This is a genomic window from Phreatobacter aquaticus, from assembly GCF_005160265.1.
Lineage (GTDB): Bacteria > Pseudomonadota > Alphaproteobacteria > Rhizobiales > Phreatobacteraceae > Phreatobacter > Phreatobacter aquaticus.
On the sequence record NZ_CP039865.1, the window covers coordinates 3,886,906 to 4,341,295 of the forward strand.

A 454,390-nucleotide genomic window follows, 5' to 3' on the forward strand; every position below is an offset into this window, starting at 1 on the left:
CCAGCAACACTCCGACGAAATTGAGCAGCAGCGTGCAGAGCACCTCGTGGACGCCGCGCTTCAGATGGACAATGGCCGCAAGTCCTGCCCAGATCGCCCCACACAGTGCGCCAGCCGCCAGTGACAGCGGCACGACAAGAACGACAGGCAGAAGCGCGGCGTTGAGGGCGATGAAGGTCGCCCCGATACCGCCCACCGCAATCTGGCCCTCCGCGCCGATATTGATCACCTTGGCCCGGAAACACAGCGCGACACCGGCGCCGGCCAGGATATAGGGCGTCGCCTTGTTGATGCCGAAGATCACCCGGTCGAGCGACCCGAAGGCGCCCCGGACCAGCGCGCCATAGGCCGTAATCGGATTGGTGCCCGCCAGCAGGATCAGACAGGCCGTCGTTGCCAGCGCCAGCGCCACCGCACCGACCATCAACAGGGACGTGCGCGCAGACCCGGACAGCGCGTCCACCAGGCGATCGATGCCGCGCCGATGTGAGGGCGAGGGAACAGGCTCGGCAACAAGGCTCATGCGGCGGCCTCGGCAACGCCATGCGCGAACCCGACGCCGGCCATCAGCAAGCCGATTTCCGTGACATCGACCTTGTCGCGCTCGATGGCTTCGGACAGGAGGCCACCATGCATGACCGCGATCCGGTCGGAGATCGCCAGGATCTCCTCAAGCGAGGATGCCAAATAAAGGACCGCGCCGCCGGCATCCCGGAGCGCCAGGATCTGATCGATGACGAAGCGGGTCGCGCCGGGATCGAGCCCCCAGGTCGGCTGGTGGGCGATCAGGACCTTCGGCTCGCGTCCGATCTCGCGGGCGAGCACGATCTTCTGCTGATTTCCCCCCGACAATGTGCGCGCCGGCTTCGATCCGTGCGCCACCTTGATCGAGAAGCGCTGGATACGCTCGGCCGCGCGCGATGCCAGCGCCCTGCCCCGGAGCCAGCCACGGTGGGAGAACGGCGCGCGGTCAAACTCCCTCAGCGCGATGTTGTCGGCAACGCTCATCGCCGGAACGAGTGAGGTGCGCGCGCGATCGACCGGGATATAGGCGAGACCGCGCGCCAGGCGCGCGCTGACGGACTCCCCAGTGATCTCTTCTCCGTCGAGCAGAACCATTCCGGCCCCCGCGGAGCGCAGCCCGGCCAGGACATCGGCGAGTTCGGTCTGGCCGTTGCCGTCGACGCCAGCAATGCCCAGCACTTCGCCGCGCCGGAGCACGAGGTCGATGCCATTGAGCCGCTGGCGATGCGGTTCAGCAAAGCGCAGAGCACGCGCCTCCAGCACTGTGGGACCGGCGACGCGCGCACGCCGCACCAGGGGTTCGGTCACGTCGCGTCCAACCATCATGCGGGCCAGATCGGCGCGCGTGGCGCCTGCCACGGGCGCGCGGCCGGCAACCTGACCATCGCGCAGCACCACCACCTCGTCGCAGATGTCCAGGACTTCGTCGAGCTTGTGGGAGATGAACACCACCGCCCGGCCCTGCTCGCGCAACCGGTGCATCACCACGAGCAGGTCGCGTACCTCGGGCGGCGACAGGTTGGACGTCGGCTCGTCGAGGATCAGAAGTTCCGCGCCAAGCACAATCGCCTTGGTAATCTCGACGCGCTGGCGTTGGCCGAAAGCGAGGTTTTCGACCAGATCGTCCGGATTGACTCCCAGGCCATAGGTTCGGTTGGCCTCGGAAATGCGCCGCGCGATCTCGGCAGGCTTCAGCCAGGGACCGCCGTCGCGCCAGCCGAGCGCGACATTCTCGGCAACCGTCATGGCGTCCACCAGCGTGAAATGCTGATGGATCATGCCGAGACCGGCGGCCAGCGCCTCCCGCGGGGTATGCGCACTGAGGCTCTGGTCACTGAACCGGATCGTGCCGGCATCGGCCCTCACGATGCCGAACAACACCTTCATCAGCGTCGACTTGCCCGACCCATTCTCGCCGAGCAGGCCGACGATCCGTCCGGCCGGGACATCGAGATCGATGCCCTGGTTGGCCCGGACGGAACCATAAGCCTTGTCGATGCCCCGCATCTGCAGCATGGCGGATCAGACCCCGCCGCGCGCATCTTCCCGTGTCACCGACACTTTCAGCTCGCCGGAGGCGAACTTCTTCTTGAGGTCCTCGATCTCGGCGATAACGGCGGCTGGCACGACCGGCGCGAAGGCCTTGCCGGTGGCAACGCTCAGCTCGGCACCGGTGCTGGCCGGCGTGTCGAGGCCGTAGAGCATGTACTTGCCGCCGGCGCTGGCGCCCGCCTGGGCAGCCGCCACATACATGTCGCCCCACTTCTCAACGATATTGGTCAGCACGGCTTCCGGCGCAATCGCGGTATGGCCATAGGAGCGGCCGTTGCAGAAGATGCCCTTCTCCTTGGCGGCCTGGATGATGCCGGCCTGCCCGGCATTCAACTTGCCCGAAATGAAGTCGGTGCCGCCGGAGGCGAGCGACAGGGCTGCTTCCTTCGCTTCGGCTGCGTCCTCCATTCCCTTGATGTAGATGACGCGCACCTCGATGTCCGGCTTGACGCTCTTCGCGCCCTTCCGGAAGCCGCCAACCTGGGCGACGACATTGGGCAGGCCCTCGAGGCTGTTGACCGAACCGACCTTGCCGGTCTTGCTCATCCGCGCGGCCAGCACGCCCATCAGATAGCCAAACTGGGTGTTGTTGTAGTCGACCGACGTGACGTTCTGCCCTGAACCTCCCGATCCCGAGCCGACCACGAACAATGTCTTCGGGAAGTCCTCGCCGATGCGCTGGGCGGCCGAAAGGAAGCGGCCGGTATGGCCGACCACCACCTGGAACTCGCGCCTGGCATAGTCGCGCAGCGCCTCGACCATGTCGGCCGCAGGCACGTTCTCGGTATAGGCGATCTCCCAGCCCGTCGCCTTCAGCCGTTCGGCGCCGATATAGCCCTGGGCGTTCCAGCTCTGGTCGTTGATGCTGCCGGGAAACAGGAAGGCCGCCTTCTTGGCAGCCTGCGCGAGTGCGCCACCGGCGAAGGCGAGGCTCGCCGCCGTGCCGGCGAGCATGGAGCGGCGCGACAGGACTGCGGGATGACCGGCAGTGAGGACGGCGGACTTGCGGGTTTCAGACATGGGAACCTCCGGCGTGAATGGCTGGACGGAGCAGAGCAAGAACGGAACCGTTTGCGGCCCAAGCCGCCGACGATCCCACCTCGTGAGATGAAGGGCCAGAAACCCCTGCCAGGTCAGGCTATTGGAGTATCGTCGCGATCAGACCGGCACGCCGCGCCACAGGCCGGTCAGTTCATCAGCCGCGCCCGCAACCATGCGGCCGAATTCGGCAAGTTGCTGCTTTTGCAGGCGCTCGATCGGTGCCGCCAGTGACAGGGCCGCGACGGGGCGGCCATATTCATCGAGCACCGGGGCCGCCAGGCAGCGCAGTCCCAGCGTGTTCTCCTGGTCATCGACGGCATATCCGTCACGCTGGACGCCGCCGAACGTGTCGCGCAGCGCGCGCGGATCGATAATCGTGTGCGGTGTCAGGCGGTGAAGCTTGGCCGCCAGCAGGTCCTCGACCTCCCTGCCCGGCAGTGCCGCCAGGAGCACCTTGCCGATACTCGATCCGTGCACGGGAACTGGAGCCCCGGCGGGCGGAACATAGGCGCGCGCCTGCCGCGCGTCGAAGCGATAGAGAAAGGTGACATGGCCGTCGTCGATCATGCCCAGATTGACCGTCTCCCCGAGCCGGCCGCCGAGGCGCTTCATGATCGGCTGTGCGAGCCCGACGAGATCGCGCGAACCCGCAAAATTGCTGCCTGCTGCAAACGTCGCGCGCCCGACCGACCAGCGGCCAAGTCTCCGGTCGAACCGGACAAAGCCACGGCTTTCCAGTGTCGAGAGCAGCCTATGCGTTGTCGAGACAGACAATCCGGCCCGGGTCGCAAGCTCCGCCAAACTGGCGCCGGATCCCGCGGCGCCGAGCAGACTTATGAGCATCATGGCTCGATCGACCGACCGGACGAGCCCGTCGCCGGCCATCTGGCTCTCGTTGTCCGTCGATCGCGTGCCCATGGCCTCAGTCCGCACGGTGGGCAATCAGGCGAAATGCCCGACGCCGGTCAAGCTTATCCGGCCCGCGTCCCGACTGGAAGCCTGCCGGTTCTCCCGCCGGCCACCTCACTGACCTCCCCCACGGGCTGAGCCGCGAGCCCCGCGTCTCGCGCGCGCATGATTCAATCACCTTGCTGATGCGGAATCGCGGGGTGAGGCCTCCATCTCGTTCTCCAGGCGGAGCGACACACGGCGGGCCCGGCAGCAGAAGGCATGGGGGATTGCGGCCGCGGGAGCGGCAACCCGGTCGGCGCCCCACCTCAATTGCGGCGCAGCGACCAGCTTCGACTGGGAGCAAGCGAGGCCGCCCTGGAAAAGAAGTTACTGGCGTCAATGTCGAGCAGACGGGTCGATTGTGATGATTGGCCCGCAGGTCTGCTGGGCGATCACGCCTGGCTAAGCCCAAGCGAGGGTCGACTCGCCCCTACCTGCGGCAGGAACGGTAGCTGGCACTCCCTACGGGGGTCGAATATGTCGCTTTCATCAATGATTTCAATGGTCAGGATCGGCCAACGGGGACCAATTTGGGGACCAAGATAGAGGGCCAGCCTGTTCAGCTGTAGCGCAGCGAGATCCGGCCGAGCTGGTCGAGCAAAATGCGCCTCGGTTCCGCAGGGAGAGCCAGCCGGCGCCGCTCCGGCAGCACCTTCATCGTGCGGACCCCGGGCGCGACGAAGATCCGCCGCTGGTCCTCTGCGGTCGTGCTCACCAGGGAGGATAGATTGGCTGGGGCGGCTGGGGTGCACCGACCCGGCGCTCCTGCAGCAGGATGCCCATCTGTGTTTCCAGCCTGGTCAGCGATTGAACGGTGTCGCGCTGTTCGGCGGAGAAATTGGTCGCGAAGATCTCATCGCGCGCTGAGATGACCGAATGCGCGTGCCGCAAGGCCCCTCGGAAAGTTGCGGGCATGCACCGCCCAAGCGCAGACAAGGTCCGGACAACGCGAGGTCAGCCAACATTAGGGCTGCCTGCGCAGCGGTTGCCAACCTAGCAGAGAAGGCCTTCCTGATCGAAATCGTCCCAGCCCTCCAAGCCGGCTGTCCCACGATAGGCTGACCTGCTCGCCCAATGCGAGGGACATCGCGCCCACCGCAGTAGCGCGCTGAAGCGCGACGCAGCCGCTGCCGTCGCCCAACCCGCCCGATAATGCCAAACCCACCGCTAGAACGAACTCAAGGCTGGATACAAGCTGGGCAACTTCAGTCATCGCCACTAGGCGAATGATATCAGGCGACGTCATGAATTAGCGGAAGTTGCGCGGATCGCGCATGACACCGTCCGGACCGCCCCACACCTCATCGGGCAACCCCGTCTACTACGACAGCCCCCCTAAGCCGGTTCTGTTTCCCAGCGATCAACCTGCCAAGCTTTCATCAACGACACCGTTTCATCAAAATCGAGAACGTCCGAATTGGAGGAGAGCTCAGTCTGCAACCGTGTCAAATCCGTCTGCGGCCGTCGATCCAAGAACTCCGGTAACATCGGCGCAAGGAAGATGAACTCGCCCATTCTCACCGTCCGTTCAGCTTCTTCATGCGTGATCAGTGTTTCATGCAGCTTTTCACCGGGTCGAATCCCGGTAATGCGGATCGGAATCGGCCGCCCACGCAGCAGTGCCTTTACGACGTGCGTCATCCGGACGGACGGCGCCGTCCTGACAACAATCTCGCCGGCGCGAGCGTTCTTGATGGCCTCAAAAATTGTCTCCACGGCCGAGGAACTGGGCATCAGGAAGCGGGTCATTTTCTCCGACGTCAGTGTCACCGGATTTCCAGATCGGATCTGTTCGAGGAAGAGTGGGATCACCGATCCTCGTGATGCAACGATATTGCCGTAGCGCACCGCAACGAAACGGGTCCCTTCCGAAACAAGGTTGGCGGCCACAAGAATCCGCTCCTGCAATGCCTTGGTCATTCCCATTACGTTGGTCGGCTGACACGCCTTGTCCGTGCTGAGCCCGACGACGACCTGAACCTTGTTGGGACGACTTCGCAGCGCCTCGACGAGATTGATCGCGCCGAGGCAATTGGTATCGATCGCCTGTTCAGGAAAATACTCGCAAGAAGGCACCTGCTTCAGTGCGGCGGCATGGATGATCATGTCGATTCCATCAATCGCCCGCGCCAAATCCGCCTGGCTACGGACGTCTCCGATCCGGAAGCGCAGCCTGCTCGAATGATCGCGGTAAATCAGATCATCGGTCGCCCGATCCTTTCGTTGGAAGGCGGTCCGCATGTCATGTTGTTTGGCCTCGTCACGCGAAAAAACAAGCACGCGCTCCGGTTCGCCATAACCTCCTTCGAAGATGCGGCGGACAAGAGCTTGGCCAAGCGATCCCGTCCCGCCAGTCACAAGAATATTCTGTCCATCCAAGAGCTTGTTCATTCTCAAAACCATTTCCGTGTGCCAACCAGGCAGCAATTCAGTCGCCAGGATGGAAACAGGCAGTTCCGGCATGCCACGTCAAGCTCGCCAGGTTGATGTTCCGTCCACTCTCTGGCTAGGTGACCGAATACCCTGACAGATTGGCTTCCATGAAACGCGCGATTGTCGCCATCGTGACTGACTACGCGCCACCCGCAACACGTGGTGGCGCCGTACGCGCTCTCACCGCGATGACAGGAGCCATACACGACCGTGTCGACTTGCGCGTGATCACCAGGGACCATGATGCGCTGACCGGCGCACCTCTCGAAGTGGACAGCTCGGACCGATGGGTCAGAGAGAATGGCATCCAGATCCTGCGCCTGTCCCGCAAGGCCGTGATCCTGCGATCGCTCCATCGCACCATCGCGGAAACGGGGGCCTCAAATATCTTTACCAACAGCCTGTTCTCGCGTCTGACGCAAAAGCTGCTGGCCCGGCGCTGTTTATCGAGCACAGCATTGCCGCCCCTCGTCATCGCCCCCGAGGGCGAACTCGACGCGGGGGCTCTTGCGGTGAAACCGTTGCGCAAGCACGTGTGGTTGTCCCTAGCGACCCGCACCGGCTTGCTCCGAAACGTGACATGGAAGGCCGCATCGGAGATCGAACGCGCTGCGATACGCAGAGCAGTACCAGGAGCCACGGTGACATTGCTACCCTATGTCACCAGACCGACCCCGGCCCTTGGACAGCGCGGGACAAAGGTCACAGGAAACGGCCGACTGCTCTTCCTGTCGCGGATCGCACCGAAGAAGAACCTGCGGTTTCTCCTGCAATGCCTCCGCAATGCGCCGCAGGGAACCGAACTGACGATTGTCGGACCGATCGACGACACAGCCGAATGGGAGAGCTGCAAGCGGATCATCAGGTCCCTGCCGCCGGGGGTCCAGGCGCGCTATCTGGGCGAAGTCGCGCCAGCGGATGTGTGGCGCCACTATCAGGCAGCGGATGCCTTTGTGCTGCCGACACTTGGAGAGAACCATGGCTACGCCATCGAGGACGCTGTGCGTGCCGGCTGCCCTCCCCTGATCAGCGACCGCACACCCTGGAGTTTCCTGGGCGACGAGGCCGCGGGTTTCGTCCTGCCACTTGACGATTCTGCGACCTGGACAGCGGCCATCGCAGATATCGTCGCGATGGATGAGGACCGTCACGCGGCCATGAGGGCGCGCTGCCATGCCGTTGCGAGGCGCCTGACGTCCGACGAGAAGCTTGTCGACGGATATGTGCGATTGCTCACAGGCACCCCGACAGACTAGCTACTTAAGCAGCCAGATTTGCCCGCAACAGGCGATTCATGACCTGTGGGCGCGCTGCCGGCAATGCCAGGACATTTGCCCCCACATGGCTCTCGGGGAACCTGGCGAGCGGCGTCAACCGCCCTGTCGCCTCGTGAATGATAAAGAAGGCATATGCATTCGCAGCGGCAATTTGATCGAGCAGGTCGTTGGGACGATAGCCGAAGCCTTCCGACGTGGCCGCAGCGGCCTCGACAACCAACGAGGGAGGATTGAATGACGAAAGGAGCGAGTGGGCACCTCTCAGAACCAACTGTTCCGCGCCCTCGACATCGATCTTGATGAAATCGACGTGGTTAAATCCCCGCTCGGCGAGATAGTGGTCCAGCGAGACCGTCGCCACGACAAAGCTGTCGATGACTCGCTCCGGTCTTGACAAGGACGCATGGGTCAACGGCGCATCGCCCGGAACATGGACCATTGCCTGACCGGGACCTTTGGACACGGCGAGATTCTCGGCGGCGACAACGCCATCCAGACCATTGCGCGCGATATTCGCCTTGAGCAGTCGGAACGTCTTTGGCACTGGCTCGAATGCGAAGACGCGCCCCTGCTCTCCCACGGCAGCCGCCATGGCGAGGGTGTGCCAACCGATATTGGCGCCCACGTCGGCGCAGATGTCACCGGCCTGCAGCACCGCCCGCAGGAGTCGGCTGATCCCCGGCTCATACACTCCTGTAAAATAGGCATGACGGTAGAAAAAAACTTCTGGGTCGATCTGCAGGGTGTGGCCGAAGTCCGACCGGACGAAATCGATCGGTTCCGGCGCAGCGCCGAGCGCAGCGGCCCAAAGGGCCAGGCGATCTCTCCCGCGTGGCAGGGGCGAATGACGCGCAAGAAAGCCGGCCACATGTCCCATTGATCGCTGGATCCTGTTCCGATGGCCATTGTCTTTCAAGGTCAGGAGCCTACTCTTGTCGGGCTACGGCGGTGCGGAGCGATCGGCACCAAAGGTGAGGAAATAGCATGTCGGGAAGAAGAGCGCTCGTGATGGGCGCTGGAGGTTTCGTCGGGTCTCATCTCGTTCGGCGATTGAAGTCGGAATCATTCGCAGTGCGCGGTGCGGACCTGAAGACTCCGGAATTCTCACCAACCGCGGCAGACGAGTTCCTGGTTGGCGACCTCCAGAACATCGACTTTATGCGGCAGGTCATGGATGGGGCATTCGATGAGGTCTATCAACTCGCCGCCGATATGGGTGGCGCCGGGTACATCTTCACCGGCGCGAACGACGCCGACATCATGTCGAATTCTGCACTGATCAACCTCAACGTCCTGCAATGTTCCAAAGCCCAGCCTTTCGGTCGGGTGTTCTATGCCTCGTCGGCTTGCATCTATCCCGCCTACAATCAGGTAAATCCGGATGATCCGAAGACGGCCGAGGCGACCGCCTATCCGGCGGAGCCTGATTCTGAATATGGCTGGGAAAAGCTGTTCTCCGAACGCCTTTATCTCGCCCACGCCCGCAATCGCGGCATGAAGGTGCGGATCGCACGTTACCACAACATCTTTGGCCCCGAGGGAACGTGGCAAGGAGGCCGCGAAAAGGCTCCGGCGGCTCTTTGCCGGAAGGTCGCCGAGATTAGCGATGGCGGCACTATTGAGATCTGGGGAGACGGTGAGCAGACCCGATCGTTTCTCTATATCGAAGAATGCCTGGAGGGAACGGTCCGCCTCATGCGCTCGGATGTGGGCGAGCCTGTCAATGTCGGGTCGACCGAAATGGTCTCGATCAATGAACTCGCCATGCGCATCGCAGCAATTGCCGGCAAATCGATCAAGATCCGTCACATTCCGGGACCTCTGGGTGTCAGGGGCCGGACATCGGACAATGACCTCATTCGCCAACGGCTTGGCTGGACCCCATTGGCCCCTTTGCATACCGGGCTCGAACAGACCTATCGATGGATCCTGACGCAGGTATCCGCACTCAGGGCCTGAGCGCGGATTTGCCCGGCAGGAGACCGCGTCGCTGGACGAGGGCCACGACTACCGAAGTGATCGCAATAGCGATCACCGCCACCAACCCGGACCGGAGCAGTGACGGTATGATGGTGGAGAAGAAGCCCTCCATCGAGAATTGCGTGAGCATGACCACGTAGATGGCCGCGCGGGCTGCCGAGCCTGGGACCGCCTCGACGAGGGTGGCGTAGAGCAAGCTCATCAACATCCCCAGCAGAATCATGCCAGGCACAATCCCTGCCGGCCCGAAATTGAGCAGCAGGTCGCCAACTGGCGTCACAGCGAAGGAATTGCCTTCAAAATCGAAAAACAGCCGGGCGTGGGCTGCAACGTCCCCTATCACCGGCTTGCCAGGCCACAGGACACGCGGAACCAGCGCCGTTGCGATCCCGATCAGGATCCCGGAATGCAGCGAGGGCGGCATGGACGCGATGAGTTCGTGACGCCGGGACACGAGCACCGTGATCTGGGAGAGCGTATTGGTGCGCGCCGCGAAGGCACGCAGCACCATCGGCAGATATTGGCCGCCGCCCGCGAGTGAGACCGCTCCGCGCAACGTGTCAGCCTGATCCTGCAATGTCATTGGCCGCTGCGCGAACCGTGCCCAATCTTCAGCACTCTGGAACGTCGGCGCAGATGGTGGCGCGGTGGATTGGGTGGGCGGGTTCTGAGCCGACCTGGATTGTTGCAACGTCCGCGTCGGCGCGGGCTGTTCGAGCAGGCCTGCCTTGAGATGGCGAAACAGGGTGCCGAGGGTGAAGCCGAGCCCGATCGACAACACGCCTGCGATTGCCAGAACAACGAGGTGACGCATCGACGGCCGTCGGTGCGCACTGAAACAGGCCAGAACCATGATGATCCAACATGAGAATAGCAGCCCCCGGCTTCCGGCGAGCATGGCGACGAGAAGCATGGTCAGGACGGAGACCATTCCCGCAGTCAATTGCGCGCGCCCGACACGCGACTTCGAGAAGATGGCAAACCAGACGAGGAATTGCCCCAGTTGGAAGACCAGCCCGAGATAATAGAAGAGCGCGGTGAACGGACCGGTGCTGCCCAATTGATAGCCGATCAGCCCGGATTGGAAGTTGACGAACTGGATGGCGGCCCCGACCAGAACCAGCGCGATACCGGCGCCAAGTGCCATGGAATTCGGCCAGACCAAGTGTGGCAGGCGCGCCCCCAACTGCAACCCGATGGCTCGGGGCCGGCCAACCAGCATGCCAAGCGCCAGGGCAGCAATCCCGATCGCCATGAAGAGGATCGTGAGGCGATAGTCGGAGCTGGGCGTCTGAATGAACTCCTGGGGCGTGTCGCTGATGCCCATGACCACGAACAGGAGTGAACCACCGACGAAGATCGGCGCCAGGTAGGTCCAGCTCACATGGATGAACGGGTGGGGAACCGCAAATCGCCCGCCGCGAAACAAGATGCCAAACGAAACAATGATCGCGATGGCGATCAGGCCCACATAGACGGTGAGTTCGGAACGGACGAATGGCCCCGGCAGCGTTGGGTCAAGCGCCACGAGAGCTTCGGCGTTGAGGCTGGCGGCAAACAGGAGAAGAGCAATGACAGCGAACGTGACAAGTCTCATTGACCCGCCTCCCCTGGGCCCAGGCGAAAGACGCCGATCACGCCATCCGCCAGTTGTGGCATGAAGCGCACCACGAGGTCGTTGATGATGGTGATGCTGCGCCGAGCGAACGGACGATGTTCGTGTCCTAGATCGTAGAAAAGGAACTGATCAAGCTCCAGTCCGGCACGGCCAGCAATGTGAACAAGCGTCTTGTAGGAATAATAGGCAACGTGATCGGGGTGCACCGGCTCGCTGTGCCCACCGCGTCCGCGCAATCCGTAGATCGCCATGCGGAAGGCGCAATAGGCATTGACTGTGGTGATCACCAGTCGGGTGTCGTTCCGCATGAATCGCTTGATTCCGGACAGGAATTGACCGGGATTGGACAGATGCTCGATCACCTCGCCCGCGACGATCACGTCAAAGGTGCGATCAATGGGGAGTTCGGCGAGATTCTCCAAATCGCCCCGGTAGAGATGGCCGACACCTTGTTCGCGGAGCGCGGCGAGACCCTCCTCGTCGGCATCGACACCCCAGACCTCCGATGCCTCCTTCAGGAGGACTGAATGGACGAAACGCTCGTCGCCCGATGACTGCTCTCGATAGGGCCAGTTGGTGCAGCCCAGATGCAGCACGGAGCTCCCCCGGCAGGCCGCTTTGAGAAAGCCAACCCGCTGGACGAGGGCAAATGCGCGATCATTGACCGGAGTTCGGTATGTCATCCGTGCTTCGCCTCCAAATCCAACGGTCGCAACAAGCCTGTGAGAAGACCGGCAACAAGATTGACCGCCACCGAGGCAAAGGCCGTGGCCACGAGGCCCGACCAGCCATGCGGCGCAAAATGCGTTGCGAGCGCGAATGTCATTGCTGCGACAAGACCACAGCGCAGCATCGTCAAGGCCCAGAACGCCCCGGCAAAGGCTCCGAACACGCGAAATTCGACGGCGACCACGTAGATTGCCACACAGAACGGCACGGATAGGCGTGCCAGCGCAATGCCGTCGGCCCCCTGTCGCGGCACAAGGATTGCGGCGCATATCGCCCAGGCCAGCATGAGCCCCGCCATGAGCGCGATGTTCAGGCGTTCCTGCCCCGCGACATCGGCTAGCATCCAGACGGGCACGGCAACAGCCAGTCCAGACATGGCAACGGCGAGCCAGGGCAGGAGTGGAACCACATTGCTCCCGAACTCCTGTCCGAGCCAAAGCAGCAGGAACCGTTCGCCAAGGGCAAGAACAAGCGTCATGACAAGAGCCGTCGCGGCCAGAGTCAGGCGCATCGCGAATCGGTATATCGCCTCCATATCGGACCTACCGCCTTGTCTGAGCGCGCTGGACAGCAATTGGGGAAGTCTAAGATTGGCACTCTGCATCAGGCCATGAATGAGCATCGCCAGGGACATGGCGACGGCAAAGCGGCCTGCGCTCTCGGGTCCGAACCGAGCCGCTAGGAACAACCGCTCGGCAAGGGCCATGACCGAACCGATGCCTGCCGCGATTCCGGTGCGCAGGAGAAAGCCTGCAATCGTCGGAAGCGCGGGAGGGGAGCCAACCGGCCCGCCCCCAGACGGCGCGACGCTGCGATAGAACCCCATCATCACGACCGAGCCCACCAGCGCCGCAGCAGCCTGACCGGCGACGACGACCAACCAGTCGGTGCCGAGCAGCACCAGCACCACGCCAACCAGCGGGTAGGTACAACCGGTCAGCAGGAGAACGCCGGCGGCAAGCCTCCAATGACCGAGATACTGCAACGCTCCCGAGAAGACCTGGATCATCGCAGTCGCGATCAGCCAAACCGCAAAGCTCGCGAGGAACAGAACATGCTGGGCCCCACCGTCGGAAGGCAGATTGATCCCCACGAGCCTGTCGACCAGCCCCACCAGCAGGACATTTGCCGCAACAGCCACCATCTGCACGGCCAGGATGCGCAGCAACAGGCCGTCCATGTCCGCTAAAGTGACCGATTTGCTCGCGGTGAACTTCGCGACTGCCGCCTGGCTAGGCGGCATGACGGCGAAGGCGACGATCGCTACGACGATCGAATAGGCGCCATAGGCATTCGGCCCCAGGCCGTGGACGATCGCGGGTGTGGCCACAAGCGTCATCGCAAGCGGCCCAATCCAGATAAGAATCGGTAACAACCCTGCTACCCACCGACTGGGCAAGGGCGACCCGGATGTCATGCCCGCTCTCGGGAATAATTTTCTGCGAGCCGCAGGAAGCCCTTCTCCGAGACGACCATCTGGGGCAGCAGAGAGACTGCCCGTATCCCATCGATCACCACGCAACGCGCCGATAGGTCTCCCTTTGCCACCCGAGGGGCCGTAGCCAGCTGGATGATGCAGTCGTGACTCTCGTGCACCTGTTCCGGATTACCGATGTCTCGTGCCGGACCGGGCCTCAGGTCAAAGGCAACGGCGTGGTGCCCGGCGGCCGCGAGCCGAAGCGACACAACCGCGCCGATCCGACCGCGGGCTCCGGTCACAAAAGTCGTCACGGGGCGCTCCTCAGCGCCGACAGATCCTCGTAGGCTGCAAGGACGGGACGTCCTGCCCGGTCGATCGCGTAGGTCGCGAAGGCATCGGATCGGGCCATGGCGCCAAAAGACTGGCGAGTGTCAGGCTCGCGGGCCAGTCGGGCAATCGCCTCGGCCAGAGCCGGCGGGTCGCGAGGCGGGACGAGGAGACCGTTTCGGCCGTGGCGCACCGCTTCGGGAATGCCGTTGATGTCTGTCGAAATGCATGGAACTCCGAGCGCCATGGCCTCAACAAGGGCCAGTGGCAAACCCTCAAGATGGCTTGCAAGCACAAAGACATTGGCCAACCGGGCGATGCACGCGAGATAGTCGGTCTGGGCTGGTCCGATATCATCCTGGCATCGCAGATCGATCAGCCCGAGATAGCGTTCCTCGTCCAGGATTGCCCTGACATCGTCAGGCGGCATGATTGGGGCGATCCACAGGCAGGCAACGGCCTCCTTGCGCTTCCTCAGGATCTCGAGGGCGGCCAGGAGATCGCGATAGCCCTTGCGCTCGATGAACTGGGCACCAACCACTATGCGGAAGTCTGCCGGCTGGAGCCCAAGGACTCTCTCGAAGTCCTGTTCTGGTCGCGCACATGCAGCCAAAGCCGCGGCAATCCTTTCCGGATCAAAGGAGGACGGAGCGATCGACACCCGATCAAGGGCCGCAGGACTGACATAGGGCGCCAAACTCCTCCTGGCCTCGCCATTGGCCGCGATCAAACGGAAGCGCCGCTGCTCCATGACGGACCCGAATGCCCTGCGCCAGCGAAGGCCGGTCAGGCCACCGAGGTGCGGCAGACCGGTATGAACAGCCATGATGACGCCATGCGCGCTCAGCAAGCGCCGGAGCACCCCCGCCGACGACCAGGGACCGACATCGACCTGAACCAGGGCATCACGGGGCGCATGGGCGAGAATGGTCTCGGCGAAGGCTCGGTGAGCAAGCCAGGTGCGCCAGCGTCGCTGCAGCTTTCCACCGAGCGTCCGGGCATCGCCAAGGTCTTCTGCACGGTCGAAAAGCCAGACCTGATCCGTCTCGGCCCTGACCATGTCGATAAGGGAGGGATGCGTCGTGTGTGGGAGCACCGCGGCTACGGCATAGCCACGCGCCTTCGCCGCCTTCATGAGGTTGATGAGATACACTTGAACGCCACCCCATTCGACATAGGGCCAGCCGAAGACGACCAGACGCCCCTCACCTTCACGACCCGGTAGCGGCGGACGCAGCGGTACAAACATGGTCCTGAGCGGCCTCTCCGGCCAGCCGTTCGGCCAGCGCCCTGCAAGCCCTGCCGACTTGAGCGCAAGCCGTGCGCAATAGATGCCTGTCGCAAGCAAACCCTGCCAGGGTGCGGGCGCACCGCCCATGTTCGCGGCATAGCGCTGCTTGAGATTGTGGTAACTGGTGCGCCGACGCCAAAGCGCATCGACCAGTTCGCTCCATCCCATGGAAGACAGACGGCGCGGTGGCGTATTTGGTTGGCACAGCACGCGCGCAGCCGGTTCGATCAACAGCCGCCAGCCACGCCGCCGCATGCGCGTGGTCAGTTCCGCGTCGCCAAAGTTCGGCAGCGTTGCCGATTTCATCAGGCCTGCATCAACGAGCGCGGCTGCCGGCACAAGCACGCAATTGCCAACAATCGTCTCGACCGGAAACGGACCGGACGGCAAATCGTCCAGCGTCTGTCTCATCCAGGTGCGCCAACCGCCATAGGAGGTCTGCCAGCTGGTACCCACCTGAAAGATGGTCTCCGGTCGATCCCAATCGACGAGCACAGCGCCAACGAGACTGGTCGGATGGCGTTCGGCGCAATCCACGAGCGTCGCCAGACATTCGGGCGGAAACAGACTGTCATTGTTGTAGAGCAGGACGAAATCCGGCCTGCGTCTCAGGGCGGCCCGAACGCCCACATTGGTTCCCTCGCTATACCAGAGGGACCCGTCGCCACGGATGATCTCGACCTGGGGAAAGGCCTCCCGGATTGCCTCCGCCGTTCCGTCTGTCGAGCCGTCGTCGACGACAATCGCATGCAGATCAATGCGGGAAAGATCTCCGCCAAAAAGGCTGGTGAGGCAGGCAAGAGTCAGCTCTTTCCTGTTGAACACTGGCGTGACCGCGCAGACCTGAACACGCGCGAAGGACGGGTCCATTGTCATCGAGAGCGCCCGTGGCGGACTATCCCATAGCCAAAGGCCGTGCCGGCCCTTGCAAAACCCAGTCGCGACAGGAGAGATCGCAGGATGCGGAACGGCGCCAGCCGGTAGAACTGACGGTAGCCGGCATTGAGCATCAAGGCGGTGAGATAGGCTTGGCCGACCTCGCCTGCCAGGCCCTCGAAGGATTGGCTGGCAAGCACATCGGCTTCACCGGGCACGATGACGAACAGCGAATCCGGCAACGGAAAGGCAGAGAAGGCGAGGCCTTGGCCCTTAAGGTCTGCCACAATGTCGGCGATGGCCCGATAGGTAATCGGCGCGTCATGGAAGACAATGATCGAGCCCGGGCGCGACATCGTGAGCACGGCGGTGAAATCCGCGATGACCGCCTGGTCGGTATGCTCTCCATCGATGAAGACAAAATCGGCCGGACCCACGAGATCCCCGCGATCGCGCAGTGACGGTGCCGACAGGTCGAATGTCTGGATCTTGCCGAGCTGCTCGCCGTCCAGTGCGGCGAGGTTGTCCATCATCCGCGCCGTGGAATTATCGGCATAGTGGAAGCGGTGTCCGCGCTCGTCGGGCTGGTGGGCCGGACGTGGGTCGAGCGACAGGATGGCCGCGCATCTCGGGTCCAATAAATGCGGCTGGATGCTGCCACCACGATGCGAACCGACCTCAAGGTAGCGATAGCCGGTGCCAGAGCTGGCAACGATATCCTGAAGAGCCAGCAGCATCCTGCGGTCCGATTCCGTCAGCTCCGTTTCGATCGCGTCGAAGAGCGACACGTCGCGGGCGGCAACCCGAGCGGCAATGCTCTCAGCAAGGGCCAAGGGAAGCGCTCCCTTCGGGCATGTTCCAGACGACACGCCTGACGTAGTCGGTATAGCTCACGATGAGCCGCACTACATGACGCGATACGTCATCCGGCTCGTAGTCGGCGATCATCCGGACAGAGCGCGCGCCCTGGCGGCGGTGGCGCAAGGCCAGCGCGATGGCCTGCAGGACACGCTCCGGCGCGATGCCCCCCATGATCACCGTGCCTTCGTCCATCCCTTCGAACCGTTCGTGCTGGCGGCGCAGCGCAACGGCCGGCAGATCGAGGATGGCGGCCTCTTCCGTCAGGCTGCCGCTATCGGACAGCACGCAGAGGGCATGCCTCTGCAGGTGGACAAAGTCCGTGAATGCGAAAGGCGGCAGGAAGCGCAAGCGTTGGAACCGTCCAAGATCATCTGTCAGAGCTTCCAGACGCTTGCGCGTGCGGGGGTGCGTGCTGACGACGACCGGACAGGAATAGGCTTCGGCCGCTGCTGTGAGGCTTGCCAGAATGCTGCGCAGATCGCGCTCGTTATCGACATTTTCGGCACGATGAACACTGGCGATCAGGTAGTCTCGCTTGTCCAGGCCCAGTGTCTCCAGGATCGTTGAGCGCTCGATCTTCGCCGCGTAATGCCGCAACACCTCGGTCATCGGAGAACCGATCTTGAAAATCCTGTCCGCCGGCAATCCTTCAGCCAGAAGCAGCCGGCGTGCCTGCTCTGACAGGGTGAGGTTGATGTCGCTCAGGTGGTCGATCACCCGACGGTTGACTTCCTCAGGAACGACTTGGTCGAAACAGCGGTTTCCTGCCTCCAGATGAAAGATCGGGATGCGGCGGCGCTTGGCAGCCAGCGCCGCAAGGCCGGTATCGGTGTCGCCATAGATCACCACGGCATCCGGCGCCTCGGATGCAAGCACCTGATCGAAGCGGCTGAGGGTGCAGGAAATGGTGTCGATCGCGCTCGCGCCCGCAGCATCGAGCCAATGGTCTGGCCGGCGGAGTTCGAGGTCGGCAAACAGGTCGGAGGCCAGTTCCGGTGCGTGATTCTGGCCGGAGTGAACAAGAACATGGCGGGTTGTCTGGTCGAGTTCGGCAATGATCCGGCTGAGCTTGATCAACTCTGGCCGCGTGCCGACAAGAGTCAGGACCTTCAACTGGGGGGCGCTACCGCCAAGAAATTCGTCCATCACGAATGGCCCTCGCGCTGGCGAATGTCCATCGCAAGCTCATCCAGCATAACCTTCCAAGATGGCGGCCGAAATCCAGCCACCTTGTTGAAGGCCGAAGCGTTCAGGCTCCGATCGATGGGCGGGCCCTCGACCTTCCCGACGGTAAGGCCACGTTCCGGAAGCCGTTCCGCCAACCCCCGCAAGAGATCGAATTTGGAAATGGGATCGGCCGCCACATGCCACAGGCCGGGCAGTCCGCCTCTCATTCCGACATCTTCAATCACGAGGCTCAATTGCCGGACCGTCAATCCGCTGAAGATCGAACGGCTAAACCCAGAAACCTCGCCGGTCTGTCCCAGAAACCATTCCACCAGTCCATGCGAGCGCCGGCCGGGTCGCTTGTCCTCCAGGCCAATCATCGAGCACCGGATGACCGATGTCGTGGCCGTCTCTGGTTCACCGAGCAGCTTGCTGAGCCCGTAGATATCGACCGGATCTGGCAGGTCCGCCTCGGAGTAGAGCCCACGGCGGCCGGAGAACACGCAATCCGTGCTGATATGGATCAGATGTGCTCCCCGCTCTCCCGTCAGGCGCGCCAGACGGTGGGGAAACAGACTGTTGACGGCAACAAACGTCTCCGTCGGCGTGCTGTCGGCATGTTGCTTGACGATACCGACGGCGTTGATCACCAGTTCGGGTTTCGCCCCATCGAGGATGCGAACCAGCAGAGGCTCGTCGCGCACGTCGACGCCGGCATGAACCGTCACGCTGTCTGGAAACGGGCGGATCGGTGCATCGCGCACGGTTGCGTGCACCTCATGGCGCAAGGCCAGCCGCTGGACCAGCCCCGATCCCAGCATGCCCTGCGCGCCGAGAACCAGAACCTTCACGGGGTACCTTTCGCCGATGCTCGCGCGACATCTCTCAACACAGCTTCGACCCTATCGACGATCAGGGCTGAATTGAACTCCTCTCGCGAACATTGTTCGGCCCGTTGCGCCATTCTCGCCAGTTCATCCGACGTGGCCGCGGCCATCATCCTGATCGCGGCAGCAAGATCTTCGGGCACCTCGGCCGCCACACCAATCCCCGCCCCGGCATCGACGACAACGCGCTGGGCCTCTCCGTCGAGCGCGGCGATGACGGGACGGCCGCAGGCCAGATAGGCCTGGAGACGGCTCGGTATCGTCCGCGCCATGGTCGGCTCTCGGCGGAGCATGAGAAGCAGGGCGTCAGCCGCGGCATAATAGGCGGGCATGCTGTGGAAAGACCGGTGTCCGAGATAGATCAGCGTCGGCGCCAGTTCGAGACGCTCGATCTCGCTCTCCAGCCAGGCGCGCATCCGACCATCGCCGATCACCACGATCCGGATCGTCGGATGTCCCTTCAGCAGGCGGGCTGCCTCCACAAGTGTGTGAACAGCCTGGGCTTCACCCAGATTGCCTGCGACGACGATCCGAAATCCCGCGGGCATCTCCGCATTTTCGGCCATGGCGTCGTCCCGGTTGATCGGTCGGAAGACCGGATCGGCCCAGTTCGGCACGTAGTGGATCGCTTCGGTCGCGACGCCATAGCGTTCGGGATGGTCCTGGAAGCCACGCGACTGGATCATGACGGCAGCCGACCGATGATAGCTGTAGCGCATCATGCTATCCATGGCGCGCCGGACGACGCCGGAGCGAACGCCGGCGATCACCAGCGATTCGGGCCAGAGGTCCTGGATCCACAACACCAGCGGATGCCGCCTGGTGAACGCCAGCGAAAGCGCGCCGGCGATGCCGAGCAGCGGCGATGCCTGATTGGCCAGGATCACGTCATAGCGTCCCCGCATACGAATCGGCGCGATGAAAAACGACGCAATCGCGAAGCTCACATAGTTGGCCGCAAGCCGGAGCCGCGATCCTGTGCCTCGGGAGATCAGCGGCAGCCTTTTGACCGCGATTGTACCGTGACGCTGCGACCAGGGCCCCTTGATGCCATATCCAGGATGGAGGGTTCCCCCCGGATAGTTCGGCAGCCCCGTCAAGACATCCACCAGATGCCCTCTGGCAGCTAACGCCTCGGCCATGGCGTTGATCGGAAAAACCTCCGGCCAGAAATACTGAGTGACGATCGCAATGCGAAGCGGCGCAACGGCTCCGTCAGCGCCCTGCCCATCCCTGCTACCAACAGAATTCATCAGCCGAACGCCCTGTTGACCGCCTCTGCGATGGACACCTTTGGCTGCCACCCTGCCAGCTTGGCTGCGCCGACATCGATTTCCAGGCTCTCCACGATAGCATCGGCCTTGTCTCTCCGCCCGGCCAGGATCAGCAGCGCCCTGAGACCAGCCGGCGGCGCCGGCATCAGGTTCGGGCGGCATCGAAGCGCTCCAGCCATAAGGCGGACCAGTTGAGGCGTCGAGACCGTATCGGCCGAGCCGAGTGTGAAACGGCAGCAACCGGTGGCAGACGCATTGAGGCGCAAGGCGATGAAATCGCTGAGATCGTCGATAGCGAGGAAGGCGCGCTGGTTCCTGACCGACGCGAAAGGCAGCGGCAATCCCTTCTTCAGAGCCCAGGCGAGCAAAGCGAGGTTACCCGGAGCGTCGCGGCCAATGACCACCGGACAGCGTAGGATATCCACGGACAGCCCCGGTGAGCCGGCCTGGATCTCGGCGAGCGCCAGTTCCGCCCTGAGTTTGCTCACGCCATAGAATGTCTTCGGGGCCGGTACGTCATCTGGCCGGAAAGGCGGGCGCCCGCGGGTCATCGCTCCGTTGACGGCGATTGAACTCAGATAGACGAAACGCCTGACGCCTGCGCGGGCCGCTGCGCTTGCCAGGTGATGCGTTCCATCGACATTCACGGCAGAGTAATGGTCCGCCTCCCTCTTCTGGACTTCGGCGCGGCGATGAGCGCGCCCGGCGAGGTGAACGACGCTGTCGATATTCTCCAGGCTGGCGCCCCAGTCCGTCCGGCCGTCGATCGTGTCAATCAGGAAGGTCCGGATCGCCGGGTCGGGACTGGAAGCCCTGCGCGTCGCCACGCTGACGGAAAAGCCATCCTGCACCAGTGCCGAAACAACATGTGCCCCAATGAAGCCTGTCGGGCCCGTGACAAGGACTCGATTTCCAAGCCTCATATGAGTTCTATGCTCCAGAGAGGCATCGTCGACCTAGACGCGCAAGCCCCCGTCTGAGTTCAAGGTTCCCCTAAGAAAGTCAACTGGTTATTCATGCGGCACATCCTCATTTCGGCTCAATTTCTAAGCGCCGGCTCAGGCGGAATTGCGCGCGTCGCCCGACTCACTCTTCAGGCCCTCCAGGGCGCGGCGGAAATTTCGGCGTTATCGGTGGAAGATCGGGAGCCCTATAAGATCGGAAACACGCATATTCGGGCTTTCCGAGGCTGCAGAATTTCGTTCGCAGTTGCTAACGCATTGGCGCTGCGCCACGCGGACGCCGCAATTTACGATTTCCCCGGAACCGCCAGGGCTCATGTTCTCTCCCGCAAACCCTATGCGCTATGGGTTCACGGAAATGAAATATGGAACGAACCCAACGTCCGCGCTGACTACCGGAGAGTGATCCGAAAGGCCAGCCTGGTCCTCGTCAACAGCAGGCGGACGCTTGAGGCGCTGACCAAGGCTGTCGATGGCCTCCCTCCAATCGTGATGTGCTGGCTTGCGACGGAGGAGGAAGATGCCCCCCCCGCAGCCCCGATCGATGGCGCGCCAACTCTCCTGTTTGTTGGCCGCTCCGACAGCTATTTCGCCAAGGGGCAGGACATTCTCGTCAGGATCTGGCCGCGCGTTCTCGCCGAAATGCCTGAGGCACGTCTTCTCTTCGTGGGCGGAGGCGAACATCTCGAACGTCTACGTGCCCTCGTCGATGGTTCTCCGGCTCACCCGAACATCGAGGTCATGGGCTTCGTCCCCGAATCCGCGATGCCGCGGGTCTGGCAGCGATCATCGGCACTCGCGCTGCTTGGCACGCTCGAAGGATTCGGTCTGGTCCTCGTCGAAGCAATGCGTCATGGGGTGCCGGTGATCACGTCGACGCAAGACGCGGCGAGCGAAGTGAACATTGACGGCCTGACCGGCTACAACATCGATCGCAACGACGAGGATGCTGTTGTGCGCGGGATCGTGACGCTGCTTGCCGATCGCGCGAAATCACAATCAATGGGCGCTCAGGGCCGAGCGCATTGGCAAACCAATTTCCGGCCTTCAGTCTTCCGCGAGCGGCTGCTGGCTGCCCTTAGCACCCGACTTTGATGCTCGGCGGCAGGCCACACGTCCCGGCAGATCAACGTTCTGTCGCTTGAATTGGGCTATCGGCACTGTCGATCCTAGACCTCCCCCGCCAGCATGCCGAAACTCGGGTGGCGCTTCAATAACCGCCACAAACGAAATGAGCGCCGGATAGAAGCTGAGCACAAAGTCAGTATCAATGGCCAAGTGGGGGTGTGGCGCTCCCTACGGGATTCGAACCCGTGTACCCAACGTGAAAGGCTGGTGTCCTAGGCCACTAGACGAAGGGAGCAGGCCGCTTGCGCGGCGGCCGGGTTATAGGGGGGTTCCCGCCGGGCATCAAGCACCTCCAGGCGCTTTTCAGTGCAGCTTGATCGAATTCTCGCGAACAACCGCCGCCCACGTCGGCACCTGATGTCAAAGGAGGTCCGAAATTCGCCCGGACCTGCGACAATGAGCTTCATTTCCTGCGTCTGGGTCGGTTGCCGCTCGATTGATTCGTCGCGCAGCGTCGCCGTGAGATGGCGGCCGAGGCGCTCGATCATCGGGGCCCGCGAGCCAGCCGGCGCGAACACGGCCACGGTTCTGCCGAGCCGCCGCTCCCCCCCTTGCCGTAGGAGTTGGACGGCTGCCAGAGACCCAGTCGTAAGCACCGCGGCCCCTGTTGTGGATAAGTCGCCCGCCAAGACAGACGGTGATTGCCGGGAGGACGTTTTGGATATGTGCTTCTCCTCCGGCATCATTGCATTTCCCCCGACATCACAGGCCTGCCATGAATTCGTACCAGGCGAATTCTTCAAGTCCCAGCAACGCCCAATCAGACGAGTGCGTCGAAGCGCTGGTTCGCTGGCGGCTGGCCGATCCTGCCTGGCTTCCCTCGTTTCAGAATCTGCTCGACGATGTCCGCACCTGCATCGACATGAATGCGGGTCCGCCGCTGGTTCTGTCGGCGCTGATGTCGGTGCTGAAGTCTCACCCAGAGCTGGCTTCGCGCGCTCGCCTCCTTGCCGAGGAAGCCCGCGGCTCGGCGGCGGCCCGTATCCGAAAAAGCAATGGGAATGTGGTCGGCTTCGCGCAGCGCCTGCTCAACAGCTTGCGGCCGGCTTCCCCCAGGATATGATCCACAAGAGCATCAGGTGCCATCCGGCACGGCAGCGTCCAGAATGCGGAACTGGATACGCTCCTGGCCCTGCCAGCGATCCACCGACAACGAACCAGCCACATGCATCGGCTTGCCCCGGCGCTCGATCATCGCCTGACCGAGCGGCTGGCCATTGGCGCGGAAAGCGATCGCATCGACCACCTTGCCGTCGCCGCCCCTGAGCCGCGCCCGCAGATGGGCCGTTCCAACCGGTTCGGCATAGGCAATCGTATGCGATGGCAGCACGAGCACCGGTTCGGGATTGCCCGAGCCATAGGGGCCAGCCCGTTCGATCATCGCGGCAAGATCGGGCCGCACCGCCTGTGCGGTGATCGCGGCATCGATGTCGAGGCCATCCTCGCGGCGTGCCTTCTCGACAGCCTTGCCGAGGCGCTCCTCGAGAAAGGCGCGGAATTCGGCGAGACGGCCCTTGGCCACCGTGATTCCTGCGGCCATGGCATGGCCGCCGCCCTTGACCAGCAGGCCATCGGCCACAGCCTGGCGAACGGCCGCCCCGAGATCCACGCCGGCCAGCGAGCGGCCGGAGCCTGTCCCGACGTCTCCGGTGAAGGCGATCGCAAAGGCGGGCCGCTTGAACCGCTCCTTGAGCCGGGCGGCCACCAGCCCGACAACCCCCGAGTGCCAGCCAACCCCGGCTGTGACAATCACCGCGCCTCCGGCCTCCTGCGGCCCAACTTCGGCCAGCGCCTCGGCTTCGGCCTGAGCGAGCGTACCCTGTTCCACGGTCTGACGTTCGCGGTTGAGCCTGTCGAGTTCAGTGGCGATCCTGGTCGCTTCCAGACTGTCCTCTGTCATCATCAAGCGGGCGCCAAGCCCCGCATCACCGATGCGCCCGCCGGCATTGATGCGCGGCCCGAGCAGAAAGCCCAGATGATAGGGTGATGGCGGTCCATCGAGCTTGGCAGCATCCATCAAGGCCCGCAGGCCGACATTCTCGCGCTTGCGGAGCACGCTCAAGCCGCGGGCAACGAAGGCCCGGTTGAGCCCGACCAGAGGCACCACATCGGCGACCGTGCCGAGCGCCACAAGATCGAGGAAATGCATCAGATCCGGCTCTGGCAGGTCGGGCCGCCAGAAGCCCGCCTCGCGCAGCGCCCGGTTGAGCGCAACGACCGCCATGAAGGTGACGCCCGCAGCGCAAAGGTGGCCAAGCCCGGAGAGGTCATCAAGGCGGTTGGGATTGACCAGCGCTGTGACGGGCGGCAGGCGCTCATCGGCCTGGTGATGATCGAGCACGACGATATCGAGGCCATCGGCCGCAGCGGCCGCCAGCACCTCATGGCTGGTCGTGCCGCAATCGAGCGTCAGAAGCAGGGTTGCGCCCTCCCCCCGCAGCCGGCTGATAGCCTCGGCATTGGGCCCATAGCCCTCGTAGATGCGGTCGGGAATGTGGACGACCGGGTCGAGCCCCGCACGCCGGAGGAACAGCGCCATCACCGAGGACGACGTTGCGCCGTCGACGTCGTAATCTCCGAAAATCGCAACCTTTTCGCCGGTCTCCACGGCACGGACGAGACGTGCAACGGCCCGGTCCATGTCAGTCAGCGTGGCTGGATCCGGCATCGAGCCGCGGATCGTCGGCTCAAGAAAAGCAGGTGCCTTCTCGCTTGTCACACCCCGTCCAGCGAGGATGCGGCACAGGATATCCGGCAGATCATGGGCCTGGCCGATAGCAAGCGCCTGGGCCCGGCCCTGATCATCGAGCCGGTCGCGCCAGGCGCGACCGGAAACTGATCGTTCGACGCCGAGAAACAGTCGCCGCCCGATCATCTGGTTCAATCGAGGTGGAACTTCTCGAACTGCCGGTGCTCGCCATAGATGCGCCGGACGGTACCGGTGGTCGATCGATAGACGATGGTCTCGGTGGTGATCATGTCGCGGCCGAAGAACACGCCCTTCAGCAGCCCGCCATCGGTGACGCCGGTCGCCGAGACGATGACATCGCCGGAGGCCATCTCCTCCATCTCGTACTTCTTGACGGGATCCTTGACGCCCATCTTGCGGGCACGCTCGACCTTGGCCTCGCTGTCGAGGATGAGGCGGCCCTGCATCTGACCGCCAACGCAACGCAGCGCCGCAGCTGCAAGCACGCCCTCAGGCGCGCCGCCAATGCCGAGATAGATGTCGATGCCGGTTTCGAGTGCGCTGGCGGTGTGGATCACGCCGGCAACGTCGCCATCGGTGATCAGGCGGATCGCGGCGCCGGTGGCGCGCACGGCCTCGATCAGCTTGGCATGGCGCGGACGGTCCATGATCAGCGCGGTGATCTCGTGCGGCTTCACGCCCTTCGCCTTGGCGAGCGCATGGATATTGTCAGCGGGGCTGGCATCGAGATCGACCACGCCCTTCTTGTAGCCGGGCCCGATGGCGATCTTGTCCATGTAGACGTCCGGCGCGTAGAGCAGAGAGCCATGCTCGGCCATCGCGATCACCGCGATCGAGCCAGGCATGTCCTTGGCGCACAGCGTCGTGCCTTCCAGCGGATCCAGCGCGATATCGACCTTCGGGCCATGCTTGGTGCCGACTTCCTCGCCGATATAGAGCATCGGCGCCTCGTCGCGCTCGCCCTCGCCGATCACCACGCGGCCGTCGATCGGCAGCCGGTTGAGTTCACGCCGCATGGCGTCGACGGCAGCCTGGTCGGCAGCCTTCTCGTTGCCGTGGCCACGCAGCCTGGCGGAGGCGACGGCGGCGCGCTCTGTGACGCGCACCAGCTCCATGGACAGGACCCGCTCGATGACGAGATTCTTGGGGACGGACAGCCCTTGATGGTCGCTCATGACAGGTTTGGGTCCTTGTGGCCCGATGGATTGTTAGTTGCGTTCGATGCGGATGACTTGCGGGCGGCCGATCAAAACACCATCAGAATCCATGGCCTTGAGGGCCCGGCTGACGGCGGCTTCGGTCGTCGCATAGGTGATGAGGACGACAGGCGCTGGTGCTGCTGCAGCCGACGGATCGGTGCCGCCGCGCGTCGGACCGGCCCGGCGTTGAACGATCGACTCCAGCGAGATGTTGTTCTGCGCCGTACGCGAGGCGATCCGCGCGGCGGTGCCCGGTTTGTCGACCACTTCCAGCCGGATGTAATAGCCGCCCTCGTGACGGGTGAGCGGCGCGCGCGTCGGCTTGGTGAGCTGCGCCACCGGCCGGATGAACGGCGCCGTGCGATGACCGCGGGCGATATCCGCAATATCGGCGATGACTGCTGAGGCCGTCGCATTGCCGCCAGCGCCAGGCCCCACCAGGGTCAGGTCGACAGCGTCGGCATCAATGGCGACCGCGTTCAGAACGCCATTGACCTGGGCGATAGCGGCATCCTTCGGCACGAAGGTCGGATGGACGCGCTGCTCGACCCCGTCGGCGGTGCGTTGGGCGACGCCCAGCAGCTTCACCCGATAGCCGAGCTCGTCGGCCATCTTCAGGTCGACCGGCTTGATCGAGCGGATGCCTTCGATCGAAATGCCCTTGGTGTCGACCAGCGTGCCGAAGGCGAGACTGGTCAGCAGCGACAGCTTGTGAGCGGTATCGAAGCCATCGACGTCGAAAGTCGGATCAGCTTCGGCATAGCCGAGGCGCTGAGCATCGGCGAGGCATTCCTCGAAGCTCAGCCCCTCGTCCGCCATGCGGGTCAGGATGTAATTGCAGGTGCCATTGAGGATGCCATAGATGCGTTCGATCTCGTTGCCGAGCAGGCTCTCGCGCAGCGTCTTGATCACCGGAATGCCGCCGGCGACCGCAGCCTCGAAATTCAGCGCCACGCCCTTCGCTTCGGCCTTCTTGGCAAGCGCGACGCCATGGGCCGCAAGCAGCGCCTTGTTGGCGGTGACAACCGCCTTGCCGGCATCGAGCGCTGCCTCGACCGCCTGTTTGGCAGTGCCTTCGGCGCCGCCCATCAATTCGACGAAGACGTCGATGCCCGGATCGGTGGCAAGCTTGATCGGATCGTCAACCCAGCGCATGGCCGACAGGTCGATCCCGCGATCTGTCCCCTTCGTCCGTGCGCTCACGGCGCTGACGCGGATGCGCCGACCGGAGGCCTGAGCCAACCGATTGTCACCCTTTGCGATCAGCCGGACGACCGAAGCCCCGACCGTGCCGAGGCCGGCAATCCCGACATTCAAGACGTCCTGCATGGAATGCTGATCCAGTGTGCGGAGCGGCCGCATGCCGCGCCGGCTGTTTGCCCGATTTGGCCGGGCAAAGCAAGAAAACGACCAACGATGTTCAGTCGATCAGGTGATCGATACCGCGCACCAGTCCAACCAATCCCGCAACCCGGCGCACGGCCAGCAGTGTCCCGCCAACATAGGGCGCGGCCGATGAACCGGCATCATGGCGAATAGTCAGGCGTTCGTCCGGCAAGCCGAAGATCGCCTCCGCCGAGAGAACGAAGGATGGCATGCGCACGGAATGAACCTGGATGGCGATGCCGCCGGCATTGACCGCCCCGCCGCGCGTCTCGCGGATGCCACCAAGTTCACCGACCGGCTTGGAAGTTGGTTCAAGCCGGATCTTCGACAGGATCTCGCCAAGCTCACGGCCAGTCCCGGAGGGCGTGTCCGGCTTCTTGGCCGAGGCATAGTCGATGATCTCGACATCGGGCACATGGCGGGCTGCGATGGTCGCGAAGCGCTTCAGCAGCGAGGCCGTGATCGAGAAATTGCCGGCAGCGATCACGCCCCTGCCCGCAGCCCGTGCAGCAGCGTCGATCTCGTCATAGTCGGCAGCGGTCAGGCCGGACGTCCCGATGACGACGTGCCGGCCCGCTGCCAGAGCCTCCAGCGTGTGGGCCTTCACGACGTTCGGCTTGGTATAGTCCACCACGACGTCGCTCGGAACTGCCAGGGCCTCGGCAAGCGAGGCGGTGACAGGAACACCAGCGGGCGCGAAACCGGCGGCCTCACCAGCGTCCTTGCCCGCGGCACCGCGCGACACCGCGCCAGCCAGAGTGAGGTCGGACGCCGCCTGAATGGCGCCAACCAGCGCCTTGCCGACCCAGCCTGAGGCACCTGCGATCACGACACGGGTCATGCGGCGAACCTTAGCGGCCGTTGGCGGCGAGCGGCACGACATTGTGCAGCGTCGTCGGCGCCGTATCGAAGAAGCGCTTGATGTTGCGCGCCGCCTGCCGGATGCGCTGCTCGTTTTCAACCACGGCGATGCGCACATAATCATCGCCATGCTCACCGAAGCCGATGCCCGGCGCGACGGCGACATCCGCCTTCTCGACCAGCAGCTTGGCAAATTCGAGCGAGCCCAGTGCCTTGAACATGTCGGGGATCGGCACCCAGGCGAACATGGACGCCTGCGGCACCGGAATGTCCCAGCCCGACTTGCCGAAACTGTCGATCAGCGCGTCGCGGCGCTTCTTGTAGGTCTCGCGCATCTCGGTGATGCAGTCCTCAGGTCCGTTCAGCGCGGCGGTCGCTGCCACCTGGATCGGCGTGAAGGCGCCGTAGTCGAGATAGCTCTTCACCCGGGCGAGTGCCGCGCAGAGGCGCTCGTTGCCGACGGCAAAGCCCATGCGCCAGCCAGCCATCGAGAATGTCTTGGACATCGAGGTGAATTCCACCGCCACATCGAAGGCGCCCGGCACCTGCAGGATCGAGGGCGGCGGATTCTTGTCGTCGAAATAGACCTCGGCATAGGCGAGGTCAGACAGCACGATCAGGTCGTGCTTCTTCGCGAACCGCACCAGCTCGCCATAGAAATCGAGATCGGCGACCTGGGCGGTCGGATTGGACGGATAGCAGACGACCACCGCAATCGGCTTCGGGATCGAGTGCTGCATCGCGCGCTCCATCGCACGGAAATATTCCTCGTCGGCGGTTGCCGGTACCGAGCGGATGACGCCACCGGCCATCAGGAAGCCGAAGGCATGGATCGGATAGCTCGGATTGGGGCACAACACGACATCGCCGGGCGCGGTGATGGCCTGTGCCATGTTGGCGAAGCCTTCCTTCGAGCCAAGGGTCGCGATGACCTGGGTGTCGGGATTGAGCTTCACGCCGAAACGGCGCTCGTAATAGGCAGCCTGCGCCTTGCGCAGGCCGGGAATGCCCTTGGACGCCGAATAGCGGTCGGTGCGTGGCTTGCCGATCGTCTCGCGCAGCTTCTCGAGCACGTGCTCAGGCGCCGGCAGATCGGGATTGCCCATGCCGAGATCGATGATGTCGGCGCCCTTGGCTCGCGCACCGGCCTTCACCTTGTTGACCTGCTCGAACACGTAGGGCGGCAGCCGGCGGATGCGGTGGAACTGGGAGTCGTTCATCGTTCTGGTTCGTTTGTTGGCGGAAAACCGCGGATTGGTCGGGTCGGATGTCCTATCACGGACCTGCACTGCGCCGATACCACGTCCTTCGCAGCAGGCCTCACTCGTCCGGCGTTGCCCGTGTCCAGGGTTCGGAGCGGGGAGCCCGCACCCGGCCCTGCGACTGCAGGCGGCGTTCCATGGCGCCAGCACTGCGGTCACGCAGTGCCCGCAGCTCGTTCTCGCGGGCGATCTGCTGTTCGCGGGTCATCAATTCCGGCGTTTGAGACGAGCGCGCGGGTGCTGCAACGCGCTCCGGGCGCGGCAGGCGGGAGATCAGCGTCGCGGCGCCATAGCCCGTGGCCCGCAACGGCGCCGGGTTCCAGAGCCCGCCACCCGCGACCGGCGGCAAGGGCGTCGGCTGGGACGGGCCGTAGGGCGAGGGATAGCCGTCATTTGCAGTCTGGCAACCAGCGAGCCCGAGAGCCACGGTCATCACCACGGCGGGCGCAAAAGCCACCCGAAGACGGGACTTCAGGGCGGCCGGCTTGGTCATTCGGTGCATGTCGATCTCCAGAGCCTCTTGGCCCCATCTTTCGCTGGCGGCGGGCCAGCCGTCTTCCTAATATGTCCGCATTAAAAAGTGGACCGGTTTCGTGATCCACGAAAGCGGCGAATTTCGGGGGACGCTCATGGCTAAAAGCGATTCGAGCAAGCCGAAGGGGGCCAAGGCGTCAAAACCTGCGCCCGGAGCCGTCAAGACAGCGGCTGCAAAGACCGCGAAGTCGGTTGCGCCAAAGGTCGCCGAACCGCCTGCAGCGGCCCCGAAACCCGGCTCAAAGGCAGCCACGGGTCGAAATACCGCAAATGTGCCATCGAAGGCCGCGGTGGCCAAATCCGCCAGGCCAGAGCAACCGGCTGGCAAGGCGTCCACCGGTAAGACCGCGGCAGCCGACAAACCTCAGCAGACCAAATCGGCCGCGACGAAAGCGCCTCCTGTCGCGCCCCCAGCCAGGGTGAAGGCTGGCAAAGCCACTGCCACAACACCAGTCTCGGTCAAATCACCACCCGGCAAGGGTCAGGCGGCCAAGGCAGCGTCAGGCAAGGCACCGGCGGTCAAGGCGCCCCCCATGAAAGCGGCCGCCGCGAAGGCCTCAAAGCCGAGCGGCAAGACGGCCCCATTGTCAGACATGGCAGCCAAGGGGCAGGCCAAGCCCCCTGCTTCGCAAGCGCCCGCCGCCCAGAAAGCCAAGGCGGCCCCGAAAGCCAAGGTTGCCCCAGATGGCAAGGCGGCACCCGCTCTCGTGTCGCCCCCCGCGGCACCTGCCTCGAAACCAGCCTCCAAGCCCCGCGTGGCCGCTGCCGCGCCCGTGGCGGTGGTCAAGGCTCCGCCCCCTGCCCGTCCAAAGCTGGTCGCGATCGAAGGCGGAGCGGCGACCAAGCTGGCGACCTTAACGGCGCCGCCCCCGTCGCCGGCCAAGCCGGTCTTGCCGCCCCAAGCGGCGAGCCCGCCGGGCGAAACGCCCGCGGACGACCCGTTCCGATTCCAGGCGATGGATGTCGAGCGGCTCTCGACCAATGTCGCCCGCTTCGTCGAGCTCGGCGGCAAGGCGCTCGCCAATTACCTGAAGCCGCGCGAATCCGGCGAGAAGACCGGCGAGCCACCTGATGCGGTCGCCGATGTCGTTAAGACCCTCGGCCAGGTTGCCGAATATTGGCTGAAGGACCCGGCGCGCACGCTGCAGGCCCAGACCCAGGTCGCAGGTCGCTATTTCGACCTGTGGAGCCAATCACTCAAGGCAATGTCGGGCGAGCCCGCCGAACCGGTCGCCAAGCCAGACCCGCGCGATGCCCGCTTCAAGGACCGGCAGTGGAACGACAATCCGTTCTTCGACTTCCTGAAGCAGTTCTATCTCGTCACGACGGATCTCGCCGAGACATTCGTCACCCAGGCCGAGCTCGACGAGCACCTGAAGCACAAGGCGAGCTTCTACATGAAGCAGATCGCCAACGCGCTTTCGCCGTCGAATTTCGTTCCCACCAACCCGGAACTGCTGCGCGAAACGATCGGCTCGAGCGGCGAGAACCTTGTCCGCGGCATGCAGATGCTGGGCGAGGATATCGAGCGCGGCGGCGGCGACCTCAGAATCCGCCAGTCCGATGACACGTCCTTCGCGCTTGGCCGCAACCTCGCCATGACGCCGGGCAAGGTGGTCCACGAAAACGACCTGATTCAGCTGATCCAGTACACGCCGACCACCGAGACCGTCGGGCGGATCCCGCTGGTCATCGTGCCGCCGTGGATCAACAAGTTCTACATTCTCGACCTTGTCGCCGACAAAAGCTTCATCAAATGGGCCGTCGACCAGGGGCTGACGGTTTTTGTCATCTCCTGGGTCAATCCCGACGAACGCCACGCGCACAAGAGCTTCGACGACTACATGCTCGAAGGCCCGCTCTCGGCCTTCCGCGTGGCCTCCGAGATCACCGGCCAGAAGAAGCTGCACACGATCGGCTATTGCGTCGGCGGCACGCTGCTCGCGGTAACCCTCGCCTATATGGCAGCCAAGGGCATCGATCAGGTCGAGACGGCGACCTTCTTCACCACGCAGGTCGATTTCACCTATGCCGGCGACCTCAAAGTGTTCGTCGACGAAGAGCAGATCCAGAGCCTCGAGAAACGCATGGCCCAGCACGGCTATCTCGAGGGCAAGGAGATGGCGACAGCCTTCAACATGCTGCGCTCGAACGACCTGATCTGGTCCTATGTCGTGAACAATTACATGAAGGGCAAGGCGCCGATGCCTTTCGACCTGCTCTACTGGAACGCGGATTCGCCGCGCATGCCGGCGGCCAATCACTCGTTCTACCTGCGCCACTGCTATCTGCAGAACGATCTGTCGAATGGCCGCATGGAGGTGGCGGGCGAGAAGCTGGATCTGAAGAAGGTCAAGGTTCCCGTCTACAACCTCGCCACCCGCGAGGATCATATTGCACCCGCACGCTCCGTCTTCCTGGGCTCCAGCGCCTTTGGCGGCCAGGTCGACTATGTCATGGCGGGTTCGGGCCATATCGCCGGCGTGGTCAATCCGCCCGCCAAGCACAAATATCAGCACTGGACGGGCGGGCCGCCGACCGGCTCGTTCGAGAACTGGCTCGCCAGCGCCACTGAACATCCTGGATCCTGGTGGCCACATTGGCGCGAATGGATCCGGGCGCGCGACGGCAAGGAGGTCGCGGCCCGTCCGGTCGGATCGCCGACCTATCCGCCGATCGAGGATGCGCCAGGGCGCTATGTGAAGGTCAAGGTCTGACAGGCCACCCGGCCTGTCAGAGATGAACGAAGGTCAGACAAGAGTGCGCATTCCCGTCGATGAGCGCCGTCCGCTCGCCGCCTATCCCTATGTCACGGTCCATCCGATCCGCTATGGCGATCTCGACCCGAACAACCACGTGAACAACGCGGTCATCGCCACCTATATGGAGATCGGCCGCACCGAGTTCTTCGCCCGTGAGGGATTGCGGCTGACGACGCAGGGGCGCGGCATCTCGCTGGTCCATATCGAGATCGAGTACCACCGCGAGATCCTCTATCCGGGCTTCGTCGAGATCGCGATCGGCATCCTGAAGGTCGGCAGCGCCTCGGCAACCTTCGATCAGGCCGTGTTCGTGGACGGGAAGCGCCACGTCTCGGCCTCCGCGACCACGGCGCAGGTCGATACCGTCGCCAAGCGCGCAACACCCTGGAACGACGAGCAGCGCGCCAGGCTCGAGGCGCTGATCATCCGCTGATCGACGGCTCAGCCCTCAGCCGGGATATTTGTCCCACGGCAGTTGATAGTGCGGCCCGTCCTTGAACGAGCGCCAGTCGCCGCCCCATTCGATGGGCACTCCGATATCTCGGGCGGCCGCCTTCATCGCGACCGCAATCCGCTCATAGAGCGGCCAGTCCCAGCGAATGACGCCACCGACCTTGGCAGCGACATCGAAGGCGTGGCTGAATCCGGATGGCCCCGGAATATGGCGCGACCGCATGGTCTGCGAGGCGCCAGCCGCGACCAGCTGACGCTGTCGCTCGATGGTGCGCACACCCTCCGTGATGATGAAGGGCACTGCCGTCAACTCGAAGCCACGGTGGGCGACATTTACAAGATCGGGGTGGACACCTTGAAGGTTCTTCAGGGAGCGCGGATCGACAAGCGGCATTATTCCCTCCTTGGTTGCAGGAGGGAATAATGACATCTATGCGTGTATCGTCAAGCCACCACAACCTGTGGCTGCGCCATCACGGGAACAGCGCGATCTGCTCCAGACCCGTCGTCTCCGGATAGCCGAGCACGAGGTTCATGTTCTGGATCGCCTGCCCCGCCGAGCCCTTCACCAGATTGTCGAGGGTCGAGATCACGATGGCCCGGCCCGGGATCCGATCCGCGAAGACGCCGATCTGCACATAGTTGGAGCCGCGCACGTTCTGCGTCTGCGGAACCACACCCTTGGGCGCCACATGGACGAACGGCTCATCCTTGTAGGCGTCGCTCAGGGCCTGGCGCAGATCATCGGGGGTCGCGCCATTCAGCTTCACATAGGACGTGCACAATTCGCCGCGCGCCATCGGAATGAGGTGCGGCGTGAAGTTGATCGTCACGTTCGAGCCCACTGCAACACCGATCTCCTGCTCGATCTCGGGGGCGTGCCTATGCGTGCCGATCGAATAGGGCGAAAGCCCCTCGCCCGCTTCCGAAAACAGCGTGTTCTGCTTCAGGCCCCGACCGGCGCCGGTGACGCCGGACTTGGCATCGACGATAATATCGTCGGCATGAATCAGGCCGGCCTTGGCAATCGGCACAAGCGCCAGCAGGGTCGCCGTCGGATAGCAGCCCGGGCATGCGACGAGGCGCGCCTTGGTGATGTCATCCCGGTAGAGTTCGGTGAGGCCATAGACCGCCTCCTGCTGCAGACCCAGCGCGCGATGCTCGTGGCCATACCATTGGGCATAGGTCGCCGCGTCCCGCAGGCGGAAGTCCGCCGACATGTCGAGGATCTTGATCTTCGGATTGGTGGCCAGCACCGCCGCGATGATCTCCTGGGTCGTGCCGTGCGGCAGACCGCAAAACACGGCGTCGATACCGGTCCAGTCGACCTTCTCCCACTCGATCAGCTTCGGCAGGTCGAGCATGAAGAAGTGCGGAAAGACGTCCGACATTGCCTTGCCGGCATGGGTATTGGCGGTCAGCGCTGCGATCTCGAGATGGGGATGCCGCGCCGCCAGGCGCACGGCGTCGGCACCCGTGTAACCGGAGGCTCCGAGGATTGCGATCTTGGCCTTGGTCGCCATGGCAGGTCTCCGCATGGGCGTGGGATGAGGAAGGAGGTGGATTTCGGGCGAAAAAAAACCGCGCTCAGGAGCGCGGCGATCGGATCGATCGGGGCAAACGACCGCGCGCACTCATCGCAGGGTGAGATGACGGCGTCGTGTCCAGGTCGAGAGCGTGTTCATGCCGGCGTTTTCCGCGAAACATGCTGCGATGTCAAGATCGAGCGCGACGTCGGCTACGACCGCCCTCACCGGTTCTTGCCTGGCACCCAGAGCACGTCGCTCGTTCCGCGATCATTGAGGAAACGGGCCGCCACGAACAGGAAATCCGAGATACGATTGATATATTCGAGCGCCTGTCGCGACACCTTTTCGTCCGGCTGGCGAGCAAGTTCGACCATGATCCGCTCGGCCCGCCGGCTGATGGTGCGGGCAAGATGCAGATAGGCCGATGCCGGCGAGCCGCCGGGCAGGATGAAGCTCTTCAAGGGATCCAGTTCGGCGTTCAGCTGGTCGATCTCGGTCTCGATCCGGCTCACCTGGGCGGCAACGATCCTGAGCGGCTCGTAACCCAGTGGCTCGCCCGTGTCGGGGGTCGCGAGATCCGCGCCGAGATCGAACAGATCGTTCTGGATGCGCATCAGCATGGCGTCCACCAGCGGCGCCTCGGCTGTGTGCAGGCGCGCCAGGCCGATGGCGGAATTGGTCTCGTCGACCGTGCCATAGGCCTCGACCCGCAGATCGAACTTCAGCCGGCGATCGCCGCTGGCAAGCCCCGTCGTGCCGTCATCGCCCGTGCGGGTATAGATCTTGTTGAGCTTGACCATGTCAGCCGGCCTTGAACCAGATGGCAGCCACGATCACGATGATGGCGACGAACTGCAGCCCAACGCGCCAGCGCATCAGCGTCTGCGACGTCGAAGGCGAGCCGTCGCGCACCATGTTGAGGAGGCCGAGGAGGAGAACGATGGCGACGGCCCCGATGGCGACGGGAACCAGCATGGAGATCGACATGGAAATTTGGCTTTCGCGTCAGCTGTTGAGCCGCCAGATCGCGATATTGAGCAAGCTGGCGAAGCTCACCCACGCTAGATAAGGCATCATCAGCCACGACGCCACGCGATCCTTTGGCCATGCCAGCACGATGGTGGCAACGATCGAAAGCCAGAGCGCCGCGATCACTATGACCGCCAGACCCGGCCTCTGCGCGTAGAAGAAAACCCAGGACCAGGCACAATTGAGCGCAAGCTGGGTGCCATAGGCCGCAAGGACCGGACCCTTGTCACCCGCCGAACTCAGGACGAGCCGCGCGCCGGCAACGGCAATCATCACGTAAAGCACGGTCCAGACCGGGCCGAACAGCCAGTTCGGCGGATTGAACGACGGCTTGGTGAGTGTCGGATACCACGACGCCAATCCAGCAGACGTCGCCAGTGACCCCAAAGCTGCGACGGCGAAACAGACCAGGATGAAGCCGGAATAGACGAACGCGCGCCTCGGCATCGGCGGTTTGGTCAAAGTCTGGTCCATCGAAAAATCCTCTGCCGTTTGGCGCTTCTACGCGCACGCACGCCATCGGGATCATCATCGCACCCCGACAGCCAGTCATGTCGCGGACATGCACTGCGGGGACAACGTCTCGGGTTTCGTTTCCGTTCCGTTCGCTTGGGCCTGCGGCTGTGCTTATATGAGCGAAACTGATTCGGGGCGCAGCGCCGCCCGTCAATTACGGTCGACCGGACATTCCTTCGCGGGATTCCGGATCGGGTCCGCGAAGCCATGGTGCGCAATGGACGATTCCAATGATCTGTTTGGCGGCTCGGAGGCGAAACCCGCCCCGGCGGCGCCTGTACGGGCCAAACCCGAACCTGTCAGGGTAGAAGCCACGAAGCCCGCAGCGAAGGCCGGCGCCTCGACACCCGGCGAAGCCGGCTACACCGCGTCTGCCATCGAGGTGCTCGAGGGCCTGGAGCCAGTGCGCCGCCGGCCCGGCATGTATATTGGCGGCACGGATGAGAAGGCGTTGCACCACCTCTTCGCCGAGGTGATCGACAATGCGATGGACGAGGCCGTCGCCGGCCATGCCACCTTCATCGATGTCGAACTCGGCCTCGATGGGTCGCTCTCCGTCACCGACAACGGCCGCGGCATTCCGATCGACCCCCATCCGAAATTCCCGGACAAGTCGGCGCTCGAAGTCATCATGTGCACGCTCCATGCGGGTGGCAAATTCGACTCGAAGGTCTATGAGACGTCGGGCGGCCTGCACGGCGTCGGCGTATCGGTGGTCAATGCGCTCTCCATCGAACTCGATGTCGAGGTGGCGCGCGGCCAGATGCTCTATCGCCAGCGCTTTTCGCGTGGCATCCCCCAGACCGGTCTCGAAGAGCTGGGACGCGTCCAGAACCGGCGCGGCACTAAGGTGCGCTTCCTGCCTGACCCGGAAATCTTCAAGGATGGCCATCAGTTCAAGGCGGCGCGCCTGTTCAAGATGGCCCGCTCCAAGGCCTATCTGTTTGGCGGCGTCGAAATCCGCTGGTCCTGCGCACCGGAACTGGTCAAGGGAACCGACACGCCGGAAAAGGCGGTCCTCCGCTTTCCGGGCGGCCTGAAGGACTATCTGGGCGCGACGCTCACCGGCGCCTCCATGGTCCATCCGGACCTGTTCGCCGGCAAGCTCGACCGCCACGGCCATGGCTCGGTGGAATGGGCGATCGGCTGGGTCGCCGACCAGGACGGCTTCATCTCGTCCTATTGCAACACGATCCCGACACCCGATGGCGGCACCCATGAACAGGGTCTGCGCATCGCCATGCTGCGCGGCCTGAAGGACCATGCCGAGCGCACCGGCAATGCCAAGCGCGCGGCACAGATCACCGCCGAGGACATTCTCGTCGGCTGCGGCATCATGCTGTCGGTGTTCATCCGCGAGCCGGAATTCCAGGGCCAGACCAAGGACAAGCTGGCAACGGGTGAGGCCTCGCGCATCGTCGACCAGGCGATCAAGGATCCGTTCGATCACTGGCTCGCCGGCAATCCCAACCAGGCCAATCGCCTGCTCGACTGGGTTGTGGACCGGGCCGAGGAGCGGCTGCGCCGTCGCGCCGAGAAGGAAGTCAACCGCAAGACCGCCGTGCGCAAGCTGCGCCTTCCGGGCAAGCTCGCCGATTGCTCCAACAATCAGGCGGCGGGTTCGGAGATCTTCATCGTCGAGGGCGACTCGGCCGGCGGCTCCGCCAAGCAGGCCCGCGACCGCCAGACCCAGGCCGTGCTGCCGCTCCGCGGCAAGATCCTGAACGTCGCCTCTGCGGGCCGCGACAAACTTGCCCAGAACCAGCAGCTCTCCGACCTCATCCAGGCGCTCGGCTGCGGCACCGGCTCCCATTATGCCGATGAGGACCTGCGCTACGAGAAGGTCGTGATCATGACCGACGCCGATGTCGACGGCGCCCATATCGCGAGCCTCCTGATCACCTTCTTCTACAGACAGATGCCCCGCCTGGTCGACAACGGCCACCTCTATCTGGCCGTGCCGCCGCTTTACCGGCTGACCCAGGGCGGCAAGACGCTCTATGCCCGCGACGATGCCCATAAGGACGAGCTTCTCAACTCGGCCTTCAAGGGTAACCAGAAGGTCGAGATCGGACGGTTCAAAGGCCTCGGCGAGATGATGCCGGCGCAGCTGAAGGAAACCACCATGGACCGCAAGGTGCGCACCCTCCTGCAGGTGCGCGTGGTGCCCGAGGAACGCCCAGAGACCAATGATTCGGTCGAGCGGCTGATGGGCGTGAAGGCCGAGCCACGGTTCGCCTTCATCCAGGAACGCGCCGAATTCGCCCAGGAACTGGATATCTGAGATGGATGGCGAGCGGCTGCGGCTCGCACGGGTGGTTGCCGTACTGGCAGGGCTTGTCGCCTCGCCTCCGGGACCCGCCCTCGCCCAGACTACCGATCCATCGCGCCTGCTCTCTGCCATTCCCACCGACATCGTGCTGGTGCGCACGACCGGGTCCTGGTCGAACGGCGAGCGCACCGGCCCGACCCGCATCGTTCTGTTGCGGGCCGGCACAGGCGACGATGCGATGCGGCTGTTCGTTCAATGGCTGGCGGTCGCCGACCCCCGAACCGGACGGCTGGCCTCCGTCGCGACCGAGGAAGTGCCGGAAATCTTCGATTGGCGCGCGGTCGTTGACGACTATCGGGTCGAACCGGCGCCCGGTGGCTCGCGCGTCATTCTGGATGCCACGATCCTCACCAACCAACAGGCGCGGCGCTACGTGCTGACGATCGGTCAGCCCGGCGAACTGATGTTGTCGGCCCGCTGACAGGGAAATCTTTGCCGGCTCATATTTTTAATTAGCCGGCTGACTGATGTCGTTTCCTAGCGCTGAAGCCATTCCGTCAGAGCGTCGTTCACAGCTTCGGGACATTCCAGCGTCGCCAGGTGTCCGCAATCCGGGACAATTGTCAGTGTCGACCCAGGGATCACCGACGCCATGTCCTCGGACATGAAGGGCGGCGTGACGGCGTCCTGGCCGCCGACAAGGACAAGGGTCGGACAGCCAATCGCGCCGAGGTCACCGCGAAGGTCGTTCCGGCCGAGCACGGCGCGTTGCTGGCGTATGAAGCGCTTGGGTCCGGTGTCTTCCGCCATGGTGCGCACCACCACTTCCAGCGCCTTGTCGCCGAACCGGCTCGGGTTGACGAGACGGGGCCACAACATCGGGTGTACGTCGTCGAACTTGCCGATCTCGGCCAGCTTGATCAGCATGTGGCGAATTTCCGCGTCCTGCGGATTGTCCGGGCTGGCGCGTGTATCGAGCAAGGCAAGGCGCGTGACGCGGCGCGGCGCCTGACGCATCACCTCAAGCGCTACATAGCCGCCCATCGACAAGCCGGCGAGGGCAAAGCGCGGCGGAGCGGCGGCAAGCAGGCTCTTCGCAATCCCGGCAATCGAATCGTCGCTGCCATGATCGGCGATATGAATGTCATGGTCCGCGCCAAGCGCATCGATCTGCGGCCGGAAAAGCTCGGCCGTGCAGTTCAAGCCCGGCACGAAGACGATGTGCTGTCGCCCCATGGGAGTCTTTCTTCACCAATTCAGGTCGAATCCGACCCGTTCACAGACGCTTGTAGCGCTTGCACGGCTAGGTTTCATTGACAAGCGGCCGTATGAGCCTATGTTGCGACGCGTCGAAGCGGCTTAGACGAGCCATTCGCACCGTCCGTCCGGCCTCGTGGGTTCTAGAGGCCGATCCGCGCGAAACCGTTTCGCGCCGAACGCCTCCGACAGCATTTGTCAGACCCCATCGAACTCCCGAAGGATAAAGTTACCCTATGTCGTTTTCCGAACTGGGCCTCAGCGCCAAGGTTCAAGCGGCCGTCGCCAGCGCCGGCTACACCAATCCTACTCCGATCCAGGAACAGGCCATTCCGCAGGTGCTCGCCAGGCGCGACGTCCTCGGCATCGCCCAGACCGGCACCGGTAAGACGGCGGCTTTTACGCTGCCCATGCTGACTATGCTGGAGCAGGGCCGCGCCCGTGCCCGCATGCCGCGCACCCTCATCCTGGAGCCGACGCGCGAGCTTGCCGCCCAGGTTGAAGAGAACTTCGTCAAATATGGCGTCAACCACAAGCTGACCGTGGCCTTGCTCATCGGCGGCGTGTCGTTCGGCGACCAGGACGCCAAGCTCACCCGCGGCGTCGATGTGCTGATTGCCACCCCCGGCCGGCTGCTCGACCATTTCGAGCGCGGCCGTTTGCTGCTCACCGGCGTTGAACTGCTCGTCATCGACGAAGCCGATCGCATGCTGGACATGGGTTTCATCCCGGACATCGAGCGCATCTGCAAGATGGTGCCCTTCACCCGGCAGACGCTGTTCTTCACGGCCACCATGCCGCCGGAAATTCAGCGCATCACCGAGCAGTTCCTGCACAACCCGGTCAAGGTCGAGGTCTCCCGCCCCGCCTCCACCGCCACCACCATCACCCAGAAGCTGGTGCGTGCCGGCCGCAAGGATTTCGAGAAGCGCGAGATGCTGCGCGAGCTCATCCGTGGCGCCGAGAACCTGCAGAACGCCATTATCTTCTGCAACCGCAAGAGCGAAGTGGCGACTGTCTACAAGTCCCTGCAGAAGCATGACTTTCCGGTCGTGGCCCTGCATGGCGACATGGACCAGCGCGCACGCATGGCAGCCCTCGCCTCGTTCCGCGATGGCACGATGAAACTGCTGGTTGCATCGGACGTCGCCGCACGCGGCCTCGATATTCCCGAGGTCAGCCACGTCATCAACTACGACACCCCTCACCATGCCGAGGACTACGTTCACCGCATTGGCCGCACAGGCCGCGCAGGGCGTCTCGGCACTGCGATCACGCTCGTTACCTCCGAGGACCTGAAGCTTCTGGGAGCCATCGAGAAGCTGATCGGTCAGCCGATCCCTTGGGAAAGCGAGCCGGTCTCCGACGAGGATGTCGAAGAAGGCCGCCGCGAGCGGCGCAGCGCCGGGCCGTCTGCTAGCGGTCGCGGTGCACGGGGCGCCCGCCCCGGCCGATCAGAAGGCCGCTCTGGCGGCGAAAGCCGGTCTCGCGAACCCCGCGCTCCGCGCGCGGCTGAGGAGCGCGCCACCGAGCGTCCCATCGAGGCGCGCGCGCCGCGAGCCGATCGTCCGGCGGAGCCCCGCCAGCCACGTGCCGATCGACCGGCGCCAGCACCCCGGCCTGCTCCGGCCGCACGCGCTGCAGCACCCGCCCCGCGGTCCCGGCCGCGCGAAGACGCCAATGAAGAGGCGGACCTGTCGCATCTGCCGCAGTTCCTGTTGCGACCGATCGTTTATCGTTCGAAGTGACGCTAGGTCACCTCGAATCTTTACTCGGAATTCAGCAATCGGACTCTAGCCTGTCACCTGCACAAGAATGTACGCGCATCCGGCCTCCGGATGCCCGCCAGGACCGGCAGGACAATGCCCGAACTCGACGCTGACATCGATCGCAGCCACTCATTCGGCGACCTTGCTTTCGGCCAGATCAAAGGCCGGAAGCTCTCGGCGATGCCGCGAAATTACGAGGTCTGGTACACCTACGCCTCCGGCTACCACACCGAACTGTCGGATGCCGTCAACGAGGTGTTGTCGTCGCGGCGGGCCATTGCGCAGGACGACCTCGACCGGATCTATGAGGCTTATCTCTCGCAGACTCGCCTGACCGACAAGATCGATGTCTTCGGCGACCGTGTCGTCGACGAAATCGAACATGTCATGACGATGATCGATTCCGCGGCAGGTCATGCCACCGCTTACGGTCAGGACCTTGCGGGCGCATCCGCCAAGCTCGCAACGACTGGCTCGACGGAAGGCCTGCGCTCCATCATCGAGAATCTCGTCCGCTCGACCCGCGAGATCGAGGCGAACAACAAGGCGCTGGAACAGCGCCTGAAGGCTTCGCGAACCGAGATCAAGCAGCTCCAGGAGAACCTGGATGCCGTCCGCACCGAGAGTCTGACCGACCCCCTTACCTCGCTCGGCAACCGCAAGTTCTACGATCAGGCCATCTCCAAGTCCCTGGCGCTCGCCAACAAGAGCGGAACGCCAATGGCCTTGTTGATCAGCGATATCGATCATTTTAAGAAATTCAACGACACGTTCGGCCATCTGACGGGCGACCAGGTGCTGCGCCTCGTGGCGCTCTCGGTGAAGCAGAACGTCAAGGGCCAGGATCTCGCCTGCCGCTATGGCGGAGAGGAATTCGCGATCATCCTGCCCGATACGACGCTGCGGGCCGCCGTCACGGTTGCCGAGCATATCCGCCGCGCCGTGATGACCAAGGAACTGATCAAGCGCTCGACCAGCGAGAACCTCGGCCGCATCACCGTCTCGCTCGGCGTTGCCGCCTTCCGGCCGGGCGACACCGTCGCGACCCTCTACGAGCGTGCTGATCGCTGCCTTTATGCCGCCAAGCGCAATGGCCGCAACCGGGTCATCTGCGAAACGGACCCCGAAGCCGACAGCGTGCCGGCCAAGGTTGCCTGATCAGGCAGGCTTCGTTCGGCGCTTGCGCGTCTTGGTTGGCGTGCGCAGCGCGGCCTCCCAGGCGCGCCGTGCCCAGACAACCAGCGCATCCTCGTCATCGAAACAGATGTCAGGCATGCGGCGATAGCTGCCGAGCGAGCGCTCACCTGTTTGGGTCCGATAGGTAAACGGTAGCAACCCTTCCGCCTCAAAGGCCGACGCGGTTTCGCCATCGCAGCGCAGGTAGATCGTGTCGCGCAGCGCCAGAGCGACGACGATCCCCTCGCGATAGACCGCAAAGCCGGAAAACATGCGCCGGGTGGTAACCCGCGCGAAGGGTTGGAACAGATCGATCAGGACATCCGGATCGAAGGTCCCGCCCGCCATCAGCCGGCGCCGAGCATCTCTGGCTTGGCCGGCGCGATCTCAACCGATTCACCGCAGCCGCAGGCTGAGGTCTGGTTCGGATTGTTGAACACGAATTTCGAGGCGAGCTTGTCGGTGACGAAGTCCATCTCGGTGCCGAGCAGATAGAGCACGGCCTTGGCGTCGATGAACAGCTTCACGCCCTTGTCCTCAACCACCTCGTCGAAGCGGGCTGGCTCAGCCACGAATTCCATCGTGTATTCCATGCCGGCGCAGCCGCCCTTCTTGACGCCAACGCGCAAGCCGCCGACGCCGGTCGCAGAACCGGCCATCAGCGCCTTCACGCGGTCCGCCGCGGCATCTGTCAGGCGCATGGCCTGCATCTTCGGCAAGGGCATTCTGAGTCTCCGAGACGAACCGGGTTCAAGGCCCGGCGTTCAAAGCATGATGCACGAGATATAAGAGATCGGTTGACGGAAAGCGATCCGCCGCCCGGTCACCACATGTTGAGCGCGATGCGCGCCTCGTCCGACATGCGGCTCTGGTCCCAGGGCGGGTCGAAGGTGAGCGTCACCTTCACCTCGGAAATACCGGGCACCGTCGCCACCGCGTTTTCCACCATCCCCGGCAGCTCGGCAGCCGACGGACACGATGGCGAGGTCAGCGTCATGTCGATCGCAACCTTGCGGGCATCGTCGATATCGACGCGATAGATCAGCCCGAGCTCGTAGATATCGGACGGGATCTCCGGATCGTAGACCGACTTCATGGCGGTCACGATCTCGTCGGTCAGCCGATCGAGTTCCTCTGGCGGAATAGCCGTCGCATCGCCGGCAACCGTCGTATTGAGCGTCTGTGTGTCGTCCATCGGGGTCAAAGTCCCTCAGGTGCCTAGCTGAACATAGAGTGGGCCTTGAGGAGGGCCTCCGCAAGGCGGTCCACTTCGTCCCGGGTGTTGTACAGGCCAAATGATGCACGGCAAGTGGATGTCACGCCGAAACGCTGCAGGAGAGGCATGGCGCAATGGGTGCCGGCCCTCACCGCCACGCCGTAGCGGTCGATGACGGTCGCGACGTCATGGGCATGGGCGCCCTTCATCTCGAAGGAGACGATCGCACCCTTGTCGCGGGCATTGCCGAAGATCCTGAGCGAATTGATCGCCGAGAGCTTCTGGTGGGCATAGCGAACGAGGTCGTCTTCGTGAGCGCGGATGCGGTCGCGGCCGATCGAGCGCATGTAATCCAGCGCCTCGCCGAGCCCGATCGCCTGGACGATCGCCGGCGTTCCCGCCTCGAAGCGATGCGGCGGGTCGTTGTAGGTCACACCCTCGGTGGTCACGACGCTGATCATCTCGCCACCGCCGTTGAACGGCGGCATGCGCTCGAGATGTTCCTTCTTGCCGTAAAGAACGCCGATGCCGGTGGGACCGTAGAGCTTGTGGCCGGTAAACACGTAGAAGTCGGCATCGATGTCCTGGACGTCGACGTCCATATGGACGCTCGCCTGCGAGCCGTCGACCAGAACCGGAATCCCGCGCGCATGCGCCATCCGGATGCATTCCTTGATCGGCACCACCGTACCGAGCGCGTTCGACATATGAGTCAGCGCCACCATCTTGACGCGCGGGCCGAGCAGCTTCTCGAACTCGTCGATAAGGAAATTGCCGTCCTCGTCGATCGGCGCCCAGACGAGTTTCGCACCACGCCGTTCGCGATGGAAATGCCAGGGCACGATATTCGAATGGTGCTCCATGATCGAGAGCACGATCTCGTCGCCCTCGCCGATCACCAGGCCGCCGAACGAGGCGGCCGCGAGATTGATCGCCTCCGACGCGTTGCGCGTGAAGATCACCTGGTCGACGGATGGCGCGTTGATGAAGGCGCGCACGCTCTCGCGGGCGGCTTCATAAGCTTCAGTTGCTGCATTAGCTAAATAATGCAACCCCCGGTGGACATTGGAATATTCTGTTTCGTACGCACGAGTGATCCGGTCGATCACCGCCTTTGGCTTCTGCGCCGAGGCGGCATTGTCGAGATAGACCAGGTCCTTGCCATAAGGCTTCAGCGACAGCGCCGGGAAATCCCTCCGGATCAGCTCGACGTCATAGCCGCCATTCGCGACCGCGGGATGCTGGGTCATCTGCCGGTCAGCCCCTCGCCCGCATCCAGTCGCCGACCGTGCCGAGCATGGCCTCGCGCAGCTCTTCCACTGCAGCGAGCGGGCCGTCGCCGAAATCCTCGATCGCCTCGCGGGCGAAGGCTTCCACCAGCAGCCGCTCGGTCTCTGCCCTCGGAATGCCGCGTGCCATCAGATAGAACATCAGGTCTTCGTCCAGCTCGCCGCAGGTGCAGCCATGGGCGCACTGGACGTCGTCGGCGAAGATCTCGAGCTCCGGCTTGTTGTCCATCGAAGGACCGTCCTTCAGCATGATGGTCTGGCTCATCATGCGGCCGTCGGTCTTCTGCGCTTCCTTGGCAACATTGATCCGGCCCTGGAACACGCCATGGGCCTCGTCGTCCAGCACATGCTTGAACAGCTCGCGGCTGTCGCAATGCGGCACACCGTGGTCCATGACCAGGGTCGTATCAGCATGCTGCTTGCCGCGCAGCATGGTCACGCCGCGCAGCGTCGCCTTGGCATGCTCGCCCGAGAATGACACGAAGAGCTGGTTGCGCGACAAGGCGGCGCCGGTGGTCAGCGTCAGCGTGTCGAAATGGGCATTGGCGCCGATCACGGCTTCCAGCGTTGCGAGATGCATCGCCTTGTCGCCTTCGATCTGCCGGCGGCCATGCTCGAAGGTCGCGCCATCGCCGATGAAGGCCTGGACGACGCTGTTCTTCTGATAGTCGATGCCGGCAGGTCCCACATGGGTCTCGACGAGACCGGCGGATGCGCCCTGCCCGACCAGGACCAGCACACGCGACGTGACGAACTGGGCAGCTGACGACACGATGGACACGAGATCGAGCACATGGCCGACATCGGCGCCGGCTGCGATATCGATCACCAGGCCGTCGGTCAGAAAGGCGCCGTTCAGCGCGAAAGCCGCATTGGTCGCAGTACCCTTGCCGCCGGTGAGGCGGGCGGCAAGCTCGGGGCGAAGCACGAGCGCCTCGGCCAGCGGAGTGATGGCAACGCCCTCTGGCAGGCGCGAGCCATCCGACAGTTCCGGCGCATAGAAGCCATCGACCAGCACGATGCGGGCGCCGCCGATGCGCGGCATGGCATCGACCTTGTTCTTGGCAGCGAGCAACTCGGCTGCGGCCGGAGCCCCGGCCAGCGGCTTGGCCTCGCGCATCGACGCGCGCAGGTCGGTGTACTTCCATTCCTCGACGCGCCGATGCGGCAGGCCGTCGGCTTCGAACTGCGCAAAGCCGCGCTCACGCAACTCGCCGAGCGCGCCGGATGACTGTTCACGGGTGGCAGCGAAGGCGCCGATCAGCGCCTGCTCCGCCGGTGTCCTGATGGGGGTCACGGCATTCATTGCGATGATCCTCAGGCCGCCCGGCCGACAATGTCGGCATAGCCATTGGCTTCAAGCTCGAGAGCCAGCTCCGGCCCGCCAGACTTGATGATGCGGCCAGCCGAGAGGACATGGACGATGTCCGGCTTGATATAGTCGAGCAGCCGCTGGTAATGCGTGATCACCAGGAAAGAGCGATCCGGCGAGCGCATGGCGTTGACGCCGTCAGCCACCACCTTCAGCGCATCGATGTCGAGGCCGGAATCGGTCTCGTCGAGAATCGCGAGCTTCGGCGCCAGCAGCGACATCTGCAGGATCTCGTTGCGCTTCTTCTCGCCGCCGGAAAAGCCGACATTGACCGAGCGCTTCAGCATGTCGTTGGAGATGCCGAGCTTCTTGGCATGGGCATTGACCAGCTTGATGAACTCAGGGGTAGGCATTTCCTCCAGACCCTGCTTCTTGCGCTGCGAGTTGATCGCCGCCTTCAGGAAGGTCATCTGGCCGACGCCGGGGATCTCGATCGGGTACTGGAAGGCGAGGAACAGGCCGGCGGCAGCGCGCTCGTCCGGATCCATCTCCAGGATGTTGACGCCATCGAGCAGCGCCTCGCCCTCGGTCACCTCATAGTCGGAACGGCCCGCCAGCACATAGGAGAGCGTCGACTTGCCCGAGCCGTTCGGGCCCATGATGGCCGCCACCTGGCCCTTTTCGACAGTGAGGTTCAAGCCGTTGAGGATCTGCTTGTCCTCGTCGGCGATCTTGGCGGTCAGGTTCTTGATTTCCAGCATCGGTCTGTTCCGTCGATTGTCTTGGGATGTGGCGCGGCGAGGCGCGCCATCAGAATGGGAGGTCTCGGAGCAGCCAGCGTCAGCCGACGCTGCCCTCGAGCGAAATCGCGATGAGCTTTTGCGCTTCCACCATGAATTCCATGGGGAGCTGCTGCAGCACGTCCTTGACGAAGCCGTTGACGATCAGCGCCACGGCTTCCTCGCTCGTCAGCCCACGCTGCTGGCAATAGAACATCTGGTCCTCGGAGACCTTGGATGTCGTTGCCTCGTGCTCGAACACCGCCGTCGAGGTCTTGCTCTCGATATAGGGCACGGTGTGCGCGCCGCAGTCGTTGCCGATCAGCAGGCTGTCGCAATTGGTGAAGTTCTTGGCGTTCTTCGCCTTGCGATGAGCCGAGACGAGGCCGCGATAGGTGTTGTTGGAGCGTCCAGCCGAAATGCCCTTGGAGATGATCCGGCTCCGGGTGTTCTTGCCCAGATGGATCATCTTGGTGCCGGAATCGACCTGCTGGGCTCCGTTCGACACGGCGATCGAATAGAACTCACCCTGTGAATCGTCGCCGCGCAGGATGCAGGACGGATATTTCCAGGTAATGGCCGAGCCGGTCTCCACCTGCGTCCACGAGATTTTCGAGCGGTCGCCACGGCAGTCGCCGCGCTTGGTGACGAAATTGTAGATGCCGCCCTTGCCCTCGGCATCGCCCGGATACCAGTTCTGGACGGTCGAGTACTTGATCTCGGCATCGTCGTGGGCAATCAGCTCGACAACCGCCGCATGCAGCTGGTTCTCGTCGCGCATCGGTGCCGTGCAGCCTTCGAGATAGCTGACATAGGCGCCCTTGTCGGCGATGATCAGGGTCCGCTCGAACTGGCCGGTCTTCTGCTCGTTGATGCGGAAATAGGTCGAGAGCTCCATCGGGCAGCGCACACCCGGCGGGATATAGACGAAGGACCCGTCGGAAAAGACGGCGGCGTTCAGCGTGGCGTAGAAGTTGTCGGTCGTCGGCACGACCGAGCCGATATACTGCTTCACCAGTTCCGGGTGCTCGTGGAGCGCCTCGGAGATCGAGCAGAAGATGACGCCAGACTTGCGCAGCTCATCCTTGAACGTCGTCACGACCGAGACGGAATCGAAGACGGCATCGACCGCGATGCGCTTCTCCGGCGCGATGCCGGCGAGAATCTCCTGCTCGCGCAGCGGGATGCCCAGCTTCTTGTAGGTCTCCAGGATCGCCGGATCGATCTCGTCGAGCGAGTTCGGCGCCGCATTCGATTTCGGCGCGGCGTAATAGTACATGTCCTGGAAGTCGATCTTCGGGTAGTCGACGCGCGCCCAATCCGGCTCGCGCATGGTCAGCCAGCGGCGATAGGCGTCGAGGCGCCATTCCAGCATCCAGGCCGGCTCGTTCTTGCGCGCCGAGATGTAGCGGACGATGTCCTCGGAGAGGCCCTTCGGCGCGAGCTCCATCTCGATATCGGTCGAGAAGCCGTATTTGTACTGGTCCACGTCGATCGCGCGAACCTGTTCGACGGTTTCCTGAACCGCAGCCATCGATCTCTCCTCAATCCATGCAGCTTCAAGGGCCGCCGGTTGGTCTGTCAGGCTGCCCGGATGGTCCGGGCGGCAATTGTTTTCGCGTGGGCGGCGAAGGCGGCGACAAACCGCGCAACGTCGTCCTGTGTCGTCGACCAGCCAAGGCTGATCCTCAGCGCCGATTTGGCTTCCGCCGGGTCGAGGCCCATCGCCGCCAAAACGTGGCTTGGCTGGACCTTTCCCGACGAGCAGGCTGATCCCGTTGAAACCGATACGTTGGCCAGGTCCAAAGCGATCAACGCCGTCTCACCATCGAGGCCCGGATAAACCATCAGGCTCGTATTGGCCAATCGGTTGGCTTGCAAGCCGACGACCCGGCTTTCCGGGGAAATAGTGACGATTTCCGCTTCCATCCAGTCCCGCAGCGTCGAAAGTCGGGCTGCTTCGGCGGCCAACGTGCCTAAGACAACACGCGCTGCCGCACCGAAGCCGGCAATGCCGACAAGGTTCTCGGTGCCCGCGCGCTGACGCATTTCCTGCCCGCCACCCCGGATCAGCGGTTCGAATGTCACCGTCTCGCTCGCCCGGATGATAGCACCTACGCCCTGCGGCCCGCCGATCTTGTGGCCTGAGACAAAGATCGCATCGGCGCCGAGGCGGCCAATATCGAGATCGATCTTGCCGAGCGCCTGAACCGCATCGATGACCAGGCTGGCGCCACGCGCCCTGCAGATCGCCGCGACGCCGGCCAGCGGCTGGATCACGCCGGTCTCGTTATTGGCTGCCATCACCGACACGAGATGCGGCGCGGGTGTCCCCTCCAGCAGCGCCTCCAGCGCGCCGAGATCGATCTGTCCTGTGGCATCGACCGGGCAGATATGGATGGCGCCGTCGGCAAATCGTCCGCCCGCGAGCACGCAGGAATGCTCGATGGCCGAGACAATGAGCGTCCGGATCGGTTCGCGGCCTGCGTTCCGCCCCCGGAAGCCGGGCGACAGCAGGGTCGCCGCCGCCTCGCTCCCGCCGGAGGTGAACGTGATGGTCTTCGCCTCAGCGCCGGTCAACCGCGCGAGCTGCTCCCGCGCCGTCTCGATGATCGCGCGCGCACCGCGGCCATTGCGATGCACCGCCGACGCATTGCCATCGACGCCCAGCGCCACCAGCACGGCATCCCGTGCTTCGGGCCTCAGCGGCGAGGTGGCGTTGTGGTCGAGATAGACGCGGGACATCGGAGGGAAAAGCCCTGTCTGATTTTGCTTGGCATTCCGTCGCGGGATCGTGCTATAGGCGCGTCCCTTGACATCGAGGCCCGACACACCCGACAATCGGGGACCCGGGATCGATTTAGAATAATTCTAAAAACTAAGGGTTGCCGTCCTGACTGTCAAGGACGGGTACCCGCCGCGGGCCAGATGGACATCAGGGTTTCTGACATCATCTCGACGCTCGCGGTCAGATCGGTTGCGAGGGATTTCCCATGCCTGAGGTGATTTTCAACGGTCCGGCCGGCCGGATCGAAGGGCGCTATCATCCCGCCAAAGTCCGCAATGCGCCAATCGGCATCATCCTGCATCCGCACCCGCAGTTCGGCGGCACGATGAACAACCAGATCGTCTACAATCTCTACTATCAGTTCGTGAACCGCGGCTTCTCGGTCCTGCGCTTCAATTTCCGCGGCGTCGGCCGCAGCCAGGGCAATTTCGACCATGGCGTCGGCGAATTGTCGGATGCCGCGTCCGCCCTCGACTATGCCCAGGCGATCAACCCTGAGGCCCGCACCTGCTGGATCGCCGGTTTCTCGTTTGGCGCCTGGATCGGCATGCAGCTTCTGATGCGACGTCCCGAGGTCGAGGGCTTCATCTCGATCGCCCCGCCCGCCAATCTCTACGACTTCTCGTTCCTCGCCCCCTGCCCGTCCTCGGGCCTCATCGTCCATGGCGACAAGGACGCGGTCGTGCCGCTGACCGCCGTCCAGGGTCTGGTCGAGAAGCTGAAGACCCAGAAGGGCATCATTATCGAGCAGCAGGTGGTGTCGGGCGCCAACCACTTCTTCGAGAATACCGTCGATCCGCTGATGGAAGTGGTCGGCACCTATCTCGACAAGCGCCTCGGCAAGGTCGAAGCGGCGGAGTGATCCGCCGCCGTCGCGGCTTTCACCGACGGCCCGGCGGCTCGCCTGCCTGACATATCCCCTGCCCATATCGGTCGCCCGCAAGTGCGGCCTTGCGAGCATCCCCGACTCCGTCTAATCCCCGGGGCTTATGACATCCGCCCCATCGAACTTCGTGCTGAACCGCAGGCACTTGCTCGGGATCGAGGGGCTTTCCCCGTCCGAGATCACCGGCCTCCTCGATCTTGCCGAGGAATTCGTCACCCTCAACCGACAGGTCGAGAAGAAGCGCACATCGCTGCGCGGCCGAACCCAGATCAACCTGTTCTTCGAGGCGTCCACCCGGACACAGTCCTCGTTCGAGCTCGCTGGCAAGCGCCTCGGCGCCGACGTGATGAACATGTCGGTCGCCCAATCGTCGATCAAGAAGGGCGAGACCCTGATCGACACGGCGCTGACGCTGAACGCCATGCACCCCGACATCCTGATCATGCGCCATGCCGCGTCCGGCGCAGTCGAGCTGTTGGCCAAGAAGGTCGACTGCTCGGTGGTCAATGCCGGCGACGGCACCCATGAGCACCCGACACAGGCGCTGCTCGATGCCCTCACCATCCGCCGCAACAAGGGCCGCATCGAGCGCCTGACGGTGGCAATCTGCGGCGACATCCTCCATTCGCGCGTCGCCCGTTCCAACATCATCCTCTTGAACGCCATGCAGGCCCGCGTGCGCGCCGTTGGCCCATCCACGCTTCTACCGGCGGAAGCCGAGCGGCTCGGCGTCGAGGTTCATCGCGACATGAAGACCGGGCTGAAGGACGCGGACATCGTCATGATGCTGCGCCTGCAGCGCGAGCGAATGAACGGCTCCTTCGTGCCCTCCGTGCAGGAATATTTCCACTTCTTCGGCCTCGACGACGTGAAGCTCCGCTATGCCAAGCCGGACGCGCTCGTCATGCATCCCGGCCCGATGAACCGCGGCGTCGAGATCTCCACCTCGGTTGCCGATGGCGCCCAGTCGCTGATCCGCGAACAGGTGGAGATGGGCGTGGCCGTCCGCATGGCCGTGCTCGAGGCGCTCGCGCGCAACCTGCCGAACGCCTGATGCCGAGGGGCTGCCGATCATGCCGATAACCGACCCGCGCCCGCTGCTCCTCGCCAATGCCCGCCTCATCGATCCCGAGACCGGCACCGACCGGATGGGCGGCATCCTCATTGAAGACGGTGTGATCCGCGACAGCGGTTCGGCACTTGTTGCCTCCGCCGTCCCGGAGGGGACCGAAATCGTCGATTGCGAGGGCCGCGTTGTGGCCCCGGGCCTCGTCGACATCCGCTGCTTCGTCGGCGAGCCCGGTTTCGAATACCGCGAGACGCTGGCCTCCGCCTCCCGGGCGGCAGCGGCTGGTGGCGTCACCACCATTGTCAGCCAGCCGTCCACCCAGCCGGTGATGGACGATCCGGCGATCGTCGACTTCCTGCTGCGGCGCGCCCGTGACACCGGCGTGGTCCACATCCATCCCATGGCCGCGATCACCAAGAAGCTCGCCGGCCGCGAGATGACGGAGTTCGGTCTTCTGAAAGAGGCCGGCGCTGTGGCCTTCACCGATGGCGCCCGCTCGATCACCGACGCGCTCGTCATGCGCCGGGCCATGACCTATGCCCGCGATTTCGACGCCCTGATCGTCCACCACACCGAGGATCCGGACCTGATCGGCGAAGGCGTGATGAACGAGGGCGAATTTGCCTCGCGCCTGGGCCTTGGCGGCATCCCGGTGGAAGCCGAGACCATCATGCTGGAGCGCGACATGCGGCTGGTGAAGCTCACCGGCTGCCGCTACCACGCGGCGTCCATCACTTGCCGCGACTCCCTCGCCATCATCGCGCGCGCCAAGAACGAGGGCCTGCCGGTGACCGCGGCGGTCACGATCAACCACCTCACCCTCAACGAGAACGACATCGGCAGCTACCGCACCTTCTGCAAGCTGACCCCGCCGCTGCGCACCGAAGACGACCGGCTGGCACTCGCCGACGCGGTTGCCGACGGCACGATCGATATTGTTGTCTCCGACCACAATCCGCAGGACGTCGAGACCAAGCGCCTGCCCTTCGCCGAGGCGGCGCCCGGCGCCGTCGGTGTTGAAACCATGCTGCCCGCCTCGCTGCGCCTGGTCCATGGCGGCAATGTCCCGCTCGGCGCCCTGCTCAAGGCCATGTCGACCACGCCTGCCCGGCTCCTCGGGCTGCCTGGTGGCTCGCTCGCCCGCGGAGCACCGGCCGACCTCATCGTGCTCGATCTCGACGAGCCCTGGGTGCTCGACCGCGACAGCCTGAAGTCCAAGTGCAAGAATTCGCCCTTCGACGAAGCCCGCCTGACCGGACGGGTGATCCGAACCCTCGTTGCAGGACGCACCGTCCACGGATAGCCTGCAGGCACTTTCGCAGGTGCCATTCATGTTCGATATCACTCTCGTTGCCGCCCTCGCCTTCGGCTATCTGCTCGGCTCCATTCCATTCGGACTGCTGCTGACGCGAGCCGCCGGGCTTGGCGACATCCGCGCCATCGGCTCCGGCAATATCGGCGCGACCAATGTGCTGCGCACCGGCAACAAGAAGCTCGCCGCCGCAACCCTCCTGCTTGACGGGCTCAAGGGTACGGCCGCGGTGCTGATCGCCCAGCGCTGGGGGATGGATTTCGGCCTGGTGGCGGGCCTCGGCGCCTTCCTGGGGCACGTCTTCCCGGTCTGGCTGCGGTTCCAGGGCGGCAAGGGCGTCGCCACCTTCATCGGCATCTTGCTCGCGGTCTACTGGCCGGCTTTCCTGGCCTTCGCCCTGATCTGGGTCGTCATGGCCTACGCATTCCGCTTCTCATCGCTGGCGGCGCTCAGCGCCAGCCTGTCCATGCCGGCCCTCTTCTTCGCGACGGGCCAGCGCGGCCTGGCCCTCTCGGCGGTCGTCGCCATGGTGTTCCTGCTCTTTGCAAAGCACCACCAGAACATTGCCAAGCTGATCGCCGGCACCGAGAGCCGGATCGGCGAGAAAAGCGCTCCGCCCCCTCCATGAGCCAACCGCCCCGGGACCTCTTCGCACAGGCATCGGGGGCCATCCGCCTGACGGACAGCCAGCGCCTCGACTGGCTGAGATTGGCGCGTTCGGAAAATGTCGGTCCTCGGACCTTCCGCGACCTGCTGAACTTCTACGGCGGCGCGGCTTCGGCGCTCGAAGCGCTGCCGCAGCTCGCCGCGCGCGGTGGCAAAGCCAATATCCGTGTCGCCAGCCGCGCCGATGCCGAGCGCGAGATGGCCCTGGCCATGCGAGCCGGCGTCAAGCTCGTGGCCCTTGGCGAGCCTGATTATCCCGATCTTCTCCGGCGGATTGCCTCGCCACCGCCAATCATCGGGATCAAGGGGGATCTGTCGGTGCTCAACCGCCCGATGATCGGCATTGTCGGGTCGCGCAACGCCTCCATCCCCGGCCTCAAGATGGCAGCCCTGCTGGCGCGGGGGCTGGGCGACCTTGGCTACATCACCGTGTCGGGGCTGGCGCGCGGCATCGATGCGGCGGCCCATCAGGCATCGCTTTCAACCGGCACCATTGCTGTGCTGGCCGGCGGCCAGGACCGGATCTACCCGGCCGAGAACGAACCGCTGCTCGCCCGCATCCTCGAAACCGGCATTGCGATCAGCGAAATGCCCATGGGTCACGACCCCCGTGCCAAGGACTTTCCCCGTCGCAACCGGCTGATCGCGGGCCTCGGTCTCGGCGTCGTGGTGGTGGAGGCCGCTGACAAGTCGGGCTCGCTGATCACCGCCCGGATGGCGCTCGACGAGAACCGCGAGGTGTTCGCCGTGCCCGGATCACCGCTCGATCCGCGCGCAGCCGGCACCAACCGCCTGATCAAGGCCGGCGCCACACTGGTGACAGAGGCCACGGATGTGGTGGAGGTGCTGCAGCCGCTGCTTGAACGAGCGCCGGATACCGGCGGCGCCAGCGAGGAGGACCGCGAGGCAATCGACCTCGACGGCCCAGGCGAGGATGCCCGCTCGCGGATCGTCTCGCTGCTCGGCCCCGTGCCGGCCGAACTTGACGATATCGTGCGCTCAAGTGGGCTGACAGTTGCGACAGTCCGCGTGGTGCTGCTCGAACTCGACCTTGCCGGACGGCTCATCCGCGATCCGGCCGGCAGGGTGTCGCTGGCCTGACCTAGTCAGCGCCCGGGCCGATCGATGACCTGCGCTTCAGCTTCGAGCCGCACCATGTCGGCCAGATAGGCCAATGTCTTCATGTCGGCGATCTCGGCCAGAGTCACCATTTCCGCCGCCATGGTCGCAATGAACGCGGCGATTTCGCTGGCATCGACGTCGCCCTGCCCCCTCAGGCCGGCCACGGCTTGTTGACGGGCGCGAAGGCTGACCCGCCGGCCGCCTCTGGACAAGGACATGGATACACCCTATGGTTGCATCACAAATCAACAACACTTCATGGACGGTAACGGCAACCTGAAGAATATGTCAACACGTGATACACGCCATACGCGCAATTCTGGTCCGTGCAACAGGCTCGATTTGACTTGGCCTCGCCTTGTCCCCATGTTCCGGCCCGATTTGCGGCACCGCATCATCCGGCGCCGGAGGGTTTGAAGGGCAAAAACGCGTGGGCGTGAACGTGGTCATCGTCGAATCGCCCGCCAAGGCGAAGACGATCAACAAATATCTCGGCCCCGACTACGAGGTGCTGGCATCATTCGGTCACGTGCGTGACCTGCCCGCCAAGGACGGCTCGGTCGATCCGAACGCCGACTTCGCCATGATCTGGGAGGCCGACGGCCGCGGCGCCAAGCGCATTTCCGACATTGCCAAGGCTGTGAAGGGCGCCGACAAGCTCATTCTCGCAACCGACCCTGATCGCGAGGGTGAAGCCATCTCCTGGCATCTCCTAGAGGCGCTGCGTGAGAAGCGCGTGCTGAAGGACATGCCGGTCGAGCGCGTGACCTTCAACGCCATCACCAAGCAGGCTGTGCTGGAGGCAATGGCCAATCCGCGCGCCATCGACGTGGCACTGGTCGATGCCTATCTGGCGCGCCGCGCCCTCGACTATCTCGTCGGCTTCACCCTGTCGCCTGTGCTGTGGCGCAAGCTGCCGGGCGCCCGCTCGGCGGGCCGTGTCCAGTCGGTGGCGCTGAGACTCGTCTGCGAGCGCGAATCCGAGATCGAGCGCTTCGTGAAGCGGGAATACTGGTCGCTGGTCGCGACCCTTGCCACCCCGCGCGCCGAGACGTTCGAGGCAAGGCTCGTCGGCGCCGACGGCAAGAAGATCCAGCGCCTGGATGTTGGCACGGAGACGGAAGCCCGCGATTTCGAAAAGGCGCTGCAGGAAGCCCATTTCGCGGTGGCCAATGTCGAGGCGAAGCCCGCCCGCCGCCACCCCTATCCGCCCTTCACCACCTCCACGCTTCAGCAGGAGGCAAGCCGCAAGCTCGGCTTCGCGCCGAACCGCACCATGCAGGTGGCCCAGCGGCTCTATGAGGGCACCGATATCGGCGGCGAGACCGTCGGTCTCATCACCTATATGCGTACCGACGGCGTCGACATGGCGCCCGAGGCGGTCAGCGCCGTGCGCGACATGATCGGCAAGGATTTCGGCCCCCGCTACGTGCCGGGCAGCCCGCGGAAATATCAGACCAAGCAGAAGAACGCGCAGGAAGCCCACGAGGCGATCCGCCCGACCGATGCCCGGCGTCATCCGCGCGATGTCGCCCGCTATCTCGAGCCTGAACAGGCCAAGCTCTACGAACTGATCTGGAAGCGCACCGTCGCGTCTCAGATGGAGAGCGCGGAACTCGAGCGCACCACCGTCGATGTGGTGGCGACCGTCGGCGGCCTCGGTGCCTCGCTCGGCCGCAAGCTTGAGCTACGCGCCACCGGCCAGGTGGTGAAGTTCGACGGGTTCCTGACACTTTATACCGAGGACCGCGACGACGAGAGCGAGGATGAGGATTCCAAGCGCCTCCCCGCCGTCACTGTCGGCGAGAAGCTCGACCGGCGCACGATCGCCACCAGCCAGCATTTCACCGAGCCGCCGCCACGCTATTCCGAGGCGAGCCTCGTCAAGCGCATGGAAGAGCTCGGCATTGGCCGGCCCTCCACCTATGCCTCGACGCTGCAGACCCTGCGCGACCGCGAATATGTCACCATCGACAAGAAGAAGCTGGTGCCCGAGGACAAGGGCCGCCTCGTCATCGCCTTCCTCGAGAACTTCTTCGACCGCTATGTGGAATACGGCTTCACCGCCGCGCTTGAGGAAAAGCTCGATCTCGTGTCGAACAGCGAGCTCGACTGGAAGGCGCTGCTCCGCGACTTCTGGAAGGATTTCTCCGCTGCCATCGACCAGACCAAGGAACTGCGCGTTTCCGACGTGCTGTCCGCGCTGAACGAGAGCCTTGGGCCGCACATCTTCCCCGACCGCGGCGACGGCTCCAATCCGCGCGTCTGCCCGACCTGTGGCACCGGCATGCTGTCGCTGAAGCTTGGCAAGTTCGGCGCGTTCATTGGCTGCTCGAACTATCCGGAATGCCGGTTCACCCGCCAGCTGGCCGCGCCCTCCGCCGACGCCGTTGATGGTCCGGCCGGCGCTTCGGCCGACGGCACCCGCAAGCTTGGCGCCGACCCGGTTTCCGGGCTTGAGGTCACCGTTCGTGATGGCCGCTTCGGCCCCTATGTGCAGCTGGGCGAAGGCGAAAAGCCCAAGCGCTCGTCGCTGCCCAAAGGCATGACGCCTGGCGGCATCGACCTTGAGCGCGCGCTCGCCCTGCTCGAACTGCCGAAACAGGTCGCGACACATCCCGAAAGCGGCAATCCGATCCAGGTCGGAATCGGCCGGTACGGCCCCTATGTCCAGCACGAGAAGACCTACGCCAATCTCGAAAAGGACGACGATATTCTGGCGATCGGCGCCAACCGCGCCATCGACCTGATCATCGCCAAGGAACAGGGTGGCGGACGCGGGCGCTTCGGCCGTGCGGCGGCAGCCCCGGGCCGCGCGATCGGCGATCACCCCTCGCTCGGCGGCCCGATCACGGTGATGGCCGGCAAATACGGCCCCTATGTCAAGCACGGGTCCGTCAATGCCACGCTGCCGAAGGGCAAGAACCCCGACGAACTGACCATGGACGAGGCGGTGGCGCTGATTGCCGCCAGGGCCGAAGCCGTCGGCACCTCGGGCAAGAAGCCCGCCAGGCGCCCGGCGGCCAAGGCTGACGGCGACAAGGCCTCGGCCAAGAAGACGGCCGCGAAGAAGGCGCCAGCCAAGAAGGCCGCTGCCAAAAAGCCTGCCGCCAAGAAGCCGGCGGCCAAGAAAGCCGCGGGCGGCGAGGGCTGAGGCCAACATCCGCGCCGGGGCAATCTTGCGCCCGGTGCCAGCGATCGCCACATAAGGCCAAGGATGGTAGCCTTTGGGCCGCCGTCAGGGCAATTCCGCACGAAATCGTGCCTGGCCGCCCCGAAACACAGCCCCGCTCCGCGCGAGACCCGGCCAATCAGCCGATCGCGACGGTGAAACTGGCGGCTTATTCCGGCGAAGCGCCTGCGGCCAGCCGAGCCAATGCCCGGCCCCCCTCAGCCTTTCGCCTATCCCCGAATTCCCCGAGAGAAATGAACTCCAGAATCCTGCTACAAGGCAGCAAGTCCAACCGGAAGCTGCCATTGCCCCGCAAGCCGAAGACTGCCGTCGCGCCGATCATGCCGAGCCGCGAGGAGATCCTCGCCTTCATCGCCACCCAGAGCGGCACGGTGGGCAAGCGCGAGATCGCCCGCCATTTCGGCCTGCATGGGTCCGACAAGATCGAGTTGAAAGCGCTTCTGCGCGAGATCGTCGATGACGGTCTCGTCACCAAGGGCCGCGGCAAGCTGCACAAGCCCGGCGCCCTGCCGAATGTCGTCGTTGTCGACATCGTCAAGCGCGACGAGGACGGCGACTTGATCGCCACCCCCGCCGAATGGGACGAGGACGAGCACGGCCCTGCCCCTGATATCGTGGTGGCACTCGCCGCCAAACCGCGTCCAGGCGATCCCGTGCCGGGTCTTGGCGACCGCGTGCTGGTGCGCATCGCCGATGGCGGCTCACCAAGTGGCGACCCGCGCCCCACCGCCCGCGCGATGAAGATCCTCGACCGTGGCCATTCGCGCACCATGGGCGTGTTTCGCTCGGTGCCCGGCCATGGCGGCCGGCTGATCCCGATCGACAAGAAGAATATCGGCCGGGAACTGATGATCCCCGATGAGGCGGTCGGCGAGGCGAAGGACGGCGATCTCGTCACTGTCGATATCGTGCGCACGGCCCGCTTCGGCCCGCCGGTCGCGCGGGTTCGCGAGCGGCTCGGCAATCTCAACAGCGAGCGGGCGATCTCCCAGATCGCCATCGAGGTTCACGGGATCCCGCACGTCTTCCGGGCCGACACGCTGGCCGAGGCCGAGAAGGCGAAGCCCGCGACGCTTGCCGGCCGGGACGACTGGCGCACCCTCCCCCTCGTCACCATCGATCCCGCCGATGCCAAGGACCACGACGACGCGGTCCATGCCGAGCCCGATCCCAACCCTGAGAATGCCGGCGGCTTCATCCTCACCATCGCGATTGCCGATGTCGCGGCCTATGTCCGCCCGAACTCGGCGCTGGACCGCGAGGCGGTGATCCGCGGCAATTCGGTCTATTTCCCCGACCGCGTCGTGCCGATGCTACCCGAGCGCATTTCCAACGACCTCTGCTCGCTCAAACCAAAGGTCGACCGGCCCGCCATGGCCTGCCGTGTGGTGATCCGCGCCGATGGCCGTCGCAAGAGCCATTCGTTCCACCGCATCATGATGCGCTCGGCCGCTAGGCTCGCTTATGCGCAGGCGCAGGCAGCCATCGACGGCCATCCCGACGAGGTGACCGAACCGATCCTGGAGCCGGTCCTGAAGCCGCTCTACGAGGCCTATGCAGCGCTGAAGCGCGCCCGGGACGACCGCGAACCGCTCGATCTCGACCTGCCGGAGCGCAAGATCATCCTGAAGGGCGACGGTACCGTCGATCGGGTCATCGTGCCGGAGCGGCTCGACGCCCACCGGCTGATCGAGGAAATGATGATCCTCGCCAATGTCTGCGCCGCGGAAACGCTGGAAAAGCAGCGCACGCCCTGCGTCTACCGCATCCACGATGCACCGAGCATGGAGAAGCTCCTGTCGCTCAAGGAGTTCCTCCAGACGATGGACATCTCGCTGCCCAAAGCCGCCCTGCTCCGGCCCTCGAACTTCAACGCCATCCTGGAACACGCCAAGCGCACCGACTCCACCGAGCTGATCAATCAGGTCGTGCTGCGCTCGCAGGCACAGGCGGAATACTCGCCCGAGAATATCGGCCATTTCGGCCTCAATCTCCGCCGCTACGCCCATTTCACCTCGCCGATCCGCCGCTATGCCGATCTTCTCGTGCACAGGGCCCTGATCAAGGCGCTGGGCTTCGGCTCGGATGGCTTGACCGAGGTTCAGGCCGGTGCGCTTGCCGAGATCTCGGCCGAAATCTCGGCCGCCGAGCGCCGCGCCATGGTGGCCGAGCGCGAAACCGTCGACCGGCTGATCGCCGCCCATCTGGCCGACCAGGTCGGCACGATCTTCGGCGCGCGCGTCTCCGGCATGACCAAGTCGGGCCTGTTCGTGAAGCTCGACGATACCGGCGCCGACGGCTTCGTTCCGGCGGCATCGATTGGCGGCGACTATTTCCGCTACGAGGAGAGCCAGCGCGCTCTGATCGGCAACCGGACCGGCGAGACCTATCGACTCGGCGATACGGTCTCGGTGAAGCTGGTTGAGGCGGCCCCCGTCGCGGGAGCCCTGCGTTTCGAATTGATGAGCGATGGCCGCGCCGGCCTTGCGTCACCCGGTGGTCGGGGGCACAAACGCCCCCAGAAGCGCAATGACGGTTTCACCGACGGACGGCGCGCGCGTCCCGGTGATCGCCCGGCCAAGCCGCCGTGGAAGAAGAACAAGAAGGGTCGCTGATGAGTGTCCAGGTTCTGAAAGGGGAGCCGATCGTCATCGAGGAGCCGCCCGCCCGGTCCGCCTGGCAGGCGCTCGGCCGGGGCCTGCGCTGCCGCTGCCCCAATTGCGGCGAGGGCCGCATCTTCAAATCCTACCTGAAGGTGGCGCCCGCCTGCACCGCCTGCGGCGAAGCCTTTCATCACCATCGCGCCGACGACGCACCGCCCTATCTGACCATCCTGATCGTCGGACACGTCATCGTGCCGCTGCTCATGTGGGTCGAGCTTCACCATGAGCCGGCGCTCTGGATCCATTTCATCCTGTGGCTGCCGCTCACGCTGATCCTGTGTCTCGCTCTGTTGCCGCCTCTCAAGGGCGCGGTTATCGGCTGGCAATGGGCGCTGCGCATGCACGGCTTCGACGAGAACAGCCCCGAGGCAAAAGAGGCTCCGCCAAGACAATGAGCGATTTGGGTACAAAGCTCGCCGAGCGCATGACCAAGACCGAGCGCGAGACCAAATGGGCGAACGTCCGCCCGGTCGACGCCGCAACCCTGATCCTCATCGATCGCTCCGGCCCGCAGCCAAAGGTGCTGATGGGCAAGCGGCGGCACGATCTGAAGTTCATGCCGGGCAAATTCGTCTTTCCCGGCGGCCGCCGCGATCCCGACGACCGCACCATGCCGGTCTATGGCACGCTCGACGAGCGTGCGGAGCAGCGGCTGATGGCCCGCGTCCAGCGCCCCTCGCAGTCGCGCGCCCGCTCGCTGGCCTTGACGGCGATCCGCGAGACCTACGAGGAAACCGGCATCCTGCTCGGCACCAAGGAGGCTGGTGGGCCACCCTCCGTGCCGAAGGGCTGGGAAGCCTTCGCCGAGCACGGCGTCTTCCCCAATCTAGAGAGCCTGCAATTCGTCGCGCGCGCGATCACGCCGCCGCGCCGACCGAAGCGCTTCGACACCCGCTTCTTCGCCTGCGATGCCGACCATATCGCTCACCAGGTCGAGGGAATCGTTGGCGCCCATGCCGAGCTGGTCGAGCTCAAATGGCTGACCCTTGAGGACGCGATCAAGGAGGACCTGCCGACCATCACCACCGTGGTGCTGGAAGAGCTCGGCGACCGTATCGCCAAGGGCTTCTCGCCCTTCCTGCCGGTGCCGTTCTATTTCATGGTCCGCAAGGTGTTCCACCGCGCGGAATTGTGATTCTTACCGATCGTTCACTTGATCCCCCGCAACGGCTCGGCGAGTGTCCTCGCGTAAACCAGCGGGGCGCCCGGCGGCGCGGGGGACGAGACTGCCATGCTGAAATTCTGGCTGCTGCGCCTGCACCGCTGGACCACTCTGGTGTTCGCTCTGCCCTTGGCGGTGCTCATCATCACCGGACTGATCCTCTCCTTCGAGCCGGTCGTCCAGGTGGCAGCGGTCAAGCCGGGATCAATGACGCTCGCGTCGATCGAGGCACTGCTCGCCCGCCATGATCCCGAGGGCAAGGCCCGCTCGATCAGCCTGAGATCTTACGAGAATCGCCTGTCGCTCGGCGGCGTCCGCCCCGACGACGATATCGACGTCGATATCCGCACCGGCGCGGAGCTGCTCGAAGACGGACAGGTCTCGAACCTGTTCTACTATTCCCGCATCATCCACGAGCATCTGATCACTGATTTCGGTGGGCTCGTCGTGCATCTTTCCACCATGGCCATGCTGCTGCTGATCGCGCTCGGCATTGCCATGGGGTGGCCCCGCATCCAGAACACGGTGTCGGGTTGGCACAAGGCAATGGCCTGGGGGCTGTTGCCGCTTCTGATCCTCTCTCCGCTCACCGGCCTGTTTCTCGCCTGGGGCGTGACCTTTTCCGGCCCGCCGGCGGCCAGAACCCAGCCCATACCGATTCTCGAGGCCGTGCGCCTTGTGGGCGCCAGCCACGATCTGTCCGGTCTGGTCTGGCTGCGCAATCGCGGCGGCCGCCAGATCGCCCGCATGGTGGTCGATGGCAGCTTTCAGACCTTCGTCGTGACGCCGAATGGACTTCAGCCGGCCGGCACCAATTGGCCGCGCCTGCTCCATGAAGGCAATTTCGCTGGGATATGGTCGGGCCTGATGAACGTTGTGATCTCGATCGCCTTCATCGGACTGATGGTCACCGGCCTGATCATCTGGGCGCGCCGCACCTTCCGCAAGCGCCCCGAGCGGGCCCGCAACCGGATCAGGGCCACCGTGCCAGGCTGACCTGCGGTCCACCAAGCGGCCTTGTCATCGGCGCGACGTGCGGCCATGACAGGCCGCTGATCATGACCGAAGCGCTCTCACCCACCCTCACCCGCCAGACCCTCGTCTCGCTCGCCGCCGCGATCTCCTGCATCGTGGCGGTCGGCATCGGGCTGTCGCTGTCGATCCCCTTGCTGTCCTTCGCGCTCGACGCAAAGGGGGCCTCGCGCACCCTCATCGGCCTGAACACCGCCATGGGCGGCGTTGCCAGCATCCTGCTCGCCCCCTTCATCACCGGCTGGGCTCGCCGGTTCGGTGTGCGCACCATCCTGGTAACGGCGGCGCTTCTCGGCATTGTGAGCCTGCTCGCCTTCTATGTCGTCGAGCCGATCTGGGCCTGGTTCCCGCTGCGCTTCATCTTTTCGGTCGCGCTCACCGTCCTGTTCGTCCTGTCAGAATACTGGATCAATGCCGCGGCGCCCGAAGCCAGGCGCGGCCTGGTGCTCGGCATCTACGCAACCGCGCTCTCGCTGGGCTTCGCCGCCGGGCCCTATATCCTCGTCCTCTTGGGAACAGCCGGCTTCGCGCCCTATCTCGCAGGCGCCGCGCTCTTTGCGTTGGCGACCCTGCCGGTTCTGATCGGCGGCGCCAGCGCCCCGGCCATCGTCGACCAACCGTCGCGCGGCTTTGCGAGCATCCTGTGGGCCGCGCCTTCGGCAACCCTCGCAGCGCTCGTCTTCGGCGCCTCGGAGACCGGCGCCTTTGCCCTCCTGCCGCTCTATGGCACCGCGATCGGCCTCGATGTCGCCGGTGCGGCCATGCTGGTCTCGCTGATGTCGCTCGGCAATCTCGCCTTCCAGATCCCGATGGGCCTGATCGCCGACCGCATCGACCGGCGCATCGTCCTGATCGCCTGCGGCATCGTGGGAACAATCGGCATGGGGATCGCAGCGCTCGTGCCGCTCAGCGTCGAGTGGCTGCGCGTTCTCCTGTTCATCTGGGGCGGCATCGTCGCCGGCATGTACACGGTCGGCCTCGCCCATCTCGGCCACCGGTTCCGGGGCGCCGACCTCGCCCAGGCCAATGCCGCCTTCGTGGTGATGTATTCGGCCGGCCTGATGATCGGCCCGCCGTTGGCCGGCTTCGGCATGGACCTCTGGCCGCCCAACGGCCTGCCGGCAACGCTCTGTCTGCTCTTCGTGATCTATCTCGCGGTGGTCGTACAGCGCTACATCCGCAGCCGGAATGCCACCTGACTGATCCGTTTCCCGTGCCGTCGGGTAGAAGGGGCATGAAGCCACCGTTCCCCCGGCCCCATCGGCAACGCACCTGCTCGCGGCAGGCGCTCGGATGAACCCGCTGGCAAAGGGCCTGGCGGCGTTCCGCACCTATGTCGCGTCTCCCGATCCGCAGGCGGCGCTCAGCAACACGATCGCCATGATCGTGCTGTCGAACCAGCCCTTCTATCCGCTCTATCTGAGCTTCGTTCTGGGATGGCAGGCCCTCCCGGCGCTCATGACCTGGATCACCGTGCCACTCTTTGCGGCAGTCCCGTGGGTCGCCCGGCGCGACCAGATCGCCGCCGCCACGCTCTTGATCACGGCGGGGATTGCCAACACCACCATCTGCGCGCTGGCCTTCGGCACAGGCACATTGGTTGAACTGTTCCACATCCCCTGCGCAGTGCTGGCTCTGATCCTGCTCGGGCCGCGACGGCGCCTTGGCGGGATGGCGGCGCTGGCCGGCACCGCGCTTCTCGCCGGGCTGCTCACCCGCATGGTGCCCCTCGGTGGTCTCGCGGGCATCTCGATCGATCAGATCGCCTCGCTCGCCCGCATCAACATGCTGAGCGCGACTGGGCTGACACTGGCCATCCTCTGGCTGGCGCGCGGACTCCGCCGCGCGGCCTAAGGCCTCATTCCACCGTCACGCTCTTCGCCAGATTGCGCGGCTGGTCGACATCTGTGCCCATCTCCACCGCCGTGTGATAGGCGATCAGCTGGATCGGAACCGAATAGACGATCGGCGCAATCGTGGCGGGAACGTCCGGCACCACGATGGTCGCAATCGTCTTCACCTCGGCATGTTCCGCGCCCTTGGCATCGGTCACCAGGATGATCTGGCCGCCACGCGCCGCCACTTCCTGCATGTTCGAGACGGTCTTCTCGTAGATATGGTCGAACGGCGCGATGACGATGACCGGCATCTCCTCGTCGATCAGCGCGATGGGGCCGTGCTTCAGCTCGCCTGCCGCATAGCCCTCGGCATGGATGTAGGAGAGCTCCTTGAGCTTCAGGGCGCCTTCCATGGCGATGGGATAGGATGTGCCGCGTCCCAGATAGAGCACGTCCCTGACCTTCGACAGGCTCTTGGCGAGCTGGGCGATCGCGGGCTCGAGCTTCAGCGCCTCGTTCATGAAGCGGGGCGCCTCCATCATGGCGCGCACCAGCCGGTCCTCGTCGACATCATTGATGAAGCCGCGCGCCTTGCCGGCAGCGATCGCGATCGAGGCAAGCACGGTCAACTGGCAGGTGAAGGCCTTGGTCGAGGCAACGCCGATCTCGGGACCGGCGAGAGTCGGCATGACGATGTGGCTCTCCCGCGCGATGGTCGAGGTCGGCACATTGACCACCGCCATCACATGCTGGCCGTTCTCCTTGGCGTAGCGGAGCGACGCCAGCGTGTCGGCGGTCTCGCCCGACTGGGAGACCACGATCATCAGCCCGCCCGGCACCATCGGCGTCTCGCGGTAGCGGAATTCCGAGGCGATATCGATATCGACCTGGATGCGGGCGAAGCGCTCGAACCAGTATTTGGCGGTGAGGCCCGCGAGATAGGCAGTGCCACAGGCGGCGATCGAGATGCGCGGCAGCTTCGCCCAGTCGAACGGCAGATCGGCCGGCAGGCGCACCTTGCCAGCCGACATGTCGAGATAATGGGCGGCCGTGCGCGCCACCACTTCCGGCTGCTCGTAGATTTCCTTGAGCATGAAGTGGCGGTGATTGCCCTTGTCGACCAGGAAGGCCGATGCGGACGACTGAATGATGGCGCGATGGACCTTCTCGCCGGCCTCATTGCGGATCTCGACCGACTTGCGGTCGAGGATCGCCCAGTCGCCCTCTTCCAGATAGGAGACCGACGAGGTGAACGGCGCGAGCGCGATGGCGTCGGAGCCCAGATACATCTCGCCATCGCCATAGCCGACGGCCAGCGGCGAGCCCTTGCGGGCGCCGATCAGGAGGTCCTCGTTGCCCTCGAAGACGAAGGCCAGCGCGAAGGCGCCGCGCAGCCGCGGCAGGGCTTTGCCGACCGCATCGACCGGGCTCAGGCCCTCGCTCATGCCCTGCGCCACCAGATGCGCCACCGTCTCGGAATCGGTCTGGGTGGAGAAGGTGCGGCCCTTGGCCTCGAGCTCGAGGCGCAGCTCGCGGAAGTTCTCGATGATGCCGTTATGGACGACTGCGACGCCACCCGAGGCGTGAGGATGGGCGTTCACCTCGGTCGGTGCGCCATGGGTCGCCCAGCGGGTATGGCCGATGCCGATCGTGCCGGAGAGCGGCTCGTGGACGAGCAGCGCCTCCAGGTTCTTCAGCTTGCCCTCGGCGCGCCGGCGCGTCAGCACGCCATGCTCCAGCGTCGCGATGCCGGCGGAATCATAGCCGCGATATTCAAGGCGCTTCAGGCTGTCGACCAGCTGGCCGGCAACGGGGTCCTTGCCGAGAATGCCGATGATTCCACACATGCCGTTGATGCTCCGTGCCGCCGAATCCCGCCTTTATGCAGGCTTCGGTCTGAATGGGCGTTTAACCGGCCGGGCCGGCGGGATCGAATGAATTGATGTGACCGAATGCGACATCGGACGCCGCGACAGGGTTCCGGGTCCGTTTGGCATTCCCACAGCACCCCTTTGAACCTTGCAGCAGAGGCATCAGACCGCAGGGCATACATATTGCAGGAGCGCCGACTCAACCGGGCGGCATGGAGCAGGATCAGTGCTCGCCGTGGACGGTGATGTGAAGGACAGACCATGGCGATCCTCCTCCGACACTTATCGATGATCCGAGCCGCTTTCGTGCTTGTCCTGCTGATGACCGGCAGTGCAAGCGCCTCCGGCCTCCTGAGGGTGGCCATGCATGCCGACCTCAGGGCCATCGATCCGATCTGGTCGACAGCCTATATCACCCGCAACCACGGCTACATGATCTACGACACGCTGTTCGCCATGGACGCCAATGGTGAAATCAAACCGCAGATGGTGGATCGCTACGAGGTTTCGCCCGACGGGCTCACCTATACCTTCACCTTGCGCGACGGATTGCTCTGGCACGATGGCCAGCCGGTCACAGCCGAGGACTGCATCGCTTCCATCAAGCGCTGGGGCTCGCGCGACACGCTGGGCCAGAAAGCCATGAGCTTCGTCGACGCGATGACGGCGACCGGCCCCTCAAGCTTCACAATCACACTGAAGGAAAAGACGGGATTGCTGATCTATGCGCTCGGCAAGCCCTCTTCCGCCGTGCCCTTCATGATGCCGAAGCGCGTCGCTGATACCCCGGCGACCACCCAGATCACCGAGTTCATCGGATCCGGTCCGTTCATGTTCCGCCGCGAGGAATGGAAGCCGGGAGATCGGTCGGTCTATGTCAAATTCGATCGCTACCGCCCTCGCGCAGAACCAGCCTCTGCACTCGCCGGCGGCAAGGTTGCCCATTTCGACCGCATCGAATGGGTGGTGATTGCCGATCACCAGCAAGCGGTCAACGCGCTGCTCGCGGGCGAAATCGATCTGATCGAGAACCCGTCGCACGACCTTCTGCCGCTTCTGTCATCGGATCGCACCATCAAGCTTTGGCCGTCGAACCCGATCGGCAACCAGTACTCGTTCCGGCCCAATCACCTGCACAAGCCGTTCGATAATCCCAAGATCCGTCAGGCGCTCTGGTACGTCTTCAATCAGGAGGATTTCCTGAAGGCGGTAATCGGCGATCCCGCCTATTACACAGCCTGCCATTCGATCTTCATCTGCCCGACGCGTTTCGCCAGCGATGCCGGCATGGACGGGCTCCTCACGAGCAATATCCAGCGGGCGCGTCAGTTGCTCCAGGAGGCCGGCTACGACGGCACGCCGATCACGCTGCTCCAGTCCACCGACGTGGCCCTTCTCGCCAACCTCGCCCCTGTCGCCAAGTCCCTGATGGAGAAGGCCGGCTTCGTCGTCGACTTGCAGGCAATGGATTGGTCGACCCTTGTCTCACGGCTCAGCCGCAAGGATCCACCCAGCGCTGGCGGATGGCACGGTTACTTCACCTCGTGGACGGCAGCAGACGTGCTTGATCCCGCCATGAGCGCCTGGCTCAATTCGCGCTGCGAACGGGCGCTTGTCGGCTGGCCCTGCGATCCCGAGATGGAGCGGCTACGCGACGCGTTTGCCAGCGAAACCGATCCCGACAGGCAAAAGGAATGGGCGGCGGCGGTGCAACGACGCGCGATCGAATGGACGCCGATGATCCCGCTTGGCCAGTGGCGGAGTGCCATGGCATCCCGCGCCAACATCACGGACGTCTTGAGAGCACCAGTCACTGTGCTGTGGAACATCAGGCGGCAATGAGCCTGAAGGGGACCGCGACCAAACGGCCCCTCACCCGCCCTTGGCCTTGCGCTCGGCGCGCTTCACCTTGTTCGCCCGGATCTTCTCCACACCGCGCCCGGCGAGCGCGGCCTGTTTCGGCCGGCCGAAGGCGAGCGCGCCGGACTCCACATCCTTGGTGATGGTGGAGCCAGCCGCGATCAGCACTTCGTCGCCGATGGTCAGCGGCGCGACCAGCGTCGAATTGGAGCCGACGAACACGTCGCGCCCAATGATGGTTGGGTGCTTGTCGGCGCCGTCGAAATTGCAAGTGATGGTGCCCGCGCCGATATTGGTGCCCTCGCCGATCGTCGCATCGCCCAGATAGGCCAGATGGTTGGCTTCGGCCCTGGCGGCCATCACTGTGCGGTTCACCTCGACGAAATTGCCGATATGGACCCCCTCGCCGATCCGGCTCTTCGGCCGGATGCGGGCGAACGGCCCAAGAATCGCGCCCGATGCGATATGGCAGCCGGCGAGATGCGAATAGGCGCGGATCGTGACATTGCCTTCGACCGTCACGCCCGGACCGAACATCACATGCGGCTCCAGCATCACGTCGCGGCCAAGCTGCGTATCGAAGCTCATGAACACGGTGTCGGGCGCGGTCATGGTGACGCCAGCCCGCATCGCCTTCTCGCGCAAACGGGCCTGGGCAATCGCCTCGACCTCCGAGAGCTGGACGCGATCGTTGACGCCGCGCACCTCTTCCTCCGGTGCCGTCACGATGGCGGTGGTCAGGCCGCTCGCGCGCGCCACAGCGACGATATCGGTCAGGTAATACTCGCCCTTGGCATTGGCATTGCCGATCCGTTTCAGGAGATCGAGCACGTGCCGGCCGGCGAGCGCCATCAGCCCGCCATTGCACAGCGTGATCGCGCGCTGGGCTTCCGTCGCGTCCTTCTCCTCGACAATGCCGGCAAGCACGCCGTTCTCGACCACCAGCCGGCCATAGCCGAAGGGATTGGCCGCCTCGAAACCGAGCGCCACCACATCGGCGCCTGCCGCAACCGCCGCGCGCAGTCTGGCAAAGGTCTCGGGACGCACCAGCGGCGTATCGCCAAAGGCGACGATCACATCGTCGTAGCCCTTCGCGAGTGCCTCTTCGGCTTGCAGGACGGCATGCGCCGTGCCGAGCCGTTCGCGTTGCACGTGGACACTCGCATCCGGCACCAGCCGGCGCGCTTCCGCAGCGACATCTTCGCGGTCGGGGCCGATCACCACGGCCGCAGCCGTGCCGCCGGCTTCTGCCACCGCACGCAGCACATGGCCGACCATGGAGAGCCCCGCCACCTCGTGCAGCACCTTCGGCCGGGCGGACTGCATGCGGGTGCCCTCGCCGGCGGCGAGCACGACGGAAAGGCAGGTGCGGTCGGTCATCGGGCTTGTCCGGTTCGAATCGATGGCAATCTTGCGATCAGCCGAGGCCCTTGGCGAGCCGGTCAAAGGCCATCAGCGTCTTCAGCAGGCCTTCGAGCTCCGCGAGCGGCACCATGTTCGGGCCGTCGGAGGGCGCCTTGTCCGGATCGGGATGGGTCTCGATGAACACGCCGGCGACGCCGACGGCCACGGCTGCCCGCGCCAGCACCGGCACGAACTCGCGCTGGCCGCCCGAGGTCGCGCCCTTGCCGCCCGGCTGCTGGACCGAATGGGTGGCATCGAAGATGACGGGAGCGCGGGTGGTTTCCGCCATGATCGGCAGCGCCCGCATGTCGGACACCAGCGTGTTGTAGCCGAACGAGACGCCGCGCTCGGTCACCATCACATTGGGATTGCCGGCTTCCGTCACCTTGGCGGCGACATTGGCCATGTCCCAGGGCGCCAGGAACTGGCCCTTCTTGACGTTGACGACGCGGCCCGTCTGCGCGGCGGCGACCAGAAGATCGGTCTGACGGCAGAGAAAGGCCGGAATCTGCAGGATGTCGACCACCTCGGCCGCGGCCGCGCAATGCTCGATCTCGTGCACATCGGTGATGACAGGCAGACCCAGCGTCTCCTTGATCTCGGCGAAGATCGGCAGCGCCGCGGACAGGCCGATGCCGCGCGACGACTTACCCGAGGTACGGTTCGCCTTGTCGAAGGACGACTTGTAGACGAGCCCGATTCCCAGCCGCGTCGTGATCTCCTTGAGGGCGCTGGCGACTTCCAGCGCATGGGCGCGGCTTTCCATCGCGCAGGGGCCGGCGATCAGGGCCAGTGGCAGGTGATTGCCAAAGCGGACGGAGCCGGCGGCGACGACGCGGCCGGACGGTTTCAATGCGGATGCCATGGGCCTCTCCCGTTGGGCCCTGCTTCTGGCAGAGCCAGGCCAAGGGAGCAACAGGAAGGGACAGGATCAGCTGGCGAGATCAGGTCAGTCGATGATCGCATGCGGCACGAAGCGCGAGAGATTGCCGGTGACCAGGCCCTTGTCCTCGCGGATGCCGATGCCGGCCGGCTCGGTATCGACGATCCAGGAGCCGATCACCGGCCGCATCCCGTCGAACACCGCATCGGGCGCCAGCGCCTGCAGCACGCGCGGCACCTGATCGTAGGGCCCCTCGGGAAAGGCGACCGTCACCCCTGCCCGCTTGATCTCCACATTGGCGCCCTCGCGCGAGAAGATGGGCTTCGCCACATGGTCGCGGGCAAGCGCTGAGGCCGCCGGATCGCCCTCGTGATAGGCCTCAAGCAGGTTCGGGTGGCCCGGCGCGATCTTCCACAGTTCCGGCAGGATCGCCTTGGTGGAGAGCAGCATCTTCCAGGCTGGCTCGATCCAGGTGGTGCGCGCCTGCGGGATCGCCGCGCCAAACGGCTCGTGGATCAGCCATTCCCAGGGATAGAGCTTGAAGATGCGCTGGATCGGTCGGTTCTCATCGTCGACGAACTGGTTCAGCCCGTCGCGGCCGATATCGGCAATGTCGATCAGTTTGACCTGATGTCCGGCCTCGCGCGCGCAATCGGCGAGATATTCAACGGTCTTGCGGTCTTCCAGCTCGGATGAGAACGCCGTCATATGGAAGGGCGTGCCAAAGCGCGGGAAAGCCTTGAACCGCGCGATCAGCTTGTCGTGCAGGGAATTGAACTGGTCGGCACTGCCGGGCAGCTTGCCAGTCGCGATCCGGTCCTCCAGCCAGAGCCACTGGAACACGGCGGCCTCATAGGCGGAGGTCGGCGTGTCGGCATTGAATTCGAGCAGCTTGGCCGGCCCGTTTCCGCCATAGACAAAGTCGAACCGGCCATAGAGCGACATGTCGCTCCTGTTCCACGACGTCTCTATGAAAGACCAGAAGGATTCGGGGATGGCGAGGCGCTTCAGATAGGCCTCGTCGCGCACCGCGCGGCCCGCCAGTTCGCCGCAGAGAGCGACCATCTCGGAGGTCGCCTCCTCGAGATCATCCTCGATCTCGCGCAGTGTGAACTGGTAGCAGACGCTTTCGTCCCAGTACTTCTGGCCATCCGGCATGGCATAGGAAAAGCCATATTCATCAGCAAGCTGGCGCCAGTTCGGGCGCTCGGCGATGGGGACACGGCGCATGTCAGGACGAGCTCGAATGGGACGAGAAGCTGGATGCCGTCGTGCCAAAACCACCCCGCGACACCGAGGACTGGCCTTGCGACGAGGCCGAATTGCTCGACCCGCCATAGCCGCCGAAATAGCCCCAGCTCGAGCCGCTGCGTGAAGAGGACGACGAGCAGCTCGAGCCGGTCCGAAACGGAGACCCGGCTAGCGTCATGTAGCGGCCGTCCGTCCCCTGGCGAACATGCTCATGGGTCCATGTGCCGCTACTCGAAGAGCGGGTGAGACCGAGCGCGCTGACGCCCGACGTGAACGCCGCACGGCAGGTCGGCCCCGGCATCAGCCGCTCGCACTGGTCGACCGATGTCACGATCTGGCCGACCGGCTGGCAATTGCGCTGGCCGAGGCCGAAGCCGTTGGTCGCGGCGAAAGTGCCGCAACCAACCAGCGCCATGGCACCAATGCCCATCGGCGAGAGCAGTACGGAACGTTTGCGCGCCGGACCTGGAGAACTGGAAGACACCGCCCGCCTCCTCAGGTTGTCATCGAGGCAGCGGCAAGCTGCCCGCCAGTGATCGAGACGGCGCCGAGCCAGATGCCGGCCGACAGTTCGCCGCGATCGATCCGTCCGCTGAGGTCGTTGATGACCAGTCGGGCGATGTAATAGATGCCGAGCTGGACGATCAGCGAGATGAGCGCCCACAACGCATTGTCGATGATCGATTCGGAATGTTCGACCGCACTGGCCAGTGGCAGGGAAAACCCGATCAGGCTGCCCGCGAGTGCGATGGACGCGGCGGTATTCCCCTGCCGGATGAGGTCGAACTCGTTGTGGTGCGTCATCGTGGTGTAGATGCCGGCAAAGGCCACCACGAACCCGATCGCCAGCACGAAATGGGCGATAAAGGCCGGAAATCCCGATAGATAATGCGCAATCATCGTTAGCCGCCCCCTCAGACTCGGAACGAGGCTAACGATAGATCCGTATTGTTGCTACCTCGGCCCGTAGAGCGGGACGATGTGTTGCTTGGGGTCGCTGCTGAGGCAGAAGCCCGAAGCGCGCGGCACGAAGCCCTCGGTCGCGTGGCTCTGCTGGCAGGTGCCGTATTGGCCTTCGCATTGCTCGCGTGTCGATGATACCGGCCCGGTGCGGGCCAGCATCGCGTTTGCTGCACCCATCAACTCGTTGCAGGTGCTGCCCGTACGGCCGCTCGCGACACACTGATCGATCGAGCGAAGCACCGTGCCACCGGCGCAATCACCGCCGCTGCTCCAGACATAGGCCATGACGCCAGCAACACCGATGATCGCAGCACCGACGATCACGGCGCCAGAACGCATCAGACCAGCCTCGATTGGACCTTGGCAGCCTCGATGAAGGAGCGGAACAGCGGGTGCGGTTCGAATGGCCGGCTCTTCAGCTCGGGATGGTATTGCACGCCGATGAACCACGGATGGTCGGGATATTCGATCGTCTCGGGCAGCACGCCGTCCGGCGACAGGCCTGTAAACACCAGGCCCTTGTCTTCAAGGCGCTTGCGATAGTCGAGATTGACCTCGTAGCGGTGCCGATGCCGCTCCGAGATGACGTCGGCGCGGTAGATCTTGGCGATCTTGCTGTCTGGCTTCAGATGCGCGGTATAGGCGCCGAGCCGCATTGTGCCGCCGAGATCGCCGGCCTGATGGCGCTTCACCAGTTCATTGCCCTTCAGCCATTCGGTGAGCAGGCCCACCACGGGCTCGGCGGTCGGCCCGAACTCGGTCGAATTCGCATTCTTCACGCCGGACAGGTTTCGCGCCGCCTCGATCACCGCCATCTGCATGCCGAAGCAGATGCCGAAATAGGGAACCTTGCGCTCGCGGGCGAACTGCGCCGCGCGGATCTTGCCCTCGGCGCCACGCTGGCCGAAGCCACCCGGCACGAGAATGCCGTTCACATGTTCCAGATAGGGCGACGGATCCTCGTTCTCGAAGACCTCGCTTTCGATCCAGTCGAGATTGACCTTCACACGGTTCGCCATGCCGCCATGGGCCAGCGCCTCGATCAGCGATTTATAGGCGTCCTTGAGGCCGGTGTACTTGCCCACGATGGCGATGGTGACCTCGCCCTCGGCATTGTGGACGCGGTCGGACACATCGGCCCAGCGGCGCATATCCGGCTCGCCCTTGAGCTCGACTCCGAAGGAGCGCAGCACCTCGTCGTCGAGGCCTGCACGATGGTAAGCGAGCGGCACGTCGTAGATCGAGCTTGCGTCCATGGCCTCGATCACGGCCGAGGGCCGTACATTGCAGAACAGGGCCAGCTTCTTGCGCTCGCCTTCCGGGATCGGCCGGTCGGTGCGGCAGAGCAGGATATCCGGCGCAATGCCGATCGAACGCAGTTCCTGGACCGAATGCTGGGTCGGCTTGGTCTTCAGCTCGCCGGCCGATGCGATGAACGGCAACAGTGTCAGGTGGACATAGATGCTGTCGCCCTTCGGCAATTCGTTGCCAAGCTGGCGGATCGCTTCGAAGAACGGCAGGCCTTCGATATCGCCGACCGTGCCGCCGATCTCGACCAGCACGAAGTCATAGCCTTCATTGCCGGTGCGGACGAAGTCCTTGATGGCGTCGGTCACGTGCGGAATGACCTGGATCGTCGCGCCGAGATAGTCGCCGCGCCGCTCCTTGGTGATGATGTCCTGATAGATGCGGCCGGTGGTGATGTTGTCCTGCCGCGTCGCCGGACGGCCCGTGAAGCGCTCGTAGTGACCAAGGTCGAGATCGGTCTCGGCCCCGTCATCGGTGACGAACACCTCGCCGTGCTGCGTCGGGCTCATCGTGCCCGGATCGACGTTGAGATAGGGGTCAAGCTTGCGCAAACGGACCGTGTAGCCGCGCGCCTGCAGGAGCGAACCGAGGGCAGCTGAAGCCAGTCCCTTGCCAAGGGACGAAACCACGCCGCCGGTGATGAAAATATACCGCGTCATGGGGATTCCTCTTTAGTGCCCAACCCGTGATTCGGGTAGCGGCACCAGCGCAAAGCGGCACCGTTTCCCCACAAAAGCAAAGGGCCGGTTGCCCGGCCCTGTTGCCTGTTCGTCCTGAGGCCGCCATGGGCAGCCGAATATCGATGGCGGGATCGATCCCGGCCTTAGCGCTGCGGTGCGGGCGGCTGCGGTGCGCCGGGGGCCGTCGGCGGCTGCGACAAGCCGCGAAGCCCTTCCAGCATGCCGGTACCGCCGCCCTGGCCGGAGGCCGGAACCTGCGGTGCGCCGGGTGCGGCAGGCGCCCCAGGAACAGCCGGCGCGCCGGCCGGTGCAGGGGTTGCCGTATCCAGCAGCGAGCGCGGGCCGCGCGCCTGGGTCGCCATCACCGTCAGGATGATGGAGGTCAGGAAAAAGGCCGCGGCCAGAATGCCTGTCGCCCGCGTCAGCACATTGGCCGTGCCGCGAGACGACATGAAGTTGCCGCCACCGCCGCCCATGCCAAGGCCGCCGCCTTCGGAGCGCTGAAGCAGCACCACGACGATCAGCGCGAGCACGATCATCAGATGAATAACGAGGATGACGGTCTGCATGGCCGCGGGACGGTCCTTCGGACTAAGGAAACCGGGTGTCTACACGATCGATCCGGGCTTGCCTACCCCGGTCGCCGAAGCATCCCCGCACGAATTCCCGCTGGACATGGCGATCGATCAGCCTGTCGACAAGGTCTTCAGGCCACGCTCATAGACAGTATCGTTGAACAGACCCGCCGTCGCAGGCGCCTGGGCAAAATCCCCTAGCTCTACTTGATAGGCGAGCAGCTTCTCGGTCGCGGGCCGGATTGCAGCCGGCGCGGTGACGTAGGAAATGGCAGGCGACGCCAGCGCTCGGGCAATCGTGTCGACCGAGATCAGGCCGCCGCCCAGGATCGCCTGGACATGGGACGCGGCAACCGCGGGCTGCGCTTTCACGGTCTCGGTCGCCTTGACAAACAGGCCGACGAAGCGCTCGGCGGCAGCGGCCTGCTCGGCGAGAAACGTGCCGGAAGCCGCCAGCACCACGCCCGGCAGATCCGGGAACATGGCCGGCGAATTGACGATGCGCTTGATCCGGGGATCGCGATCCGGAACCAGCGTGGCCGCGGGCTCGAGCAAGGTTGCACCGTCGATGCCGCCCGCCAGCATGGCCTGCTGCACCACCTCGATGCCCATGCCGACAATCTCGACATCCGTGCGCGCAACCTGACCGACCTTCCAGAGCCAGTGATGAAGGGCAACCGTCGGGACCCCACCTGGCGGCAACGTACCGATTTTCGCGGGGCGCCCGTGCGCCGCTCGGAAGGCGGCAAAGGCGCGCGCCGGATCATTGCCCGCCTCGGCGAAGTCTTTGGCGAGTGCCGGCCCTGCCACGAAAGCCGAGCCGCCGACGGCCGCTGCCGAAATCACGGACACGTCGACGCCGCGCGAACGGATGACCGCCACCGGCGCGATGCCCACCGCCAGGACATCGATCGTTCCCGAGGCAAAGGCCTGGATGGCGTTCGGTCCCGAATCGAACTTGTTCAGCGCGAGCTTCAGCCCCGCCTGGCGAGCCGAGCCGTTGCCGGCGAGCAAGAACAGCGCGCTTGCGCCGATGACCGGCACATAGCCGACGCGCACCGGCACTTCGGCCTGCGCCTGCACCGCAGGGGACGCCAGGGCGGGAATAATGCCGGCCGAGGCCGACAGGAAGGTTCTGCGTGCGATCATGGCTAATGGCTTTCAGGGGGCGACTTCCGGGCAAGGCCGGTATCACCCCAAAATGCCGCCAAACATGGAGACCAGGTGTTCAAATCCTGAGGCGGAAGGAGATACCTGATCTCCCAAACCGCTGTTTCGCAGCAGTTTTCTTTCTCATCGAAGAACCGGTGGCAGCGGAGCCAGGCGCCGCTACTGCGCGTCACCCGCTTCCGGTCGGTCTGATCCGCCGCGGATGTCCGGCGAGAGCTGCCAGAAAATCCAGGCCGACGCGCAGGTAATCGCGCCGATGCAGACGAAGGTCGAACGGAAGGCCGCCAGGGTGGCGGCCGGGCTCGAAGTGCCGAAATAACTGGTGAAAGCCGTCAGGAGAGCGCCGGCAATCGTCACGCCGAGGCTCATCGACAGCATCTGCACCATCGAGAACAGGCTGTTGCCGCTGCCGGCCCGCTCGCTGTCGAGGTCGCGCAGCGTCACCGTGTTCATCGACGTGAACTGGATCGAGTTCAGCGCGCCATAGGCCCCGAGATGGATGATCCGGACGATCAGCGGCTCATCGGCCGAAATGAGCGCGAAACTGGCCATCAGGGCGCCAAGCAGCAGCGTGTTGGAGACCAGAACGCGGCGATAGCCAAAGCGCCGGATCAAGGGGGTGACAACGCGCTTCGCAGACATGCCGGCGGCGGCAACCGGCAACATCATCAAGCCTGCTTCCATCGGCGAACGCGCGAGGACCACCTGCAACAGGAGCGGAATGAGAAACGGCATGGCGCCGCTGCCGATGCGCGCGAACAGGTTGCCGAGCAGGCCGACCGAAAAGGTGTGAATGTGGAAGAGGTGCAACGGAAACAGCGGCGAAGGCTTCCGCTGCGCATGGAACCCGTAGGCGACAATGAGGGCAAAGGCGAAGATCAACAGGACCAGGACGGTTGCTCGAGGCATGCCGAGCTGTGTCAGCCCTTCCAGCGAGAACGACAGCGCCACCATCGCCACCGACAGCATGCAATAGCCGACAAGGTCGAATCGCCCGACCGCCGAAGCCCGGTTGTCCGGCATGAAGAGATAGGTCGCGATGCAGCCGACCACACCCACCGGCACATTGATCAGGAAGATCCAGTGCCAGGAGGCGACCTGGACCAGCCAGCCGCCGAGCGTCGGCCCGATCAGCGGCCCGATCAGGCCAGGAATGGCAACAAAGCTCATCGCCTCGAGGAATTGCGTGCGAGGCACATTGCGCAGCACGACGAGCCGTCCAACCGGCAGCAGCATGGCGCCGCCTGCTCCCTGCACGACACGCGCACAGACAAGCTGCATGAGCGAGCCCGACATCGCACAGGCCAGCGAGCCTGCAACGAACAGCACGATTGCCGCCATGAACAGGCTGCGTGCGCCGAACCGGTCGGCGAGCCAGCCGGAGGCCGGAATGAGCATGGCCATGGTGAGCGAATAGGCGATCACCACAGAATGCATTTCGAGCGGGCTTTCGCCGAGCGACCGCGCCATCGATGGCAGGGCCGTGTTGACGATCGTGGAATCGAGGGTCTGCATGAAGAAGCCGACCGCGACGATCCAGAGCAAAATGCGCAGCCGGCCCTGATCCATGGCCGGGAATTTTATCTGTATGCGGCGGCGATGGCGAGGAAGTCTGCGGCCTTCAGGCTTGCGCCACCGACAAGGGCGCCATCGACATTTGCCGTGCCCATGAGTTCCGCAGCATTGGACGGCTTCACCGAGCCGCCATAGAGCAACCGGATGCCGGCAGCCTGCTTGCCAAGGCGCGAGACCAGCTTGCGGCGCATATGGGCGTGCATCTCGGCAACATCGGCGGCGGTTGGCGTCAATCCCGTGCCGATCGCCCAGACCGGTTCATAGGCGACCACCAGATTGTCGGGATTGGCGCCCTCCGGAACCGATCGGGCGAGTTGGCGGCCAACCACGGCGAGTGCCTTGCCGGCCTCGCGCTCGGCACGCGTCTCGCCGACGCAGACGATCGCCGTCAGTCCAGCCCGCAGCGCGCCCTCGGCCTTGGCGCAGACATCGGCGTCGGTCTCGCGATGATACTGGCGCCGCTCGGAATGGCCGACGATGACAGCGGTGGCCCCGCAATCGGCGATCATCTCGGCCGACAGGTCGCCGGTATAGGCGCCCGACGCTGCCGCGTGGCAATCCTGCGCGCCGATCGCGATGCGGGAGCCCAGCGCCGCCGCGGCCGCAAGATAGAGCATCGTCGCCGGCGGGCAGATCATCAGCTCGACCTTGCCGCGCAAGCCCGCATCATAGCCCTCGGCCATGCCCGCGAGCTCCTTCAGGGCCAGTTTCGTGCCGTTCATCTTCCAGTTGCCGGCCACAAGCGGACGCAACGCCATGGAAATCCCCTCTCCGTCAGTGTTTCCGGCTGACTAACAGATGGACGCGCGCCGCGCCACCACGCGCGCTTGCCCCCATGAGGGGTGGTCACTATGCTCCGCCGACTTTTCTTGAGCCCCCCAAGCGGGACTGCCCGCGCCGTGGAGACCGATCCGGCATGCTGACTGGCATTCGCAACACTTTCGCCAAAGGCATCATGCGCATCGTGCTCGTGCTGCTGATGACCGTGCTTGTCGGCTCCTTCGCGGTCTGGGGCATCGGCGACATTTTCCGTGGCGGCACGTCCACCACGCTCGCCAATGTCGGCGGCACCCAGATCTCGGTCCAGACCTTCCAGACCATGTACAACCGAGAGGTCCAGAACCTCGGCCGCATGCTCCAGCGTGGCGTGACGCCCGAGCAGGCGCGCGCCTTCCGTATCGATGAGCGCGTCTTGAGCCAGCTTGTCACCGATGCGACGCTGGACGAGCGCGGCCGTCAGCTCGGCCTCGGCATTGACGATGACACGATCCGCAACCGCATCGTTACATCGCCGTCGTTCCGCGGCGCGACCGGCCAGTTCGACCGCAACGCCTTCGTCGAGCTGTTGCGCCAGAACGGCTTCACCGAGCAGAGCTACATCGACTACGAGCGCCGCCTGGCGATGCGCCAGCAGATTGCCGGCGCGATCTCCGACAAGGTGCCGACGCCCCAGGTGCTGGTCGATGCCCTCACCCGGTTCCAGGCCGAGACGCGCAAGGCGCAGTATCTGGTCATTGGCGCCCGCGCCGCAGGCGACATCGCGGCCCCCGATGCTGGCACGCTCCAGGCCTTCTACGAGACCCGCCGGGCCCAGTTCCGCGCTCCGGAATTCCGGAAACTGATCCTGCTGACGCTCTCGCCCGCTGATCAGGCGGCCTTTGCCCAGGTCCTGCCCGAGCAGGTCGAAGCCGAGCTCGCGCGGCTGCGCGAAGCTGCCGAGAAGCGCACCATCCAGCAGATCACCTTCCCGACACCCGAAGAGGCCACAGCCGCTGCCGAGCGTCTGAAGGGCGGTCTGACGTTCGAGGCCCTCGCGACCGAGCGCAACATTTCGGCCGCCGATCTCACGATCGGAACACTCGGACGCAGTGAAATGACCGACCCGGCCGTCCGCGACGCGGCATTTGCCCTTGCCGAAGGCGAGGTCAGCGCCCCGATCCGCGGCGCCTTCGGTACCGTGCTGGTCAAGGTGACCAAGGCCGAGCCCTTCAATGTCGAGGCTGCCCGCGAACAGGCCCGTCAGAAGATTGCCGGTGACATGGGCCGCACCGCGGTCAACGAGTTCTATGACAAGATCGAGCGCGAACGCTCGACCGGCCTGCCGCTGGCCGATATCGCGACCAAGGTCGGCCTCACCACCACGGTCGTCGATGCCGTCGATGCCCAGGGCCGCGACGCAACCGGCGCGCAGCTCAACCTCGTCGGCGCCGCCGAATTCCTTGCGCCGGCCTTCCGTGCCGAGGTCGGCATGGAGAACGACCCCGCCCAGATCCGCCAGAGCGGTACCTTCATCTGGTACGAAGTCGCAGGCGTCACGGCCGCGCGTGACCGCCCGCTCGAAGAGGTCAAGGACGCTGTCGAGGCCAGCTGGCGCGAGCAGGAGGTCAAGACCCGTATCGGCAAGGTGGCGACCGACCTGACCGAGGCGGTGCGCGGCGGCAAGCCGCTTGCAGAAGCCGGTCAGGCGCTTGGCATTGAGGTCAAGACCACCGGCGCATTCACGCGCACCACAACCGAGGGTGATTGGGGTGCTGCTGCCATCCAAGTCCTGTTCGCAACGCCAAAGGACCGGGCTGCCAATGCGGCCGCAGCCGATGGCATCGATCACATTGTCTTCGTGACAACCGAGATCGCCGTACCGGAAAACGCCGCGCTCGACGCGCGCACGCGCGGCCAGCTCACCCAGTCGGTCGAGGACGACGTGCTCGGGCAGTTCATCTCGCAGCTGCAGAAGGACTTCGGCAGCAATGTGAACCGCGTCCTGCTCCGGCGCGCCATCGGAGCCCCCGAGGGCACCTGACCTGAACGTGTTGGATTTCCGGCCATGCAGATCGAGCCGAGTTTTGAGAGCTTCGAGGCCACCTATGCGGGCAACGCCCCACAGGTGGTCTGGACGCGGCTCGTCTCCGACCTTGAGACGCCGGTCTCCGCCTATCTGAAGATCGCCGGCAATCACACCAACGCCTTTCTGCTGGAATCGGTCGAAGGCGGCGCGGTCAAGGGGCGCTATTCGATCCTGGGCCTGAAGCCGGATCTAGTCTGGCGCTGCCGAGGCTCGGTTGCCGAGGTCAATCGCCGGCCGCAGGCCGACAAGGCCGCCTTCGTGCCACTGTCCGATGCACCGCTCACCGAACTGCGCAAGCTGCTCGCCGAGAGCCGGATCGTCATCCCGGACGGCCTCCCGCCCATGGCTGCCGGTGTTTTCGGCTATCTCGGCTACGACATGGTGCGGCAGATGGAGCATCTGCCGGACGTCAATCCCGACCCGCTGGGATTGCCGGATGCCCTTTTCATCCGCCCGACCATTGTCCTCGTCTTCGATGCGGTGAAGGACCAGATCACAGTGGTGACGCCCGTCCGCCCACAGGCCGGGCAGACGGCGAAAGCGGCCTATGACCGGGCGGTGGATCGGATCACGGCGGTCGTCGACGCCCTCGACACCCCGCTCGACAAGCAGACACCGCTCCCAGACCACGCCGAGATCATGGCGGGCCTCGTGTCCAACACCTCGGTCGCCGACTATTCGGCAATGGTCGATCGCGCCAAGGATTACATTGCCGCTGGCGACATCTTCCAGGTCGTGCTGTCGCAGCGCTTCTCGACGCCGTTCACGCTGCCGCCCTTCTCGCTCTACCGCGCGCTGAGGCGGGTCAACCCCTCCCCCTTCCTCTACTATCTCGCCTTCGACGGCTTCTCGGTCGCAGGCTCGTCACCGGAGATCCTGGTCCGCGTGCGCGATGGCAAGGTCACGATCCGCCCGATTGCCGGCACCAGGCCGCGCGGCGCGACGCCTGCCGACGACATCCGTCTTGGCGAGGAGCTGCTCGCCGATCCCAAGGAGCGCTCGGAGCACCTGATGCTGCTCGATCTCGGCCGTAATGATGTCGGCCGGGTCTCGAAGATCGGCACGGTCAATGTCACCGACAAGTTCTTCCTCGAACTCTATTCCCACGTCATGCACATCGTCTCGAATGTCGAGGGCGATCTCGACCCGAAACATGACCTGATCGATGCCATGGCAGCGGGCTTTCCGGCGGGCACGGTGTCAGGCGCGCCCAAGGTGCGCGCCATGCAGATCATCGACGAGCTTGAGAAGGAAAAGCGCGGCCTCTATGCCGGGTGCGTCGGCTATTTCTCGGCCGATGGCGCCATGGACACCTGCATCGTGCTGCGAACGGCGGTGGTGAAGGACGGCCAGATGTATGTCCAGGCCGGCGCCGGCATCGTCGCAGACAGCGTCAATGCCTCCGAGCAGGCAGAATGCGTCAACAAGGCCAAGGCCCTTCTGACGGCGGCCGACGAAGCGGTGAAGACGGCGGCACGCGCCGGGAGGGGCCAGTGAAGATCACCCTCATCGACAATTACGACAGCTTCACCTGGAACCTCGTGCACTATATCGGCGGACAGGGCGCCGAGGTGGACGTTATCCGCAACGACAAAACGTCAGCGGACGCGGTGATCGCGGCCAATCCCGATGCGATCGTGCTGTCGCCGGGTCCCTGCACACCGAACGAGGCCGGCATCTGCCTCGACCTGATCGACAAGGCGTCCGCCAATATCCCGATCTTCGGCGTCTGCCTTGGCCACCAGGCCATGGGCCAGGCCTTCGGAGGCGACGTGATCCGCGCGCCTAAGCCCATGCATGGCAAGATGTCGGAGATCAGCCATTCAGGCCGCAGCGTCTTTCGCGGCATCAACGGCAAGTTCCAGGCAACCCGCTATCATTCGCTCACCGTCGATCGCGCGACCTGGCCGGATTTGCTCGAGATCACGGCGGAAGCCGAGGATGGCGTCATCATGGGGCTCATGCATCGCACCCGCCCCGTCCATGGTGTCCAGTTCCACCCGGAAAGCATCGCTTCCGAGCATGGGCACACCATGTTCGGCAATTTCCTGAAACTCGCTTCCGAATGGAATGCCGGCCAGAGACGCGCGTGATGGAAAAATTCAAGACCCTGATCGCCAAGGCTGCGACCGGAGCTCCGCTGACCCGCCAGGAATCAGCGGCAGCCTTCGACCAGATCATGTCTGGCAGCGCCACGCCCTCGCAGATCGGCGGCTTCCTGATGGCGCTGCGGGTCCGCGGCGAAACCGTCGACGAGATCACGGGGGCGGTCGAGACCATGCGCGCCAAGATGGTGCGCGTTGTGGCCCCCGACAATGCGGTGGATGTGGTCGGTACCGGCGGCGACGCTTCCCATTCCCTCAACATCTCGACCTGTGCCGCCTTCATCGTCGCTGGCGCCGGCGTGCCCGTCGCGAAGCACGGCAACCGGGCGCTCTCCTCGCGCTCGGGCTCTGCCGACTGCCTGATGGCGCTCGGCGTGCGTATCGACCTTGGCCCCGACGAGATCGCCCGGTGCATCCGCGAGGCCGGCATCGGCTTCATGTTCGCGCCAGCCCACCACCCCGCCATGAAACATGTCGGTCCGACCCGGGTGGAACTCGGCACGCGGACGATCTTCAACCTGCTCGGGCCACTGTCCAATCCGGCCGGTGTCCGGCGTCAGATGGTTGGCGTCTTTGCCGGTCAATGGGTCGAGCCGATTGCCGAGGTGCTGAAGAATCTCGGGTCCGAGCGCGCCTGGGTCGTCCACGGCTCCGATGGCCTCGACGAGGTGACCGGCACCGGCCCGAGCGCTGTGGCAGAGCTCAAGGACGGCAAGGTCACGACGTTCGAGGTCACGCCCGAGGATGTCGGGCTAACACCCTGCGCACCGGGTGACCTGAAGGGTGGCGATGCCAATCACAATGCAGCGGCGCTGCGTGCCGTGCTGGACGGTGCCCGCAACGCCTATCGCGATGTTGCGGCTCTGAATGCAGCGGCTTCGCTGGTCGTTGCCGGCAAGGCTGCGACCCTCCCAGATGCTTTCGCCATGGCCAACCATGCCATTGACAGCGGTGCCGCCGCCCGGCGGCTCGACCGTCTGGTTGCCGCGTCAGCCGCGGACTGATCCGAGGCATATCTGGCCATGTCCGACATCTTGAAGACAATCGAGGCCTACAAGCTTCAGGAAATTGCGGCAGCAAAGCTCAAGCGCTCGGCAGCCGAGATGGATCGCGCGGCGAGCGTGGCTGATCCTGTGCGTGGGTTTGCGCGCGCGATCGAGCGGACGATCGCCGGCGGGCGCACCGCGCTCATCGCCGAGATCAAGAAGGCGAGCCCGTCAAAGGGTCTGATCCGGCCGGATTTCGATCCCCCGGCTCTCGCGCGGGCGTATGAAGCTGGCGGCGCCACTTGCCTGTCGGTATTGACCGACGCCCCCTCCTTCCAAGGCGCACCGGAGTTCCTGACCGCGTCGCGGTCCGCCTGCGCGCTTCCAGCCCTGCGCAAGGACTTCATGCACGACACCTATCAGGTGGCGGAAGCGCGCGCCTGGGGTGCCGATTGCATCCTGGTCATCATGGCGTCGGTCGACGATGCACTCGCCGCGGATCTCATCGCGGCGGCGGCCGGTTACGGTATGGACGCGTTGATCGAAGTCCACGACGCAGCCGAGCTTGAGCGGGCCCTTCGCCTGCCGTCCCGGCTGATCGGCATCAACAACCGCAATCTCCGCACGTTCGAGGTCAGCCTGGAGACCTCGGAGCGTCTGGCAGCGCTTGTGCCACCCGATCGGCTGCTTGTCGGTGAGAGCGGTATCTTCACGCCGGCGGACGTTGCGCGCCTTGCGTGTGTGAACATTCGCGCCCTGCTGGTCGGAGAAAGTTTGATGCGGCAGAATGACGTTGCGGCAGCCACCAGGGCTCTTCTTGACGCTATGTAAGGCCTGCGTCAGCGGCCTTCCCTTGCGAATAAAGAGGTTTTCGCCGCGGCTGGGTTAAAATCGGCGGCGCACTATACTTAAAAACTTGCCCTAATTGCGGAACCCACGATTCCGATTGCTTATTTCGCAGCCCCTATCCTGCAACTGGTCGCAGGCAAAGGGTTATTTCATGATGATGAACAAGCTTCGGCGATTTTTAGCCGACAAGCGGGGCTCGTTGGCGGTCGCCTTTGCTGTCTCGATGTACCCGGTCATGATGATGATCTGCGCTGCCATCGACCTCAGTCGGATGAGCCAGCAACAGGCGCGTCTGCAGGCAGCCCTCGATTCAGCGGCGCTTCGGGTTGCCCGTCAGGTCGCCGACGGCAAACTGACGGGGGACTTGAATGCCGCCGTCCTGAAGGCGGTCCAGGGCAATATCAATCCGACCGAACTGGTCAACGTCCAGATATCCGCGGTGATGGATGGGGGCGTCATCCGGGTGTCCGGCACCGGGATGATCAACCCGATGATCGCGAATATCCTGACCGACAACAATCTGCAGGTCTCCGGCACATCAGCCGCAACCTGGCGAACCCGCAAGATCGATCTCGTCCTCGTGCTGGACAATACCGGGTCCATGGCCAGTTCCGGCAAGATGGCTGCCCTCAAGACCGCCGCCAAGAACCTGATCGCGTCGATGCAGGCCGTGGCGACCCGGCCGGATGCCGTGCGCATCGGCATCGTGCCGTTCGACACCCAGGTGAATATCGGCACGACCTACAAGAACCAGTCGTGGCTGAGCTATTCCGGCGTCAGCAACCTGTCCGCCAGCAACTGGACAGGATGCGTCACTGACCGCGACCAGAGCTATGACGTCAACGACACAACGCCGACAACCTCTGTCCCTGGAACGCTGTTTCCGGCCCGCCAGTGCTCGACGGGCGTCCTGGCCAGCATCCTGCCGCTCACCACCGACTGGGCTGCGATGAATGCCAAGGTCGACCAGATGAGCCCCTCCGGCAATACCAACGTCACAATCGGGCTGGCCTGGGGTTTCCATATGCTCACCCCTTCGCAGCCGCTGACGGAGGCGCGCACGCTGGCAACCGAACCCGATCTTGAGCGGATCATCATTCTGCTGACCGATGGCGACAACACGCAGAACCGCTGGACGACGAACGGAAACTCGATTGACGCGCGCACTGACCTCGCCTGTACCAACGTCAAGGCGAACGGCATCACGCTCTACACCGTGCGCGTGATCAACGGCGATGCCGCCCTGCTCCGCCGCTGTGCCTCTCAGACCACCATGTACTATGACGTCTCGACCGCAGCCCAGCTGATCCCGGTGTTCCAGGCGATCGCGGCCCAGATCGGCCAGCTCCGCCTGACCCAATAGGGACCCGAGCTGAGATATGAAAAAGCCCGGCGGAGCGATCCGCCGGGCTTTTCAATGGTGTGGCCGCTCCGCGGTTTGCCCCGGAGCCGCAAATCGTCACTTCGCCGGAGCAAATTTGGCGAACAGGCCCTCGTAGGGCTTGAAGGCTTCCTTGGCGAGCGCCGAATAGAGCTCGTTGATCTTGGTGACGCGGGCGACAGCGGTCTCGTAGGCACCCTTGGCCAGCTCGGACTGGAGCTCGATCACCTTGTCCAGGCTCTTCAGCGTGGCAATCTTCTCGACGGCGGCCGAATTGTCTTCAAACGACTTCTTGGCATAATCGACCACCTCGGCGGCAATCGCCTGATAGCCCTTGGTCACGGCGGTCATCGACTTCATCGCATTGTCGAGGCCGTCCTTGCCGAGCTTCTGCACGTCATCGAATGTCTGGGCCATGTCATGTCTCCTAAGAGGCGGCTGCGCCGCGTTTCTTGCTCATTCCCGCCCGGACCAGGGCCCGAGAGACACCCAACCGATAGGTCCAATGCTGCACTGCGTCAATTAATCTTTCGCAGTGCACCAATCGGCCATCCGACGGATAGTCAGCGTCTGGCGCATCCTCCGCGCAGGCGGTCCGTAGCCGCTTAACTTCCTGGCAACCGCTCCCGGTTACCTTGTTTCCACGTTGCCGTGATGAGCGGGAGCGGTGTGTCGAGTACGGCTGCGTATCGCCGAGAGTGGTGTTGCGTTGCCGGCAGTCCCCTGGGACTGTCGGTATCGCCCTTCCGATCGAGCAACCGCGCCCCCTCGCCACATGGCGGGACAAGAAAATGCGGATCGGTCGCCAGGATGGCCCCGGCCGCTGCATGCAGGGGTGGTGTCATGACGACCATCAGGAGCTCAGCTCGGGCCGGCAACGGCCCCCGTGGCTGGTACATTGCTCTCTTGGCAGTCGCAGGACTGGCATCGGCAAGTCTGACAACCGACGCCGAGGCGCGTGGCCGCCGCTATGCGGGCTATGCCCCGGCCTATTCGGCCATTGTCATCGATGCCAAGACTGGTCAGGTGCTTCATCAGGAATCGCCTGACGGACAGCGCTTCCCTGCCTCCGTCACCAAGGTGATGACGCTCTACGTCCTGTTCGAGCAGATTGAAGCCGGTCGCTTCTCGCTTCAATCGCCGCTGCGCGTCTCGGCCGAAGCGGCAAGCCAGCCACCATCCAAGATCGGCGTCCGCGCCGGCTCGACCATCACGGTCGAAGAAGCCATTCGGGCGCTCGTCACCAAATCCGCCAACGACGTTGCCGTCGTGATCGCCGAGAACATCTCGGGCGATGAGGAACGCTTCGCCCAGTTGATGACGCGGCGCGCCCGCGCACTTGGCATGGGCCGCACCACGTTCCGCAATGCGTCGGGTCTGCCGGACGCCGAGCAGACGACGACCGCGCGCGATCTCGCGACCCTCGGCCGCGCCATCCAGGATCATTTTCCCCGCTTCTGGAGCTATTTCCAGACCTATTCCTTCGCCTATCGCGGCGTGAACCACCGCAACCACAACAATCTGCTTGGTCGCGTTCAGGGCGTTGATGGCATCAAGACGGGCTATACCCGCGCCTCCGGCTTCAACCTTCTGACGTCGGCCCGCCGCGGCGACCGCCAGGTCGTGGCCGTCGTCATGGGTGGCCGTTCCGGCGGCGCCCGCGACGCCCGCATGCGGCAGCTGATCGAGACCTTCATGCCGCAGGCCTATGCCGGACGGCGGACGGCGCCGATGATCGCCCGGGCCACCGAGCCCGAAGCGCGTGCACCCATGCGGATCACGGCTGCGGCCCAGGTACCGGTGCCCGGTCGCCGCCAGCCGGTCGCTGCTCCCGCTCCGGCCACCCCAATGGCGGTTGCCGTGGTCGCCGCTGGCCAGACGCGTGGTGGCGCTTCGACAGGCGCTTCGGCCGCCGCCCCGGTGATGGCCAGCGCACAACCGCCACGGCCCGTCATTCGCCAAGAGACCGCGCCGGCCCCGATCGCCGCCGCGACGCTTGCCTCCGCAAGCTCAACTCCGGTGCCGGCGCCCTCGGTCGCTCCAGGCAATCCGAACCCACGCCCCGGCGTGCTTGGCACGCTGCACTCCTCGCAGCTTACCACCGCATCCGTGCCGAACCGGGCTGTCCAGATGGCCGCAGCTGGTCCCGCTCCCCAGACCGAAGTGGCTGCCCGCCGTCGCGGTGAATGGTCGATCCAGCTCGGTGCTTTCCCGACGGAATCCGCCGCCATGGAGACGCTGCGGGAAGCGCGCGAAAACACCAATCGCCAGCTCGGCTCGGCCGATCCCTATACCGAGCGGGTCGAGCGCGGCGGCATGACCCTGGTGCGTGCCCGCTTCGCCGGCTTCGACCGCGCCGGTGCCGATGCGGCCTGCCGGGCTCTGAAGAGCAACGACTACGATTGCATGCCGGTCCGCAACTGAAGCGGACCCATTCCGGATAGCGTGTTCAGGAGTTCCGGTTATGGCGACCCAAGAGAACGTCCTTGGCCTGGTTGACGCGGGAAGCGATCCAGGTCGAGCCGCCCTGGTCGGGATGAATCTTTTTCATGAGCGTTCGATGCGCATTCCGGATCGCGTCATCGTCCGCCCCCGGCTGAAGGCCAAGGATCTCGTGGGCCTCTTGTTCGGTCATCGCGCTCGAAGCCGGCGCGCCGCCCTGCCGCGCACCCGCATTGCCTTGAGCGTTTTCACGCCAGCTGGGGTCACGGCGGTCAAGATAAGCTTCGAGTAGGGCCGCGCTCTCGGCGTCGATCTCGCTGAAGGCCGCGACAAGCCGACCGATCTGAATCTGCTCCAGCCGCTGTCCGGCAAGCGAGCCCGCGACAAATCGTCCACCCATCTGCCCGGTATCGAGGTCGAGCTCCATCTCGATGAAGGTCGAGCGCACCGTCGAGGTCTGGCGCGGCGTCTTCGAGCCGGCATTGCCCCAATTGCTCAGCATGCCCTGCCCTGGCATCAGGCCAAGCAGCGTCGTACCCGCAATCACCACGGGAATCGCCAGTTCCCACTGGCCGCGCGTCACCAGGAACACCCCGAAAATGATGGCCGCAACGCCGCCCGCCTTGCGCATCTGCGCCGACAGCCATTTCGGATTGGCCCCGAGAATGGCATTCAGGCCGCCGGAAAAGACGATGAGCGCGATCAGGCCCGCGATGAAATAGGTCATGAACGCACTCTAACGCATCTGGCCGAGCAGAAGCTGGGCCCCCTTGGCACCGCGTCCGGACGCATCCGTCAAGGCGGCCCGGCCGCCCGAGGCGAAGATCGCCACGGCCTTGAGAAGCTCGGCCAGCTGGGCCGCCGCTCCCGGTTCAAAGCGTGCATAGGCGCCACGGGTGATCCGGGCAACCTCGCGATAGGCCTGTTCGGCCAGCGGATCGCCGCCCTCCTGGAACAGGAAGACCGGCACATTGGCGAGCGCCAAGCGGCCCGCCTTGGCGCAGAGGTCGTCCATCGCCTCCTCCATCGCATCGCCGACATAGACCAGCGCATGGATCCGCCTGCCCGTTGCCTCCTCCGCGGCGTGATGCAGCACCCGGCCGATCTGGGTCTGGCCGCCAACGCAGGAAATCTTGCGCATCAGGCCGGCAAGCGTCGCTGGCTCGCTCACCCATCCCGAGGCGCGGCACTCGTTGACGCCGCGGAAAAAGACCAGCTGGACGTCCAGTGTCCCGACCTTGGCGGCCTCGCTGAACATCTGGCCCTGGATTTCCTGGGCCATGTCCCAGGTCGGCTGCCGGCTCATCGTGGCATCCATCGCGAAGACCAGGCGGCCACGCTCGCCGGCAACCTTCGGCGGGCCGACTGCTGCTGCCTTCTTGAGGAAGGCCGAGATATCGGCGCTCGCCGGCGAGGCAACCCCGGTTCTGGCCTGACCCGCACTGACGCTGTTCGAAGGATTCTTCTCGTTCATCCGGTGAATCTGGCGAGACCGGCGGCGATTGCAAGCGTTGTGTGGTCACGGCGAGCCAAAGGTGGCTCGCGGCCGCCCGACCATGGAGGTCCCCCGCATCATCTCGCCGACAAATCCCTCTGGAATTGTCAGGTCTACCTGATCTAGCCTCCCTGCAATCGATCTCAAGCCCTCGAGGACCTCCCCGATGCCTCCGATCTCGCGACGCTTCATGGTGGGCGGCGGCCTCGCCGCGATCTCCACACCCGCTTTCTCCCAGCACCAGCATCATCAGGGCCAGTTCGAGCGCCTGAATGCGCCGGGCCGGGTCGATCTGCCGCCGATCCATAACGAACAGGCCGTCACCGACAGCCCGGCACCGAAAGCCGCCAATCAGGGCCGCTGGACGGTGCGCGCGCCCTTGCCGATCCCGCGCACCGAAATGGCCTGGGGCGTCGAGCGCCAAGGCAAGATGCACCTCGTCGGCGGCTATGCCGAGCAGCGTGTCGACAAGCAATATCACCACATCTACGACCCCGCGGCGAACCGCTGGATCACCGCGCCAGACCTGCCACGGGGTGCAAACCACGTCGGCGTCGCCGTTGCAGGCGCGAAACTCTACGCCATTGGCGGCTTCATCGAGCAGAATCGCACGCCCCACGACGAATGCTTCGTTTATGGGGCCGAGGGCGAGAAATGGTCGAAGATCCGCCCACTGCCGCAGGCCTGCGGCGCCATGGCCTGCGTGACGATCGGTGAGAACATCCACGCCATCGGCGGCGCGATCGGCACCACGTTCGAGAACCGGAAATCGATCGACTGGCACCTCGTCTATGATCCCAAGGCGGACAGTTGGACGAGGCGCGCGCCACTGTTCCTCGCCCGCGACCACACAGGCACGCTGGTGGTCAACGGCTTGATCCATGTGATCGCCGGCCGGGTCGATTCGTTCCTGACCAACTCCAACCTGCACCACACCTACGATCCCCAGACCGACAAATGGACGGCGCGCACGCCGATCCCGACCGGCCGTTCCGGTCACGGCGCGGTCTGGTATCGCGGCAAGATCTTCTGCATGGGTGGCGAGGGCTGGAACCGCGTCTACGGCCAGAACGAGGCCTATGACCCGGTCGCCGACAAGTGGGAGGCCTATGCGCCGATGATCACGCCGCGCCATGGCACGGGTGCAGTTGCGGTCGGCGATGCGATCTACGTGGCCGGCGGTGGTCCCCAGATGGGCGGCGGCGTCAAGAGCGCCGTCCACGAGGCGTTCTCGCTTGGCTGACAGGCTTTTGCCTGCCATTCCAAGGGCTTGAAGCCATGATCGGACTCAGTTTCGCAAGCGCGGAGACTGGCGGATTCTGAATGCGAACAAGCGGCGCCAAGGGATTCGAACCACTGGCAATTCGCCCTTTCGAGCGCGGACGGAACAGCTCCGGAAACAGCCGGAGACGTTCCGCCGGATGGGCGCCAAGCCTTTGGAATCCGGTGAGATCAGCGGAGCGGTCCTGGAACAGGACGGAGACCTCGCTCCGCCTGCTCCAACCAACCGAACTCAGGCGCCGGTGATCCGCGACACGAAGGCCGCCGGGCTCAGCATCTCGCGTTCGCCGGTCGAGCGCACCTTCATCTCCACCTTGCCCTCGGCAAGGCCGCGCGGGCCGATCATCACCTGATAGGGAATGCCGATCAGATCGGCGGTCGCGAACTTGGCACCCGGACGGTCGTCGCGATCGTCATAGAGCACCTCGACGCCCTTGGCGGTGAGGGTCTGGTAAAGCTCGCCGCAGGCCGCGTCGCAGGCGCTGTCGCCCTGCTTGAGATTGAGCAGCGCCACCTTGAACGGCGCCACCTCCTCCGGCCAGCGGATGCCCGCCTCGTCATGGCTCGCCTCGATCAGCGCTGCCACAACGCGCGACGGACCGATGCCATAGGAGCCCATATGGACCGGCACCGGCTTGCCGTCGGGTCCCTGGACATTCGCGCCCATCGGCTCGGAGTACTTCGTGCCGAAATAGAAGATATGGCCGACCTCGATGCCACGCGCCGAAACCCGCGAAGCCTCCGGGATCGCGTTATAGGCAGCCTCGTCATGCATCTCGTCAGTCGCCGCATAGAGCGACGTCCACTTGGCGACCGTCGCCTTGACGCCCGCGACATCGTCGAAATTGGTGTCGGCCGGCGGCACCGGGAACTCGAGATAGTCCTTGTGGCAATAGACCTGGCTCTCGCCGGTATCGGCGAGGATGATGAACTCATGGCTGAGGTCGCCGCCGATCGGGCCGGTATCGGCGCGCATCGGGATCGACTTCAGGCCGAGCCGGTCGAAGGTCCTGAGATAGGCCAGGAACATCTTGTTGTAGGCGTGCACCGCGCCGGCCTGGTCGAGATCGAAGGAATAGGCGTCCTTCATCAGGAACTCGCGCGAGCGCATCGTGCCGAAGCGCGGCCGCACCTCGTCGCGGAACTTCCACTGCAGGTGGTAGAGGTTGAGCGGCAGGTCCTTGTAGCTCTTCACATAGGCCCGGAAGATCTCGGTGATCATTTCCTCGTTGGTCGGGCCGAACAGCATCTCGCGATCGTGCCGATCCTTGATCCGCAGCATCTCCTTGCCATAGGCCTCATAGCGCCCGCTTTCGCGCCAGAGATCGGCCGACTGGATGGTCGGCATCAGCAGTTCGATCGCGCCCGAACGGTCCTGCTCCTCGCGCACGATCTTCTGGACCTTGTTCAGGACCCTGAGACCAAGCGGCAGCCAGGCATAGATGCCGGCGCTCTCCTGGCGCACCATGCCGGCCCGCAGCATCAGGCGGTGGGAGACGATTTCGGCTTCCTTCGGCGTCTCGCGCAGAATCGGCAGGAAATAGCGGGACAAGCGCATCGAAGACCTCGGACATGAAAACGGCGGACAAGCGGTATGCCGCAATGCGGGAGGCGGACTTGACCTGTTTTCGGCCGTTTTCGCAAGGGCACCATGGCGGAGAACCGCCATTCCGCCCCACACGCCCGCGCCTTCGGCCCGCACAAAAAGAAAAGGCGGGATCAGTGATCCCGCCTCCTCGCAGTGATGCACTTGAGGGTTACATCGTCGCGGAAGATCGCGCCGAAAGTCCCTTTTTTCTAGCCCGCGACGGACGTTCCGGTGAACGTCACACCTCAGGGGGTCTTCCTCCCAAGACCTGAGCCACGAGACCTTTCTTCACGTTGGAAGGGGCCTCTTTCTTGCAGCAAGATGACGCTAGACGACGAAAAATCGTTTGTCATCAACTTGTGCAGTCCGTGGCGCAAAAAAGTGCAGCCAAGGCCTTCCGGTAGAATACGTATCTAGTCTTGCGGCGAGCGCGGCAGGAACGGGATGTCGTCGAGCGTGAGGTAGCCGCCGACAAAATTGGCATAAAAGACGCCGAAAACGACGGCCGAGACGAGCGTCGTCCAGAGCGCATTCTTCAGCATCCGATGGCGCACGGGCGCGCCCCTGTCGCTGCCGGGAATGACGGTCCCAGCCTCGACCTGCGAGCGCACGCCGAACGGCAGGACCACGAACAGGCACAGCCACCAGATGATGAAATAGATCGCGACCGCAGCGCCGACGCTCATGCCTGTTCCAGCTCCACCAGCGTCCCGTTGAAGTCCTTCGGGTGAAGGAACAGGACCGGCTTGTCATGCGCGCCGATCTTCGGCTCGCCATCCCCCAGGATACGTGCGCCCTGGGCCTTCAGATGATCGCGGGCCGCCAGAATGTCATCCACCTCGTAGCAGACATGGTGGATGCCGCCGTCGGGGTTCTTGTCGAGGAAGCGCGCGATCGGGCTGTCGGCCCCGAGCGGCTCGAGGAACTCGATCTTGGTGTTCGGCAACTCGACGAAGACCACCGTCACGCCGTGGGCGGGCTGGGCAACAGGCGCCGTGACCTTGGCGCCCAGCGTGTCGCGATAGAGCGCGCTCGCCTTGGCAATGTCGCGCACGGCGATGGCGACGTGATTAAGACGGCCGATCATCGACACTCCTCCCCTGGTTCCTGACACGGGTCAGGCGGATACGAGGCCTTATACCGTGACCACCAGCACGTGGCACATCGGCTTTTTGCCCCACCGGCCATTGACCGTTCCGCGGATGGCGCGGGTCAGGCTGTCCCTCACTGCCTCGGGGTCGCGACGACGCGCCTTCGGCAGGCCATCCAGGCAATCGGCAACCGTTTCCTCGATCAGCTCGGCCAGGCTCTCGCCCTGCGCGTCGACCAGCGGGATGCCCGCCATGTCGAGCTCGATATCGCCGGCCAGCTGGCCGCGATCGTCAAGCACAACGGCGACCGACACGATGCCGGCAAACGACAGCTTGCGGCGCTCGCCAACCGTTGGTGTCGCCTCCTCGATCAGCAGATTGCCGTCCTTGAACAGGCGGGCAGCCGGCAGGGCGTCGACCACATCGGGTTCGCCGGGCGCCAGGCGGATGATGTCGCCATCGCCGGTGAGCAGCACATCCTTGACGCCCATGCGGCGGGCAAGCGCTGCATGTTCGGCGATATGATAGGGCTCGCCATGGACCGGAATGGCGATCTTCGGGCGCACCCACTGGTACATCTGCTCCAGCTCGCCGCGCCGCGGATGTCCCGAGACATGCACCAGGCCGTCCCGGTCGGTGATGATATGGATGCCCTGCTTGACCAGGCCGTTGACGATGGCGCCGACCGCCTTTTCGTTGCCGGGAATGGTGCGCGAGGAGAAGATCACCGTGTCGCCCGGCGTCAGGGTGACTTCCGGATGCTCGTCATTGGAGACGCGGGCCAGCGCCGCGCGCGGCTCGCCCTGACTGCCGGTGAGGATCGCCACCATCTTGTCGCGCGGGATATAGCCGTAGGATTCCGGGCTGACGAAGGGCGGAATGCCCTCCAGCATGCCCTGCTCGCGGGCAATGTTGACCACCCGGTCCATGGCCCGGCCGACCAGCACCACCTGCCGGTCGCAGGCGAGCGCGGCTTCCGCCACCGAGCGGATGCGCGCGACATTGGAGGCAAAGGTCGTCACCGCCACGCGGCCCTTGGCCTTGGAGATGATCTTGGCAAGCTCGGTCGCGACATCGCGTTCGGACGGCGACTGGCCCTCGCGGATGGCATTGGTCGAATCGCCGATCAGCGCCAGCACGCCCTCGTCGCCGAGCGCACGGAAGCGCGCCTCGTCGGTCTTGTCGCCCAGCACCGGCGTCGGATCGATCTTCCAGTCACCGGTATGGATGACGATGCCGAGCGGCGTGCGGATGGCGAGCGAGGTCGATTCCGGGATCGAATGGGCGACCGCGATCATCTCGACATTGAACGGTCCGAGATCCAGCCGCTCGCCGGGCTTGAGGATATGGATCGGCACCTTGGGCGCGCCCATGTCGGAGAAGCGCTTGGCCTCCAGCATGGCGGCGGCAAAGGGCGTCGCATAGACAGGGCACTGCAGACGCGGCCAGAGATCGGCGACCGCGCCGATATGATCCTCGTGGGCGTGAGTGATGATCAGCGCCTTCAGGCGCTTGCGTTCGCCCGCGATGAAGCGGACATCCGGCATGATCAGGTCGATACCGGGAAGGTCGGGGCCGGCAAAGGCCACGCCGCAATCGACCGCGATCCAGTCCTTCTTGGCCGGCGACCCGAAGCCATAGAGCGACAGGTTCATGCCGATTTCGCCGACGCCGCCGAGCGGCGCGAAGACCAGTTCGGGATCAGAGCCGGCGGTCTTGGGGGTTGCCGCCATTATCAGTGCACCATGGGTTGAGACATCAGCGAGACTTCGCCGACGCCCAGGAATTGACGCCCGTCGGGCGTATCGAGAATGAGCCGGCCCTCGGGATCGAGGCCTGCGAATATGCCTTCGTAGCGCGTCTTGTCGTGAGTGACGACGATGGGCTGGCCAAGGCCGGCCGCGCGCGCAAGCCATCCCGCCCGAATGGCGGCGAAACCCTCGCCGCAATTCCACACCGACAGCGCCCGCATCATCGAGGCGGTCAGCGCCGCAAACAGCTGGTCGCGGGTGACCGGAAAGCCCTCATCGTTGAGCGAGGTCGTCCGATAGGGCGCGTTGCCCGGATGATGGCGGACATTGACGCCGATGCCGAGGACGGCGTGGGTCAGCGAGCCGCGCGTCGTTGCCTCCACCAGGATGCCGATCATCTTGGCGCCGTCGATCAGCCCGTCATTCGGCCATTTCAGCCGCAGGCGGCTCTCGAGGTCTGGCGCCAGCGTCAGGATCGCGTCGTCGATGGCCAGCGCTGACACGAAGCAGAGTTCGGCGATCTTGGTGGCAGGCGCGGGATCGCGCAGCATCAAGGTCGCGGAGAGATTGCCGGGCTCGGTCGACCAGACCTTGCCGCGGCGGCCACGCCCGGCCGTCTGCACGTCGGCCAGAAACCAGGTCGGGCGCTCTTCGCCCGAGGCGGCGGCGGCAAGGGCCAACTGGTTGGTGGACCCTGTCTCCGCGACATGGACCAGCTGGAAGCCGGCCTCAGCCGCGGCGTCTGAAAGCTTCGCCACCGGGCTTTAGAACAACGAACGCGCGGCGGCGCCGGCGGCGGCCACCAGCGGCGCCGGATAGACCACGAACAGCGTCACGAACAGGGCGGCAAGCACGATCACCGCCTTGATCTCGAAGCGCGCGGGCACGAAGGGTGCGGCCGGCTCGTCGAAATACATGATCTTCACGACGCGCAGGTAATAGTAGCAGCCGACCGCGCTGGTCAGCACGCCAACCACCGCCAGCACATAGAGCTTGGCGTCGACGGCCGCCGAGAACACGTAGAACTTGGCGAAGAAGCCGGCGAGCGGCGGAATGCCGGCAAGCGAGAACAGCTGCGCGGCAAGGGCAGCCGCAATCACCGGATTGGTGCGCGACAGGCCCGCCAGATCCTCGATCGTCTCGACGGGACCTGCTTCCCGGCGCATCGCGATGATGCAGGCGAAGGTGCCAAGCGTCATCACCATGTAGATGGCGATATAGACGGCGACACCCTGCACGCCGGAGGCGGTGCCGGCGGCAAGGCCGACCAGCGCGAAGCCCATATGGCCGATGGAGGAATAGGCCATCAGCCGCTTGATGTTGGACTGGCCAATGGCGGCAAAGGCGCCAAGCGCCATGGAGGCGAGCGACACGAAGACGATGATCTGCTGCCATTGCAGCGTGGCGGCCGGAAAGCCGGTGACCATGGCGCGCACGAAGATCGCGAGGGCTGCAACCTTCGGCGCCGCCGCGAAGAAGGCGGTGACCGGGGTCGGCGCGCCCTCATAGACGTCCGGCGTCCACATGTGGAACGGCACGGCGGAGATCTTGAAGGCGAGACCGGCGATGAGGAACACCAGGCCGAAGATCAGACCAAGCCCGATGGGACCACCCTTCAGGGCGAGCGCGATACCGGCGAGCGAGACGGTTCCGGTGAAGCCGTAGATCAGCGAGGCGCCGTACAGCAGCATGCCCGAGGACAGGGCGCCGAGGACGAAATATTTCAGGCCGGCTTCGGTCGAGCGCAGGTCGTCGCGATGGATCGAGGCGATGACATAGAGCGCCAGCGACATGAGCTCGAGGCCCATATAGAGCGCGATCAGGTCACCCGCCGAGATCAGCACGCCCATGCCGGTGGCCGACAAGAGGATCAGGATCGGGAATTCGAAGCGCTCGGCCCCTGCCCGCTTGAGGAAGTCGTGCGACATCAGGAGCGTGATGGCCGCGCCGAAGAAGGCCAGCACCTTCATGAATCGCGCAAAGCCGTCGAACAGGAACGATCCGCCGAAGGCCGAGCGCGGCGTGCCGCCGATCAGCATCACGGCGAAGCCGGCAGCGATCAGCAGGACGACGGCGGCGGCCGACACGGTTCCGGACGATTTCTCGCCGGAGAAGACGCCGTACATCAGAAGCGCCATGGCGCCGATGGCCAGGATCAGTTCCGGGACGATCGGGGCAAGCTGGAGGAGCGGAGCGTTCAAGGGACCGATCCCCCTCTCAATGCAGCGACAAGGCCGCGGCCTTGCCGGCAGCGGCAATGGCCTGACCATAGGATTGGACGAGAGCGTTCACCGCCACTTCCGACGTGCCGAGCACAGCGGAGGGATAGATGCCGAACAGGATCGTCAGCACGACCAGCGGCACCAGGATCACCAGTTCGCGGGTATTGACGTCGGTGATGCCCTTGAGCGAGGGCTTGTCGAGCACGCCCCAGATCACCTGCCGGTAGAGCCACAGCGCGTAGCAGGCCGACAGGATCACGCCGGATGTGGCGAGGAAAGCCACCCAGGTGTTGGTCTTGAAGGCGCCGAGCAGCGTCAGGAACTCGCCGACGAAGCCGGACGTGCCGGGCAGGCCGACATTGGCCATGGTGAACACCATGAAGATCACCGCATAGACCGGCATCCGCTGGACCAGGCCGCCATAGGCCGCAATCTCGCGGGTGTGCATGCGGTCGTAGACGACGCCGACGCACAGGAACAGCGCGCCCGACACGATGCCATGCGACACCATCTGGAACACCGCGCCCTGGATGCCCTCGGCATTGCCGGAGAAGATGCCCATGGTCACGAAGCCCATATGGGCCACCGACGAATAGGCGATCAGCTTCTTGATATCCTCCTGCACCATGGCGACCAGCGAGGTGTAGACGATCGCGATCACCGACAGGCCGAACACCATGGGCGCGAAGAACTGCGACGCCTCCGGGAACATCGGGATGGAGAAGCGCAGGAAGCCGTAACCGCCCATCTTCAGGAGAACGCCGGCGAGGATCACCGATCCGGCGGTGGGCGCTTCCACGTGGGCGTCCGGCAACCAGGTGTGCACCGGCCACATCGGCATCTTCACCGCGAAGGAGGCGAAGAAGGCGACCCACAGCCAGAACTGCATGTTTCGCCCGAACACACTCGGCCCCACCTTCAGGAGCTCGACAATGTCGCTGGTCTTGGCCACCCAGATCATCGCCATGATGGCGATCAGCATCAGGAGCGAGCCGGCGAGCGTGTAGAGGAAGAACTTGAACGAGGCGTAGATGCGCCGCTTGCCGCCCCAGATGCCGATGATCAGGAACATCGGGATCAGGCCTGCCTCGAAGAACAGGTAGAACAGCACGATGTCGAGCGCGCAGAACACGCCGATCATCAGCGTTTCCAGCACCAGGAAGGCGACCATGTATTCCTTCACCCGCCGGTCGATCGAGACCCAGGAGGCGAGGATGCAAAACGGCATCAGGAAGGTCGTCAGGATCACCAGCGGCAGCGAGATGCCGTCGACGCCCATGCGATAGGCAATCACGCCACCGAGCCAGTTGGCGCGCTCGACGAACTGGAACTCGGCCGTCGAGGCGTTGAACAGGAAGACCGGGATCAGCGAGAGGCCGAAGGTCACCAGCGTCGCGAACAGCGCGATCATGCGGATGTTGCGCTTGGCCGCTTCGTCGTCGCCCCGGATCATGAGGATCAGGGCGGCGCCGACCAGGGGCAGGAAGGTGATGATCGAGAGGATGGGCGCGTTGGACATCAGTGGGCTCCACCGGCGCCGGAGAACATGAACCAGGTGACGAGCCCGGCAACCCCGATCAGCATCGCGAAGGCATAGTGGTAGAGGTAGCCGGACTGCAGCCGGACGACACCGCGGGTGACGTCGAGCACCCGGGCCGAGATGCCGTCAGGGCCGAAGCCATCGATCAGCCAGCCGTCACCCTTCTTCCAGAAGAAGCGCCCGAGGAAGCGCGCCGGCCGGACGAAGATGAAGTCGTACAGCTCGTCGAAATACCACTTGTTGAGCAGGAACTGGTAGAGCGCCGGATGCTGCTTCGCCAGGGCCGCGGGGCTTCCAGGGTTGCGGATATACATCTGGTAGGCCAGCAGGAAGCCGGCCGCCATCATGATGAAGGGCGTCCACGGAACCCAGCCGGGCACCTTGTGGAAGTCTTCCATGATGTGGTTCTCGGGGCGGAAGAACAGCGCCTCGCGGAAGAACTTCTCCACGCCGTGGTGATCGGCGAACCAGTAGGTGAAGGCGACGCCGGCGAACACCGCGCCGAAGGCGAGCAGCGCCAGCGGCACCAGCATGACCAGCGGGCTCTCGTGCGGCTGCAGCGGACCATGGCCATGGCCATGATCGGCATGAGCGTGATCGTCCTTGGCATGGGCGTGGTCGTCGTGACCATGCGCCGCCTTGGCGGCATGGCCATGGGCGTCATGACCACCGGCCCAGCGTGGGGTCTGGTGGAAGGTCATGAAGATCAGGCGCCAGGAATAGAACGAGGTCATCGCGGCGGCGGCCACCGTCAGCGCGAAGGCATAGGGCCCCATCGCATTGTGCGAGGCATAGGCGACCTCGATGATCGCATCCTTCGAGTGGAAGCCGGCGAAGCCGACATGCAGGAAGGGAATGCCGAAGCCGGTCAGCGCCAGCGTGCCGATCACCATCATCACATAGGTGAATTTGATGTGGGGGGCGAGGCCGCCCATGTTCCGCATGTCCTGCTCATGGTGCATCGCGTGGATGACCGAGCCGGCGCCGAGGAACAACAGCGCCTTGAAGAAGGCGTGGGTGAACAGGTGGAAGATGCCGACCGAATAGGCGCCCGCACCCAGCGCCACGAACATGTAGCCGAGCTGCGAACAGGTCGAATAGGCGATCACCCGCTTGATGTCGTTCTGCACCAGGCCAACGGTCGCCGCGAAGAAGGCGGTTGTGGCGCCGAAGAACATGACCACCGTCAGAGCGGTCGGCGAATATTCGAAGATCGGCGACAGGCGCGCCACCATGAACACACCGGCGGTGACCATGGTCGCGGCATGGATGAGGGCAGACACCGGTGTCGGGCCTTCCATGGCGTCCGGCAGCCAGGTGTGCAGCAGGAACTGCGCCGACTTGCCCATGGCGCCCATGAACAGGAGGCAGCAGACAACCGTCAGCGCATCCCACTGGTGGCCGATGAACTCCATCTTCTTGCCGACCAGTCCCTGGGCGGCAGCGAAGACTGTGTTGAACTCAACCGAGCCGGTGAGCTTGTAGAGGCCGAAAATGCCCAGCGCGAAGCCGAAATCGCCGACGCGGTTGACGATGAAGGCCTTCATGGCCGCCGCATTGGCCGAAGGCTTCTGGTACCAGAAGCCGATCAGCAGATAGCTCGCGAGACCCACGCCCTCCCAGCCGAAGAACATCTGCACGAGGTCATCGGCGGTCACCAGCATGAGCATGGCGAAGGTGAACAAGGACAGATAGGCGAAGAACCGCGAGCGATGCGGATCCTCGTTCATGTAGCCGATCGAATAGAGGTGAACGAGGAACGACACCGAATTGACCACCACCAGCATGACGGCGGTGAGCGTGTCGATGCGCAGCGACCAGAACACGCCGAGCGAGCCGACATTGATGAACGGCAGCAGCTTGACGGTGGTGACCTGGCCGCCGAAGCCGACCTGGAAGAAGGCGACCCACGACAGGAGCGCCGCAATGCCGAGCAGCGCGGTGGTGACGATCTCCGAGGGGCGCGCGCCGATGGCGCGGCCGAACAGCCCGGCGATCAGGAAGCCGATGAGCGGCAGGAAGACGATGGCCTGATACATGGCGTTGCGTCAGCCCTTCATCATGTTGACGTCTTCCACCGCGATCGACCCGCGGTTGCGGAAGAAGACCACGAGGATGGCGAGCCCGATGGCCGCCTCCGCCGCTGCGACGGTGAGCACCAGCAGCGCGAAGACCTGGCCGACCAGGTCGCCCATATGGGTGGAGAAGGCGACGAAATTGATGTTCACCGACAGGAGGATCAATTCCACCGACATCAGGATGACGATGATGTTCTTGCGGTTGAGGAAGATGCCGAGCACGCCGAGCGTGAACAGGATCGCCGCGACCGACAGATAGTGCGAAAGGCCGATGGCCATGATCAGATCCCCTGCCCTGACTTGACCTTGACGATCTCGATGGCGGTTGCCGGCGTGCGCGCCGACTGGGCGCCCGGATCCTGCCGCTTGACGCCCACCTTGTGGCGCAGCGTCAGCACGATCGCGCCGATCATGGCGACCAGCAGGACGAGGCCCGACAGCTGGAAGAAGAAGACATATTTCGTATAGAGGACCTGGCCCAGCGCCTCGGCATTGGTGATGCCCTGCGGGATCGGCGCCATGATGGTCTTCGGCGTCGCGCCACCGACAGCCCAGCCGCCGATCACCATCAGCAGTTCGGCCAGCACCACGAAGCCCACCAGCACGCCGACCGGCAGATATTGCAGGAAGCCCTGGCGCAGTTCCGCGAAGTCGACGTCAAGCATCATGACGACGAACAGGAAGAGCACGGCGACCGCGCCGACATAGACGACCACCAGGATCATGGCGAGGAACTCCGCCCCCATCAGGACGAACAGTCCCGATGCGTTGACGAAGGCCAGGATCAGGAAGAGCACCGAGTGCACGGGGTTGCGCGCGGCGATCACCATGAAGGCGGACGCCACCAGCACGGCGGCGAAAAGGTAGAAGAAGAGACCGGCGAGCATCTGCCCCTTTGCCCCGTTCCTGTTCTTGTCTGGCGGCGACTGAGTCTCTGGTCGAGGCTCGCGCGCCGTTCATAGAACCCAAGTTGGAACCCGTCCAGCCAAGTGGAGGCGGAACGGGAAATCGATCACCGATAGGGTGCGTCCATCGCCTGGTTGGCGGCGATCTCGCGTTCCCAGCGGTCTCCGTTCGCAAGCAGCCGGTCCTTGTTGTAGTAGAGCTCCTCGCGGGTCTCCACCGAGAACTCGAAGTTCGGCCCCTCGACGATGGCGTCGACCGGACAGGCTTCCTGGCAGAAGCCGCAATAGATGCACTTCACCATGTCGATGTCGTAGCGCGTCGTGCGGCGCGTGCCGTCATTGCGGCGCGGACCGGCCTCGATGGTGATGGCCTGGGCCGGGCAGATCGCCTCACACAGCTTGCAGGCGATGCAGCGCTCTTCGCCATTGGGATAGCGGCGCAGCGCATGCTCGCCCCGGAAGCGCGGCGAGATCTGCCCCTTCTCGAAGGGGTAGTTGATGGTCGCCTTCGGCTTGAAGAAATAGCGCATCGACAGGAAGAACGCCGACACGAATTCCGTCAGGAACAGTGCCCTCGCCTTCTGGTCGAGCCTCATTGCCGACGCCATGGACCTCTCCTCATCATTCAGCCGCCAAGCGTGCGGCCGAACCAGTAACCCACTGTGCCGATCACCGGCACCGTCCCGATCAGGACGATGCGCTTGAGCAGCACCAATTTACCCTCGAACTCGGCCTTCTCGGCGGGGGTGGCCGAGCGGTCGAACTCACGCAGCTTCTGCGTCACGAAACCCGTGACGATCTTGTAGTTCAGCCAGCCGACCACGCTGCCGACGACGGCGCCGAGAATGCCGGCCGGCGTGAGCCAGGCCATCATGTCGTCACGGCGCCCAGCCGGTGAACTGCAGCACGCCCGCCACGACCACCACCATGACCAGCGACAGGGGCAGGAACACCTTCCAGCCCAGCCGCATCAGCTGGTCGTAGCGATAGCGGGGCACGAAGGCCTTCACCATGGCGAACATGAAGAAGACCAGCGACACCTTGAGAACGAACCAGACGACGCCCGGCACCCAGGTGAAGGGCGCGATCGGGAACGGCGGCAGCCAACCCCCGAGGAACAGGATCGTGGTGAGCGAGCACATGGTCATGATCGCCACATATTCGGCCAGCATGAACATCATGTACGGCGTCGACGCGTACTCGACCATGAAGCCGGCGACGAGCTCGGATTCAGCCTCCGGCAGATCGAAGGGCGGCCGGTTGGTCTCGGCCAGCGCCGAGATGAAGAAGATCACGAAGACCGGGAACAAGGGCAGCCAGAACCAGCCGAACAGGCCGATCGACTTGTCCTGCGCGCGCACGATGTCGGTGAGGTTCAGCGACCCCACGCAGAGCAGGACGCAGATGATCACGAAGCCGATGGAGACCTCATAGGACACCATCTGGGCCGCAGAGCGCAGCGCGCCGAGGAACGGGTACTTCGAGTTGGAGGCCCAGCCGCCCATGATCACGCCATAGACGCTGAGCGACGACACCGCGAAGATGAAGAGAACACCGACATTGAGGTCAGCGATCGCCCAGCCGTCAGCGATCGGGATGACCGCCCAGGCGGCGAGCGCCAGCAGCACCGAGACGAAGGGCGCCAGCAGGAACACGCCCTTGTTGGCGCCCGACGGGATCACCGGCTCCTTCAGCATGAACTTCAGGAGATCGGCGAAGCTCTGCAGGAGGCCGAAGGGTCCGACGACGTTCGGACCACGGCGCAGCTGAACGGCCGCCCAGATCTTGCGGTCGGCGAGCAGGATGAAGGCGACGAAGATCAGCAGCGCCACCATCAGAGCAAGGCTCTGAATGGCGATCAGCGCGACGGGCCAGAGGTTTGTCCAGAAGAAGTCCATCAGTCTTGGCCCCTCACTCGGCCGCGGTCCGCATCGCCCCATGGGCGAGCGCGGAACATTCGGCAAGCGTGGCCGAAGCCCGCGCGATCGGATTGGTCAGGTAGAAATCGGCGATCGCCGGCTTGAACGGCTGGGCGGCAACCGCCCCGCCAAGAGCTGCAACCTTCGACAACTGACCGGCGTCAGCAGCGGCGAGCGAGCCGACGCGGAGCGCACCGGGAAGATCGCGGCCAAGGGCTGCCCGAAGCTCGCCGAGCGAATCGAAGGGCAGCTTGACGCCGAGCTGATCGGACAGGGCGCGCAGGATCGCCCAGTCCTCGCGGGCATCGCCCGGCGCGAAGCCTGCGCGATTGAGCACCTGGACGCGGCCCTCGGTGTTCACCGTCAGGCCGGCCTTCTCGGTATAGGTCGCGCCCGGCAGGATGACGTCGGCGCGGTGCGCGCCACGGTCGCCATGGGTGCCGACATAGACGACGAAGGGCCTGGCCGCGATTTCAATCTCGTCGGCGCCGAGGTTGAAGATGACATCCACGCCACCGCCGGCGATGCCAGCGGCATCGAGCCCGCCCTCGCCCGGCACCAGGCCGAGATCGAGCGCACCGACCCGGGATGCCGCCGTGTGCAGCACGGCGAAACCGTTCCAGCCATCCTTGACCGCGCCGAGCGCGGTCGCCGCATGGACCGCCATCGACAGGACCTCGCGGCCATCGGGACGCGTCAGCGCGCCCTGGCCGAGGATGATCATCGGCTTGGCGGCCTTGCTCATCACGTCCGCGAAGGAATTCTTGCCCGACACGACCTCGGCGAGCGTTTCCGGCCCGGCGCCGAGATAATCGACCTTGTAGGTGAGGTCCGCGACCTCGCCGATGAAGCCGATCTTCACCTGGCCGGTGCGCCAGCGCTTGCGAATGCGCGCATTCAGCACGGGCGCTTCGCGGCGCGGATTGGAGCCGACGATCAGGATCGCGTCGGCGTCCTCGATTCCGGCAATGCCGGGATTGAAGATGTAGGATGCGCGACCAAGCGACGGGTCGAGCTTGGTTCCGTCCTGGCGGGCATCGACATGGGGCGAACCGAGCGCCGCCATCAGAGCTTTAAGCGCATACATCTCCTCGAGCGTGGCGAGATCGCCGACCAGCGCACCGGTCTTGACGCCACCAACCGCCTTCACCTTGGCGGCAATCGCCGCGAAGGCCTCGCCCCAGGTCGCCGGACGCAGGCGGCCATTCTCGCGGACATAGGGCTGGTCGAGGCGCTGCGAGCGCAGGCCATCGGCGACATGCCGGGTCTTGTCGGAGATCCACTCCTCGTTCACCGCCTCGTTGAGACGCGGCAGCACGCGCATGACCTCACGTCCCCGCGCATCGACCCGGATCGCCGATCCCACCGCATCCATCATGTCGGTGGATTCGGTCTTCAGGAGCTCCCAGGGCCGCGCATTGAACGCGAAAGGCTTGGAGGTCAGCGCGCCGACCGGGCAGAGATCGACGACATTGCCCTGCAATTCCGAGGACATGGCCTGTTCGAGATAGGTCGTGATCTCGGCATCCTCGCCGCGGCCGATCAGGCCCAGCTCGGAAATGCCGGCGACTTCGGTGGTGAAACGGACGCAGCGCGTGCAATGGATGCAGCGCGTCATCACCGTCTTGACCAGCGGGCCGATATACTTGTCCTCAACCGCGCGCTTGTTCTCGTGATAGCGCGACTGGTCGACGCCATAGGCCATCGCCTGGTCCTGCAGGTCGCATTCGCCACCCTGGTCGCAGATCGGGCAATCGAGCGGATGGTTGATGAGCAGGAACTCCATCACACCTTCGCGCGCCTTCTTCACAAGCGGCGTCTTGGTGTTGATGACGGGTGCTTCGCCATTGGGGCCCGGACGCAGGTCGCGGACGTTCTGGGCGCAGCTCGCCACCGGCTTGGGCGAGCCCTTCACCTCGACGAGGCACATGCGGCAGTTGCCGGCAATCGACAGCCGCTCGTGGTAGCAGAAGCGCGGAATCTCGGCGCCAGCCGCCTCGCACGCCTGCATCAGCGTGTACTCGGCCGGAACCTCGATCTCCTGCCCGTCGACGATCACCTTCGCCATCGGCTTGTCTTCCATCCCGTCTCGCGCATGCCCCCGGGAAAGGCGGCACCCGCTGATGTCGGCACGACAGGCACGTAGAATGTGCCCGCTGCCGGTTCCTCATTCCATCCTCAGCGCGGCGGCTTGCCGAATCTGAGGACATATTCCTTCTCGCCGCCAGCGGCGAGCGCGTCGGCCTGCCCGATCCACTGATCGCGCAGGATTCGGCCGTTGAACTTCAGAAAGCCGTCCACCCAGGCCACTTCCTTGGGCGACCAGCCGGCAATCTGGTCGAAATGGTAGATGCCGAGGCCATTCAGGATGGTCTCGATCTTCGGCCCGATCCCGGCAATCAGCTTGAGGTCGTCGCGGCCGCCGAGACGCGGTTCCGACAGGCCGCTGGGCTTGCCCGACGCAAGCTCGGGCTTGTCGTCCTGTATCGAGATTTTCGCCAGCGAAATGCCCTTGGCCGAGACGCTGGTGGCGACCGGCACGGCCTTGGCCGCCATCTTCGGCTTCGGCGGCGACCCACCAGGCGTTGTCGGCTTGGGCGGCGCACCGGGAGATGCGGGTTTCGCCGGGTTCTTCGGCGTGGCGGCGACCGGCTCGGCAGCGGCCGTCATCTTCGGCTTCGGCGGCGAACCGCCAGGGGTCGTCGGCTTCGGCGGCGCGCCGGGAGACGCGGGCTTGGGGGGGGGGTCGGGGTCGCGGCTTCGGGTGCCTTCGCGACCACAACCGGCGGCGTCTCGGCCACCGGGTTGGATACGACGAGGCGGGCGACGGTCGCCGGCTTCGGCGGTTCGGCAGCGGGAGCCTTGGCGCGCGGCTCCGGCCGGTCGTCTGCGACGGGCATCATGGCGCGGGCGACACCCAGGCTCATGCTCCACAGCGCCACCCAACCCGTCATGGCAATCGCGGTCGGCAAGGCCAATGCGGCAAGCGCCGGCCCTGCCAGCGCCTCCATCGGCTGGAGGGACCTGGGCAGATCGGTCAATGCACGCTGGTCTCGGAGAGGCAGTGTCATGGTCCTCACTCCGTTCGGGTTGCGTTGCTGCACTGCGATCGTCACCGGTAGGCGTCCTCTCCGGCTCTCGATTATTCGGCCGCGATCCGGATCGGGTCCGGATGCGGGTTGGCGGCGTAAGCGTCGATCTTCTTCTCGATCTCGTGGCGGAAATGCCGGATCAGGCCCTGGACCGGCCAGGCAGCGGCATCGCCGAGCGCACAGATCGTGTGGCCCTCGACCTGCCCTGCCACTTCCAGCAGCATGTCGATTTCCTTCTTCTGCGCCCTGCCCTCGGACATGCGCGTCAGAACGCGCCACATCCAGCCGGTACCCTCGCGGCACGGCGTGCACTGGCCGCAGCTCTCGTGCTTGTAGAAATAGGAGATGCGGGTGATCGCCTTGACGACATCGGTCGACTTGTCGAGCACGATGACGGCGGCGGTGCCGAGACCCGAGCGCAGCGCGCGCAGCGTGTCGAAGTCCATCGCCGCGTCCCAGATCTGCTCGGCCGGCACCAGCGGCACCGAGGAGCCGCCCGGAATGACCGCCAGCAGATTGTCCTTGCCGCCGCGAATGCCGCCGCAATGCTTCTCGATCAGCTCCGAGAACGGCACCGACATGGCCTCCTCGAATGTCGCCGGCTTGTTCACATGGCCCGAGACGCAGAACAGCTTGGTACCGACATTGTTCGGCTTGCCGAAACCGGCGAACCAGGCCGGCCCGCGCCGCAGGATCGTCGGCACGACAGCGATCGATTCGACATTGTTGACGGTCGTCGGGCAGCCATAGAGGCCCATATTGGCCGGGAACGGCGGCTTCAGGCGCGGCTGGCCCTTCTTGCCCTCGAGGCTTTCGAGAAGGGCTGTTTCCTCGCCGCAGATATAGGCGCCGGCGCCGTGATGGACGTAGAGGTCGAAATCCCAGCCGAGCTTGTTGTTCTTGCCGAGGAAGCCCGCCTCATAGGCCTCGTCGATGGCAAGCTGCAGCGCCTCGCGCTCCCGGATGAACTCGCCGCGCACATAGATATAGCCGGTATTGGCGCCCATGGCGCAGCCGGCGATTAGGCAGCCCTCGACCAGCGTATGCGGATCGTTGCGCAGGATCTCGCGATCCTTGCAGGTGCCGGGCTCGGATTCGTCGGCATTGACGACGAGATAGCTCGGACGCCCGTCCGACTGCTTGGGCATGAACGACCATTTCAGGCCGGTCGGGAAGCCGGCGCCGCCGCGACCGCGGAGCCCCGAATCCTTGACCTGCTGGATGATCGCATCGCGGCCCTGGGCGATGATCGCCTTGGTTCCATCCCAATGCCCGCGCGCCATCGCGCCCTTCAGGCTCTTGTCGTGGAAGCCGTAGATATTGGTGAAGATGCGGTCCTTGTCGGCGAGCATCAGATCACTCCTTCACGGACGGCCCACCGGCCGCCAGAGTTGTCGCCTGAACAGTCCATTCCTCGCGGTCGATCCGTCCCGGGAACGACAGATAGGTGCCGACCCAGCGGATTTCTTCGCGGGTCCAGCTGGCAATCTGGTCGAAATGGAAAATGCCGAGCGCATTGAGCTTGGTCTCGTTGACCGGCCCGATGCCCTTGATGCGCTGCAGCTTGTCGGCCTTGGCGTCGCGCGCGGCCGCCATGCCCTTCGGCTTGGTGCCGACCGCATCGGCCTTCTGCTCGGGCGTCGCGTCGGCGGCAAGGGTCGCGAGCTTGGCCTTGATCTCGGCCTCTTCGCGCGCCGCGAGGTCGGCGGCAGCAGATGAGGTTTCGGCAACCGGCTCGGACTTGGGTTCAGCCTTCGCCTTGGCCTTCGGCTTTTCGGCGACGGCAGCGCCACCGGGCGAGGATGCATTGAACGGCAGGTCGCGGAGCGTCAGTGCGCCGCCCAGCGGCTCGGAACCGTGGCGGCCGTTCTGCGGACCGGGCGTCGGCTTCTCGCCGCGGGCGAAGGCGTCGAGCACCTTCTCGAAGCTCTCAGGCGTCAGGTCCTCATAGGTGTCGGAAAACACCTGGATCATCGGCGCGTTGACGCAGGCGCCGGCGCACTCGACCTCTTCCCACGAGAAATCGCCATCGGCGGACAGGTGGAACTGGTCGTGATGAATGCGGTTCTTGCAGATCTTGATCAGCTCTTCCGAGCCGCGCAGCATGCAGGGCGTGGTGCCGCAAACCTGAACATGTGCTTTCTTTCCAACCGGTTGCAGCTGGAACATCGTGTAGAAGGTCGCCACCTCGAAGACCCGGATATAGGGCATGTCGAGCATGTCGGCGATGTACTCGATAGCAGCCTTCGGCAGCCAATAGGCATGCTGCTCCTGCGCCCGCCACAGGAGCGGGATCACGGCGGAGGCTTTGCGGTCAGCCGGGAACTTGCCGATCTGCACCTTGGCCCAGGCAAGGTTATCGGCTGAAAAGGCGAAGGAGGCCGGCTGGACCTCGTCGGGCGCTAGTCTGCGGACGCTCACCGGTCGACCTCTCCGAAAACGATATCGATCGAGCCGAGGATCGCGGAGACGTCCGCGAGCATGTGGCCCTTGCACAGATGGTCCATCGCCTGGAGGTGGGCGAAACCCGGTGCGCGAATCTTGCAGCGATAGGGCTTGTTGGTGCCGTCGGCGACCAGATAGACGCCGAATTCGCCCTTCGGCGCCTCGACGGCGGCATAGACCTCGCCGGCCGGCACGCGGAAGCCCTCGGTATAGAGCTTGAAGTGGTGGATCAGCGCTTCCATCGAGCGCTTCATCTCGCCCCGCTTCGGCGGCACCACCTTCTGGTCCTTGGCCGACACCGGGCCCGGCGTCTCGCGCAGCATCTTGCAGCACTGGCGCATGATGCGGACGGACTGGCGCATCTCTTCCATGCGGATGAGATAACGGTCGTAGCAATCGCCGTTCTTGCCGATCGGGATGTCGAAATCCATCTCGGAATAGCATTCATAGGGCTGCGACTTGCGCAGGTCCCAGGCAGCGCCCGAACCGCGCACCATCACGCCCGAGAAGCCCCAGGCCCAGCATTCCTCCAGCGTCACGATGCCGATATCGACATTGCGCTGCTTGAAGATGCGGTTCGGCGTCAGCAGAGCGTCGAGATCGTCGACCACCTTGAGGAACGGATCGCACCAGGCGTCGATATCGTCGACGAGCTTGGCCGGCAGGTCCTGGTGGACGCCGCCCGGCCGGAAGAACGCCGCATGCATGCGCGAGCCGGAGGCGCGCTCGTAGAAGATCATCAGCTTCTCGCGCTCCTCGAAGCCCCAGAGCGGCGGCGTGAGCGCGCCGACGTCCATGGCCTGCGTGGTGACGTTGAGAAGATGCGAGAGAATGCGGCCGATCTCGCTGTAGAGCACGCGGATCAGCTGGCCGCGCTTCGGCACCTCGATGCCGAGCATCCGCTCGATGGCGAGGCAGAAGGCGTGTTCCTGGTTCATCGGCGCGACATAGTCGAGCCGGTCGAAATAGGGGATCGCCTGCAGATAGGTCTTGGTCTCGATCAGCTTCTCGGTGCCGCGATGCAACAGCCCGATATGCGGGTCGCAGCGCTCCACGACCTCGCCGTCGAGCTCCATGACGAGCCGGAGCACGCCGTGGGCCGCCGGATGCTGCGGGCCCCAGTTGAACGTGAAATTGCGGATTTCAGCTTCGGCCATGCTCAGTTCGCCTTGGCTTTCTCATCGCCGGGCAGCACGTAGTCCGTGCCTTCCCAAGGCGAGAGGAAATCGAATTGGCGGAATTCCTGCGCGAGCCGGACCGGCTCGTAGACGACGCGCTTCTCGGCATCGTCGTAGCGCACCTCGACGAAACCCGAGGTCGGGAAGTCCTTGCGCAGCGGATGGCCGTCGAACCCGTAATCGGTCAGGAGGCGGCGGAGATCCGGATGGCCGGTGAACAGCACGCCATAGAGATCGTAGGTCTCGCGCTCGAACCACAGCGCGCCCGGGAACAGGTCCGTAAGCGAAGCGACCGGGGTTGTCTCGTCGGTCTGGATCTTCAGGCGGATGCGCTGGTTCAGCTTGGGCGCCAGGAAGTGGTAGACCACGTCGAAGCGCTTGGCGCGGCCGGGATAGTCGACGCCGCAGATGTCGATGATGTTGTTGAAGCCGCAGGCCGGACTGTCGCGCAGGTAGGTCACGACCTCGATCAGCTTCGAGGCTTCCGCCGTCAGCGTCAGCTCGCCATAGGCGACCACCGCGCCGGTGACAGACCCTGGCAGGGCCTGAACGATGGTGTCGCCGAGAGTGTTGAGCGTCATGGTGTCAGCCCTCACCGCTCGATCGTGCCGGTGCGGCGGATCTTCTTCTGCAGAAGCAGCACGCCGTAGAGCAGCGCCTCAGCGCTCGGCGGGCAGCCCGGCACATAGATGTCGACCGGCACGATGCGGTCGCAGCCGCGCACCACCGCATAGGAATAATGGTAATAGCCGCCGCCATTGGCGCAGGAGCCCATGGAGATGACGTAGCGCGGCTCCGGCATCTGGTCGTAGACCTTGCGCAGAGCAGGCGCCATCTTGTTGGTCAGCGTTCCCGCGACGATCATCACGTCCGACTGGCGCGGGCTGGCGCGCGGCGCGAAACCGAAGCGCTCGACGTCATAGCGCGGCATCGACAGCTGCATCATCTCGACGGCGCAGCATGCGAGACCGAACGTCATCCACATGAGCGAGCCGGTGCGCGCCCAGTTGATCAGGTCATCGGTCGCGGTGACGATGAAGCCCTTGTCCGCCAGTTCGTTGTTGATGCCCGAGAAGAACGGGTCGGACGAGCCCACGGGACGGCCGTCGGGGCCAAGCAGGCCCTTGGGTGCGGGAGCGACGAGCGCGTCGCCACGGTCGATGGCAGTGGCCATGTCAGTACCTCAATCCCACTCGAGGGCGCCCTTCTTCCACTCGTAGACGAAACCGATCGTCAGAACGCCGAGGAAGAGCATCATCGACCAGAAGCCGAAAATCCCGACCTCCTTGAACGCCACCGCCCAGGGGAACAGGAAGGCGACCTCGAGGTCGAAGATGATGAAGAGAATGGCGACCAGGTAGAAGCGCACGTCGAACTTCATGCGCGCGTCGTCGAAAGCGTTGAAGCCGCACTCGTAGGCCGACAGCTTTTCCTTGTCGGGGTTCGAATAGGCGATCGCGAACGGAACGACGAGCAGAACCAGCCCGATGACACCGGCCAGCGCAAGGAAGATCACCAGCGGCAGATAATCATTGAGAAGCGCGTTCAAGGGGCCCATCTCCGCACTCGGCAGCCGCGTGCGACGGTGCGCAAACGACCAGCTTTCGACCGCTGGCTTACTCGCTTGATTGGTGCGGTGCAAGCAGCGGTAACCGTCAGATAGTCTCATTCCCTGGAAAGATTATGAAAAGCCGCCATGCATCAGGAATGCGGCTAATGGCGCGCGCGCCTGGCCCGCCGCAGACAGCCCATGGAACCTGGACGCCAGGCCCGGCGCGCGCTGATTCCCGGCGCCCAACCATCCCGGCCAAACGCAGAAAAGGCTGCCGAAGCAGCCTTTCCGTTGCACGGTAACCTCGTGAGCGTCTGGTTCAGTAGCGGGCCGTGACGGCCGCCCCCTCCCCGCCGAACTTCCAGGTCAGCCCGACCCGGGCCCGGCCGCTGTCGATCTTCGCGGTCAGCGGCGCGACCAGTTCGCGCGACGTGCCGAACTGGTGGATATACTCCGCCCTCAGCGCAAGGTTGGCCGTCAGCATGGTCTCGACGCCGGCGCCGAGTTGCAGGCCGCTGCTCATCCAGCCGGCCGATGCGCCCGGCAGGCTGATATTGACATGCGTCCAGCCATAGCCGGCCGACAGATAGGGCATGACGCTGCCGCCGATCACATAGCCGAGGCGGCCACGCACGCCGGCATTCCAGTCGGAACCGATCGACGCTCCGAAGCCTGCCACGTTGAGCGTCGTGCGAACGGTCGAGATGCCTGCATCCGCCTCGATGCCCGCAACGATGTTGGTCCCGGCGAACTGGTGGTCGTAGCCGCCGAGCACGCCGCCGAACAGACCCTGCGAGCCGATGCCCCGGAAGCTGAACAGGCCGGGCACCGCGAGCGTCGTGTTGCCGAAGCCGTAACCGCCCTGGACGCCCGCATAGAAGCCGGACCAATCGGCGCGGCGGGGCGCGGCGAAGGCCTGGTACTGCTCGGCCGCCCCGAGCCCGAACCGATAGCTGAGGCCGAGCCTGGCCGTGCCCAGCGTCGGCTTGATCGACACGGGGGCGAACTGGCCGATGGAATTGGAATAGGTGTGAATGTACTCGGCGTGCATGAACCAGTTGCCGGCAAGCCGCGTCTCGATGCCGCCTCCGATCTGCCAGCCGGATGTGGTCAGGCCGGCGCTGCCGCCGAAGCCGCTCGCGGTGATATGGCCCTGCGACCAGCCGCCGGTCGCATAGAGCATGGTTTCCGGCGTGATCAGGAAGCCGAGACGGCCGCGAACCGCCCAACGCCGGTCGGCCGAGAGCTTGACGCTGTTCCCGGCCAGCGAAATCACCGTATCGATGCCAGACAGATTGCCTTCGACAAGGCCGCCGATCACCCAGCGCTGTGCAAACTGGTAATCGGCTCCAATCTTGCCGCCGACTTGCCAGCCATTGGACCCGAGACCCGAGAAGCCGACAATGCCGGGCACGGAGATCGATGTATTGGCGAAGCCATAGCCCGCATGAAGCCCGGCATAGACGCCCGTCCATGAGAAGCCCCGTGCCGAAACCTCAGCCGCGATTGGCATTCGCGGAATGCCAAGATCCGCTGCACTCACGGATATCGACGGAAGCAGGAACATGGCGGCGGTTGATAGAAGAACGCGACGCATTGGGTCTCTCCGCAGCGGCTCCACCAATATGGCCGCCTGATATGACCGAGCGTCATTGAGTATTATATTGTGGTCTTGCAATTCCTATATATGGATTTAGCGAAGAATTAACGCTAAGATAGAGGGTAAATGGGGACGTCTGCATGACCAGCCGGCGCGGCGTCAGCGGCACGGCAAGACGGGACGATCCGGCCCGAATGTCGCGCGGCATTCCTGCTGCGGCGGGGTGCGATCCGAACATGGTGGGGGTTGTCGGCGCGGCAGACGCTGAAGGTCGGCTCGCATGATCTCCGGCACATCAGGCCGGAAGGGGGGAATGGCGCGGGCGACGGGACTCGAACCCGCGACCTCCGGCGTGACAGGCCGGCACTCTAACCAACTGAGCTACGCCCGCGCATTTCCCTGGCAGAGCCGAAGCGTCTGCCGAGGCCGCGGGGAATACGGGAGCCTCCCCCTGCTGTCAAGGCACTTGGCGCGCAGATCTGTGCAAACTGCGATCTGCCCCCGTCACGGCGTCTCGATTCCGGCAACGGCGCCATCTGTTTGCGCCACCAGCATCGCCTGCCAGCATGCATCGAGGGCCCCCTCCCGCTGAGACAGTATTGTTATGAACAATGGGCCCACGTCACTTTCCCAAAGGGAAGCAACGTGAAATTTCGCGCCAGATTATCCGTTCATTAAGGTCAACAGGGGTTTTTAGAATGGAACGGGATTCTTGAACACATTCCCCGGCCGGTGAGGACACAGATCGATGGCGCGCTTTGAGATGCTTCAGCTGAAAACAATCGGGTCCAAGCTGATGGTGACCACGACAGTCACCTTGCTCGCAGCAGCAGCGGCGGTCGGATATGCCGGTTACCGCCAGCAGGCATCGCTGTCCGACATGGCCATCGAGGCCGCATTGCAGCAGCGTTATGATGCGATCGTCGCAGCGATGAACGAACAGGGTCAGCGGGCCTTGGGTGTCGCCGCCACCCTCGCCAATGACCCGCGTGTCGGCGCCGCCATCGCCGCCAATGATCGCCTGGGCTTCATCGAGCGTTTCAAGCCGCTCTCCCTCACCCTGCGGGACGATCTCAAGCTCGCGCTGATCAGCGTCCAGTTCACCAATGGCACCAATTTCGCGCGCGTCCACGCGCCCCAGGCCTTCGGCGACAATGTGATCGGCCGTCGCCTGATGGTTCGCGACGCCATCCAGACCGGCCGCACGCAGCTGGGCATCGAGCCCGGTCGCGACAACGTGTCGATCTTCGCCAGCGTACCCACCATGCACGAGGGCAAGCTCGTCGGCATTACCGACATTGGCGCGGTCCTGGGCCCGGATTTCCTCGCCGACCTCAAGCGCCGGTTTTCGGTCGATGTCGCGATGCACCTGGTCGAAGGCGGCAAGCTGAATTCCCTCGCTTCGACCTTTGCCTCCAAGACGCTTCTTGAACTGCCGGCCCACCAGGCCGCGATGACGGCCCCCACCCACTGGGTCGAATCAACCCTCGGCGGTCGCCCAGTCGCCGTCCTCGCTGGCCCGCTGCGCAATTATTCCGGCAATCCGATCGGCACCGTCGAAGTGGCGGTCGACACATCGGTCTTCGTCGCGGCCCGCAACTACGCGCTCCTGGTGCTCGGTATCGCAACGGCGCTGGCGGTCCTGGCCGGCATCGGCGCGGCCCTGCTGCTCACCCGCCATCTCGGCCTGCCGATTCGCGCGCTCAATGAGACGATGACGGCGCTCGCCGGTGGCGATCATGGCCGTACGGTTCCCTCCACCCAGCGCAGCGACGAGATCGGCGCCATGGCGCGCGCCGTCGAGGTGTTCCGCACCAACGCCATCGAGCGCGAGCGCCTCGAAGCCGTGACCACCTCCGAAACCGGCGCGCGGCTGGCGCGCCAGGGCCGGATCGACACGCTGGTGCGCGACTTCTCGTCCTCGATTGGCTCGGTGCTCGACGGTGTCGGCGCCAATGCGCGGATGATGGAAGAGACCGCGCGCAACCTCACCGGTATCGCCGCCTCCGCGGCCGGCCAGGCGGACGAGGCCTCGGGCGCGTCGCGTCAGGCATCGAACAACGTCCAGTCGGTGGCCGCCGCGTCGGAAGAGCTGTCCGCCTCGATCAACGAGATCGCCACCCAGGTCGCCCAGACCAATGACGTGGTGATCCGCGCAAGCCGCGAGGCCGAGGACGCCAATCACCGCGTCAAGGCGCTGGCGCTGGCGGCGAACCGCATCGGTGAGGTTCTGAACCTCATCCGCGACATTGCCGAACAGACCAACCTGCTGGCGCTCAACGCCACGATCGAGGCGGCACGCGCCGGTGAAGCCGGCCGCGGCTTCGCGGTCGTTGCCTCCGAGGTCAAGTCGCTGGCCGGCCAAACCGCCAAGGCCACCGAAGAGATCGCGGCCCAGATCAGCTCGGTCCAGAGCGAAACGACCACAGCGGTCCGGACGATCGAGGCGATCGCCGCGACCATGGAGGAAGTCTCGCGCTATGCCGGCGCGGTGGCGAGCGCCATCGAGCAGCAGCGCTCGGCCACCGGCGAGATTTCGCAGAACGTCCAGGCGGCCGCCACCGGCACCGCACGCGTCGTCGACAACATCACCAGCGTCACCGCCTCCTCCGCCGAGACCAATGCCTCGGCGAGCGATGTGCTGTCGGCGGCCCGCAGCCTGTCAGAACAGTCGGTCTCGCTCGGCAAGACGGTCGAGGGCTTCCTGGCCGAGGTTCGCGCGGCCTGAGCCAGTCTCAATCGGCCGGCGGGGGCGACCCCGCCGGTTGGCCGATGATCTTGAACAGCAGCGGCGCCGAGATCATCACCAGGAACACCCGGACGACATGATGGGCCGCGACGAAGGCCACCTCCGCGTGCAGCGACACGGCGATCAGGCTCATTTCGGCAAGACCGCCCGGCGAATAGGCCAGAACCAGCGATTCCATATCGTAGCTGGAAAACCGCGACACCACATAGGCAAAGCCCGTCATCCAGCAGAGCAGGATGATCGTCGACCCGACCGATAGCGCCAGGATTCGCATGACAGTGGCGCTGGCGGTCCCGGCAAAGCGGCAGCCGATGACCACGCCAAGCACGAGCTGCGCGACATTGATCACCTCGAAGGGCGGCTTGAAATCGCTCAGGCCCGAGAGATGGACCAGCGCGCTTGCCAGCATGGGGCCGAGCAGCACGCTTGCCGGAAGTCTCAGGAGGCGGCCCACATAGACGCCGACGACGGCGCAGCCGATCAGCCAGCCCCAGGTCGACAGCGGCGCATTCGTGATGGAGACGGAGCCTGCCGCGCGGTTGATCGCGACACCCTCGATCCACTGGATCGCGAAGGGCAAGGTCATGACCACCATCAGGATGCGCGAGGAATGGACCAGCGCGATCACGCGTGCATCGCCTCCCCGCTCCTCGCCATAGGTCACCATCTCGACCAGGCCGCCGGGCATGCCGGAGAAGAACGAGGTGGTCCAGTCGTAGCCGCCGACCAGGCGGAAATAGGCGACGACGGTCACGCCGCAGGCGATCATGAAGACCACGAGACCGATCAGCGTCGGCACCCAGCCGCCGATATTGGCAAGGATCGAGGGGCTGAACCCGGAGCCGAGCATGACGCCGATGATCGCCGACATGGGCGGCCGGATGATCGGCGGCGCACCGACCGGCGCGCGCAGGAGCGCAGCCAGCGTGCAGATGGTCATGGCACCGAGCATCCAGGGCAGCGGCAGCCGCGCGAAGGCGAACAGCGTGCCGCCGGCAAGACCAAGCGCCAGGGCCAGACCGAAGCGGCGATAGGGAAAGCGCGATGGCCCGAACGGACCGGAGCGGAGCTTGTCGATCAGAGATCCCACGCCCGACGGCTCCTCGCATTCCAGCGGGCAGCGGGGTCGCCTGCCCTGTCGGCGGCGCTATAGCACTGTTTGGCGCTGACGGAAGTCAGGGATTGACGCTAGGCAGAGCAGCATCGCGCGGCTGGCCTGAAGGGGTGGTGGGCGGTGACGGGCTCGAACCGCCGACATCCTGCGTGTAAAGCAGGCGCTCTACCAACTGAGCTAACCGCCCGATCGCATGAGCCGATCAGGACCGGCCATCTAGACCGGGTGGGCCGCCGACGCAAGCCGGTGGCTCAACAAGCGAACGCCGCCGGGCCTGGCCCGACGGCGTGCGCGAAACAGGATTGCCACTCCGGATCAGGAGTTGACGGCATCCTTGAGGCCCTTGCCGGCCGAGAACTTCGGCGCCTTCGAGGCGGCGATCTTCACGGGCTTGCCGGTGCGCGGATCACGGCCCTCGCGAGCGGCGCGGTTGGACACCGAAAATGCTCCGAAGCCGACGAGCTTCACATCGCCGCCCGACTTGAGGGTGGCTTCGATGATGCCGAACGTGGCATCGACGGCAGCACCCGCCTGCGCCTTGGTGAGGCTCGCCTGCTCGGCGACCGCGGCGATCAGTTCGTTTTTGGTCACGGGCTTTTCTCCTTCGCGTTTGCATTCCGCCGGATTCGCTCACCGACGAAACGGAGGGCATGTGGTGCCGCGAGGCGGATCAGATTGCAAGCCGAAATGGCGGATTTGCGCGATTTCTCGCTGGAAAACCTCATGCAGAAACACAAAACCCCGGGCATTTCGCCCGGGGTTTGAAATCATTCCAAACTGGAGCCAGGACTTGGCTCAGTGGGCGATGGCCGCGGCCGCATCCTCGTCGCCGACCTTGCGGCCCTGAACGGGTTCTGCGTCCTCGTCCCACTCGATCGGTTCGGGCTGACGGATCAGCGCGTGCTTGATCACCTCGTCCATGTGCGAAACCGGGATGATCTCCAGCCCGTTCTTCACATTGTCCGGGATCTCGGCGAGGTCCTTGGCGTTCTCCTCGGGGATGAGGACCGTCTTCAGACCACCGCGCAACGCGGCAAGCAGCTTCTCCTTCAGGCCGCCGATCGGCAGCGCCCTGCCCCGCAATGTCACCTCGCCGGTCATGGCGATGTCCTTGCGGATCGGGATGCCGGTCAGCACCGAGATGATGGCGGTTGCCATCGCGATGCCGGCCGAGGGACCGTCCTTCGGGGTCGCACCCTCGGGAACGTGGACATGGATGTCCCGCTTGTCGAACAGCGTGGGCTTGATGCCGAAAGCGAGCGAGCGCGACCGCACATAGGATGCGGCGGCACTGATCGATTCCTTCATCACGTCCTTCAGGTTGCCCGTCACCGTCATGCGGCCCTTGCCGGGCATCATCACGGCTTCGATCGTCAAAAGCTCACCGCCGACTTCGGTCCAGGCAAGGCCGGTGACGGCGCCCACCTGATCCTCGGTCTCCGCCATGCCATAGCGATAGCGCGGCACGCCGAGATATTCCTCGACCACCTTCGGCGTCACCTTGATCGTCTTCTTCTTGGTCAAGGTGAGGTCCTTCACGCCCTTGCGGACGAGATTGGACATCTCACGCTCCAGGTTTCGCACGCCCGCCTCACGGGTATAGCGCTGGACCACGAACATGAGGGCCTCGTCGGTGATCGACCATTCCTTCTCCGACAGGCCATGCTTCTTGATGGCATTCGGGATCAGGTGCTTCTTGGCGATCTCGCGCTTCTCGTCCTCGGTGTAACCCGCGATGCGGATCGTCTCCATGCGGTCGAGCAGCGCCGGCGGGATGTTGAGCGTATTGGCGGTCGTCACGAACATGACGCTCGACAGGTCGAAATCGACCTCGAGGTAATGGTCGTTGAACGTCGCGTTCTGCTCAGGATCCAGCACCTCCAGAAGCGCCGCGGAGGGATCGCCGCGGAAATCCTGGCCCATCTTGTCGATCTCATCGAGCAGGAACAGCGGGTTCGCCGTCTTCGCCTTCTTCATCGACTGGATGATCTTGCCCGGCATGGAACCGATATAGGTCCGCCGATGGCCACGGATCTCGGCCTCGTCACGCACGCCACCGAGCGAGATGCGGACGAATTCGCGCCCCGTTGCCTTGGCGATCGACTTGCCGAGCGAGGTCTTGCCGACGCCGGGAGGCCCGACGAGGCAGAGGATCGGCCCGGTCAGCTTGTTCGCACGCTGCTGCACGGCCAGGTACTCGACGATGCGGTCCTTGACCTTGTCGAGGCCGAAATGGTCGTGATCGAGCAGGGACTGCGCGCCGGCGAGGTCCTTCTTGATCTTCGACTTCTTGCCCCAGGGCAGCGACAGCATCCAGTCGAGATAGTTGCGCACGACGGTGGCTTCCGCCGACATCGGCGACATCTGCCGGAGCTTCTTCAGCTCGTGATTGGCCTTGTCGCGCGCTTCCTTGGAGAGCTTGGTGCGCTTGATCTTGTCTTCGAGCTCGACCAGTTCGTCCCGGCCATCTTCATCGCCGAGCTCCTTCTGGATCGCCTTCATCTGCTCGTTGAGATAATACTCGCGCTGGGTCTTCTCCATCTGCCGCTTCACGCGGGTGCGGATCTTCTTCTCGACCTGCAGGACCGAGATCTCGCTCTCCATCAGGCCGAGCACCTTCTCCAGGCGCTTCGACACGTCGATGGTTTCGAGCACGGTCTGCTTGTCGGCGATCTTCACCGCCAGATGCGAGGCAACCGTATCGGCGAGCTTCGAGGCATCCTCGATCTGGCCGACCACGGAAACGATCTCGGGCGAGACCTTCTTGTTCAGTTTCACATAGCCTTCGAACTCGGTGATCACCGAGCGGGCCAGCGCCTGGACCTGCACCTTGTCGTCGATCTCGTCGCCAATGACGGCGGCGTCGGCCTCATAGAACTCCTCGCGATCGGAATAGGCCGACACACGGGCACGGGACACGCCCTCGACCAGCACCTTCACGGTGCCATCGGGCAGCTTCAGGAGCTGCAGGACAGTCGCCAGCGTCCCGATCTCATAGATCGAGTCCGGCGCTGGATCATCGTCCTGCGCCTTCATCTGGGTTGCCAGCAGGATATGGGTCTCCGCGCGCATCACCTCTTCGAGGGCGCGAATCGACTTCTCGCGGCCGACGAACAGCGGCACGATCATGTGCGGGAACACAACGATGTCGCGCAGCGGAAGAACCGGGAAGCTCTTCGATTCGCCGGGGGTGAGGGGCGGCCGCTTCTTGGTCTCGCTCATGGTTCTCTCGTCCTTATGCTTCGACACGCCGTCTAAACGGCCCGTGTGGGCCCGTCCGACGACGGCGCTCGGATGATCCGGAACGGATGACGCTGCATCACGCTGATGACGCGCGGGGACGGCGGCGGAAATGAGGCCCCGCTGGAGCTCGGCGTGAAAGCTCCAAAGGCGCTCTTGGCGCTTGGCCGACCCCGGGCACGAAAACCGGCCCGGTGGTCTGTCGGTGACCATTAGGTGGCGGTGCACCAACAAGGTGTCAAGGAGGCGGGAACGCGCCTGTGAACGACGCCCGTTACTTGGTGCAAAAGCCACACAATGCCGAGGGTTGACTGACCCTCGTGGCGGACCTGCGCGGCTCGGAAAATGGCAACATGGGCGAAACATTGGGCTGCGGATCGCCATATGCCCTGGCACGGCACGTCGCAGGGCTGAAACATTGCCTTCCTATCACTTGGCATGCCTCGACGACGAGGCCCGCAGCAGCCGACCGGCACGGCAGGGAAAACGAACGTTCCCCGCCGCCCTCTGGCCGGCGCCATCGGGCCGAATCGGGCGCGGTTCACCGCATTCGCAATCCATGCCCTATCGGGAGCTTCGACATGATCCGCCGCGCCTTCCTCGCCGCCGTAGCCCTGGCCTCCATCGCCGCCTCCACCGAGGCCTTTGCCCAGGCCCAGCAGAACTTCTCGCTGATCAACCGCACCGGCTACCAGATCAATGAAGTCTATGTGAGCGCTTCGGCGTCGAACTCCTGGGGCCGGGACATCCTCGGCGACGGCGTGATGCCGTCGGGCACCCGCCGCAACATCACCTTCCCGCAGCGCACCCGCGCCTGCATGTTCGACCTGCGCGTCATCTACGCCGACGGCGAACGTGGCGAGGTTCGCGAGATCAATCTCTGCGAAGTGTCGAACGTCACGCTGACCTGGAACGGTCGCACCCGCTTCAGCGTCAACTGATCTGCCAGTGCCTGCCTATTCCTGAGACCTCCACCTTTTCAAGGCGGGCTTCGGCCCGCCTCTTTTTTTGCTCAGGATCGCCCGCAAACGAAAAAGGCGGGCTCGAGGCCCGCCTTTTTGCAGATTGAGGTGACAGAGACTGGAAATCAGGCGCTCGCGGCCTTTTCCTTCTCGGAATAGATGTAGAGCGGGCGCGCCTTGCCCTGCACGACCTCGTCCGAGATCACGACCTCCTCGACGCCTTCCAGACCCGGAAGGTCGTACATGGTGTCGAGCAGGATGCCCTCCATGATCGACCTGAGGCCGCGGGCGCCGGTCTTGCGGTCGATCGCCTTGCGGGCGATCGCGCCGAGCGCGTCCTCGTGGAACGACAGGTCGACATTCTCCATCTCGAACAGGCGCTGATACTGCTTCACCAGCGCGTTCTTCGGCTCCATCAGGATCTTCTTGAGGGCGGCCTCGTCGAGATCCTCGAGCGTCGCGATGACCGGCAGACGGCCGACGAATTCCGGAATCAGGCCATACTTCAGCAGATCCTCGGGCTCGACCTCACGGAAGATCTCGCCGGTGCGGCGATCCTCGGGGGCCTTGACCTTGGCGCCGAAGCCGATCGAGGACCCCTGCCCCTTGGTCGAGATGATCTTCTCAAGGCCGGCAAAGGCGCCACCGCAGATGAACAGGATGTTCGAGGTGTCGACCTGCAGGAATTCCTGCTGAGGATGCTTGCGCCCGCCCTGCGGCGGCACGGAGGCGACCGTGCCTTCCATGATCTTCAGAAGGGCCTGCTGCACGCCCTCACCCGACACGTCGCGGGTGATCGACGGATTGTCCGACTTGCGCGAAATCTTGTCGATTTCGTCGATATAGACGATGCCGCGCTGCGCCCGCTCGACATTGTAGTCGGAGGCCTGGAGCAGCTTCAGGATGATATTCTCGACGTCCTCGCCGACATAGCCGGCTTCGGTGAGCGTCGTGGCGTCGGCCATCGTGAACGGCACGTCCAGGATGCGCGCGAGCGTCTGCGCGAGCAGCGTCTTGCCCGAACCGGTCGGGCCGATCAGCAGGATGTTCGACTTCGACAGCTCGACGTCGTTGTGCTTGGTCGCGTGGTTCAGCCGCTTGTAGTGGTTGTGGACCGCCACCGAGAGCACGCGCTTGGCATGGAACTGACCGATCACGTAATCGTCCAGGACCTTGCAGATTTCCTTCGGCGTCGGGATGCCGTCCTTGGACTTGACCAGCGCGGACTTCGATTCCTCGCGGATGATGTCCATGCACAGCTCGACGCATTCGTCGCAGATGAACACGGTAGGCCCGGCAATCAGCTTGCGGACCTCATGCTGGCTCTTCCCGCAGAAGGAGCAGTAGAGCGTGTTCTTCGCGTCGCCGCCGGACTTGCTGCTCATAGGTCGTTCTCCAATCGAACCGGCCTCGGCGAGGATCGGTTCGTCCGTTGCGAGGCGATCCGCAAGGGACCCCCTCAGAACCTCTTGAGGATGGGCCAACCCACCTTTTCGGCTCCTAGAGCCAAGCATGGTGAACCGAACCGGATCAAGAAATGATTAACGCTATTTCGGTACCCGCGGCGTCCCAAAACAGGGCGTCGCACTCAATCGTGACCATTCTATGCAAGCGGCGGACCGCTGGATGTGTCGGAAATGCGACATCTCCGATCAAACAACGCGGTCCGCGCCTTGCGGTCAGGACTTGGCCGGCTCCGGCTCGTCGGGGCGGACTTCGATCACCTGGTCGATCAGGCCAAATTCCTTTGCCTTCTGCGCCGACATGAAATTGTCGCGCTCGAGGGCGTCCTCGATCTCCTTGAGCGGGCGTCCCGTGTGCTTCACGTAGATGCCGTTCAGCCGCGACTTCAGTTCCTTCACCTCTTCAGCGTGGATCAGGATGTCGGTCACCTGGCCACGATAGCCGCCCGAGGGCTGGTGGACCATGATGCGCGAATTCGGCAGGGCGAAGCGCTGGCCGGCGGCGCCGGCGGTCAGCAGAAGCGAACCCATCGAGGCAGCCTGGCCCATGCAGAGCGTGGTGACCGGCGGCTTGATGAACTGCATCGTGTCGTAGATCGACATGCCCGCCGTGACGACACCGCCCGGCGAGTTGATATACATGTTGATCTCCTTCTTCGGGTTCTCGGCCTCGAGGAACAGCAGCTGGGCGACGATCAGTGTCGCCATGCCGTCCTCGACCGGACCCGACAGGAAGATGATCCGCTCCTTGAGGAGCCGGGAATAGATATCGTAGGAGCGCTCGCCCCGGTTGGTCTGCTCGACCACCATCGGGACCAGGTAGCTCATATAGGTGTCGACCGGATCTCTCATCGTCTCGTCCTCATGACCGTCATCGGCATGTGAGCCGAATCTGCTTGACGCCATCCTAACGGGATTGCGGATTTCTGGGGAACCTGGCCTGCCAAAATGCGAAGGGCCGCTCGCGGCGGCCCTTCCTTACCAGGAAATGTCCGGTCGCTAGAGGCCGCTCAGGCGGCTTCCTCGGCCTCGTTGTCCTTGAAGAGTTCGTCCTTGGAGACGACCTTCTCGGTCACATCGGCGAGTTCCAGGATGTAGTCCACGACCTTCTCCTCGAAGATCGGAGCACGAAGCGAAGCCAGCGCCTCCGGGGTCTTGCGGTAATAATCCCAGACCTGCTGCTCCTGGCCGGGGAACTGCCGCGCCCGCTCGACGACCGCGCGCGTCACTTCCTCGTCGTTGACCTTGATTTGGGCCTTGTCACCGATCTCCGCAAGGACCAGCCCAAGCCGCACGCGGCGCTCGGCGATCTTGCGATATTCGTCACGGGCCTTTTCCTCAGTCGTATCCTCGTCGGCAAAGGTCTTGCCGCGCGATTCGAGGTCCTGAGACACCTGGCGCCACACACCCTCGAACTCCTGCTCGACCAGGGTCGGCGGCAGTTCGAACGCGTGCTTCTCGTCAAGGGCGTCGAGCAGGATGCGCTTCACCTTGCGGCGGGCAGCTTCCGAATATTCGCTCTTCAGGCGGTCGGAGACGGCGGCCTTGAGCTTCTCGAGGTCCTCGAAGCCGACCATCTTGGCGAACTCGTCGTCGATCGCCCGCTCGCCCGGCTTTTCCATCGACTTCACGTTGACCGCGAACTCGGCGTCCTTGCCGGCGAGATTCGGCGCGGCATAGTTCGACGGGAACTTGACCTTGAGGACCTTGTCCTCGCCGGTCTTGACGCCGACCAGCTGCTCCTCGAAGCCCGGAATGAACGAGTTCGAACCGATCTCGACCTGGATGTCGTCGGCGGTGCCGCCTTCGAACTTCTCGCCGTCGATCGTGCCGACGAAGGACACGGTGACGCGGTCGCCCGTCTCGGCCTTGCCCTTGGTCTTGGGCTCGAAGGGACGGTTCTGCTTGGCCATCGTCTCCAGCATGGCGGCGACGTCGGCTTCCGCCGGCTCGACCACCGGCTTTTCAACCTTGATGCCCTTGAAATCGGCGAGCTGGATGGTCGGCAAGACTTCGAAGGACACGGTGTAGTCGAGGTCGGCAGTGCCCTCGAACACGGCCTGGGCCTCGTTCTCGGCCTCCGGCAGCTTCACCGCCGGCTCCATCGCCAGCTTGAAATTGTTGTCGGTGACGATCTTCTGGTTGGTCTCGCCGACCAGCGCCTCGATCGTCTCGGCCAGCACGGCCTTGCCGTAGAGCTTCTTCAGGTGCGCGGTCGGCACCTTGCCCGGCCGGAAGCCGTTGATGTTGACCCGACCCTTGAGGTCGTCGAGGCGCTTTCCGGCGCGCTCAGCGAGATCGGTCACGGGAACCACGACGCGGAATTCGCGCTTCAGACCTTCGGACAGGGTGGCTGTCACCTGCATGGCTCAGTTTCTTTCGCGTTCGTGGTCTGGTCAGTCCAACGGCTAAGGTGCGGGGGCTACCCTTTGAAAACTCTCGTCTTCTACCTATGCGCCTTTGGCATACTCATCGATCTGGTGGGGTGCGTGGCGGGAGTTACCACCACGATCGCCCACGCGGGATGTCGCCGTTCCAATCCCCGGAAAACAGATCAAGGTCAGGCTACGAAGGGCGCCATATGGACGTATCCGGCCAAATTGACAAGGGCGAAACGAACTGCAATGGCCTTGGGACGCAACGTGCCCCTCTGGCGGAATTGGTAGACGCACTCGGTTTAGGTCCGAGCGCTTAACGGCTTGCAGGTTCGAGTCCTGTGGGGGGCACCACTGCGCTGCGCGGTATGCCGGACAGGCAACACTTGCCACGGAGGCGAGGTCTCGATGCCACAGTCCCCGCAGGCTTGTGGCAATCAGACGCGGGCGAACAGTCCGGCCCAGATCAGCAGGACCATCATGACCGCCCCGCCAAGCACCATCGTGGCCTGGCTGTGCGGCAGGATATCGGCATAGCGGGCCAGCACGAGCGCCGCGCCGCCGATCATCGCAAGCTTGAACATCGTCGTCTCCCATTCCGGGACGGCCGGATGGCCATTGGGAGCCACGGATCAAGAGCGGTGCCATCCCGGATCGGGACAGGCGCGCTGCGACCAGATGCGGGATGATTCCAGGCCGCGAATAGGCCATAGACTCGCGAAAGGCTCCCCGCCTCCCTGACATCCAGCCGCAGGCATCATGCACCGACCGCCAAGCCCAGATCGCTGCCAGCTTCTCGATCGCCGCACGCTTCTGGCCGGTCTCGGCCTGCTGCCGGCCTGGCCCGGCCATGCCCAGGCGCCGGCCATGCGCACGCTGACCGCCAGCCGTGGCGCGGCGCGCCTGCGCGGACCGGATCATCCGGCAACACCGGTCTTCGGCTATGACGGCCTGGTGCCCGGCCCGGTTCTGCGCGCCCGGCGCGGCGAGGAATTCCGCCTGAGCCTCACCAACGGCCTGGATGAGCCGACCGCGCTGCACTGGCACGGCCTGCGCATCGCCAATGCGATGGATGGCGTGCCCGGCCTGACCCAGCAGCCGATCCAACCTGGCGCCACCTTCGACATGGCCTTCACGCCGCAGGATGCCGGCACCTTCCTCTATCGGCCCTGGCACCCGGTCCATGGCGCGGGCCAACTTACCCGCGGCATGGCGGGCCTGCTGATCGTCGAGGGGCCTTCTTTGCCCACCGCCGACCGCGAGCAGATCCTGGTGCTGGACGACTGGGCACTCGACGCCGAAGGCGCCCTCGCAAGTCCAGGCTCTCCGCTTGAGCCACAAGGCAAGCCCGGCACGGCCGGCCGCATCGTGACCGTCAACGGCCAGCCGGACCTGGTGATCGAGGCCCGCGCCAACGAACGGCTGTGGCTGCGCATCGCCAATGCCGCCCATGCGCGCATCATGCAGTTTGTCGTGCCGGGACAGCCGCTGACGCTGGTCGCCCTGGATGGCCAGCCTTGCGAACCCTTCCTGCTGCAGAATGCCCAGGTGACGCTTGGCCCCGGCCAGCGCGCCGAGATCATGCTGGATGTCACCGGCGAACCTGGGGCGAGCTTGCCGGTTGCCATCAACAATCTGGCCGGCGCCTCAATCGAGGGCCGGATTGCGATTGCCGAGGGAGCAGCACTGCGCCCTGCCCCACTGCCGCGGCCCGGCTGGCTTGCCGCCAATCCGATTGCCCAGGAACTCGACTTTCGCCGCGCCTTCCGCCTCGATCTCGGCATCGAGACGCGCGGGACGGAGGTGGTGTTCAACACCCGCGCTGACCGGGCTCCCGGCCCCCAGCCGGCCTTCAAGGTGCGCCGGGGCACCGTGGTGATGGCCGGCTTGCGCAACCAGACGCCGGTCTTTCAGGCCGTCCACCTGCATGGCCATCAAGCGCGTCTGCTGGATGGCCTCGACGACGGCTGGAAGCCTTTCTTTCTCGACACGATCCTGGTTGCGCCCGGCACCACGGCGCGCATCGCCTTCCTGGCCGACAATCCCGGCAAATGGGTCATCGAGGCGCAGGCCATCGGCAACGACAATGGCCCGCTGGTGCAGTGGTTCGAGGTGACGTGACGGCGTTGAGTAACGCGTGTGTCAGCGGCTGTTCCGGCCGACGCAGTTCTCGACCGCCTCGAACACCTGCTGCATGGTCGCGCCCTGCAATTGATAGGGGAACCGCACGCCGTCCACATTGACCTCGAACGAGCCACGCAGGCTGATCAGCCGGTCAGCCTCCACCCCGGGCAGGTCGATGATGGTTCGCCCCTGCCAACCGCCCTGAGCAACACCGTTGGCTTGCAACAGGCCGCGGGGCGTCTGGATCGTGACCCGCTTGTTTCCCGGTCTCTCCACCCCCGGCACGGTCAGGATGTAGTTTGAGCCGTGCTTCCAGAACAGGCGCGCGCCGAGCTGGAAGTCGGGCACCATGCCGTAGCAGCGGTCGAAGCGGTTGTTCTCGAAGACCCGGAAGATCCGCACATTGCCGACCGCGCCCACCGGTTCATCCCGGCGCTGCGCCTGGGCTTCGCCCGGTGACAAGAGTACGGCGGCCACCAAGCCAAGAAGCCCATGACGAAGTCGCATCGGAAAGTCCTTCCCCAAGTAATACGCGGGAAGAGCTAGCAAACCGCATGTGGCCAATCAAGATGAGGGAAATCCGTCAGGCTAAAAGGCAACAAGCTCCGCCGCCAGCCTCGCCAGGACCGGCGGAAGGGCCTCCGGCAGATCCTCGGCGATGAGCCCAACACCTGCCGCCTGCCCGGCCTCGCCATGCAGCCAGACTGCCGCGGAAGCCGCCTCGAAGGCCGCCATGCCCTGCGCCATCAGGCCCGTCACGAGGCCTGCGAGAACGTCGCCGGAGCCGGCGGTGGCAAGCCAGGGCGGTGCGTTCTCGGCAATCGAGGTCCGCCCGTCCGGACTGGCAACGACTGTGTCCGGTCCTTTCAGCACCACCACGGCGCCGGAGCGATCCGCGGCGTAACGGGCCGCCCCCACCTTGGTGTCGCCCGCACGCGCGCCGAACAGCCGCGTGAACTCGCCCGAATGCGGGGTCATGACCACCGGTCGCTCCGGCCAGAGGCGGATGCCGGTAAACAGCTGTTCCGGGCAATCGGCGAAGCTCGTCAGCGCATCGGCGTCGAGAACAACGGCCGCCCCGCTCGCCAGCGCTTCCGCCACCATGGCCCGCGTCGCCTCGCCGACACCCAGCGCCGGACCGAGGCAGACGACATTCTTCCGGCGGTCGTTGAGGATCTGGCCAAGCCCCGGCGCGCCGTCGAGCCGCATCAGCATGATGGCGGTCAGATGGGCAGCATTGACCGCCACGGCCTCGGGTGGGGATGCGACCGTGACCAGCCCCGCGCCTGCCCTCAAAGCCCCACGGGCGGCGAGCCGCGCCGCCCCGGTATGGGCGAGATCGCCGGACACGACCACGGCATGACCCCGGCCATATTTGTGGCCCTCCACCCGCGGCCAGGGATAGAGATCGCCCCACAGAGCCGGGGCGTTCATGAAACTGGACGGAGCGATCTCTCCGAGCGCGGAGGCGGGAATGCCGATATCGGCAAGCCGCACCGTGCCGCAGTGGAGACGTCCCGGAAGCAGCAGGTGACCGGGCTTGCGGCGGAAGAAGGTGACCGTCTCCTCCGCCCGGATCGCCACGCCGCGCACCTGTCCGGACGCTCCGTCGATTCCTGACGGCACGTCGACGGCGACCACGCGGGTGCCCGCCGCATTGACGCGGTCGATCAGGTCCGCCAACGCTCCGTCGATATCGCGTGCGAGCCCGGCGCCGAACAGCGCGTCGATGATCAGGGTCTCGCGCGTCGGCGGCCAGGCTGCGAGCGGCACGATGCGCCCGCTCCAGGCTTGCGCAGCGGCTGCCGCATCGGCCGCGCGCGGGTCCGGAGGGCCATCGGCGAAGACGGTCACCTGATAGCCGCGCTCGGCAAGCACGCGGGCCGCCACATAGCCGTCGCCGCCATTGTTGCCGGGACCGCAAAGCACCGAGACGGCACTGCCGAGTGGCACCATGCGGGCCGCCGTGTCGGCCACAGCCACGCCGGCGCGCCGCATCAGCACAGGCCCGGGCGTGCCCGAGGCGATCGTCAGCCGGTCGGCCTCGGCCATCTCGGCAGGCGTGAGAAGCTCGATCATGCCCGACACTGGCGACAGGCAGGCCGGTCGGTCAAGCCGGTGAGGACCCGGCCAGCGGGATTGTTTGCACAAATCCTAAGCATAGCTCGCCATAACCTCCCCGGCCCTCCGGCCCAGCGCGGTGGCACATCGCCAAGTTTGCACTTCCATTAGGCAAATTGACTATTTTTTGCACTGCACGGTAAGATCATGCTGCATGCTAACGATCTTGGGAGCATGATTTCCCCGAAAAGACCGCGATTTCCGCGCGCCGCCGCTCTGGCACATCTCCTGCTAGCCCGCGAATTGGTCCGTGGGACGGCGGCCAACGTCCGACTGCGGATCACAGGAGCAGGATTGGAATGAAGAAGATCGAGGCCATCATCAAGCCGTTCAAACTCGATGAGGTGAAAGAGGCGCTTCAGGAGGTTGGGCTCCAGGGCATCACCGTCACCGAAGCGAAGGGCTTCGGCCGGCAGAAGGGCCATACCGAGCTTTATCGCGGCGCCGAATATGTCGTGGATTTCCTTCCCAAGGTGAAGATCGAGATCGTCATGCCCGACGAGATGGTGGAAAAGGCCATCGAGGCGATCCGCCGCGCCGCGCAGACCGGGCGCATCGGCGACGGCAAGATCTTCGTCTCCACGATCGAAGAGGCTATTCGCATCCGCACCGGTGAATCCGGCCTGGATGCCATCTAATTCGGCGGGTTCGCCCGCCAAATGTCCAAACGTGCAAACCAAAGAGGAAGCACAATGACGACTGCCAAGGATGTCCTGAAAATGATCAAGGAGAACGACGTGAAGTACGTCGATCTCCGCTTCACCGACCCGCGTGGCAAGTGGCAGCACGTCACCTTCGACATCACCATGATCGACGAAGAGATCTTCGCCGAAGGCACCATGTTCGACGGTTCCTCGATCGCTGGCTGGAAGGCCATCAACGAGTCCGACATGCTCCTGATGCTCGACCCGTCGACCGCCCAGATCGACCCCTTCTTCGCCGAGACGACCATGTCGATCGTCTGCGACGTGCTCGAGCCGACCACCGGCGAGCCCTATGGTCGCGACCCGCGCGGCATGGCCAAGAAGGCCGAGGCCTATCTGAAGGCCTCGAAGATCGGCGACACCATCTTCGTCGGCCCGGAAGCCGAGTTCTTCGTGTTCGACGACGTGAAGTTCTCCGCCGAGCCCTACCACACCGGCTTCAAGGTCGATTCCTCCGAGCTGCCGACCAACGGCTACACGGATTATGAAGGCGGCAACCTCGGCCACCGCGTCCGCGTCAAGGGCGGCTATTTCCCGGTTCCGCCGGTCGACAGCCTCCAGGACATGCGCGGCGAAATGCTCGCCTCCATGGCCAAGATGGGCGTCAAGGTCGAGAAGCATCACCACGAGGTCGCTTCCGCCCAGCACGAGCTCGGCATGAAGTTCGACACGCTGACGCACATGGCCGACCAGATGCAGATCTACAAGTACTGCATCCATCAGGTCGCCAACATCTACGGCAAGACCGCCACCTTCATGCCGAAGCCGGTCTTCGGCGACAACGGCTCGGGCATGCACGTGCACCAGTCGATCTGGAAGGGCGGCAAGCCGGTGTTCGCCGGCAACAAGTATGCCGACCTGAGCCAGGAATGCCTCTGGTACATCGGCGGCATCATCAAGCACGCCAAGGCACTGAACGCCTTCACCAACCCGTCGACCAACTCCTACAAGCGTCTGGTCCCGGGCTATGAAGCGCCGGTTCTGCTGGCCTATTCGGCCCGCAACCGCTCGGCCTCCTGCCGTATTCCGTGGACGGCAAACCCGAAGGCCAAGCGCGTCGAGGTCCGCTTCCCCGATCCGACCGCCAATCCGTACCTCGCCTTCGCGGCGATGCTGATGGCCGGCATCGACGGCATCACCAACAAGATCGATCCGGGCGCTGCCATGGACAAGGATCTGTACGATCTGCCGCCGAAGGAGCTGAAGAAGATCCCGACGGTGTGCGGCTCGCTGCGCGAGGCTCTCCAGAACCTCGACAAGGATCGCGCGTTCCTGAAGGCCGGCGGCGTGTTCAACGACGACTTCATCGACAGCTATATCGAGCTGAAGATGACCGAGGTCATGCGTTTCGAAATGACCCCGCACCCGGTCGAGTACGACATGTACTACTCGGTCTGAGGCTCCTGGGGCGGCGTTCGCGCCGCCTCATCCTTGGCCAGCCAAGCCTTTCGCGCGGCACTCGCGCCAAACGAGCTTCCTCCCAACCGCGAGATGTCGTGGTCACCTTCTCCAACGGGCGCCCTCGGGTGCCCGTTTTTCTTTGGGTGGGCGCGTCAACGGGTTGGCGGCGCGGTCCGGCGCTTCAATCATCGATCCCAAGGCTTGCGAAGGTTCCTCTCCATCGGGCAGGCTGAACACCGAAGCGCCAGGCGCATGCCGACCAAGGGGTCTCGAATGCAAATCCGTGGCATGTCCGGCCCCGCGGCCATGATGATCGCCCTGGCCTGGACGAGCTCGGTTCAGGCCCAGCAGCCCTGCGAGCCACGCCCTGTGCCGCAGGCCCGCATCGAGGCCGGGGCACCGCTGCCCTCGCTCGCCCCGATGCCGCGCGATGCGCGCAGCGCGAGCATCGATCACGCCACGCGCCGCCTGACCTTCGCCACGGCATGTTCCGGCGCGGACCTGGTGCGCTTCTACCGCGTCACGATGAACCACCTGCAATGGCACGAGCCGAGCGGCATGCAGGAACGGCGGAGCGAAATCCGCATGGAGTTTCAGCGTGGCCGCCAGGCCATACAGATCGCCATCCGGCCGGAGCCCGCGGGCTCCCAGGTCATCGTCGAGCAGGCCGACGGTGTTGTGGCACCGGACGCGGCCCAGAGCGCCGCGGTCGCGGTTGCGCCAACGCCCCCACCCGCACCCCAGGAACAGGCCAATGGACTGACCGCCAAGGCCGTGAACGGCCTCGTCATCCCGCAGCCGAGCCGCGGCGAAGGTCAGGGGAGCGGCCTTGCGACCTATGTGACCGCCCGCGTTCCGGCCACCACCGCCGACATCGCGGCCTTCTACCGCCGGGAACTGATCGGCCGCGGCTGGAAGGAGGAACCCGGTGCGACCTTGACCGAAACCCATGGCCGTATCCGCTTCACGACCTCCGACGGGCCCGGGCTTCTGACGCTCGAGCACAGCAGGGCGACCGGCCTCACCGACATCAGGCTGCGCGTCGTCCGCGAGCGTCTCGCGCGCGACAATGCCATGATGATCGTTCCTGGCCGGGCCGTCGTGCTGTTCGGCAATGAAACGGACCGCCCCGCCGCGTTCGAGATTGCAGGCCGGACCATTCAGGTTCGCCCGGGCATCGTCCCGGGACTGGGCGCGCCCGAGACCCACCGGCCGCCGAGCCTTGAGCTCGCCCCCGGCCCCCACAGGCTGACCCTCCGGCGCCCCGGCCAGCCGGCTGTCGAGATTTTCGTGGTTCTGGATGAGGATTCGCCCTGGGGCGTGATCGCCAAGCGCGACGGCCTCGAGGCTCTTCCGGCCTATTGAGGCTTCGGTCTGGATCCTACGCAATCCACACGGTGGGATCAGCCCTGATCCCAGTCGGGTTTGACAGACCCTCGGGCCAGTCATCCTATTGTCGCCATGAGCCCCCGCAGAGGGGCCAGGAAACGACATCTGGAGGACGACCCCATGCTGAACCGCCGTGTTCTGCTGCAGCTGCCGCTTGTTCCAGCCATGGCTGGCCTTGCCGCCCCGGCCCATGCCCAGGCCCCCTACCCGTCACAGACCATCAAGATCGTCGTGCCGGCAACGCCCGGCGGCGCCATCGACATCATCGCCCGCAATGTCGCCGACAAGCTGCAGACGTCGCTGCGTCAATCCGTTGTGGTGGAGAACCGGCCGGGAGCGGCCAACAATCTCGGCACGGATGTCGTCGCGAAGAGCCCGCCGGACGGCTACACGCTGGTGATCGTCGCCTCCAGCCACGCCACCAACAAGCATCTCTACAAGAGCCTGCCCTATGACCCGGTCGGCGATTTCGCGCCGATCGTGTTCACCCACGTCGTGCCGCTGGTGCTCGCCATCCACCCGTCCGTGCCGGCGAAAACGGTTCCGGAACTGGTCGCCTGGATCAAGGCCAATCCGCAGGCGACCTTCGCCTCATCCGGCAAGGGCAGTTCGCTGCACATGGCGGCCGAGCTGTTCAAGTCGATGACCGGCACCACCATGCTGCATGTGCCCTATCGTGGCTCCACGGCGGCCCATGGCGACCTCCTGTCGGGCCGCACCCACATGATCTTTGACACGATCTCCGCGATCCTGCCGCATGTGCAGTCGGGCGGCGTGCGCGCGCTCGCCGTCACCACCACCACGCGCTCGCCGTCGCTGCCGGAAATCCCGACCATGGCGGAGACCGGCCTTGCCGGTTACGACGCCAATACCTGGGGCGGCATTCTGGCGCCCAAGGGCACACCGGCCGAGATCGTGACGAAGCTCAATGGCGCGATCAATGCCGCGCTCGCAGCCGACGACGTGAAGGCCAAGCTGACCGTGCTGGGCATCGAGATTCAGGGCGGCACGCCCGAGCGCTTCGCCAGCTATATCCAGGCGGAAATCGACAAATGGGGCAAGGTGGTCGCGCAGGCAGGCATCCAGCCGGACTGACCGGCATTGGCTGTCAGAGCACCAGGAAAGCGCCGGCCAGCGCACCCGTGATCAACCAGGCGCCGACGCGGCCCAGCGTCCACGCGGGATCCTTCTCGTCGCCTGGCAGGACCAGACCTGTCTCTTCCGGATCGATACAGCCGAGCGCAAGCCCCGCCCGTTCGGCGGCGCGCATCAGCTTGGCGAGATCCGCCTCGACATTGACCAGACCCAGTACGCGGTCCATCGGCTCACTCCTTGTTCCGACGCCTGCGACCCCCTTTCGTCAGAATACGCACTGTCGCGTAAACGATCTGTTGAGACCCTGCCGATTCGTGCGGGCGGATGCGTCTTGTCACCGATCTGTTGCAGCTGGCGGGCAGTTTCTAGACTGAGCCCTCAAATCCGGTTCCAGGGACCGAAACCATGTCCGACACCATGCCCGCCAATACCCGCTCCAAGGCTGCCGAGGCCAATGAGGACCAGGGGTCGAGCCCCGCCGGCAATCCGACCATCGGCGACATCATCGCCGAGCGCTTCTCGCGCCGCGACCTGATCAAGGGCGTGCTCGGCGTCGGTGCGATCACCGCGACGCTCGGGCCGGATGCGTTGAAGGCGGAAGGCCGCTCGACCACGCCATCCTTCGCCTTCGAGGAACTGTCTTCCACCCCCACCGAGCACGCCGAAGTGGCCAATGGCTACAATGCCCAGGTGCTGATGCGCTGGGGCGATCCGGTTCTGTCAGGAGCCCCAGCCTTCGATCCCGCGGCCCAGACCTCCGCCGCCCAGGCCCGCCAGTTCGGCTACAACAACGATTATCTCGGCTATTTCCCGGTTCCGGGTGCCGCCGAGCCTGGCCGCCACGGCCTGCTTTGCGTCAATCACGAATATACCAACGAGGAACTGATGTTCCCCGGACTCGGCGTGCAGGATGCGCGCGCCAAGCGTCAGGGCCGCGAGCCCTTCGCCTCGATGACGCCGGAACTCGTGGCGATCGAGATGATGGCCCATGGCGGAACGGTGATCGAGGTGAAGCGCGAGGGCGAGACCTGGCAGGTGGTGGCCAATTCCCGCTATGCCCGCCGCATCACCGCCGAGACCGAGATGGAGATCACCGGCCCGGCGGCCGGCCACCCCCGCATGCAGACCAATGCCGACCCGACCGGCCGCAAGGTTCTGGGCATGCTCAACAATTGCGCCGGCGGCCGCACGCCCTGGGGCACCTGGGTGACCTGCGAGGAGAACATCAACGGCTATTTCTCCGGCACCCGCACGCCCGACCATCCGGAGGCCCGCAATTATCAGCGCATGGGCATTCCAGGCCGCTGGATGAACTGGGGCGACTATCACGAGCGTTTCGACATCAACAAGGAGCCGAACGAGGCCAACCGCTTCGGCTGGGTGGTGGAGATCGACCCCTTCGATCCGAATTCCGTGCCGAAGAAGCGCACCGCCATCGGCCGCTTCAAGCACGAGGGCGCAGCCGGCATCACCGCCAAGGGCGGCCAGTATGTGCTCTATGCCGGCGACGACCAGCGGTTCGACTATGTCTACAAGTTCGTCACCGCAGGCACCGTGTCGGGTGACCGCATCCGCGACAAGGACCTGCTGGACGCGGGCACGCTCCATGTCGCCCGCTACAATGCCGACGGCACCGGCGACTGGCTGCGTCTCGTTCATGGCGAGGGGCCGCTGACCGCTGCCAACGGCTTCAACAGCCAGGCCGATGTGGTGATCGAGGCGCGCCGCGCCTCCGACCTCCTTGGCGCCACCCGCATGGACCGGCCCGAGGATGTCGAGGCGAACCCGCAGACCGACAAGGTCTATGTCATGCTGACCAACAACAACCAGCGCAAGGACGATCAGGTCAACGCCGCCAATCCGCGTTCCGACAACCGTTTCGGCCACATCATCGAGATGCTGCCAGATGGTCGCGACCACGCCTCAACGCGGTTCACCTGGGACATCCTGGTGCGCTGCGGCGACCCCTCGATCGCAGCCGTCGGCGCGACCTTCAATCCGGCGACCACCAAGGACGGCTGGTTCGGCATGCCCGACAATTGCGCCATCGACGCCGAAGGCCGGCTGTGGGTGACCACCGACGGCAACATGCCGCACAAGACCGGCCGTAATGATGGTGTCTGGGCCATGGAGACCGAGGGCGCCGCGCGCGGCACGTCGAAACTGTTCTTCAAGGTGCCCTTCGGCGCCGAAATGTGCGGGCCAGAATTCACCCCGGATGGCGAGACCTTCTTCGTCGCGGTCCAGCATCCCGGCGAAAGCGACGACGAGAACCCGAACGCGCCGCCGGCAACCTTCGAGAACCCGGCCACCCGCTGGCCGGACTTCAAGCCCGATACCCCGCCGCGGCCGTCGATCGTCGCGATCACGCGCAAGGGCGGCGGGCGCATCGCGGTGTGAGAGGGGCTGCGGGCGGAAGATCGGCACTTTCTCGGCCCCGCTCCCTCCATACCTCATCCTGAGGTGCGAGGGAGCGTCAGCGACCGAGCCTCGAAGGATCGGCCTGCGCAGGCGGGATGCAAAGAGGTCCTTCGAGGCTCGCTGACGCTCGCATCTCAGGATGAGGAGCGGCGGGATGGGGCCTGGGAAGAATCCCCCCACCGAGGCGGTCCCTCACCCTAGCGCCAGCAGCATCCCCGTCAGATCGCCGTCGGCCTTGAGCAGCCCGTCCAGCACCGAGAAATGGTGCGCGCCACCGATCGGCTTGAGATCACCCGGTGCTCCCGCCCGCGTCCTGAGCGCATGAAACCCGACGGAATTGGCCACCAGCGCCGGCAGTTCCTCCGCGCCATAGGTGATGGTCAGCGGTTTCATCACCACGGGACGGCGCTGCGGCGACAGATCCGCAATCTCGGAGAGCTCGAGCTTCAGCTTCTCGTCGAGATAGGTGTCGCGCAGCGGCGCCAGTTCGAAAATGCCGGAAATCGCCAGCCCCGCCTTCACCGCAGGATGCGCCAGCGTCACGGCGGCGAGATGCCCACCGGCCGACCAGCCCGCCACGACCAGCGGCCCCCTGACGCCATGGGCTGGCCCATGAGCCTGGAGCCAGTCGAGCGCCGCCTCGCACTCGGCGACGATCTCGCGCAGGCTGGCCTCGGGTGCCAACGTGTAGCCGGGGATCGCCACCGACCAGCCATGCGCTCTCACCCCCTCGCCGAGATTGGCGAACATCTCGCGCGAATTGCGCATCCAGTAGCCGCCATGGAAATAGACGAGGCATGGCGCCTCCGGGTTGGTGCCGGGAAAGAGATCGATCTTCGTGCGTTCGCCCGGGCCATAGGGCAGATCCATGGTGGCGGCATGGCGCGCGCGGATCACCGCCGACTGCTCGGTCCAGCGCGCGAAAGTCTCGGTCCAGGAGGGCACTGCCGCCCCATTGTTGTAGGCGGCATCGCGGAAATCCTGGGCAACGGGCGTATCGAGCGACATGGCAGGGTCCTGTGGTCACCGGCACCCGGCTCAGCAGTGGAGACCGGGGCGCGTGGCCTATCTTTCGGGGTGATTCTCGGATTGACTGAATCATCCGGTGCGCCAGCTTGCCTCGCCCGCCTGGCCCATGTCCACGAACCCGTCCGGACATGCAATTGGGACGCGATCATTCACATGTCTGGTTTCGATGAAGCTGCCTATATTGAAACCGTCAAACGTTCCTTCCCGCCCAGACTTCGCCAGTTCCTGAACATCGACTGCCCGATCAAGATCGTCGACATCGGCGCCAATCCGATTGATGGCCCTGCTCCCTATGCGCCCTTGCTGGCGGGCGGCCAGACGACGGTGGTTGGTTTCGAGCCAAATCTGGAGGCGCTTGCCAAGCTCAATCAGGTGAAGGGCCCCGGCGAAACCTATCTGCCCCACGCGGTGGCCGATGGGCAGCGCCACACGCTCCATCATTGCGCCATGCCCGGGCTGACTTCCCTGCTGGAGCCCAATCCGGCGATCTTCTCGCTGTTCTCCCAGTTCACCGCCTGGTCCAAGGTCACGCGCCGGGAGGAAGTCGACACGGTCCGGCTGGACGATGTGAACGAGACGGCCGGCCTCGATCTGCTCAAGATCGATATCCAGGGCGGCGAGCTGATGGTGTTCCAGAACGGCCTGTCGCGGCTGCAAAGCGGGCTGGTTGTTCACACCGAAGTGGAATTCCTGCCGCAATATCACGGCCAGCCGCTGTTCTCGGAAATCGAGATGTGCCTGAGGGCGCAGGGCTACATGATCCACAAACTCGAACCGCTGGTCACCCGCGACTACGCGCCGATCCTGCTCGGCAAGGACCCCTATACCGGCCACAGCCAGGTGTTCTGGGCCGATGCCATCTTCATCCGCGACGTCACCCGTCTCGACCTCCTGACCGACGATCAGATCCTGCGCATGGCGGTCATCGTCTACGACTGCTACCGCTCGGTCGATCTCGCTCTTCTGCTGCTGCGCGAATATGACCGGCGAACCGCCAAGGGCTATGGCGACCGCCTGTTCCAGGTGCTCCGCCCGTTGGTCTCGAACCAGTAAGGCCAGGCCTGCTCAGCGCGGCAGGACGACACGGATCTCGGCGACATCGCGGACATGGCGCGGACCGGGCCTGAGGTCGGCAAAGGCCCTGAGGCTGAAGGCCCCTTCCCGCGCCGGATTGGCGCGGCCGTTCTCGCCGGTGATCAGCAGCACGCGGCTGCCGCCCGACGTGATGAACAGTTCGCCCCACGAAAAGCTCGCGCGATAACCGTCCTTCGCGGTGATCATGATGGTGGCGGCGCGCAGGCCATGGCGATCGAGCCGGGCGATGCCCTGCGCCTCCAGAAGCTTGGCCAGTTCCACACCGCGATAAACGATGGAGATGCGCTCGGTTCCGGTGGCCCCGCTGACTTCGCGGCTGTCGGTGATCTCGGTGGTGCCCAGCGCCTCGATGGCGGCGATATCGAGCATGATCGGTTGGTCGGCAATGCCGACCAGCGAGAGTGTCTGCGCCGTCGCGGGGGCCGCCAGGGCAAGCGCCAGCATGATGGTGAGGGCTGACAGGGCTCGGCGCATGGGACATTCTCCTGGACCCGGACGATAGCTCCAGCGGTGCCAGCCGACAACGACGACGCTCTGCCGGACATGAAAAAGCCGGGCGCAGGGCCCGGCTTTTCCGAAAATCCGCAGAGTGAAGCGAAATCAGCGCTTCGAGAACTGGAAGGAACGACGGGCCTTGGCCTTGCCGTACTTCTTGCGCTCGACCACGCGGCTGTCGCGGGTGAGGAAGCCTTCCTTCTTCAGCGCGCCGCGCAGATCCGGCTCGTAATAGGTCAGAGCCTTGGAAATGCCGTGGCGCACCGCGCCGGCCTGGCCCGAAAGACCGCCGCCGGCAACCGTGACATTGATGTCGTACTGGGTGTCGCGACCGACCAGAACCAGCGGCTGGCGCAGGATCATGCGCAGCACCGGACGGGCGAAATAGACTTCCAGCGTGCGGTCGTTGACGGTGATCTTGCCGGAACCCGGCTTCACCCAGACGCGGGCAACCGCATCTTTGCGCTTGCCGGTGGCATAGGCGCGGCCGAGCTTGTCGAGCTTCTGCACATGGCGCGGAGCATCGGGCGTGGCCGGCTTGAGGGAAGCGAGGCCCTCGAGGGACGAGACGGTCTCGGCCATGGTCAGATCCTCACATTCTTCGAGTTCATGACACCGACGTCGAGAGCGACCGGCATCTGCGCCTCATGGGGGTGCTTGTCGCCGGCATAGACGCGCAGGTTCGACATCTGCTTGCGGCCGAGCGGGCCACGGGGAACCATGCGCTCAACGGCCTTTTCCACGATACGCTCGGGGAACTTGCCGTCGCGGATGGTCTTGGCGACGCGCGCCTTGATGCCGCCGGCATAACCGGTGTGATGGTAATAGGTCTTCTGGTCCCACTTGCGGCCGGTGAGAACCACCTTGTCCGCATTGATGATGATGATGTTGTCACCGCAATCGACATGGGGGGTATAGGTGGCCTTGTGCTTGCCGCGCAGGCGCATCGCCACGATCGTCGCGAGACGGCCCACAACCAGGCCCTTCGCGTCGATCACAACCCACTTCTTGTCGACCTCGGCGGGCTTCGCCACATAGGTCTTCATGATGGTCTCACTTGAATTTCGAGAGATCGGAACCCGTGGACCACAGGTCCCCGCGTTGAGGTGGCAGGCTATAGGCGATGGCGCGCGCAGCGTCAACGTGCGCGCACCGCAAAAATCATCGATATTTCAACAGCTTATAAAATAGGTATTTTAATACCCTCTGCATTGGGCTGATTTTGCAAGGACTTGGGACCTCTGCTGGCCTTGGCGTGCCCGCATCTTCAGTCCCGCATCGTGTCGAGCGTCGCCCTGAGGTCGCTCAGCGGCTCCACGAGCGCCGCCAGCGCATCCGGACCGACAGCTGCGGCCATGTGGGCCAGTCTGGGTTGAAGCCTGACAATGCAGTCGGCATGCAGGGCCCGACCGGCGTCGGTGATGGCGACGAGGCGCCCTCGCCCATCCGCCGCATCGGCCTCGATCGCCACCAGCCCCTTGCTCTCCAGCCGTTGCAGCGTCGAGGTCATCGTCGCTTTCGTCACCTGGAACGCCCGGGCGAGATCGGTCGGCCGCCTCAGGCCCCCAAGCCGCACGAAATGATTGAGCACCGTGAACTGGGCCAGCGTCATGCCCTGCGGCATGGCGCGCTCGAAGGCGGTCGTCGCGAGCTGGCTGATGATGCCGATCTCGTTGAGGACCCGGAAGGCGATGGCGGAGGCGGCGGGAGGCTTGTCGGTCATGCCTGGCGAATGCGGGTCGCCGCCGCCCAGCGCGGCGTTTCGTCAACGGCCGGACCGTAACCCAAGCGCGCCAGCATGTGCAGCCTTTTCGGGCTGGCAATCGCGACAGCCTCCTCCACCTTCGCCTTGGCACCCGCCATTTCCGGGAACTCCTGCAGCGCCTGGCTGACCGGCTGCATCGAGAGCCCGAGACCGGTCGCGGCCAGATTGGCCCGGAGATAGGCGCGCCCCGCTGCCAGTTCGCCGGCACGGCCGCCATCGTTTGCCACGACGATCAGATAGGCCGGCGTTGCCGCCAGCATGGCGCGATACATGTCCTGCCCCTGCCGGAACGCCGAGGAGGTGGGATCGATCATCTGTGCCCGTGTGAGCTGGCCGGTCAGCGCCAATCCCTCAAGAAAGAGCCCGCCAAGCGAAATGCCATCGGGATTGGCCTCGATCTCGCTGCGCCCGATCCGCATCAGGTCGACGCTCTCCTTGTGGGTGCGGGCGGTCGCCGATTCGATCCCCCAGGCCTCCCAGGTGAGCGCGCGCAGACGCTCGACCTGCACGGCATCGCCAAGGCCGACCACCGCGACATCGCCAGTCGACAGACGCGCCAGCTCCGCGAGCGCTGCGGCGGGAACCGCCCGGTCGAGATCATAGGGCCGCTTGGTCGAGCGGCGGGCCTTCACATGTGCGAACAAGGGATCAACCCGCAGGCCCGCCTCGCGAACCATGCGGAAATCGGCGACCGGCCGCTGGTCGAGGCGCGGCTGTGGCTCGCCCTCCGGGAACGGGACCACGTCCAGGCGATAGCCGAGCGCCGAGGCGGCGAGGCTCGCCAGTTCCGTGAAACAGCCAAGACCGATGACGATCTGGCGGTCGAACGGATCGGTGTGCGGCAACCTGCGGTCAAGATCGCAGAACAGGCGCATCCGATCCTCGCCGATCAGTTCGACGATCCAGGGCTGACGATTGTGCGGATTGGGGGCGAGAATCGCATGTTCGACGACGTAGCGGCGCGGATCATTGCGCGATAGGCCCGCCTGCTCCCAGGGCAACAAGGCCGCGGCCGGGCGGCGGGTAGCCGCAAAGGCGCCAAGACCGGCGACAACAGACAGGCCGGCAAGGCCACCGGACACGAGGAAGAGACGACGGTTCATCGGAAAACTCCCATTTGGTTTGATGTCGTACTATTGAATAAGACATCAAACCAAAAGGCGTCAAGTCATTTGATATCGAACTTTCTCGTGAGCAGCTGAACCGCAATCAGCCCGGCGCCGTAACAGCCCTGTCACCCAGAGAGCGTCGATGCCTGTCGGATCACCCATTCTGCCCCTTGCACTGCTGCAGAACGACGGATGCGCTGTCGTGGTCGGCAGCCAGGGCGCGATCGGCGGCGCATTGCTTGCGCGCCTGGCTGTCGGAGCGCGGCCAGGTTCGATCATCGGCCTGCACCGCGCGTCCAGCCCGCCCCTGGACCTCCTGGACGAAGCCTCGATTGCTCGCACCGCGTCTCATGTCGCCAGCATCGGAATGCCCGTCCGCCTCGTCATCGATGCGACCGGCTTCTTGCATGGCGGGGGCTTCCTGCCGGAAAAGGCGCTGAACCAGATCGATCCCGTCCATATGGCCAGGGCCTTCGCGATCAATGCCATCGGGCCGGCTCTGCTGATGAAGCACCTCTTGCCGCTGCTCAGCCCCGATGGCCGCTCGGTCTTCGCGACGCTCTCGGCCAAGGTCGGCAGCATCGGCGACAACCAGCTCGGCGGCTGGTACGCCTATCGCGCGTCGAAGGCGGCCTTGAACCAGCTGGTCCACACCGCCGCCATCGAACTGAAGCGCCGCAAGCCTCAGGCGATCTGCGTGGCGCTCCATCCCGGCACCGTCGATAGCGGCTTGTCCCAGCCTTTCGGCAAGGCGGGCCTGGATGTCCAGACACCGGATCAGGCCGCTGAACGCCTGCTGGCCGTGATCGACGGCCTGACGCCGGCCCAGTCCGGCGGCTTTTTCGACTATCGCGGCGAGGTCCTGCCATGGTGACGGCAACACATGACAGCATGGCCGAGGCGCCGACGCTGACCGTCTTCTATGACGGCTCCTGCCCGCTCTGCATCCGCGAGATCGGCTTCTACCGTCGACGTCAGGGCGCGAATGCCGTCGCCTGGGTCGATGTCAGCCAGGCAGCCTCCGATGTCGCGCCGGGCCTGTCCTGCAGCGCAGCCATGGCGCGGTTTCATGTCCGGCGCCCCGACGGCACCCTGGTCAGCGGCGGCCGCGCCTTTGCCGAACTCTGGGCGGTGCTGCCAGCCTTTGCCTGGATCGGCCGATTTTTCCGCTCGGGCCCGCTGGGCGCGCTGCTGGATCTCGCCTATCGCGCCTTCCTGCCGCTCCGCCCTCGCCTGCAGCGGCTGGCGCGCCGCCAGGGCTGATCGTCACCTGTCCGGCGGGATCGAATAGGTTCCCGTCGCATGGGCCACGAGATCGTCGGGCGCGCCATCCGACCAGATCGCCACCTCGCCCACCGCCAGCCGGCGGCCGAGCTTGATCAGCCGGCATTCGGCGATGAGGTCCTTCTGCTCCGGCTTCTTCAGGAAATTGACGTTGAGATTGGTGGTCACCGCCAGCGCCACCGGCCCGATGGAGGCGAGGATCGCCACATAGAGCCCGGTATCGGCGAGCGTCATCATGGTGGGACCGGAAATCGTGCCGCCAGGGCGAAGCTGGCTGTGGTGATAGCGGCAGCGCATGCGCGCGAAGCGATGGGCCACCGCCTCCACCACATAGATATTGGCGGCGCCGAACACCTGCGGGAACTCGCGTTCGAGAAAGCTCTCCATCTCGACGGCGGTCATTTTCGGGGGGATTGTCGTCATGTCGGACATCGGCACCGGATTCGGCTGGCCGCCGTTCGGCTGCCTTGAAGCGCCGACGATAGCGGGCCAAGGTCGCGCCCGTCCCTCTTGCGAATGACGGATGTCATGTCCCCTGCCCCTGCTGTCCCTCTGGCCGCCGCCAAGCCGGCTCCTTTGACCCGCGTCGACGATGCCGGCGTCACGACGCTGACGCTCGATGATCCCTCAAGCCGCAACAGCCTGTCGGAGGAGATGCTGGCGGCGCTGGGCGAGACGTTTCGCGCCATCGCAGCCGACCGCTCGGTGCGCGCCGTCGTGCTCGCCGCCACGGGCCCGGTCTTCTCGTCCGGCCACAATCTGAAGCAGATGACCGCCCGCCGCGCCGATGCCGATCGGGGTCGCGCCTATTTCGCTCAAGTCATGGACGCCTGCGCCGCCGTCATGCAGCAGATCGTGGCGCTCCCCCAGCCGGTGATCGCCGCCGTCCAGGGCACCGCGACCGCCGCCGGCTGCCAGCTGGTCGCGACTTGCGATCTCGCGGTCGCCTCCGCGAAGGCGCAGTTCTGCACGCCCGGCGTCCATATCGGCCTGTTCTGCTCGACCCCCATGGTGGCCCTGTCCCGCAATGTCACGCCCAAGCACGCGATGGAAATGCTGCTGCTGGGCGAGATGGTGCCGGCCGACGAAGCTTTCCGCATGGGCCTCATCAACCGCGTCGTGCCGGCCGGCGAGGAACTGGCGGCGGCGCAAAGCCTCGCTCGCACCATCGCGTCGAAATCGACACTGACCGTCGCGACGGGAAAGAAGACCTTCTATGCCCAGCGCGAGATGGCGCTCGGCGATGCCTATCGCTATGCCGCCGCCGTGATGGTCGACAACATGCTGGCCCGCGACGCCGAGGAAGGCATCGCCGCCACCATCGAGAAGCGCCCGGCGCACTGGGAGGACCGGTGAACCACGACAGCTATTCCAACGATTACATCCGAGGCATCCTCTCTTCAGTGAAGACCGTGGCGATGATCGGCGCCTCGGCCAACGAGGCCCGCCCGAGCTTCTTCGTGCTGAAATACCTGCTCGACCGTGGCTATCGCGTCTTCCCGATCAATCCCGGACAGGCGGGGCGCGAGGTGCTGGGCTGCACGTTTCTCGCTTCCCTGAAGGACGTGCCGGAGCCGATCGACATGGTCGACATCTTCCGCAACTCGGAGGCTGCCGGCGCGGTGGTCGACGAGGCGCTGGCGCTCTCGCCGCTTCCGAAGGTGATCTGGATGCAGCTCACAGTGCGCAACGATGAGGCCGCCGCCCGCGCCGAAGCCGCCGGCATCAAGGTCGTCATGGACCGCTGCCCGAAGATCGAGCTCGGGCGCCTCTCGTCGGAAATCGCCTGGATGGGCGTCAACTCGCGCACCATCTCGTCGAAGCGCGCACCGCAGCTCAAGGAAGGAAAGTTCCAGAAACTGGGCCTCAGACCGACCTTTGGTTCCAGAAAAGCGGACGAGTAGAAAATCCTATTCGCTTGACGAGCAACCGTATCGTTCTTTAAAACGAACAGACTGTTCGTAAAAAAGTCGCCGATCAGCCGGCGCCAGGAGGAAACCATGTCCGACCGCGTTCCCGGCTTTTCGACGCTGGCCATCCATGCCGGCGCCCAGCCCGATCCGACCACCGGCGCCCGCGCCACGCCGATCTACCAGACCTCGTCCTTCGTCTTCGACGATGTCGATCACGCGGCCGCGCTGTTCGGCCTTCAGGCCTTCGGCAACATCTATACCCGCATCGGCAACCCGACCAATGCCGTTCTGGAAGAGCGCGTGGCAGCGCTTGAGGGCGGCACGGCGGCGCTGGCGGTGGCCTCAGGCCATGCCGCCGAATTCCTGGTCATGCATGCCCTGATGCAGCCAGGCGACGAGTTCGTCGCCTCGAAGAAGCTCTATGGCGGCTCGATCAACCAGTTCAACCATTCCTACAAGAACTTCGACTGGCGCGTGGTCTGGGCCGATCCGGACGATGTCGCGAGTTTCGAGGCCGCGATCACGCCGAAGACCAAGGCGATCTTCATCGAGAGCATCGCCAATCCGGCGGGCTCGATCACCGATATCGCGGCCATTGCGGCGATCGCCAAGCGCCACGGCATCCCGCTGATCGTCGACAACACGCTGGCCTCGCCCTATCTGATCCGCCCGTTCGAGCACGGCGCCGACATCATCGTCCATTCCGCCACCAAGTTCCTCGGTGGCCACGGCAATTCGATCGCCGGCATCATCGTCGATGGCGGCACGTTCGACTGGTCGAAGTCCGGCCGCTATCCCATGCTGTCGGCGCCGCGCCCGGAATATGGCGGCATCGTCCTGCACGAGACCTTCGGCAATTTCGCCTTTGCCATCGCCTGCCGGGTTCTGGGCCTGCGCGATCTCGGGCCCGCGCTCTCGCCGTTCAACGCCTTCATGATCCTCACCGGCATCGAGACCCTGCCACTTCGCATGAAGCAGCACTGCGGCAATGCGCTGAAGGTGGCGGAATGGCTGTCGAAGCACCCGAAGGTCGAGTGGGTCAACTATCCGGGCCTGCCTGGCCATGCGCAACACGCGCTGGCGCAGAAATATTGCCCGAATGGCGCAGGCGCCGTCTTCACATTCGGCCTCAAGGGCGGCTATGAGGCCGGCGTGAAGCTCGTCTCCGAGGTGAAGCTGTTCTCCCACCTCGCCAATGTCGGCGACACCCGCTCGCTGATCATCCACCCGGCCTCCACCACGCACCGGCAGATCTCGGACGACCAGAAGCGCGCCTCGGGCGCTGGGCCGGAAGTGGTACGCCTGTCGATCGGCATCGAGGATTCAGACGACATCATCGCCGATCTCGAGGAATCGCTCGCGGCGGTGTGAGGTTTCGAGGAATTGCGTGCGAGCGCACCAGCAAGGCCGGGCTGATCTTCACCTCTCCCCGTTGGGGAGAGGTCGGCGCTTGCATAGCGAGAGGCGAACGCATCTCGCGTTCGCTCGATGCTATGGGCGCCGGGTGAGGGGGCGAGTTGATGCCGGAGAGAGTGATCCCCCTCTCCCGCCCTCGGCTACGCCTCGGTCGACCTCTCCCCAACGGGGCGAGGTGAAGCATTCCGCTTCCGGTACGCGTGCGCTACCTCGATCAACAGCTTGATCATCGGCTGCGAGGACGCCCTATTCAGCCGGAACCGGCCGCACGAAACGGCTGGGCTCCACAGCCCCGCCTCCCCGCGTCGCGCCGTGCATATGCGCGACCGCATGACCAAGCACCAGCAGCGCGAAGCCCTGGTGCAGCAGACCCGCCCAGAGCGGCACGACCAGCATGAGCGTCGCGATCCCGATTACCGCCTGCGCCACGACCAGCCCGAACAGGACCACCGCCCCCTTGGCGAAGGCCGATCCGCGGGCCGTCCACATGTGCCAGAAGGCCAGCGCCAGCAGCCCATAGGCGACGAGCCGGTGGTTGAACTGGGTCAGCGCCAGCGAGTCGATGAAGGCCTCCGCAATTGTCGGCCGGTCGAACAGGATCCCGGCCGGCGGAATGAGGCTGCCATCCATCAGCGGCCAATCGTTGAAGCGCAGACCCGCCCGATTGCCCGCCACCAGCGCGCCCAGCATGATCTGCACGAGAATGGTGACGAACAGCGCGATCGCCCCTGCTCTGACAATTGGCGGGGCGGTCTCACGTGCGCGGGGGGGCATCAGTCTCAGCGCCACCCAGAGCAGCGCGCACAGGATCAGGCAGGCGAGCACCAGATGCGTCATCAGCTTGACCGGGGCCACCGCCACCATGCCCGGCTTGAGGCCGGATGCCACCATGATCCAGCCGACCAGTCCCTGAAGGCCGATCATCAGGCCGATGCCGAAGGTCACAGCCGCGAGCCGGCCACGGAGCCAGCCTCGCGCCACGAAGAACAGCCAGGGCAGCAGCATCGCAGCCCCGATCAGCCGCCCGAGGAACCGATGGCCCCATTCCCACCAGAAGATGAACTGGAAATCAGCCAGGCTCATGCCCTGGTTGATCGCCTGATATTGCGGGCTTGCCCGGTATTTGGCGAATTCCTCCAGCCAATGGGCATGGCTGAGCGGCGGCAGAGAGCCCGTCACCGGCTTCCATTCGGTGATCGACAGGCCGGAATCGGTCAGCCGCGTGGCGCCACCGACCACCACCATGACGAAGACCAGGGCTGCGACAGCGAGGAGCCAGATCCGGATGGCCCGATCATGGTTCGCCGCGGCAGAAAGACTGGAACCGGCCGTCATGCGGCAATCCCTCGGCTTGTGAAGCACATGGGCGGAGAGATATAGACCAGCCCGGTGCCCGGCAAGGCGGCATCCTGTCCACGGAAATGGTCCCATGCGCATTCGCACCCGCAAGCTGATCGGCACGTTCCTCCTGATCGGTTGGGTGATCTTCTATGCGCTGATGGTGATGGCCACGATGTACAAGCCGGCGCGCGCCTTCGGCCTGATCGGCGAGCCGCTGTTCTACGCTCTGGCTGGTTTTGCCTGGATCCCGGTCGCCATGCTGATCATCTGGTGGATGGCACGCCCGGATCCCCAGGACGCCGCCTGACACGCCCCTGATCAACCAAGGAGGCCGAAAATGGCCCATCCCGCTCCGACCATCGTTCGCGATGTCGCATCCCTGCGCGCGCTGACCGCGATCTACCGGGCGGAAGGGCGGCCGGTGGCGCTGGTGCCGACCATGGGCGCGCTGCACGCCGGCCACGTGTCGCTTGTGAGCATGGCCCAAGCGCGCGGCGCGCGGGTCATTGTCTCGATTTTCGTCAACCCGACGCAATTCGGACCGAGCGAGGATTTCTCCAAATATCCCCGAACGTTCGACAGCGATCTTGCCAAGCTGGCCGAGGCCGGCGCCGACGCCGTCTATGCCCCAACCGTTGAGATCATGTACCCGCCGGGCGCCGCAACGATTGTGAAGGTGGCCGGCCCTGCGACCGCCGGGCTGGACGACGTGTCGCGCCCATTCCACTTCGACGGCGTCGCCACCATCGTGGCAAAACTGTTCACGCAAGCCAGGCCGGATCTGGCCATTTTCGGCGAGAAGGACTTCCAGCAGCTCGCCGTTGTCAGGCGCATGGCGGCCGACCTCGATCTCGGCGTCGACGTGATCGGGGCACCCACCCTGCGCGATCCCGACGGCCTCGCCCTGTCGTCGCGCAATGTCTACCTGACGCCGTCCGACCGTGCGATCGCACCCGCCCTCCACCGGGTGATGCAGGAGGCGGCGGCCGCGATCCGTTCGGGAACGGACGCAGAGGCGGCGCTGGAGACAGCGCGCACAGCGATCCGGTCCGCCGGTTTCGTACTCGACTATCTGGAACTGCGCGATGCCGCCGATCTCGGCATGCCCCGGCCGGATGAGCCCATGCGCCTGCTGGTGGCGGCCACGCTCGGCGAGACACGGCTGATCGACAACATCGCGGTGTGATCGGCAGAGGCAGAAACGAATCCGGGATTAGGGACTTGGAATGGCTTCCGGATTCGGAGTGTGAAGGTCTGAACCAGCCGATCTCCGCCGCTGGCGACTGATAAGCTTGAATGCCCCCGCACGCGCGACGTCACCCCCGGGGAGGCCGCAGGCCGAGGGAAGGGGGTCCAGGAAATGGATGGTTTGGAACCAGGAAGGGAAGTCTGGATCCCCTTCCCTCGCTTCGCTCGCCGGGGATGACGTTCAGAGCAATGGGCGCCGATGCCGCTGACGGAAACGCCCACAAATCGTCATGCCCGCCCTTGTGGCGGGCATCCACGCCTTTCATCTCCGCGGGTCGGCAGCAGAAGTCGTGGATGGCCGGGACAAGCCCGGCCATGACGGATGCATGAGACCTCAAGCTGTCGCGCTGCGATCGCTTCAGCTCAGAGCAACCCCAGCTCCGCCAATTGCGTCGCGAGCTCCGGCGGCATGCCCTTGGTTTGGCCGGTCCCGAGATCGGGCGGCGCATCCTTGGTCTCGAAATAGCGCCAGCCCTGGAACGGGCCCCGGCGGCGCGGCTCGGTGCGCACGATCACCGGCTCGAGCAAAAGGTCGCAGCGCGAAATCCCCTCGTCATCGGTAAACGGGCGAATGCCGATGAGCCGCTGACGGCACAGGATCTGCCCCTTGATCACCCAATAGAGCGAGCCCTCGCCGATCAGTTCATCGGCTCTTTTGGGCTGCATCCGGGTCGTATGGACCTGTTCGCCATAGGTCTTGATGCGCCAGTCGACCCATTGCTGGAGATCGTCGATCGAATCCGCACCGACACAGAGCTTGATGAGATTGAGTGCCATGGGCGGCATTCTAGACCGGCCGGCCGCTGAGCCGAAGGCCCGGACGCCTATCTGCTGGGGACAACGGGCGGCACGGTGAAACCCAGATTCATGCAGGTATTGGTGCGGTAGAACTCGCCGTCGCGCTTGGCCGCGATGATCACCCGCTGTCCAATGTCGAAACGCACGCCGCAGGTTGCCGCATCGGCCGGCGTCACCACCATCGCCGACATCATGTAGGGCCCCTTGATCATCCGGTTGACCTGGATCGACACCTGCGTCTCGCGGCGGGCGCGCACCACATTCTCCACCACGCCCTCGACCACGATATCGGCCTCACGCTCGATATCGCCCTGCCGGAATTGCGGAAAGCACTGGCAGGTCTGGGCCATGGCCGGTCCGGCAGACAGGACGGCGACGGTTGCGAGCGCGAGGATCCGGACCATCACGTGGCTTGCTCCCTGACTCGCGTGAATTTCTGGAACCGCCGGATCACCTCAGGCTTCGGCGTCTCGGGGAAGACGGCCGCCCAGTCGGTGGCCGCGACCTCGCCGACATACATGTCGCCCCTGGAATCGAGCGCGATGGCATGGGGCGAGACGAACTGGCCGGGGCCGGTTCCGGCGCCCTCGCCCCGATCGAGGCGGGACACGAGCTGGCTCTTCTGATCGAGGATGCTGATCCGCGCGCCAAGATTGGGCGTCGTCCGGTTCACCGGCTGATAGGCCTTGAGCTCGCCGACGATGCAATGCGGACAGGGGCCGGGCGTGATGGCGAGGCCGCTCGGCCTGTGCATGTTGTTGATCTGCGCCTGATAGCGGCCGTTCCCGTCGAAGATCTGCACGCGGTGGTTCTCGCGGTCGGCGACATAGACGAAGCCATCAGCATCGCAGCAGATATTGTGCGGCAGGTTGAACTCGCCCGGACCCGTGCCCGGCCTGCCCCAGCTCATCAGATGGCGGCCGGCGGGATCGTACTTGTGGACCACCGCATTGCCATAGCCGTCGGAGACGTAGATGTCGCCATTCGGGGCGAGCGCCGTATGGGTGCAGCGGCAGAACGGCTGGCCGCTCATCGGCACCGCGGGCTTGCCCGGCTCGCCGATTGTGAGCAGAAGCCGCCCGTCGAGCGAGAACTTGCGCACCGTGTGGTCGCCATTGTCGGTGAGATAGATCGCCTGGTCGGCCCCGATATGGGCGCCATGGGCATTGGTGAAGACGCCATGGCCCCAGGAGGTGACGAAGGAGCCATCGGCCTCCAGCACGACGACCGGATGATCGCCGCGGTTGAACAGATAGGCGCGATCCCGGCCATCGACCGCGATGCCGGCGACGTCGCCGAGCACGATGCCATCCGGCAGCTTGGCCCAGTCCGGCGCCGCGCGGAACGTGTAGTCGCCCTGGCCCAGGTTCTCCGTCACGGCCGCCTCCAGCGGTTCCAGATGTCAGGCCGCCTCGGCCGCCGCCGCCTCGATGGTCGCGACCGGCGCCCCCTCGGCCACCTGTTCGCCGGCGAGCACCGTCACCGAGGTGACCGTGCCATCCGAGGACGCGACCAGCGTGTGCTCCATCTTCATCGCCTCGATCACAGCGATGCGGTCGCCCTTGGCCACCTGCTGGCCTGGTTCGACAAAGACCTGAATGACCTTGCCATGCATAGGCGCCTTCAGCGCGCCGCCGCCATCGAGATGGTCGAGATCGACATCGAGCGGATCGAAGGCGCGGATTTCGGTCTGGCGGCCGTCGCGGATGACGAACAGGCTCTGTGCCGTCTGCACGAACATCGGGAGATGATAGATCGGGAGATAATCGTCCAGGAAACGGGACACGCCACTGGAAAGATGCACGGAAACGTTCGGATTGCCGTGCCCGGGCCTTGGATGAGGCCAGACGAGTTCGGCTTTCAACAGCTCTCCATTGACCAGGAACTGGCGCAGCGTTCGGCGCGCCGTGCCAAGCTGGAAGCCATCGACATGTTGCCAGGGCGATGTGGTCTCATTGCCCAACCGGCTCTCATGCCAGGTTCGGTGGCTCCAGTCGCCGTCGATCAGCTTCAGCATGCCGAGGCGCGCAGCCTCGGCATCCATCGGCTGAGGCACGGCCCCCAAGGCCTCGACATTCCGGTCGATGAACCCCGTGTCGAAATCGCCGGACCGGAAGCCCTCGGCCTCGGTCAACGCCTTCAGGAACCGAACATTCGTCCTTGGCCCCGCCACCACGGTGCCGGCCAGCGCCTGACCCAGCCGGTCCAGCGCCTCGTCGCGCGTCGCGCCATGGGCGATCACCTTGGCGATCATCGGATCGTAGAATGGCGAGACCTCGGCCTGCTCCTCAACGCCGGTGTCGATGCGCACGCCGTCGCCTTCGCCGAAGGAAAGCCGCCAGAGCTTGCCGGTTGACGGCAGGAAGCCCTTTTCTGGATCCTCGGCATAGAGCCTGGCTTCCACCGCATGGCCGTGGATCGCAAGCTCGTCCTGCAACAGCGGCAGTTGCTCGCCGGAAGCGACCCGGAGCTGCCACTCGACCAGATCCTGGCCGGTGATCGCCTCCGTCACCGGATGCTCCACCTGCAGGCGGGTGTTCATCTCCATGAACCAGAACTTCGACGCATCGAGCCCCGCCGACCCATCGGCGATGAACTCCACGGTGCCGGCGCCGACATAGCCGACCGCCCTCGCCGCCTCGACCGCCGCCTTGCCCATGGCCTCCCGCATCGCCTCGGGCATGCCCGGCGCCGGCGCTTCCTCGATCACCTTCTGGTGGCGGCGTTGCAGCGAGCAGTCGCGCTCGAACAGGTGGACGACATTGCCCTGGCTGTCGCCGAACACCTGGATCTCGATATGGCGCGGCGCGGTGATGTATTTCTCGATCAGCACGCGGGGATCGCCGAAGGAGCTCGCCGCCTCCCGCTGGGCAGAGGCCAGCGCCTCGTCGAAATCCATCGCCTTGTCGACGCGCTTCATGCCCTTGCCGCCGCCACCGGCGACCGCCTTGATCAGCACGGGATAGCCGATCTCGTAGGCCTTCTCCTTGAGGAATTTCGCCTCCTGCATGGCGCCGTGATAGCCGGGCACCACGGGAACGCCGGCCTTCTGCATCAGCGCTTTCGCGCCATCCTTCAGCCCCATGGCGCGGATGGCGGAGGCCGGTGGCCCGACGAACACGATCCCGGCCGCGGCGCAGGCCTCGGCGAATTCGGCGCGCTCGGAGAGAAAACCGTAGCCGGGATGGATCGCCTCGGCTTTCGCCTGTTTGGCGACCGTGATGATCTTCTCGATCACCAGATAGCTCTCGCGCGCCGGCGCCGGCCCGACGCAATAGGCCTGGTCGGCGAGGCGGACATGCATCGCGCCGGCATCAGCCTCGGAATAGATCGCGATGGTGCGCAAGCCCAGCCGCTTCGCCGTCCTGATGACGCGAACGGCGATTTCGCCGCGATTGGCGATGAGCACGGAAGACAGCATGGAACACCCGCAACCTGACCTGTGACCGGGCGTTGAAGCTATCTGCTTCGAGGCCTCAGGCCAATGCGCCCCTTGGCCGATCGCGCCCTGTTCATGCACGGTCGCATGGCGCTTGCGCGCGTGCCATCCTTGGCAAAGGGCCAATGTCCGGCCGATGGTGCCATGCAGCATCCCGGAGCGGACCCATGACCGACCTCGCCGACCTCTCGACCGCCGACCTCACCAAGGCCTTCAAGGCGCGCACGCTCTCGCCTGTCGAGGCCACCAAGGCGGCGCTCAAGCGGATCGAGGCCTGCGAGCCGAAGCTCAACGCCATGTATATCGTCAGCGCGGACCAGGCGCTGAAGGCCGCCAGGGCCGCCGAGAAGCGCTATGCCAAGGGTGAGCCGCTCTCGGTGATCGATGGCGTGCCCTCCACCATCAAGGACAATATGGCAACCGCCGGCGACCCCTGCCCGGTCGGCGTGCCGATTGCCGACATGACGCCGCGCGCGGTGGATTCGCCGGTCTCAGCCCGCATGCGGGAGGCCGGCGCCGTCATCCTCGGCAAGACCACCATGCCCGATTACGGCATGCTCTCGGCCGGCGTCTCCTCGCTCCACGGCGTCACCCGCAATCCCTGGAACACCACACGCAACACGGCGGGCTCGTCGTCGGGCGCCGGCGCGGCGGGTGCGGCCGGCTATGGTCCCTTGCATATCGGCACCGATATCGGCGGCTCGATCCGCCTGCCCGCCGCCCATTGCGGCCTGTTCGGCCTGAAGCCGTCGCTCGGCCGCGTGCCGCTCTATCCGCCCTATCTCGGCCGGGTCGCGGGACCCATGACCCGGACGGTCAAGGACTCGGCGCTGCTGATGAATGTCATCACTGGGCCGGATTTTCGCGACCACATGAGCCTGCCCTACCAGCCGGTCGACTACGCCAAGGGCCTGTCGAAGCTGAAGGTGAAAGGATTGAAGATCGGACTGCTCACCGAAATGCCCTCCGGGTTGCCGGCAGATCCCGCCATCATCAAGGCGGTGAAAGCAGCGGCCAAGGCGCTGGAAGCCGAAGGCGCCCATGTCGAAGTTCTGAAGGGCTTCGTGACCCCCTCCATGCTCGACGGCATTTCCTGCTTCTTCGAGCAGCGCTCCTACAACGACATCTCAAAGCTGCCGGCGGCGCAGAAAAAGAAGCTCCTGCCCTATATCGTCGACTGGGCGACCTGGCGGGCCAAGGACTTCACCGGCGCCGATGTCATGCGCTTCTATGGCGAGGTCGTCGCCATGCGCGAGGCGGCGGTGCTCGCAACCCAACCCTTCGACTTCGTCATCCAGCCCTGCACCTGCCCGGTCAGCTATCCGGCCGAGCATCATTCGCCGACCAACGATTACAAGACGGCGCTGGAGCACATCCCCTTCACGGTGGCCTACAATTTCTCCGAACAGCCGGCGGCGAGCCTCAACTGGACCTATCATTCCGACGGCATGCCGATCGGCGTGCAGGTGTCGGGGCGGCGCTTCGACGATATCGGCGTGATGCGGATGAGCCGCGTGCTGGAGCAGTTGCGGCCGGAGCAGAAGGCCTGGCCTTTGGGGTGACAGGTCGAGGATAGCCCGTCAGATCGTCATGCCCGCCCTTGTGGCGGGCATCCACGCCTGACCTACGGGCTTCAATGAAGTCGTGGATGGCCGGGACAAGCCCGGCCATGACGGGACGAACCCGAACGATGGAGGCGACACCGCCGCCAGCGCAGACCTTCACCTCGCCCCGACGGGGAGAGGTCGATCCGAACGCATGTGAGGATCGGGAGAGGGGGAGCGCTCTTACCGGGGACAGCTCGCCCCCTCACCCGGCATCTGACGATGCCGACCTCTCCCCCTCGGGGAGAGGTGAAACCGAGCACCGGACTTCCTTCGTGCAGGTGTCACGACCGGTGATGCGCTCGCCTCAAATCGGCGCGACACCCACCGTCATGCCGCCGCAGACATAGAGCACTTGGCCCGTGACGAAGCTTGCCCCATCCGACAGGAAGAAATCGGCGGCATGCGCGATGTCCTCGGGCTGGCCGAGGCGCTGCACCGGCACGCCGCGGATGATCGCCTGGGTGCGGGGGCTGTTGTGCGGATTGGCTGATTTGAACAGCTCGGTCTCAATCGGCCCCGGGCCGATGGCATTGACCGTGATGCCGTGGGGCGCCAGTTCCAGCGCCCAAGTGCGGGTCAGCCCGATGACGCCGGCCTTGGTCGCCGAATAGGCGGTGCGCAGCTCCTTGCCGAGCGCGGCGCGGCTGGAAATGGTGACGATCCGCCCCTTGCCCGCAGCCTTCATCGCGGGAAGCGCGGCTTGAGCGCTGAGGATGCAGGCGCGCAGGTTGATCGCCACCACCTTGTCGAAATCCTCGATCGTCGTCTCTTCCAGCGAGGCCGGCGCGGCAATGCCGGCATTGTTGACCAGCCAGAGGATGGCGTTGGTGGCGGCGATCTCCGCAAGTGCTGCCTTGGTCGCTGCGAGATCGGTGAGGTCGCAGCGGACGAAACGCGCATCCGTTTGCTCCGCCGGCGCCTCACGGTCGAGAATGACCACGGGAATGCCGCGGGCGAGCAGCTTCTGGACAATGGCGGCGCCAATGCCGCGGCTGCCGCCGGTGACCAGGGCTGCGGGTTTCTCGATGCTCATGCGTTTCCATCCCTTGCCGGGCCTTGGTCGGCGCCGGTTCTTGCGTCATGCCCGCCCTTCTGGCGGGCATCCACGTCTTGTCCCTGAAACCAGAGTGTTCCAGTCGTGGATGGCCGGGACAAGCCCGGTCATGACGCGGAGGGGTATGCGCGCTTGAGGACCGCGCCCTCACATCCGGAATACGCCGAACTTCGTCTCCGGGATCGGCGCGTTGAGCGCCGCGCTCAGCGCCAGCGCCAGCACGCGGCGGGTCTCCGACGGCGTGATGATGCCGTCGTCCCACAGCCTCGACGTCGCATAATAGGGATGGCCCTCGGTGTCGTAATTGGCGCGGATCGGCGCCTTGAAGGCCTCTTCCTCCTCCACCGACCAGTCCTTGCCCTCGGCCTCGAAATTCTCGCGCTTCACGGTGGCTAGCACGCTTGCCGCCTGCTCGCCGCCCATCACGGAAATGCGCGAATTCGGCCAGGCGAACAGGAAGCGGGGCGAATAGGCCCGTCCACACATGCCGTAATTGCCGGCGCCGTACGAGCCGCCGACCAGCAGCGTGATCTTCGGCACCTTGGCGCAGGCGACCGCCGTCACGAGCTTCGCGCCGTCCTTGGCGATGCCGCCGGCTTCGAACTGCCGGCCCACCATGAAGCCGGTGATATTCTGCAGGAACAGCAGCGGAATGCGCCGCTGGCAGCACAGCTCGATGAAATGGGCGCCCTTCATGGCGCTTTCCGAGAACAGGATGCCGTTGTTGCCGATGATGCCGACCGGCATTCCGTGCAGGCGCGCGAAGCCGGTCACCAGCGTCTGGCCATAGAGCGCCTTGAACTCGTCGAACTCGGACCCGTCCACAAGGCGGGCGATGACTTCGCGGATATCGTACTGGACCTTGAGATTGGTCGGCACCAGCGCCTCAAGCTCGCTCGGGTCATAGACCGGCTCGCGCGGCTCTGTCAGCGCGATATCGACCGATTTCACCGTGTTGAGATTGGCGACGATGCGCCGGGCGATCGCCAGCGCGTGGGTGTCGTCCACCGCATAGTGATCGGCAACGCCCGACTGGCGGGCATGAACCTCGGCGCCGCCGAGATCTTCGGCTGTCACGATCTCGCCGGTAGCGGCGCGCACCAGCGGCGGCCCGCCGAGGAAGATCGTGCCCTGGCGGCGCACGATGATCGTTTCGTCCGACATGGCCGGCACATAGGCGCCGCCTGCCGTGCATGATCCCATCACCACAGCGATCTGCGGAATGCCGGCGGCGGAAAGATTGGCCTGGTTGAAGAAGATGCGGCCGAAATGCTCGCGGTCGGGGAAGACCTCCGTCTGGTGCGGCAGGTTGGCGCCGCCAGAATCGACGAGATAGACGCAGGGCAGCCGGTTCTGCAGCGCGATCTCCTGCGCGCGCAGATGCTTCTTCACCGTCATCGGGTAATAGGTGCCGCCCTTGATGGTCGAATCGTTGCAGACGATCATCACCTCGCGGCCTTCCACCCGGCCGATGCCAGTGATCAGGCCCGCGCCGTGGATCGCCTCGCCATAGAGGCCGTTGGCGGCGAGCTGCGAGAGTTCCAGGAACGGCGAGCCGGGATCGATCAGCTGCATCACGCGGTCGCGCGGCAGAAGCTTGCCACGGGCGACATGGCGCTGGCGGGCACGCTCATTGCCGCCAAGGGCTGCTTCGGCGCGCTTGGCCTGCAGATCGCCGACAATCTCCTGCCATGCGCTGGCATTGGCCTTGGCGTCAGGGCTGGACGGCTGGAACGAGGATTTCAGAACGGCCACAGGCATGCTCCACGACTGGGGCATTCTGGTTATAGCGTCGGGCCCGCCCTGTCATCCGGCGACAAGACGGATGGCGCTCAGCGGGCGGCCACCGGGTCCATGCCGACGGCGGTGATGCCGGGGACAGCCTCGGCGCTGGCGAGGAAGGCCAGAAACGCACGCGCGGCCTCGTTTTCGGCACCCACCGTCGAAAGACCGGCCGAATAGGTGGTGACGAGGCCGATCTCGGCCGGCAGCGGGCCGACAATGCGGACGCCGGCGACGGGGCGGATCTCGCTGATCTGGTGGAACACGACATCGGCGACGCCGCTCGCCACGAACTCCGCCGCATAACCGCCGCGCTTCGGATGCGCCTTCCTGCCCAACTCCGCGGTGAGGCCGAGGCGCTCGACCATCGCGACGAAATGCGTGCCGCTGGTGCCGCCCGCCGCCGGATCGGAATAGGCAATGCCGCGCGCGGCGGCGATCAGGCGCTTCACCGCATCCACGCTCGATATATCGGGAACCGCCGCACTTTCCGCGACGCCAACGCCAAGAGCGGTCCGCGCAATGTCGCGCCGCGAGCCGGCGACCATCCGCCCTGCCCCGACCAGTTGGTCGATCACCACCGGCGTCACCACCACGACATCGACCGCTTCACCGGCCTGCATGCGCCTAAGGATCGCACCTGCCGTATCGGAGGCCGTGACGAAGCGATGGCCCGTCTGGGCCGCGAAGCGCTCGGCGAGCCCCGCGATCATCGCTTTGGACGCGCCGCTGACCAGAAGGCGGATCTCGGCGGCCGAGGCCGGTGCTGCCAGCGAGAGCATGGCGAAGACGAGTGCTGAAATCCGCAACATGCGGTGCCCTCCGTGCTGGACCGTGTCCGCCATCCTTGCCCAACTCGCATCCGGAGGGAAGCGAACCGCGCCGCACGGTTACTCGACCACCTCGTAGGGCTGGTGGAACCAGGGCTCGGCATCCGCGCCCCTCTGCCAGTCCTGCCAGGCCGGCAGCGCCATCATCGCCGTCATATAGGCGGCCACCACCGGCGGCACGTCGATCGCATAGGCATGGAAGCGGTTGACCACCGGCGCATACATGGCGTCGGCGGCGGAGAAGGCGCCGTAAAGGAACGGCCCGCCGGCGCCGAACCGCTCGCGCGCCTCGGTCCAGAGCGTGACGATGCGAGCAATGTCGGCCTTCACGTCGTCGGCGAGAGCGATGGCCTTCGGCATCCGCCGCATGTTCATGCCGCAGCGATTGCGCAGCGCCTGGAAGCCCGCATGCATCTCGGTCGATGCCGAGCGCGCATGGGCCCTGGCGGCCCGCTCCGCGGGCCAGACCGGCCGGTCGGGAAAGCGATCGGCCAGATAGTCGATGATGGCGAGGCTTTCCCAGACGACAATATCGCCGTCGACGAGAACGGGGAGCTTCCCCGCCTTGCTGAACCGCCGGACGCGCTCGGCCGTGTCCGGCTGGTAGAGCGCAACCACCTCCTCCTCAAACGGCAGCCCAAGGTGCCGCATCAGGATCCAGGGCCGGAACGACCAGGACGAATAGGCCTTGTTGCCGATCAGGAGCTTCATGGGGTCATCCTCCGCCGAGACATCGGCGGAGAGTGCCCGATCACGGAGCCCGGCGACCAGCCAAAAGCCGTGATCGGATCATTCGCAAGCGTGATGGACGCTCACGCCTTGTGCTTGGCCACCCATTCCTCCGTCGGGCCGCCGGTCTTCTTCCAGGCGCCATAGCCGCCCTCGACATGGGCGACCGGCTTCAGGCCCATGCGCTGGGCGGTCTGGGCCGAGAGCGCCGAGCGAAGACCGCCGGCACAGAAGAACACGAACTGCTTGTCCTCCTGGAAGATCGGCTTGGCATAGGGGCTTTCCGGATCAATCCAGAATTCCAGCATGCCGCGCGGGCAATGGAACGCGCCGGGAACCTTGCCCTCGCGCTCCAGCTCGCGGGGATCGCGCAGATCGACGAACACGACATCCGCATGGCCGTGCAGCGCCTTGGCCTCCTCGATGGTCAGGGTCTTGACCTCGTTGTTGGCCTCTTCGAGCAGGGCCTTGTAGCCCTTGGTGATCGTCTGCGGCATCGCCGTTCTCCGGATGGGGCGCCCGTCACGGGCAGGTCGGACGGTGACGCTAGCACCGCAAGCCCAGGCCTTAGTAGTCCTCCAAGCGAATGGCTCTCGACGTCCGGCCCCCGCCCGCGCTACCCCTTGTCCCATGCTCGGACTGACACCGCTCGACGCCGTTTCGCTCGCCTTCTTCGTCGTGGCCTGGATCGGCTATGCGTGGCTGGTCGATTCCCGGGCGCGCCAGACGCGCGGGCTCACCGCCGTGATGGCCGATTATCGCCAGCGCTGGATGGACGAGATGCGGCTGCGGCAGAACCGGATCATCGACGGCCAGATCAACATGACCCTGCAGCAGGGCACGGCCTTCTTCGCCTCCACCTCCCTGCTGGCGGTCGGCGCCTGCCTCACCCTGATCGGTGCCACCGAACGGGTAGTCGACATCGTGCGCACCCTGCCCTTCGGCCTGCCCATGGACCGCGCGCAATGGGAGGTGAAGGTCGCCGGTCTGACGCTGATCTTCGTCTATGCCTTCTTCAAATTCGCCTGGGCCTACCGCCTGTTCAACTATTGCGCGATCCTCATCGGCGCGACGCCGGACGGCGACCGTCGGATGAGCGATGAAGCCAAGGCCATGGCCGACCGCGCCGCCCGGATGAATGCGATAGCCGCCGGCCACTTCAACCGCGGTCAGCGCGCCTATTTCTTCGCGCTCGGCTATCTCGGCTGGTTCGCCGGGCCCTATCTCTTCATCGTGACGACCGCGGCGGTCGTTTTCGTCATCTACCGGCGCCAGTTCGCCTCGGCGAGCCTGCGGGCTGTGCAGTAGCGCTTGGTCTTGGATCCGGATGGCCGTCGAGCCGCATCTGGAACAGGAAATAGGTTGGCGAGCAGTAGCCAAGGCCCGCAACCTTGCCCACGTCCGGCAGATCGGCTGGCAAGGCCTGGCACATGAAATCCTCGCGGCACATGCGCTCCGCCGAACAGGTCGCGCGCATGCCGCGCACGATGGAATCGCCAAGGCACGAGGCGAAATCGTTCGACGCGACGCAGATGTCGAAGGCGCGCCCGCCCGCAAAGCCGCAGATCTCGTTGGGCGCCGGCTGGCCAGGGCGGAAGCCTGAAAAGCGGCGGTCCTCGTCGGTGCATTTGCGATAGGCGAGGCCTGCCGGCGCGCCGCCGACCGGCGGACGGCAGGTATGGTCGCGGAAATTGATCGCGGTGGCGCGGCTGTTGAGCTGCGCCGTCACCGTGAACCGGTCGCGCCACGGCTGAGCCGCCGAAACCGTCTGGATGCGGCCGGCAAGGCAGGCCTGACCGGAATATTCCGCCCGCTTCTCGGTCGTCAGGCACTGGCCGAATTCCAGCCCGACCGCATCATTGCTCGAAAGCGACACGCAGCTCGCGCCCGGCCCGCAGGTCCAGCCAGCCCCGAACTGGCGGCGCGTCGCGTCCGGCATGCAGGTCTGGCCGAGTGTCGCCTGCCGATAGGCGGGCGCGGCGGACCAGTCGGCGGGCGGCGCCATCGGCAGGGGCCGGAACCGGTTGGGCTCGCGTCCCGCCAATATCGCCTCGGCATAGGCGGCGCGGCGCGGCCGCTCGGCGGCGAAATGCGGCGAGACGCCGACCAGCACGCGGTTGAGCGGCGAGATCGTCGGATCATCCTCGCCGATCACATGAAAGCCGGCGGTCGCATTGGACTGGTGGCAGCCCTGACACGTGGCAGTATCAAGCCGCTCCAGAAAGGCAGGCCCGGACCGGGCGAAGGCAAGCGCCCCCGTCGACCCCGCAAGGGCCTGGCCGGCCGCGCCGAACAGCTGGGTATAGGGCTTGTTGGCGAGCCTCGCCGACCCATAGGTCGAATAGGAAATGACCTTGGTGGCAAGGAATCGCTCCGGCACCACGAACACGCCACGATCGACATCGCCGGCGCGCTCGGTGAGGAACGCGGCCAATTGGCCGCGCAAGGCCGCATCCGCCTGCAAGCGGGCGACATCCGGCGTGTTTTCCAGCACCTTCTCATAGAGCCTGACGGCGGAGGTCCCCGCCTCCACGCCGAAGATCCGCATGAGATAGGCGGCCTGGCCCCCGAACGTCGTTTCTTGGCCGGAGGGAAAGCGGACGATCTGCGCATTGATCTCGATCTGCTTGGGGCGAAGCGCCAACCCGGCGAGCGGGCTATTCGCCAGCCATGCCGCCTGCCCAGCGGGACTGGCGCCGCCTGCATCAGGCGCGAACCGGCGCACGACATCCGCGCAGGTCCCCTCGGCCGGCTTGCCAAGATCATGGACCACATTGACCGAGAACGGCATGCGCGAGGCAAGCGCCCGCCCACCCCGCTCGATCCGATAGGCGAGCCGGTAGATCAGCCGCACTTCGCCGCAGCTTGCCGGATCATCAGCGAAATCGCGCCGGTCGAAGCGCGTGACCAGGCCGACCAGCCGGAACCGCGCGCTTGGCGAGGTCAGCCAGGCGAGCTCGAACACGCGGCCGACATTGCCATCGGTGATCTCGTAGAGCCGGCGCCCGGTTGCCGCCATCTCGGCGCGCAAGGCGCCGACATCGGCCGTGACGGTCTGGACGATCCGGCGATAGGCTTCGCTGCCGCGGCTGAGCGCTTCGTTGCTGCCCGTAGACGTCACCTCGAAGGTCCGCCCGAAGCCGAAGCCGCGCTCCTCCAGCGCCTGCAGCACGCGAACATCCGTGATGTCGCCGAGCGGCCGGCCGGCGTCCAGGGAACGGGCCTCGCCCGTGGCGAGCGCGAATGCCATGGCCATTCCGCACCAGATTGCCTTCCGCATGCACTCCCCCGGCTCGTCAATTCCGGCAGATTGACGCCCCCGCGTTTCGATTTCGTGCCGTCAGGTCTCGACGCGCGTGGCCGAAGGCGTCATGACGGGCTCATGACCCAATCCGTCGATTCCGATCTCGAAGCCTCGATCCTTGAGCTGGCCCGCGAACGCGGTGTGTCCAAGTCGATCTGCCCGTCCGAAGCCGCCAAGCATGTTGCAGGTGCTCGCGACCTCGACTGGCACAGCCTGATGCAGCCGGCGCGGCGGGCCGCGGTCAAGCTTGCGAAGGATGGACGGCTCTTGATCCTGCGCAAGGGCAAGCCGGTCGACCCGGCCGATTTCAAGGGCGTCTACCGGCTGACCATCCCGCGCGAGGACTGAGCTCGCCAAGGTCGCACAAACCTAGCGCCCGCGCGGCTTTGCCAAGGATCGCGCTTTACGCGGTTCGACCATGAATGTTAGCCTTCAGCATCTACAGATTCGCTGAGTAAGTTGCAGTGTTGCGGTGCGGTCGCTGGCCGGCGCGAGCGAATGCGCGCGCCTTCCACGATGGACGAAGTGCAGGCCGCCCCCGGGGCTGATCAAGCCCCTCGCCCGGAGCACGCTGCGATGCAATATCTGCTCTATCTGGTGATCGCCGCCCTGGTTCTCGGCTATCCGCTGCTGTTTCTCGCCCACCGATCGCGGCAGGAGCGCGGGCAGCCCGATCGCAATGCCCTCGCCAGCCGCTATTTCAGCGCGGAGACCGCCTATCTTCGGCTGCTCCGGCGCGAGATCGCCCACATCCTGCTGGCTGCCGATATCGCGCTGTTCGGGCGCGCCTTCTATGCGGCGCTGGAGTGGCAGATGGAGGCGGGAGAATCCGGCGACGGCTGGAAGATCGAGCAGTTCAATGCGCTGAAGGCGCAATATCCTCGCGCTGCCGACTTCGACATCGTGCGCACGCGCCATTGCACGCGGTACGAAAAGACCGACCGCGAGCGGCTGGACCAGATGGCGGCCGTCTATGTCGACCTGTCGCGGCTCCTGATGCTGGACCGCTATTTCACCAACCACCCGAAAGGCTGGATGCTCTACGACGATGCGGAGATCGCTGCATTCCGCGAGGAAGTCTCGCTCCTGGAGGAGGAAGCCTTCCGCTCGGCGGCCAGCGAGGCGATGAAGCGCTTCGGCATCTACTACCGCGACCGGGCCTCGACGACCGACAAGCCAGCATACGAGGATGATTCCTATCAAGTGATCTCGCTGACCGGAAATCCCAACCGCCAGGTCACTCTCGACACCGAATATGGCATCACCTTCAAGAAATCGCGGGAATATGCGGTCTATTCCCTGTCTCAGGACGAAAATGACCGGCAGGTCGTCGCGCTTCACCGCAGCAACAGTGTGTTCTCGCAGGATTTTGCCATCGGGCCGGACAGCCGGGCGACGGTCGCCGCCTGATCAGGGCCGGGCAGGACCTGGCGCCGGGAATAGCGCATCGGTGCGCCCGCCGACCCGGTAGGCCAGCAGTCCCAGCCATTCCCGCGCCATCCGGTCGACGAGGTCGAGGCCGCGGCTCATCGGCAGCACCGGCCGGCGGATCTCGCGGTCGGTGTTGCGGCTCTCGAAATCGACGGGATAGGGAATCACGTCGAAGCCGGCGACCCGGAAGATGCCGACCGAGCGCGGCATGTGCCAGGCGGACGTGACCAGCAGCCAGCGCTCCCCGGGCTGCGGCTTGACCATGGCCTTGGTCAGGACCGCGTTCTCCCAGGTGTTGCGGCTCTCCCGCTCGATGGTGATGCGCGCGGTGGCAATGCCCATCTGGGCGAACAATCTGGCAGCGGCCGCCGCTTCGTCCTCGGCATCCTGCGCGAACAGCGCATTCGAGCCCCCGGTGAAGACGAGCCGCGCCTGCGGATAGCGATGGGCCAGCGCCGCCGCCTCGGTAATGCGCGAACCGGCCGCGCCGATGACCACCTGCCCTCCGCGCGCGGCCGTGGTGATCTGGTCGATCGAGCCGCCGAGCACGATGATCCCCGTCGGCGGCGCCATCTCCTGTGACAGCACCGGAAAGCGCGCCTCCAGCGGCCGCGCCAGCATGATGCCGACCGGCGCCATGCCGCACACGAGCAGACCGAGTGCGCCGAAGGCGACCATGCGCCGCCCGCTCCGGCTCCAGCGCGTGAACAGGAGCACCGCGCCGATCAGCACGAAACCGATCAGCACATTGGAGGGGGCTGCCACCCACCAGACGATTTTCGAGAGATAGAAGAACATCGGTTCCGCCTCAGGCCAGGCATCACCGCCCAGGCGGCCTATCGCCGTGCCGGGCGGCGGAAGTGAGGCCGCGAGCCGTCACGTCGTCTTGTTGAACAGCTCGCGTCCGATCAGCATGCGGCGGATTTCCGATGTGCCGGCCCCGATCTCGTAGAGCTTGGCGTCGCGCAGCAGGCGGCCGGTCGGGTAGTCGTTGATATAGCCATTGCCGCCGAGCAGCTGGATCGCGTCGAGCGCCATCTTGGTAGCGTTCTCGGCCGCGTAGAGAATGGCGCCGGCTGCGTCCTCGCGGGTCGTCTGGCCCCGATCGCAGGCCTTCGCCACCGCATAGACATAGGCACGCGTGGCGTTCATCGAGACATACATGTCGGCGAGCTTGCCCTGCACCAGCTGGAACTCGCCGATCGCCTGGCCGAACTGCTTGCGTTCATGGACATAGGGCATGACCACGTCCATGCAGGCCTGCATGATGCCGATGGGACCGGCGGAGAGCACGGCGCGCTCGTAGTCGAGGCCGCTCATCAGCACATTGACGCCGCGCCCGACCGAGCCAAGCACGTTTTCCTCGGGGACTTCGCAATCCTGGAACACCAGTTCGCCAGTGTGCGAGCCGCGCATGCCGAGCTTGTCGAGCTTCTGCGCGCAGGAGAAGCCCTTGAAGCTCTTCTCGATCAGGAAGGCGGTGATGCCGCGCGAGCCTGCCGCCGGATCGGTCTTGGCGTAGACGACGAGAACATCGGCGTCGGGGCCATTGGTGATCCACATCTTGGTGCCGTTCAGCACATAGCGATCGCCGCGCTTCTCCGCCTTCAGCTTCATCGAAACGACGTCGGATCCAGCACCTGGCTCCGACATGGCGAGCGCGCCGACATGCTCGCCGCTCATCAGTTTCGGCAGGTAGCGCTTCTTCTGCTCGGCATTGCCGTTCTTGCGCAGCTGGTTGACGCAGAGATTGGAATGGGCGCCGTAGGACAGGCCGACCGACGCCGAGGCGCGCGAGATCTCCTCCATCGCGACCACATGCTCGAGATAGCCGAGGCCCGTGCCGCCATCCTCCTCCGGCACGGTCATGCCCAGGAGGCCGAGGTTGCCGAATTTCTGCCAGAGATCCATCGGGAATTGATCGGTCTTGTCGATCTCGGCAGCGCGCGGAGCGATCTCGGCCTGCGCGAAGGCGAACACCGTGTCGCGCAGCATGTCGGCGGTCTCGCCAAGGTCGAAATCGAACGGGCGCGGCGCGTTGGGCAGCATGATGATCTCCCGGATCAGCGGTTTGACGCTGTTATAGAAGCGAGGCCATCCTCTGTCATGATCAGCCAAGCGGCCAGCACCGCCTGCAGGAACCAGCCATGGCCGCCTCACCCGAACCACACGATCCCTATTTCGACCGTCCGAACCGGCTGCCGCTGCCGCCGATCATCTTCGTCACCTGCCTCCTGGCGGCCTATGGCCTGAGCGTGCTCTGGCCGCTGCCGGCCTATCTGCCGCCCGATCTCATGCGCCTGAAGGGTGCCCTGATGCTCGGCGCAGGGCTCGCGCTGGTCTCGGCCTCCGCCATGGCGCTCTTGCGCGGGCGAACCACCCTCCTGCCGAACCGGGCCACCACCCATCTCGTCACCGATGGGCCCTTCGCGTTCTCGCGCAACCCGATCTATCTCGCCAATGCGCTGATCATGGCGGGCTTCGGCGGAATGTCCTCCTCGCCCTGGTACGACCTTGCCGCCATCGTCTGCCTGATCCTGGACGATCGCCTGGCCGTGCGGCGCGAGGAAGCCCATCTCGCCGCACGCTTCGGTGAGCAATGGCAGGCCTATGCAGCGCGCGTGCGCCGCTGGCTCTAAACGATCAGAGACGCGGCCGCGACACCGGCAGCGGCGCGATCATGGTCGGCGTATCGCCCGCCGGCACGGGCACGGTGGGCGGCACAGTCCCGGCAGTCGGCACGGATTGCGGAGCGGCCGCGGGTTCCTGGGTGGCCGAGGCGAGGACAGGCTGAGGTGCCGCCGCGGGCTCAGGCACAGGCGATGGAGCGGCCGCAACTGCTGTCGGCGCGCCATGGCGGAAACTGGACTGGGCCAGTCGCTGCCACTGGGTTCGGGTGCCCGCGAACAGGTTGCGGTCAACGTTGCCGTTGATACCCGCGACGCGGCCCGTGGCGGTCGTCTGCCAGAACGCCCAGCGGCGGCCCGGATAGCGCACATGCGGCAGCGCCGCGACCGACCGCACCCAGAACGGATATTGCGCGAACTCGTTGTTCGCGAGGACCTCGCGGTGGAACATGATGTCGGCATAGATGATCGGCTTCTTGCCGTAATGCCGCTCCATCGCGTGGAGAAACTCGCGCATCTTGGCCTGCGCCAAAGCGATCGGGATGCGGCGGGCGCAGGTCGGCGATTCGAAGTTCCACTCGACATCGAGCACGGGTGGCAGCGCATCCGGCTCGTTCGGCACGTGGCGCTTGAACCATTCGATCTGATCGGCCATCGGCCGGCACCAATAGGTGAAGTGATAGGCGCCGCGCGCAATTCCCGCACGGCGCGCACCCTCCCAGTTCTCGCGGAACCGGTCGTCCACCCTGTCACCGCCTTCGGTCGCCTTGATGAAGGCGAACGACACGCCAGCCGCCCTCACCTGTTCCCAGTCGATCGTCCCCTGATATTTGGAGACGTCGATGCCGTGGATCTCGTGGGCCGAATGGCCGGTGGTCTGGGTCAGTGTCGGGAACGGATGGTCGCTCGACGGCGCGGCCGTTTCCATGGGAACGCTGCCGCAGGAGGCCAAAGCCAGCGCGGCAGCGGAGATCAGGGCGAAGCGGACGGCTGAGCGGACCATGGATCGAGCGCTTTGACCAGAAATGATGGCCGGGGGATGGCCGGGAGCAAGCGCCCCTTATGCTTTACGACCCGTTTCCTTTTCGTAACGGGCTTTCGCTTCCGCATTCGGCGGATAGAGGCCCGGCAGCGGCACGCCCTTCTCGACCTCGCCCATCAGCCAGCCCTCGAGGTGCTCCTGCGCCTCGGCCGCCTCAAGCACCGCGTCGACCATGTCCTGCGGGATCAGAACGGCGCCGTCGCCGTCGCAGACCACGATGTCGTTCGGGAACACCGCGACGCCGCCGCAGCCGATCGGCTCCTGCCAGTTGATGAAGGTCAGCGCAGCGACAGAGGCAGGCGCAGCCGCGCCCGAGCACCAGACCGGCAGTTTGGTGCCGCGCACGCCCTCGGCGTCGCGCACCACGCCGTCGGTGACGAGGGCGGCGACGCCGCGCTTGGCCATGCGGGCGCACAGGATGTCGCCGAAAATGCCGGCATCCTTCGAGCCCATGGCGTCGACGACGGCGATCACGCCCTCCGGCATCGCCTCGATGGCGCCGCGCGTCGAGATCGGGTGCGACCAGCTGGCGGGCGTGGCGAGATCCTCGCGCGCCGGCACGAAGCGCAGCGTGAACGCCCGCCCGACGGTGCGCTTGCCGGCATGGGAGAAGGGCTGCGTACCCGCCATCCAGATCTTCCGAAGCCCCTTCTTGAGCAGCACCGTCGTGAGAGTCGCGGTGGTGATGGTCTCAAGCTTGGCCTTGATGGCGGGATCGAGGGGCAGGACGTCGGTCATGACTGAGGACTCATTTGGGTCAGGAAGGTGGATCAGAGGTTGCGGAAACTGCCCGACCTCGGCGCCCGTGTCGAGCGCGCTTCCTGGGAGCCTGGTGAGAGCTGGCCCTCAGGCGGCCTCCACATGCACCGTCCGGCCACGCCGGATGGCTCTTCCCGCCTCTCCGATCTCCATCGGTCTCCCGAAGAGAAAGCCCTGCATCTGGTCGCAGCCGGCGTTGCGCAGGAACGTGGCCTGTTCCTCCGTCTCCACGCCCTCGGCGATCACCTCCAGGCCGAGGGCCCGCCCCACATTGATGACGCAGAGCAGGATCGCGCCGGCCTCGGCGCCCATGTCGAGGTCGCGGACAAAGGACCGGTCGACCTTCAGCTTGTCGATCGGGAACTTGCGCAGATAGGACAGCGATGAAAAGCCGGTGCCGAAATCATCAAGCGCGATCTTGACCCCGAGGCTGCGCACCGCCCGGATCGCAACGAGCGCCTTCTCCGGGTCGTCGATCATGATGCCTTCAGTGATTTCCAGCACCAGTCGCCCCGGCGAAAGCCCTGTCTCGTTCAGAACCGACTGGACAAGGGCCGGGAAATCGCCGCGGCGCATCTGCAGCGGCGAGACATTCACCGTCACGAACAGGTCAGGCCAGGCGACGGCCGCCTGGCAGGCTCGCTTGAGCACTGTCGCTCCCAGTTGATGGATGAGGCCGGTATCCTCGGCGACGGGAATGAACTCGCCCGGCATGATCAGCCCGCGATAGCTGTGGTTCCAGCGGGCCAGCGCCTCGACGCCCACCACCCGCCTGCCATCGGCCGCCATGATCGGCTGCAGATGCACATCGATCTCGCCGGTGAGCACCGCCCCGCGCAATTCGCGCTCGAAGAACCGGCGCTGGCTGACATCCTTGTCCATATTGCCGTCATAGGCGACGGCATGCCCGCGGCCGCGATCCTTGGCGGTATAGAGCGCCTTGTCGGCGCGCCGCATCAGGTCGTCGCGGCCTGCGTCCGGCTGATTGACCTCAAGATAGCCAATGGAGACTCCGACAAGCAGATTGTCGCTGTCGAAGGGAATCGGCTTGCTGATCTCGTCGATGATCAGTTGGCAGGCGCGCGCGACATGGTTGCCACTGGCCACGGTCTGAATGATCACGGCGAACTCGTCGCCGCCCAGCCGCGCGATCTCGGCTTCTCCCCCGCAGACATTGCGCAAGCGGGATGCGACACGCGCCAGCACCGCATCGCCGGCATGATGACCGAACGTGTCGTTGACGTCCTTGAAGTGGTCGAGGTCCAGCAGCAGCAGCGTGAACGGCTGGCCGCGATCGGCTGCCTCCAGAACCCGGTCGAAGGCCCGGTAGAAGGCTGCACGGTTCAGCAATCCCGTGAGGTCGTCCGTGCCCACGGGCAGCAGGAACCGGGCATGCCGGATCACCCGCGCATGGGCGATCCGCAGCCTGATCAGCAATCCCCCGGCCGCCATGCACGAGACCAGGGCCAGGATGGTGATATTGCGGAAGCCCGTCTCGTCAGCGCCGAAGACCTGCCGGACCGCGTGATCGGACACCACACCGAGCACGCAGATCAATCCGATGGTCAGGACGATGGCAGCAGCGACCGCCAGAACATGGCCGCTGAGCGCCGCATCGGCATGATGCTTTGTCGACACTGTCATTGCGACATCTCGCATGCGTGACCGAAAACACGGTCGTTGCGAGGAACCTAGCGGGGCAGAAATGAATAATTCTTTTCGTAATATTATTAACAGAAGTAAGGACTTGGCCTGCCGTGTATGATAGCCGGCAACATGTCGTTGTCACACGGTCGTCACAATAGAAACAACCCAAACATTACCTATAGTCATCTATCTTATATCTTGAACCACCAGGTCGCGATTCCAAGAAACGCAAGGAATCCGGTGACATCGGTGACCGTAGTCACGAAGGGCCCCGATGATACCGCTGGATCGGCATTCAGCCGGTCGAGAGCGAGCGGAATGAGGATGCCACCCATCGCGCCCGCGACAAGGTTGCAGATCATGGCGAGGCCAATGACCAGGCCGAGATCCGCGATGCCGAACCAGAATCCGGCGATCAGGCCGGTGATCACCGCAAAGGCCAGGCCGTTGATGAATCCCGCCATCACCTCGCGGATGATGATGCGCAGCGCGTTGTGAGGCCCGAGTTCGTGGGTCGCCAATGCCCGCACCGCCACCGTCATGGTCTGGGTCGCGGCATTGCCGCCCTGGCTCGCAACGATCGGCGCCAGCACCGCCAGAGCCACCATCTTCTCCAGTTCGACCTCGAAGGATTTCAGGACCGTCGAGGCGACAAAGGCGGTGATCAGATTGATGAACAGCCAGCCGAACCGGCCCTTGGCCGTGGTCCACACGCTGTCGGAGATCTCTTCGTCCGCCTTGACGCCGCCGAGCGCTTTGATCTCGGCGTCCGCCTCCTCCTCGATGACATCGACGATATCATCGACAGTCAGCACGCCGACCAGCCTGCCCGCATCGTCGACAACGGCTGCCGAGAGCAGGTTGTAGCGCTCGAACATCAGGGCCACGTCGTGCTGGTCCTCGCCCGCCTCGACGGTGCGGACATCCTCCTCCATCACCTCGGTCACCGGCACGCCGCGCTTGGTGCGCAGGATGCGATCGAGGCGGATATGGCCCTGCAGGTGATAGCCCGGATCGACCACGAAGATTTCGGTGAAATCCTCGGGCAGGTCATCGGCCTCGCGCAGATGGTCGATCACCTGACCGACTGTCCAGAACGGCGGCACCGCGATGAAGTCGTCCTTCATCCGCCGGCCGGCCGAATCGTCGGGATAGTCGAAGGCCCGCTTCAGCGCGACGCGGTCGATCGGCGTCAACTTGTCGAGGATCTCGGTGCGATCCTCCTCGGTCAGATCCTCAAGCAGGGCGACCGCATCGTCGCTGTCGAGATCGGCGACGCCTTCCGCGACCTGCTCCGGCGACAGGTCCTCGAGGATCTCGACGCGGATCGCATCATCGACCTCGATCAGCGCATTGAAGTCGAAATCGGCGCCGAGCAGTTCGACGAGCCGGGTCCGCTCGTCGCTGGACAGCTGGGCGATCAGGTCGCCCATATCGGCTTCATGCGCCTCGCCGACGAGGTCCTTCAGCCGGACGGCATCGCCCGCCTCGACCGCGTCGGAGACTGCCCGGACAAGCTCTGTCTTGAGTTCGCCCTCATCATCGCGCCAATCTTCGACATGGGGAATCGGCGCGCTGGTTTCGGCCATGGACGCCTCTCGGAGACTGCTGGAATGATGGCTGAGGTCTGCGCCTTCTTGAAGCGCACGGATGCTTTTGGCAAGCCGGGAACGACGGCGCGATGACATTGCAGAACCGCGTCTCCAAACGGGCGCTGATCGGCGCTGTCAGCCTGCTAGCGACGCCGGCTCTGGCGCTCGGCCGCACCGCTTGCCTGTCGGATGCGCTTGGCACCCACCGCGTCATGAAGATCGATCTGTCGGGCGGCTTGCGCGTCGGCCGGAAGAGCTTTGCGCAGACGCTCGACCTTGCTCCGCGGGAAGTGGTGCTGACCTTCGATGACGGTCCCCATCCAGGCCCCACCGACCATGTGCTCGACGCTCTCGCCCGTGAATGCGTGCGCGCCACCTTCTTCCTGATCGGGCGCATGGCCCAGGGCGCGCCGGCCCTGGCGCGGCGCACGCTGGCCGAGGGTCACACGGTCGCCCATCACTCGATGACCCATCCGATGACGTTGGCGGACCTGCCCCTGCCCCGCGCGCTCGCCGATATCGAGGCGGGATTCTCGGCCGTCGACCATGCGCTCTATGGCCAGTATGCAGGCGCGCCGCGCACGCCCTTCTTCCGCTTTCCAGGATTTGGCTCATCCGTGCCGCTGCTTGACCACCTCGCCGGCCGCGGCATCGGCGTGTTCGGCTGCGACTTCTGGGTCTCCGACTGGAATGACATGACGCCGGAACACCAGCTGGCGCTGACCTTGCGCCGACTGGAGCAAACCGGCGGCGGCATCATCCTGTTCCACGACCCCCGCCCCCAGACGGCGGCGATGATCCCGGCCTTCCTGCGTGAACTGAAGCGCCGCGCATACAAGGTCGTGCACATGGAACCGGCCCGCGGTGCCGCCTGACCTGGCACGCTCTGCGTGCTTTTGTCGCGCGTCGTTGTTTGCTTTTGCAGACAGGCCAGCCTAATTTCCGTCGGGTTACCTGACACGGCAATGCACGCACACGACTTGGCCGATCAGGCCGGCGGTCTTGTCGCCTCCCAGCCATTCCGGAGCATGCAATGACGGCGAAGCTTGTCCATAGCGGGCTCAGCATTCGTGAGAAGCTGAGGCAGGTCTATAACGACCTCCGCAACGGTCGAACCGACTACGTCACCTCCTTCTGCACCGAGGATTGCGTGTTCACCATCCTCGGCAACCCCTTGCTCAATCCCTATGCGGGGACATGGAAGGGACGGCACAACATCGTCCGCGCGCACCAGGCCTATTTCGCCGAGCTCAAGCCCATCGACATGCTGGTCGAGGACATGCTGACCAACGACGACAAGGCGATGGTGCACCTGCACGTGACGTCGGAACATGTGCGCAGCGGCATGCTCATCGAGAGCGAACGCTGCGATATCATCTCGGTCCGCGACGGGCTGGCCTATAACATCAAGTGCTTCTTCAATTCCGAAGCCACCGCCATCCAGATGGCGACCGCCCCGGTCAACCCGCAGAAGCACTGAGCCGGACACCGGCCATGCGGCCCGGCCGCGCCCTGGCCGCGGCTCACGCCAGGTTGAGCTGCCAGGACACGCCGAAACGGTCGGTGACCCAGGCGAACTTGCGACTGACACCATAATCGTCGAGCGGCATCAGTTTCTTGCCACCTTCGGTGAGGCCCTCATAGACATGCTCGAGCACGGCCTCGGACGGGCATTCGACATAGAGCGACGAGGCCGGCGTGAAGGTGAAGGCGTGCTTGACCGGGCTGTCGATGCACATGATGGCGAGATCGCCGATCTCCAGCACCGCGCGCATCACCGATCCCTCGGCCCCCAGCTGACCCGCGCCATAGCGGACGATCTCGGTGATCGCCGCGTCATCGAACAGGTCGACATAGAACTCCATCGCCTCTTCGGCGCGACCCTGGAACATCAGGAACGGACGCACAGTCGTCTGCATGAGGACCTCGTCGGGGCGCACGCCCGTCTGAAACACAAAAGGCGAGCCTGAGGCTCGCCTTTGGGTGGAAAACCGGCGAACCGGAGCTCCCGTCTGGACCCTGCCGGGGAATGACTCCCGGAAGAGAATTGGTGCGGTCGAGAGGACTCGAACCTCCACTCGGTTAAGAACTACCACCTCAAGGTAGCGCGTCTACCAGTTCCGCCACGACCGCGTTATCGCCGGGGGCGGCCCGGCGAGAGCGGCTGTCTAGCAGAGCGGTTTGGCCGCCGCAAGCCGTGACTGCCGCATTCTCTGGGGGTCACTCGAATTCCATGATGACGGCGTCCACCGCCAGGCTGTCGCCGGCCTTGGCGCCGATCGACTTGACCTTGCCGTCGCGCTCGGCGCGCAGCACGTTTTCCATCTTCATGGCCTCGACGACGCACAGGGCCTCGCCCGCCTTGACCTCCTGACCCACCGCCACCGCGATCGACTTGACGAGGCCCGGCATCGGGCAAAGCAGCTTCTTGCCGGTATCGGCCGCGACCTTGACCGGCATGAGCGCGGCCAGCTCGGCCTCGCGCCGGGTATAGACATGGGCGCGGACCGCGATGCCGCGATAGGCCAGCGCCGCGCCATTCGGCATCGGGCGGACCAGCACATTGACCGGCTTGCCATCGACCGTGCCGGCGAAGACCGGCTGTCCCGGCACCCAGCCGGAGGCGACCACATGGGTGCCGTGCTCGGCGCCGCCAGCGCCGTCGAACAGCCTCACCGCGATCGTCGCCTCTTCGTCCACCACTTCGACATCGTGGCGGCTGTCGCCCAGCATCACCACGCGATCGCGGTCGAACTGCACCTTGGCGCCATTGCGCATCTGGCCGGAAATCTTGCGCTTGCGCAGGTTCTGCACGTGGTCGATGGCGGCAGCCACCGCCGCCAGCACGGTTGCCGCCTCGCCTTCCGGCGCGCGCGGCTTGAACCCGTCGGGATATTCCTCGGCAATGAAGCCGGTCGACAGATTGCCGCTCTGCCAGCGGCCGTGCTGCATCAGCGCCGAGAGGAACGGGATATTGTGCTGGATGCCGTCGATGGCGAAGGCGTCGAGCGCATCGGCCTGGGCCGCGATCGCCTGCGCGCGCGTCGGCGCCCAGGTGACCAGCTTGGCGATCATCGGATCATAGTAGATCGAGATCTCGCCGCCTTCGAAGACGCCGGTATCGTTGCGCACAACGGCGTCGCCCGCCCTGCCCTCGACCGGCGGGCGATAGGTCACGAGTCGGCCGATCGACGGCAGGAAGTTGCGATAGGGATCCTCGGCATAGATGCGGCTCTCCACCGCCCAGCCGTTCAGCTTCACCTGCGCCTGGGTGAGGCTCAGCTTCTCGCCATAGGCGACACGGATCATCTGCTCGACGAGATCGACGCCGGTGATCATCTCGGTCACCGGATGCTCCACCTGCAGGCGGGTGTTCATCTCGAGGAAATAGAACGACTTGTCCTGGCCCGCGACGAATTCCACCGTGCCGGCCGAATCGTACTGCACAGCCTTGGCCAGAGCGACAGCCTGCTCGCCCATGGCGCGACGCGTCTTCTCGTCGAGCAGTGGCGACGGCGCTTCCTCGATGACCTTCTGATTGCGCCGCTGGATCGAGCACTCACGCTCGCCGAGATAGATGACGTTGCCGTGCTTGTCGCCCAGCACCTGGATCTCGATATGGCGCGGATTGACGATGAACTTCTCGACGAACACGCGGTCGTCGCCGAAGGACGATTTCGCCTCCGACTTGGCGAGCTTGAAGCCCTCCGCCACCTCGGCTGCCGAATGGGCGATGCGCATGCCCTTGCCGCCGCCGCCGGCGGAGGCCTTGATCATCACGGGATAGCCGATCTCGTTGGCGATCTTGGTGGCGTGAACATCGTCCTCGATGACGCCCAGATAGCCCGGCACCGTCGAGACATTGGCCGCGGCGGCCGCCTTCTTCGATTCGATCTTGTCGCCCATGGCGGCGATGGCATGCGGATTGGGGCCGATGAAGACGATCCCGTTGTCCTTCAGCGCCTGGGCGAAGGCCTCGCGCTCGGACAGGAACCCGTAGCCGGGATGGACAGCCTCGGCGCCGGTCTGCTTGCAGGCGGCGATGATCTTGTCGATGACGAGATAGCTCTCGGAGGCCGCCGGCGGGCCGATGTGAACGGCCTCGTCTGCCATTTCCACGTGCATCGCGTCGCGGTCGGCGTCGGAATAGACGGCAACCGTCTTGATGCCCATCTTGCGCGCGGTCTTGATCACGCGGCAGGCAATCTCACCGCGATTGGCGATCAGGATCTTCTTGAACATGCGGAAAACTCTCGGAATACGCGCGGAGCCAGCGGTCTGCCGGCTATTAGAGCCAGGTCGGCCCGCCCGTCCACTCAGCTAATCGGACGACGGCCCCGACGAAAGTCGCAACCGCCGTGCCAATTCGCATCACATCCGAGAGATTTGCCGATCAGGCCGCGCGCATCGGCTTCAGCGCAGTCGTCCACTTGTGCAATTCGTCGAGCACCAGGTTGGCGCCCTGCGCCATCGGCTCGGTGCCGCGGAACACCTTGTCCTCACCGATCAGGGTCGAGAACAAAGGCACCGGCACGCCTTCCGGAATGGCCACCATCTTGAGCGTGGTCACCAGCGAGCGGGCCACCTGCGCCGCCCGCAGACCGCCGGAAATACCGGCATAAGTCACGAAGGCCACCGGCTTGTGGTTCCACTCGGACGCCAGATAGGTCAGCGCATTGATGAACGAGGACGGCGGGAAATAATTGTATTCCGGCATGACGAAGGCGAATGCATCCGCCTGCGCAACGCTGGCCGCCCACTTCTTCGTGTGCTCGAACTCGTACTGGCCCATGCGAGGATGCTTCGGCTCGTCGAAGACCGGCAGGTTGAAGCTGGCAAGATCGACGAGGCTCGCATCGAACTTGCCGTGCTTGAGGGCGAGATCGTGGAACCAGTTGGCGACGGGCACGCCCGCCCGGCTCGGACGCGTCGAGGTGATGATGGTCTGGAGCTTGAAGCTCATGGGAATCTCCGTAAACGCTGCCGACGGTCCGACGCTTGACCTAGCGTGGCGCGGCAACCAAGTTACTCTTTGTAACCGAGGCTATTTAGGTAACTTGTGCCGCGTCGCACAAGAAGGCACTTCGAGGGAAGTCAGGCACATGGATGTGACCGAGGATTGCGCAACGGTGAAGCCGGTGCTCGCTCGCATCGGCGACAAGTGGGTCGTACTCGTTGTCCGGCTCCTCGGCAGGAAGGGTCCACGCCGGTTCAACGAGCTGCGGCGCGAGATCGGCGCCATTTCACAGCGCATGCTGACCCTCACCCTGCGCGGGCTGGAGCGCGATGGCCTTGTCACGCGCACGGCCTATCCAACCATTCCACCCAAGGTCGAATATGCGCTGACGCCACTTGGCAATTCCCTGATGGGGCCGATCCAGGCGCTTGGGGACTGGGCATTCGCCCATCGTGAAGAGATGGATGCAGCCCGCGCCCGCTTCGACAGGATGAACGGCAAGCCCCACGACGACCGCGCGATGCCGGCCGCCGCCCCCGCTCACGACCGCGCCGCAACCTTCACGGAATGACGCGCAACTCGCTGTCGCGCCCGACAACCCGGGCAAGGGTGCGCAGCCGGCTTGCCAGACGGTCGCCGGCAAGCCCGCTGAGCGGGCCGGCGAGCGTCAAGACCAGGCGCCGCCCCTCGATGCTCAGTGGCGCATTCGGCAGCACGCCCGGCATGGCCGCCGAGATCAGATAGGCAACCCGCATGACCGCGCCGAGAATGCGCGCGCGATCGAGCAGGCGGACGCTGACCAGTTCGCGAATGCGCGGCGACATGAACTCGTCGAGCAGGCCCTCGTGTCGATAGAAGGCGGCAAGCGCCAGGAAGGCCCGCCCGGGATGGTCGACGCCGAGGAAATTGGCGTTGGCGATGATGTTGAGGCTCTGTTCGCCGCGGTAGTCGGGATGGGCGCGCCAGCCGATATCGGCGAGCAGGCAGGCGGCGCGGCGCAGGCGGCACTCCTCGGCCGTCTCGTCGAGATGCGCGACCTCCATGAACCTGTCGGTCCAGGCGACCAGTTCGTCACCGTGGCGCGGCGAGCGGGAGCGCAAGAGGCAGAGCTCGCGCGCCGCCTCGATCAGCGGGTCGCTCTGCTTGTCCGCGTCGCTCAAGAGCGAGTAGAGCAGGCCTTCGCGCACGCCGGTGACCGACAGGACCACCTTGTCGACCTTGGAGGCGCGCACCACCGCCTCGAGCACCAGCGCACCATAGGCAAGCAGCGGGCGACGGCTTTCCGCCACCACGTCGATCCTGGAGATCGTATCGGTCGGCTGGCGCGTGACGAGGTAGCAGAAATCGGCGACTTCCCGCCCTGACAGGGCATAGCCATGCATGACGTTCAGCGGATAGCCGCGCTGCGCCATGTGCAGCTTTGCAAGCGACCGCCAGGTGCCGCCAACCGCGTAGAAGGTCTGGCCCTTGCCCTTCTTCAGAATGTCCACCTTGCCGATCAGCTTGGCGGCGATCCGCTCGGCCTTCTTGACCGAATGTCCCGATGTGTCCTGCAGGGCGAGGCCGCCGAGCGGCAGGGTGATGCCGCCGCTGATGATCTGGCCCTGGACATCGACCAGTTCCAGCGAGCCGCCGCCGAGATCGCCGACGATGCCGGATGGATTGTGAATGCCCGACATGACGCCGAGGGCGGCGAACATTGCCTCCTCGCGACCGGTCAGCACGCGCATCGGTACGCCGAAGATCTGTTCGCATTCGGCGGTGAACCAGGCACCGTTCTGGGCGTCGCGCACGGCGGCTGTCGCCAGCACATGCAGGGCGCCGACGCGCAATTGTGTGCACAGGGCCCGGAACCGGCGCATGGCGGCCAGCGCCTTGGCCACCGCCTCGTCGGCGAGCCGACCGGTGGTCAGCACATTGCGGCCGAGGCCGCACAGAACCTTCTCATTGAAGATCGGCGTCGGCGAGCGGCTCAACGCCTCGTAGACAACCAGTCGAACCGAGTTCGACCCGATATCGACAACGGCAATGGTCGCGCCGGTCTGCAACCGCCCCGGCGCAACCTCGAAAACGTCAGCCGCCCGCACGCTCGTTCCGTCGGGCGAGGCGGCGGGGAGAGGATTCCTTGAGCGACTTTCCACGTCCGGACAGGCTCGGGTTTGTCATGAAATATTTGTGGGCGTTGAAGGCCTCTTCACCCTCGGCCGGCTTGATACGCTCCGAGGTCCCATCCGACAAGAGCCGCCAGCTCTGCTGGTTGTCCTTGAGGTTAGCCATCATGATCTGATCGAGCGCCTGCTCGTGCACGGTCGGATTGGCGAGCGGGCACAGCGATTCGACGCGGCGGTCCAGATTGCGCGGCATGGCATCGGCCGACGAGATGTAGACATGCGCCTTGGGGCTCGGCAGGCCGTGACCGCCGCCGAAGGCATAGATGCGGCTGTGCTCCAGGAACCGCCCGACGATCGACTTGGCGCGGATATTGTCGGACAGACCGGGCACGCCCGGACGCAGACAGCAGATGCCGCGCACCACGAGATCGATGGCAACGCCTGCCTGGCTCGCGTCATAGAGCGCGTCGATGATGACGGGATCGACCAGCGAGTTCATCTTCATCCAGATCGCCGCCGGCTTGCCAACCTTGGCGAACTCGGCCTCCTGCGCGATGTGATCGAGCAGGCGCTTCTTCAGATTGACCGGCGACACCGCCATGGCCTCGAGCTCCTGCGGCTCGGCATAGCCGGTGATGTAGTTGAAGATGCGCCCGACATCGCGGGCGATCACCTTGTCATCGGTGAAATAGGACAGGTCGGTGTAAACCCTGGCGGTGATCGGGTGATAATTGCCCGTCCCGACATGGCAATAGGTCACCAGCGCCTCGCCTTCGCGGCGGATGACCATCGACAGCTTGGCGTGGGTCTTCAGGTCAACGAAGCCGAAGACCACCTGCACGCCGGCGCGTTCGAGGTCGCGTGCCCAGCGGATATTGGCCTCTTCGTCGAACCGCGCCTTGAGCTCCACCAGCGCCGTCACCGACTTGCCGGCCTCGGCCGCTTCGGCGAGCGCGCGCACGATCGGCGAATCCGACGAGGTCCGGTACAGCGTCTGCTTGATCGCCACCACATTGGGGTCGCGGGCCGCCTGGTTGAGGAACTGGACCACCACGTCGAAGCTCTCATAGGGGTGGTGGACGACCAGATCCTTCTGGCGGATCGCAGCAAAACAATCGCCGCCCTGCTCGCGGATGCGCTCGGGGTAGCGCGGGGCATAGGGCACGAACTTCAGATCGGGCCTGTCGAGCGAGACCAGCTGCGACAGCTCGTTGAGCGCCAGCACCCCATCGACGCGGAACACTTCGTCATCGGCCACCGCCAGCGCGCGGGCGATGAACAGCCTGAGGTCCTCGGGCATCGAGGCCTCGACCTCCAGCCGGATCACCGTGCCGCGCCGGCGCTGCTTCAGGGCCGATTCGAAATGGCGGACCAGATCCTCGGCCTCTTCCTCGATTTCGAGATCGCTGTCGCGGATGACGCGGAAGGCGCCCTGCCCGATCACATTGTAGCCGGGGAACAGCCGCCCGATGAACAGGCCCACCGCCTGTTCCAGGGTGACAAAGCGCCGGGCGCCGGTTTCGGCAAAGTCCGGCAGCTTGATGAAGCGGTCGATCTTGGCCGGCACGCGAATGAGCGCTCGCATGGCGCGGCCGTCGACCGCGCGCTTCAGCGCCAGCGCAACCGTGAAGCCAAGATTGGGAATGAACGGGAACGGATGGGCCGGGTCGATCGCAAGCGGCGTCAGGACCGGGAAAATGTAGCCGAGAAAATGGTCCTCGAGCCAGGCGCGCTCGGCCTTGGTGATCTCGGGCGCATCCACCAGGACGATCGCTTCATGGAGCAGCTCGTCGCGCAACTCCTTCCAGCGGGTCTGCTGGTCGGAGGCAAGGCTCGCAACAGCCTCGCCGATCTTCACCAATTGCTCGGCAGGCGTCAGGCCGTCGGGCGAAATGGTGCCGACGCCCTCCTTCACCTGGCCGATCAGGCCGGCGACACGCACCATGAAGAACTCATCGAGATTGTTCGCAGAGATCGACAGGAAGCGCAGCTGTTCGAGCAGGGGATGGTTGCGGTTGGAGGCCTCCTCCATCACGCGCCGGTTGAACTGCAGCCAGGAGAGTTCGCGGTTGATGAAGCGACCAGGTTCGTGGCGCACCGGGTTTGGCGCGCCGACATGGACCACGCCCCGCCCCTCGGCCGCATGACCGGAACCATGCAGCGAGCCATGCTCGCCGTTCGCGTCCTGCGTGGCGGCACGGCGCTGGCCCTCGTCACTCGTCTCGACCGTCGACATCGTTGACCCTCTCATATGAACGGACCACCCTTCCGTCGCTAACGTGACGGTACTATGACGGCTGTCACAGGGCGGGCGTCAAATCAGGGTCGGCTGCATCACCCGTTCGAGCACCTGCGCCGCCAGCGGCCGGGTGAGCCTGCGACCGGTCTCCAGCGTCTCGCGATCGAGCGCGGCCACCAGCCTACGCGCGGCATCCAGCGATCGTTCCATGCGCCGGGCGAGATATTCCACCACTTCGACGTCGCAGAGCATCTGCCTGTCGGCGAAGAGCTTGACCAGGACCGCCCTGAGGAGCCCGTCCTCCGGTTCGGCGAGCCGGGCGACCGGCAGGGCGCGCAGCCGCGACCCAAGGTCGCGCAGGCTCGTCCCCCATGAGACCGGCGCCTCGCGCGCCGTCATCAGCACGAAGGCCCCCTCCTCCTTCGCGGCATTGATCAGGTGGAACAGCGGCACCTCGGAGGTGCGCGGGCCGGCATCCTCCAGGAGCAGCGCACCGGTCGCCAGCGCATCGGAGGGCTGGACACCGGCGAGATCGCGGGCCGCCAGGCGGCGCGCACCGGAGAGATCTGCCCAGATGGAGCCGAGATGGCTCTTGCCGGCGCCCGGAGGTCCAACGAGCGCCACCACCGGTGCCGGCCATTGCGGCCAGGCCTCCACCAGGGCCAGCGCCTCGGCATTGCAATCGGCCTCAAGAAAGTCGTCGCGCGCCAGGCTTTCCGGCAAAGCCAGATCGAGCGCCATCTGGCGCGGCCCGGCACGGAACGCTTCGGAACTCATCATCAGTCTCTCGTCGACGCCGCGACCTCGGCTCGCGGCACGCCCGTATAGAGCGGGCTCGCGAGATATTTCCGGATGGCGAACCGCGTCAAGACACCGATGGCAGCCGCCATCGGAACCGCGAGCAGCAGGCCGACAAAACCGAACAGAGCGGCGAAGGCAAACAGCGCGAACAACAGCCAGACAGGATGCAATCCGACCGATTCACCCACCAGATTGGGATAAAGCACATAGGCTTCGAAGAATTGGCCGATGACGAAAATGCCGAGCACGATGAACACCATCGTCCAGTTCGGCCAGAACTGCACGATGGCCACGCCAACCGCCAGGATCATGCCGGTCAGCGAGCCGACATAGGGCACGAAGGACAGAGCTCCGGTCGACAGGCCGATCAGCAGGCCGAAATTGAGCCCGGCTCCCGTCAGTGCCACCGAATAGAAGATCATCAGCGCGAGGCAGACCGAGGCTTGCCCCCGCACGAAGGCGGCCAGCGCGACATCGATCTCGCGCATCAGCTCCAGGATGGTCTCGCGCTGGCGCAGCGGCAGCCAGGAATCGATCTTGTTCATCAGGCGCGGCCAGTCGCGCAGCAGATAGAAGGCGACGACCGGCGTCACCACGAACAGCGAGAACAGCGAGATGAAGGCGGCCCCGCCGGACCACAGCCCCTGCAGGAAACCGCCGATCCAGCCGATCGACTGGGTGACCAGTTCGCTGACCGACCGCGAGACATCCGGCAGCCGCTCGCCGAACACCGCCTGCAGCCATTCGCGGTTGCGGTCTGTCGCCAGCGCCTGCAACTGGACGACATAGCCCGGCAGCCGCGCAACGAAGGCCGTCAGCTGGTTGCCGAGAAGCGGGATGATCAGGATCGTCAGCAGAATGAAGATGACGATGAACGTTCCGATGACCAGCATCGTGCCGATCACCCGCGGCAGGCCGACACGGCCGAGATGGGTCACCAGCGGGTTGAGGAAATAGGCGAGCGCCAGGCCGGCGACGAACGGCAGCAGCATCCCGCGCAGCACGTAGAGCGTGAGCACGAGGACCAGGAGCCCACCGATCCAGAAGCCGACCTGTTTCTGCAGGGTCAAGGACAGCCCTTTCGCTGACGACTTATCACCGTGGCAAGACCTGACGCGGCTTTCAAGGCCTTGATATGGCGCGAGGCGTCAAGACCCGCCGCCGGGCGCCGACATATGGCGCGTCCAGGCCACCAGATAGGCCGCGGCCGACGACAAAGTCAGCGCGGCGACCGACCACATCACGACCGTGATCGGCCATGCCAGGTCGAGCTTCAGGCCGAGAGAGGCGAGAACCAGGGTCGCGAACAGGATCTGGGCGGCCGTGTTCGCCTTCGAGATATAGAGCGGCTGGATGACCAGCGGATTGCCCATCAGGGTCGACAGAAGCACCGCCCCGACAATCATGAAGTCCCGGGACACGACCAGGATCGCCACCCAGGGCGGGATGAAGCCGAAGATCGCCAGCGACACATAGATCGAGACGATCAGCGTCTTGTCGGCCAGCGGATCGAGATAGGCACCAAGCTCGGTGCGCTGGTCGAACCGCTTGGCGATATAGCCGTCGATACCGTCGGTGACCCCCGCAATGACGAAGCCGGCCAGCGCCAGGCTCATCTGCCCCTGGGAGATCGCCCAGACGACCACCGGCACGAGCAGGATGCGCAGGATCGTCAGGAGATTCGGAATATTCACGGTGAGCCGGACCGACTAAGCCAGAGGGAGGGAGAGCCTAGGGGTCGCCCCCCGCCTTGCCAAGGCAGCCGAACAGGTGAATGCCCAGGTTTCAGGCAGATTTTGCGCTATCACAAGTCGCAACGAAGCTGGCGATCCGCTCAATCGACGGTTGATCCACCAGCATGGGCGCGTGGCCCTGCCCCGGCACGATGAACGTCTCCAGGCCCTTGTGCCGCTCAGCCATCGCGTCCAGCGTCTCCGGCGCGATGATGTCGGAATTCTCGCCCCGGATGGCGAGAACGGGAACATCGGCCAGTCCGTCGAATTGCGGCCAGAGCGTCGGCATGGGCTGGTCGAAATTGACCGCTTCCAGCGGCTTGGTCAGTGCCGGATCGAAGGATTGCACGAGGCGCCCCTCGGTCTCGTTCCACATCGAGCGCGCCTGGCGCATCCAGTCCTCGTCGGAAATGGCCGGAAAGCGCGCGGCGCCAATGCTCTTGATGAAGGCGACAGCCTCATCGAAGCTCTTCGGCTGGGGCATCTTGCCGAGATAGGACTTGATCCGGGCAAGCCCGGTGCCATCCACCACCGGGCCGATATCGTTGAGAACAGCGCCCGCGATCAGCGTGGGGCGGACCGCGCTCATCACCATGGTGATGAGGCCGCCGCGCGACGTGCCGAGGAACACGGCCTTCTCGATGCCAAGCACGGTGGTCACCGCCAGCACATCGCCAACTTCCACCGGCACTGCGTAGTTCTGCCAGTTGGGATCCCAGTCCGACTGGCCGCGCCCCCGATAATCCGGGCAGATCACCTGCCGGGTCGCCGCGAGCGACCGCGCCAGCACGTCGAAATCGCCGGCATTGCGCGACAGGCCCGCAAGACAGAGCAGCGGCAGCCGGCCGGCGACCGGCTGGCCATAGACCCGCACATGCAGCTTCAGCCCGTCGGACGACGTGATGAAGCGGCTCTCATAGCCCTGCCCGGCCGCGCTCTCGCTCACGGGGTCGGCTTCTTCGGATCGATCGCGATGCGGATCGACAATTCGCGCAGCTGCTTCGGCGTCGCTTCCGCCGGACCGCCCATGAGCAGGTCCTCGGCGCGCTGGTTCATCGGGAACAGCGAGATCTCGCGGAGATTCTGCGTGCCGCAGATCAGCATGACGATGCGGTCGACGCCCGCCGCCATGCCGCCATGGGGCGGCGCGCCATACTGGAAGGCGCGATACATGCCGCCAAAGCGCTCGATCACCGTCTCCTCGCTGTAGCCGGCAATCTCGAACGCCTTGACCATGGCCTTGGGGCGATGGTTGCGGATGCCGCCGGACGCGATCTCATAGCCGTTGCAGGTGATGTCGTACTGGAACGCCTTGATGGTCAGCGGATCCTGCGTCTCCAGCGCCTCCAGGCCACCCTGCGGCATGGAGAAGGGATTGTGCGAGAAGTCGACCTTCTTCTCTTCCTCGTCATATTCGTACATCGGGAAGTCGACGATCCAGGCGAGCTCGAACCGGTCCTTGTCGATGAGGTTCAGCTCTTCGCCCACCTTGGTGCGCGCCATGCCGGCGAACTTGACGAATTTCGCCGGGTCACCGGCGACGAAGAAGGCGGCATCGCCTTCCTTCGTGCCGAGCTGCTCGCGGATCGCGGCGGTGCGCTCAGGTCCGATATTGTTGGCGAGCGGGCCGGCACCCTCGCCGCCCTCGCGCCACATGATGTAGCCGAGACCCGGCTGGCCCTCGCCTTGAGCCCACGAGTTCATCCGGTCGCAAAAGGCGCGCGAACCGCCGGTCGGACCGGGGATTGCCCAGACCTGGTTCTTGGAATCTTCCAGCATGCGCGCGAAGACCTTGAAGCCCGAACCGCGGAAATGCTCGGACACGTCCTGCATGACCAGCGGATTGCGCAGGTCCGGCTTGTCGGTGCCGTATTTGCGCATCGAGTCCGCATAGGGAATGCGCGGCCAGTTGTGGGTGACCGGCTTGCCCTCGGCGAAATCCTCGAACACGCCCGTGATCACCGGCTCGACAGCGGCAAACACGTCGTTCTGCTCGACGAAGCTCATTTCGAGATCGAGCTGGTAGAACTCGCCCGGCAAGCGGTCGGCGCGCGGGTCCTCGTCGCGGAAGCAGGGCGCGATCTGGAAATAGCGGTCGAAGCCCGACATCATCAGGAGCTGCTTGTACTGCTGGGGCGCCTGCGGCAGCGCATAGAACTTCCCGGGATGGATGCGGCTCGGCACCAGGAAGTCGCGCGCGCCTTCCGGCGAGGAGGCCGTCAGGATCGGCGTCTGAAACTCGAAGAAGCCGGCGCCCTTCATGCGGTTGCGGATCGAATCGACCACCTGGCCGCGCGTCATGATGTTCTTGTGCAGCTTCTCGCGGCGCAGATCGAGGAAGCGGTACTTGAGCCGCGTCTCTTCCGGATAGTCCTGGTCACCGAACACCTGCAGCGGCAGTTCGGCCGCCGGACCCAGCACCTCGAGATCGGTGATGAACACCTCGATGTCGCCGGTCGGGATCTTGCCGTTCTTCAGGCCCTCGTCGCGGGCCTTCACCTTGCCATCGATGCGGATGACCCATTCGGCGCGGCATTCCTCGAGCGCCTTGAACGCCGGGCTGTCGGGATCGGCGAGACACTGGGTAATGCCGTAATGGTCGCGCAGGTCGACGAACAGGATGCCCCCATGGTCGCGGATGCGGTGGCACCAGCCGGACAGGCGAACAGTGTCGCCGACATGGGCGGAGCGCAGTTCGCCGCAGGTGTGGGAGCGGTAGCGGTGCATGGGAGGCCTCGGCAGAGCGATGAAGGCGATGCGCCGGAGCGCAGGCCTGACTTTTGATTGTGCGTCCGTTTAGCGGAAGGAAGCGCCCGCTTCAAACGGAACTGTCAGAGGCGGCCGATCATCGCGCTCAGGCCTTCGGCTTGCGCCGCTTAGCCGCTGACGCCGGGGCCGCAGGCTCTGCCGGTTGAGGCGCCTTGCGGGCCGCTGCCGGTTTGGCCTTTGCCGGCTTGGCCTCGGCGGGCTCCTGCTTCGCGGCCTTGGCCTTCGTGGACTTGGCCCTTGCCGGCTTGGCATCGGCGACAGGGCTCTCTGCCGATACGGCGGCCTCGCCCGATGCCGCGACCGGCTGAACGGCATCCGGCAGCGGGTCGGTTGGCGCGGCTGCCATGGCAACCCCGGGTACCGGCGGCGCTTCGGCATGTATCGGTCCCGGGGCGCGATTGGCGAGCCTGACGACCACGAGGCCAATGAGCGCGCCGAGCCCATAGGCCCCGAGCATCAACAGCCCGACGTCGAGCCAGAGCGCGTCCCGTCCCTCGGCAACACCGCTGAACCACAACGCCAGGGCAAACCCGCCGATCGCGATGGCCGCAACAAGCACGGGGCGCAGCCCCCGTGCGTCGCTGCTCCCGGCGCTCAGCCCGCCGGTCACGGCGCCCATTGCGACGGCCGCCGCCAGCCACAACGCCAACATCTCGATCAGCAGCACCATGGCATCCTCACGGGCGGGCAACGAAGGCGATCCGCCGATTGCGGATCTTGTTCGCCAGGCTGTCGTTCGGCACGAGGGGGCGGCTCGCGCCGAACCCCTGGGGGCTCAACCGCGCCGCCGCTATGCCCTGCTGGATCAGCAGGCTGACCACGGCCTGCGCACGGCGCTCGGACAGATCGAGATTCTGCGCGCTGGGGCCATCGGAATCCGTGTGCCCCTCGACCGTGAAGGCGGTTGCCGGGCACTCCTTCATGACCAGGGCGATACGGTTGACCAGGGCGACGGCCTCGGGACGAAGCTGGTCCCGGCCAAGCTGGAACGTGATCGTGCCCTGCCCCACCGCCTCGCGCACCTTCGCCTGGCATTGTTCGGCATTGTCCGGTGTGGCGGGTGGAACTGTTGCGCGCACCGGCTGCGATGTGGGCACCAGTACGGGTGCCGGAACCCGGATCTGATCGCGGCTCTGCCACCCCGTGGGCAAACCGTCACGAAGACTGTTCCGCACAGCCTCGATCTCGGCGCCGGTCACCGCCTGCCCGGCAAGGCCCAGGCTGCGGTCGGCAATATCGGCCCGTCCGCGCTCAAGCCGCGCCACGAGTTCGATGGCAAGCCGGGCCGCTGCCGCGAAGCCCTCGGGCGCGCCTTCCGCGAGTTCCTGCGCATCGCGGACCGCCAGCGGCTGAAAGGCCCGCATCGCGTTGTCGCGGTTGCTCGCCCGCACAGCGTCCGATGGCGCATAGCCCTGGAGCAGCACACCGGAGGCCGTCTTTTCGACAAACCAGCCATAGGGAGAGACGATGGGTGGACGGATCGACGCCGCATGGAGGCGCCCACCGCCCGGAAGCGCTGCCTGCCGGATCGCCAGATTGACCGCGACAAAGCCCGCTCGATCCCGCGCCTGGCCCTCGATCCGGAACGCGCCATCCTCCAGGCGCACGGCCCCCGTGCTGAGCCGCGCCAGCTGGGCGAGAGCGAAGCGATTGGCGGCCACCCAGTCGATCGCATCGGGCTGGCCGGTTGCGATCCGGATCCGGTCGTCCACCGCACGGCCCGGCAATGCCAGCCGCGCCGCCTCCAGGATCGCGGTCTTCTCGGCCTCCGACATGGCGACACCATCAAGCGCGATGCGGCCGTCACTGAGTGCCAGAGTCATGATGTAGGGCCGCGATACCGGCAGGGCCGCCACCACGTCTGTCGCGGCCAGCGAGAATCCCGCCGGCAGGCCGTCGGTGCGCGCGCCCGCAGCCGCCAGCGCCGCATTGTCGATTCCGGCCTGTCCCTTGCCGGTGACAGTCACACGGCCGTCGAGGATCGCCACCCTGCCCTCGCTCATGCGCGCCAGCTGGCCAAGCCCGAAACCGGCGGCTGCGCCGAAGCCGGACAAGGCACCATCCGCGATCCGTGTCTGGTCGCTGATCGTGCGGCCCTCGAACACGGCCCGTGCCTGGGTCAGCAAAGCGTCGCGCACGCTGACCGAGGGGACATGCCCCTTCAACGTGACCTCGCCGCCAGCGAGCTCGGCAGTCCACGAAAACGGCGCGATTCGCGGCGGCGAAAGGCTGAGCGACCCCGCCGTGAAGCCTTCCGGCAACCGCGCTGCCTCCGCTTTCAGCGCTTCATCGTCGTCAAACGACGCCGCGCGACCCGCGACCGCCAGACGTGTGTCGGAGAGCCCGACCTCGCCCGAAACCATGCGGACGGCGAGCCGCCCCGCCTGAACGGCCGCCTCGGCAAAGCGGGCCGGCGCCCCAAGCCCAAGCTGAATCCGGTCATCGATCGAGCGGCTGGGACCGCCGGCCCGGAGCGCCGCCAGCAGGGCATCGCGCGCCGGCTCGTCCGGGAGATGACCCGACAGCCGGACAACATCCGCTTCAACCGCGATCCCGAGGCGATAGGGCGTAATCAGCGGCGCCGTCACCGACACTGCCCCAGCCGTGAAGCCGGCCGGCATCCGATTACGCCAGGCGGCGACCACTCCCCGGTAGGCCCCGGCATCGGGCGCGGTGCCTTCAACCGCCAGGACCCTGTCGCGCACCGACGCGCGAGCCGAATTGAGCCGGGCCGTCTGCTCGATAAGAAACAAGGCGGCGGCCTCGAAACCGGCCGGCTCGCCACTGGCATCCTGAAGCCGGTCGACGACCGCCTGCTGGCCAAAGGCAGCATGGAGCGCCGCGATCAGCCGGCCCCGCGCCGCGCCGCCCGGGACATGGCCCGATGCGGCGACACCCTGCGCGTCGCGCTCCAGCTCGAACAGATAGGGCGCGGCGCGCGGCAGTGCGAGTTGCAGGTCGGCCAGCCGGTAGGTGCCGGACAAGGCTGCCATCGCGCGGCGGACGATTCCAGCCGTTTCTTCATTTTCAACAATAGCTTGCAGAGACACGTTAACGTTGTTGATGACCGCCGTACCGGAGACTGCCGAGCCCAGACTGGCCGCCAGAAGAGCAGCAGTTCCGGCGAAACCGTCCGGCGCGCCGCGACCGAATTGCAGGCGGTCGACAACGTCGCGGCCCGGCATGGCGGCACCGATGGCGCGCAGGATGTCGCTGCGGACAGCGTCGCTCGGCACATAGCCCGTCACGACAGCACGCGTGGCACTTGTCTCGAGCGACCACAGATAGGGCTTCTGCTCGGCCATCAGGCGGGTGGTGTCAGTCACCTGCCGCACGCCTGGAACCCGCGCAACCGAAGGCGCAGCCAAGGCGCGAGCCGCCAGTTCCAGCGCTTCGCCGGCCAATACGACGTCGCGTCCGGAGACCTCCACCCTCGCCCAGGTCAGGCTCTCGGCCTTCAATTGCGCCGAGGCGCGATCGGCAATCACCTCGGACACCAAGGGTTCCACGTCGCGCACCGCCAAAAGGCCCAGAACAGCCAGCGGGATCAGGCCGGCAATGACAGCCCAGCGCGGAAACATGCCCATCTCCTCCCCGGCAGCCACAATCGGGCACAGACCGCGTCGAACATGGCCGAGATTCTGTGGAGTCGATAGGAGCTGATCACTTTGGGCGGGGGCTATCCCCAACAAGCCCGCACACCACGGCGCCACCCGACGAAAAAACCCCGGCGATTGTTCGCCGGGGCTTCTTCAGATCGAGATCTGAGACGGGATCAGAAGTTCCGCTGAACGCGGAGGGTGGTGTAGAGGTTCTGATCCGAGGTCTTGCACGCGAGGGTGCTCGCGACAACGGCAGAACCGTTGGAGTTGCAAGTGGCGTTGGCAGCCTGAGTGGCGGTGCCGGAGTTCACGCCCGAGCGGCTGATCGAGCCGTAGACAACCTCGAGGCCGAGGTCGAGGTTACGAACCGGCGACCAGACGATGTTCGCGCCAACCGTCCAGAGCTTGAAGTCCGGGAGGGTGGTCGAAGCGAGCGGAGCGTCGACGCTGGCATAGGTACCGAACAGCGACGAGCGCAGGTTCGGGGTCCAGAAGTGACGGAAGCCGGCGGCAACGCCCCAAGCCTTCGTCGTCTGGATGACATTGCCAGCAGCGGTGTTCACGATCGCATCGCGATAGTTCATCACGAGACCGCCGCCCTGCGAGAAGTTGAACGGGCCGGAGGTGTTGTTGCGGTTGGACGTGACGCCGTCGCCGTTGCTGTTGTTGATCAGGTAGCCGAGAGCGCCGTCCGTGTAGGTCGCCTGCAACCAGAACTGATCGCCACGGGTGATCATGTCGAGGTTGAGACGCAGACCAGCGCCGATCGCGAAGCCCCACTTGTCGCCAGCGGCGGCGGTCGGCGAAATCGCGCCGTTCGTTGCCGAGGTCGTGCCAGCGTAGCCGTAGTCCTTGATCTGGCGGAACGCACCCATCAACTGGGCCGAACCCCAACCCTGATCGACGCGCAGGTTGGCGACGATGTCCGGAACGTCCTGGCGGCCATAGGTCAGGCCGTTGACCGTCGAAAGCGGACGGCTTCCGAGCGAGATCGTCTGACCGGCAGCCGTCGTGAACGTGTCGAGGTTGCCGACTTCGGCGATACGACGATCTTCGATCGAGAGGGTGGCCGAGAAGCCCGAACCGAACGAGGCGGTGTAGGCCAGGAGGTTGGTGGATGTGGCGCGAGCCGTGGTGGGGTTGCCCAGCAGGTTCACATCGCCCTGGTAGAAGTTGAAGAACGAGGCCGAGTAGCCGAACGTGAAGCCAGCGAACTGGATGAACGCGCGGTCCATGATGGCCAGCGTCGAGCGCGGGTTGTTGTTACCGGCGTTGAGGCCCGAACCCATGTAACCCGACGACTCACCGCGACGGATGGTGAACTGGGCGAACGAGCGCAGCAGACCATATTCCGTGTTGGAGCGGGCGTCGAAGTTGATGCCGAAGCGCGACTGGAAGGCCGAGGTGTTGTCGAAAGCGCCGTTCGAGATGTTCACGGCGCCGTTCGAGAGCGTGTTGCTCGTGTGGTTCAGATAGACCGTGTAGTCGGCGCGCACATAGCCGCCGATACGAAGGCAGGTGTCAGTGCCCGGGATGAAGAAGAAGCCAGCGCCGTACGTGTCGCAGATGCGGACGTATTCAGCGGGGGCAGCCTTGCCCGGAAGATCGGCAGCCTGAGCGCCGGCAATGGCAGCGAAGCCAGCGGCGGTGCCGAGAAGAAGGCTCTTGACCGTCTTCATGTTGTAGACCTCCAAAGTTTCTCCTGAAAGGGAGCGTGGGTTCCTTTAACTTGCCGGTTTCCCGGCGAGGCTTAGGAGCCCTTTATTCCCCGCGAGCCGCCTTTTTTGTCTCCGGGGTGCGAAACCGTGCGAACCCAAAAGAGGCGGTGCGACCGGGGTGCCCCCCTTCGTCGCAAGGTCACCATTACCGATGGCATCCAGCCGATCAATCGAAAGAACGCCGTTCACGTCCTCCCGGCGAGGCTTTGCCCCCAAGTGTTGCAGGAAGGTCACGCAGGCCTTAACCGCCGAGCGCCTCCGCCAAGCCACTCTAAGCTCTTGGAATAGTTCTGACAATTTTCGGAATTGGTGATCACGAAACCGTTAGGTGACGTTAACCGTTACGGCGCACCGGGTTGTGCCCGTGGCCGGCACCAACCGCCTGGACCGGATGCCGCCGAGCGCGAATCCCCGTCCCCCGAGCGCTCGGGAACAGGCGACTCGGTACCTTTTGGCGGGTGCGCGGCCTAGATGGCGGCGCCGTCGCTCACCAGTTCGCCCTCGAGCGCGCCCCTGACGGCAAGGCCGGCGGCTCTGAGGTCTGCGTGCGCGCGGTGGCGCGGGTGCTGGAGTTCGACGCTATGTAGCCCGGTAATGCGCCCGGGCGAGCCCGACAGCACGATGATCCGGTCGGCGAGATAGGTCGCCTCGTCGATATCGTGGGTGACGAACAGCACTGTCTTGCCCGTTGCCTGGCGGATTCGGGTCAGTTCGTCCTGCAGTGCCTCGCGGGTGATGGCGTCGAGCGCGGAAAACGGCTCGTCCATCAACAGGACATCCGGCTCAACCGCCAGGGCGCGCGCCAGCGCCACGCGCTGCCGCTGGCCGCCGGAGAGCTGGTGGGGGAATCGCGTGGCGAGATCGGCCAGGCCGACAAGGGCCAGCGAGGCCAGCGCGCGGCGGTGGCGCTCGGCCCGGGTGAGGCGAAGCTTTTCGAGCCCCAGACCCACATTGTCGATCACACGCCGCCAGGGCAGAAGCCGGGCATCCTGGAAGACGAGCGCCAGGGCCGGACCGTCGGAGGAGGCGGGCGCGACGGCGACCGTTCCGCCGCTTGGCTTGGCAAGGCCGATCAGCACGCGCAGCAATGTCGACTTGCCGACGCCGGAGGGCCCGACGATGGCCAGGAACTCGCCGCGCCGGACCGTCAGGTCCAGATTGTCGAGCACGCGGGTCTTCTGGCCATCGCGCTCGAAGGTGAGCGACAGGCCGCGGATATCGATCACGCCTTCCATTGCAACAGCCGTCCCTGCAGAGCCACGAAGACCGTATCGAGCAGGCCGTAGAGCCCGGCCATGGTCAGCATGTAGACAACCACGATATCGGTCGCGAGCAGGCTGGAGGCCTGCATCATCCGCTGGCCGAGCCCCGCGACGCCGAAGATCTCGGCGGCCACCACCGCCATCCAGGCCTGACCGATGGCGGTGCGGACACCAACCAGAAGGCCAGGTGTCGCCGCCGGCAGCAGAACCTTGATCAGGCGCTCGGGCCCCGAGCGGAAGCCGAAGGCATCGGCCACCTCGATCAGATCGCGATCGACCGAGCTGATGGCGCCATGGGCGGCGAAATAGACGATCCAGAACACACCAATGGCGATGATGAAGACAGCGGCCGAGGGCGCGACGCCGAACCAGATGATGGCAAACGGCACCCAGGCGAGCCCCGGCACCGGCCTCAGCACGCGCACCACCCAGGAGGTCAGGCGCTCCATCGGCCGGTACATGCCGGTGACAATGCCGAGTGCGATGCCCAGCAGCGTGCCGGTCGCCAGGCCCAATGTGTAATGGCCGAGCGAATTCCAGATCGCGGCCAGCCATTCGCCGGAGGTGAATTCGCGCAGGAAGGCGGCCGGCAGCACGCTCGGCGGCGGCAGGAAGGCCGGGTTGACCAGACCAAGCCGCGGAACGGCTTCCCATACCGCCAGGAAGATCAGCAGGCCGAGCGGCGGCAGAAGGCGCATGAGCGGTGTGGTTGCCACGTCAGGACGCCGTGGCGCGCAGGAAGAAGCTGGTGTCGAACAGGCCGTCGAGCGGCGCCTCGCGGTCGAGCGCGCCGATCTTGACCTGATAGCGCTGGAGGGCAGCGGTTGCCTCGATGATGCGGCGCGGATCGGCGGTGAACTTCGACGAGGGCGACACCAGCGCCTTGCCGATGGTCGCGCCGTCAACAATGCCCTTGCCGAGTGCCTGCTCGACATGGACCGCGGCGCGCGCGGGATCCGTGCCGATCAGCCGGACGGCCCTGACCGCGCCATTGACGATGGCCTGCACCTTGTCGCTGTGGTCGCGCAGGAAGGCCGCTGTCACGGCGATGACGGTGCCGGGCTGGTCCGGGAACATCACGCCGCCCAGAGCCACCACCTTGATGCCGGGATCGCGCTGCGTGACGATGGTCACCGCCGGCTCGCGCACGGTGCCGCCCTCGACGGCGCCGACCAGAATGGCCTGCTGGGTGGCATCAATGCCCATGGCGATGATCGCGGCATCGGCGCGGTCGGTCTTGGTCACCTCCCACAGCCAGTGCTGCAGCGTGGCATTCGGCACCGAGCCGGCGGGCTGGGTGGCCAGCCGCGCCGGCGATCCGGTTGCGGCCCGATAGCGCTTGAAGGCTTCCGCCGGCGCGACGCCCGGCTCGAAGAAGCGAGCGAGCTTCGGGGTGACGACGACTGTCATCTCCTCCACAGCGGTCGAGGCGACCACCTTGATGTCGATGCCGCGCGTGCGGGCGACCGCCAGCGGCGCAACGCCGGCCACATAGACGTCGATCGTGCCGGAGGCCAGCGCCTGGATCATGTTCGGCCCGGACTCGAATGTCGTGTAGCGGGTGGCGAGCCCACTGTCCTTCAGCCAGCCCTCGCGGTCCGCGATGAAGACTGGGGCCGCCGCCAGAATCGGGATGACGCCGATCCGCGCGGTGACGGGCGCCTGGGCGAGCGCCAGGCGTCCGGAGGCGGCGACAAGGGGAGCGGCGAGAGCGGCACGGCGGGAGAGCAACATGGGGGAACTCCTGAATTTGCCCGTTACATAGAAAATTTATGCCAATTTCCGCAACGGGTCGCCTGAAATAATGACCGGCATTGCTGTGACTGCGGCAATCGCAATAAGAATATTCTGTTTTGCGAGATCCGATAGAATGGCGCCCTATGCGCGTCTCACTTGGCTGCTGGCATCGGGGGGACCTGATAGGCGGTGGTCGACTTGATCCGCTCCATCGCGAAGCGCGATGTGACGTTCTTCAGCGGGATGGTCTCGATCAGCTTCTTGTAGAACGTGTCATAGGCCGCCATGTCGGTGACCACGACGCGCAGCATGTAGTCGACATCGCCGGCTATCCGGTAGAATTCCATCACCTCCGGCAAGGCGGCCACCGTCTCGGCGAAGCGGCCAAGCCATTCGCGCGAATGGTCGTTGGTTTCGATCGACACGAAGACGGTGAGGCCGAGGCCGAGCTTTTCCGGCGACACCAGCGCCACGCGCTTCACCAGATAGCCGTTGGCTTCCAGCTTCTGGATGCGCTTCCAGCAGGGCGTCTGCGACAGGTGCACGCGCTCCGCCAGCTCGGCGATGGAGAGGGTGGCGTCCTCCTGCAGGATGGTCAGAATCTTCCGGTCGATGGCATCCACGTCAAAAATCCTCGGTTCTCAGAAAAATAATCCTCTTTATCCCACTTTGTGGGATAAGATTATTTCAGAAGCCCAATTTGTGGCTCTACTAGAGAATATTTTTGCGATTTTGGCAAGATGGCCGGTTTGGTGCGGGTCTTTTGTGCTTGCCGATCATGCTGGCGGGAGGGCGGTGCCGGCGCTCCCGCAGACCGGTGGCGAGTCGGGGTGGCGAGTCCGGCCGAAGAAACGAGCCTTCTTCTCGGCACCGCCGCTGGCTTCGCTGCTATCGCAGGCGCCCAGGCTGCCGATCTTCCGGGCAAGGCTGCCCCCGCTGAGTACGTCCGCATCTGCGACACGTACGGCGCTGGCTTCTTCTTCATCCCGGGCACCGACACCTGCCTTCGTATCGGCGGCTTCGTTCGCGCCGACTACTCGGTCTATCTGAACCACACCAGCAACATCCTGGCCGCTGGCAACAACGGCACCGCTGGCAACATCTCGAACGCCGCCTTCGACAACTCGTCGGCTTTCCAGTCGCGCTTCGCGATCAACTTCGACGCCCGCTCCAACACGGAATATGGTCTGCTGCGCTCGTTCGCTCAGTTCACCATCCGTCGCGGTGAGTCGTCGGGTTACGTTGGTTCGGGCCTCAACTCGTACAACAACAACCCGCGCTCGACGCTGGCTGTCATGGACCGCGCGTTCATCCAGTTCGCTGGCTTCACGTTCGGCTACTCGGCCTCGTTCTTCAACTTCTACCAGGGCGACGTGAACCTGCTGGGTAACCCCACCACGGCTCGCGCCACCGGCACCAACCTGCTGGCCTACACCGCCTCGTTCGGTTCGGGCTTCTCGGCGACCGTGTCGCTCGAAGATCGCCGCATCACCGAAATCGGCAACCTCGACGCTGCCGTTCTGGGCACCAACGGTTCGTCCGTTTCGCTCGGCAACCGTCCGCTCTCGGGTCTCGGTGGCCTCACCTACGGCCGCAACGACGTCCCGGATATCGTCGCCAACCTGCGCGTCGATCAGGGTTGGGGTTCGGCCCAGTTGATGGGTGCGTTCCGCCAGATCAAGGACTACGGCTTCGCTGGTTCGACCAACACCGCTACCGGTGGCACGATCCCGACCGCCGCTGCTGGCGACAAGTGGGGCTACGCCATCGGCGCCGGCCTCCGTCTCAACCTCGACATGATCGCTCGTGGCGATCAGTTCTGGTTGCAGGCGACCTATGCTGACGGCGCTCTGGGTTACGTGATCCTGAACGGCAACGGCGACGGCATCACTGCCAACCGCAACAACACCTCTGGCCCGTTCAACTTCTCGCAGGCTGGCGGCGTTGTGTACAACTATCGCGATGCGATCGTGAACACCGGTCTGGTGAACCCGGCGATCCAGACGTCGAAGGCCTGGGGCGTTGCCGCCGGCTTCCGTCACTTCTGGACCCCGAACCTGCGCTCGTCGCTGTTTGGTACCTATGCTCGCGTCGACGCACCGCTCGCTTCGACCCTGCCGGACTTCAGCCTCTGGACCGTTGGTGCAAACCTCGTCTGGTCGCCGGTTCGTAACCTCGACCTCGGCCTCGAGGTTGTTTACGGCTCGATCAACCGTACCGGCGTGAACGCCGGCGGCGCTGCCACCGCGACTTCGTGCGGCGTCGGCTCGGCCATCGTCGCCGCCACCGGCGCGTGCAAGACCTCGGATCAGAACCTCTACACCACCCTCCGCGTTCAGCGGAACTTCTGATCCCGTCTCAGATCTCGATCTGAAGAAACCCCGGCGAGCAATCGCCGGGGTTTTTTCGTTGATGATGGTGTGAGATCCGGCAATTCCGGCGCACTTGGCCCCGAGTGAAAAGCCCCCTGCCCCAAACCCTCAAGCTGCGTTGCGCTGATCGGTCCGGTCGGGCGAGGGTAGCGGCATCTGGCAAAGCGCCTCGTGCATCTGCCGCAACGTCACATTGCCATAGCGCCTGGCCGCGCTGATCTGCGCATGGCCAACGATGGCATCGGTGATTTTCTCGGGGATTCCGACCGAAAAGGCCTTTTCCTTGAACCAGTGCCGCCAAGCATGGTTCGGATCCTTGCCGGCGGAACGGCCGATCTCCAATCCAAGCGAATGGATCCACTCGGTCATCCGGTTATAGGTGGTTCGGCCGGGATAATAGGGATCGGCACCCGCATCGCCGACAACAGCCGCGTCGACCTTGCGATAGGATCGGATGAACAGCCGTTCCGACGTTCCCGATTGCACGAAAGCGATGAATCCGCGCTCGATCAGCGCCGGATGAAGCGGAACCAGCCGTTCGGAAGCCGCGGTTTTCACCGGGCCAGCCTTGCGCGACACCTTCACGCACCAGATTCCGTCGACGCACACCACGTCTTCCCGACGCAGATTGACCATGGTCGCAACGCGGCTTCCGGTCAGCGCGGTCAGCCATGGAATCCAGCGGCGGCTGGCAATACGCTCGCAATCCGCCGCCTTGAGGATAATCGCCGCTTCCTCATCCGAAAAAGCCAGCATTTTACGCGATGTCACCAGCCGGCCGCTGCGCACGCGGACCCCGGATGTCGGGTCATTGGGAACGAGATCGTTCTCAACGCCGAACCGGAACAGCGATCGCAGCGCGGCGAGATCGGAATCCCGCGCGGTGCGCACATGCCGTCCCGTCTGGATCAGATGATCTCGATAGGCCCGCACATCATGCGCGGTTACCCGTGCCGGATCGGCATGTCCCAGAAAATGCTCGAAGCGACCGACCAGCGTGCGCCAATAGGGTGGCGTGGTCGGCGCGCCTCCGACCGCCAGATGATGGCGGCTCCAGAGGTCGAAAAGCTCGGTGAAGGTGAGGCTTGCCGAAACGGGTTCGGCCGCCGGCACCGGTGCGGGTTCCGCCTTCGCGGCCGGCAAGGCGGCCCTGGAATCACTGGAATCCGTTGAAACCAGCGCCAGGCGCGCCGAAATCGGCCGATCGTCCCGGGCATTGCCGCTGTCGTGCAGGGTTGCGAGCACCTGAAACGAGATCGCGGCCGCAAAATATTTCGCTTCCTGCAGCGTGAGAGCCGAAGTCGGAATGGCAACGACTTCGTCGACCGTCACATCGAAGGCCAATCCGTCGACCCGCACCGCCACCGAGGAGCCGCGGAACCGGTCGATCAGCTCACCCGCCAGCGGCAGCGCGAAGTGAAAATCACCCGCCGCCCCCAGTCGCAATTCGGGTTCTCGCGCGATCAAGCCCACGACCGATCCATGCTCCTCACCTAGCGTCGAAGCGCAGATGCACTCCGACTTATGACGATTGCGCAAGACCGACATCCAACAACGGATTGAAGTCGGGCCATCGATCGCCCGCGCCAATGACTATTCTCCTAGCAGACACCTCCGCTTTCCACAATTTCGCGACGCACATAGGCAAGCAAATGCGCACCCAAATGCGCACACAATTGTGATAATCGGCATGCCATTCGATAGAATGCGGCCTCAAAATGCCGCCCCTATACTTCCATTTCCGTGATTTTGGCGCAATTATGGCGAGACAAGGACATGGCCTTGGGGACACCAACATGCGCATGCGCCCGGATGACGCTGCCATTGCGCTCACAATTTCGTGAAATGCGGCAAGACCACTTGCGTCACAGCAGATCGCGAATTGTTTCTGATGTGTACATTGAATGAGCCGCCGGCAAAGAAAATACAAACTAGCTTTCTTTTCCTATTTCGCAGAGGCAGGCTCCAAGTCCACTAGGTAGTGGCGATGTTGCGGATTTACATCATACAATTAATATAACAGATCGGCGGATGGCCGGTATGCCACTTTGCGTCGACTCGACCGCGCCCGCCCGTCGCGCAATGCTAAGCTGCATTTCGACCGTAACAGCCTGTCTGGCGCGGTCGTCGCCTCTCTGGAAAGACCGCGTCATGACAACGCCCTTCTCGCTCGCCTCGCTCCTGCGGACCGGCCTCCCCGCCCCCGCCGCGCGCTATGCCGGCTTCCCCGCCTTCAACTTTGTCGGCGGCCATAACGACCCGGGCTCGACACCAGTCGACGGCCTCTTGGAGGCGATCACCACCGTCATGCGCCGCGAGGGGCGCACGCTTGCGACCTATGGCCTGGAAAGCGGCCCGCAGGGCTATCTGCCCTTGCGCGATTTCCTTGTGAGCAAGCTGAAGCGCGACGCGGACGTATCCTGCACCAGCGACGAGATCCTGATCACGTCCGGCTCGCTCCAGGGCATCGATCTGGTCAATGCCTTGCTGGTCGGGCCCGGCGACACCGTCATCATCGAGCAGGATTGCTATGGCGGCTCGATCACCCGGCTGCAGCGGCTGGGCGCGAAGATCATCGGCATCCCGCTCGATGGCGACGGCATGCGCATGGACGCGCTCGCCGAGACGCTAGACGACCTCAAGTCCCGTGGCATCACGCCCAAATATATCTACGCGATCCCCACCATCCAGAACCCGACGGCGACCATCATGCCGCTGGAGCGCCGCAGGCAGTTGCTCGCGCTCGCCATGACCCACGGTGTGCCGATCTTCGAGGACGAATGCTATTCCGACCTGATCTTCGAGGGCGGCCGGCCGCCTGCCCTCATGGCGCTCGCCCGCACCGAGGGCTGGGGCGGCGTCATCCATATCGGCTCGTTCTCCAAGTCGATCGCGCCGGCCTTGCGCGTCGGCTACCTGGTGGCCGACTGGGACATTCTTGCGCGCATCCTGCCCTTGAAGACCGATGCCGGCTCGGGCGCGCTCGAACAGATGGTGCTGGCCGAATATTGCAATCGCCACTTCGAAAGCCATGTCGCCAGTCTGAATGCGACTCTGAGGGCTAAGCGCGACGCGCTGGTCGATGCCCTGCACGAGCATTTCGGCACGGCTGCCGAGTTCGAGGTGCCGCCCGGCGGCATCTTCCTCTGGATGACGCTGCCTGCATCGGTCGACACGTCGCGGCTCTACACCGTCGCGGCGGCCGCTGGCATCGCCATCAACCCCGGCGTGGAATGGTCAGTGGATGCCGGGCATGGCCGCCGGCGTCTGCGGCTCTGCTTCGCCAATCCGCCGATCGATGTCATCCGCGCGGGCGTCGCGGCGCTCGCCGAGGTCTGTCACCGCGAGATGGGCGTGCCGGAGCGCATCGGCAACGTCCAGCAGCGCTGACGAACAGCAATCGCGGTCGTCCGGGTGGTGACAAGCCCGTGCGAAACAGCATGGCTCCGGCCGTTGCGCCGGGGCTTGCTGCGCTGCACTATCCGCCGCCTTCGGACGCGGCGTGACCGCTCGCGCGCGCCGGCGCGTAGGATGGGATGGAACGCCGATGGCCTTGACGGTCGAACTGGGCGACCTTTTGGACACGGCAGCGCCTCCCGCAACGCTCGCAGAGGCCGCGGAACTGGCCCGCGACCGCTTCGGCCTGTCGGGCACGATCCGCGCATTGACCGGCGAGCGCGACCGCAATTTTCATATCGCTGAGACCAGCGGCGGCGAATATGTCCTGAAGATCGTCCATCCCGCCGAGGACCCTGCGGTCACGGATTTCCAGACCCAGGCGCTGCGCCATGTCGCGATGCGGAACGGGACCCTAGCTACCCCGCGCGCCGTGGCGCCGCTGACAGGCACCGACGATGTCGTCTGGCGGGTTCCAGGCCAGGCCGACAGGCGGCTGCGTTGCTATACCTATCTGCCCGGCGAGCCGCTCCACCTCACGGTCGCCACCCCATCCCAGCGACAGGCCCTCGGCCAGTTCCTGGCGCGGCTTGACCAGGCCCTCGCCGATTTCCGGCACCCCGCCGACAACCATGATCTGCTCTGGGACCTGAAGCGAGCGGCCCGCGCCCGTGACCTGCTCGCCGATATTCCCGATCCCGAGCGCCGCGCCCTGCCCGCCCGCGCCTTCGACCGGTTCGAGACGACCATCCTGCCGGCGCTGGCCGGACTGCGAACCCAGGTCGTCCACAACGATTTCAACCCGCACAACATCCTCGCTGACCCAACTGCAGGCGACAGGATCGCCGGCGTCATCGACTTCGGCGACATGGTCCGCGCGCCACTGGTCCAGGATCTGGCGACCGCATGCGCCTATCAGATCCAGCCCGACGGCCACCCCTTGGCGGGCCCTGCGGATCTTGTTGGCGGATTTCATGCGGTCCTGCCGCTGGAGCCTGCCGAGATGGCGGTCCTGCCCGGCCTGATCGCGACCCGCATGGCGCTGTCCATTGCCATCAGTTCGTGGCGCGCCGCCCGCCACCCGGACAACGCCCCCTATATCCTGCGCAACCAGCAGGCCGCCTGGACCGGCCTTGCCCGGCTCGACCTGCTCACGCCCGGCGAGGCCCAGACCTATCTTGCCGAGCGGATCGGCTGAGGTGATCCCATGACCATGATCAATGCCTTCAACGCGGCCGCCGCCGATCAGGTCTCCGAGACCGACCGCGCGTTGATCGCCCGGCGCGAACGGCTCCTCGGCCCCGCCTACCGGCTGTTCTACGCCAACCCCGTCCACTTCGTACGTGGCGAAGGCGTCTGGCTCTACGACCCTGACGGCAACGCCTATCTCGACGTCTACAACAACGTCGCATCCGTCGGTCACTGTCATCCGCACGTGGTGGCGGCGCTCGCCCGCCAGTCGGCTATCCTCAACACGCACACCCGCTACATCACCGACGGCATTCTCGATTATGCCGAGCGCCTGCTGGCGACATTTCCCGCGGCGATCGGCAATGTCATGTTCACCTGCACCGGCAGCGAGGCCAATGACCTCGCCTACCGGGCGGCGCGCGCCTTCACCGGCGGCACCGGCTTCATTGTCACCAGTCTCGCCTACCACGGCGTGACGGTCGCGATTTCGGAGATGTCGCCGTCGCTCGGCAGCGGCATCACGCTTGGGCCCAACATCCGCACCGTCCCGGCACCGGACCTTTACCGCTCCGGCGGCGCCGACGTGGGCGAGACCCTGGCGGCCCATGTCCGCGGAGCAATCGCGGACATGGCGCTCCACGGCATCAAGCCAGCGGCGCTGCTCGTCGACACGATCTTCTCGAGCGACGGCGTGTTCGCCGATCCCGCAGGATTTCTCAAACCGGCGGCCGCGGCCATCCGCGAAGCCGGCGGGCTGTTCATCGCCGATGAGGTCCAGCCTGGATTCGGTCGCACCGGCGAGGGCATGTGGGGGTTCGCCCGCCACGGCCTGGTGCCGGACATGGTCACCATGGGCAAGCCGATGGGCAATGGACACCCCGTGGCCGGCATGGCGGCCCGGCCGGATATCCTCGAATCATTCGGCAGAACGACCAGGTATTTCAATACCTTCGGCGGTAATCCGGTATCCTGCGCCGTCGGAATGGCGGTTTTGGACGTGATTGAAAGCGAAAATTTGATCGCCAATGCCAAGGCCGTTGGCCGTCACATGCTGGAGGGTCTCCGCATGCTCGCTGAACGCCATGAGCTCATCGGCGACGTTCGCGGAACCGGTCTGTTCATCGGCGTCGAACTGGTAACTGACCGGTTAACTCGCGCACCTGCAACCGATGCAACCTCCAATCTCGTCAATGGGTTGCGGGAAAAGCGCATTCTGATCAGTGCCGCCGGACCGCATGCCAATGTTCTGAAGATCCGGCCACCATTGGTCTTTTCGCGCGACAATGCCGATCTTTTCTTGACCGCGATGGACGACGTCCTCGGCGCCATTGCACACCGTCGATAAACCATGCAACGCCGGCTTTTGCTATTTAGCCGGCAGCAATCCTTGATCCGTGCTAGACTTTCCTTAATGTGCAAGTCGCACAAGGCCAATCACGAAGCCTGACGGCACAACATTTGCCCGACTTGAGTCGACACAGTGCACTCACAATCCTGATGACTGGGAAACCGACATGAACGACCAGACGCAACTCGATGCGGACGACCTGCTGGAACTGACAGCTCACATCGTTTCAGCCTATGTGAGCAACAACAAGGTTGCACCGGAAAGTCTGGCGAGCCTGATCGGCAGCGTCGATGCTGCGCTCAAGGGTCTGTCGGGCGCGGCCCCTGCGCCGGCCCCGGTCGAACTGGTCCCGGCGGTGTCGATCAAGAAGTCGATCAGCCCCGACTACATCATCTGCCTCGAGGACGGAAAGAAGTTCAAGTCGCTGAAGCGGCACTTGCGCACCGTCTACAATCTGAGCCCCGACGAATACCGGGCGAAGTGGGGCCTGCCGCCGACCTATCCGATGGTTTCGCCGAACTACGCCAGCGCCCGCTCGGCCCTCGCCAAGGCATCCGGTCTTGGTCAGCAGCGCCGCGGCCCGGCCCCGGTGAAGGGCAAGGCAGCAGCCAAGGGCGGACGCAAGGCCAAGGCCTGACCTTGATCTGACGCGCCCCGAGCGTCCTGACATGACAGGGCCACCTTGCTGACCGGCAAGGTGGCCTTTTCTTGTGTTCGATCCGGCGCGCCTGTCTTGAGGATCAGCCGGATGACGGATGGCGCGGCAGGTCGTGCCCGGCGGCAAGCTGCGGCAGGATGCACCGGCCAGGCGATCCCGCTACGATCCAAGGCCGCCCACCCGAACGCTCCCCTGCAAGGATATCCGCCGTGAAACTGTTCTATTCCCCAGCCTCGCCTTTCGTTCGCAAGGTCATGGTCTGCGCCATCGAGCGCGGCCTCGACGGCCGGATCGAGAAACTGTCGGCTGCGGCCCATCCGATCAACCAGGACGGCAACATCAAGCAGCACAATCCGACCGGCAAGGTCCCGACCCTGATCGCCGATGACGGCATGGCCATCTACGACAGCCGGGTGATCTGCGAATATCTCGACGCACAGGGCACGGCACCGCGCCTGATCCCGGCCGAGGGTTCGACCCGCTGGCAGGCGCTTGTGCTGCAATCGGCCGCCGACGAGATGCTCGATGCCGCGCTGCTCGCCCGCTACGAGGCGATCGCACGTCCGGAGAACCTGCGCTGGTCCGACTGGAGCGACGGTCAGAAGACCAAGATCCGGACGACAGTCGAGGACTTTTCCAACGCCTCGATCGCCTATCTGGAAGCCAATGTCGACATCGGCACCATCGCGGTTGCCTGTTCGCTCGGCTATCTCGACTTCCGCTTCCCCGAGATCGACTGGCGCAAGGGCCATGATCGGCTGGCCAAGTGGTTCGCCAGCTTCTCCGAGCGGCCGTCCATGAAGGCGACCTTCCCGACGGCCTGATCGCCGCGGCAAGATCGGTCGCGGTCAGTGACCGCGACCGATGCCATAGGGCGCGGGATCGATGTCGGGCGCCCTGCCCGACAGGAGGTCGGCCATCAGCCGTCCCGATCCACAGGCCATCGTCCAGCCAAGCGTCCCATGTCCCGTGTTCAGGTGGAGATTGCGGTAGCGCGTGGCGCCGATCAGCGGCGTGCCGTCCGGCGTCATCGGCCGGAGCCCCGCCCAGAAGCTCGCGGCGGAGAGGTCGCCGCCCCGCGGAAACAGATCGCCGACCGAATGTTCCAGCGCCCGGCGCCGGCCATCCCTCAGCGACAGATTGTAGCCATCGAGTTCCGCCGTCCCGCCGACGCGGATCCGGTCGCCGAGCCGGGTGATGGCGATCTTGTAGGTCTCGTCCATCACCGTTGAGACAGGCGCCGCCGTCTCGTCGGTGATCGGCAGCGTCAGTGAATAGCCCTTGACCGGATAGACAGGGACCCGGATGCCGACCGTCTTCATGAGCAGCGGCGAATAGCTGCCGAGGGCGACGACATAGCGGTCGCCTGTCACCTTGCCTTCGCTCGTCTCGACGGCCGCAATGCGGTCACCCTCATTGACCAGACGGTGGATGGCCAGGCTTTGCATGAAGCGGACACCCCGCTCCCTGGCGAGTTCCGCCAGCCGCTGTGTGAACATGTGGCAGTCGCCGGTCTCGTCATTGGGCAGCCGCAACCCGCCGGTGATCTTGTCGCTGACCAGCCCCAGCGCCGGTTCAGCGGCGACAACGCCCGCGCGATCAAGCACCTCGAAGGGAACCCCGGACTCCTTCAGCACGGCAATGTCCTTGGCGCTGCCATCGAGGTCCTTCTGGGTCCGGAACATCTGCAGCGTGCCGCGCGCCCGTTCGTCATAGGCGATGCCGGTCTCCGCACGCAGGGCGATCAGGCAGTCGCGGCTATATTCGGCAAGGGCCACCATCCGGGCCTTGTTGATCCGATAGCGGGCCTCGGTGCAGTTCATCAGCATCTCGGCCATCCAGCGCCATTGGGCGGGATCGGCATGGGGGCGAACGACCAGCGGGCCGTGTTTCATGGCCAGCCATTTCAGCGCTTTCACGGGCACGCCCGGCGCCGCCCAGGGCGCGGAATAGCCGGGAGACACCTCGCCGGCATTGGCAAAGCTCGTCTCAAGGCCGGTCGCCGGCTGGCGCTCGATGACAACCACCTCGTGACCGGCACCGGCCAGATAATGGGCGGTGGTCACGCCGATCACGCCGCCGCCAAGAATGACCGTCTTCATTGCCCCATCCGCCTGCTTCTCGCACGCCTAGCGGGAATGCCCGGCGCAGAGATATCGGCGGAAACGTCGAATGTGCTTGAATTTTTGCGCAGGATATTCTGTCTGATGGCATATTGCGCAACGAACCGGCACGAATTGGAATCTTATGCGTCTCACCCTCGACGCCATCGACCACCGCATCATCCAGCACCTGCGCGCGGATGGCCGCATGTCCAATGCGGACCTCGCGGCTGCCGTCGGGCTCTCGCCGTCAGCCTGTCTGCGGCGCGTCCGCCTGCTGGAGGAAAGCGGCACGATACGCGGCTATACCGCTCTCATCGACGAGAACCGCACCGGCAATCAGGCGGTGGTCATTGCCCAGATCACGCTGGAGCGGCAGACCGAGGACTATCTGAACCGTTTCGAGGCAGCGATCCGCAAATGCCCCGAGGTCCGCAAATGCGATCTGATGACCGGCATGTCCGACTATCTCGTGCGGGTCGAAATTCCGAGTGCCGCCGACTATGAGCGGGTCCACAAGGACATTCTCTCGCGTCTGCCGGGCGTTTCCCGCATCCATTCCAGCTTCGCGATCCGCAGCGTTCTCTAGGCGCCGACCAACTGAAAGGTGACCCTGTCCATGAACGTTCTCATCTTCGGCGCCTCCGGCATGGTCGGTCAGGGCGCGCTGCGCGAATGTTTGGGCGACCCGTCGGTCACGGCCGTCACCATCGTCGTGCGCAGCCCCACGGGACAGAGCCACGCGAAGCTCCGCGAGGTCATCCTCCAGGACCTCAATGCCATCGGCACGATCGCGGCCGACCTCACAGGCTTCGATGCGTGCTTCTTCACGGTGGGCGTGACATCGGTCGGCCTGTCGGAGGCCGACTATACCCGCCTCACCTACGACCTCACCCTGACGGTTGCCGGCGCCCTTGCGCCGCTCAATCCCCAGATGACCTTTCTCTATGTGACCGGCCAGGGCGCGGATTCGAGCGAAAAAGGCCGGATCATGTGGGCGAGGGTCAAGGGACGGACGGAGAATGCCCTGCGGCGCCTGCCGTTCAAGGCAGCCTATGCGTTCCGGCCGGCAGCCATCCAGCCACTTCACGGCATCCGGTCCAAGACCGGCTGGTACCAGGCGCTCTACTCCGCCACCATGCCGCTCTATCCGCTGCTGTTGCGCCTTTTTCCCGGCTACGTCACCACGACGGAGCAACTCGGCAAGGCGATGATCGCGGTGGCCCGCAATGGCTACGCCAAACCGGTGCTCGAAAGCTCCGACATCAACACGGTGGTCTGAACGGCCTCAGCCGTGCGTCTGCAGGTGGAACGGCAGGTTCTTCACCTGCGTCCACGGCACGTCGAAGCGGGTCATGAACTTCAGCGTGAAGGTCATCCGGCTCATCAGCCAGCCTTCCGGCGTGCGCCGGTACTCGTCATCCTCGATCGCCGCCATCCAGCACGGCGTGTCGCCGGCGGTCAGCGTGCAGGCCTGCCAGAGCATCCAGTGGCCCGTTGCCGTGTCGCCGTGGATGTCGATCTGCGGATTGAGGAAATAGTGCATGGCAAACGACCATGCGCCCTTTCGGACGAAGGCATGGATCTCGTCGCGGCCGTTGCACACGCCGAAATGCTCGCCGGCATCCCAGATCGCATCCTCGGTGAACAGCCCGGCCTGGAGATCGGCCAGGCGGTCCAGTTCCGCCTGGGGTTTCCTCTGATGGTCGTCCGTGTACTTCTCGTCGGCATAGCGGGCATAGCGCGCCTTGAGGTGCCGGATCGCCTCGATATCTTCCAGGCGCTGGATGCGCTCCTCAAGTGTCGGCATGTCGGCCTCCTCGGGCAGGCAATGGGTCAGGCCTTCTCGTATTCCTTCGACCATGCCTCGGCGACTTCAGTGCCGGTGGCGAACCAGACGCCCGGGAACGTCCGGATGAAGGCGATGAGTTCGCGGATCAGCGCGATGCGGCTCGGCCTGCCGCCGAACTGCGGGTGGAAGATCATGTCGAACAGACCACCCCACTTGTAGATCTCGCGGAACTCTTCCTTGTAGACCGACAGCATGTGCTCGTTGGTGAAGATCGGGCGCGGCGTCTTGGCCGAGAACAGCGTGAACGGCGCGTCGTCCAGGCTCCAGTGCCAGGGCAGTTCGATCGGCCCTTTTGACCCGTCCGGCAGGGTGTGCCGATAGGGATTGATGTCATCCATCAGCGAGGAATCGTAGAGAAAATTGTGCTTCTGCAGGAGCTTGAACAGCCCGACCGAGACTTCGCCGGCCGGCGAGCGATAGCCTTTCGGCACCACGCCGACGGTGCGCTTCAGGGCCTCGAGCCCCTTCTCCATCTCCTCGATCTCGGCGGCCGGATCGCCCGAGACCCATTTGTGGGAATAGGAATGGTGGGCGACCTCGTGGCCGTCCTTCAGGATCATCTCGACCCGGTCGGTGTGGTTCTCGGCGGTCCAGCCCGGCACGAAGAACGTGCTCCTGATGCCTTCGTCGCGCAGCGTGTCGAGGATCTTCGGCACGCCGACCTTGGCGCCGTAGCGGCCCTGGCTCAGCACACCGGGTCGATGGACATTGTCCGGGTCGCGCGCGGTCCACAGCGTCTCGGCGTCGAAGTCGAAGGTCAGCATGACGGCGCAGCGGGCGCCGTTCGGCCAGCGGATGCTCATGTCATGCATGGTCTCGACTCCTTCAGGCTCAGATGCGGCCGTGGCGTGCGGCAAGGAACCCGCCATCGACGGGCATGACGACGCCGGTGACGAAGGCGGCATCGTCGGAACAGAAGAAGGCGATGGGGCCGGCAATGTCGGCTGGCTGTCCCAGCCGCTCGACTGGCGTCCCCTCGACCATGAGGCGGGTATAGAGCGCGTTCTGGAGGTGGCCTGAGGTCATCGGCGTCTCGATCAGCCCCGGTGCCACCGCGTTGACGAGAATGCCGTCTGGCGCGAGCTCACCGGCCAGCTGGCGGGTGAACTGCGCAACGCCGGCCTTGGCGACCGCATAGGCCGTGGTGCCGGGATAGCCGGTGATGCCGAAGATCGACGACAGGTTGACGATCCGCCCGCCCGGCTTCGGCAAATGCGGCACGATCGACCGGGTGATCCTGAGCATGGATCCAAGATTGGTGTCGAGGAACCGGTCGATCAGCGCATCGTCGGAATCAAGTAGCCGCTTGGACCCGCCGATCCCTGCATTGTTGATCAGAAAGTCGATGCGGCCGAAGGCCTTGAGGGCCGCCTGAGCAATGGTCTCGCCGGCATCGCGGTCGGTGACGCTCTTCACGAGACCGACCTGGCCGAGGCGGGCCGCGGTCTCCAGCACTTCGGGCAGCAGATCGACCAGCAGCACCTTGGCGCCATCGGCGGCGAAGCGTTCGGCCACCCCCGCCCCGATACCGCGGGCGGCTCCGGTGACGATGGCAACCTTGCCGGCAAACCGTGTCGGATCAGGCAAGACGGCCTCCATCGACGGGCAAGGCCACGCCAGTTGTATAGGTCGCGGCATCGCTCAGCAGGAACAGCACGGAATTGGCCACTTCCTGCGGCTTGCCGAACCTGTTCATCGGGTGCTTCGACATCTGGAACCGCGCGCGCGCCGCCTGGGCCGCCGCATCGCCCGCCTGGGCGATGGCGCGGTCGTTCATGGGGCTGTCGATCGTGCCGGGGCAGACGCAGTTCACCCGGATGTTCTCGGTCGCGTGGTTGAGCGCCAGGCTCTTGGTGAGCAGCGTCACCGCGCCCTTGCTCGCCGAATAGATCGAGAGCACCGGCGAGCCCTCCATGCCGGCGGTCGAGGAAAACAGCACCACCGAGCCGCGCCCGATCTCGCGCATCTGCGGGATGAAGTATTTGGCGGCGAGCCAGGAGCCCTTGACGTTGACCGCGAAGACCTCGTCGAACTCGGCCTCGGTCACGTCGACGGCGTTGCGCGCCGGTCCGACCATTCCGGCGGCGACGACCAGCAGCTCCACCGGACCCAGCCGGTCGCGGGCAACCTTCGACGCCCGCTCGACATCGGCGGCGGAGGCCGAATTGCCAATGACAATGATCGATCCCGGGCAATGCTCGGCTGTCGCCTTCAGCCCCGCCTCGTCGCGGTCGAACAGCAGGACCCTGGCGCCCTCTGCCGCCAGCGAGATGGCGGTCGCCCGGCCAAGCGCGCCGGCAGCCCCCGTGACGGCTGCAACCTTGCCGGTGAAACGGTCACTCATGGTCCGGTCACTCATGGTCCTTGCCTCCCAGATAGAATTCCTGGAGCTCTTCCATGGCGATGCCATCGCCGACGGTGCGCTCGTAGGCGATGCGCCCACCGCGGATCACGTAGATGTAGTCCGCGATATCGAGCGCCATGCCGACATTCTGCTCGACCAGCAGCAGCGTGAGCCCGAGCTCGCGGAGGCCGAGGATCGCCTCGGCGATCTCCTCGACAATGCGCGGCGCCAGCGCCGCCGAGGGCTCGTCGAGCAGCAGCATGGTGGGCCTCGCCATCAGCGACCGCCCGATCGACAGCATCTGGCGCTCGCCACCGGAGAGCATGCCGGCATTGACCTTTCGCCGCTCGCGCAGGCGCTTGAACCGCCCATAGACGCTCTCCAGATCGGCGGCGATCCCGGCCCGGTCCTTGCGGCGGTGATAGGCGCCCATGAGCAGGTTCTCCTCGACGCTCATCGCGGCGAAGACCTCCTTGCCCTGCGGCACCATCGAGAGGCCCATGGCGGCCCGCTTCTCGGCCGGAATGGCATCGATCGGCTGACCGTCGAGCAGCACCTGCCCTTCCTCGGGTTTCACAAGGCCGACGATCGCCTTGAGCGTGGTCGACTTGCCGGTGCCATTGCCGCCGAGCAGGGCCACGAGCCCGCCCTTCGGCACATGCAGGTTGACGCCATGCAGGATGCGGGTGCGGCCATAGCCGGCGACGAGGTTGTCAACCTTGAGCACGGCGTTTCCATCCCGAACCGATATAGGCCTCCACGACGACCGGATCCTTCACCACCGCGTCGGGCTTGCCCTCGGCGATCTTGACGCCGGAATCGAGCACCACGACGTGGTCGCAGAGATCGCGCACCACGCGCATCACATGTTCGACCAGCAGGATGCTCATGCCGAATTCGTCGCGCAGGCGCCGGATCAGCAGGATCAGCTTGTCGACATTGGGCGGCGACAGGCCGGCGGCCGGCTCGTCGAGCACGAACAGGGTCGGCTCGCTCATCATGCCGCGGGCAAGCTCCACCATGCGTTGCTGGCCGATCGACAGCTCGGAGGCCGGCTTGTCGGCGAAGGCCTCCAGGTCGAACCAGGCGAGCAGTTCGCGGGCCCTGCGGCGCGCGGCCTGTTCTTCGGCGAGCCCCGACGCCCGCCCCAGGATCGAATCCACGATCCCCGTCTTCATGCGCATGTGGTGGGCGAGCAGGAGATTGTCCTCCACACTCAGCGACGTGAACAGGCGGAGCAACTGGAACGACCGCGCCATGCCGGCGCGCGCCCGCCGATAGGTCGGCAGGCCCGTGATGTCCTGGCCCTCGAACAGGAACTGGCCCTCGTCCGGATTGAGCTCCCCGGTGACCAGATTGACCATGGTCGACTTGCCCGAGCCGTTCGGCCCGATCAGCCCGACGATCTGGCCCTTGCCGACCACGAGGTTCACGTCGTTGACGGCGACGACGCCGCCGAAGCGCCTGGTGATGCCGCGGGCCTCGAGGATGGGGGTGCTCATCGGGCGCTCCGCTGCCGGAGCCGGCCGATGACGCCCTCGGGCATGATGGTGATCGCGACCACCAGCAGGATCCCGTAGATCAGCATCTTGTACTCGGCGAAGCGGCCGAGGAATTCCGGCATCAGCACCAGGAAGATCGCGCCGATGATCGGCCCGATGAAGGTGCCGCGCCCGCCGATCACCATCATCGCGACGACGGTCGCCGAGATCCAGATAGTGAAATCGTCCGGCGTCACGCCGCGCAGCGCATGGGCGGTGAGCACGCCGGCAATCCCGGCCAGCGCTGCCGAAGCCACGAAGGCGGTGAGCTTGCCGCGTGTCGTGTCGATGCCGACGGCAGCCGCCAATGTCTCGTCGTCGCGGATCGCGATCCACTCCCGCCCAAGCCTGGAATTGGCGAGCCGCCAGGCGGCGAAGACGCAGATGACCGTCATGACCAGCGTCAGCCAGTAATAGGCCTTGAGGCTGGCAATCTCGAACAGCGTCACGCCGAACATTGTGACCGGGCCGACATTCGCCATGGAGAGGCCGACCTGGCCGCCGGTGAACGAGGTCCATTGCGAGATGACGAGATAGACGATGGTCTGGAAGGCGATGGTGACGATCGCCAGGAAGTGGCCCTTCAGCCGCAGTGCGGGAATGCCGAGGAGGAGCCCGAACAGGCCGGCGACCAGCGCACCCGCTGGCAGGTTGACGAAGATCGACGTGCCGAGGTCACGGCTCATGATCGCCGCCGTATAGGCGCCGAGCCCATAGAACGCGCCGGTAGCGAAGGAGAACTGGCCGCAATAGCCCGCCACCAGATCCAGGCCGACGGCCAGGATCACATAGAACAGGATGACCATCGCCACATTGACCTCGTAGCCGCCGACACCGAATGGCAGCAGGGCGAGGAGAACGATGACGGCAAGTGACAGGCTGATATTCCTCATGACCGGTCGACCGCCTTGCCGAACAGGCCCTGGGGACGGAACAGCAACACCAGGATCACGACGATGAAGCCGACCACGTCGCGCATGGAATTGGCGATATAGGCCGACGTCAGCGATTCAACGATGCCGAGCACCAGGCCGGCCACCGCGGCGCCGGCGACATTGCCCATGCCGCCCAGGATCACCACCGTGAAGGCCTTGAGCGCGATCATGTTGCCGACGATCGGATAGACCAGGAAGACCGACGACATCAGCATGCCGGCAACACCGGCGAGGCCCGCACCCACCATGAAGGTGACGACGGCGACGCGCTCGACCTGGACGCCGCAGAGGCGGGCAACCGTCTGGTGCTGGGCCATGGCGCGCAGGCTCCGGCCCGTCCAAGTGTAGCGCAGGACGAGATAGAGCACGGCAATCAGGACGACCATCGTGATCGGGATCATCAGCCGCTGCAGCGGCAGAAAGATCGGGCCGATCTCGACGGGAATGGTGGAAAGCGAGGTCTGCAGCCGCTGGGGCTGCGGACCGAAGGTGATCAGCGCCGCGTTCTGCAACACGACCGCCAGGCCGAACGACGAGATGATCGAACTGGTGGCATCCCGGTTCTTCATCGGCTTGTGGAGGATCGCCTCCGCTGCGATCCCGATAATGGCCGAGGTGGCCAGCACGAAGCCGATGGCCGGGAGGACCGGCAGGCCGAGAACGGTGACCGCCATGATCCCGGCATAGCCGCCGAGCATGTAGAACTCGCCATGGGCGAAGTTCACCACACCCAGAATGCCGAAGATGAGCGTCAGACCGACAGCAACCAGCACATAGGTGCTGCCGATCACGACGCCATTGGCGATATATTGCAGGAACAGATCAAAATCGAACACCAGGGGCCCCGATCAGCCCGCGGCGTTCAGCATGCGCTTGCCGTTTCGGATGACCGCAATGAACATCGGGAAATTGACGCTGCCCTTCGCGTCGAAGGCCGCTGTCGTGCCCGCCGGGCCCTGGACAATCTGCCAGTCCTTCATGCCGCTCTTCAGCATCTTCTGGATTTCCAGCCCGTCCGGCTTGCCGACGCGGCGCATGGCCTCCAGCGCAATGGTGGTCGAGTCATAGCCGAGCGAGGAGAACGTGTTGGCGTCCTGGTTGAAGCGCGGGCGGAAGCGCTCGGCAAAGGCCTTGCCCACCGGATTGGGCGTCGAGGCCTCGAACAGGGTCGCCACCGCGAAGCCCTCGCAGGCAGGGCCCGCCAGCTTGATGAAATCGTCCGAGATCATCGAGCCGGAGCCAACGAACTGGGTGCGAAGGCCGACCTCAGCCGCCTGGCGCACGATATTGGCGCCGTCGCCCGCCCAGCCGCCGATATAGACCGCTTCGGGGCGAATGGTGCGCAGCTTGGTCAGCATGGACGAGAAGTCCTGCTCGCCGGCATTGTAGCTGTCTTTGGAGACGATCGAGCCGCCGACACCCGTCACCACCTTGGTCACCTGCTCGGCGAGCGTCAGGCCGTAATTGGTGTTGTCGTGGATGATCGCGACCTTGGTCTTCTTGAACAGCTGGACGATCGCCTTGGCGGTATCCTCGCCCTGCCCGTTGCTGTCCGGCCAGGAGCGGAAGAACCACGGATCGCCCGGCGTGTTCTGGTCGGTGACCAGCGCGCCGGTCGACCCACCCGAAAGCATCGGCACCTTGTATTCGGCCGAGACCTTGGACGCCGCGGCGGCAACCGCCGATGCGTAGGTGCCGATGATGAAGGGCACCTTGTCGCGCTCGATCAGGCGGCGCACGGCCGTCACGCCCTTGGTGGAATTGCTCTCGTCATCTTCCATGACGAGTTCGATCTTGCGGCCGAGCACGCCACCCTTGGCGTTCCATTCCTCGACGGCGAACTGCAGCCCCTGGATGATCTGGCGGCCTTCGATGCTGGCGCCTCCCGACAGCGGCAGCATGCCGCCGATCTTGATCGGGCCGGTATCCTGCGCCCGGACGATGGCCGGTGCGGCGACGCTCGCACCGAGGATGCTCAGCATGTGACGGCGGGAGAAATGCGTCATGGTCAGATCCTCTCGGGTGGCAGGAACGTATCGTCTAACAATACGATCATATTGAATTATGCTCTTCTGGCATTCAGAGTGTCAAACATCATTCGACACCCCGCCTTTTCGAAAACGTCATGGCTTCCATGCAACCGGTGACCGGCTGCGTCAGGTTGCCGAGTGCCGCGCCATCAGGCAGCCGTGACCCGCAACGGCAATGTCGCCAGGCTGCGCAGATTGTTGTTGAGACGCCGCGTCGTGTCTCCCGCCATCTCGAGCGTCGCGGCCCGGCGCGCCAGCGCCTTCAGCACCGCCTCGCCCTCGAGCCGGGCGACCATCTGTCCGACGCACATGTGCACGCCATGGCCGAGTGCCACATGGCCGAGCAATTGCCGGTTGAGGTCGAACTCGTCCGGCCGCTCCCAGCGATCGGGATCGCGGTTGGCCGAGCCGAGCAGCATCAGGATCTTGCTGTCATAGGGCACCGTCACGCCCTCGATCTCGACATCCCGCATGGTCTGGCGGCAGACGTTCTGGATCGGCGTCTCCAGCCGCATCGCCTCTTCCAATGCACCGCGCGCCCGGTTCGGGTCCTCGCGCAGCAGGGCAAACTGGGCGGGATCGCGGGCGAGATACCAGAGTGCCGCGGAAATGGCGCTGGAGGTTGAATCGAGCCCGCCGCGCAGGAATGAGCGCACCAACAGCGGCGCCACCTCCTGTTCGATTTCCCCGGCATCGGCCGCCTGGAAGATCTTCTCGCCAAAGCCGCCCGGCACCATGGCCTCGCGGCGCATCATGGCCTGGTACCAGTCCTGGATGCCGTCGGCGCGCCGCTGGGTGTCCTCGTAGCGGGCGTTCCTCGGGCCCTGTCCGTCGAAGTTCAGCGCGCCGAGCAGGAACAGGTTGTCGCGCCGCTCCGGCGAGTTCTCGAGGCCCAGCGCATCGGGGAACGTGGTGGCGACATAGGCCTCGGCGAGATCGTGGACGCCGCAGAATGTCCCCTGCTCCACCAGCGCCGCGACCTGGCGATCGGCCTCCCGCTCGAAGTCCTCCCGCCAGGCTCGGATCAGCGCCGGCGACAGGATGCGTTGCAGGGCGGAGCGAACCTTGGTGTGTACCGGCGGATCGACTTCGACGATCGGGCTTGCCGGTCGCCAGGCGCCTGGCTTGCGGATATCGCCGAGGCCCGAGCCACCGGTCGAGGAGAACGTCTCCCAGTCCTTCAGGGCCGGATGGATGCTCGCATGCCGGCCCATGACATAGACATTGTAGGTGCTGAGATAGGCGACGTGGCCTGCCGCCCGGACCGCATCGAAGGTCGCAAAGGGCGAGTTCAGCGAGGCGTCGCTATAGGGATCGACGTCGAGGATCGGTGCCGTGATCTCATTCAGGCTTGTGGCAGCTGCTTGGACCATGGTGATTTCCCTTCAAGCCCCCCTGCACTGGCCGATCGGAGCAAGTGCCAGGCCATATTGGCATCGTATCGGCTGCAAATACGGTGGTATCGGGCGATGATTGAACGGCGACCCTGATTCAATGTCAATTCTGCCAGCGCGCTGCGGAGCAGCAATATCCCCGTTGCATGGCACGATCGGTCATGCCTCCATGGGGGCATGCCTGCCGCAGATCGTCGCTGCGGCGCGGGCCGCCGGGCGCAAGCAAGGGTCTCCGGCTTGTTCCAGGAAACCTCCGGCTGTGAACCGGGGCGGCAAGCATTTCAGGCGGAGCGAGGTCTCCGTCCTGTTCCACGAAACCTCCGCCTGTGGCCAACGCCGGAGAGCGCTCAGGCCAGCCAGCGCTTGCGCCGCCGATAGTGCTTCACGGCGTGGTAGTCGACGCGCTGATGGCCACCGAGATAGGCCTCGGCGACGTCGGGATTGGAGCCCAGCACTTCGGCCGTGCCGCTCATCAGGATGCGGCCGTTCTCGATCAGATAGCCGGAATGGGCGATCTCGAGCGCCGCGATGGCGTTCTGCTCGACCAGCAGAACGGCCACACCGCTGGTCTCGTTGATGCCGCGCACGATGTCGAAGATCTCGTCGACCAGGAACGGCGCAAGCCCCAGGCTCGGCTCGTCGAGCATGAGGAGCTTCGGCTCGGTCATCAGCGCGCGGGCGATGGCCAGCATCTGCTGCTCGCCGCCGGAGAGATAGCCGGCCTTCGCCTTGGCGCGCTGGGCAAGCCGCGGAAATGTCTCGAACATTCTATCGACCAGCGCCGAGACATGGCCGCGGTCGCGATGCATGGTGGAGGCAGCCAGCAGGTTCTCCTGCGGCGTCAGATGGCCGAAGACCCGCCGGCCTTCCAGCACATGGGCAATGCCGAGCCGCACGCGATCCGGGGGATCGAGCGCCAGGATATCCTGGCCGGCAAAGGTCACCTCGCCGCGCGAGACCTCGCCGCGTTCCGGCTTCAGGAGGCCCGAGATCGACTTCAGCACCGTGCTCTTACCGGCGCCATTGGCGCCGAGCAGCGCCACGAGGCCCCGTTCCGGCACCTCGATCGACACGCCCTTGACCGCGAGGAACACGCGGTCATAGGCGACTTCGACATTGTTGAGCGTCAGAAGGGACATGGCGCGAGGGCTCCGCGGGCGGGTGTCCGGGCCGCACGGATGCGGCCCGGCCGTCATTGGCTATGGGCTTTTGGGGCTCACTTGCCCGTGCGGCGGAACTCTTCCGAGTACTTGCGGATCTCGGTCCAGACGATGTCCTGGTTGGCCGTGAACCAGTCGGTGATCGGCACGAACTTCGCGCCATCCCAGCGGGCGACGCGGCCCATGCCGCCGCCCTGATGATCTTCCTTGGTCACCGTCGTCGGCGGCAGCATGCCCTCGGCGGTGAAATTGGAGATCGAGCGCAGGCCCTCGTTGAGCCAGGGACCGGTGACGGGCCCGTTCGGCGCCTTCTCGGCGGCCTTGCGGACGCCTTCGACCATCAGGGACGCCATCTGCACCCCGTAGTTGTAGTAGCCGGTGCCGACCTTGGCCTCGGGGCCTGCGCCCTTCCCCTTGGCAACCACCTCGGCGAGGATGTCCTTGATGATCTTCGGTTCGCGGCCACCGACGCAGGGCTCGATCTTCATCACGCCCTTGGCGGCTTCACGGCCGACCACGTCCATGTCCGATTCCGAGATCCAGACGCTCGACGACACGCGATCCATGCGCAGGCCGTTGCGGACCGCCTCCGTCAGCGCAACCGTCTGGCCGACGCCGGCGCCCCAGAAGATGACGAAGTCCGGACGGGCGCGCCGCACCTGCGGCCAGATCGCAGCCTGGTCGTTGCCCGGCGGCGTATAGGGGAAGGCGACGAGCTCGAAGCCCATCTTCTGGCTCAGCACCTGCAGGATCGGCAGCGGCTCCTTGCCGAAGGGGGTGTCGATATGAACGAACACCACCTTCTTGCCGCGTACATTGCCGTTCTCGAGCTTGGCAAAGTGGTCGATGATCAGACCGGCCTGGGTCCAGTAATTGATCGACAGCGGCAGCACATAGGGGAAGGCCGTGCCGTCGGCCGCGTCCGAGCGGCCGGAATAGGCCGTGATCATGTTGATCTTGTCTTCGAGTGCGCGTGGCACCAGCGCACGGGCCACCGGCGTCGACAGCGGATCGATCAGAACCGAGCCCTCGCGCTTGCCGCGCTCATAGGCTTCGATCGCGCGCGGCAGGTCGTTCGCATGGTCCGACACATCGGCGACGATCTTGTAGCCGCCGACGCCACCGCGCTCGTTGATCAGCGTGAAGTAGTCGCGCTGACCCTGGCTGTATTCCGAGGTCACGAACGTGTAGATGCGCGTGAAATCCTGCGCGAGGGTGAAGCGCACCACCTTTTCCTGGGCAAAGGCGCCCGTGGTGCTGATGGCCGGAACCGCCAGTGCGGCGGCCGTGCCTGAGACGAAAATGCGACGGTTGACTGCCATGGTGTGTTTCCTCCGCCCTTGGTTTTTTGTGCCGTCACCGCTGGGCATGGCGGAACGGCCAGACAAGCAGATAATTGCGGACATTGCCGTAGACCTTGGCAAGCCCGAGAGGCTCGTAGAGCAGGAAGCCTATCACCAGCGCGCCATAGGCCATCAGCGGCAGATGGGCGCGCAGGTCGATCGGGATGTTCATGCCAAACGAGGTCGCGGCAAAGCCGAGCATGTTGTTCAGCACGATCGGCGCGAACAGGATGAGGGCTGCGCCCAGGAACGGCCCGAGCACGCTGCCAAGCCCGCCGACAATGATCATGGCGAGCAGCTGGATCGACAGTTCGATGTGAAACTGGTCGGGCGACACCGCGCGCAGATAGCAGACCGCCAGGACTGAACCGGCCACGCCGCCGATGAACGACGACACCCAGAAGGCAAGAAGCTTGTACTTGAAGGTGGAGACGCCAAGGATCTGCGCCGCATAATCCTTTTCGCGCACTGCCGCGAGCGCCCGGCCGAAGCTGGTGCGCCCGACATTCAGCATGAACAGCGCGATGACAAAGCAGACGCCGAGCGCGAAGTAATAGGTCTCGACCTCGCCCCTCAGGCTGACGCCGAGAAAGCGCACCGGCGGCACCTGCAGCGTCGCCAGTGACCCGCCCGAGATGGCCGGTGTCTGAGAGATGACGAAATCGACGATATACTGCATGGCGAGCGTCGCCATGGCGAGATAGATGCCCTTCACGCGCAGCGCCGCTGCGCCGAAGATGATCCCGATCGAGGCCGACAGGAGCCCGCCACCGATCATCGCGATTTCCAGCGGCACGCCGAAGCGCACCATGTGCACCGAGCCATAGGCCCCGATCGCCATCACCGCGCCATAGCCGAGATGGATCTGCCCTGCCCCGCCCATCAAGAGGTTCAAGCCCAGCGCCGCCGACGACCAGATCAGCCAGGGCAGCAGATAGCCGGCGAGATAGAGCCGGTCGATGGTGAAGGGCGCTGTGACCAGGAAGGCCAGGATGACGAGGATCAGCAGGCGGTCGAAGCCCAGCGGAAACAGCTGGCGCTCGTCCTGGTAGCGGGTGTGGCGGATGCCGGCGCGACGATAGAACATGGCTCACACCCTCTCGATGTGCTCGCGGCCAAACAGGCCGTGCGGCTTCAGGAGCAGGGTCAGAAGGATGATGACGGAGGCAACGATGTCGCGGGTGCCGCCGCCGACCAGCGGGTCGAGCACGCCGGTCGCAAGACTTTCGGCAACGCCGACGATCAGACCCGCAAGCAGCACACCGGGAATGGAGTCCAGGCCACCGAGGATGGCAATCGCTAGCGCCTTGATCAGCAGGAGTGACAGCGACCAGTCGACCCCCTGGGTTGCGCCCCAGAGAATGCCGGCGCCGGTCGCTGTGACCGCGCCAAGTCCCCAGGCAACCGCGATGGCGCGTTCCACCCGGATACCGACCGACCAGGAGGCTGTCTGGTCGTCCGCCACAGCCCGCATGACGATGCCGTAGCGCGAGTTGAAGAACACCAGCGACAGAATGATGAGCGCGAGCGAAATGCCGCCGCCGATCATGGTGGCGCGGTTGATGAGCAGTTCGCCGACAAAGATCGGCGCCTGCGGAATACCGACGTCGAGCCGCTTGACCGCTGCCCCGAACACGCCGGGCATGACGCCGCGCAGCAGGATCTCGATGCCGAGCGTCAGCATGATCGTCATGATCACCGGCTGGCCGATCATGCGCCTCAGCGCCAGGCGCTCGACCATCACGCCACCGAAGAACATCACGACGAGCGCAGCCATGATGGCGAGCCACATGGGAGCGCCGAGGCCTGCCGAGATCGCCCAGGTAATATAGGCGCCCGTCATGGCGATGGCGCCCTGCGCCAGATTGGCGAGGCCCGACGTCTTGTAGATCAGCACGATGCCGAGCGAAACGAGCGCATACATGAGCCCGACAAAGACGCCACTGAGGGCAAGTTCCGCGACCAGGATATAGTCCATCAGAGGGGAACCTCGCTGATCGTGAGGGTTCGGCGGATGATGCCGCGCTCGCCGCTCTCATAGGTGATCGCGGCGTCGAAGACGGTCTCGCGCTCGCCGCTATAGAGGGCGGAAATCAGCGGCGCGTAGGTCGTTTCGATCGTGTTGCGGCGAAGCTTGCGGGTGCGCGTGATCTCGCCGTCGTCGGCGTCGAAATCCTTGTGCAGATTGACGAAGCGCCGGATGCGAAGCCCCTCAGGCTGCAGCTTGTTGACATGGACCATCACGCCCGCGATCAGCGTCGCGACCTCCGGCTTCTGCGACAGATCGGCATAGGATGTGTAGGAGATGCGGTGCTCCTCCGCCCAATGGCCGACGGCGTCGAAGTCGATGCAGACGATGGCGGTCAGCTGGTCGCGGCCAGCCCCCATGACGGCAACATTCCGGACATAGGCGCTGAATTTCAGCCGGTTCTCGATGAAATTCGGGATGTAGCGCTCGCCCGATGCCGTGCGCACCACCTCGCTGACACGCCCCAGCACGACCAGATCGCCGTCCGCGTCGATCAGGCCAGCGTCACCCGTGTGCAGCCAGCCGTCGATGATCGCCTTGGCCGACCCCTCGGGATCGTCGAAATAGCCGTCGATGACCGAAGGCGAGCGCACGAGGATCTCGCCGCTGTCGTCGATCTTGAGTTCCACACCCGCCATCGGCCGGCCAACCGTGTGCAGCTTCACATGGCCTTCGCTCTGCGCCGCCGTCAGCGCGCAGGTCTCCGTCTGGCCGTAGAACTGCTTGAGCTTGATACCAAGCGCACGGAAGAACAGGAACGTGTCCTCACCCAACGCCTCGCCGCCGGTAAAGGCACGCTCGGCGCGGGTCAGGCCCAGATAGTCGCGGAGCGGCGCATAGACCATCAGATCGCCGATCCGGTCGATGATCGCCTCGGCAAGCGTCGGCGTGCCGCCGGCCAGGCGCTTGCGCTCCAGCTCCACCGCACGAGGCATGAACAGGTCGAACAGCCAACGCTTCAAAGGCGTCGAGTTCTTCATGCCGACCTGGATGCGGGTGAGCATCTGGTCCCAGGCCCGCGGTGCCGCAAGATAGAAGGTCGGTGAGACCTCGCGCAGGTCGTGCATCACGGTTTCCTGGCGCTCGGGGATGTTGATGGTGGCCACCATCATCAGCCCGGCACCCAGCGTGAACACGAAATCGCCGACCCAAGCTGTCGGCAGATAGGCGAAAAGCTCTTCGTTCTTGCGGAAATAGCCGCTTTGGGCGGCGTTCAGCACACCGCGCGTCACGTTCTTGTGGCGGAGTGGAATGCCCTTGGGCAGGCCCGTCGTGCCCGACGAATGCAGAAGGACCGTCACGTCATCCGGCCCGGCCTTGCCGATCAGCTCGGCCATCAGACCGGGATCGCGGGCCAGCCGCTCGCGGCCCTCGGCGATGATCTGATCGAACGACACGATGCCGGCATCGTCGTAACTGTCGAGGCCGCGCTTGTCGTCATAGACGATGGTGGTCGGCCGCCCGATCTTGGCCCGCAGTTCCAGGAGCTTGTCGACCTGTTCCTGATCCTCGCCGACCGCGACGGTGGGCGCGCCGTGGCGGGTCGCGGCGATCAGTTCGTCCAGCGGAATGTCAGGATAGGCCGGCGACGGAAAGGCCCTGACCATGTTGGCGGCCAGCATCGCATAATAGAGCCTTGGCCGGTTGTCGCCGATGATGGTCAGCGCCGAACCGGGCGTCAGCCCGCGGGCCTCGAAGCCTGCCGCGATCGCCGCGACTTCCTCCAGCACCTCGCGCCAGTTCTGCTCCTGCCAGACGCCATATTTCCGCTCGCGGAAGGCCACCCGGTCGGAATGGTCAGCGGCATTGCGGGCAAGCGCTGCGACCAGCGTCGCCGGCTCGCCATCGGCATGTTTCGGCCAGGTCGTCGGAAGGGGGTGGCTGCGGAGGGGCGCGTTCATGACGCGACCCCCGCATTGTGGCGCTTGGCTCCCCGCTCGCCGAGATAGGCGGAGACGACCTTGGGATGCGCAATCGCCTCCTGCGGGCGGCCCTGCGAGATGATCTCGCCATAGCTCAGCACCACCACGCGGTCGCAGATCGCCGTCACCACATCCATGTGGTGCTCGATGATCAGGATGGTGACGCCGCGCGATTCCCGGGCATCCAGGATGAAGCGGGCGATATATTCCTTCTCCTCCTGGTTCATGCCGGCCATGGGCTCGTCCAGAATGAGGAAGCGCGGTTCGGCGACCAGGGCGCGGGCAAGCTCGACGCGCTTCTGCAAGCCCAGCGGGATGGTCTCCACCGGCTCGTCGCGGATATCCTGGAGCTGCATGAACTCGATGATTTCCTCGACGAAGCGGCGGTGCGCCAGCTCCTCCTTCTCGGCCCACCACCAGTAGAACAGCGTGCCGAGCGCGCTGGGATGCATGTGGGTGTGACGGCCGATCAGGATGTTGTCGAGAACGCTCATGCCCTTGAAGAGCGCGAGGTTCTGGAAGGTGCGGGCGACGCCCTTCCGCGCGATCTGATGCGGCGCGACATGGGTGATGTTCTCGCCGAACAGCGTCACCGTGCCGGCATTGGGCGGATAGAAGCCGGTAACGACATTGACCAGCGTCGTCTTGCCCGAACCATTCGGCCCGACGAGGCCGAAGATCTCGCCCTCGCGGACGTCGAGCGAGGTCCCCTTCAGCGCCTTGAGGCCGCCGAACGACCGCTCGATGCCGTCGCAGGCCAGCACGATCGGCCGGTCGGACAGGATTTGCATGCTGGAGTTCGTGGGGTTCATCACCGCCTCACATCCTGAACACGCCGTAATGGGGATCGCCGCCGGGCGCATTGAGCGCCGCCGACAGCGCGATGGCCAGCGCATTGCGCGTATCGACCGGATCGAGGATGCCGTCGTCCCAGATCTCCGACGTCGAGTAATAGGCGCTCGACTGGCGGCGGTACTCCTCCAGGATCGGATCGCGGATGGCGGCAATGCCCGCGGCATCCAGCGTCTCGCCGTGGCGCGCGAGCTGGCGCACCTTGATGTCGGCGAGCACGTTGGAGGCCTGTTCAGCCCCCATCACCGAGATCTGGCTCTGCGGCCACATGAACAGGAAGCGCGGATCGAAGGCCCGGCCCGACATGCCGTAATTGCCGGCGCCGAACGAGCCATTGACCACCACTGTGATCTTCGGGACCTCGAGGCCCGCCACGGCCATGATCATCTTGGCGCCGTCCTTGGTGATGCCGCGATGCTCGTATTCCCGGCCGATCATGTAGCCGGTGATGTTCTGCAGGAAGAGAACCGGCGTGCGGTTCTGGTCGCAGAGCTGCATGAAATGGGCACCCTTGAGGGTGGAATCGTTGAACAGCACGCCATTGTTGGCGAGGATCCCGACCGGGCAGCCCCAGACATTGGCAAAGCCGCAGATCAGGCTCGTGCCATAGGCCGGCTGGTACTCGTGGAAGCGCGAGCCATCGACCACGCGCGCGATCACCTCGCGCATGTCGAACTGCACCTTGATGTCGCGCGGAATGACGCCGTAGAGCTCGGAGGGATCATAGGCCGGCGGCTCGGGATCGGCCCATTGCACCTGAGCCTTCGGCCGCTTCGGGAAGGTGCCGACGATCTCGCGGGCAATCGCGATGGCGTGCCGCTCGTTGGTCGCGGGATAGTCCGCCGTGCCGGAGATGCGGGTATGGACATCGGCGCCGCCGAGATCGTCCACCGTCACCTCTTCGCCTGTTGCCGCCTTCACCAGCGGCGGACCGCCGAGGAAGATCGCCCCCGTGCCGTTGACGATGACATTATACTCGGAGAGCGCCGGCACATAGGCACCGCCGGCCGTGCAATGGCCGAGAACGATGGCCACCTGCGGAATGCCCATCTTCGACAGCGTCGCCTGGTTGCGGAAGATCCGGCCAGCCAGATAGCGGTCGCCGAACAGTTCCGCCTGCAGCGGCAGGAAGCCGCCGGCGCTGTCGCAGAGATGGACCACCGGCAGCCGGTTCTCGATGGCGATGTCGAGGACGCGGACGATCTTCTTGACCGAGAGCGGATACCAGGCGCCGCCCTTCACGCTAGCATCGTCGGCGTGGATGATGACTTCCCGGCCCGACACGATGCCGATGCCGGACACGATGCCGGCGCCCGGCACGTCGCCGTCATAGGCCTGGTTGGCAGCGAGTGTCGACAGTTCGAGGAAGGGCGTGCCGGGGTCGAGCAGTGCCTCGATCCGGTCGCGCACGAACATCTTGCCCTGGCGGGCCAGCCGGTCGAGATCGCGCTGAGGCCGGATCAGCCGGGCCTGTTGCTGGCGTTCCTTGAGGGCTGCCGCCAGCGCCTGGTTATGCGCCCGGTTGGCGGCGAACTCGGATGATCGGGTGTCGAGGGCTGAGATGATCTTGCGCATGTCAGACCGCTCCCGAACCGAGGGTGACCAGCGGCGCATCGCGGTCGAAGCTTTGGCCGGCCGCCACATGCAGTTCGGCGATAACCCCGTCGTGCCAGGCGCGGATCGTCGTCTCGAGCTTCATGCTCTCGATCACCACGAGCGGATCACCAGTCGTCACTGCATCGCCGACAGCCACATCGACGCGCACAACGGTGCCGGGCATCGGCGCGCGCGCGACATCGCCACCGGCGCTGTCGTCGGCATCGGCGAAGCGCCGGGCGGGATCGAGATGGCGGACCTGATAGGTGCGGCCGCCGAGATGCAGGTGGATCACTTCGCCCTCGATCACCATCAGCACCGGCTCGCGCCGGCTGTCGACGCTGAGTTCGCGGTCAAGGCCCTGGCCGTCGAGCGAGACACGGGCACGGCCCGCGTCGCCCTCCAGGCGATAGGCCTGACCATCGCGGGCGAGCCAGACCTCGGTTTCCGTGCCGTCGATGTCGAAAGCGTGCCGCATGTCAGTTCCGCCAGCCCCCGATGGCCGCATGAAGCGGCGGCACGGCATCCGCGCCATCGCGCACCGCGCGGGTCGCAAGGGCCGCAACCGCTGCGATCCGGCGCAAGAGATCGGCCGAGAGCGTAGGCTCGGCGGCAAGATCCGGGTTCTCGTCGATCCAGCCGGTATGGACAGCGCCCGCCGCGAAGTCGGGATGGGCCATCAGCCGATCCAGAAAGCCGCCATTGGTCTCGCAGCCGAGCAGCGCGAAGCCGGCCAGCGCCTTGCGTGCCCGCGCAATCGCGGTCGCTCGGTCGGGGCCATGCACGATCACCTTGGCAAGCATCGGATCGAACGCCGTCGTCACCCGCTGCCCCTCGGCAATGCCGATATCGACGCGGATCCCCTCGCCTGTCGGCAACCTCAGCGCCAGCACGGAGCCGGTGGTCGGCGTGAAGCCGCGCGCCGCCGATTCCGCATAGATCCTGAGCTCGATCGCATGGCCGGTGGAGCGGATATCGCCCTGTCCGAAGGCCAGCCGCTCGCCGGCGGCCACCCGCAGCTGCGTCTCAACCAGATCGATGCCGGTGACCTCTTCGGTCACGGGATGCTCGACCTGCAGGCGGGTGTTCATCTCGAGGAAGTAGAACTCGCCGCCGCCGAAGATGAACTCCACTGTGCCGGCATTGCGATAGCCCGCGGCCCGCGCGATGCCCGCCGCGGTCTCGCAGATGCGGCTTCGAAGCTCGGGCGTCAGCGCCGGCGACGGCGTCTCCTCGACGATCTTCTGGAAGCGCCGCTGCACCGAGCATTCCCGCTCGCCGAGATGGACGACCGTGCCGTGGCCATCGCCCATGACCTGCACCTCGATATGGCGGGGCCGCTCGACGAAGCGCTCGACATAGAGTCGGCCGTCGCCGAAGTAGCGCTCGCCCTCGCTGCGGGCCTGGGCGATCTCCTGATCGAGCAAGGCCATGTCGCGGACGATCCGCATGCCCTTGCCGCCGCCGCCAGCTGACGGCTTGACCAGCAGCGGAGCGCCGAGCGCCCTCGCCCGCTCGACGAAGCTTGCCGGATCCTCGTCCTCGATCGCCGAGGGCGCGACCGGGAAACCCCGCTCGGCGACGAAGGCGCGCGCGCGGATCTTGTCGCCCATCAGGTCGATCGCCTCGGGCGTCGGGCCGACGAAGGTCAGGCCTGCAGCCGCTACAGCGCGGGCGAAGCCAGCATTCTCCGACAGGAAGCCATAGCCCGGATGGATCGCGCCTGCGCCGGTGCGCCGCGCAGCCTCGATGATCTGCGCCCCATCGAGATAGGCGGCAACGCCGGTACGGCCCTCGATCGCCACCACCTCGTCGGCGCCAAGCGTTGCCGGCGAGCCCGCATCGGCGGCGTGGGCGACAACGACGGTCCTCAGCCCCAGTCGCTTGGCGGTCCGGATGATCCTGAGTGCGATCTCGCCGCGATTGGCGACCAGCAGCGTGTCGAAGGGAAAGCCGCTCATGCCTCACCCTCCGGCCGGGCCATCAGGCCGAAGCGCAGCAGCTGGACCAGGCCCGCCGCCGTCGCGTCGATGTCGAGAGGCCGGCCATTCACCGCGGCCCAGGTCCGGTGTTCGATCGCGCCGAAGATGACGTCGCGGACCAGCCGGATATCGATGTCGCTGCGCACCACGCCCTTGGCGATCCCGCTCTCGATGATGCGCACGAGAATGGACGTATAGCGGCGGTTCAGCTGCTGCACCGCCGAGCCCTGATAATCGGCCGCCGTGCGCACTTCCGAGATGAACAGGCGGCAGGCATCGGCCTCCAGCACGAAGGCTTCGATGTGGCGGTGGATGATGCCGTGGAGCCGGACCTCGAACGGCGCCTCGCGGGCGGCGATCGCCTCGAGGTCGACCATGGTCCGCTCGTAGAACTCGGTCAGGACCGCGTTCAGCAGGTCGCGCTTGTTCTGGAAGTAGCGATAGACTAGGCCGTCCGAGACGCCTGCGGCGCGCGCGATGTCGGCAATCGAGGTGCCCTCGAAGCCACGCTGCGCAAAGGCCTCACGCGCCGCGCCGAGGATCGAATCGTGCCGATCCTGCATCCGTTTCGCTGAGATCACGGGCATGGAAATGCCCTCGCCGCGGCGGTGCCGCTGCCGACCTGGACCATCGTTTCCTCCTTGGATTGCGCCTCTGTGAATTGAAGCGGGCGCTTGCCAAGTGCGCAATACTGAATATCATTCACTGAAACCTGTCAACACGCGACAAGCGGCGACAACGTCCTGGGGAGGACACCATGACCACCACCCTGACAGCTGGGCGGAACAGCCCCTATTCGGCCTTCGATCTCTCGCCGGACCAGCTGGAAATCCTTGATCTCGCATCGAAATTCTCGCGCGATGAATTGCTGCCGCTGCAGCCGAAGATGGACAACGAGGAATGGTGGCCGCCTCAGGCTATGCCGGCGCTGGCCGGCATGGGGTTCCTGGGGGTGACCGTTCCGGAGGAGCTTGGCGGCTCGGGCTCGGACTTCTTCACCTCCGGCCTGATCACGCAAGGGTTGGCCCGCTACAACCCGTCGGTCGCGCTCTCCTATGTGGCGCACGAGAACCTCTGCCTCAACAACATCGCCCGGAACGGCGGCGACGATGTGAAGAAGCGCTTCGTGCCCGGGCTCTGCGACGGCACCAAGATCGGCGCCCTCGCCCTGACCGAGCCCGGCGCAGGCTCCGACGCTCTCGGCTCGATGGCCACCACCGCCCGCCTCGACGGCGACCATTACGTGCTGAATGGCCGCAAGCTCTACATCACCAACGGTCCCGTCGCCGATGTCGTGCTGGTCTATGCCAAGACCGACAAGTCGAAGGGCGCCAAGGGCATTTCCGCCTTCGTCGTCGAGAAGGGCACGCCCGGCTTCGCGGTCGCCCAGAAGCTCGACAAGATGGGCTTTCGCGGCTCCACTACAGCCGAACTGACCTTCGACGATTGCCGCGTTCCCGCCGCCAACATGGTCGGCCCGGAGAATCGCGGCGTCGCCGTCGTCATGAGCGGCCTCGACCTGGAACGCGCCATCGTCGCCATGATCAATGTCGGTATGGCCGAGCGCGCGCTCGATCTCGCCATCGACTATGCCAAGACCCGCCAGCAATTCGGCAAGGCGATCGGCGAGTTCCAGCTGGTCCAGGGCAAGCTCGCGGAGATGTATGTCACCGTCGAGGCCATGAAGGCGCTCTGCTATCGCACGCTCGCTCAGTGCAACGACCTCGCCGAGGGCGATGGCGGGCGCGGCGAGGTGCACAAGGTGACGGCCGCCGCCATCATGTTCGCGGCCGAGGGCTGCACCCGCGTCATTTCGGATGCGGTGCAGATCTTCGGCGGCGCCGGCTACATGCGCGAAACCGAGGTCAATCGGCTCTATCGCGCCTCCAAGCTGCTGGAAATCGGCGCCGGCACCACCGAGATCCGCAAGCTGATCATTGCCGGCGAACTGCTGCGCTGAGCCCGGCAATGGCTGCCCTATGGCTCGAAACGCGCCGGCCGGCGCTCGATGAAGGCCGAAATGCCTTCGCGGAAATCGGCGCTGCCGGCCCGCTCGATGAACGAGGCCTTCTCGGCGGCCAGCTGGTCGGCGAGCGTGCCCGTGGTGGCCAGGCCCACCAGCCGCTTCACCGCGGCATTGGCGCCATTGGCACCGCCCGCGATGCGCGCAGCCAGCGCCAGGGCTTCAGCCTCGAGCTGGTCGGGCGCAACCACCTTGTTGACGAGACCGAGGCGGAGCGCGGTCGCGGCATCCATGGGATCGTTGGTGAGCATCATTTCCATGGCGACGCGCGGTCCGAGCAGCCTCGTCAGCGACCAGGTCGTGCCACCATCCGGGCTCGTGCCGATCTTGGTATAGGCCGACAGGAAGGTGGCGTTGTCGGCGGCAATGGCCAGATCGCAGGCCATGGCGAGACCAAGCCCGCCACCGGCGACCGGCCCCTGCAACGCCGCGATGATCGGCTGCGGCATCGCCCGCATCGCGCCAATGGCCTTGTGGAACAGGTCGATCAGCCGGGTCGCGGCCGCCGGTGCATTCATCAGGTCCTGATGGAACAGGGTGAGATCGCCGCCCGCCATGAACGACCGGCCGGCGCCGGCCAGAACGACAACCCGCACTTTTTTATTGGCGGAAAGATCGCTCATCGCGGCGACCAGTCCCTCGCCCATCGCGACATCCAGCACGTTCAATTGCTTGGGGCGATTGAGCCGAACGGTCGCGACCGGTCCCTCCACGCTGACGACAACCACGTCCTCCGACATCGCATCCTCCCTGATCGCCCTGTGCGTCCGGGCGGTTGCCGCGAGGGTCACCCAAAAATGAATGAACTTCAACGGGGAGAAACCGATGAGTGACGTGCGCGTCGACCAGCGCGGCCAGGCACTGTGGCTCACCATCGATCGCGAGGACAAGCGCAATGCGATGGACGATGGCGTCCTTCAGGCGCTCCGCGAGGGCGTCGAGGAGGCCGGCCGCCGCCCCGGCATCCGTGCCGTCGTCATCACCGGCGCCGGAACCAAGGTGTTCTGCGCCGGCGGCAACCTCAAGCCGGACGCCGATGGCGATCCCTTCCGCGTCGATCCGAACCGGCTCGACAATCCGGTCGCCCTGCTCTTCAAGGCCCTCGACGAATGTCCGGTGGCGACCATCGCCCGCGTCAACGGCCATGCGCTCGGCGGCGGTTTCGGCCTCGTCTGCGCCTGCGACATGGCGATTGCGGCTGATCACGCGAAGTTCGGCACGCCGGAAGCAACCCTCGGCCTGTTCCCGTTGATGATCCTGCCCGCCATGCTGCGTGTGCTGTCGCGCCGCGACGTGATGCGGCTCAGCATGACCGGCAAGCCGGTCTCGGCCAGCGAGGCGGTGGCGATCGGTGCGGTCAACGAGGCCGTGCCGTCGGCAGACCTCGATGCCGCCATCGACACGCTCGTGGAAGCGTTGGCAGGCGGCGCGCCGACCGCCATCCGCTTCGGCCGCCGTGCCCTCAACACCATTGCCGGCATGCCCTATCTCGACGGTATCGAATATGCCCAGCGTGTGCTGCCGCTGTTGGCCAAGACCGACGACGCGGTCGAGGGTTTCAAGGCCTTCAACGAGCGCCGCAAGCCGAACTGGGTTGTGACATGACGGGGAAATCCAGCATCCGCATCGGCTGCGCCTCTGGCTTCTGGGGCGATACCCCCCATGGCGCCCGGCAATTGGTCGAGCGTGGCGAGATCGACTACCTCGTCTTCGACTATCTCGCAGAGATCACCCTGGCGCTGCTGGCGCGCATCCGCGCCAAGAAGCCCAACCTCGGCTATGTCCCGGACTTCGTCGAGGGCCTGAGCCCGCTCCTGCCGGAAATTATGAAGCGCGGCATCCGCGTCGTCTCCAATGGCGGCGGCATGAACCCGGAAGCCGCTGCGGCCGAGTTGAGCAAACGCGCCCAAGCGCTTGGGCTGAATCCCAAAATCGCCGTCATCACCGGCGACGATCTTATCCCCAGGATCGAAGAGTTCCGTGCCACCGGCATCAGCGAGATGTTCACGGGCGAGCCGCTGCCGGAGCGGTTGACCAGCGCCAATGCCTATCTGGGAGCAACGCCCATCGCCCGCGCATTGGCGCTTGGCGCCGACATCGTGGTGACCGGCCGCTGCGTCGATTCCGCCGTCACGCTCGGCGCCCTGATGCAGGAGTTTTCCTGGAACAGGACGGAGTACGCGCTCCTGTCGGCGGGCAGCCTTGCCGGCCATCTGCTCGAATGCGGCGCGCAGGCAACCGGCGGCCTGTTCACCGACTGGGCCGAGGTTCCCGGCTGGGACGATATGGGTTTCCCCATTGCCGAATGCTATCCCGACGGCACCTTCGTCATCACCAAGCCGCCCGCAACCGGTGGGCTGATCTCGCCGCTCTCGGTGGGCGAGCAGATGCTCTACGAGATCGGCGATCCCGCCCGCTATCTCCTGCCCGATGTCGCCTGCGACTTCTCACGTGTCACCATGGTGCAGGACGGGCCGGACCGGGTGCGGGTCGAAGGCGCGCGCGGGAGTGCACCGACCGGCACGCTGAAGGTCAGCGCCACCTATCCTCAAGGGTTCCGCACCATCGGCACCGTCACCATTGGCGGCCGGGATGCCGCCCCCAAGGCGAAGCGGGCGGGCGAGGCCATCCTCAAGCGGGCGAGCCGGCTGGTCGAAGAGGCAGGCCTCGGGGCCTTCACCGAGACATCGATCGAAGTGCTCGGAGCTGAAGCGACCTATGGCGCTTCGGCGCGGATCGAGGCGACCCGCTCGCGCGAGGTCGTGCTGAAGATCGCGGCCCGCCATCCGTCCGAAGCAGCACTCGGCATGCTCGCCCGCGAGATTGCACCCGCCGCAACCGCCATGGCTCAGGGGCTGACAGGCTTCTATGCCGGCAGGCCGGGCGTCCAGCCGGTGATGAAGGGCTATTCGTTCCTGGTTCCGGCCGATGCCGTCCCGGCGACCCTGACGCTCGGCGACCATAGCGAGGTCATCGCCTCGCCCACCGGCACGCCCATGCCAGCCTCCGCGGCGGCGGCTCTTCCAGCCGGCGAGCCAGCCGCCACCGGCCCCTTGGCGCCGGTCCCACTGATCGCGCTTGCAGTCGGACGCAGCGGCGACAAGGGCAATTCGGCCAATATCGGCATCATCGCCCGCAAACCCACCTATCTCCAGCATATCAAGGCCGCCCTGACGCCGGACGCGATCCGCACGTTCTTCCGGCACACCGGCGTCACCCGCGTCGAACGCTTCGACCTGCCCGGCATGAACGCGCTGAACTTCGTGCTGCACGATTGCCTCGGCGGCGGCGGCGTTGCCTCGTTGCGCATCGATCCGCAGGGCAAGGCCTTCGCCCAGATGCTGATGGACATGCCGATCCCGGTGCCCTCCGAGATCGCGGCAGGTCTCACCAAGGGAACCCGTCCGTCATGACCGACCAAGACCTGCTCACCGCCCCCCTCACCTTTCGCGAAGACCTGCTGAAGGACCAGGTGGTTCTGGTCTCCGGCGCGGGCTCCGGCCTCGGCAAGGCGATCGCCATCCAATGCGCCAGGCTCGGCGCGAAGGTCGCGATCTGCGGCCGGCGGATCGAGCGGCTGGAAGTGACCGCCGAGCTCATCCGCTCCATCGGCGCCGAGGTCATGGTGCGCGCGGCCACCATCCGCGACGCCGAGGATGTCGACCGCCTCCACGGCGAGGTCTGGGACCGGTTCGGGCGCGTCGACCATCTGGTCAACAATGCCGGCGGCCAGTTTCCGCAAGCGGCAATCGACTATTCGGTGAAGGGCTGGAACGCCGTCATCGACACCAATCTCAACGGCCCCTGGTACATGATGCAGGCCGCCGCGAAGCGCTGGCGCGACGCCAAGATGCCGGGCTCGATCATCAACATCGTCACTGTCATCTGGCGCGGCATGCCGGGCGTTGCCCATACCTGCGCGGCGCGTGCCGGCGTCGTCTATCTCTCCAAGACGCTCGCCATCGAATGGGCGCCGCTCGCCATCCGGGTCAATTGCGTGGCGCCGGGCGCCATCGCGACCGAGGGCATGGACGTCTATTCCGAGGAAGCGCAGCGCGACCTGCCCCGCTCCAACCTCATGCAGCGCTATGGCCAGGCCCGCGATGTCGCCGATGCCGTGACCTATCTCGCCGGACCCTCCGGTGCCTTCGTCACCGGCGAGGTCATGGTCGTCGATGGCGGCAACCAGGTCTGGGGTGACCAGTGGACCATTCCCCGCCCCGACTATTTCAAGCGCGCGGACTGACGCGCGCTGAGACTGCATCAGGAACAGGAGAGCCGCCTCGGCGGTTAGGTCCCCTTGTGGTGCCAGGTGGCTCCGGTCACGATCCGGCTCCGACGACACGACGCAGCAGGAGGCACGACATGGCGGGCAAGGGTGCGATCTATCCCGATCTCGAGGGCAAATCGGTCATCGTGACCGGCGGCGGCTCCGGCATTGGCGCCGAGATTGTCCGCGCCTTCGCGCGCCAGAAGGCGAAAGTCGGCTTCATCGACATTGCGGAGGCGCCCTCCACCGCGCTCGCCGCCGAGCTCGGCAGCCATGTGCGTTTCGAGAAGGCCGATGTCACCGATATCGAGGCGCTGAGGCAGGCGATTGCCCGCATCCGCGAGGCCCACGGCCCGGTCGACATCCTGATCAACAACGCCGCCCATGACGATCGCCATCCGACGCCGGACGTGACGCCCGAGTACTTCGACGGCCGGATCGCGGTGAACCTGAAGCACCAGTTCTTCGCCTCCCAGGCCGTTCTGCCCGACATGGTCGCCAGGGGCGGCGGTGCCATCGTCAATTTCGGCTCGATCTCCTGGATGTCGTCCACCGGCGGCATGGCGATCTATACCGCCGCGAAATCGGCGGTGCTCGGCCTCACCCGCTCGCTTGCCCGCGACTATGGCGTCCACAACATCCGAGTGAACGCCATCGCGCCGGGATGGATTCTCACCGAGCGGCAGAAGGAAAAGTGGGTGACGCCGGAAGCCGAGGCGGAGCTCATGAAGGCTCAGTGCCTGAAGCGCTGGCTGAAGCCGGAAGAGATCGCCCGCTTCACGGTGTTCCTGGCCTCCGAGGAGGCCTCGGCCTGCACCAGCCAGCACTATGTCGTCGATGGCGGCTGGGTCTGATCGCATGACCCGTCCCTTCGGCGAGGTCCGCGGCCAGCCGGTTGTCGAGGCGCCGATCGGCGCCACCGGCATCGCGGCCAGCATCATCAGCTATGGCGCTATTCTCCGTGACCTCACAATCGAGACCGCCCGCGGCCCGGTCGGCGTGACCCTCGGCTATGCCGATGTCGGCTCCTATGTCACGGGACAGGGCTATGTCGGCGCCATTGCGGGCCGCTATGCCAACCGGATCGGCGGCGCCTGCTTCACGCTCGACGGCGAGACCCACCGGCCCGTGCCGAACGAGGGCGAAAACCAGCTCCATGGTGGTCCGGAAGGCTTTTCCAGCCGGGTCTGGCGGCTTGCCGAGGCCTTAGCCGACCGCGTGACGCTCGAGCTCGTCTCAGCCGACGGCGACATGGGCTTTCCCGGCGAGGTCCACGCCCGCGTCACCTACGAGGCGCCCGCGCCGATGATTTTGCGCATCACCACCGAGGCGACGACCAGCAAGGCGACCCCGTTGAACCTCGTCTCGCACGCCTACTGGAATCTCGATGGTGGCGGCGACATCCTCGGCCACAGGCTGACCATGGCCGCCGACCGGATCGTCGCGGTGGATTCCCACCTCATCCCCACCGGGGCACTGCCGGACGTGGCGGGCACGCCGTTCGATTTCCGCAAGCCCCGGCTGATTGGCGAGGCCGGAATCCATTACGACATCAACTATGCCCTAGACCGGCAGAGACCGGGCCTCGTCCAGGGCGCGGTGCTGCAGGGCCAGCGCTCCGGCATCCGGATGGAGGTCTGGACCACCGAGCCGGGCATCCAGCTCTATGACGGCAAGTTCCTCGGCGCGCCGTTCGGCCCCCATGGCGGGCTCTGCCTCGAATGCCAGCGCTTTCCCGATGCGCCGAACCAGCCGCAGTTCCCCAGCGCCATCCTGCGGCCCGGCGAAAGGTCGCGGCAGGTGACGGAGCTGCGTTTCTCCGCCGACGAGACCTGAGCCATCCGTCCGTTCATCACGTCGCCAAGACCAGCGATGCCCACCCCCCGCCGTCCCGTCCCAGCTCTGCCCGACCGAGCCAGCAGCATCGGGATGCCGTGCGGGCTTATGGACGCGCCGCCGCACCGGGCCTCTGTTTCAGTTTGCGCATAGGTACTCCAATACAAATGCAACGGTGATCGGAAGGCTTCATTAAGCATGTCCTCGCTACCTTGGCCGAGACAAGGATAGAGACATGACCATCATCCAGTTCCCGACGGCTCCCGCCCTCAATGCCAGCGAGCCCCATGATCTGCTGCTGGAAACGCTGCGAGCGGCAACCAATCAGCTGTCGCAGGCCGGCAAGGCGCTGGTCCAATGTGACTCGGAGCCGGCCGCCCGCGTCGAGGCAGCCAGCCATCTTGTCTCCGCCGGACAGAGCATCGTCGCCGCCCTCAACGCCTATCAACGCGGGCTGCAGCACGCTTCCGACCAGGCTGCAGGCTGAGCCCCCTAGGTCCGGCTGCCATCACGGCCTAGACTGAGGCCATGGAGCTTCTGCCGCCGACCATTGCCGATTCCGATTCGCTACGCCTGGCCTGCGAGATCCTGGCCCTCGACCGCGCTCCGGCAGGCCGCATGGCGCTGCGCCTCCGGCTGATGCAGCCGGATGTCTCCTGGCCCGCCCTCATTGATCTCGCCAACCAGCAGGGTGTGCTGGTCCCGCTCATCCACGCGCTGAAACAGGACGGCCTGCTTCTGCCGGTGCGCGCCGCCGCCAGTCCCGCCGAGCGCGAAAACCATGTCACCACCCGCCTCGACCAGGCCTACCGGGACCATCTGACCCGGCGCGCCGATCTGACCGACCAGATCGAAGCCATCATCAGGGCTTTGGCGCCGCTCGGCATCGAGCCGCTGCTGCTCAAGGGCGCGCGCCACCTTGTGGCGCCACTGTCGCCCTGGTGCGCGGCGCGCTCCATGCGCGACCTCGACATCTGCGTGGCCCCGGATCGGCTGGATGAGGCCGTCTCCACCCTCAGGACGCTTGGCTATGAGGCGATCGAGGAGGGAACGGCCTTTGATCATCATGCGCCCGCCATGGCCCTGACCGGTCGTCATGGTGCCGTTGAACTGCATGTCGATGCCCTGGCGCTTGGCGGCCGCAAGGTGCTGACCACTACCGAGGCCTGGCAGCACAGCGAACAGATCGTCGCAACCTTCGGCACCTTCCGGGTGCTGCGCCCGCAATGGCACCTGCTCCATGGACTTCTGCACCACGAGATCGCCGAGCGGGGCCATCGCCGGCATATTCTGGCCCTCAAGGGCCTGTTCGAATTTGCCAGCCTCGGCGTCTCATTGCCCGCCGCCCACTGGCAGGAGCTTGCCGATCACATGGCGGCGCGCGGCCAGGCGGCGGCTTTCGGCAGCTGGGTGGCGCAGGCCGGCATGCTGTTCGGGCTGCCCCTCCCCGACGGCCCCGCCATCACCCCCGATGCCCGGCGCCACGCCGAGGCCACGCTGGCGCGGGCGAGCGATCCCTATTGGCGGCGGCGCATCGGCTTCATTGCCGACCAGCTGCGCTTTGCCTTCGCCCGCGAGACGCTGGCACATCGCTACCGGATGGACGAGCGCGACGTGACGGTTGCGACGGCGCTGTCACAGGCCGGATCGATCCTCGGCCGCTATGGCCTCGGCATCGTGTCGCGGATCGCCGGCCGGCAGGACCGGTCGTCCTAAAGCGAACCGGCCCTGGCCGACGCGAGCGACGCCTTGACCAGCATCTCCTGCCGGTTCGGTGCGGTCAGCGCCGCTTGCCGGTAATGGACCGCGGCATCCGCGAAACGCCCGCTGCGGAAGGCCGCCAGCGCCAGCGATTCCTGCGCCAGATGGGTGAAGATCGCCTTGTCATAGGCGAGGTCCTCGTCGTGGAAGGTCTCGGCGTCGATCGCCGCCAGCCGCTCGAACACCGGCAGGGCCTGGGCGATATCGCCCCGCTCGAGCGCGATTTTCGCCTCGATCCATTGCAGCGCGAGATGGCGGGGGAACCGCGCACGCGCCTCGGCCAGCAGGGCGTCCACCGCTTCGCCGCTCCCATGCAGATGCTGGATGAGTGAGAGATAGGGCGTGCTTTCGCTGTCACGGATCGCGGAGGCCGGCAGGCGGGCAATGGCGGCAATGCCATTGCGCCAGGCCTCCACCGCGCCTTCATTGTCACCGGCCGTCTTCAGCTGATCGCCAAGATGCCACCAGCAATAGACGCGGTTCGGATCCTCGGCGAGATAGCGGCGCAGCAGCGGCAGGTTGCGCGGCACCTTGGCCGCCTGGTCGTCCTCGTAGCCGACATGGTCGAGTGCCACGTCGCACATCCCGACGTGAAGCCCGTCCGCGCGGCAGACAGCGTCCACCGTTCCATGGACACGCTCATGCACCACGCCTTCGAAGCGGATGCGCGGATCCCTGCGGAACAGGCGGAGCTCGGAATAGGCAGTCCAGCCGACACGCGGATGCAGCCGCAGGCGGGCGGCCGCGATATCCGGCCGGTCGATCTGCTGGCGCCAGTCCGCGGTCAACGGACGGAACCGCTCGTCGGCATCGATATAGAGGATCCAGTCGCCGGTCGCCTGCTCCAGCGCCGCATTGCGGGCAGCGGAAAAGTCGTCGCACCAGGGGAAGAAGCCGAGCTTGACCGGATAGCGCCTGGCCCGCTCGACCGTATCGTCGGTCGAGCCCGTGTCGACCACGACGATTTCATCGACAATGCCGGCCAGCGACGACAGGCAATCCTCGATGAAGCGCGATTCGTTCTTGACGATGAGCGTTGCGGACAATCGCATGAGACAATCCGCAGCCTGTCACCAATCAGCAGCGGGACAGAAGACCACGCCGCAGGACCGGCGGGGCCTGGTCAGCCGGCGCCGACACCCGAACCGTTGGCAACCTGCGCATAGGCCTTCGAGATGACCAGTCCGTCCATGGCGAAGGAGGCGACGACCGGAGCCGCGAAGGCAGCGCCCTTGACCAGGCTGTCGAGCGTCGCTCGCTTGGAGCTGTCGACGGCTTCAAGGGCCTTACCGTTGTCGATCTTCATGACGTGCCCCAACCCCGATTTCCGAATTCAGACTCTGTAGGACCAACCCAGGCGAAACACAATCGAGTCCATGCCAAGGCGCTGCCGATCCCCCGACAGGATACCCGTCGGGACCGCTCGTCAGTCGGGGGTGACGCCCGACCCATTGGCGACCTGCGCCTGGGCCCGGGAGACGACCAGTGCGTCCATGGCGAAGGAGGCGACGACCGGTGTCGCGAAGGCAGCGCCCTTGACCAGCTTGTCCAGCGTTGCCCGCTTGGAGCTGTCGATGCCTTCCAGGGCCTTGCCAATCTCTGTGTTCGACACGTGCACCAACCCCGATTGCGAATTGAGACTCTTCATGACCAACACAAGCGAAAGCGAAGCAATCCCCGCGTCAAGTCGCGGACAATTCCCCAAAACAACGCCTGACTGGACTATTCGTTAGTTGCCCCCGACGCCCGACCCATTGGCGGCCTGAGCCTGGGCCCGGGAGACGACCAGTGCGTCCATGGCGAAGGAGGCGACGACCGGGGTCGCGAAGGCAGCGCCCTTGACTAGCTTGTCCAGCGTCGCCCGCTTGGAACTGTCGATGCTCTCAAGGCCCTTGGCGTTGTCGTTCATCATGCTGATTCCTGCGGTCCGGATGATCTGTCTGAAAGACCTAATACAAACTTCGCAGGACGACAATCACGCCAGTGTCGCAAGGCAGGGATTATCCACTAAACGCGGCCGAGACGAAATGCGTCAGAGACCAACGACGCCCGAGCCGTTGGCGACCTGCGCCTGGGCCTTCGAGATCTTCAGTCCGTCCATGGCGAAGGAAGCCACGATCGGGGTCGCGAAGGCCGCGCTCTTCACGAGCCGGTCGAGGGTCCCGCGCTTCGATGCGTCGATCTGGCCAACAGTCTTGTCGCTGAACTTCTTCACGAGTGCCCCCAAGGCGAACGCGTCAAACGGGCACGACGCCCGAGCCGTTGGCGACCTGCGCCTGGGCCTTCGAAATCTTCAATCCGTCCATGGCAAAGGAGGCGACGATCGGGGTGGCGAACGCCGCGCTCTTCACGAGCTTGTCCAGGGTCTCACGCTTCGACGCGTCGATCTGGCCGATGGTCTTGTCGCTGAATTCTTTCACGGTGCCCTCCTGGGCGAATGCATCAGGTCGGCGCAACGCCCGAGCCGTTGGCGACCTGCGCCTGGGCCTTCGAGATCTTCAGTCCGTCCATGGCGAAGGACGCCACGATGGGGGTGGCGAAAGCCGCGCCCTTCGCGAGCCGATCCAGCGTCTCGCGCTTGGAAGCGTCGATCTGGCCGATGGTCTTGTCGTTGAGTTCTTTCACAGCGCCCTCCAGGTCGAATGCGTCAAGCGGGCACAACGCCCGAGCCGTTGGCGACCTGCGCCTGGGCCTTCGAGATATTCAGTCCATCCATGGCGAAGGATGCCACGATCGGGGCAACGAAAGCCGTGCCCTTGGCGAGCCGGTCGAGCGTCGCACGCTTCGCGGAGTCGATCTCCTCGAAACCTTTGCCGTTCCCATTAACCATGGTGGACCTCATACTCACGGATGCATGGACTGCACTAGTACTGACAAGTTCAATCCGAGACAACCGCCTTTACCCTGCGTCCCATGCGAAACAGCGTCGCGTGGTAATTCTGTCACGCCTCAGCACATCGACGCTGTGATCGCCTCGACCAGGGCGATCGCTCCATCAAGATCGCCGAGCGACACATCGAAGCCGCGGCTCGCCGAAGCGAGGCGCGCGAGCGAGGCAAAAGCCGACACCCTGTCCTGTTTCTGCACGGCAATCTCCGCCATGAGGCCCCGGATCAGCGCCATGGATGGAATGTCGCGCGCCGTCGTCAGCCCACCATGGTTGGACCGGAGCAACAGGATCGCGTCGACCGGCCCCTCGGCGATCGACCAGGACACGCCCGCGCTGCGCGGGTCGAGATTGAAGATCCGGGCGCCGCGGTAATCCACGATGAACGGCGAGCCTTCGATCACGTCGGCGATTCGCGGCAGCCACGGCAGGGATGATTCCTTGATCCGGCAGCCGCGGGGTCGGGCGACGATTCCGGCGCCCGTCACGAACAGGTTCTCGTCGCTCTCCAGGGTGAACCCGCTGAGGGCGAGCCTCAGCGTCAGGGTCGTCTTGCCGGCCCCCTTGCGTCCCACCAACAGGATGCGCCGGCCATTCCGGACCAGACTTGCGGCATGGAGGATCGGCGCGCTCGGCCGGTCGGAGAGCGACAGGTCGAACAGCCGGCCGTGCAGTTCGGCCAGCGTATCGTCCACGCCCAGCGTCTCGATATCGGCACGCCCCTCTTCGACGATCCGCCAGTGCCGGCCGGACGGCAGCACTTCGACCAGCGAATCGCTGGGTTCCGGTCCTGCGACCTCGGGATCGCAGGCCAGGTAACCGAGTGTCGCCTGCATCGCCGGATCGGGCGACACCAGTGTCAGCCGGTGCGTCAGCGTGCGCGAGATGGTCGCGCCGGATCTTTTCTCCCCGCTCATGCCGACACCAGCGGCTGAACGAGCGACAGGATCCGCGTCCGGAGCAGCCTCGCATCGTGGTCCCGCCGCACGGCCTGGCGGGCATTGACGACCAGGCGGCGGGCGAGATCCGGGCGGTCGAGGACGGCGAGGCACGCGCTGGCGAAATCCTGCGGCGTGTCGGCGATCAGGAGATCGCGGCCATGACGCAGGCCAAGACCTTCAGCCCCGATCCGCGTGGAGACCGCGGGGCGCCCATGGCCGGCAGCCTCCAGAAGCTTGATCCGGGTGCCGCCCCCTGCCCTCAGCGGCGCAACCACAAGGTCGGCGTCGCGATAGTACGGAGCGACATCGGGCACGGTTCCGGTGACGGTGACCCCGCTGAGGGCGGCGAGCCGGCGGACCGCATCGGGCGGCGACATGCCGACGATCACCAGCCTGACCGGCTGCCGGCTGCGGGCCTGGATGCGGGGCAGGATCTGGCGCGCGAACCAGATGATCCCCTCCGAATTGGGCAGATAGCTCATCGTGCCGACAGCGACGATCACCCGCTCTCGGCCCCGGTGCCGCGCATGCGGCCGCCCGGTCATCGCGGCCGGAGCCGGTGCCGGATTGCCGACGGTCTCGACCGGCACGCCTGGCAGGAACGCGCCGAGCCGCGTGGCCTCGCGCGCCGAGGCCGCGAAACACAGGCTGGCACTGGGCAGGTCGCGGCGCGCCTGCTTGTCGAACTGGACGGCTTCGGCCATCGACCATTGCGCAGCGTGGTGCTTGCCGCTCCGCCGCTGGAGCCGGGCCAACGCCCGATGAACGGCGGATTCCGCCTCGTCGCAATCGACGACGATGGGGACTGGCCCGCCCGCAAGGGGCAGATCCGCGAGGCCCGCGAGGTAGGTCCGCGAGACATGGATCAGATCGTAGCGCTCGGAACCCGCGAAGGCCTTGACCGCATCGCGCACGGCGACAGTCAACGGGGCGATCATCGAGGGATTGGCATAGCCGGCAAAGGCCGCGAGGCGGTCGGCGGGTTGGCGCAGCGAGGCGATCAGGGAAAAATGGCTATCCACGGATGACAGTTCGACCAGCGTGCTGCGCCGGCACAGGCCGGCGGCGCGCGGATCGACCCGCGGCGCTCCACCGACCGGCACAACGGCGAGGTCGACGTCGAAGGCGCCGGCATAGGCCGACAGAAACAGGAAGATGCGCATGGCCAGGCCATTGCCATCGGGCGACGGCGACGTCGGCGCAAGGAACAGGAGGCGTGGCCGTGTCACGGTGGCGCAACCGTCAGGCCGGGAGTGTCGGCTGCGGCGAGCCGCGCGGCAAATCCGGGCGGACCGCAGCTGGCGCCGCGCCAGGTTCCGTCCGCAAGACGACGGAACTCGATCGCCAGGCGGATGTCGGAATAGAACTGCAGCACCGGCTCGCCGTCGCGCTCGACAACCGCCCAATGCTGCTCGAATTCGGCGCGCCCCGCGCCGATCCGGCCGCCACGATGCAGCGTGAGCAACCGCCAGCGGGAATCGCCGGACTGGTAGACGAAGCGCCCGGTTGCGATGAGCGCATCCTGCTCGGCCACAGCGGCATCAGCCGGGGCCTGGAAGATCGCGCCGCTCCACTGCCGGCCGAGCTCGATCAGCGAGTCCCGGGCGGCCCGCGTGGACGCGTCATCCGGCGTTTCCCGGTCCTGGCCGCCAAGGTGCCATTTGGACGTGCGCCGGTGCTGCACCATGGCCTCGCCCTGGAGGTCGCGGTGAATGAGGTCCAGCTCGACGTCAAACGGCGTGTAAGGCGCCAGGCCAAAGGGGCGCCCGGCCGCGAGAGCCGCCAGCAGCAGGGCCGAGGCCGGCCGCTGGCCAGGCAGCGCCGCAGGCGTCAGCGCCCCCGCCAGCCGGATGGCTTGGGCGACCAGGTCGCGATGCCGCCTGCGGTCGATGACCACCAGACCCGGATCGACGGACGGCACGGAACGCGACGCCAGGCCCGCCAGTGGCCAGGCCGGATTGGCTTCGCCGATGTCGCCACGGCCGGGAAAAAGCAACAGGCCGAGCTCGGCGACACCCGGCCAATCGAACAGCACCGAAATGTCGGTCAATGGCGCGCAATCGGCATCGACATACAGCACCTCGTCGAAGGCGCTGGCGGCGATGGCGCCCAGGCGCAGCATCTCCGGCTGGCGGTCGATTCCCGGCGCGAACACTCCGGTTGCGTCACGGACGGTCACATCCTTGGCCGCGATGAGATCGGCCATTCCGGTGTCCAGTTCGGCCGGCCCGCGATGCCAGAACTCGATCGGCAACAGGCAGCCATGGTGGCGCAGCAGTGACACCAGCACCCAGGCACAGGTGAAATAGCGCTTGCCGCCGCCGCAGACCACGATGCCGCGCGAGATTTGGCCCGCTGCTGCCGGACCATCGGGTGTGGGATTGGACTGAATCATCGCGGACAGGGCCTCCGGGCGCTTCCTAGCATCGAAGGGCGGCGGTCGCCCGCTCAATATGCCAGGCCGCACCGTCAAGGTCGCCGAGCGACAGGAGGCCGGCCGGAACCGCCATGACGAGCGCCCGCAGGCGTGCAACTGCCAGCGCCACTCCCTCGTCCGGCATCAGCGCCAGAGCCATCAGCCGCGCGAACATATTGTCCGGCGACAGGCGCCCGAGTACCGAGCGGCCGCCGGAGTTCAGCTCCAGAACGATCAGCCCGGCCACCGGTCCCTTCTGGATCCGCCAGGGTCTTCCGGGCAGGCTCGGATCGATCGCCGCGGTCTCCTGGCCAGACCAGCCATATTGCTTCGGCGCCTTGACGAACAGCTCCCCGGCCGCCGGCACCAGCCGCGCCAGATCGGGGGCAGCGAACATCCGCGAGGGCCGCATGATGATGCCGCCCCAGTCGATCAGCGCATGTTCATCGCCCTCGACCTGATAGCCGCGCATCAGCATGTGGAGGGCGAGCGTGGTGCGCCCGCACCTCTGGTCGCCAATCAGCAGAAAGCGTCCCTGCGGCCCGATGATCGACGCCGCGGGCAGGAAAGCGTGGCCGGGATGGCTGGCCCCGATCTGGCGAAGCGCGAAGCGCCGCCATTCATTGACGGCCTGCTGCGCGGTGGCGCGGATGCGGTGACCGTCCGGCAGGTTGAGCGACAGGAATCCGTCGGCGCAATCGACCGTGATATCCACCGGGGCGAGCGCCGCGTCCGCGATGTCGGGACTGCATTCGATGGCGGCAAGGACGGCAAGGACGGCCGCCGAGGCGTGCAGCCGGTATTCGTGGGTCAGGCTGCGGGCGCGGAGGGGGGGCAAGGCCGGATCAGCTCCTCGGTCACCAGCATGGTGATGCAGTCGCGGACCATGTCCACAGGCAGTTCCGGCAGGTCATAGGCGTCTTTCAGGTAGCGCTCGACCTCGGGGATCGCGACGCCCTCGGCACAGAGTTCATAGACGGCGACGGCAGTCGGATTGAGGAAATGCACGCGGTCGCGGCGCACCTGGTAGATGACATAGCCGTCCGGAACCTGGCTGAGCTCCAGACCTTCCTCGCCGACGAAAACCTGATCGCGCTCAAACGAAGCCATGGTGTGCCAATATCCGCATGCGTTGCTGCTGGTCCGGTGCGATCCATTAGCGGAACCTGTCCCGACAGCGCAAGATTTCTGGATGCAAGGCGATCCCCCACTCAGGCCGCACCGTCGCCATGCGCGACATAGCCCATGGTGAGCAGGTCGATCCGCTTGTCGACATCGCGCCGGCCCGGCAGCCGGGCATCGAGCCGATCGGCCAGCAAGGCCAGCCGCGAACCTTCCGGAAGGCTGAGCGCAAGACGCCGAAGCCTGGGCGCAACACCCGGCTCGACCCCGTCGAGCACGATCAGCAGGGCTTCCAGAGCCACATCGTCGCAGGCGGGAAAGCCGGCGGCGGCAAGAAATGCAGGGATCAGGCCTGGCCCCTCGATCGCCGGCAGTGACGCGCCGGCCGCCCTGAGTTCGGCCGCACATTCGGGCGGCCCCAGCTTGCGGCCGATCCAATGACCGGGCTCACCCTCGTTCAACAGGAGGGTCGGGCCAAATCCGCCCTCGATCACCAGGGAGAAGCGCGCCGCGCCGGGTGAGGACGTGCCGGAATCCATGGCATCGATGACCGCCCAGTTGCGCAGGACCGCATCGCGGCCAACACCGATCTCGCCATGGGCGAGCAATTGGAGCGGCAGCGTGCGATCCGCTGCCAGATGGAGATCAAACAGGCCGCCGGCGAGCTCCGCCTCGCGCGCCCGGGCTGCGGGCCCACGCGGCGGCCCGTGGAAGATGCGCCCGCTCCATAACTGCTCCAGCTCCTGGAGATAGCGCAGGCAATCGGCCTCGTGCTGGAAATTGGCAACCGCCACCTGTGCGTCCCCGAGGCTCCATTTGGCGCTGGTGCGATGCTGGAACAGCGGCCGTCCCTCGAGATCGCACTGGAACAGCACACGCGGATCGACGAAGGGCGCATGCGGCACACGCGCGAACGGCGCCTCCTCCAGAAGCCAGCCGATCAGGAACGTGTCCTTGTCGCCATAGATGATCCCGTAGAACTGGTCGGCCTGCTCGTTCAGCCGCAACACCCGCTCAAGGGTGCCGGCGTGTCGGCGGCGGTCGACCAGCAGCTGGCCGCTTTCCAACGACGGCATCTGGCGGGGCGGCAGGCCCACCAGCGCCCAGACCGGGTTGTCGGCACGCAGATCGACAATGTCGGGCCAGAACACCGCTCCGGTCTCCCGGTAGGCCGGCCAGTCGAACAGCGGGGCGGGATCGCGTACCGGCACCTGGTCGGCGTCGAGCATCAACACCTCGGCAAGCCCGGTTCGCGCCAGCGCGAAGGCCTTGAGCTGCCAGCCGTCCCGGATCAGCCCGCCCTCGGTGGCGATCATTGCGGAGGCATCGATCACCGTCACGCCATGCGCCGCCAGCAGCGCCGCCATGGCCGGCGACATCTCGGCCGCTCCCATGTGCCAGACCTCGATCGGCAGCGAGCAGCCAAGCGTGTCGCGCAGCACGCGGATCAGCACATAGGCATTGGTGAACATGCGCGCGCCGCCGGCGCAGACCAGGATGCCCTGCCCGGTCCCGGTCATCGGGCTTTCAGGCGAGGCTTGGCCGATGCCGTCTGTCGGTACGCCCATGATATGCTGATATCCCCTGCCCGGCCGGATGATCCGGTGCCCATCCGGCTTGCGCAAGTCCCGGTCGCCTCGCACTATCCGCGCTTCATGCCGCAGGAGCTGCCGCTTGACCATCCGTTCATGGCTGCGGCGCGCGGCCAATGTCCTGCCCGTGCTCGGGCCGCTGCTCAAGGACCGGGCAAGGCTGGCGGCGGAACGGGACCGCTTCGCCTCGATTGCCGGCCACATGGCGCATCTGCATCACCGCGTGCTCGCCGAGCGGGCCGGCCTCAAGCTGCTGCTCGACACCCGCTCGCTGGTCGATTGGCATGTCTTCATCGAGAATGCGTGGGAGCCCCGGCAGATCGACATGATGATGGCCGCCGCCCGCTCATTCAGCGGCGATCCCCGGCCCAAGATCTTCCTCGATATCGGCGCCTGCTGGGGGCTCTATGCGCTGAAAGCCCATGCCCTCGGCCTGTTCGACCGGATCATCTGTTTCGAGCCCGACCGGATGAACGCCGCTCAGCTGGAGGCGCAGCTGTTCCTCAACGAGGCGGGCTATACAATAGAGATTGACCGCCGCGCGGTGTCGAACCGCTCCGGCACGGCCAGGCTGGAACGCGCCGGCGACAGGGCCGACCACAACCGCGGCGCCGCTCACCTGACCACCGACGAGGCGGCCAGCGAACCGGTCGAAACCGTCGCGCTCGACGATCTGTTCGACATCCGCGACCATATCCTGTTCATCAAGCTCGACGTCGAACGCCACGAGGCCGAGGCGCTGGAAGGCATGGCCCGGCTGATCGCCAACAACCATGTCTACCTGCAGGTCGAGATCTGGCCGGATCGGATCGACGCCATCTGGCCGCTCGTGCCACCGTCCCTCCGCCATCGGGCAAGCATCGACATGGACCATGTGTTCACCAGCTTCGATCCGCCCTCGGGCCTCTTCCCGCCTCTTGCATCCGACCTTGCCAGGTAGCCCCCCCGCATGTCCGACAGCCTGCCCAACCTCCTCATTCTCACGCCGGTCAAGAACGCCGCGCGCCATCTTCCAGGCTATCTCGATCTGGTGGAACGCCTGACCGTTCCCCAGGAGCGGCTGGCCATCGGCTTTCTGGAAAGCGACAGCACCGATGGGACGTTCGAGGCGCTGGAAGCCGCCCGTCCTCGGCTGGAAGCGCGGTTCAACCGCATGACCCTCGTCAAGCGCGACTATGGGTTCCGCATGCCGGAGGGCGTGCCCCGCTGGGCCCCGGCCTATCAGCTGATCCGGCGCGCCAATCTGGCCCGCGCCCGCAATCAGCTGCTGTTCCGTGCACTGCGCGACGAGGATTGGGTTCTGTGGCTGGATGTCGACGTGGTCGACTATCCCGCCGACCTGATCGAGCGGCTGCTCGCATACCAGCTGGACATCGTCCATCCCCATTGCGTGATCGAGCCGGGCGGCAAGACCTTCGACCTCAATGCCTGGCGCGACAATGGCACCAGGACCATGCACGACCTGAGGGGCACCGGCCGCCCTGTCCGGCTCGATGCTGTCGGCGGCACGGTGCTGCTGGTGCGGGCTGATCTCCACCGCGACGGCCTGATCTTCCCGGCCTTCCGCTATGGCGCCGGCAGCCCGACCGCCCGCGACAAGCATCCGCTCTGGGGGCGTGGCGAGATCGAAACGGAAGGCTTCGGCGTGCTGGCCCACGATATGGGGTTGCAATGCTGGGGTCTGCCCGATCTCGAGGTACGGCACGCGCCCGAGTGAGCCGCCTCAGCCGGCGGTTCCGTGCACCGCCCGCCACAGGCTTTCCGGCGTGAACGGTTGCTCTGAGACCCAGGCCCTGTCGGGCCCCAGCGCATCGTTGATGGCATTGGAGACCGCGCCGCTCGCCCCCATCACGCCGCCCTCCGACATGCCCTTCATACCGCCGGGCGTCAGTCGGTTCGGTCGGTTGAGCGGCACGACCTCGATATCAGGCAGGTCGGTGGCGCGCGCCACCGCATAGTCCATGAACGAGCCCGCGAGCATCTGGCCATCGGCGCCATAGGCGCAGCGCTCCATCAAGGCACCTGACAGGCCCATGCCGACGGCGCCATGCACCTGCCCCTCGACGATGGCGGGATTGATCTCGACGCCGCAATCATGGGCCACGACATAGCGCAGGATGCTCAAGGTGCCCGTGCTCGGCTCGATCTCGACCAGGCAGGCATGGGTGGCATTGGCATAGGTCATGGCCGGCGGATCGAAGGCTGCCGTCACATGCAGGCCCGGCTCCATGCCCTCGGGCAGGCTCAGCGGATCGAGATGCGCGCTGCGGGCGAGGCCGGCGAGCGTCTGGCCAGTCGCCGTCCATTGACCTTCGACCAGCCGCAGCACCGCGCCATCGGCGAGCGTCAGGCCTTCCGACCCGTTGAGATTCAGCTGATGGGCGGCAATCGCCAGGAGCTTGTCGCGCAGCCGGCGCGCCGCGATCAGCACCACGCCACCACCCGCCGTGCCGCCCCGCGCCCCGCGGCTGCCCATGCCATAGGGCGCGATATCGGTATGGCCGAGCTGGACGGCGATATCCTCGATCCGGGCGCCGAGGCCTTCCGCCGCGCATTGGGCGAGCGTCGTCTCGTAGCCCTGCCCCGACCCCATGATGCCGCAGGAGACGAAGACCGCCCCCGACGGCTCGACCCGCACCGTTGCGGTCTCGTGGCCGGAGCCTGCAATGCCGGCATTCTTGTAGAATTTCGAGCCATAGGTGGTGGGCTCGACCACCGTGCAGAAGCCGATGCCGGTCAGCCTTCCGGCGCGGCGGGCGCGCTTCTGTTCGGCCCTGAGATCGGCATAGCCGATCGCGGCGACGGCGGACTCCAGCGTCTCGGCCGGCGTCACGTCGACATAGGTCTCGCCGGTGATCGTCACGAAGGGCAGATCGGCTGAGGTGATCGTGTTGCGGCGGCGCACCGTCACCGGATCCAGCCCGAGATCGCGGGCAATATGGTCCATCGTGCCCTCCATGATCCAGGAGGCGCTCGCCATCGGCGCGCGCATCGGTCCGGAGGGGCACTTGTTGGACAGATAGACCTTCACGTCATAGCCATAGGCCGGCACGCGATAGGGCCCGGGCAGGATCAAGGCCACCACGCGCGCCATGTAATTGGCCGGGAAGAAGCAATAGGCGCCGACATCGGCCTCCATCCGCGCTTCCAGCCCGAGCAGTCGCCCGTCGCGGGTGACGGCCGCGCGCGTGACGATCGTCTCCTCGCGGGCATGCAGCGCCGCCATCAGGTTCTCGCCGCGCTCTTCCTGCCAGCGCACCGGGCGCTCCAGCGCCATGGCGAGCGCCGCGATGGTCAGTTCCTCGCGGAGCAGCGCGATCTTCTGGCCGAACCCGCCGCCCATGTCGGGCGAGATAACGGTCACCTGGCCCTCGCTGAGGCCAAGCCTGCCGGCCAGCGCCGAGCGCAGCGGATGTGGCGCCTGGTTGCCGGTCCGCACCGTCAGGTGGCGGCGGCCGGCATCCCATTCGGCGACAATGCCGCGCGGCTCCATCGGCACATGGGTCTGGCGCGCCTGCGAAAACCGCGCCTCGACGATACGGTCGGCCTTGGCGAAGGCCTGCGCCAGTTCGCCCTTTTCGAAGGTCTGGTGCGAGGCGAGATTGGTCGGCAGGGCCGGATCGACCGGTTCGCCGGTCTCCGCCATGCCGGCAGCCGCCGGGCGCTCGGCATAGTCGATGACGACAGCCTCCGCCGCGTCGCGGGCGATGGCGAGCGTCTCGGCCACGACCACAGCCGCGAGATCACCGACGAAGCGCACCTTGTCGACCGGAAAGGGCGGCACGTCGACCGGCTTCAGCCCCTCGATCGGCGGCGCCATGCGCAAGGTCGAGGCGCGCGCCGCGACATCCCGGCCGGTCCACACCGCAACAACGCCCGGCATGGCCAGCGCCTCGGCCGCGTCGATGCTGACAATGTCGGCATGCGGATAGGGAGACCGGACGAAGACCGCATGCAGCGCGCGCGGCACCGCGATATCGGCGAGATAGCGGCCGCGGCCGGTGAGAAAGCGTTCGTCCTCGCTCCGCCGGACATCCGCGCCGATGCCGCCCGAGGATCGCGGCGTGCCATCGTCGGGGATTGGCCCCCTCATGATGCCGAGGCGAGCCGCTGCTCGCTCGTGGCGTCGAAGAGATGCAGCCGTGCCGGTTCGACCGCCAGCGACAGCCGGTCGCCGATCGCAAGGCTCTGGTCCTTGGAGGCGCGCACGACCAGATCCACACCGGCCACCGAGAGGTCGATATGCTGCTCGGACCCGAGCGGCGAGACCAGTGTCACCGCGCCGGCAAGACCGGAGCCCTCGCCAGTGAGGATCGCATCCTCGGCACGCAGGCCCAGCACGACCTTCCGGCCACCCTGCCCGGCCGCCAAAGCCGGATCGACCGCAAGCTGGAAATCGCCCCGCACGAATGTCGGCCCGCCGGGGTCGTCCACCAGTTCGCCCTCGACGAAGTTCATCTGCGGGCTGCCGAGGAAGCTCGCGACGAACCTGTTGGCGGGGCGGTTGTAGATCACATCCGGCGTATCGAGCTGCTGGACCACGCCATCGCGCATCACCGTGATCCGGTCGGCGAGCGTCAGCGCCTCGGCCTGATCATGGGTGACGTAGACGAAGGTCGTTCCCATCGAGAGGTGCAGCTTCTTGATCAGCGAGCGCATGGAGACGCGCAAGGCCGCATCGAGGTTCGACAGGGGCTCGTCCATCAGGAAGACGCTCGGCTGGCGCACCAGCGCGCGCCCCAGCGCCACACGCTGGCGCTGGCCGCCCGACAGCTGATGCGGCTTCCGATCCAGAAGATGGGTGATTTCAAGCTGTTCGGCGGCAGCCTTCACCTTGGCATCGACGCTGGCCTGATCCTCGCCGCGCAGCCTCAGCCCGAAGGCGATGTTGTCGAACACGCTCTTCTGCGGATAGAGCGCATAGGACTGGAACACCATGGCGATTTCCCGCTTGTGCGGCGGGATGAAGGTGACCTTGCGGTCGTCGAACCAGATGTCGCCCTCGGAAATCTCCTCTAGGCCCGCAATGATGTTGAGTGTCGTGGTCTTGCCGCAGCCCGACGGCCCGAGAAACACCATGAACTCGCGGTCGCGGATATCGAGGTCGAGCTTCTGGAGGGCGGTCACCGATCCATAGTTCTTGGTGACCCCGTCGAGCCGGATGCGCGCCATGGATCAACCCTTCACTGCGCCGGCGGTCAGGCCGGAAACGATATAGCGCTCGAACATCATGGCGAGCACGACCGGCGGCACGATGGCGATGACGCCCGCCGCATTGACGAACGAGAAGCTCGTCGTGAAATCCATCACGAAGCCGGAAATGACGATCGGCAGCGTCTGCGACGTGATGTTCTGGGTCAGGATCAGCGCGAAGATGAACTCGTTCCAGCTGGTGAGAAACGCAAACATCACGGAGGCCACCAGGGCTGGCAGCGACAGCGGCAGATAGACGTGGCGCAGCGCCTGGACATGCGAGCAGCCGTCCGCCCTGGCGGCGCGATAGAGATCGCGCGGGATCTGCTCGAAGTACGAGATGAGGATGAAGATCGTGAACGGCACGGTGACCGCGAGATAGGTGACGATCAGCGCGAAGCGCGTGTTGACGAGGTCGAGGTTCCGCATGACCAGGAACAGCGGCACGATCAGCGCGATATCGGGGATCACCCGCGTCACAAGGATCGTGTAGAGCGCCGCCTGCCGCCCCTTGAAGTGGATCACCGCAATCGCATAGGCGGCCGTGATCGACACGACGAGATTGAGGATCGCGACCCACATCCCGACCGTGAAACTGTTCCACAGCGCCGGCAGGAGGTTTTCTGCGCCCGATGGGAGGAAGCTGCCCGTGGCGGGATCGCCCTGCCGGCGTGTCTCGTAGGTGACCTCGCGGGTCTTGGTCGAGAAGATCGCCTCGAAATTGCCGAAGGTCACTTTCGGCGGCAGCCAGTTCGGCGGCACGGCCGTGATGTCGGCTTCCGATTGCAGCGAGGACGAGACGAGCCAGGCGACGGGTCCCGCGACATAGATCACCAGCAGCGCCGAGAACAGGGTGATCAGGATCCCCCTGCCCCAGCGCTTGGCGATCATGGCCCTGCGGCCGTCATCGGTCGCCGCACTCATGCCTTGCTCCCGAAGCCGCGGATGAACAGGTAGGACAGGATGAAGGTCGCCAGCGCCAGAACATAGGAGAGCGCCGCGCCGATGCCGAATTTCAGGTTGCGGAAGGTCTCCACATAAATCTGCCAGGACAGGGTGTAGGAGGCGTCCCCCGGCCCGCCCTGCGTCATGATCAGGAACAGGTCGAAATGGCGGATCGAGATCATGGTTTCATAAACGAGGACCAGCATCAGGCCGGGCTTCAGTGCCGGCAGAGTCACATGCAGGAACCGCTGGAACACATTGGCGCCGTCGACGGTCGCCGCGCGATAGAGATCGTTGGAAATCGACTTCATCGACACCAGCAGCAGGATGGCGGCGAGCGGCATCTGCTTCCAGATCGCGGCATTGGCGATCATGAACAGCGTCTTGTCGGGGTCCCCCAGCCAGACGATGTATTTCTCGAGCAGGCCCAGCTGGACGAGGATGCCGTTCAACAGGCCGTAGCCGGGATCGTAGATCCACTTCCACATCAGGCCGTTGACAATGCTCGGCGTCGCCCAGGGCAAGAGGATCAGGGCCGAGAGCAGCCGCCGTCCCGGGAAGGCCTCGTTCAGCAGCAGGGCCACGAACAGCGCCATCACCGTGGTGATCGACACGGTGACGACGGTATAGACGGTCGTTCGCTGCACTGCCGTCCAGAACAGCGGATCGGCGAAGATCCGGGCATAATTGCCAAAGCCGACGAAGGGCCGCCGCCAGGGCCTGGTCAGCACGATGTCGAACAGGCTCGTGTAGAACGAGTAGATGATCGGATAGACGGCAACCACCATCAGCACCGCGAAGACTGGCAAGACCAGCAACGCGGCGCTGCGCTCGTCATAGCCGAACTGGCGGCCGAGCCGCTCGAGCATGCTCGTGGCCATGGGATCAGCTGCCGCGCAGCTCTTTCCACTTGGCAGCCATGGAGGCGGCAGCCGCCTGCGGCGTGGCACGATTGAGGAAGATCGACTGCCAGGCAGCATTGGCGGTCTCGTTCCACTCGCCGAACCAGGGCGCGATGACGTCCTTTTTGACGGCGGTCGCCGCCTGCTGGGCGATCACGTCGCCGCCGCCGGCCCAGCGCGTCCAGAACGCCTTGACCTCGGCATCGTTGGAGAGCGGCGTGGTGCAGAACGGCAGGCCGACATCGGTCAAGAGCAGCTTCTGCAGCGTGTAATTGCCGCCGGTGTCCTTGCCGCCGAAGAACTCCATGAACTTCACCGCATTGGCGCGTCGCGTCGCATTGGCCTTGGCGCCGGGCGTCATGCCGTAGAAGCGGATCCAGCCGCAGGTGGCGCTGGCCGTCGCGTTCGGTCCCTTGGGCATCAGCGTGGGCCTGAGCTTGCCGGCGGCGGGCGCCTGGGTCGGATCGTTCAGCGCGCGCAGGCGATAGGTCGGCACGATGGAGAAGGCGTGCTGTCCCGCGCCCAGCGCCTTCAGCGCATTGATCTCGGAGGTCTCGATGGCCCCCGGCGCGACGATCTTGTGGGTATGGATCGCTTCACGGATCCAGGTGGCGGATTCGATCACGCCCTTGCCGGGCTCCGCCATGATGGCGGCACCCGCCGCATCAACGAAGCGGCCGCCATGGGAGAACACCATCGCGCTCATGAACTCGATCAGCCAGGTGTCGATGGCGAGCGCCATCAGCATCGGATATTCGACGACGCCCGCCTGCTTGATCTTCAGCGACTGCTGGACCACCTCGGCCCATGTCGTCGGCGGCGTGGTGATGCCAGCCTTGGCGAGGATCTCGGTGTTGTAGACGAAGGACATGTGGTCGCCGTAATAGGCCAGACCATATTGCTTGCCCTTGTAGAGCATGGACTGGGTGCAGAACGGCGCCGCCTCGGCATTGTACTTGGTCAGTTCCGGCATGTCGTCGATAGTGGCCAGCCAGCCGGCCTCGGCGAATTCCGGCAACCAGGCATCGCTCACCCACAGCACATCCATCGGCGCATTGCCGACGAGCCGGGTGACCACCGAGGTGCGGTACTGAGCCCAGGGGAAGTTCTCGTAATTGACCTTGAGATTGGTCGCCTTCTCGAAGGCCGAGATATGGCTCTTCACCTGATCGACGGCGGCCGACCACGAAGTGAAGTTGACGCCCGCCGCCTGGCCCCATGCGCCGCCCGGCAAGCCGGCGGCTGCAATGGCCGCGCCGGATGCGCCAGCCTGCAGGAAACCGCGACGCGACAATTTCGACGAGCGTACAACCGTCATGACAATCCCCATACCTTTGCAACCGGTTGCATGAGACTATCGACGCGGCTCGCGCCAGCGCAATCGTTAATTTCGCAGGGCAAGGATGGCGGCATTCCGGTCCTTCGGGGAAGGAACATCTCCCGCATCCCAGGACGCGCTAGCCATAGACCCGGAAATGGTCGATCCGCAGATGGGCCAGCCGATGTTCCGGCAGAAGTGGCCGTGGATAGGGTTCGTCGTCGCGCAGAGCCAGGGTCAGAAGCGGCCAGAAGACATCGCCGTTTCGGTCCAGTTCGGCAGCTCGCCCGATCGTCCAGACCACCGGGCGGCTGGTTTTCGGATCAAGCACCGCCTTGCGGTTGAAATAGAGCGCGCAATGCGCGCCATCCACCAGCATGCCGTAGAGATTGTACCCCAGCGTCACATCGACCCCGGTCGGGACGCCGATGCCCTCGTGGTGTTCGCCGGGTTGTCCCCACTCATGGAGGTAGGCGCCGTAGAGGGTTGGCTCCTTGCCCTTGTGCTCGACGATATCGAGCTCGACGCTGGTCTGGGGGTGCAGGATGCTGCGCCCATTCATCATCCAGAAGCCCGGCCAGGTCAGCGGATGGCGCGGCATCCACATCCGTGCCTCGAAATAGCCCTGCCGCCAGCCCTTGAGGATCGTTCCGTCCGAGCGCGCCGTCTGGATATTGCCGGAAACCCACTGATATTCGGGCAGGCCATTGCCGTAATAGGCATAGACATTCATCGGCCGGCCGATATGGCGCACCGATATCTGCAGGGCCTTGCCGTCATCGGCCTTGGCGTCGTCGACGATCGCATAGGGATTGAAGCCCTCCTCGCCGGTAATCCGCGCGAAGGCCGCGCGGCCATAATGGCCGGCATCGAAGGTTGTCGCCTTCCGCCCGGCATTCCAGATCGCCGGATCCAGCCGATGGAACGGTTCGTCGAAGATCAGCGAGCGGCCGGCAGTCGGATCATTCGGCGGGGTGAAGGCACTCGCGGGACGCACCGACGGAAGCGCCGCCGCCGTTATCATGACTGCCGCACTTTTCAGCAGATTGCGGCGAGTGGCCCGCCCACGCCGATCAAAAGCGCTTCGAAACCACGCTGTCCGGATCATGACGGCTTGCGGACATACCATCCGTCCCACTGCGAAAACTCCGGGAAGCGTCGCTCATAGCCCTTCTCCGCCATGAGCTGGTCGATCTTCGCCTCGTTCGCGGTGAAGTTGTGCTCGATGGAGAACAGGGTCACGCGATAGCGCTCGAAGTCGAACGCCCGGAGGATTTCCAGCTCGCTGCCCTCGGTATCGACTGACATATAGTCGATGACCGGGGGCGCCTTGTGGGCTTCCAGCAGGTCGTTGAGCGACACAGTCTGGACATCGAAGGCAGCACCCTCGGCCCGGCGCGCGGCGTTGTGGTCATGATCCGCCTCGACCGACAAGCCGCTCAGTTCGGGATCATCCGCCGCCATGAATGTCAGCGTATCGCCGGTGGTGGCATAGACGCAGCGCGTTTCGATGGCGCAGCGCCGATTGGCCCGCAATGCGTCATGCCAGACCGGATTGGGCTCGGCGAGGATGCCCGACCAGCCATAGCCGGTCTCCAGAAGCCACGTATTGCTGTTGACCAGGCCATTGGTCGCGCCGAACTCGACGAAAAAGCCCTCCCGCTTGGCCGAAAGCTCGAAGACGACCCAGAGATCCTGCACGATCTGCGACTTCGACTGGGGCAGATCGCTGAACACCCGCGACAGGAAGCGCATCTCGTCCATGTCGCGGATAGCTGTCACCTCGGGACGTCGCAGCCGCATGGTGTTGAACATGAAGCGCCGCGCCGACGGCCGGCGGACAATGAGCCCGGCGATGGTCCAGACAAGACGCTTGAAACCGTCCTTGATCAGATAACGCATTACTCTTCCTTCTTGGCGGTCCCCGGAACGGACGTGCTCTGAGCGAGCAGCCGGCAAACCGGTGTGAAGCCATCGGATACGGCGGAATTGAACACCTGCCCAATCCTCGCGACTGCAATTGGCCCGAATCTCGCTTGTCTCTCCAGGCGGCCCGATCGTCCGGGGCGCTGGATCAATTGCAGTGCATCGCCAAACCTCCCCAGTGCTCGCTTCAGCACAGGAGAGCAATATTCATACCTTTTCCTCGGCCGCCTCTTCGCGAGGCGGAGCTGCCGCTAAGGCATGACAAGTGGATGGTTGCGTATGCAGGAGATTTATCAGGGCGACACCTACGCCAACAAGAACCCCACGTGGCACGAGGAAGACGCACCGTGGAAGGCGAAGCATATCGAGACGATCCTGAAGTCCAACGCGATCGCCCCGACGACCATCTGTGAGGTCGGCTGCGGCACCGGCGACATTCTTCTGAACCTGTCCAGCGCCTTTCCGGCTGCGAAACTCTCGGGCTACGAGATTTCGCCGCATGCCTATGAGCGCGCCAAAGTGAAGGAGACAGAGGCGGTCCGCTTTCACTTCGGCGACCTGCTCGAGGAGAAGGATCTCCGGTTCGATGTGCTGGTGATTGCCGACGTGATCGAGCATGTCGAGGACTACGTCAAATTCATCAAGGCCCTGAAGCCTTTGAGCCAGTACAAGGTGTTTCACATCCCGCTCGACCTGTCCGTACAGTCCGTCTTCCGGGCCTGGCCGATCATGAATCTCCGCGAGGGCGTGGGGCATCTCCACTACTTCTTCAAGGACACGGCCCTCGCCACGCTGAAGGATTGCGGCTACCGCGTCGTCGACTACCGCTACACGGCAAGCCGACTGGAATTGCCCAACCAGGCCTTCAGCAGCCGGGTGATGCGCCTGCCACGCCGGCTCATGTATGCGATGAATGCCGATTTCGCGGTGCGCCTGCTCGGCGGCTATTCACTGATGGTCCTGGCGGAATGACCCCGGTCGCAACCAGGGGGCCGCACGGACCAGTTCGTCGAGGGCCTGCGCCATGAGCGTCGAGCCGATCGGCCTTGTGACGCTGCTGATCGGGCTGGTGTGCCTGTTGCTCGGCTATCGCGTCGCGGCCACTACGCTGGTGGCGGCCGGTCTGTTCGGCTCGGCCGCTGCCTTCATCATCGGTTCCGCCAATATCCAGCCGGGGCACATGTTCCTGGCCTTCGTGGCACTGGCAACGCTGACGCGGCGGCGCGAGGCGCTGGCAGCGATGCGGGCCTTGTCGCCCAGCGAACCCGGGTTCTGGTTTGCCTGCCTTGTCCTCTACGGACTGCTCACCGCCTACCTCCTGCCGCGCATCCTGGCCGGTGCCACCCAGATCATCCCGCTAGGGTCCACGGCATTCGAAGACACCGGGTTCACGGTGCCACTGAGCCCGGTCTCCAGCAACTTCACGCAGAGCGTCTATATGGGCGCCAATCTGCTGTGCTTCGCCATGACCGTCGCGATCGCCTCCACTGCATCCGGGTTCCGCGCCATTCTGACCGGTCTGATGGCGTTTTCGGTGGGCAACATCATCTTCGCCCTCCTCGATCTCGGCACCTATGCGACCGGCACGCAGGATCTGCTCGGGTTCATGCGCAACGCCCAGTACACACTTCATACCGACGTCGAAGTCAGCGGCATGAAGCGCATCGTCGGCTCGTTCACCGAGGCCTCGTCCTTTGCCCGCTCCACCCTCGGCATCCTCGGGCTGACGGGTACCCTCTGGCTTTGCGCCTACAAGCCCGTGTGGACCGGCACCATAGCGCTGGTCTCGCTGGCCTTGCTCATCCTGTCGACCTCGTCCACCGGCCTCGTCGGCGCTCCCATCGTGCTGCTTCTGCTCTACTGGACGGCGCTGGGGCGATCCGGCGTGAAAAGTGGCGGCCGGTACAGCAGCCTGGCCGTGCTCTGCGCCCCGCCGCTGGCGGTCGCATTGGCCCTCATCCTGTTCATCGATCCGACCACCTCGGCCATGATCATCGACTATGTAAATCTGGCCGTCCTGGACAAGGCGACCTCGGACTCGGGCGTCGAGCGCAGCTCCTGGAATGCCGTGGCGTTGCAGAATTTCCTCGACACCTGGGGCATCGGCGTTGGCCTCGGCACGGTCAGGGCGTCCAGCTTCCTCCTGGCGCTGCTCGCCAATGTCGGCCTGCCAGGAGCGATCTTCTACGGCGTGTTCGCCGCGACCGCGCTGCTGCGCAGCCGGGGCCATACCCGCAGCTTTCCCGCTGATATCCGCCTCGCCGCCCGCAACGCCTGCTTCGGCCTGATCCTTGGCGACCTGCTGGTCAGCCCGGTCATCGACCAGGGCCTGTTCTTCTACGTGCTCGCCGGCATCGCCTCCGCCATGCCGGAGCGCCAGGCCTCCAACGACCGCTTCGCGCCAGTGGGAGCTGCGGCATGAATGCAGGCGCAAACTTTGGGATCAATGGGCGCTTCCTCACCCAGCCCGTCACCGGCGTCCAGCGCTATGCGCGCAACGTCGTCGAGGCCATGGACCGCTCTCTCGCAACGGCTCGGGCGTCAGCGGAGCTCCTTGTGCCGGCCGGCACGGCCGATCCGCATTACGCCGCGATCTCCCGCCGCGAACTCGGCCCGTTGAACGGCCATGCCTGGGAGCAACTGACCCTGGCGATGCGATGGCCGGATCGCCTGCTCAGCCTCTGCAATACCGGCCCGGTCGCGAAGGCGGACCAGATCGTCTGCATTCACGATGCCAATGTCTTTACCGCGCCGGAGAGCTACGGCCGCGCCTTCCGCACCTTCTATGGCTTGCTGCAGCCGCAACTCGCCCGCCGCGCCGCGCGGGTCGCAACGGTCTCCAACGCCTCCGCCCGCCAGATCGCCCGCTACCTGTCGCTCGACAGCGCCGACATTGCCGTTCTGCCCAATGGCCACGAGCACGCGCTCGCCTGGGACCCTTCATTGGCTGAACTGGCGCCATCGGTGATCGAAGACGGATCCCACCCGCGCCGCTTTGTCCTCGCCATCGGATCGCGCGCGCGCCACAAGAACATGCAGCTTCTGGTCGATATCGCCCCCGATCTTGCCGCCATGGGGATCGATGTGGTGATCGCCGGCGGGGATGCCGGCATCTTTGCGCCCGAAACCCTGAAATCCGCGCCCAATGTGACGGTGATCGGCCGGATCAGCGACCATGATCTGGCCTATCTGATGGATCGCGCCCTTTGCCTGGCCTTTCCGTCCTGGACCGAGGGCTTCGGCCTTCCAATCGTTGAAGCGATGGCGCGCGGCTGCGCCGTCATCTCATCCGATCGGGCAAGCATGCCGGAAATCTGCGGCGACGCGGCGCTGATGGCCTCGCCCGCCGAGCCCGCGGCCTGGATCCGGCAGGTGCGCACGCTCGCCGAGAGCGCGCAATTGCGCGACGATATGGTTGGCCGGGGCCGCGAGCGGGTCAGGCTGTTCTCCTGGGACACAACAGCCAATGGCTATATCAGCCTGATGCAGGATCCCCGGCGTTCCATGGCGCGGCGAGCTGAACCCGCCTCGCCGCTTGCAGAACCTCGCATTGCCGCAGTTGTTGCAACGCTCGGGCGCCCCGAGGTGGTGAGCCGCACGGTTCGCCACCTGCTCGCGACCCAGGCGCTCAAACCCTCGACCGTGATCGTGTCGTGTGCAGACGTCTCTGACGCGGGCGACCTCGCCGACCTCGCCGGTGTCACCATCCTGACGGGCCCGACGGGCCTGCCCCGCCAGCGCAACACGGCGCTCGACGCCCTGCCCGCCGACACCGACATCGTCGCCTTCTTCGACGACGATTTCGTTGCCGATGCGGATTGGCTGGCTGCAGCGGCGCGCACCTTCCACGACGAACCAACCGTCGTTGGGTTTACCGGGCACGTGCTGGCCGACGGCATCAAGGGGCCCGGCATCGCCTTCGACGAGGCCGCGCGGATCGTCGCGACGGCCGATCCGAAGAGCGACTGGACCTGGATCGAGCCCTACAGCCCCTATGGCTGCAACATGGCGTTCCGGGCCAGCAGCATCGGCGACCTGCGCTTCGACGGTCGGCTTGTCCTCTATGGATGGCTGGAAGACCGCGACTTTGCCGCAGCGCTGGCCCGCAAGGGTGGACGACTGGTCAAGTGTGCAGACGCGCGGGGTGTCCATATGGGCGTCAAGGGTGGCCGCGTGCGCGGGGAACGGCTTGGTTATTCCCAGGTCGCAAATCCCGTCTACATGCTGCGCAAGGGCACGATGAGCATCCCTCAGGTTGCCGATCACATCTTCCGCAACCTTGCGAGCAATGTCGCGAAAGCGCCTTGGCCGGAGCCATTCATTGATCGGCGCGGACGTCTGCGGGGCAATGTCCTTGCCCTGGCTGACGTGCTGCGCGGTCGCATCGAGCCTGAGCGCGCAGCCAGACTTCAACCGAAGACGGGGACCTGACGATGGACGCGATGCGCGGATCTGACAGTCGATCGATCCGGCTCTGGCCGATCCCCGACGCACAGGAAGACGCCCCCGACGATGGGCCGATCGCGCTCCTGCGCTCGGTGCTTGAGGCGGTCGGCCTGCACAAGTGGAAACTGGCACTGTGGACGGCGCTCTGCCTGGCGATAGCCTTTGCCTATGTGAGCGCGACGCCCTCCACCTATACCGCCACCTCGACAATCCTGCTCGAACCGCGCCGGCAGATCGCGGCCTCAGGGCGCGAGACCGCGCCGACGCCGTCCCTCGACCTCAATCGCGCCGATAGCGAGCTGCAGGTCATTCGATCCGAACGCCTGTTGACCCAGGTCTTCGACAGTCTTGACCTGGCAAACCAGGCGGAGCTGAAGCCAAGGCCGCCGGGTTTCGTTCGTCGGGTCATCGGCACCGTCCGGGCGTTCCTGTCCGACCCGCTCGGCACCATCGAAACGATGCGGCGCCCCACGGGTGCGCCCACTGACACGCGCGCAGCGACTGCCGCCAGCGCGGATCGGCAGTCGGCCTTCGCGGCCTTCGCGCAGCGCTTCTCGGCGCGGCGTGTCGGCCAGTCCTATGTGGTCGAGATGTCCTATTCCTCATCGGACCCCGACCTCGCCGCACGCGTGGCCAATGCCGCCGCCTCGGCCTATCTCCTGCAATCCGTGGCGTTCAAGGCCGACGCGGCCCGCAGCGGCGTCGAATTCGTCCAGGGCCGTGTCGATGCCCTGGGCGCTCAGGCGCGCGCCGCAGCCGCCGCAGTCAAAGCAGGCACCCTCCCCGACGTGCCCATCCCTGACGCCGACGCGCGGGTCATTGGCGCGGCTCTGAAGCCTCTCGGCCCCTCGGCACCCCGATCCACCCTCATTCTGGCACTGGGCGGCGCCCTTGGCCTCATGAGTGGACTTTTTGGAATCGCGCTCGCCAGTTCGCTCGATCGGCGCGTGCGCAATGCCGCAACCCTGACGCGGGAAACCGGGTTGCCCTGTCTCGCCGTCGTGCCCGCAATCGCCGACAGGTCCGGTGTCTTTCGACGCAACGCGATGGAAGTGGACCCCATCGCGGCCTTCGAGCCCGGCAGCCGCTTCGCAAGCGCGATATCCAACCTGCGCATGTCCATCAAGATGTCAGCGATGCTGCCAACGAGCAGCGAGAACCACACCATCGCGCTGGTGTCATGGGCCCCGGATACGGGCTGCAGCCTGCTCTGCCTGACTCTGGCGGAACTCACTCGAAGGCTGGGCAAGCCGGTCACCGTGGTCGACGCGGATGTGCAGGGTGCCCATCTGAGCCCGTCCTGGGGCGATACGCATGGCGGCAGTTCGCTGGTCGGTGTGCTCGCCAGCCATACGCCGCTCCATGCCATCCAGTTCCAGAACCGCGATGGCGTGGCCGTCCTGCCGGCGCTGACGCCCGACGATCGGCCAGATGCCTCCGTCGATTTCGGCGACCGGAGCGTTGGCCACTTGCTGGACCAACTCCGCGCACGCGGCGATGTGCTCCTCGCATTGCCGCCGGTGGCCGATACCGCCGATGCCGCAGCCCTGGCGCGGCATGCCGATGCGGTGATCATCGTCGTCGCGGCCGGACGGACGACCATCGACGAGGTCAAGGACGCGGCACGCGCCCTGCGCAGCGTTGGCGCCCATGTGATCGGCGCCGTCATCAACGGCGCACAGACACGCTCATGAGCGCGCTCGCGTCGCGCTTTAGCCCCCTCGAATAGTCGGATTTCTTGTGCGCATCCTGCACCTTCTCAACCACACCCGTCGCCTCAACGGCCACGTCCACGCGGCGGTCGACCTCGCCTGCGCCCAGAGCGCACTCGGCCATGATGTGATGATCGCCAGCGAAGGCGGTGACTTTGACGACCTGCTGGCGCGCAAGGGGATCGAGACGTCCGTCATTTCGCACCAGCGCAAACCGCTGGCCGTGGCACGATCGCTCAACGCCGCGCGCCGGCTCGTAAGGTCCTGGCGCGCTGATCTGGTCCACGCGCACATGATGACGAGCGCGGTCCTGGCCTGGCCGGCCTGCAAGCTGGCCGGCATTCCTCTCGTGACCACCGTCCACAACGAGTTCGAGCGCAGCGCCATCCTGATGGGGCTTGGCACGCGGGTGATCGCGGTCAGCGAGGCGGTCAGTCAATCCATGCAGAAGCGCGGAATTTCAGCAGCGCGGCTGCGCGTCGTGCTGAACGGCACCATTGGCTCGGCGCGGTTTGAGGGCCGCAGCCGTGTGCCGCAAGAGCTCGCCTCCCCGTCCATCCTGTTCGTCGGCGGGCAGCATCCGCGCAAAGGCCTCCCGGATCTGTTCGAAGCCTTTGCGATCGTGCATGCACGCCATCCCGCGGCCCGGCTCTATATCGTCGGCGAAGGACCCTATCTCGACGCCTATCGCGAGATGGTCAGCAAGATGGACTGTGCTGATGCCGTGACATTTGCCGGCGCACAGGAAGACCCGTTCCAATGGATGGCAGGCGCCGACATCTTCGTTCTACCCTCGCACGCCGATCCGGCACCGCTCGTTCTGTCGGAAGCGCGTGAGGCCGGTTGCGCGGTGATCGGCACGACAGTCGACGGCATTCCGCAACTGCTTGAACAGGGCGAAGCGGGAATATTGGTGCCGGCCAAGGATCCGGCACGGCTCGCAGACGCCCTGATCGACCTTGTTGCCAAGCCGGCACATCTTCAACTCTGGCGGGACAGGAGCCAGACCAATATCGGCCATTTGACGATCGAGCGCGTCGCTCGTGAGACGCTGGACGTCTACGCATCGGCCCTCACCAAGGGCCGATGAGGCGCTCGCGTCAGGGGCGATCGCTGACGCTGGAGCGTGATTCAATCCGCGGCCCGGCCGAAACCGGCTCGCGCGCGAAGGGCAGCCTGCACAACCCGAGTGTGACATCCTTTGCCAGCATCGCATTGTCGAGATCGCTGGCTTGCTCGCCCCGATAGGTGCCAAGACGCACCAGCCGGTTGAGGGCTGCCCGCCGCTCGGCAAAGGTCGGGGCACGATAGAGCCGCGTGCGTAGCGCGTAGATATCGCTCACCCGGCGCCAGTGCGCCGCCGCCGCAAGTGCCCTGTCGGTCAACGGCCCATTCGGGCGCTCGAGCGCCAGGGTCGTCATAAGATGTGACCGCAACAGCGCCGCGGCCCGGCGCCCTTCCAGAAGCTCGCCGGCCCGCACCGCATTGCCGCGCGCCCGCTGCCAGATCGCCGGGAGCCTGGGCCCGGCAGCATTGGTGTCATGGCGCCTGTGGCGCACCAATGGCTGTGACAGCGTCACGACTTGGCCCAAGCTCTGGGCCAGGAAGTAGATCCAGAGATCATGGCCCAGCTGAACGCCTGCATCCCGGATATCGGGGCCCCGCCACTTGCTGTCGATCCACGACAAGATCTCGCGCCGGAACACCATGGTCATGCCGAGAAACCCCTCCCAGGCCGGCAGCGTCAGGGGCTCAAAAGTCCTGGAGCGGTCGATCCCCTGGGCGAAATAGCCGACATATTGGGACGCCGGGTCGATCAAGGTCGCGGTGTGGGCGCAGAGCACGGCATTCTCGCGCTGCATGGCCGCAACACAGCGTTCCAGCTTTTCCGGGTGCCAGTCGTCGTCCTGATCGCAGAAGGCAATGAACTCCCCTTCGCAAAGCGTCGTGCCGCTCAGGAAATTCTCGCCATAGCCGACCCGCTCCGTGTTGAGCCTGATCCTGACCGGAAAATGGGCGCGCTCTGCAAAATTTGAGACAAGACGCAGGGTGCCATCCGTCGAACCATCATCCGTAACCCAGAGCTCGGCCGGCGCAACAGTCTGACGGCGAATGCTCTCAAGCTGGGCCTCGATGAATCGTGCACCATTGTAGGTCGCCAGGAGCACTGAAATCTTAGCCATCGTGGATCCTCTTACGCATACGACTTGTCATATTTGATGCTAGTCGACCATCTTCAGAATGGTCGAACGATGATCGCGTTCCAATTGCTTCTCGACCTCTCCCTGTGGAGCGGATTACTGGATTTGAATTGCCATCCGCGACGCCCGGCCCGGCGGTGGCGATCGCAACGGTGCAGCTGGTGAAAACCCCACCCGAACGGATCGCGCAACATGATGGGATGGTCCGTGTTCGGCGATATCTCCATGTCTCAACAGGCGCTCGACCAGGTCGATGCCATTCCAAAGGAGCCGCCGCGCATTTTATACAGCAAGCATCATGCCAGATGGCATTTGGCTGACTGCCTCCACTGCCCCGTCGGGGCACGACAGCTGCGTCACATGGGCAGAGAGACAACCGGATCAGCCTTGTCTTCTTCAATCAACATCACGTCTCTGTGAAGATCGACACGACTGTTCGCGCGTGAACTGCCGACGCGACAGCCGGTCCTGGCAACTCACCATGGCTCTTACACGGAGCCATGATTTCATGCGGACATGACGACTCAAAAACCTTACGGGCTACGTAAGGTCAGGGGCCGCGCATCAGGATTGCTGCACCGCGTCCACGCCTGACCGTGCAGCGAATGCTTTGCCGACCAAGATGACACGTCAATGACCGCTCGATTTTCGGGCACGACTGGCATCGCGTTGACCATTTTTGAGCCAACGCACTATTTGCAACCCCTGCGACGAACAAACTTTGTGCACCGCATCAAAGGCCGCTTGATGCAGTGCAAATCCGTGGTTAACACTAGGTAAACCGGCTCTGCGAGGACCTGCGTTCCATGTCTAAGTCGCTGCCTAACCATGATATCGCGCTTGCCTTCCCAGCCGCACGCACCGGCGGGTCGGTCATTTCCAATCTGGCATGCACGGGTTGCAAGAGCGTCGTTGATTTCCTCGGTGCGCTCGTTGCCTTCTTGATGCTGTGGCCGTTGCTGCTCGGCATCGCGATTGCCATCCGGATGTCGGATGGTGGGCCGGCGATCTTCTCGCAGACCCGCATCGGCAAGAACGGCCGCCCGTTCAAATGCTTCAAGTTCCGCTCGATGGTTCTCAATGCCGAGCAAGCTCTCAAGGACCATCTGGCCAGTTCACCCCAGGCGCAGGCTGAATGGGCCGAGCATCAGAAGCTGTCATCCGACCCCCGCATCACCAGCTTCGGCCGTTTCCTCCGCAAGACCAGCCTCGACGAGCTGCCCCAAGTGTTCAACATCCTCATGGGGCAGATGAGCTTCGTGGGCCCCCGCCCGATCGTTCCCGACGAAATCCCGCGTTACGGCGAGTCGTTCGCCCACTGCTTTTCCGTCCCGCCCGGTCTGACAGGCTTGTGGCAGATCAGCGGCCGCAGCGATTGCGGCTATCAGAACCGGGTTGCTCTCGACTGCCGCTACGCGAGCGACTGGAATCTTTGGCTGGATGCCGAGATCGTCGTGAAGACCATTCCGGCCGTGCTCATGCAGCGGGGGAGCCGATAGGCCATAGCATTCGAACCCGGGATCGCGGCCGTTGAACGCCCTGACGCGCACAATCCTCGCGAGTGACCGGTCGGATATTGCCCCCCCGCCCAGGGTTGCGATCATCCACTATTGGCTCATCGGCATGCGTGGCGGCGAGAAGGTGATCGAGGCTCTGTGCCGCCTCTATCCCGATGCCGACATCTTCACCCACGTCTATGTGCCGGAGAAGACCTCGGCGGCGTTGAGGGCGCATCGCATCGCAACGAGCTTCATCAGTCGGTTGCCCTGGGCGCCGAAATTCTACCAGCGCTATCTGCCTCTGATGCCGCTCGCCCTCGAGCAACTGGACCTGCGCGGATACGACCTGATCATCAGCAGCGAGTCCGGACCTGCCAAGGGGATCATTCCGCCGCCTGGCTCGCTCCACATCTGCTATTGCCACTCGCCGATGCGCTATATCTGGAACATGTTCCACGAGTATCGCGACCGTGCCGGCTTTGTCACCCGGCTGATCATGCCGCTCCTGGCCCACTACATCCGCAACTGGGACGCCATCTCCGCCAGCCGCGTCGACTATTTCGTCGCCAATTCCCAGACCGTGGCCGCCCGCATCCGGCGCTATTATCGGCGCGATGCCGAGGTGATCTTCCCACCCGTCGACGTCGATGCCTTCGACCGGCTGCCATCGGACAAGATCGGCGACTTCCATCTGATGGCCGGCGAACTGGTGCGCTACAAGCGGCCGGAGCTCGCCGTCGAAGCCTTCAATGCCAGCGGCGAGAAGCTGGTCGTCATCGGCGGCGGCGAGATGCTTGCCCATCTGCGCAAGATCGCCAAGCCCAATGTCACCATCATGGGACCGCAGCCCTTCTCGGTCCTGAAAGACCATTATGCACGATGCCGGGCACTGATCTTCCCCGGCGAAGAGGATTTCGGCATCGTCCCCGTCGAGGCCATGGCCTCCGGTCGTCCGGTGATCGCCTACGGCCGAGGCGGGGCAACCGAAACGGTCATTGACGGCGTGACGGGCGTGTTCTTCGCCGAGCAGACATCGGATGCCATCCGCGACGCTGTCAGCAGGCTCGACGGCCTGACCCTCGATTCCGAGGCAATTGCCGCCCATGCGCGCAATTTCTCGTCGGCGCTGTTCGAGGAACGGATGCGGGCCCATGTGGCACGCCTCATGAAGGCCGAGGCCGAGGCCGATCTGGGCCGCGGCTAGCGGCACATTCGCCCGGTCGAGAAAACCGCGTTGGCGTCGATCCCTCTAAAGTCCCCTTAACGTCCCACTGCTAAAGTGTCATAGAGAGGTCCCCCTGACGGGGGACCGCTCCTGAGCGCAATCATGTTGCTCTGAAGTGGCAAGAGCCTTCGCAATGGCATCGATTGCCAAAAGGCCAGCGGGACGGGATTTCCCAGTTCGGCAACGTGGGAATGACCGGCCAGGGGATGAATGAAGCGCGATGATTGTTGTCCTGCTCCTTGCATCGATCGCGATCGGAATCGCCACAGCGGCGCTCCTGTGGTCGCATGGTATCCTGCTGGCCCTGCTCGTTGCGCCGGTTGTCACGAGCGTTCTTGTTTTCGCCGGCGCCGTGCTGATCGCCTATCGCCAGCCCAACCAATCCGCTGAATCCAGCCCGCTGAGCCAGGCCGTCAACGAGGTTCTGACCAAGCTTCACTGGCGCTGACGCCGCCTTCGCTGGGACAATCCTGGGCACGCCCCTTGCTTGGCAACGTCTATCGACGTTTCCCGGGGATCGGCCATTGACCCTCTTCGCGCGCTTACGATTGACTGACAGACACCTTCGATTCCGTTCCGGAGATCGCGACGGCAAGACCGATCAGGCCAGGCTGGAGGCTGTACGGGCCGCCATCGACGAGGCGATCGGATCCATTGACCGGGAGGCGGCAGGCGTCAGCCGCCGTCTCGCTGAGGCAACCCAGAAGGCTGCCGGCCTGTCCGGCAACGAGGAAGCGCTTGACGGTGAGCGCGACGCCGCCGACGAGAAGCTTCTCTGCGAAGCCGAACGGCAGCTCATGGGCGCCACCCGCCGGCTCGAGGCGCTGAGAGCCCACCGGCAGCATTTCGAACATCTCCTGCGGCAGGTCGCAGGCGACACGGCCGGCCCACGCCCGGTGGCGGCCAACTGAGGCGCTCCGAAGCCGGCGGCACGCTTCGTGCCTTGCAGAACTCAGCGATGCCTTGGCTCTCGGCCAATCGCCGGAACAGTCGTTCAAATGTGCAGTGCCTAGGGAGCCGAGCCCAAGCCGGCACCGAAACCTGATTTGCCACTTCAGACGCGAGCGGAGCCTGCCCATGGCACAACCCTTGATCGTTCCCGTCATCCTTGCGGCAGAGTCGACGCAACACCTCTGGCCGCTGGCTCGCGACACGATGCCGATGCCGTTCATGCCGTTGCTCGACGACGGCCGCTCGACGTTCCAGGCAACACTCGGATTGCTGGCAAGGGGCGATTTCGACCGCCCCGTCGTCGTCACCAGCAACGATTCCCGCTTCATTGCCGCAGAGCAGATGCAGGCCATGGGCATCAGCGGCGATATCGTGCTCGCGCCTGAGCAGGGAAAGCCGGCGGCCGAGACGGCGATCGGCGCCATGATTGCCGGCGACCGGGCGGCCGATGCGATCTGCCTGGTGCTGCCATCCAGCCACTGGATCGGCGATGACACGGCTTTTTCTGCCGATTGTCAGGCAGCCGTCGACCGGGCTCGGGCCGGCGAGATCGTATCTGTCGGGCTGCCACCCCAGTCGGGTCGCGCAGCGGGCGCCCAGATGGCCGTCGATCCATCCGACCGCTCGGGCTTTGCCGCCCTCAGGGAATATCTCGAGAGGCCCAATTCCTTGGCAGTCGCTGACGGCGAACTCGGCACCAGACTTGCCGATAGCGGCAGCCTGGTCTTCGGCGCCAGCAAGTTCCAGCGCGAGCTTGCCGCACTGGCCCCCGACATGGCCACGGCAAGCCGAGCCGCGCTTGCCGGCGCCTGCCGGGATCTCGACTTCATCCGGCTGGACAGCGAAGCCTATCGGCGTGCGGGCACGGCATCGCTCCTCTCGCTTCTCGTTCGGCGTACGACACCGATCCTGGTCCAAAGTCCCACTGCCGCGTGGCAGGCGGTCGATGCCTGGGGCGCCATCCACGCCGTGAGGAAAAAGGACGGCCAGGCCAATGTCCTGGAAGGTCCCGTCGTTACCCAGGGCTGCTCCGGCTCCGTCGTCATGAGCGACGACATCCTGACGGCTGCCATCGGCCTGACCGACATGATCGTGGTGACCACCCGGGATGCCGTCCTGGTGGCGCCTCGCTCGGAGGCCGCCAATGTCGAGGCCCTCGTTGCCAGGCTCAGGCACGATGGCCGGCGCGAAGCGTCCGAGCATCTGCGGGTCTATCGACCCTGGGGGTGGTACCAGCGCATCGATATCGGCACGCGCTTCCAGGTGAAGCGGATCAGCGTGAAGCCTGGCGGCCTGCTCAGCCTGCAGCGCCATTTCCATCGCGCCGAACACTGGGTCGTAGTGACCGGTACGGCGGAGGTGACGGTCGATGGCACCGTCTCGATTGTCCACGAGAACCAGTCGGTCCACTTGCCCATCGGTTGCGTCCACCGCCTGACCAATCCCGGCAAGATTCCGCTCGAACTGATCGAGGTCCAGGTCGGCAGCTATACCGGCGAGGACGATATCGTGAGGCTTGAGGACATTTATGCCCGCGCCTGATCGCCAGCGCCCACCCCGGTCACCTGCCCTGGTCCCGTCTCGACCGGAGCAGATTGTCGCCGGCTCAAGGACCGCACCTCATTTCCCCCAAGCGCCCGGATATCGTGATGCAGGATCTTGAGCCCGCGGAGACCATCAATCCCGAGGTGGACGGGTCTTACGACGCCATCGTGCTGGGCGCCGGGATTACCGGCCTCGTCTCCGCATCGATCCTGCTTCAACAAGGCTGCCAGCGGGTTGTGATTGCCGATCAATATGCGCATGTCGGCGGCAATCACATCGACGTGGCGGTGGGCGGCTACACATTCGATGTCGGCAGCTTCATCTTCCAGGACGATTCCCCCCTGCTGCGGCACTTTCCCGAGCTGTTGGCCCTGTACGAGCCGATCTATCCGACCTGGGGGCGCCTGAACCCTCAGGGAAAGGTCACGGCCTATCCCATCTCGATCCGGGACGACATCATCGCGGCCGGGCCCGTGGGGATGCTGAGGATCTTCGGCTCGGCAGCCTATGCCCGCCTGTTCCAGCGCCGGATGACCAATGCGCGGGAATTCGCCCGATACTGGATCGGCGGCCATCTGCTGTTCCGGTCAGGATTGGAAACCTACATGGAGCGGTTCTACGGGGTCTCGCCCGACAGGATCGATATCGAACTGGCGCAGAAGCGCATGCTGTGGATCAGCGAGCACGCCTCCATCGCCAACCTTGTCCGCCGCCTCCTCCGCCCTGCCCCATCAGGCCCGGCGAACCAGCAGATGGCGCGGCCGAAGGCCGGCTTCGCCCATCTCTATCAGGCGGCGCGCGAGAGGCTTGAACGGCGCGGCGCAACCTTCCTGCTCGGTGACAAGCTCAGCGCGCTCGGCAAGCAGGACGGCCAGTTCCAGCTCAGGATCGGCGACCGGACGGTGAGCGCACCGAGGGCTGTTTCGACGATTCCGCTCAACCATGCGACCGAGCTTTGCGGCCACAAGTCGCCCGCACCGCTTCAGAGCATCACGCTGGTCAGCCTCTTTTTCAGCTTTGCCGGGAGACGCGGCTTCGACCAGTCGGTGCTCTACAATTTCTCGCATCAGGGCGCCTGGAAGCGCATCACGGTCTATTCGGACTTCTATGGCCGGACCAACGACCGCGAATATTTCACGGTCGAAGTCATCGGCAAGCCCCAGGACAATTCCATTCCGGATGAGGAAGCGGCGTTCAGGGCCCATGTCCTCGCCAACAACCTGTTTGTCGGCGACCTTAAGCTCGAGGGCAGCTTCATCCTCGACAATGCCTATCCGATCTACGCCAAGGGCTCGAGCGAGCAGGCGGCGGCAGCGATCCGCAGCCTCAAGGCCATGGGCATTGAATCCTTCGGACGCCAGGGCGGGTTCGACTATCAGCCGACCGCGCGTGTCTCCACGCAGGAAGCGGAATCGGCGCTCGGAATGAAGCGGCTGCCATGATGACCGCTCCCGGCCACGCGATGTGCCGGCAAGGACCGGGCACACCATGGTGACAGGTTCCGACGCTCCCAGCGCCGCTCCCCTTGTGTCGGAGCAATCCGGTGCTGCCTCGCATCCCAAGCTCGCCATCGTCATCACCTGCTTCAACTACGAAGCCTATGTCGAGCGGGCCATTGCCAGTGTCCTGATGCAGGGGCGCGGTGATTGGGAGCTGGTCGTCATCGACGACGGCTCGACCGATGGCTCCTGGGCCGCCATCACCCGAACCGGCGCGAAGGCCTTCCGGATCGAGAATGGCGGCCAGAGGGCGGCCTGCCTGTTCGGTTTCGACCAGACCAGCGCCCCCTTCGTGCTGTTCCTCGATGCCGATGATGAGCTGAAGCCGGGAGCGCTGGCCACGATCATGGCCAGCCTCGACCCCGATGTCGCGAAACTGCAGTTTCCCCTGACACGCATCGACGGCGCTGGCGCGATCATCAGCGGGGCCGTGCCGCCGCTCGATGACTTCCGCACGCGCGCCGACCTCGCAACACGGGTGCTGAGGACCGGCGTCTACACGACGCCTCCAACCTCGGGCAATGTGTTCCGCCGCGACCTCTGCGAGGTGCTGCGCGAAGCAACCTACGACAAGGCGGTCGACGGCATCATTCTCTTCGCTGCGCCGTTTCTGGGCGATGTGGTCAGCCTGTCGGAAGAACTCGGCCTCTACCGCATCCATGGCCGCAATGATTCAGGCCTCGGACGGCCAGCCGACCCCATTTCGCTCAATCGCGACATCCAGCGCTTTGTCGAACGGCTGGAACACCTGCGGTCGTTCCTCGTCCGCTTCGGGCTCGCCAGCCAGCTGGTCGCAGCCAACGACTCGTTCTTCTTCCTCGAGCGTCACTTCGCCCTCGATATCGCGTCCGGTCGGCGGCCGCGCCTGCGCGGGCTGCCTCACCTCATTCGGTGCCTCTGGCTGGAATATTTTCCAACCCGCACCAAGGCTGTCGTCACTGTGTTCTTCATCATCGCCGCGCTCCTGCCCAATGCGCGCGCGCAGCGATTGATGGCCTATCGGTTCAATGTCGGTCGAAGATCGGCACGTGATTTGCTGAGAGCTCTGGTGGGGCGTGACGCTTGAGCCCAGGTCATCGGCAGGAGACAAGCGCATGAAACAGGTTGGATTGCTGGCTCTGGCGCTGGCCATGGCTGTGCCCGGCGAGACCTATGCCGCCGAAGGCACCCAGACCCGCTACCTGCTCGGGCCGCAGGATCGGCTGATGATCCGTGTGCATTCGCTGCGCCGGAGCATGGGCGAGGCGGTGCCATGGGTCCCGCTCAACGGTGAATTCTCGATCGGCGCAGATGGCAGCGTGTCCATTCCGATCGTTGGCCAGCTCAGGGCCGCCGGCGGCACCACGAGCGATCTCGCCGAGGCAATCAGCCAGAAGCTGCGCGAGGCCGCCAACCTCTCCGAGGTTCCGTCCGCGTCGGTGGAAGTGATCAAGTACCGCCCCTTCTACGTGCTGGGCGCCGTTCAGCAGCCGGGCAAATACGAGTTCCAGCCGGGCTTGACCGTCCTGCAGGCGCTGAGCACGGCGCAGGGGCTTGCCCGTGCAAGCGAGATGTCGAGCACCGAACGCGAGATGCTGTCGGCTGGCGGCGACATCCGCACGTTGGAGGCCGAGAGGATCTCGCTTGAGGCGCGCATGGCGCGGCTGGCTGCCGAGATATCGGATGCCACCGCACCCATCTTCTCCGAGTTCCTGACGAGCCGCGCATCCGATCCGCGCGTCGCCAAGGCGATGCAGGAAGAGACGCTCCGCTTCACCACCCGTCGGGCCAATCTGCTGGCGGAACTCGAAGCGATCGAGGCATCGAAGGTTCTCCTCCAGCAGGAACTGAGGTCGCTGGACGAGAAAGGCCGTTCGCTCGACCGGCAGATCGAGGCCAACAAGCGCGAACTGCGCCTCGTCGGCGACCTGCTTGCCCGCGGCCTGACGGTCTCGCCCCGGCAGATCGCCGCCGAGAACACCCAGGTTCAGGTCGAAAGCAACCGGCTGGACGTGCAGGTTGCCAGCCTCAGGGCAAACCAGAGCCTTGCCAGGGCGAGCCGCGACCTGATCGAACTGCGCGCGCGGTATCGCCGCGAAGCGCTGGATGATTCCGCGGCGACCCGCTCCCTGCTCGACCAGAACGCTGCGCGCGCCCGCACCGCCGAATTGCTGCTGCAGAATGCCGAGGCGCGCTCCCCCGCATCCGTCGTCGACAGCGAGGAGGTCATACCGACCTACAGGCTGACGCGGTCCTTGCCGACCGGGTCTGCCACCTGGGTGGCAACCGAAGACACCGCCCTGGAGGCCGGCGACGTGCTCCAGGTGACCGTGCCGAGAGCGCAGCGACGCGGACAAGGCGTGCCTGGCCAGTAAGACGGGAAAGGCACATCGGCAGCATCGTCCGCCAGGGGCCGATGATGGTCGATGGCGGAGATCACCAGCGGTCGACCCATTCGAGCCTGCGCGATCCGATGATCAGCCGGACGCCGCAGCCATAGAGTGTCGCCGCATAGACGGCGGCCCCATAGGCGGCCAGCAGCACCAGTTCGACGATCACAGGCAGCATCACAGGCGCGACGGCTGCCCGCAGCAGCATCACGCAGCCGGCCATCGCCGCGGAGGCGACTCCAATCTTCCAGATATTCTTGATTTGCGCCCTGAGGCCGACACCAGCGAGCATCCGGGCAAAGATCATGTAGCAGCCGAACATCGCAACCGAGGTCAGCAGCCGGGCGATGATCGTGCCGGTAACCGAGAAGAGGTAGAGGCCGAGCGAGACGAAGACGACGCGGATGGCGAGATCGAACAGGTTGATGCGGAAAATGGCCACCGGCCGGTCGATCGCCAGCGCGAACGAATAGAGCGCCTGGAAATAGGGAATCGTGACGACCGACAGCGCCAGCAGCCGCAGGAACTCACCGGTCTCCTGCCATTTCGCCCCGAGCAGCAGCACGATGACCAGATCGCCTGTGAGGGCGAGCCCGATGCAGATCGGTGCCGAGATCAGCATGGCAAAGCGCGCGGCCTTGAGGAAGGCTAGCTTCAGGCGCTCGGGATCGTCCGAGATGTTGGAGAACGCGGCCATGACAGGCTGCATGGCCGGACCGATCAGGCTCTGGGTCGGCAACACCGCGAGATCGCTTGCGACCGTGTAGCGACCGAGCATTGTCTTGTCGACGAAGGCGCCGAGCAGCACGCGATCGAACTGCCAGTTGAGCGCCGAGACGATCTGCGCGGAACTGAACCATCCAACGAAGCTGGAGAACTGGTTGAATCGGGCAAGCGACAGGGATGGCCGATAGGGTGCAAGCACATAGGACGCGACAGTCGCGGCCATCGGCGCCATGACGAAATTGGCGACGATCGCCCAATAGCCGCCGCCCGCCATGACCACGCCGATCGCGGAGGCGAATGCGGCGAGCTTGCCGATGAATTCGGAAATGAACGCCTGCCGGAAGCTGAGCTCGCGTACGAAATGCACCATGGCGGGGCTGTAGAGGCCGCGCGCGATCGGGCCGGCGGCCAGTGCGATCACCAGCAGGATCAGAGCGCGATCATTGTAGATGAGCGAGAAGGGCCAGGCGGCTGCGACGATCACCGCCGAGATCACCAGGCCGCGCAGAAAACCGAGCGTGAACCCGGTATCGAGATGCGATTTGTCGATGGCCGACAACCGCGTCAACGCCTGGGTCACCGGAACCTCGAGCACGGTGTCGACGACGACGACAAGGGTCAGGGCCAGCGCCACCACGCCGAAATCCGCCGGCATCAGCACGCGCGCCAGGATCAGCAGCGTGAAGAAATCGATGAAACGGCCCAGAAAGCGCGAGAAGACCAGCCATCCGGCGCCGCGAACGGCTTTCATGGTCAGCATGCCATCACCTTGACGTCGTCAGCACCTTTGACCCTGCGCGGGCAAGGCTGCGGCCAGGCCATTGGCGGGGTGCAAGTCGAAGTGCCGGAGGGCTTCGTCACGGGGAGACCGTCATGCGCAACGATCGGGCCAGATCCCGGTAAAGCGTCGTCGTGTCGAAGCGGCGACGCACCGTCTCGGCAGCCCTGGCGCCTCTGGCCTGCCGGTTCTCCCAGGCATCGAGGATGGCAGAGGCGAGCGCGGCCGGGTCCCCCACGGACACCAGACGACCATCGACCCCATCCTCGACCAGGCTTTCAAAGGCCCGGATCCGGCTCAGCACGACAGATGCGCCCGACCCCATGGCCTCCAGCGCGGCAATCGCCACCGCCTCGTTGGAGGACGGCATCGCATAGACCCCGCATGTCTGAAGGTGGCGCTGCACCTCGTCACGCCCGACGAAACCATGGAAGGCCACGCGACCCGCAACGCCCAGTTCCACCGTGAGCTGCTTGAGCATGTCCATGTCAGGCCCGGCCCCGACAATGTCCAATGTCCAGTCGTCAGGCAGCAACGCCATGGCGCGGATGAGATCGCTGGTGCGCTTCTGCTTGTTGGTGAGACGGGCGACTGTCAGCACGGACTTGCGTCGTTCCACGCCGCTATTGGGCAGGAACTGCGTTGTATCGCACCCGTTGGGCTGCAGTTTCACCGGCGCGCCATATTGCCGAGCCACATCGCACTCATCCGGTGTCTGGCAATAGATGACGGCGGCTTTGGCAAAGGCGCGCCGCTTGAACCACTTCACGACACCCTTCGCCAGGCCGCCATGGTCGGCAGCGACCACGGGCACGCCGACCCGGTGAACGATGTGGTCGAACCGGCCGCTCCAATATTCCTGCACATAGAGAACACCGATCTCATCCTGCACCAGTCCCTGTTCCAGCGGCGCCATGAAGGCCAGGGTGTTGCAGCGCTCGTCGGCATAGAGCGAGAAGCGCGTCGCCCGGCTGAGGCGCTTCAGCAATGGCCTCTTCTCGATGGGCTGATACCAGGCGGCGAGCGGCAGGAAGCGCACGTCGATGCCGGCATCGGTCTGATAGCGGCCGCTTTCGACCAGCGAGGGGATGTAGAGGATGGGCTTGATGCCGTTCTGCAGCAGGCCTGCCGCATAATACCAGGACCAGTCGCCCCGATAGGATGCGAGATAGCTCTCCCGCGTCTGGCCGAGGACACGGCCGAAAAAGCCTTCGAACGACCCGCAGCTCAGCAGGATTGCGACATTCATGATGGTGCCCCGGCATGGATCGGCATCAGCGCTGGAGCCTCGCCGATAGCCCGCGCAGGGCATGCAAGGTCTCCAGCAGCGCCAGTAGCGCTGGCCTGGTCATTGGAAATTCGCGGACAATCGCGCCTTCCCGCCAGAGCTGGGCCTTGATGGAGGCAAGGCGCGCGCCGATCCCAGCCCGGCTGCCCGTTTCCACCACCCGGACCGTGCCTGACCGGCCAAAATCCACCGATCTCTCGCCAACCTCGAGGCAAGCGACCTCCTGGTGGCTTGGCCGCGTGATCGCCTTCTGCAAGCGCCGCCATGCGATCTCCGCATCGCGCAGCACGGTTGCGCCGCCGCCCTGCGGCAGGCCATCGATATAGGCGAGCGCTCCCGCCAGCAGATCATTGGCGGCAGCCGGATCGACGGCGCCATAGGCCAGGTTGCCGCTATTGGCGCGAACCTCGCCATCGGCCTCCGCGTGGAACAGCTTGACCGACGGCACGGCGGGCTCGAACAGGCTCTCCACCAGATGCCAGTAGCGCAGCACCGCGGTTTCCGGCTTCAGGGGATTGTAGAGATTCTGCTGGACCACGAGGCCGGCGACGCGGGGAAAATGCGCCTCGCTGTGGCCCTTGTAATTGGCCCTTGCGAACTGGATCGTCTCGATCGCCAGATCGGGGAAACCAGCTGCCAGAAGGCGCTGGGTACTGCCATAAAGACCCGTGTCACAGAGGATGATCCGGCGCGCGCCGGCAGCGCACTCCGCGAAATGGCGCGTGAACAAGCGGTTCTGCGTCTCGATATCGGCCAGAACCGCAAGGCCGGTCTCGCCAAAGAGCAGGTCGAACAGGATATCCGCGGCAAAGGGCTCATGCCAGGACGGCGCAAGCTGATAATCACCGCCGCCAAGTGCCCTCGCGACATCGGCGAAGCTGCTGCCGCGAAACTCGCGCGAAAGCTCTTCCAGAGCCGCCGGGCTGCGCGCCAGCACGGCGGACCGCGCAGCCACCAGCCGGGAGACCATCAGCGTCTCCCGTCCGACCGCCAGCGGCAGGTCGAGCTTCGCCAGAACCCGTTCGAAAGCCTCGCGTATGCCGACGCCCCCGCGGGCACAGAACATGAGGCGCGCATCGCCATCGGACCCCGCCTGATCGGCATAGAGCCAGATCAACAGACTGAATTGCGCGACGATGGGCCCGAGAATGTCACGCCCGAAGCCATGGCGGTCAGCCGCTGGCGGCATGCCCCTGGCCGAACTGCGCAGGCGGCGGCGCAGCCGACGCGCCATCTCGGTCGCTCCCCCATGGGCGCGCCGCACCGCATGGCCCAATCGGCTCCGCGGCAGATGCAATGTCTGGAGGCCCTGCCCGGCTGCGGCCTTCACATCGGCCAATGCGTCATCACCAATGTGGAGCATGAGGCGCGGCGCCACATCCTCCAGACGGGCGACCGTTGGAAACAGGTCGCCACGGCGCTTGGTCTCGCCCTGATCCGCGCTGGAATAGACCTGGTCGATCAGATGGTCGCCGTGGAAATGGCGAATGAGCTCGGCGACATGCCGGGCCGGCAGCGTCGTGTCGCTGACCGCCACGATCCTGAGCCCCGCCAGCTTCTGAGTGCGGAGCGCATCCGCCAGGGCCCGATTGGCCGAGAGCGAAGCCTTTTCGATCTCGATCTCGATGGCGAGCCGGGCCTCGACCAGGTCCTGAGGCAGGCCAAGAACCCGAAGCTGGCGGGCGACGATATCGGTCAGCCGCACTTCGCCGCGATCGTCGACATTCATCGCCCGGAACGCCAGCTTCTGGATCTCGATCCGCAGGTCGACCAACAAGTCTGGCGAGACGGTGAAGCCGCGTTCCCCCAGCAGGCTGGCGAAACGGCGCTCGGCTGCGATGATCCGCGATCGCTCCGATCTCTCGTCGCGGAGCAGAAGCGTATCGAAGACATCGCAGGATATGACCCTGATGTCGCTCAGCGGAGCGCCAAGGCGGTCAAGCGGAGGCAATGGCGAGCCCCTCCCTCTTGCGACTTTGCGACGCCACCGGCCACACCATCGTCTACCAACTCCTCCAGCGGGTTGGACCTTCAGCGCCCATCAGGCGCCGGTCAGCACCCAGATCAGCCCTGCAAAGGTCCGGATTCAGCATCCCGCAGGTTGTATTTGGAGCAAGCAACATTCGGGCCGCATTGCGCTATGGCCTGATCCGCCAGGATCGGCCGCGGGCAGGCTTTCGCCATTTGTGTGATCGACCGGCGGCCAGGGATATCGCAGCAAGGAACCCAGACCGGATGTACCGGAGGGTCATGCCGCGTCTGCAGACTTGCGGCCATGAGAGCCAGGATCTGGCAGGCACCTGCCGCCGGAGCGACCATCAATCCGACCGTGTGGCGCCCCGTCGTGCCGAGGTGACGATCAGCAGGATGCCGGCCAGGGCGACGATCGCGCTGCCGATCAGCGTCGTCAGGGTCGGCACCTCGCCGAAGACGAGCAGGCCGATGCTGGCCGCCCAGATGATCTGGCTGTAGCTCATCGGCGACACGACGGCGGCCGGCGCGTGGGTGAAGGCCCAGACCAGCATGATGTGCGAGGCAACCCCGCATAGCCCTGAGATCACCAGCAGCCCGAAGCCATAGGCACTCGGCAGACCGGGGAAGAACAGGGCCCCGATCCCGGAGGCCACCAGCGCCCAGAAACTCGCATGGAACAGCAGGACCGTCATCGGATCGGTGCGGCCGGTATGGCGGGTCAGCACCTGGTAGATCGCGTTGAGGCCAGCAAGGGCGAGCGGAAACAGCAGCGCCAGCGACAGGAACGGCGCGCCGGGATCGAGCGCGATCAGCACCCCGGCAAAGCCCATGGCGATGAACAACCATTGCAGCGGCTTGGTCGGCTCGCCGAGCGCCGGTCCGGCAATGGCGGTGGCGAGCAGCGGCGCGGACAGCGCGATCGCATAGGTCTGCGACAAGGTGAGATGCATCAGCGCCAGCACGGCGAAGACCGTCGTTCCGGCAAGGCACAGGCCCCGGACGATCTGCAGCCAGGGATGGCGCGTGACGACAAAGCGCTTCCAGTCGGTCGCCAGCGCCCAGATGACGAGGGCCGCCACCTGGACCGCGTTGCGCACGAAGACCACAACGGCGACCGAGGCCTCGCGGGCGACCACCCGCATCAGCGAATCCATGATGACGAAGACCAGAACGGCTGTTGTCATCGCGATTGCGGCGAGCACGACAGTGCGCCGCTCCGTGCGGGGAGCGTTCACGCCGCCACCTTGAACAACCGGGCGGGATTGTCGCTGATCATCCGCCGGAGATCGTTTGGTCCGATCCCCTGCTCCGCGAGAAGCCGGAGGAACAGCCGAAGACCTTCGACAGGCCTCGGCAGGATGCCGACGCCGCAATCGCTCGAGACGATCAGGTTCGCCGCGCCATGGCGCCGGATGATCGCGGCCATGCGCTGGATGCTGACGCCGGCAATGACATGAGCTTCGGCATCCACATGGGTCAGAGGCACATCGGCGGCTGGCGAGGCAAAGAAATAGGAAAGCTCTGCCACCGCGCCACCCCCGATCACCGCCGCAATCGCCTGGTCGTCATAGTGCGAGGCCGGCACGAGAATGCGTTGGACACCGCGCGCCTTCGCCTCGCCCACCAGTCGCACCGCCTCGGACGCCGCGACATGGCCGGTATTGAACACCACATCGGCGGCGGCGACCCGGTCGAGGATCTCCGGCAGGGGATCGGGCAGCGGCCCCGTCTCCGGCACTTCGAAACAGGCCTCGACATAGAGCGGCGAGCGCCCCTCGCCGCGCGCCACATGGCGCGTGTGATGGGTCGGCAGCGAGATAAACCGGGCACCAGTCCCCGGCCCGTAGCCATAGCCAAGCGCGATGGCCACCGCCTCGGCCGAGACACCACCGGCCGGCGGCTCCATGATCAGCCCGCCCCAGATGTCGAGCGCGACCGGCCCGAGCACGCGCCTCGCGAGCGCCGCGTAGCCGGATGAATTGGCGAAATTGTCCATCAGGCCGAGGCCCGTCATGCCGGCGGCCAGCGCCTCACGCGCCGCCTCGATCACGTCGAGCGAGCGGGCATTGATATGGGGGCAGGCATGGACATGGCAGTCGACGGCGCCGACGATGAGGTCGTCCTCGATCAGGGCGCTCACCTCAATGCCTCAGGATCTTGGCCGTGAAATCCTTGAGGCGCTCGGTCTCCGGCGCATCGAAGATGCGATCAGGCTTGCCGATCTCGACGATCTTGCCCTGATCCATGAAGGCGACCCGGCTCGCCACCTCGCGCACGAAGCCCATTTCATGGCTGACGATGATCATGGTCATGCCTTCGCGGCCAAGCGCGCGAATCGTGTCCAGCACTTCCGTCACCAATTCCGGATCGAGCGCGGAGGTCACCTCGTCGAGCAGCAGCACATCCGGCTTCAGGGCGAGCGCCCGGGCAATCGCCACGCGCTGCTGCTGGCCACCGGACAGCTCGTCCGGATAGGCACCAACCTTGGCGGACAGGCCGACCTTGGCAAGGAGGTCGCGCGCTTCCGTCTCCACATCGCCGCGCGCCCTGCCCTTCACGATGGTGGGCGCGATGGTGACATTGCGCAGCGCCGTCATGTTCTGGAATAGGTTGTACTGCTGGAACACGATGGCGAACCGGTCGCGCGCCCGCTTCAGCGAGGCCTTCGACCCATAGTCGATCCGCTCCTCGTCCAGAACGACATGGCCGGCATGCGGGCGGATCAGCCCGACCAGGGTGCGCAGGAGCGTCGATTTGCCGGAGCCGGAGGGGCCGATCAGCGCGAGAATCTCGCCGCGCGCGATCGACAGATCGATGCCGGAGAGCACATCGATGGTCCCATAACGGGCGGCAAGCCCCTGAACTGTCAGAAAAGTCAAGTCAATGTCTCCTGCATGCCCTGCAAAGACGCCGCATGGGCGTGCCTCCTTAACAGGCTTGCTACTGTTTCGAGCAGCACGCTAGCCTGCCCGAAGGTCAAGGGTCCGGCAAGGCAAGGCCCACCACAGACTGAAGGGAACGACGACATGACTGATCTGCCGAAGGGTTCGATCTCCCGCCGCCAGGCCTTGAGCCTCGCAGCCGGTGCCGCAACGCTTGCAACCCTGGGCGGTGACGGCGCCAGCGCATTGCCGCTCGACAAGGTGCTGTCCGCCAAGAAGCTGCGCGCCGGCATCAACCCCACGCTCCCGCCCTTCGGCGTGTTCAATGCCCAGAATCAGATCGACGGCTTCGACGCCGATATCGCCCGCGAACTGGCGCGCCAGATGAAGATCGAGCTGGAAATCGTCCAGGTCGGCTCGCCCGACCGCATTCCCTTCCTGCAGGCCGACCGCATCGACATCGTGCTGGGTGCCATCACCCGCACCGTCGAGCGCGCGCTGGTCATCGACTACACGGTGCCTCTGCACACCCAGAGCGTGGTTGTGCTGACCAAGGACGGCGGCACCTCGGTGCCGATCGCCAAGCCCGCCGACCTCAACAATCCGCAGGTCAAGCTCGTCCAGGTGCGCGGCACGGTCGGCATTCCGTGGATCCAGGCCAATGCGCCGCAGGCCCAGGTCACCCTGCTCGACAATTACCCGGACACGTTCCGCGCCCTCCAGCAGGGCCGCGCCGACGCCATGGTCGACGTGCTCGAATCGATCGTCATCCCCATGCGCAATGTCCAGGGCGTGAAGTGGAAGGTGCTCGACGAGGTTCTGGGCTCGACCTGGGTCGGCATCGGCGTGCAGAAGGGCAACACGACGCTGCGCGACGTGCTGAACGTCGTGCTGTTCGAGATGCATCGCTCCGGCTTCGTCGCCAAGACCTGGGAAAAGTGGTTCGGCGTGCCGATGAAGACGCCGGTGCCGGTCAACCCGATGTTCTGATGCCCTCCGGCCGGGGCCAGCCCCCGGCCGCCTTTCCTCTCGCGAGCATGCCCCGATGAGCCTCCAATACGGCCAGGTGATCGCCTATCTGCCGGACTTCCTGGCCGGCGCCTGGCTTTCCCTGCAGATCGCTTCGCTCGCCTTCGTCATGGGGCTGGTGATCGGGCTTTTCGGCGCGGCCGTCCTGACCTATGGCGGCCCGCTCGCCCGTGCGCCCATCCGCGCCTATGTCAGCTTCTGCACCAACACGCCGCAGCTGGTGCAGATCTTCTTCCTGTTCTTCGCCCTGCCCGACATGGGGATCATCCTCTCGCCCTATGTCGCGGTGCTGATCGGCATGACGCTGAACGCGGGCGCCTATCTGACCGAGATCCAGCGCGCCGGCTTCCAGTCGATCCAGCGCGCTGAGATCGATGCGGCGGAGACTCTGGGCTTCTCCAGGCTCCAGCTGGTCCGCTACGTCGTGGCGCCGCACATCATCCGCACGCTCTATCCGGGCCTGTCCAACCAGTACATCATCATGATGCTCGGCACCTCGATGGCTGCGATCTTCGGCGTCGAAGAACTCACCGCCCGCGCGCTCAACGCCAATGCGGTCACCTTCCGCTCCATCGAGATCTTCTCGCTGACGGCGCTCATCTATATCGGGCTGACCATCATCGCCTCCGCCCTGCTCTATGCGCTGGGGCGGGTCTTGTTCCGGGTCAAGGCGAGGGCCTTCTGATGGGCATCATCGCAGGCTTGATGGAGGAAGCGCCGCGCTTCTTCACCTATTGGAACATGCTGTTCCTGGCCAATGCGGCGCTCAACACGCTCTTGGTCTCGTTCATCGGCTGCCTCGCCGGCTATGCGCTGGGCTTCACCATTGCCACCTTCCGCCTGCCGCAGATTACGCCGGTCGCGCCGGTGCGCGGCGCGCTCATCCTCTATGTCGAGGCGATCCGGCGCATCCCCTTCCTCGTGCTGCTGATGTGCGTGTTCTTCGGCTTCCAACTCTCCGGCGTGCAGGCGAGCCTGTTCCTCATCGCCGTGACGGCGGTGGCGCTGCGCATGTCGGCGCTCTCCGCCGAGAATGTCCGCGCCGGCTATGAGGCCGTCCACGAGCGCCAGTGGGACGCCGCGCTCACCATGAACATCCCGCCGCTGACGGCGCTCTTCCGCATCGTGCTGCCGCAGTCCTGGCGGGTCATCCTGCCGCCCTCCACGATCCATACGGTGAGCATGATCAAGGAGACCTCGCTGGTCAGCCAGATCGGCTTTCTGGAACTCACCTTCTCGGCGCGCATGCTGACCCAGCGCGGCTTCTCCGCGCTCATCTGCTACGGCACGGTCCTGGTGCTCTATTTCGTCATTTCCTATGCCTTCTCGGCGGCCGGCCGCTATGCCGAGCGCAAGCTCGTCCATCAGGCCCGCGCCGTGCGCACCCCGGTTCTGCCGGCATGAGCCTCGTGCGCGTGACGAACGGTGTGACGCGGCCTGCCGCCGTCACCTTCGATGTGGATGGCGTAAGCGTCAGCGCGCCGGCCGGCGAACCGCTGGCGACGGCTCTCGCCGTGGCTGGCCTGCTGACCTTGCGCGACAGCCCGCGCAATGGCGCGCCACGTGGCGCCTTCTGCCATATGGGCCTCTGCCAGGAATGCGTCGTCTCGGTCGATGGCCGCACCGTCCAGGCCTGCCTGACGCCGGTTCGCGACGGCATGACAGTGAATCTCGGGGGAACGCTGAAGTGACCCGGCAGGCCGATCTTCTCGTGCTCGGAGCCGGTCCCGCCGGCACCGAAGCGGCGCTGGCCGCCTCCGAAGCGGGCCTCGATGTCGTGCTGATCGACGAACAGGCCGATGCCGGCGGCCAGGGCTGGCGCGCACCCCTGTCCGGTCTGACCCTTCCGCGCAAAGGTCCGGACGCCGAAGCGGGCGACGCTCTGCGGGCTCGGCTCGCGGCCTCGCGCGTCGATCGGCGGTTTGGCCGGCGCGTCTGGTCGATCGGCGGCGCCTTCCGGCTCGACGCCGCAGGGCCAGACGGCCCGGAAGCTTATCAGGCGCCGCGCCTGATCGCGGCGACCGGCGCCCATGAGCGCGTCGTGCCCTTTCCCGGCTGGACCCTGCCCGGTGTCATTGGCCTTGCCGGGGCCACCGTGCTGTTGAAGGCTCAGGCTGTCCTGCCCGGCCGCCGTGTGGTGGTGGCGGGCTCAGGTCCGCTTTTGTTTGCCGTCGCAGCCGGTATCATCGCGAAGGGCGGCGAGGTCGCGGCCATTGTCGACATGGACAACCGTCTCGCCTGGGCGAAGCGCCTGCCCGGCCTTGCCCGCCGCTTCGATCTCCTCAAGGAGGGCCTCGGCTGGACCTGGTCGATCCTTGGTGCCCGCGTGCCGTTCCTGGCCGGCTACGGGGTACGGCGGGCGACCGGCGAGACGGAGCTCTCCTCGGTCATTGTCGGCCCGGTCGATGCCAATGGCGCACCCGCTGACGGGACGGAGCGCAGTTTCGACTGCGATGCCCTGGCGGTCGGCCACGGCCTGGTGCCCGGCGGCGAAGTGCCGAAGATCCTGCGCGCCGATCACTTCTACGACCGGCTGCGTGGCGGGTTCATCCCGGAACTCGACCCCTTCGGCCGCACCACGATCGAGAATCTCTATGCCTGCGGCGACGGCACGGGCATTCGCGGCGCGCGCCCCTCGGCCGCCGCCGGCAGGCTTGCGGGTCTCGCCGCCGCCTATGATGCAGAACGGCTCGACGAGCGTACATTCGACGCCCTCGCCGCATTGTCGCTCAAGGCGCTCGCCGACTACCGCCCCTTCGCTGACACGGTGGCCGCCGCCATGGCGCTCCGTCCCGCGCAGGTCGCTGCCATCACGCCCGAGACCATCGTCTGTCGCTGCGAGGACGTCACCCGTGCCGAGATCGACGCCGCCGTCGATGCGGGCGCCGGCGACATCAACCAGATGAAGCACTTCACCCGCTGCGGCATGGGGCCCTGCCAGGGTCGCATGTGCGGCGACGTCGCCGCCGAGCTGGTGGCACAGCGGCGCGGCGTGCCGCGCGACGAAGTCGGATTCTGGACCCAGCGCGTGCCGCTGCGGCCCGTGCCCTTCGACACGATGATCGGCACCTTCGACTATGCCGACATCCCCATTCCGCCCCCGGCGCCGCTATGAGTACGGCCCCCACCTACGATCTCGGGGTGATCGGCGGCGGCGTGGTCGGCTCCACGCTCGCGCTCTTCGCCCAGCGCGGTGGCTTAAAGACAGCGATCATCGACCGCGGGCCGCTCTGCCGCGAGGCCTCGGGCGTCAATGCCGGCACGCTGACCCTGCAGATGACGCGCGTGGCGCTCATTCCCCATGCGATGCGCGCCCATGCCATGTGGGCCTCGGCCCGCGAGTGGCTGGGCCACGATGTCGGGGTCGTCGTCTGCGATGGCCTGTCGCTGGCCTTCACCGAGCGCGAGGCGGCCCTGCTGGAAGAGCGCGCCGGCAAGCGCCGCGCCGCCGGTGCGCCGATTACCATTGTCAGCCGCGACGAGGCGCTGCGCGTCGAACCCGGCATTTCCGACAAGATCCTGATGGCCGGCCATTGCGTCGTCGATGGCTATGCCAATGCCTATCTGACCGGCCAGGCCTTCCGGGCCGCCCTGATCGAGGCCGGCGTGGCCGTGATGGAGAACCGCCCGGTTAAGGGCCTTGAGCGCACGGACAAGGGCTTCGTGGCCGAGACGGCTGAAGGCCCGGTCACCTTCCGCCGGGTCGTGCTCGCCGGCGGCGTCTGGATCGAGCCCATGATGGCCTGGCTCGGCGTGCACCTGCCGATCAAGGTGCTGGTCAACCAGCTCACGGTGACGGAGCGCATCCGCCCGGTGATGCGCACAGTGGTCGGCATTGCCTCGGGCCTCTTGTCCTTGAAGCAATATCCCCATGGCACGGTGGTGATCGGCGGCGGCTGGCAGGGCCTTGGCGACCGCGAACGCGGCGGTGTCGAACTGGTGCCAGAGCGCCTCGTCGGCAATATCCGGCTCGCCTGCCACGCCATTCCCGAGTTGGCCGGAGCCCGGCTGGCGCGCGGCTGGGCGGGTCTGGAGGCAGAGACCGCCGATGCGCTGCCCGCCGCCGGCCCCATTCCCGGCATTCCCGATGCCTATGTCTGCGGCTCGATCCATTCCGGCTATACGAGCGGTCCCTCGATTGCCCGTTCGCTCGCCGATGTCATTCTGGGCCGCGAGCCGGACCTGCCGCTCTTTCCCATCGACCGCCTCCTGAAGGCCGCCACGCCATGACCCACCCGCTTAGCCCCCGCCTCACCGGCATCCATGCCGCCACCATCGTGCCGATGCGCGCCGATTTCTCCGTCGATGAGGAAGCGCTCGCCACCCATATCGGCGCGGTTGCGAACCGGCCGGGCATTCGCGGCCTCCTCGTCAACGGCCATGCCGGCGAGAACTTCGTGCTCGATGCCGCCGAGAAGCGCCGGGTGATCGAGATTGCCCGAAAGGTCTCGCCCGCCGATTGCGTGATCTGTTCCGGCATCAATGCGGAATCGAGCCTTCAGGCAGCCCGCGACGCCGCCGACGCCGAGACGGCCGGCGCCGATATCCTGCTGGTCTTCCCGCCGAATTCCTGGGCGCTCGGCCATGACGAGCGCGTGGTCGACATCCACCACGCCCATGTCGCGGACGCCTCCAGCCTGCCGATCATGCTCTATGCCGCGCCTGTCGGCGCGGGACGCATGCCCTATTCGGCCGAGACGCTGACCCGGCTTGCCGCCAATGAGCGGATCATCGCGGTCAAGGAAGGCAGCTGGGAAGTCGCCGCCTATGAGGCGAACAAGCGGCTTCTGGAGGGCCTGAGGCCGGATTTCGTCGTCATGGGCTCAGGCGACGAGCATCTCCTGACCAGCGCCATCATCGGTTCGGCCGGGGCACAGGTATCGCTCGCCGCCCTCGTGCCCGACCTCTTGGTGGAGTTCTTCGCCGCCACCGCCAGCGGCGACTGGACGACAGCCCGCCGCTTGCACGACAGCATCTATCCCCTCGCCGTCGCGATCTACCGCGATGCACCGGGCGGCCGCGCCACCGCCCGCCTGAAGCTTGCGTTGGCGGAACAAGGCATGATCCCCTCCGACATCGTGCGCCCGCCTCAGCCCGCCCCGAGCGAGGCCGAGCGCCGCGCCGTGATCGCCGCCATGCGCGCCGCCGGCCTCTGACGGACGCCATCTTCAACCCGGGAGACGCTATGCCTGTCATCATCGTCACCGGCGCCGCCGGCAATGTCGGCAGCGCCATCGTCAAGGTGCTGGGTGACGGCGGATCAACCGTGATCGCAGTCGATCGCGGAACCGGCATCGACCTGATGGACCCCGCCTCCTGCGAGAAGCTGGTGGCCGACACGCTTGCCCGCCATGGCCGGATCGACGGCGTCATCCACACCGTCGGCGGCTTCGCCTGGGCACCGATTGCCGACAGCGCGCCCGAGCTCTGGGAGAAGATGTTCCGGCTCAACACGCTGACCACGCTCAACATCTTCCGCGCGGCAATCGTCCCCATGCGGGCGGCAGGGCGCGGCAGCCTGGCGGCGATCGCTGCCGGTGCAGGCCTCAAGGCCGGCAGCGGCATGGCGGCCTATGCCGCGTCGAAAGCCGGTGTGATCCGTATGGTCGAGAGCTTCGCCGAGGAGCTGAAGCCGGAGGGCATCCGGGTCAATGCCATCCTGCCCGGCACGATCGACACGCCGCAAAACCGCGCCGACATGCCCGATGCGGATGTGTCGAAATGGGTGCAGCCAGCCGAGGTAGCGGAAGCCGTCGCCTACCTGCTGAGCGACCGCGCCAGCGGCATCACCGGGGCCGCCCTCCCCGTTAGCGGCCGGGGCTAGGCCGCGCCGTCGAGGAACCGGGTGTAGATCGCAATCGTCTCGGCGCGGGCCTCCGCCGGCTGGTTCGGATACCAGACGGTCGCAGGCGTGGAGGCAACCTCGACACAGGCCGGCGCGATGTCCCTGAGCTTGGCGAGCCCCTCAGCCAGCATGTCGGCCGGGCCCGCCGTGATCAGCGCCGGAACAGTCAGATGCGGCAGGCGCTCGGCGGTGTGGTACTCGAAGGCCGCGCGATAGGACCGGTCATAGGTGCGCCCGCTCTTCAGGAGCCCGATGGTCCAGTCATGCAGGAACCGGGCATCCGGAAGGCCGAGCGGCCGCAGCGCCGCCCTCTGATGGTTGTACCAGGGCCAGAACAGGAACATGTCTCGGCGCATGTTCCAGGCCTGCTGGAGGTGCAGCCCCCAGCGGTCGGGCCGGATCGGCGGCAGGTAATTGTCGAGGATATCGGCGGTGAAGGCCGCCGGCAGGATGGGCGGCGCTTCCATCACCATGCGGCCGATGCGCTCAGGCGCGATCAGCGCCATTTCCAGCGCCACCACCGCGCCGGTATGGGTGCCCCAGAGATCGAGCTCATCGAACCCCATCGCATCGGCTGCCGCCAGCATGGAGCGGGCGAGCGATGCGATGTCGACCTTGCCGTCAGGTTTCGAGGAATCCCCGTTGCCGGGATAGTCGGGCGCCACCACATGACGGATCTGGCCAAGCCCCTCGATCACCTCGGCGAGCGGCGCGGTCGAGCCCGGCGCCGATTGCAGGATCATCAGCGGGCGAACGGCGGTGCCGCAGTGGCGGACATGCAGGCGGGCATTCGCGATATCGGCATGGTCGCACCAGATGCCGCTCGGCAGGGGTGCGGTCGCTGGCAAGGACCCGGCAGCGGGGCGGTTTGGCAGCGCGCCGATAGCCGCAACGGCCTCGGCCATGGTCGCCGTTCGGACCGGAGCGAGGTCTCCGTCCTGTTCCACGACGGCTCCGGCCAGAATGTCCCACAGGCGGGCATAGGCCGGCCCATCGACGGAGGCCGAAATCACAGCCAGATCAAGCTCTTCAGGTGTCGCCAGCGGACCTCCGGTGAAATCCGGTCGCACCGGATCAGCCGGATCGAGCAGGCAGGAGTTCCGCAGATGCGCCCAGAGCGCCGTCAGATGCGTCCCGTCGCCGCGTGGCGTGAGATCGCCGGGGGCAAAACCCCTTCCCGCCCAGGCCTTTGCCCGCGGTTCCTGAATCAGAAGCCAAGCCTGGCCCTTGCTGGCCAGCACGCGGGCAACAGGAGCAGCGAGATCGATGGCGATCCCCGGCGCATCGCCGAGCCCGAGAGCGTCGATAGCCGCGCCAATCAGAGCCGAAACCTGCCTGATCGTGGAGACTTGCAGCCCGGCTGAGCCGCCGATCCCCGGCCATTCCAGCGCCGTGATGGCGTGGCCCGGCAGGACCGCAGCCACCCTGTCGGCGGCGGTGGCAGCCGCCTCGGTGAGCCCCGGCAGAACGACGACGGCAGGCCCCTCGCCGGCACGCCAGACACGCATCTGGCCGGTCGGCAGCGTCAGATAGTGCGGGATGGCCACGGCGTTCTCCGAACTAGATCCCGAGGAACGCCGCCTTGATGCCGGGATCGGCCAGCAGCGTCTTGGCGTCGCCGGTCATCACCACCGAGCCCGTCTGCATGACATAGCCCCGGTCGGCAAGCGCCAGCGCGAGGTCCACGCGCTGCTCCACGATCAACAGCGTGATGCCACTGCGATGCAGCTTGGTGATGGCATCCGACAACTGGTCGATCATGACCGGGGCCAGGCCCAGCGTCGGCTCGTCCAGCATCAGGAAGCGTGGCGCCGCCATCATGGCGCGGGCAAAGGCCAGCATCTGCTGCTGCCCGCCGCTGAGCGAGCCGCCCTTCTGCGCCTGCCGTTCGGCAAGGATCGGGAACAGCTCGAAGACCTCGTTGAGCCGGTCCGCGATTGGTGGCGCATCGGGTCTGGCCCGGATCGCGCCGAGATCGAGATGCTCGCGCACCGACATGTCCGGGAACAGAAGCCGCCCCTCGGGCACATGGACAATGCCGCTCTCGATGATCTTGTGCGGCGCCTGGGCTGCAATCGATTGACCTTCCAGGCGAATATCGCCGGAGGCCGGCTGCAGCAGGCCGGATATGGTCTTCAAGAGCGTCGTCTTGCCGGCGCCGTTCGAGCCGATCAGCGTGACGATCTCGCCCTTGGCAACGGTGAGCGATACGCCGTGCAGCACGGCCTTGCGGCCATAGCGCACGTGGAGGTCAGTGATCTCAAGCATGGGCGGCCTCCCGGCCGAGATAGACCCGGATCACCTCCGGATTGGCCGCAACCTCGGCCGGCGCGCCTTCGGCGATCCTGGTCCCATGGTCGAGCACGACAATGCGGTCGCAGACCCCCATCACCACCCGCATGTGATGCTCCACGAGAAGCACGGTGACGCCGCTCTGACGCACCTTCTGGATCATCGCGACGAGGCGCTGGCCCTCTTCCGGATTGAGGCCGGCGGCCGGCTCATCGAGCAGCAGGAGGCGCGGCTTGGTGGCGAGCGCGATCGCCACTTCCAGGCGCCGCTGCGCACCATAGGAGAGCGCCTCGCCCTTGACCTCGGCCCTGTCGGCTAGATCGCAGAACGCCATGATCTCTTCCGCCGAGGCGGCCGCGGAGGCTTCCTCGTCACGCCAGGCCTTGGTGCGGAAGAAGGATCCGAGCCAGCCGGTGCGATAGGCCCGGTAGGTCGCAGCCTCGACATTCTCCCGAACCGTCAGGGCCGGGAAGATACTGGTGATCTGGAAGGTGCGGGCAATGCCGAGGCGCGCCCGGTCGTGCGGTTCCATGCCGGTGACATCGGCGCCGTCGAAGCGGATCGTGCCGCTGGTCGGCTCCATCGAGCCGGCGAGCATGTTGAACACGGTCGTCTTGCCCGCGCCATTCGGCCCGATCAGGCCGACGATCTCGCCCTCGGCGACGCTGAAGGTCACGGAATTGACCGCGACGAGGCCGCCAAAGGCGCGCGTGAGCGCCTGGGCCTCGAGAAGCAGGGGCGCGCTCATGGCTGGGCCTCCCCGCTGGGTTTGGTTCGCACCCGTTGCCAGAGCGAGACGATGCCGTCGGGCAGGAAGATCACCGAGAAGGTGAGCAGGCCCGCGAAGATGACGAGGCGCAGCGTCCCGAAGCTGCGCAGCAGTTCGAGCAGCACCACATAGATCAGTGCGCCGAGGATCGGCCCCACGATTGTGCCGCGCCCGCCGACGATAACCATGATAATGAGGGCCGCCACATAGTGCAGGCTCATCAGTTCCGGCGTGATGACGCGCAGATAATGGGCGTAGAAGCCGCCGGCGATGCCGGCAACCGCGGTCGCCACCACGAAGCCGAGCAGCTTCATCATGAACACGTTGATGCCGATGGAGGCGGCCAGCGGCGCGTTCTCGCGCGCGGCGAGGAATGCGCGGCCGGTGCGGCTCGCCATCAGCGCGTGGCAGGCATAGCAGAGCGCCGCCACCACGATGAGCATGAGGTAGAAGACCTCGCGCGCCTCGGTGAGCTCGCCATAGCCCGGCACATGGATGCGCGGGATGTTGGCGATCCCCATCGGGCCGCGGGTGAGATCCACCCAGTAATTGGTCACCGTGTAGATGATCGAGCCGAAGCCGAGCGTCAGGATGGCAAACTGCGGCCCGACGATCCTGAGCGACACATAGCCGATGGCAAAGCCGAGCAGGCCCGCGATCAGAGCCGCCACCACGAGCCCGATCAGGATCGGCGCGCCGGCCTGCATGGTGATCAGCGTGGACGCATAGGCGCCCACCCCGAAGAAGGCGGCATGGGCGAAGCTGAGCTCGCCGAGATAGCCGATGATGATGTTGAGGCTCAGCGCCAGCAGCGAGAACATCAGCCACATCACCATGACATGGTGGAAATAGGTGTTGCTGGTCAGAAGCGGCAGGACCGCGAGGCCGCCCGCGGCGACCGCAATGATGACAGGACGGGAGTTCATCGACCCACTCCCTGAGCCTGGCCGAACAACCCCTGTGGCCGCCACAGCAGCACCAGGATGATGGTCGCGTAGCCCACCGCCTCCATGAAGCCGAGCGAGATGTAGCCGCCAGCCAGCGCCTCGACGACGCCGAGCGCCAGGCCACCGATCAGGGCCCCTGCACGCTGCCGAGCCCGCCAAGGATGACGACCGTGAAGCCCTTCAGCACGGCCCAACTGCCGACGGTCGGAAAGATCATGGCGAGCGGACCAACGACCGCACCCGACAGGCCGGCGAGGCCGCAGGCGAGCACGAATGTCAGCGTATGGACGAAGCGGATGTTGATGCCGGTCAGCGCCGCGCCTTCCGGGTTCTGCGCGGTGGCGCGCATCATCTTGCCGAAGATCGTATAGCGGATCGCCGCATAGGTGAAGGCGAGCGCCACGATCGCGACACCGAAGACCAGCGCGCGCTGCTGGGTGATGACGATCGGGCCGAATTCCAGGATCTCGTCGGCGAAGGGGCTGTTCAGATACTTCGGATCATGGCCGAAACCGAGCTCGGACATGTTGGTGATCAGGAGCGAAATACCGAGGCTGGACAACAGGATGGTGAACTCGTGCGTTTTGCGCAGCGGCCAGAACACCAGATTGTTGACGATGATGCCTGAGGCGCCGACCAGGATCGTCGCGACCAATACGGCCGGAATGTAGCTGAGCCCCATCAGGGTCATGGCGTAATAGGTCAGGAAGGCGCCGAGCATGTAGAACTCGCCATGGGCGAAATTGATCACCCGGAGAACGCCGAACACCAGCGTCAGGCCTGTCGAGATGACGACATAGTTCATCCCGTTGACGAGGCCGTTGACGATCTGCTGGGCGAGAAGGGACAGGTCCATGGCGGGCCTTTCAGGAGTGGCATGCGGGGGCCTTCCGCCCTGGAGGCGGAAGGCTGCAGTGTGGGATGGGGGAAAGGACGAGGCCGGACCGAGCCGGCCTCGTCACCGATCACTGGCGGACGGTCGTGATGTCGCCGTTCTGCACGCGCACCAGATAAAGGTTCTGCTGGGCCTGCCCGTTGTCGTCGAACTTGATGTCGCCGAGGAGCGTCGGCAGCGTCGGCCCCCGAAGTGCTGCGGCGATCTTGTCGTAGTCGCGTGACGAGCCAGCCGCCTGCACGGCGGTCGCCAGAACGCGCACGGCCTGTCCGCCCAGAGTGCCGATGAAAGCCGGCTGGTTCTGGAAGGTCGAGCGATACTGGCGGGTCCATGCGTCGAGCATCGGATTGCCGCTGTCAGGCGCATAGAGCGAGATCGAATAGACCCCGTCCAGCGCACGACCCGAGAGCTCGACCAGCTTCGGGTTCATGTTGCCGGCGGACGCCACCAGCGTGCCGCGGAAACCGGCCTGGCGAGCCTGGCGGTAGATGGTCGCGCCCTGCGAGGTGTTGATCGCCGAGACGTAGATCGCGTCCGCATTGAGCGCACGCAGCTTGGTCAGCGCCACGTTGAAGTCGGTGTCGTTGCGGTTGTAGAACTCATTGCCCTTCACCTCGATGCCGCAGGCGGTCAAGAGACGGGTGTAGTTCTCCACCTCGAGACGACCGAAATCGTCATTGATGGTGATGAAGGCGATCGATTTCGGCCGGATCCGCGTGCAGATCTCCTGCGAATAGCGGGTCGACATCATCGACGAGGTCGCGTTCAGGCGGAACAGGTAGCGATGGCCCTTGGCGGTGACATCGGGATGCTGGGCCGAGGTCATGATCGTGATGATCTTGTCGCGGGTGACTTCCTTCATCGCCAGCGCGACGGCCGAGAACCAGCCGCCGACGATGAGGTCGACCTTGTCCTGCTCGATCGCGCGCTGGGCTGCAGCAACACCCTCTTCCGGCGTGCCCTTGTCGTCATAGACGACCAGTTCGATCTGCCGGCCGATCACGCCGCCGCTGGCATTGATCAGCGCGACCTCGGCCTTCATGCCTTCCAGCGCCAGCTGTCCATCAAAGGCGCCGGCGCCCGACAACGGCACGATCGCGGCAATCTTGATCGGCGGCTGTCCCTGCGCACGGGCGTCATTCGCCGCAACGAGGCCAAGCGCGAGCGCGCCCGCCAGAAGTCCGGCCTTCATCCATTTCAACATGGTGTCCTCCCTGGTTTTTTCGTTGGCTGGTCAACCGTTCAGCGGTTGATCAGATACTTCTTCTGCATTTCCTCGACTTCACCGAAGCCGATGAACTCGATGAACGGTTCGTGGCCCATGGTCGGGCGCGGCAGGCCCTTGGAGCTCTTGGTCTGGGCCAGCACCTTGAGGTTCTCGGTCAGCGCCTGCGCCACCGTCATCAGCGGCACGAGGGCGAAGGTCGCCATGCCGGCAACGCTCTCGATCTCGGCCGGCGACAGGTCGCGCTCGAGCCAGCCCAGCACCTGCAGCGACAGCGGCACGCCGCAGCCCTGGCGCATGGCGCGCAGGCCCTCGATCGACTTGAAGCACTTGGAGATCGGCTGGATGATGTCCGCGCCTGCGGCGACATAAGCCTTGCCGCGCTCGATGGCAGCAGCCTCATCCACCACGTCGGTACGCGCGATGATCAGCATGTTGGGGTCGCGCCGGGCAGCGGCAGCAGCCTGGATCTTGGCGACCGCCTCGTCCATCGGGATCACTTCGACACCGCCGACGCAGATCGGGCAGCGCTTGGGCGCGACCTGATCCTCGAGGATGACGGCCGAGACGCCGGCCGCCTCGAATTCGCGGACCGTGCGCATCACGTTGATGGCGTTGCCATAGCCTGTGTCGATATCGGCGATGACCGGGATCGTCACGGAGCTCGTGACATTGCGCACCACCGAGAGGTTTTCCGACATCGTGTAGAGCTCGGCATCCGGCTGCCCCAGGAAGGAGGCCGAGACGCCGAAGCCCGAGGTCATCACCGCATCGAAACCGGCGGCCTGGATGAACTTGGCGGACAAGGCGTCATAGGCGCCCGCCGACCAGACCGTCTTCTGGTTGACGACGCGGGCGCGGAAATTGGGAGTAAGGGCCATGGTGTCAGCTCCGGTGATGGTCGGGTTCAGGAATAGGTCTTGAGGTAGGGCACGAGGCCGCCTGCCTCGAGCATGCGCTGGTCGGCAAGGGCGAGCGGCTCGATCGGCAGTTCGGTGCCGCGCGTGAGATTGCGGATGACGCCCGCCTGCCAGTCGAGCTCGATCTCGTCCCAGCGCTGCACCAGGCCGAGGATCCCGGGGCAGCTTGCCTGCGGGAAGCCCATGCTGATCTCGCCGCGCCAGTAGCCGGGCGAGAAGCTCTCGGCGACCATGCCGGTGATGCCGAGATGGCGCATGGCGCGCATCGGCGGATAATGCGGGTGGCCGTAACCAAAATTGTGGTTGCCGACGAGGATGTCGCCCGGCTTCACTTTTGCGCGGAAATCCGGGTCGTAGGACTGCATGGCGGCATCCGCCAGCTCGTTGATGTCGGTGATCTTGATGTTCTTGACGCCGACGATCTGGTCGACGTCGAAATCAAGTTCCTCGAAGATGAAGGCGACGCGTCCGCGGAGGTTCTTGAGCGACATGGCGGGCCTCACAGATACTTGCGGGGATCGGCGATCGCGCCTTCGATGGCGGAGGCTGCCACCGACGCGGCGCTGCAGAGGTAGATTTCCGAGTCAGGACTGCCCATGCGCCCGCGCACGTTGAGCGTGCCGGTGGAGACCGCCCGCTGTCCCGCGGTCATGGTGGCGATGCGGCCGAAGCAGAAATCGCAGCTCGACGAGGAGATGAAGGCGCCCGCCTCCACCAGGATCTCGATCAGCCCCTCGCGCGCGGCAGCCGCCATGATCTCCTGGCTGGTCGGCACGATGTTGAGCTGGAAGCCGGGCTTCACCTGGCGTCCGCGCAGCACCTGCGCCGCGATCCTGAGATCCTCGACCCGGCCCGAGGCGCATGAGCCAAGATAGCCGGTCTGCACTTCGAGGCCGGCATAATCGACGAGGTTGCGGGTGTTAGACGGCGTCGGCGGAATGACCACCACCGGCTCCAGCCCGTCGAGATCGATGTCATAGACGGCCGAATAGGTGGCATCCTCGTCGCTGTAGACCGGATCGAGCTTGATGCGGGCCCGCGGCAGGGCGTAGTCGAGCCGCGCCTTGTCGGGATTGACGATGGCTGTCAGCGCGCCGGTGAACATGGCAAGGCCGGTGATCACTTGGAGGCCCTCGGTGGTGAGGGAATCGACACCCGGGCCGCCGAGTTCCAGCACCTGGAAGCGGCACGAGGCCGAACCCATCTCGCGCACCAGATGGTGGAACACGTCGCGCGCCATCACGCCCGGCGACAGCTTGCCGCGCAGGTTGACGCGCACCGTCTGCGGCACCTTGATCGAGATGCGCTCACGGACGAAGGCTTCCAGAATGTTGCGGCGGATGCCCATGGCGAGCGTGCCGAATGTGCCGAGCTGGCTGACATGGCCGTCGAAATGGACGACAAAGGCGCCGGGCGTCGCATAGCCGACTTCCGCCGCCACCTGATGGCCGATGCCCTTGCGCTCGAACAGCGGCACCTTGTTCTCCGCGCACCAGTTGCGCGTGATGATGTGCAGCTCTTCTTCCTTGGGGCTGGTCGCCGGAATCATGTGGTCGATGAAGATCGCGTAGCGCTCGGGATCCGGCACCCGCTCGATGCCGAAATCCTCTTTCATCGACTTGAAATAGACGTCCGTGTAGCCCGGAAAGTCATAGGCGATGACGAAGTCGGGCTTCGCCATGACCTCGTCGCCGGCCTTCACATGCGGCAGCCCTGCGGCGCGGGCCAGGATCTTTTCGGCGATCGTATATCCCATGGTGCGGGCCTCGATATGATCAGGGATGTCAGGAAAGGCCGAGCGAACCGGGGTTCATCAGCCCCTGCGGATCGACGGCACGTTTGACGGCGGAGAGAAGCGCGAAGGTCTCGGGCTTCAGCACGTCACGGAACGGATAGTCGCGGGCGACCTGCCAGCTGACGCCGCCGAGGCCCGCATAGAGTTCCTGGGTCCCGCGCCGAAGGTCGGCGACCGCTGCGCGGGCAACCGGATTGCCGGGACGATCGGCCCAGGGCCGCACCACGTCGTCGCCGAGGGTGCGGGCATGGAGCGGCGTGATCTCGTCGAGCCAGTAGAAGGCGGGCTCGAGGAAGAACTCGTTGCCGACCGTCATGCTCATCACGGAATAGAGGATGCCGTGCTCGGCCATGAAGGCGGCGCGCCCGGCGAAATAGGCGTCGTTGGCGGCGCAGACCTCGGCCGCGGCCGACAGCGGGAACACGCCGTGGATCGGAACCCAGCGCTCGCCGTCCTTGCCCAGCATGCCGCGCGGCAGGCCGAAGGGCTTGGAGCGCATGACCTTCGGCACCGTGTTCTCGATCTCGGTGCCGAAGCGCTTTCCGACCGCCCTCACCTCGGCCATGGCATGATCGAATTCGGGCTTGCTGTGCCCCTCGACGACGAGGTGCAGCGTGAAGGCATGCTCTTTCAGGAAAGCCGTGCCAGCTGTGGCGACCTTGGCCGCTTCCTTCAGACCCGCCATGAGCGAGGAGCCGGCGCGCGCCACATTGCCGAGCGTCTTCACTCCATCCATCAGCTTGTTGACGCTCGCGGAGTGCTCAACCTTGGTGCGGTCGATGCCGAAGCCTTCCGAGACGGCGCGGAGCGGCACCATCGCGACCTGGGCCGCCGCCATGTCCTGCAGCGATTTGAAGCCGAAGGACAGATGGCCGACCTCGGCTGGACGAGGATAGAGCCGGAGCGTCGCAGACACTTTCACGCCGAGCGCGCCATTGTCGCCGAGGAACAGGCCGGTGAGGTCCGGGCCCCCTTCCCGCGTGAACGGCTTCGTGCCTTTGCGGCCGCCCGATCCCGTCGTGACCAGAGACCCATCAGCCAGCACGACAGTGACGCCCAGCACGGCTTCCGCCACCGTGCCGTGGCGTGCCGAGCCGAAGAAGGCGCTGTTCTGCGATAGCGCCCCACCGACGGTCGCCTTCATGCCCGAGAGCGGACCCCAATAGCCCGTGCGCAGCCCAGTCCCTTCGATCGCCTCGTTGACCTCGGCCCAGGTGCAACCGGCTTCCACCGTCACATACATGTCGGCGGCGTTGACCTCGACAATGCGGTTGAGCTTGCGGGCATCGATGACGACCGATCCGGCGCGCTCCGGCAGATAGCCCTTGGTGTAGGACATGCCGCCACCGCGCGGCACGATGGCAATGCCGGCACGCGAAGCGAGACCAACCGTCGCCGCGACATCCTCGGCCGAATTGGCCAGCGCGATCGCCAGCGGCTCGATGCCCGGCTGCCAGAAGATGTCATTGGCGTAATAGGTGCGGCTCGCGGCGTCCGACAGGACGTTTTCGGCACCGATCTGCTGGGCGAGCGCCGCCAGGAACTGGGCGGCCGCATCGGGCTGGAGGCGTTCGGCTGTTGCGGCCATGGTCATGCAGCCTCGGTCAAGGGGATGAAACGGTAGCCGCCCGGACGCAGGCCGATCCGGCCGGCATGGGGTGCCCCGAAATGCGAGGGAAACAGCACCGCGTCCCGCTCGGCCGCGACCTTCAAGAGCACGTCGCGCGTCGCGATGGCCCCGTCGGGGTCCTCGCAGAAGCAGGTGCTCCATTCCGGGCGGTAGACCTGAATCGGCTGGTGCAGGCAGTCGGCGGTGAAGATGCCGGTCTGCCCCTTGGATTCGAGCCAGACCTGCATCTGGCCGATCGTGTGGCCGGGAGCCGCCCTGAACGACACACCCGGCAGGATCTCGTCGCCATCATCGACAAGGTCGACGAGCCCCGCGTCGCGAATGGGCCTCACCGAATCCGCAACAGTCTCGAAGGCTTCCGGCTGGGCTTTCAGGCCATCGGGAAGATCCAGCCAATGGGCGGTCTCCACCCGGCCCCAGACATAGCGGGCATTCGGGAAGGTCGGCACCCAGTTTCCCTTGGCGTCGAGGGTGGTGTTCCAGCCGACATGGTCGACATGGAGATGGGTGTTGATCACCATCGTCACCTGCTCGGGCGTGACGCCGGCACGGGCCAGATTGTCGAGATAGGGCAGATCGAGCTGATGGAAGCGCTTGAAGGCCGGCGCCGAGCGCGTCTTGCCGTTGCCGCAGCCGGTATCGATCAGGATCACGTCGTCGCCGCGCCGCACCAGCCAGGACTGCATGCTCGACATCAGGCGACCGGAGGCGCGGTCGAAGAAGCGTGGATCGGTCAACTCGGTGTGATCCGTGAGCACGGCGGCGTCAAAGCGCGGAAACAGGAACGCGGGATCGAAGCCCGGCGTCAGCATTTCCTCGACACGGGACACGGCGAAATCGCCGATGGCCACCTTGGTCACGCACTGCCTCCCATATGATCTTTTTTACTTGCTCCAAACAAACATCAAACGCGCCCTTTATGTCAACACGCAATCTGCGTGTCACCTATTGACACGATTGACCATTGTGGCATCTGCTGTCAGGACGAGCGGAGGGCTCAGCGTGGCGATCCAGGCAGGCATGAAAGATCAGGACGACAATGACCGGGACGGCAGCGTGCCGCTGGTCCGCTCGGTGCAGCGCGCCATGGCGATCCTCAAGTGTTTCGAGGGCCACGGTCTGCAGACGCTGGCCGAGATCACCAAGGCGACCGGGCTCGACAAGGGCACCACCCGCCGCCTGCTCATGACGCTGATGACCGATGGCTTCATCGTGCAGGACCCGATCACCCAGCGCTATGGCCTGGGGCGCGCGATCCGGACGCTGGCCGCCGGCGTCGTGGTGGAATTCGATCTGCGCAGCATCGTCGTGCCGGAGCTCTCCGAGCTTGCGGCCGAACTCCAGATCACCGCCTTCCTGTCGGTCTATCGCGACCATCAGGCTGTCTGTCTCGAACGCGTCCACGACATGAACGGCATGGAAGTGCGGTGGTGGTCGGTTGGCGGCACCCTGCCCTTGAACTGCGGCGGCGCGCCGAAGGTGCTGCTGTCCTGGCAGAGCGAGGCCGAAATCGACCATGCGCTTGCCCATCAGCCGCCGAGCCCGATGACGCCGAAAAGCCGGCTCGATATCGCCGGCCTCAAGCAATATCTGGCCCTGGTCAAGCAGCGCGGCTGGGACCTCGCCGTCGACGACGTGATGGTCGGGCTGACAGCCTTGGCGGTGCCGATCCTCGACGCCAAGGGCCAGTTGATCTGCGCCATATCGATCGCCGGCCTGACACCGCAGATGGTGCGCCGGGGAAAGCCCGCCCATCTCGACCGTCTCAAGGCGGCGGCCCACCAGATCCAGACCGTGCTCCACGCCGCGCAAAGCTGAGAACGATCAGGCTGCAGTCAACCGTTTCAGCGTGTCCGCCACATCCGTTGGAATCGTGGTGGACTGATGCGTCGCCAGGTCCAGCATGACGCCGACGATCTCGACGGTGCCGAACACCGCTCCGGTATCGGCATCGAGAATGTAGTGGCAGAAACGCATGGATTTTGCCGAGAACCCGAGCGGCACCGTGCGCAGAACCACGTTCTGGCCGAGCCTGGGGCGGATTGGCAGGCTGACAAGGTAGTCGACGGCCGCGACCGTGATCTTCTCCCGGGCAAAGCGTAGCCCGTCGAGCCCGATGGCCCCCAGGAACTGGCGCGCGCCCGTGGAACAGAGCTGGATGATGCCGCGCATGCTGGCGTTGTCGTCCGGGTCGACATCCCAGGCATCGATCGTAGCACGGCAGCTTTCGATGGCGTTTGAAGACGGCGCCCCCGGTGGGCGTGGATCGGCCGGCGGGCGGGCCGCGGGCAGCACGGCCCAGGCCTCGGAGAGTGCACCCAAGGCAGCAAGATCGGCAGCACTGGCCACACCACATCGCGTCTCGACCACCGCGGCCAGCCGGCCGCTCGCCAGATGAAACAGGCCATGGACGATGTCGGCACTCTCGCTCGATACCTGCCGGACGCCGGAACGCACCACGACGGCATCGCCGCAGAACAGTTCCGACTTGAACTGCACGCGGGCCTCGATGACCTTCAGCGCAGCCCACAGCCCGGATCGGCCGGCGAGAGCCGCAATGGCATCATCGACCAATTCCAGAAACACCTGGACATTGACGTGGCCCGCCTGGTCGCAATGGTCCATGCGCATGGTGCGGGTGGCGGCGATCGGAGGAAGCGCCGGATCGACAGCCATTTGCGGCGCTGAGGCGCCCTCCCCGGTCACGCTCCACGAGACGTCGGCCGCATAGGCGGCTCCCGCCTGACCGCCGACCAGAAGCCTCAGGCGCGCGCCCTCAGCGCTCTCAAGGCTGCACGCCACGACGTCGCCGGTCTTCGGCAGCGCCGCCTGCTGGCGAGCAACCGACACGCCGGTCACGGAGAAGCGCTGTCCCGCGAGATGAACCGCCAGCGCATCCACCGCGAGGCTCGCAGCGGCTTCCGCCGTCAGCCGATGATCCGCGCCGGCCTGGGCGCGGCGCACGATGGTCTGGATCAGATGGTGGTCGCTCACGATCCCCTCCCCCTTGTTGGATGTTGTCATCGCCGCCTGAGCGCCGGGTCGAGCGCAACCCGCATGGTCTCGCCAAGCGCGTTGAAAGCGAGCGCGGTCAGGAGGATCGCGAGACCCGCCGGATACATCTGGATCGGTGCGATCTCCATGTACTGGTAGGCGCGGGCCAGCATCGCCCCCCAGCTCGGATCGGGCGCCTGGACGCCGAGCCCGAGAAAGCTCAGCGAGGCCTCCGCCAGCAGCGCACCGGCCAGCAGCAGCGACACCTGCACGATGACGGGCTGGATGGCATTGGGCAGGATATGCCGCCGGATGATGTGCAGAGGTCCTGCCCCAAAGCACAGGGCGGCATCGACATAGAGCTCGTGCTTCACCACCAGCGTCTGCGCCCGCACGAGGCGCGCCAGCAGTGGCGAGAACACGATACCAACAGCAATCATGCCATTGGTGAGGCCGACGCCGAGCGCGCCCGTGATCGCCACGGCCAGCATGATAGCCGGGAACGACAGAACCGTGTCGATCAGCCGCCCCAGTGCGTCGTCCACCCAGCCGCCGATGAAGCCGGCGATCAGCCCGACCGGGACACCGATCACGCAGGCAATGGCCACCGCCAGCACGCTGCCATAGATCGACGGCCACGCCCCATAAATCAGGCGGCTCAGCACGTCGCGGCCGAGATCGTCGGTCCCCAGGGGATGGGCGAGCGAGGGCTCTGCCAGCATCTGGGAGAAATCCTGCGCGATCGGCGAATAGGGCGCGATCAGCGGCGCCAGGACCGACAGGGCAAGGATGAAGCCGAGATAGCCAAGGCTCAGCACGGTGCGGAGATCGCGGAACAGGCTGCGGGTCATGGCTTACGCCCCAGCCGCGGATCGACGAAGGTGTAGGCGATGTCGATAGCGAGGTTCACCGCGATCACCAGGACGACTAGCATCAGGGTGAGCCCCTGGACTACGGGGAAGTCCTTGTTCACGGCCGCATTGACCATCAGGCTGCCGATGCCGGGAATGGCGAAGACGGCCTCGATGACAACGGTTGCGCCCAGCGTGCGGTTGATCAGCAGGCCGGTGACGGTCAGGAGATTGACCGCAACGTTCTTCAGCCCGTGAACCCAGACGATCCGCGTCGGCGACAGGCCCTTCGCCCGCAGCGTCCGCATGAACTGGGATGACCGGATGGCGATGAGCGACGAGCGCAGTTGGCGCGTCACTTCGGCGATGCCGCCAGCCGCCAGGGCCAGCGCCGGCAGGATGGCATGGCGAAGCGCACCCAGTGGATCCTCGCTGAAGGCGCGCGAGCCGGTTGCCGGGAACCATTGCCAGTCGAGCGCGAGCCAGGCGACCAGGATCATGGCGAGCCAGAAGCTCGGCAGTGCGATGCCGACCGAGGTGAGCGTGGTGATCGCGATATCGGTCCTCGAGCCCTCGCGCGTCGCCGCCGCGATGCCCAGCGGAATGCCGATGGCGAGCGAGATCAGCACAGCCAGCACGACGATCAGCAGCGTGCTCGGAAAGCGCTGGGCGATCAGCGTGGAGACCTTCTCGCTCGACAGAAGCGAGTTGGACAGGTCGCCGCGCACCACCTTGCCGACCCATTGCACATATTGCATCGGCAGCGGCTGATCGAGACCGTACATCTGTCGGATCTCGGCGATGCGAGCGGGGCTCGCGCTCTCGCCGGCCAGCGTGATCGCGGGATCGCCGGGCACAAGTTGCAACAGACTGAACACAACGAGTGTCGACAGGATCAGCACCGGCACGAATTGCAGCGTGCGGCGCCCGATCATCCGGAAGCGATCGCGCGCCGTCATGAGGCCTCCGCGAAATGGCAGGCGACAAACTGGCCGGGCCGGAGTTCGCGCAAGGCAGGCACCGTCTCGGCGCACGTGGCCTGGGCAATCGGACAGCGCGTCCGGAAGCGGCAGCCGGACGGTGGGGCAAGCGGGCTCGGGATCTCGCCGACCAGCGGCGCTGCTGCGGGCCGGCGCAGATGGGCCGGCAGCGGCTCCGGCGCGGATTCGGTCAGCGCCCTGGTGTAGGGATGAAGCGGCCGGCCGGTCACATCGTCGGACGTGCCGATCTCGACGAAGACGCCGAGATACATGACGGCGATCCGGTCGCTGACATAGGCAGCGATCGACAGATCGTGGGTGATGAACACATAGGTCAGGGCGAAATCCTGCTGCATGTCCACCAGCAGGTTGATGATGTCGGCCTGGATCGACACATCCAGCGCCGCCGTCACCTCGTCGCAGACCAGCAGGTCCGGCCTGAGCGTCAGCGCACGGGCGATGTTGGCGCGCTGCTTCTGTCCGCCCGACAGTTCGTGCGGGTAGCGCTCGGCCTGCGCTGGGGACAGGCCAACTTTCTCCATGAGCGCCACCGCGCGGTCGCGGCATTCGGCCCGCGAAAGCCCACCGCGGATCTCCAGCGGCTCGGTGATCGAATCGAGGATCGTGAAGCGTGGGTCGAGCGCGGCATTCGGGTCCTGGAAGACGATCTGGAACCTGGACCGGAAGGCGCGGAGCTGGCGCGGACGCATCGCCCAGGGATCTTCACCCGCCAGGGTCAGCCGGCCTGCCGCCGGCTTCTGAAGGCAGACAAGGCTGCGCGCGACCGTCGACTTGCCGGAGCCGGATTCACCGATGATGCCCAGCGTCTCGCCCCGGCGGATGGTGAAGCTGACACCATCGACCGCGCGCAATACCTGCTGGCTCTCGCCGATGCGAAACTCCACTGCGAGGGCATCGACCGCGACCAGTTCGGCGCTGGGAGAGGCTGTCATCACGCCACCGCCCCGGCCAGCGCAAGCTCAGAAGCCCGGCAGCAGCGCACACGGTGATCGCCAATCGTCTCGAGCTGTTGCGGGGCCTGGCAGGAGGCGATCGCATGGGCGCAGCGGGGCGCGAAACGGCATCCCCCAGGCATGTCGGCTGCGGCCGGCACCCGTCCCGGAATCGACGTCAGGCGGCCATGCGCCTTGCCATGCCGGGGGATCGAGCCGAGCAATGCCGAGGTATAGGGATGCATCGGATGTTCGAGCAGTGCATCGACCGGCGCATCCTCGACGATCTCGCCGGCATACATGACGATCACCCGGTCGCAGCATTCGGCCACCACGCCGAGATCGTGGGTGATGAACACCATCGCAGTGCCGGTCCGGGCGCTGAGATCGCGCAAGAGAGCGAGAATCTGTGCCTGGATCGTCACGTCTAGAGCCGTCGTCGGCTCGTCGGCGATGATGATTTCGGGCTCGGCGGCGAGCGCGATGGCGATCATCGCGCGCTGGCGCAAGCCGCCCGACAATTCATGCGGATATTGATCGACGCGCTTCTCCGGCAAGGGAATGCCGACCGAGCGCAGCACCTCGATCGCGCGCGTTCGCGCCTCGGTCTTCGGCACCCCGAAATGGGCAACAATGCACTCGATGATCTGCTCGCCGACGGTGAAGACCGGATCGAGCGCGCTCATCGGCTCCTGGAAGATCATGCCGATCCGCCGCCCGCGCACATTGCGCATCCGGCTTTCCGGCAGCGCCAGGATGTCGTCATCCCCGAGGATCGCGGAGCCTGCGATGCGGCAGAGGCGGTCGGGCAGCAGGCGGGTCAGCGCGAGGCCCGTCACCGTCTTGCCGCAGCCGCTTTCGCCAACCAGGCCAACCCGCTCGCCGCGCGCAATGTCGAAGCCGATGTCGCGGGTGATCTGCAGTTCGTTGCGGCCTTCGCCGAAGAACACGCCGAGCCCCCTGACCGACAGAAGCGGGTCTGCCATGGCTCAGGACTCCCGCGTGATCTTGATGCCGGCCGCCTCGCGGTCCCACACGCCGCTTGCCGCCAGCCCCTCCTTGCGCAGGAGATGCTTCTCCACCTTGAGCGTCGGGGTCTTCGGCAATTCGGAGACGATACGGATGAAGCGCGGCACCATGAAATGGGCCATGCGCGGCCGCAGGAACGCGATCAGATCGGCAGGATCGAGCTGATGGCCCGGCCGGAGCGCGATGGTTGCCAGCACCTCATGCTCGCCGACGTCGCTCGGCACGGCGACCACGGCGGCTTCCTGGATCGCGGGATGGGCGAGGATATCGGCCTCGACCTCGAAGGAGGAGATGTTCTCGCCGCGCCGGCGGATCGTGTCCTTCAGCCGGTCGACGAAGTAGAAATTGCCGTCGCCGTCGCGCCGGAACCCGTCGCCGGTATGGAACCAGCCGTTGCGCCAGGCCTCCGCGGTCGCTTCCGGGTTCTTGTAATAGCCATGGCTAAACGCCCAGGGCCGATCCGAGCGCAGAATCAGCTCGCCCACCTCGCCCATGCCGACCTCGCAATCGTAGGCGTCGACGATGCGCGCCTCGAAGCCCGGTCGCAGCCGCCCGCAGGAGCCGAGCGCCGTCGGATTGGGCGCCGACATGATAGGGCAGCAGATTTCCGTCATATTGAAGGACGTGTGGACGTTCACCCCGAAGCGCTGACGGATCGGCGTCGTATCGGTGTCGAACGGCAGGAGGATGATCGTCCTCAGGCAATTGTCGCGCTCGGCCGGAGTCACCGGCCGCGACATGAGGAAGCTCGCCATGGCGCCGAGCAGGATGACGAAGGTCGTCTCGGTCTCGTTGATCTGTTCCCAGAACCGGTCGGTGCGGAACCGCTCGACGATGGAGACGGAACCGCCGAGCGACAGCATGAGGACGCAGGGCAGCACGCCGGACACATGGGCGAGCGGCAGATTGACCATGTAGCGGTCGTCGCGGCCGAGAAAATAGACGTTCTGACCGGCGGTCCAGACATGGAGATAGGAACAGAGCACGCCCTTGGAGGGACCGGTCGTTCCCGACGTATAGAGGATGACCTGCAGGTCGTAGGGCTGGATCGGACGCTCCAGCGGCGGCGGCTCATCGCCGGCTTCGTCCAGGACCTGTTCGCGAACGATGCGCAGTCCGGAGCACGGACCCGCCTCCCCGACCGACACGACATCGGTCACCTGCGCCCGATCGATATCGGCCAAACGCCCGACCAGATCGCCCTGCGCCACCATCAAACGCGCATCGGAATTGTCGATCACGCGCTCCAGCAGGCTGCCCTTGTAGGCGAGGTTGATCGGCACCGCGACCGCGCCGAGGTAGTTGATCGCAAACCAGACGCGCAGCGCCATCGGCCCGTGCGGCAGCCAGATCAGCACCTTGTCGTCCTGGCGAACGCCGAGCGCAGCCAGGCCCGCCGCGGTGCGGCGAACCTCTCTGAGGGTATCGGCATAGGACCAGTTGAGACCGCCATCGAACACTGCATAGACGCGGTCGGCATTCTCCCGAGCCTGCGCTTCCAGAAGGTAGCGCAGGACGCAGGTTTCTGAGGGGGGTATCCGCGGATCGGCGTGGGGGCTCGTCATTCCGTCGATCGCCATCACATCCGCGAGCCCCGCCAGTGCCGGTCGTCAGGCACTGAGCGATACGCCTTCGAATTTGGGCTTGCCGATCAGGTTCGGGCGGTAGCCATTCACCTTCTGGGCATGCACCACGAGCTGCACGTCGAACATGATCGGGCAGTAGAGCGCCGCCTCGGTGACGATGCGCTGCACCTTGACGAAGGACGCCTTGCGCGCCTCGATCGTGGCACCGGCCTTGGCTTCAGCGAGCGCGTCGGCGAGGCCCGGCGTCGCGCCGCGACCGGCATTGAAGAAGGAACCCTCGGCGAACATCAGCCCGTAGGTCAGCGACGGATCGGGGCGGCCGGTCCAGAACGACAGGTGCATGTCGCCTTCCTGCTTGCCGAAGAACTGGCCGGCCGTATCGACGCCCGACCCGGTGCTCAGCTTGATGCGGATATTGGCCTTGCGGAACATTTCGAGGAGCACTTCAGTCCGCTGGCGCGACACCTGGTCGTTCCAGGCGATCAGGTGGAGCTCGATGCCGTCAGGATGGCCGGCCTCCTTCAGGAGTGCCTTGGCCTTCTCGGGATCATGCTTGTAGTGACCGGCAAGCTCGGGGGCATAGGCCCAGTGCGCCTTCGGCAGCGCCATGTCGGCGACTTCGCCGAGGCCCGCGGCGGTCGCGCGGATGTAAGTTGCACGATCCACGGCATGATTGACGGCCTGGCGCACCCGCAGGTCTGTCAGCGGGCCGCGCCCATAGTTGAAGTAGAGCATGCCGACCTGCAGCGACGGGCCGACATTGGTGACGATGTTGCGGGCGCGCTCGGCCACCACCTTCTGCTGCGGCGGGACGTAATAAGTGAAATCGTTCTCGCCCGCGATCACCGAGCGAAGCGCTGTCTGCGGCTCGCTGATGATCTTGAGCTCGATGCCATCAGGACCGGGCTCGCCCTGCTTCCAGTAATCGGCATTGCGCACCAGCACGACACGGTCATTGTCGGCCCAACTGACGAACTTGTAGGCGCCGCTGCCGACAGGCGAGCGATCGTGGCCCTGCCCCTTCTCGGCGACCGCCTTCGGCGAGCGCATCATGCCGGCACGGTCGGAGAGCGTCAGCGGCAGCGACGTGTCGGCAACCTTCAGCAGCAGCGCGACTTCAAGCGGTCCGCGCACCTCGATGGAGGCGATCGACGCGAGATCCACCTTCACGGCCGACCGCTGGTCCGTCAGGCCCCATTCGAGGTTCTGTTTCACCGCCGCGGCGTCGAGCGCCGAGCCGTCATGGAATTTCACGCCCGACCGCAGTTTCAGGACCAGCGTCTTCGGGTCCGGATAGGCCCAGGACTCGGCAAGGCCAGGCTTCGGCGTCAGCGACACGAAGTCCCATTCGATCAGGCTGTCGAACAACGCGTAGAGATAGGCATGGTCGGGACCGGATCGGCCGGTCATCGGATCGAGCGTCGATGGATTATGCGGTGCCGCGATCTTGAGCGTTCCGCCCTTCCGCGCGGCCTGCGCGAAGACCTGCGAAGGCGTGAGGAGCGCAGTACCAGCCGTCAGCAGCAGATTGCGGCGATTGAGCGCGAAAGAGTCGAGATTGCCTGATGCCAAGCTCATGTCATTCCTCCCGTAATTCTTGATTTATTGGAGGGAAGGAAACAGCAGCAGGTGCAATTATGTCAACAGACAATCTTTGTGTCATCTGATGACACGATCATGTGGACCCTCTGCGCGCGGTGAGGCTCACGTGCAGGACAAGCGGTCAAAGCCGGAATGAGGGCACGATCCGGCGCCATTCGAACCGTTTGAGCGCAGATTGCTGATCATCTGATCGATCACTTGTTCGGCTTGACCCGCTTCCCACTCCGCCCTATCGGCCGAAAGACCGGTGTCGGAGCGACAGGGCTGCAACGATCCGTCGCAGCCCCCTCGCCGTGGCTTGCCCGCCGGTGGGACCTCAGGCGATGCGGCGTGCGCCTGCCTGATCGACCAGCACTTCGGCCGGTGCAGGATGGCTCAGGAAGCCGGCTGGGCTCGCGCTGAGGCCATAGGCACCTGACTGAAGCACGGCAATCAGGTCGTCGGCGACCATCGCAGGCAACATCGCCTTGCGCGCCAACGTATCCAGCGGCGTGCAGAGGGGGCCCACGACGACAGCCGGCTCGAAGGCCCCTTCACCCATCCGGTTCGCTGCGACGATGGGGTAGTCGCGCTTGACGATCTGCCCGAGATTGCCGGAGGCCGCGAGATGGTGGTGCATCCCGCCATCCATGATCAGGAAGCGCTGTCCGCGCGACATCTTCGCCGCGTTGACGGCCATCAGGTAGACACCGGCCGGACCGACCAGATAGCGGCCGGGCTCAATCAGTGTCCGGGCGTCGCGGATGAGCGGTTCGGCCTGCTTGAAGGCGGTCAGCGCCGCCACCTCGCTCTTGAGGTGGGCGAGATCCAGCGCCATCTCGCCGGTGAAATAGGGAATGCCCAGCCCACCGCCGAGATCGATGGCGCGGAGCGGCCGTCCGGCATGGCGTGCAACGCTGGCCGCGACCTCAAGACCGTGGCGCCATTGCGTGGCGAGAACGCCTGCATCGAGGATCTGCGTGCCGGCGAACATGTGCACGCCCTGCAGATCGAGATCCGGCAGAGCCATGATCCGGTCGACGACCGGACCGATCGCCTCTTCGTCGAAACCGAAGGGTGCGGGCTTGCCGCCCATGCGCATGGCACCGCCCTGGGCTTCGGCAACCGGGTTGACCCGGATCGAGACCGCGACACGACGGCCATGCCGTGCACCAGCAGCCGCAACGCGCCCGATCTCTTCCTCGGTCTCCAGATGGATCTCGCCGATCCCCGCCGCGACAACCGCATCAATCTCGTCAGCGCGCTTGCCCGGACCGGCGAACAGGATGCGCGCAGGATCGGCGCCTGCGGCAAGGGCCGCCCGGAACTCGCCGAGCGAGGCGATCTCGAGGCCCGCTCCCTCCTCCAACAGCACAGCGATAACCGCCGGATTCGGATTGGCCTTGATGGAAAAATGGATCTCGGCAAAGCCATCGAGCGCCGCGGCCAAGTCCCGACAGGTCCGGCGGATCAGGCCCGCATCATAGACATAGAGCGGCGTCCCGAACTGGTCGGCGAGATCACGCGCGGCGACACCGCCGATCATCAGGTCCGCACCGCGCACAGAGAACTGGCTGGCGATCAGCTGCTCGGCGAGCGGAATTGGCTGGCCGGAGCTCATGTCAGGCCCCACCCGGCTGGATGCGCTCAGCGACCAGGCCGACATAATCGACCTTGCCATTCGGCGTCACGGGCAGGCTCGCGACCAGCTCGATTGCGCGCGGCACCATGTAGGGCGGCAGATGGTCGGCCGCGCGACCGAGTACCACGGCGGGGTCCACCGGTTCAGAGGCCACCGCCACCGCATGAACCTTCTGCCCGGCGAACGGGTCGGGCAGTCCGATCACGGCCACCTGCTGGAACGGCGCGAGGCCCATCAGGCATTCCTCGACCTCGGTCGAACTGATCCTGTGGCCCGACGACTTGATCATCGTGTCGTTGCGCGCGACGAAATAGAAGTAGCCATCCCCGTCCTGCGTCACCAGGTCGCCGGAATAACAGACCATATCGCCGCCCCTGTCGGCGGGAATGAAGGGATGCGGCTTCAGCACCTCGGCGGTTGCCTCCGGCTTGCCCCAATAGCCCAGCGATACGGTCGGCCCGCGATGCACCAGAATGCCCGCCTCGCCGGGCTTGACCGGGCGGCCTTCGGCGGTGACGGCGAAGACCTCGCATTCGGGGATGGCCTTGCCGATGGAGCCCGGACGCCGGTCGATCTCATCCGGTGGCAGATAGGTCGAGCGAAAGGCCTCCGTCAGCCCATACATCAGGAAGATCCGGGTATCGGGCAGCCGCTCGCGCAGCCGCCGCACGGTGTCGGTCGGCACGGCGCCGCCCGAATTGGTGATGTAGCGCAGGCTCGGCAAGGCGGTGCGCGCCAGCGACGGCGTGGCGCGGGTGAGGATCGCCCAGATGGTCGGCACGCCGGCCAACCCGGTAATGCCGTGGTCCCGGATGGCGCGGACGATCTGGTCGCCGAATTGGAAGGTCAGCAGAACCACCAGTCCGCCCTGCTCCACCGCCGTCAGCAGCTGGTTCAGCCCGTAATCGAAACTGAACGGCAGCAACGAGAGTATCCGGTCCTCGGCATTGATGCCGAGATAGGTGCGCACGATGCGCGTGCCGGCGACGAGGTTGCGATGGCTGAGCATCACGCCCTTCGGCCGTCCCGTCGATCCGGACGTGTAGAGAATGGCGGCAAGGTCCTCGCCGATTCCGTCGGCGGGCAGCGACGCCACCGGCGCGGCCTGCCAGTCAGCGCCATCGACGGTCATGATGACGATGTCGAGCCCCGCCAGGCCCGGGCCAAGAGACGCTGCAAGCGCCTCGCTGGTGAGCAGGATCCGGGCGCCGCAATCGGCAAGGATGTGGCGGACCTGTTGCGGTTTCAACAGCACGTTGACCGGCACGAACACGCCACCGGCGAGACTGGTTCCGAAGATCGCCCAGCATTCCTCGAGGCTTTTCGGCAGTGCGATCGCCACGCGGTCGCCGCGCTCGAGGCCGGCACCGGCGAGGCGCCCGGCGCATATGGCTGCGGCACCCTGCAGCTCTTCGCGGGTCATCGTCCGGTCGCCGTCGATCAGCGCCGGTCGGCCGGCGCCGCCTGTCTCACGCGCCAGCAGATGATGGACCAGGACCGGCTCGCCGCTCACTTGCGCGCCCGCTCCACGAAGCGCGCCAGATGGCCCAGGCTGTCAAAATTGGCGGGATCGAAATGCTCGTCGGTCAGTTCGATGCCGAACCGCTCGTCGAGAAAGGTCATCAGTTCCAGAATACCGAGGGAATCGATCGCGCCGCTGGTCAGCAAGGGCGTCTCATCGGTCAGCACCTGTCCCGCAAAAACCGGAAACCGGCTGCGCAGGAAGTCCTCGATTGCGGCTTGGGGATCGCCGGCGGATGGCATTGTTCAATCCTCGTCAGTCAGGCTAGAGGCGCAGGAACACGAATTCCGACCATGCGTGGTCGACGCAGTCCCCTCCCATGTCACCCTTATAGAACGTAGGTGGTGCACCAGTCGTGAACCAGCCGCCTGGCACCAGGTCTCCTGCTCTGGCTGGCACGTCCACGCAAACCATGCCCTGGCTGAGAAGAAACCGGGCTACCGCGCCAAACTGGCCGAAAAGCTCGCTTTTGCGCTCGGCATAGATCAGGCGCGCGGTCGGCAGCCCGCGGCGGCGTTTTGGTTGAAACACGATCGGCGACACCCGCTCGCCCTGCACCAGCCCGGCAGTGATGCAGCCCATTGCGGCATGATCAGCGACAATCAGCCGCTGTCCGGGCGTGAGCGCCGAAGATGCCAGTGCGTCTCCGGTGATGAGCGCCTCCGACCATCCGCCGAACAATGCAGCCCACGGAAGCACCGCGCGGGTGCTCCCGCTGTTCCATGGCTGGAAGCCAAGATTACCGATCAGCCTGCGTACGGATGGGCTTGGCGTGAGATCGGTGAAGGTTGCGCCCGCCTCGGCCGTCAGGTGCTTGAGCATCATGGGTGCAAGCCAGCGCGCCTGCTCTTCGACATACCAGCTCGACAGATTGACGACCCGGCGACGCTGGCCATCCGGCTCCATGCGCTCACTCACCATGGTCAATGCCACTCCGGTCCGGCTACCGGGTTTCCCCATCAGATAGCCGACAGGGCCGAAGCCGTTGGTCTCATGGTGGCGGGTCAGACGCTCCAAGCCGTCGCGCCAGAAGCTCTCGTCATGGACCGGAAACCCTTTCCGAAACAGGGCAATCGCTTCGTCCACACTCGTGTCGTCGATGGCGTGAAGCATGGTCCGAAATGCTGCCGTCGGTTATGCGGTCTGTGCGGTCAGCGCACGCCCGCAAGGCAATGCCAAACCATCGTGCGCAGACGTCGCAACAACGGCATGATGATGTCAATGACATTTCGCTGACGATGGTGAAGATCGGACCTGCACCACGATCTCAGGCCGCCACTCGAACCCGTTTGATCTTTGAGTCTTCACCCGCTGCGCCCGAAAGCATTTTAGAGGTCTGAAAGGCGGAACAGCCGCCGGTGACAATGTTCCGCGGTGCAAACGGACTAACCTGAACTCCGGATACCTGGGAGAGCATTGCGACCAGTCTGGCACGGCCAGAGCTGGGCTATGCCGGAAGCTCAGCCAAGGCCATTGGTAACCGCCGGAATCAGTCGCCAAGGTTTCACTTGCCTGTCATCAAGAGCGACCCAACAGTGCGTGTACGATGGCCAAGAACCGTTTTCCCGTCTGGCGGCTGATTCAGAGCGAACTGGAGGCCGAGATTCGTTCTGGCCTGATCGGTCCTGGCGACCAATTGCCGTCCGAGAACGAACTCGCCGAGCGATTTGGCGTCAATCGCCATACCGTCCGCACCGCCCTCGCCAATCTCGCCATGCTCGGACTGGTTCGAGCACGGCGCGGGCGCGGCGTCTTTGTCGAGGATCGCCCGCCGGAGTACCGGATCACCCGAGACTCCAAGTGGAGCGAAATCGAGCGCCAGATGAACACCGGGCCATCGGGCCAGCTGCTCGGCTCGAGCGAAAGGCTGGCCACCTCGGCAATTGCCGGCCTGCTGGCTGTTCCGGTGGCAACTCCCATTGTGATGGTCGAAACATTGCGGGGCGCCAGCCCCTCTCTGCTGATCTACAGCTACCATGTCTTCGAGCGGGACAGGTTCGTCGGCATCGATGCTGCGGTCTCGCGCACAGGCAGCTTTACCGATGCCTTGGCTGAATTCGGGGTCGAGGCATTCTTTCGAGCCTCGACCTGGATCGACTGCCGGATGCCCCGACCGCGCGAAGCTGAAGCCCTATCGATACCGCTCGATGCTCCCGTCCTGGTGATGATGTATGTCGACAGCGACACCGCTGGCCGGCCCTTGCTCTATGGCAATGCGGTGATCCCCAGCGGAAGCCTCGTGGTGCGCATCGATACCCTGTAGCCGAAGCGGCTGAGGCCGGCCGCAGCCCTTTCGATCGTCACATGCCCGTTAACTTGTCGAGTTAAATGCGACAAGTGAAGCCGCAATGGCGGTACAGACGGGCAGGATCCATGGCCGGCATCTCTTTGCGAGACATCCGCAAGACCTTCCGGGACACGCCCGTTCTCCACGGAGTGTCGCTCGACATTGCCGATGGCGAGTTCCTGACGCTGGTTGGCCCATCGGGCTGCGGAAAGACAACTCTGCTGCGGATCATCGCCGGCCTGGAGACCCAGGACGCGGGTGACGTGTTCATCGGACAGACCATGGTCGACGACCTGCCGCCCAAGGCGCGCGATGTCGCCATGGTGTTCCAGTCCTACGCGCTCTATCCCTACATGACCGTTGCCCAGAATATCGGCCTGCCGCTGGAAATGCGGCGCCTCTCGATGCTGCAGCGCCTGCCTGGCGTTGGAAGACTTGTTCCCGGCACGCGCACAGCCCGCGCTGCCATCGACACCGACGTCAAGGTCGTGGCCGAGGGGCTCGGCATCGGTCATCTCCTCGCCCGCCGGCCAGCCCAACTCTCCGGCGGCCAGCGCCAGCGCGTGGCGCTCGCCCGCGCCATGGTCCGACGGCCCAAGGCCTTCCTCATGGACGAGCCCTTGTCGAACCTCGACGCCAAAATGCGCGTGCAGGCGCGCACCGAGATCTCCGAGCTTCACCGCAGCCTTGGCTCCACCTTCGTCTATGTCACCCATGACCAGGCCGAGGCGATGACCATGTCGGACCGCGTGGCGGTCATGATGGGGGGCCATCTGCTGCAGATCGCGCCGCCCCAGGTCATCTACGACGATCCCCAGGACCTCGCGGTCGCAACATTCATTGGCACGCCCGAGATCAACACGCTGCCGGGTCGCGTCGGCAATGATGGTCGCGTCGAGGTGGCCGGCCAGTCGTCGCCGATCCAGGTTGCCGCTGCGCCGGGCACCGAGGTGACAGTCGCGATCCGCCCCGAGGCGCTGATGCTTGCGACGCCTGCCAGCGCCAGCGAAATCGCCATCGGAGGCACCATTCGCCATGTCGAGATGCTGGGAGCAGAGACACTCCTCCACGTCATAGCGGGATCGGTGACCAAGCCGCTCGTGGCACGGGTCGAGCCGTCCGTCGGTGCGCGTCTGAAGATGGGCGGGCCCATCACGCTGGTGGCGCAGGCAGACCGCCTCCTGGTCTTCGGCAAGGACGGCAAGCGCATTGCGCAACGCTCCCCATCGGCCATCACCCAGCGCCCCGTGCGCGGTGAGGCGGTCCATGTCTGACCTCGCGCTCTCCAGCCCCTTAACCCTGCCGATCACCCGCAAGGCGCGCGCCGGCGAGGTCGCCGAGCAACTCGCCGCCTGGGTGCTGGCCGGCCCCGCTTTCGCGCTGATCTGGATCATGCTGCTCGGGCCGACGGTCGCCGTGTTCCTGTTGTCCTTCACCGACTGGACCTTCGGCATGCCGGAGATCGGCTGGGCCGGTCTCGACAATTACCGAGAGATGATCGGCGACGAGGTGTTCTGGAAGACGCTGCGCAACACCCTGACCTATGTGGCCTTCGTCGTCCCGCTGTCGGTCTTTCTGGGCCTTGCAGCAGCCATCCTGATCGAAGCGGGTGAGGGCCTGCGCGGGTTCTACCGCGCGGCGTTCTTCCTTCCGGTTGTCTCGACACTGCTGGCCATGGCGCTCGTCTTCCAGTTCGCTTTCCACCCGACGGTCGGCGCCATCAACCAGACGCTATCCCTGTTCGGCATCCCGACCACCGACTGGCTGAAAAATCCCGACACCGCGCTGTTTGCCCTCGGCGTCATCGGCATCTGGCAAGCCATCGGCCTGTCGATGGTGCTTTTCATCGCCGGACTGAAGGCGATCCCGAAGGATCTCTACGAGGCCGCCGCAGTGGATGGTGCCGATGGTGCCTTCGAGCGCTTCCGGCGGGTGACCTGGCCGATGCTCGGGCCAGCCATGCTGTTTGTCGTCACGATCACGGCCATCCGCGCTTTTCAGGTCTTCGATACGGTTCAGGTGCTGACGGATGGCGGTCCGAACAAGGCCACCAATGTCCTCCTGTTCCAGATGTATCAGGAAGGCTTCTCGTTCCTGCGCTCCGCCTATGCTGCGGCCCTGACTGTCGTCTTCCTCGGCTTTGTCCTGCTGGTCACCGTCATCCAGGTGCGGCTGCAGGACAAGAACACCCATTACGGTTGAGGCAGGCCATGCGCACCCGCTCCATCGCCTCAACCGGCCTCGGCTTCCAGCTGTTTCGCCATGCCATGCTCGGTCTTGGTGCGGTCCTGATGCTGGCACCCTTCGTGATCATGGTGTCGGTGAGCCTGAAGCCGTCAGGGGAGATCTTCTCGCCTGAATTCACATTGCTGCCGAAACAATGGCACGCCTGGCAGAACTATTCCGACGCCTTCACCAAGCAGCCGCTGGCTCGCTACATCCTCAACGGCTTCATCGTCACCGGCGCCATCTTCCTCTGCCAGTTGCTGACCGCCCTGCCCTGCGCCTATGCGCTGGCCAAGCTACGCTGGCGCGGTCGTGAGACCATGTTCCTGCTGGTCCTGCTCGGCCTGCTGATCCCGCCGCAGGTGACGGCCATCCCGCTCTACATCCTGCTGTGGCAGGTCGGGCTCCTCGACACCTATGCGGCGATCATCCTGCCCTCGACCATCTCGGTCTTCGGCATCTTCCTGATGCGGCAATTCTTCCTGACGGTGCCGGACGACCTTGTCAACGCCGCCCGCCTCGATGGCCTTGGCGAATTCGCCATCGTCTGGCGCATCATGATGCCAACCGCGATGCCGGCCGTGATCGCGTTCGGCGTGCTCTCCCTGGTGTGGAACTGGAACGAGTTCTTCTGGCCGCTCATCGTCGTCCAGTCCGAACACCTCGCCACACCGCCTCTAGGTGTCGTCTATTTCGCCAATGCCGAGGCCGGCACCAATTACGGCCCGCTCATGGCGGCAGCGACCGCCATCACCGCTCCCCTCGTCATCGCCTTCCTCGCTGCCCAGCGCTGGTTCATCGACGGCGTCACCATGACGGCCGTCAAGTGATCACGTCCCAACGGAGACCGACTATGACCCGTATCGACCGCCGCATCCTTCTCGCCGCTGCCGGCACCGCCCTCTGCGCGCCGGCTCTCGCCCAGACCCGCCCGACGCTGAAGATCGGCCTCGGCCCCCAGCAGCCGACGCAGGCCGACACGCGCCGCGTCTGGGAGCCGGTCTACAAGGCCGTTGCCGACAAGGTCGGTGCCAATCTCGAACTGCAGGTGGCGAATGACTGGGCCGGCATCGCCACGGCGCTGGCCAACGAGCAGATCGACGTCGCCCAGATGGGCCCCTGGGGCTACATTCTCGCCAAGGTGCGGGGCGAGGCCCGCATCATCAACACGATGCTGGTCAATGGCATCCCGACCTACAAGGCCATCATTGTCGCCCGCCCGGGCCTGACGGTTGCCAACTTCCCCGAGGATGCGCGCGGCAAGTCGATGCAGATGCTCGATGTCGGCTCGACCTCGGGCTGGCTGGTGCCGACCCATTTCCTGCGGTCCAAGGGCCTCGAGCCGAAGACCTATTTCGGTCGCTATGCCGAAGGCGCCTCTGCCGCCGCCGCGCAGATGGCGACGATCAACGGTCAGGTCGACCTGGCGACCGGTTGGGACACCCACCGCAACACGATGATCCGCAACGGCACGATCCAGCCGACGTCGAACACGGTCGTGTGGGAATCCGACCCGCTGCCGAACGAATGCGTGGTGGTCTCCAAGAGCTTCTCCCAGGACCGTGCCGCAGCCCTTGGCGCAGCCCTTGCCGGCCTGTCGGACGACGAGAAGAAGCTGCTTCCCTGGCCCTATACCGGTTTCGTTCCGGCCACCCACCAGCCCTATGAGGGCCTTGAGAAGATGGGCCGCGACCTCGGCGCCATCCGTACGTCCTGAGCCGCATGGACACGGCCGCTCCCATCCGACGCGCCGACGGGTCCTATCAGGAACCGCGGCTCAGTCCCCTGGCACCCGCGTTCCTGACGCGGGTGGCGGTGGCGGCGGCCGTGCTTGCCTTCATCGTCCTCTCGGTGCGAGTTGCCGAGGTCGATCCGGCCAAACTTGTCGCCGGCTTGCCGAGGCTCTGGGCCTGGGCGTCCACCGCCTGGCCCCCCTATACCGGCGACTTCGACGCCTTCCTGTATCGGGCGTTGGAGACGATCTCGATTGCAACGGTCGGAACCACGGCGGCGACCCTGCTGGCCTTTCCGCTCTCCATCTTCATTGCCCGCAACGTCACGCCGTCGCCGCTCCTGTCGATCCCGGTGCGCGCTGTCGTCAACGCGTTCCGCGGCATCGACACCGTGGTGTTCGCGATCCTTTTCGTTGCGGCGGTTGGTCTTGGCCCATTCGCCGGTGTGCTCGGCATGATTGTCCACTCGCTCGGCGTGATCGCCAAGCTGAATGCCGAAGCCATCGAAACGATCCCTCCGGCGCCGCTTGAAGCGGCGGCCCTGTCGGGTGCCAACCGCACCAAGATCGTGACCTACGCGATGCTGCCGTCGGTTCTGCCAAGCCTGGCGTCAGTCTCCCTCTATGTCTGGGAGGCCAATGTCCGCACCTCGACAATCCTCGGCATCGTCGGCGCCGGCGGCATCGGCATTGAGATCAAGGCGGCCATCGACCTGCTCGATTTCCAGAAGCTGCTGACCCTGTCGGTCATCGTGCTCGTCATGGTCACCGCCATCGACCAGTTCTCGGCCTGGTTGCGCCGGAGGCTGGTCTGATGACCGATGTGCTGTCCCTTCACGGCGTGACGAAGCGATACGGCGCAACAGCCGCGCTCGCCGATGTGTCCTTTGCCCTGAAGCCGGGCGAGGTCGTTGCCCTGGTCGGGCCGTCCGGCGCGGGCAAGTCGACGGTGTTCCGCTGCGTGACGCGGCTTGTCGCGCCCGACGCCGGAACCGTATCGGTTCTGGGCCAAGATCTCGCGAGCCTCAGCGGGGGTGAACTGCGCCGCGCCCGCCGCGATGTCGGCCTGATCTTCCAGCAGTTCAACCTGATCAACCGCATGTCGGCGCTCGACAATGTCCTCGCCGGCCGGATGGGACATGTCGCCACCTGGCGGGTCGTCGCCCGCCAGTTTCCGAGAGACGATCGACAGCTGGCCCTGGCCTGTCTCGACCGGGTCGGCCTGCTCGACAAGGCTTACCAGCGCTCGGATTCGCTCTCCGGAGGCCAGCAGCAGCGCGTCGCGATCGCGCGCGTTCTCGCCCAACGATCGCGGATCCTGCTCGCTGACGAGCCTGTCTCCAGCCTCGACCCCCAATCGGCCGACAATGTCCTGACCGTCCTACGCCAGGTGGCGCAGGAGAGCGGCATTGCCGTGCTCTGTGCGCTCCACCAGGTCGATCTCGCCCGCCGCTTTGCCGATCGCGTCATCGCCCTGAAGGCGGGCCGCATCGTGCTCGACGGCCCCGCCAGCGCGTTCAACGCCGCCGCCTTCACCGACATCTACGGGACAGCCGAGCAATCGGCGGGACCCGTGCCCTCGACCTGCGACGCAGTCCCCCGCATCGCAGCCGCCTGACGCATGCCTCTGAACCCTGGAGCGACCATGACCACGACCCGCCGGACATTCCTTGCCAGCGCCGCCGCTACGGTGGCCATTCCCGCCTATCTGCGCGCCCAAGGCGCGACAGTCGAGCTGAACGTGCAATATTCGATCCCGGTCCTCTTCAAGGACCTGATGGAGAAGCTGGCCGCCGATTTCCAGAAGGCCAATCCGACAATCGCGATCAAGCTTCGCGCCCCGGAAGTGGGCTATGAGGAAATCCTCCAGCGCAACCTGCGCGACGTCGTCACCAACTCGCTGCCGGATGTCGCCTTCCACGGCCTCAACCGCCAGCGCACCCTCGACGAGCGCCGGATCCCCGTCGACCTCAAGCCCTTCATGGATGCCGATCCGGAAACCGCCTCGCTCGGCTTCTCGCCGTCGCTTCTGTCGCTCGGCCAGACCGGCACCAAGCAGACCGGCATCGGCTTCGCGATGTCCACCCCGATCATGTACTACAATGCCGACCTCCTGAAGGCCGCAGGCGGCGATCCCGACAAGCTGCCGACCACGTGGGACGAGGTGATCCGTCTCGCCGCCGCCATTTCCGCCCCGGCGCAGAACCGCACCGGCCTGTTCTACGACTGGACCATCACCGGCAACTGGGCCTGGCAGGCCCTCGTGATGTCGCATGGTGGCACCATGCTGAACGCCGACGAGACCCGCGTCGCCTTCGCCGACGAGCCCGGTCAGAAAGCCATGCGCGTGCTGCGCAAGATGGTCGACGACGGCAAGATGCCGGATATCCGGCCCGATACCGCCTTCCAGGACTTCTTCTCGGGCCGCCTCGGCATGTCCATGCAGTCGACAGCCCAGCTTGGCCGCTACAACCGCGAAATCGGCGGACGCTTCAAGCTCGTCTGCGGACGTTTCCCATTGTCGGCGGCCAATCCGCGCCTGCCGGCCGGCGGCAATGTCGCCATGATGTTCGCCAAGGACCGCGTCAAGCAGGAAGCGGCCTGGAAGTTCATCAAATATGCGACCGGCCCGATCGGTGCGACCGCCATGGTCAATGCCACCGGCTACATGCCCGGCACGACCATTCCGGCGGCCCGCGAAGAGCTGCTCGGCAAGTTCTACCGCGACAACCCCAACCACATGGTCGCCATCCGCCAGCAGGACGTGATCAACGGCTGGTACGCATTCCCCGGCCAGAATGCGCTGCGCATCACCGACGTGATCAACGATCACCTCCAGTCGGTGGTGAACAAGTCCAAGCCGGCCGATGAGGCGCTGACGGCCATGGCGGCGGCCGTCCAGCCGTTGCTGCCGCGCCGCGCCAGCTAAGGCCTCCCCAAACCCCACTGGCCCGCCCCGTCATCCGACGGGGCGGGTTTCGCACCTGCCATCAACGCCACGAGTTTGCCCCGATGTCCCGCTCTGCCCGGATCTGCCTTGTCACCGATATCCATCACGGCAAGCCGTCGTTCTCGAAAGCTGGACCGGCCGCTCTCGGCCTGATGGAGGAGTTTCGCCGCTTCGTCGACGACACCAGACCCGACCTGGTTCTTGATCTCGGCGACCGCATTTCCGACGAAGCCCGCGATGCTGACCTCGTGCTGGAGCGCGAAGTGGCCGAGGCTTTTGCGCCCATCGCCATTCCCCGCTTTCACCTCGACGGCAATCACGACCGTGATCATCTCGATGTCGCCGACAATGATGCGATCCTCGGGCGAAGCGCTGGGCACGAGATTGTCGATGTGGGCGACTGGCGTCTCGTTATCTGGCGCGCCGACGCCAAGTTGCACCGCCCTTCGGGTTTCTCGCTCCAGGAGGCCGATCTCGCCTGGCTCGCTGCAACGATCGCCGCAGCAGACCGGCCGCTCGCCATTGTCAGCCATGTACCGGTTTCCGGCCATTCGCAGACCGGCAACCACTGGTTCGAGAACAATGCCCGGTTTTCCACCTACCCGACGGCCGATCGCGTTCGTGCCGTCTTGCGCAAGGCGAAGGTTCCGGTGCTGTGGATCTCGGGTCACGTCCACTGGAACACGCTGACAATGGTCGACGGGATCGCCAATATCACGCTCCAGTCTCTCACCGAGACCTTCACCACGGCGGGGGAGCCGGCCGGCGCCTTCGCGCTGCTCGAGCTTTCGGACGAGGTGCTCTGGCGCGTCCATGGGCGCGATGCTTTCACCTGGGGCACCCGCGCCGAGACGCTGGCCAGGCGCTGGCTGGCGCCGCTGCCCGATTTCCGCGAGCTCTCCGGGAGCAAACTGCATCAGGCCGCGGAATAATCGCGAGGACTGTCAGACAAACCAGGACCGTTCGACCGGGCTGGCCGCTCCCGCGGCCGCCACACCGCTTGTCCTTCCCGATCTCACGCCGAACTCGCGCCCTGCCCCGCTGCCGGCATCACAATGGTCCCTGACCGTGCCGGCAGGGATGCAACATGCGCCGCAGACGGTGGATTCTGCCGAGGCAATACGATACTCCCGCCGAATCTGCGTTGCCCGCCTTGCTAGCGTCGGGCTCCCGACATGCGAGAAGACAGGATCGTGGAAGCCAGTCCGATCAAGCAGCTGGACAGCTATCGGCTCGAGGTCAAGCCCATGACCGAGGCCGATATCCCGAAACTCCACGAACTGACGATCTCGGTCGGCTGGCCGCACCGGCCTGAGGATTGGGCGCTTGCCATCGACCTCGGTCGCGGCATCTTCGCCGCCGACGAGATCGGCCGTGTCGTCGGCTCCGCCATGTGGTTCAGGGCCGAGCCCAACCTCGCGGTCATCGGCATGATGATCATCACGCCGCGGCTGCAGGAGCATGGCGCAGGCCGCTGGATGATGGACCATCTTGTCGCCGATATCGGCCAGCGCGACATGGTGCTCAATTCCACCAAGGCGGCTTTCCGGCTCTATCGCGCTGTCGGCTTCCAGCCGGGCCTGACCGTCTGGCAGCATCAGGGCATCGTCGTGGATAGCCCCGTCGTGCCGCCCGGCGCGCGCACCATGCGCCCCGGCGACGAGGCCGCCATCCGCAGTCTCGACATCGCGGCCTTTTCCGCCGAGCGGAGGGCGCTGTTCGACCGCCTCATGACGATGTCGGAGGGGACCGTGATCGAACGGAACGGCGAGATCACAGGCTATGGGCTGTGTCGCCGGTTCGGTCGGGGTCATGTCATCGGCCCGGTGGTGGCCTCAAGCCAGGACGATGCGGTCGCCCTCATCGCGCCCCATGTCGCCGCCCACGCCGGAACCTTCGTGCGCCTGGATACCCGCGAAACAGAAGGTCCGCTGCGCGACTATCTGGTGGCATCTGGCATCGGCTATTTCGACACCGTCACGTCGATGTGGAAGGGCAACGAGCGCATCCGCTCTGGCCCCGCTCACACCTTCGCGCTGGCGAGCCATTCCTTCGGCTGAGGCGCGACAAGCTCCGATCAGAAATCCGAGACCCGGCCCCATGCCGACCGGTCGAGGCGCTGCGGCCTGTAGGGGGACGGATCGACAATCGGCGGAGCGCCCGTGACGATATCGGCGATCAGATGCCCCGCCCCCGGCCCGATGCCGAAGCCATGGCCACTGAACCCGGCAGCCAGAATGAAGCCGGGGATGTTGGTCTCGCCGATGGCCGGCACGCCGTCGGGCGTGGAATCGATATAGCCCGCCCATTGCGCCGTCACGGGGACCTGAGCCAGCGACGGCAGTAGCCGGCGGGCGCGGGCCAGCGTCTCCGCAACCATCTTGGAATCGGGCTTGGGATCGAGAATGCGCATGCCCTCCATGGGCGTCGGTTGATCAAGCGACCAGCGCGCGAGTGCCTCATGGCCGGACCGCCAACCTTCCAGGCCGCCCGGTGCCAGCACGCGGAAGCGTTTGGCGAACATGGGCAGGAAATAGCGAGCGAAGCGGAGCTGCTGGGGGGTCGGATCGACGCGCGCATTGCCCGAGACCGCCAGCGTGTAGCCACCGTCCCCGCGCCGGGTGACGGAGACATTGGCGGTATGCAGGGCGTCGGGCCCCTCGCCGCCCGGAGCGACCGCCAGGATCGACGACCGGACGGAGGCCTGCGGAAAGCGGATGCCGAGTTGATGACAGAACGAGGAGGCCCAGGCCCCGCCAGCCAGGACCACTATCGACGTCTTGATCGTACCGGCTTCGGTGACCACACCAGCGACACGCCCGCCCGCAAGCTCCAGTCCGCGCGCCGCACAAAATTGGTGAACCGTGCCGCCGAACTTGGCGATGCCGCGCGCAATGATCGGGGCAGCCCGTTCGGGGTCGGCGATGCCGTCCGTCGGCGAGAAGACCCCGCCCTTCCACGGCTTGCCCGTCGCCCGACCCCGATCCGCCGCTTCCGCAGCCGAGAGCATGTGGGTCGTGACGCCCTGCGTGGCGGCGAAATCGCGCCAGCGTGCCCAGCCGGCAATCTCGGCCTCATCGTTCGAGAGATAGAGAAGCCCGGTCCGCCGGAAGCCCGCATCCTCGCCGATCTCACCAGCAAGGGAATCCCAGAGCGCCAGGCTCCGCGTTGCCATCGGCAATTCGCGTGCATCCCGGTTCTGCTGCCGGCACCAGCCCCAATTGCGGCTCGATTGCTCGGCTCCGATGCGGCCCTTCTCGACAAGGGTGACCGACAGGCCGCGGCGGGCCAGATAATAGGCCGTCGAAACGCCGACAATGCCGCCGCCAATCACCACCGCATCGGCAGTAGCCGGCACGTCACGGGCGGTTTCGATCTGCATCAAGGGCGCTGGCATCCGGAGGCCTTTCCAATCCGCCCACAATAGCGGAGCACCGGCAAGGATTGTGCCGGTACCGGCACCCAGACGGTATTTCCTGCTGTCGTCGCTGTCGGTTTCAGAGGCTTATACCAGCGGCCTTTTCCGCCGCTCCGGCGGTCAGATGCGACAGTCTCGTTGAGCTTTGCAGCACTATGTGCCTATCGTGACACGGTTCGCGAGGGGCGCCGTCCGTGAAGCTCGACCGTATCGATATCCGTATCCTGCATGAACTGCAAAAGAACGGCCGCATCACCAATGTCGAGCTGGCCGAACTCGTGCATCTGTCGCCCAGCCCCTGCCTGATGCGCGTCAAGAAGCTGCAGAAGGCCGGCTATATCACTGGGTATTCGGCGCAGATCGACATGGCCAAGCTCGGTCAGACGCTGACCGTGTTCACCGAGGTCACACTCAAGAACCACCAGCAAGCCGACTTTGCCCGCTTCCTGAAGGCCGTCGAGAAGATCGACGAGATCGTTGAATGCCACCTCATTTCGGGTGGCTACGACTATCTTCTCAAATTCATCACCCGCGGCATCTCGGACTACCAGACGATCATGGAACGGCTGACCGATGGCGAGGCCGGTATCGACAAATATTTCAGCTTCGTCGTGATCAAATCGCCCTTCATCAAGGCGCATCTGCCGTTGAAGAGCATGTTCCCGCTCTGAACTCGCCCCGCCTTATCGTCCAAGAAGCGCGCGGCTCAGTTCCGGATCCGAGGTCACCCCGTCCAGCCAGCCAGTATCGAGCTTGGGCACCGAGGCGAAGAGAAGCTTGGAATAGGGCTTTGTCGCACCGTGAGGCAGCTTGTCGGCGGGCAAGGTCTCGACCACTTCGCCATTCTGCATGACCATCACATCGTCGCAGATCGCCTGGACGGTGGAGAGGTCGTGACTGATGAACACATAGGAGAGGCCAAGCTCCCGCTGCAATTCCTTGAGAAGCTCGATGACGGCAGCCGCGACCACCGTGTCGAGCGCCGACGTGACCTCATCGCAGAGTACGATCTCCGGATCGGCGGCAAGCGCTCGGGCAAGGTTGACCCGCTGCTTCTGGCCACCTGACAATTCGCCCGGCAGGCGAAACCGCATGGCGGCCGGCAACCGGACCATGTCCATGATGGCAATGACCCGCGCCTCGAGAGCGGCCCCCTTCATGCCGTTGTAGAAGGTGAGAGGCCGCCCGATGATGTCGCCAACCGGACGGGCCGGATTGAGGGCCGTATCGGCCAGCTGAAAGACGATCTGCATGCGCCGCAACTCGTCCTTGCTGCGCTCGTGCAAGGCATTGGGCAAGGGCTTGCCGTCCAGCCGCATGTGGCCGGACACAGGCGGCAGGAGACCTGCCATGGCGCGCGCGAGCGTCGACTTGCCGGAACCGGATTCGCCGATCACCCCGAGGTTGCGGCCCTTGTGCAGGATGCAGCTGACATGCTTCAGCGCGACTTTCCATGGCAGGCCATCCGGCCCGACCGGGCCATAGCCAGCGACCACATCGACGACCTCGAGCACGGGCCTTGGTCCAGCCTCGATGGTATGGCTCGCCGCAAACGGCACCGGCTGGAACGCGGCGAGCAACTCCTGCGTATAGGGATGCGTGCCGCGATGGATGATGGCCTCGGTCTCGCCCGTCTCCTGGATCTCGCCGCCCTTCAGCACGACGATCCGGTCGGCGATCTGCGCCACGACGGCAAGATCATGGGAGACATAGACCCCCGTCATGCCGCGCTCCTTCATGACCGACTTGAAGGCCCGCAGCACCTCGATCTGCGTCGTCACGTCCAGAGCCGTCGTCGGCTCGTCGAAGATCATCAGCTTGGGGTCGCCGATCAGCGCCATGGCGGCGGCGAGCCGCTGGAGCTGGCCGCCCGAGACCTGGTGCGGATAGCGCTCCCCGATCGTCTCGGGGTTCGGCAGGGCGAGCGCGCGAAACAGGTCAATGGCCTTGGCGCGCGCGGCCTCCGGCGGCATGAGGTCGTGGATGGCGGCAACCTCTATCACCTGCTCGATCAGACGGCGGGCGGGATTGAAGGCGGCGGCGGCACTCTGCGGGACATAGGCGACATCGGTCCCGCGAATGTGCGCGCGCTCGCGCTCGCTCGCCTTGGCGAGATCGAAGCCCGCCAGCCGCACCGAACCCGAGGTGATGCTGCAGCCGGGCCGCGCATATCCCATCAGCGTCAGCGCAATGGTGGTCTTGCCCGAACCGCTCTCACCGATCAGCGCCACGATCTCGCCCTCGGCGATATCGAGGTTCACCCCCTTGATGATCTCTATTCTGCGCCCGGAATCGGTGACAGCGCCAACCCGGAGATCCCTGACTTCCACCAGGTTCGCCATCACGCGCTCCTGTCCCGGATGCGAACCGGCAGATTGTCGATCAGGAGATTGACGCTGATGGTCAGGCTGGCGATCGCCAGCGATGGCATGAGCACAGCCGGCGCCGCGAACGGCAGACCGCCGATATTCTCGCGCACCAGGCTGCCCCAATCGGCATCGGGCGGCTGAACGCCGAGCCCCAGGAACGACAATCCGGACAGCAGCAGGACGACGAAGACAAACCGCAGCCCAAGATCGGCCAGCACTGGACCGAGGATATTCGGCAGGATTTCCCGGGTGATGAGATAGGCGGTGCCCTCGCCGCGCGCACGGGCGACCGTCACGTAATCCATCGTGTTGATGTTGACGGCGAGCGCCCGGGCGAACCGATAGGCGCCTGGCGTGTAGATTACCCCGAGGAGGGCGATCAGGACCGGAATCGACGAGCCAAGTCCGGCCACAACCACCAGGCCGAACAGTTTGGAAGGAATGGAGTTCAGTGCATCGAGGACGCGGCTGAGAACGGAATCGAACCAGCCGCCCATCACAGCGGCGGTCATGCCGAGCACGACCCCCGAAATGCAGGCGGCACACACCGACACGAACGATATCCCCACGGTGTAGCGCGTCCCGACGAGAATGCGGGAGAAGATGTCCCGTCCCAGATAATCTGTGCCGAACCAGAAACTGGTGCTCATCGGCCCGAAATAGTCGAGATCGACGATCTCACCGGATGGATAGGGCGTCAGGAAGCCGCCGAACACGGCCACGAGCGCCCAGAACAGGATCACAATGAACGCCGCGATCCCGACCGCATTGATGCGGTAACCCGATGTCGGCAACGTCTCGACGCCAGGGGCCATCATTTGCGCAGCCTCGGATTGGAGACGATGGCCACGATGTCGGCGATCGTAATCAAGGTGAGGTAACCCAGGCAGAAGATCATCGCGCAGCTCTGGATCAGCGGCAGGTCGCGGGTCGACACCGCATCGACCATCAGCTTCGCGATGCCCGGATAGTTGAACACCGTCTCGACGATGATCACGCCCCCGAGAAGGTAGGACAGTGACAGGGCTACCGCATTGATGATCGGCCCGACCGCATTCGGCAGAGCGTGGTGCAGCACAATGTGGTTCCAGGACGCCCCCTTGAGCAGCGCCATCTCCACATAGGGTGTCTTCAGCGTGTCGATGACGGCGGCGCGCGTCATCCGGATCATCTGCGCCGAGATCACGCAGCTCTGTGTGATCACAGGCATGGCGAAGGCGCGGACAATGCCCCACAGGCTCGACAGGTCGGTGGCGAAGGACACGGCCGGAAGCCAGCGCAGCCACACCGCGAACACCAGCACCGCGAGGGTCGCGATCATGAACTCCGGCACCGAGATAACGCCAACCACGAGCATGTTGACCGTCCGGTCATAGGCGCTGCCGCGATACATGGCGGTGGTGATGCCCAGCAGCAGCGCAATCGGAACCGCGACAACGGTGGTGACCAGAGCCAGCTTCAGCGTGTTGAGCAATCGGCCGCCGACGAGGTCGGCCACCGCGATATTGTTGGCATAGGAACGGCCGAGATCGCCGCTGAGCAGACCGAGCATCCAGCGCAGGAATCGGACAAAGGCCGGATCATCGAGCTTCATCGACTGGCGCAGGCCCGCGACCGCCTCGGGCGTTGCCGCCTGCCCCAGCAGAATCTGCGCGACATCGCCCGGCAGCATCTCTGTTGCCGCGAAGACGACGAAGCTCACGACGATCAGGGTGACGATGGCCACGCCGATCCGGCTGAGCACAAGATAGGCCACCTGCTGGTCCATGCCGCGCTCCCTGCCCTTGGCGGGGCCGGGCGTTGCCGCCCGACCCGGTTTGTTTGCCGGTCAGCGCTGCAGCCAGACGTACTCGGCGAAGGCATAGCCCATCTGGCCGCCGAGCGGATTGGCCCGAAGCCCCTTCACCTTGTCGGATATGGCATCGACATTGGAGATGAACACCGGGATCGCAGTGCCGGCCTCATTGGCCACCATCACCTGCATCTCGTTGTAGATCGCCTTGCGCTTCGCAAAGTCGAGCTGACCGCGTGCCTCGAGCAGCATCCGGTCGAACTTGGCCGACTTGAACTGGCTTTCGTTCCACGGCGCGTCCGACGCATAGAGCAGCGAGAACAGGATGTCAGGGGTCGGGCGCGGATTGATATTGCCGAAATGGACCGGCGCCTTGAGCCAGTATTTCGACCAATAGCCGTCGGACGGCACGCGCTGGATGTCGAATTTCATGCCGATGCCGGCGCCGGCCTGCTGAACGATCATGGCCATGTCGATTGAGGAGGAGGCAGCCTCGGAGGCGACAATCGGAATGGTCTGATTCAGCACGCCAGCCTTCTGGAACAGGGCCTTGGCCTTGTCGGGATCGAAAGCGCGCGGCTTCAGATCGGCGTTGAAATAGGGGTTGGTCGGCGGGATCGGCTGGTCGTTGGCGATCTCGGCGAGGCCGCGCAGCGCCGAACGCTGGATCGCCTGCCGGTTGAGCAGGAACTTCAGGCCTTCGACAAAATCGCTCTTGTCGCCAGGCGTCATGTCGAGACGCGCGTTGAGATTGGTGTAATTGCCAGAGGTCGTCTTGGACAGCACGATGCCCGGGCGGCTCTCGGCCAGGCGGATCGATTGCGGCTTGATTGACGAGGCGATCTGGATATCGCCGGAGAGCAGCGCATTGACCCGCGCCGAGTCGTCGGGAATGGCAAAATACTCGAACGAGTCGAGATTGGCCTTCTGCGGCTTGAAATAGTTCTCGTTGCGCTCGCCGATCGAGCGGACGCCCGGCTCGAACACCTTGGAGCGGAAGGCGCCGGTGCCATTGGCATTGGAGAAGTCCGTCGTCCCCTCGGCAATGATCATGAAGTGATGCATGGCGAGGATGGTCGGCAGGTCGGCATTGGCGGCCGCAAGCCTGATCTCCGCGGTCAGCGCATCCACGGCCTTCACGCCGACGATCTGCTTGGCAATCGAGTTCACCTTCGAGCCGACCGCCGGATCGAGATGGCGCATCAGCGAGAAGACGACGTCGGCCGAGGTGAACGTCTTGCCATTGTGGAACGTCACGCCACTCTTCAGCTTGACGGTCCAGACGGTGGCATCGCGGCTCTCGATGCTCTCGGCCAGCTCCATCTTGATGGAACCGTCCTCCTCCATGAAGGTCAGGCGGTTGTAGTAGGCGCAGCAGCGCACATAGTCGGTCGACAGCGAGGCCTTGGCCGGATCCAGCGTGTCGGCGGTCGACGACGACCAGCCTGCAGCCTTCATGTGGCCGCCCTTGGTCGGGGTCTGGGCGAGCGCCTCGCCCGCCCCACCGAGAAGGATATTTCCGGCTGCCAGGCTGACGCCACCGGCGACCAGCATCCGCATGAGGTCACGGCGGCTGGCGCCACGGCGCAGCGCGTCTTCAAGGGCAGTCTGGTCTGTCCATGTCCAATTGGTCACGTCGCGATTGCTCATCTGGATTCCCCTCTGTTGCCGTTTTCGGCGATTGTGGAATGCAAGTCGGTCGTCGCGTCCGAGACCGGTCTTTCAGCTGCGGGCAGTCGTCACGGCAGCGGCGAGACCCGCCATGGACGTGAAGTGGTAGTCAGGCACGGTGAAAGAGGCAGGCTCGATGGTTCCGCCATAGCCTGTCTGGCCGTGGCGCCGCTCGATCCAGCAATTGGTCATGCCGAGACGGCGCGACACGCCAATGTCGTGGTACTGGCTCTGCGCTGTGTGCAGGATATCGTCCTTGGTCGCCCCCTCGCCCTCGACGAAAGCGAAGACCTGCTCGAAGAAGGCCGGATCGGGCTTCTCGGTGCCGGTATCGTCGACCGTGAAGGAGGCGTGAAACGGCTGGCCCAGTGCCGCGTTGAAATGGTCGAAGGCCCAGCGCTGGGCATTCGTCATGGCGATCAGGCGGTAAGTCTGCTTGAGCGAGGCCAAGGCCTCGGCCGCATCGGGAAAAGCCTTCCATGCCGGCACCGCATCCCGGAACCGGGCGGCATTGGCGGCATCGGCCGGGAGCCCAAGCTTCGGAGCGATCACGCCATAGACGCGCACGAGATCGTCCGGGAACAGCTGGACATCCGGCATGTAGCGGGCTGCACGGTAATGGCCGAGTGCCTCCTCGCCGTCGAGCGCGACGCCGTTCTCCTGCGCGATGGCGTGGAGCGCATCGGTCAGGCCAGCTTCGAAGTCGATCAGCGTGCCGACGACGTCGAAGGAGATATAGCGAAACGCGGACAGCGGCTTCTTCGACATCGAGATGGCTTTCCTGCGGCCTTCACAGCCATGCGCGGCGAACGGGGTGTCCTTGAACCTGGCGCTTGCCGGGCTGGGAAACGGAACGGCGTCCCGGCAAGGCTGTCACTCTCATTGAAGTCCAGTGTCCCGCGTGCTCGCGTGCCAGAAACGCCAAAAACGGCCGCTGCACAGCAGATTGTGCTGTATTGCGCCTCCCCCACGACATTCCGTCATACAGGCGGTCACCGCGCCCGTCTTCGGAGCCGCAACGGCCACGCCCTGCTCAGCGGAGAGCATGGCGCACATCCGGGTCCTCAAGGGTCTGGTCGAGCGTCTTGCGCGTACGCTCGATAATCGCGTCGATATCATCGGCCGTGCAGCAAAGCGGCGGCGCATAGCCGAGCACGCCGGTGGGGAACGCACGGATGACCAGGCCGTTGTCCCAGGCGCGCTCGAAAATGCGCTGGGCCGGCGCGGCAGCGGCCGGCAGCGGAGTCCTGGCGATTTTGTCTGTGACAAGCTCGATCGCCGCCAGCATGCCACGGCCACGCACATCGCCGACGAGTGGATGATCGGCGAGCCCCCGAAGCCCAGTCAGCAGCCGTTCGCCCATCAACCGGCCATTGTCGAGAAGGCCGCCCTCATAGAGATCCAGCACGGCCATGGCGACGGCCGCGCTCACCGGATGGGCCGAATAGGTATAGCCATGCCCTACCGCCGCGCGGCCGGCACCATCGGCAATCACCTGGTAGACCCTGTCCGACATCAGGACCGCGCCCATCGGCACATAGCCGGAGGTCAGCCCCTTCGCGACGGTCATCAGATCGGGAACGATGCCCTCGTCGGCGCAGGCGAACATCGGCCCCGTCCGCCCGAACCCGGTGATCACCTCGTCGGCGACGAACAGGATGTCGAGATCGGCGCAAAGCTGCCGCATCGACGCCATCCAGCCGGCCGGCGGAACCAGCACGCCGCCGGATCCCTGGATGGGCTCGACATAGAACGCGGCGACCCGATCAGCGCCGCCGACTTCGCCGATCTTGGCCAGGAACTGGTCCCGGGATGCTGCGATGATCGCGCTCGCATCCTGACCCACGGGGTTGCGATAGACGTCATGAGACGGAATTTTATGCTGCCAATCGAGCGGCACGCCGAACCCGGCATGGAAAGCCGGCAATGCGGTCAGTCCGGCACCCACCGTCGAGGACCCATGATAGCCCTGCGCGACCGAGATGAACTGATCCTTCTCCGGCTTGCCCCGTGCCTGCTGGTAAAAGCGGACGAAGCGCACAGTGCTGTCGACGGCGTCCGAACCGCCCAGCGTGAAATAGACGTGGTCGAGATCGCCCGGGGCAAGCTCGGCGAGGCGCGCCGCCAGCCGGATTGCAGGCTCCGAGCCGAGGCTGAAATAGCCGGTGGCATAGGGAAGCTGGCGCATCTGGCGCGCTGCCGCCTCGACGATCGTTTCCTGACCATAGCCGGCATTGACACACCAGAGGCCGGCAAAGCCATCGACGAGCGTGCGGCCCGTCGCATCCGTCACTGTCGCGCCCTTGCCCGAGGCAAGGACACGGACACCCGCCGCCTCGTGGCCCCGCCAGCTCGCCACAGGGTGGATGAGGTGCGCCCGATCGAGCTCGACCAGTGAATTCGCCAGCATGGAATGACTCCTGATCGATGTCAGCCGAAGGCCTGGGCGGCCAGAGCGAAACTGCGCCATTGCGGATCGGGCGGGACGCGCCCGCCCCGCACCATGGATGTCCCGCCGCCGACCGGGGCCAATCCCTTGTCGGTGAGCCAATCCGCAAGGCCGCTATCGGCTTGCGTATCGACACGCAGGAAGCGGCCGTCGCACTCGGCCAGCGCGAACGACAGGAGGCGTCGGGCATCGTCCGGGTGGCGTGCGATGACGGGGCCTGCGACCTGCCCGCGGCCAAACGGGCGCAATGCGACAAAGCCGGCCAGACGCCCGTTCTCCTTGATCGCAGCAATCCGCCCGTCCGCCGCGACCGCGCCGATCAGGGCGGCCCGGTCCATGCCGGTCGCCGCCTGATCGAGTGCGGCAAGCTGGTCTATCTCACAGGCATCCAGCCAGGCGATGCCCTCTGGCCGCCCCCCGCCGGAAGCCAGCCCCTGATGCTGGTGAATCGCGACGCCATCGACAAAACCGAGCTTTCGATAGAGCGGCAGCCCGTCGCTGGTCGCGACAAGGCGCCATTCGTCTGCTCTGACGCGAGCCATCGCGCGCTCGACCAGCAGGCGGCCAAGCCCCTGGCCACGCATTTCCGGGGCAACGATGATCATGTTGAGCATGGCCACCGGGCCGAATGGCGTCGCAAAGGCAGTGCCGACGAGGCGTCCATCGACCATTGCGACGACCCCTTTGCTGAGGCTGAGGCCAAGGGCCCAATCTTCGCGGCGATGTGGCCAGCTTTCGGCCCGGGAGAGTGCGACAGCAGCATCGAGATGGGCCACCTTGAACGGCTCGAACGCGATCACCGGGGCATCAGGTATGGCGGACATGAGCGATCATCCCGTCGCATGCAGATTGTGGGGGCATCATCGCGACAGGCGCGGCGCATGTGCTGTCCGGTTCAGCCAGCCCACCGCAATCTTCGACCGTTCGCATTGCTGCGCGCCGCAGAAAATGCCGCAGGCTTAGCTCCAGCCCAGGAAGATTCGTCAGTCCAGCGACGGGGACCGCAACATGGTGCCGTGGCATCGCTGCAATACGGTAGTTTCTGCTTTGCCCGACGCCCAATGCGGCGGCCTTGCGCGAGCAGGCGGCCCTAGGATCAGCTTATCACTCGCCTCTCCCGAGGCATGCGGCCTGACGACAGGTACTCGATGATGACGTTTCGACCGAAATTCGTGACCTTCGACTGCCATGGCACTCTGATCAATTTTGACATGGCCGGTGCTGCCCGCCGCATCTATGGCGAGGTGCTACCCGAACCCGCCATGGCGAACTTCATCCGCGACTTCTCCGCCTTCAGGCTGGATGAGATCCTCGGCGCCTGGAAGCCTTATGCCGATGTCGTCCATCGCTCGCTCGAGCGAACTTGCCGCCGCAACAATGTGCCGTTCAGGCCTGAAGATGCTCTCCGCATCTACGAGGAGGTTCCGACCTGGGGTCCTCACCCCGATGTGCCAGCCGGACTGGCGCGCGTTGCGCAGCATATTCCGCTGGTCATCCTGTCGAACGCCATGAACGACCAGATCATGTCGAACGTCGCCAAGCTTGGCGCGCCGTTCCACATGGTCATCACCGCCGAGGAGACCGGCAGCTACAAGCCGCAGATGAACGGCTTCGAATATATGCTCGACAAGCTCGGCTGCGGACCGGACGACATCACCCATGTCTCGTCCTCGTTCCGCTACGACCTGATGACCGCCCACGATCTCGGCATCCGCTCGAAGGTCTGGGTCAACCGCGGGCACGAGCCGGCCAACCCCTATTACGGCTATACCGAGATCCCCGATATTTCCGGCCTTCCCGGCGTCTTCGGGCTCTAACGCCCTGCCCGTCACCGACAGGGAACCTTGCTCGATGCAGCTCAAGTCCTACTGGCACGATACCGCCCCCCCTTCGCATCCGCCGCCAAGGGACCGGTCTCCGGACATTACGACGTGGCGGTCATCGGTGCCGGCTTCACCGGGCTGGGCGCCGCCCGCAAGCTGGCGATGGAGGGCCGCAGCGTCATCGTGTTCGAGGCCGAGACGGTCGGCTACGGCGCCTCCGGGCGCAATGGCGGCCATCTCAACAATGGCATCGCCCACAGCTATCTCGCCGCCGAAGCCGAATTCGGCCCGGACAAGGCCCTCGCGATCTACCGCGCCTTCGACGACGGCATCGCCACCATCGAGCGGATCATCGCGGAAGAAGGAATAGACTGCGCGTTCCGTCGCTCGGGCAAGCTGAAGCTCGCCTCGAAGCCGCAGCACTATGAGAGCCTGGCCCGGAACTTCGAAGTGCTCCATCGCGCCGCCGATCCCGACACAGCCATGCTCGCCAAGGCCGATCTGCTGAACGAGGTGCGTTCCGACGCCTTCCATGGCGGCATGCTGCAGACGAAGAGCGCGATGATGCATGTTGGGCGCTTTGTGTGCGGGCTCGGCGAGGCCGCAGTGCGCCGCGGCGCTGTCATTCACGAACAGGCACAGGTCACCAGTTGCGAACCCTCCGGCAAGGGCTGGGCGCTGGCAACGCCGAACGGCATTGCAACGGCCGGGTCGGTGCTCCTCGCGACTGGCGCCTACACGACCAAGGCCTTCCCTTATTTTCGCAGGCGCATCGTGCCGGTCGGCAGCTTCGTCATCGTCACCCGGCCGCTGAGCGAGGACGAGGTGGCAGCCACCGTTCCAGGTGACCGGACCTATGTGAACTCGCTCAATGTGGGAAACTATTTCCGGTTGACCCCCGATCGCCGCCTGGTCTGGGGCGGGCGGGCCCGCTTCTCCGCCTTTTCGGACCAAAGGTCCGATGCCAAGAGTGGCGCCATCCTGCGGCAGAGCCTCCTGAAGATCTTCCCGCAGCTCGGCGACATCGCCATCGACTATTGCTGGGGCGGCCTGGTCGACATGACGCAGGACCGCTTTCCGCGGGCCGGCAAAGCCGAGGGACTCTATTTCTCGATGGGTTATTCCGGCCATGGAGCCCAGATCGCCACCCATATGGGGGAGATCATGGCCGGCCTGATGACCGGCCAGATCGACCGCAATCCATGGGCAGACCTGCCCTGGGCGGCGGTCCCCGGACATTTCGGCACGCCGTGGTTCCTGCCGCTCGTCGGGCTCTACTACAAGTCCCTCGATCTGATCCGGTGAGCCGACCGTGCCGGCACAACCGGCGGCGCTGGCGGCCTGGACATGGCTTTGTCGTCGAGCCTCGACGCGCTGTCGCTTGACGGGACGCACGACCTGATCGAGCGCTGGCACATCAAGGAGCGCGCGGTCGACCCGGTCCAGTCGGCCCCCACGATCCGACGCGTTCAATGCCGCCAGGTCTCGAACCGGTCGCGCGAACTCGCAACCCTCTGATGATGCCGATCCAGGCTCTGCCTAAGCAGCACCGACATCGGACCGCCGTGCCCCCACGCCCCTGGACCACGACGGTATGCCGGCCGCTAGCAGTCCTCGAGCCTGCATGCGCGAACTTCCGACGGCGTTGCATTGAACTCCCGCCGAAATGCCCGATTGAAATGCGAGATATTGCCAAAGCCGGCATCGAGAGCGATCTCGCCGATGCTTTTCTGCCGGTCCGTGGGCGCGAGCAGCATGGCGTAGGCTGCTGCCAGACGCGCGGTCCGGAGATATTCGGAGAAATGGGTCCCTGCTTGCGCGAACAGCATCTGAACATAGCGCGGCGTGACCTGGTGGCGCGCTGCGATCCAGGCGATCTGCAGGTCGGGCTCCAGTGCATTCAACGCGATATCCCGCTTGATCGCGTGCAGGCGGGCGGCGGCCAATCCGGTGCGAGTGGCCGATGATCGCACCGCGCCCGGCGCCTCGACGGCCATGGCGATCAGATGGTGGATATGGATGACGACCCGTTCCTGCTGTTCGGGTGTGGCGAGCGCTTTCGTGTCGCGCAGGATTCCGAGATAGCTGCCCAGCAGGCGAAGTGCCTCGTTGTCGGGGCCGACTGTGCGCAGGACGGCATCGTCAGCGGCCGGCACTGCCGAACGTGGCAGCCGAAGTGTGGTGAACCTGGACAATCCGGCATTCGTGGTGCCGCCGACGCGATCTGTAGCAAAGAGGACAGCGTGCCCCGGAAGCAGTTCCTGCTCGCGCCCGCTCATCCGCGCCAGGTCGCATCCCGCATGATTGATGACGAAGACAAGGTCGTCGCTGTTGATCCGGTGGTTCGGCCGCCAATAGTGCGCACCGGAAGATTGGCCCGTCGCAACGCCGAGGCCTGGCAGGACTCGCAGAGATGCCTCGGACACGAAGGGCCGCTCGCCCCGCGGCTCAATCTCCAGCCCGCAGATTGTATGGCCGAACAGGCTCCGCCAGGCTTCGACCGAGTCCCGTTCCGGAAAATCCGCCGTCGAGAACCGCAGCATGGCGGCTGAAGGAACCAGCATCGACACGCGGAAGGCGCTCCCCTGAGCCGACGAACGAGAACGATACAAATATGTCCTGCGTTCTTCGCTTTAGGTCAAGACAATCCAGCGGCGGCCCTGCTCTTTGAGAGCCATAGGATATGTGGCCCAAAGCGCCTCGCGGCGCGTTGAGCCCGCATGCCTTCCTTTGGGTGAAGTGCCGTTTCTGTTGCCGGTGACCATGTTCAGATTTCTTGCTCGCGTCGGCGTTCTGCTGGCCATTCTCGGTACCGGGGTCGCCTGCACCACGCATGAGCGGCTTCCGGCCGTCCCGCGGAACCAGGCGCTTACGGTTCAGTTCCTTGGCATTGCCGACGCCAGATTTCATCTGACGACCGAGCCGGAGCGCTTCAGCCGGGTCTGGCTCGCGGCGGAGCGGCGCCTCGCCGCCACCCGGGGGCGACGGCTCGAGACCGAACACATGCTCGCGCTGTCCGGCGGCGGCGACAACGGCGCCTTCGGGGCTGGGATCCTCTATGGCTGGACCCAGCGAGGCAACCGTCCGGACTTCTCGCTCGTCACCGGCGTTTCAACCGGCGCGCTGATCGCGCCGTTCGCCTTTCTGGGCCGCGCCTACGACGAGCAATTGAAGGCGGTCTATACCTCCGTTGACCAGAACGATATCGCGATCCAGCGCCCGGCTATCTCTGTCCTCACCAGCGACTCGCTCGCCGACACCGCTCCCCTCGCCCGGCTCATCGCCCGTTATGTCACCGATGAGATGATCGACCAGATCGGTCAGGAATATGGTCGGGGGCGGCTGCTGCTCATCGGCACCACTGACCTTGACCTCGGCCAGCCCGTGATCTGGAACATCGGCGCGATCGCAGCCAGCGGCCATCCCGCGGCGGGGGAGACGATCCGCAAGGTGCTGCTGGCCTCGGCCTCCATCCCTGGTTTCTTCCCGCCGGTTCCCATGGATGTCGACGTCAGCGGTCAGCGCCGTCAGGAAATGCATGTCGACGGCGGCGCCACCACGCAGGTTTTTCTCTATCCGGCCAACGTGCCGCTGCGCGATCTGCCCCAGGACGTCGGCGCCCGTCGTCGCGTCGCCTGGATCATCCGGAACGGCCGCACGCTGGAGCGCCCCGTGCAGGTCGAACGCGGCCTGGTTCCGGTAGCCCAGCGCTCGATCTCAACCATGATCGCCGCCAATTCCATGGGTGACATCTACCGGATGTATCTCGTCAATCGGCGCGACAACGTCGATTTCAACCTCGCCCACGTCACCAGCCGCTTCACGCTGGAGAACGACAAGCCCTTCGACCGCACCTACATGAACGCGCTGTTCGAATATGGGCGCTCCGAAATCACCCGTGACGCGCCTTGGGCCAAGAAGCCCCCCGGTTTCGAGCCGTGAGAATCCCCCAATTCGACGGGCCGCCCAGCGCCATCACCGAAGATCGCCCCGCATGACCTTCGCCACGCGCCTGTCACTGATCCTCGCCGGCCTTCTCGCCCTGGTGCTCGGCACCTTGAGCACACTGGCCCTGATGTCGGCCAAGCGGGACCTCATCGCCCGCCAGCGCAGTGAGCTCAACACCGTCAGCGTCCTCCTGCGCAATGCGCTTGATCGCACCAGCGCCTATGCGCTGACGGAGGTGGAGGCCATGGCCCGCCAGCCGGAACTGCGCGCCGCCATGGCCGGATCGAACGCCAAAGCCATTCTCGACCGCTTCGGGGAGACCTTCGCATTTCTGCGCGCGGAGGCAGGACTGGAGATCATGCAGTTCCAGAGCGCGGGCCTCCGGACACTGGCGCGCCTGCACGATCCGGGGAGGTCCAACGACGATGTCTCCTCGATCCGGCCGATCGTCGTCGCCGCCAACCGCGCACGCCGCGGGCAGCGCGGTATCGAGATTGGCCCGACGGGCATACTTGCGCTGCGCGGCGTCGCGCCCGTCGTCAACGACGGGCAGTTCGTCGGCACAGCGGAGATCGGCTTCGATCTGCGCCCGGTGCTGCAGACGGTGAAGATCGGCAGTGGCGCGGAAGTCGCCATCTTCATCTCGACCACCATGACCCAGGCGCCCAGCCGCGGCGACGGAGCCGACGAGGTACAGCTCAAGGACTCCACGGATTCGAGGGTCTTCGCTGCGATCGCCCGCACACCCGCCTTCCGCCTCGGCCGAGATACCGTCCAGTTGGAGGCGGTGATCGGCGACGAGCGCTGGGGCATCGTCGTGGAGCCGCTGCTCGACTTCAGCGGCCGGATGATCGGCGGCATGGTCGGCGCCAAGGATGCCACCGCTCTGCATGCGGCCTATCGGCGCGACGCCCTGATTTTCGGCTTTGTCGCGTTCGTCGGCGCCATCGTCGCCTTCTCCGTGGTGCTCGTGACGCTTCGGTCGTTCATCCTCGGGCCGCTGCAGGCCATCGAGGATTATGCCGGGAAGGTCGAGACGTCGGACAAGCTCCCAGAACCGCCGAAGGTCGGGGGCGGCCGGGAGGTGACGCGCACCATGGCCGCCTTCGCGGCGCTGGCGAAGCGGCGCGCCGAACCCGCCGATCTCGCCGGCAAACCCGGAGGCTCGGCATGAGGAGGCTCGTGCGGGCCATCCTTGCTGCCCTCGTCGCGCTTGCCTGCCTTGGGCCGTCGGCCATCCCGTCCCTCGCCCAGGTCAGCCTGCCGGAGGGCGTTGAATTGCCGATCCAGGTGCGCCTCGCCGTGCGCGTCCTCAATATCGTGCGGCTCCACGAGGTGCTCGGCGAGGTCGGCGCTTCCGTCGATTTTACCCAGCGCTGGTCCGATCCGGCGGTCGCCTTCGACCGGATCGAGCGGGGCAGCGAGCGCATCGATCTGGTCGGTCCGGAGGCCGAGGCGCGCCTGAAGCAGATGTGGTCGCCAGACCTGATGATCGAGAGCATGATTGGCACGCCGCGGGCCCAGACGGTTTCGCTCTCGCTCTTCCACGATGGCCGCGTGGTGCTCGTACGCCGGTTCGATGCCGACTTCCGCGTTCAGGTCTCCATGGGCGCCTTTCCCTTCGACCGCCAGGCTCTCGCCCTCTCCTTCGTGCCGCCGCGCCATCCCGCAAGCGAGGTGGTGCTGACGACCACGGAGTTCGACCGACACTATTCCAGCATCGCCCCGGCGCTCTCGGCGGTGAACTGGATCCCCGCCAAGCTGGGCTTCCGGCAGGACACGTTCTACGGCTGGAACGCCCGTCCCTATTCCCGACTGACTGCGGTGGCCGAAATCGACCGCAACTGGCATCGCTATGTACTGCGGGTCTTCGTTCCCTATTTTGCGATCATGTCGCTGTCGCTTTTCCTGCTCTGGGCTCCCGAGCGCGTCATCTCGAATACCCAGCGTGCGCCCATGGTCTTCTCATCACTGCTTGCGCTGGCTGCGCTCAGCTTCACGTTCGAGTCGAGTTTTCCGGGCTCGATCTCGATGAACTCCCCGATCGCGACGATGATCTCGATGGGCTATTTCTACCTCATCATCGTGCTGCTCCTGGATGTTCTGCTGAGCCAGCACGGATCGCCCATCGCACAGCGCTATCCGTCTCTGCTGACCGAAGTCCGGCGCAATATCCGCTTCACCGTTCCGGTGATCTATGTCGGCCTGTGCCTGGTGGTCATGCTCGCCTAGGTCGGTCGGATGATCTCACGCCGGATGCCAGGTCAACAGGCAATGCCGGGTGCAGTTGGCCGGCTCATCCCGATCGGCAGCGTCGGCGCGATCCCGCCTGGATCCGGCAAGCGTCACGCGCTGCCCGGCGATCCCCTGCCGCCCCTGGCGCTCGTCGGCGTTTCGCCAAACCGCGATCGAAAACGGCGGTTGAAATAGGACACATCGGAAAAGCCGACCGCGAGGGCCACGTCGATCACCCGCAGCGGATCGCGGGCAGCCCCCGCCGCTGTGAGCAGCCGGTAGGCACGCTCGAGACGCACCTCGAGAAGATAGGACGAATAGGATTGGCCCCTCTCCTCGAAAAGCATCTGGATCGAGCGCGACGACAGCCCGCAGGCGCGGGCGACGGCACTGAGCGAAAGCGCCGGATCACTTGCATTGTCGGCGATCCAATTCTTCACAAGGTCGAAGCGGGCCCCACGCTCCGGCAAGCGATTGGGCCCGGCGGCATCCGACCGAACATCACCGAGCGCCATTGCGATCAACGCCGCCAGATGGTCGCCCATCAGTGCCAGCGTTGACGGCAATGCGTCCGCCGCATGGTGTGTGATCAGTCGGCTATAGGCCTGGACGAGGCGCATCGCTTTCACATTGCGCCGAACGGACTGCATGATCAGGTCGTCGGCGGACGTCACGTGGGCCTCGACCATTCCTCGCGGGATGATCACGCCGACATAGCGGCCGCCTCGCGGCGCCGCGAGAGAGCCGAACTCATCGCTCGACAGCAGGATTCCATCACCCGCACCGAGCACCGCTTCTTGGCCGCGCTGGCGGGCAACCAGGGCACCGCCCTCGGGCCAGGCGAATGTGAACGAGTTCGAGTTCGGATCGACCAGTTCCTGATCGCGAAAGCTCTCCGCCGGACTGGTGACTGACCGTGAGAGCGTCACCGCGCCAGCTCTGACGACCGCCATCTGGACGCGAAACGGCTTGTCGTCGAGCGGCCGGAAATCGAGCCCGAGGACGGCACGGGCCACGTTCTCGCGCCATGTTCGCATATTGCCGGGATCGCCGATCTGCGCACTGTCGAGATGGATCAGGGCCGGCTGGTCTGCATCCATGGCCCGCCATGTCCCCTGCAATCCACTCGCCACGCCCAACTGGCCGCAGCGTCAGCACATGGTATCTGTCGAATTCCCCAGGGTCCATAACGGCTTCTACGCAATCGCAGGGGCTCTTACGTGCAAGGGAAGCATCGTATCAAGAGCAGCTGATGGTCATCCCGGCCGATGGCATGGACTTTCGCGCACGAAACCATTGAGCTCTCGCACGGCCGAGTCCAAGACCTGTGTCAGCCAAGCTTTAGCCTTGCATGCATTGAACTTCTGTCCGCCGCACAGCGCCCGGCCAGAAGCGTGGCGGGGGGCAGTTCGTGCAGATATGGAATGATTGGCGAGACAAGCGCCGCGCGGCGCTGATCCCGCTGCTTTTGGCGGGAGGCTGCGATTTCGCCTTCGCACAGGCCGCACAGAACAGCTGGAGCATGACCGCCGACACCGAGGCCCGCTACTATTCGTGGCGCGACTCCCTCGGCAATCGCGGCACACAGGTCTTCGTGCCGGTGGGCTTCCAGCTGACCGGCCGGCCCAATTCGGACTGGAAGCTCGAATCGGTCCTGCGCTCCGGCTACATGTGGTCGAGCCAGAGTTCCGGCGGCGTCAGCACCGATGTGTCCCGGCCCGTCGACCTGACCTTGTCGCAGCGTGTCACCTATTTCGGCATCAACGGCATCCAGCCCTTTGCGGCCATATCCGCGTCGATCCCGACCGTCTCCAGCTTTGCCGGCGTCAACGTCAACAATTCCAAATCGGCGCTCGATTCCGACATCGTGCCCAATCCGGTCTTTGGCCAGGGCCTGAACATCGGACCGTCGATCGGCGCCAATTTCGCCGTGAACGAAAATGTCACGGTGGGCTGGGGCCTCGGCTACACGTCCCGCGGATCTTTCCTGCAGAGCCAGGTTCCAAACTTCTTCATTCGCTACAACCCGGGCGATGTGACGACCGCCAACCTGTCAGCTGGCTACCGGGGCGACGCGCTCACCATCAAGGCAATGCTGTCCTATTCATGGGAACAGGTCACCACGCTGACCAACCCGTTCGGCACCACGCCGCAGTTCCGGCCGGGCGATCGCATCATGCTGGGCGTCAAGACCGGCTACACGTTCAATGACCGCTGGGCGGCATCCTTCAACGCGGACTTCACCAGCATGGGACGCAACCAGGTCTTGTCGGCGGCCCCCCCGCCGCCCCTGGTCACCGAGCCTGCAAACTCCAACTCCAACATGGTCCGGCTGACCAGCGGGGTCACCTATTCGGGGGCCAACTACACGCTCGGGCCGACGCTGTCGTTCCTCTATCGCGACCGCAACGGTTACGATTCCACGACGTTCCAGTTCCTGCCGGCCAAGACGACCTGGACGTTGGGCTTTGCCGGGGCCTACGACCTGGGCAATGGCGTCAAGTTCAATGCATCCGTCGCCCATGTCTGGATCAACCAGAACGTCAATCCCGACAAGCTGGTGGGTGGCCTTGTTCAAGCAGGTTCAGGCCAGCCCGCCGTCGCGACCAATGCGTGGATCGCGAGCTTCGGCACGAGCTTCAGGATGTGATGCGATGACCGGAACCCGCTCGAAACCCATGCTCATGTCCCGTTCGCTTGCCGGCTTGTTGCTGCTTTGCGCAGGATCGACGCTGACAGCGCTGCCCGCCATCGCGCAAACCGCTCCCCCCGCCGCCACGCCCTGCCCCGAGGGCCGGACCTTCTCCGGTGCCTGTGTCAGGCCCGACCTCTCCTCGGACATGCGCCTGCACATCCTGTCGGCCACGCAGCCGAAGCTCAGCGTGTCGTCGCCGGCCCTGCTGCCGTCCCAGGACAGTCAGTTCGCTCAGCCCCGCGACCGGGGCGAGTTGCAGAGGCTCCACGGGGTTGACGTTCCCAACGGCTACCGGGTGCCCTGACCGCGCCCGGAAAGACCAACTGCCATTCCTTTCGCAACCGCCCCCTTCAAGAGGTAGGCCATGCGCGCCACCGGCTGGTTCAAGTCATCAGGGCTTTCGGCGGTCCTTGGCGCGCTTGCTATCGCCGGCCTTCTGACCCTTGGGCTAGCGACGGATGCCCGCGCCAACAACGTCACCGACAAGCTGAAGGACTGCATGGGCGTTGTCGGTGCCGTCGTGCATGGCGTCGATGCTGTGGCGGAAGGTGCGGTGAAAGTTGCCGATGCCCTGGCCGATCCGACCTATGCGCAATGCGTCTCGCAGGCGGCCGCCGGCGACCCCTTCACCATCGCAGCCATGGCGGCGATGACCGGCATCTATGTCGCGACCACCGCTGGCGGCAACGAGCCCTTCACTGACCCGGCAAGCTGCAACGCCGCGATTGGAAGTTTCGTTGCGACGCAGATCGCCGACTTCCTCAGCGGGCTCATCGAGGACCCGGACAGCCTCATCGGCAGCGCTCTGCGCAGCATGCTGCCTGAGGCCGCCATCGATGTGATCAACGCAGTCGCGCACGAGGCCGCTGGCGATATCGGCAAGGCCCTCGGCGACAAGTTCATGGCCGCGCTCGGACCCATCGGCGAATATCTGAAATGCGGCTGCGCAGCCGCCGGCACGGCGGCCATTGTGAAAAACGTCGCCGAGGACATCGTCAATGCCGCAACAGCGGCAGGCAAGAGCGCCGAGGCCTGCGCCGATCTCGGTGGCATGATCTTGGAGGATCCGCGGGCCGTCGTCGGCGCCCTCTTCGATGATCCCGGCGCCGTCGTGGCCGCCGTCGTCGATGCCGTGTGCGGCATCAACAAGACCACCAAGGAAATCTGCGGCACGATCGGGGAAATTTACCAGACCGCCAAGGAGGTCTGCGATGCCGTCCATGTCTGCCCGGGGCTCGAGGAGATTTGGGGAGGCGTGAAGGATGTCGGCCACAGCATCGGCTGCTTCTTCAGTAACTGCTCCGATGACCCGCCGCCACCAACCGGCCCGCCTGCAGCCTGCAGTCCGGGTACGACCTATCAGACGCTCTCCGACACGCGCACGTGCAGCTGTACACTCCCGAATGGCTGGAAAACGGTCTGGACCCCGGTCTACAGCAGTCTCAACGGCGGCTATATCGACACTCAGGTCTATACTTGCGCGGCCTGCTCATCGGCGGAAACCAATGTTGACGGCTGGTGCCGCGCCTGCCCGCACGGCTTCAACCGCGATGCGGCCACCGGCCAGTGTTCGCGGCCGATCATCTGTTCGCCCGGCTCGTTGATCAACGCCGACAATACCGGCTGCTGGACCTGCCCCGCCGGTTTCCAGTTCAATACGGGCGGAACAGGCTGCACGCCGAGCTGCGCGGCGCGCCCGTGGCTCCAATACAATGCCTCCGCCAATGACAGGCCTGCCGGCTACAATGACGCGATGTTCGCCCCCTATGCGGGCGGCGCCTGTCAGTGCCCGAGCGGTCAATACGACACCGGGTCGAGCTGCGCGGCGATCCCGGTCTGCGCCAGCGGCAGTTTCGACCAGAAGGCCGGGCGATGCATTCCCAGTTGCGGCAACAGCGCCGTTCCCAGCGGACGCTTCATCGACGGCGTCGAGACCTGCGACCAGTGCCCCAACGGCCAGCGCAACATCGACGGAACATGCCGCACGCCCTGCGCCAGCGACCAGATTCGCTCCGGCGACTCGTGCATGACCTGCCCGGGAGGCACGCAGATCAGCGGCGGCCGCGGCGGCAATGGCGAATATCTCTCCTGCGCCTCGGTCTGCGGGCCAGGGAGCACGTTCCAGGCAGCGCCCTTCCAGGCGGTCACGCAGGCCAACGGTTCGATCGGGGCCGGACTACAGGGAACCATGGCCCCCGGCGCCGGCGGCCCGCTGGCACAGGCCGCCGGCTCGATCGGCGGCAACCATGTTGTGGCGGGCGCCGAAATCGCCATTCAGAGCACCTTGCCCGGTGGCGGCATGGCCGGCTCCGCGGGAACCGGCGGCGGAGCCGCGCCCGCACCGACCTGCCGGCCCTGCGCCGACAACGAGCGGAGCGTGGCTGTCACCATGGTCACCGCATCGGGCGGATCGATCACCCAGAACCAGTGCGCCGCCTGCCCTCCCGGCCAGATCAGCAATCGCAAGGGCGACCAGTGCATCGGACGGGTGGCCGGCCTGTTTCCGGCCATCCGTCGCGCTGTCCCGCGCGATGTCGCGCCGCCCGCGCGGGAAACCCCGCCTCGCGCCGCCCCTGCCCGTCCCGCAACGCCCACCGAACGGGCGGCACCTCAGCCGCAACGCCCGGCAACGGCTCAGCCGGCCGCCGCCCGCGAGCCGCTGCGCTGCCCGCCAGGTCGCGTGCCGAACCGGGCCGGAACGGCCTGCGTGCTCGATGTCGGCGATTTTGACCGCGGTCCCGGTGGCTCCTCAGTCGGAGGCCGCAGTGGGCGCTGATGCCAGTGACAGTGACAAGGAACCGAAAGCCATGACCGGACAGGTGCTTTCACGCGGCTGGCGATTGCTGATGGCGCAGGGGCTGGCCCTCGCCGTGGGGCTCGCGGCGTCGCTCCCGCTGCCCGTCCGGGCCCAGTCGGGCGAAACATTAGCGCTCCGGGACGTCACACTCTCGGGACGCGGATTCCGGCTCGCGGCCGAAGCGATCGACATTGCGGGATCGAGTGCCCCGCGGGCGTCTCTCGAAGCAGCTGTGCGTTCCGGCGATCCGGATGCCCTGATCGACCGACTCGGCCAGCTCGGCGCATCCAGCGTCAGCTTCACCAATATGCGCGTCGAGCGGACAGAGGGCGGCCCTCGCGCGTTCCTCGGCTTCGCCAGGCTTCAATTGACCGGGCTGTCCGCGGGCCGGATTCGCCAGGCCCAGGGCACGGACGGACAATTCGGCTCGGGCCCCGCCCAGCCGGCGCGATTTGCCACCTTCAGTGCCAACGAACTCGACGCCGCCTTCCTGGTCCGCCTGATCGGCGGCGCGGCTCAGCCCTCCGATACGGCAAGACCGGTGCTCCGATCCGCGGTTCTTGAGCGCCTTGACGCCTCACCCGGGACCGGAATGCGCGTCTCCGCCCGGCGGGCCAGCCTGTCCGACCTCCGGCTGATGCCGGGCGCCCGGGCCGGTGACTTTGGGATATTGGGGGCTGTCGAGATCAGTGACATCCGGCTGGCGACGCCGCCACGTACGGGGCAGACAGAGCCCAACGAGATCCGCGTCAAGGCACTCGTCATTGGCGCCGATCGCCCCTCACCCGACGATGTGCCGACGCGTTATCGCGCGCGACTTGACGAAGTGACCGTGCCGCTGCGGGAGACCGACACGACCCCGTCCATCCGCAACATCCGCGCGCTTGGCCTGGACGCGCTTGTGGTGTCGGCAGCATTGGAGGGTAGTTGGTCGCCTGCTGCCCGCGAACTTAAGCTGGAGCGGCTCGGTGTCGATCTGCCGGGACTAGGCGCCATCGCCATTGCGGGCCTGATCGCCAATGTCGCGCCCGAAGTCTTCACCGAAATACCCTCGGCGGCCAATGCCAGGTGGAACGAGGCTCAGGTCCGCACCTTGAGCGTGACGATCCGCGACAATGGCCTGTTCGAGCGGGTGGTCGCCCGCGACGCCCGCGCGACATCAAGACCTGTCCCGGACGTCCGCGCGGCCTTCGCACGTCAGGCCTCCAGTGTCGTGCAGCGCATGATGGAAACCGTGCCGAACCGCACCGTTCCGGACGCGCTGATGCGCTTCGTCTCGGACCCGAAGGCGCTGACTATCGCCGTGACGGCGAAGCCTGGAGCATCCTTGCCGCTGTCCGCACTGCTGGCGCGTGGCGGCATGGCGACCCTGACCGATCGCTTCGATATCACCGCAACCAATCGCTGACGACAGCGTCAGCGGGGAACGCGAAGGGATGTTCCAGAGAGGGGTTAGCGCACACGGCGGATTGCCATCAGGCGGATGACCCAAGGCGACATCTCGAAGTGGCGAAGAGGACTGGCGTTCGCCGTGAGCCGCGCCAACGTCTTGCCGCCTGCCGGCAAGCCGATTTTCCAGGGACAGTGCCGGCGCTGCGCCAAACCTCCAACATCACCGCCAGGCGGATAACGTCGAATGGCATGATCCTCCCGGACATCGCCCTGGAAGCAGCCATCAACGCCAGTGCGAAGCAAACTGCGGCGTACTGAACCGCCATATTTGGGCGAATTCAACAGACAGCAAATCGTACAATTTGGATTGACGTACAGGCATCGATGAAATCGGCCGGTTGGGGCGCGTACTGCACTGCACAAAGCGCGACGCGGACTTGCCAATGTCCATCTTTGACGTCTAGCCTGACTTCAAGAAGCGGATCATTCCTAAAGATCCAGCTCGTCAGGATCGGCCCATGAAGAGGTCGAGCCACCAGGGAGAACGGCCATGACAGATCAAGCATCGGCACAATCGCGCCGAAAATTCCTCCGCGGCTCGGCCCTTGCCGCCGCTGCGGCCGTCGCAGCCCCGACCGTCGCCAAGGCGCAGGGCCCCATTTCGATGCGCTGGCAGAGCACCTGGCCGTCGAAGGACATCTTCCACGAATTCGCCGTCGACTTCGCCAAGAAGGTCAACGACATGACCGGCGGCGACCTGAAGATCGAAGTTCTGCCGGCAGGCGCCGTCGTTCCGGCCTTCGGCCTGCTCGACGCGATCTCGCGCGGTACGCTCGACGGCGGCCACGGCGTGCTGGTCTATCATTACGGCAAGCAGACGGCGCTGGCGCTGTGGGGCTCGGGTCCGGGCTACGCCATGGATGCCAACATGCTGCTCGCCTGGCACAAATATGGCGGCGGGAAGCAGCTGCTCGCCAAGCTCTATGCCTCCATCGGCGCCAATGTCGTGTCCTTCCCCTATGGCCCGATGCCGACCCAGCCGCTCGGCTGGTTCAAGAAGCCGATCGCCAATCTCGACGATCTGAAGGGGCTGAAATTCCGCACCGTCGGCATTTCCATTGACGTGTTCACCGCTATGGGTGCCGCCGTCAATGCGCTGCCCGGCGGCGAAATCGTCTCGGCGATGGATCGCGGTCTGCTCGATGCGGCCGAGTTCAACAACGCCTCCTCCGACCGCGTGCTCGGCTTTGCCGACGTCTCGAAGATCTGCATGCTGCAGAGCTATCATCAGAATGCCGAGCAGTTCGAGATCTCGTTCAACAAGACCAAGTTCGATTCCCTGCCGGAACGGATGAAGGCCATCATCGAGAACGCTGTCGAGGCGGCCTCCTCGGACATGTCCTGGAAGGCGATCGACCGCTACTCGCAGGACTATATCGAGCTGCAGACCAAGGACCGCGTGCGCTTCTTCAAGACCCCCGACGCGATCCTGCGCCGCCAGCTCCAGGTCTATGACGAGGTGGTCGCCAAGAAGGCGGCGGAAAACCCGCTGTTCAAGGAGATCCTGGACTCGCAGCTGGCCTTTGCCCGCCGCACCACCCAGTGGGAACAGGACACGGTGGTCAATCGCCGCATGGCCTACGACCATTATTTCGGCGCCAACGGCGTCGCGCGCCAGCGCTGAGCCGCCATCGACGAGCCGGCGGAGGCCTCGAACCCCTCCGCCGGCCGTCTTCGGATCAGGTCCCGGCGAGCCCATCGGCACGGCCGGCAGAAGCCGTCATCCCAGAGCCCAATGTCATGACCACTCAACGGTTCCTGCACGCGGTCGACGGGATCAGCACATGGTTCGGCAAGGCCGCAGCCTGGCTGGTTGTCTTGCTGATGCTGCTGGTCTGCGGCGAGGTGTTCAAGCGCTACGTGCTGAATGCCCCGACCGCCTGGATCTTCGACGCCTCCAATTTCCTCTACGGGTCGACCTTCATGCTGTGCGGCGCCTATGGGCTGGCGCAGAATGCGCATGTGCGCGGCGACTTCCTCTACAGCTCGATGAAGCCACGCACCCAGGCCTTCCTCGACCTGATCCTCTATGTGCTGTTCTTCATCCCCGGCATCCTGGCGCTCGTCTATGCCGGCTATTACTTCGCCGCGGATTCCTGGCGGATCGGCGAGCATTCCAGCGTCACCGCGGATGGTCCGCCGATCTATCCGTTCAAGACCGTCATTCCGATCGCCGGCGCGCTCGTTCTGCTCCAGGGCATCGCTGAGATCGTGCGCTGCATCGTCTGCCTGAAGACCGGTGAATGGCCGAGCCGGCTCAAGGACGTCAACGAGATCGACGTGGTCGAGCAGCAATTGTCACAGAGCGAGCATGTCGATGCCGAAACCCGGCAGCGCGCCATTGCAAGTGCCCACGAGATTGACGAGGCAGCCCGCCAGCGCGGTCTCGGCGGAGACAAAAGTCCATGAGCGATCCAGCCCTCGGCCTCCTGATGTTGGGGCTCATCGTCGTCGTCATCATGCTGGGCTTTCCGACGGCCTTCACGCTGATGGGCCTCGGCATCATCTTCGGCTTCATCGCCTATTTCAAAAGCGGCCAGGCCTGGAGCGACAATCTGATCTTCGATCTGATGGTGCAACGCACCTACGGGTCGATGACCAATGACGTGCTGATCTCCATCCCGCTCTTCGTCCTCATGGGCTATGTGATGGAGCGCGGCGCGCTGGTCGACAAGATGTTCTATTCGATCCAGCTGGCCTTCCGGAAAGTGCCGGCCTCGCTTGCGGTCGCGACCCTCATCGTGTGCACCTTCTGGGGCATCGCCAGCGGTCTGGTCGGCGCGGTGGTGGTTCTGATGGGCGTGATCGCCTTCAACCCGATGCTGCGCGCCGGCTATGACGTGAGGCTCGCGGCGGGCGTGATCACCGCCGGCGGCACGCTCGGCATTCTCATTCCCCCCTCGGTGATGATCATCGTCTATGCGGCGGTCGCCGGTCAGTCGATCGTCAAGCTCTATGCCGCGGCCATGTTCCCCGGCTTCTTTCTCGCCTTCCTCTATGTCGTCTATGTCATCGGCTCTGCGCTGATCAATCCGAAGATCGCGCCGCCTTTGCCGCCCGAACAGACCAGGGTGCCGATCCCGGACTGGCTGCCGCGGCTCGAGGAGGCCTATTCGAAGAACATCCCGCTCGCCCTTCTGAAAGCACTGGTCTCGCCGGCCAGGGCCCGGGCCATCGAGGCCGACGGCAAGCCGATGGGCTATGGCGCACTTCTCCAGAATTTCGGCTATGCGCTTGTGCCCTTCCTGTTGACCGCCACCACCCATGGGCTGATCTGGTGGTACGTGGTCATCCACCTGCCAGGCACCGCCGTTGAAGCCGCGCCTTCGGGTCTTGAGCAATTGGGGTCTGCGCCGGCGGCCCCCGAGCCGGCCTCCGGCTCGCAGAGCGGTCCCTCGACCGCCTTCTACGCCTGGTTCTTCGGGCTGGCGTCCGTCTCTGCCTTCCTGCTTGCCCGCTACTATTACCGCATGACCTCCGACCGCTTCGAGGTGGTCAAGCTCCTGACCACGTCGATCCTGCCGCTCGGTATCCTCACCGTCATCGTGCTTGTGGTGATCCTGTTCGGCATCACCACGGCCACGGAATCGGCGGCGATCGGGGCAGCCGGCGCCTTCCTGCTGGCGCTGCATGCTGGAACGCTCAACTGGTCGCGGACGAAGGAAGCGGTCTTCCTCACCGCCAAGACCACCTCCATGGTCTGCTGGCTGTTCGTCGGTTCGGCTCTGTTTTCCGGCGTCTTTGCCATTCTCGGCGGACAGGGGCTCTTGGAGCGCTGGGTCCTCTCGCTCGATCTGTCCCCCACCCAGTTCATGATCCTGTCTCAGGCGATCATCTTCGTGCTGGGCTGGCCGCTCGAATGGACGGAAATCATCGTCATCTTCGTGCCGATCTTCCTGCCGCTCCTGAAGCACTTCGGCATCGACCCGATCCTCTGGGGCGTGCTGGTCTTCGTCAATCTGCAGGCTGCCTTCCTGTCGCCGCCGGTCGCCATGTCCGCCTTCTATCTGAAGGGGGTCGCGCCCAAACACGTGACGATCAACCAGATCTTTGCCGGCATGATGCCCTACATGCTCATCGTCATTCTCTGTATGGTGATCATGTACATCTGGCCGGGCCTGACCGTCTGGCTACCGAATTTCCTTTACGGCGGAAGCAGTTGACGGGGATCCATGGCGCATGACGAGCTGAACCGGCTGACCGCGACCGCGGCGGCTGATGCCATCCGGCGTGGCGACATCACTTCGGAGGCGCTGGTCGGCGCCTGCCTCGATCGGATCGGCGCCCGCGAGGCGGAAGTCGGCGCCTTCATCCATCTCGATCCCGGGCATGCGCTGTCAGCGGCGCGGGCCGCCGACGAGACCCGGCGGCAAGGGCTTGCCACAGGCCCCCTTCACGGCGTGCCGGTGGCCATCAAGGACGTCATCGACACCGCCGACTATCCGACCGAACACGGTTCGAAGGCCTTTCCCGGCAACCAGCCGGAGGCCGATGCGGCCTGTGTTGCGGCCCTGCGGGCGGTCGGCGCCATCATTCTCGGCAAGACCGTCACGACCGAGCTTGCCGCACGCTGCCCGGGCAAGACCCGCAACCCGCACAATCTCGCCCATACGCCTGGTGGCTCGTCCTCTGGATCGGCGGCAGCGGTTGCCGATGCGATGGTGCCGCTGGCGCTCGGCACCCAGACCGGCGGATCGGTGATCCGTCCGGCGTCATTCTGCGGCATCTATGGCTTCAAGCCGACCTTCGGTCTGATCCCGCGGCCGGGCGTACTGACCCAGTCCCATTCGCTCGACACGGTGGGAGTCATGGCCCGCTCGCTGGAGGATCTGGCGCTCGCCGGCGAAGTTCTGCAGGGCCATGACGGCCGCGACGCGTCCAGCCTGTCGGTCAGCGCGGGCCGGCTGGTGGAAACCGCCCGGATGGACTGGCCAGTCGAGCCGACCTTCGCTTTCGTCAAGTCGCCGGCCTGGGCTGGCGCCGACCCGGCCATGCACGAGGCCTTCGGCGAGCTTGCCGAGGTCCTGGGTGCCCGCCTGGTCGAGGTCGACATCAATCTCGCCATCGAGAAGGGAATCGCAGCGGCCCGCACGGTCCAGATGGTCGAGCTTGCCCATCATTTCGGCCCGCTGTTCGACCGCACCCCTGACCTTGTGTCCACGCAACTGATCGAGATGATCGAGGAAGGCCGCAGCGCACGCGCCATCGACTATGCGGCGGCGCTGGACGCGCGCCAGGCGCTCTACAGCGTGGTCGAGGAGCTGTTCTATACCCATGGACCGATCCTGACGCCGGCCTCGCCAGGCCGCGCGCCGCTGGGGCTCACGACCACCGGCGATCCAGTTTTCAACGCCTTCTGGACCTATCTCGGCGTCCCCTGCGTGACCCTGCCGCTGCTCGAGGCGGAAGGCCTGCCGATCGGCGTGCAGCTCGTCGGCGCCCGCCGCGACGATGGCCGGCTGTTGCGTACCGCCCGGCTGCTGGTTGAAGAGCTTGCCTGACGGTCACTGACCGGCGAACCGGAATGTTGCCGGCATTCGCCCATCCCCATCGTCACGAAACTCCGCGGCGAGATGACATCGCCGGTGGCAACAGGACCGCAAGGACCGGTCGTTCAGGACACGGGAAGGATGCGGGGGAACGAGACGAGAAGGCCGATGAGAACCACGCAATTGGCCGCCATCCCGGCCACGTGAAGCCGCCTCAAGCGCGCGACAGCAGCGGCTTCGCCTGCGTCCCGGCGCGCAATCGCTTCGTCAAATGCGGCGAGAAATCGTGGTTTCGCGAGCATTGCTGCCAAAGCCACAGCCGCCGGCACGCAGGCCATCGCGGGCCGGCCGGTCGCTAAGAAGGCCAGAGCCGACAGGCCACCAGCCCAGGTCAGAAGCTTGCAATGGAGGCTGAACAGCACGCGCAGCAAGACCGTCACGCCAGGTATCGCCAGCGACACAAAGAGAAAGCTTGGCGACGCAAACAGAAAATAGGCCTGCGGAAGAAGCAGCACAACGATTGCAACGATGGCGACGGGATCTGGCATGGCAAGACCGAAGCTTGGCGGTGAAGACGTTAGCACTCGACATCACGGGAACCGGGGCAATGTCAGACGAAACCCCTGAAGGCATTCTTCGCCGTCGTCCTTACGGTCAGACGGCAAGAGAGGCGCCTGATCTGAGGCAGACGTCCCTCATGAAGTGCCGAGGCGCAGGCAATCGGACGCACGATCTTCATGAACCGGTGGGGCGAATGGCAAGCGCATTCTTTCTCCGACAGAGCTATCGCCGTCTATTCAGCCACGATGCCTGCCTTTTCCATCACTGGCTTCCACCGGGCCTGTTCGGCGATAATGTAGTCGCGGGCTTGCGATGGACTGGCGGGACGCGCCGCTTCGACGCCGAGCTCCGACATTTTCGCAATGAAGGCGGGATCAGCGACGATCCTGAGCGTTGCGGCATTGAGCCGTTCAACGATCTCCGGCGGCGTGCCGGCGGGCACCGCGACAACGTTCCAGAGCGCTGCGGCAAACCCGGTCATGCCCATGGCCTCGTCGATCGTCGGGATTTCAGGTGCGAGTGGCGACCGCTGCTCCGACGCGATGGCGAGGATGCGCACGCTGCCGCTGCGATGCTGCGGCAGTGCTGTCGCAACCGTATCGACCATCAGCGCGATATGGCCGCCGAGCAGATCGTTCATGGCAGGGCCGCTGCCGCGATAGGGCACGTGTGTGATCATGGCACCGTCGGCGGCCTGCTTCAGCCGCTCGGCCGCAAGATGCATGAAGGTGCCCTGCCCCGGTGAGCCGTAACTCATCGTGCCCGGATTGGCCTTTGCCTGAGCAAGGATCGACCTGAGATCGCCGGGAAGCCTGGCATTGGCGACGAAGACCAGGGGCGCGGCCCCGATCAGCCCAATGGGCGTGAAGTCCTTGACCGCGTCGTAGAGCTGCACCTTGGCAACGACGTTGTGCAGCGCATGGGTCGTCGCGGTACCGAAGATCAAGGAATAGCCATCCGGCCTGCTGCGGGCGACATCCGCCGTACCGATGGCCCCAGATGCACCAGCCTTGTTCTCGACCACGACCTCGCGACCCAGTTGCAGCCCCAGTGCCTGGGCATATTGCCTTGCCACGACATCCGTGGCCCCCCCGGCCGGGAATGGCACCACAAGCCGCAGCGCCTTGTTCGGATAGTCGCTCTGAGCGCGAGACGCGTGCGGCAACAGCGCCGTCGTGGCCGTCATCGCGCCAAGCGTCAGTGCGCGTCGGTTCAGCATGTCATCCTCGCTTTGTCGACCAGGGCCCGAGCCAATTGATGAGGTTCAGAGGTGCGCATCGTTCCAGGTCGCGAGAGGCTCCGCGGGATCGGGATCGAGCCCAGCCTTCCGGACGGCCACAATGGCAGCATATTCATCACGATCCGAGGCGTCGCCGCTGACACCGACCGCACCGATCACGTCGCCCCCCGGGGCACGGATCAGCACGCCGCCCGGCACAGGCACGAACCGGCCTTGCGAAGCCGCTGCCAGCGCCGACTGGAAGGCAGGGCGGTCCTTCAGCCTGTCGCGGATCGTTCGGCTTGAAATGCCCATGCCAAGCGCACCCCAGGCCTTGCCGATGGCGATGTCCACCCGAAGAATGCCGCTGCCATCAGCGCGCTTCACCACGACAAGATTGCCCCCGACATCCAGGACGGCCGCGGTCAGCGGCAGCATCCCCTCGGCAATGCCCGCCGCCAGAACCCCGTCGGCGATACTGTCTGCGGCGGCCAGTGTGATGCTGGCCTCAAGGTGGCGGACATAATAGTCGCTATTGGTCACTGCACAGGCCCCGTAAGCAACGCGAGATGACCCGTCAGAGCAATGGGACAGTGCGCCTGCTGCGGCCGCGCGCCGTTTCATCAACCGCATTTCGGGACAGCACGCGGATCAAAATAGTGATGGCTTGGTTTGGCGCGTGTCAAACTCAAAATGTGAAGGGGGTGCCGTCAGGAAAGACTTTGAAGGCACGCCTCGCTGTCCCCCTCGCTTAGATGAGACAAGCGGCATTCCCCCCTTTGAGGCTACGATCCCTTCGGACACGGCGAAACACGGGCAGTCGGCATCCAGCCGGTGCAGCGAACGAAAAGCGCAGTCTTGCCTGATAATGTCCAGCGGCGAATATCACCGAGAGACGGTTCCACCAGAGCCGTACCGCTTCCTGTGTGATATCGATCCCGCGTTTGTGTAGCAGGTACTCGACGTTGCGCAGCTACAGCAGATATCGGACATACATCATCACCGCCAAGAGGATGGTGACACGCGATGTCTTGAAGTAGCGAAAAAGTATGGGCGTGTGGCATGAGCGGAGCTAGCCGCTCGACTCCCATGCCGGCAACCTGATTTTCCTCTGACAGCACCCGCCCAAACGTAGCAATGCCAAGCCCGCGTCATCGACTTGGGGCGACAAGCTAAATTTCCGATACTAGGTTGTGGAACTTAGAGAGGCGCTGCAAACTCATTCAGCAGCGCCGGAATGCGGACCGTTTCAATGAATTTTGATCCCATATTGAAGTACGTACAGCAGAAACTTGGAGGGTATCTCCCCCCCCCGTAGCCATGTTTATATTTGGAATTGGATGTAGTTTTGGATTCGTATTCCTAGATGATAAAATTGAGAAACTCATATTCTCATTTTTTAATTATTTTAGTAGGACACCAAATGATATTGGATGGATTATATCCACGGCATCTGTATTTTGGATATTGGTGAAATTTTTCTACGAATCTACGAATATAAACGAAAAAACATTCTCTGGTGTTTATCACTCCACAATACAAACAGATTCACATGGGATTGAACGTAATTTTGCGAAAAATTACAATTTCGACAATATTTTTTGCGACCTTCACGATACTGCACAGTGGCGCCGATTGATCAGCGCAAGCTTGATAGACCTTGATGATGTCGTAAAAGAAGCACTGAGACATCACCCACGACGCAAGGATTTTTACAGAAACCTTGATGAATTAACTACACATATGGAATTTTACATCAGAACATCTACGCTAAAAGGTAGAAAGAATTGCTATAATATAACTGGATTTGGATATATTGTAGATGAGAACGCCGCCAAAGGCCTTTCCGGATTCTTCGGCGTGCACGTTGTTAAGTCTGCGAAAAATTCTGAGTTCAATATTCTATCAGTTAATAATTTAAAAGAAAGGGTTTTTTTCTAATATATGGCAAAGTAATAGCCATTGAAATGCAGCAAATTATTGATCCATTTTCTCAAAATCAATCATCTAGATTTGTATTATTATTTGTAATAAAAAGAGACATACTGCAAAGAGAGCGGGTGTTTAGTTCTGGAATATTCTGCACGTATAACAAGGAGACCAATAAATTTATTCCGTCCTGTTACACTAGCAATATGTCACTCGTCCGATAGATGATGCGTTGCCGCTCGTCGATCCTGGATTGACTGTCTGGCGGTGAGTGAGCGACCCTGGTTGAAGTGATTTTCTATCGAACCGTACGCTCTAGCGAATTTCTGCAAATTTCGCATGCGAAGGAACCCCGCATGGTTCTTGCACGTCACCGGAACGGTTGGCGGGGAATTCCCCGCACGGTTGCTGTCGAAAGCGCGGGAAGCTGCCAGATGGAGTGTGCCGGACGCTTGTCAAAGCCGATTGCCGCAATGATGGCCGGCCGACGGCGTCATTCGACATCCTTCAGGCCATTGAGCGAGTGCGCGAGCCCGGATTTCATCCGCTTGTCGAGCCACCAGCCGTAGTGAGGCGGCATGAGGTCGAATGCGGCATCGTCCATCAGATCCAGGGCCGCGGAAATCGGCCATTGCGGATTGAGCAGCATTTCGCGGCCCACCGCGACAAGATCAGCCGATCCTTCTCGAAGAATCCGCTCGGCCTGACGCCCGGACACGATCAAGCCCACTGCCATGGTGGCAATCTCGGCCTCGCGCCGCACCGCCTCGGCGTAACCGACCTGATAGCCGAGCTTCAATCCATGCGGACTGGAGGTAGGAGATCCGGTACCGAGCCCACCGGACGAACAGTCGACGACATCGACGCCCCGACCCTTCAGCTCCCTCGCCAGCTTGACGGTATCCTCCAGCGACCAGCCAAGCGAATCCACCGCCGAAACGCGGAAGAACAGCGGCTTGTCCTGGGGCCATACGGCGCGCACCGCCTCGGCGATCTCAAGCGCGAACCGCATCCGGTTTGCCAGGTGACCGCCATACCTGTCGATGCGCTTGTTCGCTGCCTCGGACAGGAACTGGTGCACGAGATATCCATGAGCGCCGTGGATCTCGAGCACGTCAAAACCCGCGGCCAATGCGCGACGGGCCGCAGAGGCCCAGGCTTCAATGACCTCCGCGATCTCCGATGTGCCCAGTTCCCGTGGAACGGGCCAGCCTTCCAGATGCGGGATGGCACTTGGCCCGATGACTTCCCAATGATCCTGACCGCATAGAGGCTGTGTCCGATCGAGCGGCCCGAAGCCTTCCCAAGGCCGGAAGGTCCCCGCCTTGCGCCCGGCATGGTTGAGCTGGATGCCGGCCTTGGCCCCCTGCGCGCTGACGAAGGCTGCGATCCTGGCGAGCGGCGCGATATGGGCATCGCTCCACAGCCCCATGTCGCCGATCGTTCCAAGGCCGCGGCGCTCGACCTTCACGGCTTCGGTGAAGACGAGGCCAGCCCCGCCGACGGCAAATTTGGCGAAATGGGTGAAGTGCCAATCGGTCGCCATGCCGCCGTCCGCGGAATACTGGGCCATCGGCGACAAGACGATGCGATTGCGCAGGCGGACATTCCCGATGTCCATCGGTCGAAAGAGAAGCGGAGCGGAGGTCCCGGCCACGTGCCTCAGGCCTTCCGCCGCACGGTCGGCTTATGGCCGAGCAAGGACGACGCATCGTCCGCCGCCGCGACGAGTGCGGGGACATAATCCTTCATGCGCAGCGTCATCCGGTCCTCGGGGCCGCCGACCATCAGCGCGGCTTTCAACGTGCCATCACGGTCGAAGATGGGGGCCGCAATTCCAGCCGCGCCGGGTACGGCCTCACCAAAACTGGTCGCCAGCCCCTCATAGCGGATGCGCTTGAGCTCCTGCCGCAGTTCGCGCACCGAAACGAGGGTCTTGGCGGTGATCGGCCGGAGCTTTGTCGTCTCGAGATAGCCGTCTATCCAGGCCTTCGACTGATATGCGAGGAGCAGTCGGCCCGCCGATGAGCAATAGAGAGGCCGGCTCGTTCCTGCCTGCACCGAATAACGAATCGGCTGTGGACTCTCGAGCACGTCGAGATATTTGGCCGCTTTCTCGTCAGTATCGAGAACCGCGACATAGATCGTCTCCTGGGTCATCTCTTGCAGGCGTTGCATGCAGGGGCGGATGAGCGTCGGGAATTCCCGAACCGCCATCAGCCCCGCTGCAAAGCGGAAGATCGCCGGCCCCAGCGTGTAGCGCGGAGGGGCATGGATCAGATACTCCGCCTGCGTGAGCACCCGCAGCAGCCGGAGCGTGCTGCTCTTGGGGGTTCCCAACTCGGCGCTGACTTCGGCCAGCGTCATGCCGTCTGGCGTGCTGCGAAGCGTTTCGAACATTCGGAACATTCGCTCAATGGAGCGCGGCGCGTTGTCGGGAGTGGCCACGCGCGTCAGGCCGCCCCTGGGACGGTCGAGCCTTCCAGAGCATCAACCTCCGCCTGGGAATAGCCGAGCTCTGCGAGGATCTCGCCAGTGTGCTCGCCGAGCCTCGGCGCCGGACGCCGGATGCTCCCCGGCGAATCGGTGAAGCGGACGGGAATCGAAGTCGTCACCAGCTGCCCCTCGCTTGGATGATCGATCTTCTGAAAATAACCGGTCTCGCGCAAATAGGGATCATCGGGCAGGTCCTCAAGCGCGGCGACCGGCCCGTTCGGGATTCCTGCCCGATCCAGTCGCGCCTGGCATTCGCTGGTTGTGTGTTCGGCGAGCAGGCCGGCGAGTGTCTCGAGCAGCGCGGAAATGTTCTCCGTCCGCTTCTGCAGCGAACTGAACCGCGCATCGTCTGCCAGTTCTGGACGATCGAAAGCAGCAAACAGCTTGCGCCACTGGTCGTCGCGCGTGGACAAGAGGCAGACATAACCATCCGTCGTCCGGTAGGGATGCCGGTGCGGCGAAAGAACCCGCGGGTAACCGAGCTTGTCGCCGAACGAGCCGACCCAGAGATGCTCCAACAGGTTGAAGGTCAGCACAGTCTCGAACATCGGAACATGGACTTCCTCGCCGAGCCCCGTTCTGCTGCTGCGGAACAGCGCCATGCCAATCGCCGAGGCCAGCACGACGCCGCTGTATTTGTCGGCGAAGTTCATGGGGATGAAGCTCGGCTGGCCCGTCACCTGCTCATAGAGCGAGGGGATGCACGTCATGCCCTGGATGACGTCGTCATAGGCAGGTCGGTCGCGCCATTTCCCGTCCTTCTTGAACCCCGACGCCGCCGCATAGACGATCTTGGGGTTGCGGCCGCGGATCGCCTCGGGCCCGATCTTCAGCCGGTCCGCTGCATCGAGGCGCATGTTGTGGATGAAGACATCCGCCGTGTCGACAAGGCGCAGAAGCGCTTCATAGGCCGCCGGGTCCTTCAGATTGAGGACCATGCTGCGCTTGTTGCGGTTGATGTTGAGAAAGAACGCCGCCATGCCTGGGTTCCGCGCAGGGCCCATCTCGCGCATGGTATCGCCCTCGGGCGTCTCGATCTTGATGACGTCCGCGCCCATGTCGCCCAGGATCTGGCCCGCGACCGGTCCGAGGACATTGGTTGTGACGTCGATGACGCGAACGCCTTCCAGGGGTCCTGACATTGCGTTTTCCCTCAGGCCGCGGCCGCGTCGCTGCGGCACTTGACCATGCGCAGCGGCTTGTAGGTGATGACGACCTCGCCCTTCTGGTTGAGGATGTTGCATACGGTCCTGACGAGCCCGCGTTTTGGACGGCTCTTGCTGCGACGGGCCTCGATCACCTCGCACTCGACGTGAACCGTGTCGCCGACGAAGACCGGCTTCTTGATGTCGAATTCCATGTTGAGGAACGCGAGAGCCGTATGCTGCATCATGGCCTGGATGAGCAGCCCCTCGGCGAAGCAATAGCTGAGGATGGCCGGCGCGATCCGTCCCTTGATGTCCGATTCCTCGTTCAGGAATTCCGTGTTCGTGAACAGGACCTCGACCATCCCCGTACAGCCGACGAAATTGATCACGTCCGTTTCGGTCACGGTCCGGCCGATCGTGCGAAACTTGCGGCCGATCGGCAGGTCTTCGTAATGCAGTCCGAGTCCAAGGACTTCCGTCATGAGACCTCTCCTCCTCTCGCGCTTGGCTCTCAGCGCGCCTTGCCCATCAGCGAGCGCGCGATAATGTTGCGTTGGATCTGGTTGGTGCCCTCGACGATCTGCAGGACTTTGGCGTCGCGGAAGTACCGGTTGATCGGGTAGTCGTCGGAGATGCCGGCCGCGCCGAACATCTGCATCGCGTCGGTCGCGACCCGCATCGCCGTATCGGTTGCGTGGCACTTGGCGATGGCGGCGAGGCGCGCCATTTCGTGGCCGGACACCCCCTGGTCGACCGCCTCTGCGGCACGGTAGACCAGCGCACGCGCCGCCTCGATTTGGATCGCCATGTCGGCCGCCATCCAGCGGATACCTTGAAAATCCGAAACCGACTGGCCGAAGGCCCGGCGCGTCTTGATGAAGTCGAGCGCATGGTCAAGCGCGCCCTGCGCAAGGCCCACGCCACGCGCGCCGATCACCGGGCGAGCGTGATTGAGCGCTTCCATGACGATCCGGAAGCCGTCGCGCTCGGTGCCAAGACGGTTGGCTTCGGGAACACGGACATTGTCCAGGAACAGGGGGCATGACGGCACGCCGCGCGCGCCCATCTTCGGCTCCTTGCGCCCAATCTCCAGCCCCTTCCGGTCCTTCTCGACGATGAACAGGTTGATCGTCCCGTCGGCATCGTCCCCGGTCTTGGCTGCGACCAGGATGAAATCCGCATAGGGCGCGTTGGTGCACCAGATCTTGGAGCCGGACAGGAGATAATCCCCGCCCTCGCGCCGGGCTCGGGTCTTGATGCCGGAGACATCGGAGCCGCTTTGTGACTCGGTCAACGAGATGGCCGCGCGCAGCTCTCCGGTCGCAAGGCCCGGCAGCAGACGCTGCTTCTGCTCGTCCGAGCCTCCACCGAGAATAGCGGCGAACGGCGTCCACTGGACGACCAGGAGATAGGCCGTGTTGTAGCAGACGCGGCAAAGCTCCTCGACGACGAGGCACGCCGAGACGACGCTGCCCGTGCCGCCGTACTCGGTCGGAAACGGAATGGTGAACAAGCCGAGATCGCGCAACAGCTGGAACATGTCCTGCGGGTACTCGGCGGTTCTGTCGATCATGTCAGCGCGCGGTGCCAGTCTTTCCCGTGCGACCCGCCTGACCAGATCTCTTAGCTGACGCTGCTCATCGTTGAACATAAATCGTTCCAATATTGGAATGGCATTTCAATTTTGCTGCTCCCTTCCACACACTGTCAATGGCTTGTGAATCTTTTTGTCTTGATCAGGAGATTTGATTGAGCGAATGTTCATTCAATCACCTGCCATCCGGGGTTGTCGCGCATGCACGCCGAACGGCCTGAGAAGCCCTCTCACGCACCGCACTGTCGGTTCTGGCCAGGCACCAGTGGCACGCGGAATCTGCGCCCGGCGCGGGGGCCGGATCCCGCGCGATCAATGGCGGTCGTAACCGACCGTCCGCATCGTCCTTGCTGGGTTGGGGCGGCGGCATGACAGACCGACGCGCTGACGCACCTGCTCTTCCGCCGCGCAAGGGCCCTCTGGCGGGCATCCGCATCGTGGAGATCGGGGCGCTCGGCCCGGCCCCCATGTGCGCGATGCTGCTGGCTGACCTCGGCGCGACAGTGCTGCGGATCGATCGCAAGGGGGACGCAGACCTGGGCCTCAAGCGTCCTCGGCATCTCGACCTCCTGTTGCGCAGCCGAGGCGCGATTGCGCTCGATCTCAAGTCGCCGGCAGACCGAGACCTGACCCTCAGGCTCATCGGGCAGGCGGATGCCCTGATCGAAGGCTTCCGTCCCCGCGTCATGGAGCGGCTCGGCCTCGGACCGGAGGCCTGCCTGAAACTCAATCCACGCCTCGCCTATGGCCGCATGACCGGCTGGGGACAGGATGGTCCGCTGGCCCAGGCAGCGGGGCACGACGTCAACTACATCGCTCTGACCGGCGCATTGGCGGCCATCGGGCCGACCGGCGGCGCGCCGGCCATTCCGCTCAACCTCGTCGGCGATTTCGGTGGCGGCGCGCTCTATCTCGCCATGGGACTGCTTGCGGCAATCATCCACGCACGCGGTACCGGACAGGGGCAGGTCGTCGACGCCGCCATGGTCGATGGCGCCGCGTCCCTCCAGACCATGTTTTTCGGCTTCATGGCGGCCGGCATGTGGAAGCCAGAGCGCGGAGCCAATTCGGTCGATTCAGGCTCGCATTTCTATCAGGTTTACCAGTGCTCGGATGGCAAGTGGGTCTCTGTCGGAGCGATCGAGAAGCGCTTCTACGAGGAACTGCTCCAACGCCTGGAGATCGACCCGGCAACGGTTGGCCCGCAGATGGATTCCGCCAACTGGCCGAAGGCACGCGCTATCCTCGCCGCCCGGTTCGCCTCTCGCACCAGAGACGAATGGTGCGCCCTGCTGGAAGGATCGGACGCCTGCTTCGCGCCGATCCTGTCGTGGGACGAGGCCGTCGACCACCCGCACATGAAGGCGCGTGGCACGTTCGTCGACGTCGCCGGCGTGCATCAACCAGCCCCCGCTCCGCGCTTCAGCCACAGTCAGCCAGGCAGCCCCACGGCGCCGGCAGACCTCGGCTCCGCATCGGCCGAAGCAGCCCTCCAGGGGTGGCTGCCGGCCAAGGACATAGAGGAACTCGCAAGCGCCAACATCATCTGAGAAGGCGCGGCCATGCAACGAGCCGCCCCCTCAAACCAATTCCGATGGGAGGAAGCAGACATGACACAGCAATCACGGTTTGCCACGACGCGTCGGCGGCTCCTCCAATGGGGGACCGTCCTGGGTGTCACTGGCGGGGCGCGGACGGTGTCCGGCCAGACGCAGTATCCGAACCGGCCGATCCGGCTCATTGTGCCCTTTGCCGCCGGAGGGTCGACAGATGTCGTCGGCCGGCTCGTCGCCCAGCATCTCGGTGCCCATTTCGGCTCGTCCGTCTTTGTCGAGAACAAGGGCGGTGCCGCGGGAGTGCTTGGCTGCGTGGAAGCCGCGCGCTCGCCCGCGGACGGTTACACCCTTCTCATGGGCACAACCGGCACGCATGCGATCAACCCGACTTCCATGGGCAGGCCGGCCTACGACGCGGTCAAGGATTTCACGCCGATCGCCTCTGTCGGCACCCAGCCCATGTCGATCTGCGTCCACCCAAGCGTTCGGGTCGAGACCTTGAAAGACCTGATCGCGATGCTCAAGGCCGACCCCGGCAAGTATTCCTATGCTTCGGCAGGAAATGGCGGCATCGCCCACCTCACCTTCGAACTCTTCAAGGACCTCGCCGGCAAGCTCGAGTCGGTCCATATTCCCTATCGGGGCGGTGCGCCCGCATTGCAGGATGTGATCTCGGGCCACGTCCCCATTCTGGCTGATACTTTCAGCAGCACCCTGCCCTATCACCAACAGAAGCTGCTCAGGGTCATCGTCATGACCGGCGAGAAGCGGTCGCCGCTGGCGCCGGATATCCCGACCGGCGTCGAAGCCGGCTTGCCCGGCCTCGTGGCCAGCACATCGGGCCTTCTTCTCGGGCCTGCCGGCCTGCCCGACAGCGTGATGAGACCCCTTCGAGGGGCTTTCGACGTGCTGATGAAGGCCCCCGAGTTCCAGAAGAAGCTCGTCGAGCTCAACTTCGAGCCGGCCACCGACTGGTCGCCGGAAGCCACCGGCAGGTTCATCTCGAGCGAAATCGCCAAATGGGCGCCGGTCGTTCGCAGCACCGGAACCGTCATGAACTGACGGTCCTGCGGCGCCAACTCCGGCGTCGATGCGCACCTGGCCCACCTTTGCCCCAGAGGATCACCGATGATCAAACATGTGCTTGCCAGCCTGTGCGCCGCGGCAGTCCTCATCGCCACGCCCGCGAGCGCGCAATATCCAGATCGCCCCATCAAGCTTGTCCTGCCGCTTCCTGCGGGATCGGCGACCGATTCCGTCGCTCGGGTCCTTGCGCGCAGCATGGAGCGTTCACTGAGGCAGCCGATCGTGATCGAGAACAGGGCGGGCGCCGATGGCGCCATCGCCGCACAGGCGGTCGCTCGCGCCGAACCTGACGGCTACACCCTGTTCTTCGCAACCAACAGCCCGATGTCCGCCGTCCCGGCGATGAAGCGAGAGCCGGGATATGATCCGACGACAGACTTCACGCCGATTTCGCTGGTCGGGCGCTATTCGTCGTTTCTTTGGGTGAATGCGGATGTTCCCATCCGATCACTACAGGAGCTCATCATTTTCGCTCGGGCCAACCCTGGCAAGCTCACCTATGCCACAGGCAATACCGGTGGCCAGGTTGCGATGCTCCAGCTCCTGACACTCGCTGGCCGGCTCTCGCTCACCCACGTGCCCTATCGGGGCGAACCGGCAGCCATCATCGACGTCGTGTCAGGCCGCATCCCGCTGATGTTCGCCACCCCGACCACAGCCGGCTCCTTCGCCAAGGAAGGCAAGCTACGCGCGCTTGTCACGACTCTCGCCCAGCGCAGCACCGCCTTCCCGGACGTGCCGACCGTGCATGAGGCCGGCTTGCCGGGCTTTTCGATCACTCTCTGGGCCGGGATCGTCGGTCCAGCAGGGATGCCGGCCGACATCGTCCGCCGGCTCAACGAAGTCGTCCAGGCCGCGATACGCGACCCAGAAGTCGTACAATCGCTCCAGGCGCAGCAGTTCTTCGGCGAAGCATCGACCGCCGCGGACCTACGACGCATGATAACGGAACAATTGGAAGCCTATCGGGTGGCCCTTCGCGGCGCTGGTGTGGAACCGAACTGAAGCGTACCGCAACGGCCAGTGTCACCCCTCCTGCGGAGCGACTTGAACCCCGGTTGCCCCAAGGTTGCGCGTGGACAACTGGGGCGGACATGCATCATCACCGCCGGCAGATGGCCTGTGGCGACGGCTTGCGAGAGCGGACAATGCGGGTGATACCCATCCGGTCCGGCTGGCCACCTTTGCCATCAGCAGCAAGCTGATTTGCCATATGACAGAGCCAACTAAGCAATAGTCTCGGCAAGACTCGCGAGAAGTCCCCGCAATGCGCGTTGTTCGGTGCTCGAAAGCCCCGACAACCACGTGCCGATCGCGGCGAAGTCGCCGGCGTCGCGGGTTTTCCAGGCCTTGATACCCGCATCCGTGATTGTGAGACGGCGCGCGCGGGCGTCGCTGGCATCCGTGACGATGCGCAGCATGCCTTTGCGTTCTAATGCGGAGGCGATCTACGCTCGCTACGACGGTCCATCACTGTGTGCAGCGGAGATCATCGATCATCTGGACCGCACCCACGCAGATCGAGCCGCCCATCGATCCATGCAACTCAGTGCCTGGCGAGCGATTCCATCGCACCAATCCGACCATCCGCGACTGTGCTGTTCGACAGACCAAAATGGTCGCAGAAAAGGCCCCTGCCCAGGCACGGCTCCGGCAGCGCCGAATTGACGCCACTCGGCAAGAGCAGCGATGCGTCCGTCCTTGAATGTCTGTCTCCTAGTGTATGCGTTCCTGGTTGAAGTGGTTGTGGATCGAGCCGTGATGAGCGGCGAATTTCTGCAAAACGCGCATTCGCCGGAACCTCAGCATGGCTCATTCACTTCGTCGGACGGTTGGTGAGGCTTCTTCGCGCGGTGGATGGGCCAGCGCCCAACTCGCTTGTCGATCGCGGCGAAGATCACTGAAAAACAGTTCCGCCAGAACCGCTTCCCATCGCTCTTGTGCATTTGAACCCGCATCGCGGTCGGGCAGAAACAGCTGCCCCCTTTTCGCCTTCGCCATGTGAACTGCCCTGCCCTCTGAACAGGACCGAGCATTCGACTGACGCTCCCCGGAGCTCAACCCTCTTGATTTGTCGCGGATGGGCATTGCGGGCGGATACCGTACAATGTCAGTTTCATCGGATGAATACGCTCGTTGCCGCACCAAGCCTGGTCAAACCATCAGTCGGAGAATCGACCTATCGTCGGATCAGGTCCGCGATCGTGTTCGGCGCCCTCGCCCCCGGTCAGAAGCTCAAGCTCGATCACCTGCGGGGCGAGTTTGGCACCAGCATCTCGACGCTGCGGGAGCTTCTCAGCCGCTTGGCGTCGGAAGGTCTGGTCTCGGCGGAAGGCCAGAAAGGCTTCGAGGTTGCGCAGGTCTCGATCTCCAACCTGGCGGAGATCGCGGAGATGCGGCTGTTCCTCGAACAGCACGCGATCGAGCTGTCATTCGCGCATGGCGATCTCGAGTGGGAGGGGCGCGTTGTTGCCGCCCATCACAAGCTCTCCCGCATCGAGCGAGCGCTGATCGGCGGCACCACAGTCGATCCATCCGAATGGAAGCACTATGACTATGAATTCCACCACAGCCTGATCTCGGCCTGCGGCTCGACCGAGCTCATGGAAATCCATAGCGACATCTACGACAAATATCTGCGATATCAGATGGTTGTCGGAATTTTCCGTGGCAAGCCGGCAGCACTCGAACATGCGGAGCTGCTGGCCTGTGCGATGGATCGCAAGACCGACCGCGCCCGCCAGATCCTGGCGACCCATATCCGGGATTGCGTCGAGGCGATCATCGCCCGCCGCGCCCTGTCCTGAGCGGCTGCCGCCATGAGCCAGGACATTTTCGAAACCGCCGGCGAGAATGCCTATCGGCGCATCCGCGTCGACATCATCACCGGCCACCTTCCTCCCGGCCAGAAGCTCAAGCTGGACAATCTCCGACGAGATTATGCGGCAAGCGTCAGCACCTTGCGGGAGATCCTCAACCGTCTGGTCTCCGAGAAGCTGGTCCTGGCCGAAGGCCAGCGCGGTTTCGAGGTCATGCCAATCTCGGCAGCGAACCTCCGCGAAATCGCGGCGTTGCGCCAATTGCTCGAATGCCACGCGCTGCGCCAGTCCTTCGCCCATGGCGATGTCGAATGGGAGGCGCGCGTCATCGGCGCCCATCACAAGCTCTCCCAGATGGAAGCGCGGATGGCCGCAGGCGACCGGACCAATACCGATCTGTGGAAGCGCTTTGACTGGCAGTTCCATCAGGCGCTGGTCTCCGCCTGCGGATCGCAGGTGCTGCTTCACGCCCATGCCGCCGTGTTTGAGCGCTACCTGCGCTACCAGATGATCGCACTGAGCTATCGTGGAGCCATCGCGGCAGCCGAACATCTCGCCATGAAGGAGGCCGCCCTGGCCCGCGATGCCGATGCCGGTTGCGCGCTGCTCGAGCGCCATATTGCCGGCGGTGTCGACCATGCCCTGGCCACAGGCGCCATCGGCGGCGCCTAGGTTGTTTTCTTGAATATCCGATAAAAGCCGATATAACGGATGCTTGTGGCGCCGCACGCGGCGTATGGAGCACGCCCATGCGGGATGTCCGTCTCGGTCTGATCGGCGACAAGATTGCCCGCTCCCGGTCGCCCGACCTGCACCGGCTCGCGGGCCAGCTCTGCGGCCTGAACGTGACCTATGACCGCCTGATCCCACCCGAACGCGGCCAGAGCTTCGACCAGGTCTTCGACCACTGCCGCGACACCGGCTATCGCGGCGTGAATGTCACCTATCCCTACAAGGAAACCGTCGTGCGGCGCCTGGGCACGTTGCCGCCGGCTCTCCAGCAGCTCGGCGCCTGCAACACCGTCGTCTTCGGCGAGGGGCTGCCTACCGGCGCCAATACCGATTCCACCGGCTTTGCGCGGGGGTTCCGCACGCGCTTCCCCGGGGCCCAGCCTGGCATCGTGGCCATGGCCGGCACCGGCGGCGTCGGCAAGGCCATCGCCTTTGCGCTGGCCTCGCTTGGCGCCAGTGAATTGCGCCTCTGCGATCCCGACAGCGACAAGGCGCAGGGACTGGCGCAGGCGCTAAAACCCCTTTCCGACACGATGCGGATCGTGATCGCACCCGACATGCAGTCGGCATCCGAAGGCGCTGACGGCCTCGTCAACGCCACCCCTCTGGGCATGGACGGGGTCGGCGGCAACGCGGTGCCGACATCGGCGCTTGCCGGACGCCACTGGGCCTTCGACGCTGTCTATACGCCAGAGGAAACGGCCTTTCTCATCGAGGCCCGCGCCTCTGGCCTCGCCATCATGAGCGGCTTCGAGCTGTTCCTGTTCCAGGGCATCGATGCCTTCGCGATCTTCACCGGCGAACAGATCGATGCCGAGGCACTGCGTGCCGAACTCGCCCGGGCAGCCGACACCGCCGAACTCTCGCAGGCCTCGTGATGAAGACCTCGATTGCAACCGTCTCCATCAGCGGAACCCTGCCGGAAAAGATCGCCGCCATTGCCGCGGCCGGCTTCGACGGACTGGAATTGTTCGAACAGGACTTCCTGACCTTTGATGGCGATGCAGCCACCGTGCGCCGCATGATCGCCGATCACGGTCTGAGGCTGACGGTGTTCCAGCCGTTCCGCGATTTCGAGACGCTCCCCGAGCCCCAGCGCCAGGCCGCCTTCGACCGGGCGGAGCGCAAGTTCGACCTGATGCAGGAACTCGACACCGATCTGATGCTGGTCTGTTCGAGCATCTCGCCCCTGGCCCTTGGCGGCATTGACCGGGCCGCAGCGGATTTCCATGAACTCGGCGAGCGCGCCGCCAGGCGGGGCCTGAAGGTCGGCTATGAGGCGCTCTGCTGGGGGCGCCACGTCAGCGACCATCGCGACGCCTGGGAGATCGTGCGGCGCGCCGATCACCCCTCCATCGGACTGGTGCTGGACAGTTTCCACACGCTCGCCAAGGGCATCGATCCCCAGACGATCCGGGCGATCCCGAAGGACAAGATCTTCATTATCCAGCTGGCCGATGCGCCGCTGATCCATATGGATCTGCTGCACTGGAGCCGCCATCTGCGCAACATGCCCGGCGAAGGCGACCTGCAGGTCGGCGCCTTCGTGCAGGCGGTCTGCGCCACGGGCTATGACGGCTATTTCTCGCTGGAGATCTTCAACGACCAGTTCCGTGGCGGCTCGGCCCAGGTGGTGGCCCATGATGGCAAGCGCTCCCTGGTCCAGCTGATGGATCAGGTCCGGCGCGATCTGCCCGGTGTCGCGGTTCCAGCCGCCCCCATGCCCGACCGCGCCCTGGTCCATGGCGTGGAATTTGTCGAGTTCGCGGCCGACGAGACGCGCGCCGCGGCGCTGGGCGAAGCGCTGCATGCGCTCGGCTTCCGCAAGTCCGGTCGCCATCGCTCGAAATCGGTCGATCTCTACCGCCAGGGCCAGATCAACATCGTGGTCAATACCGAGCGCCAGGGCATGGCGCATTCCTCCTTCGTCGCGCGCGGCGCCTCGGCCTATGCGATCGGTCTGCAGGTCGATGACGCCAAGGCGACGTTGGAGCGCGCGGTCGCGCTGGGCGCGACGCCGTTCGACCAGGAGCCCAATCCTGGCGACATCCGCATGCCCGCCATTCGCGGCATTGGCGGCAGCGTGATCTATTTCGTCGACCGCTCAGCCGATCTGGTGCAGCTCTGGGAGCATGAATTCGTCAATGTCGAGGATAGCGACAGGCGTGCGGATGGCGGTCTGGAGCGGATCGACCACGTCGCCCAGACCATGTTCATCGACGAATTGCTGACCTCGCTCCTGTTCTACACGTCGCTCTTCGCGGTGAAGAAACTGCCCATGGTCGACGTGGTCGATCCCGGCGGCCTGGTGCGCAGCCAGGTGATCGAGAACGAGCGCGGCGGTTTGCGGCTCACCCTGAACGGCGCAGAGAACCGCCGCACGCTTGCCGGGCACTTCCTGACCGAATTGTTCGGCGCGGGCATCCAGCACATTGCCCTGTCGTCGAGCGACATTTTCCGGACAGCCTCAGCGCTGGCCGCCAACGGTTTCAAGCCGCTGGCCGTCTCGCCGAACTATTACGACGATCTCGCGGCCCGCTTCGCGCTGCCGCCCGATCTGGTCCGCCGGCTGGCCGAGGCCTCCCTGCTCTATGACCGCGACGACTCCGGCGAGTTCTTCCAGCTCTACAGCCGGGCCGGCGATGACGGCTTCTTCTTCGAGATCGTCGAGCGCCGTGGTTACAAGGGCTATGGCGCCGCCAATGCGCCCTTCCGCATCGCCGCCCAGAAGCGCAGTCTGCCGCCGGTCACCCTGCCCCGGGCGCTGACGCAGCCCTAACCGGCGAACATCGGCTCCGGCAGCCCACGCACGCCCGGCTCGATGGCCAGAAGCGCGCCGGCGAGCGGTTCCGCCGCGAGTTGCTCGGCGCTGAGGAACTTGCGCGCCGTCGAGATGTAGAGCGTTGCGAGATCGTCGCCGCCGAAGCACAGGCAGGTGGGATTGGTGACCGGCAGGCAGATCACCTGGTCGAGCGTCCCGTCTGGGCGATAGCGCGCGATACGGCTGCCGGAGAACATGGCGATCCAGACATGGCCCTCGGCATCGATACAGGCGCCGTCCGGCCGGTCGCGCGTCGCCGAAAAGTCGACGAAGACCCGCCGCCGGGACAGCGTGCCCGAGGCGGAATCCAGATCGTAGGCCCAGGTGACGAACCGGCGCGTATCCGAGACATAGAGCGTGCGCTGATCGGGGGAGACCGCGATCGTGTTGGAGACAATGATATCCTGGGCGTGCCGCCTCACGCTGTGGTCGGCGGCCACGCTGTAGAGCGCGCCGCGCGGTTCGCTGAGGCCGACATCCATGGTTCCGACCCAGAACCGGCCCTGCGCGTCGCAGCGGCCGTCGTTCAGCCGGTTTTGTGCACCGGTTTCGACATCGCACAGATGATCCAGCCTGCCGGTCTCGGGATCGAAGGCATGGAGCGCCAGATTCAGCGCCAGGATGAGGCCGCCCGACTGGCGCAGCGCCAGCGAGCCGAGGAAATCGGTCTCGAACGGGAAAACGCGATAGTCCCCGGTTTCGGGATGAAAGGCCTGGAGCTTCGGCTGTTCGATGTCGAGCCACCAGACGGAGCGTGTCCGCGGACACCAGAGCGGCGTTTCACCCAGCAGATTCTGTGCGTCGACGACGCACCGCACGTCGGTCATGCCACCGTCTCCCTCGCCGCGGCCCACCAGAGAGCTCTCAGGGCTTGCGCCCGAGGGCGTGGGCTGCCGCCTGCATGGCCAGGATATAGCCATAGGGACCGGCGCCGCAGATGACCGTCGTCATCGCGGCCGACAGCTTGGAATGGCGATGCATCTCGTCGCGGGCATGGATGTTCGAGATATGGACCTCGATGATCGGCCCCTTGAACACTTTCAGGGCGTCGAACATCGCAACCGACGTGAAGGAATAGCCGGCAGGATTGATGATCAGCGCGTCGGCATTCTTGCGCGCGGCCTGGATCATGTCGACGAGCACGCCCTCGTGGTTCGACTGCTCGAACACCAGGCTGGCGCCCAGGCGGGTGGCACAGGCCCGGCAATCCGCCTCGACATCGGCAAGCGTCGTCGTGCCATAGATGTGGGGCTCGCGCTCGCCGAGCAGGTTGAGGTTCGGCCCGTTGAGAATGGTCAGTCGCATGCCCTGCTCCCGTGAAATGGCGCGGTGATCGTGTCGGCGGTCAGCCGACTGCGGAAAGGGTCAGACCCCGAACCAGCGGGCCGGCACCATGACCAGCGCGGGAAACAGCACCATCAGGGCGAGCACGATCAGCTCGGCCACCATGAAGGGCCAGGAGGCGCGAATGAGGGCCCCCATGGGAATGCGCGCAACGCCCGCCACCACGTTCAGCACCACGCCGACCGGCGGCGTGATGAGGCCGATGGAATTGTTGATGATGAACAGGACGCCGAAATAGACGGGATCGATGCCGGCCGCCTTGACGATCGGCATCAGGATGGGGGTGAGGATCAGAATGGTCGGCGTCATGTCGAGCGCGGTCCCGACGATCACGACCAGCACCATGATCGCCGCCATGAGCAGGATCTTGTTGCCCATGAAGGGCTGCAGGAAGTCGACAACCTGGTTGGCGATCTCCGACACGGTGATGAGCCAGGACGAGACCAGAGCCGCCGCCACCAGGAACATGACCACACTGGTGGTCAGCGCCGCGCTGACCAGAACCCCATAGAGCTCGGACAGTTTCAGCTCGCGGTAGATGCAGGTGGCAACAAACAGCGAATAGACGGCGGCGACCACCGCGGCCTCGGTCGGCGTGAACACGCCGAATTTCAAGCCGAAGATGATGATCAGCGGAAGAACGAGCGCCCACGCGCCGTCGACAACTGCCCTCCAGGCTGCGGCCCAGCTCTGCTTCGGCGGCGGCACGATGTCCTCGCCGCGCGCCACCCACCACCAGGCAATGGCGAGCGCCATGCCGATCATCAGTCCCGGCACGATGCCAGCGAGGAACAGTTTGGTGATCGAGACGCCGCCGACCACGCCGAAGATGACGAAGCCGATGCTCGGCGGGATCACCGGCCCGATGACGCCGGCCGCCGCGATCAGGCCGCCGGAGCGCGCCTTGTCGTGGCCGGCCTTCGTCATCATCGGGATCAGCAGGGCCGACAATGCCGCGGCATCCGCCACCGCCGAGCCCGACAGCGCCGAGAGGATGCAGGCGGCCAGGATCGCGACATAGCCGAGCCCGCCTCGGACATGGCCGATGAAGACGAGTGCCACATTGACGATGCGCCGTGACAGGCCGCCGGTGTTCATCACCTCGCCGGCGAGGATGAAGAACGGCACCGCCATCAAAGGAAAGCTGTCGGCGCCATTCAGGATGTTCTGCGCAATGATCTGCGAATCCGAGATGCCCATCTGGTGCATCAGGGCAACGCCGCAGATGATCAGCGCGAAGGCGACGGGCATGCCGATCGCCATGGCACCGATGAGCGAGAAGGTGAAGACCGCGATCGTCATGCGAGCCTGCCGGAGGCGCTGTAGAGGATGCTCGCCATGATCACTTCCGCACCGAGGTGACGTCGCCGAGCAATTCCTCGGATTCCGCCACCGCCACCATCTCGTCCTCGCTGGCCCGGCCGGTGATTACGCGCCAGAGATCATAGAGGAGCACGACGCCTGCCGAGAGGCCGAAGACGACGCCGGCGAGATAGAACAGACCGACCGAGAGATTCGTCGCTGGCGCCCGGTCGCCCGCGGTGATCAGCATCTGCTTCCAGCTGCCGAGAAACAGCAGGCTGTCGGCATAGAGCATGAGCCCATAGCTCGTCACGAAGCACGCGCGCTTGCCCCAGGCCGGCAACGCCCTGACCAGCGTGTCGACGCCGAGATGGGCGTGCTGGCGCAGCGCCACCACGGCGCCGAGGAAGATCATCCAGACAAACAGCCAGCGCGACAGTTCCTCCGAGATGGTGATCCCGGAATTGAACCCATAGCGCAGCACGACATTGCCGAAGACGAGCACCACCATCACGACGAGGAAGAGCGCGATCAGGGCCTTGAGGCCCTCGCAATAGAGATCGATGATCCGTCCCATCGGTCGGTCCTGCCTTCGGGGGGCGCGCGGCGGTAACAGTCCGCCGGCCGGCGCCCGGAAACCGGGCGACCGGCCAGGTCGGATTCAGAGCTTCTGGACGCGCTCGAGCTCGGCGTTGAACAGGCGCACCTTGGCCTGATCGAGGTCAGCGGAGAACTTGGCCGCCACCGGCCGGGTGGCCGTGCGGATGCGGGCCATTTCGGCAGGTGCGATCTCGTTGAACTGCATCCCCTTGGCCTTCAGCTCGCCCAGGGACTCGGTATCGGCCTTCAGCGTCACCTCGCGCTGATAGTCGCGGCTCTCGTTGACCGAGTCCTGGATCAGCTTGCGCTCGTCCGCCGACAGCTGGTCCCAGAATTTCTTGCCGATGGTGATGATATTCTGGGTGTAGGTGTGATTGGTCGCCGACAGGAACTTCTGCACCTCGAAGAACTTGTTCGACAGGATCACCGAATAGGGGTTCTCCTGCCCGTCGATCGTCTTGGTCTCGAGCGCGGTATAGACCTCACCGAAATTCATCGGAACGGGATTGGCGCCGAGTGCCCGGAACGTGTCGAGATAGACCGGATTGGGAATGACGCGCAGCTTCAGGCCAGCAAACTCTTCCAGCTTGGTGATGGCCGTGCGGCTGTTGGTGACATTGCGGAAGCCAAGTCCCCAATAGCCAAGGCCGATCAGGTCCTTCTCCGGCAGGGTCTCCAGCATGGCCTTGCCGAACGGGCCCGTGATCAGGGCTTCGGCTTGGGCCGAGGATCCGACAATGAACGGGAAATCGAGCAGGCCGAAATCCTTGACGACCGTCGCCAGCGACGTGGTGGAGGCCGAGAACATTTCCTGCGTGCCACCGCGCAGCGCCGATTGCTGCTGCATCTCGTTGCCGAGCTGGGAGGCTGGGAATTCGCGGATCCGGAGCTTGCCGCCGCTCTTGGCCAGCAGCACCTCGGCGACCTTGCGCACGCCAAGGCTGGTCGGATGGCCCGGATTGTTCAGGTGGCCCCAGCGGATGGTCCGTTCCTGAATGCCCTGGGCTGGGGCGCGAACGGTTGCGGCAACGGTCAGGGTCGAGACTGCGCCGGCCAGAACGGCGCGGCGGCTGAGGCGGCTCTTCATGTGTTTGCTCCCCGGATTATGTCGTTATTGGCCTTGAGTATCCACTCGGAGCCTTCGCGTTTCAATAGGCAATTGCGACTTCAGCATACGAATTCAAAAATATCGGATATTACGGCCATCCCTCAAACCGGATTCAGGGGTGCCAACGGCAATCCGAGGGGTGCGGATTGCCTGTTCCGCACCGAGACAGGCAGGCGCGGCAAACATCCTTCAACTTATTGACAAAACTAATCAATTCGAACCGCTCGCGAACTGGAACAGGCCCAACCCCTGAAAGCGGGCGCAGGTCGGACTGGCCGAAACCAGGCTCTGAGTTCCTGCAAATTGGGGAACAGCCAGATGCGCAGGTGGCTTGAAGGGGGATGGGGCCCTGTCAGACAAAGGCCCTCAGACAAACCCCAATCGTCTCGGAAAGCGCCCTGTCGGACCCGCGACGGGACAGGTCCAGAATCACCGTAGGACCTGATTGCCAAAACGGATTGCGGGTGTGACATTCGTCGATAGCTGGAGGCGGTAACCGCGAGAAGCGGTCCATCGCTGACGCCCTCGGCCGCTTGAGTTTGTCTCTCGCCACCAAGGTTCGGCCTGAGCTCTGGAACCTGGTTTTTTGCGCCCATTGCCCGCCTATCAATCCCACCCCGTCCCCGCCGATCCCTGTGGCGCGTTCGTCGCGTTCAATGAGCACATCCAGCCAGCCGCTAATGGCCCGCTCGCTGGAACGCGGTTCGCGCTGAAGGATCTGGCCGACACCATCGGCCGCCCGCCCAGTTGCGGGCTCACACGGCTGCCCTCTCCGCCCCCGGTATCGAATGCGCCGGTGGTCACGCGGCTTCTCGACGCAGGCGCAAGCCTGACCGGCTTCGCGACCATGACACCGCTCGCCTATGAGCCCTCGGGCGGCAATCCCGTGCAGGGGCGCCCACGCAACCCGTGGAGCGGCAGCCACATCTGCGGCGGCTCGTCGTCGGGCTCAGCGGTCGCTGTTGCCGGCCGGATGGTCGATTTCGCTATTGGCTCGGACACGGGCGGATCGCTGCGGATCCCCGCGCAATGCTGCGGCGTCGCAGCCTGGAAGCCCACCCATGGGCTCGTGCCTGTGGGTGGGACCATGGCGCTTGCGCCCTCGCTCGATACGCTCGGGTTTCTTGCCAACGATTGCGCTCTGCTCCTGGGTATCGCCCAGGTGTTCGACGCGGGTCCGCTTGCGCAGATTTCATCCGTCTGTGTGGCCCAGGACGTGGCCGCTTCGTGCGCGCCGGACATTGCGGCTGCGCTGGAGCGGGCGGTATCGGCCCTTCGTTCGATCGGGCTGGATGTCCGCGAGGCAGCCCTTGCGCCGTTGATCAGCGCCTGCGATCGCCCCGTCATGACGGTGATGCAGGCGGAAGCGGCCAGGGTCAATCTGCCGCTGATCGAGGCAGGCAGCCTTGATCCGGTTCTCGCCACGCGGCTGCGGAAGGGTCTTTCGATTGATGACGAGACCCTGCAAGCGGCAACGACTGACCTGCAAACCCTCGCCGATGACCAGTGGCCGGCATTGCTCGGCGATGCCGACGCCGTTCTGCTGCCGGTCATGCGGATCAGCACACCCAGGGTCGAGGTCTGCGAGCCGGCCTCGGCGTCGTTTTCCGCGCGCACCCTCTACGAACTCTCGGCGCTCACACGGTGGGTCAACGGTCTCGGCCTGCCCGCGGTCGCCATTCCCGTGGGTCTGGACGACGAGGGAATGCCCATCGCTATGCAGATTGTTGGACGCCGGGCCAGCGACCTCCCTCTGCTCAAGCTGGCCTGTTTGTTGCATCATGTATTACCACCCATGCCTTCGCCTCCAGGCCTCCCCGGAATGCCCAGATGAACCGCTCCGTCGCCTCCACAGCCCTGTCGCGGTTGCGCGGGCCTGATCTCGTCCGTCATCCGGAGGCTTCATGCGACATTGGCGCAGTGGACACCTTGGTGACCGCCTGTTTCGCTCGCGAGAATGACCGGGAAGGGCAGGCTTCCTTTCGCGAGAAGCATGCCCCCGGGCCACGATCCTGTTTGTTGATCAACGAAGGAGAGGGACTATGAAACGCCGCACATTTCTTGCCGGAATCCCCGCGCTTGGCCTCGCCGCCACGATGGCGCGCCCGGGCCGCGCCCAAGCCACAACCTTGACGATCGGCTACCAAAAGGTCGGGCATCTCGCCCCGATCCTGGCCGCCGCCGATGAGTTGAAAAAGACCGGCATGGACGTGAAACTCGTCGAGTTCGTCCGCTATGCCGACGCGCGCACGGCGCTGCTGGCGGGTTCGCTCGATGTCGCGTCCGTCGGCCCCGCCGATCTCGCCATTTCGCTCGCCAACGGTTCGAACAGCATGATTGGCATCATGGGCGTCGGCGCCTCGCCCAAATATGTCATTGGCCGCACCGGCACCAAGTTCGACTCCTGGGACGACATCAAGGGCAAGAAGATCGCTATCGCTCCGGGCTCGGCCGTGTGGTTCCAGTTCGCAGCCACGCTGATCGAGAGGGGCATTCCCTACAGCTCGTTCACCGCCATCAACATTCAGGGCGCGGGCGCCAATCTCAACACCGCTCTTGAAAAGGGCGAGGTCGATGCGATCGTCACCTGGGAGCCGTTCGAAACGATCCCGGTGATGAAGGGCTATGGCTTCTTCGCCAAGAACCTCGACTATTCGATCTCCAAGGCGGTCGGCGCCGAACTCGGCATGCTCGTCGCGAACAAGGATGCCGTTGCGACCAAGCGTGCCGCCGTGCAGGCCTGCGTGACGGCCTATGTCGCCAAGATGAAGGAACTCAGCGCCTCGCCCGCGAAATTCGGCCAAGCCATTGCCAGCATGACGGGCATTGAATTGCCGGTTTCGATGAAGATCGCCGAGATCATCAAGCTCGGGCCTGTCATCACGATCGAGCAGATCAAGGCGCAGGCGAAGGCGTTCAACGATCTCGGTGTCATCCCGAAGGATGTCTCGGGTGACATCGACAAATACTGGGATGGCTCGTTCCTCGCCGCGGCGATGAAGGCCTGATGACCCTCTCGCATATGCGTCGCTGGCTGCTTGCCATCGTGCTGCCGGTCGTTGCGGTGGCGCTGTGGCAGGCGGCTGGCACCAATGGTTCGCTGGCCGGCGGTGCGCTGCCGACGCCGGACAGGGTGTGGAGCGCGTGGATCACCTGGGCTTTCGGCAAGCCCGGGCCGATGACGCTCTCGCCCTATGTCGGCTCATGGGCGGCGGCGGTCGGGTATTCGGCGGAGCGGGTGGCGAAGGGTTTTGCCGTCGCCATCCTGCTCGGCGTGCCGCTCGGCATTTTGATCGGCTGGTCGCGGATCGTGTCGGAGATGGTCGATCCGACCATCCAATGGCTGCGCCCGGTCCCGATCACCGCCTGGCTGCCAATTTCACTGGCGATTTTCGGCATCCGCGATTTTGGCGCGATCTTCCTCATCACCATCGGCGCGTTCTATCCGATCGTGATCAACACGACCCAGGGCGCCCGGGACGTGGACAAGAACTGGATCCGCGCCGCACAGATGATGGGCGCCAAACCGCTCGACATCCTGGTCCGCGTGGTCCTGCCCGCCGCCCTGCCATCGATCTTTACCGGCTTGCGCATCGGGCTTGGCATCGGCTGGACCGCCGTGATTGTCGCCGAGATGATCGCGGTGAAGTCTGGCCTCGGTTACGTGCTGTGGGATGCCTATTATGTCGGGCGCATGGACATCGTGATCGCCGACATGGTCTCCATCGGCTTGTTCGGGTTCCTGTCGGATTGGGCGATCGTGCGCCTCGAACTCTGGGCGCTGAAGTGGCGCCGCCTGCAATCGTTCAACCAATAGGGCGCACATGGGCACGATCCAATTCTCCTTGGCATCGAAGACCTATCCGGGTGGCGTTCTGGCGCTCGAGAATGTCGACTTTACCGTTGGCGAGGGCGAATTTGTCGCCCTGCTCGGCCCATCCGGTTGCGGGAAATCGACCTTGCTCAACCTGATCGCCGGGTTCGAGAAGCTGAGCGGCGGCCAGATGTCGTTCAACGGCGATGCCGTCGCCAAACCCGGCCCGGATCGTGGCGTCGTGTTTCAGGAAGCCTCGCTGCTGCCCTGGCTGAATGTCTGGGAGAACGTGGTCTTCGGCCCGAAGGTGCAGAAAACGCCGCGCGACATCTACGAGCCGCGGGCGCGCGAGATTCTCCGCATCATGGGGCTGGAGGCGTTCCACGAGGCGCTGCCTGTCCAGCTGTCCGGCGGCATGCGCCAGCGGGTCGGCATCGCCAGGGCCCTGGTGATGCAGCCGAAAGCGCTGCTGATGGACGAGCCGTTCGGCGCGCTCGACGCCCAGACACGGCTCTCCATGCAGGAATTGCTCCTCGACATCTGGCAATCGCTGAAGACCACCGTGCTGTTCGTCACCCATGACATTGACGAAGCGATCCTGCTCGCCGACCGGGTCTGCGTGATGACGGCAAGGCCGGGCCGGATCACCCGCGAAATCCCCATCGACATCCCCCGTCCGCGCAGCATCAACACGCTGACATCGGGAGATTTCACCACCTACAAGGCCATGATCATGGCCGAGATGCGCGGCCTTCACGCGCAGCATTGAGGAGGCATGGCGTCATGGCCAATCCGCGCATCCCCTACCGGTTCAGCACGTCGAACCCCAAGCTTCCGCCGCTCGATGGCAAGACCATTCTCGTGCATCTGGTGGTCAATGTGGAGCATTGGGTGTTCGAAAACCCCATGCCGCGCACCATCATCACCCCGCCGCATGGCAAGGAGACGGTGCCGGACGTGCCGAATTTCTCCTGGGCGGATTATGGCATGCGCGCGGGCATGCCCCGCATTCTCGAGCTGTTTGAGGGTCTTCCCGCCTCGGCCAGCCTCAATGCCGGCGTGATCGACGCCTACCCCCAGGCGGCCGATGCGATGCTGAAGGCCGGCTGGGAGTTCATTGGCCACGGCATGCACCAGAAGGCCACCAATCACGTTGAAGGCGGCGAGGCCGGGCTGATCGCGGCATGTCTCGACAAGATCGAAGGCTTCACCGGCGCCCGTCCGCGCGGCTGGCTGTCGCCCGGGCTGCGCGAGACAGTCGACACACCGGATCTGCTCAAGGCGGCCGGCCTCGACTATGTCTGCGACTGGGTGGTGGACGATGTGCCATCCTACATGACCACCAAGCACGGGCCGCTGGTGGCCATGCCCTACAATCTCGACGTCAACGATTCCATCATCTACGCCGTCGAACGCCACGCCACCGGCGAAATGCTCAACCGGGTCCGCCACACCCTGGAGTGCTTTGAGGAGGAGGCCGGGCACAATGTCCGGATCTTCGCCATCGGCCTCCATCCGCATCTGATCGGCGTGCCGCATCGCATCCACGAATTGCGCGGCATGCTCGACCTTCTCCGCGCGAGTTCGAATGTCGCCTTCGTCAATGGGTCGACGATTTGCGACTGGTTCACCGCGCACCAGAATCCTGGGGCCTAATCTTGGTTCTCTGACGTCAGGGGCGACGCTTGCTGATCACCGGCGCCTCTGCCGGCATGAGCCTTAGCTATCCGCCGGGGACATTTCCCACAGCCGGAGACCGGCGCTGAAAGCCGGCCGGAAACGGCGCGGAAATGTCGGACGAACAGGCGCGCAGGTCGGGATTGGCCGGAATTAGCCCCGCAGTTCCCGCAGGTTGGGGTACGGCCCTGAAAACGCAGACAGTTCGAGGGGGTGGCTGGCGGAGACGGAGGGATTCGAACCCTCGGTACGCCTTTTGAGCGTACACCCGTTTAGCAAACGGGCGCCTTCAGCCTCTCGGCCACATCTCCGCAACGCCGCCTCTATGCCCGCGAACTCTGGCTTTGGCAAGGTGATCCATGCGGGCTTGTGACAAACCCGGCATCAGGTGGGTGCACACCTTGGTTTGCATCCGCATGGCCACCACGCGGCCGCCTGCGTTCCGATCAGGTTGGAACCGGAGCCTGCGAATCGAGCCAGGCTCTGGCCCAGTGCAGCGCCTGGGCGATCTCGTCCTTGGTCATTTCGGCCGAGACTTCCTGGCGCTGGCGCGCGGCGTCGCGATCCCCGCGCAGCGCCGCGATGTTGAACCACATATGGGCGGCGACCAGATCGCGCTGTACCACCCGTCCGGCCGCATAGAGCGTGCCGAGTTCGCGGGCCGGCCGGTCGGCCAGTTCGACCGGCACGATGGACGGTGCGTCGCCTTCGGCGAGAAACATCAAGGACATTGTCCCCTCTCCGCATGCTTCGCGGCGGCCGAGTAGCCGCCATGCCACATTGCCGGCGATAGTGCTTCCCATAGGTCAACGATCCATTAACGCTACGCTGGCGTTAACTCCGCGGCGCAATCTGGACATTGCCGGCACCCTGCAGCGATAATTCGGCCCGAAGCGCGGCATCCAAGACCGTCGCTCACGGAGGATCCCATGAAGCGCCTGATCCCCTCGGCCCTGGCATTCGGCCTGATGGCCACGGCCGCCCTGCCCGCCCTCGCCGCCGACCCACGCGGCACATGGCTCAGCCAGTCCGGCGAGACGCGCATCCGTTTCGCCGATTGCGGCGGCCAGCTCTGCGGCACGATCGTCCAGAGTGCTCAGGCCCGGGACGACAAGAACGAGAATGCCGCCTTGCGCAGCCGCGCACTCGTCGGCGTCCGGATGATCACCATGCGCGCCAACGGCACCGACAGCTGGCAGGGTTCGCTCTACAATTTCCAGGACGGCAAGACCTATAACGGCCGCATGACCATGCCGTCCGCCAATGCGATGAGCCTGTCCGGCTGCGTACTGGGCGGCCTGATCTGCCGCAGCCAGACCTGGAGCCGGGTCAACTGAGGACTTCGGGACGGCGGCGGCCCCGATCGTACGGAGCCGCCCTGTCCACGTCTCAGCGCGCCTTCTGGCCGAACAGCACGGCCTGGATCGCCGGATCGTCGCGCAGCGCCGTCGGGTTGCGGTCGTCCTTGTTGACGTGAAGCCCGCGCTGCACGGCGGGACGGGCCAGCATGCGCTCCAGCCATTCCTTCACATTCGGGAACTGGTTGATGTCCTGGCCCTGCCGCTCCCAGGCCTTGGCCCAGCCGATGCAGGCAATGTCGGCAATGGAAAACTCGTCGCAGATATAGTCGCGGCCCTCGAGACGGCGGTTCAGCACGCCGTACAGGCGGTTCGCCTCGTTGGTGTAGCGGTTGATGGCATATTCGATCTTTTCCGGCGCATAGATGCGGAAATGATGGGTCTGGCCGAGCATCGGGCCGAAGCCGGCCATCTGCCACATCAGCCATTCCTCGATAGCGACGCGCTTGCGCTCGTCCTGCGGATAGAACTTGCCGAACTTGCGGCCGAGATACATCAGGATCGCGCCGGATTCGAACACCGAGATCGGCCGACCATCCGGCCCGTCGGGATCGACGATCGCCGGCATGCGGTTGTTCGGCGAGATCGCCAGGAATTCCGGCTTGAACTGGTCCCCCTTGCCGATATTTACGGTGTGCACATTATAGGGCACGCCGAGTTCCTCGAGCATGATCGTGATCTTCCAGCCATTGGGGGTCGGCCAGTAGTAGAGATCGATGGGCTTGTCAGACATGGGACCTGGTCTCACGCGGCGGTTATGGGCTTCGTCGTCCTTGGGCATGCCGCAGGCTCGCGAAGCTAGGCCGATTGCCCGCCCTCGCCAAGGCCCGCGGCCTCACATCCGTGCGATGCCTCATTTGCGCCCGGCCCGGATGCGACTACCATTTCGGTCCGCGGCCTCGTGTCCAAGGGCTGAGACAGGTCCGTCACGAAACCTGCCGATCTAAGGAGGATCGCATGCGCCTTCGCATCATCATCGCCGCCGCCGCAGGGCTGTTCGCCTTTGCCGATCTCGCCGCAGCCCAGACCGCGCCGGCCGCGTCGACCCGGTCCCGCTCGACCACGGCCGCGCCCGCCACCGGCACGCCGGCTGCCACCACCACGACCCGGCGCGCGCGCTCGCCCGCCCAGCTCCGCAACGACCAGATCATGCGCGCTTGCGGCGCCGAATGGCGCGCCGGCAAGACGGCCCTTCAGGCAGCCGGCAAGACCTGGCGCACCTTCCTGCCCGAGTGCCGGGCCCGCCGCGTCCGCACCTGACCCTCCTCAGGCACCGGCAGCGACAAGGCTGCCGGTCCGCCTGGCCGGTCTCAGTCCAGCACCATCTTGAAGCCCTCGTGGCTCCGCGCGAAGCCCAGCCGCTCGTAGAAGCGGTGGGCAGCGGTGCGCCGCTTGTCGGATGACAGTTCCAGCAATCCGACGCCGAGCGCCTTCGCGGTTTCGACCGCATGCGCCATCATGACCGCGCCGACGCCGCTCGAGCGGATGGCGGGATCGACATGGACGCTCTCGATCTTGCCGCGGATGCGGCCCCGCTGCGCGATGCCGGGCAGCGTGGAGAGCTGGTATGTCCCGACCACCTGGCCGTCGCGCTCGGCGACGAACAGGTGATTGGTCGGAGACGCATCCACCACCGCGAAAGCCGCCGCATAGGCGGGATGACGGCCCTCGACGAGGGCCGCCTCGCGGTCGGGACCGCCCGCTGGCGCGCCCATGGCGATCAGCGCGGCAATCAGCGGAACGTCACCGGCATCGGCCTTGCGGACCGAGACCGGCGATGGCGAGCCCTGGCTCACGCCACATGCTCCAGCGGCACCGTGCCCTTCGGCTGTCCGAAGCCCGGCAGCGCCTCGAAGCGCTTCATCCAGGCCGCGACATTGGGATAGGCCGCCATGTCGAAGCCGGCGGCCGGCGCGTAATGCGCGACCCCGTAGACATCGATATCGGCGATCGTCGGCTTGGAGCCGACCAGCCATTGCTTGCCGGCCAGCGCATCGTCCAGCACCTTCAGCGCGGCACTGCCGTCAGCGAAATACATCTCGACGATCGGCTGGTTGTAGGAGCGGATGCCGAGCCGCTGCGCACGCAGGCGATAGATCGGCGGCGCCAGACGGTCGAAGTCCCAGAACATCCACTCGCGCGCGTGGATCATGTCGGCCGGGCCGTCGCCCTGGAACTTGCCGAGCTCGAAGGCCAGATGTTCGAGGATCGAGGCGGACTGGCAGAGCGACAGGCCAAGCTTGCCATCCTCCAGGGCCGGAACCTGGCCGAAGCGGTTGATCTTCAGGAATTCCGGCGACTTGTGCTCGCCAGCGCGCAGATTGAGCTGCCGATAGGCGAAGGGTTCGCCCGCCATCGACAGCATGAGGGCCACCTTGTAGGTCGGTCCCGACAGCCAGAACCCGTGCAGCGTGAATCGTTTCGACATGTTTGTCCTCCCTGGAGGCGCGCATGGAAAACGATGGTCTCCCGTTCCGCAAGCGGGATAGCGGCAGGGCTGACGAGTGTGCGTAGGAGTGCGGACGCCGATCAGCGCCTGTGCTGCCGGCCCTTGCCTGACTTTCCGTGCGAACCCGCAGCCGGAAACGGCGCGTGCAAGAGCTCGTCGATCCTTGAACAGGTCGAGGCAGGCAGGCCGCAATAGTAGCGTGAGGCCGAGAGCGCCCGCCGCAGGCGGTTGTCGCTGCGCGCACGCTTCAGCACGGTCTCGAGGATCGCCGGCGCGTGATGGAACAGGAGCGATGCCAGCTGGTCGCGGCCGATGGCCTCCTGCTCGTCGTGATCGTCGGCGGTCCGAAGGTCGAGAAGAATGATATCGAGCTTGAGCTTGGCGTCGCGCATGGCGGGGTCCCTGAGGTCCCCATGGGTCACAGGCCGCCGCCGGAAGGTTCACACCCCGTCCCGCACCTATTTCCGCCCTGCCCGCTCGATCGCCTCGATCTCCGCCCAGATCGTCTTGAAGACTTCCGCGCGCACCAGCCGCTCGATGCCGTCGGCGCGCACATTGTCGGGATGGAATTCGCGCGCGATGAACTTCTTCAGCGCACGGTATTTCTCGCCCGTGTCGGAGGGATCAGCTGGGGCGACCGCCTCGCGCGCCTGCGCCTTGACCTTCCAGGCATCGCGCTCGATGGCGAGCGCCTGGCAGAGCGCCTTGAGCTTGGCGACATCCAGGTCTGGCACGGGTTCGGCGGACCGGGGTTCGGGATCATGCGAGGCCGGTCGCGGCGCCCGCGCACCGAAGCCCGGACCATTGCGGATCTTGGCGCCGCGCTTGACCAGGGGCGGCGGCTCGCCGGAGGCCAGCGACGTCGCGAAGGCCAGGAATTCCTTGCGGTCGCGGAAGCGATGGCTCTCGCCGGCTTCCTCGCTGACGATCTCGATCGCATCACCACCGATGGCAATCTCGAAGCCATGGGCGGTGATGATCTCGGCGGCCCCCCGATAGCGGGGATCGCGCTCGATATTGGATGTCCAGGGGCCTGCCATCACTTGGTCCTGTCGCCGGGACGCATGGCCGGGCGCAAGCGCCTCAGCCTCAGATCCCGAGCTTTGCCTTCAGCATCGCATTCACGGCTTCCGGATTGGCCTTGCCGCCGGAGGCCTTCATCACCTGGCCAACGAACCAGCCGAGCATGGTCGGCTTGGCGATCGCCTGCTGCACCTTGTCCGGATTGGCCGCAATCACCTCGTCGATCACCTTCTCGATGGCGCCGGTATCGGTCACCTGCTTCATGCCGCGGGCTTCGACGACCGCGGCCGGGTCACCGCCCTCGGTATAGATGATCTCGAACAGATCCTTGGCGATCTTGCCGGAAATGACGCCCGACGCGATCAGGTCGACAATGCCGCCGACCTGGGCGGGGGTCACCGGCGAGGTCGTGACATCCTTGCCGTCCTTGTTCAGGCGGCCGAACAGCTCGTTGATCACCCAATTGGCCGAGGCCTTGGCGTCGCGGCCCTTGGCCACCTGTTCAAAATAGTCGGCGCTCTCGCGCTCCAGCACGAGGATCGAGGCGTCGTAGGGGGTGAGCCCATACTGGCTGATGAAGCGCGCCTTCTTCTCGTCCGGCAGCTCGGGGAGATGCTGGGCGAGATCGTCGACATAGGCCTGGTCGAATTCGAGCGGCAGCAGATCGGGATCGGGGAAATAGCGGTAATCATGCGCTTCTTCCTTGGAGCGCATGGAGCGGGTCTCGCCCTTGGCCGCGTCGTAGAGGCGGGTCTCCTGGTCGATCGTGCCGCCATCCTCGATGATGCCGATCTGGCGGCGCGCCTCATAGTCGACGGCCTGGCCGATGAAGCGGATCGAATTGACGTTCTTGATCTCGCAGCGCGTGCCGAAGGGATCGCCGGGCTTGCGCACCGATACATTGACGTCGGCGCGCAGATTGCCCTTTTCCATGTCGCCGTCGCAGGTGCCGAGATAGCGCAGGATGGTGCGCAGCTTCGTCACATAGGCCTTGGCCTCGTCGGCTGAGCGCATGTCGGGCTTGGAGACGATCTCCATCAGCGCCACGCCCGAGCGGTTGAGATCGACATAGGACAGGGTTGGATGCTGGTCGTGGATCGACTTGCCGGCATCCTGTTCGAGATGCAGCCGCTCGATGCCGACCTCGAAGCTCTCGGTCGGCGAGAGGTCGACCGTCACAACGCCCTCGCCCACGACCGGGCTCTTGTACTGGCTGATCTGGTAGCCCTGCGGCAGGTCCGGATAGAAATAGTTCTTCCGGTCGAACACGCTGCGGTGGTTGATCTGCGCCTTCAGACCAAGGCCGGTGCGGATCGCCTGGCGCACGCATTCCTCGTTGATCACCGGCAGCATGCCCGGCATGGCCGCGTCGACCAGGCTGACATGGCTGTTGGGCTCGGCGCCGAAGCCCGTGGACGCGCCCGAGAACAGCTTGGCGTTGCTGGCCACCTGGGCGTGGATTTCCAGACCGATCACGATTTCCCAGTCGCCGGTGGCGCCGGGGATCAGGTTCTTCGGGTTGGCATGGGCTGTCATGGGCGAAACGGTCTCGAACGATGGAAGGGCTCGTTCGGGAGTAGCCAATGAGGCGGCGGGGGGCAAGGGATTTGGGGCGTGGGCGGCGCCGCGCAGGCACTGAATGGCGGCTGGGTGGCTGGGCAAGAGGCCCCTCACCCTAACCCTCTCCCCGTGAACGGGGAGAGGGAACGTCTCCGCTGACCCGAGGAGATACAGACACGTGAAAGACCTGGCAGTGCGCAGGTCGAGAATGCGCGCTGGAATTCCCTCTCCCCGCCTGCGGGGAGAGGGCTAGGGTGAGGGGCAATCTCCAATCGTCGCCACTCACCAGGCGCTAAGCGAAGCCTGATCCCTAAAGCGGCACCGATCCCCGTCCGACGAACAGGATCGGCCCTGTCGGCCGCCCCGTCGGCGAACCGCCTGCCGGCTCCAGCGTGATCTCGTACAATTGCTGGTCCACCGGGCGCGGCATGCCGGTCGTCACATAATCCTGCTGGCGGGCTTCCCCCATCAGGCCAACCGAGCGCGGTCCGACAGAGCGGTCCCACAAGGTCCAGACCTGCAGGGTCCGCCCCGCCGGCACCGGAATGGCCTTCAGCGGCACCACGCGGATGCGCCCGTCGGCATAGGCTTCCACAATGGCTCCGGCCTCGTTGGTGTTCGGCGCGTTGAGCACGGCGACGACGCTTGGCCCCACCGGCCCGCGACCCGGCTGCGCCACCATGACGATGGCCAGCACCAGCGCGGCCAGCGCACCAGCAACGGAGGCCGCTCGAAGCGCCGCAACATTGGCCCAGAGGCCGGCAAACCAGCCCGGCGAGCCGCTTGCGGCAACAGGCGCCGCACCCTGCCCGATCGCCTTCTCGATGGCCGGCCAGAGGGCCGCCGAGGGCTCGAAGGACGGCGCGCTCTCGTCCAGCGGCATGAGACGCGCGCGCCAGTCGGCGACCGCCTGGCGGGTCTCCGCATCGGTGGCGATCTGCCGCTCGAAGACTTCTCTCTCGCTGTCGGTCATCAGCCCGGCCACATATTCGCCTGCGGTTGCAATGAGGTCGTTGGTCATCCCATGCACTCCTTCAGGGACACCAGCGACCGGCGGATCCACGCTTTCACGGTTCCGAGCGGCACCGCGAGGCGCCCGGCGATCTCGCCATGCGAGAACCCGTCGACATAGGCCATGAGCAGGCTGGTGCGGCGCTTGGTGTCGAGACCTTCCAGGCAGCGGCGCAGCGCGTGGGTTTCCGGCAAGCGCTGCGTGGCGTTGTAGGCCTCGATGCTCGCCTCCGAGGTCGCATCCTCCGGCACCTCGTCGACCAGGTCCTCTCGCCGCCCGTCACGCAGCACATTGAGTGCCTGGTTGCGGACGATCTGATAGAGCCAGGCCTTGGGGGGCCCCAGGGCTGCATCGTAGCGATGGGCATTGCGCCAGATCTTGACGAAGGCCTCCTGCACGACCTCCTCTGCCAGCTCGCGCCGCTTCACGATGCGCATGGCAACCCCGATCATCGGCGGGCATTCGGATTCATAGATGATGCGGAGCGCGGCGCGATCACCCGTCGCGCAGCGCGCCAGCGCATCCTTCAGGTCGGCGGCAGACGCCATGACGGTCCTCCGGGGGAACTCATGGACACTGATACACGCTGGCGATGTCAGCGGATGCAGCCACCGCGGATCGCGCGAGAAAATTCTTGGGGGCCGCCGTGCATCCAAAGGGGTGGCTGAGGAGTAACGACATTGCGGCGCCCCCCGCCGAAAGGGCTTGGCCCGAGGCGCTCCCGTCGTCCAAAGGCCTTGCCCGGCGGCCCCGCGCGAATGCGGGGCCGAGCGCCTCTAGCTGCGCTCGATCCGGCGGGCGACATGGCGACTGACGAACCCCGCCACCATCGTGGAAAGCGCGCCTATCCCCAGATAAACCAGCTTGAAGGTCGGGTCGCTCGCCCGCCAGGCCATGAACAGATAGAGCAGCAGAAGCAGCGTCAGCGCCCAGAGAAGCCACGCGAAGACTGACAGGCAGGCAATCGCGACGGCCCGGGCGATGAGCATGTCAGGCCCACCAGCGGTCGGTGACCGGGAATGTGCCCTTGGCCTTCTCGATGACACTGGCGACCGAGAACAGGGTCTCCTCGTCGAAGGCGCGACCGATCAGCTGCAGGCCGATCGGCAGGCCCTGCGGGTCAAGACCCGCAGGCACCGCGATGCCCGGCAGGCCCGCCATGTTCACCGTCACCGTGAACACGTCGAGGAGATACATTTCCACCGGGTCGGCGGTGCCCTTCTCGCCGAAACCGAAGGCCGATGACGGCGTGGAGGGCGTCAGGATCGCATCGACGCCCGAGGCATAGGCCTGCTCGAAATCCTGCTTGATCAGGGTGCGCAGCTTCTGCGCCTTGACGTAATAGGCGTCGTAATAGCCGGCCGAGAGCACATAGGTGCCGATCATGATGCGCCGCTTGACCTCCTTGCCGAAGCCCTTGGCGCGGGTCTTCTCGTAGAGGTCGGCAATGTTCTCGCCCGGAACGCGCAGGCCGTAGCGCACGCCGTCATAGCGGGCGAGGTTCGACGAGGCCTCCGCCGGCGCGACGATATAATAGGCCGGCAGCGCATATTTGGTGTGGGGAAGCGAGATCTCGACGATATTCGCGCCGGCTTCCTTCAGGACGGCGGCGCCGTCCATCCAGAGCTTCTCGATCTCCGGCGGCATACCCTCGACGCGATATTCCTTCGGAATGCCGATGGTCATGCCCTTCACCGACTTGCCGACAGCCTTGGTGTAATCGGGCACGGGCAGGTCGACGCAGGTCGTGTCCTTGGCGTCGGGACCGGCAAAGGATCGCAGCAGCATCGCCGTGTCCATCACGGTGCGGGCGATGGGCCCGGCCTGGTCGAGCGAGGACGCAAAAGCCACCACGCCCCAGCGCGACACGCGACCATAGGTCGGCTTGATGCCGACTGTGCCCGTGAAGGCGGCGGGCTGGCGGATCGAACCGCCGGTATCGGTGGCGGTGGCGCCTGCGCAGAGATAGGAGGCAACCGCCGTCGAAGAGCCACCGGACGAGCCGCCGGGCACCAGCGGCGCGGTGTCGCCGTTGCGCCGCCACGGATTGACCGCGCCGGGAAAGCAGCTGGTCTCGTTCGACGAGCCCATGGCGAATTCGTCGTTGTTCAGCTTGCCGAGCATCACGGCGCCGTCGCGCCACAGGTTCGACGTCACCGTCGACTCATAGGTCGGCACGAAATTGCCGAGAATGTTCGAACAGGCCGTGGTCCGGGTACCCTTGGTGCAGAACAGGTCCTTGACGCCAAGCGGAATGCCTTCCAGGGGGCCGACCTCGCCCTTGGCGATGCGGGCGTCGGAGGCCTTCGCCATCTCGAGCGCCTTGTCCGGCGTCTCCAGCACATAGGCATTGAGCTTGCGCCCGGCTTCCATGGCCGTGAGATAGGCCTGGCTCAGCTCGACAGCCGAGAACTTCTTGGTGGCGAGGCCGTCATGGGCCTCGGCGATCGACAGGTGGGTGAGATCGGTCATCGGGCTTACTCCACCACCTTCGGCACGGCAAAGAACGTGCCCTCGCGCTCGGGCGCGTTGGCGACGATCTGATCGGCGATCTCGCCATCGGTCACGACGTCCTGGCGCTTCTTCATGACCATCGGGGTCACCGAGGTCATCGGCTCGACATTCGAGACGTCGACCTCGTTGAGCTGCTCGACAAAGGCGAGGATGGCGTTGATCTCGCCCTGGAGGTGGGGAACCTCCTCATCGGTGACGGCGATGCGCGCGAGATGCGCGATACGACGGACGGTCGCCTGGTCGACGGACATTGTTCGGATACACCCGATCGCGTGGGAAAAACTGATCCGGCCTCATAGCACCCGGCCGTTTCGCGCCGCAACCGCGCTTGTGGGTTCAGTGTCGCCTGGATGGATCGTCGAAACGTCCGGTGGCATCGACCACGACGGCGCGCGCCTCGGCCAGGAACCGCTCGCGCATCATGCGGGCGACATCCGCCCCGCCCTGCTGGATCGGGGCCACCGGCAGGGATTCGCCTGGCGCAATCGATCCATCGACGGCCCACGCCGCCGCATAGAGCGCCTGATACGCCTCAAGACGCATCAGGGCGCCGGCCCGGTTCAGGCGGCCGAATGGCCGCGCAGTCGCAATCATGGTCCCACCCCTGGTGACCTTGCGATCCTAATGCGGGCCGATCCGGGGCGCGACGGAAACCATTGGTTAACCTTGATGGGCGCGCGGCCGCTTTGGATTTCCACCCACACCGCGCTAGAAAGCAGCCAACCACGCCCCCTCGCCCGGATCTCAGCCATGTGCGCCAGTTGCGACGACACCTTCGCCAGCCCCGGCCCGAAATCCGAGCTTGAGGAAGGCATGGCGCTCACCCCGCGCTTCGGCGCCGACGGGTTGATCACCGCCATCGCCACCGATGCCGCGACCGGCGACCTCCTGATGGTCGCCCACATGAATGCCGAGGCGCTCAAGAAGACCATCGAGACCGGCGAGGCCTGGTACTGGTCGCGCTCGCGCGCCGCCCTCTGGCACAAGGGCGACACGTCCGGGCAGATTCAGACCATCGTCGAGATGCGCATCGACTGCGACCAGGATGCGGTCTGGATGAAGGTCAAGGTCGGCGGCGATGGCGGCTCCTGCCATACGGGCCGGCGCACCTGCTTCTATCGCGCCATCCCGACCGGGCGTCCGGTGGAGGGCCTGACCCTCGAACCGCGCGACGCCGGCAAACTGCGCCCGGCCTTCGGTTGAGCCCCATGTTGAGACTGAGGCGACCGCGCGACACGATCGTGGAGACCGAGGGCGTCGCTCCGCGCCCGGCCATCGGGCTGGCGCTTGGCGGCGGCGCGGCCCGCGGCCTCGCCCATATCGGCGTGATCCGCACCCTCGTGAAGGCCGGCTACCCGCCGGACGTGATCGCAGGCACCTCCATTGGCGGGGTCGTTGGCGGCCTCTACGCCGCCGGCAAGCTCGACGTCTTCGCCGACTGGGCGCTATCGCTGACCCGGCGCGAGGTGATCCGCCTGGTCGATATCGCGATTTCCGGCGGCGGGCTGATGGGCGGATCGAGGCTTGCCCAGTTGCTGGAACGCGAGCTCGGCGAGACCCGCATCGAGGATCTGCCCATAGGCTTTGCCGCGGTCGCGACCGAAATCGGCACCGGCCACGAGATCTGGCTGACACGTGGCCGGCTTCTGACGGCGCTACGCGCCTCCTATGCCCTGCCAGGCATCCTGCCGCCGGTGCGCGTCGGCGGCCGCTGGCTGATGGATGGTGCGCTGTCGAACCCGGTCCCGGTCTCGGTGACCCGCGCTCTCGGCGCGCGGCTGGTGATCGCGGTCAGCCTGAACGCCGATGCGCTGGGCCGGGCAACCGTCATCCAGGATCACGGCACCGATGCCGAGGACGAGGCGCGCCCGCTGGTGGAGAAGCGGCCGCGGGTCCGCGCCGTGGTCAATCTCGGCAAGGGCCTGGGGCGTGGCCTTGGCCGGGCCCTTGTCCGTCCATTGCGCGGCCGCGACGAAGCAGCGGTCGACCCCCGTATCGCGATCGCGCGCTCCCCTGGTTTCACGACCGTGATGGCCAAGGCCTTCAACGCCACCCAGGAGCGCATTGCCCGCACCCGGCTCGCCGGCGATCCGCCGAACGTGCTGATCGGCCCGCGTCTGTCGAAACTCGGCTTGTTCGATTTCCACCGGGCGGCCGATGCCATCGCGTTCGGCGAGGAAGCCACCGAACGCCTGCTGCCGGATATCGCCGAAGCCCTGAAGGCGGTGTCCTGAGGCCTGAAGCCCAGTGTTCCACCAGGCTCAGGAATTCATGATGTAGTCCTTGAGCGCCGAGGTCTCGCTCTCCATCTCGGCAAGCCGCCATTTGACCACGTCGCCGATCGACATGATGCCGACGAGCCGGCCCGTCTCGACGACCGGCAGATGGCGGAACTTGCCGGCGGTCATCGTCTCCATCAATTGCCCGAGCGTGTCAGCCTCGGAACAGGTGATGACATTGCGGGTCATCGTGTCGCCAACCGTCCGGTCGAGCGCCGCCGCGCCCCGTTCCGAGATGGCGCGCACGATGTCGCGCTCCGACAGAATGCCGGCCACGCTCATGCCGGTTGCGGTGACGACGATGGCGCCGATCTTCTTCTGCGCGAGCATGTGGGATGCGTCTGCCAGTGTCGCGTCCGGCGAGATGGTCGCGACCGATCTCCCCTTGGCCTCGAGGATGCTGCGCACATTCATGGCGTTCCTCCGGTCTGCAGGGCTGTCACAGGGTAACAACCCCTTGCGCCTTGTCCGGTTTCCCGGAGGCCAGAGGATCGGGGGAGATGCAACAGAGCGCAAGACACTTGTCGTGCGGTGCAACACCGCAGTCAGCGGCGGACCGGATCGAAGAACGGGAACAGGAGCAATCCCGCGAGAAAGCCGCCGAGATGGGCCTGCCACGCGATCTGCTGGCCTTCTGCGCCGGGAATCGGCAGGCTGACCGCGCCAAACAGCACATTGAGCACGATCCACACCACGATCATCGCCATGATGGTCGGGTGGCGCAGCATGCCGGCAAGGCCGAGCGAGGGGACTTCATAGGCCATCCGTCCGGGCAGGCGCATCGGCCCAAGCGGCCCGCCAGGCTGGAAGATGAAGCGCAGCGCCGCCGCCGTGAAACCGGAGACCGCCGCCGAGGCTCCGACCACCGGGACGAACTGCGTCCCGAAAGCGGCCAGATGAGCCAGCGCGCCGGCCGCCGCCGTGACCGCGAACAGGAGCAGCGTCCGGATCACACCGAAGCGCCAGGCAACCGCCGACCCGAACACCACGAACCACACGGCATTGACGCCGAGATGGGTCCAGTCGGCATGCAGGAAGGCATAGGTGACGAAGGTCCAGACATCGCCCGCAGTCCCGCCCGGATAGATGCCCCAGGATGCGGCCGGCGAGCCGTCGAACCGCGCCGGGATGAACGCGAAGGCGAGCTGCACCTGCTCGTCGGTCTCGGGGCTGAGGATATATTCGCGGACCGCGTGGATCGCGATCATCAGGCCCGCCAGCACGCCGACCACGCCGGGAATGTTGAAGATCGGTTCGCGTTCGGCCAAGGAAATCAGCGCTTTCACCGGCATGGCGCCGGGCGATGGGACGCCTCACTAGAGCCATTCGGCCTTCGGAGTCGAGAGGCGGCGAGGCCTCTGGCCAACCGGTCGCGCCAAAAAAAGAAGGGGAGGTCTTGCGACCTCCCCTGGCTGGAGCGCTGGACGCCACCGAAACGGCATCCGTTCGTCACGTCTCCATCTCCCCGTTGTCCCCAGGAAGAAGCCGTTTGAGTTGAGCGTGCGACCGGAGGAGTCAAAGCCCCGAGCGCCCGAAATCGTGGACAGGATCGAGAGACCACGACCAGCCTGGGGCGGCAATCGAAACGCTTCGTTTACCTTAACGCGGAAACCGGTCGTTAACCGTCCGGCCTCCCCTGCCCCACGTCCTCCGCTGGCATGGCGCCTGCAAATCATCCCTCGAACGCCGCCCCGGACGCCCAATCTGTCCCCGAACGGCACGCTATTGACGAGGATGACAGCCATGACCAGCCACGCGACCGATACCCTGTTCGCCTATTGGGACAGCCTGCGGGGCCAGCGCATCGCCCCGGACCGCACGGAGATCGAGCCGAGGGCCATCGCATCGATCCTCGGCGACACCTTCGTTCTGGAGACCGACCCGACAGGTTCCATCCGCTACCGGCTCGCCGGTTCGCGCATCTGCTCGGCCTTCGGCCAGGAAATGAAGGGCCAGCCCTTCATGACCGCATTTTCCGACGCCGACCGTGCGAGCCTCATCAAGGGGCTGGCCGATGCCCATGCCGCCTGCACGGGATTGCGCGTCACGCTGACCGGCACAAGCGCTGCAGGCCGCAAGGCCGAATTCGACACGGTGATCCTGCCGCTCGCCCATCGCGGGCGCATCGGACAGCGCATGATCGGCGCCCTCACCGGCCGCCAGGACCATTTCTGGACCAGCCACGATGCCATCCAGGCACTGGCCGTGAGCGATCTCCGCCTCACCTGGCCGACCTGGCAGGCCGCCGCCGTCGGTCAGAACCAGCCCGCCATGGCGCAAGGCCCCGCTGTCAACGCCGGCCGGCCCCAGCTGCGGCTGATTCAAGGCGGCAATGCCGCATGAAACCGGTTCTTCGGAATAAGTGAAACGACGTGTTAACGCGGGCTGCTTAATCTTCCTGACATCAGTCTCGTACCATTGAGATCCATGTCAGTTCTCGCCAAGGTCCTTTCGGCCCCCAGTTCCGAAGAGAGCCGCCGCTTCCAGCGCGTGCGGGTGGACGTGCTTGGCCGCTTCATGCTGAGCGATCGCCGCGAGTATCCCTGCCAGGTCGTCGAAATGTCGCCGGGCGGTGCCCTGGTGATCGCGCCGGTTGTCGGCAAGCTCGGCGAGCGCGTCGTCGCCTATCTCGACCATATCGGCCGCATCGAGGGCATGGTGGTCCGCGTCATCGAGACCGGCTTTGCCATGACCATCGACGCCTCGCCCCGCAAGCGCGACAAGCTGGCCGACCAGCTGACCTGGCTTGCCAATCGCCAGATCCTCGGCCTGCCGGAAGATCGCCGCCACGAGCGCATCACGCCGGTCAATCCGTTCACCACCATCACCTTGCCGACCGGCGAGAAAGTGCCGGTGCGCGTGCTCGACGTGTCCATGTCGGGCGCCGCCGTCTCCGGCGCACCGGGCATCAAGGTTGGCGATATCGTGCAGATCTCGCGCACCATGGCGCGCGTGGTGCGCATTCTCGAGAAGGGCTTCGCGATCGAGTTCTCGCGCCAGCAGCAGGTCGAGACGATTGTCCAGCTGGGCGTCGAACTCGGCGTGAAGCTCGATCCCAACGCCTGACCCGGACGGGTCATCCAAACCTCAGATGCGATCAGGCTGAACAGCGCGTAAAGCGCCGCCGGGCGCGTGGTGCAACCCTCTTCACGGTTTGACACGGTGCGCTTGGCCATCGCAACGGATCGGTCATCATACCGGCGGCACAAATTGATCTTTTTCTCCATGATATCAAGATCTTGTCGCTAAATACTGACATTGCGCGGCGAACCGCGCTTGGTAAATCCACGCCCCGTTAAACTGAACAAAAGCTCACGAAAACCCGTCGGCTTTCACCAATCCGTTTCAGTGCGCCGCAAATCCGGCCTGCCATCGTCCTCCCATCGACGGAGGGACACGTCATGGACTTTGGGACGGGATGGACGAAGTGGGCGGCAGGCGCCCTGAGCGCAGGCATGATCCTGCTCTCGCCGCTGGACATGGTGGAAGCCAGCCAGCGCCAGGCAAGCCTGAGCGAAATGGGCGCGACCACCGCGCCGATCGGCTGGGTGCAGTTCTGTCGCGACAACCCGGCCGATTGCGCCGCACGTCCGCAGCGCACCGAGGCCGTGACCCTGAACCGTGCGGCCTGGGCGCAACTCGTACAGATCAACACGCACGTCAATTCGATCATCGAGCCGATGACCGATATGGAACAATACGGCGTCGAGGAGCGCTGGACCTATCCGACCTCCGGCCGCGGCGATTGCGAAGATTACGTGCTCCTGAAGAAGCAGCTCCTGATCCGCGCCGGTCTGCCGGCCGGTGCGCTTCATGTGACGGTCGTGCGTGACCGCAAGGGCGACGGCCATGCGATCCTGACCGTGCGCACCGACCGCGGCGACTACGTTCTCGACAACGAGAACGACGAAATCCGCCTCTGGCACGCGACGGGCTACCGCTTCGTCAAGCGCCAGACGGCCCAGGACCCGAACCGTTGGGTCACCATCGGCCCGGCGAGCGACCCCGCCGCCGTCGCCTCCCGCTGAACTTTCAGGAATTCGCGCTCTCGGTCACGTCCCACCCCTCCCCGTCCCCAGACCGGGTTCGCGAACAGACGGCCGGCTCCTCGTCCCAGGAGCCGGCCGTCGCCGTTTTGGGGGCAAGAGTTGCGTTCAGACTGCCTGCTTGCCTCTCGCTTGAAGGGCGAGCCTTGCCCGGCCGCTCAATACGTCATCCCCGGCGAGGCGCAACGCGCCGAAGGAAGGGGATCCAGACTTCTGCTTAAGCGCCCGGCCAATCCATTCCTGGCCCCCCTTCCCTCGCCCTTCGGGCTCGCCGGGGGTGACATCGGGTTCATTCGGTTTGGCCGATCACGCTTTCTGCATTTTCAGCACTATTTGCCGCCGAGCGCTCACTCGCGCTTGTCCGCCGACACCAGTCCGCCCGGCTTCTGTGCGGCCCAGTCCAGGAAGGAATCGAGCACCGGGCACATCTCCTGGCCCCAGGCGGTCAGCCGGTATTCCACCTTGGGCGGCACCTGCGGATAGACCACGCGCTGGACAATGCTGTCGCGTTCGAGATCGCGCAGCTGCTGGATCAGCATCTTCTGGGATATGCCGGGAATGGCCCGCTCCAGCTCCGAGAACCGGAGGACCTCCTTGTCGAACAGATGGAAGACGATGACCATCTTCCAGCGCCCTTCGAGCATGCGGAACGCCGCCTCGATCCCCGAGGCCGCCATGGACGGCGTCACGTCCTCTAACTTACCTGAAGGTGAGTACCTTACTATTTTGTCGGTTCTTGCCATGCGGGCAGTATAGCTCCAGATCGACAGCTCATCCAGTCAGGAGCCCGATGTCGATGAGTGTGAAGCTGCCGCCCCCGATCAGCCGCTATTTCCAGTCCGCGAACGCCCGGAGTGCCGACGCGATCGCTGACGTCTTTGCCGCCGACGCCCATGTCCGGGACGAGGGGCGCGATCACCATGGTCGGGAGGCGGTCCGCGCCTGGGCTGACGACGCTCAAAACCGATATCGCGTGCATGCCGAGCCACTGAGCCTGCTGCCGGAACCCGAGGGCTGCCTCGTGACCGCCCATGTCACCGGCGATTTCCCTGGCTCCCCCGCCGACCTTCACTATCGATTCCGGCTTTCCGGCGAGCAGATCGCCGATCTTGCGATCACGCTCAGGCCTGCCCATGCCGAATTCGCCGATCGTCGCGTGCTGGTCACCGGCGGCACGCAGGGGATCGGCGCGGCCATCGCAAGGCGCCTGGCGAAGGCTGGCGCAAACGTCCTGACAACCGCCCGCAAGGCTCCCGACGATCTGGAGGACCCCGGCACCTTCATCGCGGCCGATCTGGCAACACCGGAGGGGGCGGCGCAGGCCGCCGAGACCACCTTGCGCAGGCTCGGCGGGATCGATCTCGTCGTCCACAATGTCGGCGGATCCTCGGCGCCCGGCGGGGGCTCCGCTGCGCTGACCGACGACCATTGGGCGCAGGCGCTGAACATCAACCTCATGTCGGCCGTGCGTCTGGACCGGGCCCTGCTGCCCGCCATGATCGACCAGGGCTATGGCGTCATCGTCCATGTCTCGTCGATCCAGCGGCTTCTGCCGCTCTATGAATCAACGATCGCCTACGCGTCCGCCAAGGCGGCGCTGAGCACCTACAGCAAGGCGCTGTCCAACGAGGTCGGGCCGAAGGGTGTGCGCGTGGTCCGCGTCTCGCCCGGCTTCACCGAGACCGACGCGGCAAGCCGGTTGATCGAGCGGCTGGCAGAAGCGGACGGCTCCGGGACCGATGGCGCACGTCAGGCGCTGATGCGGTCGCTTGGCGGCATACCCATTGGCCGCCCGAACCGGCCTGAAGAGGTCGCCGATCTGGTTGCCTTCCTCGCCAGCGACCGAGCGGGATCCCTGCATGGCGCGGAATACCTCATCGATGGCGGGACAGTGCCGACGGTGTGATGGGATAAGGTTGGGCGACAGTCGCCGCTGGTGCGACCTTCACCTCTCCCCGTGGGAGAGAGGTGAAGCGGCGCGCTATCGGGCGAGATCGGGCCAGGAAGCCCTCAGCCGATCCTTGCCGCCCACGCTATCGCCGCGTCGAGCCGGTCATTGCCCCAGAACAGCTCGCCATCCGACGTCACCACGTTCGGCGCACCGAACATACCGTGTGCCTTGGCCTCGTCGACCGCAGCCCTCAGCGCCTGCTTGACGCTGTCGGAGCCTGCCTGGACGATCAGCGGCGCGGCCGGAATGCCGAGCTTTTCCAGGATCCTGCCCAGCGTCTCGGGCACCGCAATATCCGCGCCCTCGCCGAATTCGGCCACATAGACCGCGCGCGAGAAAGCCGCCCGCTTGCCATCATCCGGCAGAGCCTGCGCGATACGTGCTGCCAGCAGACTGTTCTGCGGGAACGGGTCGGGGCGCTTCAGCGCCAGACGATCGGCCTGGCAGATCCGCTCCAGGTCGCGCCACATGTAGCGCCCCTTGGCCGGCTGCGTGTTGAACGGCGAGGTGGTCATGCCCGCAGCGGCAAAGATCGGCCCGAGCAGGAACGGCCGCCAGTTGACCGTGACTCCGGCGGCTTCCGCAACACGGTCGATCCGCATCGCGGCGGGATAGGAATAGGTCGAGGCGAACTCGTAGAAGAAGTCGACTTTCGCGGTCATGGGACCTCCGTTCAGCCGACGACCTTCAGGCCCGTCATGAAGCGCCGGGAATTGGCGACGTAATGCTGGGCCGAGAGCCTGAGCCGCTCGATCGCCTGGTCGTCCAGCGTGCGCACGGCGCGCGCCGGCGATCCAACGATCAGCGAATTGTCGGGAAATTCCTTGCCCTCGGTGACCAGCGAATTGGCGCCGACCAGCGAATTCTTGCCGATCTTCGCGTGGTTCAGGATGGTCGTACCCATGCCGATCAGCGTGTTCTCGCCGATCGTGCAGCCGTGCAGGATCACCTTGTGGCCGATCGTGCAGCCTTTTCCAATCGTCATCGGCGCACCCATGTCGGTGTGCAGCACGCAGACTTCCTGGATATTGGTGCCCTCGCCGATCTCGATCCACTCATTGTCGCCGCGGATCACCGCGCCGAACCAGATGCCGACATCGATGCCGATGCGGACGCGCCCGATCACATGGGCGTCGGGGGCGACGAAATAGCGGCCATCGGCGGGAACGGCGGGCTGATCGCCATCAAGGGCATAGAGAGGCATGGGCTGACGCTCCGGCAATGGGTTGCACGGAGCTATGGCATGGCGGCGGGAGGCTGAGAAGACCGGCTGTTAGAGCGATGAGCCGGCAGCGGTCAGGAGACGATGGAACCGATCACCATCGACACGACACGGCCCGACATCAGGCTCCACATGCCGGCCAGCAGGGTCGCCAGGAACACGAATTCCATCCGGCGGTTCTCGATGCGGCGGCCACGGATCGTGTTGCGGATGATGATGGCGGGCGCGGCAAAGGCCAGGAACGGCACCGCGAGAAGCGCCATGGCGCCTCCGCCCTGCAGCAGCCGGAAGCTCGCGGGCTGGGCTGTCATCGCCCGGAACAGCGACACGAGCAGGCCCGAAATGGCGAAGCCGAGGGCGAGCGAATGGAAAAGCTGCAGACTCTGGGACGACATGACGCGGAACTCGACAGAACCAACACCGGGGTTATCCCCGTGAACGTCCCAATCGGTACCGCGTCGTTAGCGTCTTGTTAAGGTCCGGCGCCGCAATCTTTAAGAAAGAGTTAATTGGCGGCCGGCGGCCCTCACTCTTCCTCGAGGTCGATGTCGAGGATCGAGATGGTCACCGTGTAGGAGGTCTCGCCCTCGTCCACGTCCTTGTAGAGCGTGCCGATCTGCTCGTCGCCGATCATCACCTCGATCATCTCCTTGCGGCGCGGATTCGGCTGCAGCTTGATGGTCTGGTTGCCGAACTTGCGGCGCAGATAGTCCTGAAGCTTGATGATTTCGGTCTTGTCCACGGCCATTCCACTCCGAGTTTCAAGCGCGCCGTGTGCCATGCCCCGGCCGTGCAGTCAAAGGCTGAGGGCGGCTCACCCGCACTCGGTCACCATCTGATCCATGGTCCGGGACGGCTCGGGGCACCCGGCCTCGCCGACGATCTTGGCGGGAACGCCGGCGACCGTCGTGCACGGCGGCACGTCCGCCAGCACCACCGAGCCCGACGCCACGCGCGAATGGTGGCCGATCTGGATATTGCCGAGCACCTTGGCGCCCGCCCCCAGCATCACGCCACGGCCAACCTTGGGATGCCGGTCGCCGCTCTCCTTGCCGGTGCCGCCGAGCGTCACGTCCTGCAGCATCGAGACGTCGTCATCGACGACGGCGGTCGCGCCGACCACCAGGCCCGTCGCGTGGTCGAGGAAGATCCCGCGGCCGATCCGCGCCGCCGGGTGGATATCGGTCTGGAACGCCACCGACGAGCGGCTCTGCAGATAGAGCGCGAAATCCCGCCTCCCCCGCATCCACAGCCAATGCGCCAGTCGGTGGCACTGGATGGCGTGGAAGCCCTTGAAATAGAGCAGCGGATCGAGCGCCCGCTCGGTCGCGGGGTCGCGGTCGACCACCGCCATGATGTCGGCGCGCATCGAGACGCCGATCTCGGGCTCGGCCTCCAGCGCGTCGTGGAAGGCCTGCCTGATGATCGCCATCGGCACATCCGCATGGTCGAGGCGAGCGGCCACGCGGGCCGCCACCGCCTCCTCCAGCGAATGCTGGGAGGTGACCGAACCGAACAGGAAGGTTGCGAGCGCCGGCTCGCGCTCGGCGGCATGCGCCGCCTCGTCACGGATGCGCCGCCAGACGGGATCGACGGTATCGAGGCCCTGGGTGCGAAGACGGCCTTCGGAGCGCGGGTTCGGGGGCATCGGCTTCTCCTCGAAGGGCTGCGGACAGGGAAGCATTCTAGCCCGATTTGGTGTGACGCGAAATCGCCGGGCCCAAGGCTTGTCGCAACCGGTTGAATCGGAATCAGAACCTGAAGAGCGCGAGGTCACCTGGAATCAGATTGCGAGCAGCCGCGCCCAAGCCGTTGAAACGACTCAGGCATCGCACCGTCAGTTGAATCAGAAGGTGAATCTCGGAAGGCCGCAGGCCTCAGGCCAGGAACGCCAGGATCGCGTCGGCGAAGGCGTCGTTCTTGTCGCCCGCCACCATGTGGCCAGCGCCGCGCACATCGGCGAATTGTGCGGTTGGCACGAGCGCCCGGAACTTTGCCACCGCCTCGAGCGTGACCACGTCCGACGAGCCGCCGCGCACCAGCAGGGTCGGAACAACAAGCGAGCGGGCATCCGCCTCGAGCAGCGCCGTCAAGGTGTCATAGTCCGTGTTGACCGTCCGCGGCCCATCGAGAAAGCGCGGGTCCCAGTGCCAGTACCAGCGGCCGTCGGGCTTCAGGCGCAGGTTCTTGCGCAGACCCTCGACGCTGGGTGGACGGGTCCGGTTCGGCAGATAGGCGGCCACGCAATCCGCGGCTTCCTCGATCGAGGCGAAACCCTGTTTGGAACGCGCCGCCATGAAGCCCTGGATATGGTCGATGCCCGCCTGTTCCATATGGGGGGTGATATCGACCAGAACCAATCCGGCGAGCGCCTGCGCATCGATCCCGAGCGCTCGCAGCGACGACACGCCCCCCAGTGACGCGCCGATCGCCACCGGCCTCGCGCCGAAGCGCTCCTCGATCTGGCGGGCCAGCGCCAGCACGTCGCGGGCATAATCCTGAAAGGCATAGGCGCCGCTGTCGATCCAGACGCTGTCGCCATGGCCGCGCTGATCGACCGATACCGCCGTGAAGCCGCGTTCGGCAAGCCGGCGCGCCGTGGCCCGCCAGGCGTGCCGGGTCTGGCCGCCACCGTGCAGCAGCAACGCCACGCGCCCGCCATGACCATAGACATCGGCTTCGAGGCGATTGCCCTCGAAGCCCGTGAAGACGGCATGGCGCGGATGAAGCGGCATCGTCTCAGAGCCTGCGCGACAGGAAGTCGAGAACGCCGGCCTTGTAGACCTTGTCGCCGACCGCGGTCATGTGGTCGCGGTTGGGAATATCCAGCGCCTCGCCGTCGCGCAGGAGATCGACCAGCGGATGCGGCTCGCCTGCAATGTCGTCCTTGGTGCCGATGGCCACCAGCACCGGACAGCCGATCTGGCGGACTTCATCGCGGCTCATCAGGTTGCGCGAGCCGCGGATGCAAGCGGCGAGCGCCCGCCGGTCCGAGCGCGTCTGCTGGGCAAAGGCGCGGAACACCCGGCCCTGCGGATCGGTAATGTCGTCGAGCGACGGCGCTTCCAGCGCCTCCGCGATCGTCTCTGGCAGGCCGACGCCGTCGATCAGCTTGATGCCGAGGCCGCCCAGCACGGCCGAGCGAACGCGCGCCGGATGGGCGAGCGACAGGAAGGCGGTGATCCTGGCGCCCATCGAATAGCCCATGACATCGGCCGTCTCGATGGCGAGATGGTCGAGCAGCGCGCGGGCATCCTCGGCCATGACCGTCGTGTGATAGGCCTCGGGCTCGTAGAGCTTGGCGGAGGCGCCATGGCCGCGATTGTCAAGGGCGATGACACGCCGGCCGGCAGCCGTCAGCGTCTCGACCCAGCCGGGATAGGCCCAGTTGACGTGGGCTGTGGAGGCAAAGCCGTGGATCAGCAGGGTCGGTTCGCCCTCGCCCACGTCGAAATAGGCGATCTCGACGCCGTTTGAGGAGAAGGTCTGCATCGGAAGGGATGTGGGGAGACGGGACATGGGCCTCTCATAATGAAGGCGTCCAAGCTGCGAAAGCCTTGTCGCCGGTCGCCGGCCATGCTTTTCAGCGCCTCGGCGCGCCGGCCGTCCCCTTGCGCCGCCCCGAACGGGCTGGCAACACTCCGCCGCCGATCTCTCCATCTCTGAACGTCAGCGCCTCGCGCGGCGTCATCACCGAGCAGCAGACCGTCTCATGCGCCTTGTCCTCTCCCGAGCCGCCCTGCCCATCCTCATGGTCCTCGGGCTGGCCCTGCCGGCCCTTGCCCAGGGCGAAGCGACGCGCGCGCCGCTGTCGGTCGCCTGGAAGACCGGCGCCGAGGCAGAGGCGATCGAGCAGCGCATCGAGGCCCTGCTCGCCCAGATGACGCTCGCCGAAAAGGTCGGCCAGCTGCATCTCACCGGGCGCGGTGATAGTTTCAAACCGGAATGGGTCGCCGAGGGTCGCACCGGCGTCCTGATGAATTTCACCCAGCCGCGCGAAGTCCGCGCCGTGCAGGCTCAGCTGGCGCGCTCGCGCCTGCGCATTCCCCTGCTGTTCGGCCTCGATGCCATCAACGGCTTCGCCACCTATTTCCCCCAGCCGCTCGGCCAGGCCGCGACCTTCAACGCGCGCCTGATGGAAGTGTCCGCCTATTGGGCGGCCCGCGAGGCCCGCGCCGTTGGCGTCAACTGGACCTTCGCGCCCATGGTCGACATCACCCGCGATGCCCGCTGGGGCCGCGTGATGGAAGGCGCCGGCGAGGACGTGCATCTCGGCGTGATCTCGGCCGCAGCCCGCGTCGCCGGCTACCACCGCGGCGGTCTCGCCACCTCCGCCAAGCACTTCATCGGTTATGGCGAAGCCGAGGCCGGGCGCGACTACAACAGCGTCTGGATCCCCCTTTCCAAGCTCTGGGACATCCACATTCCACCGTTCCGGGCGGCGATCGAGGCTGGCGCCTTCACCGTCATGACCTCACTTTCGGCGATGAACGGCATCCCCTCCTCGGCCGATCGCGCCATGATGACCGACACGCTGAAGGTCAAGCTCGGCCTGCGCGGGTTCATCGTCTCCGACTTCGAATCGATCAAGGAGATGCTCGCCCACGGCGTCGGCGCCGACGGACCGGAAGTGGTGCGCAAGGCCATGCTGGCCGGCGTCGACGTCGACATGATGGCCGGCCTCTATGACCGCCACCTCGCCGATGAGGTGCGCGCCGGCCGCGTGCCGCAATCCGCCGTCGACGATGCGGTCCGCCGGGTTCTGCGCGTGAAGTTCCACATGGGCCTGTTCGAGGCCGAGCCAGACCACCCGGCAATGGCGGTTGCACAGCTGGCGCTGCCCGAGGCGCGCGCGGCGGCGCTCGAGGTCGCCCGCGAGGCGATCATCCTGCTCAAGAACGACCAGATCCTGCCCCTGGGCCGCCAGACGCGGTCGGTGGCGGTTATCGGGGGCCTCGCGACCCACCAGGAGGACTGGCAATATAGCGACAATGCCGGCCTGCCGCGGATCCGGCCGGCAACGCTGCCAGCGGAACTCACGCGCTTCCTCGCCCCCAATGTCCGCGTCACGGCGGAACGCGGCCTTGCCACCCATTGCAGCCTCGCGCCCGGCAATACCGCGGCGGCGCTCCGCGCGGCCCACGCCGCCGACGTGGTCGTCGTCATGCTGGGTGAGGATTGCGAACAATATGGCGAGGGCACGTCCCGCGCCCATCTCGAACTGCCGGCGCCGCAGAAGGCGCTGCTCGACGAGCTGATCGCCACCCGCAAGCCGGTCATCGTCATCATGCACACGGCCCGGCCCTTCGTGCTGACAGGCTTCGTCGACCGGGTGAAGGCTGTGCTCCAGACTTTCCACCTCGGCACGGAGGGGCGCACGGCGCTGGCAGAGGTCATGACGGGTCGGGTCAACCCCTCGGGCAAGCTGCCGATGACCTTCCCGCGCGCCACGGGCCAGGTGCCGATCTATTACGACCAGTTGCCGACCGGCCGTCCCAGGCTGACCAATGCCCGCTACGAGAGCGGCTATCTCGACGAGAAGATCGAGCCGCTCTTCCCCTTCGGCTTCGGGCTGACCTATTCGCGCTTCACGCTGGACCGCCTGGCGCTCGACGCTACCAGCCTGCCGCTGACCGGCACCATCGCCGGCACCGTGCGGCTGGCCAACGGCGCGGGCCCCGCCGGCCAGGAGGTCGTCCAGGTCTATGTCCGCCAGCGGGTCGGCTCGCGCTCCAGGCCGGTCCGGCAGCTCAAGTTCTTCGAAAAGGTGGCGGTTGCCGCCGGCGGCGAGGCGTCAGTCGCCTTCCGCATTCCCGTCCAGGCGCTCGGCTTCCACGACGACCAGGGCCGCTACTCAGTGGAGCCGGGCCTTTACGACGTGTTCGTCGGCACGGATTCGCGGGCAAGCCTGACCGCCACGGTGACGGTCACGGCGCCCTGAGAGCACCTTCGAGGGGTCACCGGGAAACACAACAGCTCGTCATGACCGGGCTTGTCCCGGTCATCCACGCCTTTCGGTGCCACTCGCCGAAAGGAAGACGTGGATGCCCGCCACGAGGGCGGGCATGACGAAGGGAGATGTTCAGCCCAGCCGCTGGCGGGGCAACGTCTCGCCCTGTCCTCTCACTTCGCGACGTTGGAGCCGGCATAGGGCGGCGGCGGAATGTCCATGTGCGCCTTGCGCAGCGCCGCCGACCAGCGCTCGCGCAGGTCGTGGAAATAGGGCTCGCCCGGCTCGATCCGGTAATTGGTCTCCACCCGTGCCTCGCCGCGCGGCATCACCGCGATGTCGATCGGCATGCCGACGCCGAGATTCGACCGCATGGTCGAATCTATCGAGACGAGCCCGATCTTCAGGGCGTCGTTCAGGCGGGTGTCGAACTTGATCGCGCGGTCGAGGATCGGCTTGCCATATTTGTGCTCGCCGATCTGCAGATAGGGCGTGTCGACCGTGCATTCGATGCAATTGCCGGCGGCATAGATCATGAACAGCCGCAGCCGCCGCCCGGCGATCTCGCCGCCGAACAGGAACGAGGCCTCGAACTTGATGCCGTCCTGTTCCAGGCCCGGCCCGTCCAGTTCCCGCACCTTGCGGATGGCACGGCCGATCCGCTGCGCCGCCTGGAACATGGTCGGCGCGTTCATGATGGTCTCGACCTCGCCGGTCTCCTCGTTCGGCAGGCCCTCCTGGAGGAAGCCCAGCACCGACTGGGTGATCGACAGGTTGCCGGCGGATGCCAGCGCCATGGCGCGTTCGCCGGGCTTTTCGAACACCTGCAGCTTGCGGAAGGTCGATACGTTGTCGAGCCCGGCATTGGTCCGGGTATCGGCAATCATCACGAGGCCGTCGCGCACGAGGATGCCGCAACAATAGGTCATCGGGAATCTCCTGGGGGCAAGGGCATAGCCGTCACGGCCGCGATGGGCAATGACGGCGCGCCTGAGCCCTCAATAATGCGGCGGCGGCGGTTCCGGCTGGTTCGTGCTGCCGGCGGCCGCGATGCTCTCGTTGACCTGGTCCTCCAGCCGGCCGAGCTGGCGCTGCAGCCGCTCGATCTCGCGCCATTGGGCGGTGATCGTCTGGTTCAGGTCCTCGATCACCTGGTCCTGATAGGCGGCGCGCACCTCCAGCGCCTCGAGCCGTTCGGCATCCGTGCCCGCCATCAGAATCGCACTCCCGCAGCCGTCTCCGGCACCTCGGCCAGACCATGGCCCAGCGCCACCCGGTCGTCGAACACGAAACAGCCGCCACGCCAGCGGCTCTGCTCGGCCGGCACCTGTTCGAGATAGGCGAGGATGCCGCCCTTCAGGTGATAGACCTCGGAAAAGCCCTGCGCGAGCATATAGGCGCTGGCCTTCTCGCAGCGGATGCCGCCGGTGCAGAACATCGCAACCTTGCGGTCGCGCTTTGGGTCCATGGCTTCGGCAACATAGTCCTTGAAAGCGCCGAAGGTGATGGTGCCGGGATCGCGCGCGCCCTCGAACGTGCCGATCTGGACCTCGAAACTGTTGCGCGTATCGACCAGCACCACGTCGTCCTGCGCGATCAGCGCGTTCCAGTCGGCGGGCTCCACATAGGTGCCGACGGCCTTGTTCGGGTCGGTCGCGCCGTTGTCGAAGGCGACGATCTCGCGCTTCACCTTCACCTTCAGCCGCTTGAACGGCATCTCCGAGGCTTCCGAGAACTTCAGCTCCAGCCGATCAAGACGGCCGGCGAACAAGGGCCCGTGGCGCAGCTCGGCCACGATCATGTCGATCGCCTCCGGGCGGCCGGCAATCGTGCCGTTGATGCCTTCCGGAGCCAGCAGCAGCGTGCCCTTGATGCAGAGATCCGCGCACAGCGCGGCCAGCGCCGGCTGGAGGGCACGGGCGTCCGGCAGGGACACGAACTGATAGAGCGCTGCAACCTTGAACGACATGGCGCTCCTCTAGCAGCGGGGCCGCCGCGACGAAACCCCGCAGCCTCTCGTCCGAGACTTTCGTTGCACCTGCGAAAGGCCCCTTCCCTCGCGACACGATTTGCCGTTAGCTTGGCAGCGAAGCAGGCGACTTCTCCGTAAGAGAGAGGCGATGTTTCTCCTTCCAGAGGGGAACATACTGGCCATGCCAGGCGACAACGGCGTATTCGATGAAATGAGTCTTCCGGACGGGTCCGTCCGGTCCGCATATGAAACTCTGGCCCAGTGGCTGAAGACCGTGCCGGAAGGCATGCTCGCCACCCGCTCGCGTGAGGCCGAGGCGCTGTTCCGCCGGATCGGCATCACCTTCGCCGTCTACGGCGATGCCGAGGCCACTGAACGGCTGATCCCCTTCGACGTCATCCCCCGCGTCATCACACGGCCCGAATGGACGACGCTGTCAGTCGGCCTGACCCAGCGCGTGCGCGCCATCAACGCCTTCCTCGCCGACATCTATTCCAAGCGCGAAATCCTGCGCGCAGGCGTCGTTCCCGAGGATCTGATCTACCGCAATCCGGCGTTCCGGCCGGAAATGAACAACCAGAAGGTGCCCCACGACATCTATGTGATGATCGCCGGCATCGACATCGTGCGCATCGACGCCGACACGTTTTACGTGCTGGAGGACAATGCCCGCACGCCTTCCGGCGTCTCCTACATGCTGGAAAACCGCGAGGTGATGATCCGACTGTTCCCGGATCTGGTCGCGCAGCACCGCATCGCGCCTGTCGAGAACTACACAGACGACCTGCTGGCGACGTTGAAATCGGTGGCGCCGACCTCGTCATCCTCCGATCCGACCTGCGTGCTGCTGACGCCCGGCCTGTTCAACTCGGCCTATTACGAACACACGTTCCTCGCCGACAAGCTCGGCGTCGAGCTGGTCGAAGGCCGCGATCTCTTCGTCAAGGCCGACGTCGTCTACATGCGCACGACCCAGGGGCCGAAGCGCGTCGACGTCATCTATCGCCGCCTCGACGATGATTTCCTCGATCCCCTGGTCTTCCGGCCGGATTCGGCGCTCGGCGTGCCCGGCCTCATGTCGGCCTATCACGCAGGCAACGTGACGCTGGCCAATGCGGTCGGCACCGGCGTCGCCGACGACAAGGCGGTCTACAGCTACATGCCAGAGATCGTGAAATTCTACCTCGGCGAGGAGCCGGTTCTGAAGAACGTGCCGACCTGGCGCTGCCGCGAGCAGGAGCACCTCACCTATGTGCTCGACAATCTGAAGGACCTGGTCGTCAAGGAGGTCCACGGTTCGGGCGGATACGGCATGCTGATCGGACCCAAGGCCTCGTCCGGCGAGATCGAGCTGTTCCGCGAGAAGCTGAAGGTCGACCCGGAGAATTTCATCGCCCAGCCGACGCTGGCGCTGTCCACCTGCCCGACCCTGGTCGAGGAAGGCATCGCGCCGCGCCATGTCGATCTGAGGCCCTTCGTGCTGACCGGCCGCGACAAGGTGCGCATCGTGCCGGGCGGCCTCACCCGCGTGGCGCTGAAGGAAGGCTCCCTGGTGGTCAATTCCAGCCAGGGCGGCGGCACCAAGGACACATGGGTGCTCGACCAATGAATGCCGGCGCTGGATTTCTGAAGGTCTGATCGATGCTTTCGCGCACCGCCGACAACCTGTTCTGGCTCGCTCGCTATGTCGAGCGCGCGGAATATCTCGCCAGGATCATCGAGGCCTCCATCCGCCTCGCGAACCTTCCCTCGGCCTATGCCGGATCCTCCAACGAATGGGAATCCGCGGTCGCCACTGCCGGCTGCGCCCAGCTGTTCTACCAGGTGCATGAGAAGGCGACGCGCGAGAGCGTGATCGACTTTCTGGCCTTCTCGCCCGACAACCCCTCTTCCATCCGCTCCTGTTTCGAGGTGGCGCGCACCAATGCGCGCTCGGTGCGCACGGCGCTGACCACGGAAATGTGGGATGCGATCAACTCGGCCTGGCTGGAGCTCGGCAAGTATCGGGGACGGTCGCTGTCCTCCGACGAGCTCGGCGGGTTCCTGTCCTTCGTCAAGGAAACCGGCCTGCGCTTCGACGGCTCGGCCTACCGGACCATGCTGCGCTCGGACGGCTACTGGTTCTCGCGTCTCGGCGTGATGATCGAGCGGGCCGACAACACCGCCCGCATCCTCGACGTGAAATACCATGTGCTGCTGCCGGACGCCGAGCATATCGGCGGCTCGCTCGACTATTTCCAATGGTCGGCGATCCTGCGCGCGGTCTCGGCGCTGACCGCCTATCACTGGGTCTACAAGGAGAGCCTGAAGCCCTGGCTGGTGGCCGATCTCCTGATCCTCAACGACCAGATGCCGCGCTCGCTCGCCGCCTGCTACGAAAGCATCGTGCGCAATCTGGACTCGTTGTCGCTCGCCTATGGCCGCCAGGGCCCGGCGCAGCGCGCCGGCCGCTCGATCCGCGCCAAGCTCGAGAATGCCCGTATCGACGACATCTTCCAGTCGGGGCTGCACGAGTTCGTGTCCGACTTCATCTCTGAGAACAATCAGCTCGGCGCCGCCATCACCCAGCAATATCTGACCTGAGGACCGACCCAACAGTCCCAGGACGCGCCCAGAGGCCCGACCATGCGTATCCGCGTCGCCCACCAGACCACCTACAGCTACCTGGTGCCGGCCACATCGGTGATCCAGACGCTGCGCCTGACGCCGCGCAATTTCGAGGGTCAGCACGTCAGTCACTGGCGGATCGACGTCGATCAGGACTGCCGGCTTGACGCCCATGAGGACGCCTTCGGCAACATCACCCACACCTTCACCGCGACCGGCCCGGTGAGCCAGCTGACCGTCAGCGTCGACGGCCTGGTCGAGACCACCGACACCGCCGGCATCGTGCGCGGCTCGGTCGAGCGTTTCCCGCCGGGCATGTTCCTGCGCGGCACCGACCTCACCCATGCCGATCCGGCGATCGCGGCCTATGCGGCGGCCAGGCGTGCCGAGGCCGGCGATGACCGGCTGGCGATCTGCCACGCGCTGATGGACGGGCTCGGCGAGGACGTGCTGTTCGACACCGATCCCACCCATGCCGCGACCACGGCGGCGGAAGCCTTCGCCCTGAAGCGCGGCGTCTGCCAGGACTTCGCCCACATCTTCATCGCGGCCGCGCGCCATCTCGGCATCCCCGCCCGCTATGTCGGCGGCTATTATTTCCGCGAGGACGGCACCGTCGACCAGGATGCCGGCCACGCCTGGGCCGAGGCCCATGTCGAGGGACTGGGCTGGGTCGGCTTCGACGCCGCCAACAAGACCTGCCCGACGGAGGCCCATGTGCGGATTGCCGCCGGCCTCGACTATCTGAGTGCGGCCCCCGTGCGCGGCACGCGCTATGGCGGCGACGGCGAGCATCTGACCGTCAAGGTCCGGGTGGACCAGCACCACCGGCAGGTGCAGACGCAGCAGTAGAGGGCGCGGCTCAGGCCGCCGTTCGAGCGCCCTCACCCACCTGTGCACGCCCTCCCCCTTGCCGGTTGCGCGCCCTGCCGCTAGGTCGGGTCGCGCGCACCCCGGAGAGAGCCATGACCACCACCGTCACCGCCGCCATCCTCGTCATTGGCGACGAGATCCTCTCCGGCCGGACCAAGGACAAGAACATCGGCTATATCGCCGAATATCTCACCGCCATCGGCATCGACACCAAGGAAGTCCGCGTCGTGCCCGACGAGGAGGACGAGATCGTCCCCGCGCTGAACACGCTGCGCGCCAAATACAACTATGTCTTCACCACCGGCGGCATCGGCCCGACCCATGACGACATCACCGCCGACTGCATCGCCAAGGCCTTCGGCGTGTCGATCGACGTCGATCCGCGCGCCCGCGCCCTGCTCTTGGAGCGCATCGCGGAAAAGGACCTGAACGAGGCGCGCCTGCGCATGGCCCGCATCCCGGCCGGCGCCGAACTGGTCGACAACCCGATCTCCAAGGCCCCGGGCTTCATGATCGGCAATGTCATCACCATGGCGGGCGTGCCCTCCATCATGCAGGCCATGCTCGACGCGGTGACGCCGAAGCTCAAGACCGGCACGAAGATGATCCAGGTCACCATCGAGGCCGCCGGCATGAAGGAAGGCGATATCGGCACCGAATATGGCGCCATCGCCAAGGCCCATCCCGGCGTCATCATGGGTTCCTATCCCATGATGAACGAGACCGGCTTCTTCACCAGGCTGGTGCTGCGCGCCAAGGACCCGGCCCTGCTCGGCCCCGCGGAAGCAGCCGTCGTCGCCATGGTGGAGCGCGCCAAGCCCGCAACATCCGAGATCAAGATCACGCGGGGAGCCTGATCAGCCGGCGCAACATGTTGCAACGCGGCAACAGGGCACCGCCAACACGCTTTGTATTACCATTTGTTTTGATGTAGATCAGTCCGAATCCGCGTTACAAGGATCACCTTCCCCCGGCCTGAACGACCCTGGTCAACATTGTCCCCCCGACGATGGCGCGCCCTGCGCATGACCTGATCCCGACCTTGAATCCCATTGGGGGCACCATGAAGACCATCATCCGTAGCGCAGCGCTTGGCGCCGCCCTGTCCGTGTCGGCATTCGCCGCTCAGGCTGCCGACCTCGGCGCACCGCGCATGCCCATCGCCGAGACCATCTCGACCGATTTCAACCCGTGGCAGATCCGTCTGCGCGCGCTCGCCGTCATCCCGTCGGCCGGCGGCGCCGTCACCCAGCTGAACGGCGCGGCCATCGCCCCGCTCGGCGGCCTCGGCATTTCCAACTCGATCGTTCCCGAGCTGGACATCACCTATTACTTCACCAAGAACATCGCGGTTGAGCTGATCCTCGGCGTCACCCCGCACAATGTCCGCCCGACCGGCGCTCTGGCTGGCGCTCTCGCCTCCACCGCCACCATCGGCAAGACCTGGCTGCTGCCGCCGACCCTCATGCTGCAGTACCACTTCACCAATTTCGGCGCGTTCAAGCCCTATGTCGGTGCCGGTCTGAACTACACGATGTTCTTCTCGCAGTCCTCCGCAGGCGCCATGGCTCCGGGCGGTGGCGGCTTCGCCTACAACCGCTTCTCGGTGGCGCCCGCCGCCGGTCTCGCCCTCCAGGTCGGCTTCGACTACATGATCGACCGTCATTGGGGCGTGAACCTCGACGTCAAGAAGATCTTCCTGCGGTCGAACTTCAAGTACACCGACACGACCGGCGTGCTCGCCACGACGTCTGGCCGGGTCACCATCGACCCCTGGCTGATCTCCACCGGCATCACCTACCGGTTCTGATTTCATCCGAACCGCCGATATCGATCAGAGGGCCCTCGCGGGCCCTCTTTTCATAGGTGCCATCCCCTGAAATTCCTGCGGAAAACCTCGCGCCGGCTTTGAGGCCAGGGCCCGGTGCGGCTAGTGTCGCCTCCCCGCCGGAGCAAGACCCATGGCCACGCCGAACCCAGACAAAGCCTTTCCCGTTTCCTGGGACCAGTTCCACCGCGACGCCCGCGCGCTCGCCTGGCGGATCAGCGGCGCCGGCCCGTTCCGCGCCATCGTCTGCATCACCCGCGGCGGCCTGGTGCCGGCGGCCATCGTCACCCGCGAGCTCGGCATCCGGATGATCGAGACGGTGTGTATCGCCAGCTACCACGACTATCAGAGCCAGGGGCAGCTGAAGGTCATCAAGGAAGTGGCGCCCCACCTGCTGACCGAAGGCGGCGAAGGCATTCTGGTGGTCGACGATCTCGTCGACACCGGCAAGACCGCGCGCGTGGTGCGCGACATGCTGCCCAAGGCCCATATCGCCACCGTCTATGCCAAGCCCCAGGGCCGCCCGATGGTCGACACCTTCGTTACCGAGGTGTCGCAGGACACCTGGATCTATTTCCCCTGGGACATGGGCTACACGTTCCAGCCGCCGATCCGCGACGCCGGCTGAGGCCCAGGCCTAGCGCCGGCCGAACAGCGAGACCCTGAGCGTATCGGTGCCCAGGCCCTCCTCGATGATGTGACCCATCCGCTTGCCCTCGGTGCCGAGCAGGCCCAGCACCATGGGCGGATTGATCAGCACAACCAGCATCGTGAAGAACAGCACGATCTTGGACGCAGTGATTTGCATGGCGACCCCGCGCATTGTCGTCAGTGCCTCCCCTAAGGGGACGCTAGACGGGCGGCCGCTAAGGCGCGGTTGAGGCGGGTGGTGCATTTCGCCGGCGAAACGCCAGCAAATCTCGGTCAAACTGGCGGAAATGGGAGAGGCTTGTGGTCACATCCGGGGCCAAGCCTCGACTCGGCCTGAGTCGCCGCGCTAGACAGACACCCGCGCGCACGTGGTGGAACCGGTAGACACACGAGACTTAAAATCTTGCGCCTTCGGGCGTGCCGGTTCGAGTCCGGCCGTGCGCACCACCCCCGACGTCGCTCAGCCCTACCCCGCCATCTCCGGCGCGCGCGCGTAAAGTTCCGTGAACACGGCGAAGCCGGTGAGCCATATCAAGGCAAGCGTCATGCGGTCCCCCTGGCCCGGCGGCGGAATCAGTGCTCCCGCGTTGCCGTTCCCGAAGGCTGATGACGGCCCCCGCCCCTGTCAATCACCAATCCGTGATCGTGGTATTCCGCTAGGGGTGCTGTCCCCAGCGGCCTGCACCGCGCCTCAGGGCTGCTGACGCTTCAGGAAGGCGATGAGGTCGATCACGTCGCGATGCGAGGGCGAGAAATCGGGCATGGTCCGGTGCGGACGCGACAGGAAGTTGAACAGCGCGTTTTCCTCCAGCCATTCGGGCTTGGCGGCGATGCGATCGAAGGGCGGCGCCACATCCGTGCCACGGCTCTGCCCGCCCGAGATGACATGGCAGCTGGTGCACCAGCGATCGGCGAATCTCGCACCCTTCACGGGATCGGGGGCCTGCGCCGCGGCCGGTGCGGCCATCGCAAGCACGACGGCAAGCGCCAGTCCCGCGGCATCAATCGGCAACATGAATCTGGTCAGCATGAGACGTCCTCCGAAGCCCCATAGTGCGGGCGACCTGCGGAGGCCGCCTTGCGCTCGCGCAAGCACATCCATCCGCCGGCCCCCGCCGGCTAAAGCCCTTCATGAGGTTGCCATGCGCCTGTTCGCCCTTGCCGTTGCCGTTCTCGGCGCCACCCCCGCTTTCGCCCAGGTCGAGCTGCCCCAGCGCCGGGCGGGACAGTGGGAGATCACCATGACCACCGGCGAAGGCTCCGCCGCAACCGAGTTCAAGACCACTGCCTGCACCGATGCCGGAGCCGAGCGCGCCATGATGGCCATGGGCACCGGCATGATGGGCCAGATGTGCCAGCGCAACGATATCCGCCGCGACGGGCAAGGCTATCTGATGGAATCCGACTGCCAGATGGGCCCCATGCGCGTCGTCTCCACCACCCGCATCACCGGCGATTTCCAGTCCGCCTACCAGATGCGCATCGAGGGCCAGGTCACCGGCACGCCGGGCGCCGCCCAGCAGAAGACGGTGACGATCCAGAGCGCGCGCTTCGTCTCGGCCACCTGCACCGGAGGCCTCGTGCCGGGTGACATGCTGCTGCCCGGCGGCCAGAAGATGAACGTGCTGAACATGCCGGGCCTTGGCGGCGCGGGCGCACCGGCCGGTGGCGCGAACCGCCGGCAGCCCTGAGGGCAGCGCGAAGGCGTCCTTCGAGGCACGGCTGCAATCCGCGACAGGACACGGTCGAAGGCGTCAGATGCAGGCGACAGAAACAACAGCGGGCCCGCCCCCTCCCACCACGCAGGTGGGGGGAGGGTTGGGGTGGGTGGAACAGGCGCGCTATCATCCGAGAGGCCCCCCACCCTATCCCTCCCCCGAAGACGGTGGGAGGGGATGTGATGGGCCCGGCCGTTAGATGCGGCTGTCGGTCGAGCGTGGCGATAGCCAGCCCTCCCCACCTCATCCTGGCAGTGTTTCTCCCCACCTCGTCCTGAGGCGCGAGGCGAAGCCGAGCCTCGAAGGACCTTTGCCTTCGCGCCAATGGGAAGACGTCCTTCGAGGCCCTTGTCGCTTCGCTCAAGGGCACCTCAGGATGAGGAACGGTTGGAATCCGCCACGGCAGGACATCGAACCCGCCATGGCATTCGCTGAACGCAAAACCGGCGCAGTGCCTCACCGCGCGGGGATATGCTCCGCCGTGCGCATGCCGGCAGGACCCGTCTCGAACGGCAGGCGGGCGATCTCGCGCAGGCGCCGGCCCGACAGCTCGAACACCTGGATGTCGCGGGCCACCATGTTCTGCACCATCAGGCGGCGGCCATCGGCCGACCAGACGATGCCCTGCGACCACTGGCCGATGGGGGCTACCGCGATCTGCTCCAGCTGGAAGCCGCGGATACGATAGACCATCACCGAGCCCCGCTCGGCGAAGAACGGCGAGGTGCGCGGCTTGTTCGAGCCGTTCATGGTGAGCACCGCCACAAACCGGCCGTCATGGGACATCTTGATCCCTTCCGGCGTCTGCCCGACCGACACCGTGTTGACCACGCGCGGCGGATTGGCCCGCACATCGATCACGCTCACCGTGTCGGCATCGCCGCCGCCAATGCCGATATTGGCCACGACAGCGACGTCGCCACGCGAGCCGACATCGATGCCATAGGGCCTGAGACCGGCATTGAGATCGCGCCGCGTATAGGTGACGGTCGAACCCTCGATGGAGAGCACCGAGATCTTGTGGTCATTGTCGCGGGTGACCAGCGCCATGCGCCCGTCGCGGGTGAAGACCGGCAGGCTCGGGCCGGAATTGGCCTCGCCCAACGCGATCTTCGGGCCGACAGTGACGGTCTTGCCGGCAATGGTCAGCACCGACACCGTGCCCTCGGAGCGATTGGCGACCAGCGCCAGCGTGCCGCTCGGGCTGATCGAGACGCCGGCCGCGCCGCGGCCCACTTCCAGCGTCGCGATCACGGCCGGCGGATTGGCCTTCAGATCGATCACCGAGACGCGGTTGTCGGGGATGGTGGCGCGCGGATTGGCCGGGTCGATCCGCATGGCGGAGGTGACCAGCGCCAGGCTCTCGTCGGGCGTGATGGCGACCGATTGCGGCGGGCCGACCACGCTGGTGGGGGCAAGGACCGTTGCCACCACGCGAGGCGTGCCGCGGGCGAAATCGATGATGGCGACCGAATCCGGCGTCGGATTTTGCTGAACCTGCGTCACGCCATCGACGAGACGGACCTTGCCGTCATTGGCCGACAGCGCGAGCTGCGCCGAGGCCGGTGCGATGCCGGCCAGCGACAGCGCCGTGGCCGCGAAAAGTGCGGATCTGAACATCTATTCCTCCCTGATGCGGCACTGACGGCCGCTTGACCGAGGGTGAGGCTAGACCGGATGGGAGGCTGCGACCATCCGTTGAAGTCGCGAGGCAGGGGGGAGCATCCGATCCCTGAACAGGCTCGTCTCGCGCGCTCCCTCCTCACCTCATCCTGAGGTGCGAGGCGAAGCCGAGCCTCGAAGGACTCCTTGAAACCTGCTCAAGCAGGAAGACGTCCTTCGAGGCCTGTTCGCTAACGCTCGCAGGCACCTCAGGATGAGGAAGGGAGAGGTTCGCGCTTAGCTTGGTCTCACACGTATCCCCCACGACGCACTCCCCCAACAGCAGCGCGGCTCAAGCCCCCTCCCACCACGCATGTGAGGGGGGGGGTGGGGTGGGGGGAATGGCCCTCTCTTCCGAGATACCCCTAAGCCTGTCCCTCCCCCCGAAGACGGAGGGAGGGGATGAGGTTCCCGAGGGCGGCGCCATCGCGCTCAGGGGGGTGTCGAAAGCCCCGCCCCTCACGCCTTATGCCGGTAGATCCAGTCATAGGACGAGACCAGATGCTTGCCGCCCATCAGCCGGATCGCGGTGTCGCGGGCAAAGCCCAGCGGCCCGTCGAGGTGATAGATACGGCCATTGACGCGGGCGCCGCGCTGCACCGCCGCCACCCGCGCACGCCGCGCCGCCTCGTAGCGGCGGAAGGCCGCCGCGAGATCACCGGGTGTCGCCTGAACCTCGCGCGCCAGCACCGCGGCATCCTCGATCGCCATGGCCCCGCCCTGGGCGAGAAAGGGCAGCATGGGGTGGGCGGCGTCGCCCATCAGCGTCACGGCCCCCTCGCCCGGCCCGAACCAGGTGTCGCGGTCGCCCAGCGGCCAGGTGAGGAAGCTGTCGGCGGCAGCGATCAGCGCGCGGGCCGGCTCGGCCCAGTTGCGGAAGCGCCGGACCAGCACCATCTTGTCGCCCGGACCCGACCAGCTTTCTCCGCTGGACGGATCCGACAGGATGGCGACCAGATTGATCAGCCGCCCGGCCTTGACCGGGTAGTGGACGAGATGGGCGCCGGCGCCGAGCCACAGGCCGACGCGGTCGCGGGGAATGCCTGGCGGGGCGGTATCGACGGGCACGGTCGCCCGCCAGGCGGTGCGCGAGCGGTTATGCGGCAAATTTTTGTCGCCAAGGGCTTTGCGGGCCGCCGACCACAGGCCATCAGCCCCGACAAGGGCGGAAACAAGCCGTTTCTCCTGAGCTGAGACGGCATCGGAGCCGGACGGAGGGCTCTCTCCTGTTCCGGATAAGCTCCGCTCCAGAATCAGCGAAATGCCGGATTCCAGGGGGGTGGCCGAGACCAGCCGGAGGCCGGTTTCCAGACTGATCGCCGGCTCGTTCCGGCAGGCCTGGAGCAGCACCGCCTGCAGGTCGGCGCGATGCACCACCCACCAGGGCGCGCCATAGGCGGCCTCGATCTCAGGGCCGAGCGGGCCCGAGGCCAGCACCGCGCCGCTGCCGCCTGCGCGCACGTCCATGCCGGCTGGCGTCACGACGAGCGGCGCGAGCGCATCCCGGAGGCCGAGCCCGATCAGCACGCGGCTGGCATTGGGGGTGAGCTGGATGCCGGCGCCGACCTCCTCGAGGACGGCCGATTGCTCGATCAGCGAGACCGGGTTACCGGCGCGGGCCAGCGCTAGGGCGGCGGTCAGGCCGGCAATGCCGGCGCCTGCTATGGCGATCCGTGGCGCATCGGCCATCGGGCGCGCCATCAGACGGTCGCGGGCATCTCGACAAGCGCGCCCGGGGGATCGGACTGGTCGTCATGCAGCTTGGCGTCGAACTTGTAGAGCGTCGAGCAGTAGGGGCAGACGATCTCGGTGTCGGAGCCCATGTCGAGATAGATGTGCGGGTGGTCGAAGGGTGCCCGCGCGCCCATGCAGTTGAACTCCTTGACCCCGACATGGACCACGGCAACGCCCTGGTCATTGGCGAAATGGGGAATGGCGTGGTGGGCCATGATGCGATCCTTCAGCTGATGGCGCGGACCATAAGAGGTTGAACGGACGAAGGGAAGCGGCGGATCGGCTCAGCCGAACAGCCAGACCGCGCCGGCCAGGATGCCGCCCACGATGGTCATCACCAGCAGGGTCGCGAAGATGCCGATGACATGGCCCGCCGCGACCAGGAACCCGTCTTCCTCGAGCAGGCCGACCGACATCACCACCAGGGCGACGCCCGGCGGGAAGTTGCCGATCCACGACAGCGGAAGTGCCAGGATGACGCCGAGCAGCAGGAACATGGCGCCGAGCAGCGCCCGCATGACGCCGTGCGTCATGAACAGCGCGCGGGGCTTGGCAACCGATTCCAGCCTGAGGATCCAGGGGATGGTGCGATCGATCATCGAGGCGGTCTCGGCACGCGGCAGGCTCTTGGCCGCCACGAACTCGGGCAGCCACAGGCTCTTGCGCCCGATCAGCATCTGCAGACCGACGACCGCGATCACCACGCCCGAGATGGTCGAGACGCCGGGGATCATCGGGATGATGTTGGGCAGCGCGAAGATCAGCGTCAGCAGGCCAAAGGCGCGGTCGCCGAGCGCCTGCGTCAGTTGTCCCAGCGGAATGCCGTCGCCTTCGCCAAGGGTCTTCAGGGCGAGGAAGACATCGGATGTCTTCAGGCTCGGTGACTGATCGGTGCCGTCCACGGCTGCTCCTTGGAATCCGGTTCTGACGGCCGGATCAGAAGAAGATCGCCAGCGCGCCTGCCAGCACCGTATAGCCGATTCCAGCCCCGATCATCGTGGCAAGTGCGGCCAGCAGGAATCCGCAGATGACCAGCACGCCGTCACGCTCCGTGAGGCCGAGGCCGAACACGCAGAGCGCCAGGCCCTGCGGCATGGAGCCGATCCATGGGATCGGCACGAGGATCAGCAGAACCGCCAGGATCAGCACGGCAAGTCCCACCACGCGGCGCGCCGTGGGGCCGGACGCCAGGACCAGCCGGGGCCTTGTCACGGTCTCGATGCGGGTGAGGAAGGGCATGGTGCGCTGGATCACGGCAGTCAGCTTGGCACGCGGCAGTTCGGTGCGCGCGATGCGCGCCGGCAGCCAGGGCACTTCGCGGCCAATGAACATCTGCACCGCCAGCATGATCAGGACGATGCCCGTGATGATCGGCAGGCCGGGGATCGGCAACAGGTTGGGCAGACCGAACAGGATCAGCGACAGGCCGAAGGCACGGTTGCGCAGCGCCGCCATGAGGTCGCCAACCGTCACCTTGCCGAGAAGCTCGGCATGGGTGGTGGATTGCGCCGCCAGGATCGAGGCGATGATCTGCGAGGTCTTCTGCGGCGACGTGGTCACATGGGGGTCCGATACGCGACGGGACGCGGACCATAGGAGCTATCGCGTCAGGTTTCCACGTTCGTGATGTCAAATCGCCTGCGACGTTTCAATGCAGGCCCTCAGTGCAGCCGCATCAATGTCCGCGCCACGGCGATCTCGCGCGGGCTGACGAGACAGGACGAGGTCACCCGCACCGAGTGCAACCGACCGTCCAGCGAGCGCTCCCAGAAGTCGAGGAAGCGCTGCAGGGTGGGGAAGTATGGCGCCTGGTCGAAGTCCTGCCAGACATAGGTCTGCAGGAACAGTGGATGATCCGGCATCCGGTATAGGATCTCGGCCGTGGTGAGCGAATAGCCTTCGATCAGCCGCATGAAGTCGGGGTCGACGGGCGACGGCACATGGGATGCGGATGCAAGCATGACAGTCCTCGTGACAAGGTTGATCTGACGCTGCTCGTCGACGACATGGACTGACGCTGGTGGCGCTGTCGTGCTCCGATCCCGCAATTGAGCGCTTGCCATGGTTGATGATCGGTTAACGCGGCGTGCCGCGATGATGACTTGCGCGCCATCCGGCAAGCAACCGAGGTGATTCGGCGCGCACGGCATGCAGAAATGGCCCATGCGGTTGTGGCTTGCGAGCAGTTGCATCCTCTGGGTATGCGCCGGATGCGGCGCGCTGGCGGACGAGGTGGAGAAGCCCCCCGCCCCGACCGCGCTCGCCTATGCCGAATTCGGCGGCACGTTCGATGGCGCCCATGTCTCGTCAGGCGTCGACTTCACACTTGGCCAGCCGATCGATGCGCGCGGGCTCATCGTCCGCATCGGGGGCAACACCGGCTGGTCGCGCTTCCAGATCGATCCGGCCATCGCCTTCAAGGTCTCCGAGGTCTCCCAGTCGGGCCGCCTGATGCTTGGCTGGCGCGAAACCGGGTCATGGGGCACGGTGACGGCCTTTGCCGGCGTCGGCATCGAATCCCGGCGGCTGATCCCCAATCTGATCGATCCGCAGACCGGCACGCGGGCCGGCCCGGCCTTCGCCATCGATGCCTGGCTGACGCCGTTCGATCGCGTCGCGGTCCAAGCCTATCTCGGCACCACCACCGCCTTCGGTGCGTGGACGCTGAAGATCGCGCCCGGCTACCGGGTCGCGGCCAATGTCCATGTCGGACCGGAGATCACCTGGAGCCGTCACCATGGGTCGGAACGGCTGCGCGTCGGCGGCCATGTGACGGGTTTGCAGGTCTTCGCCTACGGCATCCGCCTGTCCGGCGGCTACGCCCAGGATCGCGGCGGAAGGGGCGGCGCCTATGCGGCCCTCTCCCTCTGGCACCGCTACTAGCTAGCGCAACGGCCCGATATCGGGGAAGCCATCGCCGATCGGATCGGCCACCTTGAACAGGAACAGCGTATCGACATAGCTGCCGCCAAAGACGGCGATGAGCGGCATGCGCCAGTGCCGCTCGACGCTGCCGGCACGCTCAACCGACCGGAAACGCGCTCTCAGTGCCGCCAGCACCTGCGCCTCGCGGCGGTTCTCCGCCACGACCAGGATCGGCCCGCGCCGCAGCAGAGCGACATCCGGCGTTGGTTCCATCAGGTAGCGCGCGCGCTCGTTGAGCTGCACGACAGGGGGAACGCTCGAGCCGTAGTACCGCAGTTGCGCATTGAGTGTGTAGGACCCAACCCCGATAGCGACGGCGCCCTGTTCCACCGCCGCCTTCTCCAGCTTGGCCGCGACATCCGCCCAGCCGGACAGCTGGCTGGTCGGATCGGCGGCAAGCGGCACGATGCGCCAGGCGGCATGGGCCATCACCAGAAGCCCGAGCACCACGCCGACGACGACGCTGCCGCGCATCGAGATTGTCAGCGCGATGCGGGCGGGGCGCCATGCCGGCAGCTTCAGCGCGCCGATCACCGCGGCCGTGATCGAGGCCGGCAGCAGGCAGGCTGTCCAATTGCCCTGGACGCGGTCGAACAGCCCATACCAGACGAGGTAGGCGACCAGCGGCAGCGTTGTGGCAGCCAACAGCACCTCGCCTGCGGCCCGGTTCCGGACCGCATCGCGCACCACCACCCAGAGCCCCCAGAGCACCAGAAGGCCGATCAGCGGCGTCAGCAGGGCCGCCTGCCCGGCCACGAACTCCGGCACGAAGCGCGGATCGAAGGCCTGCGGGACGGCACGACCGAACTGTTTGGTCAGCGAAGCACCGCCCGCGCTGACATTCCACCAAAGCGTCGGCGCCATCACGGCAAGACAAACCGCACCGCCGGCATAGGTCCAGGGCGAGGCGAACCAGCGCCGGAGCTCGGGAACGACCGCAAGCCAGATCAGAACCCCGAGACCAAGGAAGACGGCCGTGTACTTGGAGATGAAGGCAAGGCCGATGGCGAGACCGATGGCAATCCACCAAGCCCCCCTGCCCGTCCGCCACAGTTCGACCAGCGCCAGTAGCGCTAGCGTCCAGAACAGCACCAGCGGCGTGTCCGGGGTCACCAGCATGCTGCCGGCACCGAGAAACAGTGTGCCCTGAACGAGAGCCGCTCCGGCCAGCGCCGCGCGCATGCTTCCGGTCAGCCGAAACACCAGCCGCCAGACGCCGAGGCTGGCGAGGGCCCCGAGCAGGACCGCAATCCAGCGGATGCCGAGCTCGCTGTCACCGAACACGGCGGTGGATGCGCGGATAAGGACGGCAACCATCGGCGGATGGTCGAAATAGCCAAGCGCGAGATTGCGCGACCAGATCCAGTAATAGGCCTCGTCGGCGGCAAGGCCGAGTGCGCCTGCGGCCCAGAACCGGATGCCGCTGAGCAGTGCCACCAGCATGACGACACCTGCGGCGCTGCTGCCCCAGATGGGCCGCGGAAACGCGTCGGGCGATGGGTCAGCGGCGCCAGACAAGGGCGGACGAGGCGGCATAGTTGAACACCGCGCCCATCAGCGCGCCGGCAAGGCCCGACAGCCACCAGGCGGCGTGGCCGGCATAGAGCCAGCTGGCAACGCCGACATTGGCGAAGGCGCCGAGGCTGCAGACGGCATAGAACAGCAGCAGGCCAACGAGGAGCTTCGTGCCGCGCAGCCGTGCGTCGCGATAGGTGATCTCGTTGTTGATCAGGAAGTTGGTGGTCATCGCGACAAGCGTCGCCACCGTCTGCGACCACTCGAACCTCAGGCCGGTCCCGAGCATCACATAGAGCACGGCCAGGTGGACCAGCACGCCGCTGGCGCCAACCAGCGCGAAGAAGATGAAGCGCAGCGGCACGATGCCGCCGGACAGCTTGTGGATGAGGAAGCCCAGATAATCGAGCGCCACCTTGGCGTCGAGCTTGCTCTCCCCGTGCACCCGCTCGCGGAATACATAGGGCACCTCGGCAACGCTCGGTGTGGTTGGCACCGAGGCTGCGATATCGGCGAGGATCTTGAAGCCAGAGGTCGCGAGTTTCGGCGCGATACCCTCGATCAACTCGCGCCGGACCATGAAGAAGCCCGACATCGGATCGGAGAGCGGCGCCTTCAGGATCATCGCCGACAGCCTGCGTCCGAGGTCCGAGATCGCGCGCCGGATCGGCGTCAGGCCCTCGTCCTTGGAGCCGCCATCGATGTTGCGGCTGGCCACCACCAAGTCACGCCCCGCGCGGATATGATCGAGCATGGCCGGGAGGATGGTCTCATCGTGCTGGAGATCGGCATCCATCACCGCCACCACGGGCGCGGATGAGGCCAGCATGCCCTCGATACAGGCGCCCGCAAGCCCACGGCGTCCGACGCGGCGGATGCAGCGCACGCGCGGATCGCGGCGGGCAAGTTCCTTGGTGACGGCCGAGGTGCCATCGGGACTGTCGTCGTCGACGACGATCATCTCCCAGGCGATGCCCGCGAGTACGCGATTGAGCCGGGCGGCAAGCTCCGGCACATTGTCGCGTTCGTTGAAGCTTGGGACCACCACCGTCAGTTCGGCGGGGGCCAGGAGGATCGCAGCGGTTTCGCTCATGTGGCCGGGGTGATAGACCCCGCTCCGCAATGGGGTCAAGCGCCGGCGCGGGGACCGACGATGGTCGAGACCGCATAGCCGCGCCACAGATCCGCCGCCTTGACCGTCCTGCCCTCATCCTGCGCCGCAATCGCCAGCACGCCGCGGAGTTCGGACCGGGGTTCGACGGAGAAGCTGCGGAGCCAGGCGCGAAGCGCCCGACCGAACCAGCCTGGCAGCCCGTCCTGCTCGCCGAAATCGACGATGTGCAGCCGGCCGGCCGGCGCCGTTGCGGCGAGCGCGCGGTCGATGGTCTCGCGCCAGGGCGGGATCATCGATAGGGTGTAGGAACAGAACACCCGGTCGAAGGCGCTCTCGCCAAACAGCGCTTGCGGGTCGAAGGACGCGGCATCGGCCTTGGCCAAGTGGATACGCGAGGTGAGCCCTGCCCTTTCTACCGCCACCCGCGCCTCGCCCAGCATCACGTCGCTGATGTCGAAGCCGAAGAGCCGCGCATGGGGATAGGCCCGGGCCGCCCGGATCAGGTTCCGCCCGGTGCCACAACCGACCTCAAGGATCGAGCCACCTTCCGGTGGCCGCAAGTCGGAGATCAGCTGGTCGCGACCGAGCAGGTAGTACTTGCGGGTCAGGTCGTAGAACCCGACCTGCCAGCGATAGATCCGGTCCATGTGACCGGCAGCATCGACGGCCATCGTCATGCGCCGGTGAACTCGTAGAGATGGAACCCGCCATAGATCGACGACCGGTCGCGCGCGGTCATCTCGCGGCAACGATCCTCGTCATAGCTGAACTGGCCCAGCAGGTCGGGATCGAGGCGGCCGGGGAGCAGACTCTCGACCGCCGCGGTGCGGAAGATCACCCGCGCGCCGGGCTTAGCGGTACGGACGATCTCCCGCCACAGCCGGTTCAGAACCTCATCGGTCATCCAGTCCTGCGCATCGAGAAGGACATAGGCATCCCGCGAGCGATCCGGGCATTCGGCGAGATGGTCGATGAGATTGGCGTGCAGGACCTCGACGCGATCGGCCCTCACCCTGACGGCCGCGAAATGCTCGGCCAGCAGATAGGGCGGGACCGAAGCGCCGCCCGGCGCGTAGGTCCGGCCAAAGGCCTGCCAGGCGAAGTAGTTGTCATGGATCGGGAAATCGCAGGCGAGCCGCTCCAGCCGCTGGACCAGCACGTCTTCCATGCCAGCACCGGGGCGGGCCGCCGACAGGAGCGCGCGGTATTGGGCGGGCGGGATGCCGAGGCCATAGAGCGAGGCGGGGTTGCTGACCAGCCACCTGACCAGCCGCGATCCGAAGACCGGGCGCATCTCGCGCTCGAAGATCGCGCGCTGCTCGGCAAGCGAGGTCGCATCGACCAGCCGGCGCGGATTGCGGCCATGCAGGCGGGCTACCGCATGGCCCGTGCCGATCATCCAGCCGAGCAGGCCCTTCTTGTAGATGTTCCGGCCGAACTGGCCGATGCGGCGGCGCCCAGCGAGGTCGCGACGGTCCCAATAGGCCCGCGTCGCATCGTCCAGATGGGCCCGCAGGTGGCGCTCATAGGCGCGGATGTTGCCGTGGTCGTCAGCCTTGCCGAAGAACTGGAAGAAGGCGGTGTGGTCCGGCAGATGGCGCACGGCGGCGATCTTGAGGCGGTTCAGCGCGACGTGGTTCTCGTTGAGGTCGACTGCGGTGATCCGAGCGGGATTGGCTGTCAGATAGCTCAGGATGTTGCATCCGCCGGACGCGATGGCGACGACATGATCGCCCGGCCCAAGCCTGAGCGCTTCCATGTCGATCACCGGGTCTTCCCAGATCTGCGGATAGACCAGGCCCGAGAACATGCGCGTGAACAGCCGTTCCTGGAGCCCCGAGCGGCTGAGGGCGCGGTGTCGGGTGACGGCACGTGCCAGGTTCTGATGCGTTGCCCGACGCGTCTCGCTCGCCGCCATCGTCATGTTTCGCTCCCGATTCGAAAGTGCATCCGATCCGGGTAGGCTGGCCGTGTGACGGGAGAGCAAAGGTCTCGTGAAACACCCGTGACAAAGACAATCGATCTCGAGGGACAGAGTTCGAGAGAACCGATATCTAAACTTGATTCTATTTTTGCATCAGAGGGTTAAGCTGAACCCTTAGGGTAAATATCGCCTATCGGTTGCCCTACCCCGGCGCGAGGGCTAACAGGAAAACAACCACTCTGTGTCCACGGAGCGTGTTTTCTGGCCCCGGCTTCTGCCGGGGCCTTTTTCTTGAGCCCAGCCGGCATTGACCATAGCGGCTGCGCGTCAAGATTTGCCGTCACTCCGCGTCGAAGAGCCCACCGGCAGCCGCCAGCGCTTCCGGCGTGTCGACATCGAGATGGACCCCGTCACCATCGACATGCACCTCGGCAATCGCTTCCGGCGCTGCCGCGAGAATGGCGCGCCCACCCTGGTCGCCACTGACGCGCCCAAGCTCGGCAAAGAACCGCCGCCCCCACAGTACCGGATTGCCGCGCCGCCCGTCGGCGATCGGCACGACCACATGATGGCCATGCGCCGGATCGAAGGCCCGGACCAGCCCGGCCACCAGCGCGGATGACACACGCGGCATGTCGCCGAGCAGCACGACGGCGGCATCCACGCTGTCGCCCAGCGCCGCAATGCCGGTGCGCAACGAGGTCGAAAGCCCCTCGGCAAAGTCCGGATTGTGGACGAACCGCACTGGCAGGCCAGCCAGTGCCGCCTCGATCCGCTCCGCCTGATGGCCGGTCACCACCACGATCTCGTCGAGGCCACCATCGCGGGCCGCCTCCACCGCGCGGCGGACCAGCACAACGCCGTCCATCGTGGCCAGCAGCTTGTTCGGACCGCCCATGCGGGTGGACCGGCCAGCCGCCAGAACGAGGCCGGCAATGCGCGGCTTCGGCGGTGCCTCCGCCAGGCCTTCGCGCGGCTGCGGTCGCGACACGATCTCCATCAGGAGCCCCCCGACCCCCATGCCGGTCACATCCTCGCGCGTCACATCGAGACCGGCCAGCAGACGCATCAGCACCCAGTCGAAGCCGTTCTCCTTCGGCGAGCGGGCGCAGCCCGGGGCCCCGATCACCGGGATATCACCGAGTTTGCCGATCATCAGGAGATTGCCGGGATCGACCGGCATGCCGAGATGCTCGACCCGCCCGCCTGCCGCCTCCAGCGCCGCCGGTATGACGTCGCGCCGGTCGGCGATGGCGGAAGCACCGAACACCAGGATCAGGTCCGCGCCCTCGGCCACAGCCCTGACAATGGCCGACGCGAGTTCCGCCGAATCGTGAGCGACGCGATGGTCGGCGACGATAGCGGCATCCGCTGGAGCCAGCCGTGCGGCCGTCACCTTCAGCGTCTTCTCGACCACCTTCGCCGGCAGGCCCGGCAGCAGTGTCGAGATTACCGCCACCCGCCGCAGTCGAAACGGCTGGACCCGCACGAGGTCACCATCCTCTGTCGCGCGGATCACCGTTTCGGCAGCGACGGCATAGGGAATGATCTTGACGGTTGCGATCATCTCGCCGGGTTCGACCACCGCGAAGGCTGGCAAGGTCGCGAGTGTAATCGCTTCGTCAATCCGGTTCAGCCGGTCGATACTGGCGCGCTCGACCACCAGCACACCGGCGACCTCCGCGAAGAGATTGGACCTGCCGGTGAAGGCCTCGTCGACGCGCACCCCAGGGCCCGCCACCGCAAGGGCGATCCCCCCGGCCGCCGCATCCTCGGGGATGTCGTCGGGTTCAGCCAGCGCGACCGTCACGGTCTCGACGCCCGCAGTCCTCATCGCGTCAATCTCGGCCTGCGAGATCAGCGTGCCCTTCTTGAGCACAAGCCCGTCCGTGCGCACCGCATGGGCGACGACGCCGCCCAGCGCCTCGCCGACCGGGACGGGCCCGAACCTCACGCGATCCCCTGGCGCCAGGCCTGGATCACCTCGGCCATGATCGACACGGCGATCTCGGTCGGCGTGATCGCCCCAATGGCAAGCCCGATCGGCGCCTTGATCCGGGCGATCGCCTCGGCCGATGCCCCCTGCCCGCCGAGCCGCTCGACGCGCTTGGCATGGGTCTTCCGGGAGCCGAGCGCGCCGATGTAGAAGCAGCCCTTCTCGAAGGCATGGAGCAGCGCCGGGTCGTCGATCTTCGGATCGTGGGTCAGGGCGATGAAGGCCGTGTAGCGATCGACCTTCAGCGGCGGCAGGGCGACATCCGGCCACTCGGCATGGATAGACACGTCGGGAAAGCGGTCGGCTGTGGCAAAGGCGGTGCGCGGATCGATCACGACGGGCTCATAGCCGAGCGAGCGCGCCAGCGGGATCAGCGCCTGGGTGATGTGGACCGCGCCGATCACCACCATCTGCGCCGGCGGCACCTGCACTGTCAGGAAGGTGCGCGTGTCGGGCACCAAGCCGCTCCGCCCGGTGCGGATCGCCGCACGAATGGCCTCGGCCAGCGGATCGTCGGCCAGGCGATCGGCTGTCACCACGCGGCCGGGCATCTGGCCGTCGAGATCGGTGACCAGAACCGCGGCCTGACGCGCCGCGCGCGCCGCATTCAGCGCCGAAAGGAGCGCGATATCCATCAGGCGACCTTCTCGACATAGACGGCAATGCGGCCGCCGCAGGACAGGCCAACACGCCAGGCGGTTTCGTCGGCAACACCGAATTCGAGCAGCTTGGCCTTGCCGGAGCCGATCACGTCGAGCGCTTCGGTGACGACCTCGCCTTCGACGCAGCCGCCCGACACCGAGCCGAGGAACGTGCCATCCTCGTCGATCACCAGATGCGATCCGACCGGTCGCGGCGCCGAGCCCCAGGTCTCGACGACGGTTGCCACAGCAACCCCCTTGCCGGCGCGGGCCCAGGCCTCGGCCTTGCCCAGAATGTCGTCTTCGGATGCGAGCATCGGACCCTCCCTCGGGATGTCAGCCAAGATAGGCGCGGCGAGGCCATTCCGCGAGGGGATCAGGCGGCCTTCAGCCACAATCTCGGATCATGGGAGCGATCCGTCCGGCGCGCATCGAGGGCCGTGACCAGATCGGCGATCGCCGCGATGGTGTGGACGGTGCGGAACTCGTCGACATGGGGCAGCAGCGCCCGGATCCCCTGGGCCTTCGCCTCGAACCCGTCGAAGCGCAGCAGCGGGTTCAGCCAGATCAGCCGCCGGCACGAGCGGTGCAGGCGATCGGCCTCGCGGGCGAGATCGCTGGAGCCATCGCGCTCCAGCCCGTCAGTGACCAGCAGCACCACCGCGCCGCCGGTCAGCACCCGGCGCGACCAGAGCTTGTTGAAGGCCTGGATCGAGGGCGCGATGCGCGTGCCGCCCGACCAGTCCTGCACGCCAGCGGTGCAGGCCGCCAGCGCCTCATCCGGGTCCTTGGCCTTCAGCATGCGGGTGATGTTGGTCAGCCGCGTGCCGAAGGTAAAGGCATGAACCTGCTGGCGTTTCTCCATCAGGGCGTGGATGAAGTGCAGCATGATGCGGGTATACTGGCTCATCGAGCCGGAGATGTCGCAGAGCACCACCAGGGGCGGATGCTTCTCCTTCGGCGCCCGCCGGGCGAGATCGATGATCGCCCCGCCGCCACCGATCGAGCGGCGCAAGGTGCGCCTGAGATCGATTAGCCGCCCCTTCGGATCGGGCGCCAGCCGGCGCGTTGGCACCGCGTCATCCGGCAGGACAAGAGCCGCAACCTGCTGTTTTGCCTCGGCAATCTCGGCCGCCGTCATCTGCGCGAAGTCCTTGCGCTGCAGGACCTCGACATCCGAGACAGTGAAGCTCGCATCAACCTCCAGCTCCGGCCGTTCCACCTGCTGGGGCTCGGCATCGTTGAAGAAGGCGTCCTGCAGCCTGAGCGAGACCGGGTCCGGCTGTCCCGGCGGAGCCGGAGCGACAGGCATCAGGATCGAGAGCAGCTTCTCCATCAGATGCCGCTTCTTCCAGAAGATTTCGAACCCGTCGTGGAACAGGAGCGAGTGCTCCTTCCGCCTCACGAAGACCGAATGGAGCGTCCAGTAGAAGTCCTCGCGCGACCCGATGCCAGCAGCTTCAACGGCCTGGATCGCATCCAGCACCGTTCCGGGCCCGACCGGCATGCCCGCCCGCCGGAGCGCCCGGCCGAAATGCGCAATATTTTCTGCCAGCGCATGGGCCATGTCAGCGTTGCGCCCTCACCTCGTCGAGGATCGCCTTGGCTTCCACGCCCTGCAACTTGGCGATGTCGTCCTGATACTTCAAGAGCACGCCCAGCGTGTCGGTGACGGCCTGCGGATCGAGGCCGACGGCATCGAGTTCGGTCAGTGCGGTGGCCCAGTCGATCGTCTCGGCAACGCCCGGTACCTTGAACAGGTCGCTCTTCCTCAGCCGCTGGACGAAGGCGACGATCTCGCGGGTCAGCCGCTCCGGCGCGCCCGGCGCCTTGGCGCGCAGGATCGCCAGTTCGCGGGCCGCATCGGGATAATCGACCCAGTGATAGAGGCAGCGGCGCTTCAGCGCGTCGTGGATCTCGCGGGTCCGGTTCGACGTCACGATGACGATCGGCGGCTGCGCCGCCTTGATGGTGCCGAGTTCCGGCACGGTCACCTGGAAATCCGACAGAACCTCCAGCAGGAAGGCCTCAAAGGCCTCGTCGGTGCGGTCGAGCTCGTCGATCAGCAGGACCGGCGGGCCGCGCACATCGGGCTCCAGCGCCTGCAGCAACGGCCGCTTGATGAGATAGCGCTCGGAGAAGATGCCGGCCGACAGCCGCTCCTTGTCGACCGATCCCTCGGCCTCCGCCATCCGGATCTCGATCATCTGGCCGGCGTAGTTCCACTCGTACACAGCCGCCGCGACATCGAGCCCCTCATAGCACTGAAGGCGGATGAGGTTGCGGCCCAGCGTCTTCGCCAGAACCTTGGCGATCTCGGTCTTGCCGACGCCCGCCTCGCCTTCGAGCAGCAGCGGGCGGCCCATCTTTAGGGCCAGGAACAGCACGGTCGCCAGCGACCGGTCGGCCACGTAGTCGCCGCTGTTGAGCAGGGCAAGGGTTGCGTCGATGGAGGCGGGAAGCGGGATGGGACGGGCAGCGGTCACGAAGGCACTCCGGCGGGATCGCCCCAGCATAGCGCAGGACACGCATCGCGCGAGAGGGGGTGAAGAGAGGGAGGCCTGCGGAGCGATGGGGAGTAGGATGGTCTTGGGACCGGGACAGCCGATGGCGCGCCAAGCTCCCTCCCCGCTTGCCAGGAGGGTTGGGGTGGGGTGACGGGCCTAGACGCCTGCGCGCGAAATCGCCGGGACAGAGCCCTGCCCCGGCGATCCGCTTGCCGATGTGAGACGCTCAGATCGCGGCGAGCCTGCCTTGCCACCGGTCCTTCAGGCCCAGCCAGGCAATGGTCAGACCCCGCCCGAGGAACATGCCACCGAGCAGCCCCGTCACCGCACTGCGAGCGACAAGGAACAGCGGATCCGCGGTGAGGCCAGGCGAGATGGCGATTGCAACGGCCGAGGCGTAGCGGCTGGCGAAAATGCCGATGATCAACATCAGGGACACCCATTCGCCCGGAACGTGAATGGTCATCGGGCGTTCGCCGGGCTTGGCGCCGGAGTGAAGGCCGTTCCAGCGGCCAATCCCTGCCCCCAGCGCCAGGGCGATGGCCCAGGCGGCAACGGCTTCGGGCCGAATGTTTCCGGCGAACATGAAGGACAGGCTGGTTGCCGTCATGGCAAGCGGCAGGATCAGGGCGCGCCACACGCCAATTGTCCGGTCCCTTGTGTTCATGTATCCGAGAAACAGGACGAGGCCGAGAAGGCCCCAAACCCAGAGTGGCGTTCCACGGATGATGCCGGAAATGAAGGCGGTCGTCGTTGCGGTCATGGGGGTCAGGCTCCAGTCAAGCCAGCCCGAAGCGGCCGGCGGATGGATCGTCAGATGGCCTGGTCCCTGCCGCCGGAAAACAGTCTTTTCGCGAACCGACATGGATCATTCGTGAACGACAGCACCATGACGTTCGCGCTTCGTCGATGGCGGGCGATCGTTCTGAGCCGCCGGAGCCTGGCTTTCGCCGCCATCCTCGCCGTGACGGTGACGGTTGTCGCACCGTTTGGCACCGGCGAGCGCATGGGCCCGGCCCTGCGACTTCTCTATTGGTGCGCGATCGTGGCAAGCCATGCGGCAATCGCAATCTTCATTGTCGTGGCGGTGTCCTACGCCTTGCGGCCAAGGGTCGACCTCAGATGGGCGCGCCTGCTGGCCGCAGGATGTGCGGCCGCCCTGCCGCTCGCGCTGGTTCAGACGGCACTGGCCCGTCTGTTGGGCGGCATGCCGCTGACTGTATCGACAATCGCGGCAACCTCCTTTTCAACCCTGGTGATCACTCTCGCCGTCACGACAATTGTCGGCCTCCTGCAGGACGACAGCAGTTCGGCCGGCACGCCGGCCACCGACATGCCAGCGCGCCCGGCCATGCGCGCCGTTGCGTTTCTGGAACGCCTGCCGCCCTCCATCGGCCGGGATCTGGTCAGCTTGTCGATGCAGGATCACTATATCGACGTGCGAACAGCCAGGGGCAGCACGCTCGTGCTCTTGCGGTTTTCAGATGCGGTCAGGGAACTGGACGGGGCTGACGGCCTGCAGATCCACCGCTCGCATTGGGTCGCAAGGAGTGCGGTCGCGCGACTGCACCGCGACGAGGGGCGCCTGCTTGTCGAACTCTTGGACGGACGGCGTCTGCCGGTCAGCCGGTCCTTTGCGGCAGCCGTGCGCGGCGCTGGATTTCCCGAAGCGCCCTGAAGAGCTCAGTTGGACGCGCGCCGGGTCGTCGCCTGGCCGGGATCGAGCGCCAGGCGCGTCGCCTGCGCCGTGCCCGTGCCATAGCCGGTGGTCAGCGTGATCTTGGCCGGCAGCAGAGCCCGCGACCCCGTCACCGGCACAAGAATGACCTCGGCCGAGCGCCGCCGCGCGGCCTGGATGTCGCTCCTGTCGGCGCGGTATCCGGCGACCGGCTCGAAGCGCACGCGGCAGACGGCGGCATCGCCCTTGTAGCCGGCAATATCGACCGGCCGCGTCTCGACGAAGGAATAGATCAGGTCGAAGCGCACCACGCCGTTATAGATCCGGCTCACCCGCTGGTCGCAGGCCCCTGCCCCGACCACAGGTCCCGAGCCCGAGGCGATGAAGATGCCCGCCGACAGGGGATCCAGCACGCCGCGCAGATGCGCTTCCGTCACCGGGGTTGCCCGCGTATGCGGCGGCTTGTCGGGATTGCGCACGACGGACCGCACATTGCCGCCGGCCATCCCGATATCGGTGGTTTCCACCTTGCCGCCGGAATTCACCTGAATCTGGAACGATGTCGGCACCGCCTGCGCGCCGGCGACGCGGCCCTGGGCGACCGCGGTGCCAGTGCCGCCGGCAAACATCGCGGCAATGCCGGTGACGCGGGCGTTCAGCGTGGTGCGGTAGTTCGCCCCGTCGGTGGTGGTCGAGACCATCTGTCCCGAACCGATCGAGAGCCCCAGAAAGCTCACGGAATAGTCCGCCGAGACCTCGCCGTTGCGCAATGTCACCTGCTGGGCGCTGGCGGCTGCGCCCCCCAGAGCCAGAAGGGCGGCGGCGATCGGTACAGGAAGCAGGCGAACTGTCATGGACAAGGCCTCGCGTCGGGGGAGCGCAACGGAAATGCCGAAGCAGCTTCGGCGTGAATCCCCATCATGCGGGCTTGCTTGGCAAGATTGCGGCAAGCCATGGCCATGCCCGCACTCAAATGTCGAAGCGTCGATCACGGTTGCGGCAACGCCACCTCAGCGGATCAGGGCGCGGACCAGCAGGCGGCCGCCGAAGAACACGAAGAGCGCGCCGACCGATCCCTCCAGAACTCGGCGGAACCGCTGGTAGAACTGCCGGACCGCGGCGCGCTGGAACAGCCAGGCGATCAGTCCGAGATAGAGCGCGTTGCAGCCGATCATGATCACGAGGGCGACGAGGCCGGTGGCGACCGAGGCACTGAGGATGCCCGAGACGGCGAAGATACTGGTGATGAAGATGATCGCCTGCGCGTTCGACACGGCCGTCACGAAGCCGACGCCGATCATGCGGAGCGCACCTGCCGGCGCCTCCGCGAGGTTCGATCCCGCTGCAGGCGAACTGGAGACGGCCAGGCCGCGGACAATTAGCCGCAGGCCGAAATAGACGAGATAGAGCGCGCCGAAAATCGTCACCGCCAGCCTCAGCCAGGGGAAGGCCTCGAGCAGCGCCGCCCAGCCGAGCAGGGCAAAGGCGGCGAGCAGCAGGATGCCCGAGAGATTGCCGAGGATCGCCAGCGCCACGTCGCCGGCGGGCCTTGTCACGGCCAAATGGGTCACCATCAGCGAATTCGCGCCCGGTGTTGGCACGATTGCCAGCCACATCAGGGTGAAAGTCCAGAGCACGCTGGCATCGAGCGCAAGGGTCATTGTCGTGAATCCAGCGGGAGATGAGTGCATTTTACGTTGGGTCACCCCCGATGACCAACGCATCTGATCGCATCTCTGACCCTCGCCCTGGAGCCCGAGGGATTGATTGACGCGTCGCAACAAATTTCACAAAATTCGCGCGATTTTTTGTTAAAAGGTCCGTGCTAGCGCTCTGTCTTGGCGTTCCTCCACCCTTGGTCTGATTCATGGAAGGCGGCGCAGGCATGCGCAACAGCACGATTTTGACCACTTTCCTGGTTGCGGTCTGCCTCGGGCTTGCCGTGCTGGTCCTGTTTTTCCCCAGTCAGGTCGATCAGGTCGTCAGCAGTGCACGGGCCTACATGAACCCGAAACACGCTGACATCGTGAGGCTGGAATATACCGCCGCCGACCCGTCACGCGCTCGCGGCTGGCAGTCGATGCGCAGCTACGGCACGGCCGAGGAATGCCTTCCCGCGCTGACCCGCGACTATTCGCGCGATCTGACGATCCAGGGGCCGATCGGCATGCTGCGCTGCGTCGCCTACCGCAAGACCGGCGAATTGGTTCAGGTGCTGAAGATTCATCAACCCAGTCCGGCCAGATAATCCGCGCCACGCGCGAAAAAGCCCGGAAGATCGCTCCTCCGGGCCTTCATCATTGTGATTTCCGCAGGATCAGGCGGCGGCAACAGCGCGCTTGGCCATGACACCGACCAGATGGGCGCGATATTCGGGCGACGCATGGATATCGCCGTTGAGATCGGCGGCATCGGTCGCAACCCCATCCAGCGCCTTGGCGTTGAAGCGCTTGGACAGCGCCTCTTCCATGGCCGCGTGGCGGAACACGCCACCCGAACCGGCACCCGTCACGGCGACACGCACCGCGCGGCCTTTCTTGGCGACGAAGACACCGACCAGCGCATAGCGCGAGGCGGGATTGGGGAACTTCACATAGGCCGCCTTGCCCGGAACCGGGAAAGCGATCTTGGTGATGATCTCGTCTTCGTCGAGCGCGGTCGAGAACATGCCGGCGAAGAACTCGTCGGCCGCAATCTTGCGCTTGTTGGTGTGGACGGTCGCGCCCAGCGCCAGGACGGCAGCCGGATAGTCGGCGGCCGGGTCATTGTTGGCGAGCGAGCCGCCGATCGTGCCGCGATGGCGGACATGCGGGTCGCCGATATTGCCGGCGAGCGAGGCGAGCGCCGGAAGGGCTGCCTGCACGACGGGCGAGTTCGCCACATCCGCATGGGTCGTCATGGCGCCGACCACGATGGTGCGGCCCTTTTGCTCGATGCCCGACAGGCCTGCGCCGGCGAGATCGATCAGCGTCTTCGGGCTCGCGAGCCGCTGCTTCATGGTCGGGATCAGCGTGTGGCCACCGGCCAGGAGCTTCGGATCCTCGGCCTTCTTCAGGAGCGAGACGGCGCCGCGGACAGTTGCGGCCTTGTGGTACTTGAAAGGATACATGAGTTCCTCCTCAAACCTTACTCGGCCGCCTTGGCCGTCTTCGCGAGTTTCTGGATGACCTGCCAGATGGCCTGGGGGGTCGCGGGCATCGGAATGTCCTCGGTGCCGAGGGCGTCCGTCAGGGCATTGATGACGGCGGGCGGAGCGGCGATCGCGCCGGCCTCACCGCAGCCCTTGATGCCGAGCGGGTTGGACGGGCAGGCCGTCACCGTCATCCCGACGTCGAAGGACGGCAGGTTGTCGGCACGCGGCATGCAATAGTCCATGTAGGAGGCGGTCACGAGCTGGCCGTCAGGGTTGTAGATGGCGCCTTCCATCAGCGCCTGGCCGACACCCTGGGCGATGCCGCCATGGACCTGCCCCTCGACGATCATCGGGTTGATGACATTGCCGAAATCGTCGACTGCCGTCCATTTCACGATGGTCGACACGCCCGTATCGGTGTCCACCTCGATCTCGCAGATATGGCAGCCGGCGGGGAAGGTGAAGTTGGTCGGATCGTAGAACGATCCCTCCTTCAGCCCGGGCTCCAGCTCCTGCGGATTGAACTTGTGGGCGATATAGGCATTGAGCGCGACAGTGCCGAAATCGACCGTCTTGTCGGTGCCCTTGACCGTGAAATGGCCGTCCTTGAACTCGATATCGGCTTCCGCCGCCTCAAGCACATGGGCTGCTACCTTCTTGGCCTTGGCCTCGACCTTGTCGAGCGCCTTGGAGATCGCCGACATGCCGACCGCGCCCGAGCGCGAACCGTAAGTGCCCATGCCGAACTGCACCTTGTCGGTGTCGCCATGGACGATCGAGACATTGTCGATCGGGATGCCGAGACGGGCCGAGACCAGCTGGGCGAAGGTCGTCTCATGGCCCTGGCCGTGGCTGTGCGATCCGGTGAGCACTTCGACCGTACCCACTGGATTGACTCGGACTTCCGCCGATTCCCACAAGCCGACGCCGGCGCCGAGCGAACCCACCGCCTGCGAGGGTGCGATGCCGCAGGCCTCGATATAGGTGGAATAGCCGAGACCCCTGAGCTTGCCGCGGCGGGCGGCTTCCCGGCGGCGCTTGCCGAAGCCCTTCACGTCGGCCATGTCCATGGCCTTCAGGAGCGACGCCTTATAGTCGCCGGCGTCATAGGCCATGATCACCGGCGTCTGATGCGGGAACTTCGAGACGAAGTTGCGCTTGCGGAACGCCGCCGGATCCATGCCGAGCTCGCGGGCGCATTTCTCCACCAGCCGCTCGACCACGAAGGTCGCTTCCGGCCGCCCTGCCCCACGATAGGCATCGACCGGCGCGGTGTTGGTATAGACCGCATCCACCTCGGCATAGATGGCCGGGATGGCGTACTGGCCCGACAAGAGCGTCGCGTAGAGATAGGTCGGCACCGAGGACGCGAAGGTCGAGAGATAGGCGCCCATATTGGCGATGGTCTTGACCCTCAGACCCGTGATCTTGCCATCCGCATCGGTGGCAAGTTCCGCGTGGGTGACGTGGTCGCGGCCATGAGCGATCGCCAGGAATTCCTCCGTGCGATCAGCCGTCCACTTGACCGGACGGTTCACCTTGCGGGCGGCCCAGAGACATACCGTCTCCTCGGCATAGACGAAGATCTTCGAACCGAAGCCGCCGCCGACATCGGGAGCGATGACGCGCAGCTTGTGCTCGGGCGCGATCCCCAGAAACGCCGACATGATCAGCCGCGCCACATGCGGGTTCTGGCTGGTCGTGTGCAGCGTCAGCTGGTCGTTGCCGGAATCATATTCACCGATCGCCGCCCGGGGCTCCATCGCGTTGGGCACGAGGCGGTTGTTGATGATGTCCATGCGGGTGACGTGCTTGGCCGCCTTGAAGGCTGCCTCCGTCGCCGCCTTGTCGCCGATATGCCAGTCATAGACCGTGTTGCCGGGGATCTCGTCATGGACGAGCGGCGCGCCCTTGGCCTGGGCCTTGGCAGTGTCGGCATTGGCAGCAAGCACGCCGTAGTCGACGACGATGGCTTCCGCCGCGTCCTTGGCCTGCGAGAGCGTCTCGGCGATTACCACCGCGACGTGGTCGCCGACATAGCGCACCTTGCCGCGCGCCAGAACCGGGTGCACGCCGGACTTCATCGGCGTGCCGTCCTTGGAATGGATCATCCAGCCGCAGATCAGGCCGCCGACGCCGGACGTGTCCTCGCCCGAGAAGATACCGACCACGCCGGGCATGCCCGAGGCCTTGGAAATGTCGATCTTCTTGATGGTGGCGTGGGCGTGGGGAGAGCGGAGGAAATAGGCGTGGGTCTGGCCGGGACGGTTGATGTCGTCGGTGTACTGGCCTTTGCCGGTGATGAAACGATGGTCTTCCTTGCGACGCACGGCGGCGCCGATTGCAGTCACGGTCATGGCGAATCTCCCTCAAGGAGCGCTCGAGACAATGTGGAATGCGGTTCAGACAGACGTGAACGGGCCTTGGCAGGCCGCGCCGGCCGTTACTCGGCAGCCTGACGGGCCGGCGCCTTGCCGGTCATCGCCTGGGCTCCGGCTTCGACAGCCTTCACGATGTTGTGGTAGCCGGTGCAGCGGCAGATATTGCCCTCCAGCTCCTCACGAATCGTGTGCTCGTCGACCGCGCCCTTGCGGTTCACGATGTCGATCGCCGACATGATCATGCCCGGCGTGCAGAACCCGCATTGCAGTCCGTGATGCTCGCGGAAGGCCTCCTGCATGGGATGGAGCTTGCCGTCCTGGGCGAGCCCCTCGATGGTGACGACACTGGCGCCATCGCACTGCACCGCAAGCGTGGTGCAGGACTTGACTGCCTTGCCGTCGACATGGACCACGCATGCGCCGCACTGCGAGGTATCGCAGCCGACATGGGTCCCGGTGAGGTGGAGATTTTCGCGCAAGAGCTGTACCAGCAGCGTGCGCGCATCGACGTCGGCCGTGACCGAGCGTCCGTTGACCGTCAGGGTCACCGTCGGCATGGGCGTTCCTCCCTCAAAAGCGATCGCAAACTGGCACTTTCGGCCGATTATTGATGCGACCGCTCGGCTTTCATCACCGGAAACCCTATGTTTTCGGCTCAAATGTAGTTTGGACCTGTTCCGAACTGCGCGTCAAGCGGCCATGAGGCCCATCCGTATGCGGCCGCCAGCATGGCTGGGTCTCTTCCACAAGCGGCCTCCTCCGTCCTAAGGTCAGCGTCAAAAGACCACCGGGAGCCGCCACGTCCATGCCCTTCTTCACAACGTCCGACGGCCTGAAACTGCGCTACGAGGACACGGGCGGCAGCAAACCCGCGCTCATTCTGTCCAATTCGCTCGGCACGCGGCTGGAAATGTGGGACCGCCAGATGCCGGCTCTCTCGGCGATCCGCCGGGTCATCCGCTACGACAAGCGCGGCCATGGCCAGAGCGAGGTGCAGGTCGGGCCGACGAGCTTTGCCCGCCTCACCCTCGACGCGATCGAGCTTCTCGACCATCTCGGCATCGCCAAGGCCGACTGGTGCGGCCTATCGATGGGCGGCATGAGCGGCATGTGGGCGGCGACCCACCATCGCGACCGCTTCGACAAGGTCGTTCTCTGCAATACCGCCGCCTCGATGCAGCCGCCGGACCTGTGGAATCAGCGCATCGCCATCGTCAAAAAGGACGGGCTGTCCTCGCTCATCCCCTCCATCGTCGATCGCTGGTTCACCAAGCGCTTCCAGACCGCCGAAAAGGCCGCCGTCGCCGAGATCGTCGAGATGCTGAACACCACGCCGCCCGAGGGCTATGCCTCGGCCTCGGCCGCCATCCGCGACATGGACCAGCGCGAGCCGATCCGCTCCATCACCAATCCGGTCCTGGTCATTTCCGGCACCCATGACGGCTCGACCCCGCCGGCCCGCGGCCGCGAGATCGGCGATGCGATTCCCGGCGCGCGCTATGTCGAGCTCGATGCCGCCCACCTCTCCAATATCGAAGATGAGACGGCGTTTACCGCCGCGCTCACGAGCTTTCTGAAGGGATGAACGCCATGGACGAGAAGGAACGTTTCGAGAAGGGTCTGGCGGTGCGCCGCGCCGTGCTGGGCGATGCCCATGTCGACCGGTCGCTGGCGTCGCGCGACAGCTTCACCACCGAATTCCAGGACCTCATCACCCGCTACGCCTGGGGCGAGATCTGGACCAGGCCCGGCCTCGATCGCAAGACGCGCAGCTTCCTGGTGCTGGCCATGACCGCCTCGATGAGCCGCTGGGAGGAGTTCCGCCTCCATTGCCGGGCTTCCTTCGCCAATGGCGTCACCACCGACGACATCAAGGAGGTCTGCCTTCAGATCGCCATCTATGCCGGCGTTCCCGCTGCCAACACGGCGGTGAAGGAAGCGAAGGAAGTCTTCGCGGAACTGGGCATCAAGACCTGAGGGGGCAGACGAGCACCGGCCGCTTCCGCTTGCGCTGAGCCGGCCCTTTCTGAGGGCTTGCCGAAGCCGCAATCTTGCGGTCTTCGCGCTTTCCCTATTCGAACCGGCGTTCCCCTTCGGCGCGTTCGCCCAGGACAGCCAGCAGACTGGCCGCAAGCGCCATCGCCAGAGGCCAGATCGCGCCAATCACCTGCTTGGCGTGTCCGCTGGCGACGCCCGCCGCTGCCATCACGCCGAGACCGGCCAGCGCCATGGCGAGGCCCATGGCCAGCATCGCCGTGCCGGGAATGCTGTCATCGCTGTCGAGACTGCGCATCTCGTATAAGGCTGCGGCAAGAAAGGCCGCGATGGTCAGTTCCAGGCAGCCGACGAACGGCAGGAGCAGGTAGAGCTTCAGGATCGGCCAACCCATGCCCGAGAAGATCTGCGCCATATGCGGCTCGATATTCGTGCCGATCGCGCGGAACAGCCAAAGTTTGGTGGGAACGAAGAGCCGCAGCAGCCCGTCGACAAGGAAGCACAGACCCCAGCCAATGGCGAGACAATGGGCAAGATTACTTGGCCGGCTTACGAACCACTTGTGCATGTCATGCATCCCGCATCCCAAAGACTGGGAATTATGGGACAGAACTGAACACAAGCGGTGTCAGGGACACAATCGAAAGGCTTTGTTTACCTTAAGACGCGGCGGCGGACTTTCCGCGCGTCAGATGTCGGCGAAGATCTCCAGAAGATTGCCGTCGGGATCGCGGAAGAACAGTGTCCGGTGGCCGAACGGCTGGTCTGTCGGCGGCTCCAGCAGCGCAACGCCATGGCTGACCAGTTCGGCCGCGCAGCGGTCGACATCCGGGGCCTCGACCTTGAACGCGAGTTGTAGGGAGGCACTCCCCCGAGGCGTCGGCGGGTCGCCTGCCACCCGCGACGGCTGCGCCAGCGTCAGGATGTTGCCGCCCACACGATATTCGATCCAGCCGGGCGAGAGTTCGCGCTCCAGCGGAAAACCGAGGATCCGCTCGTAGAAGTGGCGCATCGCGCCCATGTCACGGACGAAGACGACGGTGTAGTCGATCGCCTTGATGCCACGGAAGGCCGATGGATGGGACGCGGCTGGTTCGCTCACGATGGGCCTCCTGCTGAAGAGGGAAAAGGTCCTTCGAGGCTCGGCTATGCCTCGCACCTCAGGATGAGGTGGGGCGAGTGCTGACCGGTCCTCGTGAGAAGCAGGAGAGTTCGGTCCTCTCGCTAGCGCGAATCCAACCACACCTCATCCTGAGGTGCGAGCCGCAGGCGAGCCTCGAAGGACGCTCTTCTACAACCTGCCCAGAAACGGGAGCTCGTTCAGTCGCGGGGAATATCCCGGTAGGCCCGGCCGAAATAGGCGAGCGCCGCGCCCTCCCCGCCGACCCGAACCGCCTCGACCTTGCCGATCACGACGAGATGGGTGGCGATCGGGCGCGCCTCGACGACACGGCAGTCGAAGCTTGCCAGCGCCGTCTCGAGGATCGGCGCGCCGGTTGTCAGCGTGGTCCAGCGGCCCTCGCGGAACCGCTCGGAGCCCTTTTGTCCGCGCCGGCCGGCAAAGGTCTCGGCGAGATCGCTGGCGCCAGCGGCAAGCGCATTGATGGCAAACACGCCATTGGCCTCGATCAGCGGGCCATTGGTCGATTGACGGTTGATGCAGAACAGCAGCGTGGGCGGGTCGTCGGAGACCGAGGCAACCGCGATCGCCGTGAAGCCGCTCGAGCCAGCCGGCCCCGCGGTGGTGATGACATGGACGTGGCCGGCGACCTGCGCCATGCCGTTGCGATAGGCCTCGGGCGTTGCGCCAAGTCCAACCGCTGCGAATGCTTGATCCATTCCGCCGTCCATGGAGATCCCCGATATCTCGCCTGATATAGGCGCCCGCCCGCATCCCCGCAAAGACCGGCAGGGCTGCATGCGAGGAAAACCCTGACATGGCGCGGGTTAAGGCTTCGCGAGCCGGCATGATTAACAAGCCTGTGCTGCGGCATCGCGACGGTTGAAAAAACTCCAATCGGCCATTGTCGCTTGCGTCAACGCTTGCTACCCATTTCATCACGCCCGTTCGGAAGGCACTTCAACCGCGCATCAGTCGTGGAGCCTCGAGACCAGGGTGCGGCGCTCCTTCGGCGCCGAGGGGATATGAAGGGGTGGTGTCGGCATGGAAGTCTTCTTCCAGCAGCTGATCAATGGGCTCACGCTCGGCTCGATCTATGGGCTCATTGCCATCGGCTACACGATGGTCTTCGGCATTATCGGCATGGTGAACTTCGCCCATGGCGACGTGTTCATGGTGTCTTCGTTCATAGCGCTGATCGCGCTGATGGTGGTGACCACCTGGCTCGGCGTCGGATCGGTCCTGCTGGCGCTGCTGATCGTGCTCATCGTCTCGATGGTGTTCACCTCCCTGATCAACTGGACCATCGAACGCATTGCCTACCGGCCGTTGCGTGGATCGTTCCGGCTCGCGCCGCTCATCTCCGCAATCGGCATGTCGATCCTGCTGATGAACTTCGTCCAGGTCGCCCAGGGTCCGCGCAACAAGGCCGTCGACCCGATCCTGAACACCGTCCTGATCCTCTACAATGACGGCACCTATGCGGTGACCCTGTCCTACAAGCAGATCCTGATCGCCGTGGTCACCGCCGTGCTGCTGACTGTCTTCTGGTGGGTGGTCGCCAAGACCCCGCTCGGGCGGGCACAACGCGCCTGCGAACAGGACCGCAAGATGGCGGCCCTCCTCGGCGTCGATGTCGATCGCACGATCTCGATCACCTTCATCATGGGCGCGGCGCTCGCCGCCGTCGCCGGCACGCTCTACCTCGTCTATTATGGCGTGGTGAACTTCGCCGACGGCTTCACGCCGGGCGTCAAGGCCTTCACGGCCGCCGTGCTTGGCGGCATCGGCTCGCTGCCGGGCGCGGTCCTTGGCGGCCTGCTGATCGGCCTGATCGAAACCTTCTGGTCGGCCTATTTCTCGGTCGAGTACAAGGATGTCGCCGCCTTCTCCATCCTCGCGATCGTGCTGATCTTCATGCCCCAGGGCATTCTCGGCCGCCCCGACGTCGAGAAGGTCTGAGCCGTGACAGACATTCCCGCCGCTGCCAGTCCGTCCCGCGTATCGGCCGCGCTGAAGGACGCTTTCTTCTCCGGCCTGATCGCCACCGGCGTGTTCGGCCCGCTGATCGGCTTCAAGACCGTTCAGGACATGCAGAACCGGCTGGTTCTGGAAAACCGCTGGGGCCTGCTGGCGATCATTGTCGCCCTGGTGGCCGCCGGGCGATTCCTGATCTCGCTCTATTCCACCCGCGCGCGCAGCGACCAGCCCAAGGCGGCCTCCACCTTCGTGCTGCCGAAGACCGTCCGGGACGGCCTGCCGGCCGCCGGCCTCGTGGTCCTCTTCATGTATCCGCTGATGATCTATTCGGTCACCGGTGGCTCCGGTGCGCTGAAATGGATCGACAATTTCGGCATCCAGATCCTGATCTACATCATGCTGGCCTGGGGCCTGAACATCGTGGTCGGTCTCGCAGGCCTGCTCGACCTCGGCTATGTCGCCTTCTACGCGGTCGGCGCCTATGCCTATGCGCTGCTCGCCACCCAGGTGATCCCCGCGACCTTTCCCGTGCTCGGCCCCTGGGCCTTCTGGGTCTGCCTGCCGGTAGCGGGCATCCTCGCCGCCATGTGGGGCGTGCTGCTGGGCTTTCCGGTGCTCAGGTTGCGCGGCGACTATCTCGCGATCGTGACGCTCGCCTTCGGCGAGATCATCCGGCTCGTGCTGATCAACTGGAAGGAATTCTCCAACGGCTACGAGGGTATCTCGACCATCCCCCGGCCGACCTTCTTCGGCACGCCGTTCAACGCCTCCGATACCGGATTTGCCGCAGTCTGGGGGCTGGAATTCTCGCCGGTCTACCGGACGATGTTCCTCTATTACGTCATCGTCTGCCTGTCGCTGCTCACCGCCTGGGTGTCCATGAGGCTGCGACACCTGCCGGTCGGGCGCGCCTGGGAGGCGCTGCGCGAAGACGAGATCGCCTGCCGTTCGCTTGGCATCAACACGGTCAACACCAAGCTCACGGCCTTCGCCATCGGCGCCATGTTCGGCGGCTTCGCCGGCTCGTTCTTTGCCGCGCGTCAGGGCTTCATCTCGCCCGAGAGCTTCACCTTCATGGAATCGGCGACGATCCTTGCCATCGTGGTGCTGGGCGGCATGGGCTCGCTGCTGGGCACGGCCATCGCCGCCGTCGCCATGATCGGCGGCACCGAGCTCCTGCGCGAGCTCGACTGGATGAAGGCGATCTTCGGCAACGACTTCGATCCCGTGCAGTACCGCATGCTGATCTTCGGCTTCGCCATGGTGGCGATCATGATCTGGAAGCCGCGCGGCTTCGTTTCCACCCGCATGCCCACCGCCTTCCTGAAGACGCGGCGGCTCGTCTCCTCCGCCCACGTCAAGGAGGGCCATGGATGAGCGATCCGATCCTCACCGTCGAACATCTGACCATGCGCTTCGGCGGCCTCGTCGCCGTCAACGACCTGTCGTTCGAAGCCCGGCGCGGGGAGATCACCGCGGTCATCGGCCCGAACGGCGCCGGCAAGACCACCGTGTTCAACTGCATCACCGGCTTCTACAAACCGAGCCAGGGTCGCATCACCATGCGCCGCAAGTCCGGCGCGGAGCATCTGCTGGAGCGCCTGCCCGACTTCCGCATCGCAGCCGAAGCCCATGTGGGGCGGACCTTCCAGAACATCCGGCTGTTCTCCGGCATGACGGTTCTGGAGAACCTCTTGGTCGCCCAGCACAATGTGCTGATGAAGGCCTCCGGCTGGTCGATCGGCGGCATTCTGGGCCTGCCCGGCTATGGAGCGGCCGAGCGCCACGCGACCGAGAAGGCCGCCTACTGGCTCGACAAATGCGGCCTCACCGACCGTGCCGACGATCCCGCCGGCGATCTCTCCTATGGACCCCAGCGCGCGCTGGAGATCGCGCGCGCCATGTGCACCGAACCGGAACTGCTCTGCCTGGACGAGCCCGCCGCCGGCCTCAACCCGCGCGAATCCGCAGTCCTCAACACCCTGCTGCGCTTCATCCGCGAGGAGCATGGCACCTCGCTGCTGCTGATCGAACACGACATGAGCGTGGTGATGGAGATTTCCGACCATGTGGTCGTGCTCGACTACGGCACCAAGATCTCCGACGGGACGCCGGCTGAAGTCCGCGAGGACCCCAAGGTGATCGCCGCCTATCTCGGCGTCGACGATGACGAGGTCGAGAAGGTGGAAGCGGAGGTCGGCCTGTGACCGAACTTCTGACCGTCCGCGGCGTCGAAACCTTCTACGGCTCGATCCAGGCCTTGAAGGGCATCGATATCGACGTCCAGTCCGGCGAGATCGTCACCCTGATCGGCGCCAATGGCGCCGGCAAGTCGACCCTCATGATGACCATTTGCGGCAGCCCGCAGGCCCGGCGCGGCCAGATCATCTATGACGGGCAGGACATCACGCGGATGCCGACCCACGAGATCATGCGGCGCGGCATTGCCCAGTCGCCCGAGGGCCGGCGCATCTTCGCCCGCATGTCGGTCTTCGAGAACCTGCAGATGGGCGCGGCCCTGACCGATCAGAAACATTTCGCCGACGACCTTGAGAAGGTCTTCGCGCTGTTTCCCCGGCTGAAGGAGCGGCGCGACCAGCGCGGCGGCACACTGTCGGGCGGCGAGCAGCAGATGCTGGCAATCGCCCGCGCGCTGATGTCGCGGCCGAAGCTCCTGCTGCTGGACGAGCCTTCGCTCGGCCTCGCACCGCTGATTGTCGCTGGCATCTTCAACGCCATTCGCGAGCTCAACCGGGTCGAGGGGCTCACCGTCTTCCTGGTCGAGCAGAACGCCTATCACGCGCTGAAGCTCGCCCATCGCGGCTATGTGCTGGTCAATGGCACCGTCACCATGCAGGGCACGGGCAAGGAATTGCTGGCGCGCGAGGAAGTGAAGGCAGCCTATCTCGAGGGAGGCCGGCACTGATGGGCGCAACCGCAACCACCATCGCCTGGGTCATTTTCGGATCGATCTTCGCGATCGCCGGCCTGGGTGCGCTCTTCAGCCGGAGCAAGCCGTACGCCGAGTGGCACCCGCTCATTCGCGCCGCCGTGGTCATCTCCGTGCTGCGGCTCGTCGCCTCAGTCGTCTACTATTTCGTCGAGACCGCCCTGACGCCACTGCGCGGCATCCTGTTCGAGGAGCCCTCCCCCTGGTTCTTCGTGCTGGTGACCCTGGTCATCGGCGGCTGGCTGGCCTTCATGACCGGCAAGGCCTGCGCGGAGACCTGGCGCGATGTCCCGCAGACCGTGGTCTATGTCCTGGTCCTTGGCCTGGCTGTCCGCTTCGTCCATTTCGCCCTGTTTCACGGCACCCTGTTCTCGGCCCGCTTCTACATCGCCGACACGGTGCTGCTGATGATCATCGCGCTGGCCGCCTGGCGCGCCACGCGCACCCGCATGATGACCACACAATATTGGTGGCTCTACCAACGCACTGGCCCGTTCAGCTTCGCCGAGCGGCCGGCCCCGTTGTCCTCCCCTCCGGGACAATCCTGATAGCGAGCAGGAAATGATTGGACGGGCTGACAAGTCGCACGAAACGGTGTTCGATCTGGTCCAGGGGCGACAATCTCGCTCTTCAACCGGGGCGTCCAGCCACTCGTGCCCCCCCTCTTCGGAAGGATGAGAGATGAAGAACAAGATGATCGCCGGGCTGATGCTCGGCATGGGACTGGTCATGGCGGTACCCGCCTCGGCCCAGATCCGTCTCGGCGTCGCAGGACCGATCACCGGTCCGAACGCCGCTTTCGGTGCGCAGCTGCGCAATGGCGTCGAACAGGCCGTTGCCGACATCAATGCAGCCGGCGGCATCCTCGGCCAGCAGATCACGCTGGCCGTTGGTGACGACGTCTCCGATCCCCGCCAGGGCGTGAACGTTGCCAACAAGTTCGTCGGCGACGGCATCCGCTTCGTGGTCGGCCACTTCAATTCCGGCGTCACCATGCCGGCATCCGAAGTCTATGCCGAGAACAACATGGTGTTCATCACCCCCTCGGCGACCAATCCCCGCATCACCGAGCGCAACCTCTGGAACGCGTTCCGCACCTGCGGCCGTGACGACCAACAGGGCGCTGTGGCCGCGGCCTATCTGCGTGCCAACTTCGCCGGCAAGCGCATCGCGATCGTTCACGACAAGACCACCTACGGCAAAGGCCTCGCCGACGAGACGCAGAAGGCGCTCAACGCCGCCGGCGTCAAGGAAGTGATCTACGAGGGCGTCAACACCGGCGAGAAGGACTTCTCGGCGCTGATCTCCAAGCTCAAGGCAGCCAATGTCGACATCGTCTACTGGGGTGGCCTGCACACGGAAGGCGGCTTGATCGTCCGCCAGATGCGTGACCAGGGCGTCACCGCGCCGCTGATGTCGGGCGACGGCATTGCCGACGACGAGTTCGCCGCCATTGCCGGTCCCGGCGCCGTCGGCACGCTCATGACCTTCCCGCCGGACCCGCGCCGTCGTCCGGAAGCCGCCGCCATCGTCGAGCGCTTCCGTTCGGTCCGCAAGTTCGAGCCGCAGGCCTACACGCTCTACAGCTACGCTGCGGTGCAGATCTTCCAGCAGGCGGCCATTGCCACCAACTCGCTCGACCCCAAGAAGATCGCCGAGTACATGCGCTCGGGCGTCACCTTCAAGACGGTCATCGGCGACATATCCTACGACAAGAAGGGTGACATCACCCGCGCCGACTACGTGACCTACACCTGGCGCCGTGGCGCCGACGGCAAGGTCACCTATACCGAGAACTGAGACTGACGCGGCGGGTTTGCCTGCCGTTCCAGACGACTATCGAGCCCCGTCCGGAGTGATCCGGGCGGGGTTTTCGTTGGGGGGTTTGAAAAGAGGTCCAGCCCGATGGGGCCGGGCGCAATTCTTCACCTCTCCCCGTTGGGGAGAGGTCGATCCGAGCGCATGCGAGGATCGGGTGAGGGGGCGAGTTCGGCGTGGTGAGGACGGTGCCGCCGCAGCTCAAGCGACGAGCATTCGTCCCCTCACCCGCCCTCGGCTTCGCCTCAGGCGACCTCTCCCCAACGGGGAGAGGTGAAGATCGCGCCCGGTCGCCGGTCGCAGAACGTCAAAGACAGGCCGGGTGGGCTCGCGGCAGCGCAAGCACTCGCCTCACCTCACCCGAACTTCGACAGGCCCGGGAACGTCTCGAGGATCCAGAAGGCGAAGCTGCTCATCTGTCCGGTGAGAAACGCGATGCCGGTGGCGACCAGCAGCACGCCCATCACCACTTCCACCATGCGCAGGCGGTGGCGCACGGCCGCCGCGAAGCGCAGGAACGGCTTGATCGCCACCGCCGCGACAATGAAGGGAATGCCGAGGCCTGCGGAATAGGCGGCCAGCATGGTCGCGCCCTTCACCACCGTGGTTTCGGACGCTGCGACCGCCAGGATCGCTGCCAGCACCGGGCCGATGCAGGGCGTCCAGCCGAAGGCAAAGCACAGCCCCATGACATAGGCGCCAACCGGACCAGATCGCGGCTGATGCTCCAGCTTCGCCTGGCGGTAGAGCATGGGAATGCGGAACAGGCCGACAAAATGCAGGCCCATGACGATGATCACCACGCCGGCAACCATCGACAGCGTGGCGGAATGGACGCGTACCACCTGCCCGATCACCGAGGCCGAGGCCCCGAGCGCGATGAACACCGTGGAAAATCCCGCGACGAAAACCAGCGCCAGCAGCACGGCGCGTTTCACCAGCGAGGGATTGGCCTCGGCGCAGGTGAGATCGTCGAGGGTCGCTCCCGTCAGATAGACGAGATAAGGCGGCACCAGCGGCAGAACGCACGGCGACAGAAAACTGACAAGGCCCGCGATCAACGCCGCGGTATAGGTGACTTCGGGCATTCCAATTCCGCCTGGGAACCCGCCGGACCACCTGTGACGCCAAGACCAGGCGGCACAAGGGTCCCTTCCCTTCCGTCTATCGCGCCAATGCGCGGACCGGAAGCGGTCAAATCAAATACTCGCACAGCCGTGATCCCGCGTGAGAATCAGCTCGCCCTGAATGCCGTGCCCGTGAACGACCGGCTTCAGTTGCGCGCGGCCTGCAGCGAGACGGTGGCAACACCCGCGCCGATCAGCAGGGAGCCACCGACCCGGTTGAAGATCGTAATGGTCATTGGGTTTCCCACCATCGTGCGGGCGCGCGAGGCGATCAGCGCATAGCCAAAGGCATTGGTGAAGGCGACGGCGAGGAATGTGGTCTCGAAGATCGCCATCTGGACCCAGAAATCGCCGGCGGGATCGAGGAATTGCGGCAGGAAGGCTACGAAGAAGGTGATGCTCTTCGGGTTGAGCGCCGTCACCAGCCAGGCGTGGGCGAGCATTCTCGCCTGAGAGGCGCTGTCGCGCCGGGGCTCCGCATCAAGGGCACCGCCGGCGCGCCAGAGCTTGATGCCGAGATAGATGAGATAGGCCGCACCGATCCACTTCAGCACGGTGAAGACGGTGGCCGATGCGGCGAGCAGCGCGCCGACCCCCAGCATGGAGAGCGTCATGGCGGTGAAGTCGCCGAGCGCCACGCCGGTCGCCATGGGCAAGGCGACGCGCCAGCCGCGACCCAGCGCATAGGACACGACCAACAGGATGGTGGGCCCGGGAATGACGCAGAGCACGATGGAGGCAGCGGTGAAAGCAAGCCAGGCTTCGATCGTCATGGCGATTTCTCCAAAAATTCAACGGACATTATAAACGATTTCCGGAAATGCGTCGAAATAGATCTGGCCCCGGGACGATCCGAAAGAGATGGTTAACCATACGCGCGGGCTCACCGGGCAGGCCCCGTAACATCCGCTCGCCATCACTCGAAACCAGCCTGAACGCCCATGGAGCGCCTCGCATGGTCCAGATGATCAATGGCTACCCGTGCCAGAACTGCACCGACATCAGCCTCGCCAAGCGCGGCCTGAACCCGGAAAACCCGACCAACGATCCGGTGAAGACAGAGGAACTCGCCCTGCGCAAGGGGTTTCCTTCGACGTCCGATGCAGACAAGGACCGGGTGAACGGCGCCGAGGCGAGCACACAGCAGCGCTCCCGCGCTCCGGGTACCGGCATTCTGGTCGATTTCGACGCCTGAGCGCTTAAGTCCAGCGTTCCGCCGAATAGGGCGCGAGATCGATGAAGGGCGGTTCGCCGGCCATTGCCGAGAGCAGCGCCTTGGCGGTGGCGGGGCCAAGCGTGAAGCCCCAATGGCCGTGGCCGAAGGCGAACCACATGCCCTCGTGGCGGCGGGCGGCCCCCAGGATCGGACGCGAATCCGGCGTGGCCGGCCGGCGGCCCATCCACGGCTCCGGCTCGACAGGATCGCCGAGATCGAACAGGTCCGAGCTCGCCCGGCGCGCGCGCTCCAGTTGGACCGGGGTCTTCGGCGCATCGCGATCGGCGATCTCGACGCCCGTGGTCAGCCGGATCCCCTGCTCCATCGGGCAGAGGACGTAACCGACATCCTCGTCACAGATCTGCCGGTTGAGGAAGCCGTTGCCCTTGGCCTTGAAATGCTGGTGGTAGCCGCGCTTCACGCCAAGCGGGAACCGGTAGCCGAACTTTGCGACCAGATCGGCCGACCAGGGCCCCAGCGCGATGACAACCTGGCGGGCAGTGACGGCACCCTCCTCGGTCTCGACCCTGTAACCGCCCTGCACCTGGGCAAGTGTCATGGCATCGCCCTTGGCGAAGCGGCCGCCGGCCGCGACGAAGGCCGCCGCATAGGCCTTGGTGACGGCGCCCGGATTGGACACGGTATCGGCCTGCTTGCACCAGATGGAGCCGGCGAAATTGGGCTTCATGTGCGGCTCGAGTTCCAGCGTCTCTTCCCGGGTCAGCAGTTGGTTGTCGATGCCATATTCGGCGGACAGTTCGAGACGGCGCTTCTGCGCAGCCAGGCTCTCCGGCTTGCGGTAGATTTCCAGCCAGCCGGTCTGGCGAAAATAGCGCTCGGCCCCGGCAATACCGGCAAATTCGCGATGCGCCGCGACGGCCTGGGCGAAGAACGGCCGCATGGTGCGCGCCGTATCCTCAAGCTTGTCGGGCGCCGACCAGCGCCAGTAATCGAGCATCCAGCGCGCCACCTTCGGCAAGGCGGAGGGGTGATAGTGCGAGGCGGTCTCGCCATTCAGCGCATGTTTGAACAGGGTGGGAATGTCGCGCGGCATGGCAACTGGGAACAGGTTGCCGCCATCGACCACGCCGGAATTGCCATAGCTCGTCTCCTCGCCCGGCTCCCGGCGATCGACCAGCACCACATGCAGGCCGCGCCGCCGCGCCTCCAGCGCCGCCGAAGATCCGACCATGCCGGCCCCAAGCACCAGCACATCGTAGACCATACCCTGATTGCTGCTCATCGCCCCGACCATTGCCAATTCCACAGGCCAACTTTGGACCCGACGCAGCAGAACCCGCAAGGGTTTGGCTGCCCCTCATTGCCCGCGCACCTCGCCCCGTGCTACCCGGCCAGCCAACAGGAGTCCCTATCCATGCAGCCCATTCTGATCGCCCCGTCGATCCTGGCCTCCG

At 65.3% G+C, this 454,390-nt stretch carries 440 protein-coding genes, 7 tRNA genes and 3 pseudogenes (2 of these 450 running past the window's edge); 165 read left to right on the forward strand and 285 right to left on the reverse strand.

Translation table 11 applies throughout. The features are described from left to right. The 7 genes from E8L99_RS18455 to E8L99_RS18480 all read right to left on the reverse strand — a co-directional run. On the reverse strand, positions 1-523 hold the 5' portion of the coding sequence (locus E8L99_RS18455; protein ID WP_137100927.1) for an ABC transporter permease. The gene continues 569 nt to the left of window position 1, outside the view; the window shows 523 of its 1,092 coding nt (coding positions 1-523); it begins with the start codon at positions 521-523; the stop codon falls past the left edge of the window. Continuing rightward, positions 520-2,040, reverse strand: coding sequence for an ABC transporter ATP-binding protein (locus tag E8L99_RS18460; protein ID WP_137100928.1), 1,521 nt, complete (start codon positions 2,038-2,040; stop codon positions 520-522). Before E8L99_RS18460 ends, E8L99_RS18455 begins: the two co-directional genes overlap by 4 nt. 6 nt (positions 2,041-2,046) lie before the next feature. Beyond that, positions 2,047-3,096 (reverse strand): BMP family protein, encoded by a 1,050-nt coding sequence (locus E8L99_RS18465; protein ID WP_137100929.1) that lies wholly within the window; start codon positions 3,094-3,096, stop codon positions 2,047-2,049. 138 nt (positions 3,097-3,234) lie between these two features. Next, positions 3,235-4,035: an IclR family transcriptional regulator gene (locus E8L99_RS18470; RefSeq protein ID WP_137100930.1), complete on the reverse strand. Its 801-nt coding sequence runs from the start codon at positions 4,033-4,035 to the stop codon at positions 3,235-3,237. A gap of 592 nt (positions 4,036-4,627) precedes the next feature. Further along, positions 4,628-4,783, reverse strand: coding sequence for a hypothetical protein (locus E8L99_RS23830; RefSeq protein WP_168201726.1), 156 nt, complete (start codon positions 4,781-4,783; stop codon positions 4,628-4,630). Further along, a complete protein-coding gene (locus tag E8L99_RS18475; protein ID WP_137100931.1) occupies positions 4,780-4,959 on the reverse strand; it encodes a hypothetical protein in 180 nt (59 codons plus the stop codon). The genes E8L99_RS23830 and E8L99_RS18475 overlap by 4 nt, the downstream gene beginning before the upstream one ends. Before the next feature lie 444 nt (positions 4,960-5,403). After that, positions 5,404-6,531 (reverse strand): polysaccharide biosynthesis protein, encoded by a 1,128-nt coding sequence (locus E8L99_RS18480; protein ID WP_215907014.1) that lies wholly within the window; start codon positions 6,529-6,531, stop codon positions 5,404-5,406. Between the two features lie 77 nt (positions 6,532-6,608). Between E8L99_RS18480 and E8L99_RS18485 the strand changes: the two genes are divergently transcribed. Next, on the forward strand, positions 6,609-7,757 hold the full coding sequence (locus E8L99_RS18485) for a glycosyltransferase (RefSeq protein WP_137100932.1): 1,149 nt from the start codon (positions 6,609-6,611) through the stop codon (positions 7,755-7,757). Positions 7,758-7,761: 4 nt separating this feature from the next. Here E8L99_RS18485 and E8L99_RS18490 read toward each other — a convergent pair whose 3' ends face one another. After that, positions 7,762-8,655, reverse strand: a complete 894-nt coding sequence (locus E8L99_RS18490; RefSeq protein ID WP_137100933.1) for an FkbM family methyltransferase — start codon at positions 8,653-8,655, stop codon at positions 7,762-7,764. 107 nt (positions 8,656-8,762) lie between these two features. Between E8L99_RS18490 and E8L99_RS18495 the strand changes: the two genes are divergently transcribed. Continuing rightward, positions 8,763-9,737, forward strand: a complete 975-nt coding sequence (locus E8L99_RS18495) for an NAD-dependent epimerase/dehydratase family protein (RefSeq protein ID WP_137100934.1) — start codon at positions 8,763-8,765, stop codon at positions 9,735-9,737. On the opposite strand, the gene E8L99_RS18500 is transcribed toward E8L99_RS18495, so the two are convergent. The 9 genes from E8L99_RS18500 to E8L99_RS18535 all read right to left on the reverse strand — a co-directional run bounded on the left by E8L99_RS18500 (position 9,727) and on the right by E8L99_RS18535 (position 21,131). Further along, positions 9,727-11,355 (reverse strand): hypothetical protein, encoded by a 1,629-nt coding sequence (locus tag E8L99_RS18500; protein WP_137100935.1) that lies wholly within the window; start codon positions 11,353-11,355, stop codon positions 9,727-9,729. The genes E8L99_RS18495 and E8L99_RS18500 overlap by 11 nt on opposite strands. Beyond that, positions 11,352-11,972 carry a class I SAM-dependent methyltransferase gene (locus E8L99_RS23835; protein WP_168201727.1) on the reverse strand — a complete coding sequence of 207 codons (621 nt, stop codon included), beginning with the start codon at positions 11,970-11,972 and terminating at the stop codon, positions 11,352-11,354. Before E8L99_RS23835 ends, E8L99_RS18500 begins: the two co-directional genes overlap by 4 nt. An 83-nt stretch (positions 11,973-12,055) precedes the next feature. Further along, positions 12,056-13,444 (reverse strand): lipopolysaccharide biosynthesis protein, encoded by a 1,389-nt coding sequence (locus E8L99_RS23840; RefSeq protein ID WP_168201728.1) that lies wholly within the window; start codon positions 13,442-13,444, stop codon positions 12,056-12,058. A 388-nt stretch (positions 13,445-13,832) separates the two neighbouring features. Further along, positions 13,833-16,019: a glycosyltransferase gene (locus tag E8L99_RS18510; RefSeq protein ID WP_137100937.1), complete on the reverse strand. Its 2,187-nt coding sequence runs from the start codon at positions 16,017-16,019 to the stop codon at positions 13,833-13,835. Then, positions 16,016-16,852: a class I SAM-dependent methyltransferase gene (locus tag E8L99_RS18515; protein WP_137100938.1), complete on the reverse strand. Its 837-nt coding sequence runs from the start codon at positions 16,850-16,852 to the stop codon at positions 16,016-16,018. Before E8L99_RS18515 ends, E8L99_RS18510 begins: the two co-directional genes overlap by 4 nt. After that, entirely contained in the window at positions 16,839-18,026 is a 1,188-nt protein-coding gene (gene wecB / locus E8L99_RS18520; protein ID WP_137100939.1) for a non-hydrolyzing UDP-N-acetylglucosamine 2-epimerase, read from the reverse strand. Before wecB ends, E8L99_RS18515 begins: the two co-directional genes overlap by 14 nt. Further along, on the reverse strand, positions 18,026-18,898 hold the full coding sequence (locus tag E8L99_RS18525; protein WP_137100940.1) for a dTDP-4-dehydrorhamnose reductase family protein: 873 nt from the start codon (positions 18,896-18,898) through the stop codon (positions 18,026-18,028). The genes wecB and E8L99_RS18525 overlap by 1 nt, the downstream gene beginning before the upstream one ends. Next, positions 18,895-20,238 (reverse strand): glycosyltransferase family 4 protein, encoded by a 1,344-nt coding sequence (locus tag E8L99_RS18530; RefSeq protein ID WP_137100941.1) that lies wholly within the window; start codon positions 20,236-20,238, stop codon positions 18,895-18,897. The genes E8L99_RS18525 and E8L99_RS18530 overlap by 4 nt, the downstream gene beginning before the upstream one ends. Continuing rightward, a complete protein-coding gene (locus E8L99_RS18535) occupies positions 20,187-21,131 on the reverse strand; it encodes an NAD-dependent epimerase/dehydratase family protein (protein WP_137100942.1) in 945 nt (314 codons plus the stop codon). Before E8L99_RS18535 ends, E8L99_RS18530 begins: the two co-directional genes overlap by 52 nt. Positions 21,132-21,224: 93 nt before the next feature. Here E8L99_RS18535 and E8L99_RS18540 point away from each other — a divergent pair, with 93 nt between their 5' ends. Further along, entirely contained in the window at positions 21,225-22,265 is a 1,041-nt protein-coding gene (locus tag E8L99_RS18540; protein ID WP_137100943.1) for a glycosyltransferase family 4 protein, read from the forward strand. A gap of 192 nt (positions 22,266-22,457) precedes the next feature. On the opposite strand, the gene E8L99_RS18545 is transcribed toward E8L99_RS18540, so the two are convergent. Further along, positions 22,458-22,533, reverse strand: a tRNA-Glu gene (locus E8L99_RS18545). Positions 22,534-23,013: 480 nt separating this feature from the next. Between E8L99_RS18545 and E8L99_RS18550 the strand changes: the two genes are divergently transcribed. Next, on the forward strand, positions 23,014-23,361 hold the full coding sequence (locus E8L99_RS18550; RefSeq protein ID WP_137100944.1) for a hypothetical protein: 348 nt from the start codon (positions 23,014-23,016) through the stop codon (positions 23,359-23,361). 12 nt (positions 23,362-23,373) lie between these two features. Here the strand turns inward: E8L99_RS18550 and recJ are convergent, their stop codons facing one another. The 6 genes from recJ to E8L99_RS18580 form a co-directional block, all read right to left on the reverse strand. Further along, the gene (recJ, locus tag E8L99_RS18555; RefSeq protein WP_137102187.1) at positions 23,374-25,173 is read right to left on the reverse strand and encodes a single-stranded-DNA-specific exonuclease RecJ; all 1,800 of its coding nucleotides are present in this window, start codon (positions 25,171-25,173) and stop codon (positions 23,374-23,376) included. 5 nt (positions 25,174-25,178) lie between these two features. After that, on the reverse strand, positions 25,179-26,183 hold the full coding sequence (glpX, locus tag E8L99_RS18560) for a class II fructose-bisphosphatase (RefSeq protein ID WP_137100945.1): 1,005 nt from the start codon (positions 26,181-26,183) through the stop codon (positions 25,179-25,181). A 33-nt stretch (positions 26,184-26,216) separates the two neighbouring features. After that, entirely contained in the window at positions 26,217-27,536 is a 1,320-nt protein-coding gene (locus tag E8L99_RS18565) for a homoserine dehydrogenase (protein WP_137100946.1), read from the reverse strand. Between the two features lie 91 nt (positions 27,537-27,627). Next, on the reverse strand, positions 27,628-28,434 hold the full coding sequence (gene dapB, locus E8L99_RS18570; protein ID WP_137100947.1) for a 4-hydroxy-tetrahydrodipicolinate reductase: 807 nt from the start codon (positions 28,432-28,434) through the stop codon (positions 27,628-27,630). Between the two features lie 10 nt (positions 28,435-28,444). Next, a complete protein-coding gene (locus E8L99_RS18575; RefSeq protein ID WP_137100948.1) occupies positions 28,445-29,674 on the reverse strand; it encodes an LL-diaminopimelate aminotransferase in 1,230 nt (409 codons plus the stop codon). A gap of 100 nt (positions 29,675-29,774) precedes the next feature. Beyond that, complete coding sequence (locus E8L99_RS18580; RefSeq protein ID WP_137100949.1) at positions 29,775-30,218, reverse strand: hypothetical protein; 444 nt, start codon at positions 30,216-30,218, stop codon at positions 29,775-29,777. Between the two features lie 988 nt (positions 30,219-31,206). Here E8L99_RS18580 and phaC point away from each other — a divergent pair. Then, positions 31,207-32,967, forward strand: coding sequence for a class I poly(R)-hydroxyalkanoic acid synthase (phaC, locus tag E8L99_RS18585; RefSeq protein ID WP_252511386.1), 1,761 nt, complete (start codon positions 31,207-31,209; stop codon positions 32,965-32,967). Positions 32,968-33,010: 43 nt separating this feature from the next. Further along, positions 33,011-33,445 (forward strand): acyl-CoA thioesterase, encoded by a 435-nt coding sequence (locus E8L99_RS18590; RefSeq protein ID WP_168201729.1) that lies wholly within the window; start codon positions 33,011-33,013, stop codon positions 33,443-33,445. 15 nt (positions 33,446-33,460) lie between these two features. Here the strand turns inward: E8L99_RS18590 and E8L99_RS18595 are convergent, their stop codons facing one another. The 5 genes from E8L99_RS18595 to E8L99_RS18615 form a co-directional block, all read right to left on the reverse strand. Beyond that, on the reverse strand, positions 33,461-33,859 hold the full coding sequence (locus tag E8L99_RS18595) for a M15 family metallopeptidase (protein WP_137100951.1): 399 nt from the start codon (positions 33,857-33,859) through the stop codon (positions 33,461-33,463). 79 nt (positions 33,860-33,938) lie between these two features. After that, a complete protein-coding gene (gene argC, locus E8L99_RS18600; protein ID WP_137100952.1) occupies positions 33,939-34,988 on the reverse strand; it encodes an N-acetyl-gamma-glutamyl-phosphate reductase in 1,050 nt (349 codons plus the stop codon). Positions 34,989-35,215: 227 nt separating this feature from the next. Next, positions 35,216-35,794, reverse strand: coding sequence for a cob(I)yrinic acid a,c-diamide adenosyltransferase (locus tag E8L99_RS18605; RefSeq protein WP_137100953.1), 579 nt, complete (start codon positions 35,792-35,794; stop codon positions 35,216-35,218). Between the two features lies 1 nt (position 35,795). Next, positions 35,796-35,981 (reverse strand): twin transmembrane helix small protein, encoded by a 186-nt coding sequence (locus E8L99_RS18610; protein WP_137100954.1) that lies wholly within the window; start codon positions 35,979-35,981, stop codon positions 35,796-35,798. 18 nt (positions 35,982-35,999) lie between these two features. After that, the gene (locus E8L99_RS18615; protein ID WP_215907015.1) at positions 36,000-36,497 is read right to left on the reverse strand and encodes a TspO/MBR family protein; all 498 of its coding nucleotides are present in this window, start codon (positions 36,495-36,497) and stop codon (positions 36,000-36,002) included. A 259-nt stretch (positions 36,498-36,756) separates the two neighbouring features. On the opposite strand from E8L99_RS18615, the gene parE reads away from it, so the two are divergent. Further along, entirely contained in the window at positions 36,757-38,823 is a 2,067-nt protein-coding gene (gene parE / locus E8L99_RS18620) for a DNA topoisomerase IV subunit B (RefSeq protein ID WP_137100955.1), read from the forward strand. A 1-nt stretch (position 38,824) separates the two neighbouring features. After that, on the forward strand, positions 38,825-39,292 hold the full coding sequence (locus E8L99_RS18625; RefSeq protein WP_137100956.1) for a hypothetical protein: 468 nt from the start codon (positions 38,825-38,827) through the stop codon (positions 39,290-39,292). 56 nt (positions 39,293-39,348) lie between these two features. On the opposite strand, the gene E8L99_RS18630 is transcribed toward E8L99_RS18625, so the two are convergent. Beyond that, on the reverse strand, positions 39,349-40,047 hold the full coding sequence (locus E8L99_RS18630; protein WP_137100957.1) for an alpha/beta fold hydrolase: 699 nt from the start codon (positions 40,045-40,047) through the stop codon (positions 39,349-39,351). Between the two features lie 257 nt (positions 40,048-40,304). Between E8L99_RS18630 and E8L99_RS18635 the strand changes: the two genes are divergently transcribed. After that, positions 40,305-41,816 carry a DEAD/DEAH box helicase gene (locus E8L99_RS18635; RefSeq protein WP_137100958.1) on the forward strand — a complete coding sequence of 504 codons (1,512 nt, stop codon included), beginning with the start codon at positions 40,305-40,307 and terminating at the stop codon, positions 41,814-41,816. A gap of 114 nt (positions 41,817-41,930) precedes the next feature. Next, on the forward strand, positions 41,931-42,995 hold the full coding sequence (locus E8L99_RS18640) for a GGDEF domain-containing protein (protein ID WP_137100959.1): 1,065 nt from the start codon (positions 41,931-41,933) through the stop codon (positions 42,993-42,995). Here E8L99_RS18640 and E8L99_RS18645 read toward each other — a convergent pair whose 3' ends face one another. The 8 genes from E8L99_RS18645 to E8L99_RS18680 form a co-directional block, all read right to left on the reverse strand. After that, positions 42,996-43,361, reverse strand: a complete 366-nt coding sequence (locus tag E8L99_RS18645; RefSeq protein ID WP_137100960.1) for a TfoX/Sxy family protein — start codon at positions 43,359-43,361, stop codon at positions 42,996-42,998. It lies immediately after the preceding gene. After that, the gene (gene sufA, locus E8L99_RS18650; protein WP_252511155.1) at positions 43,361-43,738 is read right to left on the reverse strand and encodes a Fe-S cluster assembly scaffold SufA; all 378 of its coding nucleotides are present in this window, start codon (positions 43,736-43,738) and stop codon (positions 43,361-43,363) included. Before sufA ends, E8L99_RS18645 begins: the two co-directional genes overlap by 1 nt. A 98-nt stretch (positions 43,739-43,836) precedes the next feature. Beyond that, positions 43,837-44,208: an SUF system Fe-S cluster assembly protein gene (locus tag E8L99_RS18655; RefSeq protein WP_137100961.1), complete on the reverse strand. Its 372-nt coding sequence runs from the start codon at positions 44,206-44,208 to the stop codon at positions 43,837-43,839. Between the two features lie 23 nt (positions 44,209-44,231). Further along, positions 44,232-45,479, reverse strand: a complete 1,248-nt coding sequence (locus E8L99_RS18660) for a cysteine desulfurase (protein WP_137100962.1) — start codon at positions 45,477-45,479, stop codon at positions 44,232-44,234. Positions 45,480-45,486: 7 nt separating this feature from the next. Then, complete coding sequence (gene sufD / locus E8L99_RS18665) at positions 45,487-46,824, reverse strand: Fe-S cluster assembly protein SufD (RefSeq protein WP_137100963.1); 1,338 nt, start codon at positions 46,822-46,824, stop codon at positions 45,487-45,489. A gap of 11 nt (positions 46,825-46,835) precedes the next feature. After that, entirely contained in the window at positions 46,836-47,591 is a 756-nt protein-coding gene (gene sufC, locus E8L99_RS18670) for a Fe-S cluster assembly ATPase SufC (protein WP_137100964.1), read from the reverse strand. A gap of 79 nt (positions 47,592-47,670) precedes the next feature. Beyond that, positions 47,671-49,143 (reverse strand): Fe-S cluster assembly protein SufB, encoded by a 1,473-nt coding sequence (gene sufB / locus E8L99_RS18675; protein WP_137100965.1) that lies wholly within the window; start codon positions 49,141-49,143, stop codon positions 47,671-47,673. Between the two features lie 47 nt (positions 49,144-49,190). Further along, positions 49,191-50,354, reverse strand: coding sequence for a cysteine desulfurase family protein (locus E8L99_RS18680; protein WP_137100966.1), 1,164 nt, complete (start codon positions 50,352-50,354; stop codon positions 49,191-49,193). 248 nt (positions 50,355-50,602) lie between these two features. Between E8L99_RS18680 and E8L99_RS18685 the strand changes: the two genes are divergently transcribed. From E8L99_RS18685 to dprA, 5 genes are all read left to right on the forward strand, one after another. Further along, positions 50,603-51,259, forward strand: a complete 657-nt coding sequence (locus E8L99_RS18685) for an alpha/beta hydrolase (protein WP_137100967.1) — start codon at positions 50,603-50,605, stop codon at positions 51,257-51,259. Positions 51,260-51,386: 127 nt separating this feature from the next. Then, positions 51,387-52,337 carry an aspartate carbamoyltransferase catalytic subunit gene (locus E8L99_RS18690; protein ID WP_137100968.1) on the forward strand — a complete coding sequence of 317 codons (951 nt, stop codon included), beginning with the start codon at positions 51,387-51,389 and terminating at the stop codon, positions 52,335-52,337. Positions 52,338-52,356: 19 nt separating this feature from the next. After that, positions 52,357-53,655: a dihydroorotase gene (locus E8L99_RS18695; RefSeq protein ID WP_137100969.1), complete on the forward strand. Its 1,299-nt coding sequence runs from the start codon at positions 52,357-52,359 to the stop codon at positions 53,653-53,655. A 28-nt stretch (positions 53,656-53,683) separates the two neighbouring features. Continuing rightward, positions 53,684-54,292: a glycerol-3-phosphate 1-O-acyltransferase PlsY gene (gene plsY / locus E8L99_RS18700; protein ID WP_137100970.1), complete on the forward strand. Its 609-nt coding sequence runs from the start codon at positions 53,684-53,686 to the stop codon at positions 54,290-54,292. Next, positions 54,289-55,431 carry a DNA-processing protein DprA gene (gene dprA, locus E8L99_RS18705; protein ID WP_137100971.1) on the forward strand — a complete coding sequence of 381 codons (1,143 nt, stop codon included), beginning with the start codon at positions 54,289-54,291 and terminating at the stop codon, positions 55,429-55,431. Before plsY ends, dprA begins: the two co-directional genes overlap by 4 nt. Before the next feature lie 5 nt (positions 55,432-55,436). Here dprA and E8L99_RS18710 read toward each other — a convergent pair whose 3' ends face one another. Further along, a complete protein-coding gene (locus E8L99_RS18710) occupies positions 55,437-55,670 on the reverse strand; it encodes a hypothetical protein (RefSeq protein WP_137100972.1) in 234 nt (77 codons plus the stop codon). Between the two features lie 218 nt (positions 55,671-55,888). On the opposite strand from E8L99_RS18710, the gene topA reads away from it, so the two are divergent. From topA to E8L99_RS18745, 7 genes are all read left to right on the forward strand, one after another. Continuing rightward, positions 55,889-58,606, forward strand: coding sequence for a type I DNA topoisomerase (gene topA, locus E8L99_RS18715; protein WP_137102191.1), 2,718 nt, complete (start codon positions 55,889-55,891; stop codon positions 58,604-58,606). 359 nt (positions 58,607-58,965) lie between these two features. Next, positions 58,966-61,260 (forward strand): ribonuclease R, encoded by a 2,295-nt coding sequence (rnr, locus tag E8L99_RS18720; protein WP_137102192.1) that lies wholly within the window; start codon positions 58,966-58,968, stop codon positions 61,258-61,260. Next, positions 61,260-61,703, forward strand: coding sequence for a DUF983 domain-containing protein (locus E8L99_RS18725; RefSeq protein WP_137100973.1), 444 nt, complete (start codon positions 61,260-61,262; stop codon positions 61,701-61,703). The genes rnr and E8L99_RS18725 overlap by 1 nt, the downstream gene beginning before the upstream one ends. Further along, complete coding sequence (locus tag E8L99_RS18730) at positions 61,700-62,443, forward strand: NUDIX hydrolase (protein WP_137100974.1); 744 nt, start codon at positions 61,700-61,702, stop codon at positions 62,441-62,443. The genes E8L99_RS18725 and E8L99_RS18730 overlap by 4 nt, the downstream gene beginning before the upstream one ends. Before the next feature lie 96 nt (positions 62,444-62,539). Beyond that, positions 62,540-63,466 carry a PepSY-associated TM helix domain-containing protein gene (locus E8L99_RS18735; protein ID WP_137100975.1) on the forward strand — a complete coding sequence of 309 codons (927 nt, stop codon included), beginning with the start codon at positions 62,540-62,542 and terminating at the stop codon, positions 63,464-63,466. A 62-nt stretch (positions 63,467-63,528) separates the two neighbouring features. Beyond that, positions 63,529-64,701 (forward strand): MFS transporter, encoded by a 1,173-nt coding sequence (locus E8L99_RS18740; protein WP_137100976.1) that lies wholly within the window; start codon positions 63,529-63,531, stop codon positions 64,699-64,701. A gap of 94 nt (positions 64,702-64,795) precedes the next feature. Next, complete coding sequence (locus tag E8L99_RS18745) at positions 64,796-65,356, forward strand: hypothetical protein (protein WP_137100977.1); 561 nt, start codon at positions 64,796-64,798, stop codon at positions 65,354-65,356. A gap of 4 nt (positions 65,357-65,360) precedes the next feature. Here E8L99_RS18745 and glmS read toward each other — a convergent pair whose 3' ends face one another. Continuing rightward, on the reverse strand, positions 65,361-67,187 hold the full coding sequence (glmS, locus tag E8L99_RS18750) for a glutamine--fructose-6-phosphate transaminase (isomerizing) (RefSeq protein ID WP_137100978.1): 1,827 nt from the start codon (positions 67,185-67,187) through the stop codon (positions 65,361-65,363). Between the two features lie 285 nt (positions 67,188-67,472). Here glmS and E8L99_RS18755 point away from each other — a divergent pair, with 285 nt between their 5' ends. Then, entirely contained in the window at positions 67,473-69,053 is a 1,581-nt protein-coding gene (locus E8L99_RS18755) for an ABC transporter substrate-binding protein (RefSeq protein ID WP_137100979.1), read from the forward strand. A 30-nt stretch (positions 69,054-69,083) separates the two neighbouring features. Here E8L99_RS18755 and glmU read toward each other — a convergent pair whose 3' ends face one another. The 11 genes from glmU to tpiA all read right to left on the reverse strand — a co-directional run bounded on the left by glmU (position 69,084) and on the right by tpiA (position 79,638). After that, complete coding sequence (gene glmU / locus E8L99_RS18760; RefSeq protein WP_137100980.1) at positions 69,084-70,451, reverse strand: bifunctional UDP-N-acetylglucosamine diphosphorylase/glucosamine-1-phosphate N-acetyltransferase GlmU; 1,368 nt, start codon at positions 70,449-70,451, stop codon at positions 69,084-69,086. Between the two features lie 37 nt (positions 70,452-70,488). Beyond that, positions 70,489-71,340: a 3-deoxy-8-phosphooctulonate synthase gene (gene kdsA, locus E8L99_RS18765; protein WP_137100981.1), complete on the reverse strand. Its 852-nt coding sequence runs from the start codon at positions 71,338-71,340 to the stop codon at positions 70,489-70,491. A gap of 84 nt (positions 71,341-71,424) precedes the next feature. After that, on the reverse strand, positions 71,425-72,588 hold the full coding sequence (locus E8L99_RS18770; protein ID WP_137100982.1) for a glutathionylspermidine synthase family protein: 1,164 nt from the start codon (positions 72,586-72,588) through the stop codon (positions 71,425-71,427). A gap of 1 nt (position 72,589) precedes the next feature. Continuing rightward, positions 72,590-73,093, reverse strand: coding sequence for a hypothetical protein (locus tag E8L99_RS18775; RefSeq protein WP_137100983.1), 504 nt, complete (start codon positions 73,091-73,093; stop codon positions 72,590-72,592). 11 nt (positions 73,094-73,104) lie between these two features. After that, positions 73,105-73,509 (reverse strand): DUF350 domain-containing protein, encoded by a 405-nt coding sequence (locus E8L99_RS18780; protein WP_137100984.1) that lies wholly within the window; start codon positions 73,507-73,509, stop codon positions 73,105-73,107. 54 nt (positions 73,510-73,563) lie between these two features. Further along, positions 73,564-73,911 (reverse strand): DUF1190 domain-containing protein, encoded by a 348-nt coding sequence (locus E8L99_RS18785; protein WP_137100985.1) that lies wholly within the window; start codon positions 73,909-73,911, stop codon positions 73,564-73,566. Next, positions 73,911-75,539, reverse strand: coding sequence for a CTP synthase (locus E8L99_RS18790; protein ID WP_137100986.1), 1,629 nt, complete (start codon positions 75,537-75,539; stop codon positions 73,911-73,913). The genes E8L99_RS18785 and E8L99_RS18790 overlap by 1 nt, the downstream gene beginning before the upstream one ends. Positions 75,540-75,703: 164 nt before the next feature. Beyond that, positions 75,704-76,129, reverse strand: a complete 426-nt coding sequence (gene secG, locus E8L99_RS18795; RefSeq protein ID WP_137100987.1) for a preprotein translocase subunit SecG — start codon at positions 76,127-76,129, stop codon at positions 75,704-75,706. A gap of 117 nt (positions 76,130-76,246) precedes the next feature. Further along, complete coding sequence (locus E8L99_RS18800; protein ID WP_137100988.1) at positions 76,247-77,284, reverse strand: ABC transporter substrate-binding protein; 1,038 nt, start codon at positions 77,282-77,284, stop codon at positions 76,247-76,249. 180 nt (positions 77,285-77,464) lie between these two features. Then, complete coding sequence (gene mdtD, locus E8L99_RS18805) at positions 77,465-78,874, reverse strand: multidrug transporter subunit MdtD (RefSeq protein ID WP_137100989.1); 1,410 nt, start codon at positions 78,872-78,874, stop codon at positions 77,465-77,467. Positions 78,875-78,885: 11 nt separating this feature from the next. Next, positions 78,886-79,638: a triose-phosphate isomerase gene (gene tpiA / locus E8L99_RS18810; RefSeq protein ID WP_391527456.1), complete on the reverse strand. Its 753-nt coding sequence runs from the start codon at positions 79,636-79,638 to the stop codon at positions 78,886-78,888. 158 nt (positions 79,639-79,796) lie between these two features. Between tpiA and E8L99_RS18815 the strand changes: the two genes are divergently transcribed. The 6 genes from E8L99_RS18815 to E8L99_RS18840 all read left to right on the forward strand — a co-directional run bounded on the left by E8L99_RS18815 (position 79,797) and on the right by E8L99_RS18840 (position 87,028). Further along, positions 79,797-81,680: a SurA N-terminal domain-containing protein gene (locus E8L99_RS18815; RefSeq protein ID WP_168201730.1), complete on the forward strand. Its 1,884-nt coding sequence runs from the start codon at positions 79,797-79,799 to the stop codon at positions 81,678-81,680. Between the two features lie 24 nt (positions 81,681-81,704). Then, entirely contained in the window at positions 81,705-83,222 is a 1,518-nt protein-coding gene (gene trpE, locus E8L99_RS18820) for an anthranilate synthase component I (protein WP_137100992.1), read from the forward strand. Beyond that, complete coding sequence (locus E8L99_RS18825) at positions 83,219-83,818, forward strand: anthranilate synthase component II (protein WP_252511156.1); 600 nt, start codon at positions 83,219-83,221, stop codon at positions 83,816-83,818. Before trpE ends, E8L99_RS18825 begins: the two co-directional genes overlap by 4 nt. Next, complete coding sequence (gene trpD / locus E8L99_RS18830; RefSeq protein ID WP_137100994.1) at positions 83,818-84,834, forward strand: anthranilate phosphoribosyltransferase; 1,017 nt, start codon at positions 83,818-83,820, stop codon at positions 84,832-84,834. The genes E8L99_RS18825 and trpD overlap by 1 nt, the downstream gene beginning before the upstream one ends. Positions 84,835-84,852: 18 nt before the next feature. Further along, a complete protein-coding gene (gene trpC, locus E8L99_RS18835) occupies positions 84,853-85,647 on the forward strand; it encodes an indole-3-glycerol phosphate synthase TrpC (protein ID WP_137100995.1) in 795 nt (264 codons plus the stop codon). A gap of 169 nt (positions 85,648-85,816) precedes the next feature. Beyond that, a complete protein-coding gene (locus tag E8L99_RS18840; RefSeq protein WP_137100996.1) occupies positions 85,817-87,028 on the forward strand; it encodes a vWA domain-containing protein in 1,212 nt (403 codons plus the stop codon). Between the two features lie 96 nt (positions 87,029-87,124). On the opposite strand, the gene E8L99_RS18845 is transcribed toward E8L99_RS18840, so the two are convergent. Continuing rightward, on the reverse strand, positions 87,125-87,463 hold the full coding sequence (locus E8L99_RS18845) for a phasin family protein (RefSeq protein ID WP_137100997.1): 339 nt from the start codon (positions 87,461-87,463) through the stop codon (positions 87,125-87,127). Positions 87,464-87,889: 426 nt separating this feature from the next. On the opposite strand from E8L99_RS18845, the gene E8L99_RS18850 reads away from it, so the two are divergent. Next, positions 87,890-89,470 (forward strand): D-alanyl-D-alanine carboxypeptidase, encoded by a 1,581-nt coding sequence (locus E8L99_RS18850; protein ID WP_137100998.1) that lies wholly within the window; start codon positions 87,890-87,892, stop codon positions 89,468-89,470. A 25-nt stretch (positions 89,471-89,495) separates the two neighbouring features. Here the strand turns inward: E8L99_RS18850 and E8L99_RS18855 are convergent, their stop codons facing one another. Next, the gene (locus tag E8L99_RS18855; protein WP_137100999.1) at positions 89,496-90,215 is read right to left on the reverse strand and encodes a DnaJ domain-containing protein; all 720 of its coding nucleotides are present in this window, start codon (positions 90,213-90,215) and stop codon (positions 89,496-89,498) included. A gap of 9 nt (positions 90,216-90,224) precedes the next feature. After that, positions 90,225-90,962, reverse strand: a complete 738-nt coding sequence (locus E8L99_RS18860; RefSeq protein ID WP_137101000.1) for a VWA domain-containing protein — start codon at positions 90,960-90,962, stop codon at positions 90,225-90,227. Positions 90,963-91,149: 187 nt separating this feature from the next. On the opposite strand from E8L99_RS18860, the gene E8L99_RS18865 reads away from it, so the two are divergent. Next, positions 91,150-92,226 carry a Kelch repeat-containing protein gene (locus E8L99_RS18865; protein ID WP_252511157.1) on the forward strand — a complete coding sequence of 359 codons (1,077 nt, stop codon included), beginning with the start codon at positions 91,150-91,152 and terminating at the stop codon, positions 92,224-92,226. A 270-nt stretch (positions 92,227-92,496) separates the two neighbouring features. On the opposite strand, the gene proS is transcribed toward E8L99_RS18865, so the two are convergent. The 24 genes from proS to E8L99_RS18985 all read right to left on the reverse strand — a co-directional run bounded on the left by proS (position 92,497) and on the right by E8L99_RS18985 (position 115,616). Continuing rightward, positions 92,497-93,822: a proline--tRNA ligase gene (gene proS, locus E8L99_RS18870; RefSeq protein ID WP_137101001.1), complete on the reverse strand. Its 1,326-nt coding sequence runs from the start codon at positions 93,820-93,822 to the stop codon at positions 92,497-92,499. Between the two features lie 443 nt (positions 93,823-94,265). Then, complete coding sequence (locus E8L99_RS18875; protein ID WP_137101002.1) at positions 94,266-94,538, reverse strand: DUF1467 family protein; 273 nt, start codon at positions 94,536-94,538, stop codon at positions 94,266-94,268. Beyond that, positions 94,535-94,939, reverse strand: a complete 405-nt coding sequence (mce, locus tag E8L99_RS18880) for a methylmalonyl-CoA epimerase (RefSeq protein ID WP_137101003.1) — start codon at positions 94,937-94,939, stop codon at positions 94,535-94,537. The genes E8L99_RS18875 and mce overlap by 4 nt, the downstream gene beginning before the upstream one ends. A gap of 48 nt (positions 94,940-94,987) precedes the next feature. Continuing rightward, the gene (locus tag E8L99_RS18885; protein WP_137101004.1) at positions 94,988-96,676 is read right to left on the reverse strand and encodes a ribonuclease J; all 1,689 of its coding nucleotides are present in this window, start codon (positions 96,674-96,676) and stop codon (positions 94,988-94,990) included. Between the two features lie 2 nt (positions 96,677-96,678). Continuing rightward, positions 96,679-97,452 carry a biotin--[acetyl-CoA-carboxylase] ligase gene (locus E8L99_RS18890; protein WP_252511158.1) on the reverse strand — a complete coding sequence of 258 codons (774 nt, stop codon included), beginning with the start codon at positions 97,450-97,452 and terminating at the stop codon, positions 96,679-96,681. A 6-nt stretch (positions 97,453-97,458) separates the two neighbouring features. Then, positions 97,459-98,895, reverse strand: coding sequence for an NADH-quinone oxidoreductase subunit NuoN (gene nuoN / locus E8L99_RS18895; RefSeq protein WP_252511159.1), 1,437 nt, complete (start codon positions 98,893-98,895; stop codon positions 97,459-97,461). A 16-nt stretch (positions 98,896-98,911) separates the two neighbouring features. Further along, complete coding sequence (locus E8L99_RS18900) at positions 98,912-100,435, reverse strand: NADH-quinone oxidoreductase subunit M (RefSeq protein ID WP_137101006.1); 1,524 nt, start codon at positions 100,433-100,435, stop codon at positions 98,912-98,914. Further along, the gene (gene nuoL / locus E8L99_RS18905; RefSeq protein ID WP_137101007.1) at positions 100,435-102,495 is read right to left on the reverse strand and encodes an NADH-quinone oxidoreductase subunit L; all 2,061 of its coding nucleotides are present in this window, start codon (positions 102,493-102,495) and stop codon (positions 100,435-100,437) included. The genes E8L99_RS18900 and nuoL overlap by 1 nt, the downstream gene beginning before the upstream one ends. 9 nt (positions 102,496-102,504) lie before the next feature. Further along, complete coding sequence (nuoK, locus tag E8L99_RS18910) at positions 102,505-102,813, reverse strand: NADH-quinone oxidoreductase subunit NuoK (protein WP_137101008.1); 309 nt, start codon at positions 102,811-102,813, stop codon at positions 102,505-102,507. Positions 102,814-102,815: 2 nt separating this feature from the next. Then, a complete protein-coding gene (locus tag E8L99_RS18915) occupies positions 102,816-103,421 on the reverse strand; it encodes an NADH-quinone oxidoreductase subunit J (RefSeq protein WP_137101009.1) in 606 nt (201 codons plus the stop codon). Positions 103,422-103,546: 125 nt separating this feature from the next. Next, positions 103,547-104,035, reverse strand: coding sequence for an NADH-quinone oxidoreductase subunit NuoI (gene nuoI / locus E8L99_RS18920; RefSeq protein ID WP_137102195.1), 489 nt, complete (start codon positions 104,033-104,035; stop codon positions 103,547-103,549). A gap of 29 nt (positions 104,036-104,064) precedes the next feature. After that, entirely contained in the window at positions 104,065-104,313 is a 249-nt protein-coding gene (locus E8L99_RS18925; RefSeq protein WP_137101010.1) for a hypothetical protein, read from the reverse strand. Positions 104,314-104,317: 4 nt separating this feature from the next. Beyond that, the gene (gene nuoH, locus E8L99_RS18930; protein ID WP_137102196.1) at positions 104,318-105,340 is read right to left on the reverse strand and encodes an NADH-quinone oxidoreductase subunit NuoH; all 1,023 of its coding nucleotides are present in this window, start codon (positions 105,338-105,340) and stop codon (positions 104,318-104,320) included. A gap of 10 nt (positions 105,341-105,350) precedes the next feature. Further along, positions 105,351-107,426: an NADH-quinone oxidoreductase subunit NuoG gene (gene nuoG, locus E8L99_RS18935; RefSeq protein WP_137102197.1), complete on the reverse strand. Its 2,076-nt coding sequence runs from the start codon at positions 107,424-107,426 to the stop codon at positions 105,351-105,353. Between the two features lie 110 nt (positions 107,427-107,536). After that, a complete protein-coding gene (locus E8L99_RS18940; protein WP_137101011.1) occupies positions 107,537-108,028 on the reverse strand; it encodes a hypothetical protein in 492 nt (163 codons plus the stop codon). Continuing rightward, a complete protein-coding gene (locus E8L99_RS18945) occupies positions 108,025-108,429 on the reverse strand; it encodes a hypothetical protein (RefSeq protein WP_137101012.1) in 405 nt (134 codons plus the stop codon). The genes E8L99_RS18940 and E8L99_RS18945 overlap by 4 nt, the downstream gene beginning before the upstream one ends. 71 nt (positions 108,430-108,500) lie before the next feature. Next, entirely contained in the window at positions 108,501-109,802 is a 1,302-nt protein-coding gene (nuoF, locus tag E8L99_RS18950) for an NADH-quinone oxidoreductase subunit NuoF (protein WP_137101013.1), read from the reverse strand. Positions 109,803-109,806: 4 nt separating this feature from the next. Continuing rightward, positions 109,807-110,871, reverse strand: a complete 1,065-nt coding sequence (nuoE, locus tag E8L99_RS18955; protein ID WP_137101014.1) for an NADH-quinone oxidoreductase subunit NuoE — start codon at positions 110,869-110,871, stop codon at positions 109,807-109,809. Next, a complete protein-coding gene (locus E8L99_RS18960) occupies positions 110,868-112,052 on the reverse strand; it encodes an NADH-quinone oxidoreductase subunit D (RefSeq protein WP_137101015.1) in 1,185 nt (394 codons plus the stop codon). Before E8L99_RS18960 ends, nuoE begins: the two co-directional genes overlap by 4 nt. 2 nt (positions 112,053-112,054) lie before the next feature. Further along, on the reverse strand, positions 112,055-112,654 hold the full coding sequence (locus E8L99_RS18965) for an NADH-quinone oxidoreductase subunit C (protein WP_137101016.1): 600 nt from the start codon (positions 112,652-112,654) through the stop codon (positions 112,055-112,057). A gap of 11 nt (positions 112,655-112,665) precedes the next feature. Further along, complete coding sequence (locus E8L99_RS18970) at positions 112,666-113,247, reverse strand: NuoB/complex I 20 kDa subunit family protein (RefSeq protein WP_137101017.1); 582 nt, start codon at positions 113,245-113,247, stop codon at positions 112,666-112,668. A gap of 9 nt (positions 113,248-113,256) precedes the next feature. Further along, entirely contained in the window at positions 113,257-113,622 is a 366-nt protein-coding gene (locus E8L99_RS18975; RefSeq protein WP_137101018.1) for an NADH-quinone oxidoreductase subunit A, read from the reverse strand. A gap of 322 nt (positions 113,623-113,944) precedes the next feature. After that, positions 113,945-115,138 carry an outer membrane protein gene (locus E8L99_RS18980; protein ID WP_168201731.1) on the reverse strand — a complete coding sequence of 398 codons (1,194 nt, stop codon included), beginning with the start codon at positions 115,136-115,138 and terminating at the stop codon, positions 113,945-113,947. Between the two features lie 401 nt (positions 115,139-115,539). After that, positions 115,540-115,616: transfer RNA gene (locus tag E8L99_RS18985), tRNA-Asp, on the reverse strand. Positions 115,617-115,973: 357 nt separating this feature from the next. Between E8L99_RS18985 and E8L99_RS18990 the strand changes: the two genes are divergently transcribed. Beyond that, on the forward strand, positions 115,974-117,953 hold the full coding sequence (locus tag E8L99_RS18990) for a methyl-accepting chemotaxis protein (RefSeq protein WP_137101020.1): 1,980 nt from the start codon (positions 115,974-115,976) through the stop codon (positions 117,951-117,953). 7 nt (positions 117,954-117,960) lie between these two features. Here the strand turns inward: E8L99_RS18990 and E8L99_RS18995 are convergent, their stop codons facing one another. From E8L99_RS18995 to lon, 4 genes are all read right to left on the reverse strand, one after another. After that, positions 117,961-119,064, reverse strand: a complete 1,104-nt coding sequence (locus tag E8L99_RS18995) for an AbrB family transcriptional regulator (protein WP_252511160.1) — start codon at positions 119,062-119,064, stop codon at positions 117,961-117,963. 135 nt (positions 119,065-119,199) lie between these two features. Next, positions 119,200-119,275 (reverse strand) — tRNA-Val (locus E8L99_RS19000). Positions 119,276-119,403: 128 nt separating this feature from the next. Further along, a complete protein-coding gene (locus E8L99_RS19005) occupies positions 119,404-119,679 on the reverse strand; it encodes an HU family DNA-binding protein (protein WP_137101021.1) in 276 nt (91 codons plus the stop codon). A gap of 204 nt (positions 119,680-119,883) precedes the next feature. After that, the gene (gene lon, locus E8L99_RS19010) at positions 119,884-122,310 is read right to left on the reverse strand and encodes an endopeptidase La (RefSeq protein WP_137101022.1); all 2,427 of its coding nucleotides are present in this window, start codon (positions 122,308-122,310) and stop codon (positions 119,884-119,886) included. Between the two features lie 599 nt (positions 122,311-122,909). Between lon and E8L99_RS19015 the strand changes: the two genes are divergently transcribed. Then, positions 122,910-123,269: a hypothetical protein gene (locus tag E8L99_RS19015; RefSeq protein ID WP_137101023.1), complete on the forward strand. Its 360-nt coding sequence runs from the start codon at positions 122,910-122,912 to the stop codon at positions 123,267-123,269. A 146-nt stretch (positions 123,270-123,415) separates the two neighbouring features. Here E8L99_RS19015 and clpX read toward each other — a convergent pair whose 3' ends face one another. From clpX to tig, 3 genes are all read right to left on the reverse strand, one after another. Beyond that, complete coding sequence (gene clpX / locus E8L99_RS19020; protein ID WP_137101024.1) at positions 123,416-124,675, reverse strand: ATP-dependent Clp protease ATP-binding subunit ClpX; 1,260 nt, start codon at positions 124,673-124,675, stop codon at positions 123,416-123,418. Between the two features lie 294 nt (positions 124,676-124,969). Beyond that, positions 124,970-125,605 (reverse strand): ATP-dependent Clp endopeptidase proteolytic subunit ClpP, encoded by a 636-nt coding sequence (gene clpP, locus E8L99_RS19025; RefSeq protein WP_137101025.1) that lies wholly within the window; start codon positions 125,603-125,605, stop codon positions 124,970-124,972. Between the two features lie 158 nt (positions 125,606-125,763). After that, positions 125,764-127,119, reverse strand: a complete 1,356-nt coding sequence (gene tig / locus E8L99_RS19030; RefSeq protein WP_137101026.1) for a trigger factor — start codon at positions 127,117-127,119, stop codon at positions 125,764-125,766. Between the two features lie 278 nt (positions 127,120-127,397). Between tig and E8L99_RS19035 the strand changes: the two genes are divergently transcribed. Then, a tRNA-Leu gene (locus E8L99_RS19035) sits at positions 127,398-127,482 on the forward strand. Positions 127,483-127,565: 83 nt separating this feature from the next. On the opposite strand, the gene E8L99_RS23845 is transcribed toward E8L99_RS19035, so the two are convergent. Then, positions 127,566-127,712, reverse strand: a complete 147-nt coding sequence (locus tag E8L99_RS23845) for a hypothetical protein (protein ID WP_168201732.1) — start codon at positions 127,710-127,712, stop codon at positions 127,566-127,568. Between the two features lie 175 nt (positions 127,713-127,887). Here E8L99_RS23845 and E8L99_RS19040 point away from each other — a divergent pair, with 175 nt between their 5' ends. Continuing rightward, entirely contained in the window at positions 127,888-129,249 is a 1,362-nt protein-coding gene (locus tag E8L99_RS19040; protein ID WP_137101027.1) for a multicopper oxidase family protein, read from the forward strand. Between the two features lie 21 nt (positions 129,250-129,270). Here E8L99_RS19040 and E8L99_RS19045 read toward each other — a convergent pair whose 3' ends face one another. Continuing rightward, the gene (locus tag E8L99_RS19045) at positions 129,271-129,729 is read right to left on the reverse strand and encodes a hypothetical protein (RefSeq protein ID WP_137101028.1); all 459 of its coding nucleotides are present in this window, start codon (positions 129,727-129,729) and stop codon (positions 129,271-129,273) included. 111 nt (positions 129,730-129,840) lie between these two features. Further along, positions 129,841-131,328, reverse strand: coding sequence for an NAD(P)H-hydrate dehydratase (locus E8L99_RS19050; protein WP_137102199.1), 1,488 nt, complete (start codon positions 131,326-131,328; stop codon positions 129,841-129,843). A 344-nt stretch (positions 131,329-131,672) separates the two neighbouring features. On the opposite strand from E8L99_RS19050, the gene E8L99_RS19055 reads away from it, so the two are divergent. From E8L99_RS19055 to E8L99_RS19070, 4 genes are all read left to right on the forward strand, one after another. Then, positions 131,673-132,011, forward strand: a complete 339-nt coding sequence (locus tag E8L99_RS19055; protein WP_136964319.1) for a P-II family nitrogen regulator — start codon at positions 131,673-131,675, stop codon at positions 132,009-132,011. 54 nt (positions 132,012-132,065) lie between these two features. Next, complete coding sequence (gene glnA / locus E8L99_RS19060) at positions 132,066-133,475, forward strand: type I glutamate--ammonia ligase (protein WP_137101029.1); 1,410 nt, start codon at positions 132,066-132,068, stop codon at positions 133,473-133,475. A 291-nt stretch (positions 133,476-133,766) separates the two neighbouring features. Continuing rightward, the gene (locus E8L99_RS19065; protein ID WP_137101030.1) at positions 133,767-134,843 is read left to right on the forward strand and encodes a hypothetical protein; all 1,077 of its coding nucleotides are present in this window, start codon (positions 133,767-133,769) and stop codon (positions 134,841-134,843) included. 144 nt (positions 134,844-134,987) lie between these two features. After that, complete coding sequence (locus tag E8L99_RS19070; RefSeq protein ID WP_210421776.1) at positions 134,988-135,962, forward strand: Bug family tripartite tricarboxylate transporter substrate binding protein; 975 nt, start codon at positions 134,988-134,990, stop codon at positions 135,960-135,962. Between the two features lie 13 nt (positions 135,963-135,975). Here E8L99_RS19070 and E8L99_RS19075 read toward each other — a convergent pair whose 3' ends face one another. Further along, positions 135,976-136,188 carry a hypothetical protein gene (locus E8L99_RS19075; protein ID WP_137101031.1) on the reverse strand — a complete coding sequence of 71 codons (213 nt, stop codon included), beginning with the start codon at positions 136,186-136,188 and terminating at the stop codon, positions 135,976-135,978. 179 nt (positions 136,189-136,367) lie between these two features. On the opposite strand from E8L99_RS19075, the gene E8L99_RS19080 reads away from it, so the two are divergent. Then, positions 136,368-138,362 carry a PhoX family protein gene (locus E8L99_RS19080; RefSeq protein WP_137101032.1) on the forward strand — a complete coding sequence of 665 codons (1,995 nt, stop codon included), beginning with the start codon at positions 136,368-136,370 and terminating at the stop codon, positions 138,360-138,362. A gap of 213 nt (positions 138,363-138,575) precedes the next feature. Here the strand turns inward: E8L99_RS19080 and E8L99_RS19085 are convergent, their stop codons facing one another. After that, positions 138,576-139,391 (reverse strand): alpha/beta hydrolase, encoded by an 816-nt coding sequence (locus E8L99_RS19085; protein ID WP_137101033.1) that lies wholly within the window; start codon positions 139,389-139,391, stop codon positions 138,576-138,578. Positions 139,392-139,565: 174 nt separating this feature from the next. Here E8L99_RS19085 and E8L99_RS19090 point away from each other — a divergent pair, with 174 nt between their 5' ends. Next, complete coding sequence (locus tag E8L99_RS19090; protein WP_168201733.1) at positions 139,566-140,465, forward strand: FkbM family methyltransferase; 900 nt, start codon at positions 139,566-139,568, stop codon at positions 140,463-140,465. Positions 140,466-140,477: 12 nt separating this feature from the next. Here the strand turns inward: E8L99_RS19090 and E8L99_RS19095 are convergent, their stop codons facing one another. The 5 genes from E8L99_RS19095 to E8L99_RS19115 form a co-directional block, all read right to left on the reverse strand. Continuing rightward, positions 140,478-140,981 (reverse strand): molybdopterin-binding protein, encoded by a 504-nt coding sequence (locus tag E8L99_RS19095; protein ID WP_137101035.1) that lies wholly within the window; start codon positions 140,979-140,981, stop codon positions 140,478-140,480. Between the two features lie 126 nt (positions 140,982-141,107). Next, positions 141,108-141,584: a 30S ribosomal protein S9 gene (gene rpsI / locus E8L99_RS19100; protein WP_137101036.1), complete on the reverse strand. Its 477-nt coding sequence runs from the start codon at positions 141,582-141,584 to the stop codon at positions 141,108-141,110. Positions 141,585-141,586: 2 nt separating this feature from the next. Continuing rightward, on the reverse strand, positions 141,587-142,048 hold the full coding sequence (gene rplM / locus E8L99_RS19105) for a 50S ribosomal protein L13 (protein ID WP_137101037.1): 462 nt from the start codon (positions 142,046-142,048) through the stop codon (positions 141,587-141,589). 221 nt (positions 142,049-142,269) lie between these two features. Then, on the reverse strand, positions 142,270-142,725 hold the full coding sequence (locus tag E8L99_RS19110) for a MarR family winged helix-turn-helix transcriptional regulator (RefSeq protein WP_137101038.1): 456 nt from the start codon (positions 142,723-142,725) through the stop codon (positions 142,270-142,272). Continuing rightward, entirely contained in the window at positions 142,722-143,870 is a 1,149-nt protein-coding gene (locus E8L99_RS19115; RefSeq protein ID WP_137101039.1) for an Acg family FMN-binding oxidoreductase, read from the reverse strand. The genes E8L99_RS19110 and E8L99_RS19115 overlap by 4 nt, the downstream gene beginning before the upstream one ends. Before the next feature lie 148 nt (positions 143,871-144,018). On the opposite strand from E8L99_RS19115, the gene E8L99_RS19120 reads away from it, so the two are divergent. Further along, positions 144,019-144,750, forward strand: a complete 732-nt coding sequence (locus tag E8L99_RS19120; RefSeq protein WP_137101040.1) for an SDR family oxidoreductase — start codon at positions 144,019-144,021, stop codon at positions 144,748-144,750. After that, complete coding sequence (locus E8L99_RS19125; protein WP_137101041.1) at positions 144,744-145,139, forward strand: thiol-disulfide oxidoreductase DCC family protein; 396 nt, start codon at positions 144,744-144,746, stop codon at positions 145,137-145,139. The genes E8L99_RS19120 and E8L99_RS19125 overlap by 7 nt, the downstream gene beginning before the upstream one ends. Before the next feature lie 3 nt (positions 145,140-145,142). On the opposite strand, the gene E8L99_RS19130 is transcribed toward E8L99_RS19125, so the two are convergent. After that, positions 145,143-145,583 (reverse strand): PaaI family thioesterase, encoded by a 441-nt coding sequence (locus tag E8L99_RS19130; protein WP_137101042.1) that lies wholly within the window; start codon positions 145,581-145,583, stop codon positions 145,143-145,145. 105 nt (positions 145,584-145,688) lie between these two features. On the opposite strand from E8L99_RS19130, the gene E8L99_RS19135 reads away from it, so the two are divergent. The 3 genes from E8L99_RS19135 (at position 145,689) to E8L99_RS19145 (ending at position 148,444) form a co-directional block, all read left to right on the forward strand. Continuing rightward, positions 145,689-146,516, forward strand: a complete 828-nt coding sequence (locus E8L99_RS19135) for an enoyl-CoA hydratase (RefSeq protein ID WP_137101043.1) — start codon at positions 145,689-145,691, stop codon at positions 146,514-146,516. Next, entirely contained in the window at positions 146,513-147,064 is a 552-nt protein-coding gene (locus tag E8L99_RS19140) for a CoA-binding protein (protein WP_137101044.1), read from the forward strand. The genes E8L99_RS19135 and E8L99_RS19140 overlap by 4 nt, the downstream gene beginning before the upstream one ends. A gap of 96 nt (positions 147,065-147,160) precedes the next feature. Then, the gene (locus E8L99_RS19145; RefSeq protein ID WP_137101045.1) at positions 147,161-148,444 is read left to right on the forward strand and encodes an O-acetylhomoserine aminocarboxypropyltransferase; all 1,284 of its coding nucleotides are present in this window, start codon (positions 147,161-147,163) and stop codon (positions 148,442-148,444) included. Positions 148,445-148,735: 291 nt separating this feature from the next. Here the strand turns inward: E8L99_RS19145 and E8L99_RS19150 are convergent, their stop codons facing one another. Then, complete coding sequence (locus E8L99_RS19150) at positions 148,736-149,824, reverse strand: COX15/CtaA family protein (RefSeq protein WP_137101046.1); 1,089 nt, start codon at positions 149,822-149,824, stop codon at positions 148,736-148,738. A gap of 94 nt (positions 149,825-149,918) precedes the next feature. Between E8L99_RS19150 and E8L99_RS19155 the strand changes: the two genes are divergently transcribed. Both E8L99_RS19155 and panC read left to right on the forward strand, forming a co-directional pair. Further along, positions 149,919-150,137: a DUF2842 domain-containing protein gene (locus tag E8L99_RS19155; RefSeq protein ID WP_137101047.1), complete on the forward strand. Its 219-nt coding sequence runs from the start codon at positions 149,919-149,921 to the stop codon at positions 150,135-150,137. 30 nt (positions 150,138-150,167) lie between these two features. Further along, a complete protein-coding gene (gene panC, locus E8L99_RS19160) occupies positions 150,168-151,016 on the forward strand; it encodes a pantoate--beta-alanine ligase (protein ID WP_137101048.1) in 849 nt (282 codons plus the stop codon). Between the two features lie 425 nt (positions 151,017-151,441). Here the strand turns inward: panC and E8L99_RS19170 are convergent, their stop codons facing one another. The 4 genes from E8L99_RS19170 to E8L99_RS19185 are packed head-to-tail and all read right to left on the reverse strand — an operon-like array spanning position 151,442 to position 155,297. Continuing rightward, positions 151,442-151,855: a DUF1489 family protein gene (locus tag E8L99_RS19170; RefSeq protein ID WP_137101050.1), complete on the reverse strand. Its 414-nt coding sequence runs from the start codon at positions 151,853-151,855 to the stop codon at positions 151,442-151,444. A 47-nt stretch (positions 151,856-151,902) separates the two neighbouring features. Continuing rightward, positions 151,903-152,280 (reverse strand): hypothetical protein, encoded by a 378-nt coding sequence (locus E8L99_RS19175; RefSeq protein ID WP_137101051.1) that lies wholly within the window; start codon positions 152,278-152,280, stop codon positions 151,903-151,905. Then, the gene (locus E8L99_RS19180; protein ID WP_137101052.1) at positions 152,280-153,254 is read right to left on the reverse strand and encodes a peptidyl-alpha-hydroxyglycine alpha-amidating lyase family protein; all 975 of its coding nucleotides are present in this window, start codon (positions 153,252-153,254) and stop codon (positions 152,280-152,282) included. Before E8L99_RS19180 ends, E8L99_RS19175 begins: the two co-directional genes overlap by 1 nt. A gap of 24 nt (positions 153,255-153,278) precedes the next feature. Then, positions 153,279-155,297 (reverse strand): acetyl/propionyl/methylcrotonyl-CoA carboxylase subunit alpha, encoded by a 2,019-nt coding sequence (locus E8L99_RS19185; protein ID WP_137101053.1) that lies wholly within the window; start codon positions 155,295-155,297, stop codon positions 153,279-153,281. A 185-nt stretch (positions 155,298-155,482) separates the two neighbouring features. Here E8L99_RS19185 and E8L99_RS19190 point away from each other — a divergent pair, with 185 nt between their 5' ends. Beyond that, positions 155,483-156,877, forward strand: coding sequence for an amidase (locus E8L99_RS19190; RefSeq protein WP_137101054.1), 1,395 nt, complete (start codon positions 155,483-155,485; stop codon positions 156,875-156,877). Positions 156,878-157,226: 349 nt separating this feature from the next. Here E8L99_RS19190 and E8L99_RS19195 read toward each other — a convergent pair whose 3' ends face one another. The 5 genes from E8L99_RS19195 to E8L99_RS19215 all read right to left on the reverse strand — a co-directional run bounded on the left by E8L99_RS19195 (position 157,227) and on the right by E8L99_RS19215 (position 161,814). After that, positions 157,227-157,955, reverse strand: coding sequence for an SDR family NAD(P)-dependent oxidoreductase (locus tag E8L99_RS19195; RefSeq protein WP_137101055.1), 729 nt, complete (start codon positions 157,953-157,955; stop codon positions 157,227-157,229). A gap of 168 nt (positions 157,956-158,123) precedes the next feature. Then, positions 158,124-159,737 (reverse strand): carboxyl transferase domain-containing protein, encoded by a 1,614-nt coding sequence (locus tag E8L99_RS19200; RefSeq protein WP_137101056.1) that lies wholly within the window; start codon positions 159,735-159,737, stop codon positions 158,124-158,126. Between the two features lie 71 nt (positions 159,738-159,808). After that, on the reverse strand, positions 159,809-160,570 hold the full coding sequence (locus tag E8L99_RS19205) for a substrate-binding domain-containing protein (RefSeq protein ID WP_168201735.1): 762 nt from the start codon (positions 160,568-160,570) through the stop codon (positions 159,809-159,811). 78 nt (positions 160,571-160,648) lie between these two features. Next, positions 160,649-161,299, reverse strand: coding sequence for a glutathione S-transferase family protein (locus E8L99_RS19210; RefSeq protein ID WP_137101058.1), 651 nt, complete (start codon positions 161,297-161,299; stop codon positions 160,649-160,651). Positions 161,300-161,400: 101 nt separating this feature from the next. Beyond that, positions 161,401-161,814 carry a rhodanese-like domain-containing protein gene (locus E8L99_RS19215; RefSeq protein WP_137101059.1) on the reverse strand — a complete coding sequence of 138 codons (414 nt, stop codon included), beginning with the start codon at positions 161,812-161,814 and terminating at the stop codon, positions 161,401-161,403. 133 nt (positions 161,815-161,947) lie between these two features. On the opposite strand from E8L99_RS19215, the gene E8L99_RS19220 reads away from it, so the two are divergent. Next, on the forward strand, positions 161,948-162,625 hold the full coding sequence (locus E8L99_RS19220) for a DUF599 domain-containing protein (RefSeq protein ID WP_137101060.1): 678 nt from the start codon (positions 161,948-161,950) through the stop codon (positions 162,623-162,625). Here the strand turns inward: E8L99_RS19220 and E8L99_RS19225 are convergent. Then, positions 162,576-164,567 (reverse strand): hypothetical protein, encoded by a 1,992-nt coding sequence (locus tag E8L99_RS19225; RefSeq protein ID WP_137101061.1) that lies wholly within the window; start codon positions 164,565-164,567, stop codon positions 162,576-162,578. The genes E8L99_RS19220 and E8L99_RS19225 overlap by 50 nt on opposite strands. Before the next feature lie 132 nt (positions 164,568-164,699). On the opposite strand from E8L99_RS19225, the gene E8L99_RS19230 reads away from it, so the two are divergent. Both E8L99_RS19230 and E8L99_RS19235 read left to right on the forward strand, forming a co-directional pair. After that, positions 164,700-164,969 (forward strand): DUF3253 domain-containing protein, encoded by a 270-nt coding sequence (locus E8L99_RS19230; RefSeq protein WP_137101062.1) that lies wholly within the window; start codon positions 164,700-164,702, stop codon positions 164,967-164,969. Between the two features lie 228 nt (positions 164,970-165,197). Beyond that, a complete protein-coding gene (locus E8L99_RS19235) occupies positions 165,198-166,031 on the forward strand; it encodes a hypothetical protein (protein WP_137101063.1) in 834 nt (277 codons plus the stop codon). Here E8L99_RS19235 and E8L99_RS19240 read toward each other — a convergent pair whose 3' ends face one another. Continuing rightward, on the reverse strand, positions 166,032-166,850 hold the full coding sequence (locus E8L99_RS19240; protein ID WP_137101064.1) for a YdcF family protein: 819 nt from the start codon (positions 166,848-166,850) through the stop codon (positions 166,032-166,034). It abuts the gene before it with no gap. Between the two features lie 78 nt (positions 166,851-166,928). Then, the gene (locus tag E8L99_RS19245; protein WP_137101065.1) at positions 166,929-168,101 is read right to left on the reverse strand and encodes an isovaleryl-CoA dehydrogenase; all 1,173 of its coding nucleotides are present in this window, start codon (positions 168,099-168,101) and stop codon (positions 166,929-166,931) included. Positions 168,102-168,199: 98 nt separating this feature from the next. Between E8L99_RS19245 and E8L99_RS19250 the strand changes: the two genes are divergently transcribed. Further along, a complete protein-coding gene (locus E8L99_RS19250; protein WP_215907016.1) occupies positions 168,200-168,691 on the forward strand; it encodes a methyltransferase family protein in 492 nt (163 codons plus the stop codon). A 4-nt stretch (positions 168,692-168,695) separates the two neighbouring features. Here the strand turns inward: E8L99_RS19250 and E8L99_RS19255 are convergent, their stop codons facing one another. The 4 genes from E8L99_RS19255 to mgtE form a co-directional block, all read right to left on the reverse strand. Next, positions 168,696-169,682, reverse strand: a complete 987-nt coding sequence (locus E8L99_RS19255; RefSeq protein ID WP_252511161.1) for a glycoside hydrolase family 25 protein — start codon at positions 169,680-169,682, stop codon at positions 168,696-168,698. 57 nt (positions 169,683-169,739) lie between these two features. After that, positions 169,740-170,459 (reverse strand): ribonuclease activity regulator RraA, encoded by a 720-nt coding sequence (locus E8L99_RS19260; protein WP_137101066.1) that lies wholly within the window; start codon positions 170,457-170,459, stop codon positions 169,740-169,742. Between the two features lie 108 nt (positions 170,460-170,567). Next, complete coding sequence (locus E8L99_RS19265) at positions 170,568-172,124, reverse strand: putative bifunctional diguanylate cyclase/phosphodiesterase (protein WP_168201736.1); 1,557 nt, start codon at positions 172,122-172,124, stop codon at positions 170,568-170,570. Between the two features lie 194 nt (positions 172,125-172,318). Then, positions 172,319-173,716 carry a magnesium transporter gene (mgtE, locus tag E8L99_RS19270; RefSeq protein WP_137101068.1) on the reverse strand — a complete coding sequence of 466 codons (1,398 nt, stop codon included), beginning with the start codon at positions 173,714-173,716 and terminating at the stop codon, positions 172,319-172,321. Between the two features lie 92 nt (positions 173,717-173,808). On the opposite strand from mgtE, the gene E8L99_RS19275 reads away from it, so the two are divergent. Continuing rightward, positions 173,809-174,594, forward strand: coding sequence for a polysaccharide deacetylase family protein (locus tag E8L99_RS19275; protein ID WP_137101069.1), 786 nt, complete (start codon positions 173,809-173,811; stop codon positions 174,592-174,594). Between the two features lie 158 nt (positions 174,595-174,752). Next, positions 174,753-175,199: a nuclear transport factor 2 family protein gene (locus E8L99_RS19280; RefSeq protein WP_137101070.1), complete on the forward strand. Its 447-nt coding sequence runs from the start codon at positions 174,753-174,755 to the stop codon at positions 175,197-175,199. Positions 175,200-175,242: 43 nt separating this feature from the next. On the opposite strand, the gene E8L99_RS19285 is transcribed toward E8L99_RS19280, so the two are convergent. From E8L99_RS19285 to E8L99_RS19300, 4 genes are all read right to left on the reverse strand, one after another. After that, on the reverse strand, positions 175,243-175,638 hold the full coding sequence (locus E8L99_RS19285; RefSeq protein ID WP_137101071.1) for a VOC family protein: 396 nt from the start codon (positions 175,636-175,638) through the stop codon (positions 175,243-175,245). A gap of 129 nt (positions 175,639-175,767) precedes the next feature. After that, positions 175,768-175,852: transfer RNA gene (locus tag E8L99_RS19290), tRNA-Leu, on the reverse strand. A gap of 87 nt (positions 175,853-175,939) precedes the next feature. After that, positions 175,940-177,961 (reverse strand): acetyl-CoA carboxylase biotin carboxylase subunit, encoded by a 2,022-nt coding sequence (locus E8L99_RS19295; RefSeq protein WP_137101072.1) that lies wholly within the window; start codon positions 177,959-177,961, stop codon positions 175,940-175,942. A 151-nt stretch (positions 177,962-178,112) separates the two neighbouring features. Beyond that, the gene (locus E8L99_RS19300) at positions 178,113-178,682 is read right to left on the reverse strand and encodes an NADPH-dependent FMN reductase (RefSeq protein WP_137101073.1); all 570 of its coding nucleotides are present in this window, start codon (positions 178,680-178,682) and stop codon (positions 178,113-178,115) included. Between the two features lie 139 nt (positions 178,683-178,821). Between E8L99_RS19300 and E8L99_RS19305 the strand changes: the two genes are divergently transcribed. After that, positions 178,822-179,247, forward strand: coding sequence for a winged helix-turn-helix transcriptional regulator (locus E8L99_RS19305; protein ID WP_137101074.1), 426 nt, complete (start codon positions 178,822-178,824; stop codon positions 179,245-179,247). On the opposite strand, the gene E8L99_RS19310 is transcribed toward E8L99_RS19305, so the two are convergent. The 14 genes and pseudogenes from E8L99_RS19310 to E8L99_RS19375 form a co-directional block, all read right to left on the reverse strand. After that, a complete protein-coding gene (locus E8L99_RS19310) occupies positions 179,237-180,763 on the reverse strand; it encodes a Ppx/GppA phosphatase family protein (RefSeq protein ID WP_252511162.1) in 1,527 nt (508 codons plus the stop codon). The two genes, E8L99_RS19305 and E8L99_RS19310, sit on opposite strands and share 11 nt — an antisense overlap. Next, positions 180,750-183,023: an RNA degradosome polyphosphate kinase gene (locus E8L99_RS19315; RefSeq protein ID WP_137101075.1), complete on the reverse strand. Its 2,274-nt coding sequence runs from the start codon at positions 183,021-183,023 to the stop codon at positions 180,750-180,752. Before E8L99_RS19315 ends, E8L99_RS19310 begins: the two co-directional genes overlap by 14 nt. A gap of 78 nt (positions 183,024-183,101) precedes the next feature. Continuing rightward, positions 183,102-183,806 (reverse strand): HdaA/DnaA family protein, encoded by a 705-nt coding sequence (locus E8L99_RS19320; RefSeq protein WP_252511163.1) that lies wholly within the window; start codon positions 183,804-183,806, stop codon positions 183,102-183,104. Then, positions 183,806-184,897, reverse strand: a complete 1,092-nt coding sequence (locus E8L99_RS19325; protein WP_137101076.1) for an AI-2E family transporter — start codon at positions 184,895-184,897, stop codon at positions 183,806-183,808. The genes E8L99_RS19320 and E8L99_RS19325 overlap by 1 nt, the downstream gene beginning before the upstream one ends. A gap of 78 nt (positions 184,898-184,975) precedes the next feature. After that, positions 184,976-185,521, reverse strand: coding sequence for a CDP-alcohol phosphatidyltransferase family protein (locus E8L99_RS19330; RefSeq protein ID WP_137101077.1), 546 nt, complete (start codon positions 185,519-185,521; stop codon positions 184,976-184,978). 91 nt (positions 185,522-185,612) lie between these two features. Further along, the gene (locus E8L99_RS19335; protein ID WP_137101078.1) at positions 185,613-186,506 is read right to left on the reverse strand and encodes an alpha/beta fold hydrolase; all 894 of its coding nucleotides are present in this window, start codon (positions 186,504-186,506) and stop codon (positions 185,613-185,615) included. Continuing rightward, positions 186,503-188,287, reverse strand: coding sequence for an aspartate--tRNA ligase (gene aspS / locus E8L99_RS19340; protein ID WP_137101079.1), 1,785 nt, complete (start codon positions 188,285-188,287; stop codon positions 186,503-186,505). The genes E8L99_RS19335 and aspS overlap by 4 nt, the downstream gene beginning before the upstream one ends. 127 nt (positions 188,288-188,414) lie before the next feature. Continuing rightward, positions 188,415-188,999, reverse strand: a complete 585-nt coding sequence (locus tag E8L99_RS19345) for a hypothetical protein (RefSeq protein ID WP_137101080.1) — start codon at positions 188,997-188,999, stop codon at positions 188,415-188,417. 7 nt (positions 189,000-189,006) lie between these two features. Further along, on the reverse strand, positions 189,007-191,910 hold the full coding sequence (locus tag E8L99_RS19350) for an OmpA family protein (protein ID WP_168201737.1): 2,904 nt from the start codon (positions 191,908-191,910) through the stop codon (positions 189,007-189,009). 194 nt (positions 191,911-192,104) lie between these two features. Then, positions 192,105-193,610: a porin gene (locus E8L99_RS19355; protein WP_137101082.1), complete on the reverse strand. Its 1,506-nt coding sequence runs from the start codon at positions 193,608-193,610 to the stop codon at positions 192,105-192,107. Between the two features lie 506 nt (positions 193,611-194,116). Then, positions 194,117-194,800 (reverse strand): annotated as a pseudogene (locus E8L99_RS19360) (ABC transporter ATP-binding protein); the annotation flags it as partial. 71 nt (positions 194,801-194,871) lie between these two features. Further along, positions 194,872-195,609, reverse strand: a complete 738-nt coding sequence (locus E8L99_RS19365; protein WP_137102205.1) for an ABC transporter permease — start codon at positions 195,607-195,609, stop codon at positions 194,872-194,874. A 19-nt stretch (positions 195,610-195,628) separates the two neighbouring features. Continuing rightward, a complete protein-coding gene (locus tag E8L99_RS19370) occupies positions 195,629-196,645 on the reverse strand; it encodes an ABC transporter substrate-binding protein (RefSeq protein ID WP_137101084.1) in 1,017 nt (338 codons plus the stop codon). A gap of 155 nt (positions 196,646-196,800) precedes the next feature. Beyond that, positions 196,801-197,271 (reverse strand): Lrp/AsnC family transcriptional regulator, encoded by a 471-nt coding sequence (locus tag E8L99_RS19375; protein WP_137101085.1) that lies wholly within the window; start codon positions 197,269-197,271, stop codon positions 196,801-196,803. 117 nt (positions 197,272-197,388) lie between these two features. On the opposite strand from E8L99_RS19375, the gene E8L99_RS19380 reads away from it, so the two are divergent. Further along, entirely contained in the window at positions 197,389-198,999 is a 1,611-nt protein-coding gene (locus tag E8L99_RS19380; RefSeq protein WP_137101086.1) for a porin, read from the forward strand. A gap of 129 nt (positions 199,000-199,128) precedes the next feature. Here the strand turns inward: E8L99_RS19380 and E8L99_RS19385 are convergent, their stop codons facing one another. After that, positions 199,129-200,610: a site-specific integrase gene (locus E8L99_RS19385; RefSeq protein WP_137101087.1), complete on the reverse strand. Its 1,482-nt coding sequence runs from the start codon at positions 200,608-200,610 to the stop codon at positions 199,129-199,131. A gap of 561 nt (positions 200,611-201,171) precedes the next feature. Here E8L99_RS19385 and E8L99_RS19390 point away from each other — a divergent pair. The 5 genes from E8L99_RS19390 (at position 201,172) to E8L99_RS19410 (ending at position 206,437) form a co-directional block, all read left to right on the forward strand. After that, positions 201,172-202,410 carry an aminotransferase-like domain-containing protein gene (locus E8L99_RS19390; protein ID WP_137101088.1) on the forward strand — a complete coding sequence of 413 codons (1,239 nt, stop codon included), beginning with the start codon at positions 201,172-201,174 and terminating at the stop codon, positions 202,408-202,410. Positions 202,411-202,567: 157 nt separating this feature from the next. Then, the gene (locus E8L99_RS19395) at positions 202,568-203,614 is read left to right on the forward strand and encodes a phosphotransferase (RefSeq protein WP_137101089.1); all 1,047 of its coding nucleotides are present in this window, start codon (positions 202,568-202,570) and stop codon (positions 203,612-203,614) included. Positions 203,615-203,623: 9 nt separating this feature from the next. After that, a complete protein-coding gene (locus E8L99_RS19400) occupies positions 203,624-204,952 on the forward strand; it encodes an aspartate aminotransferase family protein (RefSeq protein WP_137101090.1) in 1,329 nt (442 codons plus the stop codon). A 169-nt stretch (positions 204,953-205,121) separates the two neighbouring features. Further along, the gene (locus tag E8L99_RS19405) at positions 205,122-205,592 is read left to right on the forward strand and encodes a MucR family transcriptional regulator (protein ID WP_137101091.1); all 471 of its coding nucleotides are present in this window, start codon (positions 205,122-205,124) and stop codon (positions 205,590-205,592) included. A 230-nt stretch (positions 205,593-205,822) separates the two neighbouring features. Further along, positions 205,823-206,437, forward strand: a complete 615-nt coding sequence (locus E8L99_RS19410) for a glutathione S-transferase (protein ID WP_137101092.1) — start codon at positions 205,823-205,825, stop codon at positions 206,435-206,437. Positions 206,438-206,461: 24 nt separating this feature from the next. On the opposite strand, the gene E8L99_RS19415 is transcribed toward E8L99_RS19410, so the two are convergent. Then, positions 206,462-207,715 (reverse strand): D-amino acid dehydrogenase, encoded by a 1,254-nt coding sequence (locus E8L99_RS19415; protein WP_137101093.1) that lies wholly within the window; start codon positions 207,713-207,715, stop codon positions 206,462-206,464. Between the two features lie 145 nt (positions 207,716-207,860). Between E8L99_RS19415 and E8L99_RS19420 the strand changes: the two genes are divergently transcribed. Next, positions 207,861-208,304, forward strand: coding sequence for an Lrp/AsnC family transcriptional regulator (locus E8L99_RS19420; protein WP_137101094.1), 444 nt, complete (start codon positions 207,861-207,863; stop codon positions 208,302-208,304). Between the two features lie 30 nt (positions 208,305-208,334). Continuing rightward, positions 208,335-208,997 (forward strand): Rossmann-fold NAD(P)-binding domain-containing protein, encoded by a 663-nt coding sequence (locus E8L99_RS19425; RefSeq protein ID WP_137101095.1) that lies wholly within the window; start codon positions 208,335-208,337, stop codon positions 208,995-208,997. 6 nt (positions 208,998-209,003) lie between these two features. Here E8L99_RS19425 and E8L99_RS19430 read toward each other — a convergent pair whose 3' ends face one another. The 20 genes from E8L99_RS19430 to E8L99_RS19525 form a co-directional block, all read right to left on the reverse strand. Next, the gene (locus tag E8L99_RS19430; protein ID WP_168201738.1) at positions 209,004-209,525 is read right to left on the reverse strand and encodes a nuclear transport factor 2 family protein; all 522 of its coding nucleotides are present in this window, start codon (positions 209,523-209,525) and stop codon (positions 209,004-209,006) included. A gap of 26 nt (positions 209,526-209,551) precedes the next feature. After that, the gene (locus E8L99_RS19435) at positions 209,552-210,379 is read right to left on the reverse strand and encodes a polysaccharide deacetylase family protein (protein ID WP_137101097.1); all 828 of its coding nucleotides are present in this window, start codon (positions 210,377-210,379) and stop codon (positions 209,552-209,554) included. A 19-nt stretch (positions 210,380-210,398) separates the two neighbouring features. After that, positions 210,399-211,154 carry an SDR family NAD(P)-dependent oxidoreductase gene (locus tag E8L99_RS19440; protein ID WP_215907017.1) on the reverse strand — a complete coding sequence of 252 codons (756 nt, stop codon included), beginning with the start codon at positions 211,152-211,154 and terminating at the stop codon, positions 210,399-210,401. After that, the gene (locus tag E8L99_RS19445) at positions 211,147-211,926 is read right to left on the reverse strand and encodes an SDR family NAD(P)-dependent oxidoreductase (RefSeq protein ID WP_215907018.1); all 780 of its coding nucleotides are present in this window, start codon (positions 211,924-211,926) and stop codon (positions 211,147-211,149) included. The genes E8L99_RS19440 and E8L99_RS19445 overlap by 8 nt, the downstream gene beginning before the upstream one ends. Continuing rightward, positions 211,919-212,638 (reverse strand): ABC transporter ATP-binding protein, encoded by a 720-nt coding sequence (locus E8L99_RS19450; protein ID WP_137101099.1) that lies wholly within the window; start codon positions 212,636-212,638, stop codon positions 211,919-211,921. The genes E8L99_RS19445 and E8L99_RS19450 overlap by 8 nt, the downstream gene beginning before the upstream one ends. Next, the gene (locus E8L99_RS19455; RefSeq protein ID WP_137101100.1) at positions 212,625-213,413 is read right to left on the reverse strand and encodes an ABC transporter ATP-binding protein; all 789 of its coding nucleotides are present in this window, start codon (positions 213,411-213,413) and stop codon (positions 212,625-212,627) included. The genes E8L99_RS19450 and E8L99_RS19455 overlap by 14 nt, the downstream gene beginning before the upstream one ends. Beyond that, positions 213,410-214,345 (reverse strand): branched-chain amino acid ABC transporter permease, encoded by a 936-nt coding sequence (locus E8L99_RS19460; RefSeq protein ID WP_137101101.1) that lies wholly within the window; start codon positions 214,343-214,345, stop codon positions 213,410-213,412. Before E8L99_RS19460 ends, E8L99_RS19455 begins: the two co-directional genes overlap by 4 nt. Next, positions 214,342-215,223, reverse strand: a complete 882-nt coding sequence (locus E8L99_RS19465; RefSeq protein WP_137101102.1) for a branched-chain amino acid ABC transporter permease — start codon at positions 215,221-215,223, stop codon at positions 214,342-214,344. The genes E8L99_RS19460 and E8L99_RS19465 overlap by 4 nt, the downstream gene beginning before the upstream one ends. Positions 215,224-215,235: 12 nt before the next feature. Then, complete coding sequence (locus tag E8L99_RS19470; protein ID WP_137101103.1) at positions 215,236-216,393, reverse strand: ABC transporter substrate-binding protein; 1,158 nt, start codon at positions 216,391-216,393, stop codon at positions 215,236-215,238. Between the two features lie 173 nt (positions 216,394-216,566). Continuing rightward, a complete protein-coding gene (locus tag E8L99_RS19475; protein ID WP_137101104.1) occupies positions 216,567-217,790 on the reverse strand; it encodes a cytochrome P450 in 1,224 nt (407 codons plus the stop codon). Between the two features lie 368 nt (positions 217,791-218,158). Beyond that, the gene (locus tag E8L99_RS19480; RefSeq protein WP_137101105.1) at positions 218,159-218,950 is read right to left on the reverse strand and encodes an ABC transporter ATP-binding protein; all 792 of its coding nucleotides are present in this window, start codon (positions 218,948-218,950) and stop codon (positions 218,159-218,161) included. Between the two features lie 77 nt (positions 218,951-219,027). Then, positions 219,028-220,293, reverse strand: coding sequence for an ABC transporter substrate-binding protein (locus E8L99_RS19485; protein ID WP_168201739.1), 1,266 nt, complete (start codon positions 220,291-220,293; stop codon positions 219,028-219,030). Positions 220,294-220,327: 34 nt separating this feature from the next. Beyond that, positions 220,328-221,401, reverse strand: coding sequence for a branched-chain amino acid ABC transporter permease (locus E8L99_RS19490; RefSeq protein ID WP_137101107.1), 1,074 nt, complete (start codon positions 221,399-221,401; stop codon positions 220,328-220,330). Positions 221,402-221,404: 3 nt separating this feature from the next. Next, a complete protein-coding gene (locus tag E8L99_RS19495) occupies positions 221,405-222,292 on the reverse strand; it encodes a branched-chain amino acid ABC transporter permease (RefSeq protein WP_137101108.1) in 888 nt (295 codons plus the stop codon). Then, positions 222,292-224,244, reverse strand: a complete 1,953-nt coding sequence (locus E8L99_RS19500; protein WP_137101109.1) for an AMP-dependent synthetase/ligase — start codon at positions 224,242-224,244, stop codon at positions 222,292-222,294. Before E8L99_RS19500 ends, E8L99_RS19495 begins: the two co-directional genes overlap by 1 nt. After that, positions 224,241-225,056: an ABC transporter ATP-binding protein gene (locus E8L99_RS19505; protein ID WP_215907019.1), complete on the reverse strand. Its 816-nt coding sequence runs from the start codon at positions 225,054-225,056 to the stop codon at positions 224,241-224,243. Before E8L99_RS19505 ends, E8L99_RS19500 begins: the two co-directional genes overlap by 4 nt. Before the next feature lie 28 nt (positions 225,057-225,084). Continuing rightward, complete coding sequence (locus E8L99_RS19510) at positions 225,085-226,692, reverse strand: acyl-CoA carboxylase subunit beta (protein WP_137101111.1); 1,608 nt, start codon at positions 226,690-226,692, stop codon at positions 225,085-225,087. Position 226,693: 1 nt separating this feature from the next. Continuing rightward, positions 226,694-227,191 (reverse strand): acetyl-CoA carboxylase biotin carboxyl carrier protein subunit, encoded by a 498-nt coding sequence (locus tag E8L99_RS19515; protein ID WP_210421778.1) that lies wholly within the window; start codon positions 227,189-227,191, stop codon positions 226,694-226,696. Between the two features lies 1 nt (position 227,192). Beyond that, complete coding sequence (locus E8L99_RS19520) at positions 227,193-228,674, reverse strand: acetyl-CoA carboxylase biotin carboxylase subunit (RefSeq protein ID WP_137101113.1); 1,482 nt, start codon at positions 228,672-228,674, stop codon at positions 227,193-227,195. After that, entirely contained in the window at positions 228,671-229,282 is a 612-nt protein-coding gene (locus E8L99_RS19525) for a TetR/AcrR family transcriptional regulator (RefSeq protein WP_137101114.1), read from the reverse strand. The genes E8L99_RS19520 and E8L99_RS19525 overlap by 4 nt, the downstream gene beginning before the upstream one ends. 170 nt (positions 229,283-229,452) lie before the next feature. Here E8L99_RS19525 and E8L99_RS19530 point away from each other — a divergent pair, with 170 nt between their 5' ends. Next, positions 229,453-230,655, forward strand: coding sequence for an acyl-CoA dehydrogenase family protein (locus E8L99_RS19530; protein WP_137101115.1), 1,203 nt, complete (start codon positions 229,453-229,455; stop codon positions 230,653-230,655). 17 nt (positions 230,656-230,672) lie between these two features. Here the strand turns inward: E8L99_RS19530 and E8L99_RS19535 are convergent, their stop codons facing one another. Further along, entirely contained in the window at positions 230,673-231,458 is a 786-nt protein-coding gene (locus tag E8L99_RS19535) for an enoyl-CoA hydratase/isomerase family protein (protein ID WP_137101116.1), read from the reverse strand. A gap of 85 nt (positions 231,459-231,543) precedes the next feature. Here E8L99_RS19535 and E8L99_RS19540 point away from each other — a divergent pair, with 85 nt between their 5' ends. From E8L99_RS19540 to E8L99_RS19570, 7 genes are all read left to right on the forward strand, one after another. Then, a complete protein-coding gene (locus E8L99_RS19540) occupies positions 231,544-232,323 on the forward strand; it encodes an enoyl-CoA hydratase-related protein (RefSeq protein WP_168201740.1) in 780 nt (259 codons plus the stop codon). After that, positions 232,320-234,131, forward strand: coding sequence for an acyclic terpene utilization AtuA family protein (locus tag E8L99_RS19545; RefSeq protein ID WP_137101118.1), 1,812 nt, complete (start codon positions 232,320-232,322; stop codon positions 234,129-234,131). Before E8L99_RS19540 ends, E8L99_RS19545 begins: the two co-directional genes overlap by 4 nt. Next, positions 234,128-234,964: an SDR family oxidoreductase gene (locus E8L99_RS19550; RefSeq protein WP_137101119.1), complete on the forward strand. Its 837-nt coding sequence runs from the start codon at positions 234,128-234,130 to the stop codon at positions 234,962-234,964. Before E8L99_RS19545 ends, E8L99_RS19550 begins: the two co-directional genes overlap by 4 nt. A 119-nt stretch (positions 234,965-235,083) precedes the next feature. Beyond that, positions 235,084-235,842: an SDR family NAD(P)-dependent oxidoreductase gene (locus E8L99_RS19555; RefSeq protein WP_137101120.1), complete on the forward strand. Its 759-nt coding sequence runs from the start codon at positions 235,084-235,086 to the stop codon at positions 235,840-235,842. A gap of 4 nt (positions 235,843-235,846) precedes the next feature. Continuing rightward, positions 235,847-236,824 (forward strand): aldose epimerase family protein, encoded by a 978-nt coding sequence (locus E8L99_RS19560; protein ID WP_137101121.1) that lies wholly within the window; start codon positions 235,847-235,849, stop codon positions 236,822-236,824. A gap of 235 nt (positions 236,825-237,059) precedes the next feature. After that, a complete protein-coding gene (locus E8L99_RS19565; RefSeq protein ID WP_137101122.1) occupies positions 237,060-237,311 on the forward strand; it encodes a hypothetical protein in 252 nt (83 codons plus the stop codon). Positions 237,312-237,352: 41 nt separating this feature from the next. Continuing rightward, positions 237,353-238,540, forward strand: a complete 1,188-nt coding sequence (locus E8L99_RS19570) for a nucleotidyltransferase family protein (protein ID WP_137101123.1) — start codon at positions 237,353-237,355, stop codon at positions 238,538-238,540. On the opposite strand, the gene E8L99_RS19575 is transcribed toward E8L99_RS19570, so the two are convergent. From E8L99_RS19575 to E8L99_RS19640, 14 genes are all read right to left on the reverse strand, one after another. Then, positions 238,537-239,637, reverse strand: coding sequence for a glycosyltransferase family 2 protein (locus tag E8L99_RS19575; RefSeq protein ID WP_137101124.1), 1,101 nt, complete (start codon positions 239,635-239,637; stop codon positions 238,537-238,539). The genes E8L99_RS19570 and E8L99_RS19575 overlap by 4 nt on opposite strands. 71 nt (positions 239,638-239,708) lie before the next feature. Beyond that, entirely contained in the window at positions 239,709-239,891 is a 183-nt protein-coding gene (locus tag E8L99_RS19580; protein ID WP_137101125.1) for a hypothetical protein, read from the reverse strand. A gap of 120 nt (positions 239,892-240,011) precedes the next feature. After that, entirely contained in the window at positions 240,012-240,197 is a 186-nt protein-coding gene (locus E8L99_RS19585) for a hypothetical protein (RefSeq protein WP_137101126.1), read from the reverse strand. Between the two features lie 117 nt (positions 240,198-240,314). Beyond that, positions 240,315-240,497: a hypothetical protein gene (locus E8L99_RS19590; RefSeq protein ID WP_137101127.1), complete on the reverse strand. Its 183-nt coding sequence runs from the start codon at positions 240,495-240,497 to the stop codon at positions 240,315-240,317. Positions 240,498-240,617: 120 nt separating this feature from the next. Continuing rightward, entirely contained in the window at positions 240,618-240,800 is a 183-nt protein-coding gene (locus E8L99_RS19595; RefSeq protein WP_137101128.1) for a hypothetical protein, read from the reverse strand. Between the two features lie 22 nt (positions 240,801-240,822). Next, positions 240,823-241,005, reverse strand: a complete 183-nt coding sequence (locus E8L99_RS19600) for a hypothetical protein (protein WP_137101129.1) — start codon at positions 241,003-241,005, stop codon at positions 240,823-240,825. A gap of 22 nt (positions 241,006-241,027) precedes the next feature. Further along, the gene (locus tag E8L99_RS19605; RefSeq protein ID WP_137101130.1) at positions 241,028-241,210 is read right to left on the reverse strand and encodes a hypothetical protein; all 183 of its coding nucleotides are present in this window, start codon (positions 241,208-241,210) and stop codon (positions 241,028-241,030) included. Positions 241,211-241,232: 22 nt separating this feature from the next. Next, positions 241,233-241,415, reverse strand: coding sequence for a hypothetical protein (locus E8L99_RS19610; protein ID WP_137101131.1), 183 nt, complete (start codon positions 241,413-241,415; stop codon positions 241,233-241,235). A gap of 119 nt (positions 241,416-241,534) precedes the next feature. Further along, positions 241,535-242,389 (reverse strand): hypothetical protein, encoded by an 855-nt coding sequence (locus tag E8L99_RS19615; RefSeq protein ID WP_137101132.1) that lies wholly within the window; start codon positions 242,387-242,389, stop codon positions 241,535-241,537. Further along, positions 242,386-243,642, reverse strand: a complete 1,257-nt coding sequence (locus E8L99_RS19620) for a glycosyltransferase (protein ID WP_137101133.1) — start codon at positions 243,640-243,642, stop codon at positions 242,386-242,388. The genes E8L99_RS19615 and E8L99_RS19620 overlap by 4 nt, the downstream gene beginning before the upstream one ends. After that, positions 243,639-244,865 carry an alpha-mannosyltransferase gene (locus E8L99_RS19625; RefSeq protein WP_137101134.1) on the reverse strand — a complete coding sequence of 409 codons (1,227 nt, stop codon included), beginning with the start codon at positions 244,863-244,865 and terminating at the stop codon, positions 243,639-243,641. The genes E8L99_RS19620 and E8L99_RS19625 overlap by 4 nt, the downstream gene beginning before the upstream one ends. Further along, on the reverse strand, positions 244,834-245,667 hold the full coding sequence (locus E8L99_RS19630) for a hypothetical protein (protein WP_137101135.1): 834 nt from the start codon (positions 245,665-245,667) through the stop codon (positions 244,834-244,836). The genes E8L99_RS19625 and E8L99_RS19630 overlap by 32 nt, the downstream gene beginning before the upstream one ends. Beyond that, on the reverse strand, positions 245,640-245,939 hold the full coding sequence (locus E8L99_RS19635) for a PqqD family protein (protein WP_137101136.1): 300 nt from the start codon (positions 245,937-245,939) through the stop codon (positions 245,640-245,642). The genes E8L99_RS19630 and E8L99_RS19635 overlap by 28 nt, the downstream gene beginning before the upstream one ends. 101 nt (positions 245,940-246,040) lie before the next feature. Next, a complete protein-coding gene (locus E8L99_RS19640; RefSeq protein WP_168201741.1) occupies positions 246,041-247,519 on the reverse strand; it encodes an alpha-mannosyltransferase in 1,479 nt (492 codons plus the stop codon). Positions 247,520-247,625: 106 nt separating this feature from the next. On the opposite strand from E8L99_RS19640, the gene E8L99_RS19645 reads away from it, so the two are divergent. After that, positions 247,626-248,483 (forward strand): FkbM family methyltransferase, encoded by an 858-nt coding sequence (locus tag E8L99_RS19645; RefSeq protein ID WP_168201742.1) that lies wholly within the window; start codon positions 247,626-247,628, stop codon positions 248,481-248,483. A 9-nt stretch (positions 248,484-248,492) separates the two neighbouring features. Beyond that, on the forward strand, positions 248,493-249,260 hold the full coding sequence (locus E8L99_RS19650; protein WP_137101139.1) for a glycosyltransferase family protein: 768 nt from the start codon (positions 248,493-248,495) through the stop codon (positions 249,258-249,260). 6 nt (positions 249,261-249,266) lie between these two features. On the opposite strand, the gene E8L99_RS19655 is transcribed toward E8L99_RS19650, so the two are convergent. The 7 genes from E8L99_RS19655 to E8L99_RS19685 all read right to left on the reverse strand — a co-directional run bounded on the left by E8L99_RS19655 (position 249,267) and on the right by E8L99_RS19685 (position 257,803). Beyond that, a complete protein-coding gene (locus E8L99_RS19655; RefSeq protein WP_137101140.1) occupies positions 249,267-251,636 on the reverse strand; it encodes a xanthine dehydrogenase family protein molybdopterin-binding subunit in 2,370 nt (789 codons plus the stop codon). Then, positions 251,633-252,715, reverse strand: coding sequence for an ABC transporter ATP-binding protein (locus tag E8L99_RS19660; RefSeq protein ID WP_137101141.1), 1,083 nt, complete (start codon positions 252,713-252,715; stop codon positions 251,633-251,635). The genes E8L99_RS19655 and E8L99_RS19660 overlap by 4 nt, the downstream gene beginning before the upstream one ends. 3 nt (positions 252,716-252,718) lie before the next feature. After that, positions 252,719-253,660, reverse strand: a complete 942-nt coding sequence (locus E8L99_RS19665; protein WP_215907020.1) for a carbohydrate ABC transporter permease — start codon at positions 253,658-253,660, stop codon at positions 252,719-252,721. Continuing rightward, a complete protein-coding gene (locus E8L99_RS19670) occupies positions 253,657-254,562 on the reverse strand; it encodes a carbohydrate ABC transporter permease (protein WP_215907021.1) in 906 nt (301 codons plus the stop codon). The genes E8L99_RS19665 and E8L99_RS19670 overlap by 4 nt, the downstream gene beginning before the upstream one ends. Positions 254,563-254,566: 4 nt before the next feature. Further along, the gene (locus tag E8L99_RS19675; protein WP_137101142.1) at positions 254,567-255,901 is read right to left on the reverse strand and encodes an ABC transporter substrate-binding protein; all 1,335 of its coding nucleotides are present in this window, start codon (positions 255,899-255,901) and stop codon (positions 254,567-254,569) included. A 139-nt stretch (positions 255,902-256,040) separates the two neighbouring features. Further along, positions 256,041-256,925: a glycoside hydrolase family 16 protein gene (locus E8L99_RS19680; protein ID WP_210421779.1), complete on the reverse strand. Its 885-nt coding sequence runs from the start codon at positions 256,923-256,925 to the stop codon at positions 256,041-256,043. 80 nt (positions 256,926-257,005) lie between these two features. Then, a complete protein-coding gene (locus E8L99_RS19685) occupies positions 257,006-257,803 on the reverse strand; it encodes an FkbM family methyltransferase (protein ID WP_137101144.1) in 798 nt (265 codons plus the stop codon). Positions 257,804-258,106: 303 nt separating this feature from the next. Between E8L99_RS19685 and E8L99_RS19690 the strand changes: the two genes are divergently transcribed. The 5 genes from E8L99_RS19690 to E8L99_RS19710 are packed head-to-tail and all read left to right on the forward strand — an operon-like array spanning position 258,107 to position 265,075. Further along, a complete protein-coding gene (locus E8L99_RS19690) occupies positions 258,107-258,799 on the forward strand; it encodes a class I SAM-dependent methyltransferase (protein ID WP_137101145.1) in 693 nt (230 codons plus the stop codon). Between the two features lie 52 nt (positions 258,800-258,851). Next, the gene (locus tag E8L99_RS19695; protein ID WP_137101146.1) at positions 258,852-260,249 is read left to right on the forward strand and encodes a hypothetical protein; all 1,398 of its coding nucleotides are present in this window, start codon (positions 258,852-258,854) and stop codon (positions 260,247-260,249) included. Continuing rightward, positions 260,246-262,258: a glycosyltransferase family 4 protein gene (locus E8L99_RS19700; protein WP_137101147.1), complete on the forward strand. Its 2,013-nt coding sequence runs from the start codon at positions 260,246-260,248 to the stop codon at positions 262,256-262,258. The genes E8L99_RS19695 and E8L99_RS19700 overlap by 4 nt, the downstream gene beginning before the upstream one ends. A gap of 11 nt (positions 262,259-262,269) precedes the next feature. Then, positions 262,270-263,967 (forward strand): Wzz/FepE/Etk N-terminal domain-containing protein, encoded by a 1,698-nt coding sequence (locus E8L99_RS19705; protein WP_168201743.1) that lies wholly within the window; start codon positions 262,270-262,272, stop codon positions 263,965-263,967. Positions 263,968-264,013: 46 nt separating this feature from the next. Then, complete coding sequence (locus E8L99_RS19710) at positions 264,014-265,075, forward strand: glycosyltransferase family 4 protein (protein WP_137101149.1); 1,062 nt, start codon at positions 264,014-264,016, stop codon at positions 265,073-265,075. Between the two features lie 10 nt (positions 265,076-265,085). On the opposite strand, the gene E8L99_RS19715 is transcribed toward E8L99_RS19710, so the two are convergent. Beyond that, complete coding sequence (locus E8L99_RS19715; protein ID WP_137101150.1) at positions 265,086-266,168, reverse strand: glycosyltransferase; 1,083 nt, start codon at positions 266,166-266,168, stop codon at positions 265,086-265,088. An 824-nt stretch (positions 266,169-266,992) separates the two neighbouring features. On the opposite strand from E8L99_RS19715, the gene E8L99_RS19720 reads away from it, so the two are divergent. From E8L99_RS19720 to E8L99_RS19755, 8 genes are all read left to right on the forward strand, one after another. Further along, on the forward strand, positions 266,993-267,685 hold the full coding sequence (locus tag E8L99_RS19720; protein WP_137101151.1) for a sugar transferase: 693 nt from the start codon (positions 266,993-266,995) through the stop codon (positions 267,683-267,685). 124 nt (positions 267,686-267,809) lie between these two features. Then, complete coding sequence (locus E8L99_RS19725; protein ID WP_137102209.1) at positions 267,810-268,889, forward strand: glycosyltransferase; 1,080 nt, start codon at positions 267,810-267,812, stop codon at positions 268,887-268,889. Positions 268,890-269,130: 241 nt separating this feature from the next. Further along, a complete protein-coding gene (locus E8L99_RS19730) occupies positions 269,131-269,358 on the forward strand; it encodes a hypothetical protein (RefSeq protein WP_137101152.1) in 228 nt (75 codons plus the stop codon). 76 nt (positions 269,359-269,434) lie between these two features. Further along, the gene (locus E8L99_RS19735) at positions 269,435-269,821 is read left to right on the forward strand and encodes a hypothetical protein (RefSeq protein WP_137101153.1); all 387 of its coding nucleotides are present in this window, start codon (positions 269,435-269,437) and stop codon (positions 269,819-269,821) included. Positions 269,822-269,987: 166 nt separating this feature from the next. Then, entirely contained in the window at positions 269,988-271,403 is a 1,416-nt protein-coding gene (locus tag E8L99_RS19740; protein ID WP_137101154.1) for a mannose-1-phosphate guanylyltransferase/mannose-6-phosphate isomerase, read from the forward strand. Between the two features lie 107 nt (positions 271,404-271,510). After that, positions 271,511-272,848 carry an NAD(P)-binding protein gene (locus tag E8L99_RS19745; RefSeq protein WP_137101155.1) on the forward strand — a complete coding sequence of 446 codons (1,338 nt, stop codon included), beginning with the start codon at positions 271,511-271,513 and terminating at the stop codon, positions 272,846-272,848. A gap of 46 nt (positions 272,849-272,894) precedes the next feature. After that, on the forward strand, positions 272,895-273,971 hold the full coding sequence (locus E8L99_RS19750; RefSeq protein ID WP_137101156.1) for a glycosyltransferase family 2 protein: 1,077 nt from the start codon (positions 272,895-272,897) through the stop codon (positions 273,969-273,971). A 28-nt stretch (positions 273,972-273,999) separates the two neighbouring features. Continuing rightward, positions 274,000-275,259 (forward strand): polysaccharide biosynthesis/export family protein, encoded by a 1,260-nt coding sequence (locus tag E8L99_RS19755; protein ID WP_137101157.1) that lies wholly within the window; start codon positions 274,000-274,002, stop codon positions 275,257-275,259. A gap of 61 nt (positions 275,260-275,320) precedes the next feature. On the opposite strand, the gene E8L99_RS19760 is transcribed toward E8L99_RS19755, so the two are convergent. From E8L99_RS19760 to E8L99_RS19785, 6 genes are all read right to left on the reverse strand, one after another. Next, complete coding sequence (locus E8L99_RS19760; protein WP_137101158.1) at positions 275,321-276,760, reverse strand: lipopolysaccharide biosynthesis protein; 1,440 nt, start codon at positions 276,758-276,760, stop codon at positions 275,321-275,323. A gap of 97 nt (positions 276,761-276,857) precedes the next feature. Next, a complete protein-coding gene (locus E8L99_RS19765) occupies positions 276,858-278,027 on the reverse strand; it encodes a glycosyltransferase family 4 protein (RefSeq protein WP_168201744.1) in 1,170 nt (389 codons plus the stop codon). A 25-nt stretch (positions 278,028-278,052) separates the two neighbouring features. Next, positions 278,053-280,017, reverse strand: a complete 1,965-nt coding sequence (locus E8L99_RS19770; RefSeq protein WP_252511164.1) for a hydrolase — start codon at positions 280,015-280,017, stop codon at positions 278,053-278,055. 367 nt (positions 280,018-280,384) lie between these two features. Then, positions 280,385-281,275 carry a DMT family transporter gene (locus E8L99_RS19775; protein WP_137101160.1) on the reverse strand — a complete coding sequence of 297 codons (891 nt, stop codon included), beginning with the start codon at positions 281,273-281,275 and terminating at the stop codon, positions 280,385-280,387. Then, a complete protein-coding gene (locus tag E8L99_RS19780) occupies positions 281,272-282,180 on the reverse strand; it encodes a DUF6282 family protein (protein WP_137101161.1) in 909 nt (302 codons plus the stop codon). The genes E8L99_RS19775 and E8L99_RS19780 overlap by 4 nt, the downstream gene beginning before the upstream one ends. Position 282,181: 1 nt before the next feature. Continuing rightward, entirely contained in the window at positions 282,182-282,919 is a 738-nt protein-coding gene (locus E8L99_RS19785) for an amino acid ABC transporter ATP-binding protein (RefSeq protein ID WP_137101162.1), read from the reverse strand. Positions 282,920-283,066: 147 nt separating this feature from the next. Here E8L99_RS19785 and E8L99_RS19790 point away from each other — a divergent pair, with 147 nt between their 5' ends. From E8L99_RS19790 to E8L99_RS19825, 8 genes are read left to right on the forward strand one after another with little or no spacing between them, the layout of a single operon-like run. Further along, positions 283,067-283,912: a transporter substrate-binding domain-containing protein gene (locus E8L99_RS19790; protein WP_168201745.1), complete on the forward strand. Its 846-nt coding sequence runs from the start codon at positions 283,067-283,069 to the stop codon at positions 283,910-283,912. A 55-nt stretch (positions 283,913-283,967) separates the two neighbouring features. Continuing rightward, on the forward strand, positions 283,968-284,636 hold the full coding sequence (locus tag E8L99_RS19795; RefSeq protein WP_137101164.1) for an amino acid ABC transporter permease: 669 nt from the start codon (positions 283,968-283,970) through the stop codon (positions 284,634-284,636). Then, positions 284,636-285,355 (forward strand): amino acid ABC transporter permease, encoded by a 720-nt coding sequence (locus E8L99_RS19800; RefSeq protein WP_137101165.1) that lies wholly within the window; start codon positions 284,636-284,638, stop codon positions 285,353-285,355. The genes E8L99_RS19795 and E8L99_RS19800 overlap by 1 nt, the downstream gene beginning before the upstream one ends. Further along, positions 285,352-285,642 (forward strand): (2Fe-2S)-binding protein, encoded by a 291-nt coding sequence (locus tag E8L99_RS19805; RefSeq protein WP_137101166.1) that lies wholly within the window; start codon positions 285,352-285,354, stop codon positions 285,640-285,642. The genes E8L99_RS19800 and E8L99_RS19805 overlap by 4 nt, the downstream gene beginning before the upstream one ends. Continuing rightward, complete coding sequence (locus tag E8L99_RS19810) at positions 285,639-287,066, forward strand: NAD(P)/FAD-dependent oxidoreductase (protein WP_215907022.1); 1,428 nt, start codon at positions 285,639-285,641, stop codon at positions 287,064-287,066. The genes E8L99_RS19805 and E8L99_RS19810 overlap by 4 nt, the downstream gene beginning before the upstream one ends. After that, complete coding sequence (locus E8L99_RS19815) at positions 287,063-288,181, forward strand: NAD(P)/FAD-dependent oxidoreductase (protein ID WP_137101168.1); 1,119 nt, start codon at positions 287,063-287,065, stop codon at positions 288,179-288,181. The genes E8L99_RS19810 and E8L99_RS19815 overlap by 4 nt, the downstream gene beginning before the upstream one ends. Beyond that, positions 288,178-289,107: a dihydrodipicolinate synthase family protein gene (locus E8L99_RS19820; protein ID WP_137101169.1), complete on the forward strand. Its 930-nt coding sequence runs from the start codon at positions 288,178-288,180 to the stop codon at positions 289,105-289,107. Before E8L99_RS19815 ends, E8L99_RS19820 begins: the two co-directional genes overlap by 4 nt. Before the next feature lie 29 nt (positions 289,108-289,136). After that, complete coding sequence (locus tag E8L99_RS19825; protein WP_137101170.1) at positions 289,137-289,775, forward strand: SDR family oxidoreductase; 639 nt, start codon at positions 289,137-289,139, stop codon at positions 289,773-289,775. Here the strand turns inward: E8L99_RS19825 and E8L99_RS19830 are convergent. The 11 genes from E8L99_RS19830 to E8L99_RS19880 all read right to left on the reverse strand — a co-directional run bounded on the left by E8L99_RS19830 (position 289,772) and on the right by E8L99_RS19880 (position 301,129). Next, positions 289,772-291,343 (reverse strand): alpha/beta fold hydrolase, encoded by a 1,572-nt coding sequence (locus tag E8L99_RS19830; RefSeq protein WP_137101171.1) that lies wholly within the window; start codon positions 291,341-291,343, stop codon positions 289,772-289,774. The genes E8L99_RS19825 and E8L99_RS19830 overlap by 4 nt on opposite strands. A 13-nt stretch (positions 291,344-291,356) precedes the next feature. Next, positions 291,357-292,064 carry an ABC transporter ATP-binding protein gene (locus E8L99_RS19835; RefSeq protein ID WP_137101172.1) on the reverse strand — a complete coding sequence of 236 codons (708 nt, stop codon included), beginning with the start codon at positions 292,062-292,064 and terminating at the stop codon, positions 291,357-291,359. After that, positions 292,057-292,836 carry an ABC transporter ATP-binding protein gene (locus E8L99_RS19840; protein WP_137101173.1) on the reverse strand — a complete coding sequence of 260 codons (780 nt, stop codon included), beginning with the start codon at positions 292,834-292,836 and terminating at the stop codon, positions 292,057-292,059. The genes E8L99_RS19835 and E8L99_RS19840 overlap by 8 nt, the downstream gene beginning before the upstream one ends. Then, positions 292,833-293,783: a branched-chain amino acid ABC transporter permease gene (locus E8L99_RS19845; RefSeq protein WP_137101174.1), complete on the reverse strand. Its 951-nt coding sequence runs from the start codon at positions 293,781-293,783 to the stop codon at positions 292,833-292,835. The genes E8L99_RS19840 and E8L99_RS19845 overlap by 4 nt, the downstream gene beginning before the upstream one ends. Positions 293,784-293,931: 148 nt before the next feature. After that, entirely contained in the window at positions 293,932-294,660 is a 729-nt protein-coding gene (locus E8L99_RS19850) for a branched-chain amino acid ABC transporter permease (RefSeq protein WP_137101175.1), read from the reverse strand. Between the two features lie 109 nt (positions 294,661-294,769). Then, positions 294,770-295,903, reverse strand: coding sequence for an ABC transporter substrate-binding protein (locus E8L99_RS19855; RefSeq protein WP_137101176.1), 1,134 nt, complete (start codon positions 295,901-295,903; stop codon positions 294,770-294,772). Positions 295,904-295,941: 38 nt separating this feature from the next. Further along, the gene (locus E8L99_RS19860; protein ID WP_137101177.1) at positions 295,942-296,805 is read right to left on the reverse strand and encodes an isocitrate lyase/PEP mutase family protein; all 864 of its coding nucleotides are present in this window, start codon (positions 296,803-296,805) and stop codon (positions 295,942-295,944) included. A gap of 26 nt (positions 296,806-296,831) precedes the next feature. Further along, the gene (locus tag E8L99_RS19865) at positions 296,832-297,335 is read right to left on the reverse strand and encodes a 3-isopropylmalate dehydratase small subunit (RefSeq protein ID WP_137101178.1); all 504 of its coding nucleotides are present in this window, start codon (positions 297,333-297,335) and stop codon (positions 296,832-296,834) included. An 8-nt stretch (positions 297,336-297,343) separates the two neighbouring features. Further along, positions 297,344-298,600 (reverse strand): 3-isopropylmalate dehydratase large subunit, encoded by a 1,257-nt coding sequence (locus E8L99_RS19870; RefSeq protein WP_137101179.1) that lies wholly within the window; start codon positions 298,598-298,600, stop codon positions 297,344-297,346. Between the two features lie 28 nt (positions 298,601-298,628). Continuing rightward, positions 298,629-300,233, reverse strand: a complete 1,605-nt coding sequence (locus E8L99_RS19875; protein ID WP_215907023.1) for an FAD-binding oxidoreductase — start codon at positions 300,231-300,233, stop codon at positions 298,629-298,631. Continuing rightward, positions 300,230-301,129, reverse strand: coding sequence for an MBL fold metallo-hydrolase (locus E8L99_RS19880; RefSeq protein WP_137101180.1), 900 nt, complete (start codon positions 301,127-301,129; stop codon positions 300,230-300,232). Before E8L99_RS19880 ends, E8L99_RS19875 begins: the two co-directional genes overlap by 4 nt. Positions 301,130-301,271: 142 nt before the next feature. Here E8L99_RS19880 and E8L99_RS19885 point away from each other — a divergent pair, with 142 nt between their 5' ends. Then, entirely contained in the window at positions 301,272-302,087 is an 816-nt protein-coding gene (locus E8L99_RS19885; RefSeq protein WP_168201746.1) for an IclR family transcriptional regulator, read from the forward strand. 6 nt (positions 302,088-302,093) lie between these two features. On the opposite strand, the gene E8L99_RS19890 is transcribed toward E8L99_RS19885, so the two are convergent. The 11 genes from E8L99_RS19890 to E8L99_RS19940 form a co-directional block, all read right to left on the reverse strand. After that, a complete protein-coding gene (locus E8L99_RS19890; RefSeq protein WP_168201747.1) occupies positions 302,094-303,263 on the reverse strand; it encodes an acyl-CoA thioesterase in 1,170 nt (389 codons plus the stop codon). A gap of 26 nt (positions 303,264-303,289) precedes the next feature. After that, positions 303,290-304,114 (reverse strand): ABC transporter permease, encoded by an 825-nt coding sequence (locus tag E8L99_RS19895; RefSeq protein WP_137101183.1) that lies wholly within the window; start codon positions 304,112-304,114, stop codon positions 303,290-303,292. After that, complete coding sequence (locus tag E8L99_RS19900; protein ID WP_137101184.1) at positions 304,111-305,073, reverse strand: ABC transporter permease; 963 nt, start codon at positions 305,071-305,073, stop codon at positions 304,111-304,113. The genes E8L99_RS19895 and E8L99_RS19900 overlap by 4 nt, the downstream gene beginning before the upstream one ends. After that, a complete protein-coding gene (locus tag E8L99_RS19905; protein WP_137101185.1) occupies positions 305,070-306,047 on the reverse strand; it encodes an ABC transporter ATP-binding protein in 978 nt (325 codons plus the stop codon). Before E8L99_RS19905 ends, E8L99_RS19900 begins: the two co-directional genes overlap by 4 nt. Then, positions 306,047-307,033, reverse strand: coding sequence for an ABC transporter ATP-binding protein (locus E8L99_RS19910; RefSeq protein ID WP_137101186.1), 987 nt, complete (start codon positions 307,031-307,033; stop codon positions 306,047-306,049). The genes E8L99_RS19905 and E8L99_RS19910 overlap by 1 nt, the downstream gene beginning before the upstream one ends. Positions 307,034-307,036: 3 nt before the next feature. Beyond that, positions 307,037-308,641, reverse strand: a complete 1,605-nt coding sequence (locus E8L99_RS19915; RefSeq protein ID WP_137101187.1) for an AMP-binding protein — start codon at positions 308,639-308,641, stop codon at positions 307,037-307,039. 45 nt (positions 308,642-308,686) lie between these two features. Beyond that, a complete protein-coding gene (locus tag E8L99_RS19920) occupies positions 308,687-310,240 on the reverse strand; it encodes an ABC transporter substrate-binding protein (protein WP_137101188.1) in 1,554 nt (517 codons plus the stop codon). Between the two features lie 340 nt (positions 310,241-310,580). Next, positions 310,581-311,864 (reverse strand): type III PLP-dependent enzyme, encoded by a 1,284-nt coding sequence (locus tag E8L99_RS19925; RefSeq protein ID WP_137101189.1) that lies wholly within the window; start codon positions 311,862-311,864, stop codon positions 310,581-310,583. Between the two features lies 1 nt (position 311,865). Further along, complete coding sequence (locus E8L99_RS19930) at positions 311,866-313,329, reverse strand: AMP-binding protein (RefSeq protein ID WP_391527500.1); 1,464 nt, start codon at positions 313,327-313,329, stop codon at positions 311,866-311,868. A 65-nt stretch (positions 313,330-313,394) separates the two neighbouring features. Then, positions 313,395-313,649 carry an acyl carrier protein gene (locus tag E8L99_RS19935; RefSeq protein WP_137101190.1) on the reverse strand — a complete coding sequence of 85 codons (255 nt, stop codon included), beginning with the start codon at positions 313,647-313,649 and terminating at the stop codon, positions 313,395-313,397. Positions 313,650-313,671: 22 nt separating this feature from the next. Next, positions 313,672-314,520: a hypothetical protein gene (locus E8L99_RS19940; protein WP_137101191.1), complete on the reverse strand. Its 849-nt coding sequence runs from the start codon at positions 314,518-314,520 to the stop codon at positions 313,672-313,674. Between the two features lie 433 nt (positions 314,521-314,953). Here E8L99_RS19940 and phnF point away from each other — a divergent pair, with 433 nt between their 5' ends. From phnF to E8L99_RS19990, 10 genes are all read left to right on the forward strand, one after another. Continuing rightward, positions 314,954-315,670 carry a phosphonate metabolism transcriptional regulator PhnF gene (gene phnF / locus E8L99_RS19945; RefSeq protein ID WP_137101192.1) on the forward strand — a complete coding sequence of 239 codons (717 nt, stop codon included), beginning with the start codon at positions 314,954-314,956 and terminating at the stop codon, positions 315,668-315,670. Between the two features lie 110 nt (positions 315,671-315,780). After that, positions 315,781-316,968: an ABC transporter ATP-binding protein gene (locus tag E8L99_RS19950; RefSeq protein WP_137101193.1), complete on the forward strand. Its 1,188-nt coding sequence runs from the start codon at positions 315,781-315,783 to the stop codon at positions 316,966-316,968. Continuing rightward, entirely contained in the window at positions 316,961-317,896 is a 936-nt protein-coding gene (locus tag E8L99_RS19955) for a carbohydrate ABC transporter permease (protein ID WP_137101194.1), read from the forward strand. The genes E8L99_RS19950 and E8L99_RS19955 overlap by 8 nt, the downstream gene beginning before the upstream one ends. An 8-nt stretch (positions 317,897-317,904) precedes the next feature. Further along, positions 317,905-318,750 (forward strand): carbohydrate ABC transporter permease, encoded by an 846-nt coding sequence (locus tag E8L99_RS19960; RefSeq protein WP_137101195.1) that lies wholly within the window; start codon positions 317,905-317,907, stop codon positions 318,748-318,750. A 23-nt stretch (positions 318,751-318,773) separates the two neighbouring features. After that, a complete protein-coding gene (locus tag E8L99_RS19965) occupies positions 318,774-319,637 on the forward strand; it encodes a PhnD/SsuA/transferrin family substrate-binding protein (RefSeq protein WP_137101196.1) in 864 nt (287 codons plus the stop codon). Positions 319,638-319,642: 5 nt separating this feature from the next. Further along, complete coding sequence (gene phnE, locus E8L99_RS19970; RefSeq protein WP_215907024.1) at positions 319,643-320,467, forward strand: phosphonate ABC transporter, permease protein PhnE; 825 nt, start codon at positions 319,643-319,645, stop codon at positions 320,465-320,467. After that, on the forward strand, positions 320,467-321,270 hold the full coding sequence (phnC, locus tag E8L99_RS19975) for a phosphonate ABC transporter ATP-binding protein (RefSeq protein WP_137101197.1): 804 nt from the start codon (positions 320,467-320,469) through the stop codon (positions 321,268-321,270). Before phnE ends, phnC begins: the two co-directional genes overlap by 1 nt. Before the next feature lie 27 nt (positions 321,271-321,297). Continuing rightward, complete coding sequence (locus E8L99_RS19980) at positions 321,298-322,581, forward strand: ABC transporter substrate-binding protein (protein ID WP_168201748.1); 1,284 nt, start codon at positions 321,298-321,300, stop codon at positions 322,579-322,581. Positions 322,582-322,664: 83 nt separating this feature from the next. Next, positions 322,665-323,534, forward strand: coding sequence for a metallophosphoesterase family protein (locus E8L99_RS19985; protein WP_137101199.1), 870 nt, complete (start codon positions 322,665-322,667; stop codon positions 323,532-323,534). A gap of 261 nt (positions 323,535-323,795) precedes the next feature. After that, a complete protein-coding gene (locus E8L99_RS19990; protein WP_137101200.1) occupies positions 323,796-324,662 on the forward strand; it encodes a GNAT family N-acetyltransferase in 867 nt (288 codons plus the stop codon). Between the two features lie 17 nt (positions 324,663-324,679). Here E8L99_RS19990 and E8L99_RS19995 read toward each other — a convergent pair whose 3' ends face one another. After that, positions 324,680-325,999, reverse strand: coding sequence for an NAD(P)/FAD-dependent oxidoreductase (locus tag E8L99_RS19995; protein WP_137101201.1), 1,320 nt, complete (start codon positions 325,997-325,999; stop codon positions 324,680-324,682). 215 nt (positions 326,000-326,214) lie between these two features. Between E8L99_RS19995 and E8L99_RS20000 the strand changes: the two genes are divergently transcribed. Then, complete coding sequence (locus tag E8L99_RS20000) at positions 326,215-326,691, forward strand: Lrp/AsnC family transcriptional regulator (RefSeq protein WP_137101202.1); 477 nt, start codon at positions 326,215-326,217, stop codon at positions 326,689-326,691. A gap of 12 nt (positions 326,692-326,703) precedes the next feature. On the opposite strand, the gene E8L99_RS20005 is transcribed toward E8L99_RS20000, so the two are convergent. The 7 genes from E8L99_RS20005 to E8L99_RS20035 form a co-directional block, all read right to left on the reverse strand. Then, positions 326,704-328,362 (reverse strand): ABC transporter ATP-binding protein, encoded by a 1,659-nt coding sequence (locus E8L99_RS20005; protein WP_137101203.1) that lies wholly within the window; start codon positions 328,360-328,362, stop codon positions 326,704-326,706. Further along, positions 328,362-329,204 (reverse strand): ABC transporter permease, encoded by an 843-nt coding sequence (locus E8L99_RS20010; RefSeq protein ID WP_137102213.1) that lies wholly within the window; start codon positions 329,202-329,204, stop codon positions 328,362-328,364. The genes E8L99_RS20005 and E8L99_RS20010 overlap by 1 nt, the downstream gene beginning before the upstream one ends. Continuing rightward, positions 329,204-330,157, reverse strand: a complete 954-nt coding sequence (locus E8L99_RS20015) for an ABC transporter permease (protein WP_137101204.1) — start codon at positions 330,155-330,157, stop codon at positions 329,204-329,206. Before E8L99_RS20015 ends, E8L99_RS20010 begins: the two co-directional genes overlap by 1 nt. A 60-nt stretch (positions 330,158-330,217) precedes the next feature. Continuing rightward, a complete protein-coding gene (locus E8L99_RS20020; RefSeq protein ID WP_137101205.1) occupies positions 330,218-331,831 on the reverse strand; it encodes an ABC transporter substrate-binding protein in 1,614 nt (537 codons plus the stop codon). A gap of 72 nt (positions 331,832-331,903) precedes the next feature. After that, the gene (locus E8L99_RS20025; RefSeq protein WP_137101206.1) at positions 331,904-332,620 is read right to left on the reverse strand and encodes an HAD-IA family hydrolase; all 717 of its coding nucleotides are present in this window, start codon (positions 332,618-332,620) and stop codon (positions 331,904-331,906) included. A 265-nt stretch (positions 332,621-332,885) separates the two neighbouring features. Further along, on the reverse strand, positions 332,886-334,262 hold the full coding sequence (locus E8L99_RS20030) for an aspartate aminotransferase family protein (protein WP_137101207.1): 1,377 nt from the start codon (positions 334,260-334,262) through the stop codon (positions 332,886-332,888). A gap of 20 nt (positions 334,263-334,282) precedes the next feature. Next, entirely contained in the window at positions 334,283-335,125 is an 843-nt protein-coding gene (locus tag E8L99_RS20035; RefSeq protein WP_137101208.1) for a GNAT family N-acetyltransferase, read from the reverse strand. 324 nt (positions 335,126-335,449) lie between these two features. Between E8L99_RS20035 and E8L99_RS20040 the strand changes: the two genes are divergently transcribed. The 3 genes and pseudogenes from E8L99_RS20040 to E8L99_RS23850 all read left to right on the forward strand — a co-directional run bounded on the left by E8L99_RS20040 (position 335,450) and on the right by E8L99_RS23850 (position 337,642). Continuing rightward, the gene (locus E8L99_RS20040) at positions 335,450-336,118 is read left to right on the forward strand and encodes a haloacid dehalogenase type II (protein ID WP_215907025.1); all 669 of its coding nucleotides are present in this window, start codon (positions 335,450-335,452) and stop codon (positions 336,116-336,118) included. A gap of 34 nt (positions 336,119-336,152) precedes the next feature. Next, a pseudogene (locus E8L99_RS20045) lies at positions 336,153-337,429 on the forward strand (NAD(P)/FAD-dependent oxidoreductase). A gap of 42 nt (positions 337,430-337,471) precedes the next feature. After that, on the forward strand, positions 337,472-337,642 hold the full coding sequence (locus E8L99_RS23850; protein WP_168201749.1) for a hypothetical protein: 171 nt from the start codon (positions 337,472-337,474) through the stop codon (positions 337,640-337,642). 86 nt (positions 337,643-337,728) lie between these two features. Here the strand turns inward: E8L99_RS23850 and E8L99_RS20050 are convergent, their stop codons facing one another. After that, positions 337,729-338,688 carry a helix-turn-helix domain-containing protein gene (locus tag E8L99_RS20050; protein WP_252511387.1) on the reverse strand — a complete coding sequence of 320 codons (960 nt, stop codon included), beginning with the start codon at positions 338,686-338,688 and terminating at the stop codon, positions 337,729-337,731. 121 nt (positions 338,689-338,809) lie between these two features. Between E8L99_RS20050 and E8L99_RS20055 the strand changes: the two genes are divergently transcribed. Genes E8L99_RS20055 through E8L99_RS20065 form a run of 3 tightly spaced genes read left to right on the forward strand, consistent with a single transcriptional unit; the run spans position 338,810 to position 342,304 of the window. Further along, positions 338,810-340,066 carry a patatin-like phospholipase family protein gene (locus E8L99_RS20055; protein ID WP_137101210.1) on the forward strand — a complete coding sequence of 419 codons (1,257 nt, stop codon included), beginning with the start codon at positions 338,810-338,812 and terminating at the stop codon, positions 340,064-340,066. 52 nt (positions 340,067-340,118) lie between these two features. Further along, complete coding sequence (locus E8L99_RS20060; protein ID WP_168201751.1) at positions 340,119-341,246, forward strand: cache domain-containing protein; 1,128 nt, start codon at positions 340,119-340,121, stop codon at positions 341,244-341,246. Continuing rightward, positions 341,243-342,304 carry a ligand-gated ion channel gene (locus E8L99_RS20065; RefSeq protein WP_137101212.1) on the forward strand — a complete coding sequence of 354 codons (1,062 nt, stop codon included), beginning with the start codon at positions 341,243-341,245 and terminating at the stop codon, positions 342,302-342,304. Before E8L99_RS20060 ends, E8L99_RS20065 begins: the two co-directional genes overlap by 4 nt. 113 nt (positions 342,305-342,417) lie before the next feature. Here the strand turns inward: E8L99_RS20065 and E8L99_RS20070 are convergent, their stop codons facing one another. Further along, positions 342,418-343,407, reverse strand: coding sequence for an AraC family transcriptional regulator (locus tag E8L99_RS20070; RefSeq protein ID WP_137101213.1), 990 nt, complete (start codon positions 343,405-343,407; stop codon positions 342,418-342,420). Positions 343,408-343,829: 422 nt separating this feature from the next. On the opposite strand from E8L99_RS20070, the gene E8L99_RS20075 reads away from it, so the two are divergent. The 8 genes from E8L99_RS20075 (at position 343,830) to E8L99_RS20110 (ending at position 354,752) form a co-directional block, all read left to right on the forward strand. After that, on the forward strand, positions 343,830-344,957 hold the full coding sequence (locus E8L99_RS20075; protein ID WP_137101214.1) for a hypothetical protein: 1,128 nt from the start codon (positions 343,830-343,832) through the stop codon (positions 344,955-344,957). 4 nt (positions 344,958-344,961) lie between these two features. Continuing rightward, positions 344,962-345,306, forward strand: coding sequence for a hypothetical protein (locus E8L99_RS20080; protein ID WP_137101215.1), 345 nt, complete (start codon positions 344,962-344,964; stop codon positions 345,304-345,306). 60 nt (positions 345,307-345,366) lie between these two features. Next, the gene (locus tag E8L99_RS20085) at positions 345,367-347,778 is read left to right on the forward strand and encodes a hypothetical protein (protein WP_137101216.1); all 2,412 of its coding nucleotides are present in this window, start codon (positions 345,367-345,369) and stop codon (positions 347,776-347,778) included. A 31-nt stretch (positions 347,779-347,809) separates the two neighbouring features. Next, positions 347,810-349,207 carry a hypothetical protein gene (locus E8L99_RS20090; RefSeq protein ID WP_137101217.1) on the forward strand — a complete coding sequence of 466 codons (1,398 nt, stop codon included), beginning with the start codon at positions 347,810-347,812 and terminating at the stop codon, positions 349,205-349,207. A 534-nt stretch (positions 349,208-349,741) separates the two neighbouring features. Continuing rightward, on the forward strand, positions 349,742-350,875 hold the full coding sequence (locus tag E8L99_RS20095) for a TRAP transporter substrate-binding protein (RefSeq protein ID WP_137101218.1): 1,134 nt from the start codon (positions 349,742-349,744) through the stop codon (positions 350,873-350,875). Between the two features lie 116 nt (positions 350,876-350,991). Continuing rightward, the gene (locus E8L99_RS20100) at positions 350,992-351,660 is read left to right on the forward strand and encodes a TRAP transporter small permease subunit (protein WP_137101219.1); all 669 of its coding nucleotides are present in this window, start codon (positions 350,992-350,994) and stop codon (positions 351,658-351,660) included. Continuing rightward, entirely contained in the window at positions 351,657-353,414 is a 1,758-nt protein-coding gene (locus E8L99_RS20105) for a TRAP transporter large permease (protein ID WP_137101220.1), read from the forward strand. Before E8L99_RS20100 ends, E8L99_RS20105 begins: the two co-directional genes overlap by 4 nt. Before the next feature lie 9 nt (positions 353,415-353,423). Beyond that, entirely contained in the window at positions 353,424-354,752 is a 1,329-nt protein-coding gene (locus E8L99_RS20110; protein WP_137101221.1) for an amidase, read from the forward strand. 113 nt (positions 354,753-354,865) lie between these two features. Here E8L99_RS20110 and E8L99_RS20115 read toward each other — a convergent pair whose 3' ends face one another. The 3 genes from E8L99_RS20115 to E8L99_RS20125 all read right to left on the reverse strand — a co-directional run bounded on the left by E8L99_RS20115 (position 354,866) and on the right by E8L99_RS20125 (position 357,063). Further along, on the reverse strand, positions 354,866-355,288 hold the full coding sequence (locus E8L99_RS20115; protein WP_137101222.1) for a hypothetical protein: 423 nt from the start codon (positions 355,286-355,288) through the stop codon (positions 354,866-354,868). Between the two features lie 245 nt (positions 355,289-355,533). Beyond that, positions 355,534-356,520: a Bug family tripartite tricarboxylate transporter substrate binding protein gene (locus tag E8L99_RS20120; protein ID WP_137101223.1), complete on the reverse strand. Its 987-nt coding sequence runs from the start codon at positions 356,518-356,520 to the stop codon at positions 355,534-355,536. A 45-nt stretch (positions 356,521-356,565) separates the two neighbouring features. Beyond that, positions 356,566-357,063 (reverse strand): GlcG/HbpS family heme-binding protein, encoded by a 498-nt coding sequence (locus E8L99_RS20125; protein ID WP_252511166.1) that lies wholly within the window; start codon positions 357,061-357,063, stop codon positions 356,566-356,568. Positions 357,064-357,990: 927 nt separating this feature from the next. On the opposite strand from E8L99_RS20125, the gene E8L99_RS20130 reads away from it, so the two are divergent. Beyond that, positions 357,991-358,461 carry a hypothetical protein gene (locus E8L99_RS20130; protein WP_137101225.1) on the forward strand — a complete coding sequence of 157 codons (471 nt, stop codon included), beginning with the start codon at positions 357,991-357,993 and terminating at the stop codon, positions 358,459-358,461. Between the two features lie 481 nt (positions 358,462-358,942). Here the strand turns inward: E8L99_RS20130 and E8L99_RS20135 are convergent, their stop codons facing one another. The 5 genes from E8L99_RS20135 to E8L99_RS20155 are packed head-to-tail and all read right to left on the reverse strand — an operon-like array spanning position 358,943 to position 363,744. Further along, positions 358,943-360,070, reverse strand: a complete 1,128-nt coding sequence (locus E8L99_RS20135) for an NADH:flavin oxidoreductase/NADH oxidase (protein WP_137102215.1) — start codon at positions 360,068-360,070, stop codon at positions 358,943-358,945. A gap of 41 nt (positions 360,071-360,111) precedes the next feature. After that, positions 360,112-360,858 (reverse strand): IclR family transcriptional regulator, encoded by a 747-nt coding sequence (locus E8L99_RS20140; protein WP_256371393.1) that lies wholly within the window; start codon positions 360,856-360,858, stop codon positions 360,112-360,114. Positions 360,859-360,902: 44 nt separating this feature from the next. After that, positions 360,903-362,087 carry a CaiB/BaiF CoA transferase family protein gene (locus tag E8L99_RS20145; protein ID WP_137101227.1) on the reverse strand — a complete coding sequence of 395 codons (1,185 nt, stop codon included), beginning with the start codon at positions 362,085-362,087 and terminating at the stop codon, positions 360,903-360,905. Between the two features lie 11 nt (positions 362,088-362,098). Beyond that, on the reverse strand, positions 362,099-362,575 hold the full coding sequence (locus E8L99_RS20150) for a MaoC family dehydratase (protein WP_137101228.1): 477 nt from the start codon (positions 362,573-362,575) through the stop codon (positions 362,099-362,101). 29 nt (positions 362,576-362,604) lie between these two features. After that, a complete protein-coding gene (locus E8L99_RS20155) occupies positions 362,605-363,744 on the reverse strand; it encodes an acyl-CoA dehydrogenase family protein (RefSeq protein ID WP_137101229.1) in 1,140 nt (379 codons plus the stop codon). 311 nt (positions 363,745-364,055) lie between these two features. Here E8L99_RS20155 and E8L99_RS20160 point away from each other — a divergent pair, with 311 nt between their 5' ends. The 3 genes from E8L99_RS20160 to E8L99_RS20170 all read left to right on the forward strand — a co-directional run bounded on the left by E8L99_RS20160 (position 364,056) and on the right by E8L99_RS20170 (position 367,334). Next, a complete protein-coding gene (locus E8L99_RS20160; RefSeq protein ID WP_137101230.1) occupies positions 364,056-365,237 on the forward strand; it encodes a CaiB/BaiF CoA transferase family protein in 1,182 nt (393 codons plus the stop codon). Positions 365,238-365,249: 12 nt separating this feature from the next. Next, the gene (locus E8L99_RS20165) at positions 365,250-366,305 is read left to right on the forward strand and encodes a Bug family tripartite tricarboxylate transporter substrate binding protein (protein ID WP_137101231.1); all 1,056 of its coding nucleotides are present in this window, start codon (positions 365,250-365,252) and stop codon (positions 366,303-366,305) included. Between the two features lie 66 nt (positions 366,306-366,371). Then, positions 366,372-367,334 (forward strand): Bug family tripartite tricarboxylate transporter substrate binding protein, encoded by a 963-nt coding sequence (locus tag E8L99_RS20170; RefSeq protein WP_137101232.1) that lies wholly within the window; start codon positions 366,372-366,374, stop codon positions 367,332-367,334. 221 nt (positions 367,335-367,555) lie between these two features. Here the strand turns inward: E8L99_RS20170 and E8L99_RS20175 are convergent, their stop codons facing one another. Further along, positions 367,556-367,750, reverse strand: a complete 195-nt coding sequence (locus tag E8L99_RS20175) for a hypothetical protein (protein ID WP_137101233.1) — start codon at positions 367,748-367,750, stop codon at positions 367,556-367,558. A gap of 391 nt (positions 367,751-368,141) precedes the next feature. Further along, entirely contained in the window at positions 368,142-368,330 is a 189-nt protein-coding gene (locus tag E8L99_RS20180) for a hypothetical protein (protein ID WP_137101234.1), read from the reverse strand. Positions 368,331-368,452: 122 nt separating this feature from the next. Here E8L99_RS20180 and E8L99_RS20185 point away from each other — a divergent pair, with 122 nt between their 5' ends. The 4 genes from E8L99_RS20185 to E8L99_RS20200 all read left to right on the forward strand — a co-directional run bounded on the left by E8L99_RS20185 (position 368,453) and on the right by E8L99_RS20200 (position 372,659). Next, the gene (locus E8L99_RS20185) at positions 368,453-369,136 is read left to right on the forward strand and encodes a GntR family transcriptional regulator (RefSeq protein WP_137101235.1); all 684 of its coding nucleotides are present in this window, start codon (positions 368,453-368,455) and stop codon (positions 369,134-369,136) included. A gap of 12 nt (positions 369,137-369,148) precedes the next feature. Next, positions 369,149-369,820: a GntR family transcriptional regulator gene (locus E8L99_RS20190; RefSeq protein WP_137101236.1), complete on the forward strand. Its 672-nt coding sequence runs from the start codon at positions 369,149-369,151 to the stop codon at positions 369,818-369,820. Positions 369,821-369,897: 77 nt separating this feature from the next. Next, positions 369,898-370,758, forward strand: a complete 861-nt coding sequence (locus E8L99_RS20195) for a shikimate dehydrogenase family protein (protein WP_137101237.1) — start codon at positions 369,898-369,900, stop codon at positions 370,756-370,758. Beyond that, positions 370,758-372,659: a bifunctional sugar phosphate isomerase/epimerase/4-hydroxyphenylpyruvate dioxygenase family protein gene (locus E8L99_RS20200; RefSeq protein ID WP_137101238.1), complete on the forward strand. Its 1,902-nt coding sequence runs from the start codon at positions 370,758-370,760 to the stop codon at positions 372,657-372,659. Before E8L99_RS20195 ends, E8L99_RS20200 begins: the two co-directional genes overlap by 1 nt. Here E8L99_RS20200 and E8L99_RS20205 read toward each other — a convergent pair. The 5 genes from E8L99_RS20205 to E8L99_RS20225 all read right to left on the reverse strand — a co-directional run bounded on the left by E8L99_RS20205 (position 372,656) and on the right by E8L99_RS20225 (position 377,034). Next, a complete protein-coding gene (locus tag E8L99_RS20205) occupies positions 372,656-373,528 on the reverse strand; it encodes an SMP-30/gluconolactonase/LRE family protein (protein WP_137101239.1) in 873 nt (290 codons plus the stop codon). The genes E8L99_RS20200 and E8L99_RS20205 overlap by 4 nt on opposite strands. Positions 373,529-373,565: 37 nt before the next feature. Then, positions 373,566-374,006 carry a type II 3-dehydroquinate dehydratase gene (locus E8L99_RS20210; RefSeq protein ID WP_137101240.1) on the reverse strand — a complete coding sequence of 147 codons (441 nt, stop codon included), beginning with the start codon at positions 374,004-374,006 and terminating at the stop codon, positions 373,566-373,568. 60 nt (positions 374,007-374,066) lie between these two features. Continuing rightward, positions 374,067-375,347, reverse strand: a complete 1,281-nt coding sequence (locus E8L99_RS20215; protein WP_137101241.1) for a TRAP transporter large permease — start codon at positions 375,345-375,347, stop codon at positions 374,067-374,069. A 40-nt stretch (positions 375,348-375,387) separates the two neighbouring features. Then, positions 375,388-375,924 carry a TRAP transporter small permease gene (locus E8L99_RS20220; protein ID WP_137101242.1) on the reverse strand — a complete coding sequence of 179 codons (537 nt, stop codon included), beginning with the start codon at positions 375,922-375,924 and terminating at the stop codon, positions 375,388-375,390. A gap of 84 nt (positions 375,925-376,008) precedes the next feature. Further along, entirely contained in the window at positions 376,009-377,034 is a 1,026-nt protein-coding gene (locus tag E8L99_RS20225) for a TRAP transporter substrate-binding protein (RefSeq protein ID WP_137101243.1), read from the reverse strand. 607 nt (positions 377,035-377,641) lie between these two features. On the opposite strand from E8L99_RS20225, the gene E8L99_RS20230 reads away from it, so the two are divergent. The 5 genes from E8L99_RS20230 (at position 377,642) to E8L99_RS20250 (ending at position 382,525) form a co-directional block, all read left to right on the forward strand. Continuing rightward, positions 377,642-378,889 (forward strand): amidase, encoded by a 1,248-nt coding sequence (locus E8L99_RS20230; protein WP_168201755.1) that lies wholly within the window; start codon positions 377,642-377,644, stop codon positions 378,887-378,889. 208 nt (positions 378,890-379,097) lie between these two features. Further along, on the forward strand, positions 379,098-380,063 hold the full coding sequence (locus tag E8L99_RS20235; protein ID WP_137101245.1) for an ABC transporter substrate-binding protein: 966 nt from the start codon (positions 379,098-379,100) through the stop codon (positions 380,061-380,063). Further along, a complete protein-coding gene (locus tag E8L99_RS20240) occupies positions 380,063-380,872 on the forward strand; it encodes an ABC transporter permease (protein ID WP_137101246.1) in 810 nt (269 codons plus the stop codon). The genes E8L99_RS20235 and E8L99_RS20240 overlap by 1 nt, the downstream gene beginning before the upstream one ends. Positions 380,873-380,900: 28 nt before the next feature. Then, positions 380,901-381,638 carry an ABC transporter ATP-binding protein gene (locus tag E8L99_RS20245; protein ID WP_252511167.1) on the forward strand — a complete coding sequence of 246 codons (738 nt, stop codon included), beginning with the start codon at positions 380,901-380,903 and terminating at the stop codon, positions 381,636-381,638. A 14-nt stretch (positions 381,639-381,652) separates the two neighbouring features. Beyond that, positions 381,653-382,525: a polysaccharide deacetylase family protein gene (locus tag E8L99_RS20250; RefSeq protein WP_137101248.1), complete on the forward strand. Its 873-nt coding sequence runs from the start codon at positions 381,653-381,655 to the stop codon at positions 382,523-382,525. Positions 382,526-382,764: 239 nt separating this feature from the next. On the opposite strand, the gene E8L99_RS20255 is transcribed toward E8L99_RS20250, so the two are convergent. Both E8L99_RS20255 and E8L99_RS20260 read right to left on the reverse strand, forming a co-directional pair. Beyond that, positions 382,765-382,857 (reverse strand) — tRNA-Ser (locus E8L99_RS20255). Positions 382,858-382,992: 135 nt separating this feature from the next. Then, positions 382,993-383,277 carry an SEL1-like repeat protein gene (locus tag E8L99_RS20260; RefSeq protein ID WP_252511168.1) on the reverse strand — a complete coding sequence of 95 codons (285 nt, stop codon included), beginning with the start codon at positions 383,275-383,277 and terminating at the stop codon, positions 382,993-382,995. A 198-nt stretch (positions 383,278-383,475) separates the two neighbouring features. Here E8L99_RS20260 and E8L99_RS20265 point away from each other — a divergent pair, with 198 nt between their 5' ends. After that, the gene (locus tag E8L99_RS20265; RefSeq protein WP_210421780.1) at positions 383,476-383,883 is read left to right on the forward strand and encodes a DUF2147 domain-containing protein; all 408 of its coding nucleotides are present in this window, start codon (positions 383,476-383,478) and stop codon (positions 383,881-383,883) included. Between the two features lie 52 nt (positions 383,884-383,935). On the opposite strand, the gene E8L99_RS20270 is transcribed toward E8L99_RS20265, so the two are convergent. Then, complete coding sequence (locus tag E8L99_RS20270; protein WP_137101249.1) at positions 383,936-384,637, reverse strand: glutathione S-transferase N-terminal domain-containing protein; 702 nt, start codon at positions 384,635-384,637, stop codon at positions 383,936-383,938. A gap of 224 nt (positions 384,638-384,861) precedes the next feature. On the opposite strand from E8L99_RS20270, the gene E8L99_RS20275 reads away from it, so the two are divergent. After that, entirely contained in the window at positions 384,862-385,164 is a 303-nt protein-coding gene (locus E8L99_RS20275) for a hypothetical protein (protein WP_137101250.1), read from the forward strand. A 50-nt stretch (positions 385,165-385,214) separates the two neighbouring features. Here E8L99_RS20275 and E8L99_RS20280 read toward each other — a convergent pair whose 3' ends face one another. The 11 genes from E8L99_RS20280 to E8L99_RS20330 form a co-directional block, all read right to left on the reverse strand. Next, on the reverse strand, positions 385,215-385,700 hold the full coding sequence (locus tag E8L99_RS20280; protein WP_215907026.1) for a GNAT family N-acetyltransferase: 486 nt from the start codon (positions 385,698-385,700) through the stop codon (positions 385,215-385,217). Then, positions 385,697-386,332 carry a glutathione S-transferase family protein gene (locus E8L99_RS20285; protein WP_137101251.1) on the reverse strand — a complete coding sequence of 212 codons (636 nt, stop codon included), beginning with the start codon at positions 386,330-386,332 and terminating at the stop codon, positions 385,697-385,699. Before E8L99_RS20285 ends, E8L99_RS20280 begins: the two co-directional genes overlap by 4 nt. Before the next feature lie 101 nt (positions 386,333-386,433). Beyond that, positions 386,434-386,745: a hypothetical protein gene (locus E8L99_RS20290; RefSeq protein WP_137101252.1), complete on the reverse strand. Its 312-nt coding sequence runs from the start codon at positions 386,743-386,745 to the stop codon at positions 386,434-386,436. A 66-nt stretch (positions 386,746-386,811) separates the two neighbouring features. Beyond that, entirely contained in the window at positions 386,812-387,393 is a 582-nt protein-coding gene (locus tag E8L99_RS20295) for a hypothetical protein (RefSeq protein WP_137101253.1), read from the reverse strand. Between the two features lie 49 nt (positions 387,394-387,442). Next, positions 387,443-388,912 carry an Asp-tRNA(Asn)/Glu-tRNA(Gln) amidotransferase subunit GatB gene (gene gatB, locus E8L99_RS20300; RefSeq protein ID WP_137101254.1) on the reverse strand — a complete coding sequence of 490 codons (1,470 nt, stop codon included), beginning with the start codon at positions 388,910-388,912 and terminating at the stop codon, positions 387,443-387,445. 334 nt (positions 388,913-389,246) lie between these two features. Next, complete coding sequence (locus E8L99_RS20305; protein WP_137101255.1) at positions 389,247-389,957, reverse strand: anti-sigma factor; 711 nt, start codon at positions 389,955-389,957, stop codon at positions 389,247-389,249. Then, entirely contained in the window at positions 389,954-390,496 is a 543-nt protein-coding gene (locus E8L99_RS20310) for a sigma-70 family RNA polymerase sigma factor (protein ID WP_137101256.1), read from the reverse strand. Before E8L99_RS20310 ends, E8L99_RS20305 begins: the two co-directional genes overlap by 4 nt. A 228-nt stretch (positions 390,497-390,724) precedes the next feature. Then, a complete protein-coding gene (locus E8L99_RS20315) occupies positions 390,725-390,937 on the reverse strand; it encodes a hypothetical protein (protein WP_137101257.1) in 213 nt (70 codons plus the stop codon). 1 nt (position 390,938) lies between these two features. Then, positions 390,939-392,420, reverse strand: coding sequence for an Asp-tRNA(Asn)/Glu-tRNA(Gln) amidotransferase subunit GatA (gene gatA / locus E8L99_RS20320; protein ID WP_137101258.1), 1,482 nt, complete (start codon positions 392,418-392,420; stop codon positions 390,939-390,941). A 5-nt stretch (positions 392,421-392,425) separates the two neighbouring features. Next, positions 392,426-392,713 carry an Asp-tRNA(Asn)/Glu-tRNA(Gln) amidotransferase subunit GatC gene (gatC, locus tag E8L99_RS20325; RefSeq protein ID WP_137101259.1) on the reverse strand — a complete coding sequence of 96 codons (288 nt, stop codon included), beginning with the start codon at positions 392,711-392,713 and terminating at the stop codon, positions 392,426-392,428. A gap of 85 nt (positions 392,714-392,798) precedes the next feature. Next, positions 392,799-393,056, reverse strand: a complete 258-nt coding sequence (locus E8L99_RS20330; protein ID WP_137101260.1) for a hypothetical protein — start codon at positions 393,054-393,056, stop codon at positions 392,799-392,801. Positions 393,057-393,212: 156 nt separating this feature from the next. Here E8L99_RS20330 and hisI point away from each other — a divergent pair, with 156 nt between their 5' ends. Together hisI and E8L99_RS20340 are read left to right on the forward strand one after the other, a co-directional pair. Beyond that, positions 393,213-393,665: a phosphoribosyl-AMP cyclohydrolase gene (gene hisI / locus E8L99_RS20335; RefSeq protein WP_137101261.1), complete on the forward strand. Its 453-nt coding sequence runs from the start codon at positions 393,213-393,215 to the stop codon at positions 393,663-393,665. A 5-nt stretch (positions 393,666-393,670) separates the two neighbouring features. Next, a complete protein-coding gene (locus E8L99_RS20340) occupies positions 393,671-394,696 on the forward strand; it encodes a patatin-like phospholipase family protein (protein ID WP_137101262.1) in 1,026 nt (341 codons plus the stop codon). A gap of 27 nt (positions 394,697-394,723) precedes the next feature. Here the strand turns inward: E8L99_RS20340 and E8L99_RS20345 are convergent, their stop codons facing one another. Beyond that, a complete protein-coding gene (locus E8L99_RS20345) occupies positions 394,724-395,155 on the reverse strand; it encodes a CBS domain-containing protein (protein ID WP_137101263.1) in 432 nt (143 codons plus the stop codon). Positions 395,156-395,286: 131 nt separating this feature from the next. Then, positions 395,287-396,009 (reverse strand): rhomboid family intramembrane serine protease, encoded by a 723-nt coding sequence (locus E8L99_RS20350; protein WP_252511169.1) that lies wholly within the window; start codon positions 396,007-396,009, stop codon positions 395,287-395,289. A 475-nt stretch (positions 396,010-396,484) separates the two neighbouring features. Here E8L99_RS20350 and E8L99_RS20355 point away from each other — a divergent pair, with 475 nt between their 5' ends. The 3 genes from E8L99_RS20355 (at position 396,485) to E8L99_RS20365 (ending at position 398,769) form a co-directional block, all read left to right on the forward strand. Further along, on the forward strand, positions 396,485-397,084 hold the full coding sequence (locus E8L99_RS20355) for a PAS domain-containing protein (RefSeq protein ID WP_168201756.1): 600 nt from the start codon (positions 396,485-396,487) through the stop codon (positions 397,082-397,084). An 84-nt stretch (positions 397,085-397,168) separates the two neighbouring features. Then, on the forward strand, positions 397,169-397,807 hold the full coding sequence (locus E8L99_RS20360; protein ID WP_137101266.1) for a PilZ domain-containing protein: 639 nt from the start codon (positions 397,169-397,171) through the stop codon (positions 397,805-397,807). Between the two features lie 389 nt (positions 397,808-398,196). Continuing rightward, positions 398,197-398,769, forward strand: a complete 573-nt coding sequence (locus E8L99_RS20365) for a transglutaminase-like cysteine peptidase (RefSeq protein WP_252511170.1) — start codon at positions 398,197-398,199, stop codon at positions 398,767-398,769. 365 nt (positions 398,770-399,134) lie between these two features. On the opposite strand, the gene E8L99_RS20370 is transcribed toward E8L99_RS20365, so the two are convergent. After that, positions 399,135-399,530: a winged helix-turn-helix transcriptional regulator gene (locus E8L99_RS20370; protein ID WP_137101268.1), complete on the reverse strand. Its 396-nt coding sequence runs from the start codon at positions 399,528-399,530 to the stop codon at positions 399,135-399,137. A gap of 53 nt (positions 399,531-399,583) precedes the next feature. Here E8L99_RS20370 and E8L99_RS24010 point away from each other — a divergent pair. After that, positions 399,584-399,865 (forward strand): annotated as a pseudogene (locus tag E8L99_RS24010) (nuclear transport factor 2 family protein); the annotation flags it as partial. A 36-nt stretch (positions 399,866-399,901) separates the two neighbouring features. Further along, the gene (locus E8L99_RS20375) at positions 399,902-400,693 is read left to right on the forward strand and encodes an SDR family oxidoreductase (RefSeq protein WP_168201834.1); all 792 of its coding nucleotides are present in this window, start codon (positions 399,902-399,904) and stop codon (positions 400,691-400,693) included. A gap of 104 nt (positions 400,694-400,797) precedes the next feature. Here the strand turns inward: E8L99_RS20375 and E8L99_RS20380 are convergent, their stop codons facing one another. The 7 genes from E8L99_RS20380 to E8L99_RS20410 all read right to left on the reverse strand — a co-directional run bounded on the left by E8L99_RS20380 (position 400,798) and on the right by E8L99_RS20410 (position 405,452). Next, positions 400,798-401,400, reverse strand: coding sequence for a 2-hydroxychromene-2-carboxylate isomerase (locus E8L99_RS20380; protein WP_137101270.1), 603 nt, complete (start codon positions 401,398-401,400; stop codon positions 400,798-400,800). A gap of 11 nt (positions 401,401-401,411) precedes the next feature. After that, positions 401,412-401,942: a gamma carbonic anhydrase family protein gene (locus E8L99_RS20385; protein WP_137101271.1), complete on the reverse strand. Its 531-nt coding sequence runs from the start codon at positions 401,940-401,942 to the stop codon at positions 401,412-401,414. Between the two features lie 92 nt (positions 401,943-402,034). Next, positions 402,035-402,355: a DUF6949 family protein gene (locus E8L99_RS20390; RefSeq protein WP_137101272.1), complete on the reverse strand. Its 321-nt coding sequence runs from the start codon at positions 402,353-402,355 to the stop codon at positions 402,035-402,037. A gap of 131 nt (positions 402,356-402,486) precedes the next feature. After that, positions 402,487-402,702, reverse strand: a complete 216-nt coding sequence (locus E8L99_RS20395; RefSeq protein ID WP_137101273.1) for a DUF3126 family protein — start codon at positions 402,700-402,702, stop codon at positions 402,487-402,489. Positions 402,703-402,774: 72 nt separating this feature from the next. Next, complete coding sequence (gene cysE / locus E8L99_RS20400) at positions 402,775-403,608, reverse strand: serine O-acetyltransferase (protein WP_137101274.1); 834 nt, start codon at positions 403,606-403,608, stop codon at positions 402,775-402,777. A gap of 229 nt (positions 403,609-403,837) precedes the next feature. Beyond that, positions 403,838-404,695: an alpha/beta fold hydrolase gene (locus E8L99_RS20405; RefSeq protein WP_137101275.1), complete on the reverse strand. Its 858-nt coding sequence runs from the start codon at positions 404,693-404,695 to the stop codon at positions 403,838-403,840. Positions 404,696-404,699: 4 nt separating this feature from the next. Then, entirely contained in the window at positions 404,700-405,452 is a 753-nt protein-coding gene (locus tag E8L99_RS20410) for an alpha/beta fold hydrolase (protein WP_137102219.1), read from the reverse strand. 220 nt (positions 405,453-405,672) lie between these two features. On the opposite strand from E8L99_RS20410, the gene E8L99_RS20415 reads away from it, so the two are divergent. Beyond that, positions 405,673-407,901, forward strand: a complete 2,229-nt coding sequence (locus E8L99_RS20415) for a glycoside hydrolase family 3 N-terminal domain-containing protein (RefSeq protein WP_137101276.1) — start codon at positions 405,673-405,675, stop codon at positions 407,899-407,901. 182 nt (positions 407,902-408,083) lie between these two features. On the opposite strand, the gene E8L99_RS20420 is transcribed toward E8L99_RS20415, so the two are convergent. From E8L99_RS20420 to trhO, 3 genes are all read right to left on the reverse strand, one after another. Beyond that, the gene (locus E8L99_RS20420) at positions 408,084-408,839 is read right to left on the reverse strand and encodes a peptidase (RefSeq protein ID WP_137101277.1); all 756 of its coding nucleotides are present in this window, start codon (positions 408,837-408,839) and stop codon (positions 408,084-408,086) included. A 69-nt stretch (positions 408,840-408,908) separates the two neighbouring features. Continuing rightward, complete coding sequence (locus E8L99_RS20425; RefSeq protein ID WP_137101278.1) at positions 408,909-409,124, reverse strand: SlyX family protein; 216 nt, start codon at positions 409,122-409,124, stop codon at positions 408,909-408,911. Next, positions 409,124-409,879, reverse strand: a complete 756-nt coding sequence (gene trhO / locus E8L99_RS20430; protein WP_137101279.1) for an oxygen-dependent tRNA uridine(34) hydroxylase TrhO — start codon at positions 409,877-409,879, stop codon at positions 409,124-409,126. The genes E8L99_RS20425 and trhO overlap by 1 nt, the downstream gene beginning before the upstream one ends. Positions 409,880-410,063: 184 nt before the next feature. On the opposite strand from trhO, the gene E8L99_RS20435 reads away from it, so the two are divergent. The 6 genes from E8L99_RS20435 to gpt all read left to right on the forward strand — a co-directional run bounded on the left by E8L99_RS20435 (position 410,064) and on the right by gpt (position 415,818). Continuing rightward, entirely contained in the window at positions 410,064-411,491 is a 1,428-nt protein-coding gene (locus tag E8L99_RS20435; RefSeq protein ID WP_315862559.1) for a circularly permuted type 2 ATP-grasp protein, read from the forward strand. Between the two features lie 32 nt (positions 411,492-411,523). Continuing rightward, complete coding sequence (locus E8L99_RS20440) at positions 411,524-412,465, forward strand: alpha-E domain-containing protein (protein ID WP_137101281.1); 942 nt, start codon at positions 411,524-411,526, stop codon at positions 412,463-412,465. 42 nt (positions 412,466-412,507) lie between these two features. After that, the gene (locus tag E8L99_RS20445; protein WP_137101282.1) at positions 412,508-413,341 is read left to right on the forward strand and encodes a transglutaminase family protein; all 834 of its coding nucleotides are present in this window, start codon (positions 412,508-412,510) and stop codon (positions 413,339-413,341) included. A 113-nt stretch (positions 413,342-413,454) separates the two neighbouring features. Further along, positions 413,455-414,219 (forward strand): competence/damage-inducible protein A, encoded by a 765-nt coding sequence (locus tag E8L99_RS20450; RefSeq protein ID WP_137101283.1) that lies wholly within the window; start codon positions 413,455-413,457, stop codon positions 414,217-414,219. A 206-nt stretch (positions 414,220-414,425) separates the two neighbouring features. Next, positions 414,426-415,172 carry an OmpW/AlkL family protein gene (locus E8L99_RS20455; RefSeq protein ID WP_137101284.1) on the forward strand — a complete coding sequence of 249 codons (747 nt, stop codon included), beginning with the start codon at positions 414,426-414,428 and terminating at the stop codon, positions 415,170-415,172. A 151-nt stretch (positions 415,173-415,323) separates the two neighbouring features. Beyond that, positions 415,324-415,818, forward strand: coding sequence for a xanthine phosphoribosyltransferase (gpt, locus tag E8L99_RS20460; protein ID WP_137101285.1), 495 nt, complete (start codon positions 415,324-415,326; stop codon positions 415,816-415,818). Positions 415,819-415,827: 9 nt separating this feature from the next. Here gpt and E8L99_RS23860 read toward each other — a convergent pair whose 3' ends face one another. Then, on the reverse strand, positions 415,828-415,998 hold the full coding sequence (locus tag E8L99_RS23860; RefSeq protein ID WP_168201757.1) for a hypothetical protein: 171 nt from the start codon (positions 415,996-415,998) through the stop codon (positions 415,828-415,830). A 205-nt stretch (positions 415,999-416,203) separates the two neighbouring features. Here E8L99_RS23860 and E8L99_RS20465 point away from each other — a divergent pair. After that, a tRNA-Leu gene (locus tag E8L99_RS20465) sits at positions 416,204-416,288 on the forward strand. 244 nt (positions 416,289-416,532) lie between these two features. On the opposite strand, the gene E8L99_RS20470 is transcribed toward E8L99_RS20465, so the two are convergent. Continuing rightward, positions 416,533-416,871: a c-type cytochrome gene (locus tag E8L99_RS20470; RefSeq protein WP_137101286.1), complete on the reverse strand. Its 339-nt coding sequence runs from the start codon at positions 416,869-416,871 to the stop codon at positions 416,533-416,535. A gap of 112 nt (positions 416,872-416,983) precedes the next feature. On the opposite strand from E8L99_RS20470, the gene E8L99_RS20475 reads away from it, so the two are divergent. Next, entirely contained in the window at positions 416,984-417,532 is a 549-nt protein-coding gene (locus E8L99_RS20475) for a DUF3617 domain-containing protein (RefSeq protein WP_137101287.1), read from the forward strand. A 483-nt stretch (positions 417,533-418,015) separates the two neighbouring features. Here E8L99_RS20475 and E8L99_RS20480 read toward each other — a convergent pair whose 3' ends face one another. From E8L99_RS20480 to E8L99_RS20505, 6 genes are all read right to left on the reverse strand, one after another. Then, positions 418,016-419,179 (reverse strand): YncE family protein, encoded by a 1,164-nt coding sequence (locus E8L99_RS20480; protein WP_137101288.1) that lies wholly within the window; start codon positions 419,177-419,179, stop codon positions 418,016-418,018. A gap of 501 nt (positions 419,180-419,680) precedes the next feature. After that, positions 419,681-420,922, reverse strand: a complete 1,242-nt coding sequence (locus E8L99_RS20485) for an FAD-dependent monooxygenase (RefSeq protein WP_252511173.1) — start codon at positions 420,920-420,922, stop codon at positions 419,681-419,683. Continuing rightward, positions 420,922-421,170, reverse strand: coding sequence for a zinc-finger domain-containing protein (locus E8L99_RS20490; RefSeq protein ID WP_137101289.1), 249 nt, complete (start codon positions 421,168-421,170; stop codon positions 420,922-420,924). Before E8L99_RS20490 ends, E8L99_RS20485 begins: the two co-directional genes overlap by 1 nt. Positions 421,171-421,239: 69 nt before the next feature. Beyond that, positions 421,240-421,857 carry an exopolysaccharide biosynthesis protein gene (locus tag E8L99_RS20495; protein ID WP_168201758.1) on the reverse strand — a complete coding sequence of 206 codons (618 nt, stop codon included), beginning with the start codon at positions 421,855-421,857 and terminating at the stop codon, positions 421,240-421,242. Between the two features lie 34 nt (positions 421,858-421,891). Next, a complete protein-coding gene (locus tag E8L99_RS20500) occupies positions 421,892-422,515 on the reverse strand; it encodes an exopolysaccharide biosynthesis protein (RefSeq protein WP_137101291.1) in 624 nt (207 codons plus the stop codon). Between the two features lie 101 nt (positions 422,516-422,616). Continuing rightward, positions 422,617-422,916 (reverse strand): usg protein, encoded by a 300-nt coding sequence (locus tag E8L99_RS20505; RefSeq protein ID WP_137101292.1) that lies wholly within the window; start codon positions 422,914-422,916, stop codon positions 422,617-422,619. Positions 422,917-423,118: 202 nt separating this feature from the next. Between E8L99_RS20505 and bcsS the strand changes: the two genes are divergently transcribed. Next, positions 423,119-423,838: a cellulose biosynthesis protein BcsS gene (bcsS, locus tag E8L99_RS20510; RefSeq protein WP_168201759.1), complete on the forward strand. Its 720-nt coding sequence runs from the start codon at positions 423,119-423,121 to the stop codon at positions 423,836-423,838. Here the strand turns inward: bcsS and E8L99_RS20515 are convergent, their stop codons facing one another. The 10 genes from E8L99_RS20515 to E8L99_RS20560 all read right to left on the reverse strand — a co-directional run bounded on the left by E8L99_RS20515 (position 423,839) and on the right by E8L99_RS20560 (position 434,340). Beyond that, on the reverse strand, positions 423,839-425,323 hold the full coding sequence (locus E8L99_RS20515; RefSeq protein ID WP_168201760.1) for a glycosyltransferase family 39 protein: 1,485 nt from the start codon (positions 425,321-425,323) through the stop codon (positions 423,839-423,841). Positions 425,324-425,381: 58 nt separating this feature from the next. Then, entirely contained in the window at positions 425,382-426,488 is a 1,107-nt protein-coding gene (locus E8L99_RS20520) for a glycosyltransferase (protein ID WP_137101295.1), read from the reverse strand. Between the two features lie 35 nt (positions 426,489-426,523). Beyond that, on the reverse strand, positions 426,524-427,186 hold the full coding sequence (locus E8L99_RS20525) for a class I SAM-dependent methyltransferase (protein WP_137101296.1): 663 nt from the start codon (positions 427,184-427,186) through the stop codon (positions 426,524-426,526). Beyond that, positions 427,183-428,433 carry a DUF3419 family protein gene (locus tag E8L99_RS20530; RefSeq protein WP_215907027.1) on the reverse strand — a complete coding sequence of 417 codons (1,251 nt, stop codon included), beginning with the start codon at positions 428,431-428,433 and terminating at the stop codon, positions 427,183-427,185. Before E8L99_RS20530 ends, E8L99_RS20525 begins: the two co-directional genes overlap by 4 nt. 340 nt (positions 428,434-428,773) lie before the next feature. After that, the gene (locus E8L99_RS20535; RefSeq protein WP_137101297.1) at positions 428,774-430,387 is read right to left on the reverse strand and encodes an NTP transferase domain-containing protein; all 1,614 of its coding nucleotides are present in this window, start codon (positions 430,385-430,387) and stop codon (positions 428,774-428,776) included. Beyond that, positions 430,384-431,064, reverse strand: coding sequence for an XdhC family protein (locus E8L99_RS20540; protein WP_137101298.1), 681 nt, complete (start codon positions 431,062-431,064; stop codon positions 430,384-430,386). Before E8L99_RS20540 ends, E8L99_RS20535 begins: the two co-directional genes overlap by 4 nt. Then, positions 431,064-431,387, reverse strand: a complete 324-nt coding sequence (locus tag E8L99_RS20545) for an XdhC family protein (RefSeq protein WP_137101299.1) — start codon at positions 431,385-431,387, stop codon at positions 431,064-431,066. The genes E8L99_RS20540 and E8L99_RS20545 overlap by 1 nt, the downstream gene beginning before the upstream one ends. 59 nt (positions 431,388-431,446) lie before the next feature. Next, positions 431,447-432,637, reverse strand: a complete 1,191-nt coding sequence (locus E8L99_RS20550) for a vWA domain-containing protein (RefSeq protein WP_137101300.1) — start codon at positions 432,635-432,637, stop codon at positions 431,447-431,449. 1 nt (position 432,638) lies between these two features. Further along, positions 432,639-433,556: an AAA family ATPase gene (locus E8L99_RS20555; RefSeq protein WP_252511174.1), complete on the reverse strand. Its 918-nt coding sequence runs from the start codon at positions 433,554-433,556 to the stop codon at positions 432,639-432,641. 247 nt (positions 433,557-433,803) lie between these two features. Beyond that, complete coding sequence (locus E8L99_RS20560; RefSeq protein WP_137101301.1) at positions 433,804-434,340, reverse strand: DUF6622 family protein; 537 nt, start codon at positions 434,338-434,340, stop codon at positions 433,804-433,806. A 126-nt stretch (positions 434,341-434,466) separates the two neighbouring features. On the opposite strand from E8L99_RS20560, the gene E8L99_RS20565 reads away from it, so the two are divergent. Next, positions 434,467-435,255, forward strand: a complete 789-nt coding sequence (locus tag E8L99_RS20565) for a LytTR family DNA-binding domain-containing protein (RefSeq protein ID WP_168201761.1) — start codon at positions 434,467-434,469, stop codon at positions 435,253-435,255. Between the two features lie 5 nt (positions 435,256-435,260). Here the strand turns inward: E8L99_RS20565 and E8L99_RS20570 are convergent, their stop codons facing one another. Both E8L99_RS20570 and E8L99_RS20575 read right to left on the reverse strand, forming a co-directional pair. Further along, positions 435,261-436,109, reverse strand: a complete 849-nt coding sequence (locus E8L99_RS20570; RefSeq protein ID WP_137101303.1) for a DUF3108 domain-containing protein — start codon at positions 436,107-436,109, stop codon at positions 435,261-435,263. Between the two features lie 156 nt (positions 436,110-436,265). Further along, on the reverse strand, positions 436,266-436,916 hold the full coding sequence (locus E8L99_RS20575; protein WP_168201762.1) for a LysE family translocator: 651 nt from the start codon (positions 436,914-436,916) through the stop codon (positions 436,266-436,268). Positions 436,917-437,140: 224 nt separating this feature from the next. Here E8L99_RS20575 and E8L99_RS20580 point away from each other — a divergent pair, with 224 nt between their 5' ends. Further along, a complete protein-coding gene (locus E8L99_RS20580; protein ID WP_137101305.1) occupies positions 437,141-437,503 on the forward strand; it encodes a hypothetical protein in 363 nt (120 codons plus the stop codon). A 69-nt stretch (positions 437,504-437,572) separates the two neighbouring features. On the opposite strand, the gene E8L99_RS20585 is transcribed toward E8L99_RS20580, so the two are convergent. The 3 genes from E8L99_RS20585 to E8L99_RS20595 all read right to left on the reverse strand — a co-directional run bounded on the left by E8L99_RS20585 (position 437,573) and on the right by E8L99_RS20595 (position 441,326). Further along, complete coding sequence (locus tag E8L99_RS20585) at positions 437,573-438,364, reverse strand: FAD binding domain-containing protein (RefSeq protein WP_137101306.1); 792 nt, start codon at positions 438,362-438,364, stop codon at positions 437,573-437,575. Positions 438,365-438,381: 17 nt separating this feature from the next. Beyond that, entirely contained in the window at positions 438,382-440,745 is a 2,364-nt protein-coding gene (locus E8L99_RS20590; RefSeq protein WP_137101307.1) for a xanthine dehydrogenase family protein molybdopterin-binding subunit, read from the reverse strand. A gap of 86 nt (positions 440,746-440,831) precedes the next feature. Beyond that, complete coding sequence (locus E8L99_RS20595; protein ID WP_137101308.1) at positions 440,832-441,326, reverse strand: (2Fe-2S)-binding protein; 495 nt, start codon at positions 441,324-441,326, stop codon at positions 440,832-440,834. A gap of 248 nt (positions 441,327-441,574) precedes the next feature. On the opposite strand from E8L99_RS20595, the gene pcaD reads away from it, so the two are divergent. After that, complete coding sequence (gene pcaD / locus E8L99_RS20600; protein ID WP_137101309.1) at positions 441,575-442,354, forward strand: 3-oxoadipate enol-lactonase; 780 nt, start codon at positions 441,575-441,577, stop codon at positions 442,352-442,354. A 5-nt stretch (positions 442,355-442,359) separates the two neighbouring features. Then, complete coding sequence (pcaC, locus tag E8L99_RS20605) at positions 442,360-442,746, forward strand: 4-carboxymuconolactone decarboxylase (protein WP_137101310.1); 387 nt, start codon at positions 442,360-442,362, stop codon at positions 442,744-442,746. Positions 442,747-442,840: 94 nt separating this feature from the next. On the opposite strand, the gene E8L99_RS20610 is transcribed toward pcaC, so the two are convergent. From E8L99_RS20610 to E8L99_RS20620, 3 genes are all read right to left on the reverse strand, one after another. Beyond that, positions 442,841-443,332, reverse strand: a complete 492-nt coding sequence (locus E8L99_RS20610) for a hypothetical protein (RefSeq protein ID WP_137101311.1) — start codon at positions 443,330-443,332, stop codon at positions 442,841-442,843. A 120-nt stretch (positions 443,333-443,452) separates the two neighbouring features. Further along, complete coding sequence (locus tag E8L99_RS20615; RefSeq protein WP_252511175.1) at positions 443,453-443,866, reverse strand: VOC family protein; 414 nt, start codon at positions 443,864-443,866, stop codon at positions 443,453-443,455. A 218-nt stretch (positions 443,867-444,084) separates the two neighbouring features. Next, positions 444,085-444,603: a flavin reductase family protein gene (locus E8L99_RS20620; RefSeq protein WP_137101312.1), complete on the reverse strand. Its 519-nt coding sequence runs from the start codon at positions 444,601-444,603 to the stop codon at positions 444,085-444,087. 325 nt (positions 444,604-444,928) lie between these two features. Between E8L99_RS20620 and E8L99_RS20625 the strand changes: the two genes are divergently transcribed. From E8L99_RS20625 to E8L99_RS20650, 6 genes are all read left to right on the forward strand, one after another. Further along, on the forward strand, positions 444,929-445,846 hold the full coding sequence (locus E8L99_RS20625; protein ID WP_137101313.1) for an ABC transporter permease subunit: 918 nt from the start codon (positions 444,929-444,931) through the stop codon (positions 445,844-445,846). Between the two features lie 3 nt (positions 445,847-445,849). Further along, positions 445,850-447,241, forward strand: coding sequence for a high-affinity branched-chain amino acid ABC transporter permease LivM (gene livM, locus E8L99_RS20630; RefSeq protein ID WP_137101314.1), 1,392 nt, complete (start codon positions 445,850-445,852; stop codon positions 447,239-447,241). Next, positions 447,238-448,071, forward strand: a complete 834-nt coding sequence (locus E8L99_RS20635; protein WP_137101315.1) for an ABC transporter ATP-binding protein — start codon at positions 447,238-447,240, stop codon at positions 448,069-448,071. Before livM ends, E8L99_RS20635 begins: the two co-directional genes overlap by 4 nt. Beyond that, positions 448,068-448,790 carry an ABC transporter ATP-binding protein gene (locus E8L99_RS20640; protein WP_137101316.1) on the forward strand — a complete coding sequence of 241 codons (723 nt, stop codon included), beginning with the start codon at positions 448,068-448,070 and terminating at the stop codon, positions 448,788-448,790. Before E8L99_RS20635 ends, E8L99_RS20640 begins: the two co-directional genes overlap by 4 nt. Before the next feature lie 194 nt (positions 448,791-448,984). Next, positions 448,985-449,362, forward strand: a complete 378-nt coding sequence (locus tag E8L99_RS20645) for a DUF6867 family protein (protein WP_137102224.1) — start codon at positions 448,985-448,987, stop codon at positions 449,360-449,362. A 133-nt stretch (positions 449,363-449,495) separates the two neighbouring features. Continuing rightward, a complete protein-coding gene (locus E8L99_RS20650) occupies positions 449,496-450,614 on the forward strand; it encodes a branched-chain amino acid ABC transporter substrate-binding protein (RefSeq protein ID WP_137101317.1) in 1,119 nt (372 codons plus the stop codon). Positions 450,615-450,988: 374 nt separating this feature from the next. On the opposite strand, the gene E8L99_RS20655 is transcribed toward E8L99_RS20650, so the two are convergent. Next, positions 450,989-451,720 (reverse strand): cytochrome c biogenesis CcdA family protein, encoded by a 732-nt coding sequence (locus tag E8L99_RS20655; RefSeq protein ID WP_137101318.1) that lies wholly within the window; start codon positions 451,718-451,720, stop codon positions 450,989-450,991. Positions 451,721-451,905: 185 nt separating this feature from the next. Continuing rightward, positions 451,906-452,532, reverse strand: a complete 627-nt coding sequence (locus tag E8L99_RS20660; protein WP_137101319.1) for a LysE family translocator — start codon at positions 452,530-452,532, stop codon at positions 451,906-451,908. 182 nt (positions 452,533-452,714) lie between these two features. Here E8L99_RS20660 and E8L99_RS20665 point away from each other — a divergent pair, with 182 nt between their 5' ends. Next, the gene (locus E8L99_RS20665; RefSeq protein ID WP_137101320.1) at positions 452,715-452,954 is read left to right on the forward strand and encodes a hypothetical protein; all 240 of its coding nucleotides are present in this window, start codon (positions 452,715-452,717) and stop codon (positions 452,952-452,954) included. 4 nt (positions 452,955-452,958) lie between these two features. On the opposite strand, the gene E8L99_RS20670 is transcribed toward E8L99_RS20665, so the two are convergent. Next, positions 452,959-454,218 carry an NAD(P)/FAD-dependent oxidoreductase gene (locus E8L99_RS20670; protein ID WP_168201763.1) on the reverse strand — a complete coding sequence of 420 codons (1,260 nt, stop codon included), beginning with the start codon at positions 454,216-454,218 and terminating at the stop codon, positions 452,959-452,961. A 132-nt stretch (positions 454,219-454,350) separates the two neighbouring features. On the opposite strand from E8L99_RS20670, the gene rpe reads away from it, so the two are divergent. Next, positions 454,351-454,390, forward strand: the 5' end (the start) of a protein-coding gene (rpe, locus tag E8L99_RS20675) for a ribulose-phosphate 3-epimerase (RefSeq protein ID WP_137101322.1). Its footprint extends 641 nt past the window's final position; 40 of the gene's 681 nt are visible here — the first part of the coding sequence; its start codon is at positions 454,351-454,353; its stop codon lies off the right edge, out of view.

Bases quoted from the DNA above. Each gene is read 5' to 3' on its own strand.
- E8L99_RS18460 (WP_137100928.1), bottom strand. From the start codon at position 2,040: ATGCTGCAGATGCGGGGCATCGACAAGGCTTATGGTTCCGTCCGGGCC.
- E8L99_RS18465 (WP_137100929.1), bottom strand. From the start codon at position 3,096: ATGTCTGAAACCCGCAAGTCCGCCGTCCTCACTGCCGGTCATCCCGCA.
- E8L99_RS18470 (WP_137100930.1), bottom strand. From the start codon at position 4,035: ATGGGCACGCGATCGACGGACAACGAGAGCCAGATGGCCGGCGACGGG.
- E8L99_RS18480 (WP_215907014.1), bottom strand. From the start codon at position 6,531: ATGCCGGAACTGCCTGTTTCCATCCTGGCGACTGAATTGCTGCCTGGT.
- E8L99_RS18485 (WP_137100932.1), top strand. From the start codon at position 6,609: ATGAAACGCGCGATTGTCGCCATCGTGACTGACTACGCGCCACCCGCA.
- E8L99_RS18490 (WP_137100933.1), bottom strand. From the start codon at position 8,655: ATGGGACATGTGGCCGGCTTTCTTGCGCGTCATTCGCCCCTGCCACGC.
- E8L99_RS18495 (WP_137100934.1), top strand. From the start codon at position 8,763: ATGTCGGGAAGAAGAGCGCTCGTGATGGGCGCTGGAGGTTTCGTCGGG.
- E8L99_RS18500 (WP_137100935.1), bottom strand. From the start codon at position 11,355: ATGAGACTTGTCACGTTCGCTGTCATTGCTCTTCTCCTGTTTGCCGCC.
- E8L99_RS23840 (WP_168201728.1), bottom strand. From the start codon at position 13,444: ATGACGCTTGTGGCCACACCCGCGATCGTCCACGGCCTGGGGCCGAAT.
- E8L99_RS18510 (WP_137100937.1), bottom strand. From the start codon at position 16,019: ATGACAATGGACCCGTCCTTCGCGCGTGTTCAGGTCTGCGCGGTCACG.
- wecB (WP_137100939.1), bottom strand. From the start codon at position 18,026: ATGGACGAATTTCTTGGCGGTAGCGCCCCCCAGTTGAAGGTCCTGACT.
- E8L99_RS18535 (WP_137100942.1), bottom strand. From the start codon at position 21,131: ATGAGGCTTGGAAATCGAGTCCTTGTCACGGGCCCGACAGGCTTCATT.
- E8L99_RS18540 (WP_137100943.1), top strand. From the start codon at position 21,225: ATGCGGCACATCCTCATTTCGGCTCAATTTCTAAGCGCCGGCTCAGGC.
- E8L99_RS18550 (WP_137100944.1), top strand. From the start codon at position 23,014: ATGAATTCGTACCAGGCGAATTCTTCAAGTCCCAGCAACGCCCAATCA.
- recJ (WP_137102187.1), bottom strand. From the start codon at position 25,173: ATGATCGGGCGGCGACTGTTTCTCGGCGTCGAACGATCAGTTTCCGGT.
- glpX (WP_137100945.1), bottom strand. From the start codon at position 26,183: ATGAGCGACCATCAAGGGCTGTCCGTCCCCAAGAATCTCGTCATCGAG.
- E8L99_RS18565 (WP_137100946.1), bottom strand. From the start codon at position 27,536: ATGCAGGACGTCTTGAATGTCGGGATTGCCGGCCTCGGCACGGTCGGG.
- dapB (WP_137100947.1), bottom strand. From the start codon at position 28,434: ATGACCCGTGTCGTGATCGCAGGTGCCTCAGGCTGGGTCGGCAAGGCG.
- E8L99_RS18575 (WP_137100948.1), bottom strand. From the start codon at position 29,674: ATGAACGACTCCCAGTTCCACCGCATCCGCCGGCTGCCGCCCTACGTG.
- E8L99_RS18580 (WP_137100949.1), bottom strand. From the start codon at position 30,218: ATGCACCGAATGACCAAGCCGGCCGCCCTGAAGTCCCGTCTTCGGGTG.
- phaC (WP_252511386.1), top strand. From the start codon at position 31,207: ATGGATGTCGAGCGGCTCTCGACCAATGTCGCCCGCTTCGTCGAGCTC.
- E8L99_RS18595 (WP_137100951.1), bottom strand. From the start codon at position 33,859: ATGCCGCTTGTCGATCCGCGCTCCCTGAAGAACCTTCAAGGTGTCCAC.
- argC (WP_137100952.1), bottom strand. From the start codon at position 34,988: ATGGCGACCAAGGCCAAGATCGCAATCCTCGGAGCCTCCGGTTACACG.
- E8L99_RS18605 (WP_137100953.1), bottom strand. From the start codon at position 35,794: ATGGTCAAGCTCAACAAGATCTATACCCGCACGGGCGATGACGGCACG.
- E8L99_RS18610 (WP_137100954.1), bottom strand. From the start codon at position 35,981: ATGTCGATCTCCATGCTGGTTCCCGTCGCCATCGGGGCCGTCGCCATC.
- E8L99_RS18615 (WP_215907015.1), bottom strand. From the start codon at position 36,497: ATGGACCAGACTTTGACCAAACCGCCGATGCCGAGGCGCGCGTTCGTC.
- parE (WP_137100955.1), top strand. From the start codon at position 36,757: ATGGACGATTCCAATGATCTGTTTGGCGGCTCGGAGGCGAAACCCGCC.
- E8L99_RS18625 (WP_137100956.1), top strand. From the start codon at position 38,825: ATGGATGGCGAGCGGCTGCGGCTCGCACGGGTGGTTGCCGTACTGGCA.
- E8L99_RS18630 (WP_137100957.1), bottom strand. From the start codon at position 40,047: ATGGGGCGACAGCACATCGTCTTCGTGCCGGGCTTGAACTGCACGGCC.
- E8L99_RS18635 (WP_137100958.1), top strand. From the start codon at position 40,305: ATGTCGTTTTCCGAACTGGGCCTCAGCGCCAAGGTTCAAGCGGCCGTC.
- E8L99_RS18640 (WP_137100959.1), top strand. From the start codon at position 41,931: ATGCCCGAACTCGACGCTGACATCGATCGCAGCCACTCATTCGGCGAC.
- E8L99_RS18645 (WP_137100960.1), bottom strand. From the start codon at position 43,361: ATGGCGGGCGGGACCTTCGATCCGGATGTCCTGATCGATCTGTTCCAA.
- sufA (WP_252511155.1), bottom strand. From the start codon at position 43,738: ATGCCCTTGCCGAAGATGCAGGCCATGCGCCTGACAGATGCCGCGGCG.
- E8L99_RS18655 (WP_137100961.1), bottom strand. From the start codon at position 44,208: ATGGACGACACACAGACGCTCAATACGACGGTTGCCGGCGATGCGACG.
- E8L99_RS18660 (WP_137100962.1), bottom strand. From the start codon at position 45,479: ATGACCCAGCATCCCGCGGTCGCGAATGGCGGCTATGACGTCGAGCTG.
- sufD (WP_137100963.1), bottom strand. From the start codon at position 46,824: ATGAATGCCGTGACCCCCATCAGGACACCGGCGGAGCAGGCGCTGATC.
- sufC (WP_137100964.1), bottom strand. From the start codon at position 47,591: ATGCTGGAAATCAAGAACCTGACCGCCAAGATCGCCGACGAGGACAAG.
- sufB (WP_137100965.1), bottom strand. From the start codon at position 49,143: ATGGCTGCGGTTCAGGAAACCGTCGAACAGGTTCGCGCGATCGACGTG.
- E8L99_RS18680 (WP_137100966.1), bottom strand. From the start codon at position 50,354: ATGTCCCGCGTCTATCTCGACCACAACGCCACCTCGCCGCTGAGGCCC.
- E8L99_RS18685 (WP_137100967.1), top strand. From the start codon at position 50,603: ATGCCTGAGGTGATTTTCAACGGTCCGGCCGGCCGGATCGAAGGGCGC.
- E8L99_RS18690 (WP_137100968.1), top strand. From the start codon at position 51,387: ATGACATCCGCCCCATCGAACTTCGTGCTGAACCGCAGGCACTTGCTC.
- E8L99_RS18695 (WP_137100969.1), top strand. From the start codon at position 52,357: ATGCCGATAACCGACCCGCGCCCGCTGCTCCTCGCCAATGCCCGCCTC.
- plsY (WP_137100970.1), top strand. From the start codon at position 53,684: ATGTTCGATATCACTCTCGTTGCCGCCCTCGCCTTCGGCTATCTGCTC.
- dprA (WP_137100971.1), top strand. From the start codon at position 54,289: ATGAGCCAACCGCCCCGGGACCTCTTCGCACAGGCATCGGGGGCCATC.
- E8L99_RS18710 (WP_137100972.1), bottom strand. From the start codon at position 55,670: ATGTCCTTGTCCAGAGGCGGCCGGCGGGTCAGCCTTCGCGCCCGTCAA.
- rnr (WP_137102192.1), top strand. From the start codon at position 58,966: ATGCCGAGCCGCGAGGAGATCCTCGCCTTCATCGCCACCCAGAGCGGC.
- E8L99_RS18725 (WP_137100973.1), top strand. From the start codon at position 61,260: ATGAGTGTCCAGGTTCTGAAAGGGGAGCCGATCGTCATCGAGGAGCCG.
- E8L99_RS18730 (WP_137100974.1), top strand. From the start codon at position 61,700: ATGAGCGATTTGGGTACAAAGCTCGCCGAGCGCATGACCAAGACCGAG.
- E8L99_RS18735 (WP_137100975.1), top strand. From the start codon at position 62,540: ATGCTGAAATTCTGGCTGCTGCGCCTGCACCGCTGGACCACTCTGGTG.
- E8L99_RS18740 (WP_137100976.1), top strand. From the start codon at position 63,529: ATGACCGAAGCGCTCTCACCCACCCTCACCCGCCAGACCCTCGTCTCG.
- E8L99_RS18745 (WP_137100977.1), top strand. From the start codon at position 64,796: ATGAACCCGCTGGCAAAGGGCCTGGCGGCGTTCCGCACCTATGTCGCG.
- glmS (WP_137100978.1), bottom strand. From the start codon at position 67,187: ATGTGTGGAATCATCGGCATTCTCGGCAAGGACCCCGTTGCCGGCCAG.
- E8L99_RS18755 (WP_137100979.1), top strand. From the start codon at position 67,473: ATGGCGATCCTCCTCCGACACTTATCGATGATCCGAGCCGCTTTCGTG.
- glmU (WP_137100980.1), bottom strand. From the start codon at position 70,451: ATGACCGACCGCACCTGCCTTTCCGTCGTGCTCGCCGCCGGCGAGGGC.
- kdsA (WP_137100981.1), bottom strand. From the start codon at position 71,340: ATGGCATCCGCATTGAAACCGTCCGGCCGCGTCGTCGCCGCCGGCTCC.
- E8L99_RS18770 (WP_137100982.1), bottom strand. From the start codon at position 72,588: ATGCGCCGTGTCCCCATCGCCGAGCGCCCGAACTGGCGCCAGCTTGCT.
- E8L99_RS18780 (WP_137100984.1), bottom strand. From the start codon at position 73,509: ATGATTGCGCATTATCTATCGGGATTTCCGGCCTTTATCGCCCATTTC.
- E8L99_RS18785 (WP_137100985.1), bottom strand. From the start codon at position 73,911: ATGCGTTCTGGCGCCGTGATCGTCGGTGCTGCGATCATCGGTGTTGCT.
- E8L99_RS18790 (WP_137100986.1), bottom strand. From the start codon at position 75,539: ATGACGCGGTATATTTTCATCACCGGCGGCGTGGTTTCGTCCCTTGGC.
- secG (WP_137100987.1), bottom strand. From the start codon at position 76,129: ATGCAGACCGTCATCCTCGTTATTCATCTGATGATCGTGCTCGCGCTG.
- E8L99_RS18800 (WP_137100988.1), bottom strand. From the start codon at position 77,284: ATGATCGCACGCAGAACCTTCCTGTCGGCCTCGGCCGGCATTATTCCC.
- mdtD (WP_137100989.1), bottom strand. From the start codon at position 78,874: ATGGATCAGGGCCGGCTGCGCATTTTGCTCTGGATCGTCGCGGTCGGC.
- tpiA (WP_391527456.1), bottom strand. From the start codon at position 79,638: ATGGCGTTGCGTCCGCTTGTGGCCGGCAACTGGAAGATGAACGGCACG.
- E8L99_RS18815 (WP_168201730.1), top strand. From the start codon at position 79,797: ATGCTGACTGGCATTCGCAACACTTTCGCCAAAGGCATCATGCGCATC.
- trpE (WP_137100992.1), top strand. From the start codon at position 81,705: ATGCAGATCGAGCCGAGTTTTGAGAGCTTCGAGGCCACCTATGCGGGC.
- trpD (WP_137100994.1), top strand. From the start codon at position 83,818: ATGGAAAAATTCAAGACCCTGATCGCCAAGGCTGCGACCGGAGCTCCG.
- trpC (WP_137100995.1), top strand. From the start codon at position 84,853: ATGTCCGACATCTTGAAGACAATCGAGGCCTACAAGCTTCAGGAAATT.
- E8L99_RS18840 (WP_137100996.1), top strand. From the start codon at position 85,817: ATGATGATGAACAAGCTTCGGCGATTTTTAGCCGACAAGCGGGGCTCG.
- E8L99_RS18845 (WP_137100997.1), bottom strand. From the start codon at position 87,463: ATGGCCCAGACATTCGATGACGTGCAGAAGCTCGGCAAGGACGGCCTC.
- E8L99_RS18850 (WP_137100998.1), top strand. From the start codon at position 87,890: ATGACGACCATCAGGAGCTCAGCTCGGGCCGGCAACGGCCCCCGTGGC.
- E8L99_RS18855 (WP_137100999.1), bottom strand. From the start codon at position 90,215: ATGACCTATTTCATCGCGGGCCTGATCGCGCTCATCGTCTTTTCCGGC.
- E8L99_RS18860 (WP_137101000.1), bottom strand. From the start codon at position 90,962: ATGAACGAGAAGAATCCTTCGAACAGCGTCAGTGCGGGTCAGGCCAGA.
- E8L99_RS18865 (WP_252511157.1), top strand. From the start codon at position 91,150: ATGCCTCCGATCTCGCGACGCTTCATGGTGGGCGGCGGCCTCGCCGCG.
- proS (WP_137101001.1), bottom strand. From the start codon at position 93,822: ATGCGCTTGTCCCGCTATTTCCTGCCGATTCTGCGCGAGACGCCGAAG.
- E8L99_RS18875 (WP_137101002.1), bottom strand. From the start codon at position 94,538: ATGAGCGTCGGCGCTGCGGTCGCGATCTATTTCATCATCTGGTGGCTG.
- mce (WP_137101003.1), bottom strand. From the start codon at position 94,939: ATGATCGGCCGTCTTAATCACGTCGCCATCGCCGTGCGCGACATTGCC.
- E8L99_RS18885 (WP_137101004.1), bottom strand. From the start codon at position 96,676: ATGGCGGCAACCCCCAAGACCGCCGGCTCTGATCCCGAACTGGTCTTC.
- E8L99_RS18900 (WP_137101006.1), bottom strand. From the start codon at position 100,435: ATGTCCAACGCGCCCATCCTCTCGATCATCACCTTCCTGCCCCTGGTC.
- nuoL (WP_137101007.1), bottom strand. From the start codon at position 102,495: ATGTATCAGGCCATCGTCTTCCTGCCGCTCATCGGCTTCCTGATCGCC.
- nuoK (WP_137101008.1), bottom strand. From the start codon at position 102,813: ATGGCCATCGGCCTTTCGCACTATCTGTCGGTCGCGGCGATCCTGTTC.
- E8L99_RS18915 (WP_137101009.1), bottom strand. From the start codon at position 103,421: ATGCTCGCCGGTCTCTTCTTCTACCTTTTCGCCGCCGTGCTGGTGGCG.
- nuoI (WP_137102195.1), bottom strand. From the start codon at position 104,035: ATGAGGCTCGACCAGAAGGCGAGGGCACTGTTCCTGACGGAATTCGTG.
- E8L99_RS18925 (WP_137101010.1), bottom strand. From the start codon at position 104,313: ATGATGGCCTGGCTCACGCCGGCCGGCATTCTCGGCGCCGTCGTCGGC.
- nuoG (WP_137102197.1), bottom strand. From the start codon at position 107,426: ATGGCGAAGGTGATCGTCGACGGGCAGGAGATCGAGGTTCCGGCCGAG.
- E8L99_RS18940 (WP_137101011.1), bottom strand. From the start codon at position 108,028: ATGACGGCCGCTGCCGAGCCGGTCGCCGCCACGCCGAAGAACCCGGCG.
- E8L99_RS18945 (WP_137101012.1), bottom strand. From the start codon at position 108,429: ATGACACTGCCTCTCCGAGACCAGCGTGCATTGACCGATCTGCCCAGG.
- nuoF (WP_137101013.1), bottom strand. From the start codon at position 109,802: ATGCTCGCCGACAAGGACCGCATCTTCACCAATATCTACGGCTTCCAC.
- E8L99_RS18960 (WP_137101015.1), bottom strand. From the start codon at position 112,052: ATGGCCGAAGCTGAAATCCGCAATTTCACGTTCAACTGGGGCCCGCAG.
- E8L99_RS18965 (WP_137101016.1), bottom strand. From the start codon at position 112,654: ATGACGCTCAACACTCTCGGCGACACCATCGTTCAGGCCCTGCCAGGG.
- E8L99_RS18970 (WP_137101017.1), bottom strand. From the start codon at position 113,247: ATGGCCACTGCCATCGACCGTGGCGACGCGCTCGTCGCTCCCGCACCC.
- E8L99_RS18980 (WP_168201731.1), bottom strand. From the start codon at position 115,138: ATGCCAATCGCGGCTGAGGTTTCGGCACGGGGCTTCTCATGGACGGGC.
- E8L99_RS18990 (WP_137101020.1), top strand. From the start codon at position 115,974: ATGGCGCGCTTTGAGATGCTTCAGCTGAAAACAATCGGGTCCAAGCTG.
- lon (WP_137101022.1), bottom strand. From the start codon at position 122,310: ATGAGCGAGACCAAGAAGCGGCCGCCCCTCACCCCCGGCGAATCGAAG.
- E8L99_RS19015 (WP_137101023.1), top strand. From the start codon at position 122,910: ATGATCCGCCGCGCCTTCCTCGCCGCCGTAGCCCTGGCCTCCATCGCC.
- clpX (WP_137101024.1), bottom strand. From the start codon at position 124,675: ATGAGCAGCAAGTCCGGCGGCGACGCGAAGAACACGCTCTACTGCTCC.
- clpP (WP_137101025.1), bottom strand. From the start codon at position 125,605: ATGAGAGATCCGGTCGACACCTATATGAGCTACCTGGTCCCGATGGTG.
- tig (WP_137101026.1), bottom strand. From the start codon at position 127,119: ATGCAGGTGACAGCCACCCTGTCCGAAGGTCTGAAGCGCGAATTCCGC.
- E8L99_RS23845 (WP_168201732.1), bottom strand. From the start codon at position 127,712: ATGTTCAAGCTTGCGATGATCGGCGGCGCGGCGCTCGTGCTGGCCCGC.
- E8L99_RS19040 (WP_137101027.1), top strand. From the start codon at position 127,888: ATGCACCGACCGCCAAGCCCAGATCGCTGCCAGCTTCTCGATCGCCGC.
- E8L99_RS19055 (WP_136964319.1), top strand. From the start codon at position 131,673: ATGAAGAAGATCGAGGCCATCATCAAGCCGTTCAAACTCGATGAGGTG.
- glnA (WP_137101029.1), top strand. From the start codon at position 132,066: ATGACGACTGCCAAGGATGTCCTGAAAATGATCAAGGAGAACGACGTG.
- E8L99_RS19065 (WP_137101030.1), top strand. From the start codon at position 133,767: ATGTCCGGCCCCGCGGCCATGATGATCGCCCTGGCCTGGACGAGCTCG.
- E8L99_RS19070 (WP_210421776.1), top strand. From the start codon at position 134,988: ATGCTGAACCGCCGTGTTCTGCTGCAGCTGCCGCTTGTTCCAGCCATG.
- E8L99_RS19075 (WP_137101031.1), bottom strand. From the start codon at position 136,188: ATGGACCGCGTACTGGGTCTGGTCAATGTCGAGGCGGATCTCGCCAAG.
- E8L99_RS19080 (WP_137101032.1), top strand. From the start codon at position 136,368: ATGTCCGACACCATGCCCGCCAATACCCGCTCCAAGGCTGCCGAGGCC.
- E8L99_RS19085 (WP_137101033.1), bottom strand. From the start codon at position 139,391: ATGTCGCTCGATACGCCCGTTGCCCAGGATTTCCGCGATGCCGCCTAC.
- E8L99_RS19090 (WP_168201733.1), top strand. From the start codon at position 139,566: ATGTCTGGTTTCGATGAAGCTGCCTATATTGAAACCGTCAAACGTTCC.
- E8L99_RS19095 (WP_137101035.1), bottom strand. From the start codon at position 140,981: ATGCGCCGAGCCCTGTCAGCCCTCACCATCATGCTGGCGCTTGCCCTG.
- rpsI (WP_137101036.1), bottom strand. From the start codon at position 141,584: ATGGCCGAGACCGTCTCGTCCCTCGAGGGCCTCGCTTCCCTCAAGCCG.
- rplM (WP_137101037.1), bottom strand. From the start codon at position 142,048: ATGAAGACCTATGTGGCGAAGCCCGCCGAGGTCGACAAGAAGTGGGTT.
- E8L99_RS19110 (WP_137101038.1), bottom strand. From the start codon at position 142,725: ATGACCGACAAGCCTCCCGCCGCCTCCGCCATCGCCTTCCGGGTCCTC.
- E8L99_RS19115 (WP_137101039.1), bottom strand. From the start codon at position 143,870: ATGAACCGTCGTCTCTTCCTCGTGTCCGGTGGCCTTGCCGGCCTGTCT.
- E8L99_RS19120 (WP_137101040.1), top strand. From the start codon at position 144,019: ATGCCTGTCGGATCACCCATTCTGCCCCTTGCACTGCTGCAGAACGAC.
- E8L99_RS19125 (WP_137101041.1), top strand. From the start codon at position 144,744: ATGGTGACGGCAACACATGACAGCATGGCCGAGGCGCCGACGCTGACC.
- E8L99_RS19130 (WP_137101042.1), bottom strand. From the start codon at position 145,583: ATGACGACAATCCCCCCGAAAATGACCGCCGTCGAGATGGAGAGCTTT.
- E8L99_RS19135 (WP_137101043.1), top strand. From the start codon at position 145,689: ATGTCCCCTGCCCCTGCTGTCCCTCTGGCCGCCGCCAAGCCGGCTCCT.
- E8L99_RS19145 (WP_137101045.1), top strand. From the start codon at position 147,161: ATGTCCGACCGCGTTCCCGGCTTTTCGACGCTGGCCATCCATGCCGGC.
- E8L99_RS19150 (WP_137101046.1), bottom strand. From the start codon at position 149,824: ATGACGGCCGGTTCCAGTCTTTCTGCCGCGGCGAACCATGATCGGGCC.
- E8L99_RS19155 (WP_137101047.1), top strand. From the start codon at position 149,919: ATGCGCATTCGCACCCGCAAGCTGATCGGCACGTTCCTCCTGATCGGT.
- panC (WP_137101048.1), top strand. From the start codon at position 150,168: ATGGCCCATCCCGCTCCGACCATCGTTCGCGATGTCGCATCCCTGCGC.
- E8L99_RS19170 (WP_137101050.1), bottom strand. From the start codon at position 151,855: ATGGCACTCAATCTCATCAAGCTCTGTGTCGGTGCGGATTCGATCGAC.
- E8L99_RS19175 (WP_137101051.1), bottom strand. From the start codon at position 152,280: ATGGTCCGGATCCTCGCGCTCGCAACCGTCGCCGTCCTGTCTGCCGGA.
- E8L99_RS19185 (WP_137101053.1), bottom strand. From the start codon at position 155,297: ATGCTGTCTTCCGTGCTCATCGCCAATCGCGGCGAAATCGCCGTTCGC.
- E8L99_RS19190 (WP_137101054.1), top strand. From the start codon at position 155,483: ATGACCGACCTCGCCGACCTCTCGACCGCCGACCTCACCAAGGCCTTC.
- E8L99_RS19195 (WP_137101055.1), bottom strand. From the start codon at position 157,955: ATGAGCATCGAGAAACCCGCAGCCCTGGTCACCGGCGGCAGCCGCGGC.
- E8L99_RS19200 (WP_137101056.1), bottom strand. From the start codon at position 159,737: ATGCCTGTGGCCGTTCTGAAATCCTCGTTCCAGCCGTCCAGCCCTGAC.
- E8L99_RS19205 (WP_168201735.1), bottom strand. From the start codon at position 160,570: ATGTTGCGGATTTCAGCACTCGTCTTCGCCATGCTCTCGCTGGCAGCA.
- E8L99_RS19210 (WP_137101058.1), bottom strand. From the start codon at position 161,299: ATGAAGCTCCTGATCGGCAACAAGGCCTATTCGTCCTGGTCGTTCCGG.
- E8L99_RS19215 (WP_137101059.1), bottom strand. From the start codon at position 161,814: ATGCCGCAGACGATCACCAAGGGCTACAAGGCCCTGCTCGAAGAGGCC.
- E8L99_RS19220 (WP_137101060.1), top strand. From the start codon at position 161,948: ATGCTCGGACTGACACCGCTCGACGCCGTTTCGCTCGCCTTCTTCGTC.
- E8L99_RS19225 (WP_137101061.1), bottom strand. From the start codon at position 164,567: ATGGCATTCGCGCTCGCCACGGGCGAGGCCCGTTCCCTGGACGCCGGC.
- E8L99_RS19230 (WP_137101062.1), top strand. From the start codon at position 164,700: ATGACCCAATCCGTCGATTCCGATCTCGAAGCCTCGATCCTTGAGCTG.
- E8L99_RS19235 (WP_137101063.1), top strand. From the start codon at position 165,198: ATGCAATATCTGCTCTATCTGGTGATCGCCGCCCTGGTTCTCGGCTAT.
- E8L99_RS19240 (WP_137101064.1), bottom strand. From the start codon at position 166,850: ATGTTCTTCTATCTCTCGAAAATCGTCTGGTGGGTGGCAGCCCCCTCC.
- E8L99_RS19245 (WP_137101065.1), bottom strand. From the start codon at position 168,101: ATGCTGCCCAACGCGCCGCGCCCGTTCGATTTCGACCTTGGCGAGACC.
- E8L99_RS19250 (WP_215907016.1), top strand. From the start codon at position 168,200: ATGGCCGCCTCACCCGAACCACACGATCCCTATTTCGACCGTCCGAAC.
- E8L99_RS19255 (WP_252511161.1), bottom strand. From the start codon at position 169,682: ATGGTCCGCTCAGCCGTCCGCTTCGCCCTGATCTCCGCTGCCGCGCTG.
- E8L99_RS19260 (WP_137101066.1), bottom strand. From the start codon at position 170,459: ATGACCGACGTCCTGCCCCTCGATCCCGCCATCAAGGCCAAGCTTGAG.
- E8L99_RS19265 (WP_168201736.1), bottom strand. From the start codon at position 172,124: ATGACAGTGTCGACAAAGCATCATGCCGATGCGGCGCTCAGCGGCCAT.
- mgtE (WP_137101068.1), bottom strand. From the start codon at position 173,716: ATGGCCGAAACCAGCGCGCCGATTCCCCATGTCGAAGATTGGCGCGAT.
- E8L99_RS19275 (WP_137101069.1), top strand. From the start codon at position 173,809: ATGACATTGCAGAACCGCGTCTCCAAACGGGCGCTGATCGGCGCTGTC.
- E8L99_RS19280 (WP_137101070.1), top strand. From the start codon at position 174,753: ATGACGGCGAAGCTTGTCCATAGCGGGCTCAGCATTCGTGAGAAGCTG.
- E8L99_RS19285 (WP_137101071.1), bottom strand. From the start codon at position 175,638: ATGCAGACGACTGTGCGTCCGTTCCTGATGTTCCAGGGTCGCGCCGAA.
- E8L99_RS19295 (WP_137101072.1), bottom strand. From the start codon at position 177,961: ATGTTCAAGAAGATCCTGATCGCCAATCGCGGTGAGATTGCCTGCCGC.
- E8L99_RS19300 (WP_137101073.1), bottom strand. From the start codon at position 178,682: ATGAGCTTCAAGCTCCAGACCATCATCACCTCGACGCGTCCGAGCCGG.
- E8L99_RS19305 (WP_137101074.1), top strand. From the start codon at position 178,822: ATGGATGTGACCGAGGATTGCGCAACGGTGAAGCCGGTGCTCGCTCGC.
- E8L99_RS19315 (WP_137101075.1), bottom strand. From the start codon at position 183,023: ATGTCGACGGTCGAGACGAGTGACGAGGGCCAGCGCCGTGCCGCCACG.
- E8L99_RS19320 (WP_252511163.1), bottom strand. From the start codon at position 183,806: ATGATGAGTTCCGAAGCGTTCCGTGCCGGGCCGCGCCAGATGGCGCTC.
- aspS (WP_137101079.1), bottom strand. From the start codon at position 188,287: ATGCACCGCTACCGCTCCCACACCTGCGGCGAACTGCGCTCCGCCCAT.
- E8L99_RS19345 (WP_137101080.1), bottom strand. From the start codon at position 188,999: ATGGTGCTGCTGATCGAGATGTTGGCGTTGTGGCTGGCGGCGGCCGTC.
- E8L99_RS19350 (WP_168201737.1), bottom strand. From the start codon at position 191,910: ATGTTTCCGCGCTGGGCTGTCATTGCCGGCCTGATCCCGCTGGCTGTT.
- E8L99_RS19355 (WP_137101082.1), bottom strand. From the start codon at position 193,610: ATGAAGACGGTCAAGAGCCTTCTTCTCGGCACCGCCGCTGGCTTCGCT.
- E8L99_RS19365 (WP_137102205.1), bottom strand. From the start codon at position 195,609: ATGCGCCTTCTGCCGCCGCTCGGCCTGCTGATCTTCCTGGCGGTATGG.
- E8L99_RS19370 (WP_137101084.1), bottom strand. From the start codon at position 196,645: ATGTTGCTCTCCCGCCGTGCCGCTCTCGCCGCTCCCCTTGTCGCCGCC.
- E8L99_RS19380 (WP_137101086.1), top strand. From the start codon at position 197,389: ATGGCCGGTTTGGTGCGGGTCTTTTGTGCTTGCCGATCATGCTGGCGG.
- E8L99_RS19390 (WP_137101088.1), top strand. From the start codon at position 201,172: ATGACAACGCCCTTCTCGCTCGCCTCGCTCCTGCGGACCGGCCTCCCC.
- E8L99_RS19395 (WP_137101089.1), top strand. From the start codon at position 202,568: ATGGCCTTGACGGTCGAACTGGGCGACCTTTTGGACACGGCAGCGCCT.
- E8L99_RS19400 (WP_137101090.1), top strand. From the start codon at position 203,624: ATGACCATGATCAATGCCTTCAACGCGGCCGCCGCCGATCAGGTCTCC.
- E8L99_RS19405 (WP_137101091.1), top strand. From the start codon at position 205,122: ATGAACGACCAGACGCAACTCGATGCGGACGACCTGCTGGAACTGACA.
- E8L99_RS19415 (WP_137101093.1), bottom strand. From the start codon at position 207,715: ATGAAGACGGTCATTCTTGGCGGCGGCGTGATCGGCGTGACCACCGCC.
- E8L99_RS19420 (WP_137101094.1), top strand. From the start codon at position 207,861: ATGCGTCTCACCCTCGACGCCATCGACCACCGCATCATCCAGCACCTG.
- E8L99_RS19425 (WP_137101095.1), top strand. From the start codon at position 208,335: ATGAACGTTCTCATCTTCGGCGCCTCCGGCATGGTCGGTCAGGGCGCG.
- E8L99_RS19430 (WP_168201738.1), bottom strand. From the start codon at position 209,525: ATGCCGACACTTGAGGAGCGCATCCAGCGCCTGGAAGATATCGAGGCG.
- E8L99_RS19435 (WP_137101097.1), bottom strand. From the start codon at position 210,379: ATGCATGACATGAGCATCCGCTGGCCGAACGGCGCCCGCTGCGCCGTC.
- E8L99_RS19445 (WP_215907018.1), bottom strand. From the start codon at position 211,926: ATGAGTGACCGGACCATGAGTGACCGTTTCACCGGCAAGGTTGCAGCC.
- E8L99_RS19455 (WP_137101100.1), bottom strand. From the start codon at position 213,413: ATGAGCACCCCCATCCTCGAGGCCCGCGGCATCACCAGGCGCTTCGGC.
- E8L99_RS19460 (WP_137101101.1), bottom strand. From the start codon at position 214,345: ATGAGGAATATCAGCCTGTCACTTGCCGTCATCGTTCTCCTCGCCCTG.
- E8L99_RS19470 (WP_137101103.1), bottom strand. From the start codon at position 216,393: ATGACGCATTTCTCCCGCCGTCACATGCTGAGCATCCTCGGTGCGAGC.
- E8L99_RS19475 (WP_137101104.1), bottom strand. From the start codon at position 217,790: ATGGTCCAAGCAGCTGCCACAAGCCTGAATGAGATCACGGCACCGATC.
- E8L99_RS19480 (WP_137101105.1), bottom strand. From the start codon at position 218,950: ATGTCCCTTCTGACGCTCAACAATGTCGAAGTCGCCTATGACCGCGTG.
- E8L99_RS19485 (WP_168201739.1), bottom strand. From the start codon at position 220,293: ATGGCAGTCAACCGTCGCATTTTCGTCTCAGGCACGGCCGCCGCACTG.
- E8L99_RS19490 (WP_137101107.1), bottom strand. From the start codon at position 221,401: ATGTTCTATCGTCGCGCCGGCATCCGCCACACCCGCTACCAGGACGAG.
- E8L99_RS19495 (WP_137101108.1), bottom strand. From the start codon at position 222,292: ATGGACTATATCCTGGTCGCGGAACTTGCCCTCAGTGGCGTCTTTGTC.
- E8L99_RS19500 (WP_137101109.1), bottom strand. From the start codon at position 224,244: ATGAACGCGCCCCTCCGCAGCCACCCCCTTCCGACGACCTGGCCGAAA.
- E8L99_RS19505 (WP_215907019.1), bottom strand. From the start codon at position 225,056: ATGCAAATCCTGTCCGACCGGCCGATCGTGCTGGCCTGCGACGGCATC.
- E8L99_RS19510 (WP_137101111.1), bottom strand. From the start codon at position 226,692: ATGCGCAAGATCATCTCAGCCCTCGACACCCGATCATCCGAGTTCGCC.
- E8L99_RS19515 (WP_210421778.1), bottom strand. From the start codon at position 227,191: ATGCGGCACGCTTTCGACATCGACGGCACGGAAACCGAGGTCTGGCTC.
- E8L99_RS19520 (WP_137101113.1), bottom strand. From the start codon at position 228,674: ATGAGCGGCTTTCCCTTCGACACGCTGCTGGTCGCCAATCGCGGCGAG.
- E8L99_RS19525 (WP_137101114.1), bottom strand. From the start codon at position 229,282: ATGCCCGTGATCTCAGCGAAACGGATGCAGGATCGGCACGATTCGATC.
- E8L99_RS19530 (WP_137101115.1), top strand. From the start codon at position 229,453: ATGACCACCACCCTGACAGCTGGGCGGAACAGCCCCTATTCGGCCTTC.
- E8L99_RS19535 (WP_137101116.1), bottom strand. From the start codon at position 231,458: ATGTCGGAGGACGTGGTTGTCGTCAGCGTGGAGGGACCGGTCGCGACC.
- E8L99_RS19540 (WP_168201740.1), top strand. From the start codon at position 231,544: ATGAGTGACGTGCGCGTCGACCAGCGCGGCCAGGCACTGTGGCTCACC.
- E8L99_RS19545 (WP_137101118.1), top strand. From the start codon at position 232,320: ATGACGGGGAAATCCAGCATCCGCATCGGCTGCGCCTCTGGCTTCTGG.
- E8L99_RS19550 (WP_137101119.1), top strand. From the start codon at position 234,128: ATGACCGACCAAGACCTGCTCACCGCCCCCCTCACCTTTCGCGAAGAC.
- E8L99_RS19555 (WP_137101120.1), top strand. From the start codon at position 235,084: ATGGCGGGCAAGGGTGCGATCTATCCCGATCTCGAGGGCAAATCGGTC.
- E8L99_RS19560 (WP_137101121.1), top strand. From the start codon at position 235,847: ATGACCCGTCCCTTCGGCGAGGTCCGCGGCCAGCCGGTTGTCGAGGCG.
- E8L99_RS19565 (WP_137101122.1), top strand. From the start codon at position 237,060: ATGACCATCATCCAGTTCCCGACGGCTCCCGCCCTCAATGCCAGCGAG.
- E8L99_RS19570 (WP_137101123.1), top strand. From the start codon at position 237,353: ATGGAGCTTCTGCCGCCGACCATTGCCGATTCCGATTCGCTACGCCTG.
- E8L99_RS19575 (WP_137101124.1), bottom strand. From the start codon at position 239,637: ATGCGATTGTCCGCAACGCTCATCGTCAAGAACGAATCGCGCTTCATC.
- E8L99_RS19580 (WP_137101125.1), bottom strand. From the start codon at position 239,891: ATGAAGATCGACAACGGTAAGGCCCTTGAAGCCGTCGACAGCTCCAAG.
- E8L99_RS19590 (WP_137101127.1), bottom strand. From the start codon at position 240,497: ATGATGAACGACAACGCCAAGGGCCTTGAGAGCATCGACAGTTCCAAG.
- E8L99_RS19610 (WP_137101131.1), bottom strand. From the start codon at position 241,415: ATGGTTAATGGGAACGGCAAAGGTTTCGAGGAGATCGACTCCGCGAAG.
- E8L99_RS19615 (WP_137101132.1), bottom strand. From the start codon at position 242,389: ATGAGCGGGGAGAAAAGATCCGGCGCGACCATCTCGCGCACGCTGACG.
- E8L99_RS19635 (WP_137101136.1), bottom strand. From the start codon at position 245,939: ATGGCTTCGTTTGAGCGCGATCAGGTTTTCGTCGGCGAGGAAGGTCTG.
- E8L99_RS19640 (WP_168201741.1), bottom strand. From the start codon at position 247,519: ATGGGCGTACCGACAGACGGCATCGGCCAAGCCTCGCCTGAAAGCCCG.
- E8L99_RS19650 (WP_137101139.1), top strand. From the start codon at position 248,493: ATGTCCGACAGCCTGCCCAACCTCCTCATTCTCACGCCGGTCAAGAAC.
- E8L99_RS19655 (WP_137101140.1), bottom strand. From the start codon at position 251,636: ATGAGGGGGCCAATCCCCGACGATGGCACGCCGCGATCCTCGGGCGGC.
- E8L99_RS19660 (WP_137101141.1), bottom strand. From the start codon at position 252,715: ATGGCGCGCATCCGGCTCGACGGGGTCACCAAGAACTATGGATCGGTG.
- E8L99_RS19665 (WP_215907020.1), bottom strand. From the start codon at position 253,660: ATGAGTGCGGCGACCGATGACGGCCGCAGGGCCATGATCGCCAAGCGC.
- E8L99_RS19670 (WP_215907021.1), bottom strand. From the start codon at position 254,562: ATGGCCACGAGCATGCTCGAGCGGCTCGGCCGCCAGTTCGGCTATGAC.
- E8L99_RS19675 (WP_137101142.1), bottom strand. From the start codon at position 255,901: ATGACGGTTGTACGCTCGTCGAAATTGTCGCGTCGCGGTTTCCTGCAG.
- E8L99_RS19680 (WP_210421779.1), bottom strand. From the start codon at position 256,925: ATGATAACGGCGGCGGCGCTTCCGTCGGTGCGTCCCGCGAGTGCCTTC.
- E8L99_RS19685 (WP_137101144.1), bottom strand. From the start codon at position 257,803: ATGCGTTATCTGATCAAGGACGGTTTCAAGCGTCTTGTCTGGACCATC.
- E8L99_RS19690 (WP_137101145.1), top strand. From the start codon at position 258,107: ATGCAGGAGATTTATCAGGGCGACACCTACGCCAACAAGAACCCCACG.
- E8L99_RS19695 (WP_137101146.1), top strand. From the start codon at position 258,852: ATGAGCGTCGAGCCGATCGGCCTTGTGACGCTGCTGATCGGGCTGGTG.
- E8L99_RS19700 (WP_137101147.1), top strand. From the start codon at position 260,246: ATGAATGCAGGCGCAAACTTTGGGATCAATGGGCGCTTCCTCACCCAG.
- E8L99_RS19705 (WP_168201743.1), top strand. From the start codon at position 262,270: ATGCGCGGATCTGACAGTCGATCGATCCGGCTCTGGCCGATCCCCGAC.
- E8L99_RS19715 (WP_137101150.1), bottom strand. From the start codon at position 266,168: ATGGCTAAGATTTCAGTGCTCCTGGCGACCTACAATGGTGCACGATTC.
- E8L99_RS19720 (WP_137101151.1), top strand. From the start codon at position 266,993: ATGTCTAAGTCGCTGCCTAACCATGATATCGCGCTTGCCTTCCCAGCC.
- E8L99_RS19725 (WP_137102209.1), top strand. From the start codon at position 267,810: ATGCGTGGCGGCGAGAAGGTGATCGAGGCTCTGTGCCGCCTCTATCCC.
- E8L99_RS19730 (WP_137101152.1), top strand. From the start codon at position 269,131: ATGATTGTTGTCCTGCTCCTTGCATCGATCGCGATCGGAATCGCCACA.
- E8L99_RS19740 (WP_137101154.1), top strand. From the start codon at position 269,988: ATGGCACAACCCTTGATCGTTCCCGTCATCCTTGCGGCAGAGTCGACG.
- E8L99_RS19745 (WP_137101155.1), top strand. From the start codon at position 271,511: ATGCAGGATCTTGAGCCCGCGGAGACCATCAATCCCGAGGTGGACGGG.
- E8L99_RS19750 (WP_137101156.1), top strand. From the start codon at position 272,895: ATGGTGACAGGTTCCGACGCTCCCAGCGCCGCTCCCCTTGTGTCGGAG.
- E8L99_RS19755 (WP_137101157.1), top strand. From the start codon at position 274,000: ATGAAACAGGTTGGATTGCTGGCTCTGGCGCTGGCCATGGCTGTGCCC.
- E8L99_RS19760 (WP_137101158.1), bottom strand. From the start codon at position 276,760: ATGCTGACCATGAAAGCCGTTCGCGGCGCCGGATGGCTGGTCTTCTCG.
- E8L99_RS19765 (WP_168201744.1), bottom strand. From the start codon at position 278,027: ATGAATGTCGCAATCCTGCTGAGCTGCGGGTCGTTCGAAGGCTTTTTC.
- E8L99_RS19790 (WP_168201745.1), top strand. From the start codon at position 283,067: ATGACTGATCTGCCGAAGGGTTCGATCTCCCGCCGCCAGGCCTTGAGC.
- E8L99_RS19795 (WP_137101164.1), top strand. From the start codon at position 283,968: ATGAGCCTCCAATACGGCCAGGTGATCGCCTATCTGCCGGACTTCCTG.
- E8L99_RS19800 (WP_137101165.1), top strand. From the start codon at position 284,636: ATGGGCATCATCGCAGGCTTGATGGAGGAAGCGCCGCGCTTCTTCACC.
- E8L99_RS19805 (WP_137101166.1), top strand. From the start codon at position 285,352: ATGAGCCTCGTGCGCGTGACGAACGGTGTGACGCGGCCTGCCGCCGTC.
- E8L99_RS19815 (WP_137101168.1), top strand. From the start codon at position 287,063: ATGAGTACGGCCCCCACCTACGATCTCGGGGTGATCGGCGGCGGCGTG.
- E8L99_RS19820 (WP_137101169.1), top strand. From the start codon at position 288,178: ATGACCCACCCGCTTAGCCCCCGCCTCACCGGCATCCATGCCGCCACC.
- E8L99_RS19825 (WP_137101170.1), top strand. From the start codon at position 289,137: ATGCCTGTCATCATCGTCACCGGCGCCGCCGGCAATGTCGGCAGCGCC.
- E8L99_RS19835 (WP_137101172.1), bottom strand. From the start codon at position 292,064: ATGCTTGAGATCACTGACCTCCACGTGCGCTATGGCCGCAAGGCCGTG.
- E8L99_RS19840 (WP_137101173.1), bottom strand. From the start codon at position 292,836: ATGAGCGCGCCCCTGCTTCTCGAGGCCCAGGCGCTCACGCGCGCCTTT.
- E8L99_RS19845 (WP_137101174.1), bottom strand. From the start codon at position 293,783: ATGAACTCCCGTCCTGTCATCATTGCGGTCGCCGCGGGCGGCCTCGCG.
- E8L99_RS19850 (WP_137101175.1), bottom strand. From the start codon at position 294,660: ATGGACCTGTCCCTTCTCGCCCAGCAGATCGTCAACGGCCTCGTCAAC.
- E8L99_RS19855 (WP_137101176.1), bottom strand. From the start codon at position 295,903: ATGTTGAAATGGATGAAGGCCGGACTTCTGGCGGGCGCGCTCGCGCTT.
- E8L99_RS19860 (WP_137101177.1), bottom strand. From the start codon at position 296,805: ATGGCCCTTACTCCCAATTTCCGCGCCCGCGTCGTCAACCAGAAGACG.
- E8L99_RS19865 (WP_137101178.1), bottom strand. From the start codon at position 297,335: ATGTCGCTCAAGAACCTCCGCGGACGCGTCGCCTTCATCTTCGAGGAA.
- E8L99_RS19870 (WP_137101179.1), bottom strand. From the start codon at position 298,600: ATGGGATATACGATCGCCGAAAAGATCCTGGCCCGCGCCGCAGGGCTG.
- E8L99_RS19875 (WP_215907023.1), bottom strand. From the start codon at position 300,233: ATGACCATGGCCGCAACAGCCGAACGCCTCCAGCCCGATGCGGCCGCC.
- E8L99_RS19895 (WP_137101183.1), bottom strand. From the start codon at position 304,114: ATGACCCGCAGCCTGTTCCGCGATCTCCGCACCGTGCTGAGCCTTGGC.
- E8L99_RS19900 (WP_137101184.1), bottom strand. From the start codon at position 305,073: ATGACGGCGCGCGATCGCTTCCGGATGATCGGGCGCCGCACGCTGCAA.
- E8L99_RS19905 (WP_137101185.1), bottom strand. From the start codon at position 306,047: ATGACAGCCTCTCCCAGCGCCGAACTGGTCGCGGTCGATGCCCTCGCA.
- E8L99_RS19910 (WP_137101186.1), bottom strand. From the start codon at position 307,033: ATGGCAGACCCGCTTCTGTCGGTCAGGGGGCTCGGCGTGTTCTTCGGC.
- E8L99_RS19915 (WP_137101187.1), bottom strand. From the start codon at position 308,641: ATGACGAGCCCCCACGCCGATCCGCGGATACCCCCCTCAGAAACCTGC.
- E8L99_RS19920 (WP_137101188.1), bottom strand. From the start codon at position 310,240: ATGAGCTTGGCATCAGGCAATCTCGACTCTTTCGCGCTCAATCGCCGC.
- E8L99_RS19925 (WP_137101189.1), bottom strand. From the start codon at position 311,864: ATGAGCTCCGGCCAGCCAATTCCGCTCGCCGAGCAGCTGATCGCCAGC.
- E8L99_RS19935 (WP_137101190.1), bottom strand. From the start codon at position 313,649: ATGCCATCCGCCGGCGATCCCCAAGCCGCAATCGAGGACTTCCTGCGC.
- E8L99_RS19940 (WP_137101191.1), bottom strand. From the start codon at position 314,520: ATGCTTCACGCCATCGACGACACGAGTGTGGACGAAGCGATTGCCCTG.
- phnF (WP_137101192.1), top strand. From the start codon at position 314,954: ATGGCCAAGAACCGTTTTCCCGTCTGGCGGCTGATTCAGAGCGAACTG.
- E8L99_RS19950 (WP_137101193.1), top strand. From the start codon at position 315,781: ATGGCCGGCATCTCTTTGCGAGACATCCGCAAGACCTTCCGGGACACG.
- E8L99_RS19955 (WP_137101194.1), top strand. From the start codon at position 316,961: ATGTCTGACCTCGCGCTCTCCAGCCCCTTAACCCTGCCGATCACCCGC.
- E8L99_RS19960 (WP_137101195.1), top strand. From the start codon at position 317,905: ATGCGCACCCGCTCCATCGCCTCAACCGGCCTCGGCTTCCAGCTGTTT.
- E8L99_RS19965 (WP_137101196.1), top strand. From the start codon at position 318,774: ATGACCCGTATCGACCGCCGCATCCTTCTCGCCGCTGCCGGCACCGCC.
- phnE (WP_215907024.1), top strand. From the start codon at position 319,643: ATGGACACGGCCGCTCCCATCCGACGCGCCGACGGGTCCTATCAGGAA.
- phnC (WP_137101197.1), top strand. From the start codon at position 320,467: ATGACCGATGTGCTGTCCCTTCACGGCGTGACGAAGCGATACGGCGCA.
- E8L99_RS19980 (WP_168201748.1), top strand. From the start codon at position 321,298: ATGACCACGACCCGCCGGACATTCCTTGCCAGCGCCGCCGCTACGGTG.
- E8L99_RS19985 (WP_137101199.1), top strand. From the start codon at position 322,665: ATGTCCCGCTCTGCCCGGATCTGCCTTGTCACCGATATCCATCACGGC.
- E8L99_RS19995 (WP_137101201.1), bottom strand. From the start codon at position 325,999: ATGCCAGCGCCCTTGATGCAGATCGAAACCGCCCGTGACGTGCCGGCT.
- E8L99_RS20005 (WP_137101203.1), bottom strand. From the start codon at position 328,362: ATGGCGAACCTGGTGGAAGTCAGGGATCTCCGGGTTGGCGCTGTCACC.
- E8L99_RS20010 (WP_137102213.1), bottom strand. From the start codon at position 329,204: ATGGCCCCTGGCGTCGAGACGTTGCCGACATCGGGTTACCGCATCAAT.
- E8L99_RS20015 (WP_137101204.1), bottom strand. From the start codon at position 330,157: ATGGACCAGCAGGTGGCCTATCTTGTGCTCAGCCGGATCGGCGTGGCC.
- E8L99_RS20020 (WP_137101205.1), bottom strand. From the start codon at position 331,831: ATGAGCAATCGCGACGTGACCAATTGGACATGGACAGACCAGACTGCC.
- E8L99_RS20025 (WP_137101206.1), bottom strand. From the start codon at position 332,620: ATGTCGAAGAAGCCGCTGTCCGCGTTTCGCTATATCTCCTTCGACGTC.
- E8L99_RS20030 (WP_137101207.1), bottom strand. From the start codon at position 334,262: ATGCTGGCGAATTCACTGGTCGAGCTCGATCGGGCGCACCTCATCCAC.
- E8L99_RS20035 (WP_137101208.1), bottom strand. From the start codon at position 335,125: ATGTCCGCCATACCTGATGCCCCGGTGATCGCGTTCGAGCCGTTCAAG.
- E8L99_RS20040 (WP_215907025.1), top strand. From the start codon at position 335,450: ATGATGACGTTTCGACCGAAATTCGTGACCTTCGACTGCCATGGCACT.
- E8L99_RS23850 (WP_168201749.1), top strand. From the start codon at position 337,472: ATGGCTTTGTCGTCGAGCCTCGACGCGCTGTCGCTTGACGGGACGCAC.
- E8L99_RS20050 (WP_252511387.1), bottom strand. From the start codon at position 338,688: ATGCTGGTTCCTTCAGCCGCCATGCTGCGGTTCTCGACGGCGGATTTT.
- E8L99_RS20060 (WP_168201751.1), top strand. From the start codon at position 340,119: ATGACCTTCGCCACGCGCCTGTCACTGATCCTCGCCGGCCTTCTCGCC.
- E8L99_RS20065 (WP_137101212.1), top strand. From the start codon at position 341,243: ATGAGGAGGCTCGTGCGGGCCATCCTTGCTGCCCTCGTCGCGCTTGCC.
- E8L99_RS20070 (WP_137101213.1), bottom strand. From the start codon at position 343,407: ATGGATGCAGACCAGCCGGCCCTGATCCATCTCGACAGTGCGCAGATC.
- E8L99_RS20075 (WP_137101214.1), top strand. From the start codon at position 343,830: ATGACCGCCGACACCGAGGCCCGCTACTATTCGTGGCGCGACTCCCTC.
- E8L99_RS20080 (WP_137101215.1), top strand. From the start codon at position 344,962: ATGACCGGAACCCGCTCGAAACCCATGCTCATGTCCCGTTCGCTTGCC.
- E8L99_RS20085 (WP_137101216.1), top strand. From the start codon at position 345,367: ATGCGCGCCACCGGCTGGTTCAAGTCATCAGGGCTTTCGGCGGTCCTT.
- E8L99_RS20090 (WP_137101217.1), top strand. From the start codon at position 347,810: ATGACCGGACAGGTGCTTTCACGCGGCTGGCGATTGCTGATGGCGCAG.
- E8L99_RS20095 (WP_137101218.1), top strand. From the start codon at position 349,742: ATGACAGATCAAGCATCGGCACAATCGCGCCGAAAATTCCTCCGCGGC.
- E8L99_RS20100 (WP_137101219.1), top strand. From the start codon at position 350,992: ATGACCACTCAACGGTTCCTGCACGCGGTCGACGGGATCAGCACATGG.
- E8L99_RS20105 (WP_137101220.1), top strand. From the start codon at position 351,657: ATGAGCGATCCAGCCCTCGGCCTCCTGATGTTGGGGCTCATCGTCGTC.
- E8L99_RS20110 (WP_137101221.1), top strand. From the start codon at position 353,424: ATGGCGCATGACGAGCTGAACCGGCTGACCGCGACCGCGGCGGCTGAT.
- E8L99_RS20115 (WP_137101222.1), bottom strand. From the start codon at position 355,288: ATGCCAGATCCCGTCGCCATCGTTGCAATCGTTGTGCTGCTTCTTCCG.
- E8L99_RS20120 (WP_137101223.1), bottom strand. From the start codon at position 356,520: ATGCTGAACCGACGCGCACTGACGCTTGGCGCGATGACGGCCACGACG.
- E8L99_RS20135 (WP_137102215.1), bottom strand. From the start codon at position 360,070: ATGGACATCGGGAATGTCCGCCTGCGCAATCGCATCGTCTTGTCGCCG.
- E8L99_RS20140 (WP_256371393.1), bottom strand. From the start codon at position 360,858: ATGTTCCGAATGTTCGAAACGCTTCGCAGCACGCCAGACGGCATGACG.
- E8L99_RS20145 (WP_137101227.1), bottom strand. From the start codon at position 362,087: ATGTCAGGACCCCTGGAAGGCGTTCGCGTCATCGACGTCACAACCAAT.
- E8L99_RS20150 (WP_137101228.1), bottom strand. From the start codon at position 362,575: ATGACGGAAGTCCTTGGACTCGGACTGCATTACGAAGACCTGCCGATC.
- E8L99_RS20155 (WP_137101229.1), bottom strand. From the start codon at position 363,744: ATGTTCAACGATGAGCAGCGTCAGCTAAGAGATCTGGTCAGGCGGGTC.
- E8L99_RS20160 (WP_137101230.1), top strand. From the start codon at position 364,056: ATGACAGACCGACGCGCTGACGCACCTGCTCTTCCGCCGCGCAAGGGC.
- E8L99_RS20165 (WP_137101231.1), top strand. From the start codon at position 365,250: ATGCAACGAGCCGCCCCCTCAAACCAATTCCGATGGGAGGAAGCAGAC.
- E8L99_RS20170 (WP_137101232.1), top strand. From the start codon at position 366,372: ATGATCAAACATGTGCTTGCCAGCCTGTGCGCCGCGGCAGTCCTCATC.
- E8L99_RS20175 (WP_137101233.1), bottom strand. From the start codon at position 367,750: ATGCTGCGCATCGTCACGGATGCCAGCGACGCCCGCGCGCGCCGTCTC.
- E8L99_RS20180 (WP_137101234.1), bottom strand. From the start codon at position 368,330: ATGGCGAAGGCGAAAAGGGGGCAGCTGTTTCTGCCCGACCGCGATGCG.
- E8L99_RS20185 (WP_137101235.1), top strand. From the start codon at position 368,453: ATGAATACGCTCGTTGCCGCACCAAGCCTGGTCAAACCATCAGTCGGA.
- E8L99_RS20190 (WP_137101236.1), top strand. From the start codon at position 369,149: ATGAGCCAGGACATTTTCGAAACCGCCGGCGAGAATGCCTATCGGCGC.
- E8L99_RS20195 (WP_137101237.1), top strand. From the start codon at position 369,898: ATGCGGGATGTCCGTCTCGGTCTGATCGGCGACAAGATTGCCCGCTCC.
- E8L99_RS20200 (WP_137101238.1), top strand. From the start codon at position 370,758: ATGAAGACCTCGATTGCAACCGTCTCCATCAGCGGAACCCTGCCGGAA.
- E8L99_RS20205 (WP_137101239.1), bottom strand. From the start codon at position 373,528: ATGACCGACGTGCGGTGCGTCGTCGACGCACAGAATCTGCTGGGTGAA.
- E8L99_RS20210 (WP_137101240.1), bottom strand. From the start codon at position 374,006: ATGCGACTGACCATTCTCAACGGGCCGAACCTCAACCTGCTCGGCGAG.
- E8L99_RS20215 (WP_137101241.1), bottom strand. From the start codon at position 375,347: ATGACGATCGCGGTCTTCACCTTCTCGCTCATCGGTGCCATGGCGATC.
- E8L99_RS20220 (WP_137101242.1), bottom strand. From the start codon at position 375,924: ATGGGACGGATCATCGATCTCTATTGCGAGGGCCTCAAGGCCCTGATC.
- E8L99_RS20225 (WP_137101243.1), bottom strand. From the start codon at position 377,034: ATGAAGAGCCGCCTCAGCCGCCGCGCCGTTCTGGCCGGCGCAGTCTCG.
- E8L99_RS20235 (WP_137101245.1), top strand. From the start codon at position 379,098: ATGAAACGCCGCACATTTCTTGCCGGAATCCCCGCGCTTGGCCTCGCC.
- E8L99_RS20240 (WP_137101246.1), top strand. From the start codon at position 380,063: ATGACCCTCTCGCATATGCGTCGCTGGCTGCTTGCCATCGTGCTGCCG.
- E8L99_RS20250 (WP_137101248.1), top strand. From the start codon at position 381,653: ATGGCCAATCCGCGCATCCCCTACCGGTTCAGCACGTCGAACCCCAAG.
- E8L99_RS20260 (WP_252511168.1), bottom strand. From the start codon at position 383,277: ATGTCCTTGATGTTTCTCGCCGAAGGCGACGCACCGTCCATCGTGCCG.
- E8L99_RS20265 (WP_210421780.1), top strand. From the start codon at position 383,476: ATGAAGCGCCTGATCCCCTCGGCCCTGGCATTCGGCCTGATGGCCACG.
- E8L99_RS20270 (WP_137101249.1), bottom strand. From the start codon at position 384,637: ATGTCTGACAAGCCCATCGATCTCTACTACTGGCCGACCCCCAATGGC.
- E8L99_RS20275 (WP_137101250.1), top strand. From the start codon at position 384,862: ATGCGCCTTCGCATCATCATCGCCGCCGCCGCAGGGCTGTTCGCCTTT.
- E8L99_RS20285 (WP_137101251.1), bottom strand. From the start codon at position 386,332: ATGTCGAAACGATTCACGCTGCACGGGTTCTGGCTGTCGGGACCGACC.
- E8L99_RS20290 (WP_137101252.1), bottom strand. From the start codon at position 386,745: ATGCGCGACGCCAAGCTCAAGCTCGATATCATTCTTCTCGACCTTCGG.
- E8L99_RS20295 (WP_137101253.1), bottom strand. From the start codon at position 387,393: ATGGCAGGCCCCTGGACATCCAATATCGAGCGCGATCCCCGCTATCGG.
- gatB (WP_137101254.1), bottom strand. From the start codon at position 388,912: ATGACAGCCCATGCCAACCCGAAGAACCTGATCCCCGGCGCCACCGGC.
- E8L99_RS20305 (WP_137101255.1), bottom strand. From the start codon at position 389,957: ATGACCAACGACCTCATTGCAACCGCAGGCGAATATGTGGCCGGGCTG.
- E8L99_RS20310 (WP_137101256.1), bottom strand. From the start codon at position 390,496: ATGGCGTCTGCCGCCGACCTGAAGGATGCGCTGGCGCGCTGCGCGACG.
- E8L99_RS20315 (WP_137101257.1), bottom strand. From the start codon at position 390,937: ATGCTCATCGCCCGGGCCGTCGCGATTGCCTGCCTGTCAGTCTTCGCG.
- gatA (WP_137101258.1), bottom strand. From the start codon at position 392,420: ATGACCGATCTCACCCACCTGTCGATCGCCGAGGCCCATGACGGCCTC.
- gatC (WP_137101259.1), bottom strand. From the start codon at position 392,713: ATGTCCGTCGACCAGGCGACCGTCCGTCGTATCGCGCATCTCGCGCGC.
- E8L99_RS20330 (WP_137101260.1), bottom strand. From the start codon at position 393,056: ATGATTGCGACTGCGCGGCCATTCGGCCGCCTGAACCGGGCCGGCGCC.
- hisI (WP_137101261.1), top strand. From the start codon at position 393,213: ATGTGCGCCAGTTGCGACGACACCTTCGCCAGCCCCGGCCCGAAATCC.
- E8L99_RS20340 (WP_137101262.1), top strand. From the start codon at position 393,671: ATGTTGAGACTGAGGCGACCGCGCGACACGATCGTGGAGACCGAGGGC.
- E8L99_RS20345 (WP_137101263.1), bottom strand. From the start codon at position 395,155: ATGAATGTGCGCAGCATCCTCGAGGCCAAGGGGAGATCGGTCGCGACC.
- E8L99_RS20355 (WP_168201756.1), top strand. From the start codon at position 396,485: ATGACCAGCCACGCGACCGATACCCTGTTCGCCTATTGGGACAGCCTG.
- E8L99_RS20360 (WP_137101266.1), top strand. From the start codon at position 397,169: ATGTCAGTTCTCGCCAAGGTCCTTTCGGCCCCCAGTTCCGAAGAGAGC.
- E8L99_RS20365 (WP_252511170.1), top strand. From the start codon at position 398,197: ATGATCCTGCTCTCGCCGCTGGACATGGTGGAAGCCAGCCAGCGCCAG.
- E8L99_RS20370 (WP_137101268.1), bottom strand. From the start codon at position 399,530: ATGGCAAGAACCGACAAAATAGTAAGGTACTCACCTTCAGGTAAGTTA.
- E8L99_RS20380 (WP_137101270.1), bottom strand. From the start codon at position 401,400: ATGACCGCGAAAGTCGACTTCTTCTACGAGTTCGCCTCGACCTATTCC.
- E8L99_RS20385 (WP_137101271.1), bottom strand. From the start codon at position 401,942: ATGCCTCTCTATGCCCTTGATGGCGATCAGCCCGCCGTTCCCGCCGAT.
- E8L99_RS20390 (WP_137101272.1), bottom strand. From the start codon at position 402,355: ATGTCGTCCCAGAGTCTGCAGCTTTTCCATTCGCTCGCCCTCGGCTTC.
- cysE (WP_137101274.1), bottom strand. From the start codon at position 403,608: ATGCCCCCGAACCCGCGCTCCGAAGGCCGTCTTCGCACCCAGGGCCTC.
- E8L99_RS20405 (WP_137101275.1), bottom strand. From the start codon at position 404,695: ATGCCGCTTCATCCGCGCCATGCCGTCTTCACGGGCTTCGAGGGCAAT.
- E8L99_RS20410 (WP_137102219.1), bottom strand. From the start codon at position 405,452: ATGCAGACCTTCTCCTCAAACGGCGTCGAGATCGCCTATTTCGACGTG.
- E8L99_RS20415 (WP_137101276.1), top strand. From the start codon at position 405,673: ATGCGCCTTGTCCTCTCCCGAGCCGCCCTGCCCATCCTCATGGTCCTC.
- E8L99_RS20420 (WP_137101277.1), bottom strand. From the start codon at position 408,839: ATGACCTATTGTTGCGGCATCCTCGTGCGCGACGGCCTCGTGATGATT.
- E8L99_RS20425 (WP_137101278.1), bottom strand. From the start codon at position 409,124: ATGGCGGGCACGGATGCCGAACGGCTCGAGGCGCTGGAGGTGCGCGCC.
- trhO (WP_137101279.1), bottom strand. From the start codon at position 409,879: ATGTCGTTCAAGGTTGCAGCGCTCTATCAGTTCGTGTCCCTGCCGGAC.
- E8L99_RS20435 (WP_315862559.1), top strand. From the start codon at position 410,064: ATGCCAGGCGACAACGGCGTATTCGATGAAATGAGTCTTCCGGACGGG.
- E8L99_RS20440 (WP_137101281.1), top strand. From the start codon at position 411,524: ATGCTTTCGCGCACCGCCGACAACCTGTTCTGGCTCGCTCGCTATGTC.
- E8L99_RS20445 (WP_137101282.1), top strand. From the start codon at position 412,508: ATGCGTATCCGCGTCGCCCACCAGACCACCTACAGCTACCTGGTGCCG.
- E8L99_RS20450 (WP_137101283.1), top strand. From the start codon at position 413,455: ATGACCACCACCGTCACCGCCGCCATCCTCGTCATTGGCGACGAGATC.
- E8L99_RS20455 (WP_137101284.1), top strand. From the start codon at position 414,426: ATGAAGACCATCATCCGTAGCGCAGCGCTTGGCGCCGCCCTGTCCGTG.
- gpt (WP_137101285.1), top strand. From the start codon at position 415,324: ATGGCCACGCCGAACCCAGACAAAGCCTTTCCCGTTTCCTGGGACCAG.
- E8L99_RS23860 (WP_168201757.1), bottom strand. From the start codon at position 415,998: ATGCAAATCACTGCGTCCAAGATCGTGCTGTTCTTCACGATGCTGGTT.
- E8L99_RS20470 (WP_137101286.1), bottom strand. From the start codon at position 416,871: ATGCTGACCAGATTCATGTTGCCGATTGATGCCGCGGGACTGGCGCTT.
- E8L99_RS20475 (WP_137101287.1), top strand. From the start codon at position 416,984: ATGCGCCTGTTCGCCCTTGCCGTTGCCGTTCTCGGCGCCACCCCCGCT.
- E8L99_RS20480 (WP_137101288.1), bottom strand. From the start codon at position 419,179: ATGTTCAGATCCGCACTTTTCGCGGCCACGGCGCTGTCGCTGGCCGGC.
- E8L99_RS20485 (WP_252511173.1), bottom strand. From the start codon at position 420,922: ATGGCGCGCCCGATGGCCGATGCGCCACGGATCGCCATAGCAGGCGCC.
- E8L99_RS20490 (WP_137101289.1), bottom strand. From the start codon at position 421,170: ATGGCCCACCACGCCATTCCCCATTTCGCCAATGACCAGGGCGTTGCC.
- E8L99_RS20505 (WP_137101292.1), bottom strand. From the start codon at position 422,916: ATGCTTGCATCCGCATCCCATGTGCCGTCGCCCGTCGACCCCGACTTC.
- bcsS (WP_168201759.1), top strand. From the start codon at position 423,119: ATGCGGTTGTGGCTTGCGAGCAGTTGCATCCTCTGGGTATGCGCCGGA.
- E8L99_RS20515 (WP_168201760.1), bottom strand. From the start codon at position 425,323: ATGCTGGTGGCACTGCTCAGCGGCATCCGGTTCTGGGCCGCAGGCGCA.
- E8L99_RS20520 (WP_137101295.1), bottom strand. From the start codon at position 426,488: ATGAGCGAAACCGCTGCGATCCTCCTGGCCCCCGCCGAACTGACGGTG.
- E8L99_RS20525 (WP_137101296.1), bottom strand. From the start codon at position 427,186: ATGACGATGGCCGTCGATGCTGCCGGTCACATGGACCGGATCTATCGC.
- E8L99_RS20530 (WP_215907027.1), bottom strand. From the start codon at position 428,433: ATGACGATGGCGGCGAGCGAGACGCGTCGGGCAACGCATCAGAACCTG.
- E8L99_RS20540 (WP_137101298.1), bottom strand. From the start codon at position 431,064: ATGGATATCGCGCTCCTTTCGGCGCTGAATGCGGCGCGCGCGGCGCGT.
- E8L99_RS20545 (WP_137101299.1), bottom strand. From the start codon at position 431,387: ATGCTCGCATCCGAAGACGACATTCTGGGCAAGGCCGAGGCCTGGGCC.
- E8L99_RS20550 (WP_137101300.1), bottom strand. From the start codon at position 432,637: ATGGCCCATGCGCTGGCAGAAAATATTGCGCATTTCGGCCGGGCGCTC.
- E8L99_RS20560 (WP_137101301.1), bottom strand. From the start codon at position 434,340: ATGACCGCAACGACGACCGCCTTCATTTCCGGCATCATCCGTGGAACG.
- E8L99_RS20565 (WP_168201761.1), top strand. From the start codon at position 434,467: ATGACGTTCGCGCTTCGTCGATGGCGGGCGATCGTTCTGAGCCGCCGG.
- E8L99_RS20570 (WP_137101303.1), bottom strand. From the start codon at position 436,109: ATGACAGTTCGCCTGCTTCCTGTACCGATCGCCGCCGCCCTTCTGGCT.
- E8L99_RS20575 (WP_168201762.1), bottom strand. From the start codon at position 436,916: ATGACCCTTGCGCTCGATGCCAGCGTGCTCTGGACTTTCACCCTGATG.
- E8L99_RS20580 (WP_137101305.1), top strand. From the start codon at position 437,141: ATGCGCAACAGCACGATTTTGACCACTTTCCTGGTTGCGGTCTGCCTC.
- E8L99_RS20585 (WP_137101306.1), bottom strand. From the start codon at position 438,364: ATGTATCCTTTCAAGTACCACAAGGCCGCAACTGTCCGCGGCGCCGTC.
- E8L99_RS20590 (WP_137101307.1), bottom strand. From the start codon at position 440,745: ATGACCGTGACTGCAATCGGCGCCGCCGTGCGTCGCAAGGAAGACCAT.
- E8L99_RS20595 (WP_137101308.1), bottom strand. From the start codon at position 441,326: ATGCCGACGGTGACCCTGACGGTCAACGGACGCTCGGTCACGGCCGAC.
- pcaD (WP_137101309.1), top strand. From the start codon at position 441,575: ATGCCCTTCTTCACAACGTCCGACGGCCTGAAACTGCGCTACGAGGAC.
- pcaC (WP_137101310.1), top strand. From the start codon at position 442,360: ATGGACGAGAAGGAACGTTTCGAGAAGGGTCTGGCGGTGCGCCGCGCC.
- E8L99_RS20610 (WP_137101311.1), bottom strand. From the start codon at position 443,332: ATGCACAAGTGGTTCGTAAGCCGGCCAAGTAATCTTGCCCATTGTCTC.
- E8L99_RS20620 (WP_137101312.1), bottom strand. From the start codon at position 444,603: ATGGATCAAGCATTCGCAGCGGTTGGACTTGGCGCAACGCCCGAGGCC.
- E8L99_RS20625 (WP_137101313.1), top strand. From the start codon at position 444,929: ATGGAAGTCTTCTTCCAGCAGCTGATCAATGGGCTCACGCTCGGCTCG.
- E8L99_RS20635 (WP_137101315.1), top strand. From the start codon at position 447,238: ATGAGCGATCCGATCCTCACCGTCGAACATCTGACCATGCGCTTCGGC.
- E8L99_RS20650 (WP_137101317.1), top strand. From the start codon at position 449,496: ATGAAGAACAAGATGATCGCCGGGCTGATGCTCGGCATGGGACTGGTC.
- E8L99_RS20655 (WP_137101318.1), bottom strand. From the start codon at position 451,720: ATGCCCGAAGTCACCTATACCGCGGCGTTGATCGCGGGCCTTGTCAGT.
- E8L99_RS20660 (WP_137101319.1), bottom strand. From the start codon at position 452,532: ATGACGATCGAAGCCTGGCTTGCTTTCACCGCTGCCTCCATCGTGCTC.
- E8L99_RS20665 (WP_137101320.1), top strand. From the start codon at position 452,715: ATGGTCCAGATGATCAATGGCTACCCGTGCCAGAACTGCACCGACATC.
- E8L99_RS20670 (WP_168201763.1), bottom strand. From the start codon at position 454,218: ATGAGCAGCAATCAGGGTATGGTCTACGATGTGCTGGTGCTTGGGGCC.